General features: G+C 63.6%; 413 protein-coding genes and 24 pseudogenes (2 of these 437 only partly in view). 178 read left to right on the forward strand and 259 right to left on the reverse strand.

The features are described 5' to 3' along the window. The 4 genes from P6U27_RS24020 to P6U27_RS24035 form a co-directional block, all read right to left on the reverse strand. Window positions 1-915, reverse strand: the start of a protein-coding gene (locus P6U27_RS24020) for an efflux RND transporter permease subunit (RefSeq protein WP_407192716.1). Its footprint begins 1,452 nt before the window's first position; 915 of the gene's 2,367 nt are visible here — the first part of the coding sequence; the start codon lies at window positions 913-915; its stop codon lies off the left edge, out of view. 175 nt (window positions 916-1,090) lie between these two features. Next, on the reverse strand, window positions 1,091-1,903 hold the full coding sequence (eutC, locus tag P6U27_RS24025; protein ID WP_122404212.1) for an ethanolamine ammonia-lyase subunit EutC: 813 nt from the start codon (window positions 1,901-1,903) through the stop codon (window positions 1,091-1,093). A 6-nt stretch (window positions 1,904-1,909) separates the two neighbouring features. Beyond that, on the reverse strand, window positions 1,910-3,496 hold the full coding sequence (locus P6U27_RS24030; RefSeq protein WP_122404213.1) for a B12-binding domain-containing radical SAM protein: 1,587 nt from the start codon (window positions 3,494-3,496) through the stop codon (window positions 1,910-1,912). 158 nt (window positions 3,497-3,654) lie between these two features. Further along, the gene (locus P6U27_RS24035; RefSeq protein ID WP_122404214.1) at window positions 3,655-5,037 is read right to left on the reverse strand and encodes an ethanolamine ammonia-lyase subunit EutB; all 1,383 of its coding nucleotides are present in this window, start codon (window positions 5,035-5,037) and stop codon (window positions 3,655-3,657) included. A 223-nt stretch (window positions 5,038-5,260) separates the two neighbouring features. Between P6U27_RS24035 and P6U27_RS24040 the strand changes: the two genes are divergently transcribed. Beyond that, window positions 5,261-7,000, forward strand: coding sequence for a methyl-accepting chemotaxis protein (locus P6U27_RS24040; RefSeq protein WP_122404215.1), 1,740 nt, complete (start codon window positions 5,261-5,263; stop codon window positions 6,998-7,000). A 381-nt stretch (window positions 7,001-7,381) separates the two neighbouring features. Here P6U27_RS24040 and P6U27_RS24045 read toward each other — a convergent pair whose 3' ends face one another. From P6U27_RS24045 to hpaR, 14 genes are all read right to left on the reverse strand, one after another. Then, on the reverse strand, window positions 7,382-9,073 hold the full coding sequence (locus tag P6U27_RS24045; RefSeq protein WP_129143511.1) for a methyl-accepting chemotaxis protein: 1,692 nt from the start codon (window positions 9,071-9,073) through the stop codon (window positions 7,382-7,384). A gap of 354 nt (window positions 9,074-9,427) precedes the next feature. After that, window positions 9,428-10,654 carry an acyl-CoA dehydrogenase family protein gene (locus P6U27_RS24050; protein WP_407192717.1) on the reverse strand — a complete coding sequence of 409 codons (1,227 nt, stop codon included), beginning with the start codon at window positions 10,652-10,654 and terminating at the stop codon, window positions 9,428-9,430. Between the two features lie 160 nt (window positions 10,655-10,814). After that, window positions 10,815-12,026: an ABC transporter substrate-binding protein gene (locus P6U27_RS24055; RefSeq protein WP_122404218.1), complete on the reverse strand. Its 1,212-nt coding sequence runs from the start codon at window positions 12,024-12,026 to the stop codon at window positions 10,815-10,817. Between the two features lie 189 nt (window positions 12,027-12,215). Next, the gene (locus P6U27_RS24060) at window positions 12,216-12,791 is read right to left on the reverse strand and encodes an HdeD family acid-resistance protein (protein WP_122404219.1); all 576 of its coding nucleotides are present in this window, start codon (window positions 12,789-12,791) and stop codon (window positions 12,216-12,218) included. Window positions 12,792-12,911: 120 nt separating this feature from the next. Further along, window positions 12,912-14,435 (reverse strand): FAD-dependent oxidoreductase, encoded by a 1,524-nt coding sequence (locus P6U27_RS24065; protein WP_407192718.1) that lies wholly within the window; start codon window positions 14,433-14,435, stop codon window positions 12,912-12,914. A gap of 27 nt (window positions 14,436-14,462) precedes the next feature. Continuing rightward, a complete protein-coding gene (folE, locus tag P6U27_RS24070; RefSeq protein ID WP_122404221.1) occupies window positions 14,463-15,089 on the reverse strand; it encodes a GTP cyclohydrolase I FolE in 627 nt (208 codons plus the stop codon). Between the two features lie 226 nt (window positions 15,090-15,315). Beyond that, window positions 15,316-15,468 (reverse strand): ATP-binding protein, encoded by a 153-nt coding sequence (locus P6U27_RS24075; protein WP_244607687.1) that lies wholly within the window; start codon window positions 15,466-15,468, stop codon window positions 15,316-15,318. Window positions 15,469-15,488: 20 nt separating this feature from the next. Beyond that, window positions 15,489-16,316: an HD domain-containing protein gene (locus tag P6U27_RS24080; protein WP_122404222.1), complete on the reverse strand. Its 828-nt coding sequence runs from the start codon at window positions 16,314-16,316 to the stop codon at window positions 15,489-15,491. Between the two features lie 215 nt (window positions 16,317-16,531). Further along, on the reverse strand, window positions 16,532-17,410 hold the full coding sequence (locus P6U27_RS24085; protein ID WP_122404223.1) for a transglutaminase family protein: 879 nt from the start codon (window positions 17,408-17,410) through the stop codon (window positions 16,532-16,534). Continuing rightward, complete coding sequence (locus P6U27_RS24090; protein WP_122404224.1) at window positions 17,407-19,920, reverse strand: circularly permuted type 2 ATP-grasp protein; 2,514 nt, start codon at window positions 19,918-19,920, stop codon at window positions 17,407-17,409. Before P6U27_RS24090 ends, P6U27_RS24085 begins: the two co-directional genes overlap by 4 nt. A gap of 27 nt (window positions 19,921-19,947) precedes the next feature. Further along, complete coding sequence (locus P6U27_RS24095) at window positions 19,948-23,217, reverse strand: DUF2126 domain-containing protein (protein ID WP_407192719.1); 3,270 nt, start codon at window positions 23,215-23,217, stop codon at window positions 19,948-19,950. Between the two features lie 165 nt (window positions 23,218-23,382). Further along, complete coding sequence (locus tag P6U27_RS24100; RefSeq protein WP_122404226.1) at window positions 23,383-24,906, reverse strand: UxaA family hydrolase; 1,524 nt, start codon at window positions 24,904-24,906, stop codon at window positions 23,383-23,385. A gap of 166 nt (window positions 24,907-25,072) precedes the next feature. Further along, window positions 25,073-25,849 (reverse strand): HpcH/HpaI aldolase/citrate lyase family protein, encoded by a 777-nt coding sequence (locus P6U27_RS24105; RefSeq protein WP_122404227.1) that lies wholly within the window; start codon window positions 25,847-25,849, stop codon window positions 25,073-25,075. A 115-nt stretch (window positions 25,850-25,964) separates the two neighbouring features. Further along, window positions 25,965-26,483, reverse strand: a complete 519-nt coding sequence (gene hpaR, locus P6U27_RS24110) for a homoprotocatechuate degradation operon regulator HpaR (protein WP_122404228.1) — start codon at window positions 26,481-26,483, stop codon at window positions 25,965-25,967. 111 nt (window positions 26,484-26,594) lie between these two features. Between hpaR and hpaH the strand changes: the two genes are divergently transcribed. The 6 genes from hpaH to P6U27_RS24140 all read left to right on the forward strand — a co-directional run bounded on the left by hpaH (window position 26,595) and on the right by P6U27_RS24140 (window position 33,009). After that, entirely contained in the window at window positions 26,595-27,401 is an 807-nt protein-coding gene (gene hpaH / locus P6U27_RS24115; protein ID WP_122404229.1) for a 2-oxo-hept-4-ene-1,7-dioate hydratase, read from the forward strand. 31 nt (window positions 27,402-27,432) lie between these two features. Beyond that, window positions 27,433-27,831, forward strand: a complete 399-nt coding sequence (locus P6U27_RS24120; protein WP_122404230.1) for a 5-carboxymethyl-2-hydroxymuconate Delta-isomerase — start codon at window positions 27,433-27,435, stop codon at window positions 27,829-27,831. Next, a complete protein-coding gene (hpaE, locus tag P6U27_RS24125) occupies window positions 27,824-29,362 on the forward strand; it encodes a 5-carboxymethyl-2-hydroxymuconate semialdehyde dehydrogenase (RefSeq protein WP_209294345.1) in 1,539 nt (512 codons plus the stop codon). Before P6U27_RS24120 ends, hpaE begins: the two co-directional genes overlap by 8 nt. Before the next feature lie 140 nt (window positions 29,363-29,502). Continuing rightward, entirely contained in the window at window positions 29,503-30,486 is a 984-nt protein-coding gene (hpaD, locus tag P6U27_RS24130; protein WP_122404232.1) for a 3,4-dihydroxyphenylacetate 2,3-dioxygenase, read from the forward strand. Next, window positions 30,486-31,355, forward strand: coding sequence for a fumarylacetoacetate hydrolase family protein (locus P6U27_RS24135; protein ID WP_122404233.1), 870 nt, complete (start codon window positions 30,486-30,488; stop codon window positions 31,353-31,355). The genes hpaD and P6U27_RS24135 overlap by 1 nt, the downstream gene beginning before the upstream one ends. A gap of 25 nt (window positions 31,356-31,380) precedes the next feature. Beyond that, window positions 31,381-33,009, forward strand: a complete 1,629-nt coding sequence (locus P6U27_RS24140) for a thiamine pyrophosphate-dependent enzyme (protein WP_209294347.1) — start codon at window positions 31,381-31,383, stop codon at window positions 33,007-33,009. Window positions 33,010-33,072: 63 nt separating this feature from the next. Here the strand turns inward: P6U27_RS24140 and alkB are convergent, their stop codons facing one another. The 4 genes from alkB to P6U27_RS24160 form a co-directional block, all read right to left on the reverse strand. After that, window positions 33,073-33,726: a DNA oxidative demethylase AlkB gene (gene alkB / locus P6U27_RS24145; protein WP_122404235.1), complete on the reverse strand. Its 654-nt coding sequence runs from the start codon at window positions 33,724-33,726 to the stop codon at window positions 33,073-33,075. Between the two features lie 9 nt (window positions 33,727-33,735). After that, window positions 33,736-34,482: a 2OG-Fe(II) oxygenase gene (locus P6U27_RS24150; protein ID WP_209294348.1), complete on the reverse strand. Its 747-nt coding sequence runs from the start codon at window positions 34,480-34,482 to the stop codon at window positions 33,736-33,738. Window positions 34,483-34,634: 152 nt separating this feature from the next. After that, entirely contained in the window at window positions 34,635-35,321 is a 687-nt protein-coding gene (locus P6U27_RS24155; protein ID WP_122404237.1) for a DUF2848 domain-containing protein, read from the reverse strand. Beyond that, on the reverse strand, window positions 35,314-36,663 hold the full coding sequence (locus P6U27_RS24160) for an amidase (protein ID WP_122404238.1): 1,350 nt from the start codon (window positions 36,661-36,663) through the stop codon (window positions 35,314-35,316). The genes P6U27_RS24155 and P6U27_RS24160 overlap by 8 nt, the downstream gene beginning before the upstream one ends. A gap of 175 nt (window positions 36,664-36,838) precedes the next feature. Between P6U27_RS24160 and P6U27_RS24165 the strand changes: the two genes are divergently transcribed. The 4 genes from P6U27_RS24165 to P6U27_RS24180 all read left to right on the forward strand — a co-directional run bounded on the left by P6U27_RS24165 (window position 36,839) and on the right by P6U27_RS24180 (window position 40,678). Next, window positions 36,839-37,252: a Zn-ribbon domain-containing OB-fold protein gene (locus P6U27_RS24165; protein WP_122404239.1), complete on the forward strand. Its 414-nt coding sequence runs from the start codon at window positions 36,839-36,841 to the stop codon at window positions 37,250-37,252. A 3-nt stretch (window positions 37,253-37,255) separates the two neighbouring features. Continuing rightward, complete coding sequence (locus P6U27_RS24170) at window positions 37,256-38,395, forward strand: thiolase C-terminal domain-containing protein (RefSeq protein WP_407192720.1); 1,140 nt, start codon at window positions 37,256-37,258, stop codon at window positions 38,393-38,395. Between the two features lie 139 nt (window positions 38,396-38,534). Beyond that, window positions 38,535-39,449 carry an SDR family NAD(P)-dependent oxidoreductase gene (locus P6U27_RS24175; RefSeq protein ID WP_122404241.1) on the forward strand — a complete coding sequence of 305 codons (915 nt, stop codon included), beginning with the start codon at window positions 38,535-38,537 and terminating at the stop codon, window positions 39,447-39,449. Window positions 39,450-39,565: 116 nt separating this feature from the next. After that, window positions 39,566-40,678, forward strand: coding sequence for an SMP-30/gluconolactonase/LRE family protein (locus P6U27_RS24180; RefSeq protein WP_209294349.1), 1,113 nt, complete (start codon window positions 39,566-39,568; stop codon window positions 40,676-40,678). Between the two features lie 131 nt (window positions 40,679-40,809). On the opposite strand, the gene ppc is transcribed toward P6U27_RS24180, so the two are convergent. From ppc to P6U27_RS24200, 4 genes are all read right to left on the reverse strand, one after another. Beyond that, window positions 40,810-43,608, reverse strand: coding sequence for a phosphoenolpyruvate carboxylase (gene ppc, locus P6U27_RS24185; RefSeq protein WP_122404243.1), 2,799 nt, complete (start codon window positions 43,606-43,608; stop codon window positions 40,810-40,812). Between the two features lie 567 nt (window positions 43,609-44,175). Continuing rightward, window positions 44,176-44,655, reverse strand: a complete 480-nt coding sequence (locus P6U27_RS24190; protein ID WP_122404244.1) for a hypothetical protein — start codon at window positions 44,653-44,655, stop codon at window positions 44,176-44,178. 323 nt (window positions 44,656-44,978) lie between these two features. Then, window positions 44,979-45,398 carry a hypothetical protein gene (locus tag P6U27_RS24195; RefSeq protein WP_181956123.1) on the reverse strand — a complete coding sequence of 140 codons (420 nt, stop codon included), beginning with the start codon at window positions 45,396-45,398 and terminating at the stop codon, window positions 44,979-44,981. A 220-nt stretch (window positions 45,399-45,618) separates the two neighbouring features. After that, window positions 45,619-45,837, reverse strand: coding sequence for a hypothetical protein (locus P6U27_RS24200; protein ID WP_129143533.1), 219 nt, complete (start codon window positions 45,835-45,837; stop codon window positions 45,619-45,621). A gap of 470 nt (window positions 45,838-46,307) precedes the next feature. Here P6U27_RS24200 and P6U27_RS24205 point away from each other — a divergent pair, with 470 nt between their 5' ends. Next, window positions 46,308-46,577 (forward strand): hypothetical protein, encoded by a 270-nt coding sequence (locus P6U27_RS24205; RefSeq protein ID WP_407192721.1) that lies wholly within the window; start codon window positions 46,308-46,310, stop codon window positions 46,575-46,577. A 175-nt stretch (window positions 46,578-46,752) separates the two neighbouring features. Here P6U27_RS24205 and P6U27_RS24210 read toward each other — a convergent pair whose 3' ends face one another. The 3 genes from P6U27_RS24210 to P6U27_RS24220 all read right to left on the reverse strand — a co-directional run bounded on the left by P6U27_RS24210 (window position 46,753) and on the right by P6U27_RS24220 (window position 49,778). Beyond that, window positions 46,753-47,157, reverse strand: coding sequence for a YccF domain-containing protein (locus P6U27_RS24210; RefSeq protein ID WP_122404246.1), 405 nt, complete (start codon window positions 47,155-47,157; stop codon window positions 46,753-46,755). Between the two features lie 151 nt (window positions 47,158-47,308). Then, window positions 47,309-48,853, reverse strand: a complete 1,545-nt coding sequence (locus P6U27_RS24215; protein ID WP_122404247.1) for an acyl-CoA synthetase — start codon at window positions 48,851-48,853, stop codon at window positions 47,309-47,311. A 115-nt stretch (window positions 48,854-48,968) separates the two neighbouring features. Further along, the gene (locus P6U27_RS24220) at window positions 48,969-49,778 is read right to left on the reverse strand and encodes a crotonase/enoyl-CoA hydratase family protein (RefSeq protein ID WP_122404248.1); all 810 of its coding nucleotides are present in this window, start codon (window positions 49,776-49,778) and stop codon (window positions 48,969-48,971) included. Window positions 49,779-49,882: 104 nt separating this feature from the next. Here P6U27_RS24220 and P6U27_RS24225 point away from each other — a divergent pair, with 104 nt between their 5' ends. Continuing rightward, window positions 49,883-50,755, forward strand: coding sequence for an SDR family oxidoreductase (locus tag P6U27_RS24225; protein WP_122404249.1), 873 nt, complete (start codon window positions 49,883-49,885; stop codon window positions 50,753-50,755). A 277-nt stretch (window positions 50,756-51,032) separates the two neighbouring features. Next, complete coding sequence (locus tag P6U27_RS24230; RefSeq protein ID WP_407192722.1) at window positions 51,033-52,610, forward strand: fatty acid--CoA ligase; 1,578 nt, start codon at window positions 51,033-51,035, stop codon at window positions 52,608-52,610. A 75-nt stretch (window positions 52,611-52,685) separates the two neighbouring features. Here P6U27_RS24230 and P6U27_RS24235 read toward each other — a convergent pair whose 3' ends face one another. Further along, the gene (locus tag P6U27_RS24235; RefSeq protein ID WP_122404251.1) at window positions 52,686-53,960 is read right to left on the reverse strand and encodes an acyl-CoA dehydrogenase family protein; all 1,275 of its coding nucleotides are present in this window, start codon (window positions 53,958-53,960) and stop codon (window positions 52,686-52,688) included. Between the two features lie 211 nt (window positions 53,961-54,171). Here P6U27_RS24235 and P6U27_RS24240 point away from each other — a divergent pair, with 211 nt between their 5' ends. After that, entirely contained in the window at window positions 54,172-54,951 is a 780-nt protein-coding gene (locus P6U27_RS24240; RefSeq protein WP_122404252.1) for an enoyl-CoA hydratase-related protein, read from the forward strand. Window positions 54,952-55,112: 161 nt separating this feature from the next. On the opposite strand, the gene P6U27_RS24245 is transcribed toward P6U27_RS24240, so the two are convergent. The 3 genes from P6U27_RS24245 to P6U27_RS24255 are packed head-to-tail and all read right to left on the reverse strand — an operon-like array spanning window position 55,113 to window position 57,265. Then, entirely contained in the window at window positions 55,113-55,490 is a 378-nt protein-coding gene (locus tag P6U27_RS24245) for a DUF6285 domain-containing protein (RefSeq protein WP_122404253.1), read from the reverse strand. Between the two features lie 3 nt (window positions 55,491-55,493). Continuing rightward, window positions 55,494-56,480, reverse strand: a complete 987-nt coding sequence (locus P6U27_RS24250) for a phosphotransferase family protein (protein WP_122404254.1) — start codon at window positions 56,478-56,480, stop codon at window positions 55,494-55,496. Beyond that, entirely contained in the window at window positions 56,477-57,265 is a 789-nt protein-coding gene (locus P6U27_RS24255) for an enoyl-CoA hydratase/isomerase (RefSeq protein WP_100230120.1), read from the reverse strand. Before P6U27_RS24255 ends, P6U27_RS24250 begins: the two co-directional genes overlap by 4 nt. A 165-nt stretch (window positions 57,266-57,430) precedes the next feature. On the opposite strand from P6U27_RS24255, the gene P6U27_RS24260 reads away from it, so the two are divergent. The 3 genes from P6U27_RS24260 (at window position 57,431) to P6U27_RS24270 (ending at window position 60,274) form a co-directional block, all read left to right on the forward strand. Then, complete coding sequence (locus P6U27_RS24260) at window positions 57,431-58,210, forward strand: SDR family NAD(P)-dependent oxidoreductase (protein WP_129143541.1); 780 nt, start codon at window positions 57,431-57,433, stop codon at window positions 58,208-58,210. A 110-nt stretch (window positions 58,211-58,320) separates the two neighbouring features. After that, window positions 58,321-58,701, forward strand: coding sequence for a VOC family protein (locus P6U27_RS24265; RefSeq protein ID WP_122404256.1), 381 nt, complete (start codon window positions 58,321-58,323; stop codon window positions 58,699-58,701). A gap of 295 nt (window positions 58,702-58,996) precedes the next feature. After that, a complete protein-coding gene (locus P6U27_RS24270) occupies window positions 58,997-60,274 on the forward strand; it encodes an acyl-CoA dehydrogenase family protein (protein WP_162500368.1) in 1,278 nt (425 codons plus the stop codon). A 114-nt stretch (window positions 60,275-60,388) separates the two neighbouring features. Here P6U27_RS24270 and yghU read toward each other — a convergent pair whose 3' ends face one another. Together yghU and P6U27_RS24280 are read right to left on the reverse strand one after the other, a co-directional pair. Further along, window positions 60,389-61,261 carry a glutathione-dependent disulfide-bond oxidoreductase gene (yghU, locus tag P6U27_RS24275; protein WP_122404258.1) on the reverse strand — a complete coding sequence of 291 codons (873 nt, stop codon included), beginning with the start codon at window positions 61,259-61,261 and terminating at the stop codon, window positions 60,389-60,391. A 169-nt stretch (window positions 61,262-61,430) separates the two neighbouring features. Next, the gene (locus tag P6U27_RS24280) at window positions 61,431-63,086 is read right to left on the reverse strand and encodes a flavin-containing monooxygenase (protein WP_407192723.1); all 1,656 of its coding nucleotides are present in this window, start codon (window positions 63,084-63,086) and stop codon (window positions 61,431-61,433) included. A gap of 255 nt (window positions 63,087-63,341) precedes the next feature. On the opposite strand from P6U27_RS24280, the gene P6U27_RS24285 reads away from it, so the two are divergent. Together P6U27_RS24285 and P6U27_RS24290 are read left to right on the forward strand one after the other, a co-directional pair. Beyond that, window positions 63,342-64,475, forward strand: a complete 1,134-nt coding sequence (locus P6U27_RS24285; protein ID WP_407122005.1) for a nitronate monooxygenase — start codon at window positions 63,342-63,344, stop codon at window positions 64,473-64,475. A gap of 154 nt (window positions 64,476-64,629) precedes the next feature. Further along, complete coding sequence (locus P6U27_RS24290) at window positions 64,630-66,147, forward strand: acetyl-CoA acetyltransferase (RefSeq protein ID WP_122404260.1); 1,518 nt, start codon at window positions 64,630-64,632, stop codon at window positions 66,145-66,147. A 199-nt stretch (window positions 66,148-66,346) separates the two neighbouring features. On the opposite strand, the gene P6U27_RS24295 is transcribed toward P6U27_RS24290, so the two are convergent. The 6 genes from P6U27_RS24295 to ltnD form a co-directional block, all read right to left on the reverse strand. Then, window positions 66,347-67,549: an efflux RND transporter periplasmic adaptor subunit gene (locus P6U27_RS24295; protein ID WP_122404261.1), complete on the reverse strand. Its 1,203-nt coding sequence runs from the start codon at window positions 67,547-67,549 to the stop codon at window positions 66,347-66,349. Then, window positions 67,536-70,715 (reverse strand): efflux RND transporter permease subunit, encoded by a 3,180-nt coding sequence (locus P6U27_RS24300; protein ID WP_122404262.1) that lies wholly within the window; start codon window positions 70,713-70,715, stop codon window positions 67,536-67,538. The genes P6U27_RS24295 and P6U27_RS24300 overlap by 14 nt, the downstream gene beginning before the upstream one ends. A 169-nt stretch (window positions 70,716-70,884) precedes the next feature. Then, window positions 70,885-72,576: a methyl-accepting chemotaxis protein gene (locus P6U27_RS24305; protein ID WP_122404263.1), complete on the reverse strand. Its 1,692-nt coding sequence runs from the start codon at window positions 72,574-72,576 to the stop codon at window positions 70,885-70,887. Window positions 72,577-72,744: 168 nt separating this feature from the next. After that, on the reverse strand, window positions 72,745-74,019 hold the full coding sequence (gene otnK / locus P6U27_RS24310; RefSeq protein WP_122404264.1) for a 3-oxo-tetronate kinase: 1,275 nt from the start codon (window positions 74,017-74,019) through the stop codon (window positions 72,745-72,747). Next, a complete protein-coding gene (otnI, locus tag P6U27_RS24315) occupies window positions 74,016-74,798 on the reverse strand; it encodes a 2-oxo-tetronate isomerase (RefSeq protein ID WP_122404265.1) in 783 nt (260 codons plus the stop codon). The genes otnK and otnI overlap by 4 nt, the downstream gene beginning before the upstream one ends. A 15-nt stretch (window positions 74,799-74,813) precedes the next feature. Further along, window positions 74,814-75,731: an L-threonate dehydrogenase gene (gene ltnD / locus P6U27_RS24320; RefSeq protein WP_122404266.1), complete on the reverse strand. Its 918-nt coding sequence runs from the start codon at window positions 75,729-75,731 to the stop codon at window positions 74,814-74,816. Between the two features lie 102 nt (window positions 75,732-75,833). Between ltnD and P6U27_RS24325 the strand changes: the two genes are divergently transcribed. After that, window positions 75,834-76,508: an aldolase gene (locus P6U27_RS24325; protein ID WP_162500369.1), complete on the forward strand. Its 675-nt coding sequence runs from the start codon at window positions 75,834-75,836 to the stop codon at window positions 76,506-76,508. Window positions 76,509-76,742: 234 nt separating this feature from the next. On the opposite strand, the gene P6U27_RS24330 is transcribed toward P6U27_RS24325, so the two are convergent. The 5 genes from P6U27_RS24330 to P6U27_RS24350 all read right to left on the reverse strand — a co-directional run bounded on the left by P6U27_RS24330 (window position 76,743) and on the right by P6U27_RS24350 (window position 81,451). Next, a complete protein-coding gene (locus P6U27_RS24330; protein WP_122404268.1) occupies window positions 76,743-77,447 on the reverse strand; it encodes an ABC transporter ATP-binding protein in 705 nt (234 codons plus the stop codon). Further along, complete coding sequence (locus P6U27_RS24335) at window positions 77,431-78,162, reverse strand: ABC transporter ATP-binding protein (protein ID WP_122404269.1); 732 nt, start codon at window positions 78,160-78,162, stop codon at window positions 77,431-77,433. The genes P6U27_RS24330 and P6U27_RS24335 overlap by 17 nt, the downstream gene beginning before the upstream one ends. Then, the gene (locus tag P6U27_RS24340) at window positions 78,159-79,142 is read right to left on the reverse strand and encodes a branched-chain amino acid ABC transporter permease (protein WP_122404270.1); all 984 of its coding nucleotides are present in this window, start codon (window positions 79,140-79,142) and stop codon (window positions 78,159-78,161) included. The genes P6U27_RS24335 and P6U27_RS24340 overlap by 4 nt, the downstream gene beginning before the upstream one ends. Continuing rightward, a complete protein-coding gene (locus P6U27_RS24345) occupies window positions 79,142-79,975 on the reverse strand; it encodes a branched-chain amino acid ABC transporter permease (RefSeq protein WP_244607688.1) in 834 nt (277 codons plus the stop codon). Before P6U27_RS24345 ends, P6U27_RS24340 begins: the two co-directional genes overlap by 1 nt. 231 nt (window positions 79,976-80,206) lie before the next feature. Then, window positions 80,207-81,451 (reverse strand): ABC transporter substrate-binding protein, encoded by a 1,245-nt coding sequence (locus P6U27_RS24350; protein WP_162500370.1) that lies wholly within the window; start codon window positions 81,449-81,451, stop codon window positions 80,207-80,209. 158 nt (window positions 81,452-81,609) lie between these two features. Here P6U27_RS24350 and P6U27_RS24355 point away from each other — a divergent pair. After that, window positions 81,610-82,370 (forward strand): annotated as a pseudogene (locus P6U27_RS24355) (IS5 family transposase). Window positions 82,371-82,379: 9 nt separating this feature from the next. On the opposite strand, the gene P6U27_RS24360 reads toward P6U27_RS24355, so the two are convergent. Next, window positions 82,380-83,195, reverse strand: coding sequence for a putative hydro-lyase (locus P6U27_RS24360; protein ID WP_209295575.1), 816 nt, complete (start codon window positions 83,193-83,195; stop codon window positions 82,380-82,382). A gap of 120 nt (window positions 83,196-83,315) precedes the next feature. Here P6U27_RS24360 and P6U27_RS24365 point away from each other — a divergent pair, with 120 nt between their 5' ends. The 4 genes from P6U27_RS24365 (at window position 83,316) to P6U27_RS24380 (ending at window position 87,617) form a co-directional block, all read left to right on the forward strand. Continuing rightward, the gene (locus P6U27_RS24365) at window positions 83,316-84,233 is read left to right on the forward strand and encodes a LysR family transcriptional regulator (RefSeq protein WP_122404274.1); all 918 of its coding nucleotides are present in this window, start codon (window positions 83,316-83,318) and stop codon (window positions 84,231-84,233) included. Between the two features lie 124 nt (window positions 84,234-84,357). Next, a complete protein-coding gene (locus P6U27_RS24370; protein WP_122404275.1) occupies window positions 84,358-85,608 on the forward strand; it encodes a Zn-dependent hydrolase in 1,251 nt (416 codons plus the stop codon). Window positions 85,609-85,620: 12 nt separating this feature from the next. After that, window positions 85,621-86,532 (forward strand): NAD(P)-dependent oxidoreductase, encoded by a 912-nt coding sequence (locus P6U27_RS24375; protein ID WP_122404276.1) that lies wholly within the window; start codon window positions 85,621-85,623, stop codon window positions 86,530-86,532. Between the two features lie 11 nt (window positions 86,533-86,543). Then, complete coding sequence (locus tag P6U27_RS24380) at window positions 86,544-87,617, forward strand: malate/lactate/ureidoglycolate dehydrogenase (protein ID WP_122404277.1); 1,074 nt, start codon at window positions 86,544-86,546, stop codon at window positions 87,615-87,617. Between the two features lie 56 nt (window positions 87,618-87,673). On the opposite strand, the gene P6U27_RS24385 is transcribed toward P6U27_RS24380, so the two are convergent. Next, a complete protein-coding gene (locus P6U27_RS24385; RefSeq protein WP_122404278.1) occupies window positions 87,674-88,747 on the reverse strand; it encodes a tartrate dehydrogenase in 1,074 nt (357 codons plus the stop codon). A gap of 154 nt (window positions 88,748-88,901) precedes the next feature. Between P6U27_RS24385 and P6U27_RS24390 the strand changes: the two genes are divergently transcribed. Continuing rightward, window positions 88,902-89,678, forward strand: coding sequence for an SDR family oxidoreductase (locus P6U27_RS24390; RefSeq protein ID WP_122404279.1), 777 nt, complete (start codon window positions 88,902-88,904; stop codon window positions 89,676-89,678). A gap of 149 nt (window positions 89,679-89,827) precedes the next feature. Next, window positions 89,828-91,246, forward strand: coding sequence for an amidase (locus P6U27_RS24395; protein ID WP_122404280.1), 1,419 nt, complete (start codon window positions 89,828-89,830; stop codon window positions 91,244-91,246). 165 nt (window positions 91,247-91,411) lie between these two features. Here the strand turns inward: P6U27_RS24395 and P6U27_RS24400 are convergent, their stop codons facing one another. Continuing rightward, on the reverse strand, window positions 91,412-92,518 hold the full coding sequence (locus P6U27_RS24400; protein ID WP_122404281.1) for an amino acid ABC transporter permease: 1,107 nt from the start codon (window positions 92,516-92,518) through the stop codon (window positions 91,412-91,414). Between the two features lie 2 nt (window positions 92,519-92,520). Then, entirely contained in the window at window positions 92,521-93,705 is a 1,185-nt protein-coding gene (locus tag P6U27_RS24405) for an amino acid ABC transporter permease (protein WP_122406762.1), read from the reverse strand. Window positions 93,706-93,793: 88 nt separating this feature from the next. Between P6U27_RS24405 and P6U27_RS24410 the strand changes: the two genes are divergently transcribed. The 4 genes from P6U27_RS24410 to P6U27_RS24425 all read left to right on the forward strand — a co-directional run bounded on the left by P6U27_RS24410 (window position 93,794) and on the right by P6U27_RS24425 (window position 97,834). Continuing rightward, window positions 93,794-94,666: a MurR/RpiR family transcriptional regulator gene (locus P6U27_RS24410; protein WP_122404282.1), complete on the forward strand. Its 873-nt coding sequence runs from the start codon at window positions 93,794-93,796 to the stop codon at window positions 94,664-94,666. Between the two features lie 3 nt (window positions 94,667-94,669). Further along, window positions 94,670-96,019: an aspartate aminotransferase family protein gene (locus P6U27_RS24415; RefSeq protein ID WP_122404283.1), complete on the forward strand. Its 1,350-nt coding sequence runs from the start codon at window positions 94,670-94,672 to the stop codon at window positions 96,017-96,019. Between the two features lie 12 nt (window positions 96,020-96,031). Continuing rightward, window positions 96,032-97,042: an amino acid ABC transporter substrate-binding protein gene (locus tag P6U27_RS24420; protein WP_122404284.1), complete on the forward strand. Its 1,011-nt coding sequence runs from the start codon at window positions 96,032-96,034 to the stop codon at window positions 97,040-97,042. Between the two features lie 141 nt (window positions 97,043-97,183). Next, window positions 97,184-97,834, forward strand: coding sequence for an aspartate/glutamate racemase family protein (locus tag P6U27_RS24425; protein ID WP_209295572.1), 651 nt, complete (start codon window positions 97,184-97,186; stop codon window positions 97,832-97,834). On the opposite strand, the gene P6U27_RS24430 is transcribed toward P6U27_RS24425, so the two are convergent. From P6U27_RS24430 to P6U27_RS24440, 3 genes are all read right to left on the reverse strand, one after another. Then, window positions 97,831-98,478, reverse strand: coding sequence for a TetR/AcrR family transcriptional regulator (locus P6U27_RS24430; RefSeq protein WP_122404286.1), 648 nt, complete (start codon window positions 98,476-98,478; stop codon window positions 97,831-97,833). The genes P6U27_RS24425 and P6U27_RS24430 overlap by 4 nt on opposite strands. A 201-nt stretch (window positions 98,479-98,679) precedes the next feature. Beyond that, complete coding sequence (locus P6U27_RS24435) at window positions 98,680-98,934, reverse strand: hypothetical protein (RefSeq protein ID WP_209295571.1); 255 nt, start codon at window positions 98,932-98,934, stop codon at window positions 98,680-98,682. A gap of 401 nt (window positions 98,935-99,335) precedes the next feature. Further along, window positions 99,336-101,105 carry a tannase/feruloyl esterase family alpha/beta hydrolase gene (locus tag P6U27_RS24440; RefSeq protein WP_164936895.1) on the reverse strand — a complete coding sequence of 590 codons (1,770 nt, stop codon included), beginning with the start codon at window positions 101,103-101,105 and terminating at the stop codon, window positions 99,336-99,338. A gap of 396 nt (window positions 101,106-101,501) precedes the next feature. Between P6U27_RS24440 and P6U27_RS24445 the strand changes: the two genes are divergently transcribed. The 3 genes from P6U27_RS24445 to P6U27_RS24455 are packed head-to-tail and all read left to right on the forward strand — an operon-like array spanning window position 101,502 to window position 105,037. Further along, window positions 101,502-102,899 carry a VOC family protein gene (locus P6U27_RS24445; RefSeq protein WP_209295570.1) on the forward strand — a complete coding sequence of 466 codons (1,398 nt, stop codon included), beginning with the start codon at window positions 101,502-101,504 and terminating at the stop codon, window positions 102,897-102,899. Window positions 102,900-102,935: 36 nt separating this feature from the next. Further along, window positions 102,936-104,498 carry an aldehyde dehydrogenase family protein gene (locus tag P6U27_RS24450; RefSeq protein WP_122404288.1) on the forward strand — a complete coding sequence of 521 codons (1,563 nt, stop codon included), beginning with the start codon at window positions 102,936-102,938 and terminating at the stop codon, window positions 104,496-104,498. An 11-nt stretch (window positions 104,499-104,509) separates the two neighbouring features. After that, window positions 104,510-105,037, forward strand: a complete 528-nt coding sequence (locus tag P6U27_RS24455) for a hypothetical protein (RefSeq protein WP_407192724.1) — start codon at window positions 104,510-104,512, stop codon at window positions 105,035-105,037. Window positions 105,038-105,171: 134 nt separating this feature from the next. On the opposite strand, the gene P6U27_RS24460 is transcribed toward P6U27_RS24455, so the two are convergent. Both P6U27_RS24460 and P6U27_RS24465 read right to left on the reverse strand, forming a co-directional pair. Beyond that, window positions 105,172-105,285, reverse strand: coding sequence for a hypothetical protein (locus P6U27_RS24460; protein WP_376707297.1), 114 nt, complete (start codon window positions 105,283-105,285; stop codon window positions 105,172-105,174). Further along, window positions 105,251-105,637 (reverse strand): annotated as a pseudogene (locus P6U27_RS24465) (DUF2958 domain-containing protein); the annotation flags it as partial. The pseudogene P6U27_RS24465 and the gene P6U27_RS24460, both read right to left, overlap by 35 nt. Between P6U27_RS24465 and P6U27_RS24470 the strand changes: the two are divergent. From P6U27_RS24470 to P6U27_RS24490, 5 genes are read left to right on the forward strand one after another with little or no spacing between them, the layout of a single operon-like run. Continuing rightward, window positions 105,587-105,796 carry a ferredoxin gene (locus tag P6U27_RS24470; RefSeq protein ID WP_122404291.1) on the forward strand — a complete coding sequence of 70 codons (210 nt, stop codon included), beginning with the start codon at window positions 105,587-105,589 and terminating at the stop codon, window positions 105,794-105,796. The pseudogene P6U27_RS24465 and the gene P6U27_RS24470 overlap by 51 nt on opposite strands. Before the next feature lie 57 nt (window positions 105,797-105,853). After that, window positions 105,854-107,077: a cytochrome P450 gene (locus P6U27_RS24475; RefSeq protein ID WP_129143566.1), complete on the forward strand. Its 1,224-nt coding sequence runs from the start codon at window positions 105,854-105,856 to the stop codon at window positions 107,075-107,077. Between the two features lie 32 nt (window positions 107,078-107,109). Next, entirely contained in the window at window positions 107,110-108,432 is a 1,323-nt protein-coding gene (locus tag P6U27_RS24480; protein ID WP_122404293.1) for an MFS transporter, read from the forward strand. Between the two features lie 3 nt (window positions 108,433-108,435). Further along, window positions 108,436-109,095 (forward strand): sulfite oxidase-like oxidoreductase, encoded by a 660-nt coding sequence (locus P6U27_RS24485; RefSeq protein WP_209295569.1) that lies wholly within the window; start codon window positions 108,436-108,438, stop codon window positions 109,093-109,095. Between the two features lie 25 nt (window positions 109,096-109,120). After that, the gene (locus P6U27_RS24490; protein ID WP_209295568.1) at window positions 109,121-110,344 is read left to right on the forward strand and encodes a bifunctional alpha/beta hydrolase/OsmC family protein; all 1,224 of its coding nucleotides are present in this window, start codon (window positions 109,121-109,123) and stop codon (window positions 110,342-110,344) included. Window positions 110,345-110,354: 10 nt separating this feature from the next. Here the strand turns inward: P6U27_RS24490 and P6U27_RS24495 are convergent. Next, window positions 110,355-111,781: pseudogene (locus tag P6U27_RS24495) on the reverse strand (PLP-dependent aminotransferase family protein). 100 nt (window positions 111,782-111,881) lie between these two features. On the opposite strand from P6U27_RS24495, the gene P6U27_RS24500 reads away from it, so the two are divergent. Continuing rightward, on the forward strand, window positions 111,882-112,796 hold the full coding sequence (locus tag P6U27_RS24500; protein ID WP_407192725.1) for a DMT family transporter: 915 nt from the start codon (window positions 111,882-111,884) through the stop codon (window positions 112,794-112,796). On the opposite strand, the gene P6U27_RS24505 is transcribed toward P6U27_RS24500, so the two are convergent. From P6U27_RS24505 to P6U27_RS24580, 16 genes and pseudogenes are all read right to left on the reverse strand, one after another. Then, a complete protein-coding gene (locus P6U27_RS24505) occupies window positions 112,775-113,830 on the reverse strand; it encodes a YeeE/YedE family protein (RefSeq protein WP_209295566.1) in 1,056 nt (351 codons plus the stop codon). The two genes, P6U27_RS24500 and P6U27_RS24505, sit on opposite strands and share 22 nt — an antisense overlap. 115 nt (window positions 113,831-113,945) lie before the next feature. After that, window positions 113,946-114,950: a zinc-binding alcohol dehydrogenase family protein gene (locus tag P6U27_RS24510; RefSeq protein ID WP_209295565.1), complete on the reverse strand. Its 1,005-nt coding sequence runs from the start codon at window positions 114,948-114,950 to the stop codon at window positions 113,946-113,948. Window positions 114,951-115,010: 60 nt separating this feature from the next. Then, window positions 115,011-116,342 (reverse strand): phenylacetate--CoA ligase PaaK, encoded by a 1,332-nt coding sequence (gene paaK, locus P6U27_RS24515; RefSeq protein WP_209295564.1) that lies wholly within the window; start codon window positions 116,340-116,342, stop codon window positions 115,011-115,013. A 29-nt stretch (window positions 116,343-116,371) separates the two neighbouring features. Then, window positions 116,372-116,821 (reverse strand): hydroxyphenylacetyl-CoA thioesterase PaaI, encoded by a 450-nt coding sequence (gene paaI, locus P6U27_RS24520; RefSeq protein WP_122404299.1) that lies wholly within the window; start codon window positions 116,819-116,821, stop codon window positions 116,372-116,374. Window positions 116,822-116,923: 102 nt separating this feature from the next. Continuing rightward, a complete protein-coding gene (paaE, locus tag P6U27_RS24525; protein ID WP_209295563.1) occupies window positions 116,924-118,006 on the reverse strand; it encodes a 1,2-phenylacetyl-CoA epoxidase subunit PaaE in 1,083 nt (360 codons plus the stop codon). A gap of 137 nt (window positions 118,007-118,143) precedes the next feature. Continuing rightward, window positions 118,144-118,647, reverse strand: coding sequence for a 1,2-phenylacetyl-CoA epoxidase subunit PaaD (paaD, locus tag P6U27_RS24530; RefSeq protein ID WP_209295562.1), 504 nt, complete (start codon window positions 118,645-118,647; stop codon window positions 118,144-118,146). Next, the gene (gene paaC / locus P6U27_RS24535) at window positions 118,641-119,417 is read right to left on the reverse strand and encodes a 1,2-phenylacetyl-CoA epoxidase subunit PaaC (RefSeq protein WP_209295561.1); all 777 of its coding nucleotides are present in this window, start codon (window positions 119,415-119,417) and stop codon (window positions 118,641-118,643) included. Before paaC ends, paaD begins: the two co-directional genes overlap by 7 nt. Next, window positions 119,417-119,704 carry a 1,2-phenylacetyl-CoA epoxidase subunit PaaB gene (gene paaB / locus P6U27_RS24540; protein ID WP_008136594.1) on the reverse strand — a complete coding sequence of 96 codons (288 nt, stop codon included), beginning with the start codon at window positions 119,702-119,704 and terminating at the stop codon, window positions 119,417-119,419. The genes paaC and paaB overlap by 1 nt, the downstream gene beginning before the upstream one ends. Window positions 119,705-119,714: 10 nt before the next feature. Beyond that, window positions 119,715-120,707, reverse strand: coding sequence for a 1,2-phenylacetyl-CoA epoxidase subunit PaaA (gene paaA, locus P6U27_RS24545; RefSeq protein WP_164936897.1), 993 nt, complete (start codon window positions 120,705-120,707; stop codon window positions 119,715-119,717). Between the two features lie 76 nt (window positions 120,708-120,783). Then, on the reverse strand, window positions 120,784-121,650 hold the full coding sequence (gene paaX / locus P6U27_RS24550) for a phenylacetic acid degradation operon negative regulatory protein PaaX (RefSeq protein WP_407192726.1): 867 nt from the start codon (window positions 121,648-121,650) through the stop codon (window positions 120,784-120,786). A gap of 104 nt (window positions 121,651-121,754) precedes the next feature. Then, the gene (locus P6U27_RS24555; RefSeq protein WP_209295559.1) at window positions 121,755-122,525 is read right to left on the reverse strand and encodes a triacylglycerol lipase; all 771 of its coding nucleotides are present in this window, start codon (window positions 122,523-122,525) and stop codon (window positions 121,755-121,757) included. 196 nt (window positions 122,526-122,721) lie between these two features. Beyond that, window positions 122,722-124,008, reverse strand: coding sequence for a DUF445 domain-containing protein (locus P6U27_RS24560; protein ID WP_209295558.1), 1,287 nt, complete (start codon window positions 124,006-124,008; stop codon window positions 122,722-122,724). A gap of 239 nt (window positions 124,009-124,247) precedes the next feature. Continuing rightward, window positions 124,248-124,703 (reverse strand): phasin, encoded by a 456-nt coding sequence (locus P6U27_RS24565; RefSeq protein WP_122404307.1) that lies wholly within the window; start codon window positions 124,701-124,703, stop codon window positions 124,248-124,250. A gap of 219 nt (window positions 124,704-124,922) precedes the next feature. Next, window positions 124,923-125,517 (reverse strand): annotated as a pseudogene (locus tag P6U27_RS24570) (GNAT family N-acetyltransferase). Continuing rightward, window positions 125,514-126,596 carry an alpha/beta fold hydrolase gene (locus P6U27_RS24575; RefSeq protein WP_209295557.1) on the reverse strand — a complete coding sequence of 361 codons (1,083 nt, stop codon included), beginning with the start codon at window positions 126,594-126,596 and terminating at the stop codon, window positions 125,514-125,516. Before P6U27_RS24575 ends, P6U27_RS24570 begins: the two are co-directional and overlap by 4 nt. Continuing rightward, window positions 126,593-126,973 (reverse strand): hypothetical protein, encoded by a 381-nt coding sequence (locus tag P6U27_RS24580; protein WP_122404310.1) that lies wholly within the window; start codon window positions 126,971-126,973, stop codon window positions 126,593-126,595. The genes P6U27_RS24575 and P6U27_RS24580 overlap by 4 nt, the downstream gene beginning before the upstream one ends. Window positions 126,974-127,135: 162 nt before the next feature. On the opposite strand from P6U27_RS24580, the pseudogene P6U27_RS24585 reads away from it, so the two are divergent. Then, a pseudogene (locus P6U27_RS24585) lies at window positions 127,136-128,049 on the forward strand (alpha/beta fold hydrolase). On the opposite strand, the gene P6U27_RS24590 reads toward P6U27_RS24585, so the two are convergent. The 6 genes from P6U27_RS24590 to P6U27_RS24615 all read right to left on the reverse strand — a co-directional run bounded on the left by P6U27_RS24590 (window position 128,046) and on the right by P6U27_RS24615 (window position 135,840). Further along, a complete protein-coding gene (locus tag P6U27_RS24590) occupies window positions 128,046-128,720 on the reverse strand; it encodes a spermidine synthase (protein WP_209295555.1) in 675 nt (224 codons plus the stop codon). The pseudogene P6U27_RS24585 and the gene P6U27_RS24590 sit on opposite strands and share 4 nt — an antisense overlap. A 72-nt stretch (window positions 128,721-128,792) precedes the next feature. After that, on the reverse strand, window positions 128,793-132,029 hold the full coding sequence (locus P6U27_RS24595; protein WP_209295554.1) for a bifunctional cytochrome P450/NADPH--P450 reductase: 3,237 nt from the start codon (window positions 132,027-132,029) through the stop codon (window positions 128,793-128,795). Between the two features lie 150 nt (window positions 132,030-132,179). Further along, window positions 132,180-133,175: an alpha/beta fold hydrolase gene (locus P6U27_RS24600; RefSeq protein ID WP_162500374.1), complete on the reverse strand. Its 996-nt coding sequence runs from the start codon at window positions 133,173-133,175 to the stop codon at window positions 132,180-132,182. Window positions 133,176-133,185: 10 nt separating this feature from the next. After that, entirely contained in the window at window positions 133,186-134,736 is a 1,551-nt protein-coding gene (locus tag P6U27_RS24605) for a wax ester/triacylglycerol synthase family O-acyltransferase (protein ID WP_129143587.1), read from the reverse strand. A 46-nt stretch (window positions 134,737-134,782) separates the two neighbouring features. Continuing rightward, complete coding sequence (locus tag P6U27_RS24610; RefSeq protein ID WP_122404315.1) at window positions 134,783-135,583, reverse strand: triacylglycerol lipase; 801 nt, start codon at window positions 135,581-135,583, stop codon at window positions 134,783-134,785. Continuing rightward, the gene (locus tag P6U27_RS24615) at window positions 135,583-135,840 is read right to left on the reverse strand and encodes a DUF6489 family protein (protein ID WP_122404316.1); all 258 of its coding nucleotides are present in this window, start codon (window positions 135,838-135,840) and stop codon (window positions 135,583-135,585) included. Before P6U27_RS24615 ends, P6U27_RS24610 begins: the two co-directional genes overlap by 1 nt. A 394-nt stretch (window positions 135,841-136,234) precedes the next feature. Here P6U27_RS24615 and P6U27_RS24620 point away from each other — a divergent pair, with 394 nt between their 5' ends. The 12 genes from P6U27_RS24620 (at window position 136,235) to P6U27_RS24675 (ending at window position 150,302) form a co-directional block, all read left to right on the forward strand. Further along, complete coding sequence (locus tag P6U27_RS24620; protein WP_407192727.1) at window positions 136,235-137,833, forward strand: ABC transporter substrate-binding protein; 1,599 nt, start codon at window positions 136,235-136,237, stop codon at window positions 137,831-137,833. Window positions 137,834-137,944: 111 nt separating this feature from the next. After that, window positions 137,945-138,925 (forward strand): ABC transporter permease, encoded by a 981-nt coding sequence (locus tag P6U27_RS24625; RefSeq protein ID WP_122404318.1) that lies wholly within the window; start codon window positions 137,945-137,947, stop codon window positions 138,923-138,925. Between the two features lies 1 nt (window position 138,926). Next, on the forward strand, window positions 138,927-139,889 hold the full coding sequence (locus P6U27_RS24630; RefSeq protein ID WP_122404319.1) for an ABC transporter permease: 963 nt from the start codon (window positions 138,927-138,929) through the stop codon (window positions 139,887-139,889). 13 nt (window positions 139,890-139,902) lie between these two features. Continuing rightward, the gene (locus P6U27_RS24635) at window positions 139,903-140,889 is read left to right on the forward strand and encodes an ABC transporter ATP-binding protein (RefSeq protein ID WP_122404320.1); all 987 of its coding nucleotides are present in this window, start codon (window positions 139,903-139,905) and stop codon (window positions 140,887-140,889) included. Then, on the forward strand, window positions 140,886-141,875 hold the full coding sequence (locus tag P6U27_RS24640) for an ABC transporter ATP-binding protein (RefSeq protein ID WP_209295552.1): 990 nt from the start codon (window positions 140,886-140,888) through the stop codon (window positions 141,873-141,875). The genes P6U27_RS24635 and P6U27_RS24640 overlap by 4 nt, the downstream gene beginning before the upstream one ends. A gap of 88 nt (window positions 141,876-141,963) precedes the next feature. Next, window positions 141,964-143,769, forward strand: a complete 1,806-nt coding sequence (locus tag P6U27_RS24645) for a gamma-glutamyltransferase family protein (RefSeq protein ID WP_407192728.1) — start codon at window positions 141,964-141,966, stop codon at window positions 143,767-143,769. Window positions 143,770-143,778: 9 nt separating this feature from the next. Continuing rightward, a complete protein-coding gene (locus P6U27_RS24650) occupies window positions 143,779-144,489 on the forward strand; it encodes a DUF1028 domain-containing protein (RefSeq protein WP_407121979.1) in 711 nt (236 codons plus the stop codon). Next, window positions 144,486-145,475, forward strand: coding sequence for an ABC transporter ATP-binding protein (locus tag P6U27_RS24655; protein ID WP_122404324.1), 990 nt, complete (start codon window positions 144,486-144,488; stop codon window positions 145,473-145,475). The genes P6U27_RS24650 and P6U27_RS24655 overlap by 4 nt, the downstream gene beginning before the upstream one ends. Window positions 145,476-145,674: 199 nt before the next feature. Then, the gene (locus P6U27_RS24660) at window positions 145,675-146,760 is read left to right on the forward strand and encodes an ABC transporter ATP-binding protein (RefSeq protein ID WP_122406765.1); all 1,086 of its coding nucleotides are present in this window, start codon (window positions 145,675-145,677) and stop codon (window positions 146,758-146,760) included. Between the two features lie 40 nt (window positions 146,761-146,800). Then, window positions 146,801-148,312 carry an ABC transporter substrate-binding protein gene (locus tag P6U27_RS24665; RefSeq protein ID WP_407121978.1) on the forward strand — a complete coding sequence of 504 codons (1,512 nt, stop codon included), beginning with the start codon at window positions 146,801-146,803 and terminating at the stop codon, window positions 148,310-148,312. A gap of 157 nt (window positions 148,313-148,469) precedes the next feature. Next, window positions 148,470-149,411: an ABC transporter permease gene (locus P6U27_RS24670; protein ID WP_407194477.1), complete on the forward strand. Its 942-nt coding sequence runs from the start codon at window positions 148,470-148,472 to the stop codon at window positions 149,409-149,411. Between the two features lie 3 nt (window positions 149,412-149,414). Then, window positions 149,415-150,302, forward strand: a complete 888-nt coding sequence (locus tag P6U27_RS24675; protein ID WP_407192729.1) for an ABC transporter permease — start codon at window positions 149,415-149,417, stop codon at window positions 150,300-150,302. A gap of 163 nt (window positions 150,303-150,465) precedes the next feature. On the opposite strand, the gene P6U27_RS24680 is transcribed toward P6U27_RS24675, so the two are convergent. The 8 genes from P6U27_RS24680 to P6U27_RS24715 all read right to left on the reverse strand — a co-directional run bounded on the left by P6U27_RS24680 (window position 150,466) and on the right by P6U27_RS24715 (window position 159,554). Next, window positions 150,466-151,212 (reverse strand): hypothetical protein, encoded by a 747-nt coding sequence (locus P6U27_RS24680; protein ID WP_407192730.1) that lies wholly within the window; start codon window positions 151,210-151,212, stop codon window positions 150,466-150,468. Between the two features lie 9 nt (window positions 151,213-151,221). After that, entirely contained in the window at window positions 151,222-152,472 is a 1,251-nt protein-coding gene (locus P6U27_RS24685; protein ID WP_407192731.1) for an adenylate/guanylate cyclase domain-containing protein, read from the reverse strand. Continuing rightward, window positions 152,469-152,858: a response regulator gene (locus tag P6U27_RS24690; protein WP_122404328.1), complete on the reverse strand. Its 390-nt coding sequence runs from the start codon at window positions 152,856-152,858 to the stop codon at window positions 152,469-152,471. The genes P6U27_RS24685 and P6U27_RS24690 overlap by 4 nt, the downstream gene beginning before the upstream one ends. Window positions 152,859-153,203: 345 nt before the next feature. Further along, entirely contained in the window at window positions 153,204-156,299 is a 3,096-nt protein-coding gene (locus P6U27_RS24695) for a MexW/MexI family multidrug efflux RND transporter permease subunit (protein WP_122404329.1), read from the reverse strand. 70 nt (window positions 156,300-156,369) lie between these two features. Beyond that, window positions 156,370-157,563: an efflux RND transporter periplasmic adaptor subunit gene (locus tag P6U27_RS24700; protein ID WP_122404330.1), complete on the reverse strand. Its 1,194-nt coding sequence runs from the start codon at window positions 157,561-157,563 to the stop codon at window positions 156,370-156,372. A gap of 1 nt (window position 157,564) precedes the next feature. Further along, on the reverse strand, window positions 157,565-158,266 hold the full coding sequence (locus P6U27_RS24705; protein ID WP_122404331.1) for a TetR/AcrR family transcriptional regulator: 702 nt from the start codon (window positions 158,264-158,266) through the stop codon (window positions 157,565-157,567). 158 nt (window positions 158,267-158,424) lie between these two features. Then, window positions 158,425-159,015, reverse strand: coding sequence for a thiamine pyrophosphate-dependent enzyme (locus tag P6U27_RS24710; protein ID WP_122404332.1), 591 nt, complete (start codon window positions 159,013-159,015; stop codon window positions 158,425-158,427). Next, window positions 159,012-159,554: a phosphonopyruvate decarboxylase gene (locus tag P6U27_RS24715; protein WP_162500376.1), complete on the reverse strand. Its 543-nt coding sequence runs from the start codon at window positions 159,552-159,554 to the stop codon at window positions 159,012-159,014. The genes P6U27_RS24710 and P6U27_RS24715 overlap by 4 nt, the downstream gene beginning before the upstream one ends. Window positions 159,555-159,659: 105 nt before the next feature. Here P6U27_RS24715 and P6U27_RS24720 point away from each other — a divergent pair, with 105 nt between their 5' ends. The 8 genes from P6U27_RS24720 to P6U27_RS24755 all read left to right on the forward strand — a co-directional run bounded on the left by P6U27_RS24720 (window position 159,660) and on the right by P6U27_RS24755 (window position 171,389). Further along, window positions 159,660-160,880 (forward strand): cytochrome P450, encoded by a 1,221-nt coding sequence (locus P6U27_RS24720; RefSeq protein WP_122404334.1) that lies wholly within the window; start codon window positions 159,660-159,662, stop codon window positions 160,878-160,880. A 224-nt stretch (window positions 160,881-161,104) separates the two neighbouring features. Next, window positions 161,105-162,319: an ornithine--oxo-acid transaminase gene (gene rocD / locus P6U27_RS24725; RefSeq protein ID WP_407192732.1), complete on the forward strand. Its 1,215-nt coding sequence runs from the start codon at window positions 161,105-161,107 to the stop codon at window positions 162,317-162,319. 266 nt (window positions 162,320-162,585) lie between these two features. Then, entirely contained in the window at window positions 162,586-163,599 is a 1,014-nt protein-coding gene (locus tag P6U27_RS24730; RefSeq protein WP_407192733.1) for a formylglycine-generating enzyme family protein, read from the forward strand. Continuing rightward, on the forward strand, window positions 163,562-165,229 hold the full coding sequence (locus tag P6U27_RS24735) for an arylsulfatase (protein WP_407192734.1): 1,668 nt from the start codon (window positions 163,562-163,564) through the stop codon (window positions 165,227-165,229). The genes P6U27_RS24730 and P6U27_RS24735 overlap by 38 nt, the downstream gene beginning before the upstream one ends. A gap of 215 nt (window positions 165,230-165,444) precedes the next feature. After that, on the forward strand, window positions 165,445-167,571 hold the full coding sequence (locus P6U27_RS24740; RefSeq protein WP_407192735.1) for an adenylate/guanylate cyclase domain-containing protein: 2,127 nt from the start codon (window positions 165,445-165,447) through the stop codon (window positions 167,569-167,571). Beyond that, window positions 167,568-168,584: an ABC transporter substrate-binding protein gene (locus P6U27_RS24745; protein WP_407192736.1), complete on the forward strand. Its 1,017-nt coding sequence runs from the start codon at window positions 167,568-167,570 to the stop codon at window positions 168,582-168,584. Before P6U27_RS24740 ends, P6U27_RS24745 begins: the two co-directional genes overlap by 4 nt. A gap of 381 nt (window positions 168,585-168,965) precedes the next feature. Then, window positions 168,966-170,111 carry a fructose-1,6-bisphosphatase gene (locus tag P6U27_RS24750; RefSeq protein ID WP_407192737.1) on the forward strand — a complete coding sequence of 382 codons (1,146 nt, stop codon included), beginning with the start codon at window positions 168,966-168,968 and terminating at the stop codon, window positions 170,109-170,111. Between the two features lie 90 nt (window positions 170,112-170,201). Next, window positions 170,202-171,389 carry a 6-phosphofructokinase gene (locus P6U27_RS24755; protein ID WP_164937217.1) on the forward strand — a complete coding sequence of 396 codons (1,188 nt, stop codon included), beginning with the start codon at window positions 170,202-170,204 and terminating at the stop codon, window positions 171,387-171,389. A gap of 220 nt (window positions 171,390-171,609) precedes the next feature. Here the strand turns inward: P6U27_RS24755 and P6U27_RS24760 are convergent, their stop codons facing one another. Beyond that, complete coding sequence (locus tag P6U27_RS24760) at window positions 171,610-171,831, reverse strand: hypothetical protein (RefSeq protein WP_407192738.1); 222 nt, start codon at window positions 171,829-171,831, stop codon at window positions 171,610-171,612. A gap of 125 nt (window positions 171,832-171,956) precedes the next feature. Continuing rightward, window positions 171,957-172,412: a hypothetical protein gene (locus tag P6U27_RS24765; protein WP_245162986.1), complete on the reverse strand. Its 456-nt coding sequence runs from the start codon at window positions 172,410-172,412 to the stop codon at window positions 171,957-171,959. Window positions 172,413-172,421: 9 nt separating this feature from the next. On the opposite strand from P6U27_RS24765, the gene P6U27_RS24770 reads away from it, so the two are divergent. Beyond that, complete coding sequence (locus tag P6U27_RS24770; protein ID WP_244607690.1) at window positions 172,422-173,405, forward strand: Spy/CpxP family protein refolding chaperone; 984 nt, start codon at window positions 172,422-172,424, stop codon at window positions 173,403-173,405. 35 nt (window positions 173,406-173,440) lie between these two features. Here the strand turns inward: P6U27_RS24770 and P6U27_RS24775 are convergent, their stop codons facing one another. Then, entirely contained in the window at window positions 173,441-173,659 is a 219-nt protein-coding gene (locus tag P6U27_RS24775) for a hypothetical protein (RefSeq protein ID WP_122404343.1), read from the reverse strand. Between the two features lie 772 nt (window positions 173,660-174,431). On the opposite strand from P6U27_RS24775, the gene P6U27_RS24780 reads away from it, so the two are divergent. Further along, window positions 174,432-175,817, forward strand: a complete 1,386-nt coding sequence (locus tag P6U27_RS24780) for an FAD-binding oxidoreductase (protein WP_407192739.1) — start codon at window positions 174,432-174,434, stop codon at window positions 175,815-175,817. Window positions 175,818-175,922: 105 nt separating this feature from the next. Here the strand turns inward: P6U27_RS24780 and P6U27_RS24785 are convergent, their stop codons facing one another. The 9 genes from P6U27_RS24785 to P6U27_RS24825 all read right to left on the reverse strand — a co-directional run bounded on the left by P6U27_RS24785 (window position 175,923) and on the right by P6U27_RS24825 (window position 185,481). Next, complete coding sequence (locus P6U27_RS24785) at window positions 175,923-176,786, reverse strand: sugar phosphate isomerase/epimerase family protein (RefSeq protein WP_407192740.1); 864 nt, start codon at window positions 176,784-176,786, stop codon at window positions 175,923-175,925. After that, window positions 176,786-177,976: a dihydrodipicolinate synthase family protein gene (locus P6U27_RS24790; RefSeq protein WP_407192741.1), complete on the reverse strand. Its 1,191-nt coding sequence runs from the start codon at window positions 177,974-177,976 to the stop codon at window positions 176,786-176,788. Before P6U27_RS24790 ends, P6U27_RS24785 begins: the two co-directional genes overlap by 1 nt. A gap of 122 nt (window positions 177,977-178,098) precedes the next feature. After that, entirely contained in the window at window positions 178,099-179,250 is a 1,152-nt protein-coding gene (locus P6U27_RS24795) for a Gfo/Idh/MocA family protein (protein ID WP_407192742.1), read from the reverse strand. Next, window positions 179,247-180,644 (reverse strand): enolase C-terminal domain-like protein, encoded by a 1,398-nt coding sequence (locus P6U27_RS24800; protein WP_407192743.1) that lies wholly within the window; start codon window positions 180,642-180,644, stop codon window positions 179,247-179,249. The genes P6U27_RS24795 and P6U27_RS24800 overlap by 4 nt, the downstream gene beginning before the upstream one ends. Before the next feature lie 5 nt (window positions 180,645-180,649). Next, a complete protein-coding gene (locus P6U27_RS24805; RefSeq protein ID WP_407194478.1) occupies window positions 180,650-181,477 on the reverse strand; it encodes an ABC transporter ATP-binding protein in 828 nt (275 codons plus the stop codon). A gap of 14 nt (window positions 181,478-181,491) precedes the next feature. After that, window positions 181,492-182,484: an ABC transporter substrate-binding protein gene (locus P6U27_RS24810; RefSeq protein WP_407192744.1), complete on the reverse strand. Its 993-nt coding sequence runs from the start codon at window positions 182,482-182,484 to the stop codon at window positions 181,492-181,494. A gap of 51 nt (window positions 182,485-182,535) precedes the next feature. Continuing rightward, complete coding sequence (locus P6U27_RS24815) at window positions 182,536-183,345, reverse strand: ABC transporter permease (protein ID WP_209295532.1); 810 nt, start codon at window positions 183,343-183,345, stop codon at window positions 182,536-182,538. 387 nt (window positions 183,346-183,732) lie between these two features. After that, entirely contained in the window at window positions 183,733-184,392 is a 660-nt protein-coding gene (locus P6U27_RS24820; protein WP_407194479.1) for a TetR family transcriptional regulator, read from the reverse strand. Between the two features lie 240 nt (window positions 184,393-184,632). After that, complete coding sequence (locus P6U27_RS24825; protein ID WP_407192745.1) at window positions 184,633-185,481, reverse strand: VOC family protein; 849 nt, start codon at window positions 185,479-185,481, stop codon at window positions 184,633-184,635. Between the two features lie 210 nt (window positions 185,482-185,691). Here P6U27_RS24825 and P6U27_RS24830 point away from each other — a divergent pair, with 210 nt between their 5' ends. Further along, window positions 185,692-186,585, forward strand: a complete 894-nt coding sequence (locus tag P6U27_RS24830) for a sugar kinase (protein WP_122404354.1) — start codon at window positions 185,692-185,694, stop codon at window positions 186,583-186,585. An 18-nt stretch (window positions 186,586-186,603) separates the two neighbouring features. Beyond that, the gene (locus P6U27_RS24835) at window positions 186,604-187,512 is read left to right on the forward strand and encodes a ribokinase (RefSeq protein WP_407192746.1); all 909 of its coding nucleotides are present in this window, start codon (window positions 186,604-186,606) and stop codon (window positions 187,510-187,512) included. Window positions 187,513-187,522: 10 nt separating this feature from the next. Here the strand turns inward: P6U27_RS24835 and P6U27_RS24840 are convergent, their stop codons facing one another. Further along, the gene (locus P6U27_RS24840) at window positions 187,523-188,743 is read right to left on the reverse strand and encodes an NAD(P)/FAD-dependent oxidoreductase (protein WP_129145832.1); all 1,221 of its coding nucleotides are present in this window, start codon (window positions 188,741-188,743) and stop codon (window positions 187,523-187,525) included. 227 nt (window positions 188,744-188,970) lie between these two features. On the opposite strand from P6U27_RS24840, the gene P6U27_RS24845 reads away from it, so the two are divergent. Further along, window positions 188,971-189,765 (forward strand): enoyl-CoA hydratase/isomerase family protein, encoded by a 795-nt coding sequence (locus tag P6U27_RS24845; RefSeq protein WP_407192747.1) that lies wholly within the window; start codon window positions 188,971-188,973, stop codon window positions 189,763-189,765. Between the two features lie 19 nt (window positions 189,766-189,784). Here the strand turns inward: P6U27_RS24845 and P6U27_RS24850 are convergent, their stop codons facing one another. Further along, on the reverse strand, window positions 189,785-191,497 hold the full coding sequence (locus P6U27_RS24850) for an IlvD/Edd family dehydratase (protein ID WP_407194480.1): 1,713 nt from the start codon (window positions 191,495-191,497) through the stop codon (window positions 189,785-189,787). A gap of 308 nt (window positions 191,498-191,805) precedes the next feature. On the opposite strand from P6U27_RS24850, the gene P6U27_RS24855 reads away from it, so the two are divergent. Together P6U27_RS24855 and P6U27_RS24860 are read left to right on the forward strand one after the other, a co-directional pair. Beyond that, window positions 191,806-192,981 (forward strand): TAXI family TRAP transporter solute-binding subunit, encoded by a 1,176-nt coding sequence (locus P6U27_RS24855; RefSeq protein ID WP_122404359.1) that lies wholly within the window; start codon window positions 191,806-191,808, stop codon window positions 192,979-192,981. 33 nt (window positions 192,982-193,014) lie between these two features. Further along, the gene (locus tag P6U27_RS24860) at window positions 193,015-193,578 is read left to right on the forward strand and encodes a hypothetical protein (RefSeq protein ID WP_407192748.1); all 564 of its coding nucleotides are present in this window, start codon (window positions 193,015-193,017) and stop codon (window positions 193,576-193,578) included. 35 nt (window positions 193,579-193,613) lie between these two features. Here the strand turns inward: P6U27_RS24860 and P6U27_RS24865 are convergent, their stop codons facing one another. Beyond that, on the reverse strand, window positions 193,614-194,435 hold the full coding sequence (locus P6U27_RS24865) for an NAD-dependent epimerase/dehydratase family protein (protein WP_407192749.1): 822 nt from the start codon (window positions 194,433-194,435) through the stop codon (window positions 193,614-193,616). Between the two features lie 91 nt (window positions 194,436-194,526). Between P6U27_RS24865 and P6U27_RS24870 the strand changes: the two genes are divergently transcribed. Further along, window positions 194,527-195,492: an SMP-30/gluconolactonase/LRE family protein gene (locus P6U27_RS24870; RefSeq protein WP_407192750.1), complete on the forward strand. Its 966-nt coding sequence runs from the start codon at window positions 194,527-194,529 to the stop codon at window positions 195,490-195,492. A 270-nt stretch (window positions 195,493-195,762) separates the two neighbouring features. Here P6U27_RS24870 and P6U27_RS24875 read toward each other — a convergent pair whose 3' ends face one another. Continuing rightward, entirely contained in the window at window positions 195,763-197,193 is a 1,431-nt protein-coding gene (locus P6U27_RS24875; protein ID WP_407192751.1) for an aldehyde dehydrogenase family protein, read from the reverse strand. 320 nt (window positions 197,194-197,513) lie between these two features. Then, complete coding sequence (locus tag P6U27_RS24880; protein ID WP_407192752.1) at window positions 197,514-199,874, reverse strand: transketolase; 2,361 nt, start codon at window positions 199,872-199,874, stop codon at window positions 197,514-197,516. Between the two features lie 132 nt (window positions 199,875-200,006). Between P6U27_RS24880 and P6U27_RS24885 the strand changes: the two genes are divergently transcribed. Further along, the gene (locus P6U27_RS24885; protein ID WP_027571162.1) at window positions 200,007-200,468 is read left to right on the forward strand and encodes an Lrp/AsnC family transcriptional regulator; all 462 of its coding nucleotides are present in this window, start codon (window positions 200,007-200,009) and stop codon (window positions 200,466-200,468) included. Between the two features lie 86 nt (window positions 200,469-200,554). Here P6U27_RS24885 and P6U27_RS24890 read toward each other — a convergent pair whose 3' ends face one another. The 11 genes from P6U27_RS24890 to P6U27_RS24940 form a co-directional block, all read right to left on the reverse strand. Beyond that, entirely contained in the window at window positions 200,555-201,634 is a 1,080-nt protein-coding gene (locus tag P6U27_RS24890; protein WP_122404364.1) for a zinc-binding dehydrogenase, read from the reverse strand. Window positions 201,635-201,694: 60 nt separating this feature from the next. After that, window positions 201,695-202,681 (reverse strand): DMT family transporter, encoded by a 987-nt coding sequence (locus P6U27_RS24895; RefSeq protein WP_407192753.1) that lies wholly within the window; start codon window positions 202,679-202,681, stop codon window positions 201,695-201,697. A 159-nt stretch (window positions 202,682-202,840) separates the two neighbouring features. Further along, window positions 202,841-203,680, reverse strand: a complete 840-nt coding sequence (locus tag P6U27_RS24900; protein ID WP_407192754.1) for an aldo/keto reductase — start codon at window positions 203,678-203,680, stop codon at window positions 202,841-202,843. Window positions 203,681-203,699: 19 nt separating this feature from the next. Then, complete coding sequence (locus tag P6U27_RS24905; RefSeq protein WP_407192755.1) at window positions 203,700-204,596, reverse strand: SMP-30/gluconolactonase/LRE family protein; 897 nt, start codon at window positions 204,594-204,596, stop codon at window positions 203,700-203,702. A 231-nt stretch (window positions 204,597-204,827) separates the two neighbouring features. Beyond that, the gene (locus tag P6U27_RS24910) at window positions 204,828-207,533 is read right to left on the reverse strand and encodes a molybdopterin-dependent oxidoreductase (RefSeq protein WP_407192756.1); all 2,706 of its coding nucleotides are present in this window, start codon (window positions 207,531-207,533) and stop codon (window positions 204,828-204,830) included. Between the two features lies 1 nt (window position 207,534). Beyond that, the gene (locus P6U27_RS24915) at window positions 207,535-208,752 is read right to left on the reverse strand and encodes an NAD(P)/FAD-dependent oxidoreductase (protein WP_407192757.1); all 1,218 of its coding nucleotides are present in this window, start codon (window positions 208,750-208,752) and stop codon (window positions 207,535-207,537) included. A gap of 10 nt (window positions 208,753-208,762) precedes the next feature. After that, on the reverse strand, window positions 208,763-209,191 hold the full coding sequence (locus P6U27_RS24920) for a globin family protein (protein ID WP_122406770.1): 429 nt from the start codon (window positions 209,189-209,191) through the stop codon (window positions 208,763-208,765). Between the two features lie 180 nt (window positions 209,192-209,371). Then, the gene (locus P6U27_RS24925) at window positions 209,372-210,751 is read right to left on the reverse strand and encodes an MFS transporter (RefSeq protein WP_129145161.1); all 1,380 of its coding nucleotides are present in this window, start codon (window positions 210,749-210,751) and stop codon (window positions 209,372-209,374) included. Between the two features lie 341 nt (window positions 210,752-211,092). Continuing rightward, window positions 211,093-211,887 carry an ABC transporter ATP-binding protein gene (locus P6U27_RS24930; RefSeq protein WP_407192758.1) on the reverse strand — a complete coding sequence of 265 codons (795 nt, stop codon included), beginning with the start codon at window positions 211,885-211,887 and terminating at the stop codon, window positions 211,093-211,095. A gap of 11 nt (window positions 211,888-211,898) precedes the next feature. Next, window positions 211,899-212,795 (reverse strand): nitrate ABC transporter permease, encoded by an 897-nt coding sequence (gene ntrB / locus P6U27_RS24935; protein ID WP_407192759.1) that lies wholly within the window; start codon window positions 212,793-212,795, stop codon window positions 211,899-211,901. 59 nt (window positions 212,796-212,854) lie between these two features. Further along, on the reverse strand, window positions 212,855-214,171 hold the full coding sequence (locus tag P6U27_RS24940; RefSeq protein ID WP_407192760.1) for an ABC transporter substrate-binding protein: 1,317 nt from the start codon (window positions 214,169-214,171) through the stop codon (window positions 212,855-212,857). Between the two features lie 677 nt (window positions 214,172-214,848). On the opposite strand from P6U27_RS24940, the gene P6U27_RS24945 reads away from it, so the two are divergent. Beyond that, on the forward strand, window positions 214,849-215,688 hold the full coding sequence (locus P6U27_RS24945; protein WP_129145164.1) for a formate/nitrite transporter family protein: 840 nt from the start codon (window positions 214,849-214,851) through the stop codon (window positions 215,686-215,688). 60 nt (window positions 215,689-215,748) lie between these two features. Further along, window positions 215,749-217,482: a bifunctional protein-serine/threonine kinase/phosphatase gene (locus P6U27_RS24950; RefSeq protein WP_164937114.1), complete on the forward strand. Its 1,734-nt coding sequence runs from the start codon at window positions 215,749-215,751 to the stop codon at window positions 217,480-217,482. 15 nt (window positions 217,483-217,497) lie between these two features. On the opposite strand, the gene P6U27_RS24955 is transcribed toward P6U27_RS24950, so the two are convergent. Further along, complete coding sequence (locus tag P6U27_RS24955; protein ID WP_129145166.1) at window positions 217,498-218,415, reverse strand: intradiol ring-cleavage dioxygenase; 918 nt, start codon at window positions 218,413-218,415, stop codon at window positions 217,498-217,500. 165 nt (window positions 218,416-218,580) lie between these two features. Between P6U27_RS24955 and P6U27_RS24960 the strand changes: the two genes are divergently transcribed. Further along, window positions 218,581-219,855 carry a serine hydrolase gene (locus P6U27_RS24960; RefSeq protein ID WP_129145167.1) on the forward strand — a complete coding sequence of 425 codons (1,275 nt, stop codon included), beginning with the start codon at window positions 218,581-218,583 and terminating at the stop codon, window positions 219,853-219,855. A 206-nt stretch (window positions 219,856-220,061) separates the two neighbouring features. On the opposite strand, the gene P6U27_RS24965 is transcribed toward P6U27_RS24960, so the two are convergent. Next, window positions 220,062-220,295, reverse strand: a complete 234-nt coding sequence (locus P6U27_RS24965; RefSeq protein WP_122404378.1) for a hypothetical protein — start codon at window positions 220,293-220,295, stop codon at window positions 220,062-220,064. A gap of 137 nt (window positions 220,296-220,432) precedes the next feature. Between P6U27_RS24965 and P6U27_RS24970 the strand changes: the two genes are divergently transcribed. Then, window positions 220,433-220,774, forward strand: coding sequence for a DUF1236 domain-containing protein (locus P6U27_RS24970; protein ID WP_407192761.1), 342 nt, complete (start codon window positions 220,433-220,435; stop codon window positions 220,772-220,774). Window positions 220,775-221,080: 306 nt separating this feature from the next. Next, window positions 221,081-221,512, forward strand: a pseudogene (locus P6U27_RS24975) (sensor histidine kinase); the annotation flags it as partial. On the opposite strand, the gene P6U27_RS24980 reads toward P6U27_RS24975, so the two are convergent. Together P6U27_RS24980 and P6U27_RS24985 are read right to left on the reverse strand one after the other, a co-directional pair. Beyond that, complete coding sequence (locus P6U27_RS24980; RefSeq protein WP_122404380.1) at window positions 221,510-222,241, reverse strand: cytochrome c biogenesis CcdA family protein; 732 nt, start codon at window positions 222,239-222,241, stop codon at window positions 221,510-221,512. The pseudogene P6U27_RS24975 and the gene P6U27_RS24980 overlap by 3 nt on opposite strands. Window positions 222,242-222,447: 206 nt before the next feature. Beyond that, window positions 222,448-222,714, reverse strand: coding sequence for a hypothetical protein (locus tag P6U27_RS24985; RefSeq protein WP_122404381.1), 267 nt, complete (start codon window positions 222,712-222,714; stop codon window positions 222,448-222,450). Window positions 222,715-223,198: 484 nt separating this feature from the next. Between P6U27_RS24985 and P6U27_RS24990 the strand changes: the two genes are divergently transcribed. The 4 genes from P6U27_RS24990 (at window position 223,199) to P6U27_RS25005 (ending at window position 226,138) form a co-directional block, all read left to right on the forward strand. Continuing rightward, on the forward strand, window positions 223,199-224,248 hold the full coding sequence (locus P6U27_RS24990; RefSeq protein ID WP_122404382.1) for a LysR family transcriptional regulator: 1,050 nt from the start codon (window positions 223,199-223,201) through the stop codon (window positions 224,246-224,248). 29 nt (window positions 224,249-224,277) lie between these two features. Beyond that, window positions 224,278-224,649, forward strand: coding sequence for a helix-turn-helix domain-containing protein (locus P6U27_RS24995; protein WP_020608151.1), 372 nt, complete (start codon window positions 224,278-224,280; stop codon window positions 224,647-224,649). 284 nt (window positions 224,650-224,933) lie between these two features. Continuing rightward, window positions 224,934-225,755 carry an enoyl-CoA hydratase gene (locus P6U27_RS25000; protein WP_122404383.1) on the forward strand — a complete coding sequence of 274 codons (822 nt, stop codon included), beginning with the start codon at window positions 224,934-224,936 and terminating at the stop codon, window positions 225,753-225,755. Window positions 225,756-225,859: 104 nt separating this feature from the next. After that, entirely contained in the window at window positions 225,860-226,138 is a 279-nt protein-coding gene (locus P6U27_RS25005; protein ID WP_129145168.1) for a hypothetical protein, read from the forward strand. 57 nt (window positions 226,139-226,195) lie between these two features. On the opposite strand, the gene P6U27_RS25010 is transcribed toward P6U27_RS25005, so the two are convergent. The 3 genes from P6U27_RS25010 to P6U27_RS25020 form a co-directional block, all read right to left on the reverse strand. Continuing rightward, a complete protein-coding gene (locus P6U27_RS25010; protein ID WP_122404385.1) occupies window positions 226,196-227,275 on the reverse strand; it encodes an isocitrate/isopropylmalate dehydrogenase family protein in 1,080 nt (359 codons plus the stop codon). A gap of 132 nt (window positions 227,276-227,407) precedes the next feature. Beyond that, window positions 227,408-228,475, reverse strand: coding sequence for an alcohol dehydrogenase (locus P6U27_RS25015; RefSeq protein WP_122404386.1), 1,068 nt, complete (start codon window positions 228,473-228,475; stop codon window positions 227,408-227,410). Window positions 228,476-228,622: 147 nt separating this feature from the next. Then, window positions 228,623-229,819, reverse strand: coding sequence for a CaiB/BaiF CoA-transferase family protein (locus P6U27_RS25020; RefSeq protein ID WP_122404387.1), 1,197 nt, complete (start codon window positions 229,817-229,819; stop codon window positions 228,623-228,625). Between the two features lie 181 nt (window positions 229,820-230,000). Here P6U27_RS25020 and glgA point away from each other — a divergent pair, with 181 nt between their 5' ends. Then, window positions 230,001-231,416, forward strand: a complete 1,416-nt coding sequence (glgA, locus tag P6U27_RS25025; protein ID WP_122404388.1) for a glycogen synthase GlgA — start codon at window positions 230,001-230,003, stop codon at window positions 231,414-231,416. Between the two features lie 64 nt (window positions 231,417-231,480). On the opposite strand, the gene P6U27_RS25030 is transcribed toward glgA, so the two are convergent. The 3 genes from P6U27_RS25030 to P6U27_RS25040 all read right to left on the reverse strand — a co-directional run bounded on the left by P6U27_RS25030 (window position 231,481) and on the right by P6U27_RS25040 (window position 234,570). Continuing rightward, window positions 231,481-232,425 carry an oxygenase MpaB family protein gene (locus tag P6U27_RS25030; RefSeq protein ID WP_162500383.1) on the reverse strand — a complete coding sequence of 315 codons (945 nt, stop codon included), beginning with the start codon at window positions 232,423-232,425 and terminating at the stop codon, window positions 231,481-231,483. Between the two features lie 86 nt (window positions 232,426-232,511). After that, window positions 232,512-233,660 carry a patatin-like phospholipase family protein gene (locus P6U27_RS25035; protein ID WP_122404390.1) on the reverse strand — a complete coding sequence of 383 codons (1,149 nt, stop codon included), beginning with the start codon at window positions 233,658-233,660 and terminating at the stop codon, window positions 232,512-232,514. Window positions 233,661-233,745: 85 nt separating this feature from the next. Beyond that, complete coding sequence (locus tag P6U27_RS25040) at window positions 233,746-234,570, reverse strand: 3-hydroxybutyrate dehydrogenase (RefSeq protein WP_122404391.1); 825 nt, start codon at window positions 234,568-234,570, stop codon at window positions 233,746-233,748. Between the two features lie 178 nt (window positions 234,571-234,748). Between P6U27_RS25040 and P6U27_RS25045 the strand changes: the two genes are divergently transcribed. Continuing rightward, complete coding sequence (locus P6U27_RS25045; RefSeq protein ID WP_162500384.1) at window positions 234,749-235,636, forward strand: LysR family transcriptional regulator; 888 nt, start codon at window positions 234,749-234,751, stop codon at window positions 235,634-235,636. 77 nt (window positions 235,637-235,713) lie between these two features. Here P6U27_RS25045 and P6U27_RS25050 read toward each other — a convergent pair whose 3' ends face one another. Next, window positions 235,714-236,430, reverse strand: a complete 717-nt coding sequence (locus P6U27_RS25050) for a peroxiredoxin-like family protein (RefSeq protein WP_122404393.1) — start codon at window positions 236,428-236,430, stop codon at window positions 235,714-235,716. 83 nt (window positions 236,431-236,513) lie between these two features. Continuing rightward, entirely contained in the window at window positions 236,514-236,798 is a 285-nt protein-coding gene (locus P6U27_RS25055) for a hypothetical protein (protein ID WP_122406772.1), read from the reverse strand. Window positions 236,799-237,035: 237 nt separating this feature from the next. Here P6U27_RS25055 and P6U27_RS25060 point away from each other — a divergent pair, with 237 nt between their 5' ends. Further along, window positions 237,036-237,515 (forward strand): cupin domain-containing protein, encoded by a 480-nt coding sequence (locus P6U27_RS25060; protein ID WP_122404394.1) that lies wholly within the window; start codon window positions 237,036-237,038, stop codon window positions 237,513-237,515. A gap of 134 nt (window positions 237,516-237,649) precedes the next feature. Beyond that, window positions 237,650-238,852: an MFS transporter gene (locus P6U27_RS25065; protein WP_122404395.1), complete on the forward strand. Its 1,203-nt coding sequence runs from the start codon at window positions 237,650-237,652 to the stop codon at window positions 238,850-238,852. Window positions 238,853-238,998: 146 nt separating this feature from the next. Here P6U27_RS25065 and P6U27_RS25070 read toward each other — a convergent pair whose 3' ends face one another. Genes P6U27_RS25070 through P6U27_RS25085 form a run of 4 tightly spaced genes read right to left on the reverse strand, consistent with a single transcriptional unit; the run spans window position 238,999 to window position 244,880 of the window. Then, on the reverse strand, window positions 238,999-240,285 hold the full coding sequence (locus P6U27_RS25070; RefSeq protein ID WP_129145169.1) for an MFS transporter: 1,287 nt from the start codon (window positions 240,283-240,285) through the stop codon (window positions 238,999-239,001). Window positions 240,286-240,308: 23 nt separating this feature from the next. Next, window positions 240,309-240,830 (reverse strand): PRC-barrel domain-containing protein, encoded by a 522-nt coding sequence (locus P6U27_RS25075; protein ID WP_162500385.1) that lies wholly within the window; start codon window positions 240,828-240,830, stop codon window positions 240,309-240,311. Between the two features lie 23 nt (window positions 240,831-240,853). After that, entirely contained in the window at window positions 240,854-243,058 is a 2,205-nt protein-coding gene (locus P6U27_RS25080; RefSeq protein WP_129145170.1) for an amylo-alpha-1,6-glucosidase, read from the reverse strand. A 58-nt stretch (window positions 243,059-243,116) separates the two neighbouring features. After that, window positions 243,117-244,880, reverse strand: coding sequence for an ABC transporter ATP-binding protein (locus P6U27_RS25085; RefSeq protein ID WP_122404396.1), 1,764 nt, complete (start codon window positions 244,878-244,880; stop codon window positions 243,117-243,119). Between the two features lie 275 nt (window positions 244,881-245,155). On the opposite strand from P6U27_RS25085, the gene P6U27_RS25090 reads away from it, so the two are divergent. Then, window positions 245,156-246,226 (forward strand): glycosyltransferase family 4 protein, encoded by a 1,071-nt coding sequence (locus P6U27_RS25090; protein WP_122404397.1) that lies wholly within the window; start codon window positions 245,156-245,158, stop codon window positions 246,224-246,226. A 186-nt stretch (window positions 246,227-246,412) separates the two neighbouring features. Here P6U27_RS25090 and P6U27_RS25095 read toward each other — a convergent pair whose 3' ends face one another. From P6U27_RS25095 to P6U27_RS25115, 5 genes and pseudogenes are all read right to left on the reverse strand, one after another. Beyond that, window positions 246,413-248,341, reverse strand: a complete 1,929-nt coding sequence (locus P6U27_RS25095) for an alkyl/aryl-sulfatase (protein ID WP_122404398.1) — start codon at window positions 248,339-248,341, stop codon at window positions 246,413-246,415. A gap of 154 nt (window positions 248,342-248,495) precedes the next feature. Continuing rightward, on the reverse strand, window positions 248,496-249,776 hold the full coding sequence (locus P6U27_RS25100; protein WP_244608027.1) for a TRAP transporter large permease subunit: 1,281 nt from the start codon (window positions 249,774-249,776) through the stop codon (window positions 248,496-248,498). A 267-nt stretch (window positions 249,777-250,043) separates the two neighbouring features. Next, window positions 250,044-250,553 (reverse strand): annotated as a pseudogene (locus P6U27_RS25105) (TRAP transporter small permease); the annotation flags it as partial. Window positions 250,554-250,618: 65 nt separating this feature from the next. After that, a complete protein-coding gene (locus P6U27_RS25110) occupies window positions 250,619-251,620 on the reverse strand; it encodes a DctP family TRAP transporter solute-binding subunit (RefSeq protein WP_122404399.1) in 1,002 nt (333 codons plus the stop codon). A 198-nt stretch (window positions 251,621-251,818) separates the two neighbouring features. After that, a complete protein-coding gene (locus P6U27_RS25115; RefSeq protein WP_122404400.1) occupies window positions 251,819-252,589 on the reverse strand; it encodes a methyltransferase domain-containing protein in 771 nt (256 codons plus the stop codon). Window positions 252,590-252,732: 143 nt separating this feature from the next. Between P6U27_RS25115 and P6U27_RS25120 the strand changes: the two genes are divergently transcribed. Beyond that, the gene (locus P6U27_RS25120) at window positions 252,733-253,476 is read left to right on the forward strand and encodes an SDR family NAD(P)-dependent oxidoreductase (RefSeq protein ID WP_122404401.1); all 744 of its coding nucleotides are present in this window, start codon (window positions 252,733-252,735) and stop codon (window positions 253,474-253,476) included. Between the two features lie 123 nt (window positions 253,477-253,599). On the opposite strand, the gene P6U27_RS25125 is transcribed toward P6U27_RS25120, so the two are convergent. From P6U27_RS25125 to P6U27_RS25145, 5 genes are all read right to left on the reverse strand, one after another. Beyond that, entirely contained in the window at window positions 253,600-254,214 is a 615-nt protein-coding gene (locus tag P6U27_RS25125) for a hypothetical protein (RefSeq protein ID WP_160118846.1), read from the reverse strand. A 24-nt stretch (window positions 254,215-254,238) separates the two neighbouring features. Beyond that, window positions 254,239-254,868: a hypothetical protein gene (locus P6U27_RS25130; RefSeq protein ID WP_244607692.1), complete on the reverse strand. Its 630-nt coding sequence runs from the start codon at window positions 254,866-254,868 to the stop codon at window positions 254,239-254,241. Then, window positions 254,865-255,908: a TAXI family TRAP transporter solute-binding subunit gene (locus P6U27_RS25135; RefSeq protein ID WP_122404403.1), complete on the reverse strand. Its 1,044-nt coding sequence runs from the start codon at window positions 255,906-255,908 to the stop codon at window positions 254,865-254,867. Before P6U27_RS25135 ends, P6U27_RS25130 begins: the two co-directional genes overlap by 4 nt. Window positions 255,909-255,971: 63 nt before the next feature. Continuing rightward, window positions 255,972-257,420, reverse strand: coding sequence for a hypothetical protein (locus tag P6U27_RS25140; RefSeq protein ID WP_407121954.1), 1,449 nt, complete (start codon window positions 257,418-257,420; stop codon window positions 255,972-255,974). Window positions 257,421-257,985: 565 nt separating this feature from the next. Then, window positions 257,986-259,620: a calcium-binding protein gene (locus P6U27_RS25145; protein WP_129145173.1), complete on the reverse strand. Its 1,635-nt coding sequence runs from the start codon at window positions 259,618-259,620 to the stop codon at window positions 257,986-257,988. A 1,351-nt stretch (window positions 259,621-260,971) separates the two neighbouring features. On the opposite strand from P6U27_RS25145, the gene P6U27_RS25150 reads away from it, so the two are divergent. Continuing rightward, window positions 260,972-262,360 (forward strand): MFS transporter, encoded by a 1,389-nt coding sequence (locus tag P6U27_RS25150; protein WP_122404406.1) that lies wholly within the window; start codon window positions 260,972-260,974, stop codon window positions 262,358-262,360. Between the two features lie 4 nt (window positions 262,361-262,364). Here P6U27_RS25150 and P6U27_RS25155 read toward each other — a convergent pair whose 3' ends face one another. After that, window positions 262,365-263,969 carry a B12-binding domain-containing radical SAM protein gene (locus P6U27_RS25155; protein ID WP_122404407.1) on the reverse strand — a complete coding sequence of 535 codons (1,605 nt, stop codon included), beginning with the start codon at window positions 263,967-263,969 and terminating at the stop codon, window positions 262,365-262,367. Between the two features lie 313 nt (window positions 263,970-264,282). On the opposite strand from P6U27_RS25155, the gene P6U27_RS25160 reads away from it, so the two are divergent. From P6U27_RS25160 to soxA, 7 genes are all read left to right on the forward strand, one after another. Then, window positions 264,283-264,732, forward strand: a complete 450-nt coding sequence (locus P6U27_RS25160) for a (2Fe-2S)-binding protein (protein ID WP_162500386.1) — start codon at window positions 264,283-264,285, stop codon at window positions 264,730-264,732. Window positions 264,733-264,744: 12 nt separating this feature from the next. Next, complete coding sequence (locus tag P6U27_RS25165; RefSeq protein ID WP_129145175.1) at window positions 264,745-266,931, forward strand: xanthine dehydrogenase family protein molybdopterin-binding subunit; 2,187 nt, start codon at window positions 264,745-264,747, stop codon at window positions 266,929-266,931. 52 nt (window positions 266,932-266,983) lie between these two features. Further along, on the forward strand, window positions 266,984-268,255 hold the full coding sequence (locus P6U27_RS25170; protein WP_122404410.1) for an FCSD flavin-binding domain-containing protein: 1,272 nt from the start codon (window positions 266,984-266,986) through the stop codon (window positions 268,253-268,255). Between the two features lie 265 nt (window positions 268,256-268,520). Beyond that, window positions 268,521-268,892 (forward strand): sulfur oxidation c-type cytochrome SoxX, encoded by a 372-nt coding sequence (soxX, locus tag P6U27_RS25175; RefSeq protein ID WP_244607693.1) that lies wholly within the window; start codon window positions 268,521-268,523, stop codon window positions 268,890-268,892. Window positions 268,893-268,896: 4 nt separating this feature from the next. Beyond that, complete coding sequence (locus P6U27_RS25180; protein ID WP_122404412.1) at window positions 268,897-269,364, forward strand: SoxY-related AACIE arm protein; 468 nt, start codon at window positions 268,897-268,899, stop codon at window positions 269,362-269,364. Beyond that, window positions 269,364-269,681 (forward strand): thiosulfate oxidation carrier complex protein SoxZ, encoded by a 318-nt coding sequence (gene soxZ, locus P6U27_RS25185; protein WP_122404413.1) that lies wholly within the window; start codon window positions 269,364-269,366, stop codon window positions 269,679-269,681. Before P6U27_RS25180 ends, soxZ begins: the two co-directional genes overlap by 1 nt. Then, window positions 269,678-270,457 carry a sulfur oxidation c-type cytochrome SoxA gene (soxA, locus tag P6U27_RS25190; RefSeq protein ID WP_164937116.1) on the forward strand — a complete coding sequence of 260 codons (780 nt, stop codon included), beginning with the start codon at window positions 269,678-269,680 and terminating at the stop codon, window positions 270,455-270,457. Before soxZ ends, soxA begins: the two co-directional genes overlap by 4 nt. A 52-nt stretch (window positions 270,458-270,509) precedes the next feature. Here the strand turns inward: soxA and P6U27_RS25195 are convergent, their stop codons facing one another. The 3 genes from P6U27_RS25195 to P6U27_RS25205 all read right to left on the reverse strand — a co-directional run bounded on the left by P6U27_RS25195 (window position 270,510) and on the right by P6U27_RS25205 (window position 274,125). Next, window positions 270,510-272,177, reverse strand: a complete 1,668-nt coding sequence (locus P6U27_RS25195; RefSeq protein WP_122404415.1) for a regulator — start codon at window positions 272,175-272,177, stop codon at window positions 270,510-270,512. Next, a complete protein-coding gene (locus P6U27_RS25200) occupies window positions 272,174-272,887 on the reverse strand; it encodes a cysteine hydrolase family protein (protein WP_122404416.1) in 714 nt (237 codons plus the stop codon). Before P6U27_RS25200 ends, P6U27_RS25195 begins: the two co-directional genes overlap by 4 nt. Window positions 272,888-273,183: 296 nt before the next feature. Then, window positions 273,184-274,125, reverse strand: a complete 942-nt coding sequence (locus P6U27_RS25205) for a hypothetical protein (protein WP_122404417.1) — start codon at window positions 274,123-274,125, stop codon at window positions 273,184-273,186. 162 nt (window positions 274,126-274,287) lie between these two features. On the opposite strand from P6U27_RS25205, the gene P6U27_RS25210 reads away from it, so the two are divergent. Next, window positions 274,288-277,764: an indolepyruvate ferredoxin oxidoreductase family protein gene (locus P6U27_RS25210; RefSeq protein WP_129145177.1), complete on the forward strand. Its 3,477-nt coding sequence runs from the start codon at window positions 274,288-274,290 to the stop codon at window positions 277,762-277,764. A gap of 452 nt (window positions 277,765-278,216) precedes the next feature. Then, a protein-coding gene (locus P6U27_RS25215; protein WP_407192762.1) for an IS5 family transposase occupies window positions 278,217-278,965 on the forward strand; the annotation gives its coding sequence in 2 pieces (ribosomal slippage) (window positions 278,217-278,553 and window positions 278,553-278,965; 750 coding nt in all). Between the two features lie 9 nt (window positions 278,966-278,974). Here the strand turns inward: P6U27_RS25215 and P6U27_RS25220 are convergent. The 3 genes from P6U27_RS25220 to P6U27_RS25230 all read right to left on the reverse strand — a co-directional run bounded on the left by P6U27_RS25220 (window position 278,975) and on the right by P6U27_RS25230 (window position 282,349). Beyond that, on the reverse strand, window positions 278,975-279,994 hold the full coding sequence (locus P6U27_RS25220) for a S1C family serine protease (protein WP_122404420.1): 1,020 nt from the start codon (window positions 279,992-279,994) through the stop codon (window positions 278,975-278,977). A gap of 93 nt (window positions 279,995-280,087) precedes the next feature. Continuing rightward, complete coding sequence (locus P6U27_RS25225) at window positions 280,088-280,540, reverse strand: hypothetical protein (RefSeq protein WP_122404421.1); 453 nt, start codon at window positions 280,538-280,540, stop codon at window positions 280,088-280,090. A gap of 210 nt (window positions 280,541-280,750) precedes the next feature. Then, window positions 280,751-282,349 (reverse strand): GMC family oxidoreductase, encoded by a 1,599-nt coding sequence (locus P6U27_RS25230; RefSeq protein ID WP_129144805.1) that lies wholly within the window; start codon window positions 282,347-282,349, stop codon window positions 280,751-280,753. Between the two features lie 200 nt (window positions 282,350-282,549). Here P6U27_RS25230 and P6U27_RS25235 point away from each other — a divergent pair, with 200 nt between their 5' ends. Further along, window positions 282,550-283,338 (forward strand): thermonuclease family protein, encoded by a 789-nt coding sequence (locus P6U27_RS25235; RefSeq protein ID WP_122404423.1) that lies wholly within the window; start codon window positions 282,550-282,552, stop codon window positions 283,336-283,338. 328 nt (window positions 283,339-283,666) lie between these two features. On the opposite strand, the gene cyoD is transcribed toward P6U27_RS25235, so the two are convergent. Genes cyoD through P6U27_RS25255 form a run of 4 tightly spaced genes read right to left on the reverse strand, consistent with a single transcriptional unit; the run spans window position 283,667 to window position 287,514 of the window. Continuing rightward, window positions 283,667-284,053: a cytochrome o ubiquinol oxidase subunit IV gene (gene cyoD / locus P6U27_RS25240; protein WP_122404424.1), complete on the reverse strand. Its 387-nt coding sequence runs from the start codon at window positions 284,051-284,053 to the stop codon at window positions 283,667-283,669. Beyond that, the gene (locus P6U27_RS25245; protein ID WP_122404425.1) at window positions 284,050-284,691 is read right to left on the reverse strand and encodes a cytochrome (ubi)quinol oxidase subunit III; all 642 of its coding nucleotides are present in this window, start codon (window positions 284,689-284,691) and stop codon (window positions 284,050-284,052) included. Before P6U27_RS25245 ends, cyoD begins: the two co-directional genes overlap by 4 nt. Then, entirely contained in the window at window positions 284,691-286,691 is a 2,001-nt protein-coding gene (gene cyoB, locus P6U27_RS25250; protein ID WP_209294616.1) for a cytochrome o ubiquinol oxidase subunit I, read from the reverse strand. The genes P6U27_RS25245 and cyoB overlap by 1 nt, the downstream gene beginning before the upstream one ends. Continuing rightward, on the reverse strand, window positions 286,681-287,514 hold the full coding sequence (locus P6U27_RS25255; RefSeq protein WP_122404426.1) for a cytochrome ubiquinol oxidase subunit II: 834 nt from the start codon (window positions 287,512-287,514) through the stop codon (window positions 286,681-286,683). Before P6U27_RS25255 ends, cyoB begins: the two co-directional genes overlap by 11 nt. 242 nt (window positions 287,515-287,756) lie before the next feature. Between P6U27_RS25255 and P6U27_RS25260 the strand changes: the two genes are divergently transcribed. Beyond that, window positions 287,757-288,557, forward strand: coding sequence for an SDR family NAD(P)-dependent oxidoreductase (locus P6U27_RS25260; protein WP_122404427.1), 801 nt, complete (start codon window positions 287,757-287,759; stop codon window positions 288,555-288,557). Window positions 288,558-288,607: 50 nt separating this feature from the next. Here P6U27_RS25260 and P6U27_RS25265 read toward each other — a convergent pair whose 3' ends face one another. Beyond that, window positions 288,608-289,945 (reverse strand): sorbosone dehydrogenase family protein, encoded by a 1,338-nt coding sequence (locus tag P6U27_RS25265; RefSeq protein WP_122404428.1) that lies wholly within the window; start codon window positions 289,943-289,945, stop codon window positions 288,608-288,610. Window positions 289,946-290,175: 230 nt separating this feature from the next. Here P6U27_RS25265 and P6U27_RS25270 point away from each other — a divergent pair, with 230 nt between their 5' ends. From P6U27_RS25270 to P6U27_RS25280, 3 genes and pseudogenes are all read left to right on the forward strand, one after another. Further along, window positions 290,176-291,366 carry a urate hydroxylase PuuD gene (locus tag P6U27_RS25270; protein WP_122404429.1) on the forward strand — a complete coding sequence of 397 codons (1,191 nt, stop codon included), beginning with the start codon at window positions 290,176-290,178 and terminating at the stop codon, window positions 291,364-291,366. A gap of 144 nt (window positions 291,367-291,510) precedes the next feature. Beyond that, the gene (locus P6U27_RS25275) at window positions 291,511-292,368 is read left to right on the forward strand and encodes a VOC family protein (RefSeq protein ID WP_122404430.1); all 858 of its coding nucleotides are present in this window, start codon (window positions 291,511-291,513) and stop codon (window positions 292,366-292,368) included. 9 nt (window positions 292,369-292,377) lie between these two features. After that, window positions 292,378-292,530 (forward strand): annotated as a pseudogene (locus P6U27_RS25280) (transglycosylase SLT domain-containing protein); the annotation flags it as partial. 82 nt (window positions 292,531-292,612) lie between these two features. Here the strand turns inward: P6U27_RS25280 and P6U27_RS25285 are convergent. Further along, a complete protein-coding gene (locus P6U27_RS25285) occupies window positions 292,613-293,680 on the reverse strand; it encodes a DUF1236 domain-containing protein (protein WP_122404431.1) in 1,068 nt (355 codons plus the stop codon). A gap of 99 nt (window positions 293,681-293,779) precedes the next feature. Here P6U27_RS25285 and P6U27_RS25290 point away from each other — a divergent pair, with 99 nt between their 5' ends. Next, window positions 293,780-294,241: an NUDIX domain-containing protein gene (locus tag P6U27_RS25290; RefSeq protein ID WP_407192763.1), complete on the forward strand. Its 462-nt coding sequence runs from the start codon at window positions 293,780-293,782 to the stop codon at window positions 294,239-294,241. A 35-nt stretch (window positions 294,242-294,276) separates the two neighbouring features. Here the strand turns inward: P6U27_RS25290 and P6U27_RS25295 are convergent, their stop codons facing one another. Then, window positions 294,277-295,260, reverse strand: coding sequence for a tripartite tricarboxylate transporter substrate binding protein (locus P6U27_RS25295; protein ID WP_122404433.1), 984 nt, complete (start codon window positions 295,258-295,260; stop codon window positions 294,277-294,279). 419 nt (window positions 295,261-295,679) lie between these two features. On the opposite strand from P6U27_RS25295, the gene P6U27_RS25300 reads away from it, so the two are divergent. The 4 genes from P6U27_RS25300 (at window position 295,680) to P6U27_RS25315 (ending at window position 298,781) form a co-directional block, all read left to right on the forward strand. After that, a complete protein-coding gene (locus P6U27_RS25300) occupies window positions 295,680-296,330 on the forward strand; it encodes a hypothetical protein (protein WP_245509590.1) in 651 nt (216 codons plus the stop codon). A gap of 46 nt (window positions 296,331-296,376) precedes the next feature. Further along, window positions 296,377-296,613 (forward strand): HGGxSTG domain-containing protein, encoded by a 237-nt coding sequence (locus tag P6U27_RS25305; RefSeq protein WP_407194481.1) that lies wholly within the window; start codon window positions 296,377-296,379, stop codon window positions 296,611-296,613. Window positions 296,614-296,869: 256 nt separating this feature from the next. Then, on the forward strand, window positions 296,870-298,390 hold the full coding sequence (locus P6U27_RS25310) for a CHAD domain-containing protein (RefSeq protein WP_407192764.1): 1,521 nt from the start codon (window positions 296,870-296,872) through the stop codon (window positions 298,388-298,390). A gap of 10 nt (window positions 298,391-298,400) precedes the next feature. Next, on the forward strand, window positions 298,401-298,781 hold the full coding sequence (locus P6U27_RS25315) for an avidin/streptavidin family protein (RefSeq protein ID WP_245162671.1): 381 nt from the start codon (window positions 298,401-298,403) through the stop codon (window positions 298,779-298,781). 124 nt (window positions 298,782-298,905) lie between these two features. Here P6U27_RS25315 and P6U27_RS25320 read toward each other — a convergent pair whose 3' ends face one another. Beyond that, a complete protein-coding gene (locus P6U27_RS25320) occupies window positions 298,906-300,330 on the reverse strand; it encodes a TAXI family TRAP transporter solute-binding subunit (protein ID WP_122404436.1) in 1,425 nt (474 codons plus the stop codon). Window positions 300,331-300,630: 300 nt separating this feature from the next. Between P6U27_RS25320 and P6U27_RS25325 the strand changes: the two genes are divergently transcribed. From P6U27_RS25325 to P6U27_RS25340, 4 genes are all read left to right on the forward strand, one after another. After that, entirely contained in the window at window positions 300,631-301,875 is a 1,245-nt protein-coding gene (locus P6U27_RS25325; RefSeq protein ID WP_164937068.1) for an MFS transporter, read from the forward strand. Between the two features lie 82 nt (window positions 301,876-301,957). Continuing rightward, window positions 301,958-303,151 (forward strand): M20/M25/M40 family metallo-hydrolase, encoded by a 1,194-nt coding sequence (locus P6U27_RS25330; protein WP_407192765.1) that lies wholly within the window; start codon window positions 301,958-301,960, stop codon window positions 303,149-303,151. Between the two features lie 74 nt (window positions 303,152-303,225). Next, the gene (locus P6U27_RS25335) at window positions 303,226-304,314 is read left to right on the forward strand and encodes a mandelate racemase/muconate lactonizing enzyme family protein (protein WP_407192766.1); all 1,089 of its coding nucleotides are present in this window, start codon (window positions 303,226-303,228) and stop codon (window positions 304,312-304,314) included. Between the two features lie 185 nt (window positions 304,315-304,499). Next, window positions 304,500-305,648 carry an amidohydrolase gene (locus P6U27_RS25340; protein WP_129144801.1) on the forward strand — a complete coding sequence of 383 codons (1,149 nt, stop codon included), beginning with the start codon at window positions 304,500-304,502 and terminating at the stop codon, window positions 305,646-305,648. Window position 305,649: 1 nt separating this feature from the next. Here P6U27_RS25340 and P6U27_RS25345 read toward each other — a convergent pair whose 3' ends face one another. Then, window positions 305,650-305,865, reverse strand: a complete 216-nt coding sequence (locus P6U27_RS25345; protein ID WP_122404441.1) for a hypothetical protein — start codon at window positions 305,863-305,865, stop codon at window positions 305,650-305,652. A gap of 88 nt (window positions 305,866-305,953) precedes the next feature. Between P6U27_RS25345 and P6U27_RS25350 the strand changes: the two genes are divergently transcribed. From P6U27_RS25350 to P6U27_RS25365, 4 genes and pseudogenes are all read left to right on the forward strand, one after another. Next, a complete protein-coding gene (locus tag P6U27_RS25350) occupies window positions 305,954-306,676 on the forward strand; it encodes a DUF72 domain-containing protein (RefSeq protein WP_407192767.1) in 723 nt (240 codons plus the stop codon). A gap of 227 nt (window positions 306,677-306,903) precedes the next feature. Continuing rightward, a complete protein-coding gene (locus tag P6U27_RS25355) occupies window positions 306,904-308,328 on the forward strand; it encodes a sodium:solute symporter family protein (protein WP_122404443.1) in 1,425 nt (474 codons plus the stop codon). Next, window positions 308,325-309,524, forward strand: coding sequence for an exo-alpha-sialidase (locus P6U27_RS25360; protein ID WP_407192768.1), 1,200 nt, complete (start codon window positions 308,325-308,327; stop codon window positions 309,522-309,524). The genes P6U27_RS25355 and P6U27_RS25360 overlap by 4 nt, the downstream gene beginning before the upstream one ends. Further along, a pseudogene (locus P6U27_RS25365) lies at window positions 309,521-310,203 on the forward strand (SDR family NAD(P)-dependent oxidoreductase). The gene P6U27_RS25360 and the pseudogene P6U27_RS25365 overlap by 4 nt, the downstream one beginning before the upstream one ends. Before the next feature lie 33 nt (window positions 310,204-310,236). Here P6U27_RS25365 and P6U27_RS25370 read toward each other — a convergent pair. From P6U27_RS25370 to P6U27_RS25380, 3 genes are all read right to left on the reverse strand, one after another. Next, window positions 310,237-311,424, reverse strand: a complete 1,188-nt coding sequence (locus P6U27_RS25370; RefSeq protein WP_129144797.1) for a CaiB/BaiF CoA-transferase family protein — start codon at window positions 311,422-311,424, stop codon at window positions 310,237-310,239. 68 nt (window positions 311,425-311,492) lie between these two features. Next, window positions 311,493-313,148, reverse strand: coding sequence for a copper resistance D family protein (locus P6U27_RS25375; RefSeq protein ID WP_129144796.1), 1,656 nt, complete (start codon window positions 313,146-313,148; stop codon window positions 311,493-311,495). A gap of 7 nt (window positions 313,149-313,155) precedes the next feature. Further along, complete coding sequence (locus P6U27_RS25380; RefSeq protein ID WP_122404447.1) at window positions 313,156-313,518, reverse strand: copper resistance CopC family protein; 363 nt, start codon at window positions 313,516-313,518, stop codon at window positions 313,156-313,158. 347 nt (window positions 313,519-313,865) lie between these two features. On the opposite strand from P6U27_RS25380, the gene ftsH reads away from it, so the two are divergent. Further along, entirely contained in the window at window positions 313,866-315,707 is a 1,842-nt protein-coding gene (ftsH, locus tag P6U27_RS25385) for an ATP-dependent zinc metalloprotease FtsH (RefSeq protein ID WP_129144795.1), read from the forward strand. 56 nt (window positions 315,708-315,763) lie between these two features. On the opposite strand, the gene P6U27_RS25390 is transcribed toward ftsH, so the two are convergent. Next, complete coding sequence (locus P6U27_RS25390; protein WP_122404449.1) at window positions 315,764-316,447, reverse strand: GntR family transcriptional regulator; 684 nt, start codon at window positions 316,445-316,447, stop codon at window positions 315,764-315,766. Between the two features lie 123 nt (window positions 316,448-316,570). On the opposite strand from P6U27_RS25390, the gene dctP reads away from it, so the two are divergent. The 5 genes and pseudogenes from dctP (at window position 316,571) to P6U27_RS25415 (ending at window position 322,438) form a co-directional block, all read left to right on the forward strand. Next, entirely contained in the window at window positions 316,571-317,590 is a 1,020-nt protein-coding gene (gene dctP / locus P6U27_RS25395; RefSeq protein WP_407192769.1) for a TRAP transporter substrate-binding protein DctP, read from the forward strand. After that, the gene (locus P6U27_RS25400; protein WP_129144793.1) at window positions 317,587-318,144 is read left to right on the forward strand and encodes a TRAP transporter small permease; all 558 of its coding nucleotides are present in this window, start codon (window positions 317,587-317,589) and stop codon (window positions 318,142-318,144) included. The genes dctP and P6U27_RS25400 overlap by 4 nt, the downstream gene beginning before the upstream one ends. Then, the gene (locus tag P6U27_RS25405) at window positions 318,141-319,496 is read left to right on the forward strand and encodes a TRAP transporter large permease (RefSeq protein ID WP_407192770.1); all 1,356 of its coding nucleotides are present in this window, start codon (window positions 318,141-318,143) and stop codon (window positions 319,494-319,496) included. The genes P6U27_RS25400 and P6U27_RS25405 overlap by 4 nt, the downstream gene beginning before the upstream one ends. Before the next feature lie 17 nt (window positions 319,497-319,513). Continuing rightward, window positions 319,514-320,665: pseudogene (locus P6U27_RS25410) on the forward strand (malonyl-CoA decarboxylase); the annotation flags it as partial. Window positions 320,666-320,917: 252 nt separating this feature from the next. Then, on the forward strand, window positions 320,918-322,438 hold the full coding sequence (locus tag P6U27_RS25415) for a malonyl-CoA synthase (RefSeq protein WP_129144790.1): 1,521 nt from the start codon (window positions 320,918-320,920) through the stop codon (window positions 322,436-322,438). Window positions 322,439-322,549: 111 nt separating this feature from the next. Here the strand turns inward: P6U27_RS25415 and P6U27_RS25420 are convergent, their stop codons facing one another. From P6U27_RS25420 to P6U27_RS25445, 6 genes are all read right to left on the reverse strand, one after another. Beyond that, the gene (locus P6U27_RS25420; protein WP_122404455.1) at window positions 322,550-322,885 is read right to left on the reverse strand and encodes a hypothetical protein; all 336 of its coding nucleotides are present in this window, start codon (window positions 322,883-322,885) and stop codon (window positions 322,550-322,552) included. A 91-nt stretch (window positions 322,886-322,976) separates the two neighbouring features. Beyond that, entirely contained in the window at window positions 322,977-324,596 is a 1,620-nt protein-coding gene (groL, locus tag P6U27_RS25425; RefSeq protein ID WP_129144789.1) for a chaperonin GroEL, read from the reverse strand. 36 nt (window positions 324,597-324,632) lie between these two features. Then, window positions 324,633-324,947 carry a co-chaperone GroES gene (gene groES / locus P6U27_RS25430; RefSeq protein WP_164937067.1) on the reverse strand — a complete coding sequence of 105 codons (315 nt, stop codon included), beginning with the start codon at window positions 324,945-324,947 and terminating at the stop codon, window positions 324,633-324,635. Between the two features lie 221 nt (window positions 324,948-325,168). Beyond that, complete coding sequence (locus P6U27_RS25435; RefSeq protein ID WP_407194482.1) at window positions 325,169-326,773, reverse strand: beta-(1-6) glucans synthase; 1,605 nt, start codon at window positions 326,771-326,773, stop codon at window positions 325,169-325,171. 285 nt (window positions 326,774-327,058) lie between these two features. Continuing rightward, window positions 327,059-328,117 (reverse strand): hypothetical protein, encoded by a 1,059-nt coding sequence (locus P6U27_RS25440; RefSeq protein ID WP_407192771.1) that lies wholly within the window; start codon window positions 328,115-328,117, stop codon window positions 327,059-327,061. 63 nt (window positions 328,118-328,180) lie between these two features. Further along, on the reverse strand, window positions 328,181-329,077 hold the full coding sequence (locus P6U27_RS25445; RefSeq protein WP_407192772.1) for a crotonase/enoyl-CoA hydratase family protein: 897 nt from the start codon (window positions 329,075-329,077) through the stop codon (window positions 328,181-328,183). A gap of 87 nt (window positions 329,078-329,164) precedes the next feature. Between P6U27_RS25445 and P6U27_RS25450 the strand changes: the two genes are divergently transcribed. Together P6U27_RS25450 and P6U27_RS25455 are read left to right on the forward strand one after the other, a co-directional pair. Then, window positions 329,165-329,788: a TetR/AcrR family transcriptional regulator gene (locus P6U27_RS25450; RefSeq protein ID WP_407192773.1), complete on the forward strand. Its 624-nt coding sequence runs from the start codon at window positions 329,165-329,167 to the stop codon at window positions 329,786-329,788. Window positions 329,789-329,937: 149 nt separating this feature from the next. After that, window positions 329,938-330,117: a hypothetical protein gene (locus P6U27_RS25455; protein WP_407194548.1), complete on the forward strand. Its 180-nt coding sequence runs from the start codon at window positions 329,938-329,940 to the stop codon at window positions 330,115-330,117. On the opposite strand, the pseudogene P6U27_RS25460 reads toward P6U27_RS25455, so the two are convergent. From P6U27_RS25460 to P6U27_RS25515, 12 genes and pseudogenes are all read right to left on the reverse strand, one after another. Continuing rightward, window positions 330,077-331,110 (reverse strand): annotated as a pseudogene (locus tag P6U27_RS25460) (Gfo/Idh/MocA family protein). The gene P6U27_RS25455 and the pseudogene P6U27_RS25460 sit on opposite strands and share 41 nt — an antisense overlap. A gap of 6 nt (window positions 331,111-331,116) precedes the next feature. Then, the gene (gene aroQ, locus P6U27_RS25465; RefSeq protein WP_122404463.1) at window positions 331,117-331,566 is read right to left on the reverse strand and encodes a type II 3-dehydroquinate dehydratase; all 450 of its coding nucleotides are present in this window, start codon (window positions 331,564-331,566) and stop codon (window positions 331,117-331,119) included. A gap of 13 nt (window positions 331,567-331,579) precedes the next feature. Then, window positions 331,580-332,326, reverse strand: a complete 747-nt coding sequence (locus P6U27_RS25470) for an amino acid ABC transporter ATP-binding protein (protein WP_283811020.1) — start codon at window positions 332,324-332,326, stop codon at window positions 331,580-331,582. Window positions 332,327-332,385: 59 nt separating this feature from the next. Beyond that, window positions 332,386-333,213, reverse strand: a complete 828-nt coding sequence (locus tag P6U27_RS25475; protein ID WP_407192774.1) for a transporter substrate-binding domain-containing protein — start codon at window positions 333,211-333,213, stop codon at window positions 332,386-332,388. A 55-nt stretch (window positions 333,214-333,268) separates the two neighbouring features. Further along, window positions 333,269-333,925, reverse strand: a complete 657-nt coding sequence (locus P6U27_RS25480) for an amino acid ABC transporter permease (protein ID WP_122404466.1) — start codon at window positions 333,923-333,925, stop codon at window positions 333,269-333,271. A gap of 10 nt (window positions 333,926-333,935) precedes the next feature. Next, a complete protein-coding gene (locus P6U27_RS25485) occupies window positions 333,936-334,604 on the reverse strand; it encodes an amino acid ABC transporter permease (protein ID WP_122404467.1) in 669 nt (222 codons plus the stop codon). A gap of 51 nt (window positions 334,605-334,655) precedes the next feature. Then, window positions 334,656-335,510, reverse strand: a complete 855-nt coding sequence (locus P6U27_RS25490) for a shikimate dehydrogenase (RefSeq protein ID WP_245162673.1) — start codon at window positions 335,508-335,510, stop codon at window positions 334,656-334,658. A 14-nt stretch (window positions 335,511-335,524) separates the two neighbouring features. After that, window positions 335,525-336,352 carry a shikimate dehydrogenase gene (gene aroE / locus P6U27_RS25495; protein WP_407192775.1) on the reverse strand — a complete coding sequence of 276 codons (828 nt, stop codon included), beginning with the start codon at window positions 336,350-336,352 and terminating at the stop codon, window positions 335,525-335,527. Between the two features lie 3 nt (window positions 336,353-336,355). Then, complete coding sequence (locus P6U27_RS25500; protein WP_407192776.1) at window positions 336,356-337,582, reverse strand: CaiB/BaiF CoA transferase family protein; 1,227 nt, start codon at window positions 337,580-337,582, stop codon at window positions 336,356-336,358. Further along, the gene (locus P6U27_RS25505; protein ID WP_122404470.1) at window positions 337,579-338,049 is read right to left on the reverse strand and encodes a MaoC/PaaZ C-terminal domain-containing protein; all 471 of its coding nucleotides are present in this window, start codon (window positions 338,047-338,049) and stop codon (window positions 337,579-337,581) included. The genes P6U27_RS25500 and P6U27_RS25505 overlap by 4 nt, the downstream gene beginning before the upstream one ends. A gap of 11 nt (window positions 338,050-338,060) precedes the next feature. Continuing rightward, a complete protein-coding gene (locus P6U27_RS25510; RefSeq protein ID WP_407121938.1) occupies window positions 338,061-338,447 on the reverse strand; it encodes a VOC family protein in 387 nt (128 codons plus the stop codon). Between the two features lie 4 nt (window positions 338,448-338,451). Beyond that, complete coding sequence (locus tag P6U27_RS25515; protein ID WP_407192777.1) at window positions 338,452-339,396, reverse strand: ketopantoate reductase family protein; 945 nt, start codon at window positions 339,394-339,396, stop codon at window positions 338,452-338,454. 102 nt (window positions 339,397-339,498) lie between these two features. On the opposite strand from P6U27_RS25515, the gene P6U27_RS25520 reads away from it, so the two are divergent. Continuing rightward, entirely contained in the window at window positions 339,499-340,479 is a 981-nt protein-coding gene (locus P6U27_RS25520; RefSeq protein WP_122404473.1) for a LysR family transcriptional regulator, read from the forward strand. A gap of 39 nt (window positions 340,480-340,518) precedes the next feature. Here the strand turns inward: P6U27_RS25520 and P6U27_RS25525 are convergent, their stop codons facing one another. Then, on the reverse strand, window positions 340,519-341,439 hold the full coding sequence (locus P6U27_RS25525; RefSeq protein ID WP_407192778.1) for a LysR substrate-binding domain-containing protein: 921 nt from the start codon (window positions 341,437-341,439) through the stop codon (window positions 340,519-340,521). Between the two features lie 96 nt (window positions 341,440-341,535). On the opposite strand from P6U27_RS25525, the gene P6U27_RS25530 reads away from it, so the two are divergent. Continuing rightward, entirely contained in the window at window positions 341,536-342,291 is a 756-nt protein-coding gene (locus tag P6U27_RS25530; protein WP_407192779.1) for a TSUP family transporter, read from the forward strand. Window positions 342,292-342,448: 157 nt separating this feature from the next. Here the strand turns inward: P6U27_RS25530 and P6U27_RS25535 are convergent, their stop codons facing one another. Continuing rightward, complete coding sequence (locus P6U27_RS25535; protein WP_407192780.1) at window positions 342,449-342,907, reverse strand: hypothetical protein; 459 nt, start codon at window positions 342,905-342,907, stop codon at window positions 342,449-342,451. A gap of 2 nt (window positions 342,908-342,909) precedes the next feature. Between P6U27_RS25535 and P6U27_RS25540 the strand changes: the two genes are divergently transcribed. From P6U27_RS25540 to P6U27_RS25555, 4 genes are read left to right on the forward strand one after another with little or no spacing between them, the layout of a single operon-like run. Further along, window positions 342,910-343,701: an ABC transporter substrate-binding protein gene (locus tag P6U27_RS25540; RefSeq protein ID WP_407194483.1), complete on the forward strand. Its 792-nt coding sequence runs from the start codon at window positions 342,910-342,912 to the stop codon at window positions 343,699-343,701. A 40-nt stretch (window positions 343,702-343,741) separates the two neighbouring features. Beyond that, window positions 343,742-344,983 carry a CaiB/BaiF CoA transferase family protein gene (locus P6U27_RS25545; protein WP_407192781.1) on the forward strand — a complete coding sequence of 414 codons (1,242 nt, stop codon included), beginning with the start codon at window positions 343,742-343,744 and terminating at the stop codon, window positions 344,981-344,983. 58 nt (window positions 344,984-345,041) lie between these two features. Continuing rightward, window positions 345,042-345,872 carry a citryl-CoA lyase gene (locus P6U27_RS25550; RefSeq protein ID WP_407192782.1) on the forward strand — a complete coding sequence of 277 codons (831 nt, stop codon included), beginning with the start codon at window positions 345,042-345,044 and terminating at the stop codon, window positions 345,870-345,872. After that, on the forward strand, window positions 345,869-346,765 hold the full coding sequence (locus P6U27_RS25555; RefSeq protein ID WP_407192783.1) for an SMP-30/gluconolactonase/LRE family protein: 897 nt from the start codon (window positions 345,869-345,871) through the stop codon (window positions 346,763-346,765). Before P6U27_RS25550 ends, P6U27_RS25555 begins: the two co-directional genes overlap by 4 nt. A gap of 763 nt (window positions 346,766-347,528) precedes the next feature. On the opposite strand, the gene P6U27_RS25560 is transcribed toward P6U27_RS25555, so the two are convergent. Continuing rightward, the gene (locus tag P6U27_RS25560; protein ID WP_407194484.1) at window positions 347,529-349,358 is read right to left on the reverse strand and encodes a TRAP transporter large permease subunit; all 1,830 of its coding nucleotides are present in this window, start codon (window positions 349,356-349,358) and stop codon (window positions 347,529-347,531) included. Window positions 349,359-349,387: 29 nt separating this feature from the next. Continuing rightward, window positions 349,388-350,404 (reverse strand): TRAP transporter substrate-binding protein, encoded by a 1,017-nt coding sequence (locus P6U27_RS25565; protein WP_407194485.1) that lies wholly within the window; start codon window positions 350,402-350,404, stop codon window positions 349,388-349,390. 276 nt (window positions 350,405-350,680) lie between these two features. On the opposite strand from P6U27_RS25565, the gene P6U27_RS25570 reads away from it, so the two are divergent. From P6U27_RS25570 to P6U27_RS25585, 4 genes are all read left to right on the forward strand, one after another. Further along, the gene (locus tag P6U27_RS25570) at window positions 350,681-351,583 is read left to right on the forward strand and encodes a LysR substrate-binding domain-containing protein (protein ID WP_407192784.1); all 903 of its coding nucleotides are present in this window, start codon (window positions 350,681-350,683) and stop codon (window positions 351,581-351,583) included. 166 nt (window positions 351,584-351,749) lie between these two features. Continuing rightward, window positions 351,750-353,111 (forward strand): NAD(P)H-dependent oxidoreductase, encoded by a 1,362-nt coding sequence (locus P6U27_RS25575; protein ID WP_407192785.1) that lies wholly within the window; start codon window positions 351,750-351,752, stop codon window positions 353,109-353,111. A 125-nt stretch (window positions 353,112-353,236) separates the two neighbouring features. Then, entirely contained in the window at window positions 353,237-353,563 is a 327-nt protein-coding gene (locus tag P6U27_RS25580) for a putative quinol monooxygenase (RefSeq protein WP_407192786.1), read from the forward strand. Next, window positions 353,563-354,447, forward strand: a complete 885-nt coding sequence (locus tag P6U27_RS25585; protein ID WP_407192787.1) for an NAD(P)-dependent oxidoreductase — start codon at window positions 353,563-353,565, stop codon at window positions 354,445-354,447. The genes P6U27_RS25580 and P6U27_RS25585 overlap by 1 nt, the downstream gene beginning before the upstream one ends. A gap of 761 nt (window positions 354,448-355,208) precedes the next feature. Here the strand turns inward: P6U27_RS25585 and P6U27_RS25590 are convergent. After that, window positions 355,209-355,535 carry a hypothetical protein gene (locus tag P6U27_RS25590; RefSeq protein ID WP_122404486.1) on the reverse strand — a complete coding sequence of 109 codons (327 nt, stop codon included), beginning with the start codon at window positions 355,533-355,535 and terminating at the stop codon, window positions 355,209-355,211. A gap of 393 nt (window positions 355,536-355,928) precedes the next feature. Between P6U27_RS25590 and P6U27_RS25595 the strand changes: the two genes are divergently transcribed. After that, window positions 355,929-357,269, forward strand: a complete 1,341-nt coding sequence (locus P6U27_RS25595; protein ID WP_407192788.1) for a MobA/MobL family protein — start codon at window positions 355,929-355,931, stop codon at window positions 357,267-357,269. Between the two features lie 65 nt (window positions 357,270-357,334). On the opposite strand, the gene P6U27_RS25600 is transcribed toward P6U27_RS25595, so the two are convergent. Genes P6U27_RS25600 through P6U27_RS25610 form a run of 3 tightly spaced genes read right to left on the reverse strand, consistent with a single transcriptional unit; the run spans window position 357,335 to window position 358,720 of the window. After that, window positions 357,335-358,006 (reverse strand): NAD(P)-dependent oxidoreductase, encoded by a 672-nt coding sequence (locus P6U27_RS25600; RefSeq protein ID WP_407192789.1) that lies wholly within the window; start codon window positions 358,004-358,006, stop codon window positions 357,335-357,337. Continuing rightward, window positions 358,003-358,158 carry a hypothetical protein gene (locus tag P6U27_RS25605; protein ID WP_197711507.1) on the reverse strand — a complete coding sequence of 52 codons (156 nt, stop codon included), beginning with the start codon at window positions 358,156-358,158 and terminating at the stop codon, window positions 358,003-358,005. Before P6U27_RS25605 ends, P6U27_RS25600 begins: the two co-directional genes overlap by 4 nt. Window positions 358,159-358,204: 46 nt before the next feature. Continuing rightward, window positions 358,205-358,720, reverse strand: a complete 516-nt coding sequence (locus tag P6U27_RS25610; RefSeq protein ID WP_407192790.1) for a molybdopterin cofactor-binding domain-containing protein — start codon at window positions 358,718-358,720, stop codon at window positions 358,205-358,207. 10 nt (window positions 358,721-358,730) lie between these two features. Here P6U27_RS25610 and P6U27_RS25615 point away from each other — a divergent pair, with 10 nt between their 5' ends. Both P6U27_RS25615 and P6U27_RS25620 read left to right on the forward strand, forming a co-directional pair. After that, window positions 358,731-359,078, forward strand: a complete 348-nt coding sequence (locus tag P6U27_RS25615; protein WP_209294609.1) for a hypothetical protein — start codon at window positions 358,731-358,733, stop codon at window positions 359,076-359,078. A gap of 1,149 nt (window positions 359,079-360,227) precedes the next feature. Then, window positions 360,228-360,487: pseudogene (locus P6U27_RS25620) on the forward strand (hypothetical protein). Here the strand turns inward: P6U27_RS25620 and P6U27_RS25625 are convergent. Together P6U27_RS25625 and P6U27_RS25630 are read right to left on the reverse strand one after the other, a co-directional pair. Beyond that, on the reverse strand, window positions 360,435-360,629 hold the full coding sequence (locus tag P6U27_RS25625) for a hypothetical protein (protein WP_209294610.1): 195 nt from the start codon (window positions 360,627-360,629) through the stop codon (window positions 360,435-360,437). The pseudogene P6U27_RS25620 and the gene P6U27_RS25625 sit on opposite strands and share 53 nt — an antisense overlap. Before the next feature lie 36 nt (window positions 360,630-360,665). Then, window positions 360,666-360,863, reverse strand: a complete 198-nt coding sequence (locus P6U27_RS25630; protein WP_122404491.1) for a hypothetical protein — start codon at window positions 360,861-360,863, stop codon at window positions 360,666-360,668. A gap of 420 nt (window positions 360,864-361,283) precedes the next feature. Here P6U27_RS25630 and P6U27_RS25635 point away from each other — a divergent pair, with 420 nt between their 5' ends. Further along, a complete protein-coding gene (locus P6U27_RS25635) occupies window positions 361,284-361,745 on the forward strand; it encodes a GNAT family N-acetyltransferase (RefSeq protein WP_122404492.1) in 462 nt (153 codons plus the stop codon). Window positions 361,746-362,286: 541 nt separating this feature from the next. On the opposite strand, the gene P6U27_RS25640 is transcribed toward P6U27_RS25635, so the two are convergent. Next, the gene (locus tag P6U27_RS25640; RefSeq protein ID WP_209294611.1) at window positions 362,287-363,195 is read right to left on the reverse strand and encodes an FUSC family protein; all 909 of its coding nucleotides are present in this window, start codon (window positions 363,193-363,195) and stop codon (window positions 362,287-362,289) included. Between the two features lie 412 nt (window positions 363,196-363,607). Next, window positions 363,608-363,958 (reverse strand): helix-turn-helix domain-containing protein, encoded by a 351-nt coding sequence (locus P6U27_RS25645; protein WP_407192791.1) that lies wholly within the window; start codon window positions 363,956-363,958, stop codon window positions 363,608-363,610. A gap of 18 nt (window positions 363,959-363,976) precedes the next feature. Between P6U27_RS25645 and P6U27_RS25650 the strand changes: the two genes are divergently transcribed. Continuing rightward, window positions 363,977-365,077, forward strand: a complete 1,101-nt coding sequence (locus tag P6U27_RS25650) for an IS4 family transposase (protein WP_407192792.1) — start codon at window positions 363,977-363,979, stop codon at window positions 365,075-365,077. A gap of 826 nt (window positions 365,078-365,903) precedes the next feature. Here the strand turns inward: P6U27_RS25650 and P6U27_RS25655 are convergent. Both P6U27_RS25655 and P6U27_RS25660 read right to left on the reverse strand, forming a co-directional pair. Next, the gene (locus P6U27_RS25655) at window positions 365,904-366,683 is read right to left on the reverse strand and encodes an alpha/beta fold hydrolase (protein WP_129145534.1); all 780 of its coding nucleotides are present in this window, start codon (window positions 366,681-366,683) and stop codon (window positions 365,904-365,906) included. Window positions 366,684-366,819: 136 nt separating this feature from the next. After that, window positions 366,820-367,059, reverse strand: coding sequence for a hypothetical protein (locus P6U27_RS25660; RefSeq protein ID WP_407192793.1), 240 nt, complete (start codon window positions 367,057-367,059; stop codon window positions 366,820-366,822). A gap of 363 nt (window positions 367,060-367,422) precedes the next feature. On the opposite strand from P6U27_RS25660, the gene P6U27_RS25665 reads away from it, so the two are divergent. Then, complete coding sequence (locus tag P6U27_RS25665; RefSeq protein ID WP_407192794.1) at window positions 367,423-367,632, forward strand: hypothetical protein; 210 nt, start codon at window positions 367,423-367,425, stop codon at window positions 367,630-367,632. A 30-nt stretch (window positions 367,633-367,662) separates the two neighbouring features. Then, on the forward strand, window positions 367,663-368,184 hold the full coding sequence (locus tag P6U27_RS25670; RefSeq protein ID WP_245509655.1) for a DUF3883 domain-containing protein: 522 nt from the start codon (window positions 367,663-367,665) through the stop codon (window positions 368,182-368,184). Between the two features lie 71 nt (window positions 368,185-368,255). Here the strand turns inward: P6U27_RS25670 and P6U27_RS25675 are convergent, their stop codons facing one another. From P6U27_RS25675 to P6U27_RS25710, 8 genes are all read right to left on the reverse strand, one after another. Then, entirely contained in the window at window positions 368,256-368,513 is a 258-nt protein-coding gene (locus tag P6U27_RS25675; protein ID WP_122404498.1) for a hypothetical protein, read from the reverse strand. A gap of 88 nt (window positions 368,514-368,601) precedes the next feature. After that, window positions 368,602-368,877: a hypothetical protein gene (locus P6U27_RS25680; protein ID WP_244607704.1), complete on the reverse strand. Its 276-nt coding sequence runs from the start codon at window positions 368,875-368,877 to the stop codon at window positions 368,602-368,604. A gap of 175 nt (window positions 368,878-369,052) precedes the next feature. Continuing rightward, on the reverse strand, window positions 369,053-369,256 hold the full coding sequence (locus tag P6U27_RS25685; RefSeq protein ID WP_245163123.1) for a hypothetical protein: 204 nt from the start codon (window positions 369,254-369,256) through the stop codon (window positions 369,053-369,055). A gap of 513 nt (window positions 369,257-369,769) precedes the next feature. Next, entirely contained in the window at window positions 369,770-369,916 is a 147-nt protein-coding gene (locus tag P6U27_RS25690; RefSeq protein ID WP_164937168.1) for a hypothetical protein, read from the reverse strand. 711 nt (window positions 369,917-370,627) lie between these two features. Further along, window positions 370,628-371,350, reverse strand: a complete 723-nt coding sequence (locus P6U27_RS25695) for a biotin/lipoyl-binding protein (protein WP_312016199.1) — start codon at window positions 371,348-371,350, stop codon at window positions 370,628-370,630. A 9-nt stretch (window positions 371,351-371,359) separates the two neighbouring features. After that, the gene (locus P6U27_RS25700) at window positions 371,360-371,563 is read right to left on the reverse strand and encodes a DUF1656 domain-containing protein (protein WP_129145532.1); all 204 of its coding nucleotides are present in this window, start codon (window positions 371,561-371,563) and stop codon (window positions 371,360-371,362) included. A 98-nt stretch (window positions 371,564-371,661) separates the two neighbouring features. Continuing rightward, the gene (locus tag P6U27_RS25705) at window positions 371,662-371,871 is read right to left on the reverse strand and encodes a hypothetical protein (RefSeq protein WP_129145531.1); all 210 of its coding nucleotides are present in this window, start codon (window positions 371,869-371,871) and stop codon (window positions 371,662-371,664) included. Window positions 371,872-372,004: 133 nt separating this feature from the next. Further along, on the reverse strand, window positions 372,005-374,854 hold the full coding sequence (locus P6U27_RS25710; RefSeq protein ID WP_209295800.1) for a winged helix-turn-helix domain-containing protein: 2,850 nt from the start codon (window positions 374,852-374,854) through the stop codon (window positions 372,005-372,007). Window positions 374,855-375,051: 197 nt separating this feature from the next. On the opposite strand from P6U27_RS25710, the gene P6U27_RS25715 reads away from it, so the two are divergent. The 5 genes from P6U27_RS25715 to P6U27_RS25735 all read left to right on the forward strand — a co-directional run bounded on the left by P6U27_RS25715 (window position 375,052) and on the right by P6U27_RS25735 (window position 378,866). Further along, entirely contained in the window at window positions 375,052-375,471 is a 420-nt protein-coding gene (locus P6U27_RS25715) for an organic hydroperoxide resistance protein (RefSeq protein WP_129145529.1), read from the forward strand. Between the two features lie 31 nt (window positions 375,472-375,502). Beyond that, window positions 375,503-376,531, forward strand: coding sequence for an alpha/beta fold hydrolase (locus P6U27_RS25720; RefSeq protein WP_407192795.1), 1,029 nt, complete (start codon window positions 375,503-375,505; stop codon window positions 376,529-376,531). Window positions 376,532-376,603: 72 nt separating this feature from the next. Continuing rightward, a complete protein-coding gene (locus tag P6U27_RS25725) occupies window positions 376,604-377,161 on the forward strand; it encodes a cytochrome P460 family protein (protein ID WP_122404505.1) in 558 nt (185 codons plus the stop codon). A 621-nt stretch (window positions 377,162-377,782) separates the two neighbouring features. Continuing rightward, window positions 377,783-378,034, forward strand: coding sequence for a helix-turn-helix transcriptional regulator (locus P6U27_RS25730; RefSeq protein ID WP_407192796.1), 252 nt, complete (start codon window positions 377,783-377,785; stop codon window positions 378,032-378,034). Window positions 378,035-378,566: 532 nt separating this feature from the next. Continuing rightward, on the forward strand, window positions 378,567-378,866 hold the full coding sequence (locus P6U27_RS25735) for a hypothetical protein (protein ID WP_145987026.1): 300 nt from the start codon (window positions 378,567-378,569) through the stop codon (window positions 378,864-378,866). 1,095 nt (window positions 378,867-379,961) lie between these two features. Here P6U27_RS25735 and P6U27_RS25740 read toward each other — a convergent pair. Then, window positions 379,962-380,138 (reverse strand): hypothetical protein, encoded by a 177-nt coding sequence (locus P6U27_RS25740; protein ID WP_164937167.1) that lies wholly within the window; start codon window positions 380,136-380,138, stop codon window positions 379,962-379,964. A gap of 338 nt (window positions 380,139-380,476) precedes the next feature. On the opposite strand from P6U27_RS25740, the gene P6U27_RS25745 reads away from it, so the two are divergent. Both P6U27_RS25745 and P6U27_RS25750 read left to right on the forward strand, forming a co-directional pair. After that, window positions 380,477-380,701, forward strand: coding sequence for a hypothetical protein (locus tag P6U27_RS25745; protein WP_122404508.1), 225 nt, complete (start codon window positions 380,477-380,479; stop codon window positions 380,699-380,701). 619 nt (window positions 380,702-381,320) lie between these two features. After that, the gene (locus P6U27_RS25750; RefSeq protein ID WP_122404509.1) at window positions 381,321-381,542 is read left to right on the forward strand and encodes a hypothetical protein; all 222 of its coding nucleotides are present in this window, start codon (window positions 381,321-381,323) and stop codon (window positions 381,540-381,542) included. Window positions 381,543-381,646: 104 nt separating this feature from the next. Here the strand turns inward: P6U27_RS25750 and P6U27_RS25755 are convergent, their stop codons facing one another. The 4 genes and pseudogenes from P6U27_RS25755 to P6U27_RS25770 all read right to left on the reverse strand — a co-directional run bounded on the left by P6U27_RS25755 (window position 381,647) and on the right by P6U27_RS25770 (window position 384,216). Next, a complete protein-coding gene (locus P6U27_RS25755) occupies window positions 381,647-381,859 on the reverse strand; it encodes a hypothetical protein (protein WP_122404510.1) in 213 nt (70 codons plus the stop codon). 111 nt (window positions 381,860-381,970) lie between these two features. Further along, window positions 381,971-382,864: a helix-turn-helix domain-containing protein gene (locus P6U27_RS25760; RefSeq protein WP_244607706.1), complete on the reverse strand. Its 894-nt coding sequence runs from the start codon at window positions 382,862-382,864 to the stop codon at window positions 381,971-381,973. 185 nt (window positions 382,865-383,049) lie between these two features. Continuing rightward, window positions 383,050-383,939, reverse strand: a pseudogene (locus P6U27_RS25765) (Ku protein). A gap of 73 nt (window positions 383,940-384,012) precedes the next feature. Continuing rightward, window positions 384,013-384,216 carry a hypothetical protein gene (locus P6U27_RS25770; RefSeq protein WP_145987027.1) on the reverse strand — a complete coding sequence of 68 codons (204 nt, stop codon included), beginning with the start codon at window positions 384,214-384,216 and terminating at the stop codon, window positions 384,013-384,015. 103 nt (window positions 384,217-384,319) lie between these two features. Here P6U27_RS25770 and P6U27_RS25775 point away from each other — a divergent pair, with 103 nt between their 5' ends. From P6U27_RS25775 to P6U27_RS25785, 3 genes are all read left to right on the forward strand, one after another. Next, window positions 384,320-384,550 carry a hypothetical protein gene (locus P6U27_RS25775; protein ID WP_122404512.1) on the forward strand — a complete coding sequence of 77 codons (231 nt, stop codon included), beginning with the start codon at window positions 384,320-384,322 and terminating at the stop codon, window positions 384,548-384,550. Beyond that, window positions 384,543-384,791 (forward strand): hypothetical protein, encoded by a 249-nt coding sequence (locus tag P6U27_RS25780; protein ID WP_129145525.1) that lies wholly within the window; start codon window positions 384,543-384,545, stop codon window positions 384,789-384,791. Before P6U27_RS25775 ends, P6U27_RS25780 begins: the two co-directional genes overlap by 8 nt. Window positions 384,792-384,926: 135 nt before the next feature. Further along, window positions 384,927-385,610 carry a hydrolase gene (locus tag P6U27_RS25785; RefSeq protein WP_122404514.1) on the forward strand — a complete coding sequence of 228 codons (684 nt, stop codon included), beginning with the start codon at window positions 384,927-384,929 and terminating at the stop codon, window positions 385,608-385,610. 616 nt (window positions 385,611-386,226) lie between these two features. Here the strand turns inward: P6U27_RS25785 and P6U27_RS25790 are convergent. After that, window positions 386,227-386,541, reverse strand: a complete 315-nt coding sequence (locus P6U27_RS25790) for a hypothetical protein (protein WP_407192797.1) — start codon at window positions 386,539-386,541, stop codon at window positions 386,227-386,229. A gap of 244 nt (window positions 386,542-386,785) precedes the next feature. Between P6U27_RS25790 and P6U27_RS25795 the strand changes: the two genes are divergently transcribed. Continuing rightward, window positions 386,786-386,980 carry a hypothetical protein gene (locus P6U27_RS25795; RefSeq protein WP_122404516.1) on the forward strand — a complete coding sequence of 65 codons (195 nt, stop codon included), beginning with the start codon at window positions 386,786-386,788 and terminating at the stop codon, window positions 386,978-386,980. 334 nt (window positions 386,981-387,314) lie between these two features. On the opposite strand, the gene P6U27_RS25800 is transcribed toward P6U27_RS25795, so the two are convergent. Then, window positions 387,315-387,515 (reverse strand): hypothetical protein, encoded by a 201-nt coding sequence (locus P6U27_RS25800; RefSeq protein WP_122404517.1) that lies wholly within the window; start codon window positions 387,513-387,515, stop codon window positions 387,315-387,317. Between the two features lie 180 nt (window positions 387,516-387,695). On the opposite strand from P6U27_RS25800, the gene ligD reads away from it, so the two are divergent. The 3 genes from ligD to P6U27_RS25815 are packed head-to-tail and all read left to right on the forward strand — an operon-like array spanning window position 387,696 to window position 390,165. Beyond that, window positions 387,696-389,519, forward strand: coding sequence for a DNA ligase D (gene ligD / locus P6U27_RS25805; protein ID WP_129145523.1), 1,824 nt, complete (start codon window positions 387,696-387,698; stop codon window positions 389,517-389,519). After that, entirely contained in the window at window positions 389,516-389,998 is a 483-nt protein-coding gene (locus P6U27_RS25810) for a hypothetical protein (RefSeq protein ID WP_209295795.1), read from the forward strand. The genes ligD and P6U27_RS25810 overlap by 4 nt, the downstream gene beginning before the upstream one ends. Window positions 389,999-390,018: 20 nt before the next feature. Then, on the forward strand, window positions 390,019-390,165 hold the full coding sequence (locus P6U27_RS25815) for a hypothetical protein (RefSeq protein ID WP_209295794.1): 147 nt from the start codon (window positions 390,019-390,021) through the stop codon (window positions 390,163-390,165). On the opposite strand, the gene P6U27_RS25820 is transcribed toward P6U27_RS25815, so the two are convergent. The 7 genes from P6U27_RS25820 to P6U27_RS25850 all read right to left on the reverse strand — a co-directional run bounded on the left by P6U27_RS25820 (window position 390,162) and on the right by P6U27_RS25850 (window position 398,196). After that, entirely contained in the window at window positions 390,162-391,547 is a 1,386-nt protein-coding gene (locus P6U27_RS25820; protein ID WP_129145538.1) for an MFS transporter, read from the reverse strand. The genes P6U27_RS25815 and P6U27_RS25820 overlap by 4 nt on opposite strands. Window positions 391,548-391,596: 49 nt before the next feature. Next, entirely contained in the window at window positions 391,597-392,538 is a 942-nt protein-coding gene (locus tag P6U27_RS25825) for a hydroxymethylglutaryl-CoA lyase (protein ID WP_122404520.1), read from the reverse strand. Next, entirely contained in the window at window positions 392,535-393,728 is a 1,194-nt protein-coding gene (locus tag P6U27_RS25830; RefSeq protein WP_122404521.1) for a CaiB/BaiF CoA-transferase family protein, read from the reverse strand. The genes P6U27_RS25825 and P6U27_RS25830 overlap by 4 nt, the downstream gene beginning before the upstream one ends. A 108-nt stretch (window positions 393,729-393,836) precedes the next feature. Next, complete coding sequence (locus tag P6U27_RS25835) at window positions 393,837-394,793, reverse strand: LysR family transcriptional regulator (RefSeq protein WP_244607708.1); 957 nt, start codon at window positions 394,791-394,793, stop codon at window positions 393,837-393,839. A gap of 909 nt (window positions 394,794-395,702) precedes the next feature. Further along, window positions 395,703-396,248 (reverse strand): DUF4863 family protein, encoded by a 546-nt coding sequence (locus tag P6U27_RS25840; protein WP_129145521.1) that lies wholly within the window; start codon window positions 396,246-396,248, stop codon window positions 395,703-395,705. A gap of 14 nt (window positions 396,249-396,262) precedes the next feature. Beyond that, complete coding sequence (locus P6U27_RS25845; protein ID WP_244607709.1) at window positions 396,263-396,991, reverse strand: nitroreductase; 729 nt, start codon at window positions 396,989-396,991, stop codon at window positions 396,263-396,265. Next, window positions 396,967-398,196: an ABC transporter substrate-binding protein gene (locus P6U27_RS25850; RefSeq protein WP_245163119.1), complete on the reverse strand. Its 1,230-nt coding sequence runs from the start codon at window positions 398,194-398,196 to the stop codon at window positions 396,967-396,969. Before P6U27_RS25850 ends, P6U27_RS25845 begins: the two co-directional genes overlap by 25 nt. A gap of 74 nt (window positions 398,197-398,270) precedes the next feature. Between P6U27_RS25850 and P6U27_RS25855 the strand changes: the two genes are divergently transcribed. From P6U27_RS25855 to P6U27_RS25870, 4 genes are all read left to right on the forward strand, one after another. Next, window positions 398,271-399,401, forward strand: a complete 1,131-nt coding sequence (locus tag P6U27_RS25855) for a LysR family transcriptional regulator (protein ID WP_244607711.1) — start codon at window positions 398,271-398,273, stop codon at window positions 399,399-399,401. A gap of 263 nt (window positions 399,402-399,664) precedes the next feature. Beyond that, window positions 399,665-399,961: a hypothetical protein gene (locus tag P6U27_RS25860; RefSeq protein ID WP_244607712.1), complete on the forward strand. Its 297-nt coding sequence runs from the start codon at window positions 399,665-399,667 to the stop codon at window positions 399,959-399,961. Window positions 399,962-399,979: 18 nt separating this feature from the next. Further along, window positions 399,980-400,300, forward strand: coding sequence for a hypothetical protein (locus tag P6U27_RS25865; RefSeq protein WP_407192798.1), 321 nt, complete (start codon window positions 399,980-399,982; stop codon window positions 400,298-400,300). 323 nt (window positions 400,301-400,623) lie between these two features. Continuing rightward, window positions 400,624-400,797 (forward strand): DUF3606 domain-containing protein, encoded by a 174-nt coding sequence (locus P6U27_RS25870; protein ID WP_122406789.1) that lies wholly within the window; start codon window positions 400,624-400,626, stop codon window positions 400,795-400,797. Between the two features lie 223 nt (window positions 400,798-401,020). On the opposite strand, the gene P6U27_RS25875 is transcribed toward P6U27_RS25870, so the two are convergent. From P6U27_RS25875 to P6U27_RS25885, 3 genes are all read right to left on the reverse strand, one after another. Continuing rightward, complete coding sequence (locus P6U27_RS25875; RefSeq protein ID WP_209295792.1) at window positions 401,021-402,724, reverse strand: amidohydrolase; 1,704 nt, start codon at window positions 402,722-402,724, stop codon at window positions 401,021-401,023. A 337-nt stretch (window positions 402,725-403,061) separates the two neighbouring features. Then, window positions 403,062-403,349, reverse strand: a complete 288-nt coding sequence (locus tag P6U27_RS25880; protein WP_407192799.1) for a hypothetical protein — start codon at window positions 403,347-403,349, stop codon at window positions 403,062-403,064. After that, on the reverse strand, window positions 403,346-404,245 hold the full coding sequence (locus P6U27_RS25885; RefSeq protein WP_407192800.1) for an ABC transporter substrate-binding protein: 900 nt from the start codon (window positions 404,243-404,245) through the stop codon (window positions 403,346-403,348). The genes P6U27_RS25880 and P6U27_RS25885 overlap by 4 nt, the downstream gene beginning before the upstream one ends. Before the next feature lie 219 nt (window positions 404,246-404,464). On the opposite strand from P6U27_RS25885, the gene P6U27_RS25890 reads away from it, so the two are divergent. Then, window positions 404,465-405,058, forward strand: coding sequence for a MarR family winged helix-turn-helix transcriptional regulator (locus P6U27_RS25890; RefSeq protein WP_160118850.1), 594 nt, complete (start codon window positions 404,465-404,467; stop codon window positions 405,056-405,058). A 12-nt stretch (window positions 405,059-405,070) separates the two neighbouring features. On the opposite strand, the gene P6U27_RS25895 is transcribed toward P6U27_RS25890, so the two are convergent. The 3 genes from P6U27_RS25895 to P6U27_RS25905 all read right to left on the reverse strand — a co-directional run bounded on the left by P6U27_RS25895 (window position 405,071) and on the right by P6U27_RS25905 (window position 407,957). Beyond that, window positions 405,071-406,309: an NAD(P)/FAD-dependent oxidoreductase gene (locus tag P6U27_RS25895; protein ID WP_122404529.1), complete on the reverse strand. Its 1,239-nt coding sequence runs from the start codon at window positions 406,307-406,309 to the stop codon at window positions 405,071-405,073. Beyond that, window positions 406,306-406,662: a non-heme iron oxygenase ferredoxin subunit gene (locus P6U27_RS25900; RefSeq protein ID WP_122404530.1), complete on the reverse strand. Its 357-nt coding sequence runs from the start codon at window positions 406,660-406,662 to the stop codon at window positions 406,306-406,308. Before P6U27_RS25900 ends, P6U27_RS25895 begins: the two co-directional genes overlap by 4 nt. A gap of 71 nt (window positions 406,663-406,733) precedes the next feature. Next, window positions 406,734-407,957 (reverse strand): Rieske 2Fe-2S domain-containing protein, encoded by a 1,224-nt coding sequence (locus P6U27_RS25905; RefSeq protein WP_122404531.1) that lies wholly within the window; start codon window positions 407,955-407,957, stop codon window positions 406,734-406,736. 102 nt (window positions 407,958-408,059) lie between these two features. On the opposite strand from P6U27_RS25905, the gene P6U27_RS25910 reads away from it, so the two are divergent. Together P6U27_RS25910 and P6U27_RS25915 are read left to right on the forward strand one after the other, a co-directional pair. Next, window positions 408,060-408,935 carry an SDR family NAD(P)-dependent oxidoreductase gene (locus P6U27_RS25910; protein WP_129145517.1) on the forward strand — a complete coding sequence of 292 codons (876 nt, stop codon included), beginning with the start codon at window positions 408,060-408,062 and terminating at the stop codon, window positions 408,933-408,935. A gap of 14 nt (window positions 408,936-408,949) precedes the next feature. Then, window positions 408,950-409,461: pseudogene (locus P6U27_RS25915) on the forward strand (cupin domain-containing protein). Between the two features lie 250 nt (window positions 409,462-409,711). Here the strand turns inward: P6U27_RS25915 and P6U27_RS25920 are convergent. From P6U27_RS25920 to P6U27_RS25985, 14 genes and pseudogenes are all read right to left on the reverse strand, one after another. Then, complete coding sequence (locus P6U27_RS25920) at window positions 409,712-410,257, reverse strand: DUF4863 family protein (protein WP_122404533.1); 546 nt, start codon at window positions 410,255-410,257, stop codon at window positions 409,712-409,714. A gap of 22 nt (window positions 410,258-410,279) precedes the next feature. Continuing rightward, window positions 410,280-411,029, reverse strand: a complete 750-nt coding sequence (locus P6U27_RS25925) for a nitroreductase family protein (protein ID WP_407192801.1) — start codon at window positions 411,027-411,029, stop codon at window positions 410,280-410,282. Window positions 411,030-411,060: 31 nt separating this feature from the next. Beyond that, entirely contained in the window at window positions 411,061-411,702 is a 642-nt protein-coding gene (locus tag P6U27_RS25930) for an HD domain-containing protein (RefSeq protein WP_122404534.1), read from the reverse strand. Window positions 411,703-411,886: 184 nt separating this feature from the next. Further along, entirely contained in the window at window positions 411,887-412,861 is a 975-nt protein-coding gene (locus P6U27_RS25935) for a GlxA family transcriptional regulator (protein ID WP_122404535.1), read from the reverse strand. A gap of 222 nt (window positions 412,862-413,083) precedes the next feature. Continuing rightward, window positions 413,084-413,506 (reverse strand): cupin domain-containing protein, encoded by a 423-nt coding sequence (locus tag P6U27_RS25940; protein WP_162500623.1) that lies wholly within the window; start codon window positions 413,504-413,506, stop codon window positions 413,084-413,086. Between the two features lie 149 nt (window positions 413,507-413,655). Further along, complete coding sequence (locus P6U27_RS25945; protein WP_122404536.1) at window positions 413,656-414,924, reverse strand: MFS transporter; 1,269 nt, start codon at window positions 414,922-414,924, stop codon at window positions 413,656-413,658. Further along, entirely contained in the window at window positions 414,917-415,588 is a 672-nt protein-coding gene (locus tag P6U27_RS25950; protein WP_122404537.1) for an HD domain-containing protein, read from the reverse strand. Before P6U27_RS25950 ends, P6U27_RS25945 begins: the two co-directional genes overlap by 8 nt. Window positions 415,589-415,659: 71 nt before the next feature. Continuing rightward, window positions 415,660-416,646: an NADP-dependent oxidoreductase gene (locus tag P6U27_RS25955; protein WP_129145515.1), complete on the reverse strand. Its 987-nt coding sequence runs from the start codon at window positions 416,644-416,646 to the stop codon at window positions 415,660-415,662. 114 nt (window positions 416,647-416,760) lie between these two features. Further along, window positions 416,761-418,239 (reverse strand): metal ABC transporter permease, encoded by a 1,479-nt coding sequence (locus tag P6U27_RS25960; protein WP_164937165.1) that lies wholly within the window; start codon window positions 418,237-418,239, stop codon window positions 416,761-416,763. Window positions 418,240-418,270: 31 nt separating this feature from the next. After that, a complete protein-coding gene (locus P6U27_RS25965; protein WP_164937164.1) occupies window positions 418,271-419,158 on the reverse strand; it encodes a metal ABC transporter substrate-binding protein in 888 nt (295 codons plus the stop codon). Between the two features lie 62 nt (window positions 419,159-419,220). Beyond that, window positions 419,221-420,561: an acetamidase/formamidase family protein gene (locus tag P6U27_RS25970; protein ID WP_407192802.1), complete on the reverse strand. Its 1,341-nt coding sequence runs from the start codon at window positions 420,559-420,561 to the stop codon at window positions 419,221-419,223. Window positions 420,562-420,716: 155 nt separating this feature from the next. Continuing rightward, window positions 420,717-421,244, reverse strand: a complete 528-nt coding sequence (locus P6U27_RS25975) for a cupin domain-containing protein (protein WP_312016200.1) — start codon at window positions 421,242-421,244, stop codon at window positions 420,717-420,719. 268 nt (window positions 421,245-421,512) lie between these two features. Then, a complete protein-coding gene (locus tag P6U27_RS25980) occupies window positions 421,513-422,661 on the reverse strand; it encodes a PLP-dependent aminotransferase family protein (RefSeq protein WP_245163356.1) in 1,149 nt (382 codons plus the stop codon). A gap of 165 nt (window positions 422,662-422,826) precedes the next feature. Further along, window positions 422,827-423,024, reverse strand: a pseudogene (locus P6U27_RS25985) (GntR family transcriptional regulator); the annotation flags it as partial. Window positions 423,025-423,377: 353 nt separating this feature from the next. On the opposite strand from P6U27_RS25985, the gene P6U27_RS25990 reads away from it, so the two are divergent. From P6U27_RS25990 to P6U27_RS26015, 6 genes and pseudogenes are all read left to right on the forward strand, one after another. Then, window positions 423,378-424,094, forward strand: coding sequence for a LysR substrate-binding domain-containing protein (locus P6U27_RS25990; protein WP_407192803.1), 717 nt, complete (start codon window positions 423,378-423,380; stop codon window positions 424,092-424,094). 313 nt (window positions 424,095-424,407) lie between these two features. Then, the gene (locus P6U27_RS25995; protein ID WP_244608030.1) at window positions 424,408-424,659 is read left to right on the forward strand and encodes a histidine kinase dimerization/phospho-acceptor domain-containing protein; all 252 of its coding nucleotides are present in this window, start codon (window positions 424,408-424,410) and stop codon (window positions 424,657-424,659) included. Continuing rightward, a complete protein-coding gene (locus P6U27_RS26000) occupies window positions 424,626-424,772 on the forward strand; it encodes a hypothetical protein (RefSeq protein WP_244608067.1) in 147 nt (48 codons plus the stop codon). The genes P6U27_RS25995 and P6U27_RS26000 overlap by 34 nt, the downstream gene beginning before the upstream one ends. 26 nt (window positions 424,773-424,798) lie before the next feature. Next, window positions 424,799-425,078, forward strand: a pseudogene (locus tag P6U27_RS26005) (ATP-binding protein). 373 nt (window positions 425,079-425,451) lie between these two features. After that, window positions 425,452-426,456 carry a GTP-binding protein gene (locus P6U27_RS26010; protein ID WP_122404543.1) on the forward strand — a complete coding sequence of 335 codons (1,005 nt, stop codon included), beginning with the start codon at window positions 425,452-425,454 and terminating at the stop codon, window positions 426,454-426,456. Then, window positions 426,392-426,991 (forward strand): DUF1097 domain-containing protein, encoded by a 600-nt coding sequence (locus tag P6U27_RS26015; RefSeq protein ID WP_312016178.1) that lies wholly within the window; start codon window positions 426,392-426,394, stop codon window positions 426,989-426,991. The genes P6U27_RS26010 and P6U27_RS26015 overlap by 65 nt, the downstream gene beginning before the upstream one ends. A 72-nt stretch (window positions 426,992-427,063) precedes the next feature. Here P6U27_RS26015 and P6U27_RS26020 read toward each other — a convergent pair. The 5 genes and pseudogenes from P6U27_RS26020 to P6U27_RS26040 all read right to left on the reverse strand — a co-directional run. Further along, a pseudogene (locus P6U27_RS26020) lies at window positions 427,064-427,189 on the reverse strand (DNA ligase); the annotation flags it as partial. Continuing rightward, entirely contained in the window at window positions 427,186-427,581 is a 396-nt protein-coding gene (locus P6U27_RS26025; RefSeq protein WP_244607717.1) for a hypothetical protein, read from the reverse strand. The gene P6U27_RS26025 and the pseudogene P6U27_RS26020, both read right to left, overlap by 4 nt. 48 nt (window positions 427,582-427,629) lie before the next feature. After that, on the reverse strand, window positions 427,630-428,298 hold the full coding sequence (locus P6U27_RS26030; protein ID WP_209295178.1) for a sensor histidine kinase: 669 nt from the start codon (window positions 428,296-428,298) through the stop codon (window positions 427,630-427,632). Then, complete coding sequence (locus P6U27_RS26035; protein ID WP_209295177.1) at window positions 428,189-428,686, reverse strand: DUF4118 domain-containing protein; 498 nt, start codon at window positions 428,684-428,686, stop codon at window positions 428,189-428,191. Before P6U27_RS26035 ends, P6U27_RS26030 begins: the two co-directional genes overlap by 110 nt. Before the next feature lie 674 nt (window positions 428,687-429,360). Further along, on the reverse strand, window positions 429,361-429,573 hold the full coding sequence (locus P6U27_RS26040) for a hypothetical protein (protein ID WP_122404547.1): 213 nt from the start codon (window positions 429,571-429,573) through the stop codon (window positions 429,361-429,363). Window positions 429,574-429,726: 153 nt separating this feature from the next. On the opposite strand from P6U27_RS26040, the gene P6U27_RS26045 reads away from it, so the two are divergent. Then, window positions 429,727-430,173, forward strand: coding sequence for a hypothetical protein (locus P6U27_RS26045; protein ID WP_244607718.1), 447 nt, complete (start codon window positions 429,727-429,729; stop codon window positions 430,171-430,173). Between the two features lie 145 nt (window positions 430,174-430,318). Then, window positions 430,319-431,422: a S1C family serine protease gene (locus P6U27_RS26050; protein WP_244607719.1), complete on the forward strand. Its 1,104-nt coding sequence runs from the start codon at window positions 430,319-430,321 to the stop codon at window positions 431,420-431,422. 34 nt (window positions 431,423-431,456) lie between these two features. Here P6U27_RS26050 and P6U27_RS26055 read toward each other — a convergent pair whose 3' ends face one another. The 4 genes from P6U27_RS26055 to P6U27_RS26070 form a co-directional block, all read right to left on the reverse strand. Next, complete coding sequence (locus P6U27_RS26055; protein ID WP_407192804.1) at window positions 431,457-434,075, reverse strand: MMPL family transporter; 2,619 nt, start codon at window positions 434,073-434,075, stop codon at window positions 431,457-431,459. Window positions 434,076-434,242: 167 nt separating this feature from the next. Next, on the reverse strand, window positions 434,243-435,115 hold the full coding sequence (locus P6U27_RS26060) for an SDR family oxidoreductase (RefSeq protein WP_122404549.1): 873 nt from the start codon (window positions 435,113-435,115) through the stop codon (window positions 434,243-434,245). Window positions 435,116-435,124: 9 nt separating this feature from the next. Next, entirely contained in the window at window positions 435,125-436,954 is a 1,830-nt protein-coding gene (locus P6U27_RS26065) for a glycoside hydrolase family 15 protein (RefSeq protein ID WP_122404550.1), read from the reverse strand. 734 nt (window positions 436,955-437,688) lie between these two features. Beyond that, the gene (locus P6U27_RS26070) at window positions 437,689-437,982 is read right to left on the reverse strand and encodes a hypothetical protein (RefSeq protein ID WP_122404551.1); all 294 of its coding nucleotides are present in this window, start codon (window positions 437,980-437,982) and stop codon (window positions 437,689-437,691) included. Window positions 437,983-438,292: 310 nt separating this feature from the next. On the opposite strand from P6U27_RS26070, the gene P6U27_RS26075 reads away from it, so the two are divergent. Next, complete coding sequence (locus P6U27_RS26075) at window positions 438,293-438,685, forward strand: LysR family transcriptional regulator (protein WP_407192805.1); 393 nt, start codon at window positions 438,293-438,295, stop codon at window positions 438,683-438,685. Window positions 438,686-438,880: 195 nt separating this feature from the next. Here the strand turns inward: P6U27_RS26075 and P6U27_RS26080 are convergent, their stop codons facing one another. Beyond that, window positions 438,881-439,207, reverse strand: coding sequence for a hypothetical protein (locus P6U27_RS26080; RefSeq protein WP_209295174.1), 327 nt, complete (start codon window positions 439,205-439,207; stop codon window positions 438,881-438,883). Window positions 439,208-439,327: 120 nt separating this feature from the next. After that, window positions 439,328-439,543, reverse strand: coding sequence for a hypothetical protein (locus P6U27_RS26085; RefSeq protein ID WP_145987030.1), 216 nt, complete (start codon window positions 439,541-439,543; stop codon window positions 439,328-439,330). A 377-nt stretch (window positions 439,544-439,920) separates the two neighbouring features. Between P6U27_RS26085 and P6U27_RS26090 the strand changes: the two genes are divergently transcribed. Further along, window positions 439,921-441,153 carry an outer membrane protein gene (locus tag P6U27_RS26090; protein ID WP_209295173.1) on the forward strand — a complete coding sequence of 411 codons (1,233 nt, stop codon included), beginning with the start codon at window positions 439,921-439,923 and terminating at the stop codon, window positions 441,151-441,153. An 85-nt stretch (window positions 441,154-441,238) separates the two neighbouring features. Continuing rightward, window positions 441,239-441,403, forward strand: coding sequence for a hypothetical protein (locus P6U27_RS26095; protein ID WP_407192806.1), 165 nt, complete (start codon window positions 441,239-441,241; stop codon window positions 441,401-441,403). A 37-nt stretch (window positions 441,404-441,440) separates the two neighbouring features. Here P6U27_RS26095 and P6U27_RS26100 read toward each other — a convergent pair whose 3' ends face one another. From P6U27_RS26100 to P6U27_RS26165, 14 genes and pseudogenes are all read right to left on the reverse strand, one after another. After that, the gene (locus P6U27_RS26100) at window positions 441,441-441,803 is read right to left on the reverse strand and encodes a helix-turn-helix domain-containing protein (RefSeq protein WP_283809899.1); all 363 of its coding nucleotides are present in this window, start codon (window positions 441,801-441,803) and stop codon (window positions 441,441-441,443) included. 70 nt (window positions 441,804-441,873) lie between these two features. Beyond that, window positions 441,874-441,999 (reverse strand): annotated as a pseudogene (locus P6U27_RS26105) (IS256 family transposase); the annotation flags it as partial. A 168-nt stretch (window positions 442,000-442,167) separates the two neighbouring features. After that, window positions 442,168-442,417: pseudogene (locus tag P6U27_RS26110) on the reverse strand (transposase); the annotation flags it as partial. Between the two features lie 120 nt (window positions 442,418-442,537). Continuing rightward, a pseudogene (locus tag P6U27_RS26115) lies at window positions 442,538-443,055 on the reverse strand (transposase); the annotation flags it as partial. Beyond that, a pseudogene (locus P6U27_RS26120) lies at window positions 443,054-443,635 on the reverse strand (transposase); the annotation flags it as partial. The pseudogenes P6U27_RS26115 and P6U27_RS26120, both read right to left, overlap by 2 nt. 348 nt (window positions 443,636-443,983) lie before the next feature. Further along, window positions 443,984-444,256, reverse strand: a complete 273-nt coding sequence (locus P6U27_RS26125) for a hypothetical protein (protein ID WP_407192807.1) — start codon at window positions 444,254-444,256, stop codon at window positions 443,984-443,986. Between the two features lie 131 nt (window positions 444,257-444,387). Next, window positions 444,388-444,954, reverse strand: a complete 567-nt coding sequence (locus P6U27_RS26130) for a hypothetical protein (protein WP_407192808.1) — start codon at window positions 444,952-444,954, stop codon at window positions 444,388-444,390. A gap of 140 nt (window positions 444,955-445,094) precedes the next feature. Next, complete coding sequence (locus tag P6U27_RS26135) at window positions 445,095-445,352, reverse strand: ribbon-helix-helix domain-containing protein (protein WP_122404559.1); 258 nt, start codon at window positions 445,350-445,352, stop codon at window positions 445,095-445,097. Continuing rightward, complete coding sequence (locus tag P6U27_RS26140) at window positions 445,339-446,010, reverse strand: ParA family protein (protein ID WP_160118857.1); 672 nt, start codon at window positions 446,008-446,010, stop codon at window positions 445,339-445,341. The genes P6U27_RS26135 and P6U27_RS26140 overlap by 14 nt, the downstream gene beginning before the upstream one ends. Before the next feature lie 1,764 nt (window positions 446,011-447,774). Continuing rightward, window positions 447,775-450,030 carry an AAA family ATPase gene (locus P6U27_RS26145; RefSeq protein ID WP_209296340.1) on the reverse strand — a complete coding sequence of 752 codons (2,256 nt, stop codon included), beginning with the start codon at window positions 450,028-450,030 and terminating at the stop codon, window positions 447,775-447,777. A 2-nt stretch (window positions 450,031-450,032) separates the two neighbouring features. Beyond that, window positions 450,033-450,185, reverse strand: coding sequence for a hypothetical protein (locus tag P6U27_RS26150; RefSeq protein WP_160118858.1), 153 nt, complete (start codon window positions 450,183-450,185; stop codon window positions 450,033-450,035). Further along, on the reverse strand, window positions 450,182-450,625 hold the full coding sequence (locus P6U27_RS26155; RefSeq protein WP_122404563.1) for a hypothetical protein: 444 nt from the start codon (window positions 450,623-450,625) through the stop codon (window positions 450,182-450,184). Before P6U27_RS26155 ends, P6U27_RS26150 begins: the two co-directional genes overlap by 4 nt. A 177-nt stretch (window positions 450,626-450,802) precedes the next feature. Further along, the gene (locus P6U27_RS26160; RefSeq protein WP_122404564.1) at window positions 450,803-451,378 is read right to left on the reverse strand and encodes a hypothetical protein; all 576 of its coding nucleotides are present in this window, start codon (window positions 451,376-451,378) and stop codon (window positions 450,803-450,805) included. Window positions 451,379-451,380: 2 nt separating this feature from the next. After that, window positions 451,381-451,692 carry a hypothetical protein gene (locus P6U27_RS26165; protein ID WP_122404565.1) on the reverse strand — a complete coding sequence of 104 codons (312 nt, stop codon included), beginning with the start codon at window positions 451,690-451,692 and terminating at the stop codon, window positions 451,381-451,383. 220 nt (window positions 451,693-451,912) lie between these two features. Between P6U27_RS26165 and P6U27_RS26170 the strand changes: the two genes are divergently transcribed. From P6U27_RS26170 to P6U27_RS26200, 7 genes and pseudogenes are all read left to right on the forward strand, one after another. Beyond that, the gene (locus tag P6U27_RS26170) at window positions 451,913-452,179 is read left to right on the forward strand and encodes a helix-turn-helix transcriptional regulator (protein WP_122404566.1); all 267 of its coding nucleotides are present in this window, start codon (window positions 451,913-451,915) and stop codon (window positions 452,177-452,179) included. 72 nt (window positions 452,180-452,251) lie between these two features. After that, window positions 452,252-453,313 carry a hypothetical protein gene (locus tag P6U27_RS26175; RefSeq protein ID WP_145987032.1) on the forward strand — a complete coding sequence of 354 codons (1,062 nt, stop codon included), beginning with the start codon at window positions 452,252-452,254 and terminating at the stop codon, window positions 453,311-453,313. A 15-nt stretch (window positions 453,314-453,328) separates the two neighbouring features. Next, entirely contained in the window at window positions 453,329-453,709 is a 381-nt protein-coding gene (locus P6U27_RS26180; protein ID WP_122404568.1) for a hypothetical protein, read from the forward strand. 836 nt (window positions 453,710-454,545) lie between these two features. Beyond that, window positions 454,546-454,904, forward strand: a pseudogene (locus P6U27_RS26185) (transposase); the annotation flags it as partial. Between the two features lie 37 nt (window positions 454,905-454,941). Then, window positions 454,942-455,325, forward strand: a complete 384-nt coding sequence (locus P6U27_RS26190) for a transposase (RefSeq protein ID WP_407192809.1) — start codon at window positions 454,942-454,944, stop codon at window positions 455,323-455,325. A gap of 26 nt (window positions 455,326-455,351) precedes the next feature. Beyond that, window positions 455,352-456,535: pseudogene (locus P6U27_RS26195) on the forward strand (IS3 family transposase). Between the two features lie 2 nt (window positions 456,536-456,537). Continuing rightward, a pseudogene (locus P6U27_RS26200) lies at window positions 456,538-456,920 on the forward strand (transposase); its annotated part runs 133 nt beyond the window's last position; the annotation flags it as partial.

A 456,920-nucleotide genomic window follows, 5' to 3' on the forward strand; every position in this document is an offset into this window, starting at 1 on the left:
GCTGATGACCATGATGAGCGGCGTCATCACGTTCAGGAACATGTTCAGATTGAAATTGGCCCAGCCGAGCGCGCCGAGAGCCAGCAGGATCGCGATCATCGGCGGGAACGCCGCTGCGACCATGAACGAGATCTTGCGGAAGAAGATGATGGCGATGACACAGCCGGCGAGGATGCCGAGGATGTTGTAGGTCAGCCCGTCACGCTCGACAGCATTGCGGATCTCGAGCTGCATCACCGGCACGCCCGAGAGCTGCACGTTGAGCCCGGTGTCGCTGAGATCCTCCTTGATCAGCCCGCGGATGTCGCCGACGGTCTTGGTCAGCTTGTTGGAGCCGACGACTTCCGGATCGAGCGAGAGCACGATCAGCGCCAGCGTGCCGTCCTCTGACAGCAGCTTGCCGCGGATGATCTCGTTGTTCTTGACGGTCTCGATGAACTTGTCATAGGCCGCGCCCTCCGGCAGCTCGGCCGGGAACAGCGCCGCTGGCAGCTTGCCCGGGGCCGGCGCCTGGCGTGCCGAGAACAGCGAAACGAGGCCACGCGTGCCCTCGACCAGTTGCAGGTCGGTGACGAAGTCGCGCAGCTTCTCCAGATTGTTCCGCTCCAGCAGGGTCTTGCCCTCGACCACGACAAGGACGTCGAACTCCTCGGCCGGGAACTTCTTGGTCACCTCTTCGTATTGGCGGAATTCGCGGGTGTTGGAGCGGAATAGCTGCGACAGCGAATCATCGATCTTGATGCGCTGGACGCCGAACACCGCGCCGACGATCAGGGCAAGCAGGACGATGCAGGAGACAATCGGCGCCCGGACGGCGACCAGCCCGAGCCGCTCCAGCCCGAAGGCGATCGAGGACGCAGGTCCCTGCTCGACCTTGTCGACATGAACCTCATTCTCGCTGTGCTTTTCGAGCATGCTTTGTCCAGTTCCTAAATCGGCTCGGTTTGTGAGCTTATTGCGCCCCGCGAACGGCCTGAAAACGCCATACGGATGGGAGGCCCTTGAAAATGCGCGGAAAATCGCCGCACGGGGTTTAGCAGGTCCCGCCATGGTCTCGCAAGCAGGCGCAGGTCGGCCAAACCGATCAAGATCAGGACATTTTGGCCCCCGATTCCGTTCCTTCAGCCGAAGCCGCGCCAAGTCGAGGCGGGGGGCGGTCGCCACTTTCGTCCTTCAGCGCCACGCCGGTCACCTCTCTGGCCAAGCCCTCCCGGACGAGCCAGGCGATCTTGAGGGCGGCCTCGTCACAGCTCAACCCGGCATGATGGATGTTCGACACGCAATTGCGCTCGGCATCGGTGCGGCCGGGCTTCGGTGCGAAAGTCAGATAGGCGCCAAGACTGTCGGGTGCCGACAGGCCGGGCCGTTCGCCGATCAGCATCACGACCATGCGCGCACCGAGGATCGCGCCGATCTCGTCGCCGAGCGCGACCCGGGCGCCTGAGGCGACGACGACATGGCCGATTGCGACAGCATCTCGCTCCGCAAACAATGGCAACAGGCGCCCCACCACCGTCGCAGCATGGCTGTGGACCGCCGCCGCGGACAGGCCGTCTCCGATCACAAGCGCGAGCTGGCACGGCGCGGAGGTGCTTCGTGCCAGAAGCTGCGCCGAGCCGGGCTCAAGCTGTCGTCCCAGATCCGGCCGCCGCAGATAGTCGCTGCGATCGACCGCTCGGCTCCTCACTTCGGTCACGGCAAGTCCGAGCGCGCCGAGATCGGCGACCAGACGCGGCGTATCGAAGGCGGCATGCACGGCATCGCGCGCGCGGGCATGGTCCAGCGTGAAATCAAGCAGCGCACGTGTCGGCATGCTCGCGCCGCTGCGGCCCAGCGCAACGCGCGCGGGCGTGAACGCCCGCAAATCCAGCGTCGGACGACGCAGCGGGACCGGATCAGACATGTCGCATCATTCGGCGGGAACGGCGGCCTCGCGCAGCCGGATCGAATAATTCGAAGCGTTCTGCTTGCCGCTCGAGGCCGCGCGCGCGAAGGTGATGAGGTGATGCGCGATCGTGGCGCAGCCGATCAAGCCTTCGAGATCGCCGCGCTTGATGCGTCCCAGCGCGAACTTCCAGAACACGCGCTTGTAATCGCCAAGCACGCCGACCTTCCAGAAAATGTTGCGCAGCATGACGAGGCCGCGCTTGATGTTGGGCCAAGTCTTCATCTCCGGTGCCACTGGCACCTTGAGTCGGTTGGCATAGGTGTAATCGCACTGATGCTGATAGCGCGCATAGACCTTCTCGGGCGCGTAGGCGACCTCCATGCAATGCTTCCAGGACGAGACGACCTCGTCATAGGGCAGCAGGAATTCGACGTTGGAATCGCGACCCTCGTCATCGACCAATCGTCCCTCGCGCTCCAGCCGGTCCCACAGCGGCGTCTTCGGCAGCGCCTGGAGCAGGTTGATGGTGAGCAGCGGAATCCGGGACTCCTCGACGAAGGCGAGCAGTGCGTCCGAGGTGTTCGGCTTGTCGGTGTCGAGCCCCATGATGATGCCCGAGACCACCTCCATGCCGTAGGAGTTGATGGTGCGCACGCCCTCCAGGATCGGGACCATCATGTTGTGGTCCTTGTGCATCGCATGCAATGCATCCGGATCCGGCGTCTCGATGCCGCAGAAGATGGTGATGAAATAGGCCTCGCGCATCTTCTCGAGGATCTCGGGCCGCTTGGCGATGTTGAGCGTCGCCTCGCAGGCGAGCCGCACCACGTAGCCGGTTTTCTTCTGCCATTCGATCAGATGCGGCAGCAGGTCCATCGCCGCCTTGCGGTTGCCGATGAAATTGTCGTCCACGAAATAGATCGTGTCGGTCATGCCGCATTCGCGCAGCCGATCGAGCTCGGCGATGATCTGCTCCGGTGTCTTGATCCGCGGATTGCGGCCGTAGAGGCCCGGGATGTCGCAGAACTCACACTGATAGGGACAGCCGCTGGAATACTGGATGCTGCCGAGAAAGTATTTCTTCACGTCGGCGAGTTCGTAAGCGGGGATCGGGAATTCCGTCATCGGCACCCGGTCCTTGGTGGTGAGGACCACCTGTTCGTCAGGACGCGAGGTATCGCGCGACAGAATCTCGATCAGCTGGTTGGTGGCGTCGCCGAGCTCGCCGACATGCAGATAGTCGAACGACGGATAATAGTCGGGGCAGGCGCTGACGGAGGGACCGCCGAGCGCGACCGGGAGATCGAATTCATGGGCGCGGCGGCAGATGTCGTTCATCTGCTGGCGCTGGATGTGCATGCCGCTGACGAAGACGGCTTCCGCCCATTCGAACTCCTCCTTCGTCGTGCGGCGCAGATTCTCGTCGACGAATTTGACCTGCCAGTCCTGCGGCAGATAGGCGGAGATCAGCAACAGCCCCTGCGGCGGCATGAAGGCGCGGACGCCATCGGTCAGGGGATAGGAATACTCGAATGTACCGAAGGACGAGGTGTAGCGTGGAAATACACAGAGAATCCGCCGGGACGTTCCGTTGCTTTCAGCTCGCATCAAAGCTCCCCCGCCACGCTCGACCGATGGTGCGACAATTGCCAGCCATGCACATAGGCTAACGCTGTCGCCGGAATTTCTCAATATTGTGGCGCAAGCATAATTCCGGAAGGCGCCGATGGTTTCCTAGGCAGGGAGAGCTGGCACCTGCCGCCGCCTCATGCGATCAGCCGCGAGGCAAAATCGGGCAGCAGGCCTGCATCGCCGGCAAGACGGAAATCGGCGCCTGCAATGCCCGAGCCCGCCAGCCAGTCGTCGAATTCCGGCGCGCGGCGCAAACCGAAGACGTCGCGGACATAGAGTGCGTCGTGAAAAGACGTCGACTGGTAGTTCAGCATGACGTCGTCTGCGCCGGGGACGCCCATGACGAAGGTGACGCCGGCGGCGGCGAGCAGCGTCAGGAGATTGTCCATGTCGTCCTGGTCCGCCTCGGCATGGTTGGTGTAGCAGATGTCGACCCCGAGCGGCAGGCCGAGCAGCTTGCCACAGAAATGATCCTCAAGTCCCGCCCGGATGATTTCCTTGCCGTCATAGAGATATTCCGGTCCGATGAAGCCGACCACGCTGTTGACGAGCAGCGGATCAAAGGCGCGAGCAACCGCATAGGCGCGCGCCTCGCAAGTCTGCTGATCGACGCCGTGATGGGCGCCCGCCGAGAGCGCCGAGCCCTGGCCGGTCTCGAAATACATCACGTTCTGCCCGACGGTGCCGCGCCGCAGCGACAGTCCGGCCTGCTTCGCCTCTTTCAGAAGCGCGAGATCGATGCCGAAACTGCGGTTGGCGGCCTCCGTGCCGGCGACCGACTGGAAGACGAGGTCGACCGGGGCGCCCTGCCCGATCAGCGACAGCGTCGTCGTGACATGGGTCAGCACGCAGCCTTGCGTCGGGATCTTCAGCCGCGCGATGATCTCGTCGAGCAGCCGCAGCAATTGCGCAATGACGGTGGGATCGTCGCTCGCGGGATTGATGCCGATACAGGCATCGCCGGCTCCCAGCAGGATGCCGTCGAGGATCGAGGCGGTGATGCCTCTGGCGTCGTCGAACGGATGATTGGGCTGCAGCCGCGTGCTCATCCGTCCCTTTAGCCCGATGGTGTTGCGGAAGGCGGTGGTGACCTCGCATTTCCGCGCCGCCAGGATCAGATCCTGGTTGCGCATCAGCTTTGACACCGCGGCCGCCATTTCCGGCGTGATGCCGCCTGCCAGCTTGCGCAGCACCTCGGGCGTTGCGGCGTCCGACAGCAGCCAGTCGCGGAAAGCTCCGACCGTCAGCGAGGCCACCGGCGCGAAGGCCTTGGCGTCATGGCTGTCGATGACGAGGCGGGTGACTTCGTCAAGCTCATAGGGGACGACAGCTTCCTGCAGGAACTGGCCGAGCGGCACATCCGCAAGCGCCATCCGCGCCGCGATCATCTGCGCGGCGGTGTCGGCGGCAACCCCGGCCAGCCGGTCGCCGGAACGCGGCGGCGTTGCCTTGGCGAGCAGGTCGCGCAGATCCGGAAACGCGTAGCTCGTGGCGTCGATGGTATGGCGGTAGACCAAGGGTGTCTCCGGGGTTCATCGGCCAATGGCCGACTCCAGGACTATCGTGAAACTATACCTTCGGATCAAGACGCTGAGATATCTTACGTTTCGTTCGACCTAAGACGAAGGCAGCCGACGGACGCATTAACGTCGCGTCCATCTTCGTTCTGCATAGTTTTGCATCAATTTTACACGACCGCGCTCATCTCCCGCCTCAAGCTCATCCGGGCCCTCGAACACCATGACAATTGACCGATCTGGGAATGCCACCGCCCTGGCAGGCCGTTTCACGCTTGCCACCAAGCTCTACGCGATCTTCGCGCTGTTCGCGCTGCTGACGGCGGCGATCGCGATGCTGTCCGACTACAACAGCCGCCGCAGCGCCGAGCTGATCAGCGCGATCGAGACGGCGAACGCCGCCGCGCTCAACGTCGAGCGCGTCAACTCGCTGGTCTATGCGGTCGTGATGGAATCGCGCGGCGTCTACATGTCGACCGAGCCGTCGCTGGTGCAGAAGTACGGCGAGGGCCTGCTCAAGTTCAATGCCCAGATCCTCGACGTCGTGAAGCGCTGGGAGACCATCGTCAAAGCCGACGATGCCGAGCAGTTTGCAACCTTCAAGAAGCGCATCGAGCAGTTCGTCGAGTTCCGCAAGGAGCTGGTGCGCCGCGGCGTCGAGATCAATGCGGCCGCGGGCCGCGAATGGGGCGACAATGACGCCAATCGCAGCGTGCGCTCGGCCCTGAACAAGGATCTCGAGGCGCTGTCCAAGGTCTATGCCGAGCGCGCCAGGCAGATCGCGCAGCAGACCGAAACCAATCGCGAATTGTCGTTCTTGCTGACCTGCCTCGGCGGCCTGGCGCTCGCCCTCGTCGTGATCGGCATCGTCATCATCGCCCGCTCGATCGCCCGGCCGCTCGCCTCGATCACCGCCACCATCAAGCAGGTCGCCGACGGTGCCGAAAACGTCGTGGTGCCGCACTCGGACCGCGCCGACGAGATCGGCGCCCTGGCCCGCGCGATCCAGGTGTTCCAGGAGGCCATGGGCCGAAACCGCAACCTCGCCTCGCAAGTGTCGCAAGACGCAGCCGCGCGCGAGGAGCGCGCCCGCCACATCGAACGATCGGTCGAGGAATTCCGCGGGGTGATCGGCGCCATCATGCACGGCCTCAGCGACAACGCGCAGGTCATGCGCGAGACCGCACAGACCATCACGCGTGTCACTGCGGATGCGAGCAGCCGCGCCGGCACCGCGGCGAACGCCACCGAGCAGGCCTCACACAACGTCTCGGCGGTCGCGAGCGCCGCCGAGGAGCTGTCGGCCTCGGTGGAAGAGATCGGGCGCCAGGTGCGGCAATCGGCCGGTGCGGTCGAGCAGACCGGCCAGCGCACCGAGAAGTCGATCTCCGAGATCGAGAGCCTCGCCGCGGCCACGCAACGCATCGACGGCGTGCTCAACCTGATCCAGGCGATCGCCGAGCAGACCAATCTGCTCGCGCTGAATGCCACCATCGAGGCCGCGCGCGCCGGCGATGCCGGCCGCGGCTTTGCCGTGGTCGCTCATGAAGTGAAGGCGCTCGCGGGCCAGACCGCCAAGGCCACGGCCGAAATCAGCGAGAACGTCTCGATGATCCAGGCCTCCACGCGCAATGCGGTCGACGCCGTGCGCGAGATCGGCGGCGCGGTCCGCGAGATCAACGAGGTCACCTCGGCGATCGCCGGCGCCGTCGACCAGCAGGACGCCGCCACGCGCGAGATCTCCTCCAACGCGCAAAGCGCTGCGCAGGGGAACGAGACGCTCGTGGCGAACATCACCTCGCTGCGCGATGCTATCGGCGAGACCGACACGGCGGCAGCCTCCGTGCTGACGGCGGCGAGCAGCCTGACCGCGACGGCGGACACGCTATCGCGGGAAGTCGAGACGTTCTTCCAGAACCTGCGCTCGGGAGCCACGGACGGCCGCATCGCCAAGTCGGGATAGCGGCCGCCAAGCGGGCCGCGTCAAACAAAAACTTGAAAAACAACCCCATGCACAGTAGGCCAGCACAGGTTTTTCAATGGCTTAGCGACGCACTCGCATGTCTACTGATTCTACGAAATAGATTTTGACTCGTCGGGCAAAACACCGGCATCATGTCATCATGGAAACACGCGCTGTACGGCCCTGTTCGCCATGGTGATCGGGGGCGCGCAAGTCTTGCCAAAGTGGCCGCGTCTCGTCGGCTCTGCCGCCAAAACCTGAAGCGACCGTTTAGCCTCGGCAAGTCGGCGATGGGCCAAGCCTGACGAGCCGGTCGGCAGCTCAGGATGCCCCCCGGAACTGCCAAGCTGGAGCTGAATCTGGTTCTTCACCGAGAACCGATCAGGCGCGAACGGTGCGCAGGAAATGCGCGACCTCCTCCCTGAGACGTGTCGAGTCGCGCGACAACAGCCCGGCGGATGACAGAAGCTGAGCCGACGCGCTGCCCGTTTCGGCTGCGCCGCGTTGCACGTTGGCGACTCCGGCGCTGACGCCGCCGGTGCCTTGGGCCGCCTGCTGGATGTTGCGAGCGATCTCGTGCGTCGCCGCGCCCTGCTGCTCCACCGCGGCAGCGACGGCCGTTGCGATTTCTGACATTCTGGAAATGGTGCCGCTGATATCAGTGATGGCTGCGACCGATTTTTCGGTGGCCGCCTGCATGCTTCCGACCTGCTGGCCGATCTCTTCAGTGGCCTTCGCCGTCTGTTCGGCCAAGGCCTTGACCTCGCTCGCCACGACCGCGAAGCCGCGACCGGCATCACCTGCACGCGCCGCCTCGATCGTCGCGTTGAGCGCCAGGAGATTGGTTTGGCCGGCAATGCTGTTGATGAGATCGACTACGTCGCCAATTCGTGCGGCTGCCTGCGCGAGACGCTCGATCTGTTCGTTCGTGATCTCGGCCTGTCGCACGGCCTCATCCGCGATGCGCGAGGATTCCTGTACCTGGCGGCCGACTTCTCCCACCGATGCCGCCAATTCTTCGGACGCGGACGCCACCGACTGGACATTGGTCGTCGCTTCCTCGGAGGCGGCAGCGACGCCGGCCACTACATCTTGGGTACGCTCGGCCGTCGCCCTCAGCGTGCCCGCCGATGCCTCGAGCTGGCTGGACGCAGAGGAGACCGTCTGAACGATTTCGCCCACCGCACCTTCGAATGCGTCGGCAAGGCGGTGCATCTCGCGCCTCCGGAGCTCGGCCTGTTGGTGCTCCTGCTCGGCTCGCGCCTCCTCTGCATCCTTCTTGGCGATCAGCGCCTCCTTGAACACCTGCAGCGCATCGGCCATCTGGCCGATCTCGGTGCGCTCGCCTTGATGGGTTACTTCTGCGGATAGATCGCCGGCGCTGAGGGCCCGCATCGGCGAGACGATTGCGTTGATGCCTTGCGATACGGTTCTCATCACGAAAAAGGCAACGAGGGCGCCGAGGAGTCCGGCGATCGTCACTGTCGCCACGAGGGTCTTGACCGCGCTAATGTAGGCGATTGCGGCTTCGGCTCCCGCAGCGTCCGCGCCCTTGTTGTTGAGATCAATAGCACTCGCCAGGACCTTATCCGCGTCGAGACCAATGGGATTCACGTTTCTGCTGTTGAGATCGTTGGCCTCTTGAGGAAAACGACCAGCCGCAGCACGCGACAGAATCAGCACCTCCTGAGCGCCCTTCATGTAATCGTTCCAGAGGCCGCTCCATTCATCAAAGAGTGCACGCTCCTGCGGACTGGAGATGAGCTTCTTGTAGTCCGCAATGTTCTGCGCCATCCTTTCGGCGATTGTCTCGATGCGCTTATCAAGATCCGCCTTGTCCTGCGCACGGTCGAACAAAAGATGCTGCCGCACCGCGTTGCGGTAAGTAATGGTGGTAGCGCGCAACTCGCCGATCACGCGGACGCTCGGAAGCCAATTGCTCCGGATGTCGACGACCGCTGCGTTGATCACCTGCATATTCCAGACGGCGAAAACGCCGGTGCCGATCAGAGCCAGCAAGAGGCCGGAAACGACCGCGGTAATCTTCGTTCGTATCGAGATGTTGGAAAACATGACAGGCCCCTGAAAAACATCAAAAATTGATGACCTCCGGGACCCAATGCATCTGACGGGCGGTCGTATCCCTCCCCGGACCAGGACCAAATTTCCGTCAGCCCCGTGCCCCATTCGTGCTAAAGTTGTATCGATTTTGCCTTAACCGTTTCTTACTTCGTGACACTCCTCGCCAAACGGCAAGCAACTTTTGCGTGAATGTGCGTGATCGACCTGTTTTGCCGAGGCTGACTTTTCCCACTGGTGCGAACTTCTTCAATTCGCACCGGTACAAGTGCCGCATTGGCTGATTGGTCTGCTTCGCAACCATAAGCGGACATCGAGCGAATGCAGGCGCAGGGAAGCCCGGCCCCACTACCCCATCACCCCGCCCCGCCTGATCAGCTCCTTCCCGACCGCCGCCAAATGCACCTGGTCCGGGCCGTCGCCGATGCGGATGAAGCGGGCGTAGACATAGGCGCGGGCGAGGAACGTGTCCTGCGAGACGCCGGCGGCGCCGTGGATCTGGATGGCGCGGTCGACGCGGGCGGCCATGCTGGGCACCACGATCTTCGCGGCAGCGATGAGGTCGCGGGCGGCCTTGTTGCCTTCGCGGTCCATCTTGTCGGCGGCTTGCAGCGTCAACAGCCGCGCCTGCGCGATCTCGCAGAAGGAGTTTGCGATGTCCTCGCGCACAGAGCCCTGCTCGGCCAGCGGCTTGCCGAAGGCGACGCGCGCAACCGATCGCTGGCACATCAATTCCAGCGCGCGCTGGGCGCAGCCGATCAACCGCATGCAATGGTGGATGCGGCCGGGGCCGAGCCGGCCCTGCGCGATCTCGAAGCCGCGGCCCTCGCCGAGCAGGATGTTCTCTGCGGGCACGCGGACGTTGTCGTAGACGATCTCGGGGTGGCCGACCGGGGCGTCGTCATAGCCGTAGGTGAGCATGTCGCGGACGATGCGCACACCGGGCGTGTTCTTGGGCACCAGGATCATGGATTGCTGGCGATGGCGATCGGGATGGTCGGGCGCGGTCTTGCCCATCACGATCAGGATCTCGCAATCCTCGTTCATCGCGCCTGATGTGAACCACTTGCGACCGTTGATGACGTAGTCGCCGCCGTCGCGCCGGATCTCACACTGGATGTTGGTGGCATCGCTGGAGGCAACCTGCGGCTCGGTCATCGAGAAGCCGGAGCGGATGCGCCCCTCCAGCAGCGGCGTCAGCCAGCGCTCTTGTTGCGCTTTGGTGCCGTAATTCGCCAGCACCTCCATGTTGCCGACGTCAGGGGCCGAGCAGTTGAAAACTTCGGGTGCCCAGAGAATGCGGCCCATGATCTCCTTCACCGGCGCATATTCAAGGTTGGAGAGGCCAGTGTTGTTGAGGTCCTGGCCGTGCTTGCCTGACAGGAACAGGTTCCAGAGCCCCTGCTCGCGCGCCAGCCGCTTCAAATCCTGCAGCACAGGCGGCGTCCTGTAGCGCGCGGCCTCCGGCTTGACCTGCTCGTAATAGAGATCCTCGACCGGCTCGACATGCGCCCGCATGAACTGGCGGACGCGCTCCTGCAGCTCCAGCGAACGGGCGGAATGTTGAAAGTGCATTGGGGTCTCCTGTTCGCAGCGTTTGACGTCGTCATGCCCGGGCCTGTCCCGGGCATCCACGTTCTTCGTGCCGTGTCGCAAGGCGTGGATGGCCGGGACAGGCCCGGCCATGACGTTGGGCAGGCATCGGTGTCTCCGAAGCGGCCGCCGGCCTCGCCCCTTACGTGCCGCGCAACAGCTCGCTCGCCACGACCCAGTCGTTGCCGTCGAACTGCAGCATATAGCCGTCCTTGATCGGGCGGAAATCCTGCGGCGTGGTATTGAGGGTGATGCCGGGCATCAATAGCGACAGCGGCACGTTCTTCAAATTGGCGGCCTGCGCCATGATGTTCTCGCGCGTCAGATTGTCCTTGCACTGCTTCAGCAGCACCACCAGCGCCTCGGCGACGGTGTAGCCGTAGAGGCCCGCGACGTTGTTGACGTCGGCATTCGGCAGGCGCTTCTTCATAAACTCGATATAGGCGGTCATCGCCGGATCGTCCTTCGACTGCTCGACGAAGGGCTTGAGCGAGCCGAGCGACAGCACGCCCTTGCCGGCCTCGAGCCCGGCCGGCACCATCACGGTAGCTTTGTTGGCACAGCCGGAGGCGAGGAAGCGCGTCGGTTGCCAGCCGACTTCATGTGCCTTGCGGATGGCTTGCGCGCAGGCGCGTGGCGTCACCGAGTAGATCATGAAGACGTCGGCCTTGGTGCTGGCGAGCGTCAGCACCTGGGAATCGACGGTGGGATCGGCGACCTCGAAGCTCGAGGCCATCGCGATCGCCTTGTCCGCATCGGCGCCGAGCGCCTCCCTGACGCCGCGAAGATATTCCTTGCCTGCATCGTCGTTCTGATAGAGCACCGCAAAGCGCGCATTCGGGTTCTTGGCGCGGGCATAGGCGACGTCGATCGCGGCCTCGCTGGTGTAGTTCGGCGCCCAGGGCAGCGCCATCGACCACGGCATGTTGGCGGGATCGTTCCACTTCGAGGCCGAGCTGATCAGGAAGATCTGCGGCACCTTGTTGCTGTTGAGATATTTCGCGATCGCCGAGCTCGGCGCAGTGCCCATGGTCGCGAAGATGAAGGCGACGCCGTCGCCCTCGACCAACCGACGCGCGGCTTCCATGGTCTTCGGCGGCGAGAAGGCGTCGTCCAGCGAGATCAGATTGAGCTTGCGGCCATTGACGCCGCCCTTCTCGTTGACCTCGTCGAAATAGGCGGCGATCACCCGGCCGGTGATGCTGAGCGGCGAGGCCGGGCCGCTATAGGGCATGGTGTTGCCGATCTTGATCTCGGTGTCGCTGACGCCGGGACCATAGGATTTTTGCGCAGGTGCAGGCGTGGACAGGCAGGCGGCAGCCAAAGCTGCGGCCAGGGCCAAAGCGGCTCTCATGGTGTCTCCCCGATGATGATCGCCGCGCGGCGAGGCGCACGCGCGGCGTGCTGCTTTTGTCAGCGCGCCAGATCAGCGGAGTTCAGCAAGATGGTCTTGCGTCGAGTTGCTGATACGTTCGCTCATGAGTCCAGGGTTCACCTCTCCCCATCGGGGAGAGGTGGTCAGAGGTCTTCGCGCCCAGTTCGCCTAGCCGCGCCGCTTCAGGCTGAAGCCGAGGCTGATCCAGCCAGCACCGGCCATGATCAGATCGATGCCGAGGAACAGGCCGAGGATATAGACGCTGTTCACCGGCCAGCGCGCCAGAATGACCAGCCCGAGCAGCAGCGTGATCACGGCCGACAGCGCGACCCAGACCCACGGGCTCTCGCGCTTCATGCTGAAGGCGAGAAACAGCCTGACCGCGCCCGAGGCGATCAGCGAGGCGCCGAGAAATAGAGTCAGCAGGACGGCCGCGAACAGCGGATTCTCGAAGGTCAGGAAGCCCGCGATCACGTAGAGCACGCCGAGGAGAGCCCAGATCAGGGCCTTGCCCCAGCTCTTCATCTGAAACGCGCCGATGATCTCGGTAGCGCCTGCGACGATCATCATCGCGCCGACCACGATCACGCTCGCCACCGTCGCCATCACCATGCTGCCAAGCGCGACGAATCCGGCAATGAGATAGATCACGCCGAGCGCGACGATCCAGCCCCATTTCGCATGCAGCGTCGCGATGCCCGAGCCAAGGCTTGGATTACGAGACGTGTCGGAAGCACTGGTCATGGCGGTCACTCCTAGCCCGCGGGTACGCGCCAGAATAGCACGCACCGTACCGGGGCGACAGCCAGCAGAGCACCTGCACCGGCAGCAGCATTGACACAAATCAAGATCGAATGCGGTGCGTCAGGCGCGCGACCGCTCCATTTCGAGCTCGGCCTTGAGATTGTCGAGATCGCGGTAAATTGAAGCGACCGCCAGCACCCGGCCGGCCTTGCGGTACTTCAGCAGACAGTCTTTGCCGGAAATGCTGCCGTCGATCGCGATGTCGTCGAAGCTCTCGGCGTGGCCGACATAATTGATCGGCACGTCGTAGTGCTGGGACCAGAAGAAGGGCACCGCGTCGAAGCGCTCGCGCTTGCCGAGCATGTTGCGCGCCGCGGTCTGACCCTGCCGTTCCGCCACCACCCAATGCTCGACACGAATGGTTTGCCGGAAATGCGGATCGGGCCAGCGTGCGATGTCGCCGGCCGCGAAGATGCCGGCGACGCTGGTTTCCAGATATTCGCTCACGCTCACGCCGCGATCGGCGGCGAGGCCCGCCTGTTCGGCCAGCGCGAGGCGCGGCTTGACGCCAATGCCGACCACGACGAGGTCAACCTCAACGACAGCCCCGCTCTTCAGCGTCGCGCGCTTGCCGTCGAGCTTTTCGACCGTATCCTTCAAGTGGAAAACAACGCCATTCTCTTCATGCAGCGACCGGACGAAGTCGCCTATCTCGGCGCCGAGCAGCTTCTGCATCGGCCGTTCTTCCGGCGCGACCACATGGACTTCCAGCTTGCGCGCGCGCAAGGAAGCCGCGACCTCGAGGCCGATGAAGCTGGCGCCGATCACGAGCGCGCGTTTCGCGCTGCCTGCCGCCGTGATGATTGCGCGGCTGTCGGCAACGGATCGCAAGGTGTGGACATGGGGCTGGTCGACGCCAGGAATCTGGAGCTTCACCGGCTCGGCCCCGGTCGCAAGCAGCAGACGGTCGAATGGCAGCCTGTCGCCATTGCCCAGCGTGACGCTGCGAGATTTTGGATCGACCGCAGAGACATTCGTGTTGAGCCTGAGATCGATGCCGGTGTCCCGATAGTAATCCTCGGACCGTAACGGCAGCCAGTCCTCCGGCGCGCTGCCGGCGAGATAATCCTTGGAGAGGTTCGGCCGATCGACCGGTATCGCGCCGTCATTGCTGAGCATGGTGATGGCACCGGCAAAGCCTTCGCGCCGGAGCGTCGCCGCTGCCGCGAAGCCGGCCGCACCGCCGCCGACGATGACGAATTTTTCCGGCGTCGGCGCGCTGCGATGAGCCGTTGACGGCCTGGGTGCCTCGCGCTTGCGCTGAACGACGATCCTGTCGCCGTCGCGCGCGACGTCCCATAGCGCAAGCCGATTCAGCGCCGGCGGACGGGTGGCCTCGCCCGAGCGCAAGGAGAAGCAGGCATGATGCCAGGGACAGCGGATGGTCTCGCCGACCACGAGCCCCTCCGCGAGCGGCCCGTGGTAATGGCTGCAAGCCGGCTCGATCGCAAAAATCTCGCTGCCGGCCTGAACGAGCAGGACATCCTCCTCGCCGACATGACCAAGCAATTTACCGTCCTTGAACTCCGTCAGCGACACGCCCCTGGTCAGGTCGGGCCCACGCGGCTTGTTGTCCTCGGTCATGGCGTCGTCTCCTCGCGCTGTCGCGGATCAATCGTCCGAGTTGGCCAGGCCCAGCAGTTCCTGGCGGGTCAGCGCATTATCGCGGAACACCCCTAACATGCGGCTGGTGACGAGATCGGTCCCGGGCTTGTGCGCACCGCGCGTCGTCATGCAATGATGCGTCGCCTTGATGATGACGCCGACCCCTTGAGGCTTCAGCACGTCGTTGATCGTGTTGGCGATCTGCGCAGTCATCTTCTCCTGGATCTGGAGCCGTTTGGCGTAGATGTCGACCACGCGCGCAAGCTTGCTGATGCCGACCACGCGCCCTTGCGGGATATAGGCGACCCAGGCACGGCCGACGATCGGCGCGATATGGTGCTCGCAATGGCTTTCGAAGCGAACGCCGCGCAGGACGATCATTTCGTCATAGCCTTCGATCTCCTCGAAGGTCTTTTGCAGGATTTCGGTTGGATCCTGCGCATAACCGGTAAAATATTCCTCGAAGGCGCGCGCAACCCGATCCGGCGTGTCGCGCAGGCCGTCGCGCTCGGGATCGTCGCCGGCCCAGCGGATCATGGTCCGGACCGCCTGCTCGACCTCATACCTCTCAGGCCGATCGCTCGGCGCCTGCGCGACCGCGACACGCTCAAGCTTGCGCGCTTGTGACTTCATCAACAGCCTCCTCTTCCGACGGGCCGCATCCAGCAGCGGTCCTTCAGCTTGGACGGCTCCGATCGGAAAAGGTTCCCGAGATGAGGAAAAATCGGATACCGCGGGCATGCGAAGCCCGGGGGCACGGCGTCATGATAGCACAGCCATTTCGGGGCGACAGCCAGAGCAGCCGCCGCCGCACCAACGTCGACGCAAATCAAATCGAATGCGGCGGCTCGAGCGCAGTTCAGTCGGGAATGCCGAAATAGAATGCTGCGCCCTTGCCGACCTCGGCAGTGGCCCAGATGCGTCCGCCGTGGCGTTGCACGATGCGCGATGCGATCGAAAGGCCGATCCCGGTGCCCTCGTACTGATCGGGATCGCCGGGCTTGGGCGCCACCGGCCCGATAAAACGCGCCGCTATTTCTGCGGACCGGACAGCGAGATGTCGCGTTCGGCGCGGAAGACGTTGCTGTAGAGGTTGGCGATCCATTGCCGGCCGATCTCGGTCTTGTTGAGATAACCGATCTCGGTCTGGATGTGCGGTGCGACGCTGTTCCAATAGAATTGCGGATAGCGGTTCACGATATCGGCCGGCGAATCGTAGCCGAGCTGACGATTGATGCCGACCTCCTCGAATTCGTAATAGAGCGCGTTGGCCTTGCGCAGATAGTTGGGATCGCCGAGCTGGCCGATGAAGTCGGCCGCGCGCAGGATCGAGGCATCCTCGTCATAGTCCTGGCCCTCGCGGGCCGGAAAGCGCGTACCCTCGATAGCGCGGGCAATGCGGTCCGGGTCGAGTCCGGGAATATGTCGCAGCCGCCGCGTCACATAAAGCTTCGACCGATCGACGTGATACATCATCAAGCTGGCATCAGATGCGCCGCGCGGCAGGGAGATCTTGGTGTCGGCCGCATCGATCACGAATCCATCGCAATCGTCCTCCTCGAACAGGCCTCGCACATAGCCGATGTCGTGGGCGAGGCAGGCGATCAGGACGTGGACGTAATCTTCGGCCGACAGATGCGTATGAAGACTTCGGCCCTTGAGGATCGCCTGGGCAGCCAGCGTCACCAGCATCGTATGCTCGATGTTATGATAGAGCGCATCGCTGTTACCGATGCATTCCATCGCGGTGCGGGTGGCGCTCTCGACGATACTTGCAGACGTCTCATCGTACCGGCGACGCATGAACGAGCCCAGCATCTTCTCCAGGGTTTCCGCCGCCAATCTCGGTAACGTCATCATGGGTGCGGCCCCGATTGTCGGTGGTGTTTCACGCCAATCCCCGACATTTCCTCTCGTCCTCGATGCAAGAGCCAGCATAGCCCATCTTGGGCCGCTTGGCCAAATCCTGGGGCGGAAATCCGGAAAGATGTTGCAGTTGCGCTCCGCCATAGCGCGGTTGCAACGATGGCGCGATACACCCTACAGGCGCCGGTGTCCAGATCGCAAGATTGCGGTTATTCTACCTGCAGCACGTCGACGGCGACGCCGAGCTTCTGTTTAGGCGAGCCGACGATGACGCCGTCGACCGGCGAGACGTCGGAAAAGTCGCGCCCGACCGCGAGCACGATATGGTCATTGGCGACCAGGAGATCGTTGGTCGGATCGAAATCGATCCAGCCGAGCTCCGCCCCGCACCAGAGCGACACCCAGGCGTGGGTGGCGTCGGCACCTTGCAGGCGCGGCTGGCCGGGCGGCGGAGCGGTACGCAGGTAGCCGCTGACATAGGCGGCCGGAAGACCGAGCCCGCGCAGCCCTGCGATCATCACATGGGCAAAGTCCTGGCAGACCCCGTGGCGCTTGTCGAAGACCTCATTGAGCGGCGTCGAGATCACAGTAGCCTTGGGGTCGTAGCGAAACTGGTTGCGAATGCGATGCATGAGATCGACCGCGCCTTTGAGGACACCCGCGCCGGGCGGAAAACTTTCCGCCGCATAGGCGCTGACCGGGCGCAGCACCGGCACCAGCGGGCTCGCAAAGACATAGCCGACCGGCGAGGACGGTCCGAGGCTCGTCGCCTCGAAGGCAACGTCGCGAATGGTCTCCCATGGTGGGCTCGCGGCATCACGCGCCGGCGGCTGTCGCGAGACAGATACACGGGAACGTGAATCGATCCGCAAGTTGCGATGCGCGGCTTCGATCACCACGCTCTCGGTCAGCGTGCCGAAGAAGTCGCGCCGCACGTTGCGCTCGGCCGGGCGTGGATGGATCTCGACATCGTGCGAGATCAAATCCTGGTCGCCGCCGCTTCTGGGCTCCAGTCGCAGCGTGCAGCGGGCGAAGCTGACGGGATTCTCGTACTCGTAGGTGGTGACGTGACGGATGTCGTAGATCACGCCAGCCCCGTCAGCTTTTCCGGCCGGCTGGCATTGGGACCGTGCGGAAAGTAGTGCTGCCCGACCGCGTCGGCGAGGCTGAGCAGATCCTGCTCCAGGGCGAACAGGGTCTTGACCTCGAGCTTTTCGGCCTCCGCGGTCGCGAGCATCGCCTGCATCGCTACCGCGAGGCGCTGCGGCTTCTCGATCAGGCCGTGCTCCTTCAGGCTCGGCAGCGCGGCGATGTGCTCGTTCAGCGTGGTCACCTGGAAGGCCACCGACCGCGGATTGTAGGGATCGAGCACGGCGAGGTCGCGCACCGGTGCCAGGATCGGCGCCAGCAGATAACGCGAGCGGTAGGTGATCTGGCAATCCACCAGCGTCAGCAGAATGTCGAGATCCTCGTCGCCGGCCTCGTCATAGGCGAACTGACGGGTAAAGCGCGTGGTGTTGATGGCGCGCTCGACGCGGCGACCGATGTCGAGGAAACGCCAGCCCGCGGCGCGGTTCATGTTCTCCTGGGCAAGGCCTGCGAAGCTCGCAAGCTCCTGCAAGGTCAGCTCGGCCGCGCGCAGTACGCTGTCGTCGTCCTCCACTTCATAAGCGAGACGCTCGGCCATCTCGGTGATGACCTGCCAGGCATCGGGCGACAGCCGCTCGCGCAAGGAAGTCGCGGTGCGCTGGGCCGCGCGCACCAGCGACAGCGCCGAGCCGAAACGGTCGGGACTTTGCAACCCTTCTGCGACGATGCGCCCGGGCGCGGTGCGAGAGGTTTGCGAGACCGCGCCCCAGGCCACCAGCATGCGCTGGATGCGTTCGGCCGATTGCACCGAGGCCGCGGTGCCCTTGTTGGGCCCGCTCGGCGAGCCCAAAGCGCGCACCAGCCGCAGCGTCGCCTCGGCGCGCTCGAGGTAGCGGCCGAGCCAGAACAGATTGTCGGCAGCGCGGCTCGGCAGCACGCCGGCGATGCGGCGGATGCGCACCTTGTCGGTCGCGGGTAGCAGCGTCGCGGTCGAGACCTGCTTGTCGGAGACGACCCAGACGTCGGCGGCGCGCGCGCCATCGCCCATGGACACCGCGCGTGCGTCCGGCTGCTCGGCGATCCGGCAGAATCCGCCTGGCATGATGGCCCAGCCGTCCGGGGTTGCGGCGGCGAACACCCGCAACACGAAAGGACGCGGCGTGATCTGCCCATGCTCCCACACCGGCATGGTCGAGAGCCGCACCACCTCCTGGCCGACATAGTCCATGCCGCGCGCTGTAATCGCATCGACCAGCCGCTGGCGCTCGGCGGCATCCAGCTCGCTCGCAAGCACCGGACCATTGCTGTCGAAACCGGGCACGCCGCGCCAATAGGCCCCTTCGATCGCAACCTCGTCGAGCCTTGCCAGCACCTCGTCGCGCGCAGCGCGCTGGCCGCACCACCAGGTCGCGATGTGCGGCATCTTCAGCTCTTCGCCGAGCAGTCGGCGGCTCAGCGCCGGCAGGAAACCGAGCAGCGCCCGCGCCTCCAGCACGCCCGAGCCAGGCATGTTGGCGACGACGACGCCATCCTTGCGCAGCACATCGATCAGGCCAGGCACGCCCAGCCGCGAGGAGGCATCTAGCTCGAGCGGGTCGAGCGAGTTGGAATCGATCCGGCGCAACAGCACATCCAACCGCTTGAGCCCGGCGACGGTGCGGATGTGGACGCGGTTGTCGCTGACCGCGAGATCGTCGCCCTCGACCAGCAGGAAGCCGAGATAGCGCGCCAGTGTCGCATGCTCGAAATAGGTCTCGCTGAAGCTGCCGGGGGTGAGCACGCCGATCCGCGGCTCGTCGCGGTCGGCCCGCGCACGTAGCGAGTCGCGGAACGACTCGAAGAAGGGCGCGACACGCGGCACGTTCATCGACTTATAGAGGTCGGAGAAGGCGCGCGAGAGCACCAGGCGGTTCTCCAGCGCGTAGCCCGCACCCGAGGGCGCCTGGGTGCGGTCGCCGAGCACCCACCAGCGGCCGTCGGGGCCACGGCCGACGTCGGCGGCATAGATCGAGAGATAGCGCCCGCCCGGCGGCGGCACGCCGCATACGGGACGGAGATATTCGGGGCTGCCGGCGATCGCGGCCGCGGGCAGCGCGCCTTCGGTGACGAGCCGGCCCTCGCCATAGATATCGCGCAGCACGCGCTCGAGCAGCTCGGCGCGCTGGGTGATGCCGGCGCAAAGCTGCTGCCAGTCGGCCTCGTCGATCAAAAGCGGCAGATGGCTGATCGACCAGGGCCGATCGGCGCTGTCGCCGGGCGCGCGGTAGGTGACGCCGGCCTCGCGGAGATGACGATCGGCCATGCCGAAGCGCCGCTCGATCTCGTCGGGCGCCAGCGCGCCGAAGGCATCGAAGAAGCGGCTCCAGACCGCGCGCGGCGCACCATCGGGCCCAAGGAACTCGTCGGGAATGCCGGGCAAGCGGGTGTAGTCGCGGACCCATTGCGCGATCCGCTGCTGGGCCTGGGCCCTACCCGCCTGATCGTTGTCTTCGGCTACGCCCTCGCCCATGCGCCTCTCACTGCCCCCGCATCATACTCATTGCAGGAGCGGCGTCCGCAAGTCGAGGGTCAGCGGAAACTCATTTGTGCGTTCCTCGGGCGGCGGCTGCATCGGACCCGGGGTGTGGCCGTGGTCCTGGAAGCGCGCCAGCCGCCGCGCCTCGGCCTCGTAGGTGTTGACCGGTTTGGTGTCGTAGTTGCGCCCGCCCGGATGGGCGACATGGTAGACGCAGCCGCCGAGCGAGCGGCCGTTCCAGGTGTCGATCAGGTCGAAGGTCAGGGGCGCGTGGACGGGGATGGTCGGGTGCAGGCCGGAAGCCGGCTGCCAAGCCTTGAAGCGGACGCCGGCCACGGCTTCTCCCGAGCGTCCTGTCGGGGTCATCGGCAGGCGGCGGCCGTTGCAGGTGACGATGTGGCGGCCCTCGACGAAGCCCTCGGCCTTGACCTGGAGCCGCTCGACCGACGAGTCGACATAGCGCACCGTGCCGCCGGCCGAGCCCTCCTCGCCGAGCACGTGCCAGGGCTCGAGCGCTTGCCGCAATTCCAGCGTCACGCCGCCATGATGGACCCGGCCGAAGGCGGGAAAGCGGAATTCGAGCTGGGCCAGATACCATTCCGGCTCGAACGGATAGCCGAACTGCTTCAGCTCGGTGAGCATCTCCTGAAAATCTTCCCAGATGAAATGCGGCAGCATGAAGCGGTCGTGCAGCGCGGTGCCCCAGCGCACGAACTTGCCGGCCAGCGGCTCGCGCCAGAATTTTGCGATCAGCGCGCGGATCAGGAGCTGCTGTGCCAGCGACATGCGCGGATCCGGCGGCATTTCGAGCGCGCGGAATTCGACGAGACCGAGCCGCCCCGTAGGCCCCTCCGGCGAATAGAGCTTGTCGATGCAGATTTCGGCGCGGTGGGTATTGCCGGTGATGTCGACGAGCAGATGCCGGAACAGCCGGTCCACCAGCCACAGCGGCGTTTGGTAACCGGGCGGCGGCACGTGCGAGAGCGCGATCTCGAGCTCGTAGATGCTGTCGTGGCGGGCCTCGTCGATGCGCGGCGCCTGGCTGGTCGGGCCGATGAAGAGGCCGGAGAAGAAATAGGACAGCGACGGATGCCGCTGCCAGTACAGCACGAGGCTCTTCAGCAGATCAGGCCGGCGCAGGAACGGCGAATCCTGTGGGCTCGAGCCGCCGACCACGACGTGATTGCCGCCGCCGGTGCCGGTGTGGCGGCCGTCGACCAGGAAGCGGTTGGCGCCGAGGCGGACCTTCGCCGCGTCCTCATAGAGGCCGGAGGTGATCTCGACCGCATCGCGCCAGCTCCTGGCCGGCTGGATGTTGATCTCGATGACACCAGGATCGGGCGTCACCTTGATCACCTCGATGCGCGGATCGAACGGCGGCGGATAGCCTTCGACGTGAACGGGAAGCTGCATCTCCTCGGCGGTGTCTTCCAGTGCCGAGACAAGCTCGAGATAATCCTCGATGCGCTCGACCGGCGGCATGAAGGCACAGATCACGCCGTCGCGGATTTCCACTGCCATGGCGGTGCGCACGGGAATGGACGTGTTGAGATGCTCGGGGGCGGTGCGCGGCGGCGATGGCGGGCGCGCCATGCGGGTGAACACCGGCAGCTTGCCGCGCGGCTCCGTCGGATCCTGTTCAACGACGTAGGGATATTGGTTCGGCGGGACGTAGCCGAGCGAGCCCATCGGCAGGCGCAGGCCGAGTGGAGAATCCCCCGGCGTCAGGAACAGATGATTGCGCCGGAGCGGCCAGCGCTCGCTGCGCCAGCGCGGCGGCGCATTCCAGCGCTGGATCGGCAGCACGAAACCGCGCGGCGTGGTCAGGCCCTGGTCGAACACGCGCGCCATGCGTGCGCGCGCTTCGGGATCGGACAATTTGGAATCGGTGGGATCGACATTGACCGGAAGCTCGGCCTCCTTCATCAGCCAATAGGCCGGGTCCTCATAGGCCGGCATGATGTAGCCGAGATCGACCCCGAGCCGCGCGGCGGTGCCTTCCATGAAGGCCTCGGCGTCCCTGACCTCGGGCCGCCGCGGGTTCGCGATCTTCGCGATGAGATCGGCGTTCTTCCAGATCGGCACGCCGTCCTTGCGCCAGTAGAGGCCGAAGGCCCAGCGCGGCAGGCTCTCGCCCGGATACCATTTGCCCTGGCCGTAATGCAAAAGGCCGCCGGGCGCAAAGCGCGTGCGCAGGCGGCGGATCAGATGGTCGGCGAGCGTGCGCTTGGTCGGGCCGACGGCTTCGGTATTCCACTCACCCGCCTCGAGATCGTCGACCGAGACGAAGGTCGGCTCGCCGCCCATGGTGAGCCGTACGTCCTGCGCGGCGAGATCGCCGTCGACCTGCTCGCCGAGGTCGTTGAGCCGCGCCCAGGATTCGTCGGAGAACGGCTTTGTGATGCGCGGCGCCTCGCGGATGCGCTTGACGCGCATATCGAAGGAGAACTCGACCTCGGCAAAGCCGGCGCCGCCGGAGATCGGCGCGGCCGAGCGATAATGCGGCGTGGCGGCCACCGGGATGTGCCCCTCGCCCGCAAGCATGCCGGAGGTCGCGTCGAATCCGATCCAGCCCGCGCCGGGCAGATAGACCTCGGCCCAGGCGTGCAGATCGGTAAAATCGTTCTCGACTTCGGGCGGGCCCTCGATCGGATCGATGTCGGGACGGATCTGGACCAGATAGCCGGAGACGAAGCGGGCGGCGAGACCGAGATGGCGCAAGGTCTGGATCAGCAGCCAGGCGGAGTCGCGGCACGATCCTGCGCCGGAGGCAAGCGTCTCCTCCGGCGTCTGAACGCCCGGCTCCATGCGGATGATGTAGCGGATCTTCTTCTGGAGTTCGCGATTGAGCTCGACCAGGAAGTTGACGGTGTTCGGGGCCTCGTGCGGGATCGAGTCGAGAAATTTGGCGAACAGGCGATCGGGCTTGATGGTCTCGAGATAAGGCGCGAGCTCCGTTTTCAGGTCCTTCGGATACTCGAACGGAAAACTGTCGGCGTAGGGCTCGACGAAGAAATCGAACGGGTTGACCACGGTCATCTGCGCCGTGAAGTCGACCTCGAATTTCAGCTCGGTGGTCTTCTCCGGAAAGACGTAGCGTGCAAGCCAGTTGCCTTGCGGGTCCTGCTGCCAGTTCACGAAATGGTTGGCGGGCGTGACCTTGAGCGAATAGCTCAGGATCGGCGTGCGCGTGTGCGGCGCCGGCCGCAGGCGGATGGTCTGCGGGCCAAGGTCGATGGGGCGGTCGTACTTGTAGTGCGTGACGTGGTGTAGCGCGACGTAAATCGACACGGGGTGCGGTGCTCCAGCAGCTTTTTTGAGCAGAACACCTGAGGTCAGCGTGATCAAGCACTAACAACGGGCAGAGGGTGCCTACGGCACGGGCGGATGGTGAGTGGCGAATAGCGAATAAGCTTGCCCGTCCTATTCGTCACTCCCTATTCGCCATTCACTTTCTTACATCGTCGCACCCAGCACCCATGGCGCGAACTCGGCGCCGCCGAAATCAAAGCTCTCGCTCTTGGTCGGCTGGCCCGAGGCAGTCTTGAGGATGAGATCGAAGATGCGCTGGCCGCATTGTTCGACGCTCTCCTCGCCTTCGAGGATGGTGCCGCAATTGACGTCCATGTCCTCTTCCATGCGCTTGTACATGGGCGTGTTGGTGGCGAGCTTGATCGAGGGTGCCGGCTTGCAGCCGAACACGCTGCCGCGGCCGGTGGTGAAGCAGACGAGGTTGGCGCCGCCGGCGACCTGGCCGGTCGCAGCCACGGGATCGTAACCGGGCGTGTCCATGAAGACGAACCCCTTCTTGGTGACGGGCTCGGCGTAGCGCAGCACCTCGACGAGATTGGTGGTGCCGGCCTTCGCCATCGCGCCGAGCGACTTCTCCAGAATGGTGGTGAGGCCGCCGGCCTTGTTGCCGGGGCTCGGATTGGCGTTCATCTCGGCGCCTTCGCGCGCGGTATATTCGTCCCACCAGCGCATGAGATCGACCAGCTTCTCGCCGACCTCGCGGCTGATCGCGCGGCGCGCGAGCAGATGCTCGGCGCCGTAGGTCTCCGGCGTCTCCGACAGGATCACGGTGCCGCCGTGACGCACCACGAGATCGCTGGCAGCGCCGAGCGCAGGATTGGCTGATACTCCGGAATAGCCGTCCGAGCCGCCGCATTGCAGCGCCACGGTCAATTCGCTCGCGGGCACGGTTTCGCGCTTGACCTTGTTGGCGTCAGTGAGCGCCTCGCGCACGAAGGCGATGCCTGCTTCGACCGTCTTGCGGGTACCGCCGACCTCCTGGATGTCCATCGCACGCAAGCGGCCGGCGAGCTTCTGCTCTTCCATGAGGCCACCGATCTGGTTCACCTCGCAGCCGAGGCCGAGCACGATGACATGGGAGAAATTGACGTGCCGCGCGTAGCCGCCGAGGGTGCGGCGGAGCAGCGCGAGCGGCTCGTTCTGCGTCATGCCGCAGCCGGTCTTGTGGGTCAGCGCGACCACGCCGTCGACATTGGGGAAGTCGGCCAGCGGATTGTCGCCGGTGAAGGGATTCTTCTTGAAGACGTCGGCGACGAGGCTTGCGACATGCGCGCTGCAATTCACCGAGGTGAGGATGCCGATATAGTTGCGCGTGGCGACGCGGCCGTCCGCGCGGCGGATGCCTTCGAACGTCGCCGGCAGGTCGAAATTCGGCGTCGGCTTGACGTCGGCGCAATAGGCGTAGTCCTTGGCGAAGTCGCCCATGCCGCAGTTCTGGGTGTGCACGTGCTGGCCGGGCGCGATGGCCTGGGTGGCAAAGCCGATGATCTGGCCGTAGCGCTTGACCGGCTCGCCCGTTGCGATCGGCTTGATCGCGACCTTGTGGCCGGAGGGAATGCGATCGACCGTGGTCACGCCGTCTGCGACCAATGTTCCCGGCGGCAGGCTCGCGCGCGCGATCACCACGCCATCATCGGGATGCAGGCGGATGACGGGGCTGATGGTCATGGGTGGTCTCCTGTATCGAAACTATCGTGCCCCGGACGCTGCGCAGCGCGATAGCGGTGCGCTGTTGATCCGGGGCCCAGGCTTACGTCATGTGCTTCATTGGCTTCCAGGTCCCGGCTCTGCGAAACAGCGCTACGCGCTGCATCGCGTCCGGGACGCGAGAGCATCAGGCCTTGCCGCCGGAATCCTTGCGGGTCGCGTTGACCTGCATCTTGGCATAGGTCGTCATCAGGCCGACTTCGTTGGACAGCGTCACCAGCTTGAAGCCCATGTTGATGGCGCGCGCAGCGCCTTCGGCGCCGCTGCAATGGATGCCCGGGTTGAGGCCGCGCTTGCCGCATTCCTTGACGATCTTCTCGTAGATCGCGAGGATCTCGGGCTCGCTGCGGTCGAGCTTGGGCTCGAGGCCGTAGGAGAAGCCGAGGTCGGACGGGCCGATATAGACGCCGTCGATGCCCTCGACGTCGAGGATCGCTTCCATGTTCTCGACCGCGGTCCTGGTCTCCATCATCGGCAGCAGCACGATCTCGTCATTGGCCGTCTTCTGGTAGGAGCCCGCAGTGCCGTACATGCCGGCGCGGATCGGACCGTTGGAGCGCACGCCCTTCGGCGGATATTTCGCATAGGAGACCAGGTTCCGGGCTTCCTGCGGCGTGTTGACCATCGGGCAGATCACGCCATAGGCGCCGCCATCCAGCACCTTGCCGATGATGCCGGGCTCGTTCCAGGGCACGCGAACCATCGGGGTCACGGGATGCTTGTCCATGGCCTGGAAGCACTGCACCATCGACAGATAGTCCTGCACGCCATGCTGCATGTCGACGGTGACGCTGTCGAAGCCGCATTGCGCGATCATCTCCGCCGAGAAGCCGGAGGGAATTGCCAGCCACGCGTTGACCACGGCCTTGCCCGACTTCCAGATCTCTTTGACTTTGTTCGCCACGTTGCCTTTCCTTCCCTGTTGCTCTCACTCGCCGCGGATCGCATTGGGCCGCACTTTGAGCGAAAAAAAGCGTGAATGTCCATGGCTCTGACCGCGCACGCACGCATATCTGGGCTCATCCCTCCGCGAGGGTATCATCCGCGCTTCGGAGCCCGGCGAGGCTGTGCTCGAGTTCGCCGAGCATCTCCTGCAATTCGGCGAGCTTACGTGCGCCAAAGCGCCGCGTAATCTCGGCATAGATCGCTTCCGACGTCGGTGCCACCGCGGCCATCAGCTTCACGCCCTCCTTCGAGATCGAGACCATGCTGCGACGCTGGTCCGCCTTCGCCGTCTTGCGCTCGATCAGGTTGCGCGCCTCGAGGTCGCGCAGGATGCGCGACAGACTCGGCCCGAGCAGGAAGGCCGTACGCGCGAGTTCCGTGACCTCGACAGCCTCGATGGCCGCCAACGCCCGCAGGATACGCCATTGCTGCTCGGTCAGGCCGTGCTCGCGCAGCGAGGGCCGGAACTGCCGCATCACCGCCTCGCGCGCCCGCAGCAGCGACATCGGTAGCGAGCGCGAGAAGTCGCGCATCGGCACCTGGCGCGCGGCAGGCACGCTTCCGTTGGCGGGGTCAGCCGGTCTCTTGCTCATGACGCCCTTTCAGACTGCAAAACGTTTGCAGTGCAACAACCCGAGATTCCGTTTGACGCATTCATTTAACATGTTAAGTATCTCCGGGCACCACGATTTGTATGATGACGAATGGCGCTTTCCAACGACGATATCCAGGTCTGCGCGAGGCGTCTGCACCAGGCGGAGAAGACCCGTTCGCAGATTCGCCAGCTCTCGCAGGATTTCCCTGACATCACCATTGCCAATGCCTACGCGATTCAGAAGGCCTGGGTCGACGTCAAGATCGCGGAGGGGCGCATCGTCAAGGGCCACAAGATCGGCCTGACCTCGAAGGCGATGCAGAGCGCGCTCAATATCGACGAGCCGGATTCCGGCGTGCTGCTCGACGACATGTTCTTCGCCGATGGCGGCCTCGTTCCGACCGAGCGCTTCATCGCGACGCGCGTCGAGGCTGAACTCGCTTTCGTCATGAGCAAGCGCCTCACCGGTCCTGCGTGCACGCTGTTCGACGTGCTCAACGCCACCGACTTCGTCGTGCCGGCGCTGGAGATCCTGGACACGCGAATCGAGCGCGTCGATCCCAGGACCAAAGCCACGCGAAAAATCTTCGACACCATCGCCGACAATGCGGCGAATGCCGGCATCGTGCTCGGCGGACGGCCGATCCGTCCGCTCGACGCCGATTTGCGCTGGATCGGGGCGCTCTGCTTCAAGAACGGCCAGCTGGAAGAAACCGGCCTTGCCGCCGGCGTGCTCAATCATCCTGCGACAGCCGTGGCGTGGCTTGCGAACAAGATCGCGCCGCTCGGCCTTGCGCTGGAGCCCGGTCAGGTCGTGCTCGCCGGCTCCTTCATCCGTCCGATCGAGACCCGCAAGGGCGACACAATTCAAGCCGACTATGGCGCCTACGGCTCGGTGAGCTGCTACTTCGCTTAAGGCGGACAAGAAGACAGGGAGTGAAACCGCGATGCCGCATTTCACCATCGAATATTCGGCCAATCTCGATGGCCGTCTCGACATCGGCGCGGTCTGCGAAGTGGTGCGCAAGGCGGCGGTCGAGACCGGCATCTTCCCGCTCGGCGGCATCCGCGTCCGCGCCGTGAAGTGCGAGCATTATGCGATCGCCGACGCGCGGCAGGATTACGGCTTTCTCGACATGGTGCTGCGCATCGGCGAGGGCCGCGACCTTCCCACGCGCCAGAAGGCCGGCGAGCAGGTCTTCCAGGCGCTCTCAAGACATCTCGATCCCGTTTTCGCCGCCAGCAAGTTCGCCCTATCGTTCGACATGCAGATCAACGACAAGGATACGAGCTGGAAGCGCAACAACATCCACGACGCCCTGAAAGTAGAGGCTGCCCATGGATAAGCCCACGCCGAAAGCCGACGTATTTCAGGCCAACCGCGACCGCGTCGCGCCGCTGCTGAAGACGCTGCGCGCTGATGGCATCGGCCACACGATTGACGGCAAGACCGTCGCCTCGATCTCGGGCGAGACATTCGAGACCAAATCGCCGGTCGATGGCGCCGTGCTCGCCAGCGTCGCGCGTGGCAATGCGGAGGATGTCGACGCGGCAGCAACGGCCGCGGCGATCGCCTTCAAGTCCTGGCGCGACATGGGGCCTGCGATGCGGCGCAAGCTGCTGCATCGGGTGGCCGATGCGATCGAGGACAATGCCGAAGACATCGCCGTGCTCGAATGCATCGACACCGGACAGGCCTATCGCTTCATGGCCAAGGCCGCGATCCGCGCCGCCGAGAACTTTCGCTTCTTCGCCGACAAATGCGCCGAAGCGCGCGACGGCCTCAACACGCCGAGCGACGAGCACTGGAACATCTCGACCCGCGTGCCGATCGGCCCCGTCGGCGTGATCACGCCGTGGAACACGCCGTTCATGCTCTCGACCTGGAAGATCGCCCCGGCGCTGGCCGCCGGCTGCACTGTCGTGCACAAGCCGGCCGAGTGGTCGCCGGTGACGGCCTCCATTCTGGCGAGGCTCGTGAAGGAAGCCGGCGTTCCCGACGGCGTGCTCAACACCGTGCACGGCTTTGGCGAAGAGGCCGGCAAGGCTCTGACCGAGCATCCCGCCATCAAGGCGATCGGCTTCGTCGGCGAGAGCGCGACCGGCTCGGCGATCATGGTTCAGGGCGCGCCCACGCTGAAGCGGGTGCATTTCGAGCTCGGCGGCAAGAACCCCGTGATCGTGTTCGACGATGCCGATCTCGACCGCGCGCTCGATGCCGTCGTGTTCATGATCTACTCGCTCAACGGCGAGCGCTGCACCTCATCAAGCCGCCTGCTGATCCAGCAGAGCATCGCGGAGAAGTTCGTGGAGAAGCTGACCGCGCGCGTGAAGGCGCTCAGGATCGGCCATCCCCTCGATCCCGCCACCGAGATCGGGCCGCTGATCCACGAGCGCCACCTCGCAAAAGTCTGCTCCTATTTCGACGTCGCACGCCAGGACGGCGCGACCATCGCGGTCGGCGGCAAGGCCTATGACGGCCCGGGCGGCGGACACTATGTCGAGCCGACGCTGGTGACCGGCGCGCACGGCAAGATGCGCGTGGCGCAGGAGGAGGTGTTTGGCCCGTTCCTCACGGTATTGCCGTTCAAGGACGAAAAGGACGCCGTCGAGATCGCCAATGACATCCGTTATGGCCTCACCGGCTATGTCTGGACCAACGACATGGGCCGCGCGCTGCGCGTTGCGGATGCGCTCGAGGCCGGCATGATCTGGCTGAACTCGGAGAACGTCCGCCATCTGCCGACGCCGTTCGGCGGCATGAAGGCCTCCGGCATCGGCCGCGACGGCGGCGACTATTCATTCGACTTCTACATGGAAACCAAGCACGTCTCGCTGGCGCGGGGCACGCACAAGATTCAGAAGCTGGGAATTTAACGCTTCGTCGTTCCGGGGTGACGGGACCGCGCAAGCGCGGCCCGGAGAACCCGGAACCTCGAGATTCTCAGGTGCGCAATTGCGCACCATAGTTCGGTCCTGCGGACCGCCCCGGAATGACAGGACGAGGGGAAACGTACATGCCCGTACCGCAACACGTCTTCGAGCCACCGTTCAACATCATCCGCTCCAGCCACGTCGTGCTGGACGTCACCGACCTGAAGCTGAGTCGCTCGTTCTACGAGACCACCGTCGGCCTGCATGTCGAGGACGCCGACGACAAGGTCGTGTACCTGCGCGCCGCCGAGGAGCATCAGCATCATTCGCTGGTGCTGCGCAAGGCAGCCGTGCCCGCCTGCAACAGGCTCGGCTTCAAGGTCGGCAACGACAAAGATCTCGACAAGGCGGCCGCGTTCCTGTCCGAGCACGGCCTCAGCTACGCCTTCGCCGATCAGCCGTTCCAGGGCCGCACGCTGCAGTTCACCGATCCCTTCGGCTTCCAGATCGAGCTCTATGCATCGATGGATCGCCGACCGCATTTGCTGCGCCGCTACGACCTCTACCGGGGTTGCCATCCGCAACGGCTCGACCATTTCAACGTGTTCGCTGCCGAAGTGCAGGACACGATGGAGTTCTACGCCCGGCTCGGCTTCCGCCTCACCGAATATGCCGAGGAGGACGGCCCGAACGGGCGCATCGCCGCGGCCTGGATGCATCGCAAAGGCAATGTCCACGATTTTGCCATCACCAACGGCAAGGGCCCGCGGCTGCACCATTTCGCCTATTGGACGCCGACGGCGATGAACATCATTCATCTCTGCGACGTCATGGCCTCGCAAGGGTTCGTGAAGAACATCGAGCGCGGCCCGGGACGTCACGGCATCTCGAACGCGTTCTTCCTCTATGTCCGCGACCCCGACGGCCACCGCCTCGAGCTCTACACCAGCGATTATTTCACCGGCGATCACGACCATGAGCCGCTGCGCTGGTCGTTGCGCGATCCGCGCCGCCAGACGCTGTGGGGCGCGCCTGCCCCGCGCTCCTGGTTCGAGCAAGGCTCGCCCTTTACGGGCCAGGCAGTGCGCGAGCCGAGATTCGTGGCCGACGTGCTGGTGGCGGATTGATGATACTCCCCCGCCTCGCCACCTATTCCGTCAAGGGTGCAACCCGCTATGGTGCCGTCGTGGACGGCGGCATCATCGATCTGTCGGCGCGTTACGCTAAGGACTATCCGACCCTGCGCGAGGTGATCGCGGCCGGCAAGCTCGTGAGCCTCGCCGAGGAGGCCACCGGCCGCACGCCCGATCACGCGCTCGCCGACATCACCTGGCTGCCGCCGGTGCCCGCGCCGGAAAAGATCATCTGCATCGGCGTCAACTATCCCGACCGTAACGCCGAATACAGGGACGGCCAGGACGCGCCGAAATATCCCAGCATGTTCATGCGGAGCCCACGCTCCTTCGTCGGCCACGACACGCCGCTGGTCCGCCCGCGTGCTTCCGCGCAGCTCGACTATGAGGGCGAGATCGTGCTGGTGATCGGCAAGCAGGGCCGGCACATTCCAGAAAGCGCCGCGCTCGACCACATCGCGGCGCTGACGCTGTGCAACGAGGGCTCGGTGCGCGACTGGCTGCGTCATGCCAAGTTCAACGTCACCCAGGGCAAGAACTTTGACTCCAGCGGCAGTCTCGGCCCGTGGCTCGTGCCCTACACATCGGAATCGCAGATTGCGGACATTCGTCTCACCACGCATGTCAACGGCGAGCTCAGGCAGGACGATCGCACCAGCCGGTTGATGTTTCCGTTCCGCTATCTCATGAACTATATCTCGACCTTCGCAACCCTCGTCCCCGGCGATATCATCGTCACGGGCACGCCGACCGGAGCGGGCGCGCGGTTCGATCCGCCGCGATACCTGAAGCCCGGCGACGTCGTCGAGATCGCGGCCGAGGGCATCGGCGCTCTACGCAACGGCATCATCGACGAAGCCTGACCAACAACCAAAGTGGAATAGTGCAATGACCACCCTCACCGGCGGCGAAGCGATCGTAAGCGGGCTCGTCGCCCATGGCGTCGACACCGTGTTCGGCCTGCCTGGCGCGCAAGTCTACGGCCTGTTCGACGCGTTTCATCAGGCCCAGCTCAAGGTGATCGGCGCGCGGCATGAGCAGGCCTGCGGCTACATGGCATTCGGCTATGCGCGCTCGAGCGGCCGACCCGGCGTGTTCAGCGTGGTGCCAGGCCCCGGCGTGCTCAATGCCAGCGCGGCTCTGCTCACCGCGTTCGGCTGCAACGAGCCGGTGCTGTGCGTCACCGGCCAGGTGCCGACGCCGTTCCTGGGCAAGGGCCGCGGCCATCTGCACGAGATGCCGGACCAGCTCGCGACCTTGCGCACCTATGTGAAATGGGCCGAGCGCATCGAATATCCCGGCAACGCGCCGACGGTCGTCGCGCGCGCGTTCCAGGAGATGATGTCGGGACGGCGCGGTCCCGCCTCGGTCGAGATGCCCTGGGACGTTTTCACCCAGCGCGCGAATACGGCAGCTGCCCAGGTGCTGGAGCCGCTGCCCGCGCCGCAACCCGATCCTGATACGATCAAGCAGGCGGCCGCGCTCATCAAGGCGGGCAAGTCGCCGATGATCTTCGTCGGCAGCGGCGCGATCGACGCGCGCGAGGAGATCCTCGAGCTTGCCGAGATGATCGATGCGCCCGTGGTCGCCTTCCGCAGCGGCCGCGGCATCGTCTCCAACGCGCACGAGCTCGGCCTTACCATGGCGGCGGCCTACAGATTGTGGCCGACAACCGATTTGATGATCGCGATCGGCACGCGCGCGGAGCTGCCGGCATCCGGTTTCCGCTGGCCCTGTCAACCGAGCGGCCTGAAATCCATTCGTATCGACATCGATCCGGCCGAGATGCGCCGGCTCGCCGCCGATGTCGGGATTGTCGCCGATGCGAAGGCCGGCACCGCCGATCTCGTCGCCGCCGTGAAGAAGGTCGGCTATGCCAAGGGCCGCGGCCGGCGCGGAGACATCCGCGAAGCCACTGCGGCGGCGCAATCAGAGATCCAGCGCATCCAGCCGCAGATGGCCTATCTCGACATCCTGCGCGAGGTGCTGCCGCACAACGCGATCGTCACCGATGAACTGTCGCAGGTCGGCTTCGCCTCCTGGTACGGCTTCCCGGTGTACCAGCCGCGCACCTTCATCACCTCGGGCTACCAGGGCACGCTCGGCTCGGGCTTTCCGACCGCCCTCGGCGCCAAGGTCGCCAACCCCGACAAGCCGGTGGTGGCGATCACCGGCGACGGCGGCTTCATGTTCGGCGTGCAGGAGCTTGCCACCGCCGTGCAGTTCAACATCGGCGTGGTGACGCTCGTGTTCAACAACAACGCCTATGGCAATGTCCGACGCGACCAGCGCGAACGCTTCGACGGCCGCGTGGTGGCGTCGGACCTCGTCAATCCGGATTTCGTCAAGCTCGCGGAGTCCTTTGGCGTGGCCGCAGCACGCGTGACCGCGCCCGATCAGTTCAAGGCGGCGATGGAGAAGGCGCTCAGCCATGGCGGGCCGTATCTGATCTCGGTCGAGGTGACCAGGGATTCGGAGGTGAGCCCGTGGGCGTTCATTCATCCGCCGAAGCCTTAGTGTCGTTCCGGGGCGATGCGCACCATAGTTCGCGCTAGCGCGCGCCACCGGAACGACGGGTCCCTAGCGCGTCCTGCGAAATGTCAGATTGATCCGCTTCCTTCCCAGCAGCGGATGCTCGCCATCGGCGAGCGGCGCGACGCCGTGATAGGCGAGCCTGCAGGCCCCGCCCCAGACCACGACATCGCCATGAACTAGTCGGAAGCGGCGCGGCTTGTCGGCGCGCGCGAGGCCGCCGAACAGGAAGGTCGCGGGCAGGCCGAGCGAGACCGAGACGATCGGCGCGGAATAATCCAGCTCGTCCTTGTCCTGATGCAACGACAGCCGCGTGCCGGGCTCGTAGCGATTGACGAGGCAGGCATCGGGCGCAAAGCCGGCAAAGCCGCCCTGCTCCGCCGCGCGGCGGGCGAGATCGCAAAACACCGGCGGCATCGCCGGCCAAGGCGCGCCGGTGCGCGGATCGATGGGATCGTAACGATAGCCGGTGTGATCGGTGATCCAGCCGCGCTCGCCGCAATTGGTCATCGCCACCGACATCTGATAGCCGCCGGGCGTGGTCATCCGGCGGAACGGCGATTGCGCGACGATGGCCCGCACCGCATCGACCAGCTCGCTCTCGATCGGCTTGACGAAGCCGCGCAGCAGCACGGCACCGTCCGCGATCTGCTCGCGTGAGCGCTGCGCCTCGGCGACATTGTCGAACAGATCACCCGTCAATCGCAGCGCTCATTTGGCATCGTGGAAGATCACACCCAGCGTGTGGCGACGGCCGGACCTGATACGGCTGACGCCATGGCGGAGATTAACGCGGTAGGTGCCGCGTGTCCCCTGCACCGGGCGGTGATGCACAGCGAAGGCGACCGCATCACCCTGCGCGAGCGGCACCACCTCGACGCGGGACTGCATGCGCGGGCGCTGCTCGGTCAGCACGAACTCGCCACCGGTGAAATCGCGTCCGGGCTCCGAGAGCAGGATCGCGACCTGGAGCGGGAACACGTGCTCACCATAGAGGTCCTGGTGCAGGCAGTTGTAGTCGCCAGCCTCATATTGCAGCAGCAGCGGCGTCGGCCGCGCCTGCCCTGCCTCGTGACAGCGCTTCAGGAATGCCGCATGCGCTGTGGGATAGCGGATGTCGATCCCCATCGCCTCGTTCCAGCGATTGGCGACGGATTGGAGATGCGCATAGAGCGCCGGGCGCAGCTGCGCGATCAGCTCGGGCAGCGGATAGGAGAAATATTTGTACTCGCCGCGACCGAAGCCGTGGCTGCTCATGACGATGCGGCTGCGGAAGTGCGTATCGTCCGGATAGAGTTCGGCCATGGCGCGGCATAGGTCCGACGTCAGCAGGTTCTTCAGGACGGCGCAGCCTTGGGAGTCGAGCTCCGCGGTGATTTGCGGCCAATCCAGTGCGTCGATCTGCCCGGCGAGGTCAATGGAGGGAGAATGGGACGATTTGCGTGCGGTTGCTGTCATGGCTGCGACTCTCGCAATACGACGCCCCCACGGCCACCCGATTTCCGATGACTATCCCCCGCCATTGCGAGGAGCCCTTGCGACGAAGCAATCTAGAGTCCCTGCTCGGAACCAGCCTGCATTGCTTCGCTCGCAACGACGGCGGGGAGAGATCAGCCCCTCACCGGCAGCGTCACCACGTCGTAGCCGTGCTTGATCGTGCGCTTCAGCACGGGATCTTCAATCTCGAAATCGAAGCGGTCGGCAGGGCGGATGCCGCCTTTGGCGGCGAAGGTGCCGCCGAACATGGCGCAGCCATCGGGCAGCTTCCCGCCATCAAAGCCGCGCGCGATGAGGTCGGCGACCGGGAGCATCGCATCCAGCGTGCCCTCTTGGTAGAGCACGCGCTCGCCTTTGATCGTGGCGTAGGAGCGCAGGATCATCTTGTCCCAATGACCGATGACGTCCTCGAGCTCCCACAGCGTCGAGGCGATCGGCTTGTCGCACATCTGCTTGGAGACCGTGACGCTATAGGCCTCGACCTTGCGGTCGGTGTGATCGGAGCCGCAGCCGACGAAGATGCGGCCCTGCCAGCCGATCAGCACGAACTCGACCTCGCCGCTGGAATCGCCGCCGCTGCATTCGATGCGGTCTTCCTGGGTCAGCCGCCGCGCCGAGGCGCGGTAGTAGATCGGCGTGGAGGCCGGCGGGGCGATGCCCATCTCCTGTAGCTCGGCGATGTGCTTGTCGCGCGCGACCGGATCGCGGCCGGTCCAGCCGGCGATGACCATCTGGTCGATCGCCAAGGTCAGCGGCGTGGTGGTGTCCTGGGCGTCGATGGTGAAAGTGAGGTCAAACACGAATGACGGCCTCCATGCCGGCGGCAAGTTCAAAGATACGGCGATCCGAGCCGCCCGCGCCCGCCAGCATCAGGCCGACCGGGACGTCGCCCGCGCGATGACAGGGCAGCGAGATGGCGCAGCCGTCGATCATGTTGATCAGGGTGCAATTGCGCAGCGCGCGCAGGTTCTGAGTGGTGAAGGCCTTGTCGTCGGCGAGATCGGAAATCTTCGGCGGCGTGTTGGCGGTGGTCGGCAGCACCAGAGCGTCATAGGGCGCAATGCGCGCATTGACGCGCGCGATCAGCGAGCGGCGCTCGTTGAGGAGATCGATGTAGTCGGCCGCGCTCTGCGCCTCGCCGCGCATGATGCGCACCGACACGCGAGGATCGTAGACGTCGCCCTTGGACGTGATGAGATAGCGGTGCCAGGCATAGCTCTCGGAGGCAGCGAAGCCGCCCTTGGCGTTCATCGGGCCGATGTCGTGGAATTCGGACATCTCGATGCGCTCGATGGCGGCGCCATGGTCGGCAAGCGTCTTCAGCGCGCGCTCAAAGGTCTCGGAGACCTCCGCATCGAGATCATCGAGCGCGATCGTGGTGGGCACCGCCAGCCGCATGCCCTTTACGGGCCGCGGCTTCAGCGCGACGATGGGCTCGTTCGCGAGCACGGCATCGAGTATGGCACAGCAGCTGACCGATCGCGCCAGCGGCCCGATGCTGTCGAGCGAGAACGACAGCGGCACGGTGCCATCGAGCGGCACGCGCCGCTGCGTCGGCTTGTAACCGACGATGCCGTTGAAGGCGGCTGGAATGCGGCAGGAGCCGCCGGTGTCGGTACCGAGCGCGCCATGCGCCATGCCGTCGAGCACGGAGACCGCCGCGCCGGAGGAGGAGCCGCCGGGCACGTGACCTTCGGCCCGGTTCCAGGCGCCCTTCGGCGTGCCGTAATGCGGATTGATACCGATGCCGGAATAGGCGAACTCGGTCATGTTGGTGCGGCCGATCAGCACGAAGCCGGCCTTGCGCAGCCGCGATACCGTGGCCGCGTCCTGCTCGGCCGCCGGGGAATCGTCGAGCGCGCGGGAGCCGGCGCGCGTCACCTGGCCCTTGATGTCGAAGAGGTCCTTGATCGAGATCGGGATGCCGGCATAGCGCGACGGCGCCGCCTTGACCTTGCGCAGGGCATCCATGGCATCGGCGGTGGTCAGCGCCGCGTCCTTATCGACATGGATGAAGGTGCGGCGGCCCTCACCGGCGGGGTCGGCGATCTTGGCGAGGCATGCCTCGACCAGCTTGCGGGCGGTGGTGCGGCCGCTTTCGAGGTCTTCGGCGAGCTTCGCCAGTGTCGGAAAATCGGGCATGTCTGTCTCACGGAATATTTCGCGCGCAATCTATAGCGCTGGCTCGGTTCGACACAAGCATTGTGCGCATGATGGCATGCATGCGCATTGCTGGACCGTTGACGCACGATGGTCGATTGTCGCATCAAGATCGAAACAGGCGGGCGTGAAGCCTGCCCTTGGGAGGGCGTTCCGAATGGCCGAACCGCAGCGCGCGCGACCGAAACCGACGCCGGAGACCCAGCATTTCTGGGACGGCACGAAAGCCGGCGAATTGCGCCTGCAGCGCTGCGATGCCTGCGCGCATGTCTACTTCCCGCCGCGCCCGTTCTGCCCCTCCTGCGCCTCGCGCAAGGTCAGCATCTTCAAGGCGAGCGGCAAGGGCTTCCTCTACAGCTACGTGATCAACCATCGCCCCGCCGCGCCGGGCTTCACGCCGCCTTACGCCATCGCGGTGGTCGAACTCGACGAAGGCCCGCGGATGATGAGCAACATCATCGATTGCCCGCAGACGCCTGAGGCACTCGAGCTCGACATGAAGCTCGAGGTCGCTTTCGAGGCACTCGACGACAAGATCACCCTCCCCGTGTTCCGTCCGGTGAAGGGGTAAGTCATGCGCAGGAACCAGGTTGCCGTCGTCGGCGCGGCCGAGACGACCGAGCTCGGTGTCATCCCCAACGCCTCGCAGCTCCAGCTCCATGCGGATGCGGCGCTCAATGCCATTGCCGACGCCGGGCTGAAGCTGTCCGACATCGACGGCTTTGCCACCACGGTCGAAACACCGCAGCAGGTCTGCCACTATCTCGGCATCAAGCCGACCTGGGTGGACGGCACCTCGGTCGGCGGCTGCTCTTTCATGCTGCACGTCCGCCATGCGGCGGCGGCGATCGAGGCGGGCCTGTGCAAGACGGTGCTGATCACCCATGCCGAGAGCGGCAAGTCGATGATCGGCAAGCTGCCGCGCTCGATTCCCGCAGACAGCCTGCAGGGCCAGTTCGAAGCGCCCTATGGCGTCTACGGCCCGCCGAGCATGTTCCCAATTCCCGTGCTGCGCTTCATGAAGACCTACGGCATCACGCATGAGCAGCTTGCTTCGGTGGCGGTGGTGCAGCGGGAATGGGCGGCGAAGAATCCGCGCGCGATGATGAAGGACCCGATCACGGTCGCCGATGTGCTCAACTCGCGTATGATCGCCTATCCGTTCCGGCTGCTGCAATGCTGCCTCGTCACCGACGGCGGCGGCGCGCTGATCCTGACCTCGGCCGACCGTGCCAGGGATTTTCCAACGAAGCCCGTCTACATCATGGGCACGGGCGAGAGCGTGGAAACGCCGATGGTCAGCCAGATGGAGACGTTCAACTCCTCGCGCGCGTTCAAAGTTGCGGGCCCGCTGGCCTTCAAGGAGGCCGGCATCACACACAAGGACGTCGATCACCTCATGATCTACGATGCCTTTGCGCATCTGCCGCTGTTCGGCCTCGGCGATCTCGGCTTCATGCCGTACGAGGAGACCGGGAAGTTCATCGCCGACGGCAACACGCGGCCGGGCGGGAAACTGCCCCTCAACACCAATGGCGGCGGTTTGAGCTACATGCATTCCGGCATGTACGGCATGTACGCGCTTCAGGAGAGCGTGCGCCAGATGCGCGGGATAGCACCGGCGCAGGTGCCGAATGCGAAGATTTCGGTGTGCCATGGCGTCGGCGGCATGTTCGCGGCATCAGGCACGATCGTGTTCACGAACGAGAGGTAAGCGGCTCGGACAACATTTGCTCGTCATTGCCGGGCTTGACCCGGCAATCCATCCTCTTCTGAAGATGGATGCGCGGGTCACGCCCGCGCATGACGAGCTTGGTTAGCTGCGGCCGCGACGGCAACATAGAGAGGCTAGCATGACGAAATCACTGCAAGACAAGGTCATCATCGTCACCGGCGCAGGCCGCGGCATCGGGCGCGAGATCGCGCTGCTGTGTGCTGCCGAAGGCGCCAAGGTCGTGGTCAACGATCCCGGCGGGGCCGCCGACGGCGCCGGCTCGAACGCCGCGCCCGCCGAGGAAGTGGTCGAGGAGATCAAGAAGCGCGGCGGCAGCGCGGTCGCCAATTTCGAAAGCGTCGCGGAAGCGATCCCCGCCAGCAAGATCGTGAAGACCGCGACCGATCATTTCGGCCGGCTCGACGGCGTCGTCAACAATGCCGGCATCCTGCGCGACATGATCTTCCACAAGATGAGCGTGGAAGCGTTCGAGGCCGTCATCAAGGTGCACCTGATGGGCTCGTTCTACGTCAGCCACGCTGCGGCGCGGATCTTCCGCGAGCAGGAGTCGGGCTCCTTCGTGCATTTCACCTCGACCTCCGGCCTGATCGGCAACTTTGGACAAGCGAATTACGCCGCGGCCAAGCTCGGCATCGTGGGGCTGTCGAAGTCGATCGCGCTCGACATGGGCCGCTTCAACGTCCGCTCCAACTGCGTCTCGCCATTCGCCTGGACGCGCATGATCGGCACCATCCCGACCGAGACCGAGGCGGAGAAGGCGCGGGTCGAGAAGATCAAGCAGATGGGACCGGAGAAGATCGCGCCGCTCTGCGGCTATCTGCTCGGCGATTCCGCCAAGGACGTCACCGGCCAGATCTTCGGCGTGCGCATGAACGAGATCTTCCTGTTCAGCCAGAACCGCCCGATCCGCTCGGTGCAGCGGAGCGAAGGCTGGACGCCGCAATCCATCGCGGAACACGGCATGCCGGCGCTGAAGGGCTCGTTCTACAAGCTCGACCGCTCCGCCGACATCTTTACTTGGGATCCCGTCTAGCCGCATTTCCGGCATTCCTGCCCTGCGATCTTCGGTTGTCTCGGCCGGAGATCGCCCCGGTTTACGCCTGAATGCGGGCGAATGGTGTCCTCCCAACGAAACTTTGGGAGGAAACCATGACAAGAATACTGACCAACCCCAACGACACAACGGCCAGCAGCGGTCTCGACCGCCGCACCCTGCTGCAAGGTGCGGCGACACTCGCTGCATCGACCTTGCTCGCCTCCAACGCCGACGCCCGCGACTTCGGGGCCAACGCCGAGCCGCAGCGCTATCCCGACCCAGACATCGTCGTCATCGACCCCAAACGCTTCAAGGCCAAGGTCGGCAACACCGCGATCAAGCGGCTCTATACCGGCTGCCTCTGGGCGGAGGGGCCGGCGTGGAACGCGCAAGGCCAATATCTCGTCTGGAGCGACATCCCGGCCAACCGGCAGCTGCGCTATCTCGACGACGACGGCCACATCTCCGAGCAGTTCCACAAGCCGTCGAACGAGGCCAACGGCAATTCATTCGACACCGAGGGACGTCAGATCAGTGCCGAGCGCACCCGCCTTGTCCGCTACGAGCATGACGGTTCGGTGACAGCGCTGGCCGAGCAGGCAAACGGCAAGCCGCTCAACGGCCCGAACGACATGGTCGTGCATCCCAACGACAAAGCAATCTGGTTCACCGATCCCGGCTACGGCGCGATCAGCATCTACGAGGGCAAGCTCGCCAACACAGGCTCGGTTCAGCCACACCAGAAGGAAGCCGTCTATCGCCTCGACACGCAAACTGGCCAACTGGCGAAAGTCGCGGACGAGCCGTTCAAGCCGAACGGCATCGCCTTCTCCCACGACTACAAGAAGCTCTATGTCTGCGACACCGGCATCACGCATTATCCGCAGGCCGAGAATGTGGTATGGTCCTACGACATCGACGGGACGAAGCTGTCGAACCCGAAGAAGCTGATCGACATGAAGCTCGAGGGCAAGTCGGGCTTCCCGGACGGATTGCGCGTCGACACCGAAGGCAACATCTGGGTCGGCGCGGGCTGGGTCGGGCCGGGCTACGACGGCGTGCAGGTGTTCGCGCCGAACGACGGCGCGCGCATCGGCCAGATCCTGCTGCCGGAGACCTGCGCCAATGTCTGCTTCGGCGGCAAGAAGCGCAACCGCCTGTTCATGACCGCGAGCCAGTCGCTCTATGCGGTCTATGTGGAGACGCAGGGGGCGCATTTCTGTTGAATGCCCGGCACTCTGTTCGTCATGCCCGGGCTTGACCCGGGCATCCATGCCTGTCCCGTGGTTGCAGAGGCACGTGGATGGCCGGGTCAAGCCCGGCCATGACGAGCGAGGGTGTGGCGGGCTGCCTCGCCCTACCCCGTATTCCGCAACCCCGCCGAGATTCCGTTGATCGTCAGCTGAATCCCGCGCAGCACCTGCTCGTCGGGATTCTGCGCGCGGTGCTCTTTCAAGAGCTCGACCTGCACGTGGTTGAGCGGATCGAGATAGGGGAAACGGTGCCGCACCGAGCGCTCCAGCAGCGGATTGCCTTGCAGCAAGCGGTCCTGCCCCATGATGTCGAGCAGCGTCTCGATGCAGGAATGCCACTCGCGGCGGATGCGGCCGAAGATCTTCTCGCGCAAGGCTTCGTCCGGCACGAGCTCGGCATAGCGCGAGGCGATCGCGATCGAGCTCTTCGCCAGCACCATGTCCATGTTCGAGAGCAGCATGCGGAAGAACGGCCATTCCGTGTAGAGTTCTTTCAGGAACGGCATGCCCTTGTCGGGATGCTCCGCAATCCACTGCTCCACGGCGCTGCCGAAGCCGTACCAGCCCGGCAGCATCAGGCGGCATTGCGCCCAGGAGAACACCCACGGGATCGCGCGCAGATCCTCGATCGCGCGGGTCTTCTTGCGCGAGGCCGGGCGGCTGCCGATGTTCAGCGTTGCGATCTCGTTGATGACCGTGGAAGCCCAGAAGTAATCGACAAAGCCCTCGGTCTCGTAGACGAGGCCGCGATAGGCCTTGAAGGCGAGGTTCGACAATTCATCCATCGCAGTCAGGTATTCGCGGCGAGGCGCGCTCTGGCGCGGATGCAGCAGACTTGCTTCGAGCGTTGCCGCGGCGAGGATCTCCAGATTGTTGCGTCCGACCTCGGCGTTGGAATATTTCGACGAGATGATTTCGCCCTGCTCGGTGATGCGGATCTGGCCGTTCACGGCGCCGCCCGGCTGCGCGATGATGGCGTCATAGCTCGGCCCACCGCCTCGGCCGACCGAGCCGCCGCGGCCATGGAAGAGACGCAGCCGCACATGATGGCGCTCGAATACCTCGACGAGGCCGATCTCGGCCTTGTAGAGCTCCCAGCCCGAAGTTACGAAGCCGCCGTCCTTGTTCGAGTCGGAATAGCCGAGCATCACCTCCTGCACGCTGCCGCGGCTGTCGACGAGGCGGCGGTAATCGTGCAGCGACAGCATGCGGTCCATGATGCCGCTCGAGGCCTGCAGATCCTCGATGGTCTCGAACAGCGGCACGATGTTGATGGCGCTGCGCCCTGAAGGATGGACCAGGCCCACTTCCTTCAGGAGCACGGCGACCTCGAGCATGTCGGACATGCCCTTGCACATCGAGATGATGCATTGGGGAATGGCATCCGAGCCGAATTTCGCATGCGCTTCCGCGGCGGCATGGAAGACGTTGAGCTCGCCCATGGTCTCGTCGCTGTACTTGACGAAGGGCGACACCAGCGCGCGCGTCGAGCGCAATTCATTGGTGAGCAGCGAGATGCGCGCGTCCTCGCCGAGCGCGAGATAGGACATGCCGGGGTTGGCGGCGTCCATCAGCTCGGCAATGGTGCGCTCGTGCACTGCCGAGTTCTGGCGGATGTCGAGCCGCGCCAGATGGAAGCCGAAGCAGTCCACCGCGCGCCGCAAATGCCGCAACCGGCCGCGGGCGATAACGCGCGCGTTGTTGGAGATCAGCGAGCGATGCAGCACGTCGAGATCGGCCTGCAGCTCCCTGACACTCTCGTATGGCGCCGCTTTGCCGACCGGCCGGCGCGTGATCTCGACCTCGAGCTTTTCGGCCGTCGCGGTCAGGCGCGCATAGATGCCGGAAACCGCAAGGCGATAAGGCTCGCCGCTCCGGTGCGGCGAGGTGTCCGGCGAGCGCTCCGCCAAGGTGCGCAGCTCCTCGGAGACGTCGGCGAGATGCGCCGCGATCGACAGCTCCGAGCCGAGCACGTGCAACTCGTTCAGATAGAACTGCATCACCCGGCTCGACTGCAGCCGCAGCGTGCCGCGCATCACGTCGGCGGTGACGAAGGGATTGCCGTCGCGGTCGCCGCCGATCCAGCTGCCCATGCGCAGGAACGAGGCGAGCTCGCTCGCAGCCTGTTCGCCGCGCTCGTCCAGCCGGTCCTCCAGCGCGTTGATCAGGCGTGGCACCTCGCGCAGGAAAGTGTAGTCGTAGAACGACAGGCCGTTGGCGACCTCATCGAGCACGGTGAGCTTGGTCCGGCGCAAGAGATTGGTCTGCCACAGCGTCAGCACCTCGCGGCGGAGCTGCTCGTCGCTGGCGTCGGCCTCCTCCGCTGTCATGGCGACCCGCTCGCGGCGGTCGAGCAGGGCTGCGATCTCCATCTCGCGGTCCATGGTGCTCTTGCGGCGGACCTCAGTCGGGTGCGCGGTCAGCACCGGGCTGACCAGCGCGGTCTTGAAGAAGTTGCGCAGCTGGTCAGGGCCGATGCCGGCGTCCCTGGCATGGGCGAGCGTTTCCGCCAGCACGCCGGAGCCGCCACTCCTGGCGGCGCTGCGCGCGCGCATCTGGCGAATGTTGTTCTGGTCCTCGGCGATGTTGGCAAGGTGCGAGAAATAGCTGAAGGCACGGACGATCCGCACCGTCTCGGAGATCGACATGCTATCGAGAATCTGCTCGAGCTCGCGGCGGGCGAGCCGGTCCTCATCGCGGTGAAAACGGATCGAGGTCTGCCTGATACGCTCGACCAGGTCGAATACGTCGGCCCCTTCCTGGTCGCGGACGGTGTCGCCGAGGATGCGCCCGAGCAGGCGGATGTCGTCCCGCAGCCGCGCATCGGCCTCCATCGCCTGGACGTCCTCAGGGCGATTGGGGCGATGCTCAGTGGGGTCGGATGGTACGGTCTGGAGGGACATGGCTCGCTCCCCTTCAAGCGCTCTCTTGAAGAGCTGGCTCGGCTCCCCGGTCGGGAGGAGTGTGCGCTATTTTTCTACCGCAGTGCAAGGTGAAGTTGGGGGCGGTGCACACTGCCGGCGAGGCTCGCGTCCCGGACGCGCTGCAACGCCCTTGGCGTTGCGGGCGTTGCGGCGCAGAGCCGGGACCAGGAGCCGAAGAGCACATCGCCGCATTCTGGGCCCCGGCTCTGCAGTGCATCACGCCGCACCGGACGATGCCTTGCATCGCCGGGGGCGCGCTGCGCTGCGTCCGGGGCACAAGAAAACAATCAGTCTTTCAACAAGCATGTCTTCGCGGTCTCGTGGCGCGCTCCGCCCGAGCTCTGCTGACCGTTTCGCCCTCATCGAGAAGAAAGGGCGCAGGGAAGGCCGGGCGCCGGCTGGCACCCAGGGTCCGCACGCGAGAAACGCACGCGTGTTGACCACAGGTGATGCCGGGCTCCCGGCCTTCCCTGCGCAATGGTTTTACGGCTTATGGCGCGCTCTTTTCCCTGCACGTGGTGTACTGACAAAGCGAGGGTCTCGGCTTCACGAGGGTCTTCGGAGCTGTCGCGAGAGAGCGATCTCGGCCTCCGCCTCCTTGATTGTGTCGAGAACGTTTTTCACGGAGGCTTCCAGATTGGATACGAGATCTGGATCGGCCTCGATCCGCGGTGGACAAAGTAAGTAGACGGGGCGAGCATCGCCAACTTGTGCTTCGGAGCGACGCGTCGCAGCATAGGCTAACACGCGTTGGGCATACCTATGGCGAATGAGCAATGGGACAAAACCAAGTGCCACGAGTGCCATCATCATGACCAGCCCTTCGAGTGACCTCGTTATCGACGCGTCGTGATGTTCGATGATGGATGGCGGGCTGACTTGAGCGACATCCGCGTCTACGAGTGCCGTGCCGATCGTTTCCTCGCTTTTGCGCTCGATCGCGGGTGGCGATGTGACCTTAACTACATCCGCCGGGACATCTACCGGCGCCGCGCCAGTCCTTTGCTCTTCCTGACGCTCGATCACGGATGGCGGCGCTGCCTGAACTTCGACCCGCGAGCGATTTACCGGTCCGCTGGCAGCTGTCGCATCATCGCGCCCTCGGCGATGGGCGTCCACTGAGGTTCGCGCCCCGAACGATTGCACAGATTTCTGGTCCGACGATATCTTCCGCATTTCGTGCGGCTTGATCCTTGTTCGCTGAGCCTTGTGAAGCCTGTGGAGATCAGATGAGGGCGCTGCGTACCTCCACATATCCCACCGCAGCCGGGGCGCGCGTTCGCGGAACCCATAAAAAAAAGTATCGCCACGAACCCAACCACCGCGAGGCCAAGCATTGCTTCTTTGGATCATCTGCATGTTCGTGCCCAGCCGGCTCGAGTAGGGCAAGCTGGATGCACCAGCATAATCATGGCCCCCGCCATAACCGCCACCGGCACCGCCGTTCGCGGATCCAGCACCACCAGCGTCACCCCCACCACCGCTGCCGGCACCACCAGCGCTTCCTGCACCACCGCCGCCAGCTCCAGCACCTCCCGCGCCACCGGCACCACTGCCGCCAGCTCCAGCGCCTCCCGCGCCACCGGCACCACTGCCGCCAGCTCCGGCGCCACCGGCACCACCGCTGCCAGCTCCACCTCCAGCTCCAGCGCCACCGGCACCACCGCCGCCGCCGCCACCACCGCTGCCGCCACCACCACCGCTGCCGCCACCACCACCGCTGCCGCCACCACCACCACCACCACCGCCGCCACCACCACCACCGCCACCACCGCTCCCGTGGCCAAAGGCCTGGGTGATGACCGGCGGGTTAATCAAGGTGATCAACAACGCTGCTATGACAGTAGACTTGATCACCGATCTGAGCATATCTGCCTCCAATGGCGCCCTATTTCTTTGGCGCGGCAGCACTCTTCAGAGGCCCAGAAGCGGAACGGGGCCGAGTTCATCAAGCTAGCGGTGCTTGCTGTTGCCCGACCTAGCTTTTCATCAGGTGAAACTCGGGTCGAGCTTCTGCTCAGCCTCAAGCACTCGTTCGCGAAGCGCTTCCAGTTCGGCGAGCTGAGAAGCGAGCGCTTCGAAACGGTGACGAAGAAGAGCGGCAGCGGCATCCACCCAGGGATTGCCCGCCGGCACCTTGGCCGATTTGAGAAGATCGGCCCGGGCCAGGGCCGCCGGGGAAGTCTGGAGATGATGGAGACCACTCATGGCCGGTCCTCCGCGTGGCGACGTACCGAGGGTTCGAACCTCCGAAGGTTCTCCACCGATTTCGTCGCGAGAAGAGATGAGCAGTAAGGCCGCGCCCCGGTCGGCGACCCTCAGCTAATCTTCACCGCGTTTGTGATGATAGTGTTTATGGGCCCCCGCGCCCTCCCCGCCACACGCCGCGACCGAGTTTGATCTCGAAAGCAGCATGGTTACGGCAGGAGGAGTTACGGCCGCGAATTTTCCGCAGGTCTTCAAAAACTCGCGCCGGTATTTGTGTTCGGATGAGGACATCGAGCCCCTCACGGTTGCTGCAATTAAACCCCCATCGAGCCCCGAATTAATTAAATTACGTTAATTCATTTCAATCACTAAATATAACAGAACCCCGGTTCCCGCCAGAAACCGGCTTTCGCATTCTAGTGCTTCGCCGGGGAGTTCTTTGCCGGTTCGTTCGGGTTTGCTTTTGCTCCTTGGCCGAGCTGATCGAGCCGCTTTTCGAGTTCGCGCTTTTCCGCAAGGAGCCTCGCAGCGAGGATCTGATCGACCTCAGTGTGAAGCGCCCACAACTCATCGATGGACATCGCGTCAAGGTCTTCTCGATCCATGCCAGCCAGCTCCATTCCGATAGAACGAGCTTGGGCCACCAGGGCACGTGCGCCCGCAACGCCCTGCCCCAAAAGCTTGCTCGGGTATCGTGGCACTTTATACGATTTAATGTCTTCAATATTAAATTAGGTTAAATCAAAGTGGTTAACTTTCTTCCTGTCATGTACGTGAGATGCGCGAGACGAGCAGCCCGAAAACGACGTGTCGGACGGACAGGCGACGACCGGCATGGGTCCACAAGCCGTCAATGATGGCCAAACCGTGCGACTTCCGCTCTGCCGTCGAAAGCCGACGTTCACGGTCACGGGCCTATGCCGGCACGATCACCTTGCCGATCGGCCAGAGCGCGATGCCTGCAAGCTTCAGATGGGCCCAGGCGAAGGGGATGCCGATGATCGTGACAGCGAGCACCAGTGCGGTCACGAGGTGGCCGAGCGCCAGCCACCAGCCGGCCAGCATGAACCAGATGATGTTGCCGATCACCCCGAGCGGGCCGGTGCCGATATCCTCGACACCCGTGACCTCGTAGCGGCTGACCGCCTTTGAACCGAACGGCAGCAGCGTGTAGACCGCGATGTTGAAGGCCGCCCGCGCCCAGGGCAGGCCGATGATGGTGATGGCCATGATGATCGCGGCGATCAGCCAGCCAAACGCCATCCAGGCGCCTCCGATGAGGATCCAGACGATGTTGAGGAGGATGGAGACGGGGGTCATGACATGATCCGGAGGTGGATGACGCCATCTATATAGGATCGAAATCTGTCCCTGCTAAGACGCTTCAATGCCCGCAAGACGTAGATCCGGATGGAGCGAAGTCTCGTAGGCAAAGGGGCCCTTGCGACGTGCCCACCCTTACGGCATCACCTCAGATCTTCCGTCCCGCCCGCTCCCAATAGGGATCGCGCAGGCGGCGCTTGAAGATCTTGCCGGAGTCTTCGCGCGGCAGCTCGGTGCGGATCTCGATGTGCTTGGGCACCTTGTAGTCGGCGAGATGCGCCTTCAGCGCGGCGCGAACCTCGGCTTCATCGAGCGTGACGCCGGCTTGCGGCTCGACCACCGCCATCAGCGCCTCGCCGAATTCGGCGTCGGGGATGCCGAACACCGCGCAATCATGCACGCCTGATACCGCGTGCAGCACGGACTCGATCTCCGCCGGATAGATGTTGACGCCGCCCGAGATCACCATGTCGCGCTTGCGGTCGCAGATGAAGACGTAGCCGTCTTCGTCGATATAGCCGACATCGCCGGAGGTGATGAAGCCGTCGCGGTCGATCTCGGCGCGCTTCTCCGGCTTGTTGTGATAGGTGAAGTCGGCCAGCTCCGCCATGCGGGAATAGATCTCGCCGATCTCACCCACGCCGAGCACGCGGCCGTCCTCGCCGATGAAGCGGAGCTCGGCGCCGGGCGATATCTTGCCGACCGTGCCGGGCTTCTTCAGCGCGTCCTCGGAGGTCGCAAACGTCACGGCACTGGACTCGGTCGAGCCGTAGAATTCGTAGATCACCGGTCCCCACCACTCGATCATGGCCCGCTTGACGTCGGCCGGGCACGGCGCGGCGGCATGGATGACGTGGCGCAGCGACGAGACGTCGTACTTGTTGCGGACTGCCTCCGGCAGTTTCATCAGGCGGATGAACATGGTCGGCACCATGAAGATGGTGTCGATTTTGTATCGCTCGATCGCTTGCAGAAATTCTTCCGCCTCGAACCGCGGCATCAGCACCAGTACCCCGCCGAGCTTGCCGGCGCGGATGCCGAACGAGTTCGGCGCGGAATGATAGAGCGGGCCCGGCAGCAGCGCGCGGGCCCCGGGCTTCAGTCCATAGATCATCGCGCGCATGCGCTCGCCGGCGGCCTGCTGCTCCGGCGTCGGCGCCTTCCGCCGGACGCCCTTGGGATGGCCTGTCGTGCCCGAGGTGTAGATCATGTTCATGGGCTGCGGCACGACCGGGCCGTCATAGGGCTGCTGCTGCGCGAGCCAGGATTCGAAATCGATCGCGAAGCTAGGCGTCGCCAGATGAGCCGGATCGATCTTGTAGTTGGAGCGGATCTCCGGCGGCGTCGGCACGCTGAGCACGGTGACGCCGCGCGGGATCGCATCGCGCAGCGCGTGCAGCATGTCGGCGTGCCCGATCAGCACGGACGTGCCGGTGTCGTTCAAGATGTAATTGATCTCCTCCGGCTTGAAGTGCCAGTTGATCGGCACGCCGTAGGCGCCCAGGCGCATCGCGGCGTAGGCGGCTTCGAGGAAGGCGATGTCGTTGCGCATCAGCATGCAGACGCAATCGCCTTGCTTGACGCCGATTTTGGCAAGGCCGCTCGCGATGCGGTCGGCGCGATCGGCGACTTCGGCATGGGAACGGCGGCGGTCGCCGGAGACGATGCCGAGGAATGGGGACGTTTCGCTCATTTTGTTTTTCTTTGTTGTTGTGTTGGTCATTCCGGGGCGGCTCGGAGAGCCGAACTCTGGTGCGCAATTGCGCACCCGAGGTCTGGTCCTTCGGACCATCCCGGAACGACAAGGGCTAATCCGCGAACTTCGGCGCACGCTTTTCCAGGTTGGCGCGCACCGCTTCGGTCTGGTTGGGGCTGCCGATCAGCTTCTGCTGCTCGACGGACTCGGCGAGCAGCGCCGGGCCCGGATCGACCAAGAGATTGTTCAGCAACCGCTTGGCCGCACGGATCGCATCGGGGCTCTTGCCGGCGATCTCGCGCGCGGTCTCCAGCGCCGCGGCGCGCGGGTCATCGCAGATGCGCGTGGCGAGCCCATACGTCATCGCCTCCTGGGCGGAGAAGATGCGGCCCGTGTAGGTGAGGTCGCGCAAGACGTCGTCGCGCACCAGTGAGGCCAGGATCGGCGTGCCCGCCATGTCAGGGACGAGACCCCATTTGATCTCCATGATCGACATCCGCGCATCGGGCGCCAGGAAGCGCATGTCGGCGCCGAGCGAGAGCTGGAAGCCGCCGCCGAAGGCAACGCCGTGCACCGCCGCGATGACCGGCACCGGAAGCTGGCGCCAACCCCACACTGCCTGCTGCGGAAAATTCGCCTTGCCATGCGTGCGCACCGTGAGATCCCGATTTTCGCCACCCGGAATTCCATCGCCGCCTTTCTCCTTCATGGCGGCGAAACGCCCCATGTCGAGCCCGGCGCAGAAGGCGCGGCCTTCACCTGAGAGCACGACGACGCGGACACTTTTTTCCCTGGAAAGTCGGTCGGTTGCGGCAACGAGGGCCTCGAACATCGGCTGATCCAGCGCATTCATCTTGTCGCTGCGCACCAGTCGCACGTCGGCGACGCCTTCCGAGATCGAGATCGAGACGCGATCTTCCATGGACGAATTCTCCCTGTTCTTGTTCAGTGCCGCTTTACAGGACGCTGGAGGCCGGATTTAGTCAATCGACCAATTAACTGACAATCCCTACGGGGGAAACAGCCATGTTCAAGGAAAATCTTCTGGCCGGCCGGCGCATTCTCGTGACCGGCGGCGGCACCGGTCTCGGCAAGTCGATGGCGGCGCGCTTCCTCCAGCTCGGCGCCGAGGTGCACATCTGCGGCCGACGCAAGATCGTGTGCGACGAGACCGCGACCGAGCTGATGGATCTCTATGGCGGCCGCGTCACCAGCCACGGCGTCGACATCCGCAATGCGCTCGCGGTCGAGGAGATGATCGAGACCATCTTCCGCGATGGCCCCCTCACCGACCTCATCAACAACGCCGCCGGCAACTTCATCTCCCGCACCGAGGAGCTCTCGCCGCGCGGGTTCGACGCGGTCGCCAATATCGTCATGCACGGCACGTTCTATGTGACGCATGCGGTCGGCAAGCGCTGGATCGCCTTGAAGCAGCCGGGCAACGTCGTGTCGATCACCGTGACCTGGGTGCGCAACGGCTCGCCTTATGTGGTGCCGTCAGCGATGAGCAAGTCGGCGATCCACGCCATGACGATGTCGCTGGCGACCGAATGGGGCCGCTACGGCATCCGCCTCAACACGATTGCCCCCGGCGAGATCCCGACCGAGGGCATGAGCAAACGCATCAAGCCGGGTGACGAGGCCGGCGCGCGCACCAAGGCGATGAACCCGATGGGCCGCGTCGGCACCATGGAGGAATTGCAGAACCTCGCGGTGTTCCTGATCTCAGGCGGCTGCAACTGGATCAACGGCGAGACCATCGCCATGGACGGCGCCCAGGCGCTGGCCATGGGCGGCAATTTCTACCAGCTGCGCGACTGGAGCGACGAGGACTGGAAGACCGCGCGCGAGAGCATCATGGCGCAGAACGAAAAGGACCGGGCGAAGCGGGGCTAGTTGTGTCGCCCGAATGAAGGCGTGAGGAGCTGACGCCCCCTCACGCCACCCTCACCTGTCATCCCCGCGAACGCAGGGACCCATAACCACAGAAGTTAGCTTGGCGAAGATTGGCAATGACCAGTCTTCGCCAAATTGCGTTTAGGGGCTATGGCTCCCGGATTGCGCTCCGCTTCGCTGCGCTTGTCCGGGACGACCGCGGGGCTCCCCACCTTGTCTTCACCCACAGATGCCGCCAAACTCCCCCGCAATAAAAACAAAACGTCACGGGAGAAACATGTCCACACAGAAACTGGCTGACCTCGCCGACATGGTGCGTGAGCGCGCCAACAGCCGCGGCGATGCCATCGCCTACGAGTTCGAGGGCCGCCTCACCAGCTTTGCCGAGTTCGACATCAAAACGAACAAGGTTGCCAACGCGCTGATTGCAATGGGCTTGAAGAAGGGTGATCGCGTCGCCTATCTCGGCAAGAACAGCGATCTCTATTTCGAGCTGCTGTTGGGCGCGATCAAGGCCGGTGTGGTGATGGCGCCGGTGAACTGGCGGCTCGCGGGGCCCGAGGTCGCTTTCATCGTTTCGGATTGCAAGGCGCCAGTGCTGTTCGTCGGGCCGGAGTTCATCACACAGGTTCGCCAGATCAGGGATCAGATACCGGGCGTGCGCACCGTCATCACCACCGAGGGCGGCGCGCCGGAGTGGCGGGATTTTACGGCGTGGCGCGATGCACAGAGCGGCGACGATCCAAAAGTGCCGATCGACACGAAGGACATCGCGATCCAGCTCTACACCTCGGGCACCACAGGCAAGCCGAAAGGCGCGATGCTGAGCCACGCGAACTTCCTCAACCTCATGCAGACAAGCAATGCCGAGGACAAGCCGGAGTGGAACCGGTGGTCGACCGACGACGTCTCGCTGGTAGCGATGCCGATCTTCCACATCGGCGGCTCAGGCTGGGGCGTGATGGGGCTCTATCACGGCGCCCGCGGCGTGATCGCGCGCGAGTTCGACCCCACCAAGGTTTTGGATTTCTTCGAGCAGTCGGGCATCACAAAACTGTTCATGGTGCCGGCGGCGATGCAGTTCGTGGTGCGGCAGCCGCGGGCCAAGACGATGGACTTCTCGCGGCTGAAATACATGCTGTACGGCGCCTCGCCGATCCCGGCGGCGCTGCTGAAGGAGTGCATCGAGGTGTTCAAATGCGACTTCGTGCAGCTGTACGGCATGACCGAGACGACCGGCACCATCGTCGCGCTGCCGCCTGAGGACCATGTCGAGGGGCTGGAGCGGATGCGCTCGGCCGGCAAGGCCCTGCCGGGCGTCGAGATCGCGATTCTGGACGCCGACGGCAAGCCGCTGCCGCCGCGCCAGGTCGGCGAGATCGCGACGCGCTCGGGCTCCAATATGGTCGGCTACTGGAATTTGCCGGAGGCCACCGCTGCGACGCTGCGCAGTGACGGGTGGTTGCGTACGGGCGATGCCGGCTACATGGACGAGGACGGCTACCTCTACATCCACGACCGCATCAAGGACATGATCATCTCCGGCGGCGAGAACATCTACCCCGCCGAGGTCGAGAGCGCGCTCTGCGATCATCCTGATATCGCGGAAGCTGCCGTGATCGGCGTGCCCGACGACAAATGGGGCGAAGCGGTGAAGGCCGTCGTGGTGATGAAGCCCGGCAAACAGGCGACTGCCACCGACATCATCAATTTCACCCGGACGCGCATCGCCGGCTACAAGACGCCGAAGAGCGTTGAGTTCCTGCCGGCGCTGCCGCGCAATCCGAGCGGCAAGATTTTGCGGCGGCAGTTGCGCGAGCCGTATTGGGCGGGGAAGGATCGACGGGTGAATTAGCCCCGCTGCGAGCGAAGCAATCCCAAGTCCCTCCGAGGCAACATTTCTGGATGCTTCGCTGCGCTCGCAATGACGCTAATGCTTCCCCGGCCCCATATAGCCGAACAAGAAACCCGCCACTTTCCGCATCTGGATCTCCTCGCTGCCCTCGGTGATGCGATAGCGGCGGTGATGGCGGTAGACGTGCTCGAACGGCTTGTGGCGTGAGTAGCCCATGCCGCCATGGACCTGCATCGCCCGGTCGGCGGATTCGCAGCAGAGGCGGTTTGCCCAGTAGTTGCACATCGAGACGCGGTCGGAGAGCGTGCGCTCGATCTGCTCCTCGGTGAGCTGGTCCATCTCCCAAGCGGTCTTGCGGATCAACAGGCGCAGCATCTCGGCTTGGGTGGCGAGCTCGACCAACGGGAACTGGATCGCCTGGTTTTCCGCGAGCGCCTTGCCGAACGGTTTTCGTTCTCGGGCGTATTTCACACTCTCGTTGATGCAGTAGACGGCCGCTCCCAGCGAGCTCGCGGCCTGGCGGATGCGGTTCTGGTGCACGAAACATTGCGCCAAGGAGAGGCCGCGGCCGACCTCGCCGAACAGCGCATCCTCGGGCACGAACACATCGGTGAAACTGACGCGCGGATGGTCGGTCGGCATGTTGAAGGTCCACATGTATTCCTCGACCTTCACACCGGGGCTCTTGGCCGGCACCAGGAAGCAGGTGATGCCGCGGGCATCGCCGTCATTGCCGCCGGTGCGCGCGAACAGCGCACAATGGGTGGCGACGTGCATGCCGGTGGTCCACATCTTCTCGCCGTTGATGATCCAGCCCTTGACGTTGTCGCGCGTGGCCGGCACCGCGCGCGTCTCCATGTGGGTGGCGTCCGAGCCGTGATGCGGCTCGGTGAGGCCAAAGGTGATGCGGTACTTGCCCCTGATCGAACCGTCGATCATCGCCTTCTGGTCGTCGCGGCCGTAACGGTCGAGCATGGTGACGACGGGGAAGTTACCGACGATCGAGTGCTCGTTCTGGAGATCGTTGTGCAGGCCGAGGCCCTTTGCGGCAAAATGCTCGCGGATCACGGCCATCCAGAGGTTGGAGCCGTCCTTCCCACCATATTGCTTCGGCACCGGGAACCGCAGATGGCCGGCGGCGTCGGCGAGATCCTTGGCCTTGCGCAGCAGCGCTTCCCATTCATGCCGCGGCAGACCGCCATTCTCGAAATCCGTGCGCGCCCATTCGCGGCGATGATCGAAAAAGCGGATGTTGTCCTCGGCCTTCTCCAGCGGCTTGATCTCGCGTTCGATGAAACGGTCGAGCTCTCCGAGATAAGCGACGAGATCGGCAGGCAATGAGAAATCCACGGTTCTCTCCCGGATTGATTTTCGTTTTGCGTTGAGGCGCTAGGCGCGTCTTTGCTTCGCATGATTAAGGTGAGAAGAGCCTCGCCAAGTCAAGCGAGCCGAGACGTGCCGGCGGCGCAAGGCGCACCTACGCAATTCGATGGTGCTCGAGCGGCGACGCGCGCTAGTATGACGCCGATATTCCTTCACAAGAAAATGCGGGAGCCGCGCGATGGAGCTGAACTTTTCCAAGGTGGAACGCAAGGGACCGATCACGATCGTGACGCTGTCGCGGCCCGAGGTCTACAACGCGCTGCATACCGATGCGCATTTCGAGCTGCAAAAAGTGTTCGACGATTTCTCCGCCGATCCCGAGCAGTGGATCGCGATCGTCACGGGCAGCGGCGACAAGGCGTTCTGCGCCGGCAACGATCTGAAATGGCAGGCCGCCGGCGGCAAGCGCGGCTGGGACAAGGGCGGCTTTGCCGGCCTCACCTCGCGCTTCGACTGCGACAAGCCGATCATCGCCGCAGTGAACGGCGTTGCCATGGGCGGCGGTTTCGAGATCGCACTGGCCTGCGACCTCATCATCGCCGCGGAGAACGCAACCTTCGCGCTGCCCGAGCCGCGCGTCGGCCTTGCCGCACTCGCCGGCGGCCTGCACCGTCTGCCGCGGCAGATCGGCCTCAAGCGCGCCATGGGCATGATCCTCACCGCGCGCCATGTCAGCGCAAAGGAAGGTCTTGAGCTCGGCTTCGTCAATGAGGTGGTGCCACAGGGCGAGGCGCTCAACGCCGCGCTGCGCTGGGCCGAGATGATCGCCAAGAACTCGCCGATGTCGATCCGGGCCTCGAAGCAGGCCATCCAGCGTGGGCTTGGCGTGTCGCTGGAGCAGGCGATCGCCGAGCAGCGGGAGTATCCGGCGGTCAAGGCAATGGTGGCCTCGCAGGACTATATCGAGGGTCCGAAAGCGTTTGCGGAGAAGCGGCCGCCGAAATGGGTCGGGAAGTAGCGGCTCCGCTCCTCACGATGAGACGCCCGACACCATCTGTGTCATGCCCCGGCTTGACCGGGGCATCCAGTGCGCCGCGGCTTCTCCGTATCTCGCTGCGGTCTCTGGAATACTGGATCGCCGGCCCTCGCGGGCGATGACGGCGGAGGTTGAGGCGCCGCCTACCCGCCTCGAGACAGCTCCCGCTTGTAGGACGCATAATTCGGCTGATCGACGGCGAGCTTGTCCATCGTGGTCGCCCACAGATGCTCGGCGAGACCGGGCGTTGTCAGATCAACCTCGCCTTGGGCGATGCGCTCGGCGAGCGCGCGGTTGAGCTCGGTGACCGAGCCGTCGATGCCAAGCAGCGTACGCAGGCGCTCCACCTCCGCAGCGTCGCTCTCCTTCTCCCGCGTCAGCTGCCGCGTGACGAGCTCGAGGATGTTGATGGCGACGCGCAGCTTGAAGGCCTGGTGGCCGGAGATCAGCGGCGTGATGTCGCTCCGGAGGAAATCGGCGACTGCTTTCGTCAGCTCGATGGGCGTCGGTTCATCCTGCATGCGTCAGCTCCCGCGCGGCGCCAAGAGCCGCAACAGATCGATCTCGGTCTCCGAGGCGCGGCGGCCGATCATGGCGCGCTCCATGGAATGGTCCGGCCCTTCGCGAAACCGTTGCATCATGCCGCCGCACATGATGCCCCAGCGCAGCGTCCCCATCACTTCCCAGAATTTTACGCGCGCCGGATCGACCTTGCGGCCTGCGGCCTCATAGCCCGCGAACAATTCCTCGCGCGTGCCAAACCCACCGACCGGCTTGTCGATCTCGCCAAAGCGCCAGGAATTGACGCAGACCCAGCCGAGATCCTCCATGGGATCGCCGAGATGAGCGAGCTCCCAGTCGAGCACCGCGCGAACGCCGTCCGAGCCGATGATGAGATTGCCGTTGCGGAAATCGCCGTGCACCAGCGTGGTCTCGGCCGCGGGACCGGGATCGTGGTCGCGCAGCCAGCGCAGTGCCAGCTCGAACACGGGCTTGGGCCAGTTCAGGCTACGATAGTCGCGCTCGAACTCGCCGATCTCCTGTGTCGCCCCCCGGCTGCGCAGCGCAGGCAATTCGTCTTGCGGCAGCCTGTGGAGGCCAGCGAGAATGCCGCCGATCTGCCGCGCGAGAAGCGGCCGCGCCGCCGCGTACTCCTCATCGCGAAGAATCTTGCGCGCGATGGTCTCGCCCTCGACACGCTGCATGATGAAGCCGGTGCCGAGCTCGTCCTCCGGCGTGAGCACATGCATCACGCGCGGGGACGGCACGCCGGCCTCATAGGCGAGCTGCATCAGCTGCGCTTCAGCACCAAGGCCCGCTGCACGCGTCGGTGCGGCGCCATAGCCCTTCGGCGAGCGGCGCAGGATCGCACCGATCGGACCATCGGGATGCACGATGTCGAAGCGCCAGGTCTCCTGGCTCGCGCCGCCGGACAGTTTTGCGGCGCCTGTGACGCCGGTCGCGCCCGGGCACCAGCGCGCGACGCTGCGCGAGAGCTCCGCCTCGATCATTTGCCCTTGAACTGCGCGGGACGCTTCTCCAGGAACGCGCCGACGCCCTCGCGGAAATCCTGGGTGTCGCCGGCGCGGAGCTGGCACTGGAATTCGAGATTGAGCTGATCCTCGAATGAGTTTTCCGGGCTGTCCCAATAGAGCTTGCGGATCAGTGACAGCGCGACCGTGGGGCCGCTGGCGAGTTCGCGTGCGAGCTTCATCGCCTCCTCCATCAGCACGCCGTCGTCATAGACGCGGTTGACGAGGCCCCACTCCAGCGCCTTCTCGGCCGGCAGCCGCTCGCCCATCAGCGACAATTCGATCGAGCGCGCGCGGCCGACGAGACGCGGCAGGAGCCAGGTCGAGCCGCAGTCCGGCACGAGGCCGATGCGGCGGAAGGCTTGCAGGAAGTAGGAGGAACGCGCGCACAAAATCATGTCGCCGAGCAGCGCGAAACTCATGCCGGCGCCGGCAGCCGGGCCGTTGACCGCGGTGACGATCGGGCAGTGCAGGTTGCGGATGCGGCGCAGGAAGGGGTGAAAACCCGTCTCGAGCGTCAGGCCGGCCTTGGTCTTCTTCGACTGGTTGTTGCGGCCTTGAAGATTCGCGCCGGTGCAGAACGCGCGGCCCGCGCCGGTCAAGACGACGCAGCGCACCTCGTCCTTCTTCTCTTCGATCGCGTCGAGCGCTTCGGCGAGACCTCCCAGCATATCCACGGAGACCGCGTTCATCACCTCCTGATGGTCGAGCTTGAGGATCGCGACCGAGCCATCGAAATCGAGCGTGACGTGTTTGAACTGCATTGTTTCCTCGTCAGTTGCGGCCGCGATGTTTCGCAGACCGGAATTAGTTTTTGCCGGAGTGCATATTTGATTTTTGTCGCGGTCTTGTCCATGGTGATCAGAGCATAGCAAGCAATCTTGCGCGCAGCGGCTGACGGGCCGCAGACCAAAAAAAGGAAACGCGCCATGACCATTTTCGACCTCTCCGGCCGCGTCGCCGTGATCACCGGCGGCAACGGCGGCATCGGGCTCGGCATCGCGCAGGCGCTTGCGGCCCAGGGTTGCAACGTCTCGATCTGGGGCCGCAATCCCGACAAGAACAAGAGTGCCGCCGCGAGCCTGGCCGACCTTGCCGGCAAGGTCGACACCCGCGTCTGCGACGTCACCGATCCGGCCTCGGTCAATGCGGCGATGAAGGCGACGCTCGACACCTACGGCCGCGTCGACGGCTGCTTCGCCAATGCTGGCATCGGTGGCGGCGGCCGGCGCGCCTTCATCGAGCGCACCGAGGAGGAATGGCGCACGATGTTCGCGACCAATCTCGATGGCGTGTTCCACGCGTTCCAGGCCGCGGCGAAACACATGACCGATCGCGCCAATGCAGGCGATCCCTTCGGCCGGCTGGTCGCGACCTCGAGCCTCGCCTCGATCTTCGGCACGGCGCGCAACGAGCATTATGCCGCGACCAAGGCCGCCATCAACGCGCTGGTGCGCGCACTCGGGGTCGAGCTGGCGCGTTACGGCGTCACCGCCAATGCGATCCTGCCAGGCTGGATCAAGAGTGACATGACCGCAGGGCTCATGGCCAACGACAAGTTCGTCGCCAACGTGATGCCGCGGATTCCGATGCGGCGCTTCGGCGAAGCCTCCGATTTCGGCGGCATCGCGGTGTATCTGATGAGCAAGGCGTCGTCGTATCACACGGCGGATACGTTCGTGATCGACGGCGGCTATACGGCGTTTTGATTTTCGTAGCCCGGATGGAGCGCAGCGCAATCCGGGACCGGCGTAACCGTGAGGCAAGACCCGGATTTCGCTGCGCTCCATCCGGGCTACAACACTGAGGGAATGGGCAAATGTTCTCGCACATCATGGTCGGCACCAACGACCTCGACAAAGCCAAGGCGTTCTACGACCAACTGCTGGGCACGCTCGAGGTGCGGCCAGCCAAGGTCGACGGCCATCGCATTTTCTATATCACCAAGACCGGCGTGTTCTCGGTGTCGAAGCCGATCAATGGCGAGCCAGCGACCTGCGCCAACGGCGGCACCATCGGCTTTGCCGCCAATTCGCCTGAGCAGGTCGACAGATGGCACGCCGCGGGCGTCGCCGCTGGTGGAACGCCGATCGAAAATCCGCCCGGCATCCGGGAGGGCTCCGGAGTGAAGCTCTATCTCGCTTACTTGCGCGACCTCGACGGCAACAAGATCTGCGCGATGCATCGGATGGCGAACTGATCGCTCAGGATGCCGTCATTCCCCGCGGAGGCGGGGAATCCAGTACGCCGCAGCTTCTCGGTTCAATCGCTGCCGTTTCGGAGTACTGGATCGCCCGATCAAGTCGGGCGATGACAGCGGAGAGTGAGGCGCGGACCTGCCGCTTCCCTACGCCGCCCCATTCAAACAACATTTCAAACGTCCTCGCGATATTCCATCGCATGGCATGGCTTGCGCGCAAAATGCGCGCTCGCACTTTGGCAGCGCTGCGACTATTCTTGCGCCCAGAACGATCTCAGCGTCCCCGGGAGGAACAATGACAAAACACACCTACATTCCCCGCACCACCAATTACACGCTCAATCCCGGCGACGAACTCAACGACCTCAGGATGTCGGACCAGGTCCGGCCGCTCTATGACCACGTCAAGAAGTTCATCCGCGACACCGTCGAGCCGATGTCGATCGAGTTCGCCAAGGCGGGCGAAGGCAAGGAGGATCGCTGGAGTTTTACGCCGAAGCAGCTCGAGGTGCTGGAGAAGGCCAAGAACAAGGCCAAGCAGGAAGGCCTCTGGAACTTCTTCCTGCCCGATGACGAGACCGGCCAGGGCTTGAAGAATCTCGATTACGCCTACATTGCCGCCGAGCTCGGCAAGAGCCCGCTGGCATCGGAGACCATGAACTGCTCGGCGCCCGACACCGGCAACATGGAGGTGCTGGAGCGCGTCGGCACCGAGGAGCAGAAGGAGAAGTGGCTGAAGCCGCTGCTCAACGGCGAAATCCGCTCGGCCTATGTCATGACCGAGCCGAACGTCGCTTCCTCCGACGCCAAGAACATCTCGACCACCGCGAAGCTCGTCGGCGACGAATGGGTCATCAACGGCGAGAAGTACTACATCTCGGGTCTCGGCGATCCCCGCTGCAAGATCCTCATCGTGATGGTGAAGACCAATCCGGACGCGCCGCCGAGCAAGCAGCAGTCGCAGATCCTGGTGCCGCGCGACACGCCCGGCGTCGAGGTGCTCGGCCCCATGTACGTGTTCGGCCAGGATCATGCCCCGCGCGGCCACATGCACATGCGCTTCAACAATGTGCGCGTCCCGAAGGAGAACATCCTGCTCGGCGAAGGCCGCGGCTTCGAGATCTCGCAGCTCCGCCTCGGCCCGGGACGTATCCATCACTGCATGCGCACCATCGGCAAGGCCGAGAAGGCGCTCGACCTCATGGTGCAGCGAGGCCTCACCCGCGAAGCCTTCGGCAAGAAGATCGCCCATCTCGGCGGCAACATGCAGATCATCGCGCAGGCGCGCTGCGAGATCGAGGCGATGCGGCTGATGGTGCTGAAGGCGGCGAAGGCGATGGACGTGCTCGGCAACAAGGAGGCTCGCGTCTGGGTCTCCATGGTCAAGGCCATGGTGCCGGAGCGCGCCTGCAAGATCATCGACCAGGCGATCCAGATGCACGGCGCCACCGGCATCTCGCACTGGACCCCGCTCGCGGAGATGTACCAGGACGTGCGGCACCTGCGCTTCGCCGACGGTCCGGACGAGGTGCACTGGATGGTGGTCGGACGCCACGAGCTGAGCATGGCGTGAGTCACGAGGTGCCGTAGAGTGGGCAAAGGCGCGCTCTTCGCGCCGTGCCCACCACCGTGACCTCGCAAGAAGTGGTGGGCACGCTTTCGCTTTGCCCACCTTACACCGTTCGAACTACATCGCGGGCGCGAGCTTGTCCTGCGTCTTGGTCTCGAAATCGGATGCGTCGTGACGCTCATGGAGCTGGCTGGCGGGGTCGCCGGAGATGCGGTTGACCATGCGGCCGCGCTTCACCGCCGGACGCTTGGCGATCTGGTCGGTCCAGCGCTGCACGTTCTTGTAGTCCTGTACCGAGAGGAATTCGCCGGCGCCATAGACCAGCCCCTTGGCGAGCGCGCCATACCAGGGCCACACCGCCATGTCGGCGATGGTGTACTCCTTGCCCGCGAGATATTCGTTGTCGGCAAGGCGCCGGTCGAGCACGTCGAGCTGGCGCTTGGTTTCCATCGCGAAACGGTCGATGGCATATTCGATCTTGGTCGGCGCATAGGCGTAGAAATGGCCGAAACCGCCGCCGAGATAGGGCGCGCTGCCCATCTGCCAGAACAGCCAGGACATCGCCTCGGCGCGGGTCTTGATGTCCTTCGGCAGGAAGGCGCCGAACTTCTCGGCGAGGTAGAGGAGGATCGAGCCGGACTCGAACACACGGATCGGCTCGGGGCCGGAACGATCCATCAGCGCTGGAATCTTGGAATTCGGATTGATGTCGACGAAGCCGCTGCCGAACTGTTCGCCGTTGCCGATCCTGATCAGCCAAGCGTCGTACTCGGCCCCCTTGTGGCCGAGCGCCAGGAGTTCCTCCAGCATCACGGTCACCTTCACCCCGTTCGGCGTCGCCAGCGAATAGAGCTGGAGGGGATGCTTGCCGACCGGCAGCTCCTTGTCATGGGTGGGGCCGGCAATGGGCCGGTTGATGTTGGCGAACTGCCCGCCATTCTCCTTGTTCCAGGTCCAGACTTTGGGCGGCACGTAAGGGGTGTCAGTCATGCAAGGGCTCCGGCGGAAAGATGCGCCTGCATTAATTAGCCCGCGAACGGCCGATGACAAGGGCGCCGAAATGCATTGTCGGATGGGCCAACTCCACGTTTTGTCATGGCACCCCTCCCCCATCTCATTTCGGGGCACCCGCAGGGCGAGCCCGGAATGACGGCGCCACCTAGGACGCCGCGGCTTGCGGCTGCTCCTCGTGCTTCATCACAAATCCTTCATATCCCTTCGCGGCGACCTCCTCGCAGATCCGCCGGTAAACGCCGACGCGGCCGATATAGGGCATGAAGATGCGCGGCTTGCCGGGGACGTTGGCCCCCATGTACCAGGAATTGGCCTGCGGATAGAGCGTGCCGTGGGCGATCTCGTTGACATGCGCCACCCATCTCTCCTCGGCTTCCCTGCCCGCCTCCATCGTCGCGAGGCGCTGCTTGCGCATGTGGACGAGGCCGTCTGCGATCCAGTCGACATGCTGCTCGATCGACACGATCATGTTCGACAGGACCGAGGGGCTGCCCGGGCCAGTGATGATGAAGAGGTTCGGAAAGCCCGCGCTCATCAGGCCGAGATAGGTCTTTGGACCTCCCGCCCATTTCTGCTTCAGCGTCTGCCCGCCACGACCCAAAATGTCGATCCTGGCGACGGAGCCGGTCATCGCGTCGAACCCCGTCGCAAGCACCAGCGCATCGACCTCGTGGTCCTTCCCCGCGACGCGCACGGCGTTTGCGGTGATCTCTTGAATCGGATTGATCTTGATGTCGACCAGCGAGACGTTGGAACGGTTGAAGGTTGCGAAATAGTCGGTGTCGACGCAGATGCGCTTGGTGCCGATCGGATGGCTGTTCGGCTGAAGCAGCTTTGCGGTCTCAGGGTCCTTCACGATCTCGGCGATCTTGCCGCGCACGAAATCCGCCGCGGTGTCGTTCGCGGCCCGGTCGAGGGCGAGATTGTTATAGGCGTACATGAAGGTGAGCCCGCCGCGCTCCCAGCGCGCCGAATACTTTGCGCGCCTGACATCGTCGTCGTCATCGAGCGCGCCACGATCCGGCTGCGCGGCATAGATGCCATTGCGGGCGACCACGCGGGCGAAGCGACGGATTTCGGGATAGTTCCTGCGGAACGCGCTGCGTTCCTCAGCGGTCAGCGCGGCGTTGCGGGCCGGAACGGAGAAATTGGCTGTACGCTGGAACACGGTGAGATGCTTCGCCTGCTCGGCGATGACGGGTGCCGACTGGATGCCCGATGATCCCGTGCCGATCAGGCCGACGCGCAGGCCCGTGAAGTCGACCTCTTCATGCGGCCAGTTGCCGGTGTGGTAGACGGGCCCCTTGAAATCTTCGAGCCCCCTGATGTCGGGCTTGCGTGCATTCGAAAGGCAGCCCGTGGCAAGCACGACGAACTGCGCTTGAACGGTCTTTCCGTCGGAGATCGTCACCGACCAGCGCTCCGCGCGTTCGTCGAACACAGCGCGCTCGACCCGGGTGTTGAACTGGATGTCGCGACGCAGATCGAAGCGATCGGCGACGTGATTGGCGTATTTCAGGATCTCCGGTTGCGGCGCGTAGCGTTCGCTCCAGTCCCATTCCTGCTGGAGCTCTTCGGAGAACGAGTAGGAATATTGCATGCTCTCGACGTCGCAGCGCGCGCCGGGATAGGGGTTCCAATACCAGGTGCCGCCGACGCCGCCGCCCTGCTCGTATATGCGTGCGGAGAAGCCGAGCCCGCGCAAGCGATGCAGCATGTACATGCCGGCAAAGCCGGCGCCGACGACGACCACATCGTAGGCCTCGGCGGCGCGGGCGGGGTTCGATTGCGCTGACGACATTGATTGGCGCTCCCTGATTTTTCTGTTGTTGTACGCCAGCATTTGCTTTCGTCCTCGAAAGCGCAAGAGGCAAATCGGCAGGCTCTGGGCTGCTTATTTTGTAGAGCGGAATGGCTCATCCGCTTCGTGGCGCCTGTACGCAAGATGCGCCGCCAAATCCGGATTGGCATCGCGGGCGACGATGGGCTAGCGTCGCGGGGCCTTCGCAAGCAAAGCAACAACAGCAACGCGGAAGGCTGCTGCCGGGAGAGAACCATGAAATCGCCGATCTGCGACATGCTGGGTATCGAATTCCCACTGCTCGCCTTCAGCCATTGCCGCGATGTCGTCGCCGCCGTCAGCCGCGCCGGCGGCTTCGGCGTGCTCGGCGCGACCGTGCACACGCCTGATACGCTCGAGCGCGAGCTGAGGTGGATCGACGATCACGTCGATGGCAAGCCTTATGGCATCGATGTGCTGATCCCCGAAAACATCTCGACCGCGGGTGAGAAGGACGTCACCTGGAAGAGACTGGAAACGCGCGTGCCGCAAGAGCACCGCGATTACACGCGAAATCTCCTGAAGAAGTACGACATCGAACTGACCACCACCGACGTCGCGGACAACCAGCCGCAACCGTTCGATGCGAAGACCGCGCTTCAGCTGCTGGAGGTCTCCTTCAATCATCCGATCCGGCTGATCGCCAATGCGCTGGGCGTGCCGCCGAAGGCGATGATCGAAATGGGCAAGACGCGCGGCGTCCCCGTCGCGGCGCTGGTCGGCGCCAAGGAGCACGCGCTGCGCCAGGTCGCGGCCGGCGTCGACATCCTCGTGGTGCAGGGCACCGAGGCCGGCGGCCATTGCGGCGAGGTCTCAACCATGGTGCTGGTGCCGGAGGTGATCAAGGCCATCAAGCCCATTCGCGACGTGCCGGTGCTGGCGGCCGGCGGCGTCATGACGGGACGGCAGATGGCGGCCTGCATGGCGATGGGCGCGGCCGGCGTCTGGACCGGCTCGGTGTGGCTTGCCACCGTCGAGGCCGAGACCACGGAGATTTTCCGCGAGAAGATGATCGCGGCGTCCTCCCGCGACGCCGTCCGCTCCAAGGGCCGCACCGGCAAGCCGGCACGGCAGCTCCGCTCGGTCTGGACCGATGCCTGGGACCGCGCGCCGGACAGCCCGGGCGCGCTGCCGATGCCGCTGCAGAGCATCATCAGCCGCGACGCCTTCCATTCCATCGACCGAGCCGCCGCGAGCGGCAACGCCAAGGCGCGCGATCTCGTCAGCTATTTCGTCGGCCAGGGCGTCGGCCTGATCGACAGCGTGAAATCGGCGGGTGCCGTGGTGCAGGAGTTCAAGGAAGAGTTCGCCGAAGCCGTCGAGCACATGAATGCGCTGGTGGCGCAGTAGTCACTGCATCGTCATTGCGAGGGCAGCGAAGCAAATCCAGACTGCCTCCGCGGATCCATTTCTGGATTGCTTCGTCGCCAGCGCAGAATTGCTTCGCAATTTTGTCGCGGGCTCCTCGCAATTGACGAAGCAACTAACGTCGTGAATCGAGATTATGACTGACAAGAACCCCATCTCCGAAGACCGCATCCCCGTCATCGTCGGCATTGGCGAGATCGTCGACCGCCCGAAAGAGATCACCGATGGTCTCGAGCCGCTCGATCTGCTCGAACAGGCACTGCGGCGCGCCGAGGCTGATGCCGGCGCAAAGCTGCTCGGCGAGGTGCAGTCGCTCGACGTCGTCAACTTCCTGAGCTGGCGCTATCGCGATCCGGAGAAGCTCCTGGCGCAGCGCTTCGGCATCTCGCCCGCGCATTGCTATTACGGCCCGGTCGGCGGCGAGAGTCCGGTCCGCTACGTCCACGAAGCGTCCAAGCGCATCGCGCGCGGGGAATGCGGCGTCGCCGCAGTGTGCGGCGCGGAGGCGCAGTCGACCGCGACCAAGGCGGAGCGCGCCGGCGTCAAGCTGCCATGGACGCCGTTCGCCCATGATGTCGAGGAGCCCAAGCGCGGCGCGGCGTTCCAGAAGCCGCTGGCGGTGAAGCTCGGCGTGTTCCGCCCGGTCACGGTCTATCCCTTCTACGAGGCGGCCTCCGCTGCGCATTGGGGCCAGACGCCGCGCGAGGCGATGGCGGAGTCCGGCACGCTGTGGTCGCGCTATTCGGAAGCCGCCGCACAAAATCCCAATGCCTGGCTGAAGCGGCGCTATGTGCCCGAGGAGATCACGACCCCGACCGCCGACAACCGCCTGATCGCGTGGCCCTATAACAAGCTGATGGTCGCCAATCCCAGCGTCAACATGGGTGGTGCCCTGCTGCTCACGAGCCTTGCCAAGGCGCGGGCACTCGGTATCGCGCAAGATAAGCTGGTCTATCCGCTCGGCGGCGCCTCGGCGGAAGAGCCGCGCGATTATCTGTTGCGCGACCAGTTTTACGAGAGCCATCCGCAGAACGCGGTGCTCAGAAGCGTGATGGACATCGCCGGCGGCGACGGCAGGAAATTCGACGCGATCGAGCTCTACAGCTGCTTTCCGTGCGTACCCAAGATGGCGCGGCGGACGCTGGGCCTTTCTGCCGACGTGCAGCCGACCGTGACCGGCGGCCTCACCTTCTTTGGCGCTCCGCTCAACACCTACATGACGCATGCGGCCTGCGCGATGGTGCGGCGTGTGCGCGGTGGCGCAAGACTCGGCCTGCTCTACGGCCAGGGCGGCTTCGTCACCAAGCATCACGCGCTGGTGGTGTCGAAGACGGCGCCCCGCGAGACTCTGGCGCAGGAGACGAGCGTGCAAGGCGAAGCGGACCGCAACAAGCACGCGGTGCCGGAGTTCGTCACGGAGGCCTCAGGCAAGGGCAAAGTCGAGAGCTTTACCGTGCTCTACGGCCGCGGCGGCGATGTCGAGCATGGCGTGGTGATGCTGCGCACGACCGATGATCGGCGTACGCTGGCGCGGATTCCGGCGAGCGATAGTGCGACGCTGGCGCATCTGCTCGACATGGATCGCACGCCGGTGGGCTCGCTCGGTGAGGTAGCGATGGCTGCGGATGGCGTGCCGGAGTGGCGGGTGGCGTAGCTGACTCAGACAGCAACGTGTACCGCTGGGAGAGAGATGGGTCCCGGCGCAGCAGCGCATCATTTCATGCTGCGCTGCGTCCCGGGCACTGGACTGACCTAAAGCGCGATGAGATTTGGATGAATCGTCATCGCGCTTTAGCTTGTTGTTTACGCATGATCTTTCCGGAAAACCGCTTCGCACTTTTCCGGATCATGCCTTAGCTCCGCGGCGGCTGCTTCTCGGACGCGGTCGCCGGCTTGCCCTTGGCGCCGGCGCCAACGACGCGAACCGGATCGCCATCCGACAAGCCATCCGGCGGAGCGGTGATGACGCGGTCATCCGCGGTAATCCCCGAGGCCAGCTCGATCTCGCGGCCGAGATCGCGGGCGATCGCCACCGTTTTGAACCGCACCTTGTCGTCCGCGCCGACGGTGGCCACACGCAGGCCGCTGCCGTTGAAGATCAGGGCGCTGGCGGGAATGCTGAGCGGCGCGGCGTCATGCTGCAGGTTCAGCTTCACACTGGCATAGCCGCCAGGCATCAGCTCGCCTGAGGAATTGTCGAGCCCGAGCTGCATGCGCGTGGTGCCGGAGGCGACATCGACGGCCTGCGAGGAGGCCTCCACCGTCGCCTGGAAGGTCCGGTTTGGATATTCCGGCAGCGTGATGGTGGCCTTGGCGCCGATCTTGATCGCAGGCACGTAGTTCTGGGGCACGTTGACGTAGACGCGCAGCTTGGTGATGTCTGATATCACGAACATCGCCGGCCCCGAACCGCCGCCGGCATTGATCAGCGCGCCGACGTCGGTGTCGCGCGCGGTGACGACACCGTCGAACGGCGCGGTGATCTTCTTGTAGCCGGCGAGCGCTTCCAGCCGCTCGACATTGGCTTGCCCCGAATTGACGGCCGCCTTCTTGTTGGAGAGGTCGGCGGTGCGTTCGTCGATCTCCTGCGCCGAGACGAAGTTGGAGGCGACCAGCGTCTTGCGCCGGTTGAGCGTTGCCTCCGACAACCTGGCGCTGGCCTGCTGGCTGGCGAGGTCGGCGCGCGCCTGCAGCAGCTGCTGATCGAGATCGGGCGCCTCGATCTCGGCAATCACCTGGCCGGCTTTGACACGGGCACCGATGTCGGCACTCCAGCTCTTCAGATAGCCCGAGACGCGCGCGAAGATCGGCGCGCGGTAGTAGGCTTCCAATCGGCCCGGCAGATCGATGGTGGCGTTGAGGTCCTTGGCGCTGGGCAGCGTCACCGCCACGCTCGGAACGGCCTGGTCGTCAGTCCATTCTTTCAGCTTGATGCCCTGCTCCTCGCGGGCCCTGATGCCGGTGCCGACGACAAGGCCCGCCGCAATCAACGCCATCACGCCGAAGATGCCCAGTTTCCGGTGCGACACCGCCGAGCGGGGTTCAGTGGGGGACATGCGGAGTCTCCAATGCGGCGGCGGCTTTGACGCCTTGTTTCTTGTGGACCATGCTGAACACCACGGGAACGAACATCAGCGTGGCGAAGGTTGCAAAGATCAGGCCGCCGATCACGGCGCGGCCGAGCGGCGCATTCTGCTCGCCGCCTTCGCCGAGCCCCAGCGCCATCGGCGCCATGCCGATGATCATGGCGAGCGCGGTCATCAGGACGGGGCGGAACCGGACGAAGCCGGCTTCGAGCGCGGCGGCGATGGGATCGCCGAGCTCCTCGTAGCGCTCACGCGCGAAGGAGATCACGAGCACGCTATTGGCGGTGGCAACGCCCATGCACATGATCGCGCCGGTGAGCGCCGGAACCGACAGGGTGGTCTCCGTCGTGAACAGCATCCAGACGATGCCGGCGAGCGCGGCCGGCAGCGCGGTGATGATCACGAACGGATCGGACCACGACTGGAAGTTCACGACGATCAGGAGATAGATCAGCACGACGGCCCCGAGCAGGCCGAACAAGAGTCCGGTGAAGGCGCTGTTCATGGTCTGCACCTGGCCGAGCAGCACCACGGACGAGCCCTTCGGAACCTCCTTGGCGGTGTCGGCGATCACTTTTCGGATGTCGGCGGCGACCGCGCCGAGGTCGCGGCCCGAGGTCGTGGCAAAGATCTGCACCATCGACTGGATGTCGTATTGCGACACCACCGCGCTCGAGGTCGAACGCTTGATGTCGGCGATGCCGCCGAGGATCGGCGACTGCGCATTGCCGGCAGCCGTGATCGGCAGCGTCTGCAGCGCACTGAGCGAGTCGATCTGGTATTGCGGCGTCTGCATCACGATCGAGTAGGACACGCCGTTATCAGGATTGAGGTAGTAGGTCGGCGCCACCTGCGAGGAGCCGGCGAGATTGACCACGAGGCTGTTGGTGACGTCGCGCTCGGTCAGGCCGACATATTGCGCGCGGGTGCGATCGACATCGATGTTGAAGGTCGGATTGTTCGGCGACTGCTGGATGCGCGCATCGGCGACGCCCGGAATCTTGCGGACCTTGGCCAGCAGGTTGTTGGCATAGGCGAAGTTGGCACTGAGATTGGCGCCGCGGATTTGCAGGTCGATCGGCGCCGGCGCGCCGAAATTCAGGATCTGGCTGACGATGTCGGCCGGCAGGAACGCGAAGCTGACGCCGGGGAACAGCCGCGGCAATTGCTCACGCAGCACCTTGACGTGCTCTTCGGTCGGCTTGTGGCCTTCCTTCAGCTTGATCTGGATGTCACCGTCCTGCGGGCCGATCACGCCGGTGTTGTTGTAGGTCATGTTGATGCCGGAGATCGGCATGCCGATATTGTCGGTCATGGTCTCGATCTCGCCGGGGATCAGCTTGCGGACTGCTTTCTGCACGTCGGCGAGCTGATTGGCGGTCTCCTCGACGCGGGTGCCCACTTGCGTGCGGACATGCATCAGGATGTTGCCGGCATCGACCGCGGGAAAGAAATTCCGGCCGAGGAACGGCACCAGCGCGAAGGACGCGCCGACCACGCAGACGAAGCCGATCGCGAACACCGCGCGATGCGCCAGTGCAAGGCCCAGCAGCCCGCGATAGAAGCCGCGGACGCGCTCGAACCGTGCCTCGAAACCGCGCTGGAACCAGACAAAAGGATTGCGCGACTTCGGCGGAGCGCCCTCGTGATGGACATGCGCCTGCAGGAGGTAGTTCGCCATGGTCGGCACCAAAGTGCGCGACAGGATGAACGACCAGATCATCGCGAACATCACCGCTTCAGCCATCGGCACGAACAGGAAGCGCGCGACGCCGGTCAGGAAGAACATCGGCACGAACACGATGCAGATGCAGAGCAGCGACACGAACGCCGGCGTCACGATCTGGTTGGCGCCGTCGAGGATCGACTGCTCGACCGGCTTGCCCTGCTCCAGATGGTAGTTGATGTTCTCTATGGTGACGGTGGCGTCGTCGACGAGGATGCCGACCGCAAGCGCGAGGCCGCCGAGCGTCATGATGTTCAGCGTCTCGCCGATCGCCGACAGCATGATGATGGCGCCCAACACCGAGAGCGGGATCGAGACCGCGATGATGATGGTCGAGCGCCAGCTACCGAGGAACAACAGGATCATGACGCTGGTCAGCAGCGCCGCGATCACGCCCTCGAAGGCGACGCCCTCGATCGCGCCACGGACGAACACCGACTGGTCGCCGATGAAGCCGATTCTGAGCGCGTCGGGCAACTGATCCTTGACGTCGATGACCTTCTGCTTGATGCCGGCGATGATATCGAGCGTCGAGGTCGCGCCCGCCTTCAGCACCATCATCAGCACCGAGCGGTTGCCGTCGACATGGACGATGTTGGTCTGCGGCGGATTGCCGTCACGCACGGTGGCGACGTCGCGCACATAGACCATGGCGCCGTTGACGGTCTTGATCGGCAGGTTGCCGAGCTCGTCGATCCGAAGCGGCGAGTTATTGAGCTGGATGTTGTATTCGAACTGGCCGATCTTCTGGGTGCCGACCGGCGTGATCAGGTTTTGCGCGGCAAGCGCATTGGCGACGTCCTGGCCGGACAGGCCGCGGGCCTGGAGCGCGGTCGGATCGAGGTCGATCTGGACCTGGCGCTGCTTGCCGCCGAATGGATAGGGAATCGCAGCGCCAGGCACGGTGACCAGCGGGGTGCGAAGCTGGTTGATGCCGATGTCGGCGAGGTTTTGCTCGGTGAGCCCCTCACCTGACAACGCCACCTGGATGATCGGTACGGTAGAAGCCGAGTAGTTCAGGATCAAGGGCGGCGTCGCACCCGGCGGCATCTGCTTGAGCAGCGTCTGCGAAATCGCGGTCACCTGCGCGTTGGCGGTGCGGATGTCGACGTTAGGTTGGAAGAAGATCTTGATGATGCCAAAACCGTTGTAGGAGTTGGCCGTGATGTGCTCGATGTCGTTGACGGTGGTCGTCAGTGCGCGCTGGAAGGGCGTGGTGATGCGGCCTGACATCTGATCCGGCGGCAGCCCGGTATACTGCCAGACCACGCCGATCACGGGAATGCGGATGTCCGGGAAGATGTCGGTCGGGGTCCGCAGCGCCGCGAGCGGTCCGATGATCAGCAGCAGCAGCGCCAGCACGACGAACGTATAAGGCCGGCTCAGGGCAATACGGACCAGAGCAATCATGCGCCAGGAAATTCCAGGTCAGGCAGGGATACGGAATCCGCCCCCACGGGGATCCTCCGTCCCCTTTACCTGAGCACCGCCGGAAACGCTAACCTCCGGCGGCTTTCACGCATTCACTTCCCTGCTACCGCACTGCGGAATCTACATCGCAGCCATGCAGCTGCGCGTCCTACGCCGCACGGACGTTGGCGAGGAACTTGCCGACCTCGGTCTTGAGCCGGTTCGAATCGTTCGACAGCATCTGGGCCGCCGACAGCACCTGCGAGGAGGCTGTGCCGGTCTCGGTCGCACCGCGCTGAACGTCGGTGATGTTGGACGACACCTGCTGGGTGCCCTGCGCGGCCTGCTGCACGTTGCGGGCGATCTCCTGCGTCGCCGCGCCCTGCTCTTCCACCGCCGCCGCGATCGCCGACGAGATCTCCGACAGACGTTCGATGGTCGAGGAAATCTCCCTGATCGCACCGACCGAGTCGTTGGTCGCCGCCTGGATGCCGGAAATCTGCTGGCCGATTTCGCCGGTCGCCTTCGCGGTCTGCTCGGCTAGCGCCTTCACCTCGGAGGCGACGACAGCGAAGCCGCGACCGGCTTCGCCCGCGCGCGCCGCCTCGATGGTGGCATTCAGCGCCAGGAGATTGGTCTGGCCGGCGATGGTGTTGATCAGCTCGACGACATCCCCGATGCGCGAGGCGGCTTTGGAGAGTTCGCTGACGCGCTCGGTGGTGGCACGCGCCTGGCCGACGGCATCGCCCGCCATCCGCGCCGATTCCTGCACCTGACGGCTGATCTCGCCGACCGACGACGCCATCTCCTCCGTGGCCGAGGCCACCGATTGCACGTTGGTCGAGGCTTCCTCCGAAGCACCGGCAACCGTGGTCGCAAGCCGCTGCGAGCGGTCGGCGGTCGCAGTCAGGGTCGAGGCGGAGGCCTCTAACTGGCTCGAGGCCGACGACACGGTCTGGACGATCTCCCCGATCATCGTTTCGAATTCGCGCGTGATGTTGTCGACGCGGCGGCCGCGCTCGATCTTGGCCTCGGCATCGGCCGCGGCGGCTTCGTCCGCGGCCTTCTTGGCGATCAGCGCCTCCTTGAAGATCTGGAGCACGTCGGCCATGGCGCCGATCTCGGTCTTCTCGCCGCGATGCGGGACTTCGGCGGAAAGGTCGCCCTTGCCGAGCGCTTGCATCGGCTGGATGATGGAATTGATGCCGCTGGAGACGTCGCGGACGAGGTAGAAGCCGACACTGATGCCGGAGATGACGGCGGCGCCCAGGATGATCGCAACCAGCATGAAGGCGTAATAGAAGGTATCGGCGGCATCCGCAGCGGCCTGATCACCGCCCTTGGTGTTGAGCTCGATATCCTTGGCCAGGATGGCATCGGCCTCAAGCCCGATCTTGTTGACTGTCTTGCTGTCCAGCTCGTGCGCGTCGTGCGGGATCTTGTTGGCATCCCGGCGCGACAGCGCCATGACTTCCTGGGTGCCATTCTTGTACTCTTCCCACTTTTTCGACCACTCGCTGTACAGTGCTCTCTCTTCGGGCGAGGCGATCATACCCTCATAAGACTTGCGGAACTTCGTGTTCGCCTCGACCACTGTTGCCAGGGTTTTCTCGGCCGCAAGCTTTTCCTCCAGTGTCTCCGCCAGCATGTGCTCGCGGATCACGTTGCGGTAGGTGATGACGCCGGCACGGAGGTCGCCGATCACGCGGACGCTGGGCATCCAGTTCGTGGTGATATCGACGGTGTTGGCGTTGATCGTCCGCATCTTCATGACGGCGAGCAGCCCCATGCCGGCCATCACGACCAGCAGGAACGCCACGACGCTGATAATCTTGGCGCGGATGGAAATGGTGGCGAGCATAATCGGGTCTCTTTGTGCTGACGCGGTGGCGCGTCCGGAAACTTTACGAATCAACTAAAAGGAGCGGCACCGACATCCAACACCAGAGCACCTGCGCAAATGTTAACTGCGACTCCGTACGAGTACGGAGCTCAATGAAATGAACAGGCAGCAAAGAATGCACTGTGCTCAGCGCATGAGCATAAGCGCATCGGAGAAAAACTCTCCGCCGCCGAAATTTCCGGACTTCAGAGCGAGCAGCATGTCGCTTTCGGCGCCGACCGCGCGCAGCACCGGAACGCCTGCCGCAATTTCCACTCCCACGAGAAATCCGGGAATCTTCAACCGATCGACAACGGCTCCGGACGTCTCGCCGCCGGCAACGATCAGTCGCCGCACGCCTGATTTGACGAGGTTTTCTGCGATATCGGCCATGGCCTGCTCGATCGCATGGCCGGCGGCGTCGCGACCGTGGCGCGCTTGCAGCGCGGTGACCTGATCGGGTGTCGAGCTCGATGCGATCAGCACCGGACCCTCGCCCAGTCGTGGTCTTGCCCAGTCCAGCGCGCGCTGCACTTCGCCTGCCCCCATAATGATGCGGTCTGGATCGAGATGAAGCACCGGCATGATGCGCTCGGCGTTGGTGATCTGCTGAAGGGTCGCCTGCGAGCAGCTTCCGGCAAGGCAGGCCGCCAGCCCGCCGACCGCAGCGCCGGTTTCGCCGCTCGGTGACGCCGACTTGACCTTGCCCGTCGACACCAACGCGCGCGCGAGCCCAAGGCCGATGCCGGAGGCACCGACCGAGAGCCGATGTCCGGCGGCGACAAGGCCGATGGTCTCGAGGTCGCGATCGAACACGGCGTCGATGATCGCAGCGCCGATGCCCTTGCCCGCCAGCTCGGCCAGTCGCGCCCGCACGGCATCCGCCCCGCGCGTGACGGTGGCGAGATCGACGAGGCCGATCTGCGTCCTGCTCTGACGCGCCAGCACGCGCACCAGATTGGAATCGCGCATCGGGTTGAGCGGATGGTCCTTCAGCGGGCTCTCGTTGAGCGGCACGGCGCCGACGAAGAGGTTGCCCTGGTAGACGGTACGGCCGGTCTCCGGGAAGGCCGGCGTCACCAGAACGGCACCCTCGCCGCAATCGGCGCGCAGCGCGTCCATGACGGGACCGATATTGCCGGCATCGGTGGAATCGAAGGTCGAGCAAATCTTGAACAAGACGTGGCCCGCGCCGCGGCCGCGCAGCCACGCCTCCGCCGCACGCGAGCGCGACACGGCAAGGCCCGCCTCGATCGAGCGGCTCTTCAGCGACACCACGACGGCGTCGACCTCGGGCAGCGCGAGATCGTCGGCAGGCACGCCGATGGTCTGCACGGTGCGCAAGCCAGCGCGCGTCAGCGTATTGGCGAGGTCGGAGGCGCCGGTATAGTCGTCGGCGATGCAGCCCAACGCAAGTGTCACGACTTCACTCCAGCATAAGGCTTGAACCAGGCGAGGCCGTCGGTGGTCTTGCCGCGCGGATTGTATTCGCAGCCGACGAAGCCGGCATAGCCGAGCCGGTCGAGCTCTTCGAACAGGAACGGATAGTTCAACTCCTCGCCGTCAGGCTCGTTGCGCGAGGGAACGCTGGCAATCTGGATGTGGCCGATGATCGGCATCATCTCGCGCAGCCGCATGGTGACGTCGCCATGGATGATCTGGCAGTGATAAATGTCGAACTGGAGTTTCAGGTTCGCGAGCCTCAGCTCCTGGATCAGATCACGTGCGAAGCCGAAATCGTTGAGGAAGTAGCCGGGCACGTTGCGCGCATTGATCGGCTCGATCACGACGTCGATGCCGTGCGGCGCGAAGAATTCCGCGGTCCATGCCACCGATTTGTAGAAGGCCTCGATCGCGACGCGCTCGCCGCGGTTGGCGATGCCGGCCATCAGGTGCAGCCGCTTGACGCCGGTCGCCTTGGCATAAGGCAGCGCCGTCTCCAGGCTCGCCTTGAGATCATTGAATCGCGCCGGGAGCGCCGCAAAACCCTTCTCGCCGGCGTTCCAGTCGCCGGGCGGCAAGTTGAACAGCGCCTGCGTCAGGCCGTTGCGCCGCAGCCGCTCGCCGACCACCTCGGCCGGATGCTCGTAAGGAAAGAGGAACTCGACGGCAGTGAAGCCCGCTTGCGCGGCGGCATCGAAGCGGTCGAGGAACGGCACCTCGGTGAACATCATCGAGAGATTGGCGGCGAAACGCGGCATTGCAGATCCTCTTGCTTACTTGTCGCCGGGCAGCTTGACGCCGGTGACCTGCGCATACATACGCGCGACCGACGCATCGTCGTCGCGGCCCATGCCGGCGGCTGATGTCATCAGGAACATCTGGAGCGCTGCGGCAGAGACCGGCACCGGGAATCTGGCGCTGCGCGCCATGTCCTGAATGATGCCAAGGTCCTTGACGAAGATCTCCACCGCGCTTCGCGGTGTGTAATCGCCGTCCAGCACATGCGGCATGCGGTTCTCGAACATCCAGGAATTGCCGGCGGATGCCGTGATCACCTCATAGACCTTGCGGATGTCGAGGCCCTGCTTGGCCGCAAAGGCCATGGCTTCGCTGGCGGCAGCAATGTGGACGCCGGCGAGAAGCTGGTTGATCATCTTGAACGCCGCGCCCTGTCCGGCGGCATCGCCGAGCTCGTACAGCTTTGCCGCCATGGCATCAAGCGCGGGCCGCGCCTTGGCAAAAGCGGCGGAGCTACCGGAGGCGAGAATCGTCAACTCGCCTTGCGCGGCGCGCTGGGCCCCGCCCGAGATCGGCGCATCCAGATAGTGCCGGCCGGTCGCCTCCAACTGCTTGGCGAGGCGCCGCGCCACGTCGGGATCCATGGTGGCGGAGGATATGAAGACACTGTCCTTCGGCATGGTCTCGGCGGCACCATCCTTGCCGAACAGGATCGCCTCAGTCTGCGCCGCATTGACGACGACGCTGACGACGATATCGGCCTCCTTGGCCGCTTCGGCCGGGGTCCTGGCGCCCGCGCCGCCATCCTTCACGAAGCGCGCGACGGCATCCGCCGAGACGTCGCAGCCGGTCACGGCATGGCCGGCGCGCTTCAGCGAGGTCGCCATGCCAAAACCCATCGAGCCGAGCCCGACGACGGCGATACGCTGATTTTGTGACGTGGAGGCGGACATGCAACTGACCCTTGAACGTTTCCCGAATAGCCGCCCTTTGCGGCAGCCTGGCAACCGAATATCACGGCTTGGCCGCGCTGCCAAAGCGTGAGACAAGCAGGCATGACGGCCATGAGCAACGAGACATTGCTGCGCGAGGATATCTGCCGCTTCGGGCGGTCCCTGTTCGAGCGCGGGCTGACGCCGGGCTCCTCCGGCAATATCAGCGTCAGGTTGGACGATGGCGGCTGGCTGGTGACGCCGACCAACGCCTCGCTCGGCTTCCTCGAACCTGCGAAGCTGTCGCGGCTGGATAGCCGAGGTCAGCTGGTCTCGGGCGATGCGCCGACCAAGGAAGTTCCGCTGCACACGGCGCTCTACGACACGCGCGGGACTGCGCGGGCGATCGTGCATCTGCACTCCACCCATTCGGTCGCGCTTTCGATGCTGCCCGAGATCGACCCGCGTGCCGCGCTGCCGCCGATGACGGCCTATTACCTGATGAAATGCGGCGCCACCGCCCTCGTGCCCTATTACCGCCCGGGCGACCCGGCCGTTGCGGATGCGATCAAGGGTCTCGCCGGGAGATATTCATCCGTGCTGCTCGCCAATCACGGCCCGGTCGTCGCCGGCGACACGCTGGAGGCTGCGGTGTTCGCCACGGAGGAACTGGAGGAGACGGCGAAGCTGTACCTGCTGCTGCGCGGGATGAACCCGCGGTACTTGTCGCCGGAGCAGGTGAAGGATCTGGTGAAGGTGTTCGGGGTGACGCTGCCCGAGCATGGGCACGGGCATTGAGCCCGGCTCCCTGCTCGTCATTGCGAGCCAACGGGTCCGCGCGAAGCGCGGCCCGATGACAGGCTCCGCGAAGAAATCCAGAGTCTTTCCGCGGAGGGATTCTGGATTGCTTCGCTACGCTCGCAATGACTGAGATTGTGGCGATCATCGTAGCCCGCATGAGCGCAGCGACATGTGGGACCGCCCGTCCCGGATATCGCTACGCTCATCAGGGCTACGGCAGCGCGCTTGTGGTTACAGCCCCAGATACGCCTTTCTCACATCCGGATTGCCCTTGATCTCCGCGGACGGGCCCTGCATCAGCACGCGGCCGGTCTGCAGGATGTAGGCGCGGTCGGCAATCTCGAGGCATTCGGCCATGCGCTGCTCGACGATCAGCACGGTCATGCCGGCGTCGCGGATGCGCTTCACCGCCTGGAAGATCTCGTCGACCAGCTTCGGCATGATGCCCTGCGACGGCTCGTCCAGCATCAAGAGCCGCGGGCGCGTCATCAGCGCGCGGCCGATGGCGAGCATCTGCTGCTCGCCGCCGCTTAGCGTCTCGGCGCGCTGCTCCAGGCGCTCGGAGAGGCGCGGAAACAGGTTGAAGACGAGATCGAGCGGCCCCTCGCGGTCGGCTTCGCTGCGATAGAGATAGCTGCCGAGGCGAAGATTGTCGCGCACGGACAGGCGCGGGAACAGGCGGCGGTTTTCCGGCACATAGGCGATGCCCGTTGCGGTGATGTGATGCTGTGCCATCCCCTCGAGGCGCTTGCCGTCGAACGTCACCGTGCCAGAACGCGGACGTTCGGCGCCGGCGATGGATTTCAGCAGCGTCGACTTGCCCGCGCCGTTGGCGCCGGCGACGCAGACGATCTCGCCCTTCTCGACCTCGATCGAGACCGCGGAGATCGCGACCAGGCCCTGATAGGCCGTCGTGACTTCACGCACCGACAGCATGACGATCTCCCAGATATGCGCTGATCACCTTGGGATCGCGGACCACGTCGGCAGGCTTGCCCTCGACCAGCACCTTGCCGAGGTCGAGCACGATGGCGCGGTCGACCAAGGGCATCACGATCTCCATCACATGCTCGACCATCAAGACGGTGATGCCGGCATCGCGCACTTTGCGCACCAGCGCGACGCCGGTCTGCGCCTCGGTCGGCGTCAGACCGGTGAGGACTTCGTCGAGCAGCAGCAGCTTTGGCTCGGTCGCGAGCGCGCGCGCGACTTCGAGGCGGCGCTTCTCGGCCGGCACGAGGTCGCTCGCGAGCACGTCCGCGCGCCCGGCAAGTCCGGTGAACTCGAGCACCTCATGCGCCTTGCGACGGGCTTCGCGCATCACGGTATTGCGCACGAGCGCACCGACGATGACGTTGTCGACGACGGTCATGGTCTCAAAACTCTTGACCACCTGGAAGGTGCGGCCCACTCCGCGCTGGCAGCGCTCGGCCGCCGGCATGTGGGTGACATCCTCACCGTCGAACCAGATCGAGCCTTGGGTCGGCGGCAGCACGCCGGCGATGAGGTTGAACAGCGTCGACTTGCCGGCACCGTTCGGACCGATTAGGCCGACGATTTCGCCGCGGCCGACCGAGATCGAGACGTCGCTGTTGGCGACCAGGCCGCCGAAGCGCTGCCAGACGCCGCGGGTTTCCAGGAGTGCGGTCATCGCGTGGCTCCCTTCGGTTTTGCACGGGAGAACAGGCTCACCAAGCCTCGCGGCAACGCCAGCGAGATCGCTACGATCAGCGCACCATAGACGATGAGATCGACGCCGCGACCGGAGCCGCCGATATAGGAGCGCGTCAGCTCCGTCATCGGGATCAGGATGGCGGCGCCAAGCACCGGCCCCCAGAGGGTGCCGATGCCGCCGAGCACGGCCGGCAGCGCCATCAGCAGCGAGAACTGGAAGCCCATCACGCTTTCAGGATCGATATAGGCGAGGAACTGCGCATAGAAGGCCCCGCCGATCGCGACCAGGAAGGCGGAAACGGCGGCCGCGCCCATCTTGGAGTTGAACACGACGACGCCGAGGCTCTCGGCCGCCTCCGGATTGTCCTTCACTGCGCGCCACCAGAAGCCCCATTTGGAGTCCTCCAGCCACCAGGTGACGAACCAGGCGAGGCAGCAGAGCGCCAGCGCGAAATAGAAGTATGGCAGCTTGGTGCGCAGGAACTGGAATTTCAGCCAGCTGTCGCCGCGGATCGGAATGGTGATGCCCATCGCGGCTCCCGCCCACTCCCAGTTCTGGAACAGCAGCAGGCCAATTTCGGCAATGACGATGGTCGCGATCACGAAGTAATGGCCGCGCAGGCGGAAGAAGGGATAGCCGAGTCCCATCGCGATGAGTGCGGCGATCACGCCGCCGCCGAGCATGCCGAACCAGGGCAGCACGCCGAACTTGGTGAACAAGAGCTCGGTGGTGTAGGCGCCGATGCCGAAATAGAGCGCGTGACCCAGCGAGATCTGGCCGCAATAGCCGGACAGGATGTTCCAGCTCTGCGACAGCGCCGCATACATCAAGGTCAGGATCAGGATGTTCTGGACGTAGACGTCCTTGATGAACAGCGGCGCCAGCGCCGCGAGCCCGGCCAGAACCGCGGCGATGATGAGGTCGCGGCGGCGCCGCGCAGCGAAATTCTTGTCCATCACATCGATCCGAACAGGCCACGCGGCCGAATGAACACGACCAGGAGATAGACGGCGTAGATGCCGACCGACTTCAGCGATGGCGGCAGCACCAGGGCCGTAACCGCCTCGACGAGGCCGACGATGATGCCACCGGCGAAGGCGCCGAACACGCTGCCGAAGCCGCCGAGCGCCACCGTGACATAGGCGATCAGGGCGAAGGACGCGCCGACGTCGGGATAGATGTAGAAGAACACCGCCATGATCGCGCCGGCGAGACCGACCAGTGCGGCACCCAAGCCCCAGCCGAGCGCGAACACGCGGTTCTTGTCGATGCCGACGAGGGCGACGGCGCCGGGATCCTCACGCGTCGCCTCCAGCGCGCGGCCGAAATCGGTGCGATTGATGAAGAAGTAGAGGCCGGCAAAGGCGAGAATCGAGACCAGCGCGCCGATCAGCTGCGGCTCCGGCAGGAAGATGCCCGCGATCGACACCGTCTTGCCGCCGAGCCAGGACTGCGGAATGCTGCGATAGTCCGGCGTGAAGAAGAATTGCGCGAGGCCCCGCATCACGATGGCGAGGCCGAAGGTGGAGAAGATCTGCACCATGCCGGCATTGGCCTTGGCCCGCATGGCGAAGCGTACAACGAGCAGGTAGACCACTGCCCCGAACACGAAGAGCGCCGCGGCGACCAGCGGCGCCGACAGCAAGGGATCGATGGCAAAGAATGCGAACAGGAAGAAGCTCGCATACATCGCGATCATCAGGAACTCGCCATGGGCGAAGTTCACGACGTCCATCAGGCCGAAGATCAGCGCAAGGCCGACCGCGATCAGTCCATAGAGCAGGCCCATAAGAAGGCCGCTCGCGAGACTTTGGATAATGGCTTGGGCTGTCAAAAGTCGTCCCCCACAAATGACTGGATAAGCGCGGAAACTACCTCCTCCTCATTGCGAGGAGGCCTTGCGACGAAGCAATCCAGACTGTCTCCGTGGATCCATTTCTGGATTGCTTCGCTTCGCTCGCAATGACGTGCGGTGAGGCAGCTCTATTGGCTAAACTGCCAAATGCTTGCCCCCCAACACCTACTTCATCGGCCAGATCGCCTCCGCGATCGCGGCTTGCGGCGGGAAGATGGTGACGAACTTGCCGCCGACATATTGCAGCAGCACCGGGTCGGCGTCGTTGTTCTGGCCCATCTCGTCGAACTTGACGCGCTTCCAGGGCATGATGGTCTGCTCGCCCGGAATGTCGGTCGCCGCCAGCGCATCGCGGATCTTCTCGCCGTCGGTCGACTTGGCGCGGCTGATGGCGTCGGCGAGAATGATCAGGCCCATGAACTGGCGCGAGGTGAGGTCGTTGAAATCCTTGCCCGAGCGCGCCTTGAACATCTCGTTGATCTTGCCGACCATCGGGCGCTTCTGCGCGAGGTCGAGCGAGAAGGTGCCACGCGAGATCACGCCTTCGAGCTTGTCGCCGACGGCATCATAGAGCGCCTTCTCGGAGAAGCCGGCGTCCTGCGCCACGATTGCATTCGGCTTGTAGCCGAGCTCGGCCATGGTCTTGACCAAGAGGATGCCGTCGGTGGTGTAGCTCGAGGGCATCAGCACGTCCGCATTGGCGGTCTTGAGCTGCTGCACCTCGGCCGAGAGCGAGGGCGAGTTGGTGCGATACTTGATGTCGGTGACGATCTTGTAGCCGCGCTCACCGGCGATCTTGGTCTGGGCATTGCCGGAATCGGTGCCGAAGATGGTGTCCTCGTGGAACAACGACAGCGTCTCGATCTTGGCGCCCTTCTTCTTCATGGCGTCGAAGAAGTCGAACATCGCGGCCGAGTACATCTCGTCATGCGGCGCAGCGCGGAAGTAATATTTCAGGCCGCGGCGATGCAGGCTCGGCGAGGAGTTGTCGGCGGAAACGAACGGGACCTGATAGCGTTCGCAGATCTGGCTGACGGTGACGGCCACCGCGCTCTGATAGGTGCCGATGATGGCGCAGACCTTCTCTTGCGTGATCAGGCGCTCGGCCTCGGCGCGGCCCTTCTGCGGATCGGCCTGGTGGTCGGCGAACACGAGACGGATCTTCGCACCGCCGAGACCCGGCAGGCCCTCGCCCTTGGCCAGCGGCAGGTCGAAATCAGTGTCCTTGTTGATGACCTCGAGCGCAGTCTCATAGGCCTTCTGCGCGTCGACGCCCTGCTGCGCGCTGCCGCCGGAGAACGGATAGATCACGCCGATCACGACTTCCGAGGTCTGTGCGCGCGCTGCCAGCGGCACCAGAGCGGCAGTGGCGGTGGCTCCCAACAACACGTCGCGGCGAGTGATCGTCATGGCAATGTCCCCTGTTACTGAATTTCGGCCGATCGAATGAAGCGATTGATGGATTCGGTAAAGCCTGAAGAAGCGGCAAACGCTGCCCACTAGGGTCTGTACCTAATTAGCGATCTCTGATTCCTTCGCACCAAGTTGATTCGGGATGGGGGACTTCGGTGCGCAAAGGGCTGTTCTGGCTGAACGACAAGCAGTGGGCTCAGATCGAGCCGCATCTGCCAACGAACCAGACCGGCCCGGCGCGCGATGACGATCGACGCATCATCAGCGGTATCATTCACATGCTTCAGTGCGGCGCACGCTGGCGCGATTGCCCGCCCGACTATGGTCCTTACACGACGATCTACAATCGTTTCAATCGCTGGGCTAAGCGCGGACATTGGCAGGCGATCTTTGAAGCGCTCGCCCGCTGCGGCAAGGATGGCGTGACCTTGTCCATCGACTCCACCTCGATCAAGGCGCATCGCTCGGCGAGCGGTGGAAAAGGGGGGAGCATGAACAGGCGATCGGACGCTCGCGCGGTGGGCGGACCACGAAAATCCACGCGCTGAGCGACCCTGATTGCAGACCTTGCGCATTTCATCTCACTCCGGGACAAGACGCAGATATTGCCGCAGGGCCGGCCCTTTTGAAACTCGCGCCGCCCATGTCTGCCCTCATTGGGGACAAAGGCTACGATGGCGACGGCTTTCGCGCCGAAATCGCCAATCGCGGCGCAAAGCCCGTCATTCCAAACAAATCCAACAGGGTGACCCTCCACACCTTCAGCAAACGCGCCTACAAAGGGCGCAATGTTATCGAGCGCTGTTTCTGCCGGCTCAAGGATTTCAGGCGTGTCGCAACTCGCTACGACAAACTTGCCAGGAACTTCTTGGCTGCCGTGCACCTCGCCGCCATCGTCGCCTATTGGATCAATTGAGTCTGAACCCTAAATCACGGCCATGGCCCTGTTCTTGAGATCCGTCACCAGCATCAAGCCGGGCGAATGCGTGATCGCGAATGGGAGCTTCGCGGCGTTGATCACCGATTGCGGCGTCACGCCACAGGCCCAGAACACCGGGATCTCGTCATCCGCGACGGGCACCGGATCGCCGTAGTCGGGCTTCGCAATGTCCTTGATACCGATCAGATGCGGATGGCCGAGATGCACGGGCGCGCCGTGCACGGCGGGATAGCGTGAGGTGATCTGCACCGCGCGGATCGCATCCGCCGGCTTGAAAGGACGCATCGACACAACCATGGGACCGGCGAACGGTCCCGCCTCACCACAGGCGATGTTGGTGCGATACATCGGCACGCGCACGTTCTTCTCGATGTGGCGGATCGGCATGCCCTCCTCCAGCAGCGCCTCCTCGAACGAGAAGGAGCAACCGAGCACGAAGGTCACGAGATCGTCGCGCCAATACTTGGACACATCGGTCGGCTCGTCAACGACTTCGCCGTCACGCCAGACGCGGTAGCGGGGAACGTCGGTGCGGATGTCGAGATCGGCGCCGAGCGACGGGATGAAAGGACTGCCGACGTCGGACATGCCGATGATCGGGCACGGCTTCGGATTGAGCTGGCAGAAGCGGTGAAAGGCGCCGGCATATTCCGCCGGCAGGATCGCCAGATTGCCCTGAACGTATCCGGGGGCGACGCCGGCGGTGGAGGCGACCAGCCCCGCGCGGTAGGCGAGCCGAGCCTTACGGCTCGGAAGGGCGTCGGGCGTTTCAGTTTGCTGCGCTGCCACCAAAACAGTCATGTGATCGACCTGCCTATAAACTCGACAAAGACAAGCCAACACCAAGCGTGCTATAAAGTCTAATCGTCGTTTCTAATCAATCTCGATAAATCTGATTTATCGACTAGGAAAATCCTTCCAATGCTGGACTTCAGGTCGATCGAGACGTTCCTATGGGTTGTGAAGCTCGGCAGCTTTCGTGGCGCCGCGCAAAGGCTCAACACCACCCAGCCGGCGATCTCCCAGCGCATCGCCCAGCTCGAACGCGAGATGGGCGTGAAGCTCCTGAACCGCGATCATCGCATCGCCTCGCCGACGCCGAGCGGCCGGCAAATGATGGTCTATGCGGAGAAGCTGATCGGCCTGCGCGCGCAGATGATGGCGGAGATCGGCGACCGCTCGGCGATGCGCGGGGTGATGCGGCTCGGCGTCGCCGAGACCATCGTGCACACCTGGCTGCCGCGGCTCGTGAAGAGCGTGAACGAGGTCTACCCGAACCTGTCGCTGGAGATCGAAGTCGACATCACGCCGAACCTGACCGCGCGCCTGCTCGCGCAGGAGATCGAGCTCGCTTTCGTGGTGGGGCCGTTGTCCGCCTCCGGTGTGCACAATCGCGTGCTCGCCGATTATCCGATCGGCTTCCTCGCCAGCCCCTCGCTCGGGCTCGGCAAGGGGCCGGTGACGCCGGCGGAGCTTGCGCGGTTTCCGATCATCACGTTCCCGCGCAAGACCAAGCCTTACGAAGTCGTGCGCGAGGTGTTCGACCGCCCGGAGCTGCCGCCGATCCGCCTGCATGCCTCCGCCTCACTGGCGACGGTCATCCATATGGCGGTCGAGGGACTCGGTATCGCCGTAATCCCCGACGCCATCGTCGAGAACGAGCTTGCCGACGGGCGGCTGCAACTGCTCGACACCGATCTTGCGATCGCGCCGCTGACCTTCACCGCGAGCTGGCTCGCCTCGCCCGACGTCGTCGCCGTGGAGCGCGTTGCCGAACTCGCACGGCAGATTGCGCAGAGCAGCCTCGCGGTTGACGCGCCCGCGCTGGCGCGTCATTGAACAAGCGCCGGACAACCTTCAACGTCATTCCGGGCCGATGCGACAGCATCGAACCCGGAATCTCGAGATTCCGGGTTCGGCTCTTCGAGCCGCTCCCGAACGACAGCCAAAATGGACTGACCGCATGAGCCGAGCCGCCACCAATCTGCAAATCGATTCCGCCCGCCTGTGGGGCTCCATCCACGAGACTGCTCAATTCGGCGCGACCGCCAAGGGCGGTGTGCGGCGGCTGACGCTCAGCAGCGAAGACAAACAGGTGCGCGACTGGTTCCGCAAGGCCTGCGAGGATGCCGGCCTGGAGGTCCACGTCGACGCGCTCGGCTCGATATTCGGCCTGCGCAAGGGACGCGACATGTCGAAGCCGCCGGTCGGTATCGGCTCGCATCTCGACACCCAGCCGACCGGCGGCAAGTATGACGGCATTTTGGGAACGCTCGGCGCGCTGGAGGTAATCCGCACGCTGAACGATGCCGGCATCGAGACCGAGGCGCCGATCTGCGTCGTCAACTGGACCAACGAGGAAGGCTCGCGCTTCGCACCTGCGATGATGGCCTCTGCCGCCTATGTCGGCGACTTCACCACCGACGACATTTTGTCGCGCAAGGACGCCGAAGGCACGACCGTCGGCCAGGCGCTCGACAGCATCGGTTATCGCGGCGACAAGCCGGTCGGCTTCCAGAAGCTCGGCTGCTTCGTCGAATTGCACATCGAGCAGGGTCCAATTCTGGAAGCGGAGGGCAAGACCATCGGCGTGGTCGATTCCGGTCAGGGCGTATTGTGGTATGACGGCAAGATCTCCGGCTTCGAGAGCCATGCGGGTTCGACCCCGATGCTGCTGCGACGCGATGCGCTGGCGACCTTGTCGGAGATCGTACTGGCGATGGAGTCCATCGCGAAGAAGCACGGACCGAACGCAGTCGGCACCATCGGCGAAGCCGTGATCGCAAACCCATCGCGCAACGTCATTCCCGGCGAGATCGCCTTCACCATGGACTGCCGCAGCGCGGATGGCGCCATCATGGACGCGCTCGATCGCGATTTGCGCGCCGCGATTGCCGACATCGCCGCACGCCGCAAGGTCGAGGTCCAGATCGATCTGGTCTGGCGCAAGGCGCCGACGCATTTCGATCCGAAGCTGATTGCGGCAGTCGAGAACGCCGCGAAGACGCTCGGCTATTCCTCCCGCCGCATCACCTCCGGTGCCGGCCACGACGCCTGCAACCTCAACACCGTCATGCCGGCGGCGATGGTGTTCGTGCCCTGCAAGGACGGCATCAGCCACAACGAGCTCGAGGACGCCACGCAGGGCGACTGCGCCGCCGGCACCAACGTCCTCATGCATACCGTGCTGGCGATCGCCGGCGTCGCATCCTGACCGGAGAGAACCATGCGCGGAGTTTTTGTCGACGCCAATGAAACCCTCGCGGCGATCATGGAGCGGCTGAACAAGCCTGATGATCCCAAGGTCCGGATTAACCGGGATCCCGACATCAAGCCCGAGCAATACCCTGAGATCCTCGATGGCGCCGAGATCGCCATCGTCGACCACACCGCGCTGCCAACCGAGGTGGCAAAGAAATGCACCGGCTTGAAGCACGTCGTGTTCCTCGGCACCGGCGCGCGCAGCTACATGAACCCGGAGGAGCTCAGCGAGCTCGGCATCTCCGTCCATCTGATCAAGGGCTATGGCGACACGGCGGTCGCCGAATCCGCGATCGCGCTGATGTGGGCCTCGGCCCGCGTCATCGCGATGATGGACCGCGAGATGCGGGCCGGCAACTGGCTGCGCGAGGACGGCATGCAGCTCACCGGCAAGACCCTCGGCCTGATCGGCTTCGGCGGTATCGCCGCCGAGGTTGCGCGCATTGCGTCCGGCTCAGGCATGAAGGTGATCGCCTGGAACCGCTCGCCCAAGAGCCATCCCGGGGTCGAGTTCACCGATCTCGATACGGTGCTGGCCAGAAGCGACGTCGTGTCGCTGCATCTGCTGCTCAACGATGAGACCCGCGGCATGATCACGCGCGAGAGAATCTTTGCGATGAAGCGCGGTGTCATCCTCGTCAACACCGCCCGCGCCGCGATCGTCGACGAGGCCGCCATGATCGATGCGCTGAAATCCGGCCACATCCGCCATGCCGGCCTCGATGTCTTCAACATCGAGCCGTTGCCCGGCGATCATCCGCTGACGAAGCTGCCGAACGTGACGCTGTCGGCGCATTCCGCATTCCGCACGCCGGAAGCGAGCGAAAATCTGATTGAAGCGGCCTGGATCCACTGCCGCCGCATCGTGCAAGGATAAGAGCAACAACAATGGCCGACTATCGTACCATCAAGCCAGAGCCGCTCACCAACGCCATCCGCGCCATCGTCAAGGCCGGCGGCTCCTCGGACCGCGAAGCCGAGCTCGTGTCCACCAACCTCGTCGAGGCCAATCTGAAGGGACACGACTCCCACGGCGTCGGCATGATCCCGCGCTATGTCCAAAGCGTCACCAATGGCGGCCTCGCCGTGAACCAGCACGTCAAGATCGTGCTCGACACCGGTCCGCTCCTCACCCTCGACGGCCTCACCGGCTACGGCCAGGTGATCGGCCATGAAGCGATGGAGCTGGCGGCCGAGCGCGCCAAGGGCAACGGCGTGTGTCTCGTCGGCCTCTCCAACTCGCACCACATCGGCCGCATCGGCCACTGGGCCGAGCAGTGCATCGACCACGGGCTGGTGTCGATCCATTTCGTCAACGTGATCTCGCGTCCGATCGTGGCGCCCTGGGGCGGCAGCGATGCGCGCCACGGCACCAACCCGTTCTGCGTCGGCATTCCGCGCAGGGGCAAGGACCCCATCGTGCTCGACTTCGCCACCAGCAGGATCGCGCAGGGCAAGACCCGCGTCGCCCACAACAAGGGCGTCGAATTGGAGCCCGGCACCATCATCGACAATGAAGGCAAGCCCACGGTCAATCCGCGCTACACCGTGATCCCCCCGTACGGCGCCATCCTGCCGTTCGGCGAGCATAAGGGGTCGGGCCTCGCGTTGGTCTGCGAAATCCTCGGCGGCGCCCTCTCCGGCGGAGAGGTGGTCAAGGGTCCGTCCGACGGCAAGTACAACGTCCTCAACGGCATGCTCTCGATCGTCATCGACCCGGGCAAGCTCGGCACCGGCGAAAATCTCGCGCGCGAAGTCGAGAGCTTCGTCGCCTGGCACACCGGCTCGCCGCCCGCACCCGGCGTCGACAAGGTCAGGATCGCCGGCGATCCCGAGCGCGAGACCAAGACGAAGCGCCTTGCCGAAGGCATTCCGATCGATCCGACCACTTGGCAGGAGATTCTAGAAGCCGGGAAGAAGTTCGGGCTGGATCAGGCGGCGATCGAGAAGATCGTGGGGTGATAAACTGTCGGACGCTGGCGCGTTCCGCCTTGGATGCGTGAACGCGCCAGAACAACTTAGTCCACCATATCCGCGACCGCCTTGCCGCACGCCGTAGTATCGGCATTGCCGCCGAGGTCCTTGGTGCGGAGCGTGCGTTCGGCCAGCGTGCGCTCGATCGCCTCGACGATCGATTTGCCGGCTTCCTTCTCGCCGAGATGCTCGAACATCATCGCGCCGGACCAGATCATGCCAATCGGGTTGGCGATGCCCTGCCCCGCGATATCGGGCGCCGAGCCATGAACAGGCTCGAACACCGAGGGGAAATCGCCCTCGGGATTGATGTTGCCGGACGGTGCGATGCCGATGGTGCCGGTGCAGGCCGGGCCGAGGTCGGAGAGGATGTCGCCGAACAGATTCGAGCCGACCACGACGTCGAACCAGTCCGGATGCAGCACGAAATTCGCCGTGAGAATGTCGATGTGGTACTTGTCCCACTTCACGCCCGGAAACTTCTTGGCCATCGCTTCCACGCGCTCGTCCCAATAGGGCATGGTGATCGAGATGCCGTTGGACTTGGTCGCCGAGGTCAGGTGCTTCTTCGGCCGCGACTGCGCGAGCTCGAAGGCGAACTTCAGGATACGGTCGACGCCGGTGCGGGTCATGACCGTCTGCTGCGTCACGAACTCGCGGTCGGTATCCGGGAACATGCGGCCGCCGACGGAGGAATATTCGCCTTCCGTGTTCTCGCGCACCACCCAGAAATCGATGTCGCCGGGCTTGCGACCCGCCAGCGGCGACGGCACGCCGGGCATCAGCCGCACCGGACGCAAATTCACGTACTGGTCGAACTCGCGGCGGAACTTGATCAAGGAGCCCCACAGCGAGACGTGATCCGGAATCTTGGCCGGCCAGCCGACCGCGCCGAAATAGATCGCATCGTGCGTGCCGATCTTCTCCTTCCAGTCATCAGGCATCATCTGGCCGTGCTTCTCGTAGTAGTCGTAGGACGAGAAATCGAAATGGTCGAAATGCACGGAGACGCCGTGCTTCTTGGCGGCCGCCTCCAGAACGCGCAGACCTTCCGGCATCACTTCCTTGCCGATGCCGTCGCCAGGAATGACTGCGATCCGGTATTGCTTCTTGCTCATCGAGAACGTCCTTGGTTGGTCCGGCAGCCGCCGCGTTTTGACCGCACTGCAATGGACCAAACGCGGCGGCAGTGCAACGCTGCACTGCAATCTTGACCATGGCGCGGCCAAGCGCCTACTGATTTGATCCTGTTCCCACGAACGAGTACCCCTCATGGATCTGCATCTGCGTGGCAAGCGCGTCCTGATCACCGGCGCGTCCAAGGGCATCGGCGCAGCCGCCGCCGAGGCGTTCGCCGAGGAAGGCGCGCATCTCCTGCTGGCGGCCCGCAGCGGTGAGGCGCTGAACGCGCTGGCCGACCGCTTGCGCGCATTGCACCAGATCGACGCCGCGACGAGCATCGTCGATCTGCGCAAGCAAGAGGACGTCGCGCGGCTGGCGAAAGAAGCTGCCGACATCGACGTGCTCGTCAACAATGCCGGCGATATCCCCGGCGGCTCGATCGACAAGATCGACGAGGCGACCTGGCGGCACGCCTGGGAATTGAAGGTGTTCGGCTACATCAACCTCACGCGGCATATCTATGCGCAGATGAAGGCGAAGGGCGGCGGCGTCATCGTCAACGACATCGGCGCAGCGGGCGAGAAATTCGACGCAAACTACATCTGCGGCAGCGCCGGCAATGCGGCCCTGATGGCGTTCACACGTGCGCTCGGCGGCAAGAGCCTCGCCGACAACATCCGCGTCGTCGGCATCAATCCCGGGCCCGTCGGCACCGACCGCCACGTCACCCTGCTCAAGACACGGGCCAAGCACCAATTCGGCGACGAGAGTCGCTACAAAGAATTCCAAAAGAGCCTGCCGCTCGGCCGCCCCGCGCATGCGCGCGAGATCGGCGACCTCATGGCGTTCCTGGCGTCGGACCGCGCCGGCTACACGTCGGGCGTGATCTACACGGTGGACGGCGGCATCAGCGCGGGGTGGGGTTAATCGCCCCGAAATGATTTAGGCACCGTCGTTCCGGGGCGATGCAAGAGCATCGAACCATGGTGCGCAGTTGCGCACCTGAGAACCCTCGAGATTCCGGGTTCGCCCTTCGGGCGCCCCGGAATGACGATCCAGAGGTAGGAGTAAGATAGTTGTCTCAAGACCTGATCCGCGAAACCGCCTGCACCGTCGTCGACAAGCTGCGCTCCGGCGACGTCTCGCCGCTCGAGCTCCTGGATGTACTGGAGAAGCGCATCGCTGAGGTTGACGGCAAGGTCAACGCGCTGCCGATACTGTGCTTCGATCGCGCGCGCGAGAGTGCGAAGACGCTGATGCAGAAGCCGGCCGGTGCGCGCGGGCTGCTCGCAGGCCTTCCGGTGCCGATCAAGGACCTGACCGACGTCGCGGGCGTACTGAACACGCAGGGCTCGCCGATCTTCAAGGACAACATCCCCGCGAAATCCGACCTCATGGTCGAGAACCTCGAGGCCAACGGCGCCGTCGTCTACGCCAAGTCGAACACGCCGGAATTCGGCGCCGGCGCCAACACCTTCAACGAGGTGTTCGGCGCGACACTCAATCCCTGGAATACGACGAAATCGGCAGCGGGATCGTCCGGCGGCGCGGCGGTGGCGCTTGCGACCGGCATGGCCTGGCTGGCACAGGGCTCCGACATGGGCGGGTCCTTGCGCAGCCCGGCTGGCTTCTGCGGCATCGTCGGCATGCGGCCGAGCATCGGCCGCGTCGCGCATACGCCGAAGGCGGGTATCGATCGCAATCTCGGCGTGCAGGGCCCGATGGCGCGCAACGTCGAGGACCTCGCGCTGCTGCTCGATGCCATGAGCGGCGACTACGCCGACGATCCGCTGTCACTGCCGGCGCCCGCAACCTCGTTCCTGACATCCGCGCGCGCAGGCAAGAAGCCGAAGCGTATCGCCTATTCGCCCGATCTCGGCATCACCCCGGTCGATCCCGAAGTGAAAGCGATTACGCGCAAAGCGGCGGAACGCTTTGCCGAAGCCGGCGCGATCGTCGAGGAGGCGCATCCCGATTGGCGCGAGGCGCATGAATGCTTCCACGTGCTGCGCGCCTTCGATTTCGCGATCAGCAAGGCCAATCTGCTACGCACCAAGCGGGACCTGCTCAAGCCTGAGGTGATCTGGAACATCGAGGAAGGCCTCAAGCTCACGGTCGACCGGCTGGCGCGCGCCGAGGAGCAACGCGTCGGTATGACCGCGCGCGCGGTCGAATTCTTCAAGACCTACGATCTGCTGCTGACACCGACGACGATCGTGCCGCCCTTCCCGATCGAACATCGCTATGTCGCCGAATGCGCCGGCAAGAGGTTCGAGAACTACATCGAGTGGCTCGGCATCGTCTACGCCATCACGCTGGCCTGCTGCCCGTCGCTGTCGCTGCCGTGCGGCTTCACGGCATCAGGCTTGCCCGTCGGCGTGCAGGTGGTCGGCGCCCCCCGCGCCGACGCGCAGGTGATCGCCGGCGCGAAGGTGCTGGAGGATATTCTGGACCTTCGCGCCACGACGCCGATTGATCCAAAGGTGAAGCGGTAACCTCGTGCTCCGGGCGCAGCGCAGCGTCCCGGGCGGTGCGAAGGATCGTCCGGTGCGGTGCGCTGCAGAGCCGGGGCCCATCTCTCCGCGAGCTCCCGTGAATTCCTGGGTCCCGGCTCTCCGGCGCAGCGCTGGCGCGCTGCACCTCGTCCGGGACACGAGACCTCATCTCCCGCTCCTTGCCTCCAGGCTCCGGCTGTAGCGCGACATCGCAAAGCAAAAGACAAAGTAGATCGCGGCGACGAAGACGTAGACCTCGACCGAGAACTGCTGCCAGGCCGGATCGATGATCGCGGTCTTGGCCGTCGTCAGCAGATCGAAGATGCCGATGATCAGCACGAGGCTGGTGTCCTTGAAGAAGGCGATGAAGGTGTTGACGAGCGGCGGGATGACGTGGCGGATCGCTTGCGGCAGGACGATGAGCCGGTGCTTGCGCCAGTAGGACAGGCCCAGCGCGTCGGCGGCTTCATATTGCCCGCGCGGCACGGCTTGAAGCCCGCCGCGGATCACTTCGGCGAGGTAGGCGCCGGCGAACAGGATGATCGCGATCTGCGCGCGCAGCAGTTTGTCGATGTTGAATCCGGCGGGCATGAATAGCGGAAACATCACGCTCGCCATGAACAGCAGGCTCACCAGCGGCACGCCGCGGATCAGCTCGACATAGAGCACGCTGAGCGAGCGGATGGCCGGCAGCTTCGAGCGACGGCCGAGCGCGACCAGGATGCCGAGCGGGAAGCCGAAGGCGAGACCGAACGTCGCCAGGATCAGCGTCACCGGCAGTCCGCCCCAGCGGTCTTGCGAAACGAAGGACAGCCCGAGCACGCCGCCCCACATCAGCACGCTGATCAGCGCCAGCGCACCGATCCAGAGATAGACAAGCTCGCGCCGCCACAGTGCGCGGCGGGTCGAGAGGTAGTACAGCACGATGAACAGCCCGACTGATAGCGCCGGCCGCCACTGCTCGTCGAATGGATAGGTGCCGAACAGGATGAAGCGATATTTCTCGGGGATGATCGCCCAGCAGGCACCGACGCCACGCACTGCGCGGCAGGCGCTGGAATCGTTCGGCGGCGTCAGCCAGACCGCGTTCGCCATGCCCCATTGCACGAAGCTGAAGATGCCCTTGGCGAGCAGCGCCAGCAGCACGACCGTGATGATGCCGTTCGGGATCGAGGAGAACAGATTGGTGCGCAGCCAGCGCAGCACCGGATTGCCTATCTGCGGACGGCGGGCGGCGCGCGGGGCGTCCGGAATCTCCGTGATTGCGGTCATGATCAGCGCTCCACCAGCGCGATGCGCGCATTGTACCAGTTCATGAAGAAGCTGATCGAAAGGCTAATGGTCAGGAACACCGCCATGATCAGGGCGATGGCTTCGATCGCCTGCCCGGTCTGGTTCAGCGTGGTGTTGGCAATCGAGACCACGTCCTGGTATCCGATCGCGACCGCCAGCGAGGAGTTCTTGGTCAGATTGAGGTACTGGCTCGTCATCGGCGGCACGATGACGCGCAGCGCCTGCGGCAGGATGATCTGCCGCAGCATGAAGCTGCGACGCAGGCCGAGCGCGTTGGCGGCATCCCATTGGCCGCGCGGCACCGACTGGATGCCGCTGCGGACGATCTCGGCGATGAAGGCCGAGGTGTAGGTGACGAGCGCGATCAGCAGCGCGAAATATTCCGGCGCGAGCGTCAGCCCGCCAACGAAGTTGAAGCCGCGCAGCTGCGGCCATTCGATCGACCAGGACACGCCGAGCGCGAGCGAGACCGCCACCGGCATCACGACGATGAGGCCGAGCGCAAACGGCCAGGCCGGCCGCGGCCTTCCGTCGCGCATCTGCTGCGCGACCAGCCATCGCCGAATGACATAGGACACCGCGCAACCCAATACCGCAGCGCCGAGCACCGCGAGTTGCGGCGGACCGAACGGGATCGCCGGCAGGATCAGGCCGCGATTCGAGAGGAACACGCCCTCGACGGGTCGCCAGGCGGCGCGTGCAGCCGGCAAGGCCTGCATCAGCACGTACCAAAACAGGAGCTGAAGCAGCAGCGGGATGTCGCGGAGCGTTTCGACATAGACGGCGGCGAGCCGCGACAGCAGCCAGTTGGCCGACAGCCGCGAGATCCCGATCAACGTGCCCAAGATCGTCGCAAGGACGATGCCGATCACGGCGACGCGCAAGGTATTGGCGATGCCGACGACGAACGCCCAGAAATAGGTGTCCCTCGGATTGTAGGCGAGCAGGCTGTCGGCAATGGGCATGCCGGCCTCGCGGCCGAGAAAGGCGAGGCCAGTCGTGATGCGCCGGGCCGAGAGATTGGTGACGGTGTTGGACCAGAGGAAGACGATCACTGCGACCGCGATGCCGACCACCAGGACCTGCCAGAACAGGCCCTTCAATTCGTTCCGCCCAAGCGCGAACAGGCGGCGGCGCGGCGGCGGTCTGGGATGATCGGCAGTCACAGCACAAAAATCCTTCTCAAAATGCAGCGATTTCCGGCGGCGCACGTCAAGTGTTGCACCAAACCCGGTTTCATGCAACAAATGTTTCATGGCTGAGCCCGCGAAATCCTCGCCCTTGAGCGAACTGCGCATCGCGTTGCCATCGCTGCCGATGCGGCTGCAGGAGGTCGGGCGCTTCGTCGCGGCCAATGACTATGACGCCACCACCCGCTCAATGCGCGATCTCGCGGCAGAGGCCGGCGCCGATCCAGCCGCGTTCACGCGGCTTGCCAAGGCGATCGGCTATTCTGGCTGGGACGAACTGCGTGCGGCGCTGACCGAGGCACGGCGGCCGTCGCAGACCGCTCCCTTCTCCGGGCGCACAAAAGGCCGTCGCCATGGGCCGAACGCCGATGTCGCACTTGTCATCGACAAGCTCGAGGCCGAGGCCGCCGGCCTTCCGCGCATTCCAGCGCAACTCATTGCAGAAGCGGCGCGCGCGCTGCACGATGCCAAGCGGATCTGGATCGCAGGTTATCGAAGCTGCCGCAGCGTTGCGGAGCTCCTGAATTACGAGCTGCGACTGTTCCGCCCCGAGCAGGTGCAGCTCGTCGGCGCATCCGGTCCCGACGATCTCGATCTCGGCGCCTTCCGTCCCGGCGAAGCCGTCATCGTGATCGGCTTCCTGCCTTACACACATGCGAGCGTCCGCGTCGCGCAAGCCGCTCATCGCAGTGGCGCAACGCTGATCGCGATTGCGGACAGTCTCGCAGCGCCGATGGCCGAGGGCGCCGACCACGTGCTGCTGTTCGAAGCAGCCTCATCGCCCGGCTTCTTCCCGAGCCTCACCGGCGCCATCGCGATCGCCCAGTCGCTCGCTGCGGTGATGTTCTCGCTCGGCGGTACGGCCGCCAAAAAACGTCTGGAGAATACCGAGGCGCGGCTTGCCGCGGCCTCGACTTACGTCTCGGAGAAAGGTTGATCCATGAGTACTCGCACCAGCCGCGTGCTGCATCGCTCGCTACGCGAGACGCCGCCGAAGGCGATTGGCGGCGAAGGCGTTTATCTCTTCGCCGAGGACGGGCGCCGCATCATCGACGCCTCCGGCGGGGCGGCGGTCTCCTGCCTCGGCCACCAGCATCCGCGCGTGGTCGCGGCGATGGCAAAGCAGGCCTCCACTCTCGCCTATGCGCATACTGCTTTCTTCTCCTCCGAGCCGGCAGAAGCACTTGCCGAAACGCTGGTGGGACACGAGCCCGGCGGCCTCGCCTACGCCTATTTCGTCAGCGGCGGGTCGGAGGCGATCGAAGCCAGCATCAAGCTGGCGCGGCAATATTTCATCGAGCGCGGCGAGCCGCAGCGGCAGCACTTCATCGCCCGGCGGCAGAGCTATCACGGCAACACGCTCGGCGCGCTCGCCGCCGGCGGCAATGCCTGGCGCCGCGCACCCTATGCGCCGCTGCTCTCGACCGCTTTCAGTCACGTGACGCCGGCCTTCGCCTACCACGAGAAGCGCGAGAGCGAGTCGGATGCGCAGTTCGTCGCACGGCTCGCCGCCGAGCTCGAAGCCGAGTTTCAGCGGCTCGGCCCCGACACCGTGGCGGCATTCCTCGCCGAGCCCGTCGTCGGCGCCACCGCCGGCGCCGTGACCGCACCGGACGGCTACTTCAAAGCCGTGCGCGAGATCTGCGATCGCCACGGCGCTCTGCTGATCCTCGACGAGGTGATGTGCGGCATGGGCCGCACCGGCACGACGCATGCCTGGGAGCAGGAGGGCGTGGCGCCTGATATCCAGGCGATCGCAAAGGGGCTCGGCGGCGGCTATCAGCCGATCGGTGCGATGCTCGCAAGCGGCAAGATCATCGACACCATCCGTTCGGGCTCGGGCGCATTCCAGCACGGCCACACTTATCTCGCGCACCCCCTCGCCTGCGCGGCCGCGCTCGCGGTGCAGGATGTGATCCGCGAGGACGGTCTGCTCGATCAAGTCAAGGAGCGCGGCCGGCAGCTCGAGCAGCGCCTGACCGAACGTTTCGGCAATCACCGCCATGTCGGCGACATCAGGGGCCGCGGCCTGTTCTGGGCGATCGAGCTCGTCGCCGATCGCGCGACGCGCGCCTCCTTCGATCCAGCGCTCAAGCTGCACCAGAAGATCAAGGCCGAAGCCTTCGCCGGCGGGCTCGGCTGCTATCCGGGCGGCGGCACCGTTGACGGTGTGCGCGGCGACCACGTGCTGCTGGCGCCGCCCTATATCGCATCAGTCGACGAGATCGACCTGATCGTCGACAAGCTCGGCACCGCCGTCGATAACGTGTTGCGTAGCATCAATCACTGAGGGGAGAGTAGTATGAGGAAAGTGGTTATCGCAGCGAGCGTGCTCGCAGCATCAACGGTGATGGCGTCGGCGGCGACGCTCGACACGGTGAAGAGCCGCGGCACGCTGGTCTGCGGCGTCAGCGCCGGGTTCGCCGGCTTCTCCGCGCCGGACTCGCAAGGCAACTACAAGGGTCTCGACGTCGACTATTGCCGCGCGCTTGCCGCCGGCGTGCTCGGTGACCCCAACAAGGTGCGCTACGTCTCGCTGACGGCCCAGAACCGCTTCACCGCGCTGCAATCAGGCGAGATCGACGTGCTGTACCGCAACTCGACGCAGACCTACTTGCGCGGCGTGACGCTGGGCCTGCGCCAGGGCCCGATCAACTTCTACGACGGCCAGGGTTTTGTCGTGAAGAAGGACCTCGGCGTGAAGGAGCTGAAGGACCTCAAGGGCGCCACCGTCTGCGTCGCGCAAGGCACCACGCACGAGGTCACGCTCGGCGATTACGGCCGAGCCAACGGCATCGACTGGAAGCCGCTGGTGTTCGATCGCGTCGACACCATGTACCAGACCTTTTTCGGCGGCCGCTGCGATGCCATGACCCAGGACGCTTCCGCACTCGCCGGCGCGGTGACGACGGCGGCGCCGAACCCGGCGGACTACGTCGTGCTGCCGCAGACCATCAGCAAGGAGCCGCTCGGCCCCTTCACCCGCAACGGTGACGAAGTCTGGAGCGACATCATCACCTGGTTGCATTACGGCCTGATCGAGGCCGAGGAGCTCGGGGTCACGCAGGCCAATGTCGAGGAGATGACGAAGTCGCAGACGCCGGCGATCCAGCGCCTGCTGGGCACCTCGGGCGACCTCGGCTCGCGACTCGGGCTCGACAACAAATGGCTGGCCACGGCAATCAAGGCCACCGGCAACTACGGCGAGATCTATGAGCGCAACGTCGGCAAGGCGAGCCCGCTCAAGCTCGATCGCGGGCTCAATGGCCTCTGGAGCAAGGGCGGCCTGATGTACGCCATTCCGTTCAAGTAGATATTGATCGTGTCCCGGACGCGCTGCAGTGCAACGCTCCTGCGCAGAGCCGGGACCCAGCAGCCACAATGGACCCCGGCCCTGGAGCGCAGTGCTGCGCATTGCGCTCCGTCCGGGGCACGGAACCAGTAGACACGTTCAATGGCAACGCCTCCTCGCATCACCCTGATCCACGCCCTCAAGCATTCCATCGCCCCGATCGAAGCGGCGTTTGCAAAGGCGTGGCCCGAGGCGCGGCTGATGAACCTGCTCGATGACAGCCTGTCGGCGGACCTGGCGCGCGACGGTTCGCTCAGCGATACCATGACCGAGCGCTTCCTCGCGCTCGGCGATTACGCAGCGGCGACGGGAGCGGATGGAATCTTGTTCACTTGCTCCGCTTTCGGCCCCTGCATCGAGGCGGTGGCGCGCGCGCATGCATCGATGCCGGTGCTCAAGCCGAACGAGGCCATGATCGAGAAGGCGGTCGCCATGGGCCAGCGCGTCGGCCTGCTCTCGACTTTTCCGCCGACGCTGGTCTCGATGCCGCCGGAATTTCCGACCTCCGTCCAAATCGTTCCGAAACTCGCCGAGGGCGCGTTGGCTGCGCTCGACCGCGGCGACCGCGCCACACATGACCGGCTGATTGCGGAGGCTTCAAGGGACCTGCGCGATTGCGACGTCGTCGCACTGGCGCAGTTCAGCATTGCGGCAACGGCGCCGCTGGTCGCGGAGGCAACCGGTCGCCCTGTCGTGACGACGCCGGACAGCGCGGTCGACAAGCTGATGAGACTGCTGAAGGCGAAGGCTTAAGCGCCAGCCCTTTTTCGACGCTGGACGTCCTTGATCGCGACCGCAAGCGCAGCCTTCGTCTCGTGGACGAAATCCTCGACCAGCTCCTCGCGCGTGGCATGCGCCGCCTCGCCGGTGAACAAGCCCTGCTCGGCCAGCATCACCACACCGTGGAGCGCCGCCCAGATCTTGAGCGCCTGCCGTTCACGCAAGTAGCCGACAGCCGGCGCTTCCAAAGCTTCGATCACGAGCGCAAAGGTCTCCCGCGTCGCCTCGTGCAGCTCGCTGCCCTTGGCCGCACAGGACACCGTGCGCGAAGCGAACATCAATCGGTAGATGCCATTTCGGCGCAGACCGAAATCGAGCGTCGCCTGCGCGAGTCGCGAGAGTTTCGACTGCTTCGACGGCTTTGCCATTGCCTCGCGCAGAAGCGCCGAGAGCTGCCGGAATGCCTCCGCGGTGACTGCCGCGAGCAGCGCCTCGCGGTCGGCAAAATGCCGGTATGGCGCCGGCTGCGAGACACCGAGCTTCTTTGCAAGCGCCTTGATGCTGATCGCCTCGGCGCCGCCCTGCTCTGCTTCGTGCAGCGCAGCCTTGATCAACGCATCACGAAGATCGCCATGGTGGTAGGTCTTCACGGGCTTGCGGGCGAGTTTTGAGTGCATGTTGAGGCGATGCCTATATGGTCCGTCAGGCAATTACCGAGAATATCATTGCAGCACTTTCAGACATTTAGTTTCCCAGGTCCAACCTCGATTGCGAAACTTACCAAGCAAAAAGTGCGGGATAAAGCGACAAGTCGAGCAAAACGTGCGAAAGGATTCTCATTCTGTATCGATACGCGGCTCCGATGTGGGATTGCACGTTCAACCCGATCCGGCTCGCTGCGGCGGAAGCTGCCCTGAATGTTCTAATTCTTCGGCACCCGTCAGGATCAGCACGCCATGAGCCAGCGCATGCGCTTCCAGCAGCTGTCGAACACTATCCGTGACCGGTCCGTACTGAACGGCCCAAAGCCGGTCTAGTCTGGGTTCAAAGACCTCCTCGATGTGAGATTGCCGCTGGTCGTCGCGCGCGATCTCGATACGGTGCGGACGACGCTGATGACGGAATACCCGCACGCCACCACTGCCGTCTCGTTCCCCAAAATATGTTGAAGCTCCCTCGCGCCAACGTAGCTCGATCTAGATCATGGCTGCCCACGGCGGCGCATTGTTAGCCAGCACACACCGGACCCGACGAGTTGCCTCGGTGTCTCAAAGCGTATGCTTAACCCAAAACCGGCTCTCCGCTTTTTTTGTGAGAGCTTAGTTTTGACGGTGCTCATTCCCCGTTCAAACGACGCGATTTGCAGCAAGCTTCAAACGGCTGCCCAACCAATGACGCTGAGCTCGCCATGAACGACCCAGGGCAGGCCAATTCGCGAGGGGGAAATAGCTTCTCCTGCAAAATGGGCCCCAAGACGGCGACCCTCGCCTCGGCCGGTATCGCAACAATCAGGGTGCCGGCAACGCTTCAGGGACTAGCGGCAGCTGAAGCTAGAAGACTGCGTCGCCGGGCCGTGGCCATCCCACGTCGTCCGCTGGGGATAGACGCAGACTGGATAGCTCACACTGCCATCGCGCGAGGTCAACGTGATCTCGCCCGGCGCGACTCCCTTCTCGACCCAATCGGTCAATGCGGAGAAGAACTGGTCCTTGTCGCGGGTCGGCGTTTGGTTGGCGTTGCCTGGCAGCTTCGGCAGCGGCACGGCGTCGTTCTTGCCGGTCACGGTGTACGAGCGACCCTGCGAGGAATGCGCGACCCCCGGCACCAGATACATTCGCATGAATTTTGAGACCTCGGCATCGCCGCCCATCGCAGCAAGCACGCGCTCGTGATAGTTGACGTTGCCGGCCGGCGGGATCGCATCATCCGCAAGTCCGCTCCACACGATCACCTTGCGGCCGAGATCGCGCAGCTTGGAGAGATCCGTCTTGTCGGTGATCAGATTGCTGAACAGCGTGGGCTGCAGCGCGACGTTCTTGTCGACGCCAGCGGCGAGGTCGGCATAGTCGAGCTCGAGCCAGCGGTTACGCTTGGCGGTCGAGGTGTTGGTGATCGGAATGGCTGACGTCGCGCTGGCATCGGCGGCGTAGCTGACGTCCTGCATGCCGAGCGCAAAATTGTCAGTCGACGCGCTCGTGATCTGCATCGAGATCGACGTGCCCTTGGTAAAAGTCCACCACAGCTGCTTCACGCCGAGCGCTTTACCGCTACGGGCTTCTGCCGTCTGAGCCGGATCGACGCTGCCATCGCGGGTCGCCCCGTACCAGATCTTATTGAGCGCACCCGCTTCCTTCGCGCTCATGCAGGCCGCCGTGTCGCCATTGCTGCCGGTGACGCCGTCGCCCGCTTCGCCCGCACAAAGCAGCACCGCGTCACGCGCGGGATTGTAGTCGCAGGCGAAGGGATCAAGCAGGAAGCCGAGGCCGGCCTTGTCGCAGGTCGCAACAGCGCGCTTATTGGCGGCCTCGACCTTGGCGGCGAAAGCGGCGGCCTCTGGCTTGTTGATTGCTGTGAAGCCCAGCTCGGTCTTCATCACGATCTGCGGATAGAGGCTGGTGGTGCCGAACTTCGCGATGTTCAGCGCAGGCTGCGCAATCATGTAGCCGTCATAGAGCTCGGGATACTCCTGCAGGATCTTCAGGCCCTGGCGGCCGCCCTGCGAGTGTCCATCGTAGTAGACGAATTTCGGCACCTTGCCGTAGTAGAGATTGACCAGCGCTTTGGTCTTGACCGCCTGCTCGACCATCGCCCGCACCGCGAAGTCGCGCAGGCCCTCGACGTTGACCTTGCCGTCGGAGAGGAAGGCGAACGAGCCGTCCTGATACCAGGGCTGGCCCGCATCCGTTGTTCCGGAGGCATATCCGATATTGGCATTGACGATCGCCGGCACCTTGCTGCCGATCTTGTCGGGGTAGCGATGGCCGCCGCCGACCCAGCCGCCGCCGCCATAGTTGCGGATGCGCTCATTCCAGTTACCCTGCGTTGGCAGCCAGACTTCGATGCCGATACCTTCTGAATAAGACGGCGCGGTCTTGTCTTTCTCAGCCGTGACGCCGGGACCGACCAGCAGCTTCACGAGGCAAAGATCGGCTGCCGCCGTGATCGGCTTCGGCGCATCGGGCGCCAACAACTCCTCACCCTTCTTGACTTGGCGGACCGCGATCACCGTCGTGATCTCGTCGGGATGGAAGGCAGCCTTGATGCCGTCGTCACAAGCCATCGGCTCGGCGGATGCCGATGTCATCTGGCAAGTCGCAGCCACCAGCAGTATTGCCCATAAACTCCTTCGCGCGATCGGCATCGGTTCTCTCCCCTCGCTTATTGTTTTCTGTTGGCAGCCCGCGGCCGCCTTAATCCATAATCGTCAGCGGCCGCGACTCGCGGGTCTGCCCGGCGAGTCGGGCCGCGACATCGGCGGCGCCCAAGCGCCGTCTCGCGCGCCGCCGCGTGCGCGCAGCGCCCGTCTGGTCAAGGCGCGCGCAGATCATCCCTATTCATTCCGTTTTAGAATGATCTTCTGATTAAACATCGTTTGAACTAGCCGAATAGGCAAGGTCTAATCGCCAGGATCATGATGAAACTGCATGATCCCTGGATCTAGCCAACGAGGACGGCCGATCCGCCGTCGATGGAGATTTTGATGCCAGCGCTGCGCGCGGACGCGGACGAGATCCGCACTCTGTTTTCCCGCGCCATGTCGGACATGTACCGGGTCGAAGTGCCGCAATACGGCACCCTGATGGAACTCGTCAACGACACCAATCGCGAAACGTTGCGCCAGCACGAGGAGCTTGGTGCGAGCCTCGAGCGAAGTGATGAACTCGAGCGGTTAAATGTCGAGCGTCACGGCGCCGTTCGCCTCGGGCGGGCGGACGAATTGTTCGACATGCGTCGCGTCTTTGCGGTGATGGGCATGCACCCGGTCGGCTATTATGACCTGTCGGTGGCCGGCGTGCCCGTCCATGCCACGGCCTTTCGGCCGATCAACGATGCCGCTCTCCGGCGCAACCCGTTCCGGGTATTCACCTCGCTGCTGCGCCTCGACCTGATCGAGGATGAGACCCTTCGCGCCCAGGCGGAGCGAATCCTTGGTGAGCGCCGCATCTTTACGCCGCGCGCACTCGAGCTCGTGAACATTTTCGAGACGGAAGGTCACCTGACCGTCGCGCAGGCGGAGGAGTTCGTGCGCGAAGCGCTCGACACCTTCCGTTGGCATAGCGAAGCGACAGTGAGCCTTGAGGTCTACAAGCGGCTGCATGACACGCATCGGCTGATCGCCGACGTGGTGAGCTTCAGAGGGCCTCACATCAACCATCTGACACCGCGCACGCTGGACATCGGTGCCGTCCAGGCCGGGATGCCACGACGCGGCATTGCGCCGAAGGCCGTGATCGAAGGGCCGCCGCGCCGCGACTGCCCGATCCTGCTGCGCCAGACCAGCTTCAAGGCGCTCGAAGAGCCCATGCTGTTCAGACAGGCAAACGCCACAAAGGTCGCCGGGACGCATACGGCCCGCTTCGGTGAGATCGAGCAGCGCGGTGCCGCTCTCACTCCCAAAGGCCGCGAGCTCTACGACCGATTGCTCGCCTCCGTGCGGCAGGCGGGCGCGACCGCGCGCGACTACGATACCGAATTGGCCGATCAATTCAAAGCGTTTCCGGACGATTGGTCGAAGCTTCGCTCGCAGGGGCTCGCCTTCTTCCGCTATTTGGCGACGCAAGCAGGCATTGAGGCATGCAGGCGGCACGCTCCGCCATCCAGCCTCGAGGATTTGGTGTCTGCGGGCTTTCTGCACTACGATCCGATCGTCTACGAGGATTTCCTCCCTGTCAGCGCGGCAGGAATCTTCCAGTCGAATCTCGGCGCCGACCAGCAGCAGAACTACGCCGCGCGTTCCAACCGGACTGCGTTCGAAGCCGCCCTCGGTGCCAAGGTTTACGACGAGATGGAGCTTTACGCGCGGGCGGAAAGGGATTCCCTGGAGCAAGCTCTGGTCCAGCTCGGATCACCGCACCTCGCACGCCACGCGATGGCCTAATCGAACCGCCTTTCAAACGTCCAAGAGAAAACCGCCATGACGACCACGACCCAGACTTCAACTCGCGCCATCAATTCCCTGGCGGGCGAGGCAGACGCGCTCCTGATCTCGCTCGGCGTCAAGCGCAGCCGGTACACCGGCGGCAAGCTGATCGCACGATCGCCGATCACCGGCGAGATCACGGGCCATGTCAACGAGATCGGCGCCGCCGATGCACAGGCGGCAATCGACAAGGCGCATGCGGCCTTCCTCGAATGGCGACTGGTGCCAGCGCCGAAGCGCGGCGAGCTCGTCCGCCTGCTCGGCGAGGAGTTGCGCGCCAACAAGCAGGCGCTCGGCAGGCTCGTGTCGATCGAGGCCGGCAAGATTGCCTCCGAGGGCCTCGGCGAGGTCCAGGAGATGATCGATATCTGCGATTTCGCGGTGGGTCTGTCGCGCCAGCTCTATGGCCTGACCATCGCGACGGAGCGCAGCGACCACCGGATGATGGAAAGCTGGCATCCGCTCGGCGTCACCGGGATCATCTCGGCGTTCAACTTCCCCGTTGCCGTATGGTCCTGGAACGCGGCGCTGGCGCTGATTTGCGGCAACAGCATCGTCTGGAAGCCGTCCGAGAAGACGCCGCTGACGGCCCTTGCGACGGAAGCACTGTTCGATCGCGCACTCGCGCGCTTCAAGGCGGAAGGCGGCAAGGCGCCGGACGCTCTGTCCACCGTTCTCTTCGGCGGCCGCGAGATCGGCGAAATTCTTGTCGATCACGCCAAGGTCCCGCTGGTGTCGGCAACCGGCTCGACGGCGATGGGGCGTATCGTCGGACCGCGCCTCGCGAAACGCTTTGCCCGCGCGATTCTCGAACTCGGCGGCAACAACGCCGCAATTGTCGCGCCGACGGCTGACCTCGACCTGACCCTGCGCGGCGTCGCATTTGCCGCCATGGGCACGGCAGGCCAGCGCTGCACGACGCTGCGACGCCTCTTCGTCCACGAAAGCGTCTACGACACGTTCGTGCCGCGACTGAAGCGCGCCTATGAATCCGTCACCATTGGCGACCCGCTCAAGGACGGCACCCTGGTCGGTCCGCTGATCGACGCCGCAGCCTTCGCCTCGATGCAGAAGGCACTGAGCGAGGCGCGCGCCGCGGGCGCCAAGGTGTTCGGCGGCGAGCGCGTTTTCGCCGACGGCGCCGATGAGGCGTATTATGTTCGCCCGGCGCTGGTCGAGATCTCAGAACAGACTGGCCCGGTCGTGCACGAAACCTTCGCGCCCATTCTCTACGTGATCAAATACCGCGACTTCAATGCGGTGCTCGACCTGCACAACGCAGTGCCGCAGGGACTCTCGTCCTCGATCTTCACCAACGACCTTCGCGAGGCCGAAGCGTTCCTGTCGGCGCGCGGATCGGATTGCGGCATTGCCAATGTCAATATCGGCCCATCCGGCGCCGAAATCGGCGGCGCCTTCGGAGGCGAGAAGGAAACCGGCGGTGGACGCGAGTCGGGCTCGGATGCCTGGAAGGCTTACATGCGCCGCGCGACCAATACGATCAATTTCGGCCGCACATTGCCGCTCGCGCAGGGCGTCAAGTTCGACGTGGCGTAAAGAAAAGATAGATGAACGCGCCTCTTCACAGCTCGGCATTATTCCGCCCCTCCCGCCGCCTTTCGTCGATCAGCGTGTCGGAGATCCTGAAGATCAGCGGGCTTGCCGCTGAGATGAAGCGCCGGGGTCGGGACATCATCATCCTCGGTCTCGGCGGATCCGGATCGCTGACGACACCGGCCAACGCGCCGGTGAAATGGGCCATCGCGGACGGACATCCATTCCTTGCTTGGGGGCAACGAGCCGCGATCCTCAAGGAGGCACCTCACAAGGCTGCTGCCAAGCTGTACATGAATTGCCAGATCTCGGAGAAGAACCAGCGCAAGGCCTATAACGGCTGGTCCGTTCGCACGGACGTGCAGCCGCAAGGCGGCCTGAAGCCGGTTTGGGACTATGCAAACTCCAATTTCGCCGAGTTTCCGCGCTTCATGGAAGATCGAGCCTTGGTCGAAAGGTGGCGCCAAACCTTTGCGATCTACTTTGGCGAAGTGAGAGGCGAGCCGAGCCCAGGCTGGTTGGGACAGCGGCCCGGCGCCTGAGAGATCTTTAAAGGACAGGTCCGCCAGCTTGCGGCTGCAACTGGCGGACCAACGGGTGATTGAGCCTGGGAAAGACCGTTGGGGAAACCGGGAAACCTGATGCTCGATCCAACGCTTTACTGGCGATTTGAACGTCAGCCGAGATCGGCCCGCGTGCCCGTGAAGATCGCGTTCGATCCCGACTCTGATCGCCCGCGAAAGGCTGCGAGCTCCGTCAAGCTGACGGTGCCAAACTGGGGGAAGCCTATGCCAAGATCGCGAAGGGCCCAGGCAACGGTGTGATCGTCCGGGATCAATCTCGGTGAGCAACCAGGTGGCGGCACCGCCGGACTTGAACAGCTTGACGACAGGTTCCAAGTCGATCTCGTCGGGTTTGGAAACTTTCGCGACATTTGGTGACGTTTTCGCACGATTTGCGAGACTGTCCGCTATAAGTTTGCGCTTGACAGGGGAAGTCCATCGCGAATGTAATAGGATATAACTTAAATAGAATTCAGGTGAGGAAACGCGCCGCCTTCGGGCTCTGCGCGCACGACCAAGGGAGCCGCAATGGCAGAGCGATTGAAGGTCCACGTCGATCCCGACAAATGCCAGGGCCATGCCCGCTGCAATGCACTCGCGCCGGAACTTTTCGAGCTGGACGAATATGGCAACGCGCACGAAACCGGCGACGGCACCGTGCCGCCGGGGCTCGAGGACAAGGCCTGGCTGGCGAAATCCAACTGCCCGGAAATCGCGATTGATGTGATCGAGGAGTAGCGCGGCCGCGACCGCCCCGCGTGCTTTCAGCGAACACGAGCCAAGGGATTGCCTGCCATGTCCGACGTCAACCAGCCCGCCGCCCATCCGCCCGTGACCGACTGGGTCCATGATTTCGACCACACCGATCCACAATGGACGGAGAACCCGTTCCCGATCTGGGACGAGCTGCGCGCCGCGAGTCCGGTCGTGCACACGCAACGCTTCCTCGGCTGCTACCTGCCGACGACCTATGAGGCGGTGCGCGAGATCGCCAACGATACCGAGCATTTCTCCTCCCGCCGCATCATCGTCCGTGACGTGCGGCCGGAAATCACCAGCAAGAACGCCGCTCCGCCCATCACCTCCGATCCGCCCGTGCACAAGCCGGCCAAGCAATTGCTGCTGCCGCCGTTCACGCCGGACGCGATGAAGAAGCTCGAGCCGCGGGTCCGCGCCATCTGCAACGAGCTGATCGACGACTTCATTGCCGAGAAGAGCGTGGACGCTGCGGCGCGCTACACGAAGCACATTCCGGTGCGCGCGATCGCGCACATGCTCGGCATTCCCGAGAGCGACAGCGAGCTCTTCATCAACTGGATCCACATGATCCTGGAGCTCGGCATCACGGATGAGAGTAAGCTGCTCCAGGCCGTGCAGGAGATGAGCGCCTATTTCAGCGGCCACATCGAAGCGCGCAAGAACAAGCCCACCGACGACCTGATCTCCTACCTGATGAATGCCAGGGACAAGGACGGCAATCCGCTCGAGGACACTCACGTGCTGGGGTCGTTGCGCCTGCTGCTGATCGCCGGCATCGACACCACGTGGAGCGCGATCGGCTCCTCGCTCTGGCATCTTGCGAAAACGCCCGCCGATCGCGAGCGGCTGATCGCCGAGCCCGGGCTGATCCCGACCGCGGTGGAGGAGCTGCTGCGCGCCTATTCCCCGGTGACGATGGCGCGCGAGGTGGTCAAGGAGACGACGATTTCAGGCTGTCCGGTCAAGCCGGGCAACATGGTGCTGCTGTCCTTCCCGGCCGCGAACCGCGACCCCAAAATGTTTCCGGACGCTGACAAAGTCGTGATCGACCGCCGCGAGAATCGCCACGCGGCCTTCGGCCTCGGCATTCACCGTTGTGTCGGTTCCAACCTGGCGCGCATGGAAATGCAGGTTGCGCTGGAGGAATGGCTGAAGCGGATTCCGGACTTCCGGCTGGATCCGGCAGGCACCGTGACCTGGTCACAGGGCACGGTGAGAGGCCCCCGCCAGTTGCCATTTCTGCTCGGAAAGGCGATGTAGGCCCCTCCAGCAGAGATACGGAGAGGCCGGACGTGACAGTGCAAGCAACCAAGCCGGCCTCTGAGCATTTTGACGTCGCCGACGCCGAGCGGCGGATCAAGGCGATCTTCATCGGCTCCGTCGGCAACCTCGTCGAATGGTACGATTTCTACGCCTATACGGCGTTTGCGCTCTACTTCGCCCCTGCCTTCTTCCCCGGTAACGATCCTGTCGTGCAGCAATTGAACGCCGCCGTGGTGTTCGCGGCGACCTTCCTGATGCGTCCCCTCGGCGGCTGGTTCTTCGGCTATCTCGCCGACCATTTCGGCCGGCGCATCTCCCTGACGCTGTCCGTCGTCTTCATGTGCTTCGGCTCGCTGATCATCGCGCTGACGCCGACCTATGCCACGATCGGCTTTGCCGCGCCTGTCATCCTGGCCCTCGCCCGTGTCATCGAGGGCTTGAGCCTCGGCGGCGAATACGGCGCCAGCGCCACGTATCTCAGCGAGGTCGCCGACCCCAAGCATCGCGGCTTCTATTCCAGCTTCCAGTACGTCACCCTGATCGGCGGCCAGCTCACTGCGATTATCGTGCTGCTGCTCCTGCAAAAGGTCTTCCTGACGCCGGAGGAGCTAAAGGCCTGGGGTTGGCGCATCCCGTTCGCGATCGGCGCGGGGCTCGCGATCTTCGCCGCGGTGATGCGGCGCGGCCTGCACGAGACCGAGGCGTTCGAGGAGGCCAAGAAGGTGGTGAAGCCGACCGGCTCGATCACCAATCTGCTGCGCTATCCGCGCGAGCTCTTGCTGGTCGTCGGCCTCACCGCCGGCGGCACCGCGGCGTTCTACACCTTCACCACCTACATGCAGACCTTCGTCAAGCTCTCGGTCGGGCTGACTGAGGATCAGACCACGTTCGTGATCTTCGGCTCGCTGATCTTCGCGACCATCCTGCAGCCGATCTACGGCGCGATCTCCGACAAGATCGGCCGCAAGCCGCTGCTGATCTTCTTCGGTATCGCCGGCACGCTCGCGACCGTTCCGCTGCTGATGACCCTGAAGGAGACCAAGTCGCCCTTCATGGCCTTCATCCTGATCTGCTGCGCCTGGCTGTTCGTCGCCGGCTACACCTCGATCAACGCGGTGGTGAAGGCCGAGCTGTTTCCCACCAATGTCCGCGCGCTCGGCGTCGGCCTGCCCTATGCGATCACGGTCTCGATCTTCGGCGGCACGGCGCCGGCGATCGCGCTCTACTTCAAGAGCATCGGGCACGAGGACTGGTTCTATTTCTATCTTGCCGGCATCATCTGCCTGTCGCTGATCATCTATTCCACCATGCGCGACACGAAACACGCCTCCGCAATGCATCGTCACGAGTAGGCCATGACCGACGAGACGCCATCCGACAGCAAGCTGACGCGCACCAAGGAGAGATGGGCGCGCGAGGGCCGGTTCCTCACCGGCAAGATTACGCGCCCGGACGGTCAGCGGCTGCCGCCCGGCCAGCATCTGACCAAAGACTGGCCGGTGCTTGATCTCGGCGTCGTGCCGCCGGTGTCGCGCGAACGTTGGCGGCTGGACGTCTACGGCGCGGTCGAGCGTCCCGTGTTTTGGGCCTTCGACGAATTCACCGCGCAGAAACAGGCCCGCTTCACCTCCGATATCCACTGCGTGACGACCTGGTCGCGCTACGACAATGAGTGGGAGGGGCTCGCGACGCGTGAGCTGCTCGCGGCCTGCCAGCCGCGCGAGGATGCGCGCTTCGTCGTGCTGCATTCCTATGACGGTTACACCACCAATCTCGCGCTGGAGGACTTTGCCGCCGAGGACGCGCTGCTCGCCCACAGCTGGTCCGGCCAGCCGCTCGCGGAGGAGCATGGCGGCCCCGTGCGGCTGGTCGTGCCGCATCTGTATTTCTGGAAGAGCGCGAAATGGCTGCAGGCCATCGAATTCCTGACCGAGGATGCGCCGGGCTTCTGGGAAGTCCGCGGCTATCATAACCGCGGCGATCCCTGGGCCGAGCAGCGCTACTCGGGGGATTAGGTTCAAGCAAGAACGGGGGAAGCCCATGCCGACGGAGCGCTTTCAATTCACCGGCGAAGGCGGCCATCAGCTCGCGGCCGCGCTGGAGCTGCCCGACGGCGAGCCCGCAGCTTTCGCGCTGTTCGCGCACTGCTTCACATGCGGCAAGGACACGCTGGCGGCCAAGCGGATTTCTGTGGCACTGGCGGCCAGGGGCATCGCGGTGCTGCGCTTCGACTTCACCGGTCTCGGCTCCAGCGAAGGCGATTTCGCCAATTCGACCTTTTCCTCCAATGTCGCCGATCTCGTCCGGGCCGCCGATCATCTGCGCAGTGCCCGCAGGGCGCCGTCGATCCTGATCGGCCACAGCCTCGGCGGCGCAGCGATCCTCGCGGCTGCAGGACGAATTCCCGAAGCCAAGGCGGTCGCGATCATTGCGGCGCCCTCCGATCCCGCCCACGTCACCAATCTGTTCAAAGAGCATGTCGACAACATCCGCACGCAGGGCGAGATCGAAGTGTCTCTTGCGGGCCGCCCATTCCGGATCAGGCGTGAATTCCTCGACGACATCGTCGAGCACGAGCTGATGAAGGACGTCACCGGCCTGCACAAGGCGCTGCTGGTGATGCACTCGCCGGTCGACGATACCGTCGGTATCGACAACGCGACGAAGATCTTCGTTGCAGCCAGGCATCCCAAGAGCTTCGTCTCGCTAGATCATGCCGATCATCTGCTGACGAAGCCCACTGACGCGCTCTACGCGGCCGACGTCATCGCCGCCTGGGCGAGCCGCTATATCGAGATCGCAAAGCCCGCCAAGGTGGTCGATCTCCCTGAGGCGCCGCGGCGGGTTGTGGTGCAGGAGACGCGCAAGAGCAAGTTCAACCAGATCATCACCATCGGCCCGCATCATCTGGTGGCGGACGAGCCGGTCGCGGCCGGCGGCGAGGATGCCGGCCCCGGCCCCTATGATTTCCTGCTCGCCGGCCTCGGCGCCTGCACCTCCATGACCATGCGCCTTTATGCCGACCGCAAATCGCTGCCGCTCGACCGCGTCACGGTTACGCTGAAACATTCGAAGATCTACGCCAAGGATTGTGCCGAGTGCGAGACACGCGAGGGCATGCTCGACCAGATCGAACGCGACATCGCGATGGATGGCGCGCTCGATGCCGAGCAGCGCAAGAAGCTGATGGAGATCGCCGACAAGTGCCCGGTGCACCGCACGCTGACATCGGAGATCCGCATCGTGACGAAGGCCGCGGACTAGCACGCCATCGCTACAAGCACGACGCCATCGTCCGCACGGCCGCGCTGATCTCGCTTTCGCGCCAGGCCGCGAAGCCGAGCAGCAGGCCGTGATCGCGCGGCTGACCGAGCGCCAGGCTGGACAATGCGCGCGTTTCGACGCCCGCCGCGACCAACCGCTTTACCGCCGCCCGATCAGTGCGACCGCGCTGGAGACGGGCAATGAGCTGGATGCCGCCAGGAGGCACTTCGACCGAGAGCATCCCGCCCAGCTGTCGCTCCAGTTCCTCGACAAGGTGATCGCGGCGCGCGCGATAGAGCCGGCGCATCCGGCGCAAATGCGCGAGGAAATGGCCGTCGGCGATGAATTCGGCCAGCGCCTCCTGAATGTGGCTGGACGCGATCAGCCCGATGTGCCGCTGCGCGATCTCCAGCGTGCTGACCAACGCCGGGGGCGCGACGAGATAGCCGAGCCGGATATCCGACGTCATCACCTTCGAGAAGGTGCCGACATAGAACACGCGACCGTGGGCATCGAGCCCTTGCAAGGCCGGCACCGGCCGGCTGTCATAATGGAATTCGCCGTCGTAATCGTCCTCGACAATCCAGGTCTTGCCGGGCCTGCTCAGGCCGAGAAATTCGGTACGGCGCGCCAGCGACATCAGCCGCCCGGTCGGATGCTGATGCGAGGGTGTCATGAAGATCAGCTTTGGCGCCGCACGGCCCCGCATCGGTTGCATGCCCTGCTCGTCCAGACCGATACCGGTGACGCGCGCGCCGGAGGCCCGGAAGGCGGCCGCGGCACCGGGATAACCGGGATCCTCGACCCAGACGTCGTCGCCGGGCGAAATCAGCGCTGCCGCGATCAAGGTGAGTGCGGCCTGCGCGCTCGGCAGGATCATGATCTGCTCCGCCGTGGCGCGAACGCCTCTGCTGGTGACGAGATAATGCGCCAGCGCCTCGCACAGGCGTGTTCGATTCACTGATTCGAGCCCGCGCTTGGCCGCACCTACGGCACTGCGGCGCAGACAGCGCGCCCAGACCTCGTTCGGAAACTCCCTGAAATCGGCGTGCCCCGGACGCAACGGCTTCAGCTGCGCCTGATAGGACATCGGCCAGTCGGTCTGCTTCAGCCCCGAAGCCCAAGGGAGAGCCGCGGCCTGGCAGAACGTACGCTCGACGTAGCGGTGCCGGTCCGTTCGATATGCTCGTGGCCGTCGACCGCGACCACCGGACGGCGGCCGTGCGAGGCCTCGACATATCCTTCGGCAGCAAGCTGCTCGAACGCATAAGTGACGGTGTTCCGGGAGACGCCGAGATCGCGCGCGAGCCGACGGCTGGATGGCAGCATGCGGCCTTTGCCGAGGCGGCCGCTCGCGATCAGCTCTCTAAGCTGGCTCGTCAGCTGCGCCATCAGCCCCTCGTCCGACCGTTTCAAGTCGATCAGAGCCGGGATCACTTCTTCCGAAACTGGCACCTTGTTTTTCTCCCATCTGGTCCTTTTTCAAGTACCAGATGAGATGCTATGCGCCGAGCCGGATTGCTTCAAGGACCTCCAGATGAATTCCCTGTCGCCTCGCGCCGCCGTCGGCCTGTTCCTCATCGTCGTGCTGGCCTGGGGCGTGAACTGGTCGGTGACGAAGCAGCTCGTCCAATTCCTTCCACCCCTATGGACGTCGGCGATCCGGAGCTGGATCGCGCTGGCTGGATTGTTCGTGATCCTTGGCCTCAGCAACAATCTGGTCATCCCGGAGCGGCGCGACATTCCTGTCGTCCTGAGCGTGGCGCTGTTGCACATGACGCTGTTCTCGGTCCTGGTTGCGGCTGGTGTGCGCTTCCTGCCCGCGAGCAAAGCCATCGTGCTCGGTTACACCACGCCGCTTTGGGTCGCGATCGCCGCGCCGCTACTGGGGAAGGATACGCTGACCGCGCCAAAGCTCGCCGGCGCCCTGCTCGGGCTGATCGGCCTTGCCGTGATCCTGAACCCTACGTCCATTGACTGGGCCAATGCGAACGTCGTGCTCGGCGCCGGCATGGTCATCCCGGCCGCGATCTCGTGGGCCGCCAACATCATCTATATCCGCGCGCACCGCTGGATCGCGTCGCCGCTCCGGCTCCTGATCTGGCAGGTGCTGGTCGCGACGATCGTGCTGACAGGATCGGCGCTGGTCACGGATGGCCTGCCGCACGTGGAATGGTCGTGGAGGCTCGCCCTGCTGTTCCTGTATTCCGGCCTGATCGGGACGGCGCTGGCCTATTGGGCGATGTCAATGGTCAACAAGAGCATCTCGGCGCTGACGACGGCGCTGGGCACCACAGGAACGCCGCTGGTCGGCATCGCCAGTGCCGCGATCCTCCTGAGTGAGCCGATCGACGCGAGCCTTGCGGTCGCGGCCGGACTGATCGTCACCGGCATCGGTCTTGCGACGCTAGGCGATCGGTTGTTGCGCAGTCAGGCCACTGCGAGCGGCTGAACGCGCAAGCTTCCGCGCAGGCCCGCCGCGGTGCCGAGCAGGATGCCGGCAACCGCGACGAAGGAGCCAAGAGCGAGCGTCGAGACGCCCGTGAGCCCCTGACCGATCGAGCAGCCGAACGCCATCACGCCGCCGATCCCCATCAGCGCAGCCCCGGTGCCCGAGCGCAGCATGTGGCGTGGTGAGGAGTAGCCTTCGAGCTTGAAGCGACCGGTAGCGAGCGCCGTCACCAGACTACCGGCGAAGACGCCGGCAACCGTCGCAACGCCGAAGTTCGGCGTCAGCCCGGTCGAGAGCATGGCGTATTGCAGGCTATCAGCGAGCGGCGCGACGAAGGTGAGCGAGGTCACTGGGACCGGATTGAAGTCGTCGGCGCCGAGATAGCCGGTGACGTACCAGCCGGCGGCAACGAGCAGGCCCACAATGACACCTGCCGCGATCTGCCCCGGCGAACGGCGGAACGCCGGGTGCGCGAAGGCGAACAGGACGAGCGCGATGACGGTCGCGGCAGCGGCAAGCGCGCGCGACAGCGATTCCGTGACACCGATCATCCTCAGCAAGGACGGCAGCGAATTTGCGCTGACGGTCATTTGCGAAGCCTGGACCAGCGCGATACGCGCCGGCGCGATCAGGCCTTTGAGCGTCATCTGCGCGGCAATCGCAAGAACGATCACGACGACGAAGGAGCGGAGATTGCCGCGGCCGAGCAGCACCAGGGCCCGCGAGCCGCAGCCATTCGACAGCACCATGCCGTAGCCGAACAGCAGGCCACCAAGGAAGAGCACTGGGGCGGAAAAGGATTGCTGCAAATAGATCGACTTACCGAGATCGACCAAGCCGTTGCCGGCGAGGAACTGGCTCGCGACGATCGCGACAGCGATCGCCAGCGCGTAGGTCCGCACCAGCCGCCCGTCGCCATCCGTCAGAAAGCCGCGCATACTGCTCATCAGGCAGAAGCCGCTGAGCAGGCCGGCGACACCGTAGACGAGGCCGATGACGAGGCCGGCGAGGATGACGAGCTGGGCAGCTTCCATCGATTGTTCTCAGATCTCTCGACGTTCTCCGTCATTGCGAGCGCAGCGAAGCAATCCAGCCTGTCTCCGCGGGTGCATTTCTGGCTTGCTTCGCTACGCTCGCAATGACGGTGTGTTATGGCTTCAGGATCACGCGATCTCGCGACGAGCCGGCGACCGCAACATACGCTTCTTTCGCGCGCTCCAGTGGATAGACCGCATTCGTCTTGATCGGGAACGGTTTCAGATGGCCGCTCGCAAAGCCGGGCCCGAGGTCGCGCAGCACCGCGCCCGTGGCGGCGGAGGACAGGCCGAGCGTGTCGATGCCGACATAAGTGTGCTGTCCCCGGTAGAATTCGAGGATGTTGAACTGCACGATGCGGTCGATCGCGGCGATCAGGATCTGGCGGCCGCGCAAGGCGAGTGACTTGTGCGCCGCTTGGAAATAGGGATCGCCGACCGTATTGAAGACGATGTCGGCGCCCTTGCCGCCGGTCAATTCGCGCACGCGCGCGGCGACGTCGGAGGCGGAGGCGTCAATCACCTCGATGGGCGCACGGGCGTGACCTTCATAGGGTTCCGCCTTGCGCACCACTCCGATGACGCGCGCGCCCTGCCAGGTCGCGATCTGCACCGCGGCCTGGCCGACCTTGCCGTTGACGCCGAACACCAGCACGGTCTCGCCGCTCTTCGGCACACCTGCGCGGCGAAAACCTTCCATCGCGGTGACGAAGGGCACGCCGACGCCGGCGGCCTCTTCCCACGACACCGCCCTGGGTTTCTCCACGACCGCATCGGCCTCGACCACGAGATGGCTGGCGTGGGTGCCGTCGCGGCGGATGCCGAGATCGCCGGAAGAGCCGAACACCTCGCGGCCGATCGTCCCGGCGGGCCCGTCGATCACCACGCCGGCATAGTCACGGCCGGGGGTCCGGGGGAACACGGCATAGGGCATCAGCCCGGTCGCAGCCTTGACGTCGGACGGATTGACCGCAGCGGCCTTCACCTCGACCAGAAGATCGTTCGGCCCGCGCACAAGCGTCTGACGCTCGACCACAGGGGCAAACACAGCGGCGCTTTCAGCTTTGGCGTTGAGGCGCACGCAGCGCGCTTCGACCGTCCTGGCATCGGCTGGTGACATGAAAAGACCCCGCGATTTCTCGCGGGCCTTGTCGCCTCTGGCGCCGGTCAAGTCAATCCGTCAGTCCTTGGGCCGCTTGTCGTAGAGCCGTTTGGCCTTGCCCAGCGAGCGCTCCAGCGTGGCCGGCGCGACCACCTGGACCCTCGAACTGATGCCGATGGTGTTCTTGATATGGGTCGAGATCCGATCCGCTTGATCGACGAGACCCCTTCCGTCCCAGCTTTCGGGCCGCGCCTCGGCGATGATGGTGAGCTCGTCCATGCGGCCTTCGCGGGTGAGCTCGAGGATGAAGTGGCCGCAGCACCAGTCGGTCGCGAGCAGCACTTCCTCGATCTGGGTCGGGAACAGGTTGACGCCGCGCAGGATGATCATGTCGTCCGAGCGGCCCGTCACCTTCTCCATCCGCCGCATGCCCGGCCGCGCTGTCCCCGGTAGCAGCCGCGTCAGATCGCGCGTGCGATAGCGGATCACAGGAAAGGCTTCCTTGGTGAGCGAGGTGAACACGAGCTCGCCCTTCTCGCCGTCCGGCAGCACCGCACCGGTCTGGGGATCGATCACTTCGGGATAGAAATGATCCTCCCAGATGTGCAGGCCGTCCTTGGTCTCGATGCACTCCTGTGCGACGCCGGGGCCGATCACCTCTGAGAGGCCGTAGATGTCGGTCGCATCCATGTCGAAGGCATCCTCGATCTCGGCGCGCATCGCGTTGGTCCAGGGCTCGGCGCCAAAGATGCCGATCTTGAGCGAGCACTGGCGGGGATCGAGCTTCTGGCGTTTGAACTCGTCGAGAATCGCCAGCATGTAGCTCGGCGTCACCGTGATGATATCGGGCCTGAAATCGTTGATGAGCTGCACCTGCCGCTCGGTCATGCCGCCGGAGATCGGCACCACCGTGCAGCCGAGCCTTTCCGCGCCGTAGTGCACCCCTAACCCGCCGGTGAAGAGGCCATAGCCATAGGCGTTGTGGATGATCATGCCGGTGCGGCCGCCCGCCGCACGGATCGAGCGCGCCATCACCTCGGACCAGGTGTCGATGTCGCGTTGGGTATAGCCGACCACGATCGGCTTGCCCGTGGTGCCGGAGGAGGCATGTACACGCACCAGCTTTTCGCGCGGCACGGCGAACATGTTGAAGGGATAGTTGTCGCGCAGGTCCGTCTTCACCGTGAACGGAAATTTTGCGAGATCGGACAGCTCGCGAAAATCGGACGGATGCACGCCGGCCTTGTCGAAGGCTTTGCGATAATGCGCGACATTGTCGTAGGCATGCTTCAGCGACCAGGCCAGTCGCTGCGTCTGCAACGCCATGATCTCGTCGCGCGAGGCACGCTCCTGCGCGTCCATCTCGGCACTATAAGTGCTGGCACCTTCCTTGAGTTTCGTCAGAGCCATCCTCGTTTCCCCACATTGGTTTGTTCATTTTATTTGTCTTGCTGCGGCAGCCACGTGCCGGGAATGACACGCGAATGCCCGCGGAATTCCGCGATAACGGTGTCGCCCACGGTGACACGCACGTCGTAGATGCCGGAGCGGCCGCCGCGGGTGATCTCCCGCGCCTTAGCGACGAGTCGGTCGCCAAGCCTGCCGGGCTTGATGAAGGTGATCTGGCCTTGCGCGGCCACCACGCGCTCATTGTGCGAGTTGCAGGCAAACGCAAAGGCGGAATCGGCCAGCGTGAAGATGAAGCCGCCATGGGCGATGCGCTGGCCATTGACCATGTCCGGCCGCACCGTCATGGCGAGCGTCGCAAAGCCCGGGCCGATTTCGACGATCTCCATGCCGAGGCCCTTGGAGGCATCGTCCTCGGCCCACATCGCCTCGGCACAGGCGCGGGCAATATCCTCAGGCGACAGGGCGGCTTTGACGTTCACGCGCTTCTCCCGGGGCCAGACGTTTGCTCATGATGTTCTGCTGGTTGCCGCAAGCTGTCAAATAATGCGACGCATTTGCATTCATCGGGTCTGATCTGCCGATCAGACATGATCATAATCGACCACGACCCGCTCCGACGATGGCTTGGCTTGGCAAGTCAGGACGAAGCCGGCCTTGAGCTCCCACCGTTCCAGCGAATAGTTGATGTCCATCGGCGCCTTGCCCTCGACCAGCTTGGCGCGGCAGGTCGAGCACATGCCGCCCTTGCAGGCGAAGGGCAGATCGACACCGGCGCGCAGCGCGGCATCGAGGATCGCCTCATCCTCGGCGACCGGCACGTCGCGACGCTTGCCGTCGATGATCAGCGAGGCGATCGCCTTCGGCGGCGCGTCTGGCGCAAGCACCTTCTTCGGCCGCGGCTTGCCGCCGAATTCGGAGACGAAGCGCTCGACGTGGATGCGCTCATCCGCGACGCCGAGATCGCGGCAGGTCGCCTCGATCTCCTCGCTCATGCCAAGGGGACCGCAGATGAAGACATGATCGACGCTTTCCGCCGGCACCAGCGAGCGGAGCAGCACCCTCACCTTGTCGCCATCGAGCCGGCCATGCAGGATCGGAATGTCCTGCTCCTCGCCGGAGATGACGTGGAAAATCGAGAGACGATCGATGAACCGATCCTTCAGCTCCTCGAGCGCCTCGAGAAACATGATGTTGTCGGTGGTGCGGTTGCCGTAGAACAGGAAGAAGCGGCTGTCGGGCTCGCGTGCGAGCACGCCCTTCACGATCGACAGGATCGGCGTGATGCCGGAGCCGGCGGCGAAGCCGACATGGATGCGCGCGCGATCTGCAGGCGGGACCACACCAAAACGCCCGGTCGGCGTCATCACGTCGAGCTCATCGCCGCACTTCAATTCGTCCGCCGCCCAGCTCGAAAACGCGCCGCCATCGATCTTCTTCACGGCGATGCGGATCTCGCCGTCGTCAGGGCCGGAGCAGATGGAATAGGAGCGGCGCACTTCTTCGCCGTCGAGCGTGGTGCGAAGCGTGAGGTACTGGCCGGGCGTGAACGCGTAGTCGCCGGCGAGCTCGCCGGGAATGGCAAACGTCATCGAGATGGCGTCGGATGCCTCGCGGCGGAGATCGTTGACGGCCAGGCGGTGGAAGCGCGGTGCGGCTGATGGCATCAGAAATACCCTGGCTCGGTGTCACCGCCGCCATTGCGAGGAGCCCTTGCGACGAAGCAATCCAGACTGCTTCCGCAGGGGTAGTCTGGATTGCTTCGCTGCGCTCGCAATGACGATGGGGCTGGCATCGTGCGCCCTCAATGACACTTGAAGTAATCGAACGGTTCGCGGCAGGACATGCAGCGCCACAGCGCCTTGCAGGAGGTCGAGCCGAACTCGGACAGCAGCTCGGTTTTATCGGAGCCGCATTGCGGACACGCGACCGCCTGCTCGCCGAATAGCGCACGGCGTGAGCTCGAGGCTTGTGGCGGCGCGATGCCATAGGCGCGCAGCTTGCGGCGGCCTTCCTCGCTCATCCAGTCCGTGGTCCAGGCCGGGGACAACACGGTGCGCACCTTGGGCTGATGGAAGCCGGCGCGCTCCAGCGCAAGCTCGATTTCGAGCGCGATCATGTTCATCGCCGGGCAACCCGAATAGGTCGGCGTGATCGCGACCTCCACTTGGTCACCGTCGAGAACGACATCACGCAGCACGCCGAGATCGGCGATGGTCAACACCGGGATTTCGGGATCGACCACGCTCGCGACGGCGTCCCAGGCACGCTGGCGCAGCTCGCTGTCGCGGTCGAGCACCGTCACCATGTCAGCCCCGGGAAGGTGCGCTGCATTGATTGCAGCTCGGACAAGAGATGGCCCAGATGCTCACTGTGGCGGCCGGAGCGGCCACCTTGCTGCATCCAGTCGTTCTGCGGCAGTGCAAGCGTGGCCTCATTGGCGACATCCGACAGCGTCTTCAACCAGCGACCGCGCAAGGTCGCGGGATCGACGGCGATGCAGGCGTCAATCAGGCTGCGCTCGCCGTCGTCAACGGCGAACATCTCGCCGGTGAAGGCCCAGAGGTGTTCGATCGCTCCTTGCGCGCGGGCGTGGCTCTCGGCCGTGCCGTCGCCGAGCCGGATGATCCATTCCGAGGCATGGCGCAAATGATAGGCGCTCTCCTTTTCCGATTTGGCGGCAATCGCCGCCAGCGTTGCATCGCGCGAATTCATCATCGCGCGCCAGTAGAGATCGGCGAAGGTGGAATAGAAGAATTGGCGCACAAGGGTTTGGGCAAAGTCTCCATTGGGCTGCTCGACCAGCAGCAGGTTCCGATACTGCCGTACGTCGCGCAAATAGGCGAGCTTGTCCTCGTCATTGTCCTTGCCCTCGACCTTCGCGGCATAGCCGTAGAGCTCCCGCGCCTGGCCGATGAGGTCGAGCGCAATGTTGGACAGCGCCATGTCCTCTTCCAGCATCGGCGCGTGTCCGCACCATTCCGACAGCCTGTGGCCGAGGATCAGCGCATCGTCGGCGCGGCGCAGTGCGTAGAGCACAAGTGGCGTTTCGGAGACCTGGATGTTGGCGACTGCCATCACATGTGCCCCACTTCTTCCGGCACCTCATAGAACGTCGGATGCCGGTAGATCTTGGACTCCGCCGGCTCAAACATCATGCCCTTCTCGGCCGGATCGCTCGCGGTGATCGCGGTCGAGGGCACGACCCAGATCGACAGGCCCTCGCCGCGCCGGGTGTAGATGTCGCGAGCGGCTTGCAGCGCCATGGTGGCATCGCTCGCATGGAGCGAGCCGACATGCTTGTGCGCGAGCCCGTTGCGGCTGCGAATGAAGACTTCCCACAGCGGCGTGTTCGGCGTGGCCATATTGATCTCCCTACTCCGCGGCTTGCGCGGTCTGACGCTGCGCGCGCTTGGCGGCATAGCTGGCTGCCGCCTCGCGCACCCAGGCACCCTCCTCATGCGCCTTGCGGCGTGCGGCCATGCGGTCGCGGTTGCAAGGGCCGTTGCCCGCAAGCACCTGCTTGAATTCGGTCCAGTCGATCTCGCTGTAGCGCCAGTGCCCGTCGGCATCCTGCGTCATGCCGGCGTCGGGAATGGTGAGGCCGAGATACTGCGCCTGCGGCACGGTCGCATCGACGAATTTCTGGCGCAGCTCGTCGTTGGAGAAGCGTTTGATCTTCCATTTCGTCGAGGCGTCGCTGTGCTGGCTCGTGGCATCGGGCGGACCGAACATCATCAGCACCGGCCACCACCAGCGATTCAGCGCATCCTGCGCCATCGCCCTCTGCTCGTCGGAGCCGCGGCAGAGCGTCAGCATGATCTCGTAGCCCTGGCGCTGGTGGAACGACTCCTCCTTGCAGACGCGTATCATCGCGCGCGCATAGGGGCCGTAGGAACAGCGGCACAGCGGAATCTGGTTCATGATCGCGGCGCCGTCGACCAGCCAGCCGATCGTGCCGATGTCCGCCCAGGTCAGCGTCGGATAGTTGAAGATCGAGGAATATTTGGCTTTTCCCGCGAGCATCGCGTCGACCAGCTCTTCACGCGAGGAGCCGAGCGTTTCGGCGGCGGCGTAGAGATAGAGCCCGTGCCCACACTCGTCCTGCACCTTGGCGAGCAGCGCGGCCTTGCGGCGCAGCGTCGGCGCGCGGGTGATCCAGTTGCCCTCGGGCAGCATACCCACGATTTCCGAGTGCGCGTGCTGAGAAATCTGGCGCGTCAGCGTCTTGCGATAGGCCGCCGGCATCCAGTCGTTCGGCTCGATGCGCTCCTCGGCATCGATGCGTGCCTGGAACTGCGCAGCCCTGGCGGCGTCCTCAAGACCGCGATCGTCGGTCTCGGCCGTGTTCAGCGCCTGAGTATACATGCGCATCCTCCCGATTTGTTGGGGAAGAATATATAACAGAAGTTAGTTGATGCAAGATATTTTTGTAACATAAAGATCAGGTGCCGAACCTCCGTTCCAGCGCCTTTCTCGCGGGTGGTAATGCCCCCCTCTCGTTGGTTCCATGGCCGTCGAGCCATTGTTCCGATGGAACGAGGAGCGCGCGATAAATCTTGCCGCAGAGTTTGCGAGCCGCCCGGCCGGGCCAATCCGGCGGCAGCAGGCTTTCGGGCAACAGCGGGTCGCGCAGCACGACGCGGCGGTAGTAGTGGATCAGCAGGATCCGTGCAGTGAAAGCGTCGGCCTCGGACAGAACCGTACCGCGCGTGATCTGGGCGCGCAGCGGCTCGAACGTCTTCATGAATTTCAGGTAGGCATCCGCGGTACGATCGAGCGGCCAGCTCGCGCTCAGCAGGCGACGTCCGCTGTCGTCCTCCGCCGAGACTTCGAGACGGATGGCGCCCCCAGCCTCATCCGGCACCGGCACGCCCGACGGTGCGACCCATACACCCGGCAGCGGACTGCCGAAGCCGGCATTGCGTAGTGCCTCGCGCGAGGCGTCGCGGTCCTCGCCATTGCCGATCAGCAGCAGCTCGAAGCGCCCGGTCCAGTCGGACGGCGGCGGATCGTAGATGTGGCGCGTGGCCGCTTCAAACGTCTGCCGGCCCTTGTCGGCCAAGCGATAAAAACTGTTGCGGCCGACCTTCTCGCGCGTCAGCCAGCCGTCGGCCGCGAGGCGCGACACCGCCGTGCGGACGACGCCGCTATCGATGTCCAGGCCTTCGAAGAATTCGAGCAGCGTACCGAGCCATACGGAGCCGCCGCGTGGCACGATGGCATCGCCGAACACGGTGATGACGATGGAGCCGGTGCGCGACGGCTCGCGCTTGAGCTGGTCGATGATGCGGGAGAGCGGATGCGCCATGCGCGAGGCATAGCGCGTTTGGTGCGGGTGCGACAATGCCGCGCGAGGCGCGCCGGTTCTCCGTCTCCCCGTGCGCCGGCCGTGCGCGGGGAGAGGCGAAGAAGCTATCTGTGCGGGTCGGGATAGACGAGGCTGCGCCAGCCGCTGCGATCGAACGGGCGCCACTGGCCTTCTTTCTGCGCGAGGCGATCGGCCACGGCATAGACGGCGGCGGGATGATGGCCCATGCCGCAATGGCTGCTCTCGACCTCGATGCTCTCTGTCTGCGCGCCAGTCTTTTCCATGCAGCCCTGCCAGGCGCAGACGCCGTCGGTGCGGCTGAAGATGGCGGTGGTCGGCACCGGCGGCGGAACGGCGAGCTCGCCTCCGAACTGCGGATCGACCTCGTCGGCCTTGCGGCCGCTCGCCCATTCATAGACGCGCCAAGCGTTGGTCGAGCGCGGATCGCCCGCGAAGGGGCTGCCGAGCGTGATCACCTGGCGCACGCGCTCCGGCATCATCTTGGCGAGCTGGCGCGCATAGAGGCCGCCGAGGCTCCAGCCCACCAGGCTGATCTTGCGACCGTGCTTGTCGCTGAGCTCCTGGACCAGATCCACCATCGCGTGCTGAACGCCCGGACGCAGGCCGTAATTGCGGCCCTGACGCCAGCCGCTCACCGCATAGCCCCTGCTCGCCAGAAACGCGCGCAGCGCGCGCGTCGACGCATCGGAAGCCACGAGGCCGGGCAGCACCAGCACCGGATGTCCGTCGCCGCGCGGCGCGAGGCTCAGGAGCGGCAGCGCGCCGAGGAATGCGCCGAACTCGTGGATCGCCCGCCCCTCCAGAAACATCAGGGTGCGGGATGGCGGGCGCAGCGTCTGGGCAGTTGCGGTCATCAATGTTTCCCCTGGGAGACTCGAGAGCCGCCGGCCGCGATGCCGGCAAATGGGCACGAATTCCAATACGCCGGCTTCTTGAACGTTCCGCAGCGCAACATGAATCAGCTAGGCGGCCGGTTCCCGACATTCAAGCGGGAGAGATGCGAGGCGACAATAGGCCCGCACGTTAATGCTAACGGCCGTGACGCAAAAGTCACAACAATCGAAGCAGAAATTCCAGGGAGTAAAGCGCAAGCCCGGCGAGCCCACCGATCAGCGAACCATTGAACCGGATGTATTGCAGGTCGCGGCCGATGTTGATTTCGATCAGCGAAATCAGCTGCGACATGTTCCACGCCTTGACCTGGTCGGAGATGAAGGTGGACACGCCGCTCTTCTGGTCGGCGACGAAGCTGCGCAGCACCGTCACCAGGCCCTGGTTGATCTCGCCGCGCAGCTCGGCATCGCCGGCGAGCGCCTCGCCCGCGGCGACGAACATGCCGGCGAGATGATGCTGCAACACCTGCGTCTCACCGCTCGCACTGCGCTCGATGAAGGCGCGCGTGTTGGCCCAGACGGTGCGGGCGAGATCGGCAAGCTCGGGACGCGCGAGCAGATCGCGCTTCAGCCCGGCGATACGGTCGATATAGGCCTGGTCGGTGCCGAGGCGGTCGACGAAGCTCAGCACCATGCGGTCGAACTCGCCGCGGAACGGATGCTTGGGATCGCTGCGCACTTCATTGAAGAAGGCGGTGGCGGAAGCCACGATCTTGTTCACCAGAAACTTGTCGGCGCGATAGAGCCGCAGCAGGGTCGGCAGCTCCGCCCGGACCTTCTCGCGGATCATCGCCATCATCTCTTTCTGATTCAGCGTCTCATGCATCACGCGCAAGAGATCGTCGAACAGGATCTGGTGCCGGCCCTCCGCGACGAAGCCGCGCAAAGTGCCGGCCGCAAGTGGCGCAAGGTCGATCGCCTGGAGCTGCGAGGACAGGCGGCGGATGATGAACGTCATCAGCCCCGAGGTCTCGGTCGCGGAGACGGCCTCAGGCAGGAGGCGCAGCGCGAAGCGCGCGAGGTCGTCACTGCGCTTGCGGTCACGCAGCCAGTCGGCAACGAAGGAGCCGAAATCGATCTCCCTCAGCTTGGCCTCGACGGGACCGGCCTCCAGGAAATGCACCTGGATGAATTCGCCGAGCTTGTCGGCAATGCGGGCCTGATTGCTCTGAATGATGGCGGTGTGCGGGATCGGCAGGCCGAGCGGCCGCTTGAACAGGGCGACCACGGCGTACCAGTCTGCGAGTCCGCCGATGGTGGCGGCCTCCGCGAAGGCCGCGATGAACCCGAACACGGGATGCACCGGCAGCAGCCATTTCGCGACGATGAAGAGCAGAAGCGTCGAGGCGAGCACCAGCGTCGCCAGCGCTTTCACGCGGCGCAGCTCGGCCGCGCGTTCGGCATCGCCGGGGGTGTCGAAGGAGAAGGCGGATTGAATCTTCATGACGCAAACTTAGCGTCCCGATCTCCGCGTGTCCCGGACGAGGTGCAGCGCGAAGCGATGCGCCGCAAGCCGGGACCCAGCAAGACGATGGACCCCGATCAGCAGTGCACCACGCCGGTCTGGACGATGCTTCGCATCGCCAGGGCGCGCTGCACAGCGTCCGGGAAACGCAAACCAAAACAAAAACAAAGGCCCGCCGAAGCGGGCCTCAAATTTCAGTTTGTACTCACAGTGCCAGATCAGGCGGTCTTGCTGTAGACCTTGGCAAAGTTGTCCTGAGCGGACTTCGCACCGTTGGCGGCGAGCTTGCCGAGATAGTCGGCGGTCGCCTTGGCTCGCGAGACGAACGCTTCACCGCGGGCGCGGAGCAGGCTCGACTGGATCTCGACGGCCTCGCTGATCGACTTGGCGGACGCGAGCTTGTCGATGCCCGAGAAGAACGCCTCGGCATCCTCATAGATCGCCTGCTGGATGTTGCGGCTGATCTTGCCGGCTTCAGTGACGGTCTCGGTCACGGCATTCTCGACGGCGGCGGTCACGCGCTCGGAGCCAGCGAACACTTCGGCGGCACGGTCCTTGGCGGTGTTGGCAGTCTTCTTGACGAATTCGCGGGCGGCCTCGGGAACTTCCAGGTTCTGGATGTTCTTGAAAGCGTCCTTGAAGCCCTCGAAAGCGGTATTGGTTTCAGTGGTCATGGGGTTCTCTCCATCCTCATTGGTCTGAGCTATGGGCTCACCCCGTCCGCATTGGCCCGGGGCACGGCTTATATGGCAGAGTTAATTGTGCGATGCAATATTCATGTTGCAGCGCGATATCACGAAATCGTGAACAGCCTTAACTTGAGGCATCATGATGCCTCCCTCACCAGCTGGGTTCCCAAGGATTTCCCCGAGGCCTCGTGCTGGACGGCCCTCTCAGTGCTGGACAGCGCCTGGCAGCCCGTAGGCCTCCATCTGGGCCTGGACCTGCGCGACGTTGTGGCCGAGCACGACGATGTCGTGGGTCTTGCCGTCGACATCCCGGACATGATCCCGCAGCAGTGCCTCCGCCTTGAACCCGAGGCTCTCGAACAGGGCAATCGCCGCCTGCTGGTCGACCGTCATCTGAACCGAGAGCTTTTCCAGGCCCGCCCCGAGCGCGAGGGCAAAGGTCTCCTGCGACAGCGCCTTGCCAACACCCTTGCCGCGGACCTCGGGCGAAATCACCATGCGGATCTCACCGACATGGGGTGACCAAGAGTGCGGGTCGCGCACCAGCGTGCCGCAGCCGACAACCCTGCCCTCTCTCACCGCGAGCAGGCTCCTGGATCGCACCGCGCTCGATCTCCTTGACCCAAGCGGCCAATACCTTGGGCTCGCTGATGTTGCGCGGCAGGAACAGCAGGTCGTGGGTGGGCAGGCCCCTGCCGAAGGCCAGTACCGCGGCTTCGTCCGCGGACGACATCAGACGGATCTCGATATCGCCGGCGTCGGTCTTGACGTGACGCGGATAGGAACGCTGCTCACTCATGTCGATCTCTTCCCAAGCCAGGAATCCAATTTCGGCCACAGCCGCTTCACCGCGTTGGCGCCGGCGACGAGCGAGACGTGACCGCCCTTCAGGATCACCTCTTCCTTGTCCGCCGAGCCGACCTTGGCGATCAGATGCTTGGCAGCGTCATAGGGCACGATGTGATCGTGCTCGGCGACCGCATGCAGGATCGGCACCGTGATATTGTCGAGCTTCGCGGCACGACCGCCCACCGACATGGTGTCGTTGAACAGCTTGTTGTCCCACATCAAGTCCTTGGTGATGGCGCGGAAGTACTCGCCGGCGAGCGGCAGCGTATCGGTCGCCCAGCGGTCGAACATGCGGTAAGACTTCACGAACTCGTCGTCCCAGATGTTCTCCCAGAGCTGGATCTGGCTCACCGTGCGCGAGGCCGGCCGCAGCATCTCGAACGAGGACAGGATCATCTCCGGCGGCACGTTGCCGACGCTGTCGACGAGATGGTCGACGTCGAAATAGCGGCGGTCGGAGAAATTCGAGAACAGCTTCATCTCGCGGAAGTCGATCGGCGTGGTGAAGCAGATCAGGTTCTTCATCGGCCCGTCCTGATGGATCGAGCCGTAGAGCAAGGACAGCACACCGCCGAAGCAATAGCCGATGACGGAAACGTCCTGCTCGCCGGAATCGGCTTGCACGCGGCGGATGCAGTCCGGGATGAAATCGAGGACATAGTCCTCCATGCGCAGGCTCTTCTCCTCCGGCCGCGGCGCGCTCCAGTCCAGCATGTAGACGTCGTAGCCACGCCTGAGCAGGAACTCGATGAAGCTCTGACCGGGCACGAGATCGAGGATGTAGCCGCGGTTGGTCGTCGCCATCACGATCAGCACCGGCACGCGGTAGATCTCGTCCGACATCGGGCGGTAGTGATAAAGGCTCATCGTGCCGCGCGAATGCAGCACGTCCTTGGGCGTCGAGCCGAGCGACGGGCCCGAGGTCGAGAAATATTCGACGCCCTTGATGCTCCGCATGATAGCGCGCTGCACTTCGGATTGGATCCGCTCCGGTATCGCAGCGAAATCAAGTCCCGTCGGCGCGTTCATTTTTGGTCTCCGCCTTCGGGCGGCGGACGTTTCGTACGCGGCGGTCGCGGAGCGGCGCCGACCTGCTGCGCACCCGAGTTGGCCGACATCTGGCTCAACATCGACTTGATCTCGCCGAGTTGGCCTTCGATCGACTGGAGCCGCTCCGCGATACCGGTCATCTGCTCGCGGCTCGGCAGGTTCATGGAGAGCAGGTATTTCTCCATGAGATCGCCGAATTGCTTCTGAGCACCTGCAGCAACTCCGCCGGCGCGGTTCATGGCTTGCGAGAATTCGGGCGTCTCCATCGCCTTGGTCGCGAAGGAGTTGAAACCCTTCTCCATCTCGCCAACCATCTTCTGCCACAAGGCGACCGGATCGGTGATCTTGTCGGTCATCAGCGTCCTCCCAATGTGGAGGGCTTTGCGCCCCTCTTTTCCCGCCATACCACACCGTTGCGAGGTGCCGGTCAACCGGCAAGCAGTGGGCGCAGCGTCGCGCACGCGGCTTCTTCGCGGAACGAAACCGTGCGATACAGCATCGATCAGCAGGAGGGACCCGTGACCGCCCATCATCCGCCCCAGACCGTCCGCGCCAACGGCATCGACATCTGCTATGAGATCTTCGGCCACGACAATGCCGAGCCGCTGCTGCTGATCATGGGCCTTGGGGCGCAGATGATCCATTGGGACGATGCGTTCTGCGAGCAGCTCGCCGCGCGCGGATTCCGCGTGATCCGCTTCGACAATCGCGACATCGGCAAGTCGAGCCATCTCACCGGCGGCAAGCGCCTGACGCCGTTCGAGCTGCTGAAGTTGCGCTTCTTGCGGATTCCCGTGGCCGCCACCTACAAGCTGATCGATATGGCCAAGGACACGGTCGGCCTGATGGATGCGCTCGGCATCAAGTCGGCGCATCTGGTCGGGGCATCCATGGGCGGCATGATCGCGCAAGAGGTGGCGCTGTCTTTCCGCACCGCGTGCGCTCACTGACCTCGATCATGTCGACCACGGGCAATCCGAGCATACCGCCGCCGACACGCGAGGCCGCGGCCATGCTGATGGCGCCGCCGCCGCGCAGCAAGGAAGAGTTCATCGTCCGCTTCGGTCAGACCTGGAAGCTGCTGCGCGCCGGGTCTTTCCCGGAAGAGGAAGCGCTCGATCCTGGCCGCGCCGAGCGCGTGTTCGCGCGCGGGCTCAATCCGGCCGGCGTCGGCCGTCAGCTTCGCGCCGTGCTTGCCTCCGGCAGCCGCAAGGAGCGGCTGCACGCCGTGAAGACCCCGACGCTCGTCATTCACGGCACCGTCGATCCGCTGGTCCATCCCGAAGGCGGCAAGGACACGGCGGCTTCAATCCCGAACGCGAAGCTGTTGATGATCGAGGGTATGGGCCATGCTTTGCCGATGCGCTTCTGGCCGGAGATCATCGACGCCATCGACAAGCACGCGCATGGCGCAGCGGCGCAGGCGGCTTAGATCTTCCGTGCGATCCAGATCACATGGCGTGCGCCACCGCCCCTGCCGGTGGCGCGGACATTGACCTCGCTGACGTCGAAATCGGCGCTGCGAAGGCGCTTGGTGAACGCCGGATTGGGTCCCGACGACCAGACGGCGAGCACACCGCCTCGCCGCAGCGCTGCCCTGGCCGCCGCCAATCCGCTCACATCATAGAGCGCGTCATTGCCCTTCCGGGTCAGCCCCTCGGGTCCGTTGTCGACGTCGAGGAGAATGGCGTCGAAGGCCGACCGCTGCGCCCGAATGATCTCGCCCACGTCGATTTCCCGGACAGTCACCCGGACGTCATCGAGGCTGTCGCCGAAGACCTCCGCCATCGGACCTCGCGCCCAGGCGACCACCGCCGGCACGAGTTCGGAGACGATGATCGTCGCCTTGGGTCCGAGCACGGCGAGCGCCGCGCGCAGCGTAAAGCCCATGCCGAGGCCGCCGATCAGGATGACGGGCTTTGCGACCTTCTCGATCTGCTTCGCCGCGAGCGTTGCCAGCGCCGCTTCCGAGCCCGAAAGACGGCTGTTCATCAGCTCGTTGCTGCCGAGCTTGATGGAGAACTCTTTGCCCCGCCGCATCAGGCGGAGCTCCTCGTCGGAGCCGGGGATTTTGGCGGTGTCGAGTTTTTCCCAGGGAATCATGCGCGAGCTTTAGCACGATTTGCGCCCCGGATTTCGCTGCGCTCCGTCCGGGCTACAAGAACGCGCCTCGGGCTACCCGCCCGCCCACACGTCGAGCACATAGCGGTCCTTCGTGCCCATCTCCTCGATCCACCGGGCACCGGCGGCGGCATCGCTGCCGCTCTTCTCGCGGTGGATCGCGACCAGCGCCGCCTTCACGTCGGGCTCCATCTTGCCGCCATCGCCGCAGACATAGATGATCGCGCCCTGCTCGATCAGCGGCCAGACCTTGTCCTTCTGCGCGGCGAGCATGTGTTGCACATAAGTCTTCGGTCCGTCCGCGCGCGAGAACGCCGTGAACAGCTCGGTGATACCGCTCGCCGCCAATGCCTTCAGCTCCTCGGCGTAGAGAAAATCCTGGTCGGGGTGGCGGCAGCCGAAGAACAGCATGGCCGGGCCGAGCGTGGCGTCCCTGGCCTTGCGCGCCGCGCGCTCCTGCAGGAAGCCACGGAACGGTGCGAGTCCGGTGCCGGGGCCGATCATGATGATCGGCACGGATGGATCATCGGGCAGCCGGAAGCCTGCCTTGGTCTCGCGCACGGTGGCGTAGATCGTATCGCCGGCGCGGCGGTTGGCCAGATAGTTCGAGCAGATGCCCTTGTAGACACCGCGCCCGGAGGCGGCCGGTCCCTCGACCACGCCGACCGTGATGCTGCATCGCGCCGGGTCGACCGAGGGGGACGACGAGATCGAGTAATAGCGCGGCGCCAGCAGCGAGAGCATTTCCAGATAGGCGTGAAACGGCAATTCGCAGGCGGGATATTCGAGGAGCAGGTCGAATACCGATTTGCGCCTGGACAGGATCTCGGTGCGATAGCGCTCGAGCGGCTCGGATTCCTCGCCGACGAAGCCCAGCAGCTTCGGCTTGGTGACCGGGCAGCGGGTGTGCTCGGCCATGATCTGGATCTGCTTGCGGGTCGCCACCTGCTGAAGCTCCACGAATTCGCTGAGCAGGCGGCCGACCGACACGGCCTCGCCGACCGGCAACTGCGCGCGCCGGCCTTCGGCGACCCGAAGCCTGATCTGGTCGGCCGGCAGGAAGCCGAAGCGGCGGGCAACGGAATCCACCAGCGTCGGATCGTTGCGCGGGACCACGCTCAAATGATCTCCGACGCGATAGCTGATGTTGGACGGCAGCTGCACCTCGATGTGGCGCGTCGAGCGCTCCGACGGATTGGGCCCGCTCTTGTTCTGCAGCTCGTCATTGGCCAGCACCTTCATCGCCACCGCGCCGCCCTGGGCGACGATGGTGTTGACGGCGGTCACCGCCACGGGCTCGATCGCGTAAAGCGGATCGTCCTCCGCCGTGCGGGTGAAATTCCAGTCGATGCCGAATTCCTTGGTCGCGACTTGCGCGGCCGCGGGGAACCATTTCTGGAACTGGCCGTCGAGATCGCTGCGCGCATCGCCTTCGCCGCGCGGATAGACCGCGCGTGCACCATGCGCCGACAATTGCTCGTCGATATAGCGCGGCACCGACTGATAGGTCGCCGCCCAGTCGCTGTTACCGCAACCGAACACGGCGTAGCGCACGCCGGCGAACGCATCCTTCGGCAGGTCGTCACCGAGCCATTTGACGAACTGCGTCGCATTGTCGGGCGGCGCGCCATTATAGGAGGCGCAAATGATGAGCACACCGCCCTCCTGCGGCAACTTACCGACGTAATCGTCGAGCGCGCCGAGATGCACGGCAAAACCGTTGATCTCGGCAAGATCGGCCATGCGCGTCGCAAGCTCCTCGGCGGTACCGAGATTGGAGCCGTAGAGCACCAGCATCGGCGTGTTGTGGCCGGGCCGCGTGGTGGGCTTGCGCTGCGTCTTGGGCGCTGAGGATGAAGCAGCAATGGGCCCGCCAAAGGCGCCGCGCTCGCGATCCGCGCGCGGACGCACCTTGATCTTGAAGCCCTCCGGCTTCATGGTCAGGGTTTCCTTCAGATGCATCTGGTAGCGCTGGTGGTCGATCAGCTTGAAGCGCTGCAGGATCATGCCGAGCGCCAGCGCCGCCTCGTGCATGGCGAACCCACGGCCAATGCAGGCGCGCTGCCCGTTGCCGAACGGCTTCCAGGCATTGATCGGCCGCTTCGCTTCGGCCTCGCGGCTGAAGTTCTCGGGATCGAAGGCATCCGGGGTCGGCCCCCAAACCGAGGGATCACGGTGCAGCGCCGTCACCAGGATGGTGACGAACGTGCCCTTCCGGAGCTTGTACTTGCCGCCGCCAATGGTCTCGTCCGCAAGCGGCGAGATGCCATAGGCAGGCGCCGGCGGCCACAGCCGCAACGCCTCCTTGAGGATCTGGGTGATGTAGGTGAGCTGCGTCACCTGCTGGTAGGTGGGCTTCGCGTTGACATCGGGGCCGAAGACGCGGTCGACTTCGTCATAGGCCTTCTTGAGAATGTCCGGATGCTTGAGCAGTGCATAGAGCGTGTAGGACAACAGGCCGCTGGTCGTCTCGTGACCCGCGATCAAAAACGTGTTGATCTGGTAGCGAATGTTGACGTCGTCGAGCTGTTCGCCGGTGGAGCGGTCGACGCCGGTCATCATTGCGGCGAGCATGTCCTTCTTGTCGTCGGCGCCTTCCGCGTTCTTGCGGCGCTCGGCGATGATCTCGTCGACCATCTTGTTCATGAAGGCGACGTCCTCGGCCAGCGTCTTGCGCCGCTTCTGCATCCAGAACTGCTCGAACGGCAGGCCGCGCGTCATCATGATGGTTTCGAGCGAACGCACCAGCGACTCGACGAAAGGATGGTAGTCGCGCCGGTAGAACGAATTGAAGCGGTAGTCGAAGCCGCACAGCCCGATCGTATCCAGCGTCAGCGCCGTCATGTCATGAACGACGTCGATCTCGTCGTCGGCATTGAGCCGCTCCCATTTCTGGACGAGCTGCTCGGCGATGTCGACCATGCTTCCGTGATAGGACTGCATGGCGCGGTTGCCGAACGGCTGGAGCAGGATGTTGTGCGCCTTGCTCCAGTTCGGCTCACGCGTGTCGGCCGTGAACAGGCCGTCACCGCCAACCGCACGCACGCGCCGCAGCGCGCCGCGTACCGTCTTGTCGAAGCGCTTCTCGTCCGACAGTTCGTCGACGAGATCGTGGCCGGAGACGATGACGATCGGCGAACCCATCATGTCGAGCCAGAAGATCGGTCCGAGCTCCTTGGCGAGCCGCGTCAGGTGCTGCACCGGAGCCGTCGAGTCCAGCGACAGCATGTTGCCGACCACCGGCTTGGTCGGCGGCTGCGGGATCGGGTCCAGACGGTTCTTGGATGACATGAAAAGCGCTTCCCCCTCAATAACCCTCGTCTTTGCGAGGAGCTCTTGCGACGAAACAACCCAGAGTGTCTCCGCGGACACCTTCCTGGATTGCTTCGCTTCCGCCTTCGCTCTTCGAGCTAGGGCGGACGAGTCGCTCGCAATGACGAGCTAACCAAACCGCCTTCTACGCCATTCGATCAGCTTGGCGCTGACCTCTTCCGGCTTCTCCTGCTGCGTCCAATGGCCGCTGTCTTTCACCAGATATTTCTCGAGGTCGGGAATCAGCTTCTCCATGCCATCAGCGGAGGACGGCGGCAACACCGCGTCATTCTCGGCCATGATCATCAGCGACGGTACGCGGACCGTATGATCGAGCCCTTCGGCACGCCTCCAGTTGCGCGACATGTTGCGGTACCAGTTGATGCCTCCGGTGAAGCCGGTTCTGGTGAAAGTATCGACGAAGACTTTCTTCTCTTCCGGCGACAGAATCGGCGCACGCGGATCATGCTTCGCGTCATAACCGGCAATCATCTGGGGAAATGCCAGATTGAGCCGCGGCGAAGCGCCGACACCCGCAACCACCTCCTCCGGGGGAGCGTCGGCCGGCCGCGGCACCGGCTTACGCATGAATGCATCGAAGGTCTGTTCGACGCGGCTGCCGAAGATCCTGTCCGGCTCCCGTGCGGGATCCTGGAATTGCACGATGTACATCTTGTCGCCGAAGCGCGCACGCAGCAGCTCGATCGGATCGGCCCAGGCACGATTGGTGTGGGGCGTGTTGATGCCGACCACGCCGGCGACCCGGTCGATGTGCCGCAACGGCATTTGCCAGACGACGAAGCCGCCCCAATCGTGACCGACGAAAATCGCCTTGTCGATTTTCAGATGATCCAGCAGGCCGACCAGGTCACCCGTCAGATGTTCGATGTCGTAGGCCTCGACCGGCTCGGGCCGGTCTGACGCGCCATAGCCGCGCTGGTCGGGCGCGATCACGCGGATGCCGGCTTCGCTCAGCGCCTTGATCTGGTGGCGCCAGGAGAAGGCAAGCTCGGGCCAGCCATGGCACAGCACCATCGGCGGCTTGTCGCTCTGCGGGCCGGCCTCGTAATAGCCCATACGGATTCCGTTCGTCTGCACGAACTTCAGCGGCGGCATCTCGATCATGGCGAATTTCCTATTCCGCGGCGCCTTTGACGTCAGTTGCCGGTGGCGCAAAGGCGGCCTCCAGTGCGGCGAACTCCTCCGGCAACATGTCGCACATCACCTGCACATGCGGGATGATGTTGGCACCGACGATGAAGCCGAAATCAAGCTGGTCGCGATAGCTCTGCACCGTGATGTTGAGCGCCTGCCCATGCGTCGCGATCGACACCGGGAAGATGTGCAGTAGCTCGGCACCCGCGGCATAGAGCGTCTGCCGCGGCCCGGGCACGTTGGACACGGTGATGTTGGCGGCCGGCGGCAGCACGTCGGAGAGATTCGAGCGGCTGTAGAGCAGCGCCAGGATCTGCACCATGATCGGCGCGCCCAGCATCGAGATGTTGGAGACCTGCGGCATCAAGGCGCGCAACGGATGCGACATCTCCTTGGACTTGGTCGATTGCGCTATGATCGCCTCCAGCCGCGCCTTGGGATCGGCGATGTTGGTCGCGATCGAACAGATCATGCCGAACACCTGGTTGTTGGCCTCGGTGTTGCCTTCCTCGCGCAGCGAGATCGGCACGGCGGCGGTCAGGGATTTCGCCGGAAGCGTGCCATATTGCAGGAGGTAGCGACGGACCACGCCGGAGGCGAGCGCCAGCACCACATCGTTGAGCTTGCCGCCGGCCTGCTTGGCCAGCGCCTTCGCCCGCGACAGCGAGATCGACACGCCGGCAAAGCTGCGCTCGGACGAGATGGTCCTGTTGAGCATGGTCGGCGGTGACACCATGCTGGCGAGACTCTCGCGCGACTTCGGATCGGCGATCTTGCCGAGCACGTCTGACACGCTCTTGAGCACGGTAGGGATGTTGCCGGCGAAACGAACGGCGCTCTCGATCTGGTACATCGCATTGTCGAACAGGATCGAGCCGATGTCGCTCTTGCCCGTGCGCGGCAGTTGCAGGTTCTTCGCCGCTTGCGAAGCCTCGAGCGGCTGGCTGAACAGCTGCTGATAGGAATCGAGCAGGTTGGCGGCGATGTCGCGCGGCTCCTGCCCGGGCTTGGCTCCGCCCGTCGGCGGCTCCACCTTTCGTGGGATCGGCGAGATGTCGTAGATCATGTTGGTCAGCGCTGCGCCGGCACCGCCATCGATCGCGGCGTGGTGCATCTTGGAATAGAGGCCGACCTCGTTGTCCTTCATGCCCTCGAACACGTAGAACTCCCAGAGCGGACGGGCGCGGTTGAGGAGCTTGGCATGCATCCAACCGACGATGCGCTCGAGCGTGGCGCGGTCGCGCGGCTGCGGCAGGCTGGCACGGAAGATGTGACGGTCGATGTCGAACTGATCGTCCTCCACCCAGGAGGGATGGTCGATGTCGAGCGGCGCCTTCTCCAGCCGCGCCTTGAGGATCGGCGCGATGTGCAGGCGAGAGACGATCATCGCCTTGAAGTCTTCGAAGAAGTCGCCCTTGTAGTCGTCGGGCAGGCGAAAGATCGCCATGCTCCCGACATGCATCGGCATCTCAGGCGTTTCCAGATAGAGAAACGATGCGTCCAGCGACGACAACTTCTTACCGTCAGCCATAATTCCCTCCCACAAGATGTGACGGGCGCCTTGGCGGCGCTTCTCGTCAGGCCGATACTGCCCGGTCCGGAGGGGCATATGCAATGGCAAACGGCCCTGCCCGGTCAAATGGCCAGAACTCTCCCTCCGGTTGCGCCAGGCGGTCCGCCACGGCCCACAGCACCGCGGGGTTCACGCCGAGCCCGACATGGCTCGCCAGATGCACCTCGATGTTCTCGGCTCGCTCGGATGGGCCGAGCAGACAGGTCCGCCAGTTCACGACGCCGTCGGCCCGCGAAAAGATGGATGTCGCCGGCACCGGCAGATCGCCGGCAATCGCCTCACGCGCTTCCGCAAAATCCTCCACCCTCTCGCCGGACAGCGCCTCGTAGAGCCGCGTGGCGTTGGTCGCCCGCACATCGTTGGCAAAGGGGCTGCCGAGCGTGATGACGTAGCGGACCTTATCGGGCGCCCAAAGCGCGAGATCGCGGGCATAGACGCCCCCGAGGCTCCATCCGATCAGGCTGACCTTGCGTCCTGAGGCGGCATGGATTTCGGTCAAGCGGGCGCGCAGCGAATCCCGCATCCGTCCGAGCCCGCCGAGATTGCGGCCCATCCGCCAGGCATGTGCCTCATAACCGAGCTCGCTGAGATAACGCCGCAGCGGCACCATCGAGAGATCGCTGGCGAGGAAGCCGGGCAGCGCCAGCACCGGATGGCCGTCGCCCCTTGGTGCGCGCATCAGGAGCGGCGAGAGCAGCAGGCTCGCGTTGAACTCGAACAGTCCACGGGCTTCGGCCAGCAGGAGGCCGAGAGCTGGCGGCCGAAGCCGGCCTGGATCCTGCTCCCCGTTCCGTCCGGCTCGCACTATTTCTTCTTGTCGCCGCTGCGCGTGCTACCGAGGCCGGCCATCGCAACGAACATGTCCTGAAACCGCTCTGCGATTTTGGGATCGAAGGTGAACCAGCTCTGGATCAGCGATTCCGGCGAGACCTTGTCGATATTGCTCAAGACCTGCTGCTGCAGCTTGTCCATGACGGCAATCTGCATCGGCGAGACATCCGGCAATCCGAAGAACTGGCGGGCCTCGAGGGGAGTGCAGTCTATTTCGATGTTAACTTTCATGTCCCCTCCTGATGAGATTCGAGCGGCCTGCCCAAGTATCACCGCGACGCGGCGTGCAACGCAAGCGACCTGAGGGGAAGCCGCGGGGGGCCCGCTTCGGCAATCGACCGATATGGTCAATCAAATCGCCCGGTCGAGGCCGCAGGCGGACGGCCGAAACGCAGAGGGCCGGCGGGGCCAGTCTCCCTTCTTCCCGAGACTTCACAGGTCAAAGATGTCGTTGGCGGCGGCGGCCTCCCTGGATTGCCGGGCAGCATTGCTGCACAGCGGTGCAAGTTGGCGCGTTCCTTGCTGGAATGGCGCTTGCACGGGTCGAGAACTCTGGGCAACATGGATCGATCGGCCCCGCCGAACAATCAAAAATCACGGTGCGGGCAAGTGGAGAGGGTCAAGAATGTCAGTCGGACGAAGTCTTTTTGCGGCGACGCTCGCCGGTGTGCTTGCGTTGGCAGTTTCGCCAGCGTCGAGCCAGACGCTGCGCTACGCCAATCAGGGTGAGCTCAAGTCGCTCGATCCCTACACGCTGAACGAATCCACCACCAGTGCCCATCTCGGCCATGTCTATGAGGGCCTGGTTGCCCGCGGCAAGGACCTGAAGATCATCCCAGCGCTCGCCGAAAGCTGGGAGACGCCAGAGCCGACGCGCTGGCGCTTTCACCTGCGCAAAGGTGTGAAGTTCCACAACGGCGACCCCTTCACCGCTGACGACGTGGTGTTCTCGGCCGAGCGCGTCCGGGCAAAGGGCTCGAATTTCCAGAGCCGCATTCCCGCCGATGCCAAGGTCGTCAAGATCGACGATTACACCGTCGATTTCATCTTGACCTCGCCCAATCCCATCCTGACGGCGCTGTGGGCGACCTGGTACATCATGGACAAGAAATGGGCAGAGGCGAACGATGCGGTGGCACCGACGCCCGCCGCCGCAACGACCCCGAGCTACGCCTCGCTTCATGAAAACGGCACCGGCCCCTTCATCATCGAGAGCCATCAGCCGGGCGTGAAGACCGTCTTCAAGGTCAACCCGAACTGGTGGCGCAAGCCGGAGCATAATCTGAAGGAGATCATCTTCACGCCGATTGCAAACCCGGCCACGCGTGTCGCAGCCCTACTGTCGGGTGAGGTCGACGTGATCGAGCCGGTTCCAGTCCAAGACATCGAGCGCGTTAAAGCGAGCCCCAACGCCACAGCGCTGACGGGACCTGAGCTCCGCACCATCTTCGTTGGCATGGATCAGGCGCGCGACGAGCTCCTGTACTCCAACGTCAAGGGCAAGAACCCGTTCAAGGACGTTCGCGTCCGCGAAGCCGTCTACCGGGCAATCGACGTCGACCTGATCAAGAATCGCGTCATGCGCGGGCTCTCCACGCCGTCCGCATTGATGGTCGCACCAGAGATCTTTCCCTCGAAGGATTTCACCCGGCCGAAGTTCGATCCCGACGCCGCCAAGAAGCTTCTGGCAGACGCCGGTTATGCGGACGGTTTCGAAGTGACGATGGACTGCCCGAACGATCGCTACGTCAATGACGCCGCGATCTGTCAGGCCATCGTCGGAATGCTCGCCCGCATCAACATCAAGGTGGACCTGCTGGCGCAACCCAAGGCCCAGTATTTCGCCAAGGTGCTGAAGCCCGGCGGCTACAAGACCTCGCTGTTCATGCTGGGTTGGACTCCGGATACGCTCGATTCCCAGAACGTGCTGCACGACATCATGGGCTGCCGGGACGATCCGAAGGATCCGAACCGCGGCGAAGCCAATCTCGCCGGCTATTGCAACAAGCAGTTCGACGAGCTCGCCGACAAGGTCCTCGTTGAATCCGACTCGACCAAGCGCGATCTCCTGATCAAGCAGGCCTTCGAGCTCTCGATGAAGGATTGGGCCTATATCCCGCTGCACCAGCAGGCGCTCGCCTGGGGCGTGTCGAAGAAAGTGAAGCTGACCCAGCGTGCGGACAACATGGTCATGCTCTACTGGGCGACCAAGCAGGAAGAGTAGGTGTCGACAAGTTGTGAAGTCCCGGAAGCCATTACGGGATTTGGCTTCCGGGACTTGCCGTTTCGGGCTAACGCGATGATGCGTGCTGCTGAAGACATGTGAAAGGAACAGATGCTCGCTTTCACACTGCGCCGGGCCATTCAGGCCATAGGCGTCATGATCGCCGTCGGGATCATCGCGTTCTCGATGTTCCGCTTTGCCGGCGATCCCGTGAACCAGATGGTCGGAATGGATACGTCGGGCGCCGAACGCGCCGCGATCCGCAAGTCTCTCGGACTCGACGATCCCGTGATCGTGCAGTTCGGCCGCTATGTCGGCAACGCCGCACAGTTCAAGTTCGGCGTATCCTACCAATTCCGTCTGCCGGTCACCAATCTGTTGATGGAGCGGATGCCTGCAACGCTGGAACTCGCGATCTGCGCTACCATTTTCGCGATGATCAGCGGCATCATGATGGGAGTTTATTCGGCACTGCGCCGCGACAGTTGGCTCGCGCACGTATTCCAGGCCGTCTCACTGATCGGCATCTCGTTGCCGACCTTCCTGATCGGCATCCTGATGATCTATCTCTTCTCGGTGACACTCGGCTGGCTGCCCTCGTTCGGTCGCGGCGATGTCGTGCATATCGGCTGGTGGACGACGGGCCTGCTGACACTCTCCGGGTTGAAAGCCCTGATCATGCCCTCGATCACGCTGGGACTATTCCAGATGACGCTGATCATGCGGCTGGTACGCGCCGAGATGCTGGAAGTGATGCGGACCGACTACATCCGATTCGCCCGCGCCCGCGGGCTGACCACGCGCGCGATCCATTTCGGCCACGCGCTGCGCAACACGCTGGTTCCCGTGATCACCGTGGCCGGCCTGCAGTTTGGATCGGTCATTGCTTTCGCGATCATCACCGAGACCGTTTTCCAGTGGCCGGGCATGGGGCTCCTGTTCGTGCAGGCCGTTCAGAACGTCGATATCCCGATCATGGCGGCTTATCTGATGATGGTGTCCCTGATCTTCGTCACCATCAATCTCGTGGTTGATATTCTCTACACCATCGTCGATCCGCGGCTGCGCTCGACGGTTAGCCGGGCGCACTGACATGAGCGAAGCCGTCGTTCCACATACGACTGAGAAGCGCGCTGCGGCCGCGCCTGGCCGGTTCAGGCGTGCGCTCGACAGCGACCTGTTCTATTCGTTCCGCCGCTCCAAGGTCACCATGATCGCGGCCGGCGTGACGCTGCTGTTCTTTCTGCTCGCGATCTTCGCCTCGGTGCTGTCGGCGCAAAATCCATTCGACCCGGCGCAGCTTCAGTTGATGAATTCTCGCATCTCCCCGCTCTGGACCGCCGACGGTCAGAGCCCCTTCCTGCTCGGCACCGACGAGCAGGGCCGTGACGTCCTGTCCGCAATCCTTTACGGCTTGCGCATCTCGCTTCTCGTCGGCGTGCTCGGCGTCGTGCTCTCCGGTGCGATCGGCATCCTGCTTGGACTGACGGCCGGCTATTTCGGCGGTGCCGTTGATGGATTGATCATGCGCATCGCCGACGTGCAGCTCTCCTTCCCGGCTATCCTCATTGCGCTTTTGATCAACGGCATCGCCAAGTCGGTCTTTGGCAACAAGCTCGACGAGATGAGCATGCTGGCGGTCCTGGTCTTTGCGATCGGTCTGAGCTTTTGGGTGCAGTATGCGCGCACAGTGCGTGGCTCGGTCCTGGTCGAGAAGAACAAAGATTACGTCGCCGCCGCCCAATTGATTGGCCTGCCCGCACCCGTGATCATGCTGCGCCACGTGCTGCCGAACACCACGGGCCCAATCCTCGTGATCGCCACCATCAACCTCGCGCTTGCCATCATCACCGAGGCAACGCTGTCGTTCCTCGGCTCCGGCATGCCCGAGACCATGCCGTCGCTCGGCACGCTGATCCGCATCGGCAACGGCTATCTTTTCGCAGGCGAATGGTGGATCGTCGCCTTTCCAGGGCTCGCGCTCGCGGCGCTGATCCTGTCTATCAATCTGCTCGGCGACTGGCTGCGCGACGCGCTCAACCCGAAGCTTCGATGAGTATGCCTCGCCCATGACCGAACCCGTCCTTTCCGTGCGCAATCTCCAGGTTGAGTTCGCCTCCCGCCGCGGCACGCTGCGCGCCATCAACGACGTCTCCTTCGATATCGCCAAGGGCGAGGTGCTCGGCGTGGTCGGCGAATCCGGGGCGGGCAAATCCGTGACCGGCCTCTCGGTCATCGGCCTTATCGATCCACCCGGGCGTATCGCCGGCGGCGAGGTTCGTCTGGCGGGCCTGCGTATCGACAATCTGCCGCCCGAGGAGATGCGCCGCGTCAGGGGCAAGCGGATCGGAATGATCTTCCAGGATCCCCTGACCTCGCTCAATCCGCTGTACAAGGTCGGCGACCAGATCGTGGAGACGATCCGGACCCATCTCAATCTATCCGAAGCGGCCGCGCGGCGCCGCGCCATCGACCTCTTGGCCGAGGTTGGAATTCCCGCGCCGGAAAAGCGCATCGACGGCTATCCCCACGAGTTTTCCGGCGGCATGCGCCAGCGCGTGGTGATCGCGCTCGCGATCTGCGCCGAGCCCGAGCTGATCATCGCGGACGAGCCGACCACCGCACTCGACGTCTCCGTGCAGGCGCAGATCATCTCCCTGATCAAGCGTCTCGGCCGCGACCACGGCACCGCCGTGATGCTGGTGACCCACGACATGGGCGTGATCGCGGAGACGTCGGATCGGGTGGCGGTGATGTACGCCGGCCGCGTCGCCGAGATCGGCCCGGTGCAGGACGTCGTGAAGAACCCGCTGCATCCCTACGCCAAAGGTTTGATGGGCGCGATCCCGACGCTCGCCGGAGACGACAAGCGCCTCGTGCAGATTCCCGGCTCCATGCCGCGGCTGTCGGCCATCCCGCGCGGCTGCTCGTTCAATCCGCGCTGCGCCTTCGCTTTCGATCGTTGCCGTGTCGAACGGCCGGAGCCGCTGCCGCGCGGCGCGCAATCCGTCGCCTGTCATCTCTATGACACCGTGCCGGCGGAGAGCGCGGCATGAGCGTTCCCTTCGTCCAGGCCAAGAATCTGCGCCGTGTCTTCGATGTCTCGAAACCGTGGCTCAACCGTGTGCTGGAAGGCGGGCAGCTCGAATATCTGAAGGCGGTCGATCACGTCACCTTCGATATCCGGAAGGGCGAGACGTTTGCTCTGGTCGGCGAGTCCGGCTCCGGCAAGACCACGGTGGCGCGTATGGTCGTCGGCCTGTTGCCGCCGAGCTCCGGCGACGTCCTGATCGACGGCATCTCCATGACCGATCCGCGGCAGGCCCCAGCGCGGCGAAAGCTGCGCCGTCGCATCCAGATGATCTTTCAGGACCCCTATGCGAGCCTGAACCCGCGCTTCCGTGTGGACGCCATCATCTCCGAGCCGATCCGCGCCTTCGACCTGATCCAGGGCGAGCGCGACATCCAGGCCCGCGTCGGCGAGCTGCTCAGCCTCGTCGGCCTGCACCCCGACGACCGGCTGAAATATCCGCACGAATTCTCCGGCGGTCAGCGCCAACGCATCGCGATCGCACGCGCGCTCGCATCGGATGCCGAGTTCATCGTCTGTGACGAGCCGACTTCGGCCCTCGACGTCTCCGTGCAGGCGCAGATCCTGAATCTGATGCGCGACCTCCAGGACAAGTTCGGCCTGACTTACATGTTCATCAGCCACAACCTCGCCGTAGTCCGCCACATGGCGAGCCGCGTCGGCGTGATGTATCTCGGCCGCATCGTCGAGATCGCGGAGGGACGCGAGCTGTTTTCCCGCCCGCGCATGCCCTACACCAAGATGCTGCTGGGAGCCGTGCCTGACCTCGCGATGTCTGGCCGCCAGCGCATTCCGGTCAAGGGCGAGATTCCGAACCCGATCAATCCGCCCTCCGGCTGTGCCTTCAATCCGCGCTGTCCGCTGGCGTTCGATCTCTGTCGCAAGGAGACGCCGGAACTGATCGACGGCGTTGCCTGCCACGCGGTCAACACCGCGCCGGTCACGGCGTGACGCGCGCGTGCCATGCAACCTGCGCATTGGCGGCGACGCATCGGCTGTGATCAATTGCGCGCGCCGAAAATAAGGTGGTGAAAGTCCCATGGGCAGCAATATCAATCCCGATCCGTTCACGACGAGGCCCGAGATCGAGGGCACGTTCGGGGTCGTCGCCACCACGCACTGGATCGCGACGGCCGTCGGCATGGGCATTCTGGAAAAGGGCGGCAACGCCTTCGATGCCGGTGTCGCGACCGCCTTCACGCTTCAGGTGGTCGAGCCGCATCTGAACGGCCCCGGCGGCGATGTGCCTATCATCGTGCACGACGTGAAGCGTGGCCGCACCGAGGTGATCTGCGGCCAGGGCCCCGCACCGGCACGCGCCACCATCGCGCATTACAAGAGCGAGGGTCTCGACATGGTGCCGGGCACCGGCCTGCTCGCCGCCTGCGTCCCCGGCACGTTCGAATCCTGGATGATGCTGCTGCGCGACTACGGCACCATGCGGGTGCGCGACGTGCTGGAGCCCGCGATCTCCTATGCGCGCGATGGCTATCCGCTGGTCGAGCGCGCCTGCGCCACGATCCAGACCGTCGAGCAGCTGTTCCGCAAGCACTGGCCGACCTCGGCTGCGGTGTACCTTCCGAACGGCGAGGTGCCGAAGCCCGGCACTCTCTTCACCAACAAGACGCTGGCTGCGACCTACGCCCGCATCCTCAGCGAAGCCGAGAGCGGCGGCGGTGGCCGCGACGCCGAGATCGAGCGTGCGCGAAAAGCCTGGTCGCAAGGTTTTGTCGCAGAAGCCATCGACAAGTTCTGCCGCACCCAGGACGTGATGGACGTCAGTGGCTCCCCGCATCGCGGCGTGCTTTCCGCCGACGACATGGCACGCTGGCAGCCGACGATCGAGGCCCCGCTCACCTACGACTATGGCCGCTACACCGTCTGCAAGGCCGGCGTCTGGAGCCAGGGGCCGGTGACCCTGCAGCAGCTCGCGCTGCTCAAGGGCTTTGCCCTCGACGGGCTCGATCCGACCGGACCGGAGTTCATCCACCTCCAGATCGAATGCGCCAAGCTCGCCTTCGCCGACCGCGAAAAGTTCTACGGCGATCCCAAGTTCACCGAGATTCCGATCGGAACGCTATTGTCTGATGCCTATAACGACGAGCGGCGCAAGCTCGTCACCGACAAGGCTTCGCTCGATTTCCGGCCCGGCTCTGTCGAGGGCTTTGGCGGCGAGATCAAGCTGCGCCGTGCCGAAGGCCAACGCGAGGCCGTCGGCGCGCTCGGCGCCGGCGAGCCCACCGTGGGACGTTTTGGCGAGGTGCGCGGCGACACCGTGCATTTCGACATCATCGACAAGGCCGGCAATATGGTCTCGTCAACACCGTCCGGCGGGTGGCTGCAATCCTCGCCGATCATTCCCGAGCTCGGCTTTTGCCTGGGCAGCCGCGCCCAGATGTTCTGGCTGGAGGAAGGCCATCCCGCCGCGCTCGCGCCGGGCAAGCGGCCGCGCACGACACTGTCGCCGAGCATGGCGCTACGCGACGGCGAGCCCTATCTCGCCTGGGGTTCGCCCGGCGGCGATCAGCAGGACCAGTGGATCACGCAGTTCTTCCTGCGCCACGTCCATTGCAACCTCAATCTTCAGGAAGCCATCGACGCACCGGCCTGGCATTCCGAGCATTTCCCGATCTCGTTCTGGCCGCGCACCGCGCGCCCCGGCGTGCTCGTGGTCGAGAATCGCGTGCCGAAGGCGACGATCGAGAATCTGCGCGAGCGCGGGCATATCGTCGAGGTCGGCCCCGATTGGTCGGAAGGCCGCCTCACCGCGGCCTCGCGCGTCGGGGTCCGCCGCCGCGCTGCCGCCAATCCGCGCGGCATGCAGGGCTACGCCGCGGGACGCTGAAGGCAACACATGACCTGGTCGATCATCGCGCGCGATCCTGCCACCGGCCAGTTCGGCATCGCCGTTGCGACCCGGTTCTTCGCGGTCGGCGCGCGTGTGCCCTACATCGCCGCCGGCCTCGGCGCGATCGCGACGCAGGCCTTCGTCAATCCCTACTACGGCATTGATGGCGTCAAGCTCTTGCGCGAGGGCCTCAACGCACACGACGTGCTCGCCACGCTCCTGACGACCGACGACGGCCGCGAAAGCCGCCAAATCCACATCATGGATGCGAGCGGCGAGATCGCGGCTCACACCGGGCGCGACTGCATCGACTGGTGCGGCCATATCGCCGGCAGCGGCTTTTCGATCGCCGGCAACATGCTCGCCGGCGCCGATGTCCTGGACGAGACCGCGAAGACCTATATCGCCAATGACAGCCTGCCCTTCCCGCGCCGCCTGCTCGCGGCGATGCGCGCGGGCGAATCCGCCGGCGGCGACAAGCGCGGCAAGCAATCGGCCGCGCTCGTGATCCATCGCGAGGAGGAATGGCCGGCCCTCGACATTCGCGCCGACGACCATCCCGATCCGCTCGGCGAGCTCGAACGGCTCGAGCGCGTCAGCCACGAGCTCTGGGTGCATTTTCGCGACTCGCTGCCGACGCGCCGGAATCCCGCGGGCAATACCGATCGCAGTGTCATCGACGCCAGCATCGCTGCGGCGCGCGCGAGAGGATCATGAGCGCCAGCCCTCTCATCGAGATCAGCGATCTGCGCATTCGCTTTCATGGCGACGACGGCCGCGTCACTCACGCGGTGGACGGCGTCGATCTCAGCGTCGCCAATGGCGCGACGCTCGGTCTCGTCGGCGAATCCGGCTGCGGCAAGAGCGTGACGTCGCTCGCGATCATGGGCCTGCTGCCGAAACAGAGCGCCGAGATATCAGGCGCGATCCGCTTTGACGGCTTCGACCTGCTGACGACGCCCGACGAGACGCTGCGCGACCTGCGCGGCAATCGGCTGGCGATGATCTTCCAGGAGCCGATGACCTCGCTCAATCCGAGCTTCACGATCGGCGACCAGATCATCGAGACCATTTTGCGTCATCGTGGCGGGTCGCGGAAGAGCGCACGCGAGCGGGCAATCGAGCTGCTGCGCCGGGTCCACATCCCTTCGCCCGAGCGGCGCATCGACGAATATCCGCACAAGCTCTCCGGCGGCATGCGCCAACGCGTGATGATCGCGATGGCACTCGCCTGCGACCCTCGCCTCCTCATCGCCGACGAGCCCACCACCGCGCTCGACGTCACCCTGCAGGCCCAGATCCTGGAGCTGATGCGCGAGCTGAAGGCGGCAAGCGGTGCTGCGATCATCCTGATCACCCACGATCTCGGCGTCGTCGCCGAGGTCTGCGACGAGGTCGCGGTGATGTATGCCGGCGAGATCGTCGAACGCGCACCGGTGGATGAATTGTTCTCCGCGCCGCAGCATCCCTACACGGTCGGCCTGCTCGGCTCGATCCCGCGGCTCGACCATCGCGCCGAGCAGCTGGCAACGATCGAGGGCATGGTGCCGAACATGGCCCAGCCGCCCGCCGGTTGCCGCTTCGCCGCGCGTTGTCCCTTCATGCTGGACGCCTGCACCAAGGCGCCGCCGCCGCTCGTGGAGATCAGCCCGGGCCATCTCTCGCGCTGCATCCGCGCGCCGCTCGAACCGTTGGTGTCGTGATGGCGCGGCTCTCTCCTCTCGTGCGCCGGGCGCAGCGCAGCACAAGCGAAGCGCCGTGGTGCGCTGCTGAACCGGGGCCCACGTCGCGGCAGGCTGGGTACCGGTTCAGCGTCGCAACACACTGGACGATGCTTCGCATCTCCAGGCGTGTTGCGCCGCGCCCGGGACACGAGACCTGGGTCCGCAAGGAGCAGACGCGATGACCGCGCTGCTCGAGGTCGAGAGCCTGGTCAAGCATTTCGTCGCCGAGCGCTCGCTGTTCGGCCGGGCACTGGCGCATGTCAAAGCGGTCGATGGCGTGTCCTTCTCGCTGGAAGCCGGCAAGACGCTGGCGCTCGTCGGCGAATCCGGTTGCGGCAAGTCGACCGTCAGCCGGCTGGTGCTGCGGCTGATCGAGCCGGATGCCGGCAAGATTCGCTTCGGCGGCCGCGATCTGCTCTCGCTCGACGCGGGCGGCTTGCGCGCCTTCCGCCGCGAAGCGCAGATCATCTTCCAGGATCCTTACGCCTCGCTCAATCCACGCATGACCGTCGGCCAGATCCTGACCGAGCCGCTGGTACTGCACGATCTCGTTCCAGCGGCGCGGCGGGCCGCGCGGGTCGCCGAGCTGCTGCGGCTGGTCGGGCTGGAGCCGCGGCTGGCGCGGCGCTATCCGCATGAATTCTCCGGCGGTCAACGGCAGCGCATCGCGATTGCCCGCGCCCTCGCCGTTGAACCCAAGCTCATTATCTGCGACGAGCCGGTCTCGGCACTCGACGTCTCGATCCGCTCGCAGATTCTCAACCTGCTGCGCACGCTGCAGGACCGGCTTGGTCTCGCCTACATCTTCGTCTCGCATGATCTCGCCGTGGTCAAGCACATCGCCGACCATGTCGCGGTGATGAATCTCGGTCAGATCGTCGAGACCGCGGAGGCGGACGCATTGTTCGCCGCGCCGCGCCATCCCTACAGCCGCGCACTGCTGTCCGCGATCCCCGTGCCCAAACCGCGGGCAAAGAGCAGCCGGATTGTGCTGCAGGGGGAGATTCCCAGCGCGCTCAATCCGCCGACGGGATGCCGCTTTCACACCCGCTGCCCCTATGTGATCGAGCGTTGCCGCACTCAAATGCCGCAGCTCGTACCGGATGGCACCGGACATGCAACGGCCTGCCACCGAACGTCGGAACTGCCGTCTTCCGCGGCGATCGTCCCGTCCGACGGCGGCTTCTCGCCGGTTCTGGAAAAATTGGTCGCCGCGTTCAGCAGCGGCCCGGAAGCAGCACGCAGCGGCGGGGTTAGTTCGTAGAGGACGAGACCCGGCAGCCATAGAACAGAGGTTGAGAGCGATGAGCTTCATGCGTTTGACAATCCTGGCGTCGGCTTTGCTGACGTCGCTCGTGGGCACGGCCCAGGCGCAGACAACGCTTCGCATCGGCATCGCCGAGGACCCCGACATCCTCGATCCGAGTGTCGGCCGCACCTATGTCGGTCGCATCGTGTTCTCCGCGGTCTGCGACAAGCTGTTCGACATCGACGAGAAGCTGAACATCGTGCCGCAGCTCGCGCTCTCCCATGAGACCTCGGCCGACGGCAAGGAGATGACGATCAAGCTCCGCCCGGGGGTCAAATTCCACGACGGCGAGCCGCTGGATGCGGAGGCCGCAAAATTCTCGCTCGAGCGCCACATGACGCTGCCGACCTCGTTCCGCAAGTCGGAGCTTGCCAGCGTCGACCATGTCGAGGTGGTCGATCCCCTCACGATCAAGCTGGTGCTCAAGACTCCCTACTCGCCCCTGATCGCCCAGCTCACCGATCGGTCCGGCATGATGGTGTCGCCCAAAGCGGCGAAGGAAGCCGGCGACAAGTTCGGCCTGCATCCGGTCTGCGCGGGCCCGTACAAATTCGTCGAGCGCGTCCAGCAGGACCGCATGGTCTTCGAGAAATTCGCCGACTACTGGAACAAGGACAACATTCATATCGACCGCGTCGTCTTCCTGCCGATCGTCGACGCGACGGTGCGCCTCGCCAATCTGAAATCCGGTGCGCTTGATCTGATCGAGCGCGTGCTCGCCACCGACATCAAGGACGTGCGCGCCGATTCCCGGCTCGTGCTGTCGACCGCGCCCGAGCTCGGCTATTACGGCCTCACCGTCAACATCGGCAACGACAAGAGCAAGGGACCGCTGAGCCAGTCGGCCAAGGTCCGCCAGGCACTCGATCTGTCGATCGACCGCGAAGCGCTCAATCAGGTGGTCTTCAACGGCGAATTCACGCCCGGCAATCAATGGGTCAGCCCAACGCATCCATATTATCAGAAGGCATTTCCGGTCCACGGTCGCGACATCGCGAAGGCAAAGGCACTGTTGAAGGAAGCCGGCGTGACCACGCCTGTGACGGTGGACTACATGATTCCCAAGGGGGCGGAGAACGAGGCCGTCGCACAGGTCATCCAGTCGATGGCTGCGGAAGCGGGCTTCGACATCAAGATCCGCGCCGTCGAGTTCGCGACCACGTTCAAGCAGGCGCAGGCCGGTGAGTTCCAGATATTCCAGATCAACTGGAGCGGCCGCATCGATCCCGACGGCAATTCCTACATCTTCATGCGCAGCAAGGCGCCGCAGAACGACGGCGTGTATTCGAATCCGGACGCCGACAAGCTCATGGAAGACGGACGCATGACGTCCAATGTCGAGGAGCGGAAGGCGATCTACGAGAAGCTGGCGAAAATCCTGCTCGACGACTTGCCGATCATCTACATCTATCACCGCAAACTCCTGATCGCGCACACGAAGAAGCTCGAGGGCTACCGGCAGATGCCCGACGGGCTGGTGCGCGTGGTCGGGCTGAAGTTCAAGTGATGGAGCTGGCGATGTGCGCGTGTCCCGGACGCGGCGCAGCGCACAAGCGCTGCACCGGTGAGCCAGCGCCCATGGCGACGGCGAACCGCGGCTGCTGGGTCCCGGTTCAGCGGCGCAATATGGCATGTTGCGCGGCGCCCGGCACACGTGGGGCATCATGCTGAACTTCCTCGCTCGCCGGATTGCGCAGATCGTGCCGACACTGTTCTTCGTGTCGTTGCTGATCTTCTCGCTGCAACAATTGCTGCCCGGCGACCCCGCTTTGGTGATGGCCGGCGAGGAGCGCGATCCCGCCGTGATCGAGCAAATCCGCCGGCAACACCGGCTGGACCAGCCAATTCCCGTGCAGTACGTCTACTGGCTCAAGGGCGTTCTGTCGGGCGATTTCGGCGAGTCGCTGCGCAACAAGATGCCGGTGCGCGAGCTGATCGCGCAGAAGCTGCCGGTGACGCTGCAGCTCGGCTCGATGGCGATCCTGATCGCGTTCTTCATCGGCATTCCCGCCGGCATCGTCTCCGCCGTGAAGAAGGGAACGGCATGGGATTATGGTGCCAATCTGTTCGCCCTCTGGGGCATCTCGACGCCGAATTTCTGGCTGGGAATCCTCCTGATCTTCCTGTTCTCGATCAAGCTCGGCTGGCTGCCGGCGTCGGGCTATGTGCCGCTCACCGAGAACTGGCGCGCGAGTCTCGCCGCCACCATCATGCCGGCCTTCGTGCTCGGCAACGCGATCTCCGCGATCCTGATGCGACATACCCGCAGCGCGATGCTCCAGGTGCTGGAAAGCGACTACGTCCGCACGGCTCGCGCGAAAGGGCTTTCCGAGCGCGTGGTGATCCTCAAGCACGCCATGCGCAACGCGCTCACGCCCATCATCACGCTCGGCGCGCTCGAGCTCGGCACCTTGTTGTCCGGCGCGGTGCTGACCGAGCAGATCTTCTCCATTCCCGGCTTCGGCAAGCTGATCGTGGATGCCGTCTTCAACCGTGACTACGCCGTGGTCCAGGGCGTGGTGCTGGTGACCGCCACCGTCTACATCACGCTGAACCTCGTCGCCGACGTCGCCTATATCCTCGTCAACCCGCGGCTGAGGGGCTAGGCGATGACGGACACAACGCTCCCAGCCAACCCCGCCACGCCAGTCTATGAGCTGGACAGCCCTGCGCGCCGCGCGCGGCGGCGGCTTTTCAAGCGCAAGGCAGCCGTATTCGGGCTTGTCGTGATCGCGATGTTCATCGCGCTTGCCGTCTTTGTGCCCATCGTTGTGCCCTACGATCCCATCGCGACGAGCTGGAGCCTGGTACGCAAGCCGCCGACCGCAGCGCACTGGTTCGGCACCGACGAGCTCGGCCGCGACATCCTGAGCCGCGTCGTCTACGGCGCGCGCGCCTCGCTGCTCGCGGGTCTCATCTCGGTCGCGATCGCGCTCGGCATCGGCGTGCCGCTGGGCCTGCTGGCCGGCTATCGCGGCGGCTTCACCGACGCGCTGATCAGCCGCATCACCGATGCCATGCTGGCCTGCCCGTTCCTGATTTTGGCGATCGCGCTCGCCGCCTTCCTCGGCCCGAGCCTCGGCAATGCCATGATTGCGATCGGCATCTCCGCAACTCCGATCTTCATCCGGCTGACCCGCGGCCAGGTGCTGAGCGTCAAGGCGGAAGACTATGTCGAGGCCGCGCGAGCGCTCGGCAACCCGCCCTGGCGGATCGCGTTCTCGCACATCCTGCCGAACATCCTGCCGTCGCTGCTGGTGCAGGCGACGCTTTCGATCGCTGCGGCCATCATCGCCGAAGCGGCCCTCTCCTTCCTCGGCCTCGGCCAGCAGCCGCCGGCGCCGTCGTGGGGCAGCATGCTCAACGCGGCACAACGCTTCCTGACGCAGGCGCCCTGGATGGCAATCTGGCCAGGCCTTGCGATCTTCCTCGTCGTGCTGTCGCTGAACCTGCTCGGCGACGGCCTGCGCGACGCGCTCGACCCGAGGCAGCGCTAAAGTTGAGCCGGGCTGCGGTCTTCGACCTCTCCCCGACGGGGAGAGGTCGGATTGCGCAGCAATCCCGGTGAGGGCCCGCAGCGCTCAGTGTGAGACCATAACCCCTCACCCGGATCGCATCTTTGATGCGATCCGAGAGGTAAAGATCACCTGCGGGGCGGCATCAAATCACCACCTCCCGCATCACGCGGCGGCAATCCATCTCGTATTCGAGATCGACCACCGGCGGCCGCGCAAAGTGCCAGGTCAGGCCGGAGCGGAGCGCGCCGCGGCGGACCAGTTCGTCCACCAGCGCATGGTGAAAGTCGTGCACGGAATAGGCCTGCACGCCGGTCGTATCCTTCCAGCCGAAGCCGAAGGCCGCCATCCGGTTTTCCATCTGCGATGTGGTGGTGAAGCGCACCTTCTCGCGCAGCCCATCCGGGCTGAGGTCGCGGTAGCGCACCGTGCGCTCGACATAGGTGCCGCCGCCCTCGCGCGCCTCGGCGCCCCCGGCGATGACGAAGCTCGGCAAGTTTGACCGCGTCGGACGTGTGAAGGAGAACGCATAGAAGGACGGCTCGGATGGCGGATCGATCTCCGGACAGACATTGCTGCGCGCAACCGGATTGCTGGTACCATCGAAGATACCCCATTCCGACAGCGTCTTCACATAGTGCAGGTTGAACGCGCGGAAGCCTTCCTCGCTGAAGGCCGTCGGTGAGCGCAGCTCGCAGGCGCAGAACGCCGTCAGCGGACGCCCCGCCTCCTGGATGAATTTTGCGGCCAGCGCAAACCCTTCCGCGAGCGGCACCAGGCGATCGAAGCGGACGCGCTCGATCTCGTAGCCCTCATCCGCGGCGGCGCCCGCGGAATACTGGAACACGGAAGGAATGAAACGGTAGTTGCCGGCGGAGAATTCGCGCGTCATGACGGACTCCTATTCCAATTGCATGCGAGTGCCCTTGGCGCCGTTGAGCAGGCGCTTCAGGTGAAAACCGGCCAGCGGATCGTCGGCGTGCATGCCGACCAGTGCGGCAAAGGCCGGCATGGCACCGGCATCGCCCGCCTCCATCTTGGCGAAAGCCTCGGAATAAAGCGCCGTTTCCGGCGCTTCGAACTTGGCCTGCGGCAGCGGTTCGAACGCGCGCATCGGTTCGCTGCGGCCACGGAGTATCAGGTCGCCCACGGGACGCCCTTGAAAATTCTCGGCCGCTTCGGCCACGCTGGCGCTGACGCAAATGCGGGTGCCCAGATATTTGTTGGCTGCTTCGAGACGCGCCGCGATGTTGATGGAGTCCCCATAGGCCGTGTAGTCGAAGAAGCGGTTGCCGCCGAAATTGCCGACCAGCGCCGGCCCGGCGTGGATGCCGATGCGCGTCGTGCCGATGTTCACACTCTTGGCCTTCTGCCGGGCGCAAAAATCCTGTGCCCAGGCGTCGAGATCATGGGCGCAGGCAACCGCACGCGTCGCATAGTCCGGCTGATCGCCGGGCGCATTGAACAGCACCTGGATCGCATCGCCGATGATCTTGGCAACGGTCCCCTCGTGCGCGAAGACGATCTCGGTCATCCCGCCGACATACTCGTTGAGAAGCTCGCCCAGCGTCTCGGGCGGCGCGCTTTCGACCAGCGAGGTGAAGCCGGTGATATCCGTGAAGATGGTCGCGACGTTGCGCCACTGCACTTCGATCCCCTCACCCTCGCCACCGGCCGCCAGGCGCTTGGCGAGCTCAGGCGAAAAATGACGCGACAGCGCAGCATGGGCGCGCTCTGCCGCCACCTGGCGGCGCCGCACCTCTCGCAGCATCTCCACGTGGCGAATGGTTTTATCGATCGTCGCTTCCAGATCGGCGAAATCGATGGGCTTGGTCAGGAAGTCGAACGCGCCGCGGTTCATGGCTGTGCGGATGTTGCTCATGTCGCCATAGGCGGAGACGATGACGGTCGATTTCTTGTCCTCGGTCTCCTGGAGCTTTGCCAGCAGCGACAGCCCGTCCATCCGCGGCATGTTGATGTCGGAGACCACCATGTCGACATGCGGGTTCTCCTCGAGCGATTCCAGCGCCTCCAGGCCGTCGCGCGCGAAGATGAGCGCGAGCTGCCCATCGCGAATCTGCCTGCGGAATTTCTGCAGGATCAGCGCCTCGAGGTCCGGCTCGTCGTCGACGAAAAGGATGGTCGCAGTCATGCGGCTTGCTCGAGCCTCGTGTCGATCTCCTGTCGCAGCAGCGCGAAGTCGATCGGCTTGGTAAGAAGGCCGACGGCGCCGCGCTCGATCGCCTTTCGGCGCGTCTCGGCGTCGCCATAGGCCGTAATCATGATGACGGGTACGTCCGGATGCGCGGCGCGCACCTTCGGCAGCATGTCGAGCCCGCTCATGCCGGGCATGTTGACGTCCGACAGGATCAGGATCAGCGAGGGATCGCGGACCTCGGCGGCGCGCTTGAGCGCGTCGGGGGCCGAGAGCGCGAACTCCATCTGGAAGCGGCCGGCGCGCAGGTCGCGCCGGAACTGCTGCCGGAACAGCGCTTCGACGTCCGGCTCGTCGTCGACGACCAGGATATAAACGTTCAAGTCTTGCCTCCAGTAGTTCGGCCCGCCGCGATCATGCGCGGCAGCGTCATGATTTGGAAACTACACCTGCCTTGGTGTTCACGTCCGCGGTGAGCCTAGAGCATGCCCCCGAAAAGTGTGCAGCGGTTCTCCGAAAAGACCATGTCCAAGACAATAACCTAAAGCGCGAATGACGACTCACCCTAATCTCGCGCTTCAGCAAGAAGAACCGCTCCCTCTCGCAAGCGGGCTAAAGGAACCGTCCCGCGGCTGAGGCTGCAGCCGCATGCCGCCCATACAGGGACACGACGAAAAGGGCGGCAGCGGATGACCGCTGCCGCCCTCGGGACCGGTTTGCGTTGCGCCTCAGGTCGGCCGCAACACCTTTGTGCCAAGGTCGAGTTCGTTGACCTGTTTGTTCCGCTCGGAATCGGCCGCCGCGCGATGGTCGGTCGCCAGCACCACGTAGACTGCCGGCAGCACGAACAGCGTGAACAGCGTGCCGATCGACATGCCGGCGACAACCACGAGGCCGATCGAGAATCGGCTGGCGGCGCCCGCGCCGGTTGCAGTCAGGAGCGGGATCAGGCCGGTCACCATCGCGGCCGTGGTCATCAGGATCGGCCGCAGGCGGATGCGGGCCGACATCTCGATGGCCGAGCGGCGGTCGAGCCGTTCATTGACCTGGAGCTCGTTGGCGAACTCCACCATCAGGATGCCGTGCTTGGTGATCAGGCCGACCAGAGTGAGCAGACCGACCTGGGTGTAGATGTTCATGGTCGCCACGCCGAAGAACAGCGGGATCAGCGCGCCGACGATCGCCATCGGCACCGAGATCATGATGACCAGCGGATCGCGCAAACTCTCGAACTGCGCCGCCAGCACCAGGAAGATGATGATCAGGGCGAAACCGAAGGTGATCGCGAGTTGGTTGCCTTCCTGCACGTATTGACGGCTGTCCGCCAGATAGTCGTGGCTGAAGCCCTGCGGCAGCTTCTTGGCCTCGCCTTCGAGGAAGTCCACCGCGGCGCCGACGGTCACACCGGGCATCGGCACGGCCGAGAACGTCGCCGAATTGAGCTGGTTGAAGTGGGTCAGCGAATTCGGGTCGGTCTTGGTCTCGATGGACACCACGGTCGACAGCGGAAGCTGCTGACCGGTATTGGTCGTCACGTAGTAGCCGCCGAGCGATTCCGGCGACAGCCGCTTGGCGCGCGGCACCTGCGGGATCACCTGGTAGGACCGGCCCTCGAGATTGAAGCGGTTGATGTAATTGCCGCCGAGCAGCACCGCGAGCGTCGAGCCGAGGTTCTGCATGTTGACGCCGAGGTCCTGCGCCTTGGTGCGGTCGATCGTCACCTTCACGTTCGGCTGGTTGAAGTTGAGATCGCTGTCGGAGACGATGAACATGCCGCTCTTGCGCGCGGCGTCCTTCAGCTTCTCCATCTGTTCATAGACCGTCTGGAACCCGGCCGTGGAGTTGATCACCATTTGGATCGGCAGGCCGCCCGGTCCGCCCGGCAGCGGCGGCAGGTTGAACGCGAAGGCCTGCACGCCCTCGATCTTGGAGAGCTCGGCCTGCACCAGCGGCTTCAGCTGGATCGACGAGCGCTTGCGCTCGTCCCACGGTTTGAGCAGCATGCCGGCGATACCGCCCTGCGGACCGTTGATGCCGTTCAGCACGAAGCGCAGATCGGTCTCGGGGAACTTTGCGAATTCCTTGTCGAGCTTCTCGCCATAGAAATCGAGATAGTCGATGTTGGCGTATTTCGGCGCCTTGGTCACCGCGAACACGATGCCCTGGTCTTCCTCAGGCGCCAGCTCCTTCGATGTGTGCATGTAGAGGAAGCCGACGAGGCCGAGGATCGTGATCGCGAACAGGCCGGTGATGGCCTTGTAGTCGAGCGAGCGATCGAGCTTGCGCCCGTACCAGCGCGTGATCGCGCCGAACACCCGGTTCACGAGCTTGGCGAAGCGCCCCTCTTCGGTGTTCTTCAGCAGCACCGAGCACATCATCGGCGACAGCGTCAGCGCGATCACGCCCGACACGATCACCGAGCCCGCGAGCGTGAAAGCGAATTCGCGGAACAGCGAACCGGTGAGGCCGCCGAGGAACCCGATCGGTGCGTACACCGCCGCGAGCGTGATGGTCATCGAGATGACCGGTCCCACGATTTCGCGCGCGCCTTGCAGCGAGGCCTGGACCGGCGACTTGCCCTCCTCCAGATGGCGGTGGATGTTCTCCACCACCACGATGGCGTCGTCGACCACGAGGCCGATCGCGAGCACCATCGCGAGCAGCGTCAACAGGTTGAAGCTGAAACCCAGCGCCAGCATGAGTGTGCAGACGCCGATCATCGACAGCGGGATGGTGACGACGGGAATGATGACCGAGCGAAGCGAGGCCAGGAACAGGAAGATGACCACGATCACGATGATCACGGCTTCGCCAAGCGTCTTCTCCACCTCGTCGATCGAGGACTGGATGAATTTGGTCGAGTCATAGGCGACCTTCATCTTCATCGAGGGCGGCAAATTGCGCTCCAGCTCGGGGAACAGCGCGCGAACGCCCTTGACCAGCGTCAGCGGGTTGCCCTGCGGCGTTGCCTGCACGCCGATGAAGATCGCGTGCTCGCCGTTGAAGGCGACGCTGGCATCCGTGCTCTGGGCCGCGAGCTCGACGGTGGCGATGTCTTCCATCCGCACGAAGCCGCCGTCCTTGGCCTTCACGATCATCTTCTTGAACTGATCGACATTGGTCAGGCCCGTATTGGTCGAGACGTTCGAGACGATCAGATAGCCCTTGGTCTGACCCGCCGCAGACTGGAAGTTGTTGGCCTGAATGGCAGCGGCAACGTCGGCCGGCGACACGTTGCGGCCGGCCATCTTCACGGGATCGAGCCACAGCCGCATCGCAAACGTCTGGCCGCCCAAAATGTCGGCCGAGGCGACGCCGTCGACGGTCGACAGCACCGGCTGCACCACGCGCGTCAGATAGTCGGAAATGGCCGAGCCCGACAGCTCCTCGGACGAAAAGCCGAGATACATCACGGCCGTGGTCTGACCCGTTGTCTTGGTGACGATCGGATCGTTCGACTCCTTCGGGATCAGGTACTTCACCGAATTCGTCTTCGCCAGCACCTCGGTGAGCGCCTGGTTCGGATCGAAATTCAGCTTGATGTAGACCTGAATCGTCGAGGTGCCGAGCACCGAGGACGAGGTGATGTAGTCGACGCCCTCGGCAGAGGCGACCGCCTGCTCGATCGGCGTGGTGATGAAGCCCTGGATCAGGTCCGCGGACGCGCCGGGATAGACGGTCGTGATGTTGATGACCGTGTTCGACAGTTTCGGATATTGCCGGATCGGCAGCACCATGGCCGCGCGCAGTCCGATCAGCAGGATCAGCAGGCTGACGACGACCGACAGGACCGGGCGCTTGATGAAAATATCGGTAAAGGCCATCGCGGCGATCTCGATTTCTATGTCTCAAGAAGCGTGATCCGGCTTGGCCGGATCACGCGAATGTTAGGTGTCAGTACCGCGGCGCCTGCGCCGGGATTGCCGGGGTCGGGTCAGTCGAGATCGACACCGGCGCGCCCGATTGCAGCTTGAGCTGACCGACGGCGACGACCTTGTCGCCCGCCTTCAAGCCCTTGACGATTTCGACGCGGCCTTCGACCCGGTTGCCGGTCTGCACGAAGGTGCGTACCGCCGAGAGGCTGGTCTTGCCGTCCGCTTCCTTCTTCTCGGTGATCACGAACACGGAGTCGCCGTAGAGCGTGTAGTCGACCGCGGTTTCAGGCACGGTGATCACCGCCGGCTTGTCCGGCAGCACCACCGTGGTGGTCACGAACATGCCGGGCTTCAGGATCTTCTCCGGATTGGCGATCGTCGCCTGCACGCGGATGTTGCGGGTGTCGGCTGCGATCTGCGGCTCGATCGTGGTGATCTTGCCCTCGAAGGTGCGACCAGGATAGGCGTCGACCTTGAGCCGCACGGTCTGGCCGACCTTGAGACTGCCGGAATCCTTTTCGGTCACCGTGAAGTTGGCCCACAGCTCCGACAGGTCGGTCAACGAGACGATCGCCGTGCCGGCCGTCAGATACTGGCCGACCTCGACCTTGCGCATGCCGAGATCGCCGGAGAACGGCGCGCGCACCAACTTCTGCGAGATCAGCGCCTCGGTTTTGGCAATGCCCGCCTGCGCCTGGTCGTAAGCGGCCTGCGCCTGGTCGACGGTCGCCTGCGGGCCGAACTGGCGAGAGGCCAGCTGCTTGGCGCGGTCGAGCGAGAGCTGCGCGACGGTCGCCTGCGCCTTGTAACTGGCTAGGTCGCCCTGCTCGGGCGTGTCGAACAGCTGCACCAGCGGCGTGCCGGCCTCGACATGCGTGCCCGGCTCGAACTTGATCTCGGTGACGCGACCGTTGACGTCGGCGCTGACGTCGACCTGGTGCACCGCGACAAGGCTGCCGACCGCAGTGAGCAGGTTCGGCACCACCTCGGACTTCGCCTCGGCTGCGCTGACGGCCGTCGGCGGCGGCTTGTTGTTGGCGAAGAACTGCTTGATCATCTGGCCGCGGAAGTAATTGAACCAGACGAGGCCACCGACGAGCACGGCCAGCAGCGTGCCGACGATGATGAACCAGCGCACCGGCCGGACCGGACGCTTGGGAGCCTTGTTGTCGATCGGTTCGCCCGAAATCTTGTGTTCGGCTACGATGTTCATGTCATGCACTTTCTGCAATCGCGGCCTTGCCAGCACCTGCGGCCTGATTGCGGCCCAGATGCGAAGCAATTGCGGCGTCGTTAAGTCCGATACCCCTCAGGAGAAACTCACAGAGCTGCCGCTCGAGGTCGCCAGCCTTGCCGTACGCGAGGCAAGGCGTGGCCGGCAGCCTGGTCAGCGCAGCCGTCATCACCGTGTGATGTGCAAACCAGAACAGGTTGAGCGGATCGCCGCTGAATGGCCGCGCGTCACCGCTGGCGACCGCACGCTCGAGCGAGGCGACGAAGACAGCCCCGATCAGCTTCTCGATCTTGGCATATAGCAGACGGGCGAATTCGCCATCATCCAAATGACTCGTGGCCATCAGTCGCAGGCGCTGCGCCTCTTCCTGGTCCGGCCCCTCGACGATCTCGAGGAAATGCTCGACCATGCCACGGATCACTTCGACGAGGGTGGCGGTCGACGGCTCCCGCTCGAGCAGCTCGATCAAAGCCGGATCCGCCTCGCATTCGTCGCTGAGGATTTCGGCGTAGAGCGCCGCCTTGGACGGGAAATGCTTGAACAGCAACGCCTCGGAAATGGCAGCGGCGGCCGCCACGCTCTTCGTCGTGGTGCCGTTATAGCCGTGTCGGGCAAAGCAGCGCTTTGCGGCGCCGAGGATCAATTGACGCCTCAGGTCGCTCGTCATACGCAATGAGCTCATGCTGGGTGAGTAAGCACTCACCCACGCAGAAGTCAAGCACTATGTTGCATCGCAACCTGCATGCGGTGTGAAGCTAGTGGAGAATATCCAGCCTGCACGGCACGCGTGCAGGACAGATGCCAAAGGATGCAGAGGATGCAAAGGATGGGGCGGACCGCCTAAATCGGCTGGAAGCCCAGGTCGGCGCGGATCCGATTGACGACGTAGGTCCCGTCCCGGGTCGGCAGGATTCGCTCCAGATTGGCGCTATCGATCTTCACATTGGCAAATCGCGGGCCCCCCGACACCTCATGGATGGCTTTGGCGAAGGCCTCGACCTCCGCCATGGTCGTGACGGCCCGGCTGTCATCGATGCCGCAGGCCCGGGCGACGCCGACGAGGTCGGCGGCAGCCGAGGTGTGGCTGGTCTGGCCGCCGGTCTCGCCATAGGCCTCGTTGTCGAGCACGGCGATCGAGAGATTGGCGGGCTTCTGCAGCCCGATGGTGGCGAGGCTGCCCAAGCCCATCAGCATCTCGCCGTCGCCGGTGATGACCAGCACCGGCAGTTTCGGCTGCGCTAGCGCCAGACCCAGCCCGATCATCGCCGCACCGCCCATGCCGCCCCAGAGATAGAAGTTGCGGGCATGGTCGCCGGCCGCGCACATGTCGTTGGTGGAGGCACCGAGGCCGCCGATCGCAACGACGTCTTTGCGGTTCGCAAGCAGGGTGGAGACCACCTGTCGGCGGTCGAGGAGATTGGCCTTGCTCATTTGGTGAAAACCTTGGCGCCGATCAGGCGCTGCGACAGAAGGACGGCGGTGGGCGTAAGCGCGTTGTAGGCCTGGGCTGCGGCGGCCTCTAACACCGCCGGCACCTCGGCTGCGTGCGAGGCGCGCAATACCTGGACGCCGGAGAGCTCGAACACGCCTTGCGTGGTCGAACCCATGGGCACCTGCCAGGGATTGAACTCGCCCCACTCGCCACGCATGGTCACCAGCGTGAGGAACGGAAAGCGCAGGATCGGGATCAGCGAAAGCATGTTGATGCAATTGCCGACGCCGCTCGATTGCATCAGCAGCACGCCACGCTGTCCGCCGGCCCACGCGCCGGCGAGCAGCGCCACGCCTTCCTCCTCGGTCGTCAGCGGAATGCCGCGCATGGTGGAGGAATCCAGCACGCGCTGGATCAGCTTCGAATGACCGGCGTCAGGCACGTAAGGCACCTGTCGCACGTCGAAGCGTTGCAAGGTCGCGAAGATATCGTCGGGCCAGTTCGGCGCCGTGTCGGCAGCGTCAGCGCGTGCGTGCATTTTCCCGTCCGGTCGGCTAGCAAGGTGCAAAGACTGTAGGCGCATGCGCGCGCCGACCAGAACAACAAAAACGGCATAACGGCTTTAACCGGCGAGTATAACGGGATGAACGCAGATGCGAAGGCGCTGGCGGCAAGCTTCGACCTCGAGAAGCTGACGCCGGAATTCTACGACAACCCCTATCCGACTTATCGTGCACTGCGGGAGAACGAGCCGGTCAAGCGCCTGCCGAACGGCACGGTGTTCCTGACCCGCTATGACGATCTCGTCACCACCTACAAGAACACGAAGTCGTTCAGCTCGGACAAGAAGCGCGAGTTCGCGCCGAAATACGGCGACACCCCGCTCTACGAGCACCACACCACCAGCCTGGTCTTCAACGACCCGCCCGCTCATACCCGGGTGCGCCGCCTGATCATGGGCGCACTGTCGCCACGCGCGATCGCGGGGATGGAGAGCGATCTTATCAAGCTCGTCGACAGTCTGCTCGATGCCATCGCGGCCAAGGGCGATTGCGAGTTGATCGAGGATTTCGCCGCTTCGATTCCGATCGAGGTGATTGGCAATCTGCTCGACGTTCCCCATGGCGAACGCGGGCCGCTGCGCGATTGGTCGCTGGCGATCCTCGGCGCGCTCGAACCCGTGGTGTCGCCTGACCTGGCTGCGCGCGGCAACAAGGCGGTGACGGACTTCCTTGCCTATCTCGAAACGCTGGTCGCGCGGCGGCGTGCAAAGCCAGGCAATCCCGAGCGCGACGTGCTGACGCGACTCATTCAGGGGGAGGAGAACGGCGAGCGGCTGACCGAGAAGGAGCTGCTGCACAATTGCATCTTCCTGCTCAATGCCGGCCACGAGACCACCACCAATCTGATCGGCAATGGCCTCGTCGCGCTGGACCGCCATCCCGACCAGAAGCAGCGGCTGATCGAGAACCCCGACCTGATCAAGACCGCGGTCGAGGAGATGCTGCGCTACGAGAGCTCGAACCAGCTCGGCAACCGCATGACCACGGAGAAGGTCGAGCTCGGCGGCGTCATGCTCGAGGCGGGCACATCGGTGACGCTGTGCATCGGGGCAGCCAACCGGGATCCCGCGCAGTTTCCCGATCCTGAACGTTTCGACATCGCGCGCACGCCGAACCGGCACCTCGCCTTCGCCACAGGCGCACATCAATGCGCCGGCATGGCGCTGGCGCGGCTGGAAGGGGCGATCGCGATCTGGCGCTTCCTGGCGCGCTTCCCGAACTATGCCGTCAGCGGCCAGCCGGTGCGGGGCGGACGGGTGCGGTTTCGTGGGTTCTCGAGCGTGCCCTGCTCGATCGGATGAAGCCTCAAAACAAAAATTGCGAAAACAACCCCATGCACAGTAGAGGCCGGGTCGACGGACGAGGCCCTGCGGTTCGGCAGAACTATCTGACATCAAGGATAAATCGGGCCGCACCACGCCATTGGTGCATGCAGGCTTCCAAGGCGGCAGGTTGATACCCAAATCAAGCTGAAGGCCGCTGGTGCCGTCGGTTGACGCCGTGCGCGGCAATGGAGTGACGACAAATGAGCTCGTCGGTCATTGATTTCATCGCAACGGAAGCACGCTTTGGGGCCCGCAATTACGAGCCGATCGGGGTCGTCCTGTCGCGCGGCGAAGGTGTCTGGGTCTGGGATACCGAAGGCAACCGTTATCTCGATTGCCTGTCGGCCTATTCGGCGGTCAGCCAGGGCCACTGCCACCCCAAGATCCTGGCCGCCATGGTCGAACAGGCGCGCCGGCTGACGCTCACCTCGCGGGCCTTCCACAACGACCAGCTCGCCTTGTTCTACGAGGAGATCGCGGCACTCACCGGCTCCCACAAGGTGCTGCCGATGAACAGCGGCGCGGAGGCAGTCGAAAGCGCGATCAAGTCGGTGCGCAAATGGGGCTACGAGGTGAAGGGCGTGCCGGACGGCCAGGCCGAGATCATCGTCTGCGCCAACAATTTTCACGGGCGCACGCTGGCCATTGTCGGCTTTTCGACCGATCCCGAGACCCGCGCACATTTCGGGCCGTTCGCGCCGGGCTTCAAGATCATCCCGTTCGGCGACGCTGCGGCGCTGGAGCAGGCAATCACGCCAAATACGGTCGCCTTCCTGGTCGAGCCGATCCAGGGCGAAGCCGGTGTCATCATTCCTCCAGCCGGCTATTTCACGAAGGTGCGCCAGCTCTGCACCGCCAACAACGTGATGCTGGTGCTCGACGAGATCCAGACCGGGCTCGGCCGCACCGGCAAGCTGCTCGCTGAACAGCACGAGGGCATAGAGGCGGACGTGACGCTGCTCGGCAAGGCGCTGTCCGGCGGCTTCTACCCGGTCTCGGCCGTGCTCTCGAACAACGACGTGCTCGGGACCTTGAGACCCGGGCAGCATGGCTCGACGTTCGGCGGCAACCCGCTTGCCTGCGCAGTGGCGCGCGCGGCGCTGCGCGTGCTGGTCGAGGAAGGCATGGTCGAGAACGCGGCCAGGCAGGGCGCGCGCTTTCTCGAAGGCCTGAAAGACATTCGTGCCAATACGATTCGCGAGGTGCGCGGGCGCGGCCTGATGCTGGCGGTCGAGCTGCATCCCGAGGCCGGCCGCGCCCGCCGCTACTGCGAGGCGCTTCAGAGCAAAGGCATCCTCGCCAAGGATACCCATGAGCAAACGATCCGCATCGCTCCGCCGCTGGTGATCACAAGCGACCAAGTCGATTGGGCTCTGGAACGGCTCGCCTCCACCCTGACGCAGGATTTCTCTTGAACCTGCCTGCGTCGGAAGATCGCAGGGCGGCGGCGGCCGATAGCAGTAGGCTTGCCCAATGTCCGTTACGCCCTGGTAGCGATTGAATCCCGCACAGAGGCGGAACGACGCGATGGCTAGGAGCGGATTCTTCGCCTCGTCCTCTTTCTCTCAATCGAGGGGGCAAACTCTGATGCATTCGAAACTTTGATCTAGATCAATCCAGCCTCCGTTTGGCGCACGAATTTGCACCGGGGTCGGCTCCTCACGCGCTCGGGCGCCTTGAGATGCTCCGGAAAGCTCTCGAACATAACAAGCGGCAGGGAGATGATGTCGCAATCGAGGACCTGGCGTGGATTCCCGGCGGCACGTTCCGCATGGGCTCGGATCATCATTATCCGGAGGAGGCGCCCAGCCATCTCGTCTCGGTCGACGGCTTCTGGATCGATCGCACGCCGGTGACAAATCGACAGTTCAAGGAATTCGTCAACGCGACCGGTTACGTGACCACGGCCCAGACCGTGCCGAATCCCAAGGACTATCCCGGTGCGCTGAAGAAGATGCTCTACGCTGGCTCGCTGGTATTCTCGCCACCGCAGCGCATCACCGACTCCAGGGACTGGAGCCAGTGGTGGAGCTTCATGAAGGGCGCCAACTGGCGCCATCCCTACGGCCCCAAGAGCAATCTTAGGGAATTGGACGATCATCCCGTCGTCCACGTCTCCTATGCAGATGCGCTCGCTTACGCGATATGGGCAGGCAAGGATCTGCCGACCGAGGCCGAGTGGAAGTTCGCCGCGCGCGGCGGGCTGGAAGGCAAGGAATTTGCCTGGGGCGATGCGCTCGCGCCAGGCGGCAGACACATGGCGAATGTCTGGCAGGGAAACTTCCCGGTCCAAAATCTCTGCGAGGACGGCTTTGAGCGCACATCGCCGGTGAACGCGTTTACGCCGAACGGCTACGGCGTTTACGACATGATCGGCAACGTCTGGGAGTGGACCTCGGATTGGTGGTCGGCCCGGCATGAGGCCGTTGCGCAAAAAGCCTGTTGCATTCCACGCAATCCGCGCTCGGGGCAGGAAAATGCGAGCTACGACCCGACCCTGCCCAACGTAAAAATCCCGCGCAAGGTCTTGAAGGGCGGCTCGCATCTTTGCGCGCCGAACTATTGCCGCCGCTACCGGCCCGCGGCCCGCCATGCCGAACCGGTCGATACATCAACAAGTCACGTCGGATTCAGATGCGTAGTCAGAAAAATGGGAGTTGACGATCGCCTCGAAGTCAAAGCGAGACTCGCTTGATCGCCGCACGGTGCTCTTGAGTGGAACTGCCCTGGTCGCGGCAACTCTTGCCTCCGACGCACTGGCGCAGGCGCAGAAGGCCGCGCCTTCGCCGGCACCTGCCGCTGCACCTTCGGGCAGCAAGCCGAATATTCTCGTCATCTTCGGCGACGACATCGGCTACTGGAATATCAGTGCCTATAGCCGCGGCATGATGGGTTATCGCACACCCAACATTGATCGCATTGCGAGAGAAGGAGCGATCTTTACTGATCTGTATGCTCAGCAATCATGCACGGCGGGTCGCGCTGCGTTCCTCACGGGGCAAAGTTGCTTCCGAACAGGACTGCTCAAGGTTGGCCTTCCCGCCGCCAAGGAGGGGCTCTCAGAAAAAGACCCGACGCTTGCCGAATTGCTTAAGCCGCTCGGCTATGCGACCGGACAGTTCGGCAAGAACCACGTCGGTGATCGCAACGAATTTCTGCCCACGGTACACGGCTTCGACGAGTTCTTCGGCAACCTTTACCACCTGAACGCTGAAGACGAGCCGGAGAACCCAGACTATCCCAAGGACCCGGCGTTTCTCGCCAAGTATGGTCCGCGCGGCGTTCTCCACACATACGCGACGGACGCGGATGACCCGACTGAAGATCCGCGGTTTGGCCGGGTCGGCAAGCAGAAGATCGAAGACACCGGTCGGCTCACCAAAAAACGCCAAGAGACGGTGGATGAGGAGTTCTTGTCCGCCGCGATGGCATTCATTGAGAAGAACAGCCAGGCCAACAAACCCTTCCTATGCTGGTTCAATTCGACGCGCATGCACGTGTTCACCCACCTCAAGCCGTCGTCCAGTGGCAAGACCAGTTTGGGACTTGAGGCTGACGGGATGGTCGAGCACGACGGCATGGTCGGTCAGTTGCTCAAGCAGCTCGAAGATCTTGGCATCGCCGACAACACGATCGTACTTTATACGACCGACAATGGTGCCGAAGTCTTCTCGTGGCCGGACGGCGGCACGACTCCGTTTCACGGGGAAAAGAACGCGAGCTGGGAGGGCGGCTACCGCGTTCCCGGCATGATCCGCTGGCCCGGCGTTGTCAAACCTGGGACTGAAATCAACGAACTCATGTCCCATGAAGACTGGGTGCCGACGTTGGTAGCTGCTGCGGGTGAGCCGAACGTGAAGGAGAAGCTGCTCGCCGGGTACCAAGCTGCCGGCAAGAACTTCAAGGTCCACCTGGACGGCTATGATCAGCGTGCTCTGCTGGCCGGTAGCGGGCCAACCAAGCGTAAGGAGTTCTTCTATTGGACCGATGACGGCAACCTTGCCGCTCTTCGCTATGACCGCTGGAAGCTCCTGTTTCTGGAGCAGCGAGCGAACGGAATCGATGTGTGGCAGGATCCGCTGGTACCGCTTCGGCTCCCCAAACTCACGGACCTTCGCGCGGATCCTTTCGAGCGGGCTCAGTTCGATTCGGGCGAATATGTCACCTGGCGGCTCGAACGTGCTTTTGCCCTTGTCCCCGCGCAGGACGTGGTTGCCCAGCACCTGAAATCATATGTCGAGTTTCCGCCGCGGCAGAAGCCAGGCAGCTTTTCGCTCGATCAGGTGCTCGCAAAGCTACAGGAGGGCAGCAGCGGCAAGCGCTGACTTGAACTCCGCCGAGCTACGTCAATTTGCGGCCGTAACCCGTGGCGGCTCGGAACTCGGAGCTACGGCCTCGCGCGCCATGGCACGCGATTGAGCCGAAAGCGATGTGAAATTTATTGCGGATGGAGGACTCGATCTCGCCGACGCCGGACACGACGTCGGCCAAGCCGATCGTCCGGAAATACTAGTGGGAGAGCAAAAGCAAGGCACCTTCAATGAGCGCAAGCGTCTCCAACGGTGAGCGTTCCCTTCGCGTCGGCTTCCGGACGTCGATCATCACCGTGTTCATTGCGGTCGTGCTGCTGGTCGGGCTGACGCTCGTCTATTTGAGCTTCGCGCGCGTCACCGACATCACCCGGAGCGCAGCCGGCACCTTCATCGATAAGGTCGCACAGCTCGGGGCGGACCGGATCGACTCGCAGTTCAAGAATGTTCGCGATTGCCTCGATATCCTGGGCGGACTTCCCTCAGTCCAGTCCGCGGACATCGACGACAACACGAAGCTCTATGGCCTGATGGCGGCAATGCTGCGCAACAACGAGCCGCTGTTCAACCTCTATGTCGGCTACGAAGACGGCTCGTTCCTCGAGATGGACATGATCGATCGCGCTGGCCCCGCCTTCCGGTCGAGCCTGAACGCCCCGGAGGACGCGACATTCCGCCTCGTTGCGATTTCCCGGACCGGCCCGGCGGCTCACCCTGCCACCACGATGCTCCTGTCGGACAACCTCATCCCACTCGAAGAGAAGCCGGGGCCAGGCGATTACGATCCGCGGCAGCGGCGTTGGTATACCGACGCTTTCAGGAGGGAAGGCACTCTTCTCACCGGCCCTTACGTGTTTTTCGCGACAGGGCTTCCCGGCTACACGCTGCGCATTCCGCTGAAGGAGGGACGGCGCGGTGTTGTCGCGGGCGACATCCTGCTCAGCCAGTCCGAGGCGCTCCTCCGGCGGCAGCAGCTCGGCTCCGGAACGGCCTTCCTGTTCAACGATGACGGACGGATCGTGGCCCATCCGGAGATGAGCAAGCTGATGACGGATTTCCGAGGTCGCGGAGACGAGCTGCCGAAGATCGAGGCGACAAATCTTGGGGGCCTCTCCCAGGCGGTGCGGGCGGCAGAGGCAGGTGGGCACGCTCACCAGTTCCTGTCGGACAAGGCGGGACGGACCTACGTTGCGGCGTTCCAGAAGGTCGAGAGCGCGGGTGCAGCCAATGTCAGGCTCGCCGTGGTCGCCCCGCTGGACGAGTTCTTCGCCGAGATCATCGCCGAACGTCGCACCCTGTTCGTCACGGCGCTTGGGTTCGTCGCCGCCATGGTGCCGCTGGCATTCTGGATCGGTTCGCTGCTGGCGCGATCGTTGCGCGAACTCGCCCGGCAGACCGACGAGATCCAGCATTTCCAGCTCACGGAGCGCCCGAAGCTTCGCTCGATGATCCAGGAGATCGACGACCTGGCCCGTTCGGTCTTCACCATGCGCACCGTGATCCGCAATTTTTCGAGCTTCGTACCAAAGCAGATCGTGCGCCAACTGATCGAATCCGGCGCATCGCTCGCGCTCGGCGGCACGTGGCGCGAGATCACCGTCTTGTTCACCGACGTGGCCGATTTCACTGCGAAGACCGAGAAGGCGGATCCGTCGCAGGTCATGATCTATACCTCGCGATATTTTGCGGCCCTGTCGGAAGTCATCATGGCCAACCAGGGCACGGTCGACAAATTCATTGGCGACGCCGTCATGGCATTTTGGAATGCACCGGCTGATGATGCAGAGCACGCCGTCAACGCTTGCCGGGCCGTGCTCGCGTGTTTGCGCAGGAACGAGCAGTTGAACGCGACGTTCGAAGCGGAGGGCTGGCCGCCCTTCGCCACGCGCTTTGGCCTGCATTCGGGCGACGCCGTCGTCGGAAACGTCGGCTCGGCCGATCGAATGAACTACACGGCTCTCGGTGCCACGATCAACCTGGCCTCGCGGCTCGAGGGGCTGAACAAGAGCTACGGCACGCGCGTGCTGGTTTCCGCGGCCGTGAAAGATCGCGCGGAAACTCACTTCGTCTTCCGCTGCGTCGATCGCATTCAGCCGAAGGGATTCGCGGAATCCTTTCCGCTATTTGAGCTCCGATGCGAGCGGACGGGCGATATCAGCTCCGAACTGGAGTTCTGCCGGCGATGGGATGCCGTCTACGCCATTGTCGAACGCCGCGATGACGCGGCCGCTCTCGGTATGGTGTCGGAGTTTCTGTCGAACCATCCCGAAGATCGCGTCGCTCAGCTTCATGCGGAGCGTCTCCGCTCGGCTGATGTCATTCCGCTGCCCCGTCAGGCGGGGAGGCATCACACATGAGCGCTGCCCTGTCACAACGCCTCGATCGGCGGCAGGTTCTGAAGCGCGCGGCAGGTGTCGCGATCGGCTCGATGCTCGCTGCGCCATCGGTGGCGCAAGCCAGAACGAAGTTGCGGCTGGGCTACCTTCACGTGGTCGCGGTCGACGGGCATATCTGGACCGGGCTGGATCGTGGCTCCTTCGACAAGCAAGGCCTCGATTTCGAGCTGCATGAGTTCAACACGGGGCCGGAGGTTTTCGAGGCCATGGCTGACGGTCGGTTGGACGTGCTGTCCGCCGGCGGCGTGATCTCCAATTATCTCGCACTCGGGCGGGGACGCGCCTTCGTCATGAACGATATCGAGGTCGCAACGGCTCAGCTCTGGGTGAGGCCAGCCCTCGGCGTCAGCACGTTTGCCGATCTCAAGGGAAAGCGGATCGCGACGACGACCAGGACCACGGCGCATATCTTCCTGGACCGGGCGCTCCGCGCCAACAACGTGGATCCGTCGCAAGTCGAGATCATCGATCGCAACATGTCCGGCGCGGTGCGGGCCTTCATGTCCGGCGAGGTGCCGGCCGTAGCGCTCTGGGTGCCATTCAACATCACGGTCCGCGAGGAAATACCGGACGCCATCAAGCTGGTAGACGCCTCCGCCTTCTATCCCCAATCCGCCGTCCTCGGCGGATGGGTAGCGAGACCAGACTATTACGCGGACAACAAGGAGGTGCTGGTCCGGATCATCCGCGCCTGGGCGGAAGCCAACGACTACATGGTGCGCAATCCCGGGCCGGCGGCTCAGACGCTGCATGACAATCACTACAGCCAGGCGAAGCTCTCGGACGTCAGCGAGGCTTTCAAGGCCGAGAAGATGTTCACGTCGAGAGAATGGAAACGGCTCTACACGGATGGGACCGTGGTCAAATGGCTCCAGCAAGTCAGCGACTTCTTCATTGCAGAGGGCCGTATCCCCAATCCAGTCCCCGCGGCCGACTATTTCGACCCCAGCCTTTATCTGGCCGAGATCAAATGAGCCTCATCCGCCAGTCCAGCCGGCCGTTTCGCTGTTGCGGCAGGAGGCGCCAGTGATCACCAGCGATCAAATCGACTGGGCGCTGGAGCGGCTCGCCGCCACCCTGACGCCGGATTTCTCTTGAGGCTGTGTCGGAAGATCGCATGCCGGCGGCGGCCAACCACGAGTTAGCGGTCCGGCCAGAACCGGACTCGTGCAGCGCAGCAATAGTGACGCATGGTCCTAAGGCAAGACTGTGCGTGATCCCGGCAACCGGACGAACGGGGTGCGTGGAACCTATCGGAGCGACGGACGTTTTTGTCCGCGAATGAGCAGCGCCGTGCCCGGCGCAGCAAGCGCCGAGGCCGGAGGCGCAGAGCTGCGCGGATCGGAGTAATGCTCATGAGACTCACTCTTTCAGTCATCAAAGCTGACGTTGGCTCCATTGGCGGGCACACGAAACCGTCTTCACGCATGATCGCGACTGTCGAGGGCGAGGTTGCCAAGGCGATCTGCAATGGTCTGCTGATCGACGGCTTCATCTGCCACACCGGCGATGACATTGCGATCATCATGACGCACACACGGGGGGAAGGAAGCTCCGAGATCCATCAACTCGCCTGGAAGACGTTCCTGGCGGCCACCTCGGTCGCGAAGACCTCCGGGCTCTATGGTGCTGGCCAGGATCTTCTCGCCGACGCGCCTTCCGGGAACATTCGCGGCGCCGGCCCAGGCGTCGCCGAGCTCAGCTTCGACCACAGCCTCTCCGGCCTGCGACCCGCGGAATCCTTTATGGTGTTCGCGGCCGACAAATGCGGCCCCGGCGCCTACAACCTGCCGCTCTATCTCGCCTTCGCCGACCCCATGTACTGCGCTGGGCTGATGCTGCCTCCGATGATCCAGGGATTCCGTTTCCATATCATCGACATGGACAACACAGCCGGCGACAGCCTGCTCGAGCTCGACGCACCCGCCGACAGCTACCACATTGCCGCCCTGCTTCGCGACAACGAGCGCTTTGGCATCGATCGCATCATTTCTCGAACCCATGGCGAGGTCGCCGCGGCCGTTTCGGCACAGCGCCTCCACGCGATCGCAGGCAAGTACACCGGCAAGGATGATCCAGTCGCGATCGTCAGGAACCAGGGGATTTTTCCAGCTCCGGAGGAGATAATCTCGCCGTTCGCCAAAGCGCACTTCGTGGGCGGCGATGCACGCGGCTCGCATGTGATGCCGCTCATGCCGGTGCCACTCAACACCCCCGTTACCGGCATGTACTGCCTGCCGATCGTTTCTTGCGTCGGCTTTTCGATCGACAGGGAAGGCCGGTTTGCCGAGTCCTACACCGATTTCTTCGACAACCCGGCGTGGGATGAGGTCCGCCGGCGCGCCCAGCGCAAGGCTATCGAGATGCGCAGCCAAGGTTGGTCTGGCGCCGCCATGCTGCCCTATTCCGAACTGGAATATGGCGGCTTCCGCGACACCGTATCCGGACTGCTGAAGCGTTTTCGATTGCGCGACGACCGCAAGCCGGAAGCGGCCGAGTAGCGACCGCCTTCAATCAGAAGCTGGAGCGACGTTCACCGTTCAATCGACAGATGCAGTCGCTATGACGACATGCCGATCCGGGAGGTGGATATGGCCAAAAAACGCATCGGCATTCTCACGGGCGGCGGCGACGTCGCCGGCCTCAATGCAGTCATCAAGAGCGTGACTTATCGCGGCAGTGAGGACGACATCGAGGTTGTCGGTCTGCGCCGTGGTTGGGAGGCGCTCACGCACCTGAACCTCGACGATCCAAACAGCAGGTCCCACTACGTCATCCCGCTGAACCGTGAAAACACTCGAACCATCGACCGGCGCGGCGGCACCGTGCTGCACTCGAGCCGCGTCAATCCCTCCAAAATACAAAAGCTGCCCTATCATCTCGTCGGCAATGATGTTCCGGTCTCGCTGAGCACCAACGGCGGCATCGCGACAAAGACGTGGGACCTCACCAGCCGGGTGCTCGCCAACCTCTCGGGACTTGGCATCGAACACCTGATCGCCATCGGCGGCGACGACACACTCAGTTATGCGGCCAAGCTCAACGAACTCGGCGTCAAGATCATCGCCATCCCGAAGACGATGGATAATGACGTCCGCAACACCGAGTACTGCATCGGCTTCTCGACCGCGATCACCCGCGCCAGCGATGCCATCCAGCGGCAGCGCACGACAGTCGGCTCGCATGAGCGAATTGGCATTTTCCGCGTCTTTGGCCGCGATGCCGGATTTACGGCACTCTACACCGCGTATGCGACCTCGATACGATGCGTCATACCGGAGTATAAGGTCGACCTCGACAAGCTGATCCGGTTGCTCATCGAGGACAAGCGCGCCAATCCAAGCAACTACGCGCTGATCGTGCTCAGCGAGGGAGCTCAGTGGGAAGGCTACAAGCTGCGGGAATACGGCGAGCCCGACGCCTACGGTCACCGCAAGAAGGCCAACGTGGCGGAATCGCTTGCCGACGAGATCAAGCAGCGCACCGGCGAGGAGACGATCATCTCCGATCTCACCTACGATTTGCGATCGGGCGATCCGGACTTCATCGACAAGCTTGTGGCCCTGACTTTCGGTAACATGGCCTACGATGCCATGCTGGAAAGCAAGACCGGCCTCATGTCGGCGCTGGTCGAGGGCCGCTACGACCTCGTGCCCATCCCTGACGCCAAGCTCGGTCCGCGCAAATTGGACGTTGCGAGCAGCTACAACACGGAGCGCTACCGCCCCATCTACGCCAACAAGCAGGGACTGCCGATCTTTCTCAACCGCGCGTCCTAGCGCGTCGACTGGGCGCTGGAGTGGCTCGCCACCACCTGACGCAGAATCTTGAGAGCCTGCGTCGGAAGATCGCAATGCCGGTCGTGGCCGAGAACGAACGATTCCGCCGGCTGTGCGTTGAACGTCGTGGGCGATTACGAAGTGGGAGCGACAATCATGCTTCCGCGTGGCGTTTGCCTGACGGCTGCTTTAGTTGGTGTCTCGATGCTGACGGCGGGCATCAGTGCGCTCGCCCAAGGACCCGGCCAGGGACATGGAAGGGGCGGGCCACCCGGCCCAGCCGCAGCGCGGCCAGCAGCACCACCGGCCATGTCACGTCCGGCGGCGCCGCCAGCCATGGCACGTCCCGCCGCGCCGTCATTCCATCCGCCGGCCATGGCGCCACGTCCGGCGCCGCATATGGCCTCACCGCCACCTCGCCCGGCCCCGCACTTCGCTGCACCGCCATCGCGTCCGAGCCCACATTTCGCTGCGCCGCCGCGAGCGGCCCCGCGTGTGGCAGCGCCGCGGCCTGAATTCCATCGGGCGCCGGCCGCACCGCAACGCCCGGCCATGGCACCACGACCGTCACCGCACATCGCCGCCCCGTCGCGGCCCAGCGCACCGCCCGCCGCGAGCGAGCGGCTGTCGCGGCACGATCAGATCGAACAGCGCGCGCAACAGCGCCAGCAGCAAATCCAGCAGCGCCAGCAAATGGTGCAGCAGCGGCAGCGCGAGATGCTGTCGCGCCAGACGACGGAGCGTCAGGCCCGCATCGATCGCCTCCAGCAGCGCGTGCAGCAACTCCAGTCGCAGAAGCCGGAAGGGGCGCGGGCGCTGCGCGAGCAACAACGGACACTCCAGACGCAGAACCGCTTGCTTGAACGTGAGCAGCGCGCCCAGCAGAGTGACCTGGCGCGCCAGCAGCGGCTTGGGCTCCAGGCCCCGGCCGGGCGGACGCCGGCGGCTGCGGCCGCCGTGGAGGCCGCCCAGCGCGGGCGGTTCGCGGAGCGGTTCCGCGGGCAGGCAACTGCGCAGACTCAAGCGGCGGTCGTGACCCGCGAGAGCGGCTGGGCTCCCCGGCAGGCCTGGCGTCACCGCCATCCCGCGGTGTTCGTGGCGTGGCTCGGCCCGGTGTTCTGGCCATACGCTTACTCCGACATTTTTGACTACACGTTCTGGTCCTATGCTTACGAGCCCGGCTATTGGGCCTACGCCTATGACGACTTCGTCGATACCGTATTCTGGGGCAGTGGCAGCCCCTATTCCGCCTATGCCAGCACCAATCCGTATGACTATCCGCAAGCCGGCGGCGGCTACCGCGCACGGTCGCGCGCCAGCGCGAGTCCGCAAACGCTCCAGCAATTGTGCAGCACGCCGGACAGGGGCGTCACCGCCTGGCCGCTCGCCGATATCGCGCGAGCCGTGCAGCCGACGCCGGAGCAACGCGCGCTGCTCGACGAGTTGAAGACCGCAGCGGCCAAGGCTGCCGATGTATTCAAGGATACCTGCGCGGAGACCTATGCACTTACTCCGCCCGGCCGCCTGCGCGCGATGATGAACCGCATCAGCGCGACGCTGGAAGCCGTCAAGATCGTGCGACCGGCCCTGGAGAATTTCTACAACTCGCTCAGCGACGAACAGCAGGCGCGCTTCAACGCGCTCGGCCCCAATGTCGGCGACCGCTCGTCCCAGCAGCAGGAAGCGAGTAGCGAGACCTGCGGTGATCCCAAGTCCAGCCTGACCCAATTGCCGATCCAGAGGATCGAGGCCGTACTTCACCCCGCAGGCAAGCAGAAGGACGCGCTCGACCGCCTCAGCGAAGCGACCGCGAAGGGAGTTGAAGGCCTGCAGGCTGCCTGTCCGAACGATGTGCCCCTGACGCCGGTCGGACGGCTCGAGGCGATGCAGAGCCGGCTCGAGGCCATGCTGACGGCCGCCAAGCTGGTCGAACCGGCGCTGGACGAGTTCTACGCCACGCTGAGCAGCGAGCAGAAGGCGCGCTTCAACACGCTGCAGCAGGTCGCAGGCCCGTAGGGCAGAGTCGCGCTCTGATCTCATGCGGAAATCGTCTACCGCCCAGCATCATTCGTGCTTGTGATCGCTTGAGGCTGCTCGATCTCATTCGAGCCAATGGCGTTGCATTGTTGGTAGTGAGAAGACAGCTCGAGATCAGCCAGATGATCCCAGTATTCTGCTTTTGCGAGCAGCTTCCACTTGTTCATGCTGTTGTACGCGGCCTGTTGGCGGCACAGTGAGCTCATCGCACGCAAGCGTCGCACTTTCTCCACTGCGAACCTCCCTTCGCGCCTGCTTGTTCACAAGCGCATTTGTGTGGTCAGAGCTTCGCAGATCGAATTGACGAGTGATAGTCCGGGATTCGCCGGTGAATCGATGATAGCGCAATCGTCTGACTTTTCACCGATCGGTCGCGCCAGCGAATTTAATCGCAACACTGGCTTGGCCCCAGCGCATTGAATCGTAGGATCGTCCCTGGCGGCTTTCGCCGCAATAAATCACGCCGGTGCCCTCGGCAAAGCTTGCCGGCCTTGTCACGCCGACTACAACAATGGCCCCGACGGTTGCACGTCGGGGCCATTCAAGATCAACAGGCATGGGTACATCCGCCGTGCCTGCTGATCGTTGATGCCACTGATTACCGCATCCGATCTGGCACAGACTGTGGCGCGGCTGCGGCATCGGGATGATGTTATTCTGCCTGAAAGCTGATGGTCCATCATTGGTGGTACTCCGACCAGCTCGCTGCTTCGCCTGTGTTCTGGCTCGCGATGGGGCATTCGCGACCGGGTCGAGCGGGCAGCAAGTCCAACCAATGTCCGTTCTACCGTTCGATGCAGGTGCGCAGCACCTCGTTCATAGGCTTGCCCCACCAGTCGTTGGAGAAGATCTCGATCTCCGAATAGACGCATACGCGTTAGTCGATTTGCGATAGCCATCGCGCTGCGCTTGATCTATCTTTTCATGAGGGGCGGAGAACGTTCGAGGAGCCCTGCGAGCAACCTCCGACCCAATGACCGATCATGGGTGGAATAGGAGGACATCATGCAGAGCATGGCCACCGAAACCTTCATCGGCAATATGCGCGGCCCGGTTATCAGGCGAATGGATGCCGACTATGACGCCGTGCGGAGCCTCTACAACGGAATGATCGACAAGAGTCCAATGATGATCGCACGGTGCGCCGACGTTGCTGATGTCGTCGTAGCCGTCAATTTTGCAAGGGACAATGATCTTCAGGTCGCGATCCGCGGAGGCGGCCACAATGGGCCGGGCCTCAGCAGTGTCGAAGACGGACTGATGATCGACATGTCGATGATGAAAGGCGTGCGGGTTGATCCCGGCGCTCGTACCGTCCGCGTCGGTCCCGGCTGCTCGCAAGGCGATGTCGACCACGCGACGCACATCTACGGGCTTGCCGTGCCGGCCGGCATTGTATCGACCACTGGGATCGCCGGCCTTACGCTCGGCGGCGGCACAGGATACCTCACCCGCAAGTATGGTCTCACCATCGACAATCTCCTTGAGGCTGATGTCGTGCTCGCCGATGGACGCATCGTCACCGCCAACAAGTCGGAGAACGCCGACCTTTATTGGGGCCTGCGCGGGGGCGGCGGCAATTTCGGCATCGTGACGAGCTTCCTGTTCCAGGCTCATCCTGTGAATGTGGTATATGCCGGTCCGATCTTCTGGAATCTCGAAAATGCCCGGACCGTGATGCAGAAGTACAGGGATTTCCTCCGCAGCGCTCCCGAGGAACTCGGGGCCTTTGTCGGCTTGAAGACCGTTCCGCCGATGGACCCATTCCCGCCGGATCACCAGGGCAAGCGTGCCTGCGCCATCATTGCCTGCTATAATGGTCCGGCAGAAGACGGCAAGGCGATCATAGCGGGGTTGCTCGGTGAGCTGCCCCCGCCGCTCTTCAATTGGATGGGCGAGATGCCCTATCCGGCGCTCCAGTCCATGTTCGATCCGTTCTTCCCGAAAGGTCTACAGTGGTACTGGCGCGGCGATTTCGTGAAAGAACTGACCGACGAAGCAATTGACGTCCATATCGAGCAGGCCCGGAAAGCACCGAGCCCGCTGTCGCTCATGCATCTCTATCCGATCGATGGCGCCGTCCACCGCGTCGGCAAGAGCGACACCGCCTGGAACACGCGCGACGCGACCTGGTCGATGGTCATCGCCGGCATCGATCCCAATCCGCAAAAAGCAGGCGAAATCACGCGCTGGACCAAGGGCTATTGGGAGGCCGTGCATCCTTACTCGGCCGACGGCGGCTATGTGAATTTCATGATGGAGGATGGAGACGACAGCAGACTTAGGGCTACTTACGGCGACAACTACGACCGCCTCGTCGCCTTGAAGACCAAGTACGATCCGACGAACTTCTTCCACATGAACCAGAACATCAGACCGCTGCACTCGTAGACGATCACACCTGCTACACGGATCGGTCGCGCCTAATGACGTGTTGGAGCGCTCTGTCGCATCGAAGATCGAGGGAGCGCTCCCCTGAGTCACCGAGATCTTAATCTAAACCACCGTCTTGTGCCGCGAAATGCAGGTCCGGAGCACCTCGTCCATCGGCTTGCTCCACCAGTCGTTGGAGAAGATCTCGATCTCCGAAAAGCCGGCATAGCCCTGCGCTTCGACTGCCTGACGCACCGCTTTGATGTCGATGACGCCGTCGCCCATCATGCCGCGGTCGTTGAGGATGTCTTTGGTCGGCACCAGCCAGTCGCAGACGTGGAAGGCGAGCAATCGATCCCGGCCGGCGCGCGCGATCTGGCCCATCAGCTCCGGGTCCCACCAGATGTGATAGACGTCGAGCGCGACCCCGAGCATGCCGCTGCGGCCGGGATCGAGCCGGTCGCAGATGTCGAGCGCCTGTTTCGTGGTGTTCACGCAAGCACGGTCGGCCGCATAGGCAGGGTGCAAGGGCTCGATCGCCAGCGGCAGCTTTGCCTGTCTCGCGTAGTCGAGCATCTCGGCGAGCGCTTCCTCGACCTGCCCGCGCGCCGCGGCGATGTCCTTCGACGCCTCGCTGCCCGGCCGCGAATATTGCGGCAGGCCGCCGACGACGAGGACGATGCAGGAGGCGCCCAGCGCCTTGGCCTCGTCGACGCAGCGGCGATTGTCGTCGCGCACCTCGCCCCGGCGCGAGGCGTCCGAGGTGAACATGCCGCCGCGGCAATAGCCTGAGAGATCAAGGCCGGCATAGCGCACCGCGCGCGCGGCACGGTCGAGCCCGACGGTCGCGACCTGGTCGCGCCAGGGATCGATGGCGCGGATGCCATGCTTCGCACAGGCATCGATGATCTCGACGAGATCTCCCTGCTTGCGGACTGTCGCCGTGTTCAGCGACAGCCAGCGATGGTCGGACGAAAAGTCGCGCATCAGGGTTCGATACCGTGGGTGGCGAGCACGGTCTTCATCCGCTGCGTCGCGAGTTCGGGGTTGGCGAGCAAGCCGGCCCTGTCGGCGAGACGGAACAGCTCGGCCAGATGCAACGTGGAGCGCGTGCTCTCCTGTCCCCCGACCATGGTGAAATGATCCTGATGGCCGTTGAGATACGCCATGAACACCACGCCGGTCTTGTAAAAGCGCGTCGGCGCCTTGAAGATGTGACGCGACAGCGGCACCGTCGGTCCCAGCACATCGTGGAAGCCAGCCTCGTCCCCGGCCGCCAGCCGTGACAATGCATAGGACGCCGCCGGCGCGATCGCATCGAAGATGCCGAGCAGCGCGTGCGAAAAGCCTTGGCTATCGCCGGCAATCAGCTCCGCGTAATTGAAATCGTCGCCGGTGTACATCTTGATGCGCTCGTCGAGGCGACGGCGCATGTCGATCTCGCGCTGCTTGTCGAGCAGCGAGACCTTGACGCCGTCGACCTTGGCGGCATTGCCGTTGATGATGGCGACCGCCGTGTCCATTGCCTTGTCGATATCCTTGGTGCCCCAGTATCCCGTCAGCGCCGGATCGAACATGTCGCCGAGCCAGTGGATGATGACGGGCTCACGGACTTGCGAGAGCACGCGGTCATAGACCCTGGCGTAGTCCTCGGCGTTGCGCCCCAGTTTGGCCAGCGCGCGCGAGGCCATCAGGATGATGCGGCCACCGACCTTCTCGACCGCCGAGATCTGCTCCTCATAGGCGCGGATGACGTCGTCGAGACTCCTGGCATCCTCCACGGCGAGATGATCCGTGCCTGCACCGGAGAACACCAGCGCATTGCGCCGCTTGGCGGCGCCGACCGAGCGCGTGATCAGCTCCAGCGAGGTTGGCCAGTCCAGCCCCATGCCACGCTGCGCGGTGTCCATGGCTTCGGCAACGCCGAGACCGAGGTCCCAGACATGCTCGCGGAAGGCAATGGTCTTGTCCCAGTCGACGGCAACCGACAGCCAGGGATCATTGTCGGCGAAGGGATCGGCCACCGTGTGCACGGCCGAGAAGGCGATGCGGTTGAGCGGCCCCTCGAGCTTTTTGGGGAACGTGCGCGAGGCCGCGAGCCGGTAGGTCTCAAGCGAGCGATCGGTCTTCGGCAGCTTCAGCGACAATGACGACATCGGCTGGACGGGCTTGTTCATGATTTCTGACCTCTCCCCGTCATTGCGAGGAACGAAGCGACGAAGCAATCCAGACTGACTCTGCAGAAAGATCCTGGAGTGCTTCGCTCCGCTCGCAATGACGGCTTAGCAGATTTCTGACCTTACACTTTGATCGGGGCGACATCGACCCAGCGCCGCTCCTTCCAGCTCTTCAGCGCGCATTCGGCGAGCTGCACGCCCTTGGCGCCTTCGAGCAGCGTGAACTTGTAAGGAGCGCCCTCGTAGACGTGGCGAATGAACATTTCCCACTGTTCCTTGAAACCGTTATCGTAGGTGACGTTGTCGGGCATCTTCTGCCAGTCGCCGTAGAAATCGTGCAGCCGCTTCTCGTCGGGATTCCACACCGGACGAGGCGTCGCCTGCCGCGCCTGGATCATGCAGTCGGTGAGCCCCGCGACGGCCGAGCCCAGCGTGCCGTCGACCTGGAAGGTGACGAGGTCGTCGCGGTAGACCCGCGTCACCCAGGACATGTTGATGTGAGCGATGATGCCGCCCTCGAGCTGGAACGTCGCGTAAGCGGAATCATCCGCAGTCGCCTTGTACTTCTTGCCCTGCTCGTCGAAGCGTTCGAGGATATCGGTGTTGCCGATGCAGCTGACGCTCTGAACATTGCCGAAGAGGTTGTCGAGCACGTAGCGCCAGTGGCAGACCATATCCAGGATGATGCCGCCGCCGTCCTCGCTGCGATAATTCCAGGACGGCCGCTGCGCCTCCTGCCAGCCGCCTTCGAATACCCAATAGCCGAACTCGCCGCGTACCGACAGGATACGGCCGAAGAAGCCGGAGTCGCGCAGAAAGGCGATCTTCTTCAGGCCGGGCAGGAACAGCTTGTCCTGCACCGTGCCGTGCTTGACGCCCTTGGCGTTGGCGAGCTTCACGACCTCGACGGCTTCCTCGAAATTGGTCGCGATCGGCTTCTCGCAATAGACGTGCTTGCCGGCATTGATGGCCTGGGTCAGCAGGCCCGGCCGGGCCTGCGTGGTCGCGGCGTCGAAGAACATGGTGTCGTTCTTGTCGGCAAGCGCGGCATCGAGGTCGGTGGTCCAGCGCGTGATGTTGTAGCGCTTCGCAAGCGCCTCGACCTTCTCGGCGTTGCGGCCGACCAGGATCGGATCGGGCATGACGCGGTCGCCGTTCTTCAGGCGGACACCGCCCTGCTCGCGGATCGCCACGATCGAGCGGATCAGATGCTGGTTGAGCCCCATTCGGCCGGTGACGCCGTTCATGATGAGGCCGAGGCGTTGGGTGGTCATGCCAGATACTCCTGAAGTGATTTTGGCTGTTCGAGCGGACGGAGCGCCGACCACTCCGGATGGACCGAGGACGCAAAGCCCGTTGCGTGAAGCGATCCCGTCAGCAGATCGCCGTCGTGAATTTTGAGCCTGATGCCATGCCCGGCGTCGGCATAGAGATCGGGATGCGCGGCCGCGAAGGCTTGCGCTTCCGCGGCCGGCGTGTCGCCGAAGCCATCGACATAGTGGTGGCCGTTTCGTTCGGCATGGGTGGCGCCGATGAAGGCGGCGAGCGCGAGATCCTGTTGCACGGCGAGGCCGGCCTGACAGGTTAGATCTTCACCAGTCACGAAGAACGGCACGCCGTCCGCGCTCCATTTCGCCGCGCGTGTCGCGTTGACCACCGACTTGTAGAGTCCCTTGCAGGATTTTGACGAAATGCCGCAATAGCCCAGCGCACGCGCGGCGGCGAAGGCATCGTAGGAATCGTCGGCCTCGTCGATGATGAAGCCGTGCGAGGCCAGCGGTCCCAGCGGCGATTGTCGCGTGATATCGCGCGGCATCGGCTGCTCGACATAGAGCAGGCGCGCGGCGATCGGGCGTAACGCGGCGTCATGATCGAGCCGGTCCATCAGCGCCTCCAACGCAGCGAGATCCGCATACTGCTCGTTGGCGTCGAGCGTCACCTTGGAGTCGCGCCCGAGCGTGTCGAGCTCCTTGCCGATACGCGCCAGTCGCGCGGCATCGGCTGCAGGATCGCCCGACAGCTTGAGCTTGAAGTAGCGAGCACCGGCGTTCTCGCGTGGATCGGCAACACCGCCCTCACCTTCCACCGCATCATCAAGGCCGACGGTGTGCCTGACGGCAACACGCTCCAGCGGCACACGGCCGGAGAGAAACGTCCTGATGTCCCTCTCGCTCAGATCAGGAGACAGCCGCGTATCAATGCCGGCGATATTGCCGGCCATGCCATCAAAGAAGTTGGTCACGAGGGCGCGGAGCAGCGCATCGAGAATGGCCTTGTCGATCTCGGCGGGGCCATAAGCCGCAGCAAGCGCCGGAATGTTCTTATTCGCACACGTCGCGATCTGCGCGCCGATGCACGAGGCATGCAGATCGAAGGCGGTCTGATACAGGCTGCGCGCCAGATAGAGCCCGCGCGCAATCTCGAGCGACCGTCGCAGCCCATCTACCGTCTGTGCCGGCGACAGCTCCGGCCGCTTGTCGAACCATTTCGGCACCAGCAGCTCGGCACTGGCGCCGACCGCGCTCCCCCTGCCCTCGACCTCGATCTCGACCCGGACGAACAGCTGCGGTGTCGCGTTGATGGTGACGGCGCCGAAGCGGAACGGCCGCGCGAAATGCACGGGGCGTTCGAAAAAGGCGATGTCTCGCAGCTTCAGGCGGGGTGACATGATCGTCAGTCCAGTGCACCTTGCGAGAAGAAATGCTTGCGGATGCGTTGCACGAGCTCGGTGAAAACAGGATCGGCCATCACATCGAGCGAGCGCGGGCGCGGCAGCGGCACGTCGTAGATCGCGGCGACCGCGCCGGGACGTTCGGTCATGACCAGCACGCGGTCGGCGAGAAACACGGCCTCGGGAATCGAGTGCGTGATCAGCAGCACCGTCTTCTTCGTCTCGCGCTGGATCCGCATCAGCTCGACGTTCATGCGCTCGCGCGTCAGCGCATCGAGCGCGCCGAACGGCTCGTCCATCAGCATGATCTTGGGATCGTGTACCAGCGCACGGCAGATCGAGGCGCGTTGCTGCATCCCGCCGGAGAGTTGCCACGGCAGCTTCTTCTCGAAGCCTTCGAGGCCGACCAGCTTCAAGAGCTCCTTGGCGCGGGCGAGGTATTTGTCCCGGGCCAGGCGCTTCATGTCGATCGGCAGCATCACGTTGTTGAGGATGTTGCGCCAAGGCAAGAGCAGCGCGTTCTGGAACACGATGCCGACATTGCCGTGCGGCGACGTGACCTTCTCACCTTCGACCAGGATCTCGCCCGTGGTCGGCGGCAGCAGGCCCGAGATCAGCTTGAGCAGCGTGGACTTGCCGCAGCCGGAGGGGCCGACCACGACGAAGAACTCGCCGTCATTGATGTGGAAGTCGAGCGGCCGCAGCGACGGCACATCGCCGTCGCGCGTCCGGTAGGTTTTGGACACGCCTGATAGGTTGATACCAGACGCATCGCCGGCCCGGTCGCTCACCACTCTCAGATGCGCGGCCGGCTGCACGGCTTCGTTCATGACTGTCGCAGGTTTCACGAGCCACTCTTGGGCAGGTAATCGTTGGTGTAGAATGCCCTGGGGTTCTCCTTGGCCTTGGCATCGAGACCGCCATATTCGACCAGCAGATTGACGGTCTCGGTCATGTTCTGGTCGGTGACCTGGAACGGCCGCTTGCTCTTTGTTTCCGCGGTCCGGTAGAGCGGGATGGTCAGCTCAAATCCCTCAGTCAGCGTATCGATCTTGCCGCCCTTCGGATTGGCATCGAGGATCGATTGCGCCGCGGCCTTCGGCTCCTTCTCGGAGGCTTCGACCGCCTTGGTCGTCGCCGACATGAAGCGGCGGACGAGATCGGCATTGGCTTTCACATAGTCGGAATTGGCGATGATGCCGGAGGAAACCATGTTGATGCCGTAGTCGGCGAACTTGATCGGATAGACCTCCTTGCCGGTGGCGTCCTTGATCTTCATCGACTGGTCCATGACGTAGCCGAGCAGGAGATCGGCCTGGCCGTTGATGACGGCGTTGAGCTTGGTCTGGCCGTCGCCGGCGACGGTCTTGAAGTCGCTCTCCTTCAGGCCGGTCTTCTTCAGGAACAGTGGCCAGATCTGCGTCATGGAGTCGGCCGGCGTGATCGCCACCGTCTTACCCTTGATGTCTTCGGGCTTTTTGATGTTCTTGTCGACGAAGCCCATCGCGGACATCGGGCTGGTCTGCAGCAGCACGCCGGTCGCGACCACAGGCGCGCCCTTGATCGCCGCGCGCATCATGGTGGGCACGTCGACATAGCCGAAGTCCGCCGTCTTGGCGGCGACGGCCTGCGTGGTCGCCGCGGAGCCGCGGCCTTCCTGGATCTCGAGGTCGATGCCTTCGGCGGCATAGATGCCCTTGGCCTTGCCGTAGTAGAACGGCGCGTGCTCGCCATAGACGTACCAGTTCAGCATCAGCACGACCTTGTCGGCCGCCTGCGCCGGCACGGCTGCAAACGCCAGCAGCGCCACTGATGCAGCCCCAATCCACCGCTTCATCGTCACTCTCCCTCGTCGTTATGTTTCGGCCGTTGGTGACCGTTGCTTGAATTAAGACGCGAAAATCACGTCCTCGCGCTGGCTGACATGCCAGGGAATGACCAGCTTCTCGATCCGGTCGACCATCCAGAACAGGATCACGCCGAGCAGCGCCAGGATCACCAGCGCCGCGAACATCGTCGGCAGATCGAACGTGCCGATCGAACGCTGCATGACGTAGCCGATGCCGGAATTGGAGCCGACGAACTCGCCGACGACGGCGCCGACCACGGCGAGCGTCACCGACACCTTGAGGCCGGAGAAGATCGCCGGCAGCGCATGCGGCAGGTTCACCGCGCGGAACACCTGGAAGCGGCTGCCCTGCATCGCGCGGGCGAGATCGACCATGTCAGGATCGACTGATTTGAAGCCCTGCACGGCCGAAACCACCACCGGGAAGAAGCCGAGCAGGAAGGCCGAGATCACCTTGGGAATGATGCCGAAGCCGAACCATACCACGAACAGCGGCGCGATCGCGATCTTCGGCACGGATTGCGAGAATACCAGCAACGGATAAACGTAGCTCTCCACCGTCTTCGAGCCCGCGATCAGCATCGCGACGGGAATGCCGAACAGCGCCGACAGCAGGAAGCCGCAGACGGTCGCATAGGTGGTCGGCCAGGACTGGCGCAGCAGCTCCGGCCATTCAGTGCGCAGCACCGCGACGACGTCGGCCGGCGACGGGATCTGGTAGGCCGGGATCTTGAACAGGCGGATCGAAAGATCCCAGGCCACGACGATGAAGACCAGGAACAAGAACGGCCGAACCCAGGCCGCATTCAGCATCTTGGACACCGCACCTTGCGGCTTTGGCTCGGCCAATTTTCACTCCCGGCATTTTCTTCGTTGCGGGGAGAAATTAACCCGTTGGATAAATACTGTCCAGAGGATTCCCTGTGACGTTCGCGGCGGGTTCCGGGTAATTGGGGTGAGTGGCGCCGGCGCTCTCCTGTTCCGGACGCGCTGCAACGCTCTTTGGCGTTGCCCCGCAAAGCCGGGATCCAGAGGCCCCGCGCTCCGCAGTTGCGTGGGCCCCGGCTCTGCAGCGCATCACTTGCGTGCTGCGCTGCGTCCGGGGCACGAGACCGCCCCACCCTCGGTGTCATTCCCCGCGAAAGCGAGGAATCCAGTGCGCCGCGGCCTCTCGATTCAATTACTGCGGTCTCTGGAGTACTGGATCGCCTCGGGCGATGACAGCGGAGGATTTGGCTACGCCGTCTGCACCACGGCCGTGCGCGGCTTCGGCGCCTTCGCAATCTCGAACAGTTCTGCCGAGCGTCCCGTCAGGGCCGCGAGCACGAGGCCGACCATATGGGCCAGCCGCTCATCCTTGGCCTTCTTGTCCAAGAGATCGCGGCCGAAGATCACGCTGAGCGTCGCCGAGTTGGAGAGATAGAAGAAGCTCAGCGCCGCGATCGAGATGTAGAGCTGCACCGGGTCGACGGCGACCTGGAAGTCGCCAGACTCGACGCCGCGGCGCACCACGGTGCGGATCATCTCGACGAAGGGCGAGTGCATCGACTTGACCTTGGTCGATTTCTTCAGGTGCTTTGCGCGGGCAAGGTTCTCTGTCTGGAGCAACGACAGGAATTCCGGATTGCGCAGGAAGTAATTCCAGGTGAACTCGATCAGGCGGCGGATCGCCTCGGGCGGATCGAGATGTTCGAGATCGAGCCCGCGCTCCTCGCTGCGGATCTTGTCATAGGCGCCCTCGAGCACGGCGAGATACAGCTCGTCCTTGTTGCCGACGTGATAGTACAGCATGCGCTTGTTGGCGCCGGCCTTGGCCGCGATACGGTCGACGCGCGCGCCGGCGAGCCCATGGGCGGAAAACTCCTGCTTGGCGGCTTCGAGAATGCGCAGCCGCATCCCCTCGGGGTCGCGCTGCCATTTCAGGGGTCGCTTTGCCTTTGCTGTCGCCAAACCGGGTGCTCGCTGGGTGGTCCAGGTACGCGTGTAACACGCGCCCAGCCCGCCGCATAGAAGTGAAGCGGGCATCTGCCTCAACACCGTCATTGCGAGCGAAGCGAGGCAATCCATGCCGCCGCGGCAACAGTCTGGATTTGCTTCGTCGCAAGGGCTCCTCGCAATGACGGAGGAGAGACCGCCCTAATCCACCGGCTTCGGCGACCGTTCCAGCAGCACCGTCTGGATCCCGCACGTCCCGCTCCGCACCGTCATGATCCGCGTGCCCGGCTTGCGGCCGTTGCGCACCTCGGAGACATCGAGTCCGCTCGCGATCAGGCGGGCGCGGGTGGCGTCGATGTCGGCGACGCGCCAGCTCAGGCCCCAGAGACGGTCATGCGCGGCATCGCCGCCCGCCACGGGGCGGCGGACCACCTCGACGATGAGGTCGCCGCAGCGGAAGAACATCAGCTGTCCCCAATCCTGGTGCGAACGGTCGAGCGCGAGATCGAGCCCGAGCCGCGCGCCGTAGAGCGCGGCGGCGCGCTCGGAATCCTCGGTGGTGATGACGACGTGGTCGAGCCCGTCGATCGGCGCGATGTCGGTCGCGACCGACTTGGGACGCTCGTCGGCGAGTTCGAGGAAGAACATGCGCACGCCGCGCGTCAGCTCGGTGGCGGCGCGGGTGCGCTTCCAATGCAGCACGGCTTCGGTGACGGCATCGCTGCTTTCGACCTCGGCGACCGGGTCCGGCCGCAAGGCCACCCGCTCCAGCCGGCGGTGCATCCTGCCGATGTCTGCGACACGAAAGCACAGGCTGGCGAGCACGCCCTCCTGGCCGTCGAGCAATGCGCGCATACGGTCGGCGGTGACGCTGAAGCCGCTCGGCGCCATCAGCTCGATGGTCATGTTGTCGAGGGTGAACAGCACCCGGTCAGCGCCCTCGCCCGAGTTCTGCCAGGCCGGCGCGCGTGCGAGCAGCGTCTGATACGCCGTCTTGGCCGCACCGATATCGCTCACGAGAACGACGATGTGATCGAGACCGGCGATCATCCTGTACCCTTCTGATCGACTTGGAACCCACAGACCGAAAGACGGCGTTTGTCCGGGCTTGGCATTGGCCCGTGATGGTCGTATTCCCCCACCATGCTGACCTCAAGCGCTTCGGAGCGGTTTTGCGAATAATTTCAGCGTCCCTCCGGAGCGGAACCGGTGTTAGAGTAATTCCGCCGGCCGGGACCACAAGCGCATCACGGACAAGCAATGCAGGCTCTCTTCATCGGACAGACTTATATCGACGTCGTCTTCATCACCGACCACATGCCGACGGGCGACGAGAAGCACGTGGCCTCGGACTACGCGGTCTCCTTCGGCGGCAACGCGGTGACGGCGGCATTCTGCTGCGCCAAGCTCGGCATCGTGCCGGATCTGATCGCCACGGCAGCCAATGACTGGCTCGGGCGCATGTTCCAGGACATGTGCGCGAAGTACGGCATCTCGCTGCACGGGCGCAAGGTCAACCAGTCCTCGCTCTCCTTCATCATGCCCAAGGACGGCAAGCGCGCCATCGTCCGCTGCCGCGATGACTCGCACATCCATCCGTTTCCGATGCTCAATCTCGGCGGCTGCCGCGCGCTGCATGTCGACGGTCACCAGCCCGATGCTGCAATCCATTACGCCAAAGTGTGTCGCGAAGCCGGCATCCTGACTTCGCTCGATGGCGGCGGGCTGCGCACCAACACGCATGAACTGCTCGAATTCATCGACGTCGCGATCGTCGCCGAGCGGTTGTGCGAGCAGATGGACCTGACGCCGGAGAAGATGCTCGACTACCTCAAGGGCCGCGGCTGCAAGATCGGCGGCGTCACCATGGGCGAGAAGGGCCTGCTTTGGTACGACGAAACAGGGACGGTGCAGGTGATGCCGGCGATGCCGATCCCGCGCGAGCGCGTGATCGACACCAACGGCGCCGGCGACGTGTTCCACGGCGCCTATGTCTATTCCTACCTCGCCCATCCCGGCAAAAGCTGGCGCGAGCATTTCGATTTCGCCCGCGCCGCCTCGACCTTCAAGATCCAGCGCCTCGGCAATGAGGCCGGCCTGCCGACGCTCGTCGACATCGCCAAGGTCAGGCACGAGTTCGAGGTCAGGGTGTAGACGTCGGAAGGGTGTGTCATGGGGCGCGTCTTCGTCGCCGGCAGCATCAACATGGATGTGGTGGCGACCGCCGATCGCCATCCCAGGGTCGGCGAGACCGTCGCCGGCCGCCAGGTGCTGTATTTTCCGGGCGGCAAGGGCGCCAACCAGGCGGTCGCGGCGTCACGGCTTGGGGCGCGGACTACGCTGATCGGACGGCTGGGGACGGATTCGTTTGGACGCGAGCTGAAGGCCTTTCTCGGCGGGCAGGGCATCGATCTCGGCTATGTCGTGGAAACGGCGGAGGCGCACACCGGCACGGCCATCATCACCGTGGCCGAGGCCGACAACACCATCGTCGTCATTCCCGGGGCGAACGGGCTGGTCGGCGCTGACGACGTCGAGGTCGTGCCGCTGCTGGCGGGCGACGTCGCCGTCAGCCAGTTCGAGATTCCACTGCCGGCCATCGCCGCGTTCTTCCGGCGCGCCCGCGCCGCCGCGGCCACGACGCTGCTCAACCCCGCACCGGCACAGGCAATGCCCGGCGAGCTGCTTGCACTCGTCGACATCCTCGTGCTGAACGAGACGGAGCTCGGCTTCCTCGCCGGCCACGAGCTCTCCGAGAGCGACGGGGCCGCACAGATCATCGCTGTGGCGCGGCAGGTCCAAGCGCGGGAGGACCAGACCATCTGCGTCACGCTCGGCAAGCGCGGCGTGCTCGCGCTGGCGGGGCGCGAGGAGATTGCCGTGCCGGGGCGCGCGGTGAAGGCACTCGACACCACAGGCGCCGGCGATTGTTTCGTCGGCGCGCTGGCCGCGCAATTGGCCGACGATGTGTCCTTGCGCGCCGCCCTCGCCTTCGCCAACACCGCTGCCTCCATCAGCGTGCAGCGCATGGGCGCGGGGTCGTCGATGCCGACGGCGAAGGAAGTGGCGGCGGTGTTGTAGCGCTAAGCACTTATGCCAACGCGCCCTTCAGATCAAAGCTCTCGTCTGCGGCCTGCTCCGGCGTGATGGTGCGATCCATGGCCTGCAAGCGGCGGCCGAACATGTGATCGCCGGCGCGGTTGATGGATTCGATGCCGAGCAGCTTATCGCCCTTGTAGCAGAATGCGGAAAACGCCTTCTTCGCGGGATCGCCGCGCAGCACAACGCGATCGTAGCCGGTCGTCAGCCCTGCGATCTGGAGCTTGTCGTCGCCCTGGTCGCTCCAGAACCAGGGATGGCTGTCATAAGGCTTTCTGTCACCGGTCAGCCGCGCCGCGAGGCAGCGGGCGTGATCGGTGGCATTCTGCACCGATTCCAGCCGCAGCGAGCCGCCGAAGCGCGGGCTTGCGAACAGCGCGCAATCGCCGATCGCCGAAATATCAGGATCAGCCGTCGCGAGATATTCGTCGACGATGATGCCGGCCGCGACCGGAAGCCCGGCCTCGGCTGCGAGCTCGATGTTCGGCAGCACGCCGACGCCGACCACGACGAGGTCGGCCGGCAGATGCCGTCCGTCGCTCAAGGAGACGCCGGTTACCTTGCCGCCCTCGGCCTCAATCGAGGTGGCCTGCACGCCGAGATGGATGCGGATGCCGGCCTCGCGGTGGCGCTCCTGAAAATACTCGGAGACCTCGGCCGTCACGGCGCGCGCCATCACGCGCGGAGCAAGCTCGAGCACGTCGACCTCGAGGCCCTTGATCCGGGCGGTGGCGGCGAATTCGAGGCCGATGAAGCCGGCGCCGATGATCACGGCGCGCTTCTTCGACGGCATGACCAGCCGCAGCGCCTCGCTGTCGTCGAGGATACGCAAATATTTCACGTCGGGCAGGTTGGCATTGGGCAGATCGAGCAGGCGGTTGCGCGCGCCGGTTGCCAGCACGAGGTGGCCGTAAGGCAGCGTTTCGCCCGACGCGAGATGCAGCTTGCGCCCCGTGCGGTCGATCGAGGCGGCGCGGCCGGCGATCAGCTCGATCGTCTGGTCCTGGTAGAACTTCTCGGGGCGGAACATCAGGCTCTCCGGCCCGGCCGAACCCTTGATGTAGGCCTTGGACAAGGGCGGCCGCTGATAGGGCAGATGCGCCTCGTCGTTGATCAGGCAGATGCGCTCGGAAAAGCCCGCCTGACGCAGGGATGCCGCGACCTGATAGCCGCCATGGCCGGCCCCGACGATGATCACCGGACCGCCGGTCATCGGACAGCCCATTTCCGGAAGACACGAGCGTGACCCATGCCGTCTCCTCTCTCGCTGATTTTGGTTGCGGGCCTTACGAGGAGCCGGCGCTCGTGTCCGTCCCTTGGCGAAGGCGGGCTCATTTGAGCCTATCGGTCCGCCCCGCGCAAGAGCACCACGCGGGGATTGTCTCCCCTCGCCTTCTGCGATTTAGTTGCAGCTACGAACCTCTTGCCGGGGATTTCAAGATGCCAGCTCCCGTCTCAAAGCCCGATGATCCCGCCCTGCTGCGGATCGACGGCCCGATCGCGACCATCACGCTCAACCGGCCCGCCGCGTTCAACGCGATCAATCTTGCGATCGCGCAGAAGCTCGAACAGCTCGCGGCCTACATCGAAGGCGCGGACGACATCCGCGTCCTCGTCCTTGAAGGCGAAGGCCGCGCGTTCTGCGCCGGCGGCGATTTGCAGACGATCGGAGCTGCCGCCGAAGGGGGCACGGTGACGCCGGTGGTCGGCGAACTGCTCAAGCACTATCACGCTTTCATCGAGATCCTCCGGCGGATGCCGAAGATATCGCTGTCCAGCGTGCACGGCTCCGCCGCCGGCGCCGGCATGGGCCTCGCCTTCGTCACCGACCTCTGCATCGCCGCTGACGATGCCAAGTTCACGCCGGCCTATGCCAAGATCGGGGTGTCGCCGGACGGCGGCTCGACCGTCGGCATCGTCGGCACGGTCGGATCGCGCCGGGCGCTGCAGATCTTTCTCGCCGAGGACAATTTTACCGCGCAGCAGGCCTATCAATGGGGCCTCGTCGCCAAGACCGTTCCGGCGACCGAGCTGAAGGCGGCCACCCGACAGCTGGCCGAGCGTCTGGCGCAGAACCCGCCGGCGGCGATCGCCGGCACCAAGCAGCTGGTCTACCAGGCCGCCACCACGCCAGTGAAACAGCAGCTCGATGCCGAGGAGCACAAGATCATCATGGCCATGAATTCGGAGGCGTTCCGCACTGCGGTGAAGAAGTTCACCAGCAAGGGGAAATAGCCGCCACGCGGCCGCTGGCTCAGCCCTTCAACGGGCCATTCCTCTGCATGAAATCGAAATCGCAGCCCTCGTCGGCCTGCAAGATGGTCTCGTTGAACAGCCAGGCGTAGCCGCGCCGTGCCTCCTCGGACGCAGCAACCGGCTTCAAGCCAGCGCGACGCCGCTCCAGTTCGGCAGCGTCGACCAGCAGCTCGATGCTGCGCTTGGCCACATCGAGGCGGATCATGTCGCCGTTCTGCACCAGCGCGAGCGGCCCGCCGACGGCGGATTCCGGGGTGATGTGCAGCACGATGGTGCCGAACGCGGTGCCGCTCATGCGCGCGTCCGAGATGCGCACCATGTCCTTGGTGCCGCCGCGCGCGAGCTTCTTCGGAATCGGCAGATAGCCGGCTTCCGGCATGCCCGGCGCACCTTTGGGGCCGGCATTGCGCAGCACCAGCACGTCGTCGGCGGTGACGTCGAGATCCGGATCGTCGACTCGCAAGGTCATGTCCTCGACGGATTCGAACACCACCGCGCGCCCGGTGTGCTGCAACAATTTCGGGCTCGCAGCCGATTGCTTGATCACTGCGCCGCGCGGCGCGAGATTGCCGTGCAGGATGGCGAGGCCGCCCTCTTTCTTGATCGGATTATTGCGCGGGCGGATCGCATCCTGGCCCGGCACGTCCTCCGCATTCGCCGCGACATCGCGCAGCGTCTGGCCGGTGACGGTCTTGGCATCGAGATCGACGAGGTCGCCGAGCTGCGCGAGCAATTTCGGCACGCCGCCGGCGTGGTGGAAGTGCTCCATGTAGTGCTCGCCGGACGGCTTGAGATCGACCAGCACCGGCACCTCGCGGCCGATCTGGTCGAACGCTTCGAGATCGAGCCGGTACGGAGAGCGGTGCGCCATCGCGGTCAGATGGATCAGGCCGTTGGTCGAGCCGCCGATCGCCTGGAGCACGACCTGTGCGTTCTTGAACGATGCCGGCGTCAAGATTTCGCTCGGCTTCGGCCCCTTGGCCTTGGCCATCTGCGCGGCAACCTTGCCGCTGGCCTCCGCCAGGCGGAAGCGCTCGGCATGCGGCGCGGGAATCGTCGCGCTCATCGGCAGCGACAGGCCCATCGCCTCGATCATGCAGGCCATGGTCGAGGCCGTTCCCATCACCATGCACGTGCCGACCGATGGCGCGAGGCGGCCGTTCACCGCCTCGATCTCGGCATCGTCCATGTCGCCGGCGCGATATTTCGCCCAGAGACGGCGACAATCGGTGCAGGCGCCCAGCACCTCGCCCTTGTGATGGCCGACCACCATGGGACCGACCGGAATGACCACCGTCGGCAGGTCGGCGCTGATCGCCGCCATCACCTGCGCCGGCAGCGTCTTGTCGCAGCCGCCGATCACGATCACCGCATCCATTGGCTGTGCCCGGATCATCTCCTCGGTGTCCATCGCCATCAGGTTGCGCAGGTACATCGAGGTCGGATGCGCAAAGCTCTCGGCGATCGAGATGGTCGGGAACACGAACGGCATCGCGCCCGACAGCATCACGCCGCGCTTGGCGGCTTCGATGATCTGCGGGACGTTGCCGTGGCAGGGATTGTAGTCGCTATAGGTGTTGGTGATGCCGACGATCGGGCGCTGCAGCGCGTCGTCGGAATAGCCCATCGCCTTGATGAACGCCTTACGCAGGAACAGCGAGAAGCCGGCATCGCCATAGCTCGTCAGACCCTTGCGCAAGCCACTCGTCATCATGCCACTCCTTCTAGATCACCATCGTGGTACAGCGTGCCCCTCGATTGTCAATAAGGCCGGCCGATAGAGTTGCACCTTCCAGCTCCGGGCACCGGCTGGCACAGGAATGGATCGCGGGCGAGGCCGGGCGCTAGTCCGCAAACTTCTGCTGCAGGCGTCCATCACGGAACGCCACTGCCCCGGCCGCGTTGGAAGACCAAGCATTAGCCTCGGTCTCACCTCGGACGCGGCAGGTGACAGTCTCTCGGAACATGTCACCTCGCACGGCTGACCGAGCGGCTTGAACAATGAGGGTCTGCGGAGCGATGCGGGCCGGTTTGTTCATCGCATTGATTGCAGCGGCCTACTTTGGCGGGCAGGTCCAGGATTCTTTCGCGCAAAAGCGACTGCCGGCTTCTCCGAGCGAATCCACGAAAGTGTCTCCAAGAAAGGAAGGCACTCCCAGAAAGGAGACGGCGCGATCTGCGGACCCGTATACGGTGGGCTTCGTAACGGGCACGCCACAATGCACTGAATTCGCGCTCGCTCAGGACATTGCGACCACGCTCGCCGGCGGCCAAGAGAGCGGTCCTCAGGGCCAGGTCGCATTGCGGGTTCTGCCAATGGTGGGAAACGGCGGTGTCCGCAACGTTCTCGATGTGCTCACTCTCGCAGGCGCCGACGTGGCGATCGCGCCCGTCGCTCTGGTCGAGCGGCTCCGGCAGACAAGGACCTTCGGGGATATTTCAGACAGGCTGACCTACATTGCGCCGCTCCATATCGAAGAGTTCCATCTTCTCGCGCGGCCGGAGATCGGAAGCCTGACGGAGCTTTCGGGAAAGAGGGTCGATCTCGGGGACGACGGCAGTGCCGGCGCTATCCTCGGCCGCGAAGTGTTGAACCGTCTGGGCATCAAGATCAGCGAGACGAACTTGGGTCCGGAGGCCGCGCTGGATGGTCTGAGGAAGGGAGATCTCTCCGCCGCTCTGATCGTCTCAGGAAAACCGGTCAGCTTCCTGACTCAGGTCTCGCAGCTCGACAATATTCATCTCCTGCCAATCCCCTATTTCAAGGAGCTGCTGCAACAAGATTATCTGCCATCGACGCTCCGCCATAAGGACTACCCGAATATGATCGCCGCCGAAGCAAGCGTCGACACGATCGCGATCAAATCCGCTCTCTTCGCCTACAACTGGCCGAGCGGCAGCGAGCGGTTTCGGTTGCTGGAATTCTTCGTCCAGACATTGTTCACGCGCTTTCCTGAATTTCTAACGGGCGCACATCACCCCAAATGGCGCGAGGTGAACCTGGCCGCGGAGCTCCCCGGATGGCGACGATTCCGGCCGGCAGAGCGCTGGCTCCAGCAACAATCCGGCGGCGAGGCCGCGCTTCGCAAGGCGTTCGGCCGGTTCCTCGAAGGAAAGCCGAGCGACAATCCGCCAGACCGGGAAGAATTATTCCGGGACTTCCTGCGCTGGCGAGAACGCAATCCGGATAAGTGACCAAGATTTGGCAGGCAAATGTGGGAGGTGTCGATGCGCAACGCGCTTGTGAGCGCAGCCTTGGCTGCGTTGCTCGCCTTGATCGCCGATGTGAGGCATTCTGCCGCCCAATTTGCTCCCTTCTTTCCGCCGACGCCGCAGACACTCGCACCGTCCAACGCGCCACCGGCCGACAAGGCCGAGCGCATCAGGACAGCCCCTCACCGAAGCACCAAGGCGCACAGGAAGCACGAAACCGTTCGTCCGCCATCCAATCAGCGGAAGGTCGCCGAAAAAAACGGATACAAGCGGGTCAGCGATCTCGTGAATTTCCCAAAGTTCTTTCCGGGCCTCGGCATCATTTTCGTGAAGCCCGACACGTTGCCGCTGGGGCCGTTCCTGTGCTTCGATCGCAGGGATCGTCTGGTGGCGACCGTGTACATGGTCCCCAACAAGGACATCGACGATCACAAATCATTGGAGGGAGCGGGATCCGCAGCACCGGTTGACCACGTCAGCCTCTACTTCAACGCGGGTCACCCCGGGGTGGACGTGCCGCATTACCATGTGGTGCTCTGGCATGTGACCAAGAACCAGGAATCGCGCGTTGCAAAATGACGCGCAACTCGCGCGGTGGATCATCCGGCCGGCGACTACCGCTTAGTCCAATCGATGATCCGGCTCGGATCGGCGTCGAACTCCATGCTGCAGAACGCGCCGCCCTGGAAATAATCGCCGACCGGATCCGGCTTCAGCTTGGCCTGCTCGGCCATCGCGTGCTCGCGGAAATCCTCCGCGCGTCCCGTGGGGCGGTAGCCAAGTTCGTAGGCGCGACTGTTGTCCCACCAGGCGCGCTCGTTGAGGGAGGCGCCATAGAAGATTTCGAAATGGATGTCGGGATGTTCGAGCCCGATGCGGCAGAGCTGCACCAAATCGTCGGGCTTGAGCCAGATCGAGAGCCGGCGCTGGTCGAGCGGCATGTCGCCGAAATTGCCGATGCGCAGGCACGTGACTTTCAGCCCGTGCTTGTCGGCGTAGAGCGCACCGACCGCCTCGCCGAACACCTTGCTGACGCCGTAGCGGCCGTCGGGGCGCGGCGTGACGTCGGTGCTGATCTTGTGGTGGCGCGGATAGAAGCCGACCGCGTGGTTCGACGAGGCGAACACCACGCGCTTGACGCCCTTGCGGTAGGCCGCCTCGAACAGATTGTAGCCGCCGATGATGTTGGCCTGGAGGATTTGATCCCAGGTGCCTTCGACCGAATAGCCGCCGAAATGGATGATGCCATCGACGCCCTCGCAGATCGCCTCGCACTGCGCCAGATCGGCGAGATCCGCCGCCTTGAACTGCTCGTTCGCTCCGAGATCGGCCGGCGGCTTGATGTCGGACAGCAGGAGGTCCGGATAGATCGGCGGCAGCAATTTGCGCAGACGCGTTCCGATCCCGCCCGAAGCTCCCGTCATCAAGATGCGCATGTCGTTCCCCCGTCGTTGCAACCGATTTGCGGCCGTAGATATCTGATGCTAGCAGACTTGGACAGAGGGAACGCAACAACGAGAACCGCACATGAACGATGCATCGTCCCATAACCAAGGCTGGCGCCCGGCGACCTATTACCCTGACCCCGCGATAAGAGCACTCGATCCCCGCTTCGAAAAATACTGGCTGAAGCTTTCGGCGGTGGAGCGGCTGGCGACCGGCCTGCGCTGGGCCGAAGGGCCGGTGTGGTTCGGCGACGGGCGTTATCTGCTCTGCAGCGATATTCCAAACCAGCGTATCCTCAAATGGGAGGAAGAAACTGGCGCGGTCAGCGTGTTCCGCAAACCTTCCAACTTCGCCAACGGCAACACCAGGGATCGCCAGGGCCGGCTGATCACCTGTGAGCATGGCGGCCGTCGCGTGGTGCGCACCGAATATGACGGCAGCATCACCGTGCTGATGGATCAATTCAACGGCAAGCGGTTGAACTCGCCGAACGATGTCGTCGTTAAATCGGACGGCTCGATCTGGTTCACCGACCCGACCTTCGGCCTGCTCGGCAATTACGAGGGCTACAAGGCCGAGCCCGAGATCGAGCCGAACGTCTACCGGCTCGATCCCGCGACCGGCAAGGCGACCATCGTCGCCGAGGGTGTGCTGGGGCCGAACGGGCTGTGCTTCTCGCCCGACGAGAAGATCCTCTATGTCGTGGAATCGCGTGGGGTGCCGAACCGAAAGATCCTCGCCTATGACGTCTCGCCTGACGGCACCACGATCTCGAACAAGCGCGTTCACATCGACGCAGGTCCCGGCACGCCCGACGGCATGCGCTGCGACATCGACGGCAATCTCTGGTGCGGCTGGGGCATGGGCGATCCCGAGCTCGACGGCGTCGTCGTGTTCGCGCCCGACGGCGTCATGATCGGCCGCATCGCCCTGCCCGAACGCTGCGCCAATCTCTGCTTCGGCGGCGTCAAGCGCAACCGCCTATTCATGGCGGCGAGCCAGTCGATCTATGCGCTGTATGTGAACACGCAGGGCGTGGGGGGATAGGCTCTCCACCGTGACGGTCTCGTAGGGGGGCAAGACGAAAAGCGTGCCCACCTTTCTTACTCGTCGCAAGAAAGATGGTGGGCACGTCACGCGAAGAGCGCGCCTTTGCCCATCTTACGAGATCCCTCTTCCGTCATTGCGAGCGAAGCGAAGCAATCCAGACTGTCTCCGCGGAAGGATTCTGGATTGCTTCGCTTCGCTCGCAATGACGAAACGAAAACGCCGGAGCGGTTTCCCGCTCCGGCGCTTTGTTCGTTCGGTCGCTGAAACTTACGCCGCGTTGAAGCCGGCGACCGCCTTCACTTCGAGGAAGTCCTCGAGGCCGTACTTGCCCCACTCGCGGCCGTTGCCGGACTGCTTGTAGCCGCCGAACGGCGCGGTGCGGTCGTTGGGTGCGCCCTGGAGGTTGACGTTGCCGGCGCGGATCTGGCGCGCGACGCGCTTGGCGTCATCGACCGTCGGGCCCGAGACGTAGCCGGCGAGACCATAGGGCGTGTCGTTGGCGATGCGCACGGCGTCGGCTTCGTCCTTGGCGCCGATGATGGTCAGCACCGGTCCGAAGATTTCTTCGCGGGCGATCGTCATCTCGTTGGTGACGTCGGCGAAGATGGTCGGACGGACGTAGAAGCCCTTGTTGACGCCCTCGGGCAGGCCCGGGCCGCCGGCGACGAGCGTTGCGCCTTCGTCGATGCCCTTCTTGATCAAGGCCTGGATCTTGTCCCACTGGCCGCGATTGACGACCGGACCGATGGTGGTGCCTTCGCCGCGCGGATCGCCGGCCTTGGTCTTGTCGGCGACGGCCTTCGCGATCGCGGCGACTTCCTTCATCTTCGACAGCGGCACGATCATGCGCGAGGGCGCGTTGCAGGACTGGCCGGAGTTGTTGAACATGTGCATCACGCCGCCGGTCACTGCCTTCTGCAGGTCCGCGCCTTCGAGGATGACGTTCGGCGACTTGCCGCCGAGTTCCTGACTGACGCGCTTCACGGTGGGAGCCGCGCGCTTTGCCACGTCGATGCCGGCGCGGGTCGAGCCGGTGAAGGAGATCATGTCGATATCGGGGTGCTCGCTCATGGCGGCGCCGACCTCGGGCCCGAGACCATTGATGAGATTGAACACGCCCTTCGGCACGCCGGCCTCATGCAGGATTTCCGCGAAGATCAGCGCCGAGGTCGGGGTGAACTCCGACGGCTTCAGGATCATCGTGCAGCCGGCGGCGAGCGCAGGCGCGACCTTGCAGGCGATCTGGTTGAGCGGCCAGTTCCAGGGCGTGATCATGCCGACCACCCCGATCGGCTCGCGCAGCACCATGGCGGTGCCGACCGGCTCCTCGAAATAATAGTTCTTGAGCACGTCGAGCGTGGTCATCAGATGGCCAAGGCCAGCGCCGGCCTGCAGCTTCTCCGCCATCGGCAGCGGCGCACCCATCTCGTCGGAGACGGCGGCACCGATTTCCTTCAGACGGCCCTTGTAGATCTCGATGATTTTAGACAGCAGCGCGACGCGCTCCTCGCGGCTGGTCTGGGAGAACGTCGCAAAAGCGCGCTTGGCGGCCGCGACCGCCTTGTCGACATCGGCCTTGGAGCCCAGCGCAACCTCGTACATCGCCTCTTCCGTCGCCGGATTGATCACGGCGGTGGACTTCTTGACGGCGGGATCGACCCAGGCGCCGTCGATGTAGAATTGCATGCGATTGACCATCGTTAACCTCTTCTTGGGGGCTTGGAGGGGGCGTTTCGGCAGGCATCCTTGCACGAAAGCGCCGGCAGTTGAACCCGCCATATGCGGGGCCAGCGTTGCGGCGAGCGGAGGTTATATGAGCCGATGGCGGGAGCGAGGCAAGCGCGGCTCGGCTCAGCGTCGCGACATTTCATGTCGCGCCTTGTCCGGGACACGAGATCAGAGCGCGTGCAAACACTCGCTTGCCCCGGACGTAGCGCAGCACTTCCCTGGCGATGCGAAGCATCGTCCAGTTCAGTGATGCGCTGCAGAGCCGGGGCCCATGCAGGCAGTTACCTCGACTACACCGCCATCTTCCGATGCAGCACCGGCGCGCCGGTGGTGAGGCTCTCGGCCGCATCGATGATGGCATTGGCATCGATACCGTAATGCCGATACAGGTCAGCGATGGTGCCGGTCTGGCCGAACTGCTCGATGCCGAGCGCCTCGACGCGATGGCCGCGGACGCTGCCGAGCCAGCCGAGCGCGGCAGGATGGCCATCGATCACGGTCACGATGCCGCAGTCGCGCGGCAGCGGCGCCAGCAGTTTCTCGATGTGGCTCAGATGCTGCAGACCGCGACGGTCGCGGCGCAATTTCCGTGCGGCGGTCCAACCGGCATGCAGCCGGTCGGCCGAGGTGATCGCGAGCAGGCCGACGTCGCGGCGGCTCTCGCCGATGAAGCCGGTCGCCTCGATGGCCTCGGGCGCGACTGCGCCGGTATAGGCGATCACGACCTCGGCATTCGGGCCCGGCTTGCGCAGCCAATAGGCGCCATCCGTGATGCCCTGCCTCAGCTCCGGCGTCATGATCCGCTGCGCCTGCTCGATGCTGCGCGTGGAGAGGCGCAAGTAAACCGAGCCGCCCTCGCCTGGATCGCGCTGCATGTGGTCAAAGCCGAAAGCCATGATCACGGCGAGCTCGTCGACGAAGGCCGGCTCGAACGAGGCGAGCCCATCCTGCGCCATGCCGATCAAGGGCGTTGCGATCGACTGATGCGCGCCGCCCTCGGGCGCGAGCGTGATGCCGGACGGCGTCGCCGCCACCATGAAGCGTGCATCCTGGTAGCAGGCATAGTTCAGCGCATCGAGACCCCGCTCGATGAAGGGATCGTAGAGCGTGCCGACCGGCAGCAGGCGCTCGCCATTGATCTGGTGCGACAGGCCGAGCGCCGAGAGCATGATGAAGAGGTTCATTTCGGCAATGCCGAGCTCGAGATGCTGGCCCTTGGGCGAAGCATCCCAGTTATAGGTCGATGGAATTTTCTCGCTGCGGAATAAGTCCGCTTTCTCCGCGCGGGCGAACAGGCCGCGCCGGTTCACCCACGGGCCGAGATTGGTGGAGACGGTGACGTCGGGCGAGGTCGTGACGATACGCTTTGCCAATTCGCTGTCGCTGCGCGCGATCTCGTTCAGCACGAGGCCAAAGCCCTGCTGGGTCGACATCTGCGGCGATGGCTTGAACGTGAGTTGGGGCACCTCGACGACGGGAGCCGTCAGCCGGCGGCCGTCCTGATTGAACGGCACCCGCGCGAGGAAAGCTTCCAGTTCGGCCGCATCCTGCGTCAGCCCTTCGAACTTGTCCCATTCATGGCCGGGCCGGATGTTCTGGCTGTCGCGATACTTCTCCATCTGCGCGACGGTCATCAGGCCGGCGTGGTTGTCCTTGTGGCCCTGGAATGGCAGGCCGACGCCCTTGATGGTGTAGGCAATGAAGCAGACGGGGCGATCGTGGTCGATGGAGTCGAAAGCCTCCAGCATGCTCGCCATATCGTGGCCGCCGAGATTCGACATCAGCGCCAGCAGCTCCTCGTCGCTGCGCTTGTCGATCAGTTTGGTGATCGGGCCCTGGTCGCCGATCTCGTCGTGCAGATGCTTTCGGAAGGCAGCACCGCCCTGGAAGCACAGCGCCGCATAGAGTGCGTTCGGGCAATTGTCGATCCAGCGCTTGAGCGCCTCGCCGCCTGGTTCCGCAAATGCCTCGCGCATCAGGCGGCCGTATTTCACGATCACCACGTCCCAGCCGAAATTGCGGAACATGGTCTCGAACTTTTCCCAGAGCCCCTCGCGCACGACGGCGTCGAGCGACTGGCGGTTGTAGTCGACCACCCACCAGGTGTTGCGCAGGCCGTGCTTCCAGCCCTCGGCAAGCGCTTCGAAGATGTTGCCCTCGTCCATCTCGGCATCGCCGACGAGGGCAATCATCCGCCCCTCGCGGCGATCCTTCATCCAGCCGTGTGCCTTGACGTAGTCCTGCACCAGCGAAGAGAACAGCGTCTGCGCGACGCCGAGGCCGACCGAGCCGGTGGAGAAATCGACGTCGTCGACGTCCTTGGTGCGCGAGGGATAGGACTGCGCGCCCTTGAAGCCGCGAAAGTGCTCCAGTTTCTCGCGGGTCTGGCGGCCGAACAGATACTGGATGGCGTGGAACACCGGGCTCGCATGCGGCTTCACCGCGACGCGATCCTCAGGGCGCAGCACATGGAAATACAGCGCCGACATGATGGTCGCGAGTGAGGCGGACGAGGCCTGGTGGCCCCCGACCTTGAGGCCATCCGCATTGGGACGAACATGGTTGGCGTGGTGGATGGTCCAGGAGGACAGCCACAGCGTCTTGCGGGCGAGCGCGGTCAACGTGTCGAGACGGGCGGAATCAACGGGCATGGCGATGCTCCGGGAAATATGCACCGATCATACGCCTGCGAGCCGCGTCAAACTTCTCAATTTTTCGCGCCATACCCACCGATTTTGGGATATTTTACCAATGTAGTGCCGCAAGATGCAGGTTCCATCCCAATGCCCGAGCTCGACGCCATCGACCGCAAGATCCTCAGCCACCTCCAGAACGACAGCCGCCTGACCATGCAGGAGCTCGCCGACAAGGTCGGGCTCTCGGTCTCGCCCTGCCACCGCCGGGTCAAGCTGCTGGAGGAGCGCGGCGTCATCTCGCGCTACGTCGCGACCGTGGATCAGAAGGCGCTGGGGCTGCATGTCAGCGTCTTCATCTCGATCAAGCTGGCGCGGCAGAAGGAGGAGGACCTCAACCGCTTCGCCCGTGCCATCTCCAAATGGGACGAGGTCTTGGAGTGCTATCTGATGACCGGCAATCGCGACTATCTGCTGCGCGTCGTCGCTGCCGACCTCGCCTCCTACGAGACATTCCTGAAGACCAAGCTGACCCGGCTCGACGGCATCGCCTCGATCGAATCGAGCTTTGCGCTGAGCCAGGTGAAGTATTCGATCGCACTGCCGGTGTGATGGCCGTTGGTCACCGCTCTTGTCCGCCGAAGCCTTGGCGAAGACGGATGCGGGGGAGGGAGCGCACTGCCGCTGCGGCTACACCATCATCGCCACGGCTGCACGATGATCTTGGTGTGGGCTTCAGGGTTGGCGAGATCCGTGAAGGCTTTCGCGACGCCGTCGATGCCGACCTTCGCCGTCACCATCGCCGCCGCATCCACCTGCCCCTCGGCAATCAGCCGAAGTGACGCCGCGAATTCCTCCGGCGTGTAGCCGAGCACGTATTGCACATTGAGCTCCTTCATGATGCCGAGCATCGGCTCGCTTCTGTCGGTCTCCATGCAGACGCCGACCACGACGATGCGCGCATCGCGCGGGGCACCTTCGAACACCTGCTGGAGCAACCCGGGCACGCCGACACATTCGAAGATGATCGCGGGCTTGAGCGCCGGCTGCATGGCCTGGAACGGGGACCGCGCCGCCTTCTCGGCTTCCGACATCTGCGCGTGCTCCGCCCAGGTCGCGTAGGGCTGCGAAACTCTGGGATCGACGACGATGTCGGCACCCAGCTTTGCCGCCAGCGCGCGACGCGCCGGGGAATAATCGGCAGCGACGATCGGATGCAGGCCCCTGATCTTGAGTGCGGCGATCACCGCGAGCCCGACGGGGCCGCAGCCGATCACGAGCGGCACTTCGCCGCCGCTTATATTGGCTTTGGCGACGGCGTGGACGCCGACCGCCAGCGGCTCGGTGAGCGCGGCGTGCTCCGGCGCAAGTCCGTTGGGCACCTCGAGCAGCAGCGCTTCACTCAGCAGCATCGCCTCCGCATAGCCACCGACGTTGTCGTTGGAATAGCCGATGCCTTCGACACCCCCAGGTGTCACCAGCGCCGGCAGCGAGCAGACGTGTGTGCCCCGCTTGAGCCTGCGTGCCGTGCCGGGACCGTAATCGACGATCTCGCAGCAGAACTCGTGCCCGAACACGACGTCACGGCTAAGGTCCATCGGCTTGCGCCCGACTTTCCGCGCCATCTCGACCATGCGGGGGGCGTGCTGACGTGCATGCAAATCGGAGCCGCAGATGCCGCAGGCGAGCGTCTTGACCAGGACCTGACCATTGCCGGGTTTCGGCTCAGCGATCCGATCGACGACAATCTCTCCGTTCCTGAAAATCGCGGCGCGCATCGGGCTCCTCCCTCATCGTTGGAGCCTTTGATAGCACGAAGTGGAAACCGCGATATTGCGTCAGGCGTTCGGGGAGCGCTCTTCCAGAACCAGGAGCTGGGCGCGGCGGACGCGCTCGCGATGGGCGATGTAGAGACCGCTCGCGACGATGAAGGCCGCGCCGACGATGGTCCAGATGCTCGGCACCTCGCCGAAGATGAAGAAACCGAGAATGCTGACCCACAACAACTGCGAGTAGGAAAACGGCGCCAGCACCGAAGCATCGCCATAGCGATAGGCCAGCACGACGATCCACTGACCGGCGGTCGAGGCAACCCCGATGAAGATGCCGAGTGCGATCGCGGTCCAGGATGGCGTCACCCAGACGAACGGCACGATTGCGGTGAGGATCGCAAGGCCGGTCAGCGAGGAATAGGCCATGGTGGTGACGACGGCTTCCCGCCCGCTCATCATCCGCGTCAGGATCAGCGTGCCGGCCCAGCAGGCCGCGGAGACGACGGGGAAGAACGCCGCTGGATGAAACGCGCTGGTGCCCGGGCGCAGGATGATCAGCACGCCGACGAGGCCGAGCGCGGTCGCGAACCAGCGGCGCATGCCGACCTTCTCGCCGAGGAAGACGATCGAGAGCGCAGTGACGAACAGCGGCGCGACGAAGCCGGTGGCGGACGCCTCCGCGATCGGCAGGAAGCCGAGGCCCGTAATGAAGAACAACGAGGAGCCGAGCAGCACCGCGCCGCGCATCACGTGCAATCCGGGACGCTCGGTGCGCATCGCGTAGTACGGCGAGGACCGCAGCATCACCGGCGTGAAGATCAGCGCGAAGGTGAGGAAGCGGATCCAGGTGATCTCGATCGAAGGCAGGCTGGTCGAGAGATATTTCGCGGCGGTGTCGGACAAGCCGAGAAACACGGTCGAAAGCAAGATCAGTGCGATGCCCTTGAAGGGATGGTCGACGCGCGCAGGTGCGCGGCGGCCGACATGCTTCTTCTCGGGGACGGGCACGGAAATACTGTCGAGCCTTGCGGCTGCGGCTGGCGGCGGGGTCACGGCTGGAACTCGGGAAAAAAGCGAATCGAGCGTCTCTAAAAAACGACAAATGCGCCGCGTTCACAACTTCCGAAAACAGGATGCCGATATGCGCTGATCGCCGCGCGCGTCAATGCTCCATTAATGTCAATGCTCCATTAATAATGCGCGTTTGCTGCACTACAACATGGGCAGGCTGCGCGGCTGCGGCCCGCGCGGAAACGCCGCATCGAGCGCCGCAATCTCCTCTTTCGTCAGCACGAGATCGCCAGCCTCCGCGTTTTCCCCGGCGTGTTCCGCGGATGACGCCTTCGGGATCGCAAACACCGTAGTCGCACGGGTGAGGAAGCTCAGCGCGACCTGACGCGGCGTCGCACGACGCGCCTCCGCGATGCGCGCGAGCACCGCGCCGCCCCTGCTGTTGCTCGCCGGAAAATCGTCGTGACCGAATGGCGAATAGGCGACGACGGCCACGCCATGCTGCACGCACCACGGGATCACGGCATGCTCGATGGCGCGTTCCTTCAGATGATAGAGCACCTGATTGCAGGCGATCCGCCCTTCGCCGGAGACAGCGAGAATCTCGTCCAGATCGTCGGCATCGAAATTTGAGACGCCCCAGGATTTGACTTTGCCTGATTTCACCAGTTCCTCGAATGCCGCGACGGTGTCTTCCAGCGGATAGGAACCGCGCCAGTGCAGCAGGTAGCAATCGAGACGATCGGTCTTGAGCCGCTTCAGCGAGCGCTCGCACGCCGTGATGGTTCCCCGGCGCGAGGCGTTGCTCGGCAGCACTTTTGAAACGAGGAACACCTCATCGCGCCGGCCTGCAATCGCATCCGCAATGACGAGCTCGGCATCGCCATACATTTCGGCAGTGTCAATATGAGTCATGCCGAGATCGAGCCCGCGCTGAAGCGCCGCGATCGCGCGCTTGCGGTCGCCGTGGTCGAGATACCAGGTGCCCTGCCCGATGACGGAAACGTTGGCGCCGGTCTTGCCGAAAGGGTTTGTGTTCATGTTTATTCCTTCAGGTGCTCTAGAGACCGCTGATATCCGCGACCAGCACGCTGCCGGTCGAGGACTCCGTGATATAGAGCCGATCCTTGTTTTCGCCACCAATCGCCACATTGGTGCAATTCGGTCCCGCGCAGGACTTGATCCGCGCGATCAGTTCGCCGTTGGGCGCGAATACGAAGACGTGGCCGAGCGAAGCGTGGCCGACGAACAGCCGGCCCTTGGCATCCATGGTCATGCCATCGGGGCCGCTGGTGCCGAACAGCGAGCAGAAGCGACCGACCTTCGACACGCTGCCATCCTTCATGAACGGCATCCGCCACACCGCGTTGTCGCGCGTCATGGCGACGAACAGCACGGTCTCGGTCGGGTCGAGCACGAGGCCGTTCGGGCTGATGCCGGTGTCGATCAGGCAATCGAGCCGTCCATTCGATGCGAGCCGATAGACCCGGCCGCTGGGATCATGCAGGCCGGTCTGGCCCTGGTCGGTGAAATAAATGTCGCCATTGGACGCAAGGTGCAGGTCGTTGCAGCCGCGGAACGATTCCGAATTGCGCGCGGTCAGGATGGGCTTGACGCGCCCGGCTCTGGCATCGAACTCCATGATGCCGTGCATGTAGTCGGCCACCAGGATGCGGCCGCCAGCTGCGATCTTCAGCCCGTTCGGCCAGCCCTCATATTCGACTACGAGCGACCAATCGCCATCGGGCGCGATACGGAAAATGCGACCGAAGGGAATGTCGACGATGTAGAGATTGCCGTTCCTGTCGAAGGATGGCCCCTCGATGAAACTGTCGGTCGGCACATTCGGTCGGTTGGCGTCGGCCCAATCTGTCCGCTCGCCCTTGCGGCGGAATTTGTCGGGCATCGCGGAAAACAGCCTGGTCTCGATCAGGCGCGGCGGCGTTTCCAGGTACATGATTGTTATTATGGATGTTGAGGCGGAGCGCGGCAGCATAGGGCACAATCGGGGGCGCGTCGATTGGGGCGGGGCATGGCCGCCCCGCCCTCACTGTCATTCCCCGCGAAGGCGGGGAATCCAGTACGCCGCAGCTTCTCGATGACCCACTGCCGTCTCGGAGTACTGGATCGCCCGGTCAAAGCCGGGCGATGACAGCAGAGTCCGCGGCGACGACCGGGAACGACGCCCCTACCCCGCCGCGCCCGCGACCTTCGCCTGCTTCGCCGGCACGACCTCCGTCGTGGCGATCAGACGTTTCAGCTCGGGGATGCAGGAGCCGCAATTGGTACCTGCCTTGAGCTTGGCGCCAATCTCGGCGGCGGTGCGCGCGCCGCTGGCGATGCTGTCGCAGATGGTGCCGCGGCCGACGCCGAAGCAGGCGCAGACGATCGGGCCGGTCGAGGCGGCGCCTTCGCTGGACTTGCCCGATAGCAGCATGCGGCGCTGATCGTCGGTGACTTGATCGGCGACGAACAGGCTCTTGACCACCTCCCAATCGCCGGCGTCGTGCGCGGGCCCGACGAACAGGCAGGTGTCGATGCGGTCGCCCGCGAACGAGGCGGCGCGATAGACCCCGCCGCCGAAGTCGCGATATTCGGCAACGTCTTCGCCCGCGACGTTCTCGAGCCAGGCGGGCCAGCGCGAAAGATCCGCGTTGTCGGCGAACAGATAGCCGAAACCGCCGGCGACCGTGACGCGGGTCCACAACAGGTTTGGCGGCAGGTCGAGCTGCTTGCGCGACAGCGCAAACCCGCGGAACACGAATTCATAGGGCGCGATCGCAGCCGGCGTCGCTTTGGATTCCGGCTGCCCGGAGAACGGGTCGGTGAAGGACTGCACCAGCGCACCAACCCGGCCATGCGAGGTGTTCATCGCGCTCCAGTGGATCGGCACGAACAGCGTGCCGCGCTGCTGCCCTTCGCTGACGACAGCCTTCAAGATGCACTGGCCGTAATCGGTGGTGATCCGGGCATAGCTGTCATGAGCGATGCCGTATTTGCTGGCGTCGTCGGGATGGATCTCGACAAACGGCTCGGGCAGATGCGCGCCCAGCCGCTGGCTGAGACCCGTGCGCGTCATGGTGTGCCATTGGTCGCGGATGCGCCCGGTGTTGAGCCGCAAGGGGCGCGCCGGACCCGTCTCGCCGCGCAGCGCCGGCACCTCCGGCGCGACGAAGCGGCCCTTGCCGTCATTGGTGAAGAAGCCGCCCTGCGCGAAGAACCGCTCGCCAGGCAGCCCGCCTTCCCGCACCGGCCACTGCACCGGCCTCAACGCATCGAACGCTTCGTCCGACAGCGAGGTCAGCGCGCCGATGTCGAAATCGCGGCTGCCGTCGTTCTCGAAGGCCGAGAGCGCGGCATGCTCGCGGAATATGTCCGCGGCGGATTTGTAGTTGAAACTGTCGCCGAAGCCGAGGCGCTTTGCGGTCTCGCTCAAGATCCACCAATCGGGGCGCGCCTCGCCCGGCGCCGGCAGGAACGAGCGCTGGCGCGAGATGCGCCGCTCGGAATTCGTCACCGTGCCCGATTTCTCGCCCCAGGCCAGCGCCGGGAGCAGCACGTGCGGGCCGGCTTCGACGGTGTCGTTGGAGAGCACGTTCTCGGAGATGACGAACAGTTCGAGCTTCTTCAGCGCATCGCGAACCATGTCGGCATCTGGCAGCGACACCGCCGGGTTGGTGCCCATCACCCACAGCGCCTTGACCTCGCCGCGGTTGATCGCCTCGAACAGCTGCACCGCCTTCAATCCCTCATGGGTCGCAATGCGCGGCGCCTTCCAGAACCGCCTGACACGATCGATGTCGGGCGGCGTGAAACCCATGTGAGCGGCGAGCATGTTGGCGAGGCCGCCGACCTCGCGGCCGCCCATCGCGTTGGGCTGGCCCGTGAGCGAGAACGGCGAGGCACCAGGCTTGCCGATGCGGCCCGTGGCAAGATGGCAGTTCAGGATCGCGTTGACCTTGTCGGTGCCCTGCGCCGACTGGTTGACCCCCTGCGAATAGAGCGTGACGACCTTCGCGGTCTCGCGAAACATCTTGAAGAAGTTGGCGACGTCCTGCTCGGACAGGCCCGTGGCAAGCGCCGTCGCGGTGACGCTGCCGGCAATGCCCCGCGCACGCGCCAGCGCATCGTCGAATCCGCTCGTGTTCTGCGCGATGTAATCCTGATCGAGCGCGCCGTTGTCGGCGAGATGGACGAACAGGCCGGAGAACAGCGCGGTGTCGGTGCCGGGCTTGAGGCCGAGGAAGAGATCGACATCGCTCGCGGTGTCGGTGCGGCGCGGATCGATCACGATCATGCGCGCGCCGCGCTCCCCACGGTTCTTCAGCATGCGCTGGAACAGCACCGGATGGCACCAGGCCGCATTCGAGCCGACGAAGACGAGCAAGTCGGCCTGGTCGAGATCCTCGTAGCAGCCGGGCACGGTGTCGGCGCCGAAGGCGCGGCGATGGCCGGCAACCGAGGACGACATGCACAACCGCGAGTTGGTATCTACGTTCGCCGTGCCGACAAAGCCCTTCATCAGCTTGTTGGCAACGTAATAGTCCTCGGTGAGGAGCTGGCCGGAGAGATAGAAGGCGACCGCATCGGCGCCGTCGCGCGCCACGATGTGCTGCATGCGGTGGGCGACATGGTCGAGCGCATCGCTCCAGGCGACCCGCTCCAGCACGCCCTTGCAGCGGATCATCGGGTAGAGCAGCCGGCTTTCGAGCCCGACGGTCTCGCCGAGCGCAGAGCCCTTGGAGCACAGCCGGCCGAAATTGGCGGGATGATCAGGATCGCCCGCGATCGCCGCGCCGCCCCTGCCGTCCGGCGTCGCCAGCACGCCGCAGCCGACTCCGCAATAGGGGCACGTCGTCTTGGTGGTGCGGAGATTTGGATCGATCGCCGTCATATCAAGCCGCTTTCGAAGGGAGCGCCAGCGCGCGGCCGAACATCATGTCGGTGCGGATCGCCGCCACCTTGTCGCGATTGCGGATCAGCTCGAGGTACCAGAGCGCATCGACGGTATCGCCGATCAGCACCGCGCCGGTGAGCCGGCCGTCGGTGATGACGAGCTTCTTGTAGGTGCCGCGCCTGCGGTCCGACAGCACGAGGCTCTCGCTGCCCTCCCCGCCCATGAAGTCACCGGCGGAGAACACGCTGACGCCGGAGACCTTGAGGTTGGTCGAGACCACGCTGCCCTGATAGGCGGCGGGCCGGCCGGCGAGATGCCGTGCCAGCACGCGCGCCTGCTCATAGGCGGGCTCGACCAGGCCGTAGCAGGTGCCGCGATGCTCGGCGCATTCTCCGAGCGCGAAAATGTCGGACGAGGAGGTCTGCATGACGTCGTTGACGACGACGCCGCGATTGACCGCGATCCCCGCCTCTTTCGCCAGCGCGACGTTCGGCTTGATGCCGGCGGCGAAGATCACCGCATCGGCCTCGATGCGGCTGCCGTCGGCGAGCTCGACAGCCTGGACATGACCGTCGCTGTGGATGCACTTCGTGCTGGCGTTGAGCAGGATGCGGATGCCCTTGCGCTCGACCAACATCTTGAGCAGGTCGGCCGCGGGCGCATCGAGCTGGCGCTCCATCAGCCGGTCCATCAGATGCAGCAGCGTCACGGGGGCACCGGCCTTGGCGAGACCGTAGGCAGCCTCGAGTCCGAGCAGTCCGCCACCGACGACGACGACGCGCTTCTTCGCCGCAGCCAGCGTCAACAGCAGGTCGACGTCGCGCGTATCCCGAAAGGTGTGCACGCCGGCGAGATCGGCGCCCGGCACGTTGAGCCGCAGCGGCGTCGATCCCGTGGCGAGCACCAGCTTGGAATATTCCATGCTCTCTTCGCCGGCGATCTTGAGCTCGCGGCGGCCGACATCGATCTCGGTCACGCGATAGCCGTAGCGCACCGTGACGCCGCGATGACGCCACCAGTCCGCCGGCCTGAGCTCGATCTCGTGCGAGCCGGTCTCGCCGGCCAGCACGGAGGAGAGCAGCACGCGGTTGTAAGCGAGCCGCGGTTCTTCACCGATCACGGCGACCGCGTAGCGGCCGAGCGCGGTCTTGGCGAGCTCGTCGACCAGACGCGCGGCCGCCATACCGTTACCGACGATGACCAGCGGTTCACTCACAAGACATCTCCTATTCGGCGGCCTGCGCTTGTGCGCCGTAGGCCTCGGAAATCATGTAACCGGACAACACGCCATAGGCGTCGGTCCAGGCAGTGGCGAGTTCGGGCGTCCAGGCTTGGCCAAGCCCCTTCTCCAGGGTCCACAGCAAGGTGGCGCCGACCACGGGGTAGTGCTCGGCTTTGGCGCCATAGGCGACGTGACGCTTGGCGAGCGCCGAGGCCGCGGGAAGAATCGTCTCGAGGTTCGACAGGCCGCCGACGACGGCGGCGAGCATGCCCATCAGCTTCTTGCGCTGTTCGGTCATGTCCTCGGGAAACATCGCGCGCACGGACGGAGCCACCTCGAACAGACGATCGTAGAACAGAACCGCGGCCTGCTCCGACATCGGCGCAACCTTGGAAAAGCTCTGCTGAATGAGAGTGATCTGTTCTGGCGTCATGATGTTCTCCTGTCCGTTTCGGTCTGCCTTCGTCCGCGCCATTGCGGAAAAAGTTCATGGGTCAAACGTCACCAGAGGGACTCCTCCCCGCGTACGGGGAGAAGCGACATTCGTGCCAAGTGTCTATCTTCTGAGCATGATCTGGTCGGAAAACCGCTTCACACTTTTCCGGATCATGCTCTACACACGCGCTTCGGCGAGGCTTGGCGCGCCTTCCCCCTGCGGGCCGCGACGCAGGTAGAACCACCAGGTCAGAGCGAGGCAGGATCCGTAGAAGGCGAGATAGATTGCGAGCGCGAGCTGCGGCCCGCCGGTCATGGCGATCGACTTGCCGAAACCGCTCGGGATCAGATAGCCGCCGACGGCACCAATCGCGCCGATGAAGCCGACCGCCGCGCCGCTCTCGATGCCCGCGGCCTTCAGGGCAGCCGCACGCGCGACATCGCCCTTACCGCGCACCTTGAACAGGTTCTCCTCGCGGAAGATCGAGGGGATCATGCGGTAGGTGGAGCCGTTGCCGATGCCCGTCGTCACAAACAGGATCAGGAACATCGACAGGAAGCCGATGAAATCCTTCTGCCCGACGAAGTAGAGCACGCCGATGGTGGCGCCCGCCATCACGATGAAATTCCAGAAGGTGATGATCGAACCGCCGATCCTGTCGGCAAGCCAGCCACCGAGCGGACGCGACAGCGAGCCGACCAGCGGGCCGAGGAAGGCGATCGCGATCGTCACCGTCGGAAACTGCGTCTTGATCAGCAGCGGAAATGCCGCGGAGTAGCCGATGAAGGACCCGAACGTACCGATGTAGAGATACGCCATGATCCAGGTGTGCTTGCGCTTGACGATGGCGAGCTGGTTCTTCACCGAAGACTTGGCCGTGGTGAGGTTGTTCATGAAAAACACCGCACCGAACACCGCGATCGCGATCGGCAGCACCCACATCAGGCCGGCATTCTGGAGGAAGATGCCGTCAACGGGAGTGGCTTGGAACAGATTGAAGACGGCGAGCGTCATCAGGATCGGGGTCAAGAGCTGCACGCTGGAAACGCCGATATTGCCGCCGGCGGCGTTGAGGCCCAGCGCCCATCCCTTCATCCGGTCGGGGAAGAAGAAGGAGATGTTGGTCATGCTGGAGGCGAAGTTGCCGCCACCAAGGCCGGCGGTCGACGCGATCAGCAACATCAGCCAGAACGGCGTGTCGGGCTGGCTGACGAAATAGGCGAGCGACAGCGTCGGGATGAACAGGATCGCCGCGCTGAAGATGGTCCAGTTACGGCCGCCGAACGTCGTCACCGCGAAGGTGTAGGGAAAGCGCATCAAGGCGCCGATCAGGCCCGGCACCGCGACGAGCTGGAACAGCTGGTCCGTGGTGTAGTGGAAGCCCGCCAGCGGAAGTTTGGTGGTCACGATGCTCCAGATCAGCCAGACCGAGAAGCCGATATGCTCGGCCACAATCGACCAGATCAGGTTGCGTCGCGCGATGGTCTTGCCAGTCGCATTCCAGAACGCCTCATCTTCGGGGCGCCAGTCTGAAATCCAAGTAGGATTCTTCGTCATTGAGTATCCCTTCTAGGCTCACCGCTGCGTCGTTGCAGGCTTGGCCTCCGGGCCACGGAGGCACGCTCCGAGGCTTCACCTCGGTGGCGAGTTCACGATGCTGATTGATGATGTTGAGGGACGTCTTCGTTGGCGTCGCGCAAAGACGGTTCAATTTCCGTGCCAATTGCGCGCACGCTGAAAATACAGGGATTTCAGGATGTTATTCGTATTGCCCGAAATTCTTGCAGGGCTTTTTCGCTCGCAAAATTTGCGATTCGCTCAATCCTTGTGCGGCGCACAAGGATTGAGCGAGCTGTCGATTATTTAGGCGCGGACGTTTCGCGCATTAGACCCTTGGCTTACGCGGCCTCTACGAAGCGGTGACGCTCGTAGAGGAATTCGAGCACGCGCTGCCGGCACTTCAAATACATGGTGTTGGTCGCGAGCTCGAGCCGCTTGCGGGGGCGCGCCAGCGGCACCTCCAACACCTCGCCGATGCGCGCGCTCGGCCCGTTCGTCATCATCACGATGCGGTCGGACAGGAGCACGGCCTCGTCGACGTCGTGGGTGATCATCAGAATGGTGTTGCCGAGCTTCTGATGCAGCGCCATCACCGAGTCCTGCAGATGGGCGCGGGTCAGCGCGTCGAGCGCGCCGAACGGCTCGTCCAGCAGCAGCACCTTCGGCTCCATGGCCAGCGCCCGCGCGATGCCGACGCGCTGCTTCATGCCGCCGGAGATTTCCGAAGGACGCTTGTCCCTGGCATGGGCCATCTGCACGAGGTTGAGATTGTGCATCACCCAGGCGTCGCGCTCGGCGCGCGACTTGGTCTTGGCGAAGACCTTGTCGACGCCGAGCTTGACGTTCTCGTAGACGGTCAGCCACGGCAGCAGGCTGTGGTTCTGAAACACCACGGCGCGATCAGGCCCCGGCGAGTTCACCTCGCGGTTTTCCAGCAGCACGCCGCCCGTGGTGGCGCCGGTCAGCCCTGCGATGATGTTGAGCAGGGTCGACTTGCCGCAGCCGGAATGGCCGATGATCGAGACGTATTCGCCCTTTTCGATCGTGAGATTGATGTCCTTCAGCACCTCCGTGGAGGCGACGCCGCGGGTGAAGACCTTGTCGATGTGGTCGAGCTTCAGATAGGTGGTCATGTACCTTCTCCTCAGTTCTGCGCGGTGCCGCGGGTTACGAACTTGCCGAGGCCCGCGATCAGGCGGTCCAGCACGAAGCCGACGATGCCGACATAGAACAGCGCCAGGATGATCTCGCTGATATGCGAGGAGTTCCACGCGTCCCAGATGAAGAAGCCGATGCCGACGCCGCCGATCAGCATTTCGGCTGCGACGATCGCAAGCCACGACAGGCCGATGCCGATGCGAAGGCCGGTGAAGATGTAGGGCGCCGCCGCCGGGATCATGATCTTTGCGAAGAACTCGAGCGGGTTGAGCTGCACCACCGCGGCGACGTTGCGGTAATCCTGAGGAATGTTTCGGATGCCGACCGCGGTGTTGATGATGATCGGCCAGATCGAGGTGATGAAGATGACGAAGATCGCCGAGGGCTGGCCGTCGCGGAATGCCGCGAGCGAGAGCGGCAGCCAGGCCAGCGGCGGAATGGTGCGGAGCACCTGGAACAACGGATCGAGCCCGCGCATCGCCCAGACCGACTGCCCGACCAGAACGCCGAGCGCGATGCCTGCGACCGCCGAGAGCGAGTAGCCGAAAGCGACGCGCTGAAGACTGGCGGACAGATGCCAGAACAAGCCTTTGTCGATGCCGCCATGATCGAAGAACGGATCGAAGATCAGCTCCCTGGTGTCCGCAAACACTTTTGACGGCGGCGGCAGTGCCGAGCCGGCTCTCCGGCAGACCAGCTCCCACACCAGCGTGAGCAGCGCGATCACGACCAGCGGCGGGATCACGCGCACGGCCGTCTCGCGTGCCATGCGTGCGTAAGCCTCAGTGCGCGGAGGACGCTTCGGCGTTAGCGCGACGACTGGCGCGACGGTTGCGGCAGGCGTCGCGGTCTCACCCTCGATCTTCGTGGCAGTCATGTTCATCGCTATCTCTCTCCGGCTTGGCAAGGACGCGGCCGCCCAATGGGCGGCCGCTGGCTCCATCAGACTTCGACGCGCTTGATCGCGAGCGACTTCAGATAGGCAGCCGGATTTTCGGGATCGAACACCTTGCCGTCGAAGAAGGTCTCCTTGCCGCGCGAGGTGGAGGTGGGAATGTCGGCAGCGGCGACGCCGAGAGTCTTGGCCGCATCGCGCCACATGTCCTCGCGGTTGACCTTGGCGATCAGCGCCTTGGTGTCGAAGTTCGCCTCGTACTTGCCCCAGCGGATGTCCTCGGTGAGGAACCAGAGATCGTGGCTCTGGAATGGATAGGAGGCATGATCGCGCCAGTACTTCATGATGTGCGGAGAGTTCTCGACCACCTTGCCGTTGCCGTAGTCGAACTTGCCGGCGGTACGGTCGTAGACGTCTTCGACCGGGCAGTTGATCCACTGCCGCTTGGCCATGATGGTGGCGAGCTCCTGCTTGTTCTCGGCCTTGTCAGCCCATTGCTGGGCCTCCAGTACCGCCATCAGGATCGCCTTGGTCGCCTTCGGATATTTGTCGACGAAGGCGGCGCGCATGCCGAACGATTTCTCCGGATGCTTGTTCCAGATCTCGCCGGTATTGACCGCGGTGTAGCCGATGTCCTGGTGGACGAGCTGGAGATTCCACGGCTCGCCAACGCAGAAGCAGTCCATGGTACCGACCTTCATGTTGGCCACCATCTGCGGCGGCGGCACCACAATGGTCTCGATGTCCTTGTCGGGGTCGATACCGCCGGCGGCGAGCCAATACCGGATCCAGAGGTCGTGCGTGCCGCCGGGGAAGGTCATCGCGCCCTTTACGGCCTTGCCGGAGGCCTTCTTCTTTTCCAGCGCCGCTTTGAACGGCGCAGCATCGGTGCCGAGCTTGAGATCGGCATATTCCTTGGCGACCGAGATGCATTGGGCGTCGAGATTGAGCCGCGCCAGGATGTACATCGGCGTCGGCTGGTTGTTCTGCGTCACCTTGCCGGCCGAGATCAGATACGGCATCGGTGTGAGGATATGCGCGCCGTCGATGCCGTTGCCCTCGGAGCCGAGCACGAGGTTGTCGCGCGTGGTGCCCCAGGAGGCCTGCTTCTGCACGTCGACATCAGGCATACCGTATTTGGCGAAGAGACCCTTGTCCTTGGCGACAAACAGCGGGCCGGCATCGGACAGCGCAATGAAGCCGAGCTTGGCGCCCTTGACCTCCGGGCCCGCATCCTGCGCGAAGGCGCCGGCGGGGAAATTGAACTTGGCGGCGGCGAGAAGGGCAGCGGTAGAGCCGGCGGCTTTCAACAATTGACGGCGGCTGAGGCCAGTCTCGGAGGGCCGGCGAATGCGCTTGGTCATCGGTGGTGTCGTCCTTTGCGTCGTTGCGAATGATTGCGTCAGTGCGCACGAGCAGCCCGTCCGTCCGTGACGCCAGAAAAAGGCGCATGCGAACGCATGACGGGGGAGTCCCCCGTTCGGGTGGCGTCAGCAAAATCGGATGAGAAGTCTCGCGGGACGGCTTCAATGGCGTCGGCCTGGAACTATTCAAGCTTCGTGCCAAGCTCAGCGCTGCCAAAATATCAAGAAATTTAGTAACTTAGATGCACGGTGCCAGACTGTCGCAGGCTGGTCCCGCTTGCGAAATTTGCGCACTGCTCAATCCTTGTGCGACGCACAAAGCTTGTGCAGCCGCTTAAGCAGGAGGCTGCCGAGCGCCTCCGACCGAAGTCGGCGAGAGACGCATCACTTTGATATGACTTTATTTTTCCTGCGCGTCTCGGCGGCACGCAACTTGCTTCTTCATTGGCGTCAACGAAGACTGCGGCTTGCCGCATCGTTGCAGCCTCTGGCGGCTGCATCCCGGAAGCTCAACTGCTTCGCGGCCCTCCCGGCTCAGTCCTCGTGACGCGATTCCCAAGGCTTCCAGACATTCCATAATCCTCGTGCGCGGCAGGCCAGCCCGCACGGCCGATGACGTTCAGCCGCGCTCTCGCCAGGGGCGTGTCGATCTCACTTACGAAGCAAAGGAACCATTGATGTCGTATCTCGCGCCTTCGGAATTCGTCACCAAGATGGTGGATGCAGGCGAGTCCAAGATCTTCATGTCCACCCGGGATACCGTCATCCGGGCCTATATGGCCGGCGCCATCCTCGCGCTCGCCGCCTGGTTCGCCGTGACCATCAACGTGAACACGGGCCAGCCGCTGGTCGGCGCGCTGCTGTTTCCGGTCGGCTTCGTCATGCTCTATCTGCTGGGCTTCGACCTCCTGACCGGCGTGTTCGTGCTCTCTCCGCTCGCCTTGATCGACAAGCGCCCTGGCGTCACGCTCGGTGGCGTGCTGCGCAATTGGGGCCTCGTCTTCGTCGGCAACTTCGCCGGCGCCTTCACCGTGGCCTTCATGATGGCCTTCGTCACGACCTTCGGCTTCACACAGGCGCCCGACAAGATCGGCACCGCCATCGGCAATATCGGCGAAGGCCGAACGCTGGGCTATGCCGCGCATGGTGCAGCCGGCATGGCGACGCTGTTCATGCGCGGCATGCTCTGCAACTGGATGGTCTCCACCGGCGTCGTCGGCGCCATGATCTCGACCTCGGTCTCCGGCAAGGTCATCGCGATGTGGATGCCGATCCTGGTGTTCTTCTACATGGTGTTCGAGCATTCCGTGGTGAACATGTTCCTGTTCCCGTCGGGCCTTATGCTGCACGCCAAGTTCTCGATCATGGACTATCTGATCTGGAACGAGATCCCGACCGTGCTCGGCAACCTCGTCGGCGGCCTCGCCTTCACCGGCATGACCCTCTACGCCACCCACGTCCTGACCCTGCCGAAGCGCCAGGCCGACAAGGCTGCGAAGCCCCGCGTTGCGGCCTGATCGAAGACGTCTCGACAGGGGAGCCTCGCCCGATCAGGGTGAGGCTCCCCTTTGCCGGTGATGACGATGCCCCGCGGACTCCTGATTTCGGTCGGCCAACATTCCGACAAGGGTCGCAAGCCCCTCAATCAGGATTTTCACGGCGTCCTGATTCCGGAGGAGCCGCTGCTCAGCCTGAAGGGCATCGCGGCGGTCCTCGCCGACGGCATCTCCAGCAGCAGCGTGAGCCAGATCGCCAGCGAGTCGGCGGTCAAGAGCTTCCTGATGGACTATTACTGCACGTCGGAATCCTGGACGGTGAAGACCTCCGCCCGGCGTGTGCTGGAGGCGACCAATTCCTGGCTGCATGCGCAGACGCGCAAGAGCCAATATGCCTATGACCGCGACAAGGGCTATGTCTGCACGCTCAGCGCCATGGTCATCAAGGCGGCCACCGCGCACATCTTCCACGTCGGCGACTGCCGCATCTACCGCGTCGCCGGCAGGGCGCTCGAGCAGCTGACCGACGATCACCGCATCATCGTGTCGTCGGAGCAGACCTATCTCGGCCGTGCGCTCGGCATCAATCCGCAGCTCGAGATCGACTACCAGACCCTCGAGATCCAGGCCGGCGACACCTTCCTGCTGGCGACCGACGGCGCCTACGAATTCGTCGATCAGCGCTTCGTGACCGGCGTCATCGCCGAACTTGCCGGCGACCTCGATCGTGCTGCAAAAGCCATCGTCGAGGAAGCTTACCGGCGCGGCAGCGACGACAACATCACTGTCCAGATCCTACGGATCGATGCGGTGCCAGAGGAAACGGGGGTCTTCGATCGGACCTCGACGCTGCCCCTACCGCCTCTGTTGGAGCCCCGGGCTGTGTTCGATGGCTACCGGATCATCCGGGAGATCCACGGCAGCAGCCGCAGCCACATCTATCTCGCGGTCGATGCGGAGACCGAGGAAACGGTCGCGCTCAAGATTCCGTCGATCGACCTGCGCGACAACCAGGCCTATCTGAAACGTTTCCTCATGGAGGAATGGATCGCGCGGCGGATCGACAGTCCGTACGTGCTCAAACCGCGGTCGAAATCGACGCGGCGGAATTATCTCTACGTCGCGACCGAGTTCGTCGAGGGGCAGACGCTGCGGCAGTGGATGCTCGACAACCCGCGCCCCGATCTGGAGACGGTGCGCAGGATCGTCGAGCAGATCGCCACCGGGCTTCGCGCCTTCCATCGCATGGAGATGCTGCATCAGGATCTCAGGCCGGACAACGTCCTGATCGACAAGACCGGCACCGCGAAGATCATCGACTTCGGATCGGTCAGGGTCGCAGGGGTTGCCGAAGCGGCGCCGAGATCGGCCGACACGGAAATTCTCGGCACCGTTCAATATACGGCACCGGAGTATTTCCTCGGCGAAGGCGGATCGCCCCGATCCGACATGTTCTCGCTGGCCGCCATCTGTTACCAGATGCTCACCGGACATCTGCCCTACGGCGCCCAGATCGCCAAGATCCGGGGACAATCGGACGCGTGGAAATTGAGATACCGCCCTGCGGTCGATGCCGAGCGGGGCATCCCGGGCTGGATCGATGGCGCACTCAGGAAGGCGCTGCATCCCGATCCCTACAAGCGCCACGAAGATCTCTCCGAGTTCGTCTTCGAGCTCCGAAATCCCAATCCGGCCTATCTCGCCACGCGGACCACGCCACTTCTGGAGCGCAATCCGCTGCTGTTCTGGAAGCTGACCACGGCGATCCTGGCTTGCGCCGTCATCGTGCTGCTCGCAGCGCTCCGACTGCGATAGCCGAACAAAACCGGATCACGCCGGCTCTGCCGCCTTCACGCCCAGTGGCTTCGGCGCCATGCCGCCACCCGGCTTGAGGTGGAATTCGTAGCTCATCAGGTGCCATCGCCCGCTCGTCTTGGTGCCGTCGGGCATCTCGGGATCGTTGCGCGGCTCGACCTTGGCGATGAGATCGTCCTTGACCCCGAACACCACGTCGGAATCCAGATATTTGTCGCCACCGATGAAGACGTGGGTGATCAGCGGCTCATAGCCCTTCGCATTCACCAGGAAGTGCACATGCGCCGGGCGCATCGGGTGGCGATTGGTCTGCACGATCATCTCGCCAACCGGACCGTCGGTCGGGATCGGGTAACTGCACGGCAGGATGGTGCGGAAGAAGAAGCGTCCATCATCATCGGTGATGAAGCGCGCCCGTGCCGAGGCGCCGACCTCGTCATAGTTCGGCTTCTGAGAATCATAGAAGCCGTCATCATCGGCATGCCAGACATCGACGGGAACGCCGGCAAGCGGATTGCCCTTGAGGTCGGTGACGCGGCTCTGCACGAACATCCGCTCGCCCGTCTGATTGTTCGGCGAAATGTCGGTGCCGTGCGCGGTCACCTTGTGCTCGCCGACATAGAACGGGCCAAGCACGGTGGTCTCTGTCGCGCCCTCGCGGTCGCGATGATTGACCGCGTCGACCAGCATGGAGACGCCGAGCACGTCGGACAGCAGGATGAATTCCTGGCGGGTGTCGGTGCATTTCTGCCCCGTCCTGGTCAGGAAATCGATGGCATATTCCCATTCCGCGAAGGTGAGACCGGTCTTGCTCACGTAATCGTGCAGCGACTTGATCAGCTCCTGGAGCAGGAATTTCGCGCGTGGGTTCGGCGTGTCGTCGAAGCTCCGGATCACGGCTTCGGTGAGCTCGCTCTCGTTGAACTGGGTCATGATGCTGTGCTTCCCGTTTTTCTGCTTTCGGATTCTCGGTTTCCTTGGGGCGTTCAGCCAGAGGCTACACCAGCAGGCCAGCTGGAGTTAAGCGCAACCGGCTTGGAAGAGGGGGGCGATTTCGGCTATCAGGCTTACGACAAGAACCGTCCGAGGAACGTTCCCATGCTAGCCCCCACTCCAGCCTCCCCCGAATCCGTCGGCATGTCCCAAGCTGCGCTCGACCGCATCGATGCGCACCTGAAGAACCGTTACATCGATGCCGGCCGTTTCCCCGGAACCCAGCTTTTGGTCTATCGTCGAGGCAAAGTGGTTCATAGTTCGGTGCAGGGCTTTGCCGATGTCGAGCGCAAGGTGCCGGTGAAGGACGACACCATCTACCGCATCTATTCCATGACCAAGCCGCTCACCAGCGTCGCCTTCATGATGCTGGTGGAGGAAGGCCTCGTCGCGATCGACGAGCCGGTCGCCAAATACATTCCGGAATGGAAGGATCTCGGCGTGTTCGTCGCCGGCACGTACCCGGCCTTCCTGACGCGGCCGCCGTCGCGGCCCATGCTGATCGTCGACCTGCTGCGCCACACGTCCGGGCTGACCTACGGCTTCCAGCAGCGCTCCAATGTCGATGCCGCTTATCGCGCTGAAAAGATCGGCGAGGTCGAGAAATCAGGCACGCTGCAGACCATGATCGAGGGCCTCGCAAAGATCCCGCTGGAGTTCTCGCCGGGCGAGGCCTGGAATTACTCGGTTGCGACCGACGTGATCGGCTACCTCGTCGGCAAGATCTCGGGCGTGCCGTTCGAGCAGTTCCTTAAATCACGCATCCTCGATCCGCTCGGCATGATCGACACCGACTTCCACGTGCCGGCCTCGAAGGTTCATCGCTTCGCAGCCTGCTACTCGGCGGACCCAGGCGGGGGCATGACCTTCCACGCGGGCCAGCGCCGCGAGGGCCTGACGCTCCAGGACGATCCGACCACGAGCTCGTTCCTGTCACCGCCCTCCTTCATCTCCGGCGGCGGCGGCCTGTGTTCGACGGTCGCCGACTATCTCACCTTCTGCCGCGCGCTGCTCAATGGCGGCGAGCTCGGCGGCGTCAGGCTGATCGGGCCGAAGACGCTGGCGCTGATGACGACCAACCATATTCCGGGCGGCGGGGCGCTGCCCGAGGTGTCGCGCTCGCTGTTCTCCGAAGCCACCTACAACGGCATCGGCTTCGGCCTCGGCTTCGCCGTGACCATGCGCCCGGCCGAGACGCTGATCGCCGGCAGCCCCGGCGAATACAATTGGGGCGGCGCGGCCACGACCTCGTTCTGGATCGACCCGGCCGAGGAGCTGATCACCATCTTCATGACGCAGGTGCTGCCGTCGAGCGCCTACCCGATCCGGCGCGAGCTGCGCAGTATGGTCTACGCCGCAATCACCGAGAGCAATCTGTAACCGATCGCGCGATCCCGCGGCCACCGGCTGCGGGATCGCGCTCATTTGAGCAAGGCGGAAAACTTGCGGGCCTGTGCACTGCACGCACACGCCCGCTCGGCTTCGAAAACGGAGCTAGTGCATATGACCAATCAGATAGATGCCGCCGCCGATCACGATGATCGCGGGCACGGCCCAGAGAATAAATACCGGCATCACAGCTCTCCCTAATTGGACGTGCAGACCTTGACGGTCTTCATGCTGCTTTCAGCCTCGGTGCGTGTCTTGTAGACCGTGCCCGAAGGGCTGACGACGGTCATCGAGGCGTCTGTCGGCTTCTTATCGACGACAGTGCACTTCTTGGTCTTGACGTCCTGGACCACGTAGAACTCGTCGGCCGCGAACGCCGGCAAGGACAATGCAGCAACGATCAGCGCTGCACTCGCTATTCTCAGCGTCATTCTCTCCTCCTCAGATTCCCGGGCTTCGGCCCGGTCGATTCAGTAACGGGAAAAAATAGCAATTTGTTCCTACGCCGGGGGAACACCGCGCATGGCGAGGGTGTTGTTGCCGCGCTTATTCCCGTGAGGAGGACAAGATGAAAAAGCTGTTCCTGCTGTCCGCGACGGCGGTCCTGATTTCGACCGGCGCATTCGCGCAATCCACCGTGACGACCACCGGAACCGGTCACGCGGCGGTAGTTCAGATCGAGCCGCAATACCGAACCAAGATCAAATCCTACCTCACCGAGCACCGCATCCGTCCGGTGACGACGAAGGAAAAGATCGTTGTCGGCGCGACGGTGCCGAGCGACGTCGAGCTCGAGGCCGTTCCGGCGGACTGGGGCCCGTCGCTGACGAAGTATCGCTACGTCTATTCCGGGGATCGCGTGATGCTGGTGGATCCCGGCTCACGCACTGTCGTGCAGGAAATCGATTGATCAGGACGAAACGGACGGCCGTCGCGACGGCGGCCGTCCTCGCGGAGTTGAGCGCATGACATCGCATCGCGAGGCGCGGATCGCCGGACTTAGCCTGGCGGCCATCTATGCCGTGTGTCTGCTACTGACCGCGGCCGGCATGAGCTGAGGCGCAAGAGTCGCCGACAGCGCTGCGAAAATCCCGTCTCCGGACTGTTCGGGACTGTTCGCCGAGTCGCGAAAATCGTGGCGCAGCGTAGCTGGCGACCGTATGGTCTGCCAAAGCCATGATCCGGCGCCGCCGCGCTCGCACCGGGACGTCTGCGTTTGTCGAAGCTCACCCTGCCGGTCCGGCTCGCTCTCCTCGTCGCGGGAACGATGTTGCCGCTGATCGTCTTTGCCGTCGGCCTTGCCTATTCCAACTATCGCCAGGATCGCAGCGAGGCGACGCGCCGGGTGCTGGAGACGGTGCGCAGCATGCGCATCGCGCTCGATTCCGAAGTGCAGCGGATAACCGGCGGCTTGCAGGTGCTCGCCCTCAGCGAATCCCTGCAAGTCGGTGATTTCGACGGCTTCCGCCGCCTCGCAGTCGGGTTCATCAGCCAATACGGCGGAGACAGCGTTCTTCTGCTGGCCGACAGATCCGGCCGCCAGCTGTTTTCGACCGTCACGACGGAAACGGCGAATCTTCCACTGCGCAACAATCGGGAGATCGTCGAGCGGGTGTTTGCAAGCAAGGCGCCGCAATATTCCGACCTACCCGATCGTCTGCAGCGCCGGAAACGTCTCCAGCAGCCAGATGCTCACATTGGAGACAGCGCCGGTGAGAAAGCCGATGCCGGTGATCACCATCAAGACGCCCATGGCGCGCTCGACGTTGACGAGGTGCCCCTTCATGCGCGCGAACAGCGCGGAGAACTTTTCGATCATCAGCGCGGCGATCAGAAAGGGAATGCCGAGGCCCGCGGAGTAGACCGCGAGCAGGCCGGCGCCCTTCGTCACCGTGGCTTCCGCCGCGGCGATCGAGAGGATCGCGGCGAGGATCGGACCGATGCAAGGCGTCCAGCCGAAGGCGAAAGCGAGGCCCATGACATAGGCGCCCCAGAGGCCGACGGGCTTGGGGATCGGCAGCCGTCCCTCGCGCATCAAAAGGCCGATGCGCGTCAGGCCCAGGAAGTGCAGGCCCATGATGATGATGACGATGCCGGCGAGGACCGACAGCTCCGCCGACCAGGTACGGATCAGCCCGCCGATCAGCGAGGCGCTGGCGCCGAGCGCCACGAACACCGTGGAAAAGCCGAGCACGAACAGGAGCGCCGACATCATGATCGCGCGCTTGGAGGCAGCGGCCGGCTGGTCGCTCTCGACATGCTCGATCGTGGCGCCCGTGAGGTAGATCAGATAGGGCGGAACCAGAGGCAGGACGCAAGGCGAGAGGAAGCTGACGAGGCCGGCAATCAGCGCCGCCGGGATCGAAACATTTTGCATGATGCAGTCGGAGCCATCTCAGGTGCCGGTACGGCGCGCAAGGGATGCGCCCGGCCCGGAGCCGAACCGGCTCTGGTGTAGCCTATGCCGGAGATTGCGCAACAGAGGCGCACAGAACCAAGGCTCCTCCCGATGCCCTCCGTGATCACAGATGCGGCATCGGGACGCGCACAAACCTCGCCAAAAAGCGAGATTCGGCGGCGCGGCTACTTCACCACGCGGAGCAGCGGACGCCGGGGCTGGTCCTGCGTCTGCTTGGAAGGGGGCGGCGGCTCACTCGCAGCGCTCCGCAGCATCTCGTCGCACAGTGCCTTGAGATCGGCACTGTCAATTCCTTTCAGTTTCATCCGCACGTCGAGGATGACAATGGACAGCATCTCGGCCGACTCACGGCTGTTGCACGCGTTGAGAGCCCTGCGGCACTCCTCAAGCGTTTCCAGCACCGACTGCAACTGTTCGTCTGAATGCGACACCGGCGTTCTTTCCGTTAATTCGGCCTGCGAGACGTATTTGTCACGCCCCCTTCGGCCCCCATTGAAGACCAAAGATAGCACGAGGCTACTGCGCCTCCGAACCTGATTTCTGTGTGCTTCTGCCCTGGAACTGCGGTACCGGCCGCCATCGCCATGCAGCGCCGTTGAAGGTCACCGGAGCGGTCCGGGAGCAAACGCCGAACGCGGTGTGATCGATCCATCGAGGGAGACGGCATCGGCTTTCGCGCAAGAATTTCCGTTGCGGACAGCGCCGGCAATCCCGCAGCCACTCCAAGGCTCGCAACGGAACTCACGCCAAAACCCCTCAGTCAGGCCGACCGTCTGCCCAATTCTCAGCCCGTGGCAGCATCCAAATACCACCCGTACTGCAGTAAGGATGACGTTCAAAACTCGTCATTCCCCAACCCGTCGTGGTTGTGGTTTGCGCCAGATTCTGCCAGTTTAGCTTTCCGAAGGGACTTGTATGCACTCCTTGGCGGAAAGGGGCGTTCCGTCGGCGGAACGCCCAAAGACAAATCTCAGCGGCCTCTCGGATTGGGATGCCGCCCGCATATTTTTGGAAGTCGTTCGATGCGGAAGTTTTCGCTCGGCTGCCGAGCGCTTGTCGCTTTCGATCAATGCCGTGCGCCGACGGATCGACGATTTCGAGCGCCAGACTGGTACCACACTGTTCACCCGCGACGTTCACGGCACGCATCTGACCGATGAGGGCGCGCTGGTGGTCTCCGCCGTCGAGCGCATGGAGGCCGCCACCTTCGACGTGCTGCGCGCCAGCGATTCGATGGCCAACGCCTTGTCCGGCGAGGTCCGCGTTGCCGTCACCGAGGGGCTCGGCACATTCTGGCTGGCCCCGCGGCTCGTCGAATTCCAGCAGGCCTATCCGAAGATCCTGGTGGACCTGCATTGCGCGATGCGCTCGGCCGACGTCTCGCGCCACGAGGCCGACGTCGCCATCCATCTGTCGCGTCCCTCGGCGCTCGACATCAAGCTGGTGCGGCTCGGCCGCATGCATCTGATGTTCTGGGCCTCCGAGAAATACATCGCAAAGCATGGCGCGCCGCGCTCGGCGGCGGAATTGATCAAGCATCGCCTGGTGCTGCAATTCGCCGACCAGCTCGCCGCCAAGGAATCTTTCGAGAGCTTCTTCCCGGGCGTTTCGGAACGTGACCTCCTGGTCATGAAGACCAACGTCTCAAGCGCCAACTACTGGGCGGTCGCGAATGGCGCCGGCATCGGCGTATTCCCGAGCTACGCCATTGCGCTTGGCGGGAAGTTGATTCCACTGGAGGTCGAGCTGAACCGACCGCTGGACATCTGGCTGTCCTACCATCCTGGTAGCGGCCGTATCCCGCGCGTGCGGCACATGATCGACTGGCTGATCGAGGCTTTCAATCCGGCTCGCTTCCCGTGGTTTAAGGAAGAGTTCGTGCATCCGCATGAATTCAAGGACTCGTATATGGGCGAACCCCTGACCCAGCTCTTCGGGGGATTTTCAACCGAAGAACAAAGGTGAAAACAGAGATGAAAGCAGCGGCGAAAAGAATGAAACAGCGCAGCGCCGGCAAGCCGGACATCGAGCTCGGCAAGCGGATCCGTCTGCGGCGCGTCGAGATGAAGATCTCGCAGGCCGAGCTCGGCGAGAAGCTCGGCGTCAGCTTCCAGCAGGTTCAGAAATACGAGAAGGGCGTCAATCGGGTCGGCGCGGCTCGGCTTCAGCAGATCGCCTCCGCCCTCGACGTGCCCGTGACCTTCTTCTACGACGGCGACAACAAGGCCCGCGAAGTCGAGAGCCTGCTCTTCCTCGACTCGGCCTTCAGCCTCCGCCTGCTGCGCGCCTACAGCAAGATCAAGGACCAGACGGTGCAGCGTCAGCTCGTCTCGCTGATGGAATCGATCGCGGCGAACGAGAGCTGAGGCCGATCGACGCCTGGCCTTTAGGGCCGATGTTCAATCCGTCGCGTCGCGGGGGCGCGGCCGGATTGAACGAGATCGGAGGAGCTATGTCTGCGCCTGCGCTTGCGCGCGGTTTTGCCTCGGGGCGGCCTCGCCGCCCCTTCTTCTTGGTAATTTGCCGCCGCGCTTCGCGCGCGCCATGCAATCCCAGCACAGGCGGATGCGGCCTCTCCTACCCTGCCCCGGTTGACCACGGCGGCGCCTGCGCCGCACATTGCGCATCGCCTACGACGAGCGAGCGCGCGATGTCCGACATTTTCAGCACGACCGGAACACCTTACGCCGATGGCAAGATCCTCAAGCACACGGCGGGTGGCGTCGGCGTGATCAGCTTCAACAATCCCGACAAGCGCAATGCGATGTCGCTGGAGATGTGGGAGGGATTTGGCGAGGCGCTGACGGCCTTGCGCGACGATGACACGGTACGCGTGGTGATCCTGCGCGGCGCCGGCGGCAAGGCGTTCGTCTCGGGCGCCGACATCAGCCAGTTCGAGAAGGTGAGGCACAATGCGGCGGCGTCCGAGGAGTACGCCAAGCGCAGCGCCGCCCAGCGTGCGCTGCTCGCCGACTACCCCAAGCCGACCATCGCCTGCATCGAGGGCTTCTGTCTCGGCGGAGGCATGCAGGTCGCGATGCTCGCCGACATCCGCATCGCCGCGCATGGCAGCCAGTTCGGCATTCCCGCAGCGAAGCTCGGGATTGCCTACGGCTATGACGGCTTGCGACATCTGGTGTCGCTGGTCGGTCCGTCCTGGGCTCGGCTCCTGATGTACACGGGCATGCGCATCGATGCGGCCGAAGCACTGCGCATCGGCCTCGTCGAGCGCCTGTTTCCGGTCGATCAACTCTGGGGAGAGACGATGGCGATCGCGCAGACCATCTCCGAAAACGCCCCGCTCGCGATCAAGGCCGCCAAGATCACCATCGCACAAGTACTGAAGGACGAAAGCGCGCGCGACATGAACGCGATCAAGGCCATCGGTACCGCCTGCATGGATAGCGCCGATTTCCGGGAGGGCCGGCAGGCCTTCATGGAGAAGCGCAAGCCGCAGTTCCGGGGCTGCTGAAGCTGAACCGACGTTCACGAAGATTAAATTCCTCGTGCAGATCAATGCGGCAGCAACCAGTTGATCTGGCGAAAGTTCTCCCGCCACCAACGAGGGAGAATGCGATGAAACTCAAGTTTGCTGTTCTTGGTCTGGCCGCCATAGGTGGTGTGGCGCTCGCGTCGGGACCGGCCCTTGCGGCAATGCCGAACGGCATCCCGCAGGCGGACAAGATTGCAGGCGGTCCCGCCGCCAACGTCGATCAGGTGCGCTGGGTGTGTAACCCCTGGGGGCGCTGCTGGTGGCGCCCGAACTATTATCGCGCCTACGGCTATTACGGCGGCCCGCGCTTCTACGGCCCACGTCCGTGGGGCTGGCGTCATCATTACTGGCGCCGCTGGTAACGGCAAAGGGGCCCGAGGGCCCCTTTTTTCTTGTGAGATGAACTCTTCGATTGCTTCTCAAAGCGCCGCGAGCACCGCTTTCGTGATGTCGGCCGTGCCGTTGCTGCCGCCGAACTCCATTGGCTTGATGCCGCCGGCATAGGCCTGGTCCACCGCCCGCTCGATGGTCTGACCCGCCTCAGCCGCACTTTCCACACCGTACTTGTCGGCGAGCCAATCCAGCATCATCGCCGCCGACAAAATCATGCCGGTCGGATTGGCCTTGCCCTGCAGCATGATATCGGGCGCGGTGCCGTGGCACGGCTGGAACACTGCATACTTGTCGCCGATGTCGGCCGATGGCGCCATGCCGAGGCCGCCGATCAGGCTCGCGGTGATGTCGGAGACGATGTCACCAAACATGTTCTCCATCACCATCACGTCGAAATCCCAGGGACGCTTCACCAGCATCGCCGAACAGGCATCGACATAGAGCCGCTCGGTCTTCACGCTTGGATGCTTCTTCTCGATCTCGTCGAAAATGCCGCGGAAGAACGCAAAGGCCTTGAATACGTTCGCCTTGTCGACGCAGGTGAGCATCCCCGGCTTGCCGCGCGCCTTGCGCCGCTCGGCGAGGCGGAACGAGAACTCGAACAGGCGCTCGGATGTCTTGCGCGTGATCACCATGGTCTCGCGCGCGTCCTCATGGGTGACGACGCCCTTGCCCATCGAGGCGAACAGGCCCTCGGTGGATTCGCGGATCACGACGAGATCGATACCGCGCGCATCAGCGCCGACGATCGGGCTCGGCACGCCCGGAATGAGCCGCGCCGGACGGACGCCGGCATAGAGATCGAAGATGAAGCGCAGCTCGATCTGCGGTGCAATCTCGGTGTTGTCGGGGTAGCGCACCGACGGCAGACCGCAGGCGCCGAGCAGGATCGCATCCGCCTCCTCGCACAGCTTGATCGTCGTATCAGGCATCGACTTGCCGGTGGCGAGGTAATTGTTGGCGCCGGCGGGCGCTTCGGTGAAACGGAAGCCAAGGCCGGATTTATCGCCGACCTTGCGCAGCACCTCGAGCGCCGGCGCCATGACTTCAGGACCGATGCCGTCGCCGGCGAGCACGGCAACGTGGAAGGCGATGTTTGCGGACATGGGGGTTCCTGCTTGAACGAAGGTGGCATCGTCATTGCGAGGAGCTCTTGCGACGAAGCATCCAGACTGTTTCCGCGCAGGGATTTCTGGATTGCTTCGCTGCGCTCGCAATGACGGCGGAGAGAATCGCTGTTACGGCGTCAGCACGGTGCGTCCGACCACCGCGCCCTGCTGCAACTGCAACAGCGCGTCATTGGCCTTGGCGAGCGGCTGCCGCGTCACCGGGATCGGCGGCACCTTCTTCGTTCGCACGAGATCGAGCAATTCCTGCGTCTCGCGCAAATTGCCGACATAGCTGCCCTGGATCGTGATCGCCTTGATCGGGATCAGCGGCAGTGCCCAGGTCGCACCGCCGCCGAACAGGCCGACGATGACGAGCTTGCCGCCCTTGGTGAGGCAATCAAAGCCGAGCTGCGTCGTGGCGGAGTTGCCGACCAGGTCGATCACGGCGCGGATCGGGCCGCCCGCCTTCTTGGCAAGCTGCTCCAGCGCATCCGGCGCCTTGGGATCGACGGTCGCCAGCGCGCCTGCTTTCTCAGCGGCTTCGCGCTTCTTCGCGTCGATGTCGACCATGATCGCGCCCTTGCCGCCCATCGCCTTCAGCAGCGACAGCGCCATCAGGCCGAGGCCGCCGGCGCCGAACATCACGATCGGCGTGTCGAAATGCTGCTCGACCTTCTTCAGCGCGCTGTAGGTGGTGACGCCCGAGCAGGCATAGGGCGCGGTCGTCGCGGGATCGAGGCCTTTCAGATTGAGCAGATAACGCGGATGCGGCACCAGCATGTGGTCGGCATAGCCGCCGTCACAATAGACGCCGAGCGAGCGCGGTGTCAGACACATGTTCTCGTCACCGCCAAGGCAGGTCGCGCACTTGCCGCAGCCGATCCAGGGATAGACCAGGCCGATATCGCCAACCCTGAGATCGCCCTGGTCGGTGGGCTTCACGTCGGGACCGAAGGCCAGGACTTCGCCGACCGTTTCATGACCCATCGTCAGCGGCAGGTTGATGCCGCGGTCCTTCAGCGACAGCGGCTTGCGGCCATGGCCGAGATCGTAACCGCCTTCCCAGATGTGGAGATCGCTGTGGCAGACGCCGGCCGCCTTCACCTTGATCAACACCTGCGTGCCCGACGGCTGCGGCGTGGCCTCGTCGACCTCCTGCAGCGGCGCCTTGAAATCGGCGACCTTGAAACTCTTCATTGGCATCCTCCCGGCATATTTCTTGTTGTCACGCCCACCATGCCATGGCCGGCGGAGCGAGACAAACTCGCTCCTGTCTAGTTTACGGCGATCGAGGATGGCAACCCGACGGCACGCAACGCCGCATTGCTTGCGGCACGAAGCCGTTCAGCCTGTCGCGGCCGTTTTGCCTGTCGGAATGGACGCGTCGCTGGAGAGCCCAACCTCTTCGCGCAATGCATCCGTGTGCGCGCCGAGCACGGCCACCGTCTTGGCCGGCGTCGTGTCGGCCCCCGACATCCGGAACGGCAGATTGAGCACCTGGAACGAGCCGCCCTCGTCCCGCACTTCGGAAAGCGCCTGCCGATGCGCAAGCTGCGGATCGGCCAACGCCTCTGACACGGTGCGATAGGCCGAGGCCGGGACGCCGGCAGCGCCAAGCGCGAGCAGGCATGCATCGGTCGAAAGCTGCCGCGACCAGACCTCGACGCCATCCATCAGCGCCGCCCAGTTCTCGCGGCGCGGAGCATAGGTGGCAAAGCGTGGATCGGAGATCCATTCGGAGCGGCCGATCACTCCCATCAGAGCCCGGAACGTCTTCTCGCTGGCGACCGTGATCATGACATAGCCGTTTGCCGTCTCGGTCGGGCCGAACATCGGGCGCGGCGGCGGCTTCACCGCGAATTGCGAGCTCTGCAACTCCGTCAGGGTCAAGGTCAGCATCGATTCCAGCATGGAGACGTCGATGTGCTGGCCAAGCCCGGTCACGGTGCGCTGATAGAGGGCTGACGCAATGGCACCGAAACCGTAGGTGCCGGTGACGACGTCGGCGTGGTAGATGCCGCAATAGTCGGGCCGGCTGCGGCCCGGTTGGTACGCGAGATGTGCCATGTCGTAGCCGGAAGCCGCATGGATCACCGGCGCATAGGCCGGCAACTCGGCCGAAGGGCCAGTCTGGCCATAGCCCGAGATCGAGCAGTAGATCAGCCTCGGGTTGACCTGACGCAGCCTGTCGTAATCGAGCCGCAGCCGGTGCATCACACCCGGGCGGAAGTTCTCGACCAGGATATCGGCGGTCGCAGCCAACCGGCGCACCGCCTCCTTGCCGTCCTCGGACTTGAGGTCGAGCACCACGCTCTTCTTGCCGACATTGAGCTGGCCAAACGTGGTGCTGCACCCCTTGCGCAGCGGTGGCCGGGTCCGCATCGTCTCCCCGCCGTCGGTCTCGATCTTGATGACCTCGGCGCCCATGTCGGCTAGCATGCGCGCGCAGTGGGGACCGGCGATCGTGGTCGAAAAATCCAGGACCCGCAGGCCCGCGAAAGCCTTTGTCGTCGTCCCCTCATGCTTGTCTGGTAGCTGCATCCCGACGCCCTTTGGAACCCTCAATGTTCTTCGTTGTTGATGCCGCGACCCTAGACGGCGGCGGCTGAGTAGGAAAGTCTTTACCGAACAGACGCGTCGCGTAAGCGGGCTTTAAGAATTCCGGGGCAACTGGACCCGTTCTTGCATAGCAGCGAACGGGATCGGAAGAGGGCAGCTGTTCTTGAGGGTCTTGTTCATCACCACGGAGATGGACGACTTCGTCCGCGTCGGCGGACTGGGCGCCGTTTCTGCCGCCCTTCCGCGCGCCCTTCGCTCCTTTGCCGATATCCGGATCATGCTGCCCGGCTATCGCGACATCATCGAGCAACTCACGCATATTCAGATCGTTGGTCGCTGTCCCGCATTCGCTGAGATGCCGGCCTGCTCGCTCGGCCGGGCCGCGACCAAGGACGGCCTGCCGGTCTATGTGCTGTTGTGCTCTCAGCTCTACGACCGGCCCGGCAATCCCTATGGCGACGAGTCCGGACACGATTGGCCCGACAACGACATCCGTTTCGCGCGCTTTGCCTCGGCGGCGGCTGAGCTCGCCATGGGCAAGCTGGACAAGAATTGGGCAGCAGACCTGATCCATGCCAATGACTGGCAGGCCTCGCTCGTGCCGGCGTACCTTGCCTGGGGCGGCGCCAAGCTGCCGTCGATCCTGACCATTCACAATCTCGCCTATCAGGGTCTCTTCCCGAAGGAGGCGCTGCGGCGGATCGGCGCACCGGAGAGCTCCTTCCACATCGACGGCGTCGAGTTCTACGACCAGGTCTCCTTCCTCAAGGCGGGACTGGTCTACGCCTCGCACCTCACCACGGTCAGCGCCACCTATGCGCGGGAGATCACCACGGCCGAATTCGGCTGCGGCCTGGAGGGCCTGTTGCAGCTGCGCTCCGACGCCGCCGAGCTCACCGGCATCCTCAACGGCATCGACGAAAGCTGGGACCCGCGCTCCTGTGCGCAACTCGCCCAGCAGTTCGGGGCCGGCGACTGGGTCGGCAAGAAGGCCAATGCGGATTACGTGCGCAAACAGTTCGGGCTCGCGGTCTCGCGCGGCCCGATGTTCGGCATCGTCGCGCGGCTCGTGCACCAGAAGGGCATCGACCTCGTGCTGTCGGCCGCCGACGAAATCGTCGATGCCGGCGGGCAGATCGTGGTCACCGGCTCCGGCGAGCCGGCGCTCGAGCAGGCCTTGATAGACGCGCATCGCCGCCGCCCCGACGCCATCGGGGTCGCGATCGGCTTCAACGACGCGCAGGCGCGGCGCATCTTCGCCGGCAGCGACTTCACCTTGATGCCGTCGCGGTTCGAGCCCTGCGGTCTCAGCCAGATGTACGCCCAGCGCTTCGGCTCATTGCCGATCGGTCACCAGACCGGCGGCCTCGCCGAGACCATCACCGACGGCGAGACCGGATTCCTGTTCTCAAAACCCTCGCGCGAATCTTTCCTCGGCGGCGTCCGCCGGGCCTTCTCGGCCTTCGTGGCGCACGACCAGCTCGACTCCATGCGCCGCAGCGCCATGGGACGATCGTTCTCCTGGAGCATCTCGGCGGGTTGTTACAGCGCGCTCTACCGGAAGCTGGCATCGGTGTGAAGCTGAGGCATTTCCACAGGCGCCGTCATTGCTGTGCAAGTCCGGGGCACGCCGGGAACAATTCTTAGCGGCGCGCGTCCATTTGCGGCCGCCCGATCCAAGCCCGATTGAGACACCGTGTCATCCAATCAGGCTGCGGCTCACCCCGCAGCCGTGCTTGTGCTTCCTGGTAGGGACCGACGTAGCGCAACCGGTCGGGCAGTTTCGGATAGACACGCCTGATCCAGGTGAGCGCGTTGTCGGCAGCTCTGATGTCGCGCTCGTCAAGCGCAAGTCCGAACCCGGCGCGCAGTCGCTCCGGCAGCATCCTCGCCGCGAGCGCGCGATACCAGCGCGGCGGTCGCAACCACGGACGGGCGCCGCTGAAGATCTGTGCGGCGATCTCGCGCGCCGCAGGGCTGACGGTCAGCGTCTCCGACTGCGCCATTGCCGTGGTGTAGGCGGCGAAGCCGGACCAGTCCGCCGGCAAATCATCCCCGGTCAATCCGAACAGGGCGCCGTACAGCCTGGCCTCGCTCCAATAGCGATCGCGCTCCTCCGCCGAGAGTGGCGGCAGCACCAGATCGTGCACCATCAGCGCGGTCTCGACCAGCGTCGCATGGACCCACCGCAGCGAGGGGATGTCGTTGGCGCAGTAGCGCGAGCCGGCCGGGAACGGGCCGACGGTCTCGGGCATCTCGCCGACAATCATGCTGTGACGCCGATGCAGCTGCCGGGACGACAGCAGCGCCTGGTCGAGCGAGCCGAACACCATGGGGAACACGATGCCGAAGGTGCGATGAAAACGACCGATCGGATCGGCAAAGGTCTTCGAATGCTCGGCAATGGCGGCCGCGACCCAGGGATGCGCCAGTTGCAACAGCAGCGCGCGGCCGGCGCCGAGAAAGATCACGGCCTCGCGGTCGATCTGCCAAGTGACCGAGGACGGACCGAACACACCGGCAACCGGCCCTGCCGCGTGAGCGCGGACGTTATCAAGAGTTGCCTCGAGATCCTTCTCAGTGACCAATTGCAGCCTCGCGACGAAGACGCGGCAACACTAGCCCAGACCACGCGTTCGCGAAATCGTCATCACACAAGACGACGACGAAGCCCTCATTCCGCCGCCATCGGCATCTCGTCCATATGCTCGTGCAGCACCACGCCGGCGAGCGGATCGAACTCACCGATCCACGGTCTTCGCGCGAGCACGGATCTCGTGTGGGCATAGCCGGCATCCCAGCGCTGGGCGATGCCTGAGGGGCTGAAATCGATGTCCTTGGTATGGGTCTCGCGGTCGAGCTGCGGCGCCAGCAGGCGCACCACATGCATGCGGGTCGGACAACCATAGCTCGTCAGCTCGCGCACGGCGGGATCGCCACGCTCGCTCTCGGGCAGCCGCGCGGCGAGCTGATTGATGACGTGGCGTAGGCGATGGGCCTGCTGCTGGCGGGCGATCTGGCTCGCGATCCGGCTGGAATATTGCACGTCCTTGTGGCGGTTGAACACCTCCGCCATCGTCGTCGGTTCGGCACCGACCGGATTCCACAGATGAACGGCGAAGATCAGCGAATCCTTGCGCGGGTTGTCGTCAAACACGGCCTCGGTCGGCGTGTTGGACAGGATGCCGCCATCCCAATAGAGCTCGCCGTCGATGCGCACCGCCGGAAACGCCGGCGGCAACGCGCCCGAGGCCATGACGTGCTTCACCGTCAGCTCGCCGTCGCGGCTGTCGAAATAGCGCATCCGGCTGCTGCGGACATGCGCCGCGCCGACCGTCAGCCGCGGCGAGCAGCGGTTTATCAGGCTGAAATCGACGAGTTCGCGCAGCGTCTTCTCGAGCGGAGCGGTCGAATAGAAGCCGGCGTGATCGGTGCCCAGCGGAAATGAATCGCCGGCATGCGCCAGCGGATTTGGGCGAAAGAAGCCGGGAATGCCATTGGTGACGGTCGACCAATAGGCCAGTTTTTCGTTGAAGCCCGGAAACGCGGCGCGCAGATTCCACACTGGATTTTGCTCCATCCGCTTCCAGAATTCCTTCAGGCGCGCGAGCCGCTGGCGAGGCTCGTTGCCGGCGATCAAGCTTGCATTGATGGCGCCGATCGAAGTGCCGATGATCCAGTCCGGCTCGATGCCGGCCTCGTGCAGCGCCTGGTAGACCCCGGCCTGGTAGGAGCCGAGCGCACCGCCGCCCTGAAGCACGAGCACGACCTGGCCGGGCAGGTCTTTGCTGTTGCCTCGCGCGTTGTCCTGCATGCCATCCATGTCTCGCTCCTTTTGAGCTTGCACCGATCGAATATTCGCTGTCGGCGGCAGCTTGTTACGCCGGCCGGAACGAACCCGTTCCATCTCAATGCGCGGTCCAGCCGCCGTCGACCGGCAGCGCCGCGCCGGTGATCGATGCGGCCGCGTCCGTCGACAGGAACACCGCGAGCGCGCCGAGCTCCTCGACGGTGGCAAAGCGCTTGTTGGGTTGCTGTGCCAGCAGAACATCTCGGACTACCTGATCGCGCGAGATACCGTGCGCCTTCGCCTGACCGTCGATCTGGGCCTCGACCAGCGGGGTATAGACATAGCCGGGGCAGACCGCGTTGCAGGTGATGCCCTCTTCCGCGGTCTCCAGCGCCGTCACCTTCGTGAGACCGATGATGCCGTGCTTGGCGGCGACATAGGCCGCCTTGAACGGCGAACCGATCAAGCCGTGCGCCGAGGCAATGTTGATGATCCTGCCAAAGCCGTTCAGCCGCATCGCCGGCAGCACGAGCCGTGTGGTGTGGAAGGCCGAGGACAGGTTGATCGCGAGGATCTGGTCCCACTTCTCGACCGGAAACTGGTCGAGCGGCGCGACATGCTGGATGCCGGCGTTGTTGACCAGGATGTCCAGCCGGCCGGATTGGGCCAGCGTCGCAGCGATCATCTCGGCGATCGATGTCGACCTCGTCATATCCGCGGGCGAGTAGCTTGCCTTCACGCCGAACTCGGTGGCGATCTGCTCGCGTGTCCGGCCGATCTCGCCGGCGACACCAAGACCGTTGAGCACGATGTCGGCGCCGGAAGCGGCCAGAGCCCGCGCAATGCCGAGGCCGATGCCGCTGGTCGACCCGGTGACGAGAGCCACCTTGCCGGCCAGCACGCGGGACGAAGCGGACGTCTGCGTCTTGATAGGGATATTCATGATCCAGACCTCTTCTGCGCAACGCCGCGCCGCGGCTGGCTCGAAATGTGCGGGATCACCCGGGTTTGCGGAAATGCCGGTTAGCTTCCGAGTCGATACGTCCGCGCTATCGCTTGCGGGGTGTCATTCCCGGTTCCTATCGGCTAGATTTCCGGTCGATTTTGCCGGGAGCCGATCCATGGAAATGCATCAGGTCCGCTATTTCCTCGCGGTGGCGCAGCTGTTGAATTTCACGCGCGCCGCCGAAGATTGCAACGTGACGCAGCCGTCGCTGACGCGCGCGATCAAGCAGCTCGAGGCCGAGCTCGGCGGTGACCTATTCCGCCGCGAACGGCCGGCGGCGCAATTGACCGAGCTCGGTCAGCGCATGCATCCGCTTCTGAAGCAATGCTATGACGCCGCCGTAGGCGCGCGCTCGCTCGCCTCCTCGTTCAAGAGCGGAGAGATCGGTGCGCTCCGTATTGCACTGACGCATTCGATCGACCTCGCGCTGCTCATTCCGCATCTCAGCGAGATCAAACGGCAGTTCAACCGGCTCGAATTCCGCTTCCTGCGCGGGACCGGCCGCGAGGTCGGTGAATTCCTCAAGAAGGGGGAAGCCGAGCTCGGCATCGCCGCCGAGATCGACGAGGCCTGGGAGCGGCTCGACGTGTGGCCACTGTTCACGGAAGGCTTCGATCTCGTCGTCAGCCGCGCCCACCGTCTCGCCGAGCACGACGTGATCGAGCCGGACGATCTGCGCGCTGAGCAATTGCTCGGCCGGAGCTATTGCGAGCATTCCAGACGCATCTCCGCCAGCCTGCGCGAGCACGGCATCGACGTCGATCACGGCCACGAGATTTCGAGCGAGCGCGACCTGATCGAACTGGTCGAGGCCGACATCGGCATCGCCATGATGCCCCACACCTCGCCGGTGCCGGAGAGCCTGAAACGTGCCGCAGTCACCGGGCTCGACGCACGCCGCACCGTCAGCCTCTACGGCGTCGCCGGCCGACAGCGGACGGCGGTCGCCAATGCGGTGATGCGGATGCTGCGCGGCGCGGACTGGCGGGAGATCGCGGGGTGATACTGTGAGTGATCGCCGCGCTTCTTCCTTCTCCCTTTGTGGTCCACAAGGGGAGAGGGTGGAACACTCTGCGCGGCTCAGTTCTCCCGGCTCGCGCTCTCCAGCGCCTCGACTAGATCGTCGATCTCCATTCGTTTGCGAAAATCCGGATCGACGAAGCGAGCCTTCACCAGTCGGTCGCGCCCGACCACGAACACGGCCGGGATCGGCAGCATCCAGCCGTCATTGCCGTGGAATTTCGCCATGTCCTGATGGGACAGCAGCTCCTGGATCTCGGCGCCGAGCCAGATCGCGAGGTTGAGCGACAGCGCATAGCCGTTGTCGAGATCGGTCAGGATCGGAAACGGCGCGCCGGATTCGGCCTTGAGCTGTCCAGTATATTCCTGCGTCTCCGGCATGATCGCGACGACCTGCGCACCCATTGCCTTGATGCGGTCCTGCGCCTGGACCACGGCGCGGACATTGAGCCGGCAGTAGGGACACCAGTGTCCGCGGAAGAACATCACTGCGACGGGGCCACGCTGCAGCAGCGCGGGCAGCGTCACGAGCCGCCCGCCCTCGTCGGGCAACATGAACGGCGGCATCGGATCGCCCGGCCGCGGCGCGGTCTCGCCACCGCCGTTCCCGTCCAATCGCGCCACGAGGCGATCGACCGCCTCGCCATAGGCAGGGAAGACCTTGCGGCTGGCATCGGCGTAGGCGCGGAGTTGTTCGTTCAGCGTGCCGTCCATGTCGCGGCAGCGCTGGAAGGCGAGCCTGAGCCGTTCGGCGTCGGCTGGGGATAGAGACGTCATCCTTCTGCTCCGGCATTCCTGGGGCGAATACTAGTTTCCCGGTTCGGCCGCCCGCAAGGGGCGGCCCCGATGCCCGGACCGGTTCAATTCACGTAGAAATTGCCGGTCGGATCCAACCGCCCGGAAGTGGAGTACAGCGTGCCGTTGTCCATGAAGAACACGGTGTTGGCAGGCACCTTCCTCGCGTTCTTCATCATGGCCTCGTGGTTCTTCTCGGCGGGAGCCATGGCCATCGCCGACATCTTGCCGGGCCCGCCATAGACATAGGCCATGCCGGCCTTCAAATCCCAGGCCGCTTCCGAGAACGCCGACGTGGCGATCACCGCGAAGGCCGCGGTAAAGATCAGGGTTTTGGACACTTTCGTCATGAGATGCTCCTCCGGATTGACGTGAACGCCCGCCAATCGGGCGCCCTGTCATCGGACGCCAGATCCCCCGGAAGCGGAAATGCCGATGCCCAATCGGTTCGATAGCCGCGGCGCATCAACATAGCGCCGGGCTATCGCATCGAAAGCGAGCCGGCATTTCAACATCGACGCGGTCTCGACGAAGCTCCTGCCATAGCCGGCGACCACCACGGTTGCGGCCAACACAGGAGAGTTCCCATGTCTAGGCATCACATCGTGTCGCGCGTGGTTTGGACAGGCGTTGCCGTTCTCGGGGCGCTGACATTTGCCACACCAGTTTTCGCCGGCGAATGTCCGGCTGGCAAGATCAAGCCGAACGCACAGCAGATGGTCGACTATAAGCCGGTCGGCGTCACCGACGTCACGCTCGGGGCGATCGACCTCGGCAAGCAGCCCGCCCATATCGATGGTCGCGAGCTGCGCTTCCGCAAGCTGACCATCGAGCCCGGCGGCATCGTGCCCTGGCACAGCCATGACGACCGCCCCGCCCTGATCTTCGTGCAGCAGGGCGAGATCGTCGAATACGCCTCCAACTGCGTCGATCCGATCGTGCACAAGGCCGGCGACATCCGTCCCGAGGTCTACGGCACCTCGCATTGGTGGAAGAACCTCGGCAAGGAAACGGTCATTCTCTATGTCGGCGATGTCCGCAAGGATCCGAACGACCATCACATGTGACGAGCGCCAAGTGTGCCGTCGTTCCGGGGCGCGAAGCGAACCCGGAACCTCGAGATTCCGGGTCTGGTGCTCCGGGCCGCATTGCGGTCCCGTGCGCACCAGCCCGGAACGACAGATCAACGGACAATCACGCCATGACCGATGTTTCCGCGCCGATCAAACCGGCCGCGACGAGGATGGATGCGCACTCGCCGGGCCTCGCCCTGCGCTCGCTCGTGATCGGCCTCACCGCATTCCTGACCGTCGTCGATCTCTTCGCGACGCAGGCGATCCTGCCTTCGCTCACGCGCCACTACGGCGTCACTCCCGCAGCGATGGGTTTTGCGGTCAACGCCAGCACCTTCGGCATGGCGGTCGCCGGTCTCGTCATCGGCTTCTTCAGCCCGCATATCGATCGGCGGACCGGTATCCTGCTCAGCCTGGCAGTTCTTGCGATCCCCACCAGCCTGTTGGCGTCCGCGCCCAATCTTGCCGTCTTCACCGCCCTGCGGGTCACGCAGGGCCTCTGCATGGCGTCCGCCTTCGCGCTCACCCTCGCTTATCTCGGCGAGCAATGCAGCGCCATGGACGCCGGCAGTGCGTTTGCCGCCTACATCACCGGCAATGTCGCCAGCAACCTCGTCGGCCGGCTGATTTCGGCGGCGGTCGCGGACGGCCTCGGCCTCGCCTGGAATTTCTATTTCTTCGCGGCGCTCAATCTGGCCGGCACGGTGCTGGTCTATTTCACCGTCGGACGCGTGCAGCCGATGCACGCGATGATGCCGGCGGCTTCACCGCTCGCCGCCACCATCGCGCATTGGCGCAATCCGCAGCTGCGAGCAGCCTTCGGCATCGGCTTCTGTATCCTCTTCGCCTTCATCGGCACCTTCACCTTCGTCAATTTCGTGCTGGTGCGGCCGCCGCTGTCGCTCGGCATGATGGATCTGGGCTTCGTCTATTTCGTCTTCCTGCCCTCCATCCTCACGACGCTTCTAGCTGGCAAGGTGGCCGCGCGACTGGGGACGCGGCCCACGATCTGGGCGGCACTCGCCGCTGCCGGGCTCGGCCTGCCCCTGATGCTGGCGCCGCATCTGGCCGAAGTGCTCGCCGGCATGGTGCTGGTCGGCATCGGCACATTCTTCGCCCAGGCCGCCGCGACGGGCTTCGTCGGACAGGCGGCTGCCGAGAACCGCGGGATTGCCAGCGGCACCTATCTGGCCTGCTACTTCTGCGGCGGGCTGGTCGGCACGGCGGTGCTGGGGCGTCTGTTCGATGAGTACGGATGGTATGCGTGCGTGGCCGGTATCGGCGCGGCGCTCGCCGCTGCGGCCCTGCTCACGCTCGCCTTGAAGCGCTAACGCCTGGGCCGTACCGCCTCGGCCGGCGTGATGCCAATCGTGCCCCGCAACCGCATGCGCTTGCACAATCCGGACGCCAGATCAGTTTCTCCCCGGGACTTCTGACCGGCCGAACCCGTTTGCGCCACGCATTTCTTTCGCACGGGTCAGACCGTGCGCCGTGTCTCCGGCATCACAAAGAAAATGAGCAAGAGCCCCGCCGCGGCAACGCCGGACAGCCCGACGAACGCCGTGGCATTGCCGAACTTGTCGCTGACATAGCCGCCAAGCACCGTGCTCAACGACGCGCCGATGCCGGTTGCGGTGCCGACGATTCCCTGCGCCAAGTTGAAATGCCCCGTGCCAAAGGCAACGTCGGCGACGATCAGCGGGACCATCACCGCGAACACCGCCGCGGTAATGCCGTCGAACACTTGCACGAGAACCAGGAGATACGGATCGCGCACGGTCGCAAACAAGAGGCCACGAATCGCCAGCGCGCCGAATCCGATCAACAGCAGGGGCCGCCGGCCCCAGAGCTGCGCCTTGCGTCCGACCGTCGGCGACAGCAGCGCCACGATCGCCTGCGGGACGACGATGCAAAAGGCGACGAGCACCGTTGCCCATTGGCTCGACCGTGCCGTCACCGCGCTCGCCATCAGCGGCATCATCGCGGCGTTCCCGAGGTGCAACAAGAGCACACTGAGTGCGAAGACGATGAGCGGACGCTGCCGGATCAGGTGCCAGATATTGGTGTCGCCGCGATCGGCGGCTTCGGGCGGCATCTCACCGTGACAGCGCCTGATGTCGATCTCATTCTCGCGGATGCGCGACAGCGCGATCAGGGTCGGGATCGCGAGCAGGAAGGTGACCAGGAACACCGAGCGGCTCGACAGGAGATAGCCCGCGGTGCCCATCACCGCCGCCGCGACGCCATTGCCCAGTGAGGCGAAGCGCGCGTTGCGGCCGAGCCGCTCGCCGATCGCGATCGGGCCGACGAGGCCGAGGCTGATCGCCGCGATCGCAGGCCCGAGCACGCAGCTCGCCATCGCATGCAGCGTGGCGGCGGTCACCACGACGGGGAAGATCGGCATCGCGGCATAGGCCAGCGCGCAAGTACCGATGGTCGCAATCGCGAGGGCGGCGACGAGACGCTCCGATTTCGCGGCATCGATAATCGCGCCCCCGGGCATCTGGCCGATCAGGGCGACAACGCCGCCGATCGACAGCACGAGGCCGATCTCGACCTGGGTCCATTTCTGCGTCGTCAGATAGACCGCGATGAAAGGACCAAATCCGGTCTGCACGTCGGCGAGGAAGAAGATGAACCAGTCGAGGCCGCGCAGGCTCTGGCGCGACGGCGCCGGAATGCCTGCAGCCGACGGCGCAACGACGTTGTCCTGCTCGACGCGGCCGCTGCGATCTGCATGGGTCAGCTTCCTCGACAACAGCACGGGCGGTCAGCCCTCCCTGCACCTCACTGGATCGCTTGCAGCGGCTGAAGGCTGCCGGACGCGCCGAGCACGACGATCGGCGTGTCTTCCTTGTATTCCGGCGCGGCCGCGACCTGCGCCTTGTTCAGTTCCAACGTGATGCTGTCCTTCTTGTTGGCGATCTTGCCGAAGCGCAGCGCGTTCCAGTCCACCACGATCTTGCGGCTGCCGACGCCGAGAAAGCCGCCGAAATCGATCACCGCGGCGCGGACATGGCCGGTGCGATCGACGATGACGTCGACGATGCGGCCCATGTCCTCGCCGGCGGCGCTGCGAACGTCGCGGCCGAGCACGCCGTGGGCCTCGCTCGCGCCGATGATGGTCACCGAGGGTGGCGGCGCGGCGTCCTTGGGCGTCACTGGAACGGTCGAGGCCGGCGGCTGCGCCGTCGCCGGCGCATTCGCTTCATCCTGGCCTGCGGGCTGATCCTCTGCGGCGCGCAATGGTCCGACCGCGAGGGCAACCATAATCGCCACACCCAGGATCAACGCTCCGATCGCACGCATGATACCCTCCTCACGACGCGCCGCTAGTGAGCCAGCACGATCGAGACCTGGATCTGGCCGCGCGTGCGCAATACCTCGAGCGCGACGTCGTCGCCATGCCGGCTAACACGCAGGTCCACGCTGGACTGGCCGAGGCGCAGATCGCGCAGGATCACCTCGTTGAGGAACGCCGGCAGATGCGGATTGCGCAGGCGAATCTCGCCGCGCGTCACGTCGAACTCGAGACCGAGCGCCGCCTCCAGCAGCGTGAACGGCGTCGCGCTGGCCCAGGCCTGAGGCGCGCAGGCGACCGGATAGAGCGTCGGGCCGCGCCGTTTCTCGCGCCGGAACCCGCAGAACAATTCGGGCAACCGGCGCAGATCCATGTAGGTCGCAGCATCGAACAGCCCCTTGAAGACATGCGCCACCGAGTGCTTGAGGCCGTAGCGCGCGAGCCCGAGCGCGATCAGCGCATTGTCGTGCGGCCAGATCGACCCGTTATGATAGGACATCGGGTTGTAGCGCACCTCGCCTTGCGCGACGGTGCGGATGCCCCAGCCCGAGAAGAAATGCGGCCGCATCAGATCGGCAGCAACGAGGCGCGCGCGGTCCTCGCGGATCATGCCGCTGAACAGGATCTGCCCGGCATTCGAGGTCCTGACCTTGCAGGGTCGCTTCTTGCCGTCGAGCGCGAGCGCATAGGTGCCGAGCTCCTCGCACCAGAACGCCTTCTCGAAGCGCTCGGCGAGCGCCCTGGCTTCGCTCTCGAGCCTGCGCATGCAGTCCGATTTGCCGAGCCGCAGCGCGCAACGCGCGGCGAGCTGCTTGGCAGCAAAGACGTAGCCCTGGACTTCCGCGAGCGCGATATTGCCCTCTGCAAGCTGGCCGTCGGCATGGAAGATCGCGTCGTAGGAGTCCTTCCAGCCCTGGTTGGCCAGCCCCTTCTCGGTCGCACGCTGGTATTCGACGAAGCCGTCCTGGTCGGGATCGCCGGGACCGTCGATCCAGGCCAGGCCCGCCTCGATCGTCGGCCAGAGCTCGATCAAGGTGGCCTCGTCGCCGGTGCGCTCGAAATAGCTGCCCGCGAGCAGCACGAACAGCGCGGTCGAATCGACACTGCCGTAATAATGCGCGAACGGCACCTCCCCGAGCGCCGCCATCTCGCCGCCGCGCATCTCGTGCAGGATCTTTCCGGGCGCGGCGTCCGCGAACGGATCGATTGCCGTGGCCTGAAAATGCCCGAGCCGGCGCAAGACACCTTTGGCGACGCGCGGATCGACCCAGAGCATCTGCAGCGCGGTGATGAGACCGTCGCGCCCGAATGTCGTCGAGTACCAGGGAATGCCGGCATAGGGGTACCGCCCCTGCGGGGTCTCGGTCATCAGCATGTTGAGGTCGGCCATGGCCTGGCACAGCACCTCGTTGAAGATATTGTTGGAGGTCTCGATGCTGGCAGCGCCCATCGTCGACTGCCGCATCTCGCGGCGATGAGCCAGAAGGCCCGGAAAGAACCGCGCCGGCCGTTCCGTCACCGGCCGGTTGCAGGAGACGGCGACGAACAGCGATTTGGCCTGGTGCGGATCGAGCTCGAGCTGCCAGGTCGCGGCATTCACGGACAGCGTGGTGGGACGCGGGTCGACATGCAGGCCGGTGGTGCGCTCGGCGTCGTCAAGGCCGCGATACTCGAACAGCACGTCGGTCGGACCCAACAGGCGGCTCGTGCCGGTCCCGCGGCGCGGGCGCCGCTCGCCGCGCACCTCGAACAGATCGGCGAAGTCATTGTCGAACAGCAGCGTCAGCTCGAAGCTGGCGCGCGCGTCGCCGTGGTTCTGCACGCCAATGCGCTGATAGGCGGCACCGCGCCACAGGAAGATCGTGCGCACGATGTGCAGCAGATCCTTTTGCAACAAGAGGCGGCCTTGGCGGTAGATGTCGGGATTGGTGAGATCGACCGTCAACGCCGAATTGTCGTCGCGCAAATTCGAGCCGAGCAGCAGCGGCTGGAGATCGTCGAGCACGAGCTCCAGCCGCGCCAGATAGCGCGTGTCGCAGTGAAACAGACCGTCCGGCCCGCCCGCCGAAGCGCCGATGTCGCCATGGCTGTCGAGCACGATGAAGGTGTCGTCGTGCTTGAGGGATCGCCGCGGCCGGGCGGCGGGCCCCGTCATCGGAATGTAGAACGTCTGCTCCGCGACGGCTTCCGTCGCCTGCGATATGGATACGATCTGGGTTACGGTTTCGGCTGCCATGAGCTGCTCCCCTGCGCCTTGATTCGAAACGCAACCAACGCGAACGAGACGGCTGGATCTACGCGGCGACCTTCGCGAGCCGGTTCATCTCCTGGGTCACCAGCTCACGGTAGGGACCGTGACCCTGCATCAGCCGGTCGGGCGCACCGTCCTCGATGATCTTACCGGCCTTGAGCACCACCACGCGATCGAAATTGCGCAGCGTCGCCAGGCGATGCGCGATCGCGATCACGGTGCGGCCACGCATCAGGCGCGACAGCGCCTCGCGGATCGCCTCCTCGGATTCGCTGTCGAGTGCTGCGGTCGCCTCATCGAGCAGCAGGATCGGCGCATCCTTCAGGAAGGCGCGCGCGATGGCGATGCGCTGGCGCTGGCCGCCGGACATCTTCACACCGCGGTCGCCGACCATGGTGTCGAGGCCGTCAGGCAGGCTCTCGACGAAGTCGCAGCGCGCCGCGATCGCCGCGCGCAGCACCTCGTCGTCGGTTGCGTTCGGCCGGCCATAGCGGATGTTCTCGCGAATGGAGCGATGAAACAAGGAAATGTCCTGCGGCACGACGGAAATCGCCTCGCGCAGGCTCAGCTGCGTCACCTTCGAGATGTCCTGGCCGTCGATGGTGATACTGCCATCGTCCACGTCGTAGAAGCGCTGGAGCAGCGTGAACAGCGTCGATTTGCCGCCGCCGGACTGCCCAACCAGTCCGACACGCTGGCCGGGCTGGAGGCGCAGGCTGAACCGCTCGAAAATCTTCTCGCCGCCGGGATAGCCGAAGGTGACGTTGTTGAACGCGATCGCGGCGCCGCTCTTCACCAGCGGCTCGGCCTCGGGGTGATCGCGCAATTCGTGCGGCACCAGCAGCGTGGCGATGGCCTCGGTCAGGCGCGCAACGTGCTGGGTGACGTCGACCAGCGCCACCGCGAGATCGCGCGTCGCGTTGAGGATGGAGAGACCGAGCGTGCAGACCAGCACGACATCGCCGGTGGTTGCCTCGCCCTTTTGCCAGAGCGTGATCGCCCAGGCCATCAGCGCCACCGTCAACAGCACGGTCACGCCGGCATGCGTCAGCCGCAGCTTCTCCAGATAGCGCAGGCTGCGGCCGCGCGCGGTGATCTCGCGGTTCACCGTCGCGTCGAACCGCTCATGCTCGTGGCTGATGCCGCAGAAGGCGCGCACCAGCGGCATGTTGCTGATGACGTCGATCATCTCGCCATCGACCACCGCGGCCTTGTCGGCGAAATCGTCATGCAGCGGCTTGCCCGCGGCTGCCAGACGAAACATCGCAATGACCATGCCACCGGCGATCACGATCAGCCCGAGGGCCATGTAGGGGCTGACGGTTCCAATCAAGGCAATTGCCGCAATTGTGGCAATGCAGGGCGGTAGCACGTTCCAGACAAACATGTTTTCGACGGTGAACACCGCGTTCGACGTCGCCGTGATGCGGCTCGTCAGCATGCCGGGCATCCGGTCCGAGAAGTAGCTCGGCGCATGTCCGGTCAGATGACGAAATATGTCACGACGTAAGTCACCCGTGACACGAACGAAGGTGAAGCTCGCCGTCCAGCTCGCGATCCGCCACAGGAAGTTGTCGGCCGTGATCAGCGACATGAGCAAAATGAATGCCAGCCATACGCTGCCACCATGTGAGGGTCCGGCGGACAAGCTGTCGACCAGGGATTTGACGCCGTATTGGGTGCCCACGGAGCAGGCGACGGCGGCCACGACCGCGGTCAGAATCAGCAAATGCGCCGCGAGGCGACGCCGAAGATAGCGCAAGACAAAGGCAAATGGCCTGCGCGCGTATCCAGAAAGCTGATCCATATGGCTATCGCCCCGTTATGCTGATTTTCGTTTCGTCACTGGTCGAGTGAACATCGACCACTTCGCCTCGGTTCCCGGGCAAGCTCATCACGACATGCGGATACGGACGATCTGCGAAGATGTGGTGGCAGCATCGCGACGATCCCCTGACGTGTCGAATATGTAACGTTTGGGGGAAGGAACTTCGCAGGTGCGGAAACGTTCCCTTGGCTGGCATTTGCCGGTGCCGTACAGGCGGGGGTTTTCAATCATGATCGCACAGAGGAGATGGTGAGATGCGCATCGCGCAGGTAGCTCCGTTGACGGAGGCTGTTCCACCCAAGCTGTATGGCGGCACCGAGCGGGTGGTGCATTGGTTGACGGAAGAGTTGGTGGCCCTTGGACACGAAGTGACATTGTTCGCCAGCGGCGACTCCCAGACGTCAGGCAAGCTGGATGCGTTGTGGCCGAAGGCGCTCCGTCTCGACGGTTCCGTGCGCGATCCCAATGCGCTGCACATGGTGCTGCTGGAGCGGGTGCGGCAAAAATGTGACGACGAGGAGTTCGACTTCCTCCACTTCCATCTCGACTACTATCCGTGGTCGCTGTTCCACCGTCAGCCGACGCCATTCGTGACTACGCTGCACGGCCGGCTCGATCTGCCGGAGCATCAGCCGGTCTTCAATACTTTCTCCAAGATGCCCGTCATTTCGATCTCCAACGCGCAGCGGCGGCCGGTGCCGCAGGCGAACTGGGTGACGACGATCCACCACGGCCTGCCGGAGAAGCTGCTGACGCCGAAGGCGGCAAAACAGGAATATCTCGCCGTGCTCGGCCGCATCGCGCCGGAGAAGGGCGTCGACCGCGCCATCAAGATCGCAACCCATTGCGGTATTCCGCTGAAGATCGCGGCCAAGGTCGATCGCGCCGATCAGGATTACTACGACGAATTGATCCGGCCGATGATCGAGAACAATCCGCTGGTCGACTTCATCGGCGAGATCAGCGATCACGAGAAGTCCGATTTCCTGAGCGGCGCGCTCGGGCTTCTGCTGCCGATCGACTGGCCGGAGCCGTTCGGCCTCGTCATGATCGAGGCCATGGCGTGCGGAACGCCGGTCGTCGCCTTCAACCGGGGCTCGGTGCCGGAGATCATCGATGAGGGCCTCACCGGCTTCATCGTCGAGGATGTCATCAGCGCGGCGGGAGTGGTGAACCGCCTTCCGCAACTCGACCGCGCCGCGATCCGCAAGCAGTTCGAGACGCGCTTCACGGCACGCCGCATGGCGCTGGACTATCTCGCGGCCTACCGCAGCCTGACCGAGGCAAAGGCGCCGCGGATCAAGCTGGTGAGCAGCGCAGAGTAGCTGGTCGCTCTCACCTCAAGGCACACTGTCATGCCCCGGCTTGACCGGGGCATCCGGTACTCCGCAGCTTCTCGGCTCAAGCACCGCGGTCTCTGGTCTGGAATACTGGATCGCCCGGTCAAGCCGGGCGATGGCAGCGAGTGTGTGGAAAGCGCTGCCTACGAGAACGCGGCGGAACGCGCTCCCCTATCCCACCCCCGCCCGCTTCGGCTCCACGATCTCGAACATCCTCGGAAACTCGTCCATCAGGCCCATCAACTCGGCGAGCTTCATCGGGTTGCCGGACAGCTTGATCTTGCCGGCAGCCACGGCTTCCGGAAAGCTCGTCAGCTTCGCAATGACTTCATCCAGCGTCGACCGCGCCAGCGTGAAGCTGGCATCGGCGCCTTCCGCCTGCACGCCCTCGGTGTAGGTCAGCGCCGAATTCTCCAGATTGAGCACGAACGTCTCGCCGGTGCCGGAGAAGCGCCAGTTCAGCACGATATGCTTGCCTTCCGCCTTGGGGCCGTTGAGGCGGATGCCGAGCACGTCCCAGAGCTGAGAGGTGCGCAGCGCGGCCAGCGTCTCGCGCGGCATCGGCGGACGCGCCGGCACCTTCGGCATGCCCTGGCGCAATTCCTGCGCGCCGAACAGATAGGCGTTGCGCCAGGTCGCGCTCTCGGCGGCATAACCGAGCTGCTCCAGGGTATCCGCCAAGAGTGCGCGCGCCGCCGCATTGTCGGGCTCGGCAAAGACGAGATGGCCGAGCACTTGGGCGACGAAACGGAATTCCCCCTTGTCGAAATCCGCAGCCGCGCGCGCGAGGATCGCCTCCGCGCCGCCCATGTACTCGACATATTTTCTGCCGGACTCGACCGGCGGCAACGGATCGAGATTGACCGGATTGGCGTCATACCAGCCGAGATATTTCTGGTAGATCGCCTTCACGTTGTGCCGGATGTGTCCGTAATAGCCGCGGCCGTGCCAGGCGCCTTCCAGGCTCTTCGGCAGCTGGATCGTTTCGGCGATTTCGGCGGCGGTGAGGCCATGGTTCATCAGACGGATGGTCTGGTCATGGGCGAACTTGTAGAGGTCGCGCTGCTGCCGGATCATGGTGCCGATGCGCTCGCGCCCCCACACCGGCCAATGGTGCTGGCCGCACATCGCCTCGGCCTTGCCGTCCCAGAGCCGCAAGGCCTCGCCCAGATATTTCGACCAGGCCAGCGCGTCGCGCACGTCGGCGCCGCGGAACGGCAGCAGATTGTGGAAATTGTGCGTGCAGTTCTCGGCGAGGTTCAGCAGCTTATAGCGTGGGATGAAGAAATGCATCTCCGCCGGCGCTTCGCTGTTGGGCGCCATCTGGAATTCGAACTCGACGCCGTCGATCACGCGCCTGTCGCCGGTCGCCATGATGAGGTCGGTCGGCCGCAGCAGCGCGACCGAGCCTGCCGCCATCGACTTGCCGAGCCCGCAATCGACCTGCCCGCGCACGCCCTTGGCGAGAAGAGGTCCGAACTGGTACTGCGCGCGGCGCAGCATCGCCGGCCCTGCGATGATGTTCTCGGAGACGGCGTGCTCCATGAACAGGTTCGGCGCGATGATCGGCACGCTGCCGCTGGCGAGCGCATCCTCCTCCAGCACGCCGCGTGCGCCGCCCCAATGGTCGGTGTGGGTATGGGTGAAGACGATCGCCGCGACCGGCCGGGTGCCGCGGTGATTGAAGTAAAGATCGAGCGCAGCGCGGGCACCTTCGATCGAAGTCAGGGTGTCGACGACGATGACGCCGCTGTCGCCCTCGATCAGCGTCATGTTGGCGATGTCGAGGCCGCGCACCTGGTAGACACCGGGCACGACCTCGAACAGGCCGTGCCGCATGTTCAGCCGCGACTGCCGCCACAGGCTGGGATTGACGGTGGGCGGCGCCTGCTCGGCGGACAGGAAGCAGTAGGGCCTGAGACTCCAGACCGTCCGCCCCTGCGAATTTGTGATCGTCGCATTCTCGATCGTGCCGAGGAAACCACGCGCAGCATCGTCGAAGTCGCGCGTATCGGAAAACGGCAGCGCGTTGAGCATGGCCGCGTGCTGCGCGACCACGGAGGGCGTTGCGTCCTTCGGCTCGTTGATGATGTCGGTCATGTTTGTTTCCTCCCCTCCCGTGTCTATCTGGCGGTTGGCAAGAAAAGGATACGTAGCCCGGATTGCGCGCAGCGCAATCCGGGATTCTCTTGCGTCAGGACGAAGCTCCCGGATTACGCTTGCGCTCCATCCCATCTACGACGTTTTCGTCCGGCTACATCCCCAGCAGCCGTGGCAGCCACAACGACAGGCCGGGCCAATAGGTCACCACCACCAGGAATCCGAGCATGGTCAGCAGCCACGGCCACACCGCCACCGTGAGCTCGGTGATGCCCATCTTGGCGATGCCCGAGGCGACGTAGAGGTTGAGGCCGACGGGCGGATGGCACAGTCCGACCTCCATGTTGACCGTCATCAGGATGCCGAAATGAATGGGGTCGATGCCGAGCTTGACCGCGACGGGAAACAGGATCGGGGCCATGATCAGGATGATCGAGGACGGCTCCATCACGTTGCCAGCCAGCAGCAGCAGCAGGTTGACGAGCAGCAGGAAACCGATCCATCCCAGCCCCTGGTCGATCATCCATTGCGCCAGCGCCTGCGGCACGTTCTCGTAGGTCATCAGGAACGAGAACAGCACCGCGTTGGTGATGATGTAGAGCAGCATCGCGGAAAGATTTGCCGACGACAGCAGCACACGCGGCACGTCGCGCAGCTTCAGATCCTTGTAGATGAACACCGCGACGATGAAGGCGTAGACCGCACTGACGGCGGCGGCTTCGGTCGGTGTGAACATGCCACTGTAGATGCCGCCGATCACGATCACGATCAGCAGGATGCCCCAGATCGACTTGCGGAAGGCGTCGAGACGCTCGATGAAGGTGGCCTTCGGCATCCGCGGATAGTCGTTGCGCCAGGCGCGATAGAACGTCGTGGCGCCGAGCAGCGAGGCGAGCGCAAGCCCCGGCACGATGCCGGCGATGAAGAGCTTGCCGACCGAACTGTTGGTCGAGACGGCATAGAGAACCATCGGGATCGACGGCGGAATGAGAATTCCGAGCGAGCCTGATGTCGTGATCACCCCCGCGCCGAACCGCTTCGGAAAGCCTTGCGCGACCATCGCGGGCAGGATCACCGATCCGATCGCCACCACGGTCGCCGGCGAGGAGCCGGAGATCGCGGCAAACAGCGCGCAGGCGACCACGCCCGACAGCGCGAGACCGCCGTACCAATGGCCGACCAGCGCGGTTGCGAACGTGATCATCCGGCGGGCCACGCCGCCATGGGTCAGGAAGTTGCCGGCAAGGATGAAGAACGGGATCGCCATGATCTCGAAATTCTCGATGCCGGTGAACAGCTTCAGCGCCACCGATTCCGTCCGCACGTCGGTCAGCGTGAACATGAAGCTGAGCACGGTCAGACCAAGCGCGATCGAGATCGGCATGCCCGTCAGCATCAACGAGAGCAGCAGTGCGAAAACGATGAGAACGCGCATCCCCTGCGGCAACGTGATGACGTGACCTGCATGCGCGAAGCACAGGGCGACGATCAAGACCGGCAGCAGCATCAGGATCCAGCCGAGCGGGCTGCGCTCGTCCCGGACGACTTGGCTGGACGTGACCGGGGCCGGATGCACCGGGTCCGCCTCGACACCTTCGACGCCCGCCGTGTCGTGATGCGGCAGCTCGCCGGTCCGGTAGAACGACCAGGCGACCTGCAGGAAGCGGAAGCACATCAAGCCGGAGCCGAGCGGGATGGTGAGATACACCATCCACATCGGCGCTTCGAGATCGTTGGACTGCTGACCGGTCTGCCACATCTGGCTGACGAACGCGGCGCCGAAATAGGCGACGATGGCGGTGAACAGCGCGCCGCAGAGAAGGCCGAAGGTGATCACGCGCCGGCGCGATCCGCCCGGGAGGATATTGACCAGGACGTCGACGCCGACATGGATGCCGGTCCGCACGCCGTAGGCGGCGCCGAATTTCGCCATCCAGATGAACATGTAGATGCAGAGCTCCTGCGCCCAGGACAGGTCGAGCGAGGCAAGCCAGGCGAACGCGGCGCGCGCGGACTCGGCGAGAAAGGCCAGGTTGCGGGCTTCCGCCCATCTGGCGATGTCGATCGACAGTCCGGCGCCGTAGCGATGCAGCACCGCGACGAAGATGAGCGACGTCGCAGCCGCGATCATCGTCGCAATCAGCCATTCCTCGAGATGATCGAGAAAACGATTCAGCAAGCGCAGCAACTTGGTCCCCCCGGGTTGGATCATTCAAGCGCAACGGCCGGGAGCGATCACCCCCGACCGTTGGTCGTGTTCTTATTGGACCGCAGCCGTCAGTTCATCTTGACGTCGAGTTCCTTGGCAATGAGATCGAGCACCTCCTGCCCGACCCGCCCCTTGGCCCATTTGTAAGTCGGCTGCAACGCCTCCTGCCACGCCTTGCGGTCGGCGTCGGTGAGATAATGCAGATTGGTCTTGCCGGTCTTCTTGATCTCGGCCAGCGCATCCTCGTTCTCCTGGCGCGCGATCGAGTTGGTGTAGTCGGTCGCCTCCGCCATCGCCTTGTCGAGCTGGGTACGGATATCAGGCGGCAGGCCGGACCAGAATTTCGAGTTGACGATCACGGCGTATTGCAGATGCGCGTGATAGGACACGGTGATGTCCTTCTGCACCTCGTAGAACTTCTGCGTCAGATAGTTCGACGCCGTGTTCTCGCAGCCGTCGACCACGCCGGTCTGCAAGGCCTGGTAAACTTCCGAGAACGCCATGATCTGCGGAATCGATCCCAGCAAGCGGAAATACTGGTCGGCGATCTTCGAACCGGAGATGCGGAACTTGAGGCCCTGGAAATCGGTCGGCTTCATCAGCGGCCGATTCGCGGAGACCATGTGGAAGCCGTTGTCCCAATAAGCGAGGCCGGTGATGCCCTTGGCCTCGAGCTTCTGGAACAGCCATTTGCCGACCGTACCCTTCATCGCGTTGGCGTAGGTCTGGTCGTCCTTGAACAGCCAGGGCAAGTCGAGCGCCTCGAACTCCTTGATGCCGAGCGGGGCGAACTTCGCGGTCGAGGGCGCAAGCATCTGCACCGAACCGAGCTGCAGCGCCTCGATCTCCTCCTTGTCCTTGTAGAGCGTGGAGTTCGGATAGACTTCGACCTTGACCTTGCCGTCGGTGTATTTTTCAGCGAGCTCCTTGAACTTCAGCGCGCCCTTGCCCTTGGGGGTGTCGCTGGCGACGACGTGGCTGAACTTGATGACAATAGGACTCTGGGCTTGGGCAATGGCGGGAGCCAAGAGAACAGCCGCGGCAGCGACCGCGGCAAACAGCTTGCGCATGAAGGTACCTCCCAACAACTCTGAAATCGGGTTCTTTTTGTTTTTCAGGCCAGTAGTGGCAGCAATCCGCCACGCGAACAACTAGACCTAAGCCCAATTTTGTCGAAGCCAAGCTAACTTGACGACCGCCGCATGCGCAACCCGGTGCCCGCGCGCGTCCAAGGGAGCGAGCGCTTATGCCGCATTGCGGCAGTGCAATCAGCCTTTGCGCTGGGCGACCATGAAGAGGCGCCGGAACGGGAACAGCGTCTGCCCCGCCGCATTCTTCGGATAGGCCTTTGCGACGCGCATCCCATAGGCGGCTTCGAACGCCGCTTTCTCATCGCCTTGCAAGACATCGAGATAGCGCGTCAGCCAGGTCCCCTTGGTCCATTCCTTCACGGGGTTCTCGCCTTCGAGCACCTGCAGATATTCGGTCTCCCAGATGTCGATGTTGGCCGACATCGGCGCGAGAAGATCATGATAGAAGGCCGGCCCTTCCACCGGCGGCGGGGTGACGAGATGCTCCACCTTGGATCGCCACGGACCGTCTAGCGCGGTCTCGCCGATCAGCACATGCGAAGGCGCGAGAAAATTGCGCGGCATCTGCACCGCGAGCATGCCGCCACGCGTCACCTTCTCCATCAGCGACGGAAACAGTGCCGCATGATCGGGCAGCCAGTGCAGTGCGGCATTGGAATAGATCAAGTCGTAGTGCTGTGTGGGGCGCCAATGGCCGAGATCCTCATGCGACCACTCCACATCAGGCGCGGCCTTCCGTCCCGCGGCAACCATCTCAGCCGAGCCCTCGACGCCAGTCACACGTGCATCCGGCCAGCGCTCCCTGATCAATTTGGTGACGTTGCCTGCGCCGGCGCCGAGATCGGCGATGGCGCGCGGGGCAAAATCCGGAATCCGCATCAACAGATCGACGGCGGGCCGGAGCCGATGGCCGGAGAACTTCAGATATTGCTGCGGATCCCAGACCATCTTCGCCTCTTCTTTTTCGGGTTTCCTTCGCCAGAGCTCTTGGTTACCACTGCTCGTCCCGGTCGGGCAATTCGCAAGCCTCCGGGACAGGGCAGGAAACGAACAGCAAAAAAGTAAAGCAACAACCAAGAGAGCGTGTGACCATGGACCTCGGGCTCAAATCGAAAACCGCTGTCGTCACGGGTGCGAGCATCGGCATCGGCCGCGCCATTGCCAAGGGCCTGGCGGCCGAAGGCGTGCGTGTCGTCGGCGTGGCGCGCCGCACCGATCTGCTTGCCGAGCTAGTGAAAGAAGTCGGAGGCGGATTGATCACGCCGTTCGAGCAGGACGTGATGGCCAAGGGCGCCGCCGAGAACATCGCGGCCTTCGCGCTGAAGGAGTTCGGCCACGTCGACATCCTCGTCAACAATGCCGGCGGCAGCCGTCCCCTCCCCGTCGACGCGCCCGACGGCAAATGGGACGAGGCGATCGCGCTCAACTTCACCAGCTACCGCCGCATCGCCCATGCGTTGCTGCGGCAGATGATCGAACGCAAATGGGGCCGCATCATCAACATCACCGGCAAGTCCGAGCCGGAAGGCCTCAATGCCGCCTTCGCCGCCAAGGCCGCCGTGCATGCCTGGGCCAAGGGCCTATCACGCGAGATCGGCGCCCACGGCATCACCATCAACTGCATCCCGCCCGGCCGCATCATGAGCGAACAGATCCGCCGCAACTATCCGCCGGATTATCGCGAGCGCTTTGCCGAAGAAGAAATCCCGGTCGGCTATTGGGGCGAGCCGGAGGATCTGGCGGCACTCGCGGTGTTTCTGGCCTCGCCTGTGGCGCGCTACATCACGGGCGCGGTGATCCCGGTGGATGGGGGCTTGCGGAGGTATCAGTTCTAGGGCGGGGCCTCTTGGCCACCGTCTGGCACGCCGCCGACAGTCGGTCTGACCGTCAGCGGCCACTCGGGTCGGGACGGCATGTTGTGCCAGCTGCACTCCCGACGGCCGCATTACCGCCTGACCTCACGGTTTGACGTAGCTCCAGCCCTGCTCCTGCAGCTCCATGACGCGAACGACGCCAGATTTGACGACGGTCGCCTGTGGAATCAGGCTTATGTCCTTGTTCTCCGCCTTACGCATGTTTTCCCGGGTATTGCCGCAGGCTTTGAAAGAGATTTCGGGATGGCTCATCGCGAGCACTTCAATGCGCGGCTTTACCGGCGAAGTGTCATCGCGCAGCATGTGAAGGCCAGGACCAAAGGTGACGACCTCGATCGACACTGCCTCACCGAGGTCGTGGTAGTATTCGGCGACGTTGGTCGCGTTGTTGAGGACCAGGTTCATCATCGCAGGGTCGTTGGAATTGACCTGCAATATGAGCTGATGCGGCTTTTTGTCGATTTCGGGTTTTGTCGCCTGAGCCAGCGCCGCCCTTGTCGCGGTGATTTGCTTGCTCGTGTGAGTCTGCCCCGGCTTGCTCGCCTGCTTCTGGACCGAATGCTTCGGACGGCTCGCTTGGCTCGTCGCGCTCGACTGCGGGATCAACCGGTTGTCCTGCTGCGCCTGCGCGCTCGGTTCGACCAGAAGCAGCATCGCCAGGCCGCTGATGACTGCCGCCGCCAACTTTGGATTGTTCATCTCGTGTCTCCCCTTCCCTGACCATCACCTTGCTGGTCTGGCGACGCTATGTGGCCATTTGCATGCAACCGCCATTTTCTTGCGCACGTTTTCGAATCCGCTGAGCAGGAATTGTCCGTCTTGCGCCGGACCAGTGCGGGTGAAAAGGCGCACAACGATGTGACCATCCTCGGGTAGCGAGCTCAGCAACTTTACGACGTCGCCGCCGAAAGCGACGCCGGAGCCGAATGACGGCGACGCTGCCGTCAATTGCATTGGCGTGTCCGCATTCAGCCGAAAGGAGATGACGTATTCGTTGGCGCTCCGTGACAGCGCCGGTCCGGCGACCGTGACTTCCGTGCGCCCTCGGCGGCAGTGGATCGCGAGTTGCATCGTGCCACCATCCGAGCTGCCGACGGACGAGGTGGTGGCGGTGACGACCGGTGAATAATCGACTGGCGAGGTGGTCTCGCTGATCAGCCAGCCACCGTCTGACGCCCGCCGCCCGGGCGGCGGAAGCTTGCCTGACAGATCTTGCGGACATTCCTGCCGGGCTTGCCCCTCCGTCGCCGAACAAGCCCGAAGTGTTTCCATGGGATCGCTCGTGTTTTGCGCATAAGCGATTCCGCAGGCTACGTTCAAGGCGACGGCTAGCGGAGGAGCGGCACTCTTCATGGCCTCGCCTGTACGCTGCGCGCCTTGCGATCCAGCCATTCCTGCGCGGCTTGGAAGCGGGTGAGCCCGGGGACGGATGCCGCGAGATTGATCGACTGCCATTTCGGATCGAAACCGGGTCCCTGCAGGCGGTCAATTCGCGAGAACAGGTACTCGACGAGGCGCGCCACGCGTTGATAGTGATTTGAGCGCGGCGGCCAGTTGAACGCAACCAGCGCCGTCGGCACCGCGATGGTCGAGACCCGCTCACCTGGCTTGATCAGATTGGGATACTCGTTGGCGTCCAAGGTCGCCGGCAGATAATAGTCCTCGAACTGCCTGTCGTAGTGGACCGGGAGGAACTTGAATCCAGCCTCCCAGCGGCCCCGTACGAAGGCATCGACGGGTTTCGATGTGATGAACACGACGGCCGACATCTCGCCTTTGCGCATCTGTTCCAAGGCCACCTGATGCGGAATGAACGTCTTGTCGACGTCGATGCCGAGACGGCTGAAGATCAGCGGTCCAGAATAGGCGGCTGCGGTGCCCAGCGTGTTGAAGTTCACCTTCTTGCCGGCAAGATCTTGCAGGCTCGTGATTTCCGGTCGCACGAAAATGTGCAACTCGGACGGGAACAGATTGAGCAAGTAGGTGATGCGGCTTTGGATCTGCGGAACCTGAAGCTTGTACTCGTCCAGCGCGTCGGAATTGATGATGGCTGTATCGACACCACGCAAATAGAGCAGCGCATTCAGATTGTCGGTGGCGCCTCGGGTGACGATCGGCAGGAGATGCAGCTCTGCTCCGTCATCGACGACACGGGCCATTTCCGCCGCAAGGCGGATCGGCGCGCCCTCGAGCAGCCCGCCGGCGAGCCCGACTGTCCAGGCGTTCATCCGCTGCTTTTCGCTCTCCTGAGAGAGCGGCCGTCGGACTATTTGTGCATCCGTCTTGGCGGTTCTTGCGGTTTGTGCTTCCAGGCAAGCCGGTTGAAGCAGCATGGCAATCGGCACCAGCGCGGCCAGCAGGAGCGACGAGAGCGACTTTGGCACCTTGTTCATGTTGTTTCTTTCCGGATGACCCACCGCAACCACTCGTTCCAGTCGAAACGCAAAAGCCCACTTTCAGTGATGCAATGCGTCCAGTCGTTCCTTGGCTCCGCGAATACCGCTCCTCTGTGCCTTCGCGTAGAGCTCTCGCGCCTTAGCCGCCTCGCCGCGCGTTCCATAGGCACCCCAGGCGGACAGAACCGCCGGATCATATGTCTCCGCCAGCATGAAGATTGCCTGCGCAATGTTCTTCTCGGCAGCGAGCTCGAGTACAATCCGCGCTGCGCCAATGTTGCCCTGATCGAGCAACGCTCTGGCACGCGGGATCAATCGGGCCTCCACCTCGTCTTGCCCTGGACTCATCGGCGGCTCCGCTGCGATCACGTTCTGCGCCGTCGACGCGATTGTGCCTTCGTTTCTTTGCTCTATCGGGGCGCGCTCATCGATGCGGCGCGATATCGAGGCGCGGTCTCTCTGCCTGGCTTCGGTCCTGCTCCGCTCCTGTTGCAGCGACTGCCGCAGTTCGGCAATCTCTCGGTTCGCGGCCTGTCTCTGCTGCGAGACCGCATCGTTCGCCTCGCGCAATTGCCCGTTCAGGATTTCGATGTCCCGGCGCGCTTCCGCAAGTTTGCCCTCCAGCGCGGCAGCCTTGGCCTCTTCGAGGGAACGACGTTGTTGCTCGGCGTTCATCGCTGTCGAACGCGCGGCGTCCGCCTGCTGCACGAGGGCTGCGTTCCTTTCGCGCTCCTGCTGCAGCGACTGCCGCAGTTCCGCGATCTCCCGTCCGGCCGCTTCGCTTTGCTCCGCCGCCGCACCGTCGGCCGCAAGCGATCCGCGAGGTATGCCGGCAAGTTCGCTTGCGAGTGCCGCGGCGCGCGACTGCGCCTCGTAGCGCTCTTGCTCAGCGCTTGCCGTTGCTGCCTGCGCGGCGCTCACCTGCTTCGCCAGGACGGCGCTCTTTTCCTGCTCCTGCTGCAGGGACCACCGCAGTTCGGCGATCTCCCGCGCCGCCGCATCTCTCTGCTGCGCGGCCACCTCATCCGCGTTGCGCGCCTGTGCGATTCGGGTTTCGATTTCGCGGCGGGTTCCGGCAAGTTCGTTCGCGACTGCGGCGCTGCGGGCTTGCTCCTGTTGAAGAGACTGCCGCAGCTCCTCCGCAGCCATTTCCGCTGTGTGCGTGTGCTGGATCGCCTCATCAAGCTCCTTGCGCGCGCCGGCCAGCTCACCGGAGAGTGCGTCGTTGCGCGGAGCGTCTGCGTCGAGCCCTTGTCGAGGTCCCACTGTGCTTGCCGGCATCGCCTGCATCAGGGCCCCCGTCGCTTCGCCTTGAAGGAGTGCTAGCGATCCGCTCGCGATTTCAGGCCGCCGGTCGAGGTCGGCGGCGCTCTCGCGGTCGATGCGCGTCATTTCCGGAATCGTCTGTGCCTTGAACGGGTCGAACGCACCGAGCAGGGCCGCCCCAACGAAGATGAGGGGGACCAGAACGACAGCCGCAACGAGCGAACTGCCCGATTTTGCCTCCACGGGATCGACATCCTCGGTCTCGGGACACCAATGAGTCGGTGACAAGCAGATCGGCGAGCCGTCCTTCGCGACCCATCTACCCGTCTCGGGCAACCGGTGACCGACCTCAACAGCCCCCGCCGCGTCTTCTATCCGAGTGTTCTCTCGCCCCCTCGGTGCAGTATCGATTGATCGGCGCATGGATCACGCCTCTCTCAAGTGCAACTCCAATGGAGCGATCACTTGGCCTGTGCGCATGGTTTCGGTACCCATCAGAACACGCGTAGATAGTGATGCTGCGCCGCGGCAAGGCGCTCAAATTAAATAGATAAATTAACTTAAATCCATATAATTTTGCTCATGCGCAAAAGTCAAATTAAATCGTCGCCGGCGCGGGCTGGCCCCGGCCCGCTCACGCACTCTCTGGCGAACAAAGCAAGCCTCTCTTTATGGGAGCTTTATGGGAGAGCTGCCACTCGAACCTCGCTCGCGAACCACTGACAAGACCGTGGAATGCACTCCGCCTCGTGGCGGCATGAATGCTGCCTCCGTCCTCGACCGACAGCTAAGCAACGAGACACTTGGCTCAGGCCATTAGCAGGTCCTGATGGGGCGCGAAGATGAAGTCCTCGGGCCTGAGCGCTTCCTCGCTATGCACGACCACGTCGTTGCCCGGGCTGAACGTGATCGTACTCTCATGCGTTGCGGGATCGAACTTTGAGATGCTGAGATCACTGAAATCCGCGATGCCGAGCGCAGAGACATCGATGTGATCGGATCCCAAGTTCGACAGCGCCTGCCCGAAATCCTCGATCCTGTCGTGGCCGCTGTCGAAATTGAACACGAACGTATCGTTCCCACCATTGGCGAAGCCGAGCATCACCTGCGCATCGCCCCAGATGTCGTCATTTCCAGTGCCGCTTACCAGCTTGTCATTGCCGCCGCTTGCGTAGTCGGACATCGATTTGGCATCGCCGACGAGAGTGGTTTCGTAGCTGCCCGCCGGATGTGGATTGGGATCATCGCCGCCGACCAGCGTGTCGTTCCCGCCATGCGCGTGGCCCGACATGGTCGACGCATCCCCGTACGCCTGATTGGCGAGCTGGGAAAAGACGTTGCCGCCGATATAGGTGTCGTCGCCGCCGACGGCCTGATCCCCCATGTTGCCGCCGGCATCGCCGTAGAAGACATTTTGGTCTTGCGTGCCCGAAGCCTGGAAGGTGTCATTGCCGCCGTGGGCGCCATCGGACATGTCACCCGCGGCATCGCCATAGAACGTGCTCCCGCCAAGACCGGTCTTGTTGAAGGTGTCGTCCCCTCCGCGGGCCAGACCGGACATGTTCCCGCCCGCATCGCCGGCAAAGACGTTGCGATCGGCGAGTGTCGCATCGCTCGAGTCGTTGAACGTGTCGTTTCCGCCGGCGGCGGAAGCGGACATGTTTCCACCGCCGTCGCCAAAGACGAAGTTGAACGGGTTGATCCCGCTCACAGCAAAACTATCATTACCACCGGCTGCATGGCCGGCCATGTCGCCTCCGGCATCACCATAGAGATGATTGTTGTACTCGGATCCGCTCGCGGTGAAGCTGTCGCTTCCGCCGCGGGCATACCCGAACAGGCTTCCACCGGCGTCGCCATAGAACTCAAAAGTGCTATCCGGTCCGGTGTGACCAACGAAGGTGTCGTTACCGCCGACTGCGCGATTGATCAGATTGCCGCCGGCATCTCCATACACGGCGACGGTTTGGTGCCCGCCACCGGAAACGCCGAAATGATCATCACCTCCACGGGCTTGACCGGCCAATGTTTCGCCTGCGTCGCCATAGGCATTCACTCTCACACCGGGCGTGAAGGCCAGCGGCAGTTCGACATTGAGGCTGTCGTTGCCACCAAGGGCCCGATCCGAGATGCTGCCTCCGGCATCACCGTACATGCTCAGAATGAAAGTCTCGCCGGGGATGATGGCAGACGCCGGCACATCGGCGGACAACGTGTCGTTGCCGCCCAGCGCGTAATCAGAAATGTTTCCGCCCGCATCACCAAACAGGCTTCCGGATCCGGAAGTCAGCAAGGTGTCGTTGCCGCCGACCGCGCGGTCGCGCAAGTCAACGCCGGCATCTCCGAACAGCATGTTGGTCGGATCGGAACCGACCAGTGTCTGGGCTCCGCCGTGCTGTCGGCCCGTGAGTGATCCATTCGTATCGCCAAATAGAATAGCCACGTGCCCCTCCCTCGCATTTGCGGGTTCGTGCAGGATGTGGCGCTAACGTTTACAACGTATCATTTTCTAAATTAAATCACAATTTTTAATAAAATTGAATTAGTCTTTTAAATCAGGGCGGGCGTCAAAATAAGAGCGGGGAACAGCGGTGGTTCAGCCGACGGTCCAGCTCACCCGCCCACCCCCGCTAAAGCCTCGATGACGCTACATCGGAATTCACCCGCACTCGGTAAGCAGTCACGCCTGATCACACCGGATTTCAGCCAAGCACGCTGCGTTCCGGCGGTTACATGACAAAGCCCGTACATCGCATGGAATATAGGCTCGGCGCCGCGAATATGCGTATCTGACCGTGTTCTCGTCGCGTCTCGGAGCCGAGGAGTGACCGATGCGCATTGCATTGCCGTACTTAGGAATTGGCGTCTGCTTGTCTGTTGCAACCTGGTTGGCGCTGGGGCTTCTACTCTAGCGGCGGTTTCCCGCAGACGAATTCGGAAGCGACTTGGGCTCTCGCTCGAAATCACGATCCAGCGGCGGTTTGACCCTTGCCGTCTCCCCGGACCGCGGTCGGGCCACGTCTCCTGCCGTGCGTGTCGGCTATTTCATATTTTTTCAATGAACCTGTGCTAACCGTCATTTAACTAAACCTATAGGTTGAGCCCATTTTGTTTTCGCCCGACGTCGATCATTGTTTAATAGTCACAGTTTAGGGGCGCGTCATGAGTACTCGTGGCCAGGTGTGCGACCGTATGGTGGTTCTGCGTCAGCGTGTCTCGTCACTCAGCTCTCAATTGGCAGAGCTTCAGAACCTGCGTACCCGACTGGAAAAGGCCGAGGAAAGACGAAGCCGCAGACGTTCAAAAGTCACTGGTATCTGGCCGATGCGGCGCCGATTTTGGCAGTAGCGGCGAGTCGACAGTCGCAAGCCCGCCATCGGTGGTCGATCCGACCGTGACGGAAGTGCGTTAGGGGCGACGGCTCTGGGCGTGGCCGCGACGACTATGCGACGTCGACGCGCGCATGCTGGTCCTTCCGAGCGTCCTGCCACGATTTCATCGTGCCAGTGTTTTGCCCGACGGGTCAACTTGATCGCGGCTGCGAATGTCATCGCAAGGCAGTTGGAAAATTCCCTTATAGATCAAGGGCTCTTCTACTGTGCATGGGGTTGTTTTTCGACTTTTTGCTTTGAACGTCGTGACCGGCACCGAAAGCAGGCGAACGGCGCGCTTGCCCTGCCCTTTCCGCGGCGCGTGCGGCATCGGCGCATACACAGCATGCACGCATAAGCCTGTGGCCGGCCGCCGAGCCGTAGTACAGGCATAGCCTGCCGCCGGAGCAACGCGCCAACGCAATGACAATCACGTTACCTGCCGCCGCGCGCGAACCCGCTCCGCCGATCGCCGACGGCGTTCCGGCCGCGCAACGGCGCTGGGCGATTGCCGCGATCTTCACCGCGCTGGCGATGGCTTCGCTCGATACCGCGATCGCCAACATCGCCCTGCCTGCCATCGCCGCCGATCTGCATGTCAGCCCGGAGCAGTCGGTCTGGGTGGTCAACGTCTACCAGATCGCACTGGTGGCGACGCTGCTGCCGCTCGGAGCGCTCGGCGAGATCGTCGGGCATCAGCGCATCTATCTCGGCGGCCTTATCCTGTTCACCATCGCCTCGCTGCTCTGTGCGGTGGCATGGTCGCTGGAGAGCCTCCTGGTCGCGCGCACGCTGCAAGGATTGGGCGCGAGCGGCATCATGAGCGTCAACACCGCGCTGGTGCGCTTCGTCTATCCGGGGCGGATGCTCGGCCGCGGCTTCGGCCACAACGCGCTGGTGGTCGCGACCGCCTTTACCTTCGGGCCCTCGATCGCCTCCGCGATCCTGGCGCTCGGCCCGTGGCCCTGGCTGTTCGCCGTCAACATCCCGTTCGGCCTCATCGCCATCGGCATCGGCTTTGCGATGCTGCCGAAGACGCCGCGCGCCGATCACGGCTTCGACTTTCTCGGCGCGATCCTCGCCGCCGCCTGCCTCGGCCTGTTCATCACCGGCATTGGCAGCGCAGCGCATAACCTGTCGCCGATCGTCGTGGGCGTTGAGCTGGTCACGGCCCTCGCGCTCGGCTTCATCCTGACGCGGCGCCATGCCGAGCATCCCGCGCCGATGCTGCCGATCGACCTGTTCAGCCGTCCGATGTTCGCGCTGTCGGCGGCGACCGCGGTGTGCTCCTTCGCGGTCCAGGGCCTCGCTTTCGTCTCGCTGCCGTTCTATTTCGAGGACGTGCTCGGCCGCTCGCAGGTCGAGACCGGATTCTTCATGACGCCATGGCCGCTGGTGGTCGGCATCATGGCGCCGATCGCAGGCCGCCTGTCGGACCGTCACGCGGTCGGCCTGCTCGGCGGCATTGGGCTGGTGCTGCTCGGCCTCGGCATGGCGCTGCTCGCGACGCTTCCGGCCAACCCCGCCATCGCCGACATCATCTGGCGGATGGTGATCTGCGGCATGGGGTTCGGCTTCTTCCAGGCACCGAACATGAAGGCGGTGATGTCGAGCGCGCCGCCGCATCGCAGCGGCAGCGCCTCCGGCATCGTCGCGACCGCGCGCCTGACGGGACAAACCACCGGGGCCGCGCTCGCCGCCTTGTGCTTCGCGCTCGCCGGACACGACGGTGCGACACTGGCGCTGGCGCTCGGCGCCGGCTTTGCGGCGCTCGGCAGCGTGATGAGCTTCTTGCGGCTTGCGGTGAAGTAAGCCGTCAGGCCGCCGTCACGCCGACAGCCGCCGGAGTGACGGTCTCGTTATCCAGCGCAGCCAAGCGCGCGTCGATGGCCGCGATGACCTTGCGCGAGAACGGTCCGAGATGCGCATAGGCCGCGATCATCTGCACGGCGATGCGCGCCGATGACGTGTCGCGCTTGGCGCAGTTCATGAAGGTCTGCCAGAGCGGCCCCCGCGCCTCGGGAAGGGCGGTGACCACCTTGTGCACCGTCTCCATCGCCCCGAGCCTGGCGCGGATGTCTCCTTCGGCGAGCTCGGCGCGCTGCCGGGAACGGTCGAGCAGTGTCATCAAACGATCGACGCGTGCTGCATAGGCCGCCGGGCTGTAGATGTGTTCCAGCACCCGCTTGTAGTCCAACAGGATGTCGCGCAGCGGGCGGACCGGATCGAAGTTGATGCCGGCCGTGCACTGATCGGCGCCGATGGTCGGCGCCACGTCGTGGCCCTGATGCAGCCGGCCTTCGCGCTCGAGCCGGCGCGTGAGCTGCGTGTTCGGCAAGGCATAGAGCAGGCCGACCATGGCGACGGGAATCGCCGCCTCCTCGATGAACTCGATCATGGACTCCGCCATCGAGACACTCTCGTTGTCGAAGCCGACGATGAAGCCCGCGGTGACCAGCATGCCGGCGGCGTAGATCTTGTGGATGCTCTCGGCGATGTTGCGCCGCGTATTCTGCTTCTTCCGCATCGCGACAAGCGTCGCCGGGTCCGGACTTTCGATGCCGACGAAGATGCCGAAGAAATTCGCCGCGCCCATCAGCTCCAAGAGTTCCGGATCGTCGGCGAGGTTGACCGAGGCTTCCGTGGAGAATTCGAAGGGGTAGCCGTGCGCACGCTGCCATTCGGCGAGCCTTGGCAGGAATTGCCGCAGCGACTTCTTGTTGCCGATGAAATTGTCATCGACGAAATCGAGATGGCCGCGGTAGCCCATCTCGTAGAGCGTCTCGAGCTCGACGAACATCTGCTCGATCGTCTTGGTCCGCGGCACGCGCCCATAGAGCTCGATGATGTCGCAGAATTCGCAGGTGAAGGGACAGCCGCGTGAATACTGGACACCGAGATAGAGATAGTCCTCGAAATTGAGCAGGTCGAAACGCGGCACCGGCGTCTTGGTGACGTCGGCCTGGAATTTCGGCGCGGTGAAGACGCCGGACCGCGCACCACTTTCCCAGGCCGCGATGAATTGGTCGATGACGCTCTCGGCCTCGCCGAGCACCTGGAAATCGGCCCGCTCATAGATGTGGGGGCTCGAGGTGGGATCGGGGCCGCCGACCACCACCGGCTTGCCAGCCGCGCGGCAGAGCTCGATCAGGCGCAGCGTGTCGGCCTGCTGCGGCAACATTCCGCCGGTGAAGACGACATCGGCCCAGGCAAGATCCTCGTCGCCGAGCGGTGCCGTGTTGCAATCGATCAGCCGGACCGTCCAGCTCTGGGGCAACATCGCGGCAACGGTGATCAGGCCCAAAGGGGCGGCGGGACGCTTGACGCCCATCACTTTGCAGGATTCGCCAAAGCTCCAGAAGGACTCTGCCGAGAACAGCGGGTAGAGCATCAGTACGTTGCAGGGACTCGGCACGTTCATGGAACTCCTGTTGGCGGCGGGGCAGTGTACCAAAGTGCCCTCATCTTGCACCCCGGCAAAAAGGACAAACTGTGGCCTCTGCACGGCAATCCGCCCCGGACGTCGCTTCAAGCCGCGGATTGGCGCCCACGAAAAGGCGTCAACCCGAATCGCTCGACAAGGGATGAGGCAAAACAACGCGCCGGTCCATCCCCCAAGAGCGACGCAATGCATTCCAGCCACCCCTCGGACTGTTGATTTGAACAGTTCCAGTTTGCCGGACACATTGCGCCCCTGAGTTCAATCGGTGGATTGGGCCAATCAGGGGACTGCGATGGCAAACCTAACAATCAACGGAAAAACCCTCACCCTCGACGTCGAGCCGGATACGCCGCTGCTCTGGGCGATCCGCGAGAACGCCGGCCTGACCGGCACCAAATACGGTTGCGGCATTGCACAATGCGGCGCCTGCACGGTTCACATCGACGGCGTAGCGATGCGCTCCTGCGGCCTTTCGGTCAGTGAGGCCGAGGGCAAGAAGATCACCACCATCGAAGGGCTCGCATCCGGGGATTCGCTGCACAAGGTGCAGGAGGCCTGGATCGCTCAGGACGTGCCGCAATGCGGCTATTGCCAGAGCGGCATGATCATGGCGGTGGCGGCGCTCTTGAACGAGAAGCCGAAGCCGACCGACGCCGACATCGACGAGGCCATCACCAATATCTGCCGCTGCGGCACCTTCCAGCAGGTGCGCGAGGCGATCCACACGATCGCAAGCGCTTAAAGGAGCCGCCCCATGAACAAGCACGTCTCGCTCCAAATGAACCGCCGCGCCTTCGTGATCGGAAGCGCCACCCTGGGCGCCGGCTTGGCAATCGGCCTCGACATCCCCTTCGGGGGCCCTGCCGTGGTCCGCGCCGCCGACGGCTCGCCCGAGATCGGCGCCTGGGTGGTGGTCAGGCCCGACGACACCGTGGTGATCCGCATCGCCCGCTCCGAGATGGGCCAGGGCTCGCTCACCGGCCTTGCGCAGCTCGTCGCCGAGGAGCTCGAATGCGACTGGACCAAGGTCACGACCGAATATCCGACCCCCGGCCAGAGCGTGGCCCGCAAGCGCGTCTGGGGCGATTTCTCCACCGGCGGCAGCCGCGGCATCCGCTCCTCGCAGGACTATGTCCGCAAGGGTGGCGCCACCGCGCGCGTGATGCTGATCCAAGCCGCCGCCGACGCATGGAAGGTGCCGGCCTCCGAATGCACGGCCGCGAACAGCGTCATCACCCATACGCCCTCGGGCCGGACCACGACCTACGGCAAGGTCGCCGAGGCCGCGGCGAAGCTGACGCCGCCGGCGGACGTCAAGCTGAAGGATCCCAAGGACTGGAAGCTGATCGGCAAGGGCGTGAAGCGGCTCGACACCGTCGACAAGACCACCGGCGCCATGGTCTACGGCATCGATGTCAAGCTGCCGGGCATGCTGAACGCCGCGATCAAGGACTGCCCGGTGTTCGGCGGCAAGCTGAAGAGCTATGACGAGGCCAAGGTCGCCGGCATGAAGGGCGTCAAAAAGGTCGTCACGGTCGGCGACACCGCGGTCGCCGTCGTTGCCGACACCTGGTGGCACGCCAAGACCGCGCTGGAGGCACTGCCGATCACCTGGGACGAGGGCGACAACGCCAAGGTCTCCAGCGAGTCGATTGCGAAGTGGCTGGCCGAGGGGCTCGACGATGCGCAGCCGGCCTATGTCGGCAACAAGAACGGCGACGCGAAAGCCGCGATCGCCGGGGCCGCAAAGAAGGTCGAGGCCGTCTACAGCTATCCCTACCAGAACCACGCCACCATGGAGCCGATGAACGCCACCGCGCTCTACACGGCGGACAAGTGCGAGGTCTGGTGCGGCACGCAGAATGGCGAGGCGGCCTTCGCGGCAGTGCTGGAGGCGTCCGGCCTGCCGGCCGAGAAGTGCGACGTCCACAAGGTGATGCTCGGCGGCGGCTTCGGCCGGCGCGGCCAGACCGACTATGTTCGCCAGGCCGTCATGATCGCCAAGCAGATGCCGGGCACGCCGATCAAGCTATTGTGGTCGCGCGAAGAGGACATGGCGCACGGCAAGTATCACCCGGTCACGCAGTGCAAGATGACCGGCGCCTTCGATGCCAACAACAATCTGATCGCGCTGCACTACCGCCTGTCCGGGCAGTCGATCCTGTTCTCGCTGCGCCCCGAAGCGCTGCAGAACGGCATGGATCCGGCAGCGTTCCAGGGCGTCGCCCAATCGGGCGAGGCCGCGTTCGGCTATTCGGTGCCGAACCTGTTGATCGAGCATGCGATGCGCAACCCGCACGTTCCGCCGGGCTTCTGGCGCGGCGTCAACGTCAATCACAATGCAATCTACATGGAGTGCTTCATGGACGAGCTGGCCCAGGCCGCAGGCCAGGACCCGCTCGAATTCCGCCGCAAGCTGATGGGCAACCACCCCAAGCACCTCGCTGTGCTCAATGCGGTTGCCGAGAAGATCGGCTGGACTACGCCGGCGCCGCAGGGCGTCTATCGCGGCATCGCGCAGGTCATGGGCTATGGCAGCTATGTCGCCGGCGCCGCCGAGATCTCCGTGGTCGACGGCAGCAAGATCAAGGTGCATCGCATCGTCGCCTCCACTGATCCCGGCTACGTCGTCAATCCGGCGCAGGTGGAGCGACAGGTTGCCGGCTCCTTCGTCTATGGCCTCTCCGCGCTGTTCTATGGCGGCTGCACCGTCAAGGACGGCAAGATCGAGCAGACCAACTTCGACACCTACAACTCGATGCGTATCAGCGAGATGCCGAAAGTGGAGACAGTGATGGTGCCGAGCGGCGGGTTCTGGGGCGGTGTCGGTGAGCCGACCATCGGCGTCGCGGCGCCGGCGGTGCTCAATGCGTACTTCGCCGCAACCGGCAAACGCATCCGTTCGGTGCCGCTGCGCGATCAGAACATCACCTTCGCGTAAGAAGAGCTGCGGCGGCCACGCCGGCCGCCGCTGCATTTTCCGGACAAGTCTCATGAATACGCCGGTGACACGGCGGAGTGCCGCCCTCGGCATCGCCGTCGCGGCCACATCGCTCGCCGCACCTTCGATCCTGCGCGCCCAATCGATGGGTCAGATCGTCGTGATCGGCGGCGGCTTTGGCGGCGCCGCTTGCGCCCGCGCGCTCAAGCGCGCCGATGCAAAATTGCCGGTCACCCTGATCGAGCCGAACAAGACCTACATCTCCTGCCCCTTCAGCAATGAGGTGATCGCGGGCCTGCGCGAGATCGAGGCGCAGCAGTTCGGCTACGACAAGCTCGCGGCCGACGGCATCAGCATCGTCGCTCAGGCTGTGACGAGCATCGACACGCAAAAGCGTAGGGTGACGACGGACGGCGGTACCGCGTTTGGTTATGACCGGCTCGTGCTCTCGCCCGGCATCGACTTCCATCCCGAAGCCCTGCCTGGCTACGACGCCGCCGCGTCGGAGACGATGCCGCACGCCTGGAAAGCCGGTGCGCAGACGCTTTTGCTGCGCAGGCAATTGGAAGCGATGGCGGACGGCGGCACGGTCGTCGTTGCAATCCCGGCCAATCCTTCCCGTTGCCCGCCAGCACCTTACGAGCGCGCAAGCCTGATCGCGCATTACCTGAAGACGAAGAAGCCGCGCTCGAAGGTTCTGATCCTCGATGCCAAGGACAGTTTCTCGCAGCAGCGGCTGTTCGAGAAGGCGTGGAAAGAGCTCTATGGCGACATGATCGAGCGCATCGCGCTATCGCAAGGCGGTCGCGTCACCTCGGTCGATCCCGCGACGAGAACCATCCTCACGGAGTTCGGCAACTACACCCCTGATGTCGCCAATGTCATCCCGCCGCAGCGCGCGGGGCGCATTGCCGGGATCGCAGGCACCGCGGACACGACCGGCTGGTGCCCGATCGATCCCGTCACCTTCGAGTCGAAACTCGTTCCGAACATCCACGTCATTGGCGATGCCTGCCTCGGCGGCGGCATCCCCAAATCGGCATCGGCTGCGAGCGCTCAGGGCAAGGCATGCGCTGGCGCGATCGTCGCTTTGCTCGCGGGCCGCACGCCGGAGGCGCCGCGATTGACGGGCATCTGCTACGACACCGTCGCACCCGGCTACGGCTTCTCGCTCATCGGCAATTACCAGCCCAAAGGCGACATCTTCGCCGAGGTCGAGGGCGTCGCGACCAGCCCGGTCGATGCCCCGCGCGAGCTGCGCGCCCGCGAGGCGGCTGAGGCCGAGCGCTGGTTTCAAACCATCACGGCGAATACGTTTGGCTAGAGCCATAATGAAACGAGCCTGCCGCCACAGCCAAAGTGCACCCCCTCCCGCGCTTGTGGGGAAGGGTCGGAGAGAGGGTGTCTCCACACGCGAGAGCCCCCGAGAGGAAAGAACCCTCACCCGCCGCTGCGCGGCGACCTCTTCCGCAAGCGAGAGAGGTCAGAGGAGTGCCCGGCGATCTCACTCGCCTCTTCCAAGAGTTGCGAATGCCGCACTCGTCGTCGCAAGCCTCGCCTTCTGTTCGCCTTCAAAAGCCGATGACCTCGTGCCCTACACAATCATCGGCGACGGCATTCCTGCATCACTCACGGGCTCGTCCGGCGATGCCGCGCGCGGCCGCGCGCTGGTGCTCGCGCGCACGACGACCTGCATCCTCTGCCATTCCGGCCCATTTCCGGAAACGCGGTTCCAGGGCGACCTTGCGCCTGATCTCTCCGGCGCCGGGAACCGGTGGTCGGTGAGCCAGTTGCGACTTCGACTGGTCGATGCCTCGCGCTTCAATCCGGACACCATCATGCCATCCTACTATCGCAACGACGGCTTCGTCCGCGTCGGACGTAACTTCGCCGGCAAGCCGATCTTGTCGGCTGCGGAGATCGAGGACATCGTGGCCTTTCTTGCAACACTTCGGGACTAGGTTCATGCCGACCACGCGACGACAATTCCTGAGCCTCGCCGGAGGCGCGACAGTCGCCGGGACGATCCCGATCGTCACGCTGCGGCCGCTCGAGGCGACACCGGCGATGCTCAACGCGGCGATCCGCAACGTGGTCGGCGAAGCGCAGATTCACACCGGCAGGATCAAGCTGGATATTCCGCCGCTGGTCGAGAACGGCAACACCGTGCCGCTGACGGTGAGCGTCGCAAGCCCGATGACGGCCGATGACCACGTCAAGAGCATCCACGTCTTCAACGAGAAGAACCCGCAGCCGAACATCGGCAATTTCTATTTCGGCCCTGCCTCCGGCCGTGCCCAGGTCTCGACACGGATTCGGCTCGCCGACACCCAGAAGGTGGTTGCGATCGCGCGTCTCTCCGACGACACGTTCTGGCAAATTGCCGCCGACGTCGTCGTGACACTGGCCGCCTGCACCGAGGAGATGAACTGATGGCTGCCCTCATCAACGTCCCCTCGAAGGCCAAACGCGGCGACATCGTCGAGATCCGCACGCTGACCTCGCACATCATGGAGACCGGCTTCCGCCACACCGCCGACGGCAATCTGGTGCCGCGCAACATCATCACGAGCTTCACCTGCCGTTACAACGGCGCTGAGATTTTTCGCGCCGATCTGTTTCCGGCTATCGCCGCGAACCCGTATTTGTCGTTTTTCGCGGTCGTCAAGGAAAGCGGCAAGTTCGAGTTCGAGTGGATCGGCGACAACGGCTATTCCTCCGCTGCTTCGGCATCGATCACGGTCGAATGATGTCTTGGCGCGCGATAGCCGCGGCAGCATTGTTTGCCGCGGCGCCTGCCCTGCTCGCGGGCGAAATCCCGCCCGATGCACGCCGTTCCGGCTATGCCTTCATGGGTCCGGACACGCGCGCCATGCAGGAGGACGACACCAGCAATCCCGGCATGCTGTTCGTGCTCGACGGCGAAGCGCTGTGGGCGAAGAAGACCGGCAGCGCCGCCAAATCCTGCACGGATTGTCATGGCGATGCGCGCAGCAGCATGAAAGGCGTCGCGGCGCGCTATCCCGCCTTCGACAAGGCCCTCGGCCGCCCCGTCACGCTCGATCAGCGGATCAATCTCTGCCGCGCCAATCATCAGCAGGCGATACCGCTGCCCTATGAGAGCCACGATCTGCTCGCATTGTCCGCCTTCATCGCCCATCAGTCGCGCGGCACCCCGATCACGGCCGGTGACGATCCGCAAGCCAAACCCTTTGTCGAGCAGGGCCGCGCGCTGTACATGCAGCGTGAGGGACAGCTCAACCTCGCCTGCACCAACTGCCACGACGACAATTTCGACAAGCGCCTCGCCGGCGCGCCGATCACGCAAGCGCAACCGACCGGCTATCCGCTCTATCGGTTGGAATGGCAGACACTGGGCTCGCTGGAGCGGCGGCTGCGCAGCTGCATGAGCGGCGTCCGTGCCCAGGCCTATGACTACGGATCGCCCGAGCTGGTCGCGCTCGAACTCTATCTGATGTCGCGGGCGCATGGCCTGCCAATGGAGACGCCGGCCGTACGTCCCTGAGCCTAAACGGCCGAGCCATCCGCTCGACCGTTCCGCGTATCGAAAGCTGCGCCTACTCCGCCGGCGCGGCGGACATCTCCGGATGTGCGGCGTAGGGCTCGCTGGCGCCGAGCTTGCCGGCGGCGAACAGCCCAGCGGCCATCACGGCGTAGGCCAGGGCGACCGCGGGCGTCACGCCAAAGCCGCCGCCAATGCCGACGGCTTCGCCGTGCATGAAGCCGAAATAGGTCAGCACCGCCCCGACCAGCGCAAAGGCGGACGCCTTCTCGAAATCGCGCTCGATGATGAAGACGCCGATGGCGCCGAGGATGAGGCCGCCGAGGATGGAGCCGCCGCCCATCACCTCAAGACCGTGGTAGAACACGCCCTGCTGCGGCAGCGCGGCGATCGCGGCGGCTTTGACCGCATCGGCCTTGTCGGCCGCCAAGCCGCCGACGGTTGCCGCCGCGTTCATGGTGGAGCCGAGCATCGTGTCGATCTGGAGCTTGGCCCAGGCGGCGAGATGCGGCGTCAGCGCCAGCACGATGGCGGGCGCGTGCTTGACCGGTGTCGTCTGGAATGCCTGCGCCCCGATCAGCATGCCGATGTAGAGCAAGATCGGCGAGATCGCGACGACAGGCACGAGTGCCAGCAGCACCGAGATGATGCCGAACCAGGACAGCACGACCACCATGACGCCGGTCGCCGCCGAGTAACCGATCCGACCGCCCATCGCCTTCCAGCCGGGATGGCCGATATAGACGGCGTTGATGAAGGGATTGCCCATCAGGCAGCCGATCAGGCTGACGACGCCGTCGGCGGTGAGCACGCGCGTGGTCGGATATTCGTCGCCGGCCGCTTCCGCGCTCTCGACATTGTCCATGGCCTCGACGAGATCGTAGATGCCGAACGGAATGGCGGTGACGAGGATGATGCCCAGGAATTCGAAGCCGGAGAAGACATGGTTTACCGCCGGGATCGGCACAGAAAAGCCGAAATTGGCAAAGGCCGCGCCGACACCTTTGAGGCTCAGGCCGCCGAGACCGAGCCCGAACAGGTTCGAGCCCCAGGCGATGATCATGCCGGCCGCGATCGCGACGAGGCCTGCGGGAACGCCGCGCCAATATTTCACCCCGCCGAACCAGCTCACCAGGATGATGGCGAAGCAGACGAGACCGATCTGCGGCGTCATGTACATTTCCAGCGCCGGCCGCATCGAGATGAAGGTGATGGAGACGCCGGCAAGCGTGCCGAGTAGCGCCGCGCGCGGCGTGATCCTGCGGATGAACGGCGCGATGAAGCCGCCGATCATGAGAATGAAGCTCTGGAAGAACACCCAGACGAGACCCGCCGACCAGCCCTTGAGAGGATCGCCGGTCTTCAGCGTGATCGGAAGCATGATCACGAAGGTGACGATGAACATGTGCGGCACGCTGACGCCGGACGGCAGCGCGCAGACGTCGTTGCGGCCGGTCTTCTGCGCGAGGCGATAGGCGAGATACGCATAGTAGAAGGTGGAGAGGCACATCATCAGCCCGAGCGCGGGCAGGATGCGCCCGAACACGAGACCATCAGGCATCTTCAACACGAAGCGAAGCAGGCCCGTGAGCACCAGCATGTTGACGAGGATGTTGGTACCGAAGCCGAAAAACGCGTTCCAGTCGCCCGATGTCCATAGCGCCAGCTTGAAGTCGGACGTATTGATCTCAGACTTGCCGGCCGTCCCCGTCAATTTGCTCATGATGTTACCCCCAATGTGTTCGAACTCTTCATCGCCTCCAAGACTGCGGCTGAGCTTGCGACCCAGCCGAAGATGCCGCCCTGGGCCTTGATCATGTTCAGGCCCATCTCGTGAAATTCGGGGAAGTAGGATGCGCAGCCATCGGACACGACGACGCAGCGATAGCCGCGGTCATTGGCCTCGCGCACGGTGGTGTTGACGCAAACTTCTGTCGTGACGCCGCACACCAAGAGATTCTCGATACCGTAATTCTCCAGGACATCGCCGAGCTCGGTGGCGTAGAAGGCGCCCTTGCCCGGCTTGTCGATCACGATTTCGCTGTCGAACGGATAGAGCTCGGGAATGATGTCGTGGCCGGCCTCACCGCGAATGAGGATTCGTCCCATCGGACCGGGATCGCCGATACGAAGGCTCGGCGCGCCGCGTTCGATCTTTGCCGGCGGCGCGTCGGAGAGATCGGGCAGATGCCCCTCGCGCGTGTGGATCACCAGCATGCCGATGTCGCGCGCCGCCGTCAGCACCGCGCCGATCGGCTTCACCGCGCGTGCAAGCTGGCTGACGTCGTTGCCGAGCGTTTCGCCGAAGCCGCCGGGCTCCATGAAGTCGCGCTGCATGTCGATGATGAGAAGCGCGGTGGCCGGCCAGTCGAGCGCGATCGGCTCGGGCTCGGCGCTGACGACGCCCTTTGTCGGATTGGCTGAGTTCAACATGACGCAGGCCCCGCGAGAACTCTCTTGGCCAGAGTTCTGCAAGCGCCGTGCCATTGTGTACAATTGCAGTGGGGCGCGGGCGGCGACAGAATTTGTAGTGTACTCAAAAACTTGCGTAGAATGCGATCGCCTGCTTATTCCCTGTGCGACGGCTTTGCGACGTGCATTTGCCTAGAGGATGAGCGGCATCTTCCGTCATTCCGTGGCGCGCAGCGCGTGCCTGGAATCCATTTCACCTCATGCGGTGCGGCCATCCCGGGCTCGACGCTCCGCGTCGCCGCGGGATGACGAGGAGACTACCGCCCGGCCCCGTACAGCCGCCGATACTCCTCCTCGTACGGCGCATACGAGTCCTTCAGCGTCGCCATGTTCAGCAACATCGTGGCCACCAACGTGCCCGCCTTGGCGAACACGCGCGTCTTGACCCAGGCGCTTTCGGTGCGGCGGCTGCCGGAGAGTGCGACCACCTCGCGCTCGACTTCGTACTCCTCGTCGACGAACAGCGGGCCCTTCACCAGGCGGATCTCCTGGTCGGCGAACAGGCCGACGGCAGGGCCCTTGGCCGGCAGCGGATCGTCCTTGGAGCGGTACTGGAACAGCACGCTGAGCATCTCCATCGGGATGATGGGCTTGCCCCATGGATTGTCTGCGGTCGAGTAGTATTGCGAGTTCTCGGTGATGACGGCGAGCTTCTGCCGAAGGGAGAACGGATAGAGGTCGCCCATGTTCTGGTCGAAAGCCATCCGCACCGTCTGGCGCTTGCTCGTCTGCGCCACCTTGACGTCGCGCAGGATCACGGGATCAGCCAGCGGCTTGAGCTCGCGGAGGCGGATGTCGAGGGCTGTCGGGCTCTCAACGATGGATGCGGTGCCGCGCAGCACCTCGGTGCCGTCGCGCTTGAGCATCTGTACCTGACACTCGGGCTGTTCGGTCGAAGAGGCTAGCAGCGTCGCCTGCACCTCCTCACCTTCGTAGCAGACACTACGGTAATGCACCGAGAGACACCCTCGCTCAAACCACGCCCGGCCCCATTGCCGCTCGCAAAGTGGAGCGAACTGGCTGAAATGGGTCGGCCCCTCGATGGTGCCGCCCTTGAAACCGAGCTTCTGCGCCGTCGCGTCATCATGGATCGAGGCATGCGCATCATAGGTTTGCGCCTGTAGCATCTGCCGCGGCCGGCGCCACGGTCCAATCAAGGCGCCTCCTATTCGGGTGATTTGTGTGTCAAACGCCATCATGCGCGCTCCTCCGCTCGCAAGCCATGACTAGCAGGAGCGCCACGGATGCGGCCAGCGATATTGACTTCGCTGAGCCATGCATTTGACTGTCACAATCGCGTCGCGCAGCCGCAATCCTTCCCGCAGCGCAAACCCCAAGAACCAAAGCCGAGGACTTCTGAAATGACGCTGTTGCAGGTCGAGCTGGACGACAAATACCGGCTCGAATCGAAGCGGATCTTCCTGTCGGGCACGCAGGCGCTGGTCCGCCTTCCCATGTTGCAGCGCGAACGCGACAGGCTTCAGGGACTGAACACCGGCGGCTTCATCTCAGGATATCGCGGTTCCCCGCTTGGCATGTACGATCATGCGCTATGGCGGGCGAAGTCGCACCTTCAGCAGCACGACATTGCCTTCGTTCCGGGACTCAACGAAGACTTGGCCGCGACCGCGGTCTGGGGCAGCCAGCAGGTTGGGCTGTTTCCCGGGGCCAAGGTCGACGGCGTGTTCGGCATCTGGTACGGCAAGGGCCCGGGCGTCGATCGCTCGGTCGATGCGCTCAAGCACGCCAATGCGGCCGGCACCTCGGTCAATGGCGGCGTGCTCGCGCTCGCCGGCGATGACCACGGCTGCCAGTCCTCGACCCTGGCGCATCAGAGCGAGCAGGTGTTCGCCGCGTCGCTGATCCCCGTGATCAACCCGGCGACGCTGCAGGACTATCTCGATCTCGGCCTCTACGGCTTTGCGCTGTCGCGCTTCTCCGGCTGCTGGGTCGGCTTCAAGGCGATCAGCGAGACCGTCGAGAGCTCGGCGTCGATCTACAGCGATCCCGAGCGCGTCAAGATCGTGCTCCCCGAGGATTTCGAGATGCCGCCCGGTGGCCTCAACATCCGCTGGCCCGATCCGCCGCTGGAGGCCGAGAAGCGGCTGTTCGGCCCGAAGATGGCGGCGGTGCAGGCCTTCGCCCGCGCCAACCAGCTCGATCGCATCGTGCTCGATTCCAAGCCTGCGCGGCTCGGTATCGTCGCGACCGGCAAGGCCTATCTCGATCTCCGCCAGGCCCTCGCCGATTTGGGGATCACCGACAAGGACGCGCAGGATCTGGGCCTTCGCATCTACAAGGTCGCGATGACATGGCCGCTGGAGGAGAGCGGCGCCAAACGTTTCGCCGAAGGTCTCCAGGACGTTCTGGTGGTCGAGGAGAAGCGCGGCTTCATCGAAGACCAGCTGATGCGCATCCTCTACAACGTGGATGCGTCCAGACGCCCGACGGTCACGGGCAAGCGCGACGAGCGCGGCGCGCCGCTGCTGCCGAGTGAGGGCGAGCTGACGCCGACCATCGTCGCGTCCGCGCTGGTGGCGCGCTTGCGCAAGCTCGGCCATCACAGCCCGGTGCTGGAACAGCGCTTGGCACGCCTGGAGGCGTTCGACAATCCCGTCACCGCCAGCGCACCGATCAAGCTCGCGCGCACGCCGTTCTTCTGCTCGGGCTGTCCGCACAACACCTCGACGCGCGTGCCCGAAGGCAGCCGCGCCATGGCCGGCATCGGCTGCCACGGCATGGCCCTGAGCATGCCGACCCGCCGCACCGACCTGATCTCGCATATGGGTGCCGAGGGCGTGAACTGGATCGGCCAGTCGCCCTTCACGACCGAGACGCACATCTTCCAGAATCTCGGCGACGGCACCTACACCCATTCCGGTCTCCTGGCCCTACGCGCCGCCTCCGCCGCCGGCATCAACATCACCTACAAGATCCTCTATAACGACGCCGTGGCGATGACCGGCGGCCAGCCGGCGGAAGGGGCCTTCAACGTCGCACAGATCGCGCACCAGGTCTGGGCCGAGGGCGTCAAGCGGCTTGCGATCGTCTCGGACGATCCGGGCAAGTACCCGCAAGGCAACTACTTCCCGCAAGGCGCGACCATCCATCACCGCCGCGAGCTCGATGCCGTGCAGCGCGAGCTGCGTGACATCAAGGGCCTCACCGTCATCATCTACGACCAGACCTGCGCCGCCGAAAAGCGCCGCCGCCGCAAGCGCGGGCTCTATCCTGATCCGGCCAAGCGCGCCTTCATCAACGAGCTGGTCTGCGAAGGCTGCGGCGACTGCTCGCAGGCCTCCAACTGCGTCTCGGTGCAGCCGCTGGAGACCGAGTTCGGCCGCAAGCGGCAGATCGACCAGTCGAACTGCAACAAGGACTTTTCCTGCGTCGAAGGTTTTTGCCCGAGTTTTGTGACGGTGCACGGCGGCAGCCTGAAGCGGATGAAGACCACGGCGGTGGATTCAGGCCAGCTGTTCGCCGATCTGCCGCTGCCGCCCGCGCGCGACCTCGACGGCCCCTACAACATCCTCGTCACCGGCATCGGCGGCACTGGCGTCATCACAATCGGCGCCCTGCTAGGCATGGCCGCCCATGTCGACGGTCGCGGCTGCTCAGCGCTGGACTTCACCGGCCTGTCGCAGAAGAACGGCGCGGTGATGAGCCATGTCCGCATCGCCCCGAAGCCGGAGGACATTTCCGCGGTCCGCATCACCACCGGCGGCGCCGACGTCATCCTCGGCTGCGACATGATCGTCTCGGCCGGCCCGACTGCGCTGAGCCGCGCCGAGCGCGGCGTGACCAAGGCCTTTATCAACGCCGATTTGCAGCCGACGGCGAGCTTCGTGCAAAATCCCGATCTCGATTTCGAAATGGGCACGATGCAGACCGTGCTGCGCGACGCGATCGGCGACAAGAACCTCGACATTGTCGATGCCACGGGCATCGCCGCGGCGCTGATGGGCGACAGCATCGCCACCAATCCCTTCATGCTCGGCTTCGCCTTCCAAAAGGGCGCGATCCCGCTGTCGCTGGAGGCCCTGCTCCGCTCCATCGAGATCAACGGCGCCGCGATCGAGATGAACAAGCTCGCCTTCACCTGGGGCCGCCTCGCGGCCCACGACATGTCGCGGGTGCGCAGCGTGCTCCAGTTCAAGAACCGCGCATCCGCGCCGGCGAAATCGCTCGACGAGATCATCGCCACCCGCGCCGAGTTCCTGACCTTCTATCAGGACGAACCCTATGCCGACCGTTACCTTGCGGCTGTCGCCAAGGTGCGCAAGGCCGAGAGCGCGGCTTCGCCCGCATCCACGGAGCTGACCGAGGCAGTCGCGAAAAACCTGTTCAAGCTGATGTCCTACAAGGACGAGTACGAGGTTGCGCGGCTCTATACCGACGGCAGCTTCGCCAAGAAAGTGTCCGAGAAGTTCGGCGGCGACTTCACACTGAAGTATCACCTGGCACCGCCGATCTTCGCGAAGCGAGACAAGGCGACAGGCCGGCTTCAGAAGCAGGAGTTCGGCGCCTGGATGATCCACGCTTTCCGCATTCTCGCCAGGCTCAAGTTCCTGCGCGGCACCGCGTTCGATCCGTTCGGCCGCACCGAGGAGCGCCGGACCGAGCGCAAGCTGGTCGAGGATTATCTCGCGATCATCGATCAGCGCATCGCCGGGTTGAAGGCCGAGCAGATCCCGCTGCTGACACGGCTCGCGCGCGTACCGGAGACGATCCGCGGCTTCGGTCATGTCAAGGAAGCCAATATCAAGCTGGCGAGGTCCGAGGCGGCGCGGCTTGAGGCGGAACTGGAGAACAGCCGCTTTGCCGCAGCGGCGGAGTAGCGAAAGAACCGTGCTCTTTCCACGCGTTATTGCGGGCGAAGCGAAGCAATCCTGACCGCAGCCGTGGAAAGACTCCGGATTGCTTCGCTTCGCCCGCAATGACGAGATTGTGGGGACGCGCTCGCCACGCACTCGCCGTGTTCGCCCGGCTCGACCGGACGATCCAGTATGCCGAGATGATTGTGGCTCAACGATAGACCGCGGCGGACTGGATGCCCGCCTGCGCGGGCATCACAGCGATGCCAAGGGCTAAAGCATGATCCGGAAAAGTGCGACGCGGTTTTCCGGAAAGATCATGCGTAAACAACAAGCTAAAGCGCGATGACGATTCATCCAAATCTCATCGCGCTTTAGACGGAAGCTCACCCATTCCGCGCTAGGGTCTGTACTCAATAGGGATTCCCGCTGAGGCGGAGTTGTGATTCAAGACCTCCGAGTCGAAGGGGGGCTTGATGGGGCAAAAGCTATATTGGCTGAGTGAGGCGGAGTGGAAGCGGATTGAACCGCTGTTGCCACGTGGGCGGCGCGGCGCCCATCGCGTGGATGACCGACGCGTGATCAGCGGGATCCTCCACATGCTGCGATCGGGCGCACGCTGGCGAGACTGCCCGGCAGATTACGGCCCCTACACGACCATCTATAACCGCTTCAATCGCTGGAGCCGCCAAGGCGTGTGGGGCAATATTTTCTACGCCTTGACTGGCTCAACCGGCCGGGTCGGGACAATGTCCATCGACGCGACCCACATCAAAGCCCACCGCTCGGCGGCGGGCGCAAAAGGGGGGACTTCCAGCAGGCGGTCGGCCGCTCGCGAGGCGGACGCACCACCAAAATCCAGGATTATGGACGTCCGATCGCCTTCGTGATCACGCCTGGCAACTGCCATGACCTCACGGCGGCGCGCGATCTGCTGCCTGCCGTCTCACCTGCTCGACGATTGCTTGCTGACAGGGCCTATGACGCCAATAGCCTGCGTGAGTGGTTGGCCGAGCGCGGAACAAAGGCAGTAATTCCGCCCAACCCAACTCGCAAGCATCCGCACCGGTACGACGTGAAGGCCTACAAAGGACGCAATCTCATCGAACGCATGTTTTGCCGCCTCAAGGACTTCAGGCGGATTGCGACCCGCTACGACAAGCGAGCCGACAACTTCCTCTCGGCCATCCTCTTGGTCGCCGCCGTTACTTGGTGGATCAATTGAGTCCGGACCCTAGCGCGCAGGCTTGCGTTCGATCGGATCGATATCGATCGCCCGCAGGCGGCCGAGCCGCAGCACGTCCATGGCCAGACGGCGGCCGATGCGGTCGCGGTCGAGCACGCGGATCAGGTCATCGACGCCGTTGATCTCGACGCCGTCGAGCCTGATCACGACATCGCCGGGGAGCAGGCCGGCCTTCGCCGCAGGTCCATCAGGCTCGATCTGCATCAGAAGCGCGCCCATCTTGTTCTCGACCCCGGCCAGCACGGCATGCCGCCGCGGGATCGGCGCGGTCTGCCCGGCGACGCCGATATAGGCGCGGCGGACATAGCCGTGGCGGATGATCTCCGACAGCACGAATTGCGCGGTATTGCTGGCGACCGCAAAGCAGATTCCTTGCGCGCCATTGATGATGGCGGTGTTGATGCCGATCACCTCGGCATTCGACGACACCAGCGGGCCGCCGGAATTGCCGGGATTGAGTGCGGCATCGGTCTGGATCACGTCCTCGATGGTACGCCCGCTGACCGAGCGGATCGAGCGCCCGAGCGCCGAGACGACCCCGGCGGTCACGGTCGATTCGAAGCCGAGCGGATTGCCGATTGCGATCACGAGCTGGCCGCGCCGCAAGATCTTGGAGTTGCCGAGCGCGGCGTAAGGCAAGTCGCGCACGCCGTTGGCGCGCAGCAACGCAAGGTCGGTGTCGGGATCGACACCAAGCACCTGAGCATCGCCGACATGGCCCTCGACGTCGCGCAGCCGGATCTCCTTGGAGGAGCCGACCACATGGCTGTTGGTGAGGACAAGACCATCCGGCGAGATCACGATGCCGGAGCCCAGCCCGCCGCGCTCGCGGCCGTTCGGCACCTTCGGCCCGGTCTCGACCCGCACGACCGCAGGGCCGACGCGGTCGGTCACATCGATCACGGCATTGGAATAGGCGTCCAGCAGCGCCCGGTCATCGACCGGGGTAGCCGCCGTCCTTCGCGATGACGCTGCGTCATCGGCGATATCTGAGGTGAAATCCAGCATGGCAAGAGTCCTTGAAGGCTCACACAGATGGTGGCCTGTTCCCGCCAGCGCAAGTGGCCCGGCCGGGGCGCAGGGCTGGACCTGCCAAGATGGCTAGGGCGCGCGTCGCAGCGTGCCTCCCCTCGCCTTGACCGGGTCGAGCAGCGACCAGTCCCCATCCGGGAGCACGTGCCCCCTGGGAAACGGCGCGCGCAGCTCCAGCCCCAGCGAGCGCAGCACGCGGTCGTCGCGGTAATAGCATTGCAGGACCACGCGGACGAGCGTTGCAGCGGCGATGCCGCCGGAGATGCGGAACTTCTGGGCGACACCGGCGCGCGCGACGGGCTCGAGGTCGGCCAAGGGCATGCCGGCCAGCCGCGCCAGATGGTCCAGCGCCGCCACCACCAGTTTGGTGTCGCGGCCGAGCGTTGCGAGGATGTCGGCCTGGATCGCGGGATCGTCGGCGCCGGGCACCTTGTACTCGTCGCTGGCAGGAATGATCATCGCCGCGATGGTGCGGAGGTCATCGCGCTGCCGAGGCGTGAGGGTGAGTTGTTGATCAGACATGGCGTGCTCTCGTTGGTTCATTCCCGCCACGAAGACGGTGCGCTCCCTCCCCCGCTTGCGGGGCAGGGTCGGGCAGAGGGTGTCTCCGCAGAGGGACTCCCCCAGGGGAGAGAGCCCTCACCCGCCGCGCTCTTCGAGCGCGTCGACCTCTCCCGCAGGCGGCAGAGGTGCAGCGAGTTCGTGGCGGGTTCGGTGCATCCATCACGCGCATCAATCAAATAAACTAGCCAAGCGCTGCTTCATCTGGTCGGCGATGTAGAGCGCGAGCGCCTGGATGGTGGAGGTCGGGTTCACGCCGCCCGAAGTGACGAAAATGCTGCCGTCGACGATGAAGAGGTTCTTCACGTCGTGCGAGCGGCCCCATTCGTTGACGACGGAGCGCTCGGGGTCGGTACCCATGCGCGCGGTGCCGAGCAGGTGCCAGCCGCCCCACGGGATCGGCGAATTGACGCAGATGTCGCTCGCTCCTGCCGTATCGAGAAACTCGCGGCCACGCGCCAGCGCATGCTCCATCATCTTCCGGCTGTTCTCGCTGATGGTGTAGTCGACCTTCGGCGCGGGAATGCCGTGACTGTCCTTCAGCACCGGATCGAGCGTGACGCGATTGTGCTCCTCCGGCAGGTCCTCGCAGATCGCGGAGAAACCCAAACGATGACCGTTGAGCTTGCGGAAGACGCGGTGATGATCGGCGCCCCAGGGCAGAATGCCCTTCTGCTCGCTGACCACGGCCTCGAACACCGGCCCTGCGCCGCGCACGAACTGCACGCCATAGCCGCGCACGAAACCGCGCGACAGGTCCGTGTCGTACCACTGCTTGCTCCACAAACAGGTCGGCGGCGCACGGTTGGAATCGGTCGGCTCCTTCACATAGCCGTAGATCTGCGCATAGGGATGGAACATCAGATTCTTGCCGACGAGGCCGGACGAATTGGCAAGTCCGTTCGGGAATCGCCCCGAGGCCGAGTTCAGCAGCAGGCGCGGCGTGCCGACACCGTTGCAGGCGATGATGACGACATGCGCGGGCTGAAACTGCTCGATGCCGTCCTTGTCGTAATACACCACGCCCGAGGCCATGCCATTCTCGTCGGTGGTGATCTCACGCACCCGGCAATGGGTGCGCAGCTCGACGCCGGCGCGGATCGCGTGCGGCCAGTAGGTAATGTCGGTCGAGGCCTTGGCGCCCTGCGCGCAGGCCGGCGTGCAATGGCCGAGATTGATGCAGCGCGCCCGGCCCTCATAGTCCATCGTCGCGACCGTGGTATCCGACGGCCACCAGTGCCAGCCGAGCTTGTTCATGGCCTTGCCGATGATGGCGCCGGACAATCCGAGCGGCTGCTGCGGCATCGGCGGATGCGTCAGCGGCGACAGCGGATCGCCTGATAGGCCGGACGTGCCCATCATGCGGTCGTTCTCTTCGAAGAACGGGGTCAGCGTGTCGTAGTCGATCGGCCAGTCGTCGGCGACGCCGTCGAGCGTCTTCACCTTGAAATCGGAAGGGTGCAGCCGCGGCCAATGCGCGGTGTACATCACCGTCGAGCCGCCGACCGCGTTGTAGTTCACGACCTTGATCGGGGAGTTGTCGTCGTTGACGGGATAGTCCTCGGGCCGGCCGCGGACGTTCGGGCTCGACGACCATTCGCCGTAGAACTTGGCCTCCCAGTCGCGGCCCGTGCTGGGATATTCCGCCGGGTTCATCCAGCCGCCCTGCTCCAGGCAGAGAATGTGCATCTTGGTTTCGGCCAGCGACCACGCCACCGCTGCGCCGGAAGCGCCGGCGCCGATGATCAGGACGTCCACGGGGTCTTTCATCGCAGCCTTTTCCTCCCCCTCGCCGCTTCCCGGGCGATTCGGCCATTCGCGCTCAGCGAGGCCGGCAAACGATAGGGTCAGAGCGACGGCCGAGTAAAGCCGCGAGGCCGGAATGTCGCACTTCGCAGGGCGCAGACCATTGGTAACGCCAAATCCGGATGCTAGGAACAGGGCGCACGAGCCATCGATAGCGAGACCGTATGTCCTCCCGAAATTTCTTTGCCGCCGCCCGCGCTTTTGCGCTCGTTTCGTTGTTCGCCTTGTCCGGTTTTCTGGCCTCGTCCGGACCAGTCGCCGCGCTGACCGGCGCCGCGACTGTCCGTGACGGCAACTCGATCCAGCTCGGCGACGTCACCTACCGGCTCGACGGCGTCGACGCGCCCGAGCTGGATCAGGTCTGTATCGACGATCACGCCGATTCCTGGACCTGCGGCATCGAGGCCCGCGACCAGCTGGCGAAGCTGATCAACAAACGGACGGTGCGCTGCGACGATGTCGGCCCGGAGAAGAGTTTCGGCAAGCGGCACCGCGCCATCTGCACGGCCGAAGGCGACAAGGCCAGCTTGAACGAGCAGCTGATCAAGCTCGGCTTTGCCCTCGCGCGCGAGCCTATCAAGGCCAACGTCAAGCCGGCAGCCGCCGAGGCCAAGACGGCGGCGGTTGGTATCTGGAAGGGCTGCTTTGTTGCGCCGCAAGACTTCCGTAGCGGCAAGAAGGACGGCGCGCTCCTCGGCGCCGCCTGCCGGCGCGACCGCGACAAGGAGATTCGCGCCGTGCTGTTTCCGGAGGAGCTGACCATGCCGCCCAGCTGCAGCATCAAGGGCAAGCTAGCGGTGCGCGCCCGCGTCACCGGCAATATCGGCATCTATCATCTGCGCGGCTGCCCGAGCTATCCGGCGACCACCAAGCCCGACCGCTGGTTCTGCTCGGAGGACGACGCCCAGGCCGCCGGCTTCCGCAAGGCCTACAATTGCCGCCGGCCGAAATGAGCGAGTTGGTTCACGCATCCGTGAGTGGTAGTCCGAGACCGTATTGATCCGGAATTGAACTTCATCGGCAGTTGCTGCACTTATAAGTGTACGCAAGCGCCTTGCGCGAGCGTTTCCTCGGCAGCAATCCGGCTTGGGCCCGATTGCCTTGCTCGGGCGTTTCCTCCCTAGACTTGGGCCGCTTGTCACCGCAAGCGGCTCTTCTTTTTTGTGCGTCGCTCCAAACCGAACCTGTCATGCCCGGGCTTGTCCCGGCCATGCCGATGCAGAAACGTCAGCGTTCAAAAAAGATGTTCTGGTGACGCCCCGCTACGATTGTTCGGTGCCATCACTGCATCCGCATGATCTGATCCATCGGCGGCATGTTCGCATTCAGATGCGACATGATCCAGACCGTACCGCCCACCACCAGGAAGACGATCAGCAGTCCGAAGGCAAGCGCCAGCACGTTGTTGGTGTTGTCGGGGCCGGTGGTGATGTGCAGGAAGAACACGAGGTGCACGCCCATCTGCGCGATCGCGAGCACGATCAGCGCGACGGGAATCGAGGGTTGCCAGACCAGGTCCGTGCCGGCGATGAAGAACGACGTCGCCGTCAGCAGCAGCGCCAGACCCAGACCGACGACATAGCCCAGGATCCGCTCGCCGACACTGTGTTGCTCTTCCTCGCCCGGAGCGAGATCGTGGTGAGCGGTCAGATGCGTCTCGTCGCTCATGGCGCACTCCCGAGCAGGTAAACGACGGAAAACACCGCGACCCAGATGATGTCGAGCGCGTGCCAGAACAACGCAAAGCACATCATCCGCCGCAAGATGTCGGCGCGAAAGCCCTTTGCGAACACCTGGGCCATCATGGTGAGGAGCCACAAGATGCCGGCAGAAACATGCAGGCCGTGGCACCCGACCAGCGAGAAGAACGCGGTCAGGAACGCACTGCGCGACGGGCCGTAGCCACGGGCGACAAGGTCGGCGAATTCGCGGAACTCGATGGCCAGGAATATGAGGCCGAGCACGCAGGTCACGGCCATGCCGAGATAGAACCAGAACCGGTTGCGCACGTCGGCGGCAATGCTGGCCATGCCGCAAGTGAAGCTCGACAGCAACAGGCAGACCGTCTCGATCGCGACGTTCCGCTGCTCGAAGATCTCGGAGCCCCTCGGGCCGCCCGCCGTCTGGCCGGACAGCACGGCGTAGGCTGCGAAGAAGCAGGAGAACATCACGATGTCGGAGAGCAGGAATATCCAGAAACCATAGGCAGTCACGATCCGCTTCGGCGCGGGCCCGGGATGCTCGATGACGCGCCCGATGTGATGGGGATCGGCATGGACATGGTCGGCGGTCGCGGTCATCGCCATCAGACTGACCCCGCCATGCTGACGAGGCTGCGCCGCTCCTCGATATTGACGCGGTCGATGCGGGCGACCTCCTCGGCCGGGATCACGTATTCGTCATGGTCGCGCCAGGCGAACACGACGAAGGTCGCGAATGCGCCGATACCCCCCAGGATCACCATCCACCAGATGTGCCAGATCAGCGCGAAGCCCATGATGGTGGCGAAGAACGCGCAGACGAAGCCGGTCGGAGAATTGCGCGGCATCTCGATATCCTCATATTCGCGCTCTTCGTGCGCGAACGATTGCTGCCGGGCATGGGCCTTCATCTCCCAATAGGCGTCCTCGCCGCGCACATCGGGATTGAAGGCGAAATTGAACACCGGCGGCGGCGACGACGTCGCCCATTCCAGCGAGCGCCCGTCCCAGGGATCGCCGGTGCGATCTCGCAGCGCCTCGCGGTCGCGAATGCTGACCACGAGCTGCATGATCTGGCAGATCACGCCGATCGTCAGCACGGCCATGCCGAACGCGGCGATGATCATCCAGGGCCGCCAGGCCGCGACGTCATAGTGCTGCATGCGCCTCGTCATACCGAGCATGCCGACGATGTAGAGCGGCATGAAGGTGACGTAGAAGCCGAGAAAGGTGAACCAGAACGCGGCCTTGCCCCAGCGCTCGTCGAGGCGGAAACCGAACGCCTTCGGAAACCAATATTCGAAACCGGCGAAGGCGCCGAACAGCACGCCGCCGATGATGACGTTGTGGAAGTGGGCGACCAGGAACATGCTGTTGTGGAGCATGAAATCGGCCGGCGGCACCGCGACCAGGACGCCGGTCAAGCCGCCGATGATGAAGGTGACCATGAAGCCGACCGACCACAACATCGGCGTCGCAAAGCGGATGCGGCCGCCATACATCGTGAACAGCCAGTTGTAGATCTTCACGCCAGTCGGCACCGCGATGATCATGCTGGCGATGCCGAAGATGGCGTTGACGTCGGGCCCCGCCCCCATCGTGAAGAAATGATGCAGCCAGACCATGAAGGAGATGACGCAGATCGCCATTGTCGCCAGCACCATGGAGCGGTAGCCGAACAGCGCCTTGCCGGAGAAGGTCGAGACCACCTCGGAGAAGATGCCGAAGGCGGGCAGCACCAGGATGTAGACCTCGGGATGGCCCCAGGCCCAGATCAGGTTCATGAACATCATGACGTTGCCGCCGGCCTCGTTGGTGAAGAAGTGGAAGCCGAGATAGCGGTCGAGCAGCAGCATCGCGAGCGTGGCCGTGAGGATCGGAAAGGCCGCGACGATCAGAAGATTCGAGGCAAGCGTGGTCCAGCAGAACATCGGCATGCGCAGATAGTTCATGCCCCTGGTGCGCAGCTTCAGCACCGTCGTGACGAGATTGATGCCGGCCACCAGCGTGCCGACGCCGGAGATCTGCAGCGACCAGGCGTAATAGTCGACGCCGACGCCGGGCGAGTAGGACAATTCCGACAGCGGCGGAAAGGCTAGCCAGCCGGTGCGTGCGAACTCGCCGACCACGAGCGAGACGTTGACCAGCAGCGCGCCGGTCGCGGTCAGCCAGAAGCCGACCGAATTCAGCGTCGGAAACGCCACGTCGCGCACGCCGAGCTGGAGCGGCACGATCAGGTTCATCAGCCCGATAACGAACGGCATCGCCACGAAGAAGATCATGATGGTGCCGTGCGCGGAAAAGATCTGGTTGTAGTGCTCCGGCGGCAGATAGCCCTGCGACTGGTAGGCGACCGCCTGCTGGATCCGCATCATGACGGCGTCGCTGCCGCCGCGCAGCAGCATCACGGACGCCAGCAGGATGTACATGACGCCGATCCGCTTGTGATCGACGCTGGTGATCCATTCGCGCCAGAGATAGGGCAGATGTCCCTTCACCACGACCCACGCCAAGACGCAGAGGATCGCGACCAGCACCACCGCGCCGGCGACGAGCGGGATCGGCTGATCGAACGGAATGGCCGACCAATCGAGCTTACCGAGCATCATGGCCTCCGCTGTGCGACCGGCCTGCTTCGGATGCGAGCTCTGGCCCAGGTCCCGGCGGAATATGCAGGGTCGAGATCAGGTCGAACAGCTGGGGATCGTCCAGGCGGTAGACGGGCCGGCCCTTCTCGATGCCCTGCTGCATCAGCCTCTTGTAGCTGTCTGCGTTCAGCACCGCATCCGTCTTCGCGGTGGCCGCCACCCACTCCGGAAAGGCGAGCGGCGAGATCACGTTGACGTCGAACATCATGTCGGGAAAACCGTCGCCGGAAAAATGCGCCGACATTCCCTGAAGCTTGCCTTCATTGTCGGCGCGCAGGTTCAGCTTCGTCACCATGCCGTTCATGGTGTAGATCATGCTGCCGAGCTGCGGGATGAAGAACGTGTTCATCACGCTCGAGGATGTCAGCTGGAAGTTCAGCTCGGCGCCGGCGGGCACCGTCAACGTGTTGACGGTGGCGATGCGCTGGTCCGGATAGATGAAGAGCCACTTCCAGTCGAGCGACACGGCGTGGATCCGCACCGGGCTGCCGGTGCCAGGCACCGGCGCAGCCGGATCGAGCTGGTGCGAGCCGATCCAGGCGACGCCGCCGAGCAGGATCACGGTCAATGCAGGGATCGACCACACCACCATTTCGACGCGGCCGGAATAGACGAACTCAGGCTGGTAACGCGCCTTGGGATTCGAGGCGCGAAACCAGAACGCAAAAGCCAGGATCGCGAAAATGGTCGGCACCACGATCACGAGCATGATGAAGACGGAATCGACCAAAATGGTGCTGTTGGCCGCAGCCACGGGTCCTTGCGGATCGAGCAGATTCATCGGCAAGCCACTGGCGGTTGGGAAGCCCCGGGACTGAGCCTAACGCGGAAAAGTTCCGGCAGCAAACGCACTGGCCTCAGAACGGTTCCTGGACGACCGGGGTCAGCCACGCGCGATGCGCCGGCCGCAACATGCAATTCCATGTGATGTCAATGACATGAACGCAGACGCACGCCCTTCTCTCCGATCGGCGCGATTGCTAACCTGCACGAAAATAATCGAGAAGCTTGGGAGCGAGCCGGATGCGCTTGAAGGACAAGGTTGCGATCGTCGTCGGGGCCGGGCAAAGCTCCGGCGAGGGCATGGGCAATGGCCGCGCCACGGCGCTGACTTTCGCGCGCGAGGGTGCGAAGGTGTTGTGCGTCGACCACCATCTGGAGTCGGCGCAGGAGACGGTGGACATGATCACCGCGCAACACGGCACGGCCGCGGCCTTCAAGGCCGACGTGACCAAAGCTGTCGACATCAAGGCGATGGTGGCCGACGCGCAATCGCGCTGGGGCCGGATCGACGTGCTGCACAACAATGTCGGCGTCAGTCTCGCCGGTGGCGATGCCGAGCTGCTGCAGCTGACCGAGGAGGCGTTCGACCGCGTCGTCGCAATCAATCTGAAGAGCTGCATCCTTGCGGCGAAAGAGGTGATCCCGATCATGCGCGCGCAGAGAAGCGGCGCCATCATCAACATCTCGTCGATGGCGGCGATCACGACCTACCCTTACGTCGCCTACAAGGCGACCAAGTCGGCGATGATCGCCTTCACCGAACAGCTCGCCTACCAGAACGCCGAATACGGCATCCGCGCCAACGTCATCCTGCCTGGCCTGATGAACACGCCGATGGCTGTCGATACCCGCGCCCGCGAATGGCACAAGACCCGCGCCGAGGTCGAAGCCGAACGCGACAGCAAGGTGCCGCTACGCAGGAAGATGGGCACCGGATGGGACGTCGCCAACGCCGCGCTGTTCCTGGCAAGCGACGAGGCGAACTTCATTACGGGTGTGACACTGCCGGTGGATGGCGGCGCGAGCGTGAGACGGGGGTAGGTTTTTCTTCACACTCTCCCCGCTTGCGCGGAGAGGCGAAGAGAACTCGCTCATCGCGAATGCGTCACCCGCCAGATCGTGCCGTTGCCATCCTCCGAGATCAGCAGCGAACCGTCCTTGGCCGTGGCAACGCCGACCGGCCTGCCCCACACTTCGGTATCGCTCACGACGAACCCGGTGACGAAATCCTCGTACTCGCCCGTCGGCTTGCCATCCTTCATCTTGATGCGGATGACCTTGTAGCCGGTGCGCTTCGACCTGTTCCAGGAGCCGTGCTCGGCGGCGAAGGCGTCGCCCTGGTATTCCGATGGAAACAGAGTGCCCTGGTAGAAGGTCATGCCGAGCGAGGCCGAGTGCGGCTGGATCAGCACATCAGGCACCGTCACCTTGTCCTTGAGATCCGGACGTGCGCCGGCATGGCGGGGGTCCTCGTTGCCGCCGATATAGAACCACGGCCAGCCGTAGAAGCCACCCTCCTTCACGCTGGTCACGTAATCGGGCACGAGATCGTCGCCGAGGCCGTCGCGCTCGTTGGTCGAGCACCAGGGCAAGCCGGTCTGCGGCTGGATTGCTAGGCCGACGCAGTTACGCAGGCCGGTGGCGTAGATCTTGCGCTCCTTGCCGTCGGGATTGAAGGCCAACACCGCGGCACGCTCGAGCTCGCTGGCCCACGTTGCGCCGAGTGGCTGCGTCTTCGACCACGCCTCCAATCCGCCCGGCGGCGTGCCCATGCCCTCGGCGACGTTGCTGAGCGAGCCGACGGAGACAAGCATGCGCTTGTTGTCGGGCGTGAAGACGATATCGCGGGTGGAGTGGCCGCCATCATGCGGCAGGCTCGCCACAATCGTCTCCGCCTTGCCGCGCGGCTTGAGATCACCGGTCTGATACGGAAAGCGGACGACGCTATCGGTGTTGGCGACATAGACCCATTGCGGATGGTCGCCGTTCGGAAAGAAGGCAATCCCGAACGGTTGCCGCAGGCCGCTGGCAAACACCTCATTGGTCGCGACCTTGCCACCCTCTCCAGCGCGAAGCACGCGGATGGTGCCCGCCCGCGTCTCCGCGACGAAGACATCGCCGTTCGGCGCAACCCGCACGATGCGCGGCGCGCGCAGGCCTTCGGCGAACAGCTCGACCTTGAAGCCGGCCGGCACCTGGAGCGCCGCCTCGGGCGGACGCGGCACCACGCGTGACGAGCTCGCAACCGACCGCGTGGCGCCGGGCCTGACCAGATCCTGCGGCCTGATCAGCCTGACCGTGCCGGGCTTGTCGGCCCGCCAATCGCCATAGGCGTCCTTGCCCTGCAACACCGGCTCGGCCTGCGCGCCGAGCGCGACTGCAACCAGCAGCCCTGCGAGCACCGTCACGAACGATATCCTGTGGCTCACGTCGTCTATTCCCCGCCTTTCCCGCACGTCAACGCCGATCACCGGCAATGGCCTGCAGCAGGTCTGACGCCTGCCGAATCGCACGTCAGTTCATGCCCGCACGATGTGCATCAGCCACGGCCCATCATACTGGAAAATGCAGTTGATCGGTGCGACACATTGTAAGGGCGGCGACGGCCGGTTGCGGTCATCAAGGCTGCGGCACCGATGTCGCGACTGATGGGAAGATCATGTGGGGATCCGTCATATCGGAATGGGCGAGCCTGCTGCTGCGCTGGCTGCACGTGGTGGCTGCGATCGCCTGGATCGGCAGTTCCTTCTATTTCATCGCCCTCGATCTCAGCCTCAAGCCCAGAAGCGAGCTGCCTGACGGCGTGCAGGGCGAAGCCTGGCAGGTCCATGGCGGCGGCTTCTACCGGATCATGAAATATCTGGTGGCCCCTCACCAGATGCCGGACGAGCTGACCTGGTTCAAATGGGAAGCCTACACCACCTGGCTGTCCGGCTTCGCGCTGATGGTGGTGGTGTACTATCTCGAGGCCGATCTGTTCCTGGTCGACAAGTCGATTCTCGACCTCACGCCATTCCAGGCCGGCCTGTTCAGCTTCTGCAGCCTGGCGCTGGCGTGGCTGCTCTATGAGGCCGCCTGTCGCACCGGGCTTGCGCAACGCGAGCTGCCCTTCGCCATCGGCGGCTATCTGTTCCTGGTCGCGCTCACTTACGCCTTCACCCATGTGCTGAGCGGACGTGGCGCCTTCAACCAGATCGGCGCGATCATCGGCACCATCATGGTCGCCAATGTCTTCGCGCTGATCATCCCGAATCAGAAGAAGATCGTTGCCAGCCTCATCGCGGGCCAGGCGCCCGATCCAAAGCTCGGCATGGCCAGCAAGGAACGCTCGGTCCACAACAACTACCTGACGCTCCCCGTGGTCGTGCTGATGATCAGCAACCACTATCCCCTGCTCTACGCAACGCGCTTCAACTGGATCATCGTTGCGATCATCCTGGCGCTGGGGCCGGTGATCCGCCACTTCTTCAACGAGCGCCATGCCGGGCGCAAATCGCCGTGGTGGGTGTGGGGCGTGACGGCGGCCGGCGTGATCGCGATCCTCTTCCTCTCCGCCGCCGGTCCGCGCGAGGTGAAGACGGGCGCACTATCGACGCCGCCGACGCTCGCCAATGTCGAGGAGATCGTGATGTCCCGTTGCAGCATGTGCCACGCGGCCGAGCCGGTCTGGGCCGGCATCGTCACCGCCCCGAAAGGCATCCTGCTCGACGCACCCGAGCACATTCAGCGCAACATCCGCCTGATCGGGCGTGTGGCCGCCTGGTCGAGTGCCATGCCGCCCGGCAACATCACCGAGATGACCAGCGAAGAGCGCGCAGTCCTCGCCGCCTACATCGAGCAGGCCCGCTGACGTGCGTCGCGCGAGGGTGCCCTGCGCGGAAATGAAATTCCGCAACTGCCGCTGAATTGAAAATGACTCGGCCGCGTATCCGGCGTAGACATGACCGGCAGCCGCCGGCGCGGCCCAAAGTCAGTTTGCAATCGGGGAAGAACAGTGGCCCTCAAGAACATCATCGGTATCGACCACGCCGTGGTCATGGTGAAGGACCTCGACAAGGCTGCCGACAATTATCGGCAACTCGGCTTCACCGTGTCGCCGCGCGGCACCCACAGCGTCCATATGGGCACGGGCAACTACACCATCATGTTCGACCCCGACTATATGGAGCTGCTCGGCGTGCTAGCTGCGACCGAGCTCAACGCCCCGGCGCGCGCCTTCCTCGACAAGCGCGGCGAAGGTATCGAGCGTATCGCCTTCACCGCAATCGATTCCGCCGCCGGCGCTGCGGAGATCCGTGCACGGGGCCTGGAGGCGATCGGCCCGACCGATTTCGAACGGCCGGTGACGTTGCCAAACGGCACGGTCTCGGCGGCAAAATTCCGCACCTTCATGTGGCCGACCGCCGAAGCACCGGGCGGCGTGCGCATCTTCGCCTGCGAGCACAAGACCCGCGAGACGGTGTGGATTCCCGAATTGATGACCCACGCCAATGCGGCCAGGCGGATCAAGCAGACGCTGATAGCAACGCCGGAGCCGGCCAAGGATGCCGCTCACCTCGCACGTCTGATCGACCGCGAGCCAAAGACCGAGACGGACGGCGCGGTCACGGTGCCCTCCGGCGGCGAGCGCGCCGACTTCGTCTATCTGACGCTGGACCAGCTCGCCAAGCGCTATCCCGGCGTGCCGCTCGCAGGTCTCTCCGAGCGCGGCGGCGCCGCGCTGGTGCTGGTTAGCGCCGATCTCGCGGCGACCGAAAAAGCGCTCGGTTCGGCAGCCGTGCGGAGCGGAGCTGCAATCTGCGTGCCGCCGGCCAAGGCCAACGGCACACTGCTCGCCTTCGTTGCCGGCTGAGAGTTCGCCGATCGCCTATGTCACGCGCTTCGTGAAGCCGCCGAGGCCAGCAGCATTCCGGTGTCGTTCTTCGCGCACCTGCTCTGGCAGGAGAGCCGCTTTCGTTGCAACGAAGTCAGCCCGGCGGGCGCGCCGGGCGTCGCGCAATTCATGCCGGAAACGCCGTTCGCTTCGCCGCTCGAGAACGCTCCGCGAGCTGATGCGGAGATGGAGAAGCCGCTCGATGGAGCGGCTTCCGATGGGCTTAGTCGATCTCCTCGATCACGCGACGCTCGCTGGGCTCGATGACATAGGTCCGGGTGTCGCGATGGATGTAGCGATACTCCCGCAGGTCAGGCGCCTCCCGATAGACCGTGCTCGGGAATTCCTCGACCTCGACAGTGTCCGGGATGCGGTCACCGACATGGATCTCCGTGCGCGCAGTGCTGCCGGTGGTCCGCGCCTCGCCCCGTCCTTCGGTGCGAGTCTTCGCGTGCTTGCGGATCACTTCGCGATCGCGATCCGAAAACTTGCTGGCGCTACGCTCGCGCGTGGTCGTCGTCGTTGTTGCCGTGGACTGCCCCGAATACGGCAGCACCGTCACGATCTTGTAGGTCGCCGGATCGACCACGACGATCTGATCCTTCACCAGCGCAAAGCTGTAGCCGCGATATTGCGGCACGATCTCGACGACGTCGGGCGGCAATGTCGAGAGGTGCACGTCGCGCGGCACCACGGTGCCGACATTGAGCGCGAAATTGACGTTGGTCAGCGGTTGCACGTTCAGGCGCGAGATCGACGCGCTGATCTTGGTCTCCTGCTGCTTGTTGAGGTTGACGTCGGTCTGGGCGGCCGCCTGTGAATTGGTGCTCGAACGCTCGCCCTGCGCCTGATTGCTGGCTGGCGCATTCGGCGCCTGCTGGGCCTGGTTGGTTCCAGATGCAGCGGGAGCCTGCTGGGCCTGGTTCGTGTTCGCCGGCGGCGGGTTGGCGCTCTGCTGCGTCGCAGGTTGGTTGCCGGGTGCATTGGAGCTTGCCGTACCGCTCTGCGACGGAGCGGTCGGGCTTGGGTTGTTGGCGGCATTGGAGGAGCCGGGAGATGGTGTGTTGCTCTGCGCATTCTGGGCCGACGTTCCCGACGTCGATGGTTGCTGCGGTTGCGATGTGGTCTGCTGCCTATCGGCCGCGCCCGACGGCGAGGCGGTGGATGGCGCGGTGGAATTTGACTGTGATTGCGGCGACTGCTGAGACGTCGTGTTCGTGCCTGGCGATTGCGCAAAAGCGGCATTCGCCAGCACCAGCCCCAAGGCCGTGGTTGCCAGCAGGCGGATCATGATTCACTCCCTTTGATCAAAATGAACGTTGGCTACTAACCCACGTTAGGACGCTCTGTTCCAGTTAAGAGGCTGCCCCCAACCTGCACGGAACCTGCAATGCCATCGAAGAGTGCCGGGATCATCGCCTATCGGAAACGCGGGAAAGTCGAGGTGCTCCTCGTTCATCCCGGAGGGCCGTTCTGGCGTAACAAGGATCTCGGCGCATGGTCGATCCCGAAGGGCGAGTACGCGGACGGAGAAGACGCAGAGATTGCCGCGCGACGGGAGTTTGCCGAGGAACTTGGACTTCAGCTGTCCGTGCCGCTGATCGCGCTTGGCCAGGTCAGGCAGCGCGGCAGCAAGCTCGTCACCGCCTTCGCGGCCGAGCTGGACATCGACGTGCGCGGCATTCGCAGCAACACGTTCGAGATGGAATGGCCGCCGCGCAGCGGCAAGCGGCAGGCCTTTCCGGAAGTCGACCGCGCGCAATGGTTCACGCTGGAAGGGGCGCGGGAGAAGATCAACGCCGGACAACGTCCGCTGCTCGATCGGCTGGAGCAGCTGACCGGCGGCGAATAGGCGCGGCGTACTTGCCTGCGCTCGCCGATCGCGCCCTACTCCGCCTTGATGTTCGCCGCCGCCACCACCTCGGCAAGCTCCTTGGTCTCCTTCGCGATCTTCGCGGCATAGTCAGCCTGGCTGAGCACGCGGACGACCCCTTGCGAGCCGAGCTTCTCCTCGACCGCCGGATCCTTGGCAGCGGCGACGATCTCCCGGTGCAGCATCTCCGTGATCGGCGCGGGCGTCGCTTTCGGCATGAAGAAGCCGACCCAGAACGAGATGTCGAAGCCGGGATAACCGGCTTCCGCGACGGTGGGCACATCGGGTAGCGCCGGCAGCCGCTCGGCCGACGACACTGCCAGCGCGCGCAGCTTGCCGGCCTTGACCAGCGGCACGGCCGAGAGCGGATCGAACACCGCCAGGACCTCTTGCGCGAGAATGCCCATCTCGGCGGCCGAGCCGCCGCGATAGGGCACGTGGATCAGCTTGATGCCGGCCTTCTGGCTGAGCAGTTCCATGGCGAGATGGGCGAGATTGCCGTTGCCGCCGGAGCCGTAAGCAAGCGCACCGGGCGCGGCCTTTGCCGCAGCGACGAGATCGGCCACCGATTTGACGTTCGCCGTCTTGGGGTTCTCGGGATTGACGACGAGGACGAGCGGCGCCGACACGACAGTGGTGAGCGGCGCGAAATCCTTTTCCGGATCGTAGCGGATCTCCTTGAACAGCGTCTTGTTGAGCGTGATCGTCGACGAGTTGCAGGCGAGCATGGTGTAGCCGTCCGCATCCGCACGCGCGACGCCTTCGGCGGCGATCATACCGTTGGCGCCGGCGCGGTTCTCGACCACGAAGGGCTGGCCGAGCTTGTTGCCGAGGCGATCGCCGATGATGCGCGCAACGACGTCGACCGGTCCCCCCGCGCTGAAGCCGACCACCACCTTGACCGGCCGCACCGGATATTTCTGCGCGAGGGCATCTGTCGCCAGCACTGCTGCGCATAATCCGGCGATGACTGCCAGCAGGCGGGCCGTTCGTTGCATTCGTTCTCTCCCGGACTTCTTGGCGCCGCTTGTGCGTGTTTGTCGATGCGACGCGTTCATGATTAGCGGACGCGCCGGATTTCGCAATCGCGGTTGGCCGCCGGCATTCCGCCGCACGGCACGTGCACGCCGCTTCCAAACAAAAAATGCGAAAACAACCCCATGCACAGTAGCCGGCCCCTGTCGGAACAAGGACTTGCGCAGGGCGAGAAAATTTTCGGATTTACGAAATCCATTTTGACTCGTCGGGCAAAACAGTGGCATGATGGCATCATCGCAAAAATCGTGAGCATCCCGGCCTGCCCGACTACGGGCCGCCCGACGCGGTTGCGCGTAAACCCTTCATCGGCATCCCGAAATTCGCATTCGCGCGCGACAGCGGACGGTCGCTCGCGCCTGCCCATCAAAGGACACAGAGCATGACGACAGCACCGGCCCGCCACATCACCTCGCCGCTCGCGGCAAGCGATCGCAGCGGCCCGCTCGTGAGCCCGCGCATCAAACTCTACAAGCGGCGCATCGCGATCAGCCATCCCGACCCGCAGGCCGGCGAGCGGCTGCTGGCCGAGGCGCTCGGCGCCGCCGACCGCGACGCGCTGCAGGGCATGCTGAGGCAATTGGTCAAGGCCAGCGCGGTCGGGCAGAGGCCCGATGAGGCCAACCTCGCCTTCATGATCTCGACGATCAGGAGCATCGCGCCGAAAGATTCCATCGAGGCCATGCTGGTCTCCCAGATGGTCTCGGTTCACGTGGCGGCGATGCGTTGCGCATGTCGCCTCGCCTGTACGGATGATCTTGCACAGCAGGAGGGTGTCACCCGCGCATTGACCCGGCTCTCCCGCACCTTCGCCGCCCAGGTCGAAGCACTGAATCGCCACCGCAACAGCGACGAGCGCCCGATCACGGTACAGAACCTGTCGGTGCAGGACGGCGGACGGGCGATCGTGGGCAACGTCACGCAGCATGCGAATGTGATCGTTGCGGAGACCGGCACGATGGATACGGCTGCGGATACGGGAACGAGCGCAGGCTGCGATGCCCACCGCGGAAACGATGGACCCGGAGTGTGAATGGCACCAGCGCATGACCAGCGATCACATCCGTCATACGGATGCAATGCAGTCGAGCCCGCGCTGCGGCGCGCGGACACGCCACGGCACCGCCTGCCGCGCGCCGGCGATGCAAGGCAAGGCACGCTGCCGCATGCACGGCGGCGCGCGGAGATCGGGCGCGCCGAAGGGAAACCGGAATGCGCTCAGACACGGAATGTTCACAGAGGATGGTAGTGCCGAGCGACACCAGGTGCAGGCTTTGCTGGAGGACGCATGGAAGGTTCTGGATGAGCTGAAGTAGGTGGTGGCGCGACCTGCGCGCCAGGATGATCCATGGGCAGGCGCCTCGGCGCGGCGCCCGCGAATTGCCAAACAGCTCCGCGCCCGGTCACCGATCGAGGCTGCAAGATCGCGGCTCCAATCGACCATGCGCGCACCCGGTTCCGTGAAGTCTCAATGACCTGCAAGCTCTGGCACTGCTGGATTGAAATGCTCGCATAAGAGGGGAACTTACCGCCCTTGCGCCGCTTTGCTTCGGCAGCGGAAAGAGCTCCCACATGAACGCAGAGACGGAACTAAAATTCCGGATTGCGCCGCGACAATTGTCATCGGTCTTGCGCAACAACGGTTTGAACGGGCACCGCCGCGACCAGGCCGGGCAGACGCTCGTGTCGACCTACTTCGATACGAACAAGCACAAGCTCAGGCGCCATGGCTTGACGCTGCGGGTCCGGAAGGTCGAAGGGCGCTACGTGCAAACCGTGAAGGCGGGCGGCACGGGCGGAGTGACGCGCGGCGAATGGGAGCGCGAGATCTCCGGTGCAAGCCCTGACCTGAAGAAGACCAGGAAGACGCCTCTGCGACAGCTCGCGACCGGCAAACTCCCTCGCAAGCTGAAGCCGGTGTTCCAGACCAACATTCATCGCAAGGCGCGAGCGAAACGGGTCCGGAACAGCGAGATCGAGCTTGCCGTCGATCAAGGCCGGATCAGCGCCGGGCGGAGGTCGCGACCTGTGTCCGAGCTGGAGCTGGAATTGAAGTCCGGACGCGCTGCAGATCTGTTCCGACTGGCGCGCAAGCTCGAACGCAGCACGGGGGCCGAGCTCGATCTTCGCTCGAAATGCGAGCGAGGCTTCCAGCTGGTCGCAGGCAACGGCGGCGGTGCGCAACACGCCGAGCCGATCGAGCTGAAGCCGGAACTCCCGCCGCGGGATGCGTTCCGCGTCATCGCACATTCGACGCTGCGTCAGATCACGGCCAACGCCGATCCGGTGCGTGACATGGACGTCGAAGGTGTTCATCAGATGCGGGTCGGCCTGCGCCGCTTGCGGGCGGCGATCTCGCTGTTCTCCGACATCCTGCCTCGGGCGAGCACTGCGCGGATCAAGGCCGAGCTGAAATGGCTCACGGGCGAACTGGCGCCGGCGCGCGAGATCGACGTGTTTCTGACGGAGAGCATCGAGCCGATCACCGAGAAGGACGTTCCGCGACGCGGCGCTCGCGCGCTCCGCGTGAAGTTCTCCGGCGAGCGGCAGGCGGCATTCAGGCGTGCCCGCGATGCGGTTGCGTCGGCACGTTATCGCCGCCTGCTCATCGACGTGATCGAATGGATCGAGGCTGGACGGTCTCGCGTCAAGGATGACCGCTCGATCGCCGCTTATGCCGCGCAGGTGCTCGATCGGCGTATCCGGAAGGCGCGCAAGGAGGGCAAGCACCTGAACGATCTCGATCCGATGCAGCGCCACAAGCTACGGATCAAGATCAAGAAGATTCGCTATGCCGTCGATTTCTTCGAAAGCCTTTACAGCGATACCGACCAGAAGGAGCTCGCAGACCTGTCCGACCGGCTGAAGCAAATTCAATCCGCCCTGGGATCGCTCAACGACTTCATGGCCCACCGCGAACTGGCAACCGAGGCTGCGCTGACCGCGCCACCTGCGCACCGCCGTGCTCAGGCTTTCGCGTCAGGCGTCATCGTCGGCCATGAACGCGAGACGGCCGATGGCCTGATGAAGGACGCTGCAACGGAATTGCATCGGCTGCGCAAACTGCGCGTCGTGCCGAATGACCGAGCGTAGGAGAACCGGCATGGCAAGCGACATCGCCTGGGTCGGCAATTGGCGAAATCAATTCGGCTCGATCTTGCGCATCACGGACGACGCGAACGGCCGCATCGAGGGGAATTTCGAGACCGCACTCGATGACAGCGGCTTTTTCGGGCAGGCGGTGCCCGTCACCGGGTTTCACAGAGGCAATTGCATTGCCTTCGTCGCGGTGGGCTCGTCCGTGACGGGGGACCGCGCCGTCTCCTACACCGGACTGCTGCGTCACGGAAAAATAGAGACTGCCTGGTTCGTGATTGCAGACCAGGCCTTGAGCGCGTCCAGGGAAGGCGAGCCGGCAAGGCTGAAGCCAGTGAACTGGTGGCGCGCCGTGACAACGAATGTCGATACGTTCGAGCGGAGCTAGCACTCAGCTCCCCGAGCCGAGGATCACTGCCGACAAGCCAACGGTGCCCCAAATGTCAGGTCTCGCACTTGACGAGGCACGGCAGAGCACGCGGGGCCAGCTACGGCAGGTTCAGATGGCGTCCTCATCCGCGTGGCGTCACGCCCTGGCCGGCTACCGCGCCGCGAACGGTTTCGAAGCTGACACGTTGTAATGCCGCCCGCCTCTCCGCGATGGCGCTGCTCAACAGCTCGAGCACCAGCCCGAATGCCGCGAGCTCCTCTTCTTCGACAGCCCCGTCATCGTAGCACTCGAGTGTCTCGCGGATGATTGCGTCGGCCTCACGCTGGAGTGCAACAAGTTCCTGGTTGGATTCCGCCGTGCGCGCGCTGGAAACCATGGCCAGGATTCTCTTGCGATGGCTGGTGTTGTCCTCTCGTTCGTCGCGGTTCAAATAGCGACGCAACCACGCGACTGCCGAGCCGATTCCGGACAGGAGCAGCAGGCCGAACCAGAAATAATCGCCATAGCGGTCGAGAAAGGTGCGTTCGTTGCCGTCGATGACGGCTGCCGCTCCCCGATGGACCGGCAGCTCGGTGTCCTTCTCGAGGTCTGGCTTGATGATGTGGGCGGCGCCAGGTACATGCCTCGCGATGGCCTGACGCACGGTAAAAAGCTGCCGGAAGAAGGCAGCAACGGTCGTTTCGGACAGGCTCTTTCTTGCTACGATGAGATGGCTGACGCTGACCGTCTCAACCTTGTCATCCGGCCAAGCTGGATCGAAGACGCCGGGCGGTATTTCCTCGGATTCATACCGGGGATGCTTCAGGGCGATTGCCTCCGATGTCTCGACGGCGAGAAACTTCGGCTCGCCTCTTGTGCGCGCTGTCGCAGCGACAGCATCCGACGTGATCCTGCTATCGAGCGGCCCGACCGCCATGAAGGCATCGAGGCTCGGATCGCGCGCCAGCTCCTCGATCTGGTCCGTGCCAAAGTGGGTCACCGCAACCTTGTCCGCCTCCGCCCCGGAGGCGCTCAGGATGACCCGCAGCAACGCGGCATTCGCCGGGGTCCGCCCGATGATGCCGACATGGCGCGCTGTGAGATCGGCAACCTCCTTGATTCTCGGCGCGCGCTTTGTTTTTGGATTCTTGCTTGCAGGTCCAGCCGGCGCCCACAGCACAACGAAGTTCTTGCGCAAGACGGCGACGGTCTGCGCCTCGGCGGGCATTTCCAGATCGGCCCGGCCGATCGCAAGGTCTGCCTTGCCAGCCCCAAGCAGGGCGAGGGACTCGACCGCCCCTTCGGTTTTGATCGGCGACAGCCTGACAGTGCGGCTTTCACCGCCGAAGACGTCGGCCATCGCCTGAATGACTTTGTAATCATCGCTGCCCGGCGGCCCAACCGCGATCTTGAGGCTGTAGGGTCGCAATGCATAGTAGAGCGCACCCGTTGCGGCGCCAAAAACAAGGAATCCAATCGCAAGAACCAGCAGTAAGGAATTGCTCCTTCTCCGCGCTCGACGGCCCGCGTCACTGTGCGTCTGACTAGAACTCTCGGACGAAGACATTGCCGCCGCCACTGCGGATCACAGCGCTTCCTGCCTGGCAGGGTGCCACGCTTTCCCGAACATAACGTCCTGACGGCCATCCTGGTTCACAACCGGCAGAGGCCTGAATGAGTCTGTCGGCGCGTCGTCGGTGAGGCCCGCGGGCATCGGCAGTGCAGGCTGATTGCGGCTGCTTGCCGTTGGTCGTTCGCGGTATCCGGAGAAGCCACATTCCGGAATGAGGGGGTTCCCGCTGCCGCCATTGGCGCCCGATCCGTGATCATGTACGCCGTACAGAAACCTTCTAGGGACGGGACGCTCATGACCACTGCCGCCAACGACGCGGGCATCGCCACCCGCGCGCTGATCTTTGCGCTGCTCGCGCTCGCCTGCGGCCACATGCTCTCGACCTTGCTGCGCACCATTCCGGCCGTCAGCCTCGACCTGATGGCGGCGGATTTCCACATGGAGCCGCAGGCGCTGGCGAGCCTCACCTCGATCTATCATTTCGCCTTTGCGGCGGCCCAGATCCCGGTTGGCGCGGCGATGGACCGGTTCGGCGTGCGGCCGGTGTCGCTGAGCCTGCTGGCAGGAACCGTGTTTGGCGCGGTGGCGTCCGGGTTTGCGACGGGACCGGAAAGCTTCGCCGTCGGGCAGCTGCTGCTCGGCATAGCCACCTCGGGCATGCTGATGTGCCCGATGACGCTCGCAGCCAAGCAATTGTCCGCCGCGCGGTTCGGATTGTGGTCCGGCGCCATTCTCTCGATCGGCAATATCGGCATGCTGCTGTCGTCGAGTCCGCTCGCCTTCGTGATCGACCATTATGGCTGGCGCGCGGGGTTCTGGATCTCGGCGCTCGGCGGCATCCTCGTTGCACTCGCGGTGTTCGCGCTGGTGCCGAACCAGCCGGCCGAGCACAAGGACGACTCCTCGCCGCTGGCGCAGATGATCGAGGTTGTCAGGCTCGGCCTGTCGCGGCCGCTGCGAGGCCTCATCGCGCTGGCGCTGGTGTCGCTGGCGAGCTCGCTGGTGCTGCGCGGCCTGTGGGGCGGGCCATGGCTGATGCAGGTCAAGGGACTGACGCGGGTCGAAGCCGGCAACCAGCTCGGCGCGTTCACGCTGGCGATGATCGCCGGCCCCCTGTGCATCGGCATGGTCGACCGCAGGCTCGGCCGCCGTCGCGAACTGGTCGTCGGCACGCACGCTGTCGCGGCACTGCTGCTCGCACTGATGGCGTTGGGAGCCCCGCACCTTGCCGTTGCATGGCTGTTCGGCGTGACCGTCATGCCGCCGTACTACGATCTGGCACTGTTCGTGCTGATCGGGCTCTTCACCTCCGCGCAGCCGCTGCTGTTCGGCATGTCCAGGCAACTCGTCGACGCGCAGGTCGCAGGGAAAGCACTCGCGGCTCTCAATCTCGCCTTCTTTCTCGGCACTGCGCTGATGCAGTCGGTCACCGGCGCGGTGGCCGCGCTTGCGGGGCTGCCGGCGGTGCTACTGTTCATGGCGGCGGCGCTGGCGCTCGGCGTGCTGATCTTTTTGACTTACACGAGCGCGAATTCGTAGGATGGATGGATAGAGCGAAGAGCTTTAGCCCGCCTAACCGTTCGCCCCCGCGCCGCTGCCTGCATCAAGGGAATTCCAGTCCATGCCTGTCGACCACAAAGCCGCCACCGATCGCCTCATGCGCTTTCTCGCCATCGAGGGCGTGACGGGACAGGAGGCTGCGATCGGGCGCGAGCTTACGGCCGCGCTGAAGGAGGCCGGCGTGCCGGCGAAGGCGATCCGGCTCGACGATGCCAACACGCGCATTCCGGTGCCGACCGAGACCGGCAATCTCATCGTCGATCTGCCCGGCCGCGGCGTGCTGCACAACCAGCCCCGCATCATGTTCATGACCCACATGGACACCGTGCCACTGTGCGCCGGCGCCAGGCCGAAACTGTCGGGGCGCAAGATCGTCAACGAGGCCAAGACCGCGCTCGGCGGCGACAATCGCTGCGGCTGCGGCGTGCTGGTGACGCTGGCCGCCGAGCTCTCACGGCAGAAGCTCGATCATCCGCCGATCACGCTGTTGTTCTGCGTGCGCGAGGAGAGCGGGCTCTACGGCGCGCGGCACGTCAAGCTCGATGAGCTTGGCGCGCCGGCGATGGCCTTCAACTATGACGGCGGCTCGGCGTCCAACGTCGTCATCGGCGCCGTCGGCGCAGATCGCTGGACCGTGGAGATCTTCGGGCGCGCCTCGCATGCCGGCGTCTCGCCCGAGCGCGGCATCTCCGCGACCATGATCATGGCGCTAGCGCTGGCCGACGTGAAGGCCGGCGGCTGGTTCGGCAAGGTGGTGAAGGGCAAGAAGCAAGGCACCAGCAATGTCGGCCCCGTCACCGGCGGCGAGGGCCGCCCCGCGGGCGATGCCACCAACGTCGTCACGGACTACGTGCATGTGCGCGGTGAATGCCGCAGCCATGACGGAAAATTCTTCAAGGAGATCACCAAGGCCTACAAGGCCGCCTTCGAGAAGGCGGCCAAGAAGGTCACCAACGCGCAAGGCAAGTCCGGCAAGGTCAAGTTCAAGGCCGAGACCGACTATTATCCCTTCCGGATGAAGGAGAGCCTGCCGGTGGTCAAACGCGCGATCGAGGCGGTAACGGCCGTGGGCGGAACTCCGAACGTGCGCGCGGCCAATGGCGGGCTGGACGCCAACTGGATGGTCCGTCACGGTATTCCGACCGTGACCTTCGGCGCGGGGCAGAATGAAGCGCACACGATCGACGAATGGATCAATCTCGACGAATACGACCGCGCCTGCGCGCTGGCGCTGCAGCTGGCGACCATGCGGTGAGGTGCCTTGCGCGATGCGCGCTTGCCGAGCGGTGCGCATCGTCCTAGCCTGCAAGAAAAAAACAGGAAGGAACCATGGCGCGCATCGCGACGACCGAGACCGGACTCTACCGGATCCCTCTCCCTATTACGCTCTCCGACTCCACCCATGGCGAGATCGCCGCGTTCGAGCTGATCACCTGCCGCATCCGTGATGCCGATGGCGCCGAGGGTGTCGGCTACACTTACACCGTCGGCCGCAATGGCGGTTCTGTTGCCGACATTCTCGCGCGCGAGATCCCTGCACTGATCGAAGGGCGCGAGGCCGACGACACCGAAGCGATCTGGAATCACGTCTGGTGGACGCTGCATTATGGCGGCCGCGGCGGGCCGGTGGTGCTGGCGCTCTCCGCGCTCGACATCGCGCTGTGGGATTTGAAGGCGCGCCGCGCCAAGCTGCCGCTGTTCCGCCTGCTCGGCGGTTTTGACGCGCGCGTGCCGTGTTATGCCGGCGGCATCGACCTCGATCTCTCCGTCGATGCGCTGCTCGAGCAGACCGACGACAACCTCGCCAAGGGATTTCGCGCCATCAAGATGAAGGTGGGCCGGCCCGATCTCAAGTCCGACATCGCGCGTGTCTCCGCGATGCGACAGCATCTCGGCGACGGCTTTCCGCTGATGGCGGACGCCAACATGAAATGGACGGTCGAGGAGGCGATCCGGGCCGCGCGTGCCTTCGTTCCCTATGACCTGACCTGGCTGGAGGAGCCGATCATTCCCGACGACGTCGCCGGGCACGCGCGCATCATGCAGGCCGGCGGCGTGCCGATCGCGGCGGGCGAGAATCTGCGCTCGGTGTGGGAGTTCAAGAATTACATCGCCGGTGGCGCGGTGTCCTATCCCGAGCCCGACGTCACCAATTGCGGCGGCGTCACTGCCTTCATGAAGATCGCGCGGCTGGCGGAAGCGTTCAACCTGCCGGTCACCAGCCACGGCGCGCACGACATCACCGTGCACCTGCTCGCGGCCTGCCCGAACCGCTCCTATCTGGAGGCGCACGGGTTCGGGTTGGACAAATATATCGAGCATCCGCTGGTGCTGAAGGACGGGCTGGCGCTGGCGCCTGATCGGCCGGGGCACGGCATCGGCTTTGACTGGAAGGGCCTTGCGAAGCTGGCGCCTTAGGGCACCCGTCATGCCGGGCTTGTCCCGAGCATCCACGTTCTTTTCAGCTGCGAAGCAAGACGTGGATGGCCGGGTCAAGCCCGGCCATGACGATGCGGCTGCACGCGAGCCATACCCCTGCGTGGGATGCGTAGGCCCGATAATCCGCTAAGGTGGCGGCAGACAACTTGCGAGAGACACCCACCTTGTCCCCCGAACTCCACCAGAAACTGACCGCGTGGCGCCGGCACCTGCATGCCCACCCCGAATTGTCGCTCCAGGAAAAAGCCACAGCCGCCTTCGTGCAGGACAGGCTCGCCGAGCTCGGCATCCCCTTTGAAGCCAACATCGGCGGGCACGGCATCGTCGCGACCTTGACGCGCGGGCACGCCCGCAGCCGGGTGGGCCTGCGCGCCGACATGGATGCGCTGCCGATCACCGAGGACACCGGCCTGGCCTACGCTTCAAAGACATCGGGCGTGATGCATGCGTGCGGCCATGACGGCCATACCGCCTCGCTGCTCGGCGCAGCAGCACTGCTCGCCGCCGACGCCGACTGGAGCGGCACGGTCGATTTCATCTTTCAGCCGGCCGAAGAAGGATTCGGCGGCTCGCGCGCGATGGTCGCGGCGGGGCTGTTCGACCGCTTTCCAATGGAGCGGATATTCGGCTTCCACAACTGGCCGGGCCTTGCCGCCGGCACCATCGCGGTCCATGACGGTGTCGTCATGGCCTCCGGCGGGCGCATCACCATCACCATCGAGGGCCATGCCGGCCACGCCGGCATGCCGCATCTGACGCGCGATCCGGTGGTGGCCGCTGGCCATTTGATCGTGGCGCTGCAATCGGTCACCTCGCGCGGCGTCGATCCGCTCGACACTGCCGTGCTGTCGCTCTGCACCATCGAAGGCGGCACCGCGCCGAACCAGATCGCCGGACGCGTCACCATCCGCGGCACGCTGCGGTACCACCGCGAGGCGGTCAAGGGCACCATCCTCGATGGCATCGAACGCACCTGCGCGGGGATTGCGACCGGCTTTGGCGTCAAGGTCACGCCCGAGATCGTCATGGGCGTCGGCGTCGTGATCAACACGCCGGCCGAAGCGGAGCTCGCGCGTATCGCCGCGGAAAAGGTGCAGGCGCCCGTGCGGCGCGACCTTGCGCCCAGCATGGCCGGTGAGGACTTTGCCCACTTCCTGCAGCAGCGGCCGGGCGCATTCGTCTGGATCGGCAATGGCGAGTTACGCGAGGGCGCCGAGCTGCACGGCCCGCGCTACGATTTCAACGACGCGATCCTGCCGGTGGCCTCCGGTTGGATGGCTGAGGTCGCCAAGACGGCGCTGGCCTCGAACTAGCTCACGAGATCTCGTGTGGCAGCTTCCAATCCGGCCGCGGCTCGCAAACCTCGTCCACCCGCTCGACATGATAGCCGGCGGGCAACAGGTGGCCGCCCTCCTCGTCCGCGACGGGGACGTCGGTCACGAGGCCCTCGATCAAGGCGGCTTCCCACACCTCCTTCTCGGTCGGAAAGGGATTGCCGATCTGCTTGTTGCCTTCGAACAGCGCGTACATCGGTTCCTGTCCTGCGTTGATGCCCAGAGCAACGTATCGGCCGCACGGACGTTCCCTCCGGCAAATGGCAACGGATGGCACGTGAGCGATGGCGCGCGTTCTGATCGGAACCTCCGGCTGGCACTATGCCTCGTGGCGAGGCCCGTTCTTTCCCGAGGGCGTGACGCTGAAGCAGCAGCTGCGCTACTACTCCGGGCAGTTCGACACCACCGAGCTGAACGGCGTGTTCTACCGCACGCCGACGCCGGAAGCGGTGAAGGGATGGCGCGAGCAGACCGGCCCCGATTTCGTGTTCGCCTGGAAGGCGTCGAAATTCATCACGCACTGGAAGCGCCTGTCGGACCGCTCGGTCAACAGCCTCGAGCTGCTGGAGGACCGCATCTCGCGGCTCGGCGGTAAGGCCGGCCCGATCCTGTTCCAGCTGCCGCCGCAGTTCGAGGCGAATGCGGACCGGCTCGCGTCCTTCTTCAAGCTGTTGTCACGGAAGCGGCGCTACAGCTTCGAATTCCGTCATCCGAGCTGGTATCAGCCGCGCATCCTGCGGATGCTGGCCGACGAGAATATCTCGCTGTGCCTGTCCGATCATCACGATGCGCCGGCGCCGTGGAAGCGCACCGCGGATTTCGTCTATGTGCGCGGACACGGGCCGAGCGGGCGTTATCACGGGCACTACACCAAGGCCATGCTGACGCAATGGGCGAAGCGCATCAAGTCGTGGAAGCGGCAGGGCTGCGACGTCTACGTCTATTTCGACAACGACCAGAAGAGCGCAGCGCCGGCCGATGCAGAGGCGTTGAAGCAATTGCTGTAGCAGGCGGACGCCGGCTCGCCACGCAACCCGGCCTTCCCTTGGACCAAGCAAACGGAATCCCGCTGATCGCACGCCTGCCGGGCGGCCCCGCCTCAGCGCGCTTGACGCATGTTGTCCGGGAAGGTCTAATGGGGACAAAGAACAATTGTTCGCATTCCGAACACCGATCCAGTCGGATACAGCGGGCTCACAACACCGCGTCCGCGTCACCAGAGGAAACGTCAACGATGCAAGCCATCCTCAACGGCGAGAGCACGCTCATCGTCACGATGATCGTCGCCTATATCGCCTTCACGTCCTGGCTCACGCTGAAACTGCGCAGCCGAACCAGCGATCAGTTCATGACGGGCGCGCGCGCAATGCCGGCCGTCGTCGTCGGCGTGCTGATGATGAGCGAATTCGTAGGGGCCAAGTCGACCGTCGGCACGGCGCAGGAGGCCTTCCAATCGGGCATCGCGGCAGGCTGGGCCGTGCTCGGCGCCTCGATCGGCTTCTTGCTGTTCGGGCTGTTGATGGTGAAGAAGCTCTACAATTCCGGCGAATACACCATCTCGGCCGCGATCGCGCAGAAATACGGCAAGTCGACCATGCTCACGGTATCGGTGATCATGATCTACGCCCTGCTGCTGGTGAACGTCGGCAACTACGTCAGCGGGGCAGCCGCGATCGCCACCGCGCTCCATGTCAGCCTGCCCGTCGCGATGTGCATCATCGCATTCGTCAGCACCTTCTACTACGTGTTCGGCGGCTTGAAGGGCGTCGCCTGGGTGACGATCCTGCACAGCGCCATCAAGGTCGTCGGCATCCTCATCATTTTTGCGGTGGCGATGTCGCTGACCGGCGGGATTGCGCCGATGCAGGCCAAGCTGCCCGCCTACTATTTCAGCTGGGACGGCAAGATCGGCTTTGCGACCATCTTTGCCTGGACCTTCGGCACGGTCGGCGCGATCTTCTCGACGCAGTTCATCGTCCAGGCGATCTCCTCGACGCCGAGCGCCGACGACGCACGCAAGGCGACCTTCTATGCTGCCGCGTTCTGCCTGCCGCTCGGCATCCTGCTCGCGCTGGTCGGTGTCGCCGCGAAATTCCTCTATCCCGACATGAACAGCCTCTACGCCCTGCCGGTGTTCCTCGAGAAGATGCCGCCGCTGGCCTCGGCCTTCGTGACCACCTCGCTCGTCGCCTCGATCTTCGTCAGCGTCTGCACGGTGGCGCTCGCGATCGCCTCGCTCGTGGTGCGCGACTTCTACGTTCCATACTGGAAGCCGACGCCGGAGCGCGAGCTGAAGATGACCCGCGTGTTCTCGGTGCTGATCGGCATCGTGCCGCTGGTCTTCGTCTTCTTCGTTCCGGAGATCCTCAAGCTGTCGTTCTTCACGCGCGCGCTGCGCCTGTCGATCACGATGGTGGCGATGATGGGCTTCTATCTGCCGCTGTTTGCCAGCAACCGCGGCGCCACGGCCGGGCTGATCGGCGCGGCGGTGTCGACCACGGTCTGGTACCTGCTGGGCAACCCGTTCGGCATCGACAACATGTACGTCGCCGCCGCGACGCCATTGATCGTGATGGCAATCGAGCACCTGGTGCTGGGCCGCTCGCCCAGCGCGCGGGCGGCGCAACGAAATGCCCTGATGGAAAGGACCTCGACATGATCGCCGACATGGAGATCGTCGCCGATGGCGTCGTCCGCGCGGTGGCCGGTGATCCCGAACGGTTCGACGCCTTCATCCCCTCGCCTTGCGTCCAGAACCACGCCGCCAATCTCATGCCGCTCGCGGGCGGCGATCTGGCTTGCGTCTGGTTCGGCGGCACGCAGGAGGGTATGTCGGATATCTCCATCTATTTTTCACGCCTATCCCGCGGCGCGACACAGTGGTCGCCTGCCGAAAAGCTCTCCGATGACACCGGACGTTCGGAGCAGAACCCGGTGCTGTTTCCCGCTCCCGACGGCACGCTGTGGCTGATGTGGACGGCTCAGCTCGCCGGAAACCAGGACACCGCGCTGATCCGCCGCCGCCTCTCGCGTGACAATGGCAAGAGTTGGGGCTCGATCGAGACGCTGTTCCCGGAGCAGCGCGGCCGCGGCACCTTCATCCGCCAGCCGGTCGTCGTGCTCGACAATGGCGACTGGCTACTGCCCGTGTTCTATTGCCACAGCACACCGGGCCGGAAATGGAACGGCGACGAGGACACCAGCGCGGTGAAGATCTCGTCGGATGCCGGCGCGACCTGGCGGGACGTCGACGTCCCCGGCAGCCGGGGCTGCGTGCATATGTGCGTCGCGCGCCTCGACGACGGCTCGCTGCTCGCGCTGTATCGCAGCCGCTGGGCCGACAACATCTATCAGAGCAGGTCCGTCGACCACGGCAGCAGCTGGTCGGCGCCGGTTGCGACCGCGCTTCCCAACAACAACTCGTCTATCCAGTTTACGCGTCTCGTGAACGGCCATCTCGCACTCGTGTTCAACGACTCGAGCGCCAATGACGCAACCGGGCGTCGGCTCTCGCTCTATGACGAAATCGAAGATAATCTGCCACCGGTCCTCGCCGCCGACGGCAGCACGGCGAACGGACGCACCGCCTTCTGGGGTGCGCCGCGGGCACCGATGACGCTGGCGGTCTCGGCCGACGGTGGACGGAGCTGGACCAGGCGCAACGTCGAGACCGGCGATGGCTATTGCATGACCAACAATTCGCGCGAGCAAAGCAATCGCGAGCTGTCCTATCCGTCCATCAAGCAGACCGCCGACGGCGCGCTCCACATGGCGTTCACCTTCCACCGCCGCGCCATCAAATATGTGCGTGTGACCGAACCATGGGTGAACGCGCGGCGCCCGGGACTGAGATGATGCACATGCGGCCTCACGCTCTCGTCACCGGCGCCAGTTCGGGGATTGGCGCTGCGATCGTCGAGCGGCTGCTGCGCGACGGCTGGCGCGTCACCGGGATCAGCCGGCGGCCCGGTCTGTTGGAGCATCCGGCCTTCGATCATGTGTCGCTCGACCTTGCCGACGTCAGGGCCATCGCGGACACCGTCGCGGGCATCGCGCCGACCGCACTGGTTCATGCCGCCGGGATGCTGAGGGTCGGTCAGCTCGGGTCGCTCGATCACGAGGCGGGAGCGGCGATGTGGCGGCTGCATGTCGACGTTGCCGAGCGTCTCGCCGACGCCCTGGCACCGCGCCTTCCACAGGGCGGGCGCATGTCTTCATCGGCAGCCGAACCGCATCGGGTGCGCCCGGACGCGGGCAATATGCCGCGACGAAGGCGGCGCTGATCGCGCTGGCCCGGTCCTGGGCAATGGAGCTTGCACCGCGTGGCGTCACGGTCAACGTGGTTGCGCCGGCTGCGACCGAGACGCCGATGTTGGAGAATCCCTCGCGCGCTGATGTTGCACCAAGACTGCCGCCACTCGGCCGTTACATCCGCCCCGAGGAAGTGGCCGGCGCAGTCGCCTTCCTGCTCTCGGCCGAAGCCGCCGCCATCACCGGACAGCAGCTGGTCATCTGCGGCGGCAGCTCGCTTTGAGCGCCCGCCATCCCAGAGCTTGCACCCTGATAGCTAGATAATGCCGCCTCGCCGAAGCGCCGCGATCGCCGCCTCGTCATAGCCGAGCTCGGCGAGGATGAGATCGGTGTGCTCGCCGAGTGTCGGCGGACGCGTTGCGATGTTGCCCGGCGTTTCCGACAGCCGCACCGCGGCGCGGGCGACCGGCGCCTGTTTCGGCAGGCCCGGATAATCGACGTCCTGCATGAAACCGGCGGCGCGGATGTGCGGATGATCCAGCGCCTGTTGCGGGCTGAGGACGGGACCGGTCGGAATCATCGCTTGGCCCAGCGCGTCGACGGCTTCCTGCGTGGTGCGCTCGGCGCACCAGCGCGCCATCCGCTCGCTGATGATGCGGCCGTTGTTTCCGCGGCTGATGTCGTCGGCAAAGCGCGGATCGTTCAGCCAAAGCTCCTCCTCGCCGATCAGCCTCGCCCAGCGCTTGAACAGCGGATGGCCGGTGACCTGGCAGAGCACCCAGCCGTCCTTCGTGCGGTAGATGTCGGCCGGCGCTGCGGTCTGGCCGAGATTGCCGGTCGGAACGCGATTGACGTTGATCACCGCCTGCTCGATCAGGCTGGCATTGGTGAAGGACAGCGCGGTTGCGAGCAGCGCGCCCTCGACGATCTGCCCGCGTCCGGATTTGCCGCGCTCGATCAGCGCGGCGAGCGTGCCGAACGCGCAATGCAGCGCCGTGCCGAAATCGACCCAGTTCACCGCGGCCCGATACGGCGGATCGCCCGCGCCCGTCATGTAGACCGAGCCCGACATCGCCTGCCCGACGCCGTCGAAGCCGACGCGGTCAGACCAGGGGCCCGGCCCGCCGAACGCAGTCGCCGTAGTCAGGATGATGTCCGGCTTGATCGCCTTCAACGACTCGTAATCGAGCTTCATCGCGCGCAGGGTCTGCGGCGGCAGATTGGCAACCACGACGTCCGCGGTCGCGATCAGGCGGCGCATCACCCCCTGGCCTTCCGCCTTCATCGGATCGAGCGTGATGCACTTCTTGTTGCGATTGACTTGGAGAAACAGTGCGCCCTCGCCGCCTTCGCCCACCGGCGCCACGAAACGATCCTCGCTGCCGTCGCGCTTCTCGACTCGGATGACGTCGGCCCCGAACTCCGCCAGCAAGGTCGCGCAATAGGGCCCGGCGATGTAGCGCCCGAAATCGAGCACGCGCACGCCCTCCAAAACTCCTCCCATCGGCCTCTTCCCCGGTGTTTTGATCAGATTACAGGGAATGGTTGCCACGGCAAGATGGCAGCGGGCGCTCAGGCTTCGCGGTAGTCCAGCAGGACGAGCCCGACCAGGACGAAGGCGACTGGCCAGATCCACGCCGCGACCTCGCGGACGCGACCGTCGAGACGCAATTCGAGCCAGCGCGCCCAGCCGGCAGCGATGCCGCACAGCGCCAGCGGTGTGTGGCTCATCTCGATCAGCAGCTGGTCCTTGATGTTGGCGATGGCATGGGAATGCGTGAGCAGCAGCGCACCACCGAGCGCGGTCGTCAGGGGAAACACCAGCGCTGCGCGTCCGGCCTTGTCGCCGCGCAGCCGCACGCGCCATTCGAACAGGCCGAACGCGGCGATCAGCAGCACGAAGATCCGATGCTGCGCCACCTCGGGATCACGAAGCGACTCGAAGAAACCGGCCGGCCCGAGCGGCCAGGCCTGCTCGTCGGCGCGGAGGAACAGGAAGGCGGCCATCGCGAGAAACAGCAGCGGCCAGTGCCTCGCCCAGCGGCCCCAGCGAAAATGCTCGATCAAGGCGAGCAGCCCGATCAACACCACGAAGACGCCGGCCCAGTGATGATTGTACTCGGACCAGGCGATGTCCTCGGCGTTGCGCGGCAGGATCGTGCCTTCGCCGGGAACGTAGGCGGATGGCGCGCTGCTGCGCCCGGCATCGGACACGCTGATCCTGGCCTGGAGCTGCGCGATGGTCAGCTTGTCGTAGTCCGGGCTGGTCAGGCGCGGCGGCCATTGCGGCGTAGCGCGCTCGACGATCTCCTGCCAGTTCAGGCGATCGCGCGAAAGATCGACGCCGGGCGGCAATGACGTCAGCGACGCAGCGGCGAGCAGAACGGTGAGACCGATGCCGACCTCGACCTCGGCGAAGCGCTTGAGGCGGAGGATGGGCGTTGCGGCGTCGCGCCGCAGCCGCTCGACCAGGAAATAATTGCCCGCGCCAAGCGCGAGCAGCATCAGCAGCAACCCGACCTTGGCGAGGGTCATGACGCCATAGGCGGTGCCGTAGATCGCCTCGATTGAGCCGATGTAATCGAAGGCCATGACGAGACCGCCGCCGACGATCGCCGCGACTGCGGCCATGGACATCAGCGAGTAGCGCCGTGCGATGAGACGCCAGTCGGAAGGCGACTTGCAGCCGTTCAGCGCGATCAGGAAATAGGGAAGCCCGCCGATCCATGTCGCGGCGCCCAGCATGTGTCCGGCATCGGACAGGAGCAGCGGCCAGCTGACGACCGGCCGGCTCGCCGCGTGGGTCAGCCTGGTCTGCATCGCGAGCGCGAGCAGCGCAAGCGCGAGGAGCGCAGCGGATCGCAGGGCCTGCGCGCGACCATTCGCCAGTACGGCAAGGCCGAATGCACATATCGCGATGACGAAGTCCGCCCGGCCGAAATCGGCGGTGACAGCTTCGCTCCAGGGCACCTGGAGCGTTCCGACCAGCGCGGCGGTATTGAGGCCGAGCGAGGCGACGGTGAGGATCGCCCACGCGAAGGCGCTGGCCTTCAGCACCGTCAGGCATTTCTCCTCGATCGAGAGGCCGAACACGGAGAGCTGCGGCTGCAACGGCCCCCACAAAAGCATCTGAAAGGCGAGACCGCCGAGTGCGAAGGATTGGGCGATCAGGATCAGGCCGCGCAGGACGACCGACAGATAGCCGAAGATGTCGAGAAACAGGTACAAGGTGAGGTCAGTGAACGATGAACGGAATGTCGCCGCGCGTGATGTGTCCGTCGACGCTCAGCACCTGCCAGCGCAGGTGCCATGCGCCACTGGAAAGCCGCGCCGCCTCGGCCTTGAGCTCGTCGGCCGGCGCATCGGCCGCGGGCGTCAGCGCCTGCGCGGCGCCGTTCGGAGCCAGCAGCGTCAGCTTGGAACGGGCGCGATCGATCCGGCTGTTGAAATGCAGGCTGATCGCGACCGCATCGCCCGATACGGTCGCACCGGCCGCCGGCGAGGACGACACGATGATGGCGTGTGCGCAAGCTGCGTTCGGGTCGGCTAGACACCAGATGGCAGATAGAAGGATCGCGATTCGAACGAACACGCGCATGATTGCTCACTCGCTGCCGGTAGCCGTCTCGCCACCGCACCGCCCGCCGGCGCGTGGTCCGTGCCTATGTTGGAACCGGGACGCCCTTCGCAAGGGCGCGCGAGCGCCAACCCGGTTACAACCCGCGGAAAAGCACCGGCTGTTGCCGCTGCGACACACCGGCTGCGGCGGCTGAGCAAGGGCCCGGCCTGCGCCTCTCACCCCAAGCGCACTGGCGTATCCGGAACTGAAGGCAGCAGGAGAAGTTTTGTCGATAACGATGCAGGTCCGGCCGCGTACCGGGCCCGAGCGCGCAAAAATGCGCCTCGACGCGGCGCGGCCGCAACACGATCGGATCTGGCTCTCGCATGAACAAGAATATCCGTTTCAATCTTGGATATGCTGTGGCCGCGATCTTCGCGGTCTTCTTGATCCAGTATCTGATCTCCACGGCGCACCAGACCGCCGTGATCCCCTACAGTGAATACCAGCAATTGCTGCGCCAGGGGAAAGTCGATGCCGTCGGCATTTCCGACCGCACCCTGCAGGGCACACTGAAGGAGCCGCTGCCCGGCGGCCAAAAACAATTCGTCACCACGCGCGTCGATCAGGACGTTGCGCAGGAGCTGGAGAAATACAACGTCCGATTCACCGGCCAGATCGAGAGCACGTTTCTGCGTGACCTTTTGTCGTGGGTCATGCCCGTGCTGCTGTTCTTCGGGGTCTGGTGGTACATCGGCCGCCGCATGGCGGAAGGCGGCGGGATCGGCGGTGGGCTGATGGCCATCGGCAAGAGCAAGGCCAAGGTGTATGTCGAATCCAACACCGGGGTCACCTTTGCCGACGTCGCCGGAGTGGATGAGGCCAAGGACGAGCTTCGCGAGGTCGTCGATTTCCTGAAGAACCCGACCGACTACGGCCGACTCGGCGGCCGCATGCCGAAAGGCGTGCTGCTGGTCGGCCCCCCGGGCACAGGCAAAACCCTGCTGGCGAAGGCCGTTGCCGGCGAGGCCAGAGTGCCGTTCTTCTCGATCTCGGGTTCGGAGTTCGTCGAGATGTTCGTCGGCGTCGGCGCCGCGCGGGTGCGGGACCTGTTCAAGCAGGCCCATGAAAAGGCTCCGGCCATCATCTTCATCGACGAGCTCGACGCGCTCGGCCGCGCCCGCGGCATCGGCGCTTTCGCGGGCGGCCACGATGAGAAGGAGCAGACGCTCAACCAGCTGCTCGTCGAACTCGACGGCTTCGATTCGCGGTCGGGGCTCGTCATCCTCGCCGCCACCAACCGGCCCGAAATCCTCGATCCCGCCCTGCTCCGCGCCGGCCGCTTCGACCGGCAGGTGCTGGTCGACCGGCCCGACAAGAAGGGCCGCATCGAGATCCTGAAGGTGCACATGAAGAAGGTGCGGCTGGCGGATGGCGTCGATGCAGACGCCGTTGCAGCGCTCACCCCGGGTTTCACGGGCGCGGACCTCGCCAATCTCGTCAATGAAGCGGCGCTTCTGGCGACACGTCGCGGGGCCGACGCGGTCAGCATGATTGACTTCAACAATGCGGTCGAGCGCATGGTCGCGGGCCTCGAAAAGCGCAACCGCCTGCTCAACACCAGGGAACGCGAGATCGTCGCCTATCACGAGATGGGCCACGCCCTCGTCGCCCTCTCGTTGCCGGGGACCGATCCCGTGCACAAGGTCTCGATCATCCCGCGCGGGGTCGGCGCGCTCGGTTACACCATTCAGCGACCGATCGAAGACCGCTTCCTGATGACCAAGGAGGAGCTGGAGAACAAGATGGCGGTGCTGCTCGGCGGCCGCGCCGCGGAGCTGATCGTGTTCGGTCATTTGTCCACGGGTGCGGCCGACGATCTGCGCCGCGTGACCGACATCGCCCGCAGCATGGTGACGCGCTACGGCATGTCCGAGAGATTGGGCGGCGTCGCCTACGAGCGCGATCCCGGCAACTTCCTTGCCGGCGCCGACCGCCCCTATCCGGCGCGCGAGCGCGACTATGCGGAAGAGACTGCAGCCGCGGTCGATCGCGAGGTGAAGGCCATCCTCGATCAGGTCTTCCAACGCACCCAGGGCATCCTGAACACGCGCCGGCCGATCCTGGACCGCGCCGCGAAGAAGCTCTTGGAGAAGGAGACGCTCGAGCAGAACGATATCGATGCGCTGATCCGGGAGATGCCCAAGGAAGGGCTGCGGGCCATCTAACTGGCGCGCCGCACGGCAGCCGGTCTGCGTCCCAGACCAGATGCTGGCGGCCACGTCTATTTCGCCGTCTGCCTCCTGCTTTCGGCAGGAGATTGGCCGCCGGGTGAAAGGCCAAGGACCATGTCCGAGAACCGTTCGCCTTGCACCAGGACGTGGTCGTGGAGGCGGGTTGCGGCCAGTTGCTCGTCGCCGGCACGGATCGCTTCCAGAATGCCGGCATGCTCCTGCAGCGATTGCAGCAGCCGGTTGCGCGCCCGAAGCTGGATGCGGCGATAGGCACTCAAGCGCTTGTGCAAGGCGAAAGCCTGATCGGCCAGGAAGCTGTTGCGGCTGGCGCGGTAGATCGCTTCGTGGAAGTTGCGGTTGTCGGCGTAGTACTGCTCGCTGTCGCCGTTCCGCGCGGCCGTCTCGCAGGCCCGGTGCGCAGCTTCCATCGCCGCATCATTGTCCGGCGTCAGCCGCCGTGCGGCCAGCCGTCCGCAGGCGCTTTCGATCTCGGCCATGGTCTCGAACATCTCGAACAGCCGGGTTGGTGACGGGACGCTGACAATGGCGCCGCGTCGCGGGCGAACATCGATGAAGCCTTCGGCCCCGAGCTGCAGCAGCGCTTCCCGGATGGGTGTCCGCGACACGCCGAATCGCTCCGCCAGCGAGGCTTCGTCCAAGCGATCGCCGGGCTGAAATTCCCCTGCAATCACAGCGTCTTCGATCGACTGCTTCAGTCTGAAGGCCTGGCTCATTGTATACATCCGATCTCACAGTTCCATACCATACCCTTGACAAAACATACAGCATGCAGTTCATATGGTAATTGTATGCAAGATCAGGAATAAAAAATGCAATTTGGCGACGGGAGGTATGGAATGAGGATTTCGAGACGCCAAGCCCTGGCCCTGGGCATCGCGGCCCCGGCGCTGCTCCGGTTCGGAGAGGCGCGTGCGGCCACGGCCCTGAAGATTTCGCACCAGTTTCCTGGAGGCACCGCAACCGAGGGCGATTTCCGCGACCGGCTCTGCCGGCGTTTCGCGGCGCAGATCCAGGAGCGCAGCAAAGGTGCGATGACCGCCGAGATCTATCCGGGCTCGTCGCTGATGAAGACCAACGCGCAGGTCTCAGCGATGCGCAAAGGCGCGCTCGACATGAGCCTCATCCCGATCTCCTACGCCGGCGGCGATCTTCCCGAGTTGAACATCGGCCTGATGCCGGGCCTCGTCACCGGTTACGACGAAGGCCTCGGCTGGAAGAACAAGCCGATCGGCCAGGAGTTCAGCAAATTCCTTGCCGCCAAGGGTCTCGTCATCATCACCTGGATCTGGCAGGCCGGCGGCGTCGCCAGCCGTGCGCGCCCCCTGGTCGAGGTCGGCGATGCCAAGGGCATGAAGATTCGCGGCGGCTCGCGCGAGATGGATCTCGTGGTGCAGGCTGCCGGCGCCTCGGTGCTGTCGCTGCCCTCCAACGAACTCTATGCGGCGATGCAGACCGGCGCCTGCGATGCCGCCCTCACCTCGTCCACCAGCCTGACCTCGTTCCGCCTGGAGGAGCTCGCCAAGCATCTGACGACCGGGCGAGCCAAGAGCTACTGGTTCATGCTCGAGCCGCTCGTGATGTCGAAGGCGGTGTTCGACCGGCTTTCGAGCGAGGAGCGCGACATCATCGTCTCGGTCGGCACCGAGCTCGAAGCGTTCGGCCGCGCTGCGGCCGTGGAGGACGACGTCCGCGTCGCCAAGGTCTACCAGGCCGCCGGCGCGACGGTGCACGATCTCGACGACAAGACGGTTCAGGCCTGGCGTGAGCTTGCGCGCAACACCGCCTGGAAGGACTACGCTGGCAAGAACGAGAACTGCGCCCGCCTGATCAAGCTTGCCATGGAGGCCGGCTCATGAGCGCGCACGGCATCGATCTCGGCCATTCCGCCGCCGTGCCCGCGGCGCGCTCCGGCTCCCCCGTGGGACGCATCAGCCGCGCGATGACCCTGCTCAACAGGGCAATCGTCGTGCTCTGCTCGATCGCGCTCATCGTCGCGAGCACGATCCTGAGCTACAGCGTGGGCGCGCGCTACTTCTTCAACGCGGCCACCTATTGGCAGGACGAGGCCGCGGTGTTCCTGCTGGTCGGCGCCACGTTCCTGTCGACCGCGTTCGTGCAGGCCGGGCGCGGCCATATCGGCATCGAGGCCCTCACCGGCTATCTGTCGAAACGCGGCAACGCGATCCGCATGCTCGTGGTCGACATGGCGAGCCTGCTGTTCTGCGGCTTCTTCGCCTGGAAATCCTGGACGCTGTTCCACGAAGCCTGGGTCGACGGCCAGGTGTCCGGATCGACCTGGGCTCCGCCGCTGTGGATTCCCTACAGCATGATGTCGCTGGGCATGACCCTGATGACGCTGCAGATCGCGCTTCAGCTCGCCGCGAGCATCGACGCATGGAGGAGCAAATGAGCACGCTTGCCGTCGGACTGATGTATGGTGGTGCGACCCTCGCCGTCATGGCCTCGGGCATGCCGATCGCCCTCGCACTCGGCGCGGTCGCCGTCGTCTTCATGTACTACTTCATGCCCGCCGCATCGCTCGATACGGTGACGCAGAACGTCTACGAGGAGATGGCCTCGATCACGCTGCTGGCGATCCCGCTCTTCATCCTGAAGGGCGCCGCGATCGGCAAGTCGAAGGCGGGACAGGACCTCTACAGCGCACTGCATGTCTGGATGGGCCGCATTCCCGGCGGTCTCGGCATCGCCAATGTGTTTGCCTGCGCGCTGTTCGCCGCGATGGCCGGATCGTCTCCGGCCACCTGCTCGGCGATCGGCTCGGCCGGCGTCCCCGAGATGCGCAAGCGCGGCTATTCCGGCGGCTTCGCCGCCGGCGTGATCGCCGCCGGCGGTACGCTGGGCATCCTGCTGCCGCCTTCGATCACCATGATCCTCTACGCGGTCGCGGCGGAGCAGTCGCTCGGACGCCTCTTCCTCGCCGGCATCGGACCGGGCCTCCTGCTGGTGCTGCTGTTCGCGATCTACGCGGTGCTGAGGTTCAAGGCCGAATACAACGCGGCGCAGCGCGCCTATGCGGCCGATCCGGCGCAGCATCCGATCCTGTCGAATGAGCGCTTCACCATGGCGATGCGGTTCGGCGCGCTGCCGCGCGTGCTGCCCTTCGTCGTGCTGCTCAGCGGCGTCATGATCGCGCTCTATGGCGGCTATGCGACGCCCTCGGAAACCGCCGGCCTCGGCGGCATCCTGGCGCTGGTCCTGATCGCCTCGATCTACGGCGTGTGGCGCCCGCGGGATCTCGGCCCGATCCTGGAATCGACGCTGAAGGAATCGACCATGCTGATGCTCATCATCGGCATGTCGCTGCTCTACTCCTATGTGATGAGCTATCTCCACATCAGCCAGGCGGCGGCGCAGGCGATCGTGGCGATGCAGCTGTCGCGATGGGTGCTGCTGGGCGCGATCCTGGTGCTGGTGGTCGTGCTCGGCTTTTTCCTGCCGCCGGTCTCGATCATCCTGATGACCGCGCCGATCATCCTGCCGCCGCTCAAGGACGCCGGCTTCGACCTGATCTGGTTCGGCGTGGTGATGACGATCGTGATGGAGATGGGCCTCATCCATCCACCGGTCGGACTCAACATCTTCGTCATCAGGAACATCGCGCCCGACATCCCGTTGCGGGACGTGATCTGGGGCACGCTGCCTTTCGTCCTGCTGATGGCGTTCGCGGTCGTCCTGCTCTGCCTGGTGCCGTCGATCTCCACTTTTCTGCCCAATCTGGTGATGGGCGCGCCGTCGCGTTGACCGAGGAGGCATGAACGATGCTGAACGACATCCGATCCGGACGCATTGCGGCGCCCGAATTCCTGCAAGGGCTGATCGACACGTTGACGCAACGCGGCCGCGCGGTTCTCGGCATCAAGCCGGATCGCGATGTCGGCGAGGATCGCGACCTCGAGCTTCTCGGCGAGGCGCTACTTTCCCGGCGCGGCGAAGCCTCCGGCGTTGCGATCGCGCAATCGCTGCTTGCGGCCTTCGAGCGGGCGGCCGAGCCGCAGCGGCTCAAGTTTCTATCCTCCCTCGCCGACCGGTTCGGGCCCGACCGGCGCGCGATCGAGCTCGCGATCGCCGCCTACCAGCGCAAGGAGGGCGGCGACGGGAGCAAACTCGAGGCGCTCCATGCTGCCGCAGAGCCGCGCCGGCAGGAGCTGATCCGGCGCCTCAACCTTGCGCCCGGTGGAACATCGTCGCTGGTGCGGATGCGCGAGGTGCTGCTCGCGCTGCTGCGCGAGCATCCCGAGCTCCAGCCGGTTGACGACGATTTCGTTCATCTGTTCTCGTCCTGGTTCAACCGGGGTTTTCTCGTGCTGCGACCGATCGACTGGACCACCTCGGCCAACATCCTCGAAAAGATCATCAGATATGAAGCCGTCCACGCCATCCAAGACTGGGACGACTTACGCAACCGACTGGAGCCACCGGATCGCCGCTGCTACGCATTCTTTCATCCGCAGCTGGTCGACGAGCCGCTGATCTTCGTCGAGGTCGCGCTGACGAAGGAGATTCCCGGCGCGATCGGCCCATTGCTAGACAAATCGCGCGAGGCGATTGCCGCGCACGAGGCGACAACGGCCGTGTTCTACTCGATCTCGAACACGCAGAAGGGCCTGGCCGGCGTCTCGTTCGGCAATTTCCTGATCAAGCAGGTGGTGCAGGACCTCGCCCGCGAGCTGCCGAACCTGAAGACCTTCGTCACGCTGTCTCCCGTTCCCGGCTTTGCCGGCTGGGTGCGGCGCGAGCTCAAGACCGAGGCCTCCGCCGCGATCGATGAGGAGACGCGACGCGCGCTGGCCGCGCTCGACGACGGCGGCGACATCGCGCAGGCAAAGGAGGCGATCACGGCGCTCGCCGCCTATTACTTCCTGAAGGCGAAACTGCCGTCAGGCAAGCCGGTGGACCCCGTCGCCCGCTTCCATCTCGGTAACGGCGCGCGCCTGGAACGGCTGAATTTCCTCGGCGATGCCTCCGCCAAGGTTGAAGCAATCCTACGGGCTGATGGTGAACTATCTCTACGCGCTCGAGCGCATCGAGGCGAACCACGAGGCCTTTGCCGAGCATGGCACGGTCGTCGCGTCCGACAAGGTGAAGAAGGCGCTTCGCGCGAAACTGTCATCGCGGGACCTCGTTCCCAGTCCTCACACCAACTCGCAACGGAAGATCTCGTCATGACCTCGAACCTGTACGATCGCCTGCTGGCCGGCGCGGCGTCCGACCAATCCATCTGCATCGAGAAGGACGACGGCACGGCGTTGAGCTATGCCGAACTTGCTGCGCTGAACGGCAGGTTCGCAAACTTCCTCGCCAGTATCGGCATCGGCCCGAACCACCGCGTCGCGGTCAAGGTGGAGAAATCCGTCGAGGCGGTCGCGCTCTATCTCGCAACGCTGCGCACTGGCGCGGTCTATCTGCCCCTCAACACCGCCTATACGCCGACTGAGACCGAGTATTTCATCCGCGACGCGCAGCCGACATTGATCGTGTGTGATCCCAGGGAAGAGGCCGAGTTGCGCGCCATCGCCGCCAAGGCGGGCGGCCGCGTCGAGACGCTCGATCACCGCGGCAAGGGTTCGCTCGTCGAAGCTGCGGCAGACTTCCCGGTGCGATTTGAAACCGTCGCCAGGACGACTGACGATCTTGCGGCCATCCTCTACACGTCGGGCACGACCGGCCGCTCGAAGGGAGCCATGCTGACACACGGCAATCTTTCTTCGAACGCCCTGACGCTCGTCCAGGAGTGGCGTTTTTCGAGCAAGGACGTGCTGATCCATGCCCTGCCGATCTATCACGTTCACGGGCTCTTCGTCGCCTGCAACGTCAGCTTCGCCGCACGCGCGCGCATCCTGTTCATGCAGAAGTTCGACGCCGAACGCATTCTGGCAACGATGGCGCGCAGCACGGTTCTGATGGGCGTGCCGACCTTCTATGTCCGCCTGCTCGAGAGCACTGACCTGAACGAGCGAAGCACCGCCAACATGAGGCTTTTCGTCGCCGGCTCGGCGCCGCTTCTGGCCGAGACACACCGGGCCTGGAAGGAGCGGACCGGGCACGCGATTCTGGAACGCTACGGCATGACCGAGACCGGGATGATCGCCTCCAATCCCTATGAGGGGTCTCGCATCGCCGGATCGGTCGGCCGGCCGCTTCCCGCCGTCGAGGTTCGCGTCACCCATCCCGAAACCGGCGCAATGCTCCCCGTTGGCGAGGTCGGCATGATCGAGGTGAAGGGGCCGAACGTCTTTGCGGGCTACTGGAACATGCCGGACAAGACCGCGGCCGAGTTCCGTGCCGACGGCTTCTTCATCACCGGCGATCTCGGCAAATTCGATGCGAATGGTTATCTGCACATCGTCGGGCGCGGCAAGGACCTCATCATTACCGGTGGGTTCAACGTGTATCCCAAGGAAATCGAAACCGAGATCGACGCGATTCCCGGCGTTTCCGAAAGCGCGGTCGTCGGCGTGCCGCACGCCGATTTTGGCGAGGGTGTCACCGCGGCGGTGGTTCGGTCGCCGGGCTCATCGGTCGACGAACGCGCCATTCTCGCGGCACTGTCGGGACGATTGGCAAAGTTCAAGCAGCCGAAGCGCGTCGTGTTCGTCGAGGGGCTGCCGCGCAACGCGATGGGAAAAGTGCAGAAGAACGTCTTGCGCGAACGCTTTGCAGATCTCTATTCCGGGCGGGCGTAGTCCCCCGCGGCGTTTCCCCCTCTGCATTGGGCTGCCGAGATCCTGATAGCGCGACGTCGATGGCGGCGGGCGAGAACCGGGAGGTAGCGATCTCCCGGCCGCTCTACGACCTCAGCTCATGGCAGGCTCTGGACGGTTCCGATCCAGCGGCGTGACATCGAGCCGGATACCGGATGGCCCCAGAACCGGCGACAGCAGCGTATCCACCTTCATAGTCGGGCTGCCCCGTTGCCAGCTCGACCACGGCATCGTGTCCAGGTACGGGATCGGCGGCAAGGCCAGCCGCTCGAAAGTGTCCGCCGCCTTGGCGGCGGAGCTCGAGCTTTCGGCGCCGTAGGCTGCGAAGGGCACGAGGGAGAGGCCGGCACCAACGGCCAAGGCGGCGAGTCGCCGCAGCGTTTTCTGGGTGGCTTCCCCGCGAGCGGAGAAAGCACGATCGTTGATCATCTCATCCTCCTTTCGTTCGAAAACAGATCCAATTGATCAGAACAGAGCACGCGAAGAACGAGCCCGGCCGCTCGGCCGGGCTCGCTCGTCTCTAGAAGTCCATGGCGGGGGCGCTTGCCGCTTCTGTCTTCTTCGGCTTGTCAGCGACCAGCGCTTCGGTCGTGATGAGCAGCGAAGCGACCGAGGCCGCGTCCTGCAAGGCGGTGCGCACCACCTTGGCAGGATCGATCACGCCGGCCTGGACCATGTCCTGGTACTCGCCGGTCGCGGCATTGAAGCCCCAGGTGTAGGTCTGATTTTCGAGGAGCTTGCCGACGACGATGGAGCCATCCTCGCCCGCATTCTGAACGATCTGCCGGGCCGGCACCTGGATAGCGCGACGCACGATCTCGACCCCCGCCTTCTGGTCGGCATTGGTGGTCTTGACGCCGTCGAGCGCCTTGAGGGAGCGCAGCAGTGCAACGCCGCCGCCAGGCAGAATGCCTTCCTCGACAGCGGCCCGCGTCGCATGCAGGGCATCGTCGACGCGATCCTTGCGTTCCTTCACCTCGACCTCGGTCGCTCCGCCGACCCGGATCACCGCGACGCCGCCGGCGAGCTTGGCCAGCCGCTCCTGCAGCTTCTCGCGATCGTAATCCGAGGTGGTTTCCTCGATCTGCGTCCTGATCTGTTGGCTTCGCGCCTCGATGTCCTTCTTGGCGCCGGCGCCATCGACGATCGTGGTGTTCTCCTTGTCGATCACCACCTTCTTGGCACGGCCCAGCATCTTCACTGTGACGTTCTCGAGCTTGATGCCGAGATCTTCGGAGATCACCGTGCCGCCGGTGAGGATCGCGATATCCTCCAGCATCGCCTTGCGGCGGTCGCCAAATCCCGGCGCCTTGACGGCGGCGACCTTCAAGCCGCCGCGCAGACGGTTGACGACCAAAGTCGCAAGCGCCTCGCCCTCGACCTCCTCAGCGATGATCAGCAGCGGCTTGCCCGATTGCACGACCTGCTCGAGCAGCGGGAGCATCGACTGCAGGCTGGAGAGCTTCTTCTCGTGGATCAGCACATAGGGATCTTCGAGCTCGACCCTCATCTTCTCCGGGTTGGTGACGAAGTAGGGCGAGACATAGCCGCGGTCGAACTGCATGCCCTCGACCACCTCGAGTTCGGTGTGCAGGCTCTTGGCTTCCTCGACCGTGATCACGCCCTCATTGCCGACCTTCTGCATGGCATCCGCCAGGAAGCGGCCGATCTCGGTGTCGCCGTTGGCGGAGATGGTGCTGACCTGGGCGATCTCGTCGTTGGAGGTGACCTTCTTGGCGTGCGACTTGAGATCGGTCACGATCGCCTCCACGGCAAGGTCGATGCCGCGCTTGAGGTCCATCGGGTTCATGCCGGCGGCGACGGCCTTGGCACCTTCCTTGACGATGGCCTGCGCCAGCACCGTCGCCGTCGTGGTGCCGTCTCCGGCAAGATCACTGGTCTTTGACGCGACCTCGCGCACCATCTGGGCGCCCATGTTTTCGAACTTGTCCTCCAGTTCGATCTCCTTGGCGACGGTGACGCCGTCCTTGGTGATGCGCGGCGCGCCGAACGATTTTTCGATGACGACGTTGCGTCCCTTTGGACCGAGCGTGACCTTCACCGCATTCGCCAGCGTGTCGACGCCCCGCAGCATGCGCTCGCGAGCCTCGGTCGCGAACTTCACGTCCTTGGCAGCCATGTTGCCACTCTCCTTTCTGTTCGATGACCGTCAGTGTTACGCCGCCTTCTTCAGCGTGCCGCCCTGTTCGACCACGCCGAGAAGATCGCTTTCCTTCATGATCGAGAACTCTTCGCCATCGATCTTGACCTCGGTGCCTGACCACTTGCCGAACAGCACCCGGTCGCCGACCTTGACGTCGAGTGGCACGAGCTGGCCTTGCTCGTTACGCGCACCCGGCCCAGCGGCGATGATCTCGCCCTGCTGCGGCTTCTCCTTGGCGGTGTCGGGAATGATGATGCCGCCGGCGGTCTTCTCCTCGGCATCGACGCGGCGCACGAGCACGCGATCGTGCAACGGGCGGAAATGCATGCACATCCTCCTTGGGTAGGTTCAGCGATGTCCAAAATCCGGGTCCGGAACCGGCCCCCGGGCGGCAAACGACCTAGGAACAGGTTCATCTTTGTTCAAGGGGACTCGGTGAAAATTTTTTGTCGCATCCTTGCGCACCCGCCTGCTCAAAGTTCAACGCACTCGATCGGCCGCATCAAGGTGGTGCTCGCGCAGGCACGGCGGGTCATGTCGTGCCCTTCTCAGGCACGGGCCCGCCACAGCGTCGCGGCAAGCAGGAGGTAGGCGGCGCAAGTCCACATCGCCTGCCAGTTCGCCGTCCCCTCGTTGACGGTCACATAGATCGCCGCTCCGACGAACACGCCGGCAAACAGCGACTCCGCCACAGGACGACCTCCCTTCCCGGATGGATTGAGCAGCGTCATCGCTGCAAAAGGCAACGCTGCCATGGTGAGTGCTGCAAAAGGAAAATCGATGTTGCGCGGGTCGAACACGAGCCCTAGTGCGGTGGCCGCACCGATCACGACGGTCACGATCAAGGCCAACCCGTGCATGGTTGCGACCATCGTTTCCGTCCGGTAGCCTTTCGGACCGAGCAACTCCTGAAAACTCGGCGGTGGGCGCCCCGACATGAGAGCGTTGGCACCAAGCACCGGCGAAACCGTCGCGGCCAGCAGCAGAGAACTCCAAAGGAGCCAGCCACCCGCTCCGACACTTTCAAAGAACACCTTTTGGGCGTCCACGCCAAACAGGATTCCGGCTGCCGTCGCCGATATCGCCACCCCGAGCCATGAAGCCAGGCCAGGGCTCGCGGGCTTGCGACGCGAGGTCAACCATGCCGCGGCGAACACCAGGGTCGCGAGCGCAATTCCGCAGCTCATTTGCAGCTTCCAGAGCGGAAAGTTGCTGACGGGGATGCCGGCAGGATATTTGAGCACGCGCTGCTCGCCTCCGAACAGGCCCCATGATCCGCCGACTGTGCCCTCGATCTCTCGCTTCCAGGATTCGTCGTAGGCCTCGAACAGGTTGAAGCGGAAATTCTCGCGCCGGGCGAGGTCGAGAACCTCCGAGACCACCCGGGCCTGGTTGATACGCGACGGCAACGCCGATCCCCGCATCCGTCCCTGGCTCGGCCAGCCTACTTCGCCGATCAGGATCTCCTTGCCCGGAAAGGCCGCCGCGACCTGCCGGCGTATTGCGTCGGCGTGCGTGGCAGCCGCTTCTGCCGGAATCGGCACGTTCTCCCAATATGGCAGGATGTGAATCGTGACGAAGTCGACGGCGTCGTAGAGCTCACGACTGCTGAGCCAGAATTCCCAGACGTCGGCATAGGTCACGGGGACACTGACCTGCGCCTTGACCGAGCGGATCGTGTCGGCGAGATCGGAGACCGTTATGTCCTTGCGCAACAAGGTCTCGTTGCCGACCACCAACGCGATGACGGTCCCTGGATACTCCCTGGCGAGGCGTATCGCCGTTGAGATCTGCGCTCGATTCTTCTGCTGGTCCTTGTCGAGGAAAATACCCTGGACGACCTTCAACCCCGCTCGGGCTGCAAGCTCGGGGATTTGGTCGAGACCAAGATCGGTCGCATAGGTACGGATGCAGTCGGATATCTCCGCAAGCTGGGCGAGATCTTCCGCGATCTGCTCACGCGATACCTGCGTCGCGGACGAAAGCGAGGTCTGATGGCTGCGGAACGGGGCGTACGAGATGCATTGGACCTTGTCGTTTGGATCGATGGGTGCGCGCACCAATTGGACCGGCGTCCCCAACCACCACCACACGGCGGCGATGGCGCCCAGCGATATCAGGAAGAGCGCGAGCGAGACGCGGAGACCATACACCGGCCTCGTGGCAGGCGCGACGGCCTCGACCTCCCCGCTTGGCGGGAGCAGCAGCCTGGAGAACCAGCTTGCTTTCCGAGGATGGACCAACTGATCACACGTGAGGTACGGCTTTTCACTTGCTGCGATGTCGCGGACGCGTCGCATTGCTCCAAAGCGCACGTCTGCGATCGCAACTGCATGAAAAACGGGAGGATCATGCAAGTGAATTGGTTCAAGGTCGCTTCCAACCCAATTATAGGATCGCTCGCGTTCCCACAAGCTGGTTGATTCAGGTCAATTCATTCAATGGCCCTGTCGAATCTCCCATGCCCAGACCGGATCACCGGCATCTCGGCGGCTGATCAGGGTGACGCGCATGAAACGATCGTGAGCCAGTGCAGCGCCCAGCCACAGCTCATTCCACGCATCGAATATTGCGCGAGACATTTGCTCCCTCCCAGACATGAGGCGCCACGTCGTTTGCCTTACGATCGCCGTGCTGCCTTCAAGATGCATCTCGGCGTCATCGCCTTGGCCACGTAACAGCCTCGTAAGTGCGGTTGCAAAACCTGCGACACCTCGGTCCACTCCACCGAGCATGGACGCAACATCGTCGAACGTGTGCATGCCGATCAATCGAGCGGCTAAACCTCCCAGGTGACCTCCCTCGGCCGGTCCGAGCACCGACATCATTTCAGGCAGGATCGACGTGATGTAGTCCATCGCGTAATTGCGGAGGGCCTTTCTCAAGCGACTTTCTGGCCAATTCGTTTCGCCAAGGCGTGGCGCAAGTTCTGGCCTGAATGGAGGGCATCGCTCTCCGGGCGAAAATTGCAGCCGCTCTTCCGGAGAAAGTTCGTGATCGTACTCCCGGTAATATCCCTCCAGGCCGGGCTGCCCGTCGACGGTCTGTCCCGTGCAGACGAAGCCCAGGCGAGGGTTACCGAGAACCACGCCGTTGTTGCCGTGCCATCCCCTGAGCATCCCGCGAGACACTTCCGAGGGAATTCCGCAGATTGCGGTACCATACCAAAGCCACCGGGGAGGCGGATAACGAATCCATGCCTTCTTGTCGCTCTCATAGACGTATTCGACCTTTACGCCGCCGATCTGATTGGCGAGGTAGTTGTACTGTGCGCTGGCGACTGCATGGGGCAAGCCGTCCAAACCGAGCTTTTTGAGGCCAGCGACGAAATGGGTCGCTTGCTGGCGGCGGAACATTCTGAACACGATCTCAGCAGCGCGAGCCGCCCCGGCGCGCGACGAGAGATGAAGGATGAGACCCGTAAGATAGGAGTGATAAATCCGCTCGACCGCGCGATAGGCCTGCACGTCATCCGACGTACTGTTCTTAATGCTCATTCGTTTCTCCGGACGTTCTTCGATGAATGAATGGCGCCGACATCGCTCGCGCTCCCGACGGCGTCAGTCACGACCCTTCATTTCGTGAATCAACCTGCGTGCCTCGTCGCGTTCCGGGATCGGGCGGCCGCTGTCACGCCATTCGATGGCCGCCTTGAAACCGTGCTTCTGCGCGTACCGCCTGAACCACAACCCCTCAGGATTGTGACGCGTGATGCCGTCAAAGAGCGTCGCGAGCGACTGCGTCTGCTCGAGACCCATGGTCAGCATGACCTGGTTGACGACCATCTTGTGCATGGCGAGGTGACTCTTCGGAACGCCGGCAATCCGGTCGGCGAGCTTTCGCGTCTCGGCCTCGAGCCGCTCCACCGGAACGCAGACATTCGCCAGCCCCCACTCCGCCGCCTTGCGCCCGTCGATCATGTTCCCGGTGAACATCATCTCCTTGGCGCGCGCAGGTCCGAGCTTGAACGTCCACATCGCGGTGGTAGGGCATCCCCATACGCGCGTCGGCATGTAGCCGATCCGAGCGTCCTCCGCCATCACGATCAGGTCGCAGCAGAGCGCGATATCGCTACCCCCGGCGACCGCCGCGCCGTGAATCTTGGCGATGGTCGGCTTGGAGCACTTCCACAAGCTCATGAAGTTCTCGGTGTTCTTCTTCATGAATGCGTAATCGACCATGGGGTCCCAAGGCTCGCTCTCCTGCTGGCACGGGTGCTCGATCTCGCTCTCCGCGTAGGCGACGAGATCATATCCGCCGCAGAACCCCTTACCTGCGCCTTCGATCACGACGACGTGCACGTCGTCGTTTTTCTCCGCCCACTCCACCGCCGCACGGATCTCTTCGGGCATCACGTCGTCGATGGCGTTGAACCGACCCGGGCGGTCGAGGACGAGACGGGCGATGTTCGGTGCATCCTCGCGGACTGCGATACTGAGAGTCGAGAAATTCGGCATCGTAACCTCCCGGATGTATGTATGGACAGTCAGCATTGACTGTACCAACTATCGTGTTACAGTCAATGCTGACTGCCGAGGGAAGGCATGCCGAGACCAGCGAAGAACGGCGCTCTCGACGGAGCGGCCGAGACCACACGATCGCGGATTCTGAACGCCGCCGTGGATTGCCTGATCGACCTCGGCGTCGCCGGCACGACCACGCTCGCGGTACAGCATCGGGCTGGAGTCAGCCGCGGCGCCCTACTCCATCACTTTCCAACCCACGCCTCTCTGTTGGCCGCGAGCGTCGCCGAACTCGTCAGCCGGAACGAGAAGGCCGTCTCGCAGGGGCGCGCAGGCGCGGGGCCGGCTGACACTCTGGTTGCGGCCGTCGAAGCGCTTGCATTCGCCGCGCGCCAGCCAGCCTATCTCGCCGAGTTGGAGCTCTGGGCGGTGGCTCGCACGGATGCTGCCTTGAAACAGGCATTGACCACGGCGGAGCGCGGTGCCCGACACGATCTCGAGCGCGTTTATGTCCAGCTCTTCGGCGAGTGGACGGATTCCGAGGCCTATCACGACGTCATCGCGCTGACGCTCCATTTCATCAGAGGCCTCGCGATTTCCGAGAACCTTCGAACCTCTGCGGGACCACGCGAGCGACTTGTAGCGATGTGGGCCGACGCGATGCGAACCCTGCTCGAGGCCAAAAAGAAGAAACGACAGAAGTGAAAAACGGAGGACATGAACGCCGAATGTGACCGCCCGGGCCGCTTCCGCGGAGGCATCGACGTCAGGGCATTCATGGGATCATCGGGACCGGCACGGCCCTATTCGGCAGCCAGTGCCGGCTGCAGGTCCGGCTTCTCGCACGCAACATCGTGGATATCATCAAGCTCAGCGTGCGCTTTCAAAAGACCGGCAATGGGCCTCCGCTGCTCCTCATCCATACGATCGGGACGCCGCTCGAATGTTTTCGCGGCGCGCTCACTCTGCAACAGAAGGCCGTGCTTTCCGGTATCAAACCGATACGAAATCCCCCGTTTCCGCCGCGCGTTTGACCGCGTCGATCACTCTGAGGTTTTCAGCCCTTCGCGCCCACTCACCACAGGCTCGGCCGTACCCCGGATCACCCCGCAGAAATTGGCAATCTGCAGGCCGAGCGGATCTTCCTTCTCGTACCGCAGCCGCTCGCGCTCGATCGGCGCCCACCAGCTGGCCTGGCTTGGGTGATGCCATAGATCGAGTTGCGGAATAGCCAGCGATGCCCTCGTGCCGCCGATCTGGTAACACGCCTCCTGCGTATGACTGTAGGCCGGGTTCTCATCGGCGGTGAATTCCCAGCTCCAAGGCGACTGGATGGTATCGGAGACATTGACCGTTCCTAAGGCGCCGGAGGCGAAGTGCAGGAGGATCACCGCTGTCTCTTCAACCGCATTTCCACGCAGCCGATTGGATTGGGCAGCTTGTACCGCCACGATATCCCCGCAGAGGTACCGCAGCAGGTCGACATCGTGGATGAGATTCAGGAAAACGGGCCCCGCTCCTTTCTGCCGGCGCCAAGCCACATCGAAATACTCGTCCGGCTTGATCAGCCAGAACATGCCATGCACCGACACGATCTCGCCGAGCCGGCCGCTGTCGATCTCCGCCTTGGCGCGTTGGATCATCGGATTGTGGCGGCGATGATGGCCGGTGAGCAGCGGCACGCCCGCCCCCTCGGCGGCCTCGACCAGGGCATGTGCAGCGAGGACGTCGTCTGCTAACGGCTTCTCGATGAGCGCCGGGATGCGAGCCGCGATACAATCCATGCCGTTGGCAACGTGCATCTGATTGGGGGTGGCGACAACCACCCCCTCCGGCCGATTTCCGGAAAGCAAGTCCTGAAACGACGGAAACCAGTCCACCTTCAGGGCAGCCGCCAACTCTCGTGCCGCCGGCGCCGGATCGACGATCGACGACAGCACCGCCTCCGGCCGCGCGAGAATGTGCTCGATATGCCGTTTGCCGATGAGGCCCGCTCCCATCACCGACAGGCGGACGGGTGCGTCCATCCGATGCTACCCCTTGTTCTCATCGAGCAGCTTGGCCACACGACGCAAGCCGAGCAGATAGCCCTGCGTGCCGAAGCCTGCGATGACCCCATCGGCTCGTTTGGAAACAAACGAATGGTGGCGGAATTCCTCGCGCTTGTGCACGTTGGAAATATGCACCTCGATCACCGTCCCCTCGAACGTGTTCAGAGCATCCAGGATGGCGACCGACGTATGGGTGAAAGCTGCGGGATTCATCACGATACCGGCAGCCGTCTCGCGCGCCTCGTGAATCCAATCGATGATCTCGTATTCCCTGTTGGATTGATGAAAGCGAATGTCCAGGCCGAGCTCCTTGCCCAGCGCTCGACAATCCCGCTCCACATCCGCAAGCGTCTCGTGGCCGTAGATGTGAGGCTGGCGCTTGCCGAGCAAATTGAGATTCGGCCCGTTGAGGACGTAGACAAGACGACTCATCGAAGAACTCCGTTCAGTGATGGGCGAGGATCTCGCCAAGGAACTGCTTGGTGCGGGCGTGCTGTGGTTCGCGGAAGAAAGCGTCGGGCGCGCCTTCTTCGATGATCTGCCCTTCTGCCATGAAGATGACCCGATCGGCAACCTGGCGAGCAAAGCCCATCTCGTGGGTGACGCAAATCATGGTCATGCCGTCGTTGGCGAGGCCGATCATGGTATCGAGCACCTCCTTGACCATCTCTGGGTCGAGAGCCGAGGTCGGTTCGTCAAACAGCATCACCTTGGGCTGCATGCAGAGTGCGCGCGCGATCGCGACGCGCTGTTGCTGACCTCCCGAAAGCTGAGCCGGATACTTCTCGGCCTGGTCACCGATGCGTACCCGCTCGAGGTATTTTCGCGCGGTCGCCTCCGCCTCGGTCCTGCCGATGCGGCGTGCGCGAATGGGCGCGAGTGTACAGTTCTGCAACACGGTCATATGCGGAAAAAGGTTGAAGCTCTGAAAGACCATGCCGACGTCCTGACGTACGACATCGATGGCCTTGATGCTGTCGTCGAGCCGATGTCCGTTTACAACAATACTGCCCTGCTGGATCGCCTCCAGGCGGTTGATACAGCGGATGAGCGTCGACTTGCCCGAACCGGACGGACCGCAGAGCACGATCTTTTCACCCCTGCGGACAGTGAGATCGACGTTGCGGAGAGCTTGATACCCGCCATACCACTTCTGCACGCCCTTCATTTCGATCAGGATCTGGTCTTGCATGCTGGTCTCCGCCGTCGGGCGACGGCCAACGCGGATCGCGCGTCGGCCGCTCGCAGGGGCTACTGGACTGTGAAGGGGACGCCGGGGATCGACTCCGGGAAGGTCGGCACGGGCGCCTTCATCCATATGGCGTAGAAGCCGGCCAGCTTGCCGTTAGACTTGATCTGGTCGATGAACTTGTTGGCCGTCTCGTTCCACTCCTTCTCGCCCAGGCGGGTGCAGGCTCCGTTGTATAGTGCGGTGAAGTGAAGCTTGGGCTCGAATCCCAGTTCCGGCTTTGCGGCGTTCAGACGCTGCGGATAGAAGCTGTTCGCGCCGACGGCCTGCACCTGACCGGAGAGCAGCGCCTGGATCGTCGCCGCATCATCGTCAAACCTGCGGATTTCGGTGCCCGCTGGAGCGCTGTTGGTGACCTGGGTGTCCTGCGTCGATGACCTCGGAACGCCGATCACGTACTTGCCCATGTCGGCATTGCTGTTGATTGGCGTTGCCTGGGCAGCGACAAGCGTGATCTCGTTGGCGACATACGGCTTGGAATACTGCACCGCCTTCGCGCGCTCCGGCAGCATCGCCATGGTTGCGAACAGAATGTCGACGCGGCCTGTGGTCAGCGCCGGAATACGATTGGCCACGGCCAACGGGACGAACTCGGCCTTCACGCCGAGATATTCGGCGAAGGCGCGCCCCATGTCGGCATCGATCCCATCCTGTTTTCCCGAGCTGTCGACATAGCCCCAGGGAGGATTGTCGCCCTGGATGCCGATGACGACGACGCCCTTCTTCTTCACGTCTTCCAGAGTGCCCGCCTGCGCTTTACCTGCGACGGTGACGGCCCCGAGCGTCAGCAGCGCGATGCCGAGCTGGCGGCGATTGAACCAAAATAACATCTGATGTTTCCTCCTCCTGGTGATGGCTGTGTTTGATTGGGCAGGTGCGCCGTTCCTACCTTTGATTGGCCAGGGCGAGCCTGGCCTCCATCCGACTGCCCCACCACGAAAGTGGCCAGCAGAGGATGAAATACATTGCGCCGACCACGCCGAAGACGAGCAACGGCTGGAAGGTCTGGTTCGAGACGATCTGACCGGCGCGGGCGAGTTCGATGAACCCGACGATGGCGGCGAGCGAAGTGCCCTTGATGAGCTGAACGAGATAACCGATTGTCGCCGGCAGCGAGATGCGGATCGCCTGCGGCAGCACGATGTCGCGCATGCGGGACGAATAGTGCAGTCCAAGCGCCATCGCCGCCTCGGTCTGGCCGCGCGGCACGGCCTGTATCGCACCGCGCCAGATCTCGCCGAGGAAGGCGGAGGCATTCACGGTGAAACCGATCGCCACCGCGGCGAAGGCGTCGAGCTTCAACCCGGTCAGCGCCAATCCGTAGTACACGACGAAAAGCTGCAGCAGCAGCGGGGTGCCCTGGAATATCCCGATGTAAATGCGGGTGATCCATTCCACGCTCCTATGACCACAGGTGCGCAGCAAGGCGACGGCCAGCCCCGCCGTGCAGCCGCCCGCAAACGCGACCAGCGTGAGCAGCACCGTCCATTGCAGCCCGCGCAGCAGGAAGCCGAACTCGGGAAGACCAAAATGCGGTGTCATGATCGCCCCCTCAGCGTGTCGGATATGAGAAGAAGCGGTGAGAGACGACCGCGAAGCCGAGCATCAACAGCCAGGAGATCGCGAGGTAGAGGAAGGTGACGAAGAAGTAGACCTCGAAGCTGCGGAACGTGTCGCTTTCGATGCGCTGCGCAACCGACGTCAATTCGTAGGCCGATACCGCCGAACAGATCGATGAGGTCAGCGTCAGCATGATGAACTGCCCCGTGAGCGAGGGATAGATCGCGCGAAGCGCAGGCTTGAGCACGATGAACCGGAATACCTGTCCTTTGTGCAGGCCGAGCGCGTAGCCGGCCTCCACCTGGCCCTTGTGAATGGATTGCACCCCGCCGCGAATGATCTCGATGGCGTAGGCGCCGCCATTGACACCGAGTGCGATAATGGCGGTGGCGGTCGGATTGAGCTTCAATCCGATCAGCGGCAGAGCGAAGAACAGAAAAAAGATCTGCACCAGGAAAGGCGTGTTGCGCACAGTCTCGACGAAGCCGATCACGAGAGCACGCAACCACGCAGCTTTCGAATCGCGCGCCGCGACACCCGCGACACCGATCATCATTGCGAGCGTCATCCCGGCAAGCGCCAGGCCCAGCGTACCCACGCATCCCCACAGCAGCGCGGGCATCGCGTGCCAAACCACCGAGAAATCGAGCGTGTAGCCCATCTTGCGTTTCCTCTCGGGCGTTGTCCGTGCCGCTCGCCCATCGGCCGGGTGTCACCCTCCCAGGGATGCAAAAGTGGCGAAGAAGACGTCCGGATCGGGTGAGATGCCCGTGAACAGGCGGAATGCTTCGGTGCCCTGGAAGATCGCCATGCCACCGCCGTCGACGGTGCGGCAACCGAGGGCACGCGCCGCGCGCAGCAGCGCGGTTTCCAGCGGGAAGTAGACGATCTCTGCGACCCACAGATCGGGACGCAGCAGGGCTGTCGGCAACGGCGTGCCTGGATATTTGTCCATGCCGATCGGCGTCGCGTTGACAATTCCGTCTGCGGCAGCCACGGCCGCAGCGACATCCTGGCCGGCCTCCAGGCGCCCATCTGCAAATTGAGGGGACAGGCCGTCAACCAGACTCTGCGCCTTGGCCAGGTCGACGTCTATGATAGTCAGTTCCCGCACGCCGAGCTTCATGAGCGCGAAAGCGACCGCCGAGCCTGCGCCGCCCGCGCCGAATTGGACGACCCGTCCGAGTGGTGCACCTTGCATGTTGCGGCGGAAGTTCTCGGCAAAGCCGAACCAGTCGGTGTTGTGGCCGGTCATGCGGCCACTCCTGAGGACCACGGTGTTCACGGCACCAAGCGCCTCTGCGTCAGGCGAAAGCTCATCCAAGAGTGGAATGATCGCCTGCTTGCAGGGATGGGTCACGTTCAACCCGTCAAAGCCCATTCGCCTTGCCGCCGTGAGCAACTCCGGCAATGTCTCCACGCCGAGCTTCAATTCGGCCAGATCAATCTTCTTGTAGATATAGCGGATGCCGGCGGCGTCAGCGGCCGCTTCGTGCATGGGCGGGGTGCGGGAGGCGGCGATGCCGCTGCCGATCAGGCCGACGAGAAAGCTGGACTTCTGATGCATGCTCGGCATCGCCTTCAGCTCAATGGGACGGTCAGCTCGGCGATGACCTGAGCCGTGCTCGGTCGAACGCCGCGCCACCAGGCAAACGCTTCCGCCGCCTGCTCGACCAGCATGCCGACACCGTCGGCCAGCTTGGTGACGCCTTCGGCGCGAGCCGCCCGCAGAAAGGGGGTCAGCCCTTTGCCGTAGGCGAGTTCGTACGCCAGCTCCGCACCGCGGAAGACATTGCCTGGAAGCGGCGGCATCTCACCTCGCAGGCTGGCCGACGTCGCGTTGACGACGACGTCATAACCCTCGGCAAGATCGGCCAGTTCAGCATAGCCGCTGACGATCAGGGGGCCACAGCCGGCAAACTCTTCGGCCAATGCCACCCCTTTCGACAGTGTTCGGTTGACCAGAACCAGCTCGGACGGCTCCTGGCGCAGGAACGGCAGCAGGGCACCGCGTGCCGCTCCCCCAGCGCCGAGCATAAGGACGCGGCGGCCGGCCATTTTGACGCCGAGATTGGCGGTGATGTCACGCACCAGGCCGATCCCGTCGAAATTCTCGGCAATGATCCGATCGCCCTCGAACTTCAGGCAGTTTACGGCGCCTGCTCGTCTGGCGCTCTCTGAAAGCTCGTTTGCATAGGCGAAGGCATCGAGCTTGAACGGGGCGGTGATGTTCAGCCCCCTGGCGCCCTCGGTCCGGAATTGATCGACCCGTTCGCTGAAGCCATTGAGGGGACCCTCGATCGCCTCGTAAACAAGGTCCTGTCCTGTCATTCTGGCGAAAGTGCCATGGATGAGAGGTGATTTGCTGAAGCCGATCGGATTGCCTATCACCGCGTAACGATCGCTCATGGCTCACTCCTGCACGGCGGCTTCGTTGTACAGCACGCCATCGCGCACCATCGCCTCGACGAGCTCGGTCGACAGTCCCAGCGACTCTGCAATGCGGCGATTGTCCTGGCCGAGCAGTGGCGCCGGCGTGCGCACCGTGGTGTCGCAGCCGGAGAAGCGGAAGGGCAAGTTCGGCAACGTCACCTTGCCGAGCACCGGATGCTCCTGCTCGACCAGCATGCCACGCGCGTGGATCTGTGGATCCTTCACGACCTCTTCGATGGTCTGCACGGGAGCGGACGGCACACCTGCTTCCTCGAGTGCGGCAAGACAAGCATCCCGAGACGGCTGCGACAGCGTCCAGTCGCGCACGATCTCCATCGCTTCGGCATAATGGGCGTTGCGCGCGGCAGGCGTGGTGAAGCGTTCGTCGGACGACAAACTGCTTCCTCCGATCAGCGTCGCCAATCGCCGCCACGCATCATCGACCTGCGCGGCGATCACAAGATTGCCGTCCCTGGCCGGAAAGACTCCGTAGACGGTCGAATCCGGCTGACCGCTGCCGGTCTGCTTCGGCAGGTCGGTGCCGCCGGAGAGGAAGTAGCGCTGCACCGCATAGTCGTGCATCGACACCATGCAGTCGTACAGCGCGAGATCGATATGCTGGCCCCGCCCGGACGACGCGCGGCCGACCAGCGCCGCATTGATGGCAGCCACACCGTGGATGCCGGTGTACATGTCGGCTAGTGGCATCCGCAGCAGCGGCGGCGCTTCGCCGGGGGAGCCCAGTTGCGCCAGGGCGCCCGACATCGCCTCCGCGATCAGGCCGAAGCCCGGACGGTCGGCATAGGGACCGGTGTGGCCATAGGCGGAGACCGAGCAGTAGATCAGTGTGGGATTCCGCGCCGACAGCGCCTTGTAGCCGAGCCCGAGGCGCTCGAGTGCGCCGGGGCGGTAGTTCTCGATGAAGACATCGGCCGTGTCGATGAGCTTCATCATCATGTCGAGGCCACGCGTGTCGCGCAGATCGATGCACAATCCCTGCTTTCCCATGTTCTGCTGCAGGAAGTAGCCGGATTGTCCGTCCTTGAAATAGCCATGGGCGCGGCCCGCATCGCCTGCCTTCGGACGCTCCACCTTGATGACTTCCGCGCCCATCGCGGCGAGGCAGCGGCCCATGAACGGGCCTGCCAGGAAATGGCTGTAGTCGATGACGCGAGTGCCCTTGAGCGGCAGATCTTGCGCGGTCATGCCTGTTCTCCTTTGGCACTGGTCTTCGGGCGCATCGGAATCATCAGCCGATGCTCACCGAGCTGCACCACCTCGCCGCGCTGATTGATCAGCTCCGAGGGCAACACTACGATGCCCCACCCATCACGCTTGGTGGTGCGCATCGAGCCGACGCGAAACTTCACGTGCACGGTGTCGCCGAGCTTGATCGGCAGCTTGAAATCCCACGTCCAGCCCAGCGACATTCCCGGAAGGAAGCGATAGTCGGCGCGGGTCTTCAAACCGTCGGCCAGCGACAGGCCAAACAGTCCATGCGCGACGCGCGTGCCGAATGGTGTGGTTTTGGCGTATTCCTCGTCGACATGGACCGGCGTGAAATCACCGGTCAGTTCGGCATAGGCATTCACCATCGCCTCGGTGACCGTCACCGAAGGGGTGACACATTCGTCACCGACCCTGGCATCGTCCCAGTAGCGTTCATCGGTCATCGCGTCTTCCTCTAGGCACGGGGATTGATCGCCAGGGCGGCTTCCACGGCGCCTGCGCTGGCTTGCAAGATTTCGACGTTCAGCCCGCCCGGCAGCTCGAGCCAGTTGGGCCCAGCGGGCAACGCCTTGGCGCCCCACGCGGCCGCACGAGCGAGCACACCTTCGTAATCGTCGACCATGATGCCGAGATGGGCGAGACGCCCTTCCGGACCGGTAAAATTCGGATCCTCGATGAGTTGCACGCTTCCGAGCACCCACACCTGACGCGGGCGTGAACCCTCGGCGGGTTGCTCGTCGCGAATGGCAAGACCAAGCACCTCACGAAAGAAATCGACGTGATGATCGACGTCAGGCACGCGGATCGCGACGTGTTCGACATAAGCGCGGGGCAACGACATTGTCTCAGGCCTTTCCTGGATAATCGCTGCGGGCGTATTCGAGCCCTTTGACCAACGCGACGAGTGTGGAATTGACGGGGGTCGGCACATTGAGCTTGGCGCCCCAACGCACGACGGAGCCGTGGATGTAATCGATCTCGGTCAGATTGCCGGACTGCAAGCTCTGCAACATGGACGTCTTGAACTCGGGCGGTAGACCAGCGGATGCCATCGTCCAGGCACGGCGCGGATCGGCAATCGAGATCTTCACGCCGGCAGCTTGTGCGACCGCGATGCTCTCCGAGATTGCGGCCAAAGCGCAATCTTCCAGGACCGGTAGCGAATAGAGACCACCATAGGTCAGCCCGGTAACGGCGGTAATTCCTCCTCCGGCGACGTTGATGAACAACTTGTCCCACATCGTCCCCAAGATGTTGTCGCTGAGCAGCGTGAGAATGCCGGCACGATTGAAAGTCTCGGAAATTCGCTGTGCGCGCTCGGTCAAGCGTCCATCGAGTTCGCCGATGATGGTTTCCTTGCCGATGACTCCGGAGCGAACATGGCCGGGACCAAGCAGCACGCCGCCAACGTAGGTCTTGCCTGCCATGACGCGGTCACGACCAACCTCCTCCGAAAGGATGTCCTCGTGACCAAGACCGTTTTGAAGCGACATCACGACCGTCTGCGGCCCGATGATCGGCGTGGCCGCCCGGATCGCATCCCGCGTGTGGTAGGATTTGACCAGAACGATGACGAGGTCCGCGACGATGCCGACCTGGTTCGCGGAGGTGCAGGCCGAGACCTTCACAACGGTCTCGGCGTCACCTTCGAGCATCCGTAGGCCGCCCGCATTGATCGCGTCGACATGAGCCTGAAACGGATCGATCAGCCAAACCTCGGCCCCACCGCGCGCCAGCGTCCCGCCGATGGTCGAGCCCAAGGCTCCCGCTCCGATAAAGCAGATCCTCATCCGAACGCTTCTCCCTCGCCCGTTTTGGCGCTGGAGGCGTACTAGCAGGCCACCCTGTATTTGGATATGCTATGACTCTTATATCCATTATTGCGGATCGCAATGAAGCACCGGGACCTCTCCGAGACGAACCTTTTGGAGCCGCGCCTGCTCCGGCTCTTCGACGCATTGTTCTCCACGGGCAGCGTCACCAAAGCAGCCGAGAAACTCGGTCAAAGTCAGCCGACCATTTCGATCTGGCTGGCGCGCTTGCGAAAAGAACTGGACGACCCGCTCTTCATTCGGTCGGCTGAGGGAATGCTGCCGACTCCGCGCGCCGAGGCTCTCATCGGCACGGCCAGGCAGGCGTTGGAGATGCTGCGGCGTCTGGCGGAGCTTCGTCCTGAGTTCGATCCGGCGACTGCAAAGCGCCGCTTCATCATCTGCATGACGGATGCGAGCCACATCACGCTGCTCCCGGCCATCCTCGCCTACGTTCGTCGCGTTGCTCCGGGCATCCGCATCGAGGCGGCGCAGATCGGCAGTGATACGCCACGAATGCTGCAGTCTGGCGAGGCCGATCTGGCGCTCGGCTACATCTCGGACCTCGACGCCGGGCACTTCCAACAGGCACTCTTTCCGCAGGATTGGGTCTGCCTGGCAAACGCAAAGCATGCCCGGATCCACGAGCGCATCACGGCAAGGGATTTTCGGCGTGAGGCGCACGTCCTCATTCGCTCCGGCACCGGACATCAATTGCTCGCGGATGCGCTACGGGAGCAGCGGATAGTCCCTGACGTTGCGCTCGAGCTACCGGGCTTTTTGGGGTTGCCCGCCATCATCGGGACGACCGACCTGATCGCCACTCTTCCAAGGCACATCGGCGAAACGCTGGCTCACTACTACGGACTGCGCGTGCTCGACTGCCCGCTGGCGATCGCCGGCTTCACGGTGAAGCAATATTGGCACGCCCGCTTTCATCACGACCCGGCAAGCCAATGGTTGCGTGATGTATGCGGGGAGCTTTTTCAACAGCAGGAAGTGCGGGGTCTGCATCGTTCCGGCCGGCCAAGGCAACGAAGGCCGCGCGATTTGCAATCGTAACGGTCCCTGGTAGCGCGGCAGCGACCGCCCCGCCACCGATCACGGCTCATTTCGAGGCGCCTTCGGTGCAATGCTCCGCCGCTCTGATGATAGCGAGTCGATCAGCCAAGCGCGCAGCACCGCAAGACCTGGATCGTCCTTGCGGAAGGCGCGATAGAGCAGATACCAGGCACGCTTCTTCGGCACCGTGACCGAGAACGGCGCAACCAGCCGGCCTTTGGCGAGATCTTCTTCGACGTAGGGTCGCAGGCCGATCGCGACGCCAATGCCGTCGACCGCGGCCTGCAGCGCCATCGTGTAATTGCCGAAGGTCGGCCCGACCCCCTTTCCGCGCGGCTTCACCCCGGCGGCGGTGAGCCAGAGATCCCAATCCTCCGGCGAGTGCGCCACCTGCAGCATATCCTGCCGGGTCAACTTTGATGGATGCTGGATCCGTTGGGCGACCGCCTTGGTGCAGACCGGAAACAGATCGGTCGCGAACAGAAGCTCGGCCTCGTAGCCGGGCCAGTGACCGTCGCCGAGCAGGATGCCGCAGGTCCAGTCATCGCGGAACGGATTCAGCGCGCCTCCTGTCGAGAGGCGGACATCGATTTCCGGATGCTGCTCGTAGAAGCCGCGCAGCCGCGGGATCAGCCAGCGCACCGCAAAGGTCGGACCCACGCCGAGAGTCAGCACCGGCGTCGTCCGCATCAGGCTGACCTGTTCGGCGAGACCTGCGATCGCATCGAAGGCCGAGGTGAGTCCAGGCTGCAGCGCCCTGCCCTGTGCGGTGAGATCGAGGCCGTTCGGCCGGCGCTCGAACAGCTGGAATCCAAAACGCTCCTCCAGCAACCGCACCATGCGGCTGATCGCGGCCTGCGTGACGTTCAGCTCGTCGGCGGCAGCGACAAAGCTGCCATGGCGCGCGGCGGCCTCGAAGGCGCGCAGGCCGTTCAGCGATGGCAGGCGGCGGATCGGCATAGACTTAGTTTTCCTTAGCCTATGGCCCAGTTAAGGCCGTTTGCGAGAGGGCTGTCAAATCCGTGATGAAGGGGCAACCGAAATCTGCGGGTTGCCATGATCACCCTACCCTTCGCCGTCGCGCTTGCCGCCTCCGTGCTCTCCACCTCTTTCATCTCGGGGGTGTTCGGCATGGCCGGCGGCATGATCCTGATGGGCTTGCTGCTGTCATTCACGGGGCTGGCGCCTGCGATGGTGCTGCACGGCCTCTCCCAGATCGCGGCCAATCTGGCGCGGGCCTGGAGCTGGCGGCAGCACATCGTGCGGCCGGTGGTATTGCGCTACACCATTGGCGCACTGATCGCGAGCCTCATCGTGGTTTCCGGCGTGGTCGCCCCCAGCAAGCCACTAGCCTTAATTTTGATCGGCCTCGTCTCATTCGCCGGGCTCCATCTGCCGCATCGCCTGACGCCCACCGTGATGGTGCCCAGCCAGGCCGTCGGCTGCGGCACGTTGTGCACCGTCCTGCAACTGATTGCCGGCGTGTCCGGGCCGATCCTCGACGTGTTCTTCGTCAAGACCGAGCTCGGCCGCAAGGAGATCATCGCGACCAAGGTCGCGATCCAGTCGATTGGGCACGTGCTGAAGCTGATCTATTTCGGCCGGCTGCTGCTGATCGAGGGCGGCGCAATCTCGCCGACGGCCGTGCTGCTTGCCACCGCCGCGGCGGTGCTCGGTACGCTGCTGTCGCGGTCCCTGCTCGACGCCCTGAGCGACGCCACCTTCGCGCGGTGGTCGCGGTGGCTGATCGCGGCGATTGCGGCCATCAGCCTTGCCCAGGGCCTCGTCCTCACGTTCGAAGGTATTGGATGAGCACTCGCCCTGAAAGGCACCAAAGCGCCGCACAAGGAGATTCATCGTGTCTGAGATGTCCACGCAATTTTCCGAGATCGGCGCCATGCCCAACCCTGGTCGCGCGGCTCGGCGCGGTCTTGAACTATCGCATATTTCACGGAATGTGCTCAACGTCTCATCTCTGCACGACATTGCCTCGCGTGCCCGCACCACTCTCGAGAAGATCGGCCATCATTTCGATCTGCTCGGCATCGTCCCACTTCACGTGGGGAGCGAACACAAAGCGTGTCAGGAAGTAGCCAATGTGGAAGCAATGCACGGCGCGGGCGAGCACCTCGACGTCTACGTCCTTGCGGATAGCGCCCTCCCCCTTGAGCTCGGTGAGGCTCTCCAGCATCGGCTGCCAGATATACTGCCGCCATACGCGCTCCATGACGTCGCGCAGCTCCTCGTTCTGAACGAGTTCGAGCAGCACAGTGCGGGCAAGCTGCGGATTGCGCGAGACGGTAGCGAGCCGGTCAGTCGCGAGCGCCACGTACCAGCCGCGGAAGCCGGCATCCCTTCCCTTCTCCCGCAACAGCGCCTTGAAGGATTCCCAGTTTTCAGGCCGGCGGCTCGAAGGCGCTGCAGGCACTGATCGGCGGCTCGGTCGATGGCACCGTCGGCTTCTACGACCATACCATCCAGATGCAGGCGCAGGGCAAGGAGATCTCCTGCGTGTTCCTGCTCAACGACACTCCGGGCGTGTTGATCGGGGTACGCAGCGACCTCGCCGACAAGGTCAAGACAGGCGCCGACCTGAAGGGGCTGAAACTCGGCATCACGGCACCGGGCTCATCGACCGACACCATGGCGCGCTACTACATCAAGAAAGCCGGGCTCGGCCCGCGCGACGTCAACATCATCGCGGTCGGCAGCGGCGCGCCGGGTATGGTTGCGCTCGAGGCGAAGAACATCGACGCGCTGGTCTACTTCGACCCCATCGCCACGATGCTCGCGCGCAAGAAGGCCGCCGTGCCGCTGTTCGACGCCCGCACCCACGAGGGTTCGAAGCAGGCGTTCGGTGGTACCTATCCGACCGCCTGCCTTTACCTGCAGCAATCCTTCATCGACAAAAATCCGGAGACAGTGCAACGGCTCGTCAACGCCTTGCTGAAAACCCATCGTTGGATCAATTCGGTGCCGACTGAACAATTGGTCGAGGCGATCCCCGCCGGGTACAAGACCGACAATACCGAGATCAGCATGGAGATCCTCAAGGCGTCGAAGGATCTGTTCTCGCAGACCGGTCTGATGGACCCGGAGTCCGCGAAAGTGCCGCTCGCTGTCCTCAGCGACTACGATCCGAAGATCGCTGCCGCGAAGATCGACCTCACCAAGACCTTCACAAACAAGTTCGTCGAGCGGGCGTCACGGCAATTGAAGTGACGCCGCGCCGCGGCTCGCCCTATCTTCCGGAGTTGATCAAATGTCCCTGCCGCTTTCCGGCGTTCGTGTCCTCGACCTTTCAAACGTGCTGGCCGGCCCGTTCTGCGGTTATCACCTCGCCCGGCTCGGCGCCGAGGTGATCAAGATCGAGAATCCCAAGGGCGGCGATCTTGCGCGCCGGCTCGGCGCCGACCCCAGAATGTCGGAGCGCCTCCAGGGGCTGTCGTTCGTCGCCGTCAATGCCGGCAAGCAGTCGGTGGCGATCGATCTGAAATCGAAGGATGGCAAGGAGGTTTTCCTGCGCCTCGTCGCCACTGCCGATGTCGTGCTGGAGAATTTCCGGCCCAAGGTGATGGAGCGGCTCGGGCTCGGATTCGAGACGCTCGCAAAGCACAATTCGCGCCTGATCTATTGCGCGATTTCCGGCTTTGGGCAGACCGGCCCCTGGGCCGGACGTCCCGCTTATGACCAGATCGTGCAGGGGCTGTCGGGTGCCATGAGCGTAACCGGGGATGCGCGCTCCGCGCCGCTGCGCACCGGCTTTCCGATCTCCGACACCATCGCGGGCCTGACCGCGGCTTTCGCCATCGCTTCGGCACTTGTCGAGCAGCGCCAGACCGGGCGGGGCCGATTCATCGACGTCTCGCTGCTGGAAGCCACGATCGCGGCGATGGGATGGGTGGTCTCGAACCATCTCAATGCTGGCATCGATCCGCTGCCGATGGGAAACGAGAACTTTACCGCCGCGCCATCGGGCACGTTCACGACCGCGACGGGGCCGCTCAACATCGCCGCCAACGAGCAGAAGCAATATGAGACCCTCTGCAACCTGATCGGGCGGCCGGAACTGAAATCCGATCCTCGCTTTGCCGACCGTCAGGCACGCAAGACCAACCGGAGCGCGCTCAGCGAAGAGTTGAACCGCGCGCTTGCGGCACGGCCTGCCGAGGAGTGGGAGGCAGAGTTCAATGCGGCCGGCGTGCCGGCCGGATGCGTGCTCAAGGTCGCCGACGTCCTCGCCGAAGCGCAGGTTGTTGGACGCCGTTTCATCGAAACGCTGCCGGCCGCACGCGGCGATGGCGAGGCGTTGCGCGTGACGCGGCCGGGCTTTTGCCTGGAAGACGAGTTTCCCTCGCCGCCTGCGCCGCCCGCGCTCGGCGCCGATACCGTGCTCTGGATGGCACGCCTCGGCTATTCGCAGGAGGACACCGAGCGCCTCGTGTTGAACGGGGCCATCGGCCTCCCGTCGACGGCGGACACCGTCCCGAAAAGAAGCGCCTAACGTGTCCCGCACCCCCTCGCCGACCAGGCCGGCAGGACAGTGAAATAAAGGATCGACGATGACCGACGCATCGACACTGGAACAGGCCGCCGCGCATTGGTGGCGGACCTCGATCTGCGACATTGCCCCCGGACGCATCGCTTTTCGAGGCTATCCAATCGAGGAATTGATCGGCCGCATCTCGTTTCCGGCGATGATCTGGCTGATGTTGCGCGGCGAGCTGCCGACGCCGCAGCAGGAAAAGCTGCTGCAGGCCGCGCTCGTCGCATCTGTCGACCATGGACCGCATGCGCCCTCGATCGCGATCGCGCAGATGGCGGTGAGCTGCGGGTTGCCGCTGAACGGCGCGATGGCATCAGCGATCAACACCCTCGATGACGTGCATGGCGGCGCCGGTGAGCAGGCCATCGAACTCTATGACGACGTGCTTCGCCGCAGCCGCGGACAGGATATCGACGCAGCCGCGGCAGCCGCCATCGATGACTTCATCGCGACGCGCAGCAAATACCTGCCCGGCTTCGGCCATCGCTTTCATCCAGTCGATCCGCGCGCGGCGCCGCTTCTGGCACTGGTGGATGCAGCGGTCGCAGCCGGCAGCGTCGACGGACAGTATGCCAAGACGGCGCGTGCCATCGAAGGCGTGCTGCAGCAACGCAAGGGCAGGCTCATTCCGATGAACATCGATGGCGCCACCGCGGTGATCTATGGCGAGCTCGGCTTCGCCGCGCCGCTGGCCCGGGGCATCTTCTGCCTGTCGCGCGCCGTCGGTATTCTGTCCCATGCCTGGGAGCAGACCGGCCGCAAGGACCGCAACAAGGGTCCGATGCCCAAACTATTCAGCTACGAATATGAGGGCCAGCAGCGCCGCCATCTGGATGTCGCGCCATGATGTATCTGGAGCAGCCACCAAGGCTCATCCCGACGCGGCTATTCTCGGCCATGCCGGATGAATTCCGTCGCCGCGGCGTGCGCTCCGCCTGGGCGGATGCCAACAAGGGCGGCGCACCCGTCGACTGCTTCATCGAGGGGCCGGCGTTCGATGGCCGCGGCAATCTCTACGTCGTCGACATCCCGTTCGGACGCATCTTCCGGATTTCGCCCGAGGGAACCTGGTCCCTCTTCCTTGAGTATGACGGCTGGCCCAACGGGCTGAAGATTGCCCCTGATGGCCGCATGCTGGTCGCCGATTACATGAACGGCTTGATGGAGGTCGATGCGCAAGCGGGCGCGATCCGACCCCTGCTGCGGCATCGCAATTCGGAATCGTTCAGGGGATGCAACGATCTTCACATCGCTTCCAACGGCGACGTCTACTTCACCGATCAGGGGCAGACGGGGTTGCATGATCCGACGGGCCGCGTCTATCGCCTGCGTCCGGATGGTCGGCTGGACTGCCTGATCGCAAATGGACCAAGCCCCAACGGTCTCGTGCTCGATCGCGAAGAAGCGGTTCTTTTCGTCGCGATGACACGCGACAATAGCATCTGGCGCGTTCCACTGACGAATGATGGAGGAGTCGCAAAAGTCGGGCGGTTCAGCTCTTTCTTCGGAACTAGCGGCCCTGACGGGTTGACGATGGACTCCAATGGTCGTCTCTTCGTAGCCCACGCCTCGCTCGGTCATGTCTTTGTCATGCAGGGCAATGGCGAATGCATTGGCCGCATCAAATCCTGCGCGGGTCCGAGCTGTACCAACGTCGGACTGAATGCCGCTGGCGATACATTGGCAATAACCGAATCGTCGACGGGTTCAATACTTCTCGCCGAGATTGCCCATGTTTGATTCTTCTCGGCAGCTTCAGCTTTTTTCTCGTTGCAAGGCCCGGACCGGTGGACCTACCCGAGCGCGCTGTTGGTGAAGCGAAGCAATTGCCGAACGGAAAAGCTCATCATTCGAGTACTTGTCCGTTTTGCTCGCTGCAACATCCTATTCTACGATGGCACGTAGCGAAGCTGCACCGAAAAGTCTGCACGGCATATGCTGAGATGAAAGCCATGGAGATCGGGACCACCCGCAGCGCCATAACCATCTCCGTTTCCAAACGCACCCCAAAGATTGGGCTGGAACGGAGCTACCTACATAACGAACTCAGCAGCTTGAGTGCTGGCTTGGGACGGGAGGGATCGAACCTCCGAATGGCGGAATTAAAACCTGTTTGATTGTTCAACGAATTCAACGCGCATTTGGAAAAAGGGCTCAAATACCCACTAGCGATTTCAATAGCTTGGCGACGGTTTCCAAATAACGAAGCAGCCCTTGCAGGGAGGAACAGTCCCGAAAAACCTGATGCAACTGGCCGCGCGTGCCGACTACGACGAGACACTCCGTGAAAGCATGCAAACTTCAGCTATGCTCCAACGGACTTGGTATGCACCGCTCGCCCAGTTCGGCTGGCCGGCTGCTCTGTGCCGGAGGTCAATCCGGGAGGCGCAACCACCGATGCCGACTGGCGGTGGCTATTTGAACTACTTCGACCTGCCATGACGATTGCAGAACAATGCCTCTGGCCGCAATTCGCGGCCAGCGGGAGCAAGCCGGTCGGCCTCTAAAGAAAGCCGATGGACAGCCACGGAACGAAGGTCAGGACCAACAGGCCGGCGAACAGCGCTGCCAGATAGATCCAGATCCGGCGCATGCCCGATTCCGGCGCGACGCCGCCGATGATGCAGGCGGCGTAATAGCAAAGCCCGAACGGCGGCGCGAACAGTCCCAATCCCATCGCGAGCACGACGACGATGCTGTAGTGGACCTCGTGAATTCCGAACTGACGCGCGATCGGAAACAGCAGCGGGCCGAACAGCACGATCGCCGGAATTCCCTCGAGCAGGCTTCCGAGCACGATGAAGGCGACGAGCGAGATAAGGAGAAAACCGATGTGGCCGCCCGGCACGCCGGCCATCGCAGCGGCCAACGCGTGCGAGAAGCCGGACTGAGTCAACGCCCAAGCCATAGCGCTCGCCGCGCCGACGATGAACAGGATCGCGCCCGACAGCGAGGCGGTGCGCACCAGCATGGGCATGGCGGCACGCCAGGAAAGACCGCCCCGGTAAATGAAGAGACCGAGCAGCAGCGAATAGGCGATGCCGATGGTGGAGACCTCGGTGGCGGTGGCGACGCCTTCCACCACCGCGGAGCGGATCACGAAGGGCAGCAACAGCGCCGGAGACGCCACCGCGAGGCTCTTCACCACCACCGACGCCCGCGCGCGCGGGATCACGACCTGACCCTCCTCGCGGCCGGCGCGGTAACGCGCCAGCACGGCCAGCATCAGCGCGAGCACCAAAGCCGGAAGTATTCCGGCCGTGAACAACGCGGCGATCGATACACCGGTGACGGAAGCGATTGCGATCAGTACGATGGAGGGCGGGATCGTCTCGCTCATTGCACCAGAGGCGGCGAGCAGCGAAAGCAGTTCGCCATCTTTCATGCCGCGGCGGCGCATTTCCGGAAACAGCACAGGCGCGACCGCCGCCATATCTGCGGTCTTGGAGCCGGAGATGCCCGACACCAGCAGCATGGCTCCGAGCAGCACATAGGACATGCCCGCTTTGACATGGCCGATTAGCGAAGCGAGGAACTCCACCATCACCCGCGCCATACCGGTCGCTTCGACCAGCTGGCCCAGCAGCACGAATAGCGGGATCGCAAGCAGGATCAGCCCGCTCATCCCCTCGTCCATCCGGCCGATCACAACCGTTAGCGGCGTCGAGGTGACCGTGAGCAAATAGGCGACGGTTGCGATAGTGAAGGAGAAGGCGATCGGCACGCCGGACAACACGCCGGCACCGAGCAAGCCCACGAAGAAGACGATCAGCGCCCAGTTGCCGATCCCGGAAAGCAACGGCGCTCCGGCATAGAGGACGGCCGCGAAGCCAGCGAGCACCAGCGCAACGCTCGCCACATCGATCAGGCTGCGCTGGAACAGGCGCAGGCCGCAGCTCAGAAACGCCACCACGAACCCGACCGGGATCGCCAGCGCCCGCAGCGTGCCCGACCAGCCGAGCGCCGGCATCTCCACGAAGGACTGATCCTCTGTGTAGTCGTAGGCGGGGTGCAACAGGCAGGCGAGCATCACGAAGGCCGTGCCCACCGCCAGCGTCTCGCACCAGGCCTGGACGCGCCGGGAGAAATGGCCGACGAAATAGGTCAGCCGCATGTGCTCGCCCCGCTGCAGCGCCACCACTGCGCCCAGCATCGCGAGCCACAGGAACAGGATCGAGGCGAGTTCGTCGGACCAGACGATCGGCCGGTGAAACAGCCGCGCGCCGATCCCGACGAACAGGATCAGGACTTCGGCGACCACAAGCAGCACCACGGGAATTTCGACCGCTAGCCGCAGCCAGCATTCGATGTCGAGCGCCTTGACCGGCTGCAAGGTCTCCTCGTGGCCGCCGGCGAGCGTCCTCACGCAAGCTCTCCGGTCACAGACTCCAGAACCTTCCACGCGTCGGCGCCGAACTTTTCCTTCCAGGTCTTGTAGAATCCGGCCGCCGTCAGCTCCTTGCGGAAGGCCTCCTTGTCGGCGGGTTCGAACACCAGGCCCTTTTCGACAAGTTGCGCCTTCAGCGTGCCGTTCAGCCGCTCCACGTCCGCGCGCTGCTCCAGCGAGGCGCGGTCGAATTCACGTCGTACGATCTCCTGCAGGTCGTTCGGCAGCTTGGCGAAGGCGCGGCGATTGCCAACCAGCCAGAATGGATCCCAGATGTGGTTCGTCTCGGAGACGTATTTCTGCACCTCGTAGAGCTTGCCGGACTCGATCGCGACCAGGCCGTTCTCCTGGCCATCGACCAGGCGCGTCTGCAGCGCGGTGTAGAGTTCGTTGAAGTTGATCGAGGTCGGGTTTGCGCCGAGCGAGGAAAACAGGGACGTGAAGATCGGCGAGACCGGGACGCGGATGCGGTAACCCTTGAGATCGACCGGCGAGCGGATCGACTTCGACGCCGAGGTGATCTGGCGGAAACTGTTGTCGGATGCCTTGGCGGCGATCAGCAGACCGGCCTTTTCCATTTGGCTTTTGACATAGTCACCGACCGGCCCATCGACCGCCTTCCAGGCCTGGTCATAACCAGCGAAGGCGAATCCGACATTGGTGACGGCCGCGCCGGGCGCCACCGTGGAAATCACCGAACCGGCGATGTTCAGAAATTCGATGCCGCCGGATCGGACCTGGGTGATCAGGTCGGTGTCGGAGCCGAGTTGGCTGGCGGGAAAGAACTTCAGCTCCATCCTACCCGCCGACGCCTCCTTGATCCGCGCGCAGGCTTGATCGAGGCGCGCATTGATCGGCTGGGTGATCGACTGGCCGGTAGCCAGCTTGTAGCTGAATTCAGCGGCGTGAGCGGGTCGGGTGCGGATCGCCGCGATCGAGACCGCCGCCGCTCCCGCGATCACCGCGCGACGGGACAGGCCCTTGCTTGTCATCACGGTCGTATTCATGCTCGCATCCTCCCCATGCCGCGGCCGTTCGGCGGCGTGCTCTCCGCTGGCGCGACAAGAGGTCGAACCATCGCGGCTTGTCGATGAAGGGAAGATCCGCACGCCCTCCCGCATGGCCGTGCATCGTTCCCACCTTGGTTTCCTCATGCGCCGGGCCTTTGCCGGTCGCGTGCTTATTGCAGCGACGACACTAGGAACGATGTTCGTGAAGGACAATTCAGTTTGCTTGCGCTTTTCTTTAGGCTGACTTAACTGTTCGCCATGCACATCCCACTTCGTGCCATCGGCGTCTTCCACGCCGTCGCTCGAACCGGCAGCGTCACGCGCGCCGCGGACGAACTGGGTGTGACGCCGTCCGCCGTCAGTCAGCAGATTCAATCGCTGGAAGTGAGTCTGGGCACGACGCTGATCGGGAAATCGGGCCGCAACGTCGTACTCACCGAGGCCGGCGAGCGATATTTCGAGATGATCCAGGCCGAGATCGAAGGCATTGCCGAAGCTACCCAGCGCATTCGCGGCTTCCGGTCCGTCACCACCTTGACCGTGCGCGCCAGCCCCAGCCTGTCCACCAAATGGCTGCTGCCGCGCCTCGCCTCTTTCATCGACGCCCATCCGGGGATCGAGCTTCGCCTCGACGGCACCAACGAGCCGACGACGTTTCAGCGCGAGAATGTCGACCTCGAGATCCGGCACGGCACCGGCCAATGGCCTGGCTTGTTTGTGGAGGGACTTGTCGAGGAACGATTCCGGCCGGTTTGTGCGCCGTCGGTCGCAACGTCGGGCAATCTCGACGCGGCTGAGCTGTTGCGCTTTCGCCTAATCCATTCGGTGAAGTCGCAGATGCAGTGGCCGCACTGGTTCGATTCCGCCGGCGTCAACGCAACCGAGCGCTGGCGTCGCGTGTTGTTCGATCGAACCCATATGGCCATCGACGCCGCGGTTGCAGGCTTCGGCATCGCGCTGGAGAGCGACCTGATGATGTGGGCCGAGTTGAAGAGCGGCCGCCTGGTTTGTCCGGTAAGGAATCCGCCTGCCCTCGCGCTCACCACCCAATGGGTGACCTGCCCGCCCGACCATTTGCGGCTCGGAAAGGTGAAGGCCTTCCTGGCGTGGCTAAAGCGGGAGCGCGACATCTGGCGTAGCGAACGCGACCAGACCTTGTAGCGCACCTAAACGATCCGATTGGAATTCTGGATGGTGCTGCGCGCGGCTCACTCCTAGCGTTCGGCCAACGCGGCGGCGCGCCATGCGCCGGTTCACAAGCCGCGGAGAAATCATCGGTATGCCCAGTTGGTGCAGCCGTGCAGCCGACCGCTGGAGGAACAACAGCATGAATCTTCACACCTTGCTCGCGCAACGCGCCGCGGACGGACGGCCGGTACGCGTCGGCTTGATCGGCGCCGGAAAATTCGGCTCGATGATCCTGGCGCAGGCGCAGCGCATCGACGGCCTGCATGTGGTCGGTATTGCCGATCTGAATGTTGGCCGGGCGCGCACGTCGCTGGTTCGTGTCGGTTGGCCGGCGGAGCGTTATTCGGCGACCTCGCTCGGCGACGCGATCAAGACCGGACGCACTTGCGTGCTCGACGACGCCCAGGCGCTCGCGAATTGCGATGGCATCGAATGCATCATCGAGGCGACCGGCCATCCGATCGCCGGCATCCGCCACGGGCTCGCCGCCATCGAGGCGGGCAAGCACGTCGTGATGGTGAACGTCGAGGCGGACGTGCTCTGCGGTCCCCTGCTCGCCGAGCGGGCCCGCCGCAAGGGCGTGGTCTATTCGATGGCGTATGGCGATCAGCCCGCCATCATCTGCGAACTGGTCGACTGGGCGCGCGCGTGCGGTTTTGAGCTCACCTCGGCCGGCAAGGGGATGAACTTCGAACCCCGCTATCGCTACTCCACGCCGGATACGGTCTGGGGCTTTTTCGGCTGGTCGGAGGAACAGGTTGCCAAGGGCGACTTTAATCCGAAGATGTACAATTCCTTCACCGATGGCACCAAGGCGGCCATCGAAATGGCGGCGGTCGCTAACGCCACCGGTCTCGACTGCCCCGACGACGGCCTCGCCTTCCCGCCCGCCGGGCTGCACGATCTTGCCCGCGTGTTCCGGCCGGTGTCGGACGGCGGGCGACTGCCGAAGAGCGGCCTAGTCGATATCGCGGCGAGCCAGGAGCCCGACGGGCGCGAGGTATTCAACAACATCCGGTACGGCGTGTTCGTAACGTTCAAGGCCAACAGTGACTACACCAAGGCCTGCTTCCAGCAGTATGGACTGCTCACCGATCCCTCCGGCCAATACGCATCGATGTGGCGGCCCTTCCATATGATCGGACTCGAAACCAGCATCAGCGTTCTGTCCGCGGTTTTGCGAAACGAGCCTACCGGGTGTTCGAATGAGTTTCGTGGCGACGCCGTGGCAACCGCCAAGCGCGACCTCAAGGTGGGTGAAATGCTCGACGGCGAGGGCGGCTACGCGGTGTGGGCCAATGCCATTCCAGCCACCAGAAGCCTAGCGCTTGGCGGGCTTCCCATCGGCCTTGCCCATCAGGTGAAGCTGAAACGCCCGGTCGCTAGGGACCAGATCGTCAGTTTTGACGACGTGGAACTCAACAGTGACCTCGACGTCGTCGCCTTGCGCAAGCAGATGGAGGACGCGGCGCGTTTGTCCCCCGCTCGCTCGGCGGCTTGACCCGCATTCCGATCAGCCCGGCCGCCGGGTTGATCGGTTGCGCCGCGATGAAACGACCCCCGCCACCGTGCGCCGCATTGCTACTTAGCCCTGCGGCCGGCGCGCGCCTCACACGAGATACCATAATGGCAGCCTCCCGCCGTCGGTTCGTCGTTATCGCCGAGTTCGAGGTGAAGCCTGGTGCGATGCCGGACTTTCTTGCGCTCGCCCATGACGATGCCCGCTGCTCCGTCGCCGATGAACCCGGCTGTCGCGCCTTCGAAGTCGCGGTTACGCAGGACGCCCTCGAAACCGTGGTGTTTTACGAAGTATACGACGATCGCGCGGCCTTTGATGCGCATCTCAAGACGCCCCATCTGGCGCGCTTCCGAGCCGGATTTCCCGCATTGATCGTCACCGAGCGCGCAGTGCGCTTCCTTGAACGCACCTGCTCTGGTGCGGAGCCGGCTTGATGTCCGGATCCCTCAAGAAAGCCGGCTTCATCGGCACCGGTATTATGGGCGGCCCAATGGCCTGCAACCTCGCTGCCGCAGGCTTTAAGGTAGCGGCCTGGAATCGCTCGCGTGAGAAGTCGGACGCGCTCGGTTCCGGCATTCTGAGCGTTACCACCGCCGCGGAGGCCGCAGCAGACGCCGACGGCGTCGTTTGCATGCTGAGCTCGGGACCAGTGTGCGACGAAATCCTGCTCGCGACCGATGGCGTGCTCGCTGCCATGCGACCGGGTTCCCTGCTCATTGTCATGAGCTCGATTCCGGTCGAGACTGCGCATCTGCAGGCATCTGTCGCGGGAGAGGCTGGAGTACTCTATGTCGATGCGCCGGTTTCCGGCGGCGAGAAAGCCGCGATCGCCGGCACCCTCGCCATCATGAGTGGCGGCACAACAGAGGCGTTCGAAGCCGCCATGCCGCTGCTTGCGGCGATGGGACGCCCGGTCCACGTGGGGCCGGCCGGCGCTGGCCAACTCGCCAAGCTGATCAATCAGGGAATCGTGGCCACGACGCTGGTGGCGGTGGCCGAGGCAATGACACTGGCAGAGCGCGGCGGTGCCGATCCGCTCAAGGTGAGAGAGGCGCTTCTCGGCGGCTTTGCCGATTCCGCCATCCTCAAGCAGCACGCGATTCGCATGGTCGCGCGGGATTTCGTGCCCGGCGGACCGGCCAAATATCAGCTCAAGGATACCTCGACCGCCGTGGCCCATGCTGCGACCTTGGGCCTTGCGTTGCCGATGCTTACTCTGGTCGACAAATTGTTCGCAGACATGGTGTCGCATGGCGACGGCGAACTCGACCATAGCGCCATTATCCGCGAAATCTGGCGGACAAACGCCCTCGCGTAGAGACTGACGACAGATGCACCGCTTCGGATAGTCGCAGCGGCACAACGATGTGCGGGACACGGCTAAAGCAAACCATGCTGCCGGTCCGTCCGATTTGCTCGCCGCAATACGCCATTTTACGAAAGGGCGTAACAGACCTGCCCCGACTTGGTCCCGCGCGGACGAAAGCCATGGAGATAAGCCGATATGGACAGCATGACGCACGAAGCCCGCTCGATTTTCGACCGAGCCTCAAAAATTCGTTTCCAAACGCCCCAAAGATTTTGCTGGGAATAGAGTTGTTTATCTAGCGAACTCTACAGCTTAGGTGCTGGCTGGGGCGGGAGGGTACTCAGCCAGCCAACGCTCCACCGCAAACCACTGAAAGATCAGACAAATTCGGGCGACATCGAGCTGTGTGTAGCATCCACGTGCGACATCATCAAGAGCGCCAAATGATCCGCGCCATGAACTGCGCGGCCACGATGAAGATCCCGTCAACGACACCGCAATCGGCAACACGACGTGGCGTCGGATAGCTGCGCTTGTTGGCGCTCACAATGATCAGGAAGACGCCGTCAGGCCGATAGCGCTGACGATTGGCGCGGCAGCAGGCTCCGGCTTGCGCCCTCGGCGATGGCCTTGACGTCCGCGGAAATGGGGGCAGGAAGCGCGGGGCCCTCAACCCGAAGGACCCCCTCAGGGAGCGGGACTAGCATGCAAGCGAACGTACACCACGACGTTGGCTGAAGGGCGTCTGGTCAAGCGACTTGCCAGGCGCGCTACGGCTCGAAGACGGTGCCGCGGAAGGCAGCGGCCTGCGCCGGGGTCAGATGGCCGCGCAGTTCGGCGCGGATCAGCTCAATCACCGCATCCGCCAACTGGCCCTGGCTGGCCAGATGCCACATCGCCCGCCCCACTTCGCCATCGCGAATGCCCTGCTCCCGCACCGAAGCGTCGCGCAGGCGGCGCTTGCCAACGGCGAGCTGACGGCGAGTAGCCGCAAGGCGTTCTTCCGCGATCTCGACCCGGCTGCGCGGCCGCTCGGGCGGGTTGGGATCTGTGTTTACCGCGGCATAGCTGAGCGGGCGGCGGGGGAAGGCAGACATGAAGGGCTCCTTGATGGGCTACCGGAGCAGCTCATTATCCAGCTGGACCGGTAAATCGGAAGCCCCCGCGTGAGGGATCATTTTGAAGACAGTGCCGGCGCCATTTCCCGAACGCCTCGACGGGATGGCAGGGCCCGATCTCAGGCTGTGGCGACCATGCCGGCGATCCTTTGGCAGCGGAACAGGCCCTGCCCGCTGCCACGCCAGGCGGGCCTCTACGCAAGGACAAAGGGTTGGCCCCTTGGGAGCAGGCTAGAGCCGATGTCCGACGGTCAGAGGCGCCTCCCCTGCCCCTTAAATTGCTGCGTGGTCGGTCCGCTTGGAGCTTGCTGCCGGTTGGCCTAGTTTGCCCGGCATCCAGAAACCGGCTTCATCTATACATCGGGTTGGCACATGATCGGTAGCCTCGGCTTCGATATGAGTTTGGTTCAACGCTCGCGAGGCGGGGATGCGCTGTGGCATTCCGCCTACGTGTTCGGCGGTACGGCGCGCCTCGCCGACGGCTCGGTCGTGGACTTTTCAAAACGAAATGACGTTATCGCCAGCTTCATCGTGAAGCCGGAAGGCATGCCGGCCTGGACTGCAGACTATGCGCAACTGTGGAAGCGTGCGGTCGCGGCGGAGAAGCGGGCCGATGCGCAGGAAGCCCGGCTCTTCGAGCTGACGATCCCTCGCGCTCTTCCAAGGAAGCATTGGGTGACGCTTGGTCGACACGTTGCCCGCACTCTTGCCGATCACGGCATGGTGGTACAAGTTGGCATTCACTGTCCGCTTGCATCCGACGGCGACATCAATCCGCACATCCACTTCATGGCCACCATGCGCGAGATCGTGGACGGCGAGTTTGCGCGCAAGAAGGCGCGCCACTGGAACAAGATTTTCCACGGCAATGCCAAAGCTTTCCGCCAGAAAATGGCGGAGATCCTGAACGAGTTTTGTCGGATCGCAGGCGTGGACTACCGTGTCGATCCCCGCTCCAATGCCGAGCGCGGTCTGCCCCCGGCCGAAATCCGGCTGCCGCACTGGCATATCCTCCACTACAAGCGCACAGGGCAAAAGACCCGCGCGATGGAGCAGCGCGATGAGGAACGCGCTGCCCGCGCGAATGTCGCTCGCCTGGAAGCAGAGTGCCGCCAATTGGAGCGCGAACTCGAGGCAGCCCGGACGGATGCCTCTGCCGAGGAAATCGCCTCGGCCGCTCGGCCTCAGGTGGCCCGCGCCCTCCCCCAACCGCGCGCAATCCGCCCAGATCAGAATGCGGCATTCAACCGGGAGCCGCTCAGGCTGGTCGAATTTCCAATGGATCGACCCAAAATCCAGTTTGCGCCTGCCCCCATCGGTCTCAAGGAGGAGGTCCATAGCCGTCTGGCGCGCAATTCCAAACGACTTCGCGCATGCGCGTCGCTGCGCGTGTTCGTTGCAGCCGACAATCCGAACCAGGCGCGAAATGTCGATCGTGCGATCCAGTATTGTCATAGTGCCGTGACCAAGGCGCTTGTGCGACAATTTGCGAACGCTCCATCGCGCCATCAGGCGGCGGAAGAACTCCAGGCGCTCGACTTGCTGGAGGCACTGACCGAACTCGATGCCGTCGCATGGTCGGATGTCGAGCTCTCACGGTTCGAAAACGACCTCGACGCACTGATCATTCCGTATGGGCTTCTGTGGCAAGCCAAGGCGTCCAAACACTTGCGCGGTCTTGATCGCGGTGCTCACCAAAATCCGACAATCTAATACTAAGAAGATGAATTCAGACCACACATAGTGGCGATCTGCCGTCGGCGCAGATCGCGATCATGTCAGGGAAAAGATTTGAAATAGCCGTGGGCGAACATCATCGGCTGCTCGCCGGCTCCGCGAACCTTCACGTTGTTACGTTCCAGCACTCCCGGCATGGAATTTCCCTTCTGTGGAGGATTCGGTGGATGCAGCATAGCGCGCCGCGAGCTTGGTATGCTGTCCCGCCCCTGGACGCCCTGACGACGAATATTGGTGCCCATCAGCTGCAGGATCGGCGTCACGGCGGCAACATCGGCCTCCTCGCCGCCGATCATGATCGAGAGTTTGGCATCTCTCGCACCGATATCGCCACCGGAGACCGGCGCATCGATCGCGCCCGCGCCTCGCGCGCGCGCCGCGGCAGCGATGCGCTTGGCCAGCGAGGGACTCGAGGTGGTCATGTCGATCAGGATCGCACCGGGCCGCGCCTGCGCGATGATGCCGCGCGAGCTCAAATAGATCTCTTCCACGTCCTTCGGCAGGCCGACCATTGTGATCACCACGTCGGCTTTGGCCGCCGCTGAACCCGGATCGTCGTGCCAAGTCGCGCCACGCGCCAACAGACCTTCTGCCTTGGCTCGGGTGCGATTGTAGACATGCAGCGGATGGCCGGCGGCCAGGATGTGGCCCGCCATATGCGCGCCCATCAGGCCAAGGCCTATGAAGGCGACAGGGGCGCGGGGGTCGGTCATGTTTGCTCCTTGTTGGTCCTGCCGCGCAACAGCTCGCGCAGATACATTGGGCTTAGGGGCTGTCGATCGACGATGACGCCGAACGGCGCCAACGCGTCATTCACGGCGCTTGGCAGCACACCGAGCGCGCCCATCACGCCCCCTTCGGCCATCCCTTGCTGCCGGTCGCAGTGCGCCGGCTCGGGGTATGTTGCGAGATCACCTCGATCGGGGGAATTTCGACCGCCGTGGCCAAGAGATAGTCGGCAAAACTGCCGGTGCGATTCTGGCCGTCTCGTCGTAGATGACCTCTTCCAACAGCGCGCCGCTAATGCCCAGCGCGATGGCGCCCTGCTGTTGACCGCGCACGATCGCAGGGTTGTAGACGGTGCCACAATCCTCAACGACCAGATAGCGATCGATCGCGACATGGCCGGTCTCCATGTCGACCCGCACCTCGCACGCGTGCGTTGAGTTGGAGAAGGTCATCGGCGGCGGATCATAGGGGCGATGCGCTTCGAGTCCCGGCTCCGTGCCCGGCGGCAGGCGCAGCGGATCGAGATATGCGACGTGGGCAATATCGGCGAGCGAAAGCCCGGCATCCGTCCACACGCCACCGAGCCGACGCTCAACGCATCCTGCGCGCAGGCGCAGCTCGCTCGCGCTGTTGAGACGCAGATTGACGAAAGCAAGAAAGAAGCGTTGGCGGAATATGTAAATCCATCGCAGGAACATAATCGACCTAGTGGAGGCCGCACGCAAATTCCAAGGTGACGGACGACACGCTCCCGAAGATGCAATTCACAATCTTGTATTCAAGCGCTTCAACGACAACGTCTCGTTGAACTACTTCGAGCATAATCTTTGGCTCGTCGATGACGCCCTGGCGTTGATGCCTTACATCTCCAGCGATAGAATTCTGCATGGCGGGCGGCGACGTAGCGGTGACAAAGTCACCGATCTTCTCTTCTTCGATGATAGTATGGTGCTCGGCGACGAGAATGCGACGACTTTGACGTGGTCGAGTTCAAAAGACCGAGCAGAAACGATTATGTCTTCGGGTCGGAAAAGAGCGACCCCGCACTGCAAGTGATCAATACAGTAGCCAAGGCGACCGCTACCGGCGTCGCAAGAACAGGCGGGACACATTTTTCGTTCGCCGGCGTAGTACGTAGGCTGGCGTATGTAGTTGCTGATTTGCGCCTAGCTTAATTGGCGTTCTCCAGCAGCACGATTTTATAAATGATTGGAACCCTAAAGTGTTCGTTCGCTGCCACGCCAATCAACGCGTGTTCATTCAGGCATTCGGATACGAAACCCTGCTTGAAAATGCAAAGAAGCGAAACCAAGCCTTCTTTTCGGTGCTCTTTGGACAATGATGTTTTGCCCGCCGGAGCGAGCGCCTCGGACAAGAGAGAAAGGTTGAGACGTGTCGCTCAAGCATGACCTGCTCCGTATCGGCTATCTCCCTGAAAACCTATCTGGCGCAAGTGAAGGCCACCAGCGTGCGTAGCATCGATACTGTGCCGCCTTCGGTCTTGGGAGCAGCGTGGGGCCGCAGAGGGATAGAATGGCCGCCGCGATCTACTTTCCGCTTTTTCTGGTGCTTGTTAGGGGGAAGCAGTATTCGGTATTCTACCTCTCAGCAGACTTGCAAACCCCCAACGATGTTCAAACCGCGCAAACCACTTTCTCTGACTGCGAGACGTGCGGGTTGGCGAGGGTTCGTCTATGATTTAACGAGCGTTCAACAGGGCTTCGTGAGACTTAAGTAGGTTCAGGCGGCCTAAGTCAGCAACGTTCTTGCCGCAGCAGCCAGAGACAACGAGTAGCCGACGCGCACTAAAAACGTCCGGTCTCTATTGGGTGCTATCAGTTTCCACCGCGCGCCAACTTCGCGACAGCTCGACGGAGGTTGACCTCGATGCACCGAGCGCAGATCAGCTCGCCGTCCCCGGCCGGTGGCGCAAGAACGGTTAGCTCTTCTGGCGCGAACTCTTCTTCGCAATGGTCGCAGCGGGGGATTTTGTGCACCCGCGCATTTGCTCACGTAGTTGTGGCGGAATTCGGTAGCGCGGTCCGCACTTGCGCTCGTTCCAAATTCGGAACCGAGGTGAAGTAAACTCGCGGCCGTTGCAGATTTACAACCCGCTTCGCCATTCAAGATACTAAGCTCGTCCCGTCCATTGCGACGATCGAAACATATTTCACGCTTACTTAATGCGAACAGCGGGGCCGCAAAGTGTTTGATGTCTATCGCAATGAGAAACGCGACTTTCTCGTTCTAAGCACAGGCTCTGCGATACCGCAGTTTGCTCTCAAAATAAGTGGCGCAAGAGTAGAAAACGAGTTCTCAAAGTCAGCGACGAAATCAAGGCGGCCGTTCAGAGACAAGGCTATTACGTTCGCAGCTTGCGCGTTACCAAGGCGGATGATCTAGGTCGGCGACTTAGGTCGTCGCCGCGCCATCCAACTGCGCCAGCCCAGCCTCGATCACTATGATATCTTCCTCGATCTGCTGAATGGTTGTTCGCCAATCAAAGCCGGTGCGTGCCTTCAGCTCCACGGCCTGCTTCCGGCGCTGCATACGCAAATCGTTCAGGCTGACGTATCCGCTCACAATAAGCTCGATTGCGCTTGGCATCCCTCGCCCCTAGTCCCAAGACCCACTTCGCAACGGTTAGTCCGCGACACTCTTCACAACGGCATCCCTTCGCAGATTGTGGCCGGCAGCGGTCAAATGGGACGCTATGATGAGACCGAGCCGCCTTAACGTCTGGAGGGCAACAGGGTCGCACAGTTCAATCGAAAGCCCCGCTCCCAACACCGCAATGGTGCGCTGTTCATCGCTATCGAGATCAGCCCAGGAGATGTCCATCACGCGGCTCCGCGCTAAACAAATTGTCTAAAACCCAAATGCGTGCCTGATTGGCCGCAGCATATCCATGGCCGCGTCTGTATACCGACCGTTGGTGAGGCATCGATCCACTTGCGCTGTGCTAATCAGCGCCACAACTGCCACTGTGAAGCCCTTAAACATTGGGCCTCTCCTGAAAGAGACCGCCAACCGGGCGTGTCGAAATATTCAACCGTTCTCAGAATGCGCTGCCGCATATGACGACGACCTATATGCAAATGGTGACAGCTACTCGTAACCAGTTCCTTAACGGGCGCAATGTCTGGATGCGAGCGCCATGGGATGGGGCGAAGGCGTTGTAGCGGCTTTTGCCGATGAAGCGCTCAAGATTGTGATGCACGGGCAGACAAGGAAGATCGGCGGCAGCGTAGGAGGGCTCCGATGACCAACGTACAGACCTTCATCGTGGAGCCCGGCACACCGGAATTGGCGATCTGCGCACGATGGCGCGCAAATGCCTTTCCAGTACTCCAAGCGTCCTTTGAGGATGAACTGAGGTCGTTGGAGCTATTTGCATCCGATCAAGCACACGGTGTGGCGCTGATCGCCAAGGCCGATGGCAAACCGATCGGAACGTGCCTTCTCGTCGAGACCGAGATCGAGCCTAACCATGATGTGTCGCCATGGCTTGCAGGCTTGTTCGTCGTCCCTGAGTATCGGCGAAAAGGAGCAGGCGCCGCATTGGTCGCAGCGATCGAGGATCAAGCGCGACAGCGAGAGTTTTCGCGGCTCTACCTTTACACCACAGATGCCGCCGGGTTCTATGCGAGGCTCGGGTGGTCGGTCCTTGATCGCACTAACTGGAAGGGGTTTGACACAGCTCTGATGGTTCGCGACCTGTAAACGTCGCTAGGAACGCTGTCAGACGGCATCCATGCTTCGCGCTCCTCGTCCGTCAGGATCGATCTCCGGGACCACCCCGGTGCGGGACCTCAGTCGCCGGAGCGAGGGTACCGGGCAGAGCTACTCGCAATCGTGGGCGTGGATAAGGCGTGAGCGGTCCTACGCCCGGCTGTGTGCTGCACCACCCGTAAATTTCCCAAGTGTTGGCTGCTCGGCACACTGGTTAAGTGGTGCGGATCGAGCGCCGCACCATGAAAACACCGAAGCCGAAGCAATGGGCGACCAAGAGGTCCAACGATTAATGCGACTGGCCCGGCAAGGAGTTAGCACATCGAGGATAGCCGGCGAACTTGGCCGCCACGCCGGATCGTTGAGGCGCATGGCGCGAACGTTGGGATTGCTGTTGAAGAAGTAGTCCCCGAGCGATCTTGAGCGCAGGCGGCGGACTACAGCCCAAAGCCTCGGCCGATCTCCCGGAGCGGCATACTGCTTGTCGTGGGTGTGGATAAAACCCGGCGGCTCGCGTAACATCGGCCAGGGTTCAACGTCTCACCGGGATCAGACAAATGAGCCGTTTCCTGCAGTGCTGTGTAGCTGCTACTGGCTGCGTCGCCGGAGCTTTGGTCTTCCATTCGTCCGAAGCGAATGCTGTCTTTTGGCGCGGCATCACCGCGCCAACAAACATCGTGTTGAGGAGCCGTGCAGCCTGTAATTGCACGACAAGACCGACCGCCGTGCTGCGGGCGGCGGCGCTCCTGGCTGGACCGCTGCTCGATTCGAGATCGATGCCGGCTATTTCGGAATGAAGTCCCACGATGTCGCGCACCAGCGCAAGGAAGAGCGCCGAATTGTCTCTTGCGCCATGCAAGGCCGCGCTTGCATACGCGCGTACGCGGGCATGAATCGCCGCCAGCTGCGCCGCAAGCGCCGGATGATGATTGGGAGCGGACATCACCACGTTGATGGCGGCGATCGAGATGACGCCGACGGCGATGGCGGCGCCACGCTCCAGGCTGGCGTCGAACACATTCTGAGGATGGTCGATCTGCTGGATAGCGATGTTCGCAACGGTATAGCCGGTCAGTACCGCCGCATAGGCACGATAGCCATCCAGCAGCTTCGCCGCAAAGACACAAAGACCGAGCCACACCGCCGACGCCACAAGCATCAGATCTCTCGTCTGTGAGAAGATTCCGGTTAGTGCGATCGACGCCGTCACGCCCACGGCAGTCCCGAGCAATCGAAAGGCGGCTTTCTCGAGGGCCTGACCGCGGGTCGGCTCTGCGAGGATTGCCACCGTCACCGCCGCCGTGAACGGCGCGTCCAGTTGCAGCCAAAGACCGACGAACAGCGCCAGCACGATGGCCAGCCAAACGCGGACGGCGAAGCTCCAGGAACTCGCCGGAATCTTCGCGATGGTGAACGGCTGCTGGGCTATTGTGGCGGCCACGTCGAGTTCCTCATCGGATTGCCTCCTTCGACTTGCGCTTGGTCCTCACGCGGCGGCTTCCGTCTTCGGCCTGCTCAGTTTGCAGTGCATTCACGCGCTCATCTTCCGGATTGCGCCGAGCTTTAGGGATTGCACGTGTCGGGTGCGGCTCTGCTCGTCAGGTTGACGATGGTTGCCAGCAGCGCGAAACGCAGGGCGGCAATGGCGAAGACGGCCAGAGTTAAAAGGTCGCTCATGTAAGCTCCTGTACATTTTCAGGTCGCGCCGAACCGCGCGGCAATGTCCTCACCTTGACCAGGATCGAAGCGATCCGGGCGGCTTGGCTATTCGACAACTATGACATTCGGCGAGGCCCGGCTTCGCAGGGATTGCCGCGCCTTTGTCAGCGATTGCTGTTGCCGGCAGCCGACGTTCACAATCCAGGCTGTTGACGATACCGACCGGGCGCCTGTCCCGTCGCCTGCGTGAAGGCGCGCGTGAAATTGGCCTGGCTCGAAAAGCCGAGCGCGAGCGCAATCTCGACCAACGGCCGATCACCCGCCATCAAGAGGGCTTTGGCGCGATCGAGGCGTCTGGCGCTGACATAGCGATGAGGAGATTGCCCGACGGCTTTCTTGAAGGCACGGGCAAAGTGATAGCGGCTGAGGCATGCAATCGATGCCATCTGGTCCAGGCCGAGTTCACTTTCCAGATTGGCTTCGACGTAATCCAGCACCCGGAAAACCCCATAGGCGTTAAGTTTGTTCTTGAGTGTTGGAATCACACGTGATTCCAAGGCGGGATGGCAGACGAATCGCTTCTGAACGAGGACTGGACGAGAGTGGTTACGCAGCTCGGCGGGGCTGCGCAGCTTGAAATAAGTGCGCGCCAGACGAAGGCTTTCGTGCGGCGGCGCCAAATTCCAGATGCGGTGGCGTTACTTCGGCTGATGCTGGCCTATTGTCTGGGTGAAAGAGGGTTGAGATCGACAGCCGCGTGGGCCGCTTCTGTTGGCCTTGCCGACCTCAGCAGCGTGGCGTTGTTCTATCGCCTGCGTCAATGTGGCGATTGGTTTGCAGTGCTGGTGGAGGGCTTGCTCGCTGCGGCAGCCCCGAAAGCGAGCCGAGGCCGCCTGATCCGCATTATCGATGCGACGACAGTGCCTCAGGCAGGACCGGCTGCGCGCAGGAACAGTGAGCTTTGGCGCGTTCATAGTGCATTCGATCTGCCATATGAGCGCTTTGGTCACTTCGAGCTGACAGATCAGCAAGAAGGCGAAACGTTTGACCGGATACCGGTGGTCAAGAACGAGATCCGCATTGCTGACCGCGCTTATCTACAACCTGACCGCATCGCCGCTGTGCGCGACGCCGGGGCAGACGTTTTGATCCGAGCGGGCTGGAAGAACGCACGTTGGCTTGATGCCAAAGGCCTTCCGTTCGATCTGATGGCCCAATTGCGTGCGGCGAAGGCGCACGGACTGATCGATCGGAGGATTTGGATCAAACGCAAGGACGGTGCGCCTCTGGCTATGCGTCTGGTCGCAGTCAAGAAGCCCGCCGGTGCAGTCGCGGCTTCGCGCCGTAAAGCCCGGCGCGACGCACAAGACGAAAGCCGCGTCATCTCCAAAGAAACTCTGGAAGCCGCGGATTGGGTCATTCTGGTCACGTCGCTCGCGCGGGACGAGTTCTCCACCAAGGATGTACTCGCGCTCTATCGACTGCGATGGCGCATCGAACTTGGCTTCAAGCGACTGAAGAGTCTGATTGGTCTCAAGACGCCACCTGGAACCGATCCGCGCTCCGCCAAGCCCTACTTGCTGGCACACCTCTTGATCATCCTGCTGCTCGAGCCGCTTGCCCGCGACTTCGAGGACTCTCCCCGCTGGACGCAGGCCGCCTGACGGCACCTGGCGCTTGGCGTGTTTTGCAACAACTCGTTGCATCCTTGCTACAAGCGATCATTCCACAACCAACCATCCGTTGCTTTCGCCGCAGAAAGCGAGCGCTTGGGCGGCACCTGCGCGAGCCTCCTCGAAAACGTCCGTATCAATCGATGCTCGCGCTACCTTAACGCCTATGCGGAAAACCCTGCGCCGATCGAGCCCTGCTCTAGCAAGAAAAGCACCCGATTGCGCGGCGGATACGCTGACGTATCTTTGCACCAGTCTCGCCGCCGTGCTGCAGGCAAGCGTCTCCACCAGCAGCCTGCCGGTACAGCTTTCCGCCCGCAGCTCCGATGCGACTGCCCTCGCCATCTCTCGCCCAGCAGCGGATCCTCGACAGCACTTTCAAATCTCAGGGCACCGGACGGCAAGCCATCGACGTCGACTCCGAGCTTGTCCGGAGAGAACGCGCTCGGAGGAAGATAGATATGCACGATCTCCGGTTGGTCGCCTGCGCGATCGACCGAACCTTCTCGCCACCCCGCAGGGCACAACCAAACCGTATCGCGGCGGCTGACGGTCCGGTTTGCGATCCCGGAAGCGACGCGTGATCGGCGATGCATGGTCCCCGGCGATATCGACGGCAATTTCGATGTCGGATTGGGAACCCCGCCAAGGAACGATGCTCTCGTAATGCGCGCGCAACTCGGCCGACAGGCCTGACCAGCCTCGGTTCGTCGATGACTGCACCAGCTTGGTCCGGCCATGGCGCCGCCAGAACTCGCAGTAAGGCCGCGGCTCGCAGTGGTCCTTCGTGGCGGGTCGCTCCTGTCTGATTTCCACGTTACGCCCCCACCTGCGCCGCCTCCAGGATCAACCCCGCGATTTCGTCGGCGTGCGAGATCAGCGCGAGATGGCTGCCTTTCACCTCGATGGTATTTGCGCCCATGCGCTTGGCCATGAAGCGCTGGAGGTCCGGATTGATGGTGCGGTCTTCGGTCGAGACCGCATAGAAGCTCGGCTTCGAGCGCCAGGCCGCATTGGCGGTCTTGCCCGTGAGCAGCGCCTTGTGGAACGGCTCCTGCACCGCATAGAGCACTCTTGCTTTCGCAGGCGGCAGGTCGCCGGCGAAATCGTGCAGGAAGGCTTCTTCCGACAGGCGGCCCTCGTCACCATCGAAAACGATTCCCGCGCTCGCCGGCGGCGTCGGAAAAGTCTTGGCCAGCCCGGTGTAATCCTCGCCCGCATCGGGCGCGCGCGCCGCCACATAGACCAGCGCCGAGATGTTCGGATGCACGCCGGCTTCGGTGACGATCATGCCGGAGAAGGAATGGCCGACCAGCACCGTCGGACCGTCCTGCCTTGCCAGTACGCGCTCGGCAGAGGTTACCGCCTCGGACAGCGTAGTCAGCGGGTTCTGCACGGCGGTGACGTTGAGGCCTGCGGCCTGCAGGCGCGGAATCACCTCCAGCCAGCACGAGCCGTCGGCGAACAAGCCGTGCACCAGCACGACATTGCGGGCTTTAAGTGGAGTTGTGCCTGCGGCGAAGCCGCGTTTGGCCATCAGCGAGGCCGCGCTCCCTGCGACAAGCGCGGCGGCGAATGTGCGTCTGGTCATCGTCATTGCATTCTCCTTTTCATGACAAGGCCAATCTTCGTGGCTCGACATAAAATTCGAAAATGCAGGGGCGTTGTTACGCGGAGTCACGGAGTTGTGTCGGCGGTTCGCCAAACTCCCCGAAACGTGTTGGCGGCACCGCTCATTCAGAGGTCTTGTCACGCTCCCGCACGATCACGTTTGCCCGCTCGTCATAGCCGGCGCGGCTGGAGTAGAACGCCAGCGCCATCAACCCCACGCTGAAAAGCAGCGAGAACAGGATGCCGGCCGCCATCGCGGCATATCCGATCGGCGGCACGTCGGTGCCATCGGAGGCATTCCAACCCAGCGTCGCCATCACGACGGAGACGATCAGCAACGCGACCATGCCCGCCAGCAGCACGTAGGACCACCTGCTCATGCCCCCTGGCGCTGGCACGCAGGTTTTGCCAATACAATTTCTCGAGAAAATGCCGCATGGCGCGATCTCCACTTCGCCATGATGAACCGCGAGGTCGCAACGATCTTTTCCATTCGCCCGAGAATTCAGGATTTGAACGGGGCAAACCGGAAGTCCTGACCAGCCTTCGCTTCAAACCCTTCCAGTGTCCGATTACGTCTTTGCGGACGGATCGGCTGCTGCCTGCTAGGATTCCATGTGCGAACAGGGACAGCGACCTGTGGACGCCGATGGTACAGCGCCGGGAACCAAGGGGACCGACTGGACGGCCGAGCAGGTCGCCGTCGTGGTCGCCAACTTTTCCTGATGCTCGAGCGCGAGCGCGTCGGCAACAAGATCAACAAGGCCGAACTTTACCGGCGGCTGGGGCGGGAGGTAGGACGGTCCGAGAAGTCGATAGAGTGGAAGCTCCGCAACGTGTCGACTGTCCTGGAGGAGCTCGGGATCGCCTGGATCCCGGGCCTATTGCCGGCCCACAACTATCAGGACTCCCTGGTGCAGTCCGTCGAGGTCTAGTTGGGCTTACATCCGATTCTGACGGACCCGGTGTCGGTGAAGCCGCGCTTCACGTCGGCGGAAGGGCCGGCCCTGGTGCCTCCGCCCGCGCTTTTGAACTCGGACCCGCAGGACCGCCAGCCCGTGCTCCGGCGGCTGCTCGGCAAGTACGATCCGGCAGCCAGGGACGATTTCAACCGCTCGCTGGGGCGCGCCGGCGAGGAGATGGTATTCAAGTTCGAGTACGACCGGCTCTGCCAGGCTGGCCGTCGTGACCTGGCCAAGGAGATGGATTGGCCCGCGGATCGCGGCGAAGACGATAAGGGCTACGACATTCGGTCCTTCGAACCGGACGGTGAGGAGAGCCTTCTCGAGACCAAGACCACCAACGGGCATGCGCGGACGCGGTTCTGGCTGTCCCGCCAGTACGAAGTTGCCGCCCAGAATCCGTCGACCTACCGCATTCGGAGGGTCTTCCACTTCGAAAACGGCGCCGAGATGTTCGACATCAAGCCGCCGCTCGACGCCGGCCTGTTGCTCATTCCGGACAAGTACGTGGCCGTGCCCAGGTGACAGGTCTGGTGGCGGCGGCCATAAAGCCGTGATCCCAAGAAGTCGACGGCCCAAGCCGAAAGGGAGTTGAGCTAGGGGCTCCGATCTTCGCAGCGACGGGCACCCAAACCGATCGGACCGGGCGGCTCATCCGCGACGATGTCGGCCCGCTGGTCGACGATGCTGCCATCGCTGTGAATCGGCACCGAAGCATGACCCGTCCAATGTGATGTGAAGCAGAGGCTTATCCTGCCGATCGGCGTCGGGACCCCTCGCCGATTCACACCAATGACGATGATATCGACAGTGAAGAGAACGTTGATGTAAGCGCCGGCCTGCACCGCAGCCATACCCCAAAGCTGATGTGCATCCCCGCCGCAACGGGAACGTGCGCCATCGAGTTGAGCCTGGGACTTCTGAGCGTGCAAAGAGGAGAGTTCAGCTACGTAGCTGAACACGTGAACGTTTTATAATGGACGATACGACCCGATCATAGGTTTCGAGCGCCGCCTCCGTCGCCAACTGGACCATTTCGCGGTAGGCAGCCTCGTTCACTTGAGTGAAACTGTCGCGGATTGCTTCGGCCAACTCTGCTTCGGTGACCGATGTTCGATTTACCTCTGTTTGTCTCGTAAGGTGGCTATACAGATTGAGACGGTACACTTCTGTCGAAAGTTGCCACGCCCAATCTTCGAGATGTAGTTGTTCAATCATCAGCGCTATGCGGAACCGGAGGGATGGAAAGGAATGACACCCGCGGGCGAGGAGCAGATAGCGGATGCAGATCGACTAGAAAACCAACCCTCGGTTGGCCCAATACGCTGCTCTGGTTGTGTCGGCTTAAGTGCGAGCTCGTAGCGCGCACGGTCGATCCGGAATAGCACATCGGTCAAAGAGTAAACGTGTCCTTGGTTGTCCCAAGCTGCGCCAGGTAATCCTGCAGCGGCTTCGGTAGCCGGTTAAACCAATCGGCCTCTTCACGCGGCTGCGGCAGCACGTGACCGTATTCCAGCATATCCGTCGGCTCCAGATTGCAGAGGTAAACCCAGATCTCCTCCTCCTTTGCATTGGTGATCCGCGCAACCTCCTTCATTATGCGCAACATCATCGCCTTCCGCTGAGCTTGGGTTCGGCCAGCTCGGATATCGCCTCGGATCCAGATCTGTCCTGCGGCGCGCGAACCGCCAAGGAAACGATCAGCAGGTTTCTTTTCCTCGATGACGACCTGTACAAAGTAACTTGGCGCGCCGGTCTCCTCTGTGAATCCGTGTCACGGCCTCGGCGATCGCGGCTTTTTGGCTGTCGTTCACGAAGCCTTCCGCGAGTGAGCACACATATGTTGGCATTTTGGCCTCCTTGCTGGCTTGCTTCATCATCCCAATGCGGGTCGCCACGACGGACTTGGTTGATACGAACCCGCGTCAAATAAAAGAGCCGAACCGACCGGGATCAGAACGCGTCCTGGGCGATCCCCTGGGCAAGCGATCAGTTTCCTTCGCCACTTCGGCCATATCGATGACGATGCCTAAGATGCGTTCATAACTTCCGCTTGTGCGCTCATGCAGAGCATTTCCACGAGTTCTCGTGACGAGAAGAGACTCCTGCGTTATGCAGCAAACGTCGTACGCGGAATCATCCATGTCGAAACCGTTCGCCAGACGCCATCGCCGAAATGTAGCTGATAGGCAATGAAGTCGCTATCCTCACCGTGCACCAGCTCGTAGCGATGGGACTTGGCAAGTTGCGTGGTCATCGGGTTCTCCTTTGTCGAACATGCTGACTAATCATTTGGTTGCGAAGCCTCGTTCGATCAATGCAATGACGATCATAATTTCATCAAGTTTACGAGAGGGCCGGCGCACAGAGATCGGCCTGCCGGGTCAGCTGATCCAGAAAGACGTGGAGAAACGTCAATACCCGGAGCGAGGCCAGGTTCGACCGTTTCCGGAGACGGTACAGGAGCCACCTTCGAGTACGGAATTGCGTCCACTTCACCGGACGCACTGGACCCAGATCGAAGGCAATCTGTCCGCGCAATGCGAGCTTCGCCCGACAACTCTGTTAGCGGACTAAGGATAATAGCCCGCGCTCGCCCGAACAAATCCGCGCGATCCTCGGGGGTCGAATCCAAAACCGTAACGGTGGCCGTCATACCGGAGATGAGCGGTACACCTTCGGGGACCTGGTCGATGGCAACGCGGACCGGTACTCGCTGTGCTAGGCGTACCCACGTGTAGATCGGGTCTACGTTCGGCAATCCCTGCGGTCCGCTTGCCGCATTCGAAACGCTGATACCTCGAGTGATGGTCTTCACATGACCCAGAATCGGCTGCGCGTATCCCATAAGGTGAGCTTCTAGCCGCTCCCCGATGCAGACACGTGCCATCTTCGTCTCTTCGAAATAGCCGTCTATCCAAAAGCTGTTCGCATCGATCACCGAGATATTGCTTGCGCCGGCGACTGCCTAGTCTCCGGCCCGCAGCAGGAGGTTGGTGACATAGCCGTCGACGGGACTCAGCACTTTAGTACGTCGGAGGTTCAGTTCTGCCTGGGCCAACTGGTGCTGAGCGGCGTCGTACGCCGCCTTTGCCTCCGCTGCACTCCCCGCATAGATCTGCTGCTGCTCAGGCGTCGTGGCCAAGCTCGACAGATTTTGCCGTCTGGCTGCTTCTGCCTGTTTGACTTCTAGGTCCGCAGCTCTTTGTTCAACCAATGACCGGGTCGTGCGCACGGCTATGTCGAAATCGAAAGGATCGATGACGTAAAGAACGTCACCTCGGTGGACGAACTGGTTATCTGCCACCTGGACTGAGACGATTTTCCCAGAGATCTGCGGCGCCACGTTTGCGACTTGGACGCGGACGCTTCCGTTTCGGGTCCAAGGAGCGGTCACGTAGTAGTGCCATGCGACTAAAGAGATAAAGATTGCGATCAACACCAATATGAACGTGGCTACTCGCCTACATGCTGAGACGAAGATCCGTCTGACCTCGTCGTGCAGCATGGGCTCGGCATCCACCACTCGCCAAGTTTCATTCTCGCTCTCAGCGCACAGATTGATGCCATCCCGCGTCGCAGCTGGCGACATGTCAGGATCCGGACCTGTTTCCGTGGGACCGTTGAAAGAGCCGGCTCGGCGATCCTCGTCGCGAGGGCTGTCGGGTTTTTTAGGAGCAGCAGCTTCCATGGAGATTTCCTAGAAGAACAGCACAAGCAATCCGAACATCGTGATGTATAGACAGAACTCGGCGAGTGGCGGATTGCTGAATAGCCGTTCAAATCCCAGCCCGGATAATAGCGGCCGCAATAGCAGCAAAAGCAGCAGCGCCATTACTCCGAACGCGACGATAGGCGAGATCAACAAGCAGCCTACTATGAAATCGCGGTGTACGTGAGTCATAGCCGAGCAGAATCTTGATCATCTGGATGCAGCCGTAGGCACGACGCACCCGCGGCTCCTCGCCGGGCGAAGCCGGCTCCCGCCAAGCCCTGTAGCAACTATTTCGCGGTCAGCGCGTCGATCCGGCGAATTCCGATCGTCTCGCGAATGATCTTCAGCCAGTCCTGGTATGAGCTTTGGGTGTTCTCCTGAACGTCCGCGAAACCGCTCTCCGGGTCTGACTCGTACATGAGATGCGCAAAGGCGCGCTCGATATCAGCCTTATTGCCGAGCTGCGATCGCGTGCAGACCACGACTAGCGCCTGCATCAATTTTTTTGATCGCTTGAGGCTGCCCGAGCCACGCCGAGCATCGAGGCGCTGCCGCTTTCGGCCATGCCAGGCTGAGCGGTGATCGTCCCCGCGCACATCGTGGCGGCTGGGCCAACGACGAGGCGCTTCACTACTCCCGCGCCAGCCTGCCCAGCAGGTCAGCGGCGCTCCTGATATCCGCCGTGTCCGATCCTTCGGCAAAGCCCTCCAGCGCTGATTCGAGCAATAGCCTTGCGTTCCTGCTACGACGCCGTTCAGCGAGAAGCTGCGCAAGATCAATCGCCGACCGCAGTTCCCACCCTTTCGCGCCCTTGTTGCGACTCAGCTTCAGTGATTGCAGTAGACAAGCTTCCGCGTCATCGATCCGCGGCTCCGGCATATGCAATTGGACGTTGCCCTTCATTCGCAGCAGCTCGGGCATGTAGATGTGATCACCGCTTTGCTCGACCAGGCGAATAGCATCATCGACTAGGATTGCGCTCTGCTCTATTTGTCCAAGCTTCAACAAGCCCTGAGCCAACGCGATGTTGAAGGTCGTGGTCAGCAGCTCGTAGCCAGCCTCGTGGAGTTCGCGGAGGGAAGCCTTGATCGTCTCGACCCCGCCTGCGGCATCGCCGCGCCGGATCGCGAGCTCGCCTTTGACGCCCCGGCCGACGGCGAGATAAGGTCCCATCGAGCGCGATTGGGCATGTGCAATGAAGCGGTCGATGTTTTCTTCCGCGCCCTCGAGATCACCGCTCCACAGATCGATCGATACCGCCCAGATCAGCGCAATACAGAGCGTGATTGGGTGGTCCATTTGCGCGGCTTCCGCAACAGTTTGTCGCGCCAGTGTCAGCGCGTCCGCTGGACTGCCCTGCAGCCAAAGCTCGCGCGCAAGCGTGATGCCCGCGCGGTTGCGATGATCGAAGCCATATACCGTGCTGACCCGTTCCGTTCCCGGACCGTTCCAGGCGAGCTCGACCACCTTCAGCGCATCGCGGTGCTCGCCGGCCAGATGCAGCGAGACGCCGAGGAGCGAATGGGCGAGCGCGATCGAGGCAGCATCGCCCAGCGACTTGGCGACCGAGACGCTCTGCTGCGCGTAGTTGAGCGCAGCATCGAACTCGCCCATCCGTTCATGGAAGATATGCATACGCCCGAGCAGCTGGAGCTGGTTGATCTCATCGTCTCGAGCCCTCGCGATGGCAAGGCTGCGGCTCAAGGCGCTGCGCGCCGCTTCGCTGCCGCCCCGCGTGAACATCAGGGTCAGGCCGAGGGCGGCCTGCAGGTGCATCTCCTCGCCGCTGTCGCGTGAGGCCCGATCGATCGCAACCAGCGCCCGTTCCGACCAGCGCCGGCATTCAATCAGCAGGGACATCGCGAGGAAGATCGGCGCCGCCGCAGCGGCGAGCGCGACGCCAATGCTGGCATCTCCGCCCGCGCCGAAGCACCACTCCAGCGCCGCGCGCACGTTGTGAAGCGCGGAGAAATGGACGGCGCGTTCGTCGGCGTTTGGCACGATTGCCCATGTCGTGCCGGCCCGTTCCAGCCAGCCCTGATAGTAAAGTGCGTGACGCGCGGCGAGTGCCGCGTCATAGGGTTCGAGCTCGAGCAGATACGCGCGCGTGGTGTCGAGCAGCCGATAACGCATCATGGCGCCGATCGGCCGTGGTGCGACCATCGATTTGGCGACGAGGCTGTCGACGGCATCGAACAGCCTGCCGCGACCAACATGCTCGTCTGGCACCACTTCGAGCGCTGCGTCGACGGTGAAATGCCCGGCGAAGACGGCGAGCCGGCGCAGCACGAGCCGTTCAACATCCGACAGCAGTCCGTAGCTCCAGTCGAGCGTGGCCTGCAACGTCTTCTGCCTGGGCGGCGCCGTGCGCTGTCCGTGCCAGAGCAGATTCAGGCGGTCGTCGAGCAGGGCGGCCGTCTGCGCCAGGCCGTAGGCCTCGACCCTGCCGGCGGCGAGCTCGATTGCCAATGCCATGCCGTCGAGCTTGCGGCAGATCTGCGCGACGATCGCGGCATTGGCATCGTCGAGCACGATCCGCGCGCCGCCGGCTGAAGCGCGTTCGAGGAAGAGCTGGAGCGCGGGATAGCTCTGCGCTGCAGCAGCCGTCAATCTAGAGTCCTCGGGCGGAACGGCGAGCGGCGCCAATCGATAGACCTGCTCGCCCTCGACGCGCAGGGCTTCGCGACTGGTGGCGAGGATATGGACGTGCGGCGCGGCATGGAAGATCTCCACAGCCAGCGACGCCGCCGCTCCGATCACATGCTCGCAATTGTCAAGGATCAGCAGCATCCGCTTGTCGCGCAGATGCGCCAGTAGCGCGGGCAGTGGATCGTCGCTCTGGGCCGGCAGCCCCAGCATCAGCAGGATCGACGTGATCACGAGATCGGGATCGCTGAGCGCGGCGAGATCGACGAAATGTGCGGCATCGGAGAAGGTTTCGAGCAGGTCGTGCGCGATCGCGATCGCAACTGCGGTCTTGCCGACGCCCCCAGCACCGATGATCGTGACGAAGCGCGAGGTGAGAAGCTTGTCGGAGATGGCGGCAACCACCTCGTCGCGTCCGATCATGCGCTGCAGCCGGTTCGGCAGCTTGACGGGCGGCAGCTCCATCGCTGGCGCGGGGCGCCGCAGGGCCGGAATGTCTCCGCGCGAGATCGGGGCCACGAAGCAATAGCCGCGGCCGGACAGCGTGGTGATGTAGCGGGCACCATCCTTGCCGTCGCCGAGCGCCTTGCGCAGTGCTGCGACATGAAAGCGCAGGTTGGCTTCATCGACGTTCATGCCGGGCCAAACCTGCGCGATCAGATCCCATTTACTGACGACCTCGTTCGGTCGCGACATCAGCGCGATCAGCGCGTCGAAAGCCTTCGCGCCCAGCGGCACCGTAACACCGTCTCGCGTCACTAGCCTTTCATGCGGCGTCACGGTGAACGGCCCAAACGATAATGTGGGGGTGGCAGCGCCGGCTGGCTCGGTCATGGCAAGATCTTAGGTTTCTCCGACAGGATCCGATAACCAGCTGATTGTGGTCCGGCAAGGCCATCCCGGTCGCGACCGCCGGGTCGCATGGGGCCGTTGTGAGACTTGCAAAGCTGGACCTCACAAATTCTCACAAGTCCAAACGGGTGCCTTGTGCGCGCCGCTGCTAGTCGGCTCGCGACGGCAAGGAGACCACAATGACGCAAACGGCTAAACTACTCTACACAGCCAGAACCCACACCTGCGGTGGGCGACACGACGGCACATCGCGCAGTTCCGACGGTCGCCTCGACATCATGCTGTCGCCGCGGGGCGGCGCAGGCATCGGCACCAATCCGGAGCAATTATTCGCGGCTGGCTGGTCGGCGTGTTTCGAAGGCGCGATGGAAATCGCGGCGAGCAAGCGGAAGATCGAGCTTCCGAGGAAGAGCGCGATCGATGCGGAGATCGATCTCGTGCTCGACGAAGGTGCTTACTTGCTTCGGGCGCGCCTCAACGTCAGCCTGCCGGGTCTCGATCCCGAGATCGCGCACACCATCATCGATGAAGCACACCAGACCTGCCCCTATTCCAAGGCCGTCCGCGGCAATATCGACGTCACGGTCGCGCTGATCTGACGCACCACTAACAATCTCAGGGACCCTGCACATGAAGCAGATCATCGACCAGCACCGCCGCAAGTTCTTCGGCATCGCCGCGGGAAGCCTCGCCATCGGCCTCGGCGCCGTCGGCCTCGCTCGCGCCCAATCGGGGGCATCGCGATCGTCCGCATCGAATGCGTCCTTCGGACCGATCAAGCAGATCGACGCCGGCGTTCTCAACGTCGGTTATGCCGAGGCGGGCCCCGCGAACGGTCCCGTGGCCATCCTGCTGCACGGCTGGCCCTATGACATTCACGCCTTCGTCGATGTCGCGCCGATCTTGGCCAAGGTCGGGTACCGCGTCATCATACCGTATCTGCGCGGCTATGGCTCCACGCATTTTCTCTCCAGCGAGACGCTGCGCAACGGCGAGCCGGCCGCGATGGCGCTCGATATCATCGCGTTGATGGACAAGCTCGACATCAAGCAGGCGGTGGTCGCCGGCTTCGACTGGGGCGCGCGCACCGCCGACATCATCGCTGCGCTGTGGCCGGAGCGTTGCCGCGCGCTGGTCTCGGTGAGCGGCTATCTGATCTCGAGCCAGGCCGCCGGCAGCGCGCCGCTGCCGCCGCAGGACGAGCTGCAATGGTGCTACCAGTTTTATTTCGCCACCGAGCGCGGCCGCGCCGGATACGAGAAATATACGCATGACTTCGCCAGGCTGATCTGGAAGCTCGCCTCGCCGCAATGGAACTTCGACGATACCACCTTCGCCCGCAGCGCGGCGGCGCTCGATAACAAGGATCATGTCGCGATTACGATCCACAACTACCGCTGGCGGCTCGGTCTTGCCCAGGGCGAGGCGAAATACGAGCATCTCGAAAAGAAGCTGGCGGCGACGCCGGTCATCGACGTGCCCACGATCACGATGGAAGGCGATGCGAACGGCGCGCCGCATCCCGAGCCGGGCGCCTATGCCAAGAAGTTCTCGGGCCGCTACGAGTTTCGTCTCATCACCGGCGGCGTCGGGCACAATCTGCCGCAGGAAGCGCCGCAAGCCTTTGCCAAGGCTGTGATCGAGGCTGACAGCGCCTGAGCATCGCTTGACTTCCTCGGTTCAGCCCCGCTGGCCGAGGATCGTTTTCTGCTCCCAGCCCGGTGAAGAATCATGAATTCGACTGAAACTAACAAGAAGACGTCCCCACTTGCCACGGCCATCGTACTCGCCGTGATTGTCCTTGCCGTTCTCCTGACCTGCGCGCCCTACTTCGTCGCGATCGCGCTCGCGGAGGGACCGACAGAGCACGCCGATGCCTCGCCAATCTTCGGCGTCACCATTCCGCCCAGCTACAAGCAGTGGGAGCTGATCGCCCCTGCCGAGGAGGCGGCTCCGCTTGACGAGCTTCGCGCCGTCGTCGGCAACCAGATCGCCATCGACACCTATAAGGCCGGCAAGCTGCCTTTCCCGGACGGCACCGTTCTGGTCAAGCGCGCCTGGAAGCGAAAGCAATCGCCGGAGTTCGCGTCCGCCACGATTCCCGGCTCGGCCACGACGGTTCAGGTGATGGTTAAGGATTCCAAAAAATATGTCGCGACCGGCGGCTGGGGCTTTGGCCGCTTTGTCGACGGCAAGCCGGTCGACGAGGCCCAGCATCGCACTTGCTTTGCCTGTCACGAAGCTCGCGCAAAGAGCCAAGACTACGTCTTCACGCGGCTCGCACCTTGAGGCGATCTGGAGAACACGTAGTGAGACAAGGAGCACCGACGATGTCGCTGCAGAGGTCATACTCGCAAAACAATCATGTCACCGCCGCAACAGACGTCTTGTCACGTCGCAGCCCGAGATCACCGGATCCGCGTTCGGGGGCCGAGGCAATGATGTTCTCCCTTGTGCATCTTGATGTTTCCCTAGCCATCGAGCCGCCCGCGCCCGATATGCGCACATCTGTCCTCGGCGAGCCGAGCTTCAGGGTATCCGCCAAGCCTCTTGCGCGAGCAGCCATTTGTTCTGATCGGGGCACTGCCGGCGAGGAGATCACAGACCCGGTGATGCAGCGCCTGTCTGATGCGCTCGCGGCAACGAGAGCCATGCACCATCCCGATTACGCCATCCTTCTCGACGCGTTGCGTCTAGCCATGCTGACCCGCAAGGCCAGCTGGGGGACGGTTGTCAGTCGGCCCCGGGACACGCGAGCCCCGGGAGACCGAGAAGGACAAGCCGCTCGGAGAGTGCGGTCGCTGCAGAAATGGCGTCTGAAGCGCGTGCTCGAACATATTGAAGACAATCTGGACGCTAAGGTCACCTTGCAGCATCTGGCCGCTGTGGCTGGCTTGAGCCGGATGTATTTTGCCGCGCAGTTCCGCGGCCGTGGGCATGAGGCCGCACGACTACTTCCTGAAGCGGCGGATCGACCGAGCGAAGGAGTTGATGCAGCGGGCCGACGTGTCGCTCATCGACATCGCCTTGGCCGTGGGGTTTCAGACCCAGGCTCACTTCACGACGGTATTCAAGCGCTTTACCGGCGAAACGCCATATCGATGGAGAAGCGCTCATCTCCTACAAGCCTTTCCGCTGCCGCGGGCCGATGGGAGGCCGTGATGAGCAACCCTGACATTCACTCGTTGCTGCCGCATATAGTTGGCATCAAGCCGGCCGTGGCACACGACGAGATACTGGGATTGTTAGAGATCGTTCGGGGTCTCGGCGCTTCGTATCGTTTCGCATCCGCGGAGCCCGGAGCAGGCGGCTTCCACGGGTGTGTAACGCTAAGGTTTTGTCGGCTTATGGCTGCCAGCATCCCGCATTGCCTAGCTAAGCAGTGTTTGGTTGCTCGAGTCCCGGTACCAAGCGCGACAGTATCGATCTCAGCGCCATCCTTCGTCCGCGTCAGCGTCTTCGAGCACCAGCGGGTGTCGAAACAGATTCTCTGTGTTACCGAAAGGAGCGCCGCCTAGTCCGCCTCCGACGGCTCGGTCATTATGTCCCGCACGGCCCTGCAGCAGAGGAGTAATAGGGCAAGTATCTATCGACGATATCGTTGGGACGTTGTGCGCCTTGGATGAGGGCTCCCGGGGTTTGGCCCGCGCCAAGCCCGTACAGGTCGAACGTGCTGCGGCCTAGGAGGAGGACGATGCAGACGATCGAGTCACACGGAGTGACTCCGGACGCTTTGGAGCGCGATCTCGCGCGCAAGCTGCAGGAGCAGGTCGTCGAATGGAAGACGATGCGGTCGCCGGCGCTGTCGCGCACGGCCGCGGGCGTGCCGGTCAAGCGGCGCTTCACCCGGCGGACCTGCCGGGTCACCCTTCCACCTGATAGAGGCGCAAGCGGCCGGGATCGTGTCGATGGCCTTGGCGGTGCTGCGAATGTCCTGGGCAGACCACAGCAGGGCGCCGGCCTGAGACTTTGCATTGGCGCCCCGCGGGGATAGGAATGTTTCCCACGGGAAAAGCTATGGACGATCTGTGGTTATATTTTCGACCCATGAATCTCAAGCACGATCCCGAGTGCGAGGCGGTCGCGGCGATGTAGCTCGCTGCGGAAGCCAGCGGCGACAAGCGGCTGAACTGGATCCGGGCCGCTTTAGCGTGGACCGAGCTTACGGGTTTGAGAGCCACCGCCGTCCGTGAACTCTGCAGGTCGAGCGAGCCCGCCTAATTGCCCTCTGGCGGGCACTCCGGACAGGTGTCGCCAATCGAGTTCAGCGCATCGCGCACCTCGGCCATGGCCGCTTCCGGAGGGACGTCCGCCTAATAGGGAAAGCGATTACCTTTGAGGTCTATTCGCATCAAGAGGTGCCGGAACCCGCGTCGGGCATAGGAATGCCAGGTACTCCGACTGCGCCGGGAGTCGCTCGAGGTCGAATGGTCGGATTCCAAACTCACACCTCGGGCGACGACTTCATCACCGATTTCAAGTTCATCCTTCTCTCGAAGCCAAGCGACGGTCTTCAGAAGACCGATCGCATCCCTCGGGACGACGGGACAGAGCCTCTTAAATCATTCTTTGCGGATGAATTGGGATAGCCGCAGGCCTGCGGGTCCATCCCGTCGTCGCGCGGGACGAAACGCAGGACCGTGGGCGCAAAGTCGTTTCGTTGCGGGTAGCTCCAAGACACACTTAGTCGCGTCGCCGGCGACGACGAGAACTGGCGGCGTGATGCAGTTCCATCTTGGAGGAAGCCGAAATGACGAAATGGAGACGTCGGATCGCGGCGGTCGTCGCTGCCGGGAGTATGGTCGGATCCCGGACTCATGCAGCTCCAGCCAGCCTCGCTCCTGCGCCGACGCGATTGCGCTACGGAATTGTTCGCCAGTCCCGCCCTGCTTCAAGAAAGGGACATTGATCAGCTCGATGAAGACCCGTCCGTCCTGCACGGGTTGAATGCCGCTGGCAATCTCGATTAGCTTTCGGGCGCCAGTCTCGGGGTCGGCTAAGGGGCCAGCAGATGTGTATTTCATGGTGGCGAGAGATACATTGAGTCGCCGTGCCGACCAACCAAGTGGGCGTCTTGGCTTCTATGAAGTTACTTCGGCTCTTGCCTGCCATCCAATTCGCGCGCGGCCAAGCTAAGCTCCAGCTCTCTGAGCTGTTCGAGCAAATGTTCTACGATCTCCTCGTAGTCAGATGGCGTGAGGGAATGCACGCCGCGCAACGTCAGTTGATTGTGGAGGATTGTCGCCATCATGGCTTTAACGCTCATGACCTCTCGCTAAAAGCTAATCGTCAATAAAAACAATCGGAAGAGTAGGCGCCAAACACTACGGGTGCGCAATGTCGTAGGATTACGGGCATGACGGACTTTTTGCAGTGCAAATGATGCATGCTCGACAAGAACGCTTTGCTCGCGGGGGCCGATCATTGATCGCCGAATGAATGTACTGGATTGCGCCGATTGTGATCGATGCGCGATTTGCAGGCGCAACGAACGCCGAATCGCGCTTCGTGGAGTTAAATTTGGTTCTGAGTCATAACTATAATGACTCCGACGCAAAAATAGAAAATAGGGTGCAAAAAACAAAAAAAGAGTGGGAGGAGTAGATGGATACTGTGTGTCGCCTGCGCGCGATGGCATCGCTGTGCCGTCAGACCGCCGCGCGTAATCCCGATAGAAGTTGGAAACTGCTCGCCGAAGCTGAGTATTGGGAGCATTTAGCGAACGGTGCGCTGCGCGATCACTTCAAACCGTGCACATCTGGCTTCTCGCTCCGAGCAATCGGAGATGATGCGAGCACCACGCAATCGGCGCACGGTATGGCGGCATGAGCGCTTTCGGTGCTCAAGTCGCTCGACGAAACACAGCTCTCACTTTTAAAAGCGTTCTGTTCTGGACGGAGGAGGTCTCGAACTTCCTCGCGGGGTACGAGCGAGTCAGCGGTTGGAATAGCAGAGTACATCACGAAATAAGCTGAACTATTTTTTGGCGGGGGTTGGGTTCATGGATAGCGTAGAGCGGTGCTTCGCCGCAGTGACGGCAATCGGTTTCTTTGTGACCGTCATCGGAGTGATATTGTTGCAAACGATGTGAGTTCTGCTTGGCCAACTCGCGACGAAGGCTCCGCGCAGCGGCAACGCGCCTGCTTCAGCAAGGTGGTGCAGCGATGCGCGGTTGAGGGAAAAGCCTCTAACAAAAAGTAAGGCCGCCTCCAGAGCGGCCTTAACTGTCTCCCTCATCCTTGCCCGCCTAGTCGCGGTCGTCGACAAGCAGCGGGCGAGGACCGGACGTTCGGCTCGTTCCGGCCTGTCATAGGATTGTGGCATAGCCGTTGCATAATAAACGGCAACTGGGATTTCAGTGCTCAGTTTGAAAATAGGCGCTGCCGAGACACGTATTTTGAGCTCGGCACCGCTGTTTTGCTGGTTCTCTTAATTCGGAGCCTCGGCTATGGCCTACGATGCCGTCACGGTGCAAATGCTCCGCGACGTTCTTGATGAGGTTCTTTCCAGCCCGCCATTCACGCTCCAGCAGCAGCGGTCGGCGTTGGAGGTCGCTGAGCGCATTCTCAAGCTCGCTTCCCAAGGCGAGCGTCGGCCGGACAATATTAAGCAACACTTGCGTAACGAGTTTTTCACGTCGGAGCTGACCGGCATCGAAATGGAAGACTAGCGCTGACTGCCAGACCGTAGCATCAGAGTCGAATATCCGCGCTATGGGCCGCGATGATTTGCGGACCCTGCCCCTCCACATGCGGAAGGCGAACCTTGCAGCAGCTACTGGCGCGCCGGCCGGACGGCATCAGCGCAAACCCGTCGTGCCTTCGACACGGCGGGCTTGCTTTCGGATGCGGTTCGCGCGGCAGCTTGCGGCACGGCCGCCAGGGATGCCGCTCCCCCGACGGTCAGCAGGAGCGAACGGCGTGATACCCCGCCCGACGTTTCTTCTGTCTCGACGGCGCCGTCGATGAACGGCTCATGGTTGGTCATGGTGGTCTGCCATCCCTCGGATAAGCCTGCAAATGGGCATGTTCCCAAGAGAAGTACCGTTCGGATATTGCGGCGGCTATCGCACTCTTGCGATAAATTGCCGCCGGGCGCTTACAGCGCTCGCCGGAATGCGGAAGGGGTTACTCCCACCCTCCTTCGGAAAGTCGCAGCGAAAGCCGATGGAGTTTCGTAACCGACTGCAAGCGCGACCTCTGTGACGCTCAGCCTCGAGTGGGCGAGAAGTTCGCGCGCGCATTTCATTCGTTGCCCGGTCAACCATGCATGCGGGGTTTGGCCGGTCGACTGCCGAAAGGCTGTGCAGAAGTGAAACCGGCTGAGACCGACGAGGGCGGCGAGTTCATCAAGCCCGACGTGGCGGTTGAGATTCTCCTCGATGAATGCGGTGACGCGCTTCACCTGCCAATCGGCGAGCCCACCCCTTCTGTCCTGAGCAGGCAACCCGCCAAAAGACGAATGCTCCTGGACCAGCCGCAAGCACAGGAGGTCGATCGCTTGCTCCACGAACAGGCGGGACGAGGCGCTGTCCCGCTCCGCCTCATGGCTCAGGACATCGAGCAACCCCGCCGCCGCGGGATCGGCGAAAGCCACACGCGGCAGAAGTTCGACGCGCCTTCCGCCCGCGATCTCATCCGCGCACGCCTGAAGGCGTTCTTGCGTGAGGTACACGTGCGAAACCACGACGGGCCCTGCGATGTTCCAGTGGCCATCTACGCCTTGCGGAATGAAAGTGAACGCTCTCGGGTTTGTCCTGGAGTCCAGGAGTTTGTTCTCGACCCGCCAGGATATCCGATGCTGCCCTTCGTAGCAGCCGACCGCGATGTGTCCGGTCACGCCGCGCATGTAATCCTCTTTCAGGCCTCCGTGCGCCCACTTCGGCGTCAGGCGCGCATCGCCCTTCAGAACCTCGGACAGCAATATGGGCGGCTCGTCCAAGATACGCGCCATCTCGGCGGCCGCATCGGGGCCGAGGTGGTCGGCTTCCACCCGGGACAGGCCAGACGGATTCGCAGTATTGCTTCGGGAACGGAGCAATCGCTGATCCAAACTGACGCCCTCATCTCGGTTGAGTGCTGAACTATGCAAGAGAGACGCCATTATGCAGAAAAAGGTTCGCGACGCCACAAGGGCAGCGCCCGACCAACATGGCAGCCTTCAAATTGATCAGCCGATCATTGGTCGTGGCGTACGCTTTGCGAATATTTTGGGCTATGCGGACTTCCGCTGCGGCCTCCGGCGGACGCCTTCTTCGGCTTCTTGGCCGGCTTGGTCGCCTTCGCCGGCGCGGTCTCCTGACCGACAGACCGGCGCAGCGCTTCCATCAGGTCGACGACGTTCGTCGCAGCGGGCTTGGATTTGGGTGTGATCGGCTTGCCGGCGCGCTTCTGGTTGATGAGGTCGATCAGCGCAGTCTCGTAGTGGTCTTCGAACTTATCGGGATCGAAGCGCCCCGCCTTTTGATTCATGATGTGCTTGCGAGATCCAGCATGTCCTTCGTGACTTTCACGTCTTGGATGTCGTCGAAACACTCCTGCTCGCTGCGCACCTCGTAAGGGTAGCGCAGCAGCGTGCCGACGAGCCCCTTGTTCAGCGGCTCGAGCCCGATGATGTGCTCGCGGTTGGTCAGCACCACCCGACCGATCGCGACCTTGTTCATTTCGCGGATGGTCTCGCGGATCACCGCGAAGGCGTCGTGCCCGACCTTGCCGTCCGGCCTGATGTAGTACGGGCGGATCAAATAGCGCGGGTCGATGTCCGCCTTGTCCACGAACTCGTCGATCTCGATGGTGCGCGTCGACTCAAGCGCGATCTTCTCGAGCTCCTCCTTCGAGACCTCGATGAACTGGTCCTTCTCGAGTTGGTAGCCCTTGACGATGTCCTCGTTCGGCACCTCGTCGCCCGTATCGGCGTCGACCTTCAGGTACATGATGCGATGGCCGATCTGCCGGTTGAGCTGGTTGAACGAGATCTTCTCGGATTCGGAGGTGGCCGGGTAGAGCGCCACGGGACAGGTGACCAGCGAGAGACGGAGGAAGCCTTTCCAGTTGGCGCGGGGTGCCATGTACGCAGAACTCCGTTGGGCCTCGATTCAAGACGAACGGGACGCCTAGGTTCCGACATCTCGCGACGGCCTTCTAGGCATCGATTTCCCGGCGGATCAGATCGCGGTGTCCGATGTGCGAGGCCAGCAGCATCCGGAACGTGCCGAGCACGTCATTGGCCAGCCCAGCCGGATGTCCGGCCCGTTCCAATTCTTCCACGATTGCGAGCTGCCGGGCGACATGGTCCTCCGCAAGCGCGACGTGACGCTCCGCTTCCGCAAGGTGCCGGTGCGCCATCAGCGGGTCCATCCGCGCAGTCTACTCCAACGGCAAGCTGGTCCGGCATTAAAACCCAAGCGAGGCCGCTTGACTCCACGTGAACAAAAAGGGAACATAGCGCATGCCCGCTGCGCCAGAAGCCACAACGCGCGTCGAGGGGGACGTGGAGCTCGCCGCCGACCAGGCGATCACGGCCTGCGGCGGCGATGCGCACAAAGCCGTGAAGGCCCTGATCGTCGCCAACGACTTCCTCGAGGCCCAGCTCGACGAGCTCCGGACGAAGGTGTCGACCGGCTACTCGCGGGGACGGCTCCCAGGAGCCCGAGAACGCAAAGACGAGGCAAATGGCTGATGTGACCTACTATGTCGCTCTACCGTTCGTTTTCTCCGACGAGGGCCTGGCCGCCAGCGAGGCGACGGAGTGCCTCAGCGCCAACGCCGCAGTCATGCGGGCGGAGGCGCTGTCCCGGAAGCCCGGTCACGCCGGCGCAATCGCGTTCAGTCGGACCGGAGACCCCTCTAGCGGCGACTTCAGGCACGCCAAGCTGATCCGGAAGTGCGGCGAGGTGCCCGACGACCTCAGCGCGCTGTGAGGGCCTACGTCTGACGTCGTGCTCCTTCATGATCTGGCCGACGTCCGGCTCGTCGACCGTGGAAGCTCGCGCATCAGCAGATCTTCCTGATATAGATTTGGCGGATCCTTCACTTCCATTCGAAAGAGGAACAACGTGGCAAAGACCCAGCCCGAACCTGTCCGCGATCCGAAGGCCGATCATCTTCTGACCCCGCAAAACTGCGTTCTGGTCCTGATCGACTACCAGCCTGAGCAGTATTCCAGCGTGACTTCATCCTCCCGTGAGGAGATCACCCTCAATGCGGTTGCGCTGTGCAAACTCGCTCAGGCCTACGGCATCCCTGTGGTGCTCTCGACGGTGGCGGTCGATATGGGCGTGAACGAAGGCACGATTCCGGAGATCCGCGCGGCTCTGCCGGGAGTGGAAGAAATCGACCGCACGGGCGTCAATGCATGGGAAGACGATGACTTCCGCAAGGCGGTCCAGGACACCGGGCGACGCAAGGTGGTCATCGGAGCGCTCTGGACCGAGGTCTGCCTCGCCTTTCCGACGCTCGACATGCTGGCCGAAGGCTACGAGGTCTATCCGGTCGCCGACGCGGTGGGCGGCATCTCGCCGGCCGCGCACGAACGCGCGTTCGACCGAATGATCCAGGCCGGGGCAAGGCCGATCACGGCGATCTCCTTCGGTTGCGAGATCATGCGCAACTGGGCGCGGGGAGATTCCGACAAGCTGCGAGAAGTCATGCGATGGTATTTCCCTCAGCATCGACGTCTGCACAAGTCGCTTGATGGATCAGGCGGAGCGCCGATCTCGACCGGGCTGACTGCTGCTTAAACCTCCGAGGAGCTTGCCGGTCGTGCTGTTGACGAAGTGAAGCGCCATGCAGGCGGGACACCGCACGGGCATGTAGGTGTTTTGCGGCGGCGCCTCCGGCCGATCGTCTTCCAGCCGCTGCTGCACGTTCATGCCGGTGCGCGGACACTTGAACAAAACCTGGCGCTCCATGAAGCGAGCATGCGCCCGCTCGCGAGCCTGCGAAATTGCGGTCGACTACCTAAGGTCCTCCCCTAAGGAAGCGGGACTGGGTTTTGAGATGGCTCAAGGCGCCTAGCCGTCTCTCCCCTAGGATTTGTGCACGCTGGCGCGAAGCGCGCTGGCGCCGTGACGAGCGGAGCCCGGACTCCTAGGCGCTCCGGACCCCGCTTCGCATCAGGGCACCGACCGCGAGGACGGGCCGGCTCCGGAGAGCGGCTCGCCGGCAGTTCGATGGAACGAAGGCCGGGACCGCGGGTTGGAGGGTCACAGCCCCTGGCTAGAAAAGCGGACAATTGGCCCCGGCGATCCTTTGGACGCCGGGGCTGATTTCCGTCAGGGCGCCGAGGAAGGAGCGCTAGAGGAGAGCCGAGATGTCGCCGAACATACCGTCGGATGACCTGGCTGCGCTCGTGCACTACGCGCTCCACACCACGCGCGCCACCACGGTCTGCCCCTCCACGACGATGTCACCATCCGCGTCGGCGACGATGCAGCCGAGAGCCACGCGCTCGAGCGCGCCAAGCGCATCGTCAAAAGCGACGGGACGAGCTGCGAGCCAGAGGTACTCAGGGAGGAAATCGGCCGCCAGCTCTCGCTCACCGCCGATGGGCGATGCCCAAAGTGCGACCGGACTGGTCCGGACTAGGACTCGTTCGGCGGCTTCAGGGGGCCTTCGATCCAGCCACGAACCGTCGGCGAACGCATCGGGTCGCCATCGCAAGTCACGCAAACATACCGCTGCAGCCCCGCTTACCGTCCGCGACAGCCGTCATCGGTTTGCCGCACGTCGGGCACAGCTTCCGGTTCGGAAAGAGCACAGTCATCGGATTTTCCCTGCCGGCTACAGCGTAGTTCCATCCGACCCGCGGGCGCAACAGCGTCGCGGAAAGTTGTACGCGACTGCCGAAGTCCTTGACCTCACCGCCGCCGAATAATGAAATGCAGTTTTCAGTGATTGTTGCGGGGGTGGCGTCGTGGAAGAGTTCTACAGGGGCTTCGCGCAGCGGGCGCGCGATCTGGCGGAGAAAGCGGATCCATTCACCAAGCGGCGGCTGCTCGATTTGGCCAAGCGGTACGAACTCAAGAGCAGCGGATCAAGCTACGGACGCACGCCGCCGCCGCGCGCAACGCCGCCGAACGTGCTGTTCTCCGGCTCGGGCGAAGCATGAGCACCGGCCAGGTCGGCGAGATCAGGTGCGAGGCTTGCAACGGCACCGGCTCCGCCGCCGGTACGCCAGCCGGCGCCGGGCCGCAAGATCTATGCCGGCAAGTGCACGACTTGCAGAGGCGAGGGACGGAGACTCCGCCCCCATGAGCCAACTTTCCTCCGCCGAATAGGAGCCGACGGCACGCACTTGCGTTGCCAGCGATGCGACGACGTCGGATCGTTCTCGGAGGTGAATTCAGGCTGGCTCTGATACTGATCGCAGTCGGACTTCTCCTGATGGCCTCCGGCGGAAGGGCGCTCGCCCATGACCAGTGACGAGCGCCGATCATGGCTCATCACCGCCACATCTTCGGCGCGTCGCTGAGCGCCTTCCGGCCGACCTGCATCAAGCTGTCCGCCGTCGCCTCGCCCTGCCTGGCCGCTTCGAGGATCTTCGCGGCTACGTGCGTGCGGGTGCCGGTTTCGTAACGCGACACGGTTTGACAGACATCGTCGAGGACCGCGCGCAGCAGCGCGGTGGTCTGGGCGTCGAACATCGGAGAGAGCCCCTCAGTCGTTGGAGAATGAGGATAACCGGCGCCGCGCGTTCCCGGATTCAGGAAAATTAAGATGCATCGCAAAAACTTAGCGAGCGCGCCGGCCCAAGAACGAGGCGGAAGCAGGCTCACCAGCGACTGGCGTGAGGGAACGATTCAGGCCTGCCAGGTTGAATCCGCATGTGTGCCGTGGCGTTGCGTCAGTCTCGTTCGGAAGTATCGCGCGTCACCGCCGCCCGCAAAACCGCTATTCCAGGTTACATCGAGCCGTGCGACCCCACGCTGCGCGAGAAACCGCCCCCTGGGGAGGGTTGGGTCTACGAAATCAAAGCGGACGGATATCGCGCACAGCTGCATCTCCATGATGGCGATATCACAGTCTATTCGCGGACGGGACTCGACTGGACGGAGCAGTTCTCCTCGATTGCAGCCTCGGCTCATAAGGTGAACGCGAAGAGCGCGATCATCGACGGCGAGGCCGTCGTGTACGGCAGCGGCGGGCTGCCCGACTTCCAGCGGCTCCGGCGCGAGCTCGGCCGCAAGCAGAGCGAGCGTGTGCGCTACCACGCCTTCGATCTCCTGTACCTCGACGGCTACGACCTACGTGGCGCGGCCTATGAGGATCGCAAGCGTCTGCTGCAGCAGCTCCTCGCGAACGCACCGGAAACCTTCGTCTATGTCGAGGCTCTCGAGGCGGACGGCGATGAGATCTTCGCGAAGGCCTGTCAGCTCGGACTGGAAGGGCTGGTCGCCAAACGGCTCGGCCGCCCATACCGCTCGGGCCGGCAGGAGACCTGGATCAAGCTGAAGTGCAAGAAGAGCGAGACCTTTCCGATCGTCGCCTTCGTGGAAAAGCTGGGAGCCCATCCGCGCAAGATCGCCTCGCTGTATGTGGGCCGCCACAAGGACGGCAAGCTCGTGTATGCCGGCAAAGTTCGGACCGGATACACTGAGACGACCGCGCGCGAGTTGCGCGAGCGGCTGGATCCGCTGATCCGACGAACCTCCCCGCTCGACGTCCGGATCAGGAAGCCGAAGGCGACATGGGTCGAACCGGCCGTCGAAGCTGAGGTGGAGTATGGTGCGCTGACGGACGACGGCCTGCTGCGGGAAGCGGTGTTCAAAGGTCTTCGGGGCGACCTAGCAGTGCGGACGGTGAAGGCGCCGCGGTCGGCGCCATCCTCCGCCGGATGGCCGAAGCTCGGGGTGCCCAAGGAAAACATCCTCCAGCTTCTTCCCGACGCGGTCGTCCCTTCCAAGGAAGAACTTGCGAACTATTGGAGGCGGGTATGGAACAAGGCGCTGCCGCACCTCGGCCACCGGCCCCTCAAGCTGGTGCGGCACGTGCACGGCACCACCTTCTACCACAAGGGGCCGCTTCCGAAGGACGTCCCGGAAGCCGTGCACCAGCTCCGCATCCAGAAGCGCGATGGCGGGCAAGGGACGCGCCTCTGGGTCGACAGTCTTGATGGCCTTCTCGGCCTCGTGCGGATCGGAACCGTCGAGCTGCACCCCTGGAATTCGACGGTCGAGGACTTCGAGCATGCCGACCGCATCGTGATCGACCTCGATCCGGGCGAAGGCGTGGAGTGGCAGGAGGTCGCCGACACCGCGCTCGAGCTTCGTGCCCTGTTGAAGCGAGAAGGGCTCGACCCCTGGCCGAAGCTGACCGGTGGCAAGGGCGTTCATCTGATGGCGCCGCTCGATGAGCCGATGCTGCACGATCGGGCGCACCGGATCACGCGCGGACTGTGCTCCGAGTTCGCCGCGCGCAATCCCGATCGCTACATCCTCTCAGCGCAGGCAAGGCGCGCTCGGCGGATCTTCCTCGACTATCTGCGCAACGGACGCGGCACGACGGCCGTCGGCACCTATTCGCCGCGGGCGCGGGAAGGATTTCCGATCGCCGCACCCGTGAGCTGGGCGAGCCTGGAGAAGGGCATCAGGCCGGACGCGTTCACGATGGATAGCCCGTTTCGGGTAAAGCAAAGGAGGCCCCCATGACGGACGCGTTCGACCGTTGGATCGAATGGGCCAAGAAACCGCCCGGCGAAAGACCCGGGCTTCCGTCCGAAATCCACGCCACCCTTCGATCGCTCCCGCGAGAGGATCGCGCCGATCGGCAGAAGGTCAATGCCGCAGTTGAACATCGGGCTGAGCTGAGTCGGACCCGAAGGACGGCGTGGGTTTATCTCAACGACTACGAGAGTGGAAAACAGCGGAACGTCGGCGACCAGGAATGGGTAAAGGTGTTTGCGTCCGCAGAGGCGGCCGATAGATGGTTCGACAAGCACGATCCCGAGGGCGTTGCGTGGGAATACGAGATCGAAGGCGGGCAGCGGCAAACTTCCGTTTGGATCTATCTCGCCGATGAGAATTCCAGAGCGATCGGCGACACTTCCTGGGCCAGGCTCTTCGCCTCCAAGCAGGCCGCCGACAAGTGGCTCCAGCACAATGCTCCCAACGATGGCGGAGGCCTTTGAGCCGGTCGGCGGACTACAGGGTGCTGCGTCGCCCGGTGCCGCGGTCCGCATCCCAGCGGACCGTCGGGCAGGATTGCAGGACCGGCATCCTTCTGGACACCGAGACGACCAGCCTCGATCACGCCAAGGACGAGATCATCGGGCTCGGGATGGTCAAGTTCGACTAGGATGGTCGGATCGTCGGCGTCCGTGACACGTTCTCGGCCTTCAACGGGCCGAGTGCGCCCGCGTCCGCTTCGGGCAGATCGTTCGCCCTCAACCCGCGCGGCAGCGAGGTCAGCAGCAGGATCGCGCAGAGCACGCAGACGCTACCGATCGCGTAAAGCGCAGGTGTGGTGCTGCCGGTCCAGTCCTTGACCGAGCCGACCATCACCGGGCTCACGATTCCGCCGACTTGGCCGAGCGTGTTGATCAGTGCGATGCCGCTCGCTGCGCCCGCTCCCGTCAGGATCTTTGGCGGCAGGGTCCAAAACGTTGGGATCGCTGCAACCACGCCGGCGCCGAGGACGGCAAGCGCCCCCACCAGCGTCACGACATTCTTGTCGAAGGCTCCGCTGGCGAAGAAGCCGAATCCTGCGGCCAGGATCAAGGCGGCCACGAACTTCGGACGTTCGCCCGAGGCATCGGACATCCGCCCGACCACCAACATGCTGATGGCACCGCACACATAGGGAGCGGCCGTCAGGAAACCGATCGCCGCCGCGCTGCCAACGCCCGCGGCCTTGATCAGATCCGGCGCCCAGAAATTCAGCCCGTAGGATGCGACCTGGATCAGGAAGTAGATGAAGCCCAGCAGCAGCACGCCCGGCATCAGCAGCGAGCGCCACGCCGAGCGCTCGTCGACCTCGCTCTTCTGCCGGTCGAGCTGCACCGAGATGATACGACGTTCGTCGTCGCTCAGCCACTTCGCCTGCTCGATGCCGTCATCGAAGCGGAACAGGACGACCAGGCCGAGCGCAACGCACGGCAGACCGCCAGCCACGAACAGCCATTGCCAGCCGGCGAGACCATGCAGTCCGTTGAGATAGTTGAGAATGAGGCCGGAGATCGGCGCACCGATGATCCCTGAGAAGGCGGTCGCGAGGAAGAATACCGACGTCATGCGCCCACGGTGCGACTTCGGAAACCAAAGTGTCAGATAGTAGAGAATGCCGGGTGCAAATCCTGCTTCCATGGCGCCGATCACAAACCGCAGTGAGTAGAACTGCCATTCGCTGCGCACGAACACCATGGCCGCGGTGGCGATGCCCCAGGAGATCATGATGCGGGCGATCCAGCGCCGCGCGCCGAAGCGATACAGCAGCATGTTGCTCGGCACTTCCAGCAGGACGTAGCCGACGACGAACAGGCTTGCGCCCAACCCATAAGCCGTGTTGCTGAGCCCGAGATCGGCTTGGAGCGCGGCTTTGGCGAAGCTGATGTTGACGCGGTCGAAGAACGCGAAGAAGTAGCAGACTATGATCAGCGGCATCAGCCGCCAGGCAATCTTCCTGATGACCCGATGTTCGGAGATCCCGGTGTCCACATGCCCGATGGCCGCCGCTGTCATGGTCATGGTTTCCTCCTTATGTTATTTGAGATTCTGAGTTGTTGGATGTTCAGCCCGAGTGCCGCAATCGCTCCGGAAGCGGATGCAGGTCCGAGGCGGGGCCGGCCTTGGCGACCTGACCGGGCACGTCATGCCCGACCAGTCCGGTCAAACGGCATGACACGTCAATCAGGCCTCGCAGATCGAGGCCGGTCGCGAGGCCCATCTCCTGGCAGAGATTGACAAGATCTTCGGTACAGACATTGCCGGTAGCCCCGGGTGCAAATGGGCATCCGCCCAAGCCGCCGAGCGCCGCATCGAAGCGTCGCGCTCCAGCATCATGAGCGGCGAGCACATTGACTAGCCCCAGGCCGCGGGTGTTGTGGAAGTGAAGCGTCAGCTTGTCCGCGGGCACCAGCAGCAAGGTCCTGGCCACTAGTTGAGAGACCTGGTTCGGATTGGCCATGCCGGTCGTATCGGCGAGCGTGATGCCGTCGGCGCCGAGAGCGAGATAGCGGCTGACGATGTCCAGCACCTTGTTGATCGGCTGCGCCCCCTCGAACGGGCAACCGAACGCCGTCGCGACGGTGGCGTTGAGCAGAGCGCCAGCTTCGTGTGCGGGCCCTGAGATTTCGGCGAGCGACGCCAGCGAGCGCGCATGCGTCATGTTCATGTTCGCGCGGTTATGGGTCTCGCTCGCCGACATCACGAAGTTGAGCTCGTCGGCGCGTGCCGCCAGCGCCAGCTCGGCGCCGCGCCGGTTCGGGATCAATGCGGTGTAGACCGTACCCGGCCGCCGCGTGATGCCGGCGAAAACCTCGGCAGCGTCGCGCAGCGACGGAACGGCCGCTGGCGAGACGAAGGACGACACCTCGATGCGGGCGAAGCCGATCGCGGACAGGGAATCGATCAGCTTGATCTTGTCGGGCGTCCCGACCCATTTCGGCTCGATCTGCAATCCGTCGCGCGGCGCAACCTCCTGAATGACGATGGCGGGTAGTGCGGCGGTCATTGCACCGCTCCAGTGCGGCGCAGCCGCGCGATGTCAGCCTCCTCGAGACCGAGACCCGACAGAACCTCGTCCGTATGCTGACCGAGGGTGGGGCCTGACCATCTGACGGCGCCTGGCGTGTCGGAGAACTTTGGCGTAATCCCCGGCATCTTTACGGTGACATCACCCGGCAGCTCGGTCGGCAGGATCATCTCGCGAGCCGCATAATGGGGATCGCTGACGATGTCTGCGACCGAGTAGATCCGTCCTGCGGGAACGTCGGCGCCGTCCAAGACCGCCAGAATCTCCTCCATCATCCGCGTCGTCGTCCACGCGGTGATGGCGGCGTCCAGGATGGCGTTGCGGCGAACGCGCCCGTCATTGCTGGCGAGCGATGGATCGTCGGCGAGATCCGGCCGGCCGACGACCTGCATCAGGCGCCGGAAAATCGCATCGCTATTGCCGGCGATGACGACGTGCTGACCGTCCGAACTCGGATAGGTGTTGGAGGGGCTGATACCCGGGAGAGCGCCACCGGTGCGGGTCCTGACATGCCCCATGAGGTCATATTCGGGGACGAGACTCTCCATCAGATTGAACACGCTCTCGTAGAGCGAGACGTCGACCACCTGGCCACGCCCCTGTCCGGTCTTGACCCGCAGCAGCGACATCAGAGCGCCGATCACGCCGTGGAGCGAAGCAAGGCTGTCGCCGATGCTGATGCCGACACGAGCCGGCGGACGTTCCGGATCGCCCGTGGTGAAGCGGAGGCCCCCCATGGCCTCGCCGATCGCGCCGAAGCCGGACCTGTCGCGGTAAGGGCCGGTCTGGCCGTAACCGGAGATCCGCACCAGCGTCAGGTCGGGATTGAGCCTGGACAGCACATCCCAGCCGAGGCCAAGCTTCTCGAGGTTGCCCGGCTTGAAGTTCTCAATCACGACATCTGCCTGAGCCGCAAGGCGAAGCGCCACTTCGCGGCCTTCTGGCGACTTCAGATCGATCGCGATCGACTTCTTGTTGCGCGATTGCAGGTACCACCAAAGCGAGGTGCCCTGATGCAGCTTTCGCCAGCTGCGCAGCGGATCACCGGTGCCGGGCTGCTCGATCTTGACCACCTCGGCGCCGAACTCGGCGAGCAGCCGCGCGGCAAACGGCGCGGCAATCAAAGTTCCGAGTTCGACGACTCGAATTCCGGACAGCGGTCCATCCATGGCAGGCGCTCCTCGACGATCTGTTTCGTCGAGATGTCGCCGACCAGGAGGTGTTGAGTCCAATAGTCGTTGATGAAGGAGCGTTCGCGGATGACGAACGCCGCAAAATTAGTGGGCGCTGACCGATGGAGAGCGCAGATGCGCGAGCATCAGATGGCTCGTTGCCGACAAGCCCGCAGGATCTCTCGCAACCAGCACCAGTTCGCGGTCGGCCCAGTCGTCGCGCAACGGAACCGCCGCCAGACCCATGCCGTGGCTCAGCACCTCGAACGCACGATCCGGAATGAGACCGATGCCCATGCCTGCCTGCACCATGCGGCAAACCGCATCGAAGCCGGGGACATGAACACGCAGTCTGATCGATTTGCCGATCTGCTGCGCGGTGTATTGCGAGCGCAGATAGATCGAGCTGGTCGCGAACAGGCCGACATGATCGTAGTCCAGCGTATCGGCAAAGGTGACCTTGCCGGACCTCGTCAACGGGTGATCGGACCGCACCACGATGACGAGGCGATCCCTGCGGTATGAGAAGCGTTCCAGCCCGCGGGTCGACACATCCGCTGAGCAGATGCCGATCTCGGCTACGCCCTCCTCGACACCGCGAACCACCTCGGCGCTTGCCCGCTCCTGCAAATCGAGGCGCACCATCTCGTGCGACCGAAAGAATCCCGGCAGATCGTCGGGAAGGAATTCGACGATCGAGGACAGATTGGCCAGCATCCGCACGTGTCCGCGCACGCCTCGGGCGTGCTCGGCCATGTCGACCGCGATCTTCTCGACGTTGAGCAGGGTGACGCGCGCATGATGCAGCAGCGATTCTCCCGCAGGCGTCAGAGCCATCCCGGTCGGGTGCCGCTCGAACAGGGCAACCTCGAGCGCCTCCTCGAGATCATGCATGCGCTTGCTAACTGCGGATGCGGCAATCGCCTCCCGTTGCGAGGCGCGCGTCAGATTACCCTCTTCGCAGATGGCGATGAACAGCCGCAAGGTGGTGAGGTCGATGCGCCGAACGAGATCAATCCTGTGTGACGACGTTGATCGCGGCGGCATTGTTTTCTGTTGCATGGTCGGCTTTCCCAACCTGCAAGATAAGCCCTCCAATGTGGAGCGTTTTCTCAAACTTCACGGCGCCATCGAGCAAAATTAGGATAGAATCTCAAAATGCGTCCAAAAATCTATTTTTTATTTCAACCGAGTTGGTGCCGCTGTGCAGCGCGCATTTAATCCGCATCCACTCAGCTGCGCTGCATCACCCGAGCTGCCGTTGAGGTCATGCCTTAGAACCAGCGCCTGATTCGCGAGGGCGAACAGTTCCGCGCTCTCAATCTTCGCGCTCGCAATCTGCCGAGCTTGCCCGCCCTGTTTCCGGCCTCCGATCGTCCGCAATTAGCCCGAAAGACAAAATCGCGACGGTCTAATTTGGCATGCCCCGTCCGCTGACGCGTCATGAACAGAGATGGCAACCCGCAGCACTCGCGGTAATTAGCTCGATACGATCCTGTATAACGTACGACAAGGCAGCGATCGCATTCCACATGAAATCGGCAATAGTTCAGATTGACATCTCCGCATAAGCGTGTTGCCGGTCGTGAAAGTTGGACCGCGCCTTGCAACGGACAGGCGACTGCGCCAAATCGCGGGCAAGGTCGACACTCCGCTGACCGCGCGAAAGCATTTAGTTCGATTTATGTACTTTGGTTCCGCTCAAATTCCTTATGCCGCTCGTCAAACCAGAGACGAAAGACCGCGTCCTGCATTGACCCCGCCCTGATAGCGAACGCATTGCTTGCGGCCTGATATCGTTCCTGGCGCGTCGGATACTTCTCAAAGATGCCTTTCAATTTATTCTCAGCCTCACGATTGTTTTGCATTAGTCATTACATATCTATCATCGGACGGCTAGGTAGTCCCTATTACGTGGAGCAGCTGGGCTCCAAGTCAAACGCCTTCAGATGACGCGCCCGCGATGCGAACTCAGCGATCGGACGGAGCTTTGAAGTCATACGAGATGCGTCCGGCGGGCAGATAGAACAGGGCAATCACCGCGCCGCCCCTCACCTCCGGATAGTGCCGGCTGCCGGGATCCGGCGCTGTCCAGCCTGGCCCCTGCCAGCCCTGCAATCCCCTCAGCTGCGCCCCCTTGTCGAGAGGAACGACGAGGTTTAGCTCGCCATAAGGATGGCCGTGATATTGCCCGCGCAGCACGTCGTGATCGTCCTCGTCCTTGAAGCGGCGCGGATCGGCACTGTTCATGTAGACTGCGGTGATGCTGAACTGAAACGTCTCGGGGACCGGCTCGAGGATGCGGCTGCGTCGATAGTTCGGTCCGTCCACCTCCTGGTTCGCCGCCCAACCCTCCTCGACTCCAATTTTAATGAGACGAGCGAGATCCTGGTAGAGCGCGCTGTGCTCTCCATAAGTCTCGTTGAGCCATCGCTCCATCGCCGCGCTCGGCGTCATATCCTTCACCTCGCGCAGAAAAGGAATGCTGCGCTCGATCAGCTGTTCACGGCTTCCCATGACTTTCTCCTGTTTTAGTCCTCGAAACCCTTGAAGGAGGCGAATGCCTCCACATCCGCGCGTGGCATCAGCCGCCCGCTCGCCTGCTCCCTGGGGTGCCCGATCGAGATCCCGCAGACCACCATTTGCTCGGGAGGGATGGACAGCAGCGGACGCAAAATCCGGTGAAATTTGGCGAAGGTTTCTTGCGGACAGGATTGCAGCCCACGTCCTACCGCCGCCAGCATCACGTTCTGGATGAACATGCCGAGATCGAGCCAGCTTCCCATGGCCAGGCGCCGATCGATGGTGACGATCAATCCAACCGGGGCGCCGAAGAACGTGTAGTTCTTTGCGGTCTGCCGACTCCTCCCGGCAGCATCGAACTGACCGATCCCGAGCGAGGAATAAAACAATCGCCCGAACTCCTGGCGACGGCCGAGATAGGGCTCAGGCAATGCGGTGGCGTAGTATTGATATTCGGAGAAGTGCTCGTTCGGCTCGTTCTCATACGCATGCAGAAGCGCGGCCGACACTTCGGACCTAGCGGCGCCTGCCAGCACGTAAACGTGCCAGGGCTGGATGTTAGCGCCACTCGGCGCGAACCGCGCCACGCGCAGGATCTGCTCGACGGTCGTCCGCGAGACGGGTCGACCGGAGAACTCGCGACACGAGAGCCGACCGGCGATTACCTCGTCGATCGGATTACGCGCGACTCCGTACGCTGGGTCCATGTCGATCACGACTTCTTCACGAGCGAGCATCCGCCGTCCTCCATCGGTCTGAAAGCCTCGTCCCCCGGGATGGTGGCCAGGAGTTCGTAGTAGTCGAGCTGGTACTTGGACTCCTCCGGTGACTTGACGCGAAACAGATACATGTCGCGAACCAGCCGACCGTCCTGCCGGATCCTGCCGTTGCGGGTCATGAAATCGTTCACGGGCAATCCACGCATCTGGGCCGCCACAATCGGTCCATCGAGCGTGCCTGCGGCTTCGACCGCCTTGAGATAATGCATCACCGCGCCATACGTGCCGGCGTGGATCATGGTAGGCACCTTCTTTGTCTTCTCGATGAACCGCTTAGACCACGCGCGCGTCTCGTCGTTGAGGTCCCAGTAGAAAGCCGAACTCAGCATTAGGCCTTGCGCGCTCTGCAGCCCGAGGCTGTGAATGTCGGCGATGAAGACGATCAAGCCGGCAAGCTTTTGCCTGCGCGTCACACCGAACTCGCCGGCTTGCTTGACGGCATTAATGAAGTCGCCGCCGGCATCGGCCAGCGCGATCACGTCGGCTTTGGAGGCCTGCGCCTGCAGCAGGAAGGACGAGAAATCGGGCGTATTGATCGGATGCTTCACTGCACCAACGACCTTGCCGCCGGTGGCGTCGATCACCTTCCGGCTGTCGGCTTCGAGCTGCGCACCGAGCGAATAGTCCGCAGAAAGGAAGAACCAGGACTTGGCGCCGAGACGCGAAATCGCCCTCGTCGTCCCCTGCGACAGTGCGTAGGTGTCGTAGGTCCAATGGATCCCGGTGGGCGAGCACTCGTCACCAGTCAACCGGGACGTAGCGGCCCCGGTGGCAAGAAACACCTTTTTCTTGTCTCGCGTGATGCCCTGCACGGCCAGCGCGACCGCGGAGTTCGGGACGTCCAGGATGGCCTCGACATTGTCGTTCTCCAGCCAACGCCGGGCAATCGCCGCGCCGATATCCGCCTTGTTCTGATGATCGCCGGCGACGATCTCGATCGGGCGCCCGAGGACCTTGCCGTTGAAATCGTCCACCGCCATTTGCGCCGCGACGACCGAGCCCCGGCCGCCATTGTCCGCGTAGAGCGACGACATGTCCGTCAGCACGCCGAGCCTGATCGGGCCGTTTTGTGCAATCGCCGAGGTCGCGAGCGCCACGAGCGCCGCGGCCAGTCCAAGAGATTTGTGTACGCGGCTTCGAGCCGATCTCACCCAGGCCATCATCGTTTTTCTCCTCCCAACCCGGTACCGACAATCTTGACCAGGACGGCGCGTTACGGAAGTGAAAGTCTTTCAGGATGATCCTGAACCGGCTTCAGATGGCCGGTGGCGCCACAGCAATACGCCCATGGCTTATCCAATCGGTTGCATCCGCCGAACGTCTGGCCTTAACTGCGTTCAGTCGCAAAACCCTGCCACGGCTGCGATCCGCTACAGAGAGGGCTCCCGGCGTGCCGGTTTCCTTCAAGACATTGGACCTGAACCTGCTTAAGGTTTTCGACGCCGTCATGGAGGAGCGGAGCGTTCTGCGCGCCAGCCAGAAGGTCGCGTTGAGTCAGTCCGCCGTCAGCCACTCGCTGGCGCGGTTGCGCGAGATGTTGGAGGACGAACTGTTCGTCCGCACCGCCGCCGGGATGCAGCCGACGGCGCGGGCGCTGACGATGGCGCCGCAGGTTCGCGAGGCGCTGCGATCGCTCGAGGCTGCGGTCGAGCTGCCGACCTTCGCTCCGGCGGTATCCACCAAGCCGTTCACGCTTGCCGCCAATGACTTCACGACGATGGCGCTTGCGCCGCCGCTGCTGAAGATATTGAGCCGGGAGGCTCCGTCGATCGACCTCACAATCAAGCCCGTAACGCGGATCGATCTCGCCCAGCAGATCGACCTAGGACGCATCGACGTCGCCATCGGCGTGTTCTCGTCTCCGCCGAATCGCTTCCGCACAGCTTTCTTGTTCGAGTATGACGATGTGCTGATCGTCGGCGGAAAGCGTAAGCTCGGCCGGCTCGACAACGCGAAGCTCGCCGCCCTTCCGCTAGTCGTCGTCTCCTTCGGAGGAGAGCAGGAAGGCGCGATCGGTGGTTTCATCTCAGAGCGCGGGCTGGCCAGGCGGTCGGAGATGTATGACCGCGCCGCGCTTGAACGGGCGTTGTCCGAGACCGACCGGCCCCCGCGAATCGCGGTTTCGCTGCCGCACTTCCTTGCCTTGCCCGCGCTCCTGGCCGAATCCGAGCTGGCGGCCATCGTTCCGCGGCCGTTGGCGCGTGCCTTCGAGCAAGCGCATGCGATCACGATTTATGAACTACCCTACAGCACGACCCCTGTGGAGGTGCGGATGCTGTGGCACGAGCGAATCGCGGACGAGCCATCGCACGAATGGCTTCACGAGGTACTCCGCCGCGCGACCGAGGAGCTGAGGCGCGCGCGTTAGTTGGCCTTAGCGCATCAGTTGCCGTCACCGGATGTCGCGTCGTCGCACGGCTATGCGCCTGCGCAAGGTACCTAGTTGGTTGCCGACCGTTACTGTGCGGGTAATCGTCGCTTTTTTAGCCACCTTGCGTTCCTGGCAATTCTTGCACGGATCAGTGCGCTGTTGGTGCAAATGGCGATCGGGCGCCTCTCGTCCCGCGCAGTGGAGAACCCGTCAGAGGACGGGATCGCCCTTGGGCCCGTGCCTTCGCGAGATTTAACAAAATGGTTAAGCAGCTCGCTCCTACTAGCGAGGACGCGTCACCTTACGACGTTCCGGACCTCGTCTACATGGGCAAGGTCGGTACGGGATGGAGCCGGACGACCTCAGCGCAGATCCGCAAGGCGCTCGACACCGTAGTTAGTCCGAAGCAGAGGCTGACGAGGACCATCAGGAAGCCGAAGGCAACATGGGTCGAACCCAAGTTCTATGCCGACATCGAGTACCGCGACATCACCTCCGAAGGCCTCCTGCGGGCCAGCTCGTTCAAGGGGCTGAGCAGAGGAACACGCCGTTCATAGCCGCGTTTTCCCGAGAGTATGTGGAGTACCGGCCATGGATCCGGAACGGCGAGTTGCGAAGGCCTTGGAAGCGCTCAGGGCATTCTGGCCCGATATGTCGAGCCCGGCCACAGAGATTGCGAGCAAACCATAAATCAGCTGCTTGACGTGCTCGACGACGAGACCGTCGTGCAGGCGCTCAAGGAATCAAAGATGGAAAAACCGACTGCAGAGCAAATAGCCGAGCTCAAGAGGCTCAGTGCGATCGCACGGGTCCCGGACGAATCGGAGATCGTGACTTCGAAGGAAGAAGCCGAGATCCGGATCCGCGACCTGAAAGACAAGGCGCGGATTGAATGATGCCCGAACCGAAGAAAACGCCAAAGGACGTCGACCCCGCGCATCCCGCATGAATTCGATGGCCACGTTCGATCCCGATGTGTCGCGTTCACGCTGGACTCAACGACCAGATCATCAAATGGAGCCCTCAGTGAGCTGCGTTGTACCGAGAGCACGCGTCGGAATGGGGATGACGGCGTCGTAACCTGGGACGGCCTGTTGCTCGATGGATGGACTCCCATCGTCTCTCGCCATTCCTATGGCCTCTGAGTCGCGTACTGCAGCTGACGCGGAACCCGCGATTCCTTGCGGCGTTGCATCGCCATAAGCAACAGGAGGAGCCGATGGCCGCAACGAAGAAGAAAACAGCGCGTGGACGCAAACAGGACCGGGCCCGAGTGGCCACGGGACAGGACTACGAAGTCCGGTATGAAGCGAAGAAAACCGGCCGCTCGGCATCGGCCGTCAAGAAGGTCGGGAATTCCCGCAAGCGCGTCGAGAAGCGTCTCGGCCGCTAGGTCCCTCACACTAGCAATTTCGCTATCTATCGGAGTCTATCGACTGGATGGCGCGCCACCAACACTGACAGTGTGCTCGACTGACACAACTCTTCAAATACCGTCAGATGTCAGGAACACACTTCCGTCGCCAGAGCCCGCTCCCCGCCGTCCTCCGACCCAAGCGTCGGCGATTGCTGGCGACGTCGACATTGCACGATTCGGCGTTCGTCTCCTCTCTGGGTCAGCGTTGAAAGACGAGTTTGCCTCCGACCAGCGTGATGTCCGCCTTGATGTCTTTGATCTGCTCTTCCGGAATGGCCATGTAGTCCGCGGAAAGGACCGCGAGGTCTGCAAGCTTGCCCGGCTGTATCGTACCCTTGCGTGCTTCGTCGAACGTGTAGCGCGAAGCTGCCGACGTGTAGAGACGGAGCGCCTGTTCGCGACTGATAGCTTCCGTGGCGCCGTACACGCTTCCATTGGGATCTTTCCGCGTCACCATGATGTACATGTTGAGGAACGGGTTGATCGGGTTGACGGGGAAGTCGGTTCCGGCGCCGAGGCTGTCCAGCCCCATTTTTTCGATCAAGGTCTTGGTCGGCACGGCGCGATCGGCGGTCGGCCGTCCCAGGAAGCGCTCGACGGTCGCGGCCTTATCCCACATGAAGACGTTCTGGAAATCGACCCTGACCCCCAGCTTGCGAGCGCGCTCCATCTGCTCGGGCCTGATCAGACTCGCGTGAATGAGAACGAAACGACGGTCCCGGATGGACCTTTCCTTGTCGGCAGCTTCGAAAGCATCGAGTACCTGGTCGATGCCGAGATCGCCGACGACGTGCACACCTACACGCCAACCGTAGCGATTGCAGATCGAGACGAGTTGCATGAGCCGTTCGGGCGTTTGCTGGGCCATGCCATGGTAGTCATCGTGCGAGTCCGGATAGACATCTCGCATTAGCGCCGTCTTCAGGGTCATGCCGCCATCGTAGAAGATCTTGATGCCGGCGAACTTGACCCAGTCGTCGCCAAAGCCTGACGAAGCTCCGTTGCCCGACATGATCGCCTCCCAAGCGGTCAGCTCGGCGGGCGGCTCGGGTCTGAACATCAATCCCGTCCGCAACGTCGCCTGTCCGGACGCGGCGATCTTCTGCAGTGTGCGGACGTCGCGCGCTTCCGTGGCGCCCTCGACTGCGCTCGTGATCCCGAAAGTGTTCAGTGCCCCCTCCGCGAGCGTGAACTGCCTGATTTCGTCGTCTTCGGTCCACGGCGGAACAGCCTGCTCGACCCGGTCGATCGCCGTCTCGGAGAGGACGCCGGTCAGTTCCCCGGCGGCGTCGCGCTCGAAGGAACCGCCGCTCGGGTTCGCGGTGGTCTTGTCGACGCCTGCCTTCTGCAGCGCCATCGTGTTCGCCATGGAGAAATGACCGACGGTCCGCAGATAGACCGGATTGTCGGGGGCGACGCGGTCGATCTCCTGCCTCGTTAGATACCGTTTCTCGGCGAGTTGCGACGGCGGGTGCCACGCGCCGCCCACAATCCAGTCGCCCGGCTTCTTCTTGGCCACGAACGTCTTGATCGCCTCGAGCGCTTCGGCGACCGTCTTGGCGCGGCTCATGTTGACGACATAATCAGCGAGACCGGCCGCCTTGAAGTGAGCGTGAGTATCGATCAGGCCGGGAATCACGGTCTTGCCGGACACGTCGAGCACTTGCGTGCGCGCTCCGGCGAGCGCCCGGATGGATGCGCTGCTACCGGTCGCAAGAATTTTTCCGTCTCGAACGGCGATCGCCTCGGTCACGCTGGATCGTTCGTCGAGGGTCAGAACTTTTCCGTTGACGAGGACGAGATCGGGCGAGTTGACATCTCCTTGCTGGGCAGCAGCGGGCGCTGCGCCCGCGAATAGAACTCCTGCACCGAGCATCGCGAGCGCCGCCGACCTGCAGATCATTCCAACCTCCCGATCGTTGTGTTCAATAGACGAACATCTTCCCTTTTCTCGATGATACCCCGCCTGTCAAAGCGGTCCACCGATTCAGGGTCGTGCACGCCGCGATCGTTGCACCCCATCAACGACGACGATCGAACCGGTCGAGAAGGGATTGCAGGCGAGAAAGTGGACCGCGTTCGCGATGTCCAATGACTCGCCCAAGGTTCGGCTGCCTTGGCACCGCGTCGAGAACGAGCACTTGGCACGAATGGCTTCACGAGGTGCTCCGCCGCGCCACCAGAGAGCTCAGGCACGGCCGCTAGTGGCCGGCCCCGCTTCGCCACACTATCGGCGGCCCTCATTGCGCGGCCATTGTACCGGACATCGGAACCCAGCGCTCGCCGTCGAAACGCTGCGGGCGCAGCGACGTGATCAGGCGATAATCATCCGGGCTGGTATTGACGGTGATGCCCGGGATCAGGCCCGGCAGCGCCACGTTCTTCAGCGCAGTGGCCTGCTTCATGATGTTCTGCCGGGACAGATCGTTACCGCAGGCCTCGATGACCTTGGTCATGAGAACAGCGACGTTCCATCCGGTGAAGTTGAGCTGATCCTCGATATCGCCCTCGGGATAATACTTCCTCATGAAGCCAGCCACTCCAGATATGCGGGATCGTTGGCCCATTCGGGATCGCCGACCGACTTGGTCGGCGTCGCCGAGATCGCCCCCTTGGCGTTGTCGAGCCCGGCCGGCTTGAGGATCGTCGGCACGAAGTTGCTGCCGATCGGCAGGAACTGCTGCGCGCGCCAGCCGAGCTCGCCCGCTTTGCGGATCGCCTGCGAGGTAAATTTGCCGGTCGACGCATTGAGGAAGACGTTGGCGTTGGTGCTCGCCAGCGCCACGACCTGCGAATCGACCGTGGGCGACGTGACTTCGTAAGGCGACGCCGCGACAATCTCGGCCTTGGGATCGAGCCGGGCCAGTTCGGTTTTGAAGCTGCGACGATATTCGCGGCCGTAGTCGTCGTTCTGGTACAACACGGCCACGCGCGCACCGGGCGTGTGCTCGGCCACCAACCGCGCGTAGATCGCAGCCTCGGTGCTGAACAGCGTCATCCCCGAGATCGTATAGGGACTGGTCTTCGGATCGGCAAAGCGCTCGCTGGCCGCGAACACGAACAGCTGAGGGATCTTCTTGGCGTTGAGATATTTCTGGACCGCAGCGTTCTGTGCGGTTCCCATGCTGCCGAAGATCGCGACCGCCTCGTCATTTTCAATCAGCCGGCGCGTCTGCTCTACCGCCTTCGGCGGACTATAGCCATCGTCAAGCGAGATCAGCTTGACCTTGTGGCCATTGATGCCGCCGCGATCGTTGATCATCTGGAAATAGCGGGTCTGCACCTTGCCGACGGCGCTCAGGGCCGATGCCGGCCCGCTATACGGCATGGTCTGCCCGAGAACCAGTTCAGAGTCCGCCGCCCTGGCCGAACCGCAAGCAGCCAGTGCAGCCGCCAACATCAATGTCGCGCAAAGTCCGTGCATTGCGCTCCTCCCTCGATTTTTCTTACCTGGAATATTCTTCCTAGGAAGCTATTTGTCAACCCGCGCTACGCGGCCGCAATTGGCCGCTGCGCCGCGGCCATGCACGGGGCTGGAGCGAGACCAGGAACTTGCGAGGCGACACCTGAATTTGGCGGTGCTAGATTGCTGCGACGCATGATGCCGGCGCAATTGGCCCGCGGTGAAGGGGACTGGAAGGGAATGAAGAAGAGCAGCGTGTCACACCGCGGCGAACCCGCGATCAAGCAGTCGCCATCACCTGACAGCACCCTTTACGACGATATCGAGGCCGCGTGGCTGGAGCAACGGCCCGACCTCGACCTCGCCGCCGCCTGCACCTTGCTGCGGCTGGAGCGCGTCAACCAGCTCCACGAGAGGCGCCTGCAGGACATAGCGAAGGCGGTCGGGCTGCAGACCGGCGAGCTGTATGTGCTGCTGGCGCTGCGGCGCTCGGGCAAACCGTACGAGCTGCGTCCCACCGACCTGTTCCGGGCCCTGCTCGTCACATCGGGCGCGATGACCAAGCGCGTAGCGCGGCTGCAGGAAGGCGGCTTCGTGCTGCGCGTCTCCGCCAACGACGACGGCCGCTCCGAGCTGGTCCGCCTCACCGCCAAGGGTCTCGCGACCGCCGACCGCGGCATCGCCGAGGTGGCAAGGGTCGTCGCGCGCACGATCGAGGCAAGCGGGCTGACCAAGGCGGAGATCGCGATGCTCGACCGCTGCCTGCGCAAGCTGCTGGCGGTGCGGACGGTGAAAACGCCGAAGAAGTCCGGCCGGCTTACGGCGGTGGACTAGCTGCGGCACCTGCTACACGACGGCCCCGACACCCGCCTTCAGCAGCGATCTGAGATCGCATGAACTGTCCTCGGCCTGGCTCGGCGCCGGCGAAATGCCCGCTGCTATCAGGCGCCGCGCCACCATCTGATCCCCGGGATTGTTGATGCTGTCGACGCCGACCAGCCTGCCCTGCCGGTAATTGAACACGGAGAACCGGCCAGCTTCGATCGAGCCGCGGATCACAATGCGGTCCCTGCGCGCGCCATGACCGACGATCTGAAGCTTGAGATCGTGCTGATCCGACCAGAACCGCGGCACGCTGTTGTATGGTTCATGGCTTTCCACGATCGCAAGCCCGACGGTGCGTCCCTGGTCCTGCGCGTGCTGAACCGACTCCAGCCTGATCCAGTCCTCAGCAAACTGGTTGAAGTGCGTGGTGCAGTCGCCCGCGGCGTAGATGCTCTCGCGTGCGGTTCGCCCGTTCTGATCCACCACAATGCCATTAGCGCATCCGAGCCCGGCAGCGGCGGCGAGCTCGTGGTTCGGGATGCCGCCGATGCCGACGACGACCAGGTCCGTGCCGAGGCGGACGCCGCCGTCCAGTTCGACCGCCACCACTCGTCCCCCATCGCCGACCATTGCCGAAACAGATGTGCTGAGCTTCACCGCGACGCCGGCCCGGGTATGGATGTCGAGCAGGAAGCACGACACCACTGGAGACACCGCCCGCTCGAGCAGCCGGGAGGCAGGCTCGATCACGGTAACCCGTTTGCCGAGCTTGGCCGCCGACGAAGCCACCTCGAGCCCGATGAAGCCGCCGCCGACGATCACGATCTCGCTCGCCCGGCCGAGCCGCGCCTTGAGATCGGCGGCATCTCCTACCGATCGGAGATAGCAGACGCCGTCGAGTTCGGCCCCGCGGACCGCTATCCGCCGCGCGCGCGAACCGGTAGCGATGACCAGCCTGTCGAAGTCCAGTACGGCGCCGTCGGCCAGCGCGACTCTTGCTGCATGGCGGTCAATCGCGACAACACGGCGACCCAGCAGCAGTTCAATCCGCTTGCTCGCGAAAACAGCCTCATCGCGCAGAATGAGCCTCTCGGCACTGACCTGATCAAGCAAGAACTCCTTCGAAAGCGGCGGCCGTTGATAGGGCAACGACGTCTCGTCGGCGACCACCGTCACCGGTTCGGCATAGCCGGCGTCCCGCGCCGTGAGCGCGGCCTCAATGCCGGCATAGGATGCGCCGATGACGACAAGTCCGCTCACGGCTTAACGTCCACGCCGCCGTCATCAGCGGCTTGCAGGGCGGCGTCGCCGTCGAGTTCGACATAGACCTCACCGTCACGGATCTCGACCTTGAACGCCTTGATGTCCTTGTAGGCGCCGGACTGGCATTTTCCGTCACGGACATCGAACATCGCCCCATGTAGCGGGCATTCGATCACATGGCCTTCGAGAAAACCCGTCGACAGCAGCGCAAATGCGTGCGAACAGACGTCATCCGTTGCGAAGACCTCGTCGCCGACCTTGAAGAGTGCGATGCGCCGGTCGCTCACCCTGAAGCCCAACGGCTCTCCCTCAGACAGTTTCGCGACGGCGCACAGGCGGTGCCAGATCATGGGACGTCTCCTCGATCAGAGCTGGGGAATCGACGCGGACATGCAGTCCGCGCCCTTTACTTTCGATCCGGTCAACGGGGAATCTGCCGCCAATCCTCGGAGGCGGAGGCGAGCCGACCGCCGACCGCGCGGATGTCCTTGTAGGACATGGTCTCGCTTTGCCCACTCTTCGGCGGCTTTCCCGCCATGAAGCCGCGCACCTCGTCGAGCAGCTGGCGACGCACCCTGACGATCGCCTGGTCCGCCGAGCAAAGATATTCCTGCGAACGGTCGACTATCGGGCCCATGCTGACCATGACCACGAAATCCTCGATGACGATCTCATGGAAGCCGGTGCTGTTGCCGGCATCCATGATCTGGCGGTTCTGGCCCCAATTGTTTGATTGATCGCCCGGCAGGCCGCCGGCCATCGGCCACTGGTTGGCACGCTGCACCTTGCGCCAGGAATCTACCGGCTTCTCCGGATTGTAGAAGATGTACCACTGGATCAGGTTCTCATCGTCGATCGGCACCGCGATGATCGCAGTGCGATCCTGCTGAGGTCCGGAGAAGATCGGCGCGATCAAGCCGTAGTACGGCATAACGAACTCGGTGACGCGGGCGAGGCACGATCCGTCGGGCGCGGTGCGCAATGCCGCAGCACGGAAGCCATAGGGCTTCTTCTCGAACTCGTAGGCGACTTCGGTGTTGACCCGCGTTGCGCCGAAGTCGGTCGACGAGGTCGCGGTCCAGCTCTGGTGCAGCAGCGCGACGTGCGAGGAATCGATGGTGGCCTCGACGCCCTGCAGCCAGTTTGCCTTCAGCTCGATTCCGGCGGCGTAGACCTGGTCCGGCGGCAGATCCATCCATTCAAAGTCCGGCGCGGGCGGCGCGTCGCCTTCGCCGAGCCAGACCCAGATCAAGCCGGCGCCCTCGCGCGTCGGATAGGCTTTTGCTTTGACGGTCTTGGCAAACTCCTTCGGATTGTTCGGCTCGTTGGGAACGTCCAGCACCGCGCCATCGGCGCGGATCTTCCAGCCGTGAAACAGGCAGGTGAGCGAGCAGTCATCGATGCGCGCGAGCGCGAGCGAGGCGCCACGATGCGGACAGGCCTCGTCGAGAAATCCGACCGTGCCGTCCTTGCCCCGGAACGCCACGAAGTTGCGGCCAAACAGCTTGACCCGCACCGGCGCCTCGCCCTTGCGCACTCGCACCGAGAGCACTGCCGGCAGCCAGTAATGCTGGCGCAACATCCGTCCCATCGGCGCGTCGCCCGTGACGCGGCACAGCAATTCGTTCTCTTCCCTCGTGACCATCGCGAACCTCCCTGGTTGACGCCTCCGGCGTTCTTGATCTACTATCTTCCTAGGAAGATTGTTGTCAAGTTGTCTTCCAGGAAAGCCATATCGGGGAATCGCATGACCAAGGGACGGCTTGGGGACTGCATCGCGCTGGTGACAGGAGGAAGCCGGGGGGTCGGCAAGGGTGTTGCCATCGGCCTCGCCGAAGCCGGCGCGACGGTAATCGTCACGGCGCGCACGCGGAATAGCGGCGGATCGGAATGGCCGGGCTCGCTCGACGAGACCATCGCCGCGATCGACACAGCCGGCGGCCGCGGCATCGGCGTCCTGTGCGATCACTCGGACGATGCAGCAGTGCGCGAGGTGTTCGACCTCGTCCGGCGCGACCACGGCCGGCTCGACGTTCTCGTCAACAACGTGTTTGCGGCGCCGAACGCGATGCCGGTCAACGTCCCGTTCTGGCAGGTGCCGGCCTCGCTATGGGACACCATGCATCGCGTCGGCCTGCGCTCGCATTTCGTCGCCAGCCAGTTCGCCGTGCCGCTGATGCTGCCGCAGCGGCGCGGCCTGATCGTCAATACGTCCTCGGGCGGCGGCGTCCGCTACACGTTCAACGTTCCATTCGGCGTGCAGAAATCGGGCGTCGACCGGATGGCGCGCGACATGGCGCATGAGCTGAAGCCGTTCGGCATTGCCGCGGTCTCGATCTGGCCCGGCTACATCAAGAGCGAGAAGCTTGCGGCGCAGCCCGACCGCGTGCCGCCAGCGCTCGCCAAACTGATTGCCGAGCGCGGCGAGACGCCGGTGTTCGCCGGGCGCGCGGTCGCCGCGCTCGCCGCCGATCCCGGCGTGATTGCCAAAAGCGGCCAGATTCTGCTCGCCTCGGAGTTGGCGGCCGAATACGGCTTCACCGATGTCGACGGCAAGGTCCCGCCGCCGCCGAGCCGCGATCCCGCGCCGCTGTCCGTGTTCACGCCAAACGTCAAGACCTGAGGGAGGAGAACCTCATGCGGATCGCAATCGCAGCCCTGGCGCCGTTCGCGGAGCGCGACTGGCGCCCGCTGTTACTGGCCCTTATCAGCGGCTTCGCCTGCGCGGTGGGGATCGCCAAGATCATTGCGCTGACGATGAGCGCAACAACAGCATTCCCGGCGCCCTCTGCGCCGAGATGTCTTCGTCGGGCACGTCGCTCAACAAGGTCGCGGTGATTTCCTCGCACGCGCTTCCGAATTTACCGGGCAAGCGCGTCACGGTGGTGCGCGTCAGCTACGGGCCAGGCGCCTTCACGCCGCCGCACCGCCACGGCGGCTCGGTGACCGCCTGCATCACCAAAGGTCAGGTCCGCTCACAGCTGAGCGGTGGCCCGCTGGAGACGTTCGAGGTAGGGCAATCGTTCTTCGAACCGCCCGGCGCGACGCATCTCGTCTCCGCCAACGCGAGCAACACCGAACCGGCCGAACTGATAGCCGCCTTTGTCGCTGATGAGGGAGCTGAATTGACCACCGTTCTCGAGCCATAGTTCAACGCACCGGCCGGCTTCTGCCGGCCAAGGGGGCCGAAGAACACGTTCTCCCAGTCGCCCTACGGATCGACGTCGAGACTGTGGACGGCAATACCGGACCCGAGCTCCGTGCGGTGACGAGAGTTGCACCGCCTTCCGACGGACAGCTGGGTCGGCATCGGGTCATCGGCTTTGACCGCCTGCGGATACTGGCGCCATGTCCTTTGCTGGCGGAGGAGCCATCGTGTCGAGCCACCTCGGAGTTCCGTTACCGATCAGACGGAGCCTTGAAATCGTATGAAATGCGTCCGGCCGGCAGATAGAACAGCGCGATCACCGCGCCGCCCCTGACCTCGGGATAGTGCCTGCTGCCCGGATCGGGCGCCGTCCAGCCCGGTCCCTGCCAGCCCTGCAATCCCTTCAACTCCGCGCCCTTGTCCAGGGGCACGACGAGGTTGAGCTCGCCATAGGGATGGCCATGGTACTGTCCACGCAACACGTCGTGATCGTCCTCGTCCTTGAAGCGGCGTGGATCGGCGCTGTTCATGTACACGGCGGTGATGCTGAACTGGAACGTTTCGGGAGTCGGCTCCAGGATGCGGCTGCGCCGGTAGTTCGGACCGTCCACCTCCTGGTTCGCCGCCCATCCCTCCTCGACCCCGATTTTGACCAGGCGCGCCAGATCCTGGTAGAGCGCGCTGTTTTCGCCATATGTCTCGTTGAGCCAACGTTCCATCTCGGCGCCAGGCGTCATGTCCTTGACTTCCCGGAGAAACGGAATGCTGCGCTGAATCAGTTCTTCCCGGCTTCCCATTGCGATCTCTCCTCTTCGACTACTACGTTTCGAACCCTACGAACGTAGCGAACTCATCAATGTCCGCCCGCGGCATCAATCTACCCGGCCGCTCAACCTTGGACTTGCCGACGGCGATACCGCACACCACCATCTGCTCCGCCGGAATTGACAGCAGCGGGCGCAAAATTCGATGGTACTTTGCGAACGTTTCCTGCGGGCACGATTGAAGTCCGCGTCCCGCCGCCGCGAGCATCACGTTCTGCACGAACATTCCGAGATCGAGCCAGCTTCCGACTTCCAGGCGACGGTCGATGGTCACGATCAATCCCACCGGCGCGCCGAAGAATGTGTAGTTCTTCGCGGTTTGTCTGCTCCTCGCCTCGAGATCGATTTGAGCAATTCCGAGCGATCCGTAGAACAACCGACCAAATTCTTGCCGGCGTTTGAGGTACGGGTCCGGTAAATCGCTGGCGTAGTATTTGTATTCCGAGACGTGCTCGTCACGCGAGTTTTCGTGCGCGTCCAACAGCGCGGTCGAGACTCTGTCCTTGGCCGCGCCAGCCAGCACGTAGACGCGCCAAGGCTGGATGTTCGCACCGCTGGGGGCGAACCGCGCAATACGGAGAATCTGCTCAATTGTGCGTCGCGGGACTGGAGTGCTGCAAAACTCGCGGCACGCAAACCGCCCGGCCAAGATCTGATCGATCGGGGTCTGCACAACGACATCTCCCTCACGCGTGCCGATGGCGGCTCGTTCAGGACCGGACATCATCGCATGGCTGGTATCCATCTCGGCCTCCTCGGCTCGGAGCAACGAGCGCTCAGTGCGGCCAGGCTGAGCCAAGGATGATCGAGCAGAAGTTCTGACGGACATAGTTCATGTCCTTCAGCGCCAGGACGTCGGCCTTCACATTTCCGAACGTCGTCAGCGGCTTCTTGATGATACCGCTGGCGAAGTGATCGATGATGTTCTCCTTGAAGTTTGTCTCGCGCGGATGATGGACGCAGACATGGTCGCGCTGTTCATGCGTGAAGTCGTGATAGGCGATGCCGAGCACGTCCATCTCCACACCGGCGGTCACCAGCGCGATGGTCGGGCGCATATGCTCGGGGATCCCCGGCGTGGTGTGGAGCGCGATGGCAGTCCAGACGTCCTCGATGTCACGCTCGGGCACGCCGTAGCTTTTCATGAATTTGCGGGCGGCATTGGCGCCGTCGACCTCGAAGCGCAGATCAGGGCTCGAATATTTCTCGGTGAGGCCCATGTCGTGGAACATGGCGCCGAGGTAAAGCAGCTCCGGATCGTATTTCAGCCCGCGGCGCTCGCCCGTGAGCGCGCCCCACAGGAAGACACGGCGACTATGGTTGTAGAGCAGGTCGTCTTCGGTCTCGCGCACAAGCTGCGTGGCGGCGCGCGCAATGGCGCTGTCAGGCACGCGGATGCCGGCGATGATCTCGGACATCGAGCAATCTCCTCGGTTGGATAACGGACTGGTTGCTTATCGGGATTAGGCAACAGAGCCCTGCTCCGGACAACAAGCGGGATGCTACGGATCAGGACAGCCGTACGTCGTTTCCTGACAAAAGGCCGCTCGGAGCCTTCAGAGCAGTAGGAACCCGCAGTCTCGTGCTCGGGTAGCTCGCGAACTATTCCGGTTCTGCTCGCCGGAAGCTGGCGCGATATTGGACAGGGGTCACGCCGAGACGAGTGCTGAAGACGATCCTCATCCGGTCCGCCGATCCGAAGCCGCAGTCGAAGGCGATAGCCTTCAGCGGTCGGTCGCTCGCTTCCAGCATCATGCGCGCGGCATCAACGCGGGCGCGCTCGATGAATTCGTGCGGCGTGGTTCCGGTCACCTGCCCGAAATGCCGGGCCAGATTCCGGGGGCTCATTCCGACGACAGCGGCAAGCGACTCCAACGTGTGGCGATCCCCAATATTGGCCATGACGTGGTCCTGGATGCGTGCGATCGGCGATTCAGGATCGGCAGGTGCTGTGAGATACGGACTGAACTGCGACTGTCCGCCCTGCCGCTGCGCAACCACGACCAACCGCTTGGCGACCTTGAGCGCCGTTTCGGCACCGTGCCGCTGCCCGACGAGCGCCAGGCCCAGATCTATCCCCGCCGTCACACCGGCCGCGGTGATCAGCCGTCCATCGCGCACATAAATCAGATCCGGTTCGACTTTTGCCTTCGGGAATCTCGCCGCCAGCGCCTGTGCATCCTGCCAATGGGTCGTGACTCGCCGATCATCGAGGAGGCCGGCATAGCCGAGGACAAAAGCCCCTGTGCAGATCGATCCATAGACGCTCGAGCGCCACGGCAGCTCCTTGACCCACTGAAGCAGGCACGGTTCGGGCTCCGCTTCCGGTGGCGTCGGAGTGCCGGCCACCAGAACGATGTCGAAGCCGCCCGCCGCCTCCTCGAAGGTCATGTCGGCGACCATGCGTATGCCGTTCGACGCGCGCAGCGGATCACGGTGAGCAGCAACCAATACAGTTTCGTAGCGATCCGCGCTGCCAAGAAACGTGTTCGCCTCGCTGAACACATCCATCGGCCCCGCCACGTCCAGGGCCTGGACCCCATCACAGACGACGATCGCGACAGCTTGTACCGGCACCTGCTACTGCCTCTCCACCCTGGAGCCTTATTATGCAGGTAGTCCGGACCCTGTAAAAGGCCTGGCGCGATCCGGGAGGCAACAGAACGAACATCCGCGCATCCGGGATCACCAGGGGCTATAGACTTCTAGCGGTTGGTTTCGCTGGCGTAGCCGCCAACCAAGCGGTCCTTGCAGCTCCCCAAAAGGACCGTCGGGGCCAGTGGCGAGCTCCTCGCGCCATTATTGTGATCCAGGCGCCTTGTCCGGCGTCGTCAAGGGCTCGTCCTTGGAATCCACAACGAAGACCGCCAGTAAGCTGGCGGGCTCCTTGTCACTCGCGTTCTCACTGACCCTGTGATGCGAACCGGGCATTTCGTAAAAGCTTTCGCCGGTGTGATAGATCTTCGCGGGTTCGTCGCCGACTTGACTACGGATTGCCCCGGATAGCACGTAGGCGTAGATAAAAGCTGACGCTGCGTGGTGATGAGCCAGTGATTTGGCTCCGGGAGGATAAGTCACCGTCACCGCAACCAGCCTCTTTCCTTCGACATTCGGCAGTGCGTGCGCGAAGGCGACTTTCACCTGCTCCCGGTCCTGCGCGATCGCCTCGGAGGCTCCCAGGACGATCGCTGCTGCTATCAGCGGGACGGCGGCCGTTCGCAGTGCTCCTCTCGCTGCTTTTGCCGACTTACGTCGAGGGTTTGATACAGCACCAATCCGATAGGCAAATCCACTGATCGACATCATCGCATCTCCTCTTCTAACGAGTTCACGCAACTGCCTGAAACCAGGACTCAGGGCCGAACCGATGGTCATGGTGAAGCTTCCGATGAGAAGCCATCGCCGCCGCCATTACCTTCGGCTGATGTGTTGCTGCCGCTGAGCAGCACCGACAACAGAGCTGCCACAGCGAATCCCGCAGCTACCCAGCCGAGCCGCTCCACCGCGCCATTGGCAATGACCACAGCGCCCGCCGCGGCACCCATCGCGCTGCCGAGGTAGATGGCCGAGGAATTCATCGAGAGACTGATCGGCGCCAGTGCCGGAGCCAACGCCACCAGCCGCGCTTGTTGCGCCGTTATCAGCCCCCAACTGGCAAATCCCCAAATCAGGATGGCCGGCAGCAGGACGAGCATTGCCCGCGCCGGCTCGAGAGCCGCGCTGAGCGAGAAGGCAAGATAGGCCAGCAGGGCAAGCCCACCACCAACGATCACGATACTTCGTGCGCCGCAACGGTCCGCCGCGCTGCCGCTGAGCTGGGTGCCGACTGCACTGGCCAGGCCAAAGCCCAGCAGGATCGGCGCCAGTGCCTGCGGACCAAGGCCGCCGACGCCGGCTATGAACACACTGAGATAAGTGTAGACGGTAAAAGTGCCGGCCACGGTCAGCACGCTGGTCACCAGCACGCCCAGGATATCGCGGCGCTTGGCCAGCGCCAGACGCTCACCAAGGCCAGCCGTGACACCGGGCCGTTGGCGCGGCAGCCGGATGAGAATCCCTAACAGCGAGAACACCGCCAGCCCCGCCACGCCGAAGAAGGTGGCGCGCCAGCCGAAGCCCTGCCCCACCAGTACGCCCAATGGCACGCCAGCGATGATCGCCAAGGTCAACCCGGTGGTGACCGTGGACAGGGCACGGCCACGCCGCTCCGGACCGCCCAGCGCGGCGGCATATCCGCTGGCTGCCGGCATGAAGCTTGCTGCGGACAGGGCCAACAGCAGCCGCGCGGCCAACAGCCCGGCATAGCTCGGCGCCAGCGCGGCGAGCAGGTTGCCCAGGGCGAAGCCGCCCATGGCGACGACCAGCAGCCGACGTCGCTCCAGCCCGGCCGTCAACACGGCCATGACCGGCGCGCCGATGGCATAAGCGAGGGAGAAGGCGGTGACCAGATGACCGGCGGCTGGCAGACCGACGTTCAGGTCTCGCGCCAGCGCCGGGAGCAGCCCGGCGATCATGAACCCCTCGGTGCCGATGGCAAAAGCGCCGAGGGTTAGCCAGATGAGAGAGGCCAGCGAGTCGGCGCTGGTAGCTTGCGCGCGACCGGGATTGAGTTCCTGGAGCACAGGATAGGTCCTAGTCATGATGGTGAGCCTTGTGCTGGGAATCCGGGAAGGGCGACGCAGCGATCAGGTCGCAGGCGTTGGGGCTCTTGAACCCCGGGATGAAACGTTCGCAGACGGCGGCGTTGACGGTGCCATACGTCGTCGCCGGCTTGTGCGCAAAACCGGCGAAATACTCCTGAATGAAGCCTTCTTTGAAGTTCGTGCGCGGGTACTTGGCGACAATTTCCTCGCGCAGCTCCGCGGGAAATTGGTCGAACCCCACCCCGATGACATCGAGAAGCACGCCGGAATTGAGGAGCGCGACCTCGGGACCCATGTGCTTCGGGATGCCGGGGGTGGTGTGCAGCGCGATTGCTTCCCAGACGGTCTGGACCTGATCTTCAGCGATGTTGTGGGTGCTAAGAAACTGCCGTGCGGCATTTGCGCCATCGACCTCGAAGCGCTCGTCTGGGCTCGAGAATTTCTTGATCAGGCCGAGATCGTGAAATGCCGCGGCGACATAAAGGAGCTCACGGTCGAAGCGCAGATTCCTCTGACGACCCTGTTCAGCAGCGAACAGGTAGACGCGGATCGAGTGATTAAACAGCAGATCGGTGGAATGTTCCCGCAGGATCTCTGTCGCCTCTTTCGCGAGTAAGGAATCGGGAATGACGAGAGCCTGGGCGAGATTTCGGGTTGTCATCGTTGTGTCCTTTCAAGAGTTAGTGGCTTGGCTGCGCGTTGCGCGCGAGCGCAACGACGAAATGATCCTGATCACCTTGCTCCGACGTCGAGCACGATCTTTCCTTTCGGCTGAGGCCGCACGCGCTCCAGCATCAAATGCGCCTCGCGCGCATCGGCGAGGGGTAAGACCGCCCCCACCTTTGTCCGTAGTTTTCCACCATCGACCAGGCGAGCGATCTCCCTGAGATACTGGTCCGTGACGTTGACCAGAAAGAAGCTGGCGTCGACACCATAGCGCGTAGCTAGATCCTGATCCGGACGGGACACTGCGGAGACCAGCTTGCCACCGCGACGAAGGACCTGAAACGAGCGGGTTTGGGTTTCGCCGCCGACCAGATCAATAACGGCGTCCGCATCGCGTACTACCTCTTCAAAGCGCTGAGTCCGATAATCAATGACGGTGTTTGCGCCGAGGTTGCGCGCGGCGGAAATGTCCCCCGTCGATACGGTTGCGATGGTTTGCACCCCTGCCTGACGAGCCAGTTGAACCGCATAGGATCCTACGTTACCGGCCGCGCCGTGAATGACCACCGTTTGACCTGCCTTGAGATGGGCATGATCAAACAACGCCTGCCATGCAGTCACCGAAACGACAGGAAGGGAAGCAGCTTCAACGTGGGTTAGCGAGGTTGGCTTGTTCGAGACCATGCCCGCGGAGGCTAGAGCGTACTCGGCGTAGGCCCCGACAAACTGCGGATTCGTAACACCATACACCTGATCTCCCACACGTAGTTCGGTGACTCCGGGCCCCATCGCGACGATTTCGCCGGACAGATCCGAGCCCAGTGTGAGGGGGAGCGGTTGCGGCAAAGCGCTCTTGCCGGACCTGATCCACCCATCCCATGGGCCAACTCCAGCGGCCGCAACCTTGACCAGGACCTCGCCGGGACCTGGCTCGGGTCGTGGCACGCGCTCGAACTTCATGGTCTCCGGTGACCCAAACTCGTGCACGCGCCAGGCCATCATTGTTGAATGAGTTCGCTCTTCACCAACTTGAACGATGCTACTGGGGGTCATCTCATGCTCCTTGCGCTCAGTTCGTCATGCTTGCCGTCGACCGTTCGGGGCGATTGATGGGACGGGCTCATCCGTATGTCGCAAGGAGTCGTGCCCGGGACAACGAGCAGGATCCTACGGATCAGGACAGCCGTACGTCGTTTTCTGACAACGACCCGTCAGAGCCTTAGGGCCGGCAGACACAGTGCCGCCGTTGATGCTGCGACGGATCATAGCGTCTCCTGCCGACTCGGTCTTCTCTCCACCTAGACGCCGAACAAAATCAGCAACGTGCAGGAAAGCTCGCAGGAACGTCAGGCACGCGGTCCGCGAACGAGCAGGATCGGCACGCCATTTGTCGGGCAGCAGGGTCAGGAGTCCGAGGAGGCTAGTTATCAGCAAAGGTAGCCCGACGTACCAGCGCTCGCGCTCGCGAGCACGGCCGGACAGCGACTTGACCACAAAATCATCGCCACGCGCCATCTCGTTGAAGGTCTGCTGGAAGGAGCCGATGCGGCGCACCTCCGTATCGGAAAGGCCGCCCCCCTGCCATCGGGACTGCTGTTCCAACGCGGTCAGCTGACTTTCCTGCGAGCGCCGGTAGCCCGCGTCTTTTAGCGCATCAGCGTAGACCGCTCGATCCTGCACCGCCAGGAATGTCGCTGGACCGATGCCGGTAGCGGACTGTAGCAGATCAAACATCGGCTGATCAGCACGCGGCATGATCATGAGCCAAATAGCGGATAGCAACACAGTCATGAAAATCATTGCAGAAGCCGCGCGAAGGAAAATGCGAATGCAGATCCGTCGGCCGCCTGCGGGGGCGAATATCAGTCCACGCAGCACGGCCCCGATCACGAGCATCAGCGTGAAAGCGAGGGCCATTGCAGCGCCCGTCGGCAGTTCGAATTCGAATGACGCGGCCAGACCGACGGCGCTGGCCGCGACGCCTCCAAGCCAACCGATGCCAAGCGCGTAGGTGATGCGGCGCGTGAACAACGACCCAATGATTGCCGGGATAATCAAGAAGCAGAAGACTAGAAGCACTCCTGCAGTCGCTACCGAGCTCGTGACGACCACGCTGAAGGACGAATAGAAGACAAAATCCCAGAGCAGCGAGCGACGCGTCTTGCTATGTACTGCCTCACTAACTGCCAAGAGCGGGCGCCGGGCCAGCCAATGAATGGCCCCGATGAACGCATAGAGAACCGCAAACTTAGGCAGGTCGCTTGCAGAGACGGCGAGGATGCTACCGACGAGTATTTGTTTCACATGTTCCGCTCCCTGCGGCGAGCGGTCGACGACAACGATAGTCGTTGCGGTAGCCACAACGTAGATGATGCCGATATAAGCTTCCGGTTGAACCTCTTTTGGCATGACCCGGGAAGCCGTCAACAGTGCGGCGCCGATGGCGGCGAACAGAAAGGTGTAGGCGATTCCCGCGGCGCTCGTCGGAGCGTGCCCAGCCGCATATGCGACGGTAGCTCCAAGCGCTGACATCTGCGCCAGAGCAAGATCGGCGAACACGATGCCACGCCTCAAAACGTGCAGGCCGAAGTTGGTATGTATGGCTACGAATAGTGCGCTGGCTGCGAAAGGCGCCGCGAGTAGCATGATAATATCATGAGACATCGCCGCGGCCGGATCAGTGGCTGCCCGTCGCAAGCGTGCGTGCGAGAGCACCAACATTGAAGTCCATGAGACTCAGGTAGTCTCTTGCCTCCGGAACGCTGCCTACTGTTGGCGCGAGCACGACAAGAGGTGCGCCGGTGCGTGCCGACAACATTTCGGAGAAGTTCTTCGGCTCATATGCCTCTTGCAGGATGGCGCGCACGCCGTTTTGCCCCATTTCTGCAATTAACGAGGAGAGATGCGCGACGCTCGGCGCGACTCCTTCCTTCGTCTCAATGAAGCCGACAAGGTTCAAATGAAAGCGGCGCGCGAAATACGGCCAGCTGTTATGATAGGCGACCAGGGACGCGCCGCGGTAGGGCGCCAGCCGCTGCATCCAGGCCACAATGCGCTCGTGCAGTGTCGCGAGAAATCGATTCCGGTTGGCCACGATGGTGTCACGAGCGGCGGGCATGAGCCGAATGATCCTCTCCGCTATGGTCGCCGTCACGGTCTCCGCATTGGCCGGATCAAGCCAGTAGTGCGGATTGCCTAGACCGTGCGCATGACCATCCTCAGTGACGGGGGTTCGGCCTCTCGCTTCCAGCAGCGGGACCCCGATCGACGCATCCACCAAGCGCCCGCCCCCCGCTTGGAATTCCGGGCGATGCAGTTGAATTATCAACTTGTCAATCCAGAGATCATAGCCCAAGCCGACCCGAACAATGAGATCGGCATCGCTTAGCGTCGAGAGATCGCTCACCCGAGGTTCGAATGCCTCCGGATCGGTCCCCGGCGGCACAATGGTCTTGACCTCAATGACGTCACCACCGACTGCGGAAGCGAGGCTTGCAACATCGCTTGTTGTAGCCACCACGACTATCCGCGTGGAGGCAAAAGCTGCATGCATCGATGCGGTCATAACGCAGAGCGCCACAATTGCGATTAGTCGTGCTCGGCTCGCCATAACCATGAGCGGGCTCGCTAGTGCTTCGCCCACAGGCTTTTTGGCATCAGACAGTGCACTTCGCGGTCGGAACCTTCAGGAGAACCAAGCCGACAGTCCATGGCTATGCTCGCGAGCGAATAGGCGTCAAGTGGTGTTAGATGCTTCTCGGTTGCCAGCTTGTCGACCATGGCCATTGAAGACGTATCCATCGCCTTGTTCAAATCAGTATCTTTGGCATACGTGACAAGGTAGTCCGGGTTGTCGTCGCGGGGCAGCTGTGGCGCCGGTACGTTCGTCGCCTTGGGAATCATGCAGTATGTCCCTTTGAGAACATTGATAACTTCGGAAATGCGACAGTCCCAATTTGCTAACATGAGCTTTCGCGCAACCTCGGACGACACTTTGCTCTGTCCAGCGATAAGTTCGGTCGTTTGCTCCTGCAGCAAATTAAACGCGACGTTGAGATCCCGGTCGTATCCGATAGCGATCCAATGCGTGGGTGTCTCAATGCGAGGCCAAGTCAGCTTGATGTCTTTGAGCACCGAAATCGTGAGATCGAGCTCCTTGAACGCGGTCTCGATGGCTGTCAGATTGATCTCGCCGTTACCCTGCCCCGCGTGAGAATCCCCCGACCAAAGCAACGCTCCATCTACGAATACCGGGAGGTAGAGCGTCGTACCTGAGACCATCTCGTTGATATCGAGATTCCCACCAAAGGGGCCCGGAGGCACAGTGCTGTAGGGGCCAGGTGCCGCGCGAGCAACGGCGATGATGCCAGGAAATGGTCGCAACGGAACGAAGATGCCGGGCGCGAATTCCAGCTGCTGCTTGGCAATATCCAAATAAAAATATTTTACCTGACCTTGAGAGAACCGGCTGGGAAACGCGCCTCCAAAGCCAGGATAATTGAAATTCAAGGCGTATGACGTCGGCACTATTCGACCGATATGGACCTTCAGGGTATCGCCGGGTTTGGCGCCTTCGACATAAATCGGCCCGGTAATTGAGTGAGGGCCTCGACCCGGCGATTCCGCCTGTTCCGATTTCGCGCGCTGCGTCATTTGCTCGATCGAGAGGTCCAGCATGACTTGCTGATGCCCGTGGATCAACGTCTCCATTGCTACCGTATCGCCCGATCGGATGCGGAGCACTGGACGCTGGGCGTTGTCATACCATCCGAACTGAGTCGTATCAGCTGTCCCGGGAAGCCTTATCACTGCACCGCCGGTTGAACGCGGCGCGGACGCTGTAGCATCGCCGGCCGGCGTGATCGACCCGGCGCTCTGCGCGGCAGCACCAGACGACGCGAGTCCTACAACGATCAGCATTGGTGCCGCGTGCGCCACCAGCCTGGCCGCAAGAGTGCCATAAGTCATCCCTTTCCCCCTATATAGCTGTGCTTATCTTTCTGAGTTCTCGGCCGTTGGCGATACGTCGCACCGCCAAGAATAACGAACGCGCTCCTTCCAAAAGCTGCTGGAACCTCTGGTCCTGCGGTCGAAAGCAATTCGAAAGACCTGATCCGCACTTGCTATTTGTCGAATGTTGTTAGCTCGGCGCCGTCATTCGCCACGAAAACAACCAACATGCTCGCTGGCTCGGTCTTGCTTGCGTTCTCGCTAATCACGTGGTGTTCGCCTGGAGGCTCGAACACGCTTTCGCCGGCGTGATAGATCTTCGCGTCTTCCCCTTCGACTTGCGACCGGATTTCACCGGAGAGTACGTAGGCGAAGACATCCGCGTCATGGTGATGCGCCTTGGAAGCGCCGCCGGGAGGGTAATTGACAACGACGGCGGTCAGAACCTTGTTTTTGATGTCTGGCAGCTTTTCGGTGCGCACCTGCGTGACCGAGCGCCCCCGAGCTGGCGTGTTCGCGTTTTGCGACAACGCGGCGGTTGCCGCGAGAACGATTACCGTCGTAAGACCGGCAAGGTGAATCTTCTTAGGAAGAGAAAATGATAACATCGTCGGCTTTCTCTCAAAATGGGTGTAGGGCCGAGCGACCGCACGCCAGGCGCAGATCGTTGCGGCTTGACCGGTAGGTTCGCTTCTCAGCACGATGCGCAAAGCACGCTGAACGCATTTTGCGAGAACCTCATGGACGTCTGAGGTTTAGTACTGCCTGCAACGCAGGCCATGGCCAAGAATGACCAAAAGAACCAGACCAAGTGCTCACTGGCTCGCTTGGTACACGACGGCGCAGACTGACAATCGTTCAGTCCACGCAACAACATTTCCAAAATAGCAATGGGCGCCGCGACAGCAGGTCCAATCTATTTGCAACACCAGCGAACTATGATCGCGTCGGCGGTTGGGCCTGGCCAACTTATGTCGGATAAGGAGACGCAATCGGCGTTGCTATGCGATTGGAGGGGGACGCGTGGCCGTGAGGCGGCCTCCGCACGTCCGACGTGAAAAGGGCGCGTTTCAATCGTTGGGTCGCTTCTTGGGCTATGTCGGCGGGGACATTTGTGAACCCCAACAGCAAGCCCGGACCAGTCCTGGTGCGTAAACCCATTGGGGATAGCGCGTTTATCGCCAATCCCAGCGCTCGGGCCCGATTGGCTAAAGCAACGTCATCAGTATCTGCAGGCAGATGCAACACCAGGTGAGTGCTTCCCGTTTCCGCTACGTGAATCGAATCGCCTAGGACGTTTTTCAACGCTTCGACGAGGGTAAGCTTCCGCTCGCTATACAATCTTCGCATCCGCGCCAGATGGCGGCCCAGGTGGCCCTGAGTGATGAAATCCGAGACGACCATCTGATCAAGTAGCGACTGCTGCGTAGGCCACAGTGCTGATGCACTCTCGAACTCGCCGATCAGCGAAATCGGCGCGACCAGGTAGCCCAACCGCAGTCCGGGAAATAGAAGGTTGCTAAACGAACCGACATGCAGCGCCCGCTCGGCTCGATCGTGATGCTTGAGCACGGGCAGCGAGCGATCCGATTGACTGAAGTCGCCGTCATAGTCGTCGTTGACAATCCAAGCCTTCGCTGCGGTGGCCCAAGAGACCAACTGTGACCATCGATCGGCCGACAGTGCGATTCCTAGCGGAAACTGGGCTGCCGGCGTGACAAGAGCGAGGCGAGCTGCCGGAGCAAGTGCGATCCCGGCCGAAACGTCAATCCCATCGCCGTCAACAGGAACCGGAACGAGATCGACGCCGGCTAGTTCTAATGCATGACGCGCCGGCGGAAATCCCGGGTCTTCGACCCACATCTTATCGCCGGCCGCAAGCAAAGTCCGCCCGATCAATGTCAAGGCGCCCAGGAATCCCGCGGTGATAAACACCTGGGTTTCGCTGCATGAGATGCCGCGAGAGATCGTCAAGCGATTCGCTATTGCCTGCCGCAAGGGCGGATAGCCGCTTGCACCCTGGTAGACCATCTTGGAAAACGAGAGAGATCGCGCATGACTCGCCGCCAGTCGTGACCACAGCTTGCGTGGAAATGCATCGAGTGCCGGCAGGCCCATCTGGAAAAGGCGCGGGGCTTGAGCAGCTTCCGAGGCTAACCCGGGCAGCAACGGGCGCGGCAACCGAGGCGACTGCCGTGGAGTTTGGCCGAGAGGACAGGATCCAACCCGCGTGCCTGCGGCGCCTCGGCGGATCACGAGCCCTTCGCTGGCCAGGATCCCGTAGGCAAGTTCGACGGTGGCGCGAGAAATGAAGAGCTGAGACGCCAAGCTACGTGAGGATGGGAGTTGCGTTCCCGGTGGCAGAGACCCCGACGCAATAGCTTGTTTAATCCGGTCACAGAGTTGTTTGTGAAGGGGCCTATTTTTTTGAGGATCTACCCGAAGGCTTGCGAACCTCGGCTCCAGCATGCGACTGCCCATGGACTGCTCGCTTTGAGTTGCTTTTGGTCCGTGTAAACACGGAAATAGCCCGATATATGCATCATAATGCAAGATTATCAGGTGACATGCAATATTATGCAATAGCCCCTCATGGCCGGCGCTAAGCGAAGTCCCGTCAAAGATTTCATGGACTTACAGACCAATCCCTCCCCAAGTCCCGATAGCCGGCATCGACCAGCGTTACCTACCGGTCGTAAGAGCGAGCTTTCCGATCCCATCTTCCGGTCCTATCCGGCCGCAAAAAATTCCAGGATCGGCTCATCGCGGAATTGCGCGAGCTGACAGGAGTCGCGATTCCTGGCGGACGCGTACATTGGTCAGTCGGATAGAGCATGGGCGACCCAAGGGAAGTCACGATCAAACCCGACGATTCGTTCACCGGGTCCGTGTGCGACCACAGCCTGGGCTTCGTCAATTTTCGCAAGCGGGAGGTCACCGAGCCGGGGCGGCTCTTCTACGAACAGTCGATCCAGGTGCTCGCGCGTGTCGAAGAGATGCGCACGATGATGAAGCGCACGCTCAAGATCGAGAAGAGACGGCTCACTATTGGATTCGTGGGCTCGGTGCTCTACGGGCACCTGCCCGAACTGATCCGGGAGTTCCGCCGCGCGGCGCCGGAGGTCGAGCTCCATCTGGTCGAACTCGTCACTCTTGAACAGATCGCCGCCCTCAAGGAAGGCCGCATCGACATTGGCTTTGGACGCGTGCGCTTCGACGATGACGAGGTTCGTCGCATCATCTTGCGCGAAGAGCAGTTGGTGGCGGCCCTGCCGATGGATCATCCGTTGGATAAGCAGAGCGGTCCTGTGTCGCTCGAGCAACTCGCCGAAGAGCGCCTCATTCTCTATCCCCGCGCGCCCCGCCCGGGCTACGCCGATCAGGTCATCGCACTCTTCCACGATCGCGGACTCGAACCCCGGATCGCACATGAAGCGCGCGAGCTTCAGATTGCGGTCGGCCTCGTCGCTGCCGAGGAAGGCGCTTGCATCGTGCCGGTCCGGCCGAATCTCAGTCGGCGCGAGATGCCGTCTCTGACCGAACTCGGGTGACATCCTTCACCTCAACGGCAGGAGAAGCAGCTCCCCAGCTATTTCTCACGTAGTTGAGCACCGCTGCGATCTGGCGATCATCGAGTTGCCGGCCATACGGCGGCATACCCGGCGCTGTCGGCTCGGCTTGCGTGCTTGCACTGCGGGCGCCCCGGAGAAAGTTTCGGATCACCGTCGTCGGATCACTCGAGCGGACCATCGCCGACTCGCGAACTGACGGAAAGAGGTGGGCGACCCCTTTGCAGCGAGCGAAAGTGAACGCAGGTACCGGCAAGTGCAGGCGGAACTGGCGCATGCAAATCGCGTGGTGACGATGGGCCAGATCACAGGGTCAATCGCCCACGAGGTAAACCAGCCGATCACGGCTGCGGTCATCCGTGCGCAGGCAGCCTTGCGCTGGCTCGGACGCGAGCCGCCAGATCTTGGAGAGGTGCGGGAGTTGCTCACCCAGGTCGTCAGGAATGCCGCGCGAGCCGGCGAGGTCGTTGGACGGATCCGGGATATCATTAAGAAAGTGCCCCCCGGCAGGACTTGCTGGAGATCAACGGCCCGATCCGCGAAGTGATCGAACTCACCCGCAGCGAGGCGACCAAGAATGGCGTGTCCGTGAGCGCGCATCTGCCCGAAGGCCTGCCTCTCATTCGTGGCGATCGTGTTCAACTCAGCAAGTCGTGCTGAATCTCATCATAAACGCCATCGAAGCCATGAGTGGCGTCAGCGATGGTGCCCGAGAATTGCAGATCACCACGGCCAAAACAGAGTCGGATGACGTGCTTGTGGCCGTCCGAGATTCGGGTCCTGGATTTACGCCGGCAACACTCGAACGCATTTTTGAGGCCTTCTACACAACCAAAGCATCTGGCTGGGCTGTCGATCTGTCGTTCGATCGTCGAAGCACACGGCGGACGTTTTTGGGCGAGCACGAATGACCCCCGGGGCGCCTTGTTTCAGTTCGCTCTACCTCCAGGAGAGGGATACCGCTGAGCATGATGGTGGTCCGGGTGTGCATGTCCGACGTCAAGCAGACGCAATTGTTGCTACGATGGCAGAAGCCTGGTCACCCAGCTTGCGATTCTAACCGACGATTTTCCCTTTTGAATCCGACGCCGAGCGGCTCGAGCTTTCGCACCGTCTTCTTAACGCGAATTCCGTCCTTCGACCCACGTTCCGAGCTACGGTTCGCGCGATGACTAGGGGTGATATCGCGCCACTTCTTTAGGCATCATCTGAAGCGGAATTGAGCAACTCCCGGCATGCTGCATTGCTTTGAACCTGTTTGGCCGAATTCTCGCGTCAGGGACTGTTGTGACTCGCCAACGCCAAACCTAGCGTCCTGCCAACGTAGGGAGAGCGAGCTATGCCAACAACATCATCGCGGAAAATTCCAGTCACGGTTCTAACCGGCTTTCTGGGATCGGGGAAAACAACTCTGCTCAACCAACTGCTCGAAAGCGATCTATTGGCGGATTCCGCCGTCATCGTGAACGAGTTTGGATCGATCAGTATCGATGCTGAATTGGTCGTCGGCGTCCACGAAGAGATCCTGCAGATCAACAACGGTTGCATCTGCTGCACCGTCCGGAAGGACCTCGTTTCAACGATCACCAATTTGCTCTCCGGCGAGAAAACGATCCGTCGGATCCTCATCGAGACGACCGGGCTTGCCGATCCCGCAGCCGTCATTCAAAGCTTCATCGTCGACGAAACCCTGTCGGACGCCACTACGCTCGATGCGGTCGTCACCGTAATCGATGCTGTCCATATCGACCATTGGCTCGCCGACCAGAGCTCGGGCGAAAACGTTGCCGCGGAGCAAATCGCGTTCGCCGACGTCGTGGTGATCAGCAAGCGTGATCTGGTTGACGCTTCCGCTTTTGCCGCACGCGAAGCAACTGTTCGAGGCATCAATCCGATGGCGCGCATCGTTTCGGCCATCAACGGCCGCGTCGACATCGGCTCAATCATCGACGTCAAGGCCTTCGACTTGAAGAACTGCCTGGCCATCGAACCGTTGCTGCTCTCCGAATTCGAGCACGAGCACGATCTCTCCGTCGTCAGCGTTGAGGTTCGTGAGGATCGCCCGCTGGACGGCCCGCGCTTCTTCCGGTGGCTAAACGCCTTTGTTCAACAGAACGGCGAAACGCTACTGCGCTCGAAGGGCATTCTTTGGCTGAAAGGGGAAGCGCGGCGCTGGGTGTTTCACGGTGTCCATATGACGCTTGAGGGTAGACCGGGCCGGCCTTGGGCGGCGAACGAGCCTCGATTCAGCGCGATCGTCTTCATCGGAAGAGGGCTCGATGCTGTTCAAATTCGCAGCGGCATCGCCGATTTGGCTCGACCCGGCACAAGTCTGGTCGCTTAGCGACCCGCCAATCCAATTTCAACGGGAGAAAATGACGATGACGCCCCTGCTCGCCCTAACGATAAGCATCGCCGTGCTCGGTGGTGTGGACACCTACTTGACTGCAACCGTCCTGCCCATTCCGGTCTGGGTGACATTCATCGCCTGGGCTTCGTTCTTCGCTTGCGGCGGCACGTCGGCGGGCTTTGTCAAATCGGTCGCGTCGAACTGGATTGGGGTCATCATATCCAGCTTTTGCCTGCTCGCCATTGCGGCGGCTCCGGGGTCGGCCGCGTTTGCCGCAGTGAGCGTCGGTCTGGGCAGTGGCGCGATGATTCTCGCCTCCTCCCATCGGGCATTGGGATTTCCGCCCGCCATCGTCTTCGGCTTTGCCTCGACCGTCGGAACGGTCGCCGCTACGGGAAGTCCGATCACGGATGCGAGTATCACTAACCCGGCGTTGACTGCAGCATTTTACATACTGGTCGGAGCCGCGTTCGGCTTCGTTTCCGAGAAGTTCGCCGACGTTCTGGCCACGCGCCGGGCTACGGCCTAATCAAGCGAGGGGAAACCGCTTATGAAATTGCAGCACTATCTCGGCGGCCTTGAAGGGCTCGATCCGATATCACTCGCAGACCATCCGAAATCCGTCGTACTTGTCCTCAAACACCCCATGAGGATCAACGAAAGGGGCATCGGTGAGCGTGGCCAGCATCGGCTGCAAGCGCTTAGGGAGCGTTGACTTTCGGCTCATTTCGAAGCCGATTGCCGATCGACAATTCTCTCGGTGCTGCCGACATGGAAGACCCCGAACAGGCGCGCTCGAGCCGAAACGAATGCTTTCCAGAGTTTCGCGAACCAAGAGATCGTGAGCAGCTTCGGTTTCACGATCACGAAAAGCCGCTCGACCACTAGGAGGCTAAATGCGTAGCACGCCACGATCATCGCCGTCCCGGTGATCCAATGGCCCTCTCCTGCCACCGCTGCCGCGACGAGCTTCAGGGGCTCTACGGTAGCTGTCGGGAGAGCCAGCAAGAAGAGCGACGGGTAGGGACCGAGTCCTTCGATCGACCTTCTTAAGTTCATGCATGCTCCTCCGGGAGAAGAACGACGGCAGCCTGCCGGTGGTTCCTGGTAACGGAACATACGTCGCATGATCTCGTTTTAGGCGCGGCGAGCATCGTCCTGTGGCGCTCATGCGTCACGCGCGAGTGAAACCTGCACCTCGCAGCCTTCCGAAAGAGGCCTTCTCGTCACGGCCCCTTTCATCTGGGACGCCAGCAGGCTGATCAAGCGCGTGCCGAGCCCGCTCTTGCCTTCGAGCGGACAACCGACACCGTTGTCCTGTACGGTCACGAGGATGCTGTCGTCTTTGGCGCGCACGTCCACCTCCACCGCGCCGCGGCGTCCCTCGGGGAAGGCGTACTTGAAGCAGTTCGTCACCAGTTCGTTCACGATCAGCCCGATCGACGCCGCCTGCGAGCTCCGCACCTCTATGTTCTCGCAGTGGACACCGATCGAGATCGTGCGTACGCCACGATGAAAATTGGCGAGGCTTCCGCATAGCGCTTCGATGTACGCTGCGAGGTCGATGCGGTTGCTGTCAGCAGTATCGCGCAAACGGTCGTGGACCTTGGCGACCACGTCCACCCGGCTCACCGCTGAGGCAATTGCTGCCTGGACCGCAGGGTCCGTCGCCGAGCGGGCTTGAAGCCTAAGGACGGAGACTATGGTGGCGAGGTCGTTCCGCGTTCTATGCGCGCGCTCCTGCAGCAGAACTTCCGAATATCGGTTGGCTTCGGCAAGCTTCTGCAGAGTGTGCCGCAGGAGCTCGGTGACGGCCGCAATGCAGATGCCGGTCAAGACGAATAGGACGAGCGGGATCGCCGCAGACGATGGGGGGGCCCGGGATGAAGTACGCGGCAGCAAGCGCGGCCCCTGCCGCGGTGGCCAGGATACCACTGCCGCGGTCGAAGAGGACAGAGCACAGGAAGATGGCCGGGATGAAGAGCAGAACGGGGTAGGAGCGCAGGTGATCGTCCAGCATCACCCGGGCGAAGAACGCGATGCCAACCAGGCCGAGCGTCAACGTGTAGCGCACCCAGATCGGAAAGTCCGACCTGGCCGTGAAGAGGCGGTGCAGAAAGGCTTCCATTCGGGAAGAACGTGCCTTCCAAGCTCGATGTTCCGAACCTGTCAGGCCGTTTCCGAACGTCTCTTCAAGCGGCTCGCGTCGCAGGCGATCTACCATGCGACAAAGCCCTAATCGGACCATAGCACGCGCGCCGGGAGCGCCTGTATCCTTTGGAGCTCAATCGCTCGCAAAGCAGGGCTTGCGATTGGGACTCGCTCGGGCACGGGCGGCTGCTACCCCCGTCACAAGATGCCGAACTCAAAGGGCGCAATCGGTTCAAACCAAGGATTTGGCGGCACTTGGATCAATTGGCATTTGACGCGAAAGCGCTTGGCCGCCCGACGATTGCGTGGACGGCGCAACCAGCCCTGATCGGTGGCGACCGCTCTCTCGCCCCTCGAGCGGGATATCGCGTGCCGCCGCCATCAGGCGGCCCGAGAGAGCGAGTGCCTCCTCTGGCGGAGATAGCGCGTAAATTCGAGCAAGGTCATCGCATTCAGCACCCTTTCCGGGGTACGCCGCCCTCCCCGGCCATCTCACGCCCCAGTTGCATGCGGTCGAGCTCGGCAATCGAGTGCGCGTCCGGATTTGATGATCATTATGTGGCCGAATTCGAGCGCCGCCTGGTGCCAGCGCCAATCCAGGTCGAGGCGCCACGGGTGGGCGTTGATCTCGACCAGGCGTCGCGCTTGGCGTAGGCCCGAAGCACCCTCTCGATGTCGATGTCATAGCCGGGCCGTCGCTGGAGCTGCCGCCCCGTCATGTGGCCGATGATCCGTGCGCTGTTGCCGCTATTTCTTCGGCGCTGCTGGACCAGTCTCGTTTGATCCTGTCGTCGTTGCTGGCGGCGCGCTTTGATTCGATGCGGTCGTGTTGTGCCGGCCTGAATAGTAAAACCCACCCACGATGATCACGATCACGCAGATGGCCAAAGCAGCCCAACCTCCCCAGTTGTTTCGCCGATTCAGGTTGCCGACAGGTCGATTGTCGTTCGGATAGGTCATGCCAGTTTCTCCTCAAAATCAGAAGGCGCCGAGAAAAGAAGCGTTCCTATTGGCGTCGCCTCGATCTCGCGAACAGCGCGGTCATCAATTGTGGTGTGTTTGGAACGATCAGACCGGCAGCTCGCTTCTCTGATTTGCGGCTCAGGAAGCCGCATGAGCGCGAACGCGTATCAATTTAGGAGAAGCTCCATGAAAACACTCGCTATGGCAGCTGCGTTGTTCACCTGCTTCGCGGTCCCGGCCTTTGCCCAAACCACGGCGCCCGCCAACAGCTCGCAGATGGACGCAGCGTCCGCCAGCCACGATCAGAAGAGCCCCGCCGATGCTGCCCAGTCCAATGGCGGTGCCCAAAACAAGTCGGCGATCGAGAGCATCAGGAAGGATCTCCAAGCCGCAGGCTTTACCGATGTGAAGGTCGTGGCCCAGTCCTTCGTCGTGCAGGCAAAATCGAAGGACGGGAATCCCGTGGTGATGACGATTGGTCCGCATGGCATGTCGGTTTTCGAGGCCATGACGTCGGGCGGCTCCTCAGGCACCGTGGGATCGGGTGCGGGCAGCGCCGCGCCCGGCAATTCCAACGGTTCCGGAGCGCAAAAGTAAGGTCGCGTGAGGCCGCGGTGTACGTGCGGCCTCACCCGACCCCTGTTCCCAGAAGCGCGTCACGTCATTTGCGAGAGGCACTGAGCCATCGCCAGACGCGCTAAACGGTCGCAAAAGGGAGGGGGGTCCTGTAAGGAGGCGTCACGTGCCCATTCGTTTCCTGCGCGTGGTGATTGTTTGGTTGCTCGTATTGGCAACCCTCTGGGTGATGCAGCCCTACCTGTCTGCACTCTGGTTTTCTGCCTCTACTCCTCGGACTGTAACACCTCGCGCCGAGCTCGCCGCCAGCGAGCAGGCGACTGTCCGCCTCTTCAAGGAGGTCTCTCCGTCCGTCGTGCATGTGTTTGCACGTGGCAGGCCTAGCCCGTCCGTGTTTTCCGATGAACAGGACAGTGTTGTGCAATCTGGGTCAGGCATCATATGGGATTTCGCGGGGCATGTGATCACGAACAATCACGTCATCAGCGGCACCGCTCACATCGGGGTTCGGCTGACGTCAGGCGAATTCGTCGCGGCGCATGTCGTCGGCGCCGCTCCCAACTACGACCTCGCTATTCTTCAATTGGAGCGGCCAAGGTCGGCACTGCATCCGATTGCTGTCGGCCGTTCGGCAGATCTGCAGGTAGGCCAGAGCACATTCGCGATCGGCAACCCCTACGGTCTCGACCAGACTCTGACCTCTGGGATCGTGAGCGCACTTGGTCGAACCCTACCATCGGTGACTGCGCGCGAGGTGAAGGGGATGATCCAGACCGACGCGCCCATCAATCCGGGAAATTCCGGCGGTCCGCTGCTCGATAGTGCCGGCCGACTGATCGGTGTGAACAGTGCGATCATCTCCGGCTCGGGCGCATCGGCCGGAATCGGATTCGCTATTCCTGTCGACATCGTCAACCGCGTCGCAGCCGAGTTGATCCGTAGTGGTCACGTTCCCTTGTCGGGGGTCGGCATCGTGGCGGCCAAGCAGGGCGAGGCAACAAGTCTCGGAATTGACGGCGTCATCGTCCTCCGAACCTTGCCTGGCTCTCCGGCCGCTAAAGCCGGGATTGAAGGCGTGAGTGAGGACGGAGTGATCGGGGATGTCATTACCGAAGTGAACGGCAAGTCCGTCCACAGCATGGAAGAATTGACTTCGATCCTTGAAGATGAGGGCATCGGCAAGCAGATCGAATTGACCCTCGACCGCGCAGGACAAACCCGCAGCGTCAAGTTGTCCATCGCTGACGTCTCTCAGCTGGCCCAGCGATGAACGCTGTCCACACTCGAATCCATTCACCGGGCTGCTATTCCGCCGCCTCGCGCAATGGAGGCACCTCCGCATGCGGTTTGATCTGCCGTGGTTGCCCCATCAGAACCGGCTGAAACAGCACGGCGGCGGCCATGGTGCAGGCGAGCGCCAGCGCCATCATCTTTCCCATGCTCGACATGCCCGGGTAGTTGGAGGCCCACATGCTGCCGAAAGCCGCCGCATTAGTCATGGCGCTGAACACCACGGCCCGCGTCAATGTCGACTGGAGCAGTCCGGTTTTGCCGGCGCGCCAAGCCATGATGTAGTAGATCTTGAACGCCACCCCGACGCCGAGCAGCAGCGGAAGCGCGATGATATTGGCGAAATTGAGTTGCGGACCGAGCAGGACGGACAGCTCCAGCGTAAGCGCCCCCGCGACAAGCAGCGGGATCAGCGTGAGCAGGACGTCGGTGATGCGTCGCAAAGCGATCGCGAGGAGAATGGCGATCGCAACCAGAGCCATGATTCCAGCCTCCACGAAAGCGCGGGTTACTGTTCTGGCGGACTCGTAATAGCTGACCGCGGCCCCCGCAGCGGCAGGCTCGGCGGTAAGAACAGCTTCGGCGAATTTTCGCAGCACGTCGACGTTGTTGGCATCGCCTTTGGCGAGCGCCTGCACCCGCGCGCGACCGTCTTGCAACTGCCAGTCGCGGACCAGGTCGGCAGGGAGGCGTTCGCGCGTCACCGGTTGAGCCGAAAGAGTCTTGCGAAGGCGGTCCAGATCGTGGTTCAGGGAGGGAACCACCGCCGCATCGGCCTTGCGGCGAATGTCGGCCGAGGCACTTGCCAGCTGATCGAGTTGCGAAGCGACGGCGCGTGCGTCGTCCCCCACCGCGCCACTAGCGCCGGTTGCCACCTTCAAGAGCGTCTGTGCCGTGCTGCGAAGCGCGTTCACGGTATCCTCGTCGTTCGGTGCGGGCCTCTTGCCGCGTGGATTGAGCGCTGGCCCGATCGCGCGGTCGGCGGCATGGATGGCAGCGAGCTTCTGCTCCTGATCGGTTGGAATGAAGTTCGTCAGCGTCATCACGCGCGCGACCTCCGGAAGCGACGAAAGCCGTTTAGCGATCAGATCCGCCTGCTGTTGCGATCCCGCCAGCACCTTGGCATCGTTTCCGTTGGTCTCGGGCTCCGATTGCAGCTTCCGATAGGTGACCACCGATGGAGAATTGGATTTCTGAAGGTCGACGGGGTTGAAATCGAACGGGAGGTGAAACAGCAGTGGCGTGCCGGCTAAGACGACAAGAATGGTGCCAACGATCACCGCGATGCGGTGGCGCTGCAGAAATGCGTCGACCGGCGCAAGCCATTTGAAGCCCACCGCGGCGGATTCGCCTGGCGGATTGAGCGCGGTCAGCATCGCCGGTACTAACGTAATGCTACAGGCGAAAGCGATCAGCATACCGAAGCCGGCAATCAATCCGAGCTCGGACAGACCGCGATAGTCAGTCGGCAAGAAAGCAAAAAAGCCGATCGCGGTGGCGGCCGCCGCGAGCGCCAGCGGCGCGCCCGCCTTATGGGCGGCGCAGCGCAGCGCGTGACGGAGGTTATCCAGCTCGTGCCGTTCGGTCCGATAACGCACGCTGAACTGAATGCCGAAATCGACGCCGAGTCCGACGAACAGCACAAAGAACGCAATCGAGATCAGGTTGAAGGAGCCAACCATGAGAAGTCCCAGAGCGGCGGTTGCGGCGAGCCCGACAGCCAGGCTGAAGAACACCGCGGCAATGAGCCTGAAGGAACGGAGTGCAAGCCAAAGGATCACCAGCACGCCAATCAACGCCGTGAGGGTGTCGCGCACCGCGCTGGAGCGGATCACCGAGAACTGATCGTCATTCATCGGGACCTCGCCCGTGAGGCTGATCTCAGCTCCGAAACGCTGCTTCAGCTGAAGATCGGAGGCTGCCTTCCGGATTGCTTCGGTTGCCGCCCGGCCGGGTTGAAGTGCTTTGAAGTCGAGCTTCGGGGCAATTTCGATGAAGTGTCGCGATTGGTTTTCGGCCAGAGCGTGCCCTTGCAGAAGCTCCTGCCAGGAGAAGAATGCAGGTTTGTTGGCGAGGACGCCATCCAAGACTTTTCGCGTGAGCGAAAGTGGCCAGCCGAGCTGCTCGAGCTTCAGTCGACCTGCCGCAACGGCCTGCGCAGCCGAGCCCAGTACGTCGACTGCGCCGCGCAAGGTCGGATCGGCCGCAAGGGCCTCCAGGAAGCGGCGGGCACGAGACAGCCCCTCGGCTGTCCGTTGCACATCTGCGGTCGAGCCAAGCAGCAGGCTATTGCGCTCGAAGAACTCGCCGCTGTCGGGCTGGACGAGGTCGCGAAACAGCCCCGGATTTTCCTTCAGCCTTTGGGCAAGCTCGTCGGTCGCAACGTCAGCATTTTCCGGCGTCGTCGCCGTCACGACGACGGAGATTCCCTTTTGCGGAAACGCTTTCGAGAGCTCGACCTGGCGCTGATGCCAAGGAAGGTTCTGCGAGACGAGTGTCTGGATATCCGTGTTGATGGAAAACCGCGTTGCGGCGTAGAACGCGCAGGCAACTAGCAAGAGCGCTCCCACGAGGATGGTGACTCGCCAGCGGCGGACGCAAAGATCGACGATGTTGACGACCGCTTGAGTCATTTGCCTCGTTTATCGTGCAAGCGCTTGCCAGTTGGAATAGCCGAAACTCCCTCTACCCGATCCCCAGGAAGCAGATGCGTAACGCGCGAAGCGGTCGCCGGTTGCTGCCGGCATGTCGGGGAACTCAGGCCTCGAGGCGGCCGAGACATGCGCATCAGCGGTACGACCTAGCCTCCGGTCGCAAAGCCGGGGAAGAGCATCATGCCGCCGTCGATGAATAGTGTTGCGCCTGTGACGTAGTCGGCGGCATCCGACACCAGCCACGCGACAGCCTGGGCGATGTCGTCTGGCTCTCCTATGCGCTTATAAGGAACCAAGGTCATCAGGCTTTCGTAGGCTTCTTTGGTCTCCCAGGCCGGCCGGTTAATGGGCGTGCGAATGGCGCCCGGCGCAATCCCGTTGACACGAATGGCGAGCGGAGCCACCTCCTGGGCCACGCTTCGCATCATCTGCATGACGCCGCCTTTCGAGGCTGCATAGTTCGCGTGCCCCGCCCAGGGTATCTCCTGATGGACCGAGCTCATGCAGATGAGCTTGCCGGCCGCGACGGAGATGTGCTTCACGACACCTCGGCGTTTGAATTCGCGGATGGCTTCCCGGGCGCAGAGAAACTGGCCGGTCAGGTTGACGCCGATGACCTTATTCCACTGCTCAAGGGTCATGTCGTGGAAGGGGGCATCGCGCTGCAAGCCGGCGTTGTTCACCACGATGTGCAACGTGCCGAAGTGCTCGACAGCGCTGGCGAACATCGACTGGACGTCCTCCTCACTGCTGACGTCCGCCCTGACCGTCATCGCCTTCCGGCCCAACGCTTCGATCCGGTGGGCCACGTCTTCAGCCGCTTGCGGGTCCACGACGTAGTTGACGACGACGTCGGCGCCAGAGGCGGCGAGACCCAAGGCCACCGCACGGCCGATGCCTGAGTTTGCGCCGGTGACGAGGGCTGGCTGGCCCTCCAGCACGACCGGAAAGCGGGCTGCGGTTCGAGGACGCTCGCCGGGGAGGGCTGGCGCTGTCGGGTCGATCGTGGTCTCTGCCATGGTTGCCTCCTAAAGCGAGTTCTGCGCCTGCTGTCCTTTGCTGGGAACTGGCTTCTTGCTGCCGCGGTGCTCAGAGGGCTTCTCGCGGTGCGTAAGGTTATGGGCGGTATTCACCAGCGCGATATGCGAGAACGCTTGCGGGAAATTTCCGACGAGACGCTTTCGTGCGACGTCGTACTCTTCTGAGAGAAGTCCAACGTCGTTGCGCAGCGCCAGGAGCCGCTCGAACAAGGCCCTGGCATCCGCGTCGCGGCCAGTGAGGTGATACGCGTCCGCGAGCCAAAAGCTGCAGGCGAGGAACATGCCTTCACCGGGCGGGAGTCCGTCCTTCGTCGCGCCAGTGTCGTACCGCCGGACGAAGCCGTCTTGGAGCAGTTCCCGCTCTATCGCCTTGATGGTCGAGATCACGCGCGGATCATCGGGCGGCAAGAATCCGACTGCCGGAATGAGCAGGAGGCTGGCATCGAGCTGCGGCTCGCCATACACCTGCACGAAACTCTGCAGCCGTTCATCGTAACCGTGCCGACACACATCTTCGTGGATCGCGGCGCGTTGTGCTTCCCACTCTTGTACTGGCCCATGCATGCCGAATTCGGCCGCCGACTTGATGGCACGATCGAAGGCGACCCACGCCATGATCTTCGAGTAGGTAAAATGCTTTGCGCCGCCGCGGACCTCCCAAATGCCTTCGTCCGGTTCGGTCCAGATGTCTTTGAGATGATCGAGCAGGGCGCCTTGGATCGCCCATGCTCGATTGTTCTCATGAAGGCCGCCGCGGCGCGCCTGATAGAGAGCGTCCATCAACTCGCCGTAGACGTCGAGCTGAAGCTGGGTGTGCGCCGCATTTCCGATGCGCACCGGCTTCGAACCTTCATATCCTGAGAGCCACGGCACCTCCCACTCGATCAGTCGGCGTTCGCCCGTGACCGCGTACATGATCTGGAGTTGCTTGGGGCTTCCCGCCACCGCGCGGACGAGCCAATCTCGCCAGGCCCGCGCCTCATCGTAGTAGCCCGCTCCCATGAGGGCCAAGAGGGTCAGCGTGGCATCGCGCACCCAGCAGAACCGATAATCCCAGTTTCTTGGGCCCCCGATCTGCTCGGGAAGGGAGGTGGTCGCCGCGGCAACCATGCCGCCGCTCGGGGCAAACGTCAGCGCCTTAAGGGTTATCAGCGACCGCAGAACCGCCTCGGAGTAGGCGCCCGCCGCTTCGCAGCGACTGGACCAATCGCGCCAGAAGCGCTCCGTTGCCTCCAATAGGGCGCTTGGATCCTCGGCAGCCGCAGGCTCCTGGTACGAAATCTGATAGGAAAGAACGAAAGCGACGCGCTGGCCCTTCTTGACCGAAAACGCGCTGATGCTCTTCATTGACTCGCCGCGCATGGGCGCTTCGGTTCTGAGCAGCAGCATCGAGTCCCCCGCAACTAGGCTGAGCGCTCCGTCTTCAATGCGACTGACCCACGGAACGCTGATGCCGTAGTCGAAGCGCGCGACCAGCTCGCTGCGCATGTCGACCTTGCCCTCGAGGCCCTCGACGATCCGCACGACCTTTGAAACGTCTGTCTTTGGAGGCATGAAATCGATGAGGCGGACACGCCCCTGGTTGGTCGTGAAGACCGTCTCTAGGACCAGCGTCCCGGGCCGGTAGCAGCGCTCGCTTGGATGTTTATCGACCGGGCAAAGCTTCCAGTATCCGTTCTCTTCGTTGCCGAGGAGCCGTCCGAAGCAGCTATCGGAGTCGAAACGAGGGAGGCAGAGCCAATCGATCGACCCGTCGCGCCCAACCAGGGCTCCGGTCTCACAATCGCCGATCAACGCGTAGTCTTCGATCCGAGCCATTCAACGTACCCAGTCGGACCAATGGGCGTCTCGCCCTTGGGTTCCGGCTGAGGGATTTCGGCGGCATAGACTTTCGGCGAAGGGCAGGTCCGACGCTAAGAGCGGCGGGTAGGTGGCCGCCTTGTCTGGTCATCCGTCTTCGCGCTTCTCGTGGCGCGTCCTTCGGTGCCGCCGCCCCCGGTTACCGAACCTGCAACGGTATACAGCAGCGTGTGGTCATGCTGGCTTGAGACGAAGGACCCCACCCCGATGGTGCCTTCAGCGCCAGGCTTATCCTCCACGACGACGGGCTTGCCCCATTTCTTCGAAAGCGCGTCCGCGAATATCCGAGCCGCGGCGTCGTTGGCACTTCCAGGCGGAAACGTTGCAATCAGCTTCACCGGGCGGTCGGGCCACTCCGCCCGCGCGGCGCTTGAGCAGGCAAGTACCGTAGCGCAAACCGAGACAAGAAGACGAATCGCGCCCGTCGTGCGGCACGAAAATCCACGTCCGACAAACGCCACGCGAACGCGAGACCGTTGGTTGTCGCCGCAACATTTTCATCGCCTCCTGTTCTGCGAACGCGCATATCAGGCGCGCTCCCGCTTCGTGGGAGCCTGCGCCGTAGACTCAAGTTCGTTGCCTTTGCCGCCCGCAGCGACGCACTCGGCTTCGCTGCCGCATGGGCATGGGGCGCTGATGCCACCGAGCCGCGGCAGCGAGTCGGGCATTCCTCTTAACGAGCGTTCTCCAAGTCACTGGTCGCACAACCGCTTGTATTCAATGCGGATGGCGTGGAACGGCTTGTTGCCGGTGTTCTCGATCGCATGCTCAGCTTGAGCCGGGAGGCGCACCATCAGCGGCAACTCGACAGATTGTTGCCCTTGCACGACCGATTGGAACACCTTACCGTCCTTGTCATAATTGGTGTAGGTCGGACGCGAGTCCACCACCATCACGCTGGGCCATCGATGGTGATGCGAGGCTTCGCGTTCACCGGGAAGAACGGTCACCTCCAACACGCGCAGGTTTGCCGTTTCGTAAATCACCTTGTGATTCCGTGGCGCTGCGGTCACTGCCTCCCGGCTTTCTGCCCAAGCCGCAGCGTCTGCCAGGCCACTACACATTGAAGCGGTCTGAGCAAGGCTGGACGTTGTCACTATCGTGGCGGCCAACGCGGCTATTGCAGCAAACACCGGCGTCCTCATCATTGTCTCCCACAGGGCAGTTTCGAGGTGCAGCCTAGGCGGCGGGGTCGATGGCGTCGAGCAACTTGGTTGAAACTTAGTCGTGAGTTATTATCACGAATGGATGCCTTGGTTGGATGGGAATGCGTCGTGGATCGCAGTCGCGGCCTGAATGCTGGTCCGTGCTGCCGGTGCGGGCAGCTTCGCGTCCGCTGCGCGGACCAGGCACCTAACGCCGTCGGCGGTCAGCCGCGGCATTTCCGATCTGGAGCGTGAGCCGAAGTCCGGCCGCCGGCCGAGGATTCGCAGGGGCCAAGCGATAGATCATGTTCACGCCGATCGTCGTTTCCGCCCAGAGCATCACGTTTTCGTAGAAGGGGCTGCCCGCGCGTGCTTGTCTTCCGCTCGTAGCCGCTGCTGTGAACGAACAGCAGCACGGGCAACAGCGAGGCGGATTCATTCGGCCCGAAGCACATCGAGGCGATTGCGCTCGTCGGCGCCGTACTTCTCGTCGTGTGTCACCCGCACGCCGGCATACGGCTCCTTTATTGCAGAGGTGCGATGAGCCTGGCGGTGTCCGGCGCGTTGATCACCGGCCCGATCCTCTCGATCGCCACCCTGATCTCCTGTGGCAGTTCGCCCGCTATAGACTGCGCGGACACGAGCGAAACAAGTCCGGTCAGTATGCGCGTTGCGTTTCGCCTCGCACGGCGACCGAGCACCCAGGTCAACTCATGCGCCCGGATCCACACTGGGATCACTATGGAATTCCCTGCGCGGCCGCGTTGTCGCGCTCGACCTGTTTCTTTCGGACGCTTGCCAGCTCGCGGCTGCAGACGTCGAACTGACTGGTCCCGGGGCGAATGCCGAACTGACTACAGACGTCGCGATCCTCGTCCGCGACGATGCGCTCGAGCTGCTCCCGAGCTGCCGCGCGCATCGCAGGTCCGGACATGAACAGCGCGTGCAGGCCGTAGGCGATCGCCACGGCCATCAGCATCGCTTGGGCGAGTGTCGGCTGCGGCAGGCCTCCAGGTGTCGGATGGCTTGCGGCCCTGAACCTGGCCTTGTTCTTGACATCGGTCATATCGAAAAGCTCGTGCTCGTGGGCTCTATCCGGGTCGCGCAAGGCTACGTTCTCCGCTCCTTTCCGATGCGGCAAGCGGGCATGACCGCCTTGCTTCGTCGAGAGCCATGCTTGACCCAGTCACGTGAAGAGCCAGCCGTCCCCGGGCGGAGGCGCGACCACCTCGCCAAACAGGTGCTCGATCACGGGAAAGCAGGGTTCGGTGGGCGCAAAGTGAGTGGGCGGCGGCAGGAGATAAGCGTGGTCGTTCGCGATCAGCTCGCTCAAGACTGGCACGTGCGAGGCGGCAATGGAGATTCCGGTCGAGAACGAAAAGCTATCGTTATGTGCAGACATGGCTTCGAGGCTCCAAATGGGAAAGCGAAAACCGCCGCAAGGTATCAAAGTGCTCTCTCTGGTTCTTGGACTCGAGGGAACGGCCGGGCGAGACCGCATGATGCACAAAAGTCTCATTCTAGATTGTGCGCCGTGGCGCAGCGAATCGTCGAGCGCGAGTACTGCCCTCTTGCCAAGCCTCGCTGTGTCGCGTGAGCCACATGCGATGGCATTTCAGCGCCTGACGGCGCTCCGTTTGGACCATTGAGCACACTTCGTGCTCGTCAGCTCTCGCGAGTCCAAGAAAGCCCGTCAACGCGCATGCTACGGCCGTCCCAGGCGAGGTCAGCGTTATCGGCCTTGCATCTTGCAAAGGGAATCCTTTCGGGGCGACGGGCATGGGCCAGACCCGAGCGCAAGCGACTTTGATCGTGATCGGGGCAGCGCTTCCCCTGTCTTCCGCTCTGGCCGCCGACTTGCCGGTCAAGGCTGGGCTGCCCGCGCCTGCCGTTATCGATTGGAGCGGCGTATATGTCGGCCTGCACGCGGGCTATGGCGGCGGCATGAATGATTGGTTGGGCTCTTTTCCACCCTTCAACTACGCCACCGGCGGCGCGCTCGCCGGCGCCCAAATCGGCATCAATAAGCAGATCGCAAGCTTCGTCTTCGGTCTCGAACTGGACGGCTCGTGGGCCAACATCAGCGGGTCGGAGACCAACAGTCCGTACACCGCTTCGGCATTCACGCTCGTCGGAACGGGACGTTCGAGGATCGAGGCCCTCGCGACCGCCGCTGGCCGGCTCGGACTCGCCGCCGACCACTGGCTGGTCTACGCCAAGGGCGGCTTTGCGGGAGCCTGGGAACGCCACGCCTTCACTGCCGCTGGGGATCTCGGCTTCGGCCCGGTTGGTGCCAGCACCAGCGCCGGCGAATACCGTTGGGGCACCATGGCAGGCTTCGGCGCCGAATTTGCGCTGACGGGTAACTGGTCGCTCAAAGCCGATTATGACTATCTGCGTTTCGGCACCGCTTCGCCGACCCTGAGCGGGACATCAACATCCCTGAATATTACGGTTCCCACGTCATTCCCTCAGCCCATCACGCAGGATGCGATCCACCTCGTCAAAGTCGGCGCGAACTACCGAATGTTCGCGCCCGCGATCGATCCAAAATACCCGGCGGTGAACGCAGCGTCCGGAACAAACTGGACCGGAGCCTATGTCGGCGTGGAGGGCGGATACGGCTTCGGACGCAATGATTGGCCCGACCAGACCACCCCGGACGTTACTGGCAGCGGCAGCTACGATCTCCGCGGCTGGCTCGGTGGTCTCGATGGCGGCGCGAACATCCAGTCCGGAATCGTTGTCCTCGGCGTCGAAGGCGAATTGATGTGGACGGGAATCAAGGGCAGCCAGACCTTTGCTTTCCCGATCCTACACGGCACCGCGACCACGAGTCTCAACAGCAGGATCGATTGGCTGGCGCTCGCCACGGGGCGCGCCGGGTTTGCCATTAGCGACCATCTTCTGGTCTACGGCAAAGGCGGGCTCGCCGTTGCCAGTGAAACTGGCCGGCAGCTCAATCGCGGGATTTGGCGCGCCGATCATCGATACCGTTGCGCTTTCCGGTAGAGCGGTTCACTCCGGCGTTGTCCTGGGTGGCGGAGCCGAATACGCGCTCAACAGCAACTGGTCGATCAAGGGGGAGTATGATTACGTGCGCATGATGGCGCAGAACTTCACGCTCGCCGGGCCATTCAGCGAGACGTTCCGTGGCAGCACGCTCAAGTCAACGATCGTCACGACCAACACGGTCACCCAGGAGCTCAACCTGTTCAAGCTGGGCGTGAACTATCTCTTCAATCCGACGGCGGGGCTCTAGCCGCCCGCCGATGGCGGCCGCAACAGGTTCCGAGGCCTTACTCTCTATCGTCCTGCCGTACCCCACGCCGCCTCACCTCGCGCGGCGTGTCGCCGAAACGCGCCCGGAACAGGCGGTTGAAATAGGAGACATCGGAGAAGCCGGCGACGAGAGCTATGTCGGACACGCGCTTGCTGCTACACTGCTCCGCCAGCAATTTGTGCGCGCGCTGCAGTCGCAGTTCGTTGACTCTTGCGGTGAATGACAGGCCGGAGCGCTCCAACAGCCGGTGGAGATAACGGGGAGAAATGCCGAGCTTGGTGGCGAGAGCTGGTGCGTTGAAATCGGGCTCACAGAAGCATGTATCGATATGTTCGAGCGGGAGCCATCCCCTCGGAGCCGCCGTCGCTCGCTTGCCCAAAAGCGCAGCGCTGGCGAGCGACGGCGGCGGAGAGGGGTGGCGTGCATCCCCTTGGTGGGCCTGAGCATCGTCAGGCCGCCTGGCGTAACGCCTCCTTCTTGTGTTCCTTGAGCAGGTCCATGTTGAGATAGCGATGATCCTCGAGCCAGGTCTCGTGACGCTCGACGGTCAAGGCGCGCACCAGCCGCAAACGCGGCCAGCCTTGACCGACCCTGCGCGCGGCGGCTGCGAGATCGGTGGCCGGGACGGAAGAATGGCCCCGCCGCGGCCGAACAAAAGAATGGACGCGATTTCCCCAATCGTCATCGGGGCGATCATTAAAAATCGCTTGTCCATCTCATCCGTAAAAATCGCTTGTCCATCTCATCCGTCGACTTCATGTGCTTGCGGTGCGCCAGCGGCAGGCGGAAGTAGGTGAGCGTCTCCTCGATGTTCTCTTCCACCCAGCCGGTGAGCTTGGGGTACTTGCCGCCCCATTTGCCGAGCCAGGCGGCCAGATCGCGCCGGACCTCCGAGAGGTCGCGCCGGTCGTACATCCATCTGAGCTCCAGCAGGCAATCGTCATCGACCTTCCGAGGCACATAGTCGAGCGCGTTCCTGAGGAAGTGCACATAGGGGTCGTTGAAGAAGTGACCAATAGATTTCGCGCGATGCAGCGATCGGCCCTATCATGGCCCTCGCGTCAAAGCTCGCGCCACGGTGCGATCTGAAGCCGCAAACGCATTATGAGGGACAATCCAAGACAGAATAAACGCAAGGAGAGCGGTTGCCAGCCGCTTGAGGTTGATGGCAGCGGCCGTCAGGTAGGCCTGGATCTTCATATTCGGTAGACCGCGCCGTATGGCGCGCGCCAGTCCATGCCAAGTTTTGGCTTCGCCGTGGAAGCCCTCTGAGCGCCAGCGATGGCGTTGATACAGACGTCGATCCTGCTTACTCCATCGCTCGCGACGGCGGCGGGCGCGCAGCAGTGCCGGATATGGTCACCGACAACGACCGCTTTGTTAACCCGCCCTTTGGATAGGCAATCGCCCTTGAGCGGACACCGGGCGCAATCCTTCGCCTTCGAGTAAAAGAAACGGCCGTGCTTGATGGGCCGCGCCGGGCGCAAGATACGTCCTCGCGGGCACTTCAAGATGTCGTTCTTGGCATCGTACCGGAAGCGTCTGAGCGGTACGCGACTCTTGATTGGTTCGGCTTTAGCTGGGATGAGGGCATCAATGCCGCGCCGCTCGAGCGCGCCGTAGACTTTAGCGTCGCCGGCCCTCCCAGTCGACCCCGATCGCGATCAGCACCGCCTGGCTCGCGATGATGCCATCGTCCCTGACGCGCTCGTAACGGGCGTCCAGGATCAGATAAGGGAACGGCTCCTTGAGCTTGCGCTCGCAGAACGCCTTCAGCGACGCATCCAGCCGCTTGTTGATCGCGCTGATCGCCGAGGCCGAGAAGGCATGGCCCACCAGCTCCTCGGTGACCTGCTTCACCTTCCGGGTCGAGACCCCTTGCACGTACATCTCGGCCAAGGCCGCCACCAGCGCCTTCTCCGAGCGCTGGTAGCGCTCGAACAGCTCGGTCGAGAACCGTCCCTGCCTGTCCTGCGGCACCTTCAGCTCGATCTTGCCGACCCGGGTGATCAGCGAGCGGGAATAGTAGCCGGAGCGATAGCCAAGCCGCCCCTCGCTGCGCTCCCCTTTCTCCGCACCCAGCGTCTCCGTCATCTCGGCTTCGAGAATGTCCTGCACCGCACCCTGGATCAGCGGCTTCAGGAACTCCTTGTCCGACCTCAACAACTCTTTGACTGCAGAGACATCCGTCCTAATCTTCGTCACGGTCATGGCGGGTCCAAGCTCCTCTACGAGCGGTGATCTTCGCAATCACCGGACTTACCATGACCGCTTCAGCCTCTCAGCTTTTGCAGAACCTCCCGCACACTACCATCCACCGGGTCGTGCCCCTTATGGTGGTGTAGCTCGGTAGAGCAAAGCCGCCCGGACGCCCGCCATCCTTAAGTGTCGCCCGCGCACAAGAAGGGTCGGATCGCGCCGCTCTGACTAAAGACTTGGCGGAAATCTCGCAATCCAAGATCTGCATTTCGCCCCTACTCGCCAATGAATAGACCATCTTGAACGCGGGCTCCGCGGAATCCCTTTTTTTATGGCCTCAGCCTGTCGGCGAAGCCCCCGCTAATGATATCCAGGCAACGAGGACGCCCCCGGATCCCAATCCTCATCGACATCCGGCCAGGTCTGAGGCTGCGGAATGGACGCCGAGTCGGGACGATCATCGATGCCGTGCTCGTTGAGCAAATTTTTGAGGCGGGCGATCTCGGCCTGGAGCTTTTGCTGCTCTTCGGCAGCGACCGCGATGAAATCTCGCTTGCTCACATGGCGCGACCGCTGATCGGCCTCGTTCTCCGACACGGTCGCCCAGTATTCGAGCTCGAGCTCGGCGCGCAAGCGACTAATATCCTTCTCGGCCTGACGAATGACTTTGTGGCGCTCCCGCTCGATCCGTCGCCGACGGGGACCGAGACGCTCATGTCCGAACAACGCGCTCACTTGAGAGTGGAACCTGTCCTGGTAATCGATCATCGCTTGGGTGTAGGCAGCCTGCTGCGCTGCCTTGCAAACTCCCCTGCAACGGCATCATTGAGCGCGCAGCGCCCCGGATGAGCCCCTGCAAAATCCAAGCGATTGTCGACACTGAGGATCGGCAACGAGAAGAAATGCAGGTGCAGCATGTCCTCGTCGACATGCTCGACAATGGACTTCAGGCGATCACCGTGTTCCAGCTTTAGCCAATCTACCACCATTCCGCGCCAGAGGTGGTAGGCGTCGTAATCTGACACGAACTCACCCATGCAGGAGATGGGCATCGGGTACGATACGACACCCGCCAACAGGACAATCCCGTTGGAGCGCAACTTCCGCCCCGTCCGATCCTTGGCTTGCAGCGATAGCGCGACGGCCTGCTCGCCAACTTCTATGGGGTCGACACCATAGACGAGGTTCGGCTCAATGGGATGGGCGACGTGAGGAGAATTTGCCGGTACCCGCCTGGCTTCGGCGACGATCCCTTCGATCGTCGCATAGGCCGCTTGACCGCGACCGGGGGTGCGACCGTAACCGTTCAAGTGTAGAGACTGGATCAACATTTTTGGCTCCGTTGCGAACTCATTTTCCATGCCCGGCGGTAAGCCGCAATGTCCCCTCAACGACTATCGCGAAACGATAACCTAGTCGTTGCCGGGATACGTGTCCCTCTGCCCAGCCCGTGGGCCGCAATGGAGCCGGCCTACGGCTCCGTGGTGGTGTCGGTCGTGCTCCTAAGGACAATGGCGATTGCCTCGAGCATGAGGTTTTGAACGGTCGTGTCGCGAGCGATCGCGGTCCTCTTGAGTTCGCGCCGGAGTTCGGGGCTCACGCGGACCAAAACGCCACGGCGGGCGGGCTGCGCCTCGAGCCCGGGCGTCAAGACGCCGAAATGGTCGTCGCCCGCTTTGCCGGTGTCGGCCATCATGGCGTCGCCCAAGCTCGCCTTATGCTTCTTCATTGGCTCCTCCATCCAGCCTCAGGTCGCGACAGATGGCTCGCCACAAAGCGCGGTACTCCGCAGCGGCATGCCCTTCGGGCTCGACCTCGGCGACGCCCGCCCCCCTCACGGTGGAATAGGGAACACTCAGCCGGTGCGTAATTTGATGCGGCCAAAGACGCGAGCCGATGTCGGCGAGCGCCTGCCGGGCATCGCGAACCATGGGCGAGGCACATGTGCCTCGATACGGCGGTGCCGCGTTAAAGATTACCGCATACCGCGCGCCCTCCGACTGCAAAAGCTGGATCGCGGTCCGCGTGACCCTGAGGTCGAACAGGGTGGGACGCATGGCGACCACGGTTAAATCGACGCGGTGGGCTACCGCCGGCACGTGGCGCAAAGCTGGCGGCATGTCGATCACCAGGAACTGCAGACCCGCACGCCTGGCCGCCTCTATCGTATCGTCGAGGGATCCGGGACCGCAACGGCAGACGGGTATGTCGTTGCTCTCGCGGACGCACCTCCAGACGAACGCCGATTGTTGGAGGTCGGCATCTATCACGCCGACCTTAAAATCGGCCATCCTGGCAAGAACGGCGATGTTGAGCGCAGTCGTGGACTTGCCCGACCCGCCTTTGCCAACGAAGGCGACCGTTGCGAGAAGTGATGCTCTCTTCACGCGCGCGCTCGCGGAGGCGCAAGTCGGAACAGACCCCGATCCCGCCTGTGGCCGTGCTGCGACCCGCAAGCCGGCAACCCGCTCGTGCACCTCAATAACTCTCCTCGCTTGCTTGGCCGACCATCTGGGCCGACACAGAACGGGTGCTGAAACCGTTCACTTCTAACGCTTTCACGTCGCAGCGCATTTTGCGAGCGCTCATTTGTGGACAGAAAGCTGAGGTAAGGTTCGAAAAGGGCTTAGGCTTACGAGCGCTTATGCCACAGGGCTTCGCGCGCCATCACAACGCAACAGGTCATGAAATTCCACTGGGGATGAAGCGTCGGCCCACGTCATCAAAGGCGCGCTTCGCATAGCTTGACACTCCAAATCGCGCAGAAATTATCCCGCCGCTTCAATAGATTAGCTAAATAGTCCGCGGGGTATGATGGCAGGTCGGGACAACAACTCGCTCCGCTCTTCATCTGCGACTGTACACCCGCGTTTGCCGATACCGCTTCCGTGACAATCCAATGCCGCGTCATTTGATCGACGCCGTCGTCCTGCTGCTGGATAAACCTATTAGCTTAGCAAATCGCCGGCCTGCTTGCTTATCAGCTTGCTAGCTTGCTGACGCCTCTCGCTCGCAAACCTAGGTAACTAGCTAGCTTATTAACTAGCAAGCTTGCTCACTTGGTCCTTAGGGCCGGATCAATCAGTTGCCGCCTGCCCTCCCCAAACCGACGACTTGCCCTACCGCCCGCGACTCCGGTGCGGTGACGCGATCTGATCCGGGCAAGGTAGGCTTCCAGATCGCTCACTCCTTCGCCGAGACTTCCGTTCAACGTGGTGTACTCGTCGCGTCGCCATTTGGCGCCTCGCACCCGCAATGTGATCAATTTCATAGTTGAGCAGGTGCGCCAGATACGGGCGACACTTGCCGCAGCGTCGACGAACCACGAGGTCGCCGATCGGGTAGATCGCGCTCCGTTGCTCAAAACGTCGACCTGTAACCATAGACTTTGAGTCAAAATGCTAACCGTAATTGGACTGTTTCGAAACCATTCGCGCGATACTGCAATCACGTGAAGCAGTGATCGCATGAAGCAATGATCACGTGAGAGCGTGTTCACGTGAAGTAATGGAGATCAGGGTATGGCCAAACGCGCCAAAATCAGGCACCTGGCAGAGCTTGTTGAGGCATCTCAGGACAGACAACCGCGGGGGCAAAAGCGAGCGCTCGAAGGAACAGACGCCGGTATATCTCACGATTTGTCGCAATTACCGGCGCGCGCCCCCGGTGCTCAGCTCGCCAACAACGGTGAGTCCCTCCCTTGAGGCGCTCAATCGAAAGCGAAGGAGCACTTCTAAACCGGATACGACGATAAAGCGAATGGGTCTTTACCTCGATGAGGAGCTGTACTGGCGAATCAGTGACTACGCACATCGGCATCGCACTAAGATGCACCCCATTATTGTCCGTGAGCTGCGAAGGGTCATGGGGGAGCTTGAGGCGAAGGAGCGCGCGTCGGCCTCTCGTTGAGAGCCTCCGCCAATTTCGAGTTCCGCCGTAACCTGCAGCATGCCTTTCGACGACCGATTGCGTGCGCGCCGATGCAGCGAAGAGATTTGCATCCTCATCAGGGGTGGCGGCGCACCATTAGGACCAAAGCACAGCGACGAGACGGCTCCGATCTTGGCCTCGCCTCGTTCCGGCCCTGTTCGTCACACTCACGGCGGCCGGTGAATCCCGATCGGCCCCAGCACTCCTAAATCGCGGCGAAATCAGTCGGGGCGGAGCTGCGGGAAGGCGATCACAGTTGAGGTCGGAGCATCATCCTCTGTCTGGACGCCCTCTGCTCCTGCAGCATCGGAACGCTGTGCCTCAAGCAAGACGGCGATGTCGGCCCCGTTGAGGCTTCCCCGCTCCAATAGGTGGCGCGCGGTCGCGATCAACACGCTTCGATTAGCCTCCAGTAGTCCGCGGCAGGTGCGATCCGCCTCGGCGAGCTCGATGCCGACCGCCGCTCGGATATCGGCGAAGCGGAGGAACTCCTCGGCCCGACGCAGGTCGCCAAGATGCGTTAAGGGCGACGGCCCCGACAGCCCCAGTCCGCCCAACATCGCGCAGCTCAGCCTGGTGGCCTCCGCCAGATCTTGTTGGGCGCCGTGGGACGCCTCACCAAGCAGGACTTCCTCGGCGGCACGGCCGGCAAGCAAGACTTCAATGCGTGACCTATAGTCGCTCGCCGTGCCCTCGAAGAGCTGGCGGGTGGTACGCATCGACATCCCGAGCCGCCGGTCCGTGTGCGTCGTGTTGGCGACGACGCCGTCGGCGCCAAAGCGAAGCACGTCGACCAAGGCGTGTCCGGCTTCGTGGGCCGCCGTCCGCCAGCGTTGCTCGTCGGAGAGATTGTCGTCGCCGACGACGGCGTGACGGAGGTCGTCGAGAGTGAGCTCGCGGTTCTCCCGCCGCGCCATACGGCGTGCGTCCTTCACCGCGCGCTCCGCGTCGGCGCCGGTCATGCCGGCTGCCGACATCACGACGGTGGAGATGTCGGCGCCGACGAGATCGCCCTTCAACCGAACCCGGAAGATCTTCTCGAGCTCGTCCTGATCGGGCGGACTGATGCGCACCACGTTCTCGAAGCGGCCCGCGCGCAGCAACGCGGGATCGCAGGCCTCGACCTCGTTGGTGCAGCCGATCAGGAACACGCCCTCCCGCCGGCGCACACCATCAACCTCCTCAAGCAGCGCGTTGATGCAATTCCTGACGTAGTCTGAGTGCGAGTGCTTGACCGCGCGACGGTCGACGAAGCTATCGCATTCCTCGAGCAGCATCACGCAGGGCGCCTGCGCCCGGGCGGAGGCAAAGTCACGGCGCATGGCCGCCAGGAAATCGCCCAAATGCCCCTCTGCCTGCCAGGAATAATACGAGCAGACGATCAACGGCATCCCGGATTTCGAATCCTTGCCTGCCGCGCTACGCGCGAACGCCTCTGCAAACAGCGTCTTGCCGACGCCGGGGGGGCCGGCGAGCATCAGGGCGCTCGAGACCGCATCCCAGGGGATCTCGCCGCGTCGCCAGGCGGCGAGATCGGCGATCGCATCGTCAGCCCAGGCGCGCGCACCAGCCATGCCATGGATCTCGGAGAGCACCAGCCCCCGCGACGGCCGTTCGGCCCTCTTCGAGTCGGCGAGACGGCGCAGCTCGTCGACGCATTCTTCCGGCGTGCGGTCGAACCGAATCGCGGCTGCGAGGTCGCCTACACCGACATCGCGCATCGTCTCCGCCGGCACATCGACCGCCGTCCTGATGCCGGTGACGGCGCGGATGGTGCGCGACACCGTCGTAGGATCGAGCATCGGCAACTCGATCCGGTGCCCCGCCGCTTCGTTCAGCACTTTCGGAAGGCAGGCGCGGCCGTTGGACGAGAACGCCACGAAGGGCAGCGCGTAGGCGCACATGTCGGCAGCGACGCGCTCCAGCCGCTGTTTGGCAGCGCCTTTGAGCGGCTCCTTCAGCACGATATAGGCGCCGTCGAGACCGTCGCGACGGCCGGGAGCGGTCTTGACCAGGTCGATCATACGCAGCGCGTCGTCGAAAAACATCCCGCGCCAAACGCCTTTAAGCGCGTCGAGCATCGCGCCGTCGGCGACGTCGACGACAACGGGAGCGCCGCCGCAGATCAAGTCCCGCGCAGCGTCCGGCGCGGCGTCGAAAGCGCGGGCGAGCAGCAGCGCCGCGGCAATTCGCGCCGGGCTCGGGGGGCATCCCTCGCGGCTTGCATTCTCCTCGAAGCCAGTGTCGTCATCGACATCCGCCGAGCGCGTCAGACTGGCGAAGCCGCCCGAGCGTGCGATATGCGGTCGATCGGCGTCGGTGGCGAGGTCCTGCCTGAAGCGCAACGCATCGCGCCAAGCCTGCCCGTAAGCCCGCCGCTCGATGGGTCCAATGCCGGTGCCGGCGAAGGACACCGGACGGTGCGTATCGCCATCATGGGGTCCAATGACACTCGGCATGCTCGTGGTTTCGTTCATGTCTAGACCTCGATGAGAGGATCGGACCCGAGTCGTTCGTTCGGGTAGCCAAGCGCCGCGGCGAAGTCCTGCTCGTTGTCGCTGGCGACGACGATCAATGACGCGCCCAAGCCGGAAAAATCGGCATGCAGGTCGCTCGTCGGCTGCACCGTCACGACCCACCTCCCGTCAGCCGGGGCGGCGTCTTGGGAACACGGGCGCCGGTACGGCGGCTGCCAAGCCAGATCTTGTGCATCGACCAGGATGCCGAGAGGCGCATGCGCTCGCGCGGCTCGATCGGCATGCGGGCGAGCGTGTGCGACAGCACCATCGCCGCGGCGGGATCGAAGAAGGCGCAGGCCAGCAACACCGTCATGCTGAGATCGACGCGCAGGCTGATGCGCCCGGGGATCCGGCGGCCGACGACGAGGCCGATTGCCGCGGCGGCATCGCCGCGGATCGCCGCCCGCCATTCGGGCATAGTCGCGGAGATCCCGGCGACGAAGGTGGCCACCTCGGCGCGCGCATGCTCGTCGAAGGATTCGGCGGTCTTCGTCCGCCAGTAGAAGAGCACCGGGGGCATGCCCTCGCCGCACATGCCTGCGCGTTCGTTCATCGGGAAAGCTCCGTCGTTCGCGCGGAAGGCCGCGCGTGATGTCGAAATGCGGAGTTAGAAGAGATTAGGCGAGGGAGGGTCCTTGGCGGACCCTGCCCTGCCTCGCCGGGACACGCCCCGTCACGTCACGCCGTGCCGGACCACGCCTAGCCTCGCGGTGTCGAGCCAAGCCAAGAACTATTCGAGCTGCGACTCCTCGATCAGGAAGCGACCGAAGTCGGGACGGTGGTCGCCGATGCCAAAGGGACCCGCCATGCGGAAGTAGCTGACGACGTCCTCGCGGTTGATGATGGTGGTGATGAAGGACCCGCGCACGGTCGCGCTCCAGCCGTCGAAGCACGGGCGCGTGCGCGCCACCCGCGAGTCGTCGACGCGCACGATCTCGCGGTGGCGGAAGCGGGGGTCCTCCCAGAGCTCTTCGACCGTCTTCGGGCCGTCGTAGTCGAGCATCGCGGGACCCTCGGCGACGAAGGCCGCCTTGGTCGCCTTGCCCTTACGGACCGTCTTGGCGCCGTTGACGAGCGCACCCTTGATCGCGGACGGCGGCAGACACGGCCGGCCTTCGTGAAGCCACAGCGATCCGTGCCACTCGAGCTCCGCAATCCGGTGATGGTCGGCGTCGGTCTTATGCTGCTTTCTCGTGAGCTTTTTGAGCGCCCTCGCGGTGGGGTCGAACGGGTCGGCGAGCCTGCTGGAGTGCATCAACATCGGGCCGACGCCGACCAGACGCAGCGTGATCATCTCCACCGCCATAATCAGATGTCCCCCTCGGTGGGATCGAAGAGCGGCGCCGTCTCGGCGATGCTGCGGACAATGTTGGCGTACGAAGCCGGCTTGGCCGCGTAGCGACGGGCGCGCAGCATGCTGGTCACCACCTCGTGGCATTCGTGGCACAGCACCGTGAGGTCGCCGTCGCGCTCGTCGCCGAGATTGTCGTAGGTGCGATGATGCGCCTCGAGCTGCTCGGTCGCCGCGCAGAGCACGCAGCGATGGCCGGCGGCCGCGATTGCGCGCTGGCGAATTTCCCGCCAAGCGGCGCTGCGCAGATGCTTCTCGTAATTCACCATCGGACATCGTCCCCGGTCAGTTTCCTGAGGGGCGGTGTAGCACAATCTTTCTGGTTCGGGGACAAATTGTCCCCGAAAACTCAAAAATTTTCGTTAACCTTAACGGTCGGTTAACAGGAAAGGTAAAAGTCTAACCATTCACTTAGTCGGTCTTAGCTCGCTCCATTCGGAGGCCTAGCCAAAGAACTGATAGATCCTGCATCACATAAACAGCGCCGCGATGGACGACCACCTGCTCACCCCTTCCCTGCTTCGAGCAGCGCGCGCGCTGCTCGGATGGAGTCAGGCCGAACTGGGGCAGAAGGCTGGCGTGTCGCGGAAGGCCATCGCAACGTTCGAGACGGCCGAGCCATCCAATCGAATCGATCCGCGCCGCAAGGCAGTGCTGTGGACGCTGAGGCAATATCTCGAAGTCGAATGCGACATCGAGTTCACCTTCGCGAGTGACAAGACGGGCGAAGGAGTACGTCGCGCGAAGCCGCGATAGCTCTTGAGTGGTTGGGCGACCTAGGGTCTAAACTCAGGCAGTTGGTTGATCCTGCCGAGCTGAGTCGCCGTTATGAAGAAGCCATCAAAGGCCCCCGCCAGCCAGCCTAAGCTACCGCCGCCGCGTCCCGCTCCTCCGCTACCGCCAAAGCTGCCCTTCAGCGGGAAATCCTTCTTTCTGAATGATCTAGGCAAAACGCTATTCCCATTGCGTACCAACAAAGTCTTGGGCGAAGCCGCGTTCGAGAAGTTCGTCGAGTACGCCAAATCGAACTCGGACCACTTTCTGCCACAAAAGCGCGTGTTTGCGATGAAGCAAGGCGGACACCTTCGGCGTACCTTCAAGCTCGATCCAGTCGCCGAAATGTTCCTCTATGACCTTTTGTATCGCAATCGCCGCTTTTTTCGCCGCCCAACTGACAAGAAGCGCGAGACATTCGGCTACAATTTCGAAGCGGGCGAACCGACCGAGGCCACCCTCTCTTATCGGGGATTCAAGGGAGCGACGAGCCAATACAGGAAGACCTATACCGGATCATTTCAAGCAGTCCGCCATACGCCAGCGATTTTGCTGTCGCCATTGCAAACGTCTTGGCAGATGCGAAGGGAAGAGCCTTGGCTCCAGAAGACCTCTGGCGGCTGGTTTACGAGCGGGGGCGCGATCTTCCTACGACGGTTGACCTCTCGACTGTCAGAGGGTGATCCGCAAATGTTCGATGAGCTTCGGTATCGTTGGGCGCTGAGGAGGTTTTTGAAAGAACATAATTTGGCGCGTCGATCCTACGATCAGGTGACTGATGAGCCCGAAGCAGACGGTACGAATTTTCCAAAATTCCACGCAGGCAAAGCCCTGAACTTGCAAGCTCGCATGCTAGATAAATTTCGATCGGATTATCTTCTAGATCAGGCCCATAGATTCCACGTCCCCGTTACAGATCGAGAAGAGGACTGGGATTCGTTCCCGCCGGATTACAGTTACGAGAATCGCTACCTCACGGCGGGGGCAGCTCAAAAGCTGCGGGCTGATATCCGGGCAGAGCAAAAGGCTGATTGGGATTACTGGGCGAACAGAGTTACCTTGGGACTAGCTCTGATCGGCAGCATCTTCGGCATCCTCGCTTTTTTCAAAAGATGATTTGGGAGGAGCACGGTGTTCGAAGGGATCAAGAGGCGATGGGCAGAGGCAAGGGCAACGGAGGCGAGAAAAGAAGTTGAGGACACGCTGCGGCGTTGGTACGCGATGAACGCCCTCGATCAGCACCTTGTTGTGTCGGCCTTCGAGGCAATGACGTCAGAAATGCCTGATGCCTTAAGCAACGCTCAAAAGGCGCAGATGGCCAAAGGAATTATGAAGGCGGCGCGAACTGCATTTTCTACGAGGGGCGACAACGTGGTGGCGCACACGAGTCGCGTGAGCGCTTTCGGCGGCGCCCTCGTATCTCTCTATTTGGAATGCCAAACATTGCCCGGCGAGCAAGCCACCCGCACTGTCGCACTCATTGAGAATTGGAAGCAGCAGGCGGAGTGTTGACGCCACGCCAACGGCGGGTGGCTTGATGCCCCTCCGTTTCCTTTCATGTCACCCCGCGATGGCCTCGCCAGCGCGCCAGCCGTTTCTGCCGGTTTCAGCAATCTCTGCGGGCTCGCACGACGACGCGGCCGATGATGCCGATACCGAGCACATCGCACCTTGGAGTCGGCGAAGACTAGCGACTCGGCGCGCCTCTCCGTCAGTGTGTTCGGCTATCTCTCCGGCTTGATCTCTCTGGTGACGCTCATCGTCTTGAGCGTCTCGGCTTGATTGGCAAGCCGGATACGCAGAGTGAAAGTGAGATCAACACCGTTGGCTGTGCTCTCAACCCACGGCAAACATACGCCGAGTGAGGAACAGCTGGGTCTGATCAGGAGCTTAGCGATGCGAACAGCTGGCAGCCGTACTCAGTGGTCGCGCGGCGAAATCCATTCCCCGATTTGGATGATCTCGCCTTGCGCCAGCGGCTGCCGAAATAGCAAAGCAGCCGCTCAAAGACTCGAGCCGCGGCGACTCGCGACGCACATGTGGTCTCGGCGACAAGTAGCAATGACGATGTTCGAGGTTGCAGCAATCGACGCCCTGGCTGCCCGAACTTCGTCGGTTTCGGAGCAAAGCGAACGTAGATCGAGGCCGCCGGGTTTATGGATACACGGCCTAGCACTACTTTGGCAGATTGCTGATTTTGGCGCGCTTTATAGGATTCCCGAATCAATTTTTCAATGATTCATGGGTGGTCGGCTCTTGGAGGGCTGACCATGCCGGGATGGGAAGACGAACTTGAACGCTGGCTGATGCCGTTCTTGGACCGGCTGGGTCATAAGACTCGGCAGCGGATGTGTCCTCTGTATGTTGCGGGACTGATCGGTCCTGGCGATCGCAAGAGCGTTCAGCCGATGGCGGAGCGCCTTGCCACGGGCAACTACGACCAGCTGCACATTTTATAGCGGACGGTGTCTGGGACGCGACGCCGCTGGAGACGGAGCTGCTCAACCAGGCGGACCGACTTGTGGGCGGCAGGGATGCGGTGCTCGTTATTGATGACACCTCACTTCCCAAGAAGGGTGAGCGCTCGGTCGGTGTTGCGGCTCAATACGCCTCGGCTCTCGATAAAACGGCAAATTGCCAAACACTGGTGTCTTTGACGCTTGCGCGCGGCGAAGTACCCGTGATGGTCGCGTTACGTCTCTTTCTGCCTGACAGTTGGACAAGCGACGTGTCTCGTTTGAAGCGTGCTCGCGTGCCACTCGAACACCGAACGTCACGGTCCAAGCCGGAAATTGCTTTGGCCGAGATTGATTCGCGCGATGGCAGCCAACGTGCGCTTTGGATGTGTGCTGGCCGATGCAGGATACGGACTTAGCGCACCATTTCGACAAGGGCTAACAGAGCGCGGGCTGGCTTGGGCTGTCGGCATCCCTCGGCACCTGAAGGTGTATCCGGTCGATGTGAAGCTCATTTGGCCGATCACCAAAGTCCGCGGGAAACCACGAAAGCACCACGTGCCCGATATCTTATCAATTGGGGCCGAGCAAATGCTGGCCAGCGCCAAATGGAAAACCGTGAGTTGGCGTAGCGGTGACCTGCCCCTGCGTATTTCCTCCAGATGGAGTTAGAGTCCGGCCCGAAGAAGGACGGACAGATGAAGCGAGCAAGGTTCACGGAAGAGCAGATTATCGCGGTATTGAAGGAGCATGAGGCTGGAGCAAAGACGGCCGACCTGGCTCGCAAGCACGGGGTCTCGGAAGCAACGATCTACAATTGGAAGGCCGAATTCGGCGGCATGGACTTTCAGAGGCGAAGCGGCTGAGGGCGCTGGAGGACGAGAACGCGAAGCTGAAGAAGCTTCTAGCCGAGCAGATGCTCGACGCCGCCGCCCTTCGCGAGCTGCTTTCAAAAAATGGTAGGGCCCGCCGCCAAGCGCGCTGCGGTCGCGCATCTGCAGGCCGTCATGAGCCTGTCGGAGCGGCGGGCCTGTTCGATTGTCGGAGCGGATCGGAAGATGATCCGCTATCGCTCCAGCCGTTCTCCGGACGCGACTCTCCGTGGCCGGCTGCGTGACCTTGCCAACGAGCGGCGGCGGTTCGGCTACCGCCGCTGTTCGTGCTGCTGCGGCGGGAGGGGGAGCCATCGGGGATCAACCGGATCTACCGGCTTTATCGCGAAGAAGGGCTCACCGTCCGCAAGCGGCGGGCTCGCCGCAAGGCCGTGGGGACCCGTGCCCCAATCCTAGTCGAGGCGATGCCCAACGCGCGCTGGTCGCTGGATTTCGTCCACGACCAATTCGCCAACGGTCGGCGCTTCCGCATCCTCAACATCGTCGACGACGTCACCAAGGAATGTCTGGGCGCCATTCCGGATACGTCGATCTCAGGACGACGCGTCGCCCGCGAACTGACGGCCGTCGTCGAACGACGCGGCAAGCCAGGAATGATCGTGTCCGACCACGGCACCGAGTTCACCTGCAATGCCATGCTCGCCTGGTGCAGGGACGCAGCCATCGACTGGCACTTCATTGCACCGGGAAAGCCGATGCAGAACGGCGTCGTCGAGAGTTTCAACGGCCGGATGCGCGACGAGCTGCTCAACGAGACTCTGTTCTTCGATCTCGACGACGCCCGCGCCAAGATCGCCAATTGGGTTGCCGACTACAATCTTCAGCGGCCTCACTCGTCGCTGAAATACATGACCCCCGCGGCTTATGCCGCCCACCTCACCGCAACGGACGATCGGCTACGCAACCCCGACCAGCTCCGCCGATCGTCCGTTGCTACAACCGCGCCACTTGGCGTACAAAACCCCGAGGCTCTAACCGCGGCCGGATGAAAGTTCGGTGGCAGGTCAGCGGGACGAAAGGTCGGCTTAAAAGCCCAATTTGCTGCTGTCCGTGTCCGGACCGCCGACGGCCCTCCGCAGCGGATATGGGATAAAGGTCAGCAGCATCTCCCAGGCGACGAAGCCTGGCTCATTGGCGAGCAACGTGCGTCCGGGGAGAAGAAATACTATCTGGCCAATCTTCCGGCGGCGGCGGATCTGCGCACGCTGGCCGCCACCATCAAGGCACGGTGGATTTGTGAGCAGGCGCATCAGCAGTTGAAGGAGGAACTTGGACTTGATCACTTCGAAGGGCGATCATGGCAAGGCCTTCATCGCCACGCCCTGATGACAATGATTGCCTACGCCTTCCTGCAACATATCGTCGCCTCGCACA

The sequence above is a fragment of the Bradyrhizobium sp. STM 3566 genome (assembly GCF_045571445.1).
Lineage (GTDB): Bacteria > Pseudomonadota > Alphaproteobacteria > Rhizobiales > Xanthobacteraceae > Bradyrhizobium > Bradyrhizobium vignae.

What these genes read in the sequence shown, in the direction of transcription:
- paaC (WP_209295561.1), bottom strand. Translation starts at nt 119,417, where the DNA reads ATGGCAGTCGCCAACATCCAGGTCTCCGAAACGCCACTTGTGCTCTAC.
- P6U27_RS24720 (WP_122404334.1), top strand. Translation starts at nt 159,660, where the DNA reads ATGAACGCAGATGCGAAGGCGCTGGCGGCAAGCTTCGACCTCGAGAAG.
- P6U27_RS26170 (WP_122404566.1), top strand. Translation starts at nt 451,913, where the DNA reads ATGGACGACCACCTGCTCACCCCTTCCCTGCTTCGAGCAGCGCGCGCG.
- P6U27_RS26025 (WP_244607717.1), bottom strand. Translation starts at nt 427,581, where the DNA reads ATGTTCCGTTACCAGGAACCACCGGCAGGCTGCCGTCGTTCTTCTCCC.
- P6U27_RS25040 (WP_122404391.1), bottom strand. Translation starts at nt 234,570, where the DNA reads ATGAATATCCCTATCAAGACGCAGACGTCCGCTTCGTCCCGCGTGCTG.
- P6U27_RS24830 (WP_122404354.1), top strand. Translation starts at nt 185,692, where the DNA reads ATGCAGGCTCTCTTCATCGGACAGACTTATATCGACGTCGTCTTCATC.
- P6U27_RS25875 (WP_209295792.1), bottom strand. Translation starts at nt 402,724, where the DNA reads ATGATCTGCAGGTCGGCGGCGCTCGCGATGCTCGGTGCAGGAGTTCTA.
- P6U27_RS24660 (WP_122406765.1), top strand. Translation starts at nt 145,675, where the DNA reads ATGACCGCGCTGCTCGAGGTCGAGAGCCTGGTCAAGCATTTCGTCGCC.
- P6U27_RS25570 (WP_407192784.1), top strand. Translation starts at nt 350,681, where the DNA reads ATGCACATCCCACTTCGTGCCATCGGCGTCTTCCACGCCGTCGCTCGA.
- P6U27_RS24675 (WP_407192729.1), top strand. Translation starts at nt 149,415, where the DNA reads ATGACGGACACAACGCTCCCAGCCAACCCCGCCACGCCAGTCTATGAG.
- P6U27_RS25505 (WP_122404470.1), bottom strand. Translation starts at nt 338,049, where the DNA reads ATGACCGATGAACGCTACTGGGACGATGCCAGGGTCGGTGACGAATGT.
- P6U27_RS25595 (WP_407192788.1), top strand. Translation starts at nt 355,929, where the DNA reads ATGATCGGTAGCCTCGGCTTCGATATGAGTTTGGTTCAACGCTCGCGA.
- P6U27_RS26045 (WP_244607718.1), top strand. Translation starts at nt 429,727, where the DNA reads ATGAGCGCGAACGCGTATCAATTTAGGAGAAGCTCCATGAAAACACTC.
- P6U27_RS25545 (WP_407192781.1), top strand. Translation starts at nt 343,742, where the DNA reads ATGTCCCTGCCGCTTTCCGGCGTTCGTGTCCTCGACCTTTCAAACGTG.
- P6U27_RS25930 (WP_122404534.1), bottom strand. Translation starts at nt 411,702, where the DNA reads ATGTCCGAGATCATCGCCGGCATCCGCGTGCCTGACAGCGCCATTGCG.
- P6U27_RS25550 (WP_407192782.1), top strand. Translation starts at nt 345,042, where the DNA reads ATGACCGACGCATCGACACTGGAACAGGCCGCCGCGCATTGGTGGCGG.
- P6U27_RS24400 (WP_122404281.1), bottom strand. Translation starts at nt 92,518, where the DNA reads ATGACCGCAATCACGGAGATTCCGGACGCCCCGCGCGCCGCCCGCCGT.
- P6U27_RS25680 (WP_244607704.1), bottom strand. Translation starts at nt 368,877, where the DNA reads ATGATTGAACAACTACATCTCGAAGATTGGGCGTGGCAACTTTCGACA.
- P6U27_RS24630 (WP_122404319.1), top strand. Translation starts at nt 138,927, where the DNA reads ATGAGCGAAGCCGTCGTTCCACATACGACTGAGAAGCGCGCTGCGGCC.
- P6U27_RS25020 (WP_122404387.1), bottom strand. Translation starts at nt 229,819, where the DNA reads ATGCAGCTACCAGACAAGCATGAGGGGACGACGACAAAGGCTTTCGCG.
- paaE (WP_209295563.1), bottom strand. Translation starts at nt 118,006, where the DNA reads ATGCCATCAGCCGCACCGCGCTTCCACCGCCTGGCCGTCAACGATCTC.
- P6U27_RS25555 (WP_407192783.1), top strand. Translation starts at nt 345,869, where the DNA reads ATGATGTATCTGGAGCAGCCACCAAGGCTCATCCCGACGCGGCTATTC.
- P6U27_RS25450 (WP_407192773.1), top strand. Translation starts at nt 329,165, where the DNA reads ATGCCGAGACCAGCGAAGAACGGCGCTCTCGACGGAGCGGCCGAGACC.
- P6U27_RS24670 (WP_407194477.1), top strand. Translation starts at nt 148,470, where the DNA reads ATGCTGAACTTCCTCGCTCGCCGGATTGCGCAGATCGTGCCGACACTG.
- P6U27_RS25390 (WP_122404449.1), bottom strand. Translation starts at nt 316,447, where the DNA reads ATGAGCCAGGCCTTCAGACTGAAGCAGTCGATCGAAGACGCTGTGATT.
- P6U27_RS24950 (WP_164937114.1), top strand. Translation starts at nt 215,749, where the DNA reads ATGACGATGCCCCGCGGACTCCTGATTTCGGTCGGCCAACATTCCGAC.
- P6U27_RS24640 (WP_209295552.1), top strand. Translation starts at nt 140,886, where the DNA reads ATGAGCGTTCCCTTCGTCCAGGCCAAGAATCTGCGCCGTGTCTTCGAT.
- P6U27_RS25135 (WP_122404403.1), bottom strand. Translation starts at nt 255,908, where the DNA reads ATGAACAAGGTGCCAAAGTCGCTCTCGTCGCTCCTGCTGGCCGCGCTG.
- P6U27_RS24965 (WP_122404378.1), bottom strand. Translation starts at nt 220,295, where the DNA reads ATGACGCTGAGAATAGCGAGTGCAGCGCTGATCGTTGCTGCATTGTCC.
- P6U27_RS24220 (WP_122404248.1), bottom strand. Translation starts at nt 49,778, where the DNA reads ATGGAAGATCGCGTCTCGATCTCGATCTCGGAAGGCGTCGCCGACGTG.
- P6U27_RS25440 (WP_407192771.1), bottom strand. Translation starts at nt 328,117, where the DNA reads ATGAGCATTAAGAACAGTACGTCGGATGACGTGCAGGCCTATCGCGCG.
- hpaD (WP_122404232.1), top strand. Translation starts at nt 29,503, where the DNA reads ATGCCCGTACCGCAACACGTCTTCGAGCCACCGTTCAACATCATCCGC.
- P6U27_RS24845 (WP_407192747.1), top strand. Translation starts at nt 188,971, where the DNA reads ATGCCAGCTCCCGTCTCAAAGCCCGATGATCCCGCCCTGCTGCGGATC.
- paaK (WP_209295564.1), bottom strand. Translation starts at nt 116,342, where the DNA reads ATGGCTCTGACGAAACTCAAGGAAGGTGCCAGCACTTATAGTGCCGAG.
- P6U27_RS25715 (WP_129145529.1), top strand. Translation starts at nt 375,052, where the DNA reads ATGACGCAAACGGCTAAACTACTCTACACAGCCAGAACCCACACCTGC.
- P6U27_RS26040 (WP_122404547.1), bottom strand. Translation starts at nt 429,573, where the DNA reads ATGACCTATCCGAACGACAATCGACCTGTCGGCAACCTGAATCGGCGA.
- P6U27_RS24030 (WP_122404213.1), bottom strand. Translation starts at nt 3,496, where the DNA reads ATGCGAGCTGAAAGCAACGGAACGTCCCGGCGGATTCTCTGTGTATTT.
- P6U27_RS24270 (WP_162500368.1), top strand. Translation starts at nt 58,997, where the DNA reads ATGACAAAACACACCTACATTCCCCGCACCACCAATTACACGCTCAAT.
- P6U27_RS24840 (WP_129145832.1), bottom strand. Translation starts at nt 188,743, where the DNA reads ATGACCGGCGGTCCGGTGATCATCGTCGGGGCCGGCCATGGCGGCTAT.
- P6U27_RS25285 (WP_122404431.1), bottom strand. Translation starts at nt 293,680, where the DNA reads ATGATCCGCCTGCTGGCAACCACGGCCTTGGGGCTGGTGCTGGCGAAT.
- P6U27_RS25210 (WP_129145177.1), top strand. Translation starts at nt 274,288, where the DNA reads ATGACGCTGTTGCAGGTCGAGCTGGACGACAAATACCGGCTCGAATCG.
- P6U27_RS24300 (WP_122404262.1), bottom strand. Translation starts at nt 70,715, where the DNA reads ATGATTGCTCTGGTCCGTATTGCCCTGAGCCGGCCTTATACGTTCGTC.
- P6U27_RS24680 (WP_407192730.1), bottom strand. Translation starts at nt 151,212, where the DNA reads ATGACGCGCGAATTCTCCGCCGGCAACTACCGTTTCATTCCTTCCGTG.
- P6U27_RS25700 (WP_129145532.1), bottom strand. Translation starts at nt 371,563, where the DNA reads ATGACTCACGTACACCGCGATTTCATAGTAGGCTGCTTGTTGATCTCG.
- P6U27_RS25600 (WP_407192789.1), bottom strand. Translation starts at nt 358,006, where the DNA reads ATGACCGACCCCCGCGCCCCTGTCGCCTTCATAGGCCTTGGCCTGATG.
- P6U27_RS25625 (WP_209294610.1), bottom strand. Translation starts at nt 360,629, where the DNA reads ATGCCAAGCGCAATCGAGCTTATTGTGAGCGGATACGTCAGCCTGAAC.
- P6U27_RS26055 (WP_407192804.1), bottom strand. Translation starts at nt 434,075, where the DNA reads ATGACTCAAGCGGTCGTCAACATCGTCGATCTTTGCGTCCGCCGCTGG.
- P6U27_RS25470 (WP_283811020.1), bottom strand. Translation starts at nt 332,326, where the DNA reads ATGCAAGACCAGATCCTGATCGAAATGAAGGGCGTGCAGAAGTGGTAT.
- folE (WP_122404221.1), bottom strand. Translation starts at nt 15,089, where the DNA reads ATGAAGTCACAAGCGCGCAAGCTTGAGCGTGTCGCGGTCGCGCAGGCG.
- paaA (WP_164936897.1), bottom strand. Translation starts at nt 120,707, where the DNA reads ATGTATACTCAGGCGCTGAACACGGCCGAGACCGACGATCGCGGTCTT.
- P6U27_RS24440 (WP_164936895.1), bottom strand. Translation starts at nt 101,105, where the DNA reads ATGACATCGGCATCCGCCGAGCCGATGGCTTGTGACGACGGCATCAAG.
- P6U27_RS25995 (WP_244608030.1), top strand. Translation starts at nt 424,408, where the DNA reads ATGGGCCAGATCACAGGGTCAATCGCCCACGAGGTAAACCAGCCGATC.
- P6U27_RS25260 (WP_122404427.1), top strand. Translation starts at nt 287,757, where the DNA reads ATGCGCTTGAAGGACAAGGTTGCGATCGTCGTCGGGGCCGGGCAAAGC.
- P6U27_RS26060 (WP_122404549.1), bottom strand. Translation starts at nt 435,115, where the DNA reads ATGGCAGAGACCACGATCGACCCGACAGCGCCAGCCCTCCCCGGCGAG.
- P6U27_RS25825 (WP_122404520.1), bottom strand. Translation starts at nt 392,538, where the DNA reads ATGACCGCCGCACTACCCGCCATCGTCATTCAGGAGGTTGCGCCGCGC.
- P6U27_RS24905 (WP_407192755.1), bottom strand. Translation starts at nt 204,596, where the DNA reads ATGTACCTGGAAACGCCGCCGCGCCTGATCGAGACCAGGCTGTTTTCC.
- P6U27_RS24430 (WP_122404286.1), bottom strand. Translation starts at nt 98,478, where the DNA reads ATGCACTCAAAACTCGCCCGCAAGCCCGTGAAGACCTACCACCATGGC.
- P6U27_RS25780 (WP_129145525.1), top strand. Translation starts at nt 384,543, where the DNA reads ATGGCTGATGTGACCTACTATGTCGCTCTACCGTTCGTTTTCTCCGAC.
- P6U27_RS24655 (WP_122404324.1), top strand. Translation starts at nt 144,486, where the DNA reads ATGAGCGCCAGCCCTCTCATCGAGATCAGCGATCTGCGCATTCGCTTT.
- P6U27_RS26130 (WP_407192808.1), bottom strand. Translation starts at nt 444,954, where the DNA reads ATGTTGATCCAGTCTCTACACTTGAACGGTTACGGTCGCACCCCCGGT.
- hpaE (WP_209294345.1), top strand. Translation starts at nt 27,824, where the DNA reads ATGGATAAGCCCACGCCGAAAGCCGACGTATTTCAGGCCAACCGCGAC.
- P6U27_RS24885 (WP_027571162.1), top strand. Translation starts at nt 200,007, where the DNA reads ATGCCCGAGCTCGACGCCATCGACCGCAAGATCCTCAGCCACCTCCAG.
- P6U27_RS25415 (WP_129144790.1), top strand. Translation starts at nt 320,918, where the DNA reads ATGACCTCGAACCTGTACGATCGCCTGCTGGCCGGCGCGGCGTCCGAC.
- P6U27_RS25775 (WP_122404512.1), top strand. Translation starts at nt 384,320, where the DNA reads ATGCCCGCTGCGCCAGAAGCCACAACGCGCGTCGAGGGGGACGTGGAG.
- P6U27_RS26160 (WP_122404564.1), bottom strand. Translation starts at nt 451,378, where the DNA reads ATGGCGGTGGAGATGATCACGCTGCGTCTGGTCGGCGTCGGCCCGATG.
- P6U27_RS25095 (WP_122404398.1), bottom strand. Translation starts at nt 248,341, where the DNA reads ATGACCGACATCATCAACGAGCCGAAGGACGCAACGCCCTCCGTGGTC.
- P6U27_RS25200 (WP_122404416.1), bottom strand. Translation starts at nt 272,887, where the DNA reads ATGTTGAACTCAGCCAATCCGACAAAGGGCGTCGTCAGCGCCGAGCCC.
- P6U27_RS24380 (WP_122404277.1), top strand. Translation starts at nt 86,544, where the DNA reads ATGGCCGACTATCGTACCATCAAGCCAGAGCCGCTCACCAACGCCATC.
- P6U27_RS24785 (WP_407192740.1), bottom strand. Translation starts at nt 176,786, where the DNA reads ATGCGCGACTTTTCGTCCGACCATCGCTGGCTGTCGCTGAACACGGCG.
- ligD (WP_129145523.1), top strand. Translation starts at nt 387,696, where the DNA reads ATGTGTGCCGTGGCGTTGCGTCAGTCTCGTTCGGAAGTATCGCGCGTC.
- P6U27_RS25750 (WP_122404509.1), top strand. Translation starts at nt 381,321, where the DNA reads ATGGCCTACGATGCCGTCACGGTGCAAATGCTCCGCGACGTTCTTGAT.
- P6U27_RS25165 (WP_129145175.1), top strand. Translation starts at nt 264,745, where the DNA reads ATGAACAAGCACGTCTCGCTCCAAATGAACCGCCGCGCCTTCGTGATC.
- P6U27_RS25900 (WP_122404530.1), bottom strand. Translation starts at nt 406,662, where the DNA reads ATGATCTGGCACCGCCTGTGCGCCGTCGCGAAACTGTCTGAGGGAGAG.
- P6U27_RS24600 (WP_162500374.1), bottom strand. Translation starts at nt 133,175, where the DNA reads ATGATCGAGATGCCGCCGCTGAAGTTCGTGCAGACGAACGGAATCCGT.
- P6U27_RS25820 (WP_129145538.1), bottom strand. Translation starts at nt 391,547, where the DNA reads ATGACAGCGGCGGCCATCGGGCATGTGGACACCGGGATCTCCGAACAT.
- P6U27_RS24385 (WP_122404278.1), bottom strand. Translation starts at nt 88,747, where the DNA reads ATGAGCAAGAAGCAATACCGGATCGCAGTCATTCCTGGCGACGGCATC.
- P6U27_RS25325 (WP_164937068.1), top strand. Translation starts at nt 300,631, where the DNA reads ATGACCACTGCCGCCAACGACGCGGGCATCGCCACCCGCGCGCTGATC.
- P6U27_RS25890 (WP_160118850.1), top strand. Translation starts at nt 404,465, where the DNA reads ATGAAGAAGAGCAGCGTGTCACACCGCGGCGAACCCGCGATCAAGCAG.
- P6U27_RS24370 (WP_122404275.1), top strand. Translation starts at nt 84,358, where the DNA reads ATGAGCCGAGCCGCCACCAATCTGCAAATCGATTCCGCCCGCCTGTGG.
- P6U27_RS24590 (WP_209295555.1), bottom strand. Translation starts at nt 128,720, where the DNA reads ATGATTCCCTGGGAAAAACTCGACACCGCCAAAATCCCCGGCTCCGAC.
- P6U27_RS24065 (WP_407192718.1), bottom strand. Translation starts at nt 14,435, where the DNA reads ATGACCGAGGACAACAAGCCGCGTGGGCCCGACCTGACCAGGGGCGTG.
- P6U27_RS26065 (WP_122404550.1), bottom strand. Translation starts at nt 436,954, where the DNA reads ATGGCTCGGATCGAAGACTACGCGTTGATCGGCGATTGTGAGACCGGA.
- P6U27_RS24925 (WP_129145161.1), bottom strand. Translation starts at nt 210,751, where the DNA reads ATGACGAAGAATCCTACTTGGATTTCAGACTGGCGCCCCGAAGATGAG.
- P6U27_RS24390 (WP_122404279.1), top strand. Translation starts at nt 88,902, where the DNA reads ATGGATCTGCATCTGCGTGGCAAGCGCGTCCTGATCACCGGCGCGTCC.
- P6U27_RS24930 (WP_407192758.1), bottom strand. Translation starts at nt 211,887, where the DNA reads ATGACCACCTATCTGAAGCTCGACCACATCGACAAGGTCTTCACCCGC.
- P6U27_RS25120 (WP_122404401.1), top strand. Translation starts at nt 252,733, where the DNA reads ATGGACCTCGGGCTCAAATCGAAAACCGCTGTCGTCACGGGTGCGAGC.
- P6U27_RS25740 (WP_164937167.1), bottom strand. Translation starts at nt 380,138, where the DNA reads ATGAGCGTTAAAGCCATGATGGCGACAATCCTCCACAATCAACTGACG.
- P6U27_RS24165 (WP_122404239.1), top strand. Translation starts at nt 36,839, where the DNA reads ATGGCCGAACCGCAGCGCGCGCGACCGAAACCGACGCCGGAGACCCAG.
- P6U27_RS25720 (WP_407192795.1), top strand. Translation starts at nt 375,503, where the DNA reads ATGAAGCAGATCATCGACCAGCACCGCCGCAAGTTCTTCGGCATCGCC.
- paaX (WP_407192726.1), bottom strand. Translation starts at nt 121,650, where the DNA reads ATGGCGCATCCGCTCTCCCGCATCATCGACCAGCTCAAGCGCGAGCCG.
- P6U27_RS25100 (WP_244608027.1), bottom strand. Translation starts at nt 249,776, where the DNA reads ATGCGCGTTCTCATCGTTTTCGCACTGCTGCTCTCGTTGATGCTGACG.
- P6U27_RS24615 (WP_122404316.1), bottom strand. Translation starts at nt 135,840, where the DNA reads ATGAAAGTTAACATCGAAATAGACTGCACTCCCCTCGAGGCCCGCCAG.
- P6U27_RS24280 (WP_407192723.1), bottom strand. Translation starts at nt 63,086, where the DNA reads ATGTCGTCAGCGCAATCGAACCCCGCCCGCGCCGCCGAGGCCTACGAT.
- P6U27_RS25370 (WP_129144797.1), bottom strand. Translation starts at nt 311,424, where the DNA reads ATGGGAGGAGTTTTGGAGGGCGTGCGCGTGCTCGATTTCGGGCGCTAC.
- P6U27_RS24160 (WP_122404238.1), bottom strand. Translation starts at nt 36,663, where the DNA reads ATGCCCGATTTTCCGACACTGGCGAAGCTCGCCGAAGACCTCGAAAGC.
- P6U27_RS25585 (WP_407192787.1), top strand. Translation starts at nt 353,563, where the DNA reads ATGTCCGGATCCCTCAAGAAAGCCGGCTTCATCGGCACCGGTATTATG.
- ltnD (WP_122404266.1), bottom strand. Translation starts at nt 75,731, where the DNA reads ATGTCCGCCTCCACGTCACAAAATCAGCGTATCGCCGTCGTCGGGCTC.
- P6U27_RS24255 (WP_100230120.1), bottom strand. Translation starts at nt 57,265, where the DNA reads ATGCAGTTCAAACACGTCACGCTCGATTTCGATGGCTCGGTCGCGATC.
- P6U27_RS24700 (WP_122404330.1), bottom strand. Translation starts at nt 157,563, where the DNA reads ATGAACATCGTAGCCGAACACAAGATTTCGGGCGAACCGATCGACAAC.
- P6U27_RS24290 (WP_122404260.1), top strand. Translation starts at nt 64,630, where the DNA reads ATGACTGACAAGAACCCCATCTCCGAAGACCGCATCCCCGTCATCGTC.
- P6U27_RS25170 (WP_122404410.1), top strand. Translation starts at nt 266,984, where the DNA reads ATGAATACGCCGGTGACACGGCGGAGTGCCGCCCTCGGCATCGCCGTC.
- P6U27_RS26145 (WP_209296340.1), bottom strand. Translation starts at nt 450,030, where the DNA reads ATGAACGAAACCACGAGCATGCCGAGTGTCATTGGACCCCATGATGGC.
- P6U27_RS26085 (WP_145987030.1), bottom strand. Translation starts at nt 439,543, where the DNA reads ATGTCTGCACATAACGATAGCTTTTCGTTCTCGACCGGAATCTCCATT.
- P6U27_RS24475 (WP_129143566.1), top strand. Translation starts at nt 105,854, where the DNA reads ATGTCCGACGTCAACCAGCCCGCCGCCCATCCGCCCGTGACCGACTGG.
- P6U27_RS25855 (WP_244607711.1), top strand. Translation starts at nt 398,271, where the DNA reads ATGATCCTGAACCGGCTTCAGATGGCCGGTGGCGCCACAGCAATACGC.
- P6U27_RS24820 (WP_407194479.1), bottom strand. Translation starts at nt 184,392, where the DNA reads ATGCGGCTGCGCATTCTCGAAGCCGCCAAGCAGGAGTTTTCCGCCCAT.
- P6U27_RS24150 (WP_209294348.1), bottom strand. Translation starts at nt 34,482, where the DNA reads ATGACAGCAACCGCACGCAAATCGTCCCATTCTCCCTCCATTGACCTC.
- P6U27_RS25885 (WP_407192800.1), bottom strand. Translation starts at nt 404,245, where the DNA reads ATGCACGGACTTTGCGCGACATTGATGTTGGCGGCTGCACTGGCTGCT.
- P6U27_RS24230 (WP_407192722.1), top strand. Translation starts at nt 51,033, where the DNA reads ATGTCCACACAGAAACTGGCTGACCTCGCCGACATGGTGCGTGAGCGC.
- P6U27_RS24225 (WP_122404249.1), top strand. Translation starts at nt 49,883, where the DNA reads ATGTTCAAGGAAAATCTTCTGGCCGGCCGGCGCATTCTCGTGACCGGC.
- P6U27_RS25420 (WP_122404455.1), bottom strand. Translation starts at nt 322,885, where the DNA reads ATGATCAACGATCGTGCTTTCTCCGCTCGCGGGGAAGCCACCCAGAAA.
- P6U27_RS24755 (WP_164937217.1), top strand. Translation starts at nt 170,202, where the DNA reads ATGGCCAAAAAACGCATCGGCATTCTCACGGGCGGCGGCGACGTCGCC.
- P6U27_RS26090 (WP_209295173.1), top strand. Translation starts at nt 439,921, where the DNA reads ATGGGCCAGACCCGAGCGCAAGCGACTTTGATCGTGATCGGGGCAGCG.
- P6U27_RS25650 (WP_407192792.1), top strand. Translation starts at nt 363,977, where the DNA reads ATGGCAGACGAATCGCTTCTGAACGAGGACTGGACGAGAGTGGTTACG.
- P6U27_RS25475 (WP_407192774.1), bottom strand. Translation starts at nt 333,213, where the DNA reads ATGTTATTTTGGTTCAATCGCCGCCAGCTCGGCATCGCGCTGCTGACG.
- P6U27_RS24055 (WP_122404218.1), bottom strand. Translation starts at nt 12,026, where the DNA reads ATGAGAGCCGCTTTGGCCCTGGCCGCAGCTTTGGCTGCCGCCTGCCTG.
- P6U27_RS25355 (WP_122404443.1), top strand. Translation starts at nt 306,904, where the DNA reads ATGCAAGCCATCCTCAACGGCGAGAGCACGCTCATCGTCACGATGATC.
- P6U27_RS24910 (WP_407192756.1), bottom strand. Translation starts at nt 207,533, where the DNA reads ATGACGGCGATCGATCCAAATCTCCGCACCACCAAGACGACGTGCCCC.
- P6U27_RS25665 (WP_407192794.1), top strand. Translation starts at nt 367,423, where the DNA reads ATGCTCGAGCGCGAGCGCGTCGGCAACAAGATCAACAAGGCCGAACTT.
- P6U27_RS24180 (WP_209294349.1), top strand. Translation starts at nt 39,566, where the DNA reads ATGACAAGAATACTGACCAACCCCAACGACACAACGGCCAGCAGCGGT.
- P6U27_RS24260 (WP_129143541.1), top strand. Translation starts at nt 57,431, where the DNA reads ATGACCATTTTCGACCTCTCCGGCCGCGTCGCCGTGATCACCGGCGGC.
- P6U27_RS24175 (WP_122404241.1), top strand. Translation starts at nt 38,535, where the DNA reads ATGACGAAATCACTGCAAGACAAGGTCATCATCGTCACCGGCGCAGGC.
- P6U27_RS24605 (WP_129143587.1), bottom strand. Translation starts at nt 134,736, where the DNA reads ATGGCTGACGGTAAGAAGTTGTCGTCGCTGGACGCATCGTTTCTCTAT.
- P6U27_RS25290 (WP_407192763.1), top strand. Translation starts at nt 293,780, where the DNA reads ATGCCATCGAAGAGTGCCGGGATCATCGCCTATCGGAAACGCGGGAAA.
- P6U27_RS24705 (WP_122404331.1), bottom strand. Translation starts at nt 158,266, where the DNA reads ATGAGCTCATTGCGTATGACGAGCGACCTGAGGCGTCAATTGATCCTC.
- P6U27_RS24665 (WP_407121978.1), top strand. Translation starts at nt 146,801, where the DNA reads ATGAGCTTCATGCGTTTGACAATCCTGGCGTCGGCTTTGCTGACGTCG.
- soxZ (WP_122404413.1), top strand. Translation starts at nt 269,364, where the DNA reads ATGGCTGCCCTCATCAACGTCCCCTCGAAGGCCAAACGCGGCGACATC.
- P6U27_RS24335 (WP_122404269.1), bottom strand. Translation starts at nt 78,162, where the DNA reads ATGACCGCACTCCTGGAAACCCGCGGCGTCTGGCAGCGCTTCGGCGGC.
- P6U27_RS26080 (WP_209295174.1), bottom strand. Translation starts at nt 439,207, where the DNA reads ATGACCGATGTCAAGAACAAGGCCAGGTTCAGGGCCGCAAGCCATCCG.
- P6U27_RS24865 (WP_407192749.1), bottom strand. Translation starts at nt 194,435, where the DNA reads ATGCGCATCTTGATGACGGGAGCTTCGGGCGGGATCGGAACGCGTCTG.
- ntrB (WP_407192759.1), bottom strand. Translation starts at nt 212,795, where the DNA reads ATGAACATGACTGCCACGAAGATCGAGGGTGAGACCGCGACGCCTGCC.
- yghU (WP_122404258.1), bottom strand. Translation starts at nt 61,261, where the DNA reads ATGACTGACACCCCTTACGTGCCGCCCAAAGTCTGGACCTGGAACAAG.
- P6U27_RS25085 (WP_122404396.1), bottom strand. Translation starts at nt 244,880, where the DNA reads ATGGATCAGCTTTCTGGATACGCGCGCAGGCCATTTGCCTTTGTCTTG.
- P6U27_RS24565 (WP_122404307.1), bottom strand. Translation starts at nt 124,703, where the DNA reads ATGACCACTGAAACCAATACCGCTTTCGAGGGCTTCAAGGACGCTTTC.
- P6U27_RS25130 (WP_244607692.1), bottom strand. Translation starts at nt 254,868, where the DNA reads ATGAAGAGTGCCGCTCCTCCGCTAGCCGTCGCCTTGAACGTAGCCTGC.
- P6U27_RS25295 (WP_122404433.1), bottom strand. Translation starts at nt 295,260, where the DNA reads ATGCAACGAACGGCCCGCCTGCTGGCAGTCATCGCCGGATTATGCGCA.
- P6U27_RS25205 (WP_122404417.1), bottom strand. Translation starts at nt 274,125, where the DNA reads ATGATGGCGTTTGACACACAAATCACCCGAATAGGAGGCGCCTTGATT.
- P6U27_RS25675 (WP_122404498.1), bottom strand. Translation starts at nt 368,513, where the DNA reads ATGGCTGCGGTGCAGGCCGGCGCTTACATCAACGTTCTCTTCACTGTC.
- P6U27_RS24875 (WP_407192751.1), bottom strand. Translation starts at nt 197,193, where the DNA reads ATGGTCAATCGCATGCAATTCTACATCGACGGCGCCTGGGTCGATCCC.
- P6U27_RS25525 (WP_407192778.1), bottom strand. Translation starts at nt 341,439, where the DNA reads ATGCCGATCCGCCGCCTGCCATCGCTGAACGGCCTGCGCGCCTTCGAG.
- P6U27_RS24835 (WP_407192746.1), top strand. Translation starts at nt 186,604, where the DNA reads ATGGGGCGCGTCTTCGTCGCCGGCAGCATCAACATGGATGTGGTGGCG.
- P6U27_RS26155 (WP_122404563.1), bottom strand. Translation starts at nt 450,625, where the DNA reads ATGAACGAACGCGCAGGCATGTGCGGCGAGGGCATGCCCCCGGTGCTC.
- P6U27_RS24945 (WP_129145164.1), top strand. Translation starts at nt 214,849, where the DNA reads ATGTCGTATCTCGCGCCTTCGGAATTCGTCACCAAGATGGTGGATGCA.
- ftsH (WP_129144795.1), top strand. Translation starts at nt 313,866, where the DNA reads ATGAACAAGAATATCCGTTTCAATCTTGGATATGCTGTGGCCGCGATC.
- P6U27_RS24170 (WP_407192720.1), top strand. Translation starts at nt 37,256, where the DNA reads ATGCGCAGGAACCAGGTTGCCGTCGTCGGCGCGGCCGAGACGACCGAG.
- P6U27_RS24580 (WP_122404310.1), bottom strand. Translation starts at nt 126,973, where the DNA reads ATGACCGACAAGATCACCGATCCGGTCGCCTTGTGGCAGAAGATGGTT.
- P6U27_RS25580 (WP_407192786.1), top strand. Translation starts at nt 353,237, where the DNA reads ATGGCAGCCTCCCGCCGTCGGTTCGTCGTTATCGCCGAGTTCGAGGTG.
- P6U27_RS24560 (WP_209295558.1), bottom strand. Translation starts at nt 124,008, where the DNA reads ATGAAGATTCAATCCGCCTTCTCCTTCGACACCCCCGGCGATGCCGAA.
- P6U27_RS25565 (WP_407194485.1), bottom strand. Translation starts at nt 350,404, where the DNA reads ATGACAAGCAAGGGCCTGTCCCGTCGCGCGGTGATCGCGGGAGCGGCG.
- P6U27_RS24360 (WP_209295575.1), bottom strand. Translation starts at nt 83,195, where the DNA reads ATGACTGTTTTGGTGGCAGCGCAGCAAACTGAAACGCCCGACGCCCTT.
- P6U27_RS25925 (WP_407192801.1), bottom strand. Translation starts at nt 411,029, where the DNA reads ATGGATACCAGCCATGCGATGATGTCCGGTCCTGAACGAGCCGCCATC.
- P6U27_RS25655 (WP_129145534.1), bottom strand. Translation starts at nt 366,683, where the DNA reads ATGACGATGACCAGACGCACATTCGCCGCCGCGCTTGTCGCAGGGAGC.
- P6U27_RS24330 (WP_122404268.1), bottom strand. Translation starts at nt 77,447, where the DNA reads ATGCTGTCGGTGCGTGAAGTCACGACGGCCTATCAGGGCCTGGTCGCG.
- P6U27_RS24825 (WP_407192745.1), bottom strand. Translation starts at nt 185,481, where the DNA reads ATGATCGCCGGTCTCGATCACATCGTCGTTCTCGTGAGCGATATCGGT.
- P6U27_RS25905 (WP_122404531.1), bottom strand. Translation starts at nt 407,957, where the DNA reads ATGGTCACGAGGGAAGAGAACGAATTGCTGTGCCGCGTCACGGGCGAC.
- hpaH (WP_122404229.1), top strand. Translation starts at nt 26,595, where the DNA reads ATGGCGCTTTCCAACGACGATATCCAGGTCTGCGCGAGGCGTCTGCAC.
- P6U27_RS24730 (WP_407192733.1), top strand. Translation starts at nt 162,586, where the DNA reads ATGCTCCGGAAAGCTCTCGAACATAACAAGCGGCAGGGAGATGATGTC.
- P6U27_RS25970 (WP_407192802.1), bottom strand. Translation starts at nt 420,561, where the DNA reads ATGACTTATGGCACTCTTGCGGCCAGGCTGGTGGCGCACGCGGCACCA.
- P6U27_RS24295 (WP_122404261.1), bottom strand. Translation starts at nt 67,549, where the DNA reads ATGTCCCCCACTGAACCCCGCTCGGCGGTGTCGCACCGGAAACTGGGC.
- P6U27_RS25125 (WP_160118846.1), bottom strand. Translation starts at nt 254,214, where the DNA reads ATGAACAATCCAAAGTTGGCGGCGGCAGTCATCAGCGGCCTGGCGATG.
- P6U27_RS24650 (WP_407121979.1), top strand. Translation starts at nt 143,779, where the DNA reads ATGACCTGGTCGATCATCGCGCGCGATCCTGCCACCGGCCAGTTCGGC.
- P6U27_RS24695 (WP_122404329.1), bottom strand. Translation starts at nt 156,299, where the DNA reads ATGGCCTTTACCGATATTTTCATCAAGCGCCCGGTCCTGTCGGTCGTC.
- P6U27_RS26165 (WP_122404565.1), bottom strand. Translation starts at nt 451,692, where the DNA reads ATGGTGAATTACGAGAAGCATCTGCGCAGCGCCGCTTGGCGGGAAATT.
- P6U27_RS24595 (WP_209295554.1), bottom strand. Translation starts at nt 132,029, where the DNA reads ATGTCATCCAAGAACCGTCTGGACCCGATCCCGCAGCCGCCGACCAAG.
- P6U27_RS25195 (WP_122404415.1), bottom strand. Translation starts at nt 272,177, where the DNA reads ATGAGCAAATTGACGGGGACGGCCGGCAAGTCTGAGATCAATACGTCC.
- P6U27_RS25845 (WP_244607709.1), bottom strand. Translation starts at nt 396,991, where the DNA reads ATGCTCGCTCGTGAAGAAGTCGTGATCGACATGGACCCAGCGTACGGA.
- P6U27_RS25230 (WP_129144805.1), bottom strand. Translation starts at nt 282,349, where the DNA reads ATGAAAGACCCCGTGGACGTCCTGATCATCGGCGCCGGCGCTTCCGGC.
- P6U27_RS25180 (WP_122404412.1), top strand. Translation starts at nt 268,897, where the DNA reads ATGCCGACCACGCGACGACAATTCCTGAGCCTCGCCGGAGGCGCGACA.
- P6U27_RS25225 (WP_122404421.1), bottom strand. Translation starts at nt 280,540, where the DNA reads ATGTCTGATCAACAACTCACCCTCACGCCTCGGCAGCGCGATGACCTC.
- P6U27_RS24245 (WP_122404253.1), bottom strand. Translation starts at nt 55,490, where the DNA reads ATGCAGGATGAACCGACGCCCATCGAGCTGACGAAAGCAGTCGCCGAT.
- P6U27_RS24745 (WP_407192736.1), top strand. Translation starts at nt 167,568, where the DNA reads ATGAGCGCTGCCCTGTCACAACGCCTCGATCGGCGGCAGGTTCTGAAG.
- P6U27_RS25515 (WP_407192777.1), bottom strand. Translation starts at nt 339,396, where the DNA reads ATGAGGATCTGCTTTATCGGAGCGGGAGCCTTGGGCTCGACCATCGGC.
- dctP (WP_407192769.1), top strand. Translation starts at nt 316,571, where the DNA reads ATGAGGATTTCGAGACGCCAAGCCCTGGCCCTGGGCATCGCGGCCCCG.
- P6U27_RS24120 (WP_122404230.1), top strand. Translation starts at nt 27,433, where the DNA reads ATGCCGCATTTCACCATCGAATATTCGGCCAATCTCGATGGCCGTCTC.
- P6U27_RS25310 (WP_407192764.1), top strand. Translation starts at nt 296,870, where the DNA reads ATGAACGCAGAGACGGAACTAAAATTCCGGATTGCGCCGCGACAATTG.
- P6U27_RS25755 (WP_122404510.1), bottom strand. Translation starts at nt 381,859, where the DNA reads ATGACCAACCATGAGCCGTTCATCGACGGCGCCGTCGAGACAGAAGAA.
- P6U27_RS25510 (WP_407121938.1), bottom strand. Translation starts at nt 338,447, where the DNA reads ATGTCGTTGCCCCGCGCTTATGTCGAACACGTCGCGATCCGCGTGCCT.
- P6U27_RS26075 (WP_407192805.1), top strand. Translation starts at nt 438,293, where the DNA reads ATGCTGGTCCGTGCTGCCGGTGCGGGCAGCTTCGCGTCCGCTGCGCGG.
- hpaR (WP_122404228.1), bottom strand. Translation starts at nt 26,483, where the DNA reads ATGAGCAAGAGACCGGCTGACCCCGCCAACGGAAGCGTGCCTGCCGCG.
- groES (WP_164937067.1), bottom strand. Translation starts at nt 324,947, where the DNA reads ATGCATTTCCGCCCGTTGCACGATCGCGTGCTCGTGCGCCGCGTCGAT.
- P6U27_RS25445 (WP_407192772.1), bottom strand. Translation starts at nt 329,077, where the DNA reads ATGCCGAATTTCTCGACTCTCAGTATCGCAGTCCGCGAGGATGCACCG.
- P6U27_RS25630 (WP_122404491.1), bottom strand. Translation starts at nt 360,863, where the DNA reads ATGGACATCTCCTGGGCTGATCTCGATAGCGATGAACAGCGCACCATT.
- P6U27_RS25115 (WP_122404400.1), bottom strand. Translation starts at nt 252,589, where the DNA reads ATGGTCTGGGATCCGCAGCAATATCTGAAGTTCTCCGGCCATCGGCTC.
- P6U27_RS24135 (WP_122404233.1), top strand. Translation starts at nt 30,486, where the DNA reads ATGATACTCCCCCGCCTCGCCACCTATTCCGTCAAGGGTGCAACCCGC.
- P6U27_RS24780 (WP_407192739.1), top strand. Translation starts at nt 174,432, where the DNA reads ATGCAGAGCATGGCCACCGAAACCTTCATCGGCAATATGCGCGGCCCG.
- P6U27_RS24960 (WP_129145167.1), top strand. Translation starts at nt 218,581, where the DNA reads ATGCTAGCCCCCACTCCAGCCTCCCCCGAATCCGTCGGCATGTCCCAA.
- P6U27_RS24795 (WP_407192742.1), bottom strand. Translation starts at nt 179,250, where the DNA reads ATGACCACCCAACGCCTCGGCCTCATCATGAACGGCGTCACCGGCCGA.
- P6U27_RS24040 (WP_122404215.1), top strand. Translation starts at nt 5,261, where the DNA reads ATGACAATTGACCGATCTGGGAATGCCACCGCCCTGGCAGGCCGTTTC.
- P6U27_RS25360 (WP_407192768.1), top strand. Translation starts at nt 308,325, where the DNA reads ATGATCGCCGACATGGAGATCGTCGCCGATGGCGTCGTCCGCGCGGTG.
- P6U27_RS25685 (WP_245163123.1), bottom strand. Translation starts at nt 369,256, where the DNA reads ATGAAGGAGGTTGCGCGGATCACCAATGCAAAGGAGGAGGAGATCTGG.
- P6U27_RS24860 (WP_407192748.1), top strand. Translation starts at nt 193,015, where the DNA reads ATGCGCAACGCGCTTGTGAGCGCAGCCTTGGCTGCGTTGCTCGCCTTG.
- P6U27_RS25380 (WP_122404447.1), bottom strand. Translation starts at nt 313,518, where the DNA reads ATGCGCGTGTTCGTTCGAATCGCGATCCTTCTATCTGCCATCTGGTGT.
- P6U27_RS25255 (WP_122404426.1), bottom strand. Translation starts at nt 287,514, where the DNA reads ATGAATCTGCTCGATCCGCAAGGACCCGTGGCTGCGGCCAACAGCACC.
- P6U27_RS26135 (WP_122404559.1), bottom strand. Translation starts at nt 445,352, where the DNA reads ATGAAGAAGCATAAGGCGAGCTTGGGCGACGCCATGATGGCCGACACC.
- P6U27_RS25305 (WP_407194481.1), top strand. Translation starts at nt 296,377, where the DNA reads ATGCAGTCGAGCCCGCGCTGCGGCGCGCGGACACGCCACGGCACCGCC.
- P6U27_RS24710 (WP_122404332.1), bottom strand. Translation starts at nt 159,015, where the DNA reads ATGAGCAAGGCCAATCTCCTCGACCGCCGACAGGTGGTCTCCACCCTG.
- P6U27_RS24455 (WP_407192724.1), top strand. Translation starts at nt 104,510, where the DNA reads ATGAACGCGCCTCTTCACAGCTCGGCATTATTCCGCCCCTCCCGCCGC.
- P6U27_RS24920 (WP_122406770.1), bottom strand. Translation starts at nt 209,191, where the DNA reads ATGACGCCAGAACAGATCACTCTCATTCAGCAGAGCTTTTCCAAGGTT.
- P6U27_RS26010 (WP_122404543.1), top strand. Translation starts at nt 425,452, where the DNA reads ATGCCAACAACATCATCGCGGAAAATTCCAGTCACGGTTCTAACCGGC.
- P6U27_RS24090 (WP_122404224.1), bottom strand. Translation starts at nt 19,920, where the DNA reads ATGGGCGAGGGCGTAGCCGAAGACAACGATCAGGCGGGTAGGGCCCAG.
- P6U27_RS24980 (WP_122404380.1), bottom strand. Translation starts at nt 222,241, where the DNA reads ATGCAAAATGTTTCGATCCCGGCGGCGCTGATTGCCGGCCTCGTCAGC.
- P6U27_RS24345 (WP_244607688.1), bottom strand. Translation starts at nt 79,975, where the DNA reads ATGGGCCTGCTCTATGGACTGATCGCGGTCGGCCTTGCGCTGATCTTC.
- P6U27_RS25080 (WP_129145170.1), bottom strand. Translation starts at nt 243,058, where the DNA reads ATGGCAGCCGAAACCGTAACCCAGATCGTATCCATATCGCAGGCGACG.
- P6U27_RS25960 (WP_164937165.1), bottom strand. Translation starts at nt 418,239, where the DNA reads ATGCTACTCGCGGCGCCTTTCGCAGCCAGCGCACTATTCGTAGCCATA.
- aroE (WP_407192775.1), bottom strand. Translation starts at nt 336,352, where the DNA reads ATGAGCGATCGTTACGCGGTGATAGGCAATCCGATCGGCTTCAGCAAA.
- P6U27_RS24060 (WP_122404219.1), bottom strand. Translation starts at nt 12,791, where the DNA reads ATGACCAGTGCTTCCGACACGTCTCGTAATCCAAGCCTTGGCTCGGGC.
- P6U27_RS25880 (WP_407192799.1), bottom strand. Translation starts at nt 403,349, where the DNA reads ATGAGGAAGTATTATCCCGAGGGCGATATCGAGGATCAGCTCAACTTC.
- P6U27_RS25950 (WP_122404537.1), bottom strand. Translation starts at nt 415,588, where the DNA reads ATGACAACCCGAAATCTCGCCCAGGCTCTCGTCATTCCCGATTCCTTA.
- P6U27_RS24940 (WP_407192760.1), bottom strand. Translation starts at nt 214,171, where the DNA reads ATGACCAAGCGCATTCGCCGGCCCTCCGAGACTGGCCTCAGCCGCCGT.
- P6U27_RS24340 (WP_122404270.1), bottom strand. Translation starts at nt 79,142, where the DNA reads ATGGACAAGAATTTCGCTGCGCGGCGCCGCCGCGACCTCATCATCGCC.
- P6U27_RS24250 (WP_122404254.1), bottom strand. Translation starts at nt 56,480, where the DNA reads ATGATCGAGGCGGAGCTCTCGCGCAGCGTCGCGCGCTGGTGCCCGGGC.
- P6U27_RS25575 (WP_407192785.1), top strand. Translation starts at nt 351,750, where the DNA reads ATGAATCTTCACACCTTGCTCGCGCAACGCGCCGCGGACGGACGGCCG.
- P6U27_RS25270 (WP_122404429.1), top strand. Translation starts at nt 290,176, where the DNA reads ATGTGGGGATCCGTCATATCGGAATGGGCGAGCCTGCTGCTGCGCTGG.
- P6U27_RS25035 (WP_122404390.1), bottom strand. Translation starts at nt 233,660, where the DNA reads ATGGATGGCATGCAGGACAACGCGCGAGGCAACAGCAAAGACCTGCCC.
- P6U27_RS25735 (WP_145987026.1), top strand. Translation starts at nt 378,567, where the DNA reads ATGCAGACGATCGAGTCACACGGAGTGACTCCGGACGCTTTGGAGCGC.
- P6U27_RS24350 (WP_162500370.1), bottom strand. Translation starts at nt 81,451, where the DNA reads ATGACGATCACTCGCCGCGACGTGTTGTTGGGAGCCACCGCCACTGCC.
- P6U27_RS24445 (WP_209295570.1), top strand. Translation starts at nt 101,502, where the DNA reads ATGCCAGCGCTGCGCGCGGACGCGGACGAGATCCGCACTCTGTTTTCC.
- P6U27_RS25160 (WP_162500386.1), top strand. Translation starts at nt 264,283, where the DNA reads ATGGCAAACCTAACAATCAACGGAAAAACCCTCACCCTCGACGTCGAG.
- P6U27_RS24485 (WP_209295569.1), top strand. Translation starts at nt 108,436, where the DNA reads ATGACCGACGAGACGCCATCCGACAGCAAGCTGACGCGCACCAAGGAG.
- P6U27_RS25690 (WP_164937168.1), bottom strand. Translation starts at nt 369,916, where the DNA reads ATGACCACGCAACTTGCCAAGTCCCATCGCTACGAGCTGGTGCACGGT.
- P6U27_RS24050 (WP_407192717.1), bottom strand. Translation starts at nt 10,654, where the DNA reads ATGCACTTTCAACATTCCGCCCGTTCGCTGGAGCTGCAGGAGCGCGTC.
- P6U27_RS25480 (WP_122404466.1), bottom strand. Translation starts at nt 333,925, where the DNA reads ATGACACCGCATTTTGGTCTTCCCGAGTTCGGCTTCCTGCTGCGCGGG.
- paaB (WP_008136594.1), bottom strand. Translation starts at nt 119,704, where the DNA reads ATGGCCACGCCGAACACGCCGCTGTGGGAAGTCTTCATTCGCAGCCGC.
- P6U27_RS25770 (WP_145987027.1), bottom strand. Translation starts at nt 384,216, where the DNA reads ATGGCGCACCGGCACCTTGCGGAAGCGGAGCGTCACGTCGCGCTTGCG.
- P6U27_RS24045 (WP_129143511.1), bottom strand. Translation starts at nt 9,073, where the DNA reads ATGTTTTCCAACATCTCGATACGAACGAAGATTACCGCGGTCGTTTCC.
- P6U27_RS24645 (WP_407192728.1), top strand. Translation starts at nt 141,964, where the DNA reads ATGGGCAGCAATATCAATCCCGATCCGTTCACGACGAGGCCCGAGATC.
- P6U27_RS25065 (WP_122404395.1), top strand. Translation starts at nt 237,650, where the DNA reads ATGACCGATGTTTCCGCGCCGATCAAACCGGCCGCGACGAGGATGGAT.
- P6U27_RS25590 (WP_122404486.1), bottom strand. Translation starts at nt 355,535, where the DNA reads ATGTCTGCCTTCCCCCGCCGCCCGCTCAGCTATGCCGCGGTAAACACA.
- P6U27_RS25245 (WP_122404425.1), bottom strand. Translation starts at nt 284,691, where the DNA reads ATGGCGATGACCGCGACCGCCGACCATGTCCATGCCGATCCCCATCAC.
- P6U27_RS24365 (WP_122404274.1), top strand. Translation starts at nt 83,316, where the DNA reads ATGCTGGACTTCAGGTCGATCGAGACGTTCCTATGGGTTGTGAAGCTC.
- P6U27_RS25745 (WP_122404508.1), top strand. Translation starts at nt 380,477, where the DNA reads ATGGATACTGTGTGTCGCCTGCGCGCGATGGCATCGCTGTGCCGTCAG.
- paaD (WP_209295562.1), bottom strand. Translation starts at nt 118,647, where the DNA reads ATGGTGACGGTGCTCGACCGCGACAGCGAGCTGCGCCAGCGTGCCTGG.
- P6U27_RS25400 (WP_129144793.1), top strand. Translation starts at nt 317,587, where the DNA reads ATGAGCGCGCACGGCATCGATCTCGGCCATTCCGCCGCCGTGCCCGCG.
- P6U27_RS25945 (WP_122404536.1), bottom strand. Translation starts at nt 414,924, where the DNA reads ATGACTAGGACCTATCCTGTGCTCCAGGAACTCAATCCCGGTCGCGCG.
- P6U27_RS24740 (WP_407192735.1), top strand. Translation starts at nt 165,445, where the DNA reads ATGAGCGCAAGCGTCTCCAACGGTGAGCGTTCCCTTCGCGTCGGCTTC.
- P6U27_RS25060 (WP_122404394.1), top strand. Translation starts at nt 237,036, where the DNA reads ATGTCTAGGCATCACATCGTGTCGCGCGTGGTTTGGACAGGCGTTGCC.
- P6U27_RS25330 (WP_407192765.1), top strand. Translation starts at nt 301,958, where the DNA reads ATGCCTGTCGACCACAAAGCCGCCACCGATCGCCTCATGCGCTTTCTC.
- P6U27_RS25015 (WP_122404386.1), bottom strand. Translation starts at nt 228,475, where the DNA reads ATGAAGAGTTTCAAGGTCGCCGATTTCAAGGCGCCGCTGCAGGAGGTC.
- P6U27_RS24990 (WP_122404382.1), top strand. Translation starts at nt 223,199, where the DNA reads ATGCACTCCTTGGCGGAAAGGGGCGTTCCGTCGGCGGAACGCCCAAAG.
- P6U27_RS25835 (WP_244607708.1), bottom strand. Translation starts at nt 394,793, where the DNA reads ATGCAACAGAAAACAATGCCGCCGCGATCAACGTCGTCACACAGGATT.
- P6U27_RS25300 (WP_245509590.1), top strand. Translation starts at nt 295,680, where the DNA reads ATGACGACAGCACCGGCCCGCCACATCACCTCGCCGCTCGCGGCAAGC.
- P6U27_RS24510 (WP_209295565.1), bottom strand. Translation starts at nt 114,950, where the DNA reads ATGTCACCAGCCGATGCCAGGACGGTCGAAGCGCGCTGCGTGCGCCTC.
- P6U27_RS25530 (WP_407192779.1), top strand. Translation starts at nt 341,536, where the DNA reads ATGATCACCCTACCCTTCGCCGTCGCGCTTGCCGCCTCCGTGCTCTCC.
- P6U27_RS25055 (WP_122406772.1), bottom strand. Translation starts at nt 236,798, where the DNA reads ATGACGAAAGTGTCCAAAACCCTGATCTTTACCGCGGCCTTCGCGGTG.
- groL (WP_129144789.1), bottom strand. Translation starts at nt 324,596, where the DNA reads ATGGCTGCCAAGGACGTGAAGTTCGCGACCGAGGCTCGCGAGCGCATG.
- P6U27_RS25705 (WP_129145531.1), bottom strand. Translation starts at nt 371,871, where the DNA reads ATGCAGGCGCTAGTCGTGGTCTGCACGCGATCGCAGCTCGGCAATAAG.
- P6U27_RS24850 (WP_407194480.1), bottom strand. Translation starts at nt 191,497, where the DNA reads ATGACGAGTGGCTTGCGCAAGGGTCTGACGAGCTATGGCGATGCCGGC.
- otnI (WP_122404265.1), bottom strand. Translation starts at nt 74,798, where the DNA reads ATGCCGCGTTTCGCCGCCAATCTCTCGATGATGTTCACCGAGGTGCCG.
- aroQ (WP_122404463.1), bottom strand. Translation starts at nt 331,566, where the DNA reads ATGAGTCGTCTTGTCTACGTCCTCAACGGGCCGAATCTCAATTTGCTC.
- P6U27_RS25830 (WP_122404521.1), bottom strand. Translation starts at nt 393,728, where the DNA reads ATGGATGGACCGCTGTCCGGAATTCGAGTCGTCGAACTCGGAACTTTG.
- P6U27_RS25520 (WP_122404473.1), top strand. Translation starts at nt 339,499, where the DNA reads ATGAAGCACCGGGACCTCTCCGAGACGAACCTTTTGGAGCCGCGCCTG.
- P6U27_RS25110 (WP_122404399.1), bottom strand. Translation starts at nt 251,620, where the DNA reads ATGCGCAAGCTGTTTGCCGCGGTCGCTGCCGCGGCTGTTCTCTTGGCT.
- P6U27_RS24900 (WP_407192754.1), bottom strand. Translation starts at nt 203,680, where the DNA reads ATGAACACAAACCCTTTCGGCAAGACCGGCGCCAACGTTTCCGTCATC.
- P6U27_RS24890 (WP_122404364.1), bottom strand. Translation starts at nt 201,634, where the DNA reads ATGCGCGCCGCGATTTTCAGGAACGGAGAGATTGTCGTCGATCGGATC.
- P6U27_RS24995 (WP_020608151.1), top strand. Translation starts at nt 224,278, where the DNA reads ATGAAACAGCGCAGCGCCGGCAAGCCGGACATCGAGCTCGGCAAGCGG.
- P6U27_RS25635 (WP_122404492.1), top strand. Translation starts at nt 361,284, where the DNA reads ATGACCAACGTACAGACCTTCATCGTGGAGCCCGGCACACCGGAATTG.
- P6U27_RS25610 (WP_407192790.1), bottom strand. Translation starts at nt 358,720, where the DNA reads ATGTTCCTGCGATGGATTTACATATTCCGCCAACGCTTCTTTCTTGCT.
- P6U27_RS25090 (WP_122404397.1), top strand. Translation starts at nt 245,156, where the DNA reads ATGCGCATCGCGCAGGTAGCTCCGTTGACGGAGGCTGTTCCACCCAAG.
- cyoD (WP_122404424.1), bottom strand. Translation starts at nt 284,053, where the DNA reads ATGAGCGACGAGACGCATCTGACCGCTCACCACGATCTCGCTCCGGGC.
- P6U27_RS25010 (WP_122404385.1), bottom strand. Translation starts at nt 227,275, where the DNA reads ATGTCCGCAAACATCGCCTTCCACGTTGCCGTGCTCGCCGGCGACGGC.
- P6U27_RS24210 (WP_122404246.1), bottom strand. Translation starts at nt 47,157, where the DNA reads ATGACCCCCGTCTCCATCCTCCTCAACATCGTCTGGATCCTCATCGGA.
- P6U27_RS25840 (WP_129145521.1), bottom strand. Translation starts at nt 396,248, where the DNA reads ATGGGAAGCCGTGAACAGCTGATCGAGCGCAGCATTCCTTTTCTGCGC.
- P6U27_RS24215 (WP_122404247.1), bottom strand. Translation starts at nt 48,853, where the DNA reads ATGAGCGAAACGTCCCCATTCCTCGGCATCGTCTCCGGCGACCGCCGC.
- P6U27_RS24325 (WP_162500369.1), top strand. Translation starts at nt 75,834, where the DNA reads ATGACGGCCATGAGCAACGAGACATTGCTGCGCGAGGATATCTGCCGC.
- P6U27_RS25045 (WP_162500384.1), top strand. Translation starts at nt 234,749, where the DNA reads ATGGAAATGCATCAGGTCCGCTATTTCCTCGCGGTGGCGCAGCTGTTG.
- ppc (WP_122404243.1), bottom strand. Translation starts at nt 43,608, where the DNA reads ATGTCCCTCCAGACCGTACCATCCGACCCCACTGAGCATCGCCCCAAT.
- P6U27_RS24265 (WP_122404256.1), top strand. Translation starts at nt 58,321, where the DNA reads ATGTTCTCGCACATCATGGTCGGCACCAACGACCTCGACAAAGCCAAG.
- P6U27_RS25965 (WP_164937164.1), bottom strand. Translation starts at nt 419,158, where the DNA reads ATGACCGCATCGATGCATGCAGCTTTTGCCTCCACGCGGATAGTCGTG.
- P6U27_RS24420 (WP_122404284.1), top strand. Translation starts at nt 96,032, where the DNA reads ATGAGGAAAGTGGTTATCGCAGCGAGCGTGCTCGCAGCATCAACGGTG.
- P6U27_RS25980 (WP_245163356.1), bottom strand. Translation starts at nt 422,661, where the DNA reads ATGGGCCTGCCGGCACTCGATGCATTTCCACGCAAGCTGTGGTCACGA.
- P6U27_RS25860 (WP_244607712.1), top strand. Translation starts at nt 399,665, where the DNA reads ATGGTTAAGCAGCTCGCTCCTACTAGCGAGGACGCGTCACCTTACGAC.
- P6U27_RS24620 (WP_407192727.1), top strand. Translation starts at nt 136,235, where the DNA reads ATGTCAGTCGGACGAAGTCTTTTTGCGGCGACGCTCGCCGGTGTGCTT.
- P6U27_RS25350 (WP_407192767.1), top strand. Translation starts at nt 305,954, where the DNA reads ATGGCGCGCGTTCTGATCGGAACCTCCGGCTGGCACTATGCCTCGTGG.
- P6U27_RS24970 (WP_407192761.1), top strand. Translation starts at nt 220,433, where the DNA reads ATGAAAAAGCTGTTCCTGCTGTCCGCGACGGCGGTCCTGATTTCGACC.
- P6U27_RS25235 (WP_122404423.1), top strand. Translation starts at nt 282,550, where the DNA reads ATGTCCTCCCGAAATTTCTTTGCCGCCGCCCGCGCTTTTGCGCTCGTT.
- P6U27_RS24305 (WP_122404263.1), bottom strand. Translation starts at nt 72,576, where the DNA reads ATGCTCGCCACCATTTCCATCCGCGCCAAGATTATCAGCGTCGTGGCG.
- eutC (WP_122404212.1), bottom strand. Translation starts at nt 1,903, where the DNA reads ATGTCTGATCCGGTCCCGCTGCGTCGTCCGACGCTGGATTTGCGGGCG.
- P6U27_RS25345 (WP_122404441.1), bottom strand. Translation starts at nt 305,865, where the DNA reads ATGTACGCGCTGTTCGAAGGCAACAAGCAGATCGGCAATCCCTTTCCG.
- P6U27_RS26035 (WP_209295177.1), bottom strand. Translation starts at nt 428,686, where the DNA reads ATGGTAGATCGCCTGCGACGCGAGCCGCTTGAAGAGACGTTCGGAAAC.
- P6U27_RS24200 (WP_129143533.1), bottom strand. Translation starts at nt 45,837, where the DNA reads ATGAGTGGTCTCCATCATCTCCAGACTTCCCCGGCGGCCCTGGCCCGG.
- P6U27_RS25500 (WP_407192776.1), bottom strand. Translation starts at nt 337,582, where the DNA reads ATGACCGCGCAAGATCTGCCGCTCAAGGGCACTCGCGTCATCGACTAC.
- P6U27_RS24450 (WP_122404288.1), top strand. Translation starts at nt 102,936, where the DNA reads ATGACGACCACGACCCAGACTTCAACTCGCGCCATCAATTCCCTGGCG.
- P6U27_RS24470 (WP_122404291.1), top strand. Translation starts at nt 105,587, where the DNA reads ATGGCAGAGCGATTGAAGGTCCACGTCGATCCCGACAAATGCCAGGGC.
- P6U27_RS24555 (WP_209295559.1), bottom strand. Translation starts at nt 122,525, where the DNA reads ATGACCGCAACTGCCCAGACGCTGCGCCCGCCATCCCGCACCCTGATG.
- P6U27_RS25405 (WP_407192770.1), top strand. Translation starts at nt 318,141, where the DNA reads ATGAGCACGCTTGCCGTCGGACTGATGTATGGTGGTGCGACCCTCGCC.
- P6U27_RS25990 (WP_407192803.1), top strand. Translation starts at nt 423,378, where the DNA reads ATGGGCGACCCAAGGGAAGTCACGATCAAACCCGACGATTCGTTCACC.
- P6U27_RS25725 (WP_122404505.1), top strand. Translation starts at nt 376,604, where the DNA reads ATGAATTCGACTGAAACTAACAAGAAGACGTCCCCACTTGCCACGGCC.
- P6U27_RS24685 (WP_407192731.1), bottom strand. Translation starts at nt 152,472, where the DNA reads ATGACTGCGACCATCCTTTTCGTCGACGACGAGCCGGACCTCGAGGCG.
- P6U27_RS25315 (WP_245162671.1), top strand. Translation starts at nt 298,401, where the DNA reads ATGGCAAGCGACATCGCCTGGGTCGGCAATTGGCGAAATCAATTCGGC.
- P6U27_RS24625 (WP_122404318.1), top strand. Translation starts at nt 137,945, where the DNA reads ATGCTCGCTTTCACACTGCGCCGGGCCATTCAGGCCATAGGCGTCATG.
- P6U27_RS24410 (WP_122404282.1), top strand. Translation starts at nt 93,794, where the DNA reads ATGGCTGAGCCCGCGAAATCCTCGCCCTTGAGCGAACTGCGCATCGCG.
- P6U27_RS24140 (WP_209294347.1), top strand. Translation starts at nt 31,381, where the DNA reads ATGACCACCCTCACCGGCGGCGAAGCGATCGTAAGCGGGCTCGTCGCC.
- P6U27_RS24870 (WP_407192750.1), top strand. Translation starts at nt 194,527, where the DNA reads ATGAACGATGCATCGTCCCATAACCAAGGCTGGCGCCCGGCGACCTAT.
- P6U27_RS25955 (WP_129145515.1), bottom strand. Translation starts at nt 416,646, where the DNA reads ATGACCCCCAGTAGCATCGTTCAAGTTGGTGAAGAGCGAACTCATTCA.
- P6U27_RS24880 (WP_407192752.1), bottom strand. Translation starts at nt 199,874, where the DNA reads ATGCCCGTTGATTCCGCCCGTCTCGACACGTTGACCGCGCTCGCCCGC.
- P6U27_RS24285 (WP_407122005.1), top strand. Translation starts at nt 63,342, where the DNA reads ATGAAATCGCCGATCTGCGACATGCTGGGTATCGAATTCCCACTGCTC.
- P6U27_RS25870 (WP_122406789.1), top strand. Translation starts at nt 400,624, where the DNA reads ATGGCCGCAACGAAGAAGAAAACAGCGCGTGGACGCAAACAGGACCGG.
- P6U27_RS25000 (WP_122404383.1), top strand. Translation starts at nt 224,934, where the DNA reads ATGTCCGACATTTTCAGCACGACCGGAACACCTTACGCCGATGGCAAG.
- P6U27_RS24425 (WP_209295572.1), top strand. Translation starts at nt 97,184, where the DNA reads ATGGCAACGCCTCCTCGCATCACCCTGATCCACGCCCTCAAGCATTCC.
- P6U27_RS25075 (WP_162500385.1), bottom strand. Translation starts at nt 240,830, where the DNA reads ATGCGTGCGATCGGAGCGTTGATCCTGGGTGTGGCGATTATGGTTGCC.
- P6U27_RS24790 (WP_407192741.1), bottom strand. Translation starts at nt 177,976, where the DNA reads ATGAACAAGCCCGTCCAGCCGATGTCGTCATTGTCGCTGAAGCTGCCG.
- P6U27_RS25335 (WP_407192766.1), top strand. Translation starts at nt 303,226, where the DNA reads ATGGCGCGCATCGCGACGACCGAGACCGGACTCTACCGGATCCCTCTC.
- P6U27_RS24100 (WP_122404226.1), bottom strand. Translation starts at nt 24,906, where the DNA reads ATGACCATCAGCCCCGTCATCCGCCTGCATCCCGATGATGGCGTGGTG.
- P6U27_RS24505 (WP_209295566.1), bottom strand. Translation starts at nt 113,830, where the DNA reads ATGGAAGCTGCCCAGCTCGTCATCCTCGCCGGCCTCGTCATCGGCCTC.
- P6U27_RS25910 (WP_129145517.1), top strand. Translation starts at nt 408,060, where the DNA reads ATGACCAAGGGACGGCTTGGGGACTGCATCGCGCTGGTGACAGGAGGA.
- P6U27_RS24240 (WP_122404252.1), top strand. Translation starts at nt 54,172, where the DNA reads ATGGAGCTGAACTTTTCCAAGGTGGAACGCAAGGGACCGATCACGATC.
- P6U27_RS24715 (WP_162500376.1), bottom strand. Translation starts at nt 159,554, where the DNA reads ATGCACGCACGCGCTGACGCTGCCGACACGGCGCCGAACTGGCCCGAC.
- P6U27_RS25865 (WP_407192798.1), top strand. Translation starts at nt 399,980, where the DNA reads ATGTGGAGTACCGGCCATGGATCCGGAACGGCGAGTTGCGAAGGCCTT.
- P6U27_RS25850 (WP_245163119.1), bottom strand. Translation starts at nt 398,196, where the DNA reads ATGATGGCCTGGGTGAGATCGGCTCGAAGCCGCGTACACAAATCTCTT.
- P6U27_RS25710 (WP_209295800.1), bottom strand. Translation starts at nt 374,854, where the DNA reads ATGACCGAGCCAGCCGGCGCTGCCACCCCCACATTATCGTTTGGGCCG.
- P6U27_RS25155 (WP_122404407.1), bottom strand. Translation starts at nt 263,969, where the DNA reads ATGAACGTGCCGAGTCCCTGCAACGTACTGATGCTCTACCCGCTGTTC.
- P6U27_RS25320 (WP_122404436.1), bottom strand. Translation starts at nt 300,330, where the DNA reads ATGTCTTCGTCCGAGAGTTCTAGTCAGACGCACAGTGACGCGGGCCGT.
- P6U27_RS25605 (WP_197711507.1), bottom strand. Translation starts at nt 358,158, where the DNA reads ATGGCCGAAGGGGGCGTGATGGGCGCGCTCGGTGTGCTGCCAAGCGCC.
- P6U27_RS24855 (WP_122404359.1), top strand. Translation starts at nt 191,806, where the DNA reads ATGCGGGCCGGTTTGTTCATCGCATTGATTGCAGCGGCCTACTTTGGC.
- P6U27_RS24750 (WP_407192737.1), top strand. Translation starts at nt 168,966, where the DNA reads ATGAGACTCACTCTTTCAGTCATCAAAGCTGACGTTGGCTCCATTGGC.
- P6U27_RS24575 (WP_209295557.1), bottom strand. Translation starts at nt 126,596, where the DNA reads ATGAACGCGCCGACGGGACTTGATTTCGCTGCGATACCGGAGCGGATC.
- P6U27_RS25220 (WP_122404420.1), bottom strand. Translation starts at nt 279,994, where the DNA reads ATGCTGGATTTCACCTCAGATATCGCCGATGACGCAGCGTCATCGCGA.
- P6U27_RS25800 (WP_122404517.1), bottom strand. Translation starts at nt 387,515, where the DNA reads ATGTTCGACGCCCAGACCACCGCGCTGCTGCGCGCGGTCCTCGACGAT.
- P6U27_RS24415 (WP_122404283.1), top strand. Translation starts at nt 94,670, where the DNA reads ATGAGTACTCGCACCAGCCGCGTGCTGCATCGCTCGCTACGCGAGACG.
- P6U27_RS24490 (WP_209295568.1), top strand. Translation starts at nt 109,121, where the DNA reads ATGCCGACGGAGCGCTTTCAATTCACCGGCGAAGGCGGCCATCAGCTC.
- cyoB (WP_209294616.1), bottom strand. Translation starts at nt 286,691, where the DNA reads ATGCTCGGTAAGCTCGATTGGTCGGCCATTCCGTTCGATCAGCCGATC.
- P6U27_RS25695 (WP_312016199.1), bottom strand. Translation starts at nt 371,350, where the DNA reads ATGGAAGCTGCTGCTCCTAAAAAACCCGACAGCCCTCGCGACGAGGAT.
- P6U27_RS26175 (WP_145987032.1), top strand. Translation starts at nt 452,252, where the DNA reads ATGAAGAAGCCATCAAAGGCCCCCGCCAGCCAGCCTAAGCTACCGCCG.
- P6U27_RS24080 (WP_122404222.1), bottom strand. Translation starts at nt 16,316, where the DNA reads ATGATGACGTTACCGAGATTGGCGGCGGAAACCCTGGAGAAGATGCTG.
- P6U27_RS24810 (WP_407192744.1), bottom strand. Translation starts at nt 182,484, where the DNA reads ATGAAGCGGTGGATTGGGGCTGCATCAGTGGCGCTGCTGGCGTTTGCA.
- P6U27_RS24375 (WP_122404276.1), top strand. Translation starts at nt 85,621, where the DNA reads ATGCGCGGAGTTTTTGTCGACGCCAATGAAACCCTCGCGGCGATCATG.
- P6U27_RS24635 (WP_122404320.1), top strand. Translation starts at nt 139,903, where the DNA reads ATGACCGAACCCGTCCTTTCCGTGCGCAATCTCCAGGTTGAGTTCGCC.
- P6U27_RS24500 (WP_407192725.1), top strand. Translation starts at nt 111,882, where the DNA reads ATGAATTCCCTGTCGCCTCGCGCCGCCGTCGGCCTGTTCCTCATCGTC.
- P6U27_RS25810 (WP_209295795.1), top strand. Translation starts at nt 389,516, where the DNA reads ATGACGGACGCGTTCGACCGTTGGATCGAATGGGCCAAGAAACCGCCC.
- P6U27_RS24955 (WP_129145166.1), bottom strand. Translation starts at nt 218,415, where the DNA reads ATGACCCAGTTCAACGAGAGCGAGCTCACCGAAGCCGTGATCCGGAGC.
- P6U27_RS25490 (WP_245162673.1), bottom strand. Translation starts at nt 335,510, where the DNA reads ATGCATCAGAAGTCCAGCTTTCTCGTCGGCCTGATCGGCAGCGGCATC.
- P6U27_RS25050 (WP_122404393.1), bottom strand. Translation starts at nt 236,430, where the DNA reads ATGACGTCTCTATCCCCAGCCGACGCCGAACGGCTCAGGCTCGCCTTC.
- P6U27_RS26015 (WP_312016178.1), top strand. Translation starts at nt 426,392, where the DNA reads ATGCTGTTCAAATTCGCAGCGGCATCGCCGATTTGGCTCGACCCGGCA.
- soxA (WP_164937116.1), top strand. Translation starts at nt 269,678, where the DNA reads ATGATGTCTTGGCGCGCGATAGCCGCGGCAGCATTGTTTGCCGCGGCG.
- P6U27_RS25150 (WP_122404406.1), top strand. Translation starts at nt 260,972, where the DNA reads ATGACAATCACGTTACCTGCCGCCGCGCGCGAACCCGCTCCGCCGATC.
- P6U27_RS25485 (WP_122404467.1), bottom strand. Translation starts at nt 334,604, where the DNA reads ATGGGCTACACGCTCGATTTCTCGGTGGTTTGGCACGCGATGCCCGCG.
- P6U27_RS24805 (WP_407194478.1), bottom strand. Translation starts at nt 181,477, where the DNA reads ATGAACGAAGCCGTGCAGCCGGCCGCGCATCTGAGAGTGGTGAGCGAC.
- P6U27_RS24800 (WP_407192743.1), bottom strand. Translation starts at nt 180,644, where the DNA reads ATGTCACCCCGCCTGAAGCTGCGAGACATCGCCTTTTTCGAACGCCCC.
- P6U27_RS25920 (WP_122404533.1), bottom strand. Translation starts at nt 410,257, where the DNA reads ATGGGAAGCCGGGAAGAACTGATTCAGCGCAGCATTCCGTTTCTCCGG.
- P6U27_RS25005 (WP_129145168.1), top strand. Translation starts at nt 225,860, where the DNA reads ATGAAACTCAAGTTTGCTGTTCTTGGTCTGGCCGCCATAGGTGGTGTG.
- rocD (WP_407192732.1), top strand. Translation starts at nt 161,105, where the DNA reads ATGAGCTCGTCGGTCATTGATTTCATCGCAACGGAAGCACGCTTTGGG.